This window comes from Nonomuraea sp. LP-02, from assembly GCF_036289125.1.
Classification (GTDB): Bacteria; Actinomycetota; Actinomycetes; order Streptosporangiales; family Streptosporangiaceae; genus Nonomuraea; species Nonomuraea bangladeshensis.
The window spans coordinates 566397-1016345 of the sequence record NZ_JAXCLK010000001.1 but is presented as its reverse complement, the minus strand read 5'-3'; the positions used below and the strand labels follow the sequence as shown (position 1 = coordinate 1016345).

409 protein-coding genes, 7 tRNA genes, 3 rRNA genes and 2 pseudogenes (2 of these 421 running past the window's edge) are annotated in these 449949 nt (G+C 72.5%); 163 read left to right on the top strand and 258 right to left on the bottom strand.

The features are described from left to right. Both yicI and SMD20_RS04710 read left to right on the top strand, forming a co-directional pair. A protein-coding gene (gene yicI, locus SMD20_RS04715) for an alpha-xylosidase (protein ID WP_329575273.1) crosses the window boundary here: on the top strand, window positions 1–690 show its 3' portion. The gene continues 1587 nt to the left of window position 1, outside the view; the window shows 690 of its 2277 coding nt (coding positions 1588–2277); its start codon lies beyond the left edge, outside the window; the stop codon is at window positions 688–690. Continuing rightward, window positions 687–2078 carry a GH1 family beta-glucosidase gene (locus SMD20_RS04710; RefSeq protein ID WP_329575270.1) on the top strand — a complete coding sequence of 464 codons (1392 nt, stop codon included), beginning with the start codon at window positions 687–689 and terminating at the stop codon, window positions 2076–2078. Before yicI ends, SMD20_RS04710 begins: the two co-directional genes overlap by 4 nt. Before the next feature lie 4 nt (window positions 2079–2082). On the opposite strand, the gene SMD20_RS04705 is transcribed toward SMD20_RS04710, so the two are convergent. The 4 genes from SMD20_RS04705 to SMD20_RS04690 are packed head-to-tail and all read right to left on the bottom strand — an operon-like array spanning window position 2083 to window position 6805. After that, window positions 2083–2913 carry an SAM-dependent methyltransferase gene (locus tag SMD20_RS04705; protein WP_329575266.1) on the bottom strand — a complete coding sequence of 277 codons (831 nt, stop codon included), beginning with the start codon at window positions 2911–2913 and terminating at the stop codon, window positions 2083–2085. Window positions 2914–2961: 48 nt separating this feature from the next. Continuing rightward, window positions 2962–3591: a nitroreductase family protein gene (locus SMD20_RS04700; RefSeq protein WP_329575264.1), complete on the bottom strand. Its 630-nt coding sequence runs from the start codon at window positions 3589–3591 to the stop codon at window positions 2962–2964. A 41-nt stretch (window positions 3592–3632) separates the two neighbouring features. Further along, entirely contained in the window at window positions 3633–4778 is a 1146-nt protein-coding gene (locus SMD20_RS04695; RefSeq protein WP_329575261.1) for a glycoside hydrolase family 53 protein, read from the bottom strand. Next, entirely contained in the window at window positions 4775–6805 is a 2031-nt protein-coding gene (locus tag SMD20_RS04690; RefSeq protein ID WP_329575258.1) for a beta-galactosidase, read from the bottom strand. The genes SMD20_RS04695 and SMD20_RS04690 overlap by 4 nt, the downstream gene beginning before the upstream one ends. A gap of 177 nt (window positions 6806–6982) precedes the next feature. Between SMD20_RS04690 and SMD20_RS04685 the strand changes: the two genes are divergently transcribed. The 5 genes from SMD20_RS04685 (at window position 6983) to SMD20_RS04665 (ending at window position 11987) form a co-directional block, all read left to right on the top strand. Continuing rightward, entirely contained in the window at window positions 6983–8302 is a 1320-nt protein-coding gene (locus tag SMD20_RS04685; RefSeq protein ID WP_329575256.1) for an ABC transporter substrate-binding protein, read from the top strand. Beyond that, window positions 8299–9183 carry a carbohydrate ABC transporter permease gene (locus SMD20_RS04680; RefSeq protein WP_329575254.1) on the top strand — a complete coding sequence of 295 codons (885 nt, stop codon included), beginning with the start codon at window positions 8299–8301 and terminating at the stop codon, window positions 9181–9183. The genes SMD20_RS04685 and SMD20_RS04680 overlap by 4 nt, the downstream gene beginning before the upstream one ends. After that, complete coding sequence (locus SMD20_RS04675; protein ID WP_329575253.1) at window positions 9183–10058, top strand: carbohydrate ABC transporter permease; 876 nt, start codon at window positions 9183–9185, stop codon at window positions 10056–10058. The genes SMD20_RS04680 and SMD20_RS04675 overlap by 1 nt, the downstream gene beginning before the upstream one ends. Window positions 10059–10078: 20 nt before the next feature. Further along, window positions 10079–11053 (top strand): LacI family DNA-binding transcriptional regulator, encoded by a 975-nt coding sequence (locus SMD20_RS04670; RefSeq protein WP_329575250.1) that lies wholly within the window; start codon window positions 10079–10081, stop codon window positions 11051–11053. A gap of 97 nt (window positions 11054–11150) precedes the next feature. Further along, on the top strand, window positions 11151–11987 hold the full coding sequence (locus tag SMD20_RS04665) for an SAM-dependent methyltransferase (protein ID WP_329575248.1): 837 nt from the start codon (window positions 11151–11153) through the stop codon (window positions 11985–11987). Window positions 11988–11991: 4 nt separating this feature from the next. Here SMD20_RS04665 and SMD20_RS04660 read toward each other — a convergent pair whose 3' ends face one another. Genes SMD20_RS04660 through SMD20_RS04645 form a run of 4 tightly spaced genes read right to left on the bottom strand, consistent with a single transcriptional unit; the run spans window position 11992 to window position 17172 of the window. Then, the gene (locus SMD20_RS04660; protein ID WP_329575244.1) at window positions 11992–12369 is read right to left on the bottom strand and encodes a YchJ family protein; all 378 of its coding nucleotides are present in this window, start codon (window positions 12367–12369) and stop codon (window positions 11992–11994) included. Window positions 12370–12374: 5 nt separating this feature from the next. After that, window positions 12375–13238, bottom strand: a complete 864-nt coding sequence (locus SMD20_RS04655; RefSeq protein WP_442942442.1) for an NAD-dependent protein deacetylase — start codon at window positions 13236–13238, stop codon at window positions 12375–12377. Window positions 13239–13279: 41 nt separating this feature from the next. Then, window positions 13280–14746: a hypothetical protein gene (locus tag SMD20_RS04650; RefSeq protein WP_329575239.1), complete on the bottom strand. Its 1467-nt coding sequence runs from the start codon at window positions 14744–14746 to the stop codon at window positions 13280–13282. Then, entirely contained in the window at window positions 14746–17172 is a 2427-nt protein-coding gene (locus tag SMD20_RS04645) for a hypothetical protein (protein ID WP_329575237.1), read from the bottom strand. Before SMD20_RS04645 ends, SMD20_RS04650 begins: the two co-directional genes overlap by 1 nt. 378 nt (window positions 17173–17550) lie before the next feature. Between SMD20_RS04645 and SMD20_RS04640 the strand changes: the two genes are divergently transcribed. From SMD20_RS04640 to SMD20_RS04630, 3 genes are all read left to right on the top strand, one after another. Then, window positions 17551–18651 carry a PP2C family protein-serine/threonine phosphatase gene (locus SMD20_RS04640; protein ID WP_329575234.1) on the top strand — a complete coding sequence of 367 codons (1101 nt, stop codon included), beginning with the start codon at window positions 17551–17553 and terminating at the stop codon, window positions 18649–18651. 62 nt (window positions 18652–18713) lie between these two features. Beyond that, a complete protein-coding gene (locus tag SMD20_RS04635; RefSeq protein ID WP_329575231.1) occupies window positions 18714–19877 on the top strand; it encodes a pyridoxal phosphate-dependent aminotransferase in 1164 nt (387 codons plus the stop codon). Between the two features lie 121 nt (window positions 19878–19998). Further along, entirely contained in the window at window positions 19999–22281 is a 2283-nt protein-coding gene (locus SMD20_RS04630; RefSeq protein ID WP_329575228.1) for an excinuclease ABC subunit UvrA, read from the top strand. A gap of 10 nt (window positions 22282–22291) precedes the next feature. On the opposite strand, the gene SMD20_RS04625 is transcribed toward SMD20_RS04630, so the two are convergent. Both SMD20_RS04625 and SMD20_RS04620 read right to left on the bottom strand, forming a co-directional pair. Further along, window positions 22292–23161: a hypothetical protein gene (locus SMD20_RS04625; RefSeq protein WP_329575225.1), complete on the bottom strand. Its 870-nt coding sequence runs from the start codon at window positions 23159–23161 to the stop codon at window positions 22292–22294. A 33-nt stretch (window positions 23162–23194) separates the two neighbouring features. After that, entirely contained in the window at window positions 23195–24103 is a 909-nt protein-coding gene (locus SMD20_RS04620) for a S66 peptidase family protein (protein WP_329575221.1), read from the bottom strand. 76 nt (window positions 24104–24179) lie between these two features. Between SMD20_RS04620 and SMD20_RS04615 the strand changes: the two genes are divergently transcribed. Beyond that, window positions 24180–25061: a sulfotransferase family protein gene (locus SMD20_RS04615; protein WP_329575218.1), complete on the top strand. Its 882-nt coding sequence runs from the start codon at window positions 24180–24182 to the stop codon at window positions 25059–25061. Here SMD20_RS04615 and SMD20_RS04610 read toward each other — a convergent pair. The 12 genes from SMD20_RS04610 to SMD20_RS04555 all read right to left on the bottom strand — a co-directional run bounded on the left by SMD20_RS04610 (window position 25033) and on the right by SMD20_RS04555 (window position 39394). Next, window positions 25033–26919, bottom strand: coding sequence for an ABC transporter ATP-binding protein (locus tag SMD20_RS04610; RefSeq protein ID WP_329575215.1), 1887 nt, complete (start codon window positions 26917–26919; stop codon window positions 25033–25035). The genes SMD20_RS04615 and SMD20_RS04610 overlap by 29 nt on opposite strands. A 116-nt stretch (window positions 26920–27035) precedes the next feature. After that, window positions 27036–27860 carry an enoyl-CoA hydratase/isomerase family protein gene (locus SMD20_RS04605; RefSeq protein ID WP_329575213.1) on the bottom strand — a complete coding sequence of 275 codons (825 nt, stop codon included), beginning with the start codon at window positions 27858–27860 and terminating at the stop codon, window positions 27036–27038. Between the two features lie 125 nt (window positions 27861–27985). Next, complete coding sequence (locus SMD20_RS04600) at window positions 27986–28201, bottom strand: helix-turn-helix domain-containing protein (RefSeq protein WP_020547488.1); 216 nt, start codon at window positions 28199–28201, stop codon at window positions 27986–27988. Window positions 28202–28314: 113 nt separating this feature from the next. Continuing rightward, window positions 28315–29913, bottom strand: a complete 1599-nt coding sequence (locus tag SMD20_RS04595; RefSeq protein WP_329575211.1) for an ABC-F family ATP-binding cassette domain-containing protein — start codon at window positions 29911–29913, stop codon at window positions 28315–28317. A gap of 131 nt (window positions 29914–30044) precedes the next feature. Further along, window positions 30045–32657: an exo-rhamnogalacturonan lyase family protein gene (locus tag SMD20_RS04590; protein WP_329575208.1), complete on the bottom strand. Its 2613-nt coding sequence runs from the start codon at window positions 32655–32657 to the stop codon at window positions 30045–30047. Continuing rightward, entirely contained in the window at window positions 32654–33274 is a 621-nt protein-coding gene (locus SMD20_RS04585; protein WP_329575206.1) for a rhamnogalacturonan acetylesterase, read from the bottom strand. The genes SMD20_RS04590 and SMD20_RS04585 overlap by 4 nt, the downstream gene beginning before the upstream one ends. Continuing rightward, window positions 33271–34182, bottom strand: a complete 912-nt coding sequence (locus SMD20_RS04580; RefSeq protein WP_329575203.1) for a carbohydrate ABC transporter permease — start codon at window positions 34180–34182, stop codon at window positions 33271–33273. The genes SMD20_RS04585 and SMD20_RS04580 overlap by 4 nt, the downstream gene beginning before the upstream one ends. A gap of 10 nt (window positions 34183–34192) precedes the next feature. Further along, window positions 34193–35170, bottom strand: a complete 978-nt coding sequence (locus SMD20_RS04575) for an ABC transporter permease (RefSeq protein WP_329575201.1) — start codon at window positions 35168–35170, stop codon at window positions 34193–34195. Between the two features lie 73 nt (window positions 35171–35243). Then, window positions 35244–36677: an extracellular solute-binding protein gene (locus SMD20_RS04570; protein WP_329575198.1), complete on the bottom strand. Its 1434-nt coding sequence runs from the start codon at window positions 36675–36677 to the stop codon at window positions 35244–35246. A gap of 119 nt (window positions 36678–36796) precedes the next feature. Further along, on the bottom strand, window positions 36797–37411 hold the full coding sequence (locus SMD20_RS04565; RefSeq protein ID WP_329575197.1) for a YesL family protein: 615 nt from the start codon (window positions 37409–37411) through the stop codon (window positions 36797–36799). 252 nt (window positions 37412–37663) lie between these two features. Continuing rightward, on the bottom strand, window positions 37664–38683 hold the full coding sequence (locus tag SMD20_RS04560; RefSeq protein WP_329575196.1) for a LacI family DNA-binding transcriptional regulator: 1020 nt from the start codon (window positions 38681–38683) through the stop codon (window positions 37664–37666). Window positions 38684–38818: 135 nt separating this feature from the next. Continuing rightward, complete coding sequence (locus SMD20_RS04555) at window positions 38819–39394, bottom strand: TetR/AcrR family transcriptional regulator (protein ID WP_329575193.1); 576 nt, start codon at window positions 39392–39394, stop codon at window positions 38819–38821. Between the two features lie 90 nt (window positions 39395–39484). On the opposite strand from SMD20_RS04555, the gene SMD20_RS04550 reads away from it, so the two are divergent. Continuing rightward, complete coding sequence (locus SMD20_RS04550) at window positions 39485–40306, top strand: NAD(P)H-binding protein (protein WP_329575191.1); 822 nt, start codon at window positions 39485–39487, stop codon at window positions 40304–40306. A 6-nt stretch (window positions 40307–40312) separates the two neighbouring features. Here the strand turns inward: SMD20_RS04550 and SMD20_RS04545 are convergent, their stop codons facing one another. Beyond that, window positions 40313–40978, bottom strand: coding sequence for an acVLRF1 family peptidyl-tRNA hydrolase (locus SMD20_RS04545; RefSeq protein ID WP_329575188.1), 666 nt, complete (start codon window positions 40976–40978; stop codon window positions 40313–40315). 161 nt (window positions 40979–41139) lie between these two features. Between SMD20_RS04545 and SMD20_RS04540 the strand changes: the two genes are divergently transcribed. Beyond that, entirely contained in the window at window positions 41140–42168 is a 1029-nt protein-coding gene (locus SMD20_RS04540; protein WP_329575185.1) for an EAL domain-containing protein, read from the top strand. On the opposite strand, the gene SMD20_RS04535 is transcribed toward SMD20_RS04540, so the two are convergent. Both SMD20_RS04535 and SMD20_RS04530 read right to left on the bottom strand, forming a co-directional pair. Beyond that, window positions 42165–42770 carry a response regulator transcription factor gene (locus SMD20_RS04535; RefSeq protein WP_329575183.1) on the bottom strand — a complete coding sequence of 202 codons (606 nt, stop codon included), beginning with the start codon at window positions 42768–42770 and terminating at the stop codon, window positions 42165–42167. The two genes, SMD20_RS04540 and SMD20_RS04535, sit on opposite strands and share 4 nt — an antisense overlap. After that, window positions 42767–43885, bottom strand: coding sequence for a sensor histidine kinase (locus tag SMD20_RS04530; protein ID WP_329575180.1), 1119 nt, complete (start codon window positions 43883–43885; stop codon window positions 42767–42769). Before SMD20_RS04530 ends, SMD20_RS04535 begins: the two co-directional genes overlap by 4 nt. A 149-nt stretch (window positions 43886–44034) precedes the next feature. Here SMD20_RS04530 and SMD20_RS04525 point away from each other — a divergent pair. Next, window positions 44035–45278: pseudogene (locus SMD20_RS04525) on the top strand (RNA-guided endonuclease InsQ/TnpB family protein). On the opposite strand, the gene SMD20_RS04520 reads toward SMD20_RS04525, so the two are convergent. From SMD20_RS04520 to SMD20_RS04505, 4 genes are all read right to left on the bottom strand, one after another. Next, window positions 45262–45996 carry an ABC transporter permease gene (locus SMD20_RS04520; protein WP_329575173.1) on the bottom strand — a complete coding sequence of 245 codons (735 nt, stop codon included), beginning with the start codon at window positions 45994–45996 and terminating at the stop codon, window positions 45262–45264. The pseudogene SMD20_RS04525 and the gene SMD20_RS04520 overlap by 17 nt on opposite strands. Beyond that, complete coding sequence (locus tag SMD20_RS04515) at window positions 45996–46880, bottom strand: ABC transporter ATP-binding protein (protein WP_329575170.1); 885 nt, start codon at window positions 46878–46880, stop codon at window positions 45996–45998. Before SMD20_RS04515 ends, SMD20_RS04520 begins: the two co-directional genes overlap by 1 nt. Window positions 46881–46969: 89 nt before the next feature. After that, a complete protein-coding gene (gene hisG, locus SMD20_RS04510; protein ID WP_091087334.1) occupies window positions 46970–47815 on the bottom strand; it encodes an ATP phosphoribosyltransferase in 846 nt (281 codons plus the stop codon). A 63-nt stretch (window positions 47816–47878) separates the two neighbouring features. Beyond that, window positions 47879–48142: a phosphoribosyl-ATP diphosphatase gene (locus SMD20_RS04505; RefSeq protein WP_020547470.1), complete on the bottom strand. Its 264-nt coding sequence runs from the start codon at window positions 48140–48142 to the stop codon at window positions 47879–47881. A 274-nt stretch (window positions 48143–48416) separates the two neighbouring features. On the opposite strand from SMD20_RS04505, the gene SMD20_RS04500 reads away from it, so the two are divergent. The 4 genes from SMD20_RS04500 to SMD20_RS04485 all read left to right on the top strand — a co-directional run bounded on the left by SMD20_RS04500 (window position 48417) and on the right by SMD20_RS04485 (window position 52806). Then, entirely contained in the window at window positions 48417–49433 is a 1017-nt protein-coding gene (locus tag SMD20_RS04500; protein ID WP_329575161.1) for a LacI family DNA-binding transcriptional regulator, read from the top strand. 217 nt (window positions 49434–49650) lie between these two features. Further along, window positions 49651–50910 (top strand): extracellular solute-binding protein, encoded by a 1260-nt coding sequence (locus SMD20_RS04495; RefSeq protein WP_329575158.1) that lies wholly within the window; start codon window positions 49651–49653, stop codon window positions 50908–50910. A 10-nt stretch (window positions 50911–50920) separates the two neighbouring features. Beyond that, on the top strand, window positions 50921–51853 hold the full coding sequence (locus tag SMD20_RS04490) for a carbohydrate ABC transporter permease (protein ID WP_329575155.1): 933 nt from the start codon (window positions 50921–50923) through the stop codon (window positions 51851–51853). Then, complete coding sequence (locus SMD20_RS04485; protein ID WP_329575153.1) at window positions 51853–52806, top strand: carbohydrate ABC transporter permease; 954 nt, start codon at window positions 51853–51855, stop codon at window positions 52804–52806. Before SMD20_RS04490 ends, SMD20_RS04485 begins: the two co-directional genes overlap by 1 nt. 74 nt (window positions 52807–52880) lie before the next feature. On the opposite strand, the gene SMD20_RS04480 is transcribed toward SMD20_RS04485, so the two are convergent. The 10 genes from SMD20_RS04480 to SMD20_RS04435 form a co-directional block, all read right to left on the bottom strand. Then, window positions 52881–54923, bottom strand: coding sequence for a DEAD/DEAH box helicase (locus tag SMD20_RS04480; RefSeq protein WP_329575150.1), 2043 nt, complete (start codon window positions 54921–54923; stop codon window positions 52881–52883). 279 nt (window positions 54924–55202) lie between these two features. After that, window positions 55203–55565 (bottom strand): metal-sulfur cluster assembly factor, encoded by a 363-nt coding sequence (locus SMD20_RS04475; RefSeq protein WP_329575148.1) that lies wholly within the window; start codon window positions 55563–55565, stop codon window positions 55203–55205. Continuing rightward, window positions 55562–55999, bottom strand: a complete 438-nt coding sequence (gene sufU / locus SMD20_RS04470; RefSeq protein ID WP_329575147.1) for a Fe-S cluster assembly sulfur transfer protein SufU — start codon at window positions 55997–55999, stop codon at window positions 55562–55564. Before sufU ends, SMD20_RS04475 begins: the two co-directional genes overlap by 4 nt. Window positions 56000–56001: 2 nt before the next feature. Beyond that, the gene (locus tag SMD20_RS04465; protein WP_329575145.1) at window positions 56002–57255 is read right to left on the bottom strand and encodes a cysteine desulfurase; all 1254 of its coding nucleotides are present in this window, start codon (window positions 57253–57255) and stop codon (window positions 56002–56004) included. Then, the gene (gene sufC / locus SMD20_RS04460) at window positions 57252–57998 is read right to left on the bottom strand and encodes a Fe-S cluster assembly ATPase SufC (RefSeq protein ID WP_329575142.1); all 747 of its coding nucleotides are present in this window, start codon (window positions 57996–57998) and stop codon (window positions 57252–57254) included. Before sufC ends, SMD20_RS04465 begins: the two co-directional genes overlap by 4 nt. 6 nt (window positions 57999–58004) lie before the next feature. After that, a complete protein-coding gene (locus SMD20_RS04455; RefSeq protein WP_329575140.1) occupies window positions 58005–58334 on the bottom strand; it encodes a non-heme iron oxygenase ferredoxin subunit in 330 nt (109 codons plus the stop codon). Beyond that, the gene (sufD, locus tag SMD20_RS04450; RefSeq protein WP_329575138.1) at window positions 58331–59452 is read right to left on the bottom strand and encodes a Fe-S cluster assembly protein SufD; all 1122 of its coding nucleotides are present in this window, start codon (window positions 59450–59452) and stop codon (window positions 58331–58333) included. The genes SMD20_RS04455 and sufD overlap by 4 nt, the downstream gene beginning before the upstream one ends. Beyond that, complete coding sequence (sufB, locus tag SMD20_RS04445) at window positions 59452–60864, bottom strand: Fe-S cluster assembly protein SufB (RefSeq protein WP_329575135.1); 1413 nt, start codon at window positions 60862–60864, stop codon at window positions 59452–59454. Before sufB ends, sufD begins: the two co-directional genes overlap by 1 nt. Beyond that, window positions 60861–61574 carry a helix-turn-helix transcriptional regulator gene (locus SMD20_RS04440; protein WP_329575132.1) on the bottom strand — a complete coding sequence of 238 codons (714 nt, stop codon included), beginning with the start codon at window positions 61572–61574 and terminating at the stop codon, window positions 60861–60863. Before SMD20_RS04440 ends, sufB begins: the two co-directional genes overlap by 4 nt. Before the next feature lie 95 nt (window positions 61575–61669). Next, a complete protein-coding gene (locus SMD20_RS04435) occupies window positions 61670–62917 on the bottom strand; it encodes a multidrug effflux MFS transporter (protein WP_329575130.1) in 1248 nt (415 codons plus the stop codon). A gap of 173 nt (window positions 62918–63090) precedes the next feature. On the opposite strand from SMD20_RS04435, the gene SMD20_RS04430 reads away from it, so the two are divergent. Next, window positions 63091–63999 (top strand): ABC transporter ATP-binding protein, encoded by a 909-nt coding sequence (locus SMD20_RS04430; RefSeq protein WP_329575127.1) that lies wholly within the window; start codon window positions 63091–63093, stop codon window positions 63997–63999. A 68-nt stretch (window positions 64000–64067) separates the two neighbouring features. Then, the gene (locus SMD20_RS04425; protein ID WP_329592427.1) at window positions 64068–64784 is read left to right on the top strand and encodes an ABC transporter permease; all 717 of its coding nucleotides are present in this window, start codon (window positions 64068–64070) and stop codon (window positions 64782–64784) included. A gap of 24 nt (window positions 64785–64808) precedes the next feature. On the opposite strand, the gene SMD20_RS04420 is transcribed toward SMD20_RS04425, so the two are convergent. After that, window positions 64809–65990 carry an MFS transporter gene (locus SMD20_RS04420; protein ID WP_329575125.1) on the bottom strand — a complete coding sequence of 394 codons (1182 nt, stop codon included), beginning with the start codon at window positions 65988–65990 and terminating at the stop codon, window positions 64809–64811. Window positions 65991–66091: 101 nt separating this feature from the next. On the opposite strand from SMD20_RS04420, the gene SMD20_RS04415 reads away from it, so the two are divergent. Then, window positions 66092–67006, top strand: coding sequence for an EamA family transporter (locus SMD20_RS04415; RefSeq protein WP_329575122.1), 915 nt, complete (start codon window positions 66092–66094; stop codon window positions 67004–67006). Between the two features lie 326 nt (window positions 67007–67332). Here SMD20_RS04415 and SMD20_RS04410 read toward each other — a convergent pair whose 3' ends face one another. From SMD20_RS04410 to SMD20_RS04390, 5 genes are read right to left on the bottom strand one after another with little or no spacing between them, the layout of a single operon-like run. Beyond that, entirely contained in the window at window positions 67333–68010 is a 678-nt protein-coding gene (locus tag SMD20_RS04410) for a GntR family transcriptional regulator (protein ID WP_329575119.1), read from the bottom strand. Between the two features lie 13 nt (window positions 68011–68023). After that, complete coding sequence (locus SMD20_RS04405; protein ID WP_329575116.1) at window positions 68024–68992, bottom strand: ornithine cyclodeaminase family protein; 969 nt, start codon at window positions 68990–68992, stop codon at window positions 68024–68026. Continuing rightward, a complete protein-coding gene (locus SMD20_RS04400; protein ID WP_329575113.1) occupies window positions 68989–69954 on the bottom strand; it encodes a proline racemase family protein in 966 nt (321 codons plus the stop codon). Before SMD20_RS04400 ends, SMD20_RS04405 begins: the two co-directional genes overlap by 4 nt. Then, window positions 69951–70952, bottom strand: coding sequence for a proline racemase family protein (locus SMD20_RS04395; RefSeq protein ID WP_329575110.1), 1002 nt, complete (start codon window positions 70950–70952; stop codon window positions 69951–69953). Before SMD20_RS04395 ends, SMD20_RS04400 begins: the two co-directional genes overlap by 4 nt. Before the next feature lie 10 nt (window positions 70953–70962). Further along, window positions 70963–71859 (bottom strand): dihydrodipicolinate synthase family protein, encoded by an 897-nt coding sequence (locus SMD20_RS04390; protein ID WP_329575107.1) that lies wholly within the window; start codon window positions 71857–71859, stop codon window positions 70963–70965. 120 nt (window positions 71860–71979) lie between these two features. Here SMD20_RS04390 and SMD20_RS04385 point away from each other — a divergent pair, with 120 nt between their 5' ends. Together SMD20_RS04385 and SMD20_RS04380 are read left to right on the top strand one after the other, a co-directional pair. Continuing rightward, window positions 71980–72969, top strand: coding sequence for a COX15/CtaA family protein (locus SMD20_RS04385; RefSeq protein ID WP_329575104.1), 990 nt, complete (start codon window positions 71980–71982; stop codon window positions 72967–72969). Between the two features lie 62 nt (window positions 72970–73031). Beyond that, complete coding sequence (locus tag SMD20_RS04380) at window positions 73032–73730, top strand: SanA/YdcF family protein (protein ID WP_329575101.1); 699 nt, start codon at window positions 73032–73034, stop codon at window positions 73728–73730. Window positions 73731–73736: 6 nt separating this feature from the next. Here the strand turns inward: SMD20_RS04380 and SMD20_RS04375 are convergent, their stop codons facing one another. Both SMD20_RS04375 and SMD20_RS04370 read right to left on the bottom strand, forming a co-directional pair. Beyond that, a complete protein-coding gene (locus SMD20_RS04375) occupies window positions 73737–74924 on the bottom strand; it encodes a PrsW family intramembrane metalloprotease (protein ID WP_329575098.1) in 1188 nt (395 codons plus the stop codon). 100 nt (window positions 74925–75024) lie between these two features. Beyond that, window positions 75025–75969, bottom strand: a complete 945-nt coding sequence (locus tag SMD20_RS04370; RefSeq protein ID WP_329575095.1) for a heme o synthase — start codon at window positions 75967–75969, stop codon at window positions 75025–75027. 270 nt (window positions 75970–76239) lie between these two features. Between SMD20_RS04370 and tkt the strand changes: the two genes are divergently transcribed. From tkt to pgl, 6 genes are read left to right on the top strand one after another with little or no spacing between them, the layout of a single operon-like run. After that, window positions 76240–78333 (top strand): transketolase, encoded by a 2094-nt coding sequence (tkt, locus tag SMD20_RS04365; RefSeq protein WP_329575092.1) that lies wholly within the window; start codon window positions 76240–76242, stop codon window positions 78331–78333. A 9-nt stretch (window positions 78334–78342) separates the two neighbouring features. After that, window positions 78343–79434: a transaldolase gene (gene tal / locus SMD20_RS04360; protein ID WP_329575088.1), complete on the top strand. Its 1092-nt coding sequence runs from the start codon at window positions 78343–78345 to the stop codon at window positions 79432–79434. Then, window positions 79434–81026 (top strand): glucose-6-phosphate isomerase, encoded by a 1593-nt coding sequence (locus tag SMD20_RS04355; RefSeq protein WP_329592426.1) that lies wholly within the window; start codon window positions 79434–79436, stop codon window positions 81024–81026. Before tal ends, SMD20_RS04355 begins: the two co-directional genes overlap by 1 nt. A 22-nt stretch (window positions 81027–81048) precedes the next feature. Further along, window positions 81049–82629 carry a glucose-6-phosphate dehydrogenase gene (zwf, locus tag SMD20_RS04350; protein ID WP_442942583.1) on the top strand — a complete coding sequence of 527 codons (1581 nt, stop codon included), beginning with the start codon at window positions 81049–81051 and terminating at the stop codon, window positions 82627–82629. Further along, window positions 82630–83544, top strand: coding sequence for a glucose-6-phosphate dehydrogenase assembly protein OpcA (locus SMD20_RS04345; RefSeq protein WP_329575082.1), 915 nt, complete (start codon window positions 82630–82632; stop codon window positions 83542–83544). Between the two features lie 32 nt (window positions 83545–83576). Continuing rightward, a complete protein-coding gene (pgl, locus tag SMD20_RS04340) occupies window positions 83577–84350 on the top strand; it encodes a 6-phosphogluconolactonase (protein WP_329592424.1) in 774 nt (257 codons plus the stop codon). 7 nt (window positions 84351–84357) lie between these two features. On the opposite strand, the gene add is transcribed toward pgl, so the two are convergent. After that, the gene (gene add, locus SMD20_RS04335; RefSeq protein WP_329575080.1) at window positions 84358–85437 is read right to left on the bottom strand and encodes an adenosine deaminase; all 1080 of its coding nucleotides are present in this window, start codon (window positions 85435–85437) and stop codon (window positions 84358–84360) included. Between the two features lie 96 nt (window positions 85438–85533). On the opposite strand from add, the gene SMD20_RS04330 reads away from it, so the two are divergent. Continuing rightward, complete coding sequence (locus SMD20_RS04330) at window positions 85534–86277, top strand: class I SAM-dependent methyltransferase (protein WP_329575077.1); 744 nt, start codon at window positions 85534–85536, stop codon at window positions 86275–86277. Window positions 86278–86286: 9 nt separating this feature from the next. Here the strand turns inward: SMD20_RS04330 and SMD20_RS04325 are convergent, their stop codons facing one another. Further along, a complete protein-coding gene (locus SMD20_RS04325; RefSeq protein ID WP_329575073.1) occupies window positions 86287–87189 on the bottom strand; it encodes a hypothetical protein in 903 nt (300 codons plus the stop codon). A 76-nt stretch (window positions 87190–87265) separates the two neighbouring features. Between SMD20_RS04325 and SMD20_RS04320 the strand changes: the two are divergent. After that, window positions 87266–87682, top strand: a pseudogene (locus tag SMD20_RS04320) (Clp protease N-terminal domain-containing protein); the annotation flags it as partial. 225 nt (window positions 87683–87907) lie between these two features. On the opposite strand, the gene SMD20_RS04315 reads toward SMD20_RS04320, so the two are convergent. Then, on the bottom strand, window positions 87908–88930 hold the full coding sequence (locus SMD20_RS04315; protein ID WP_329575070.1) for a GNAT family N-acetyltransferase: 1023 nt from the start codon (window positions 88928–88930) through the stop codon (window positions 87908–87910). Between the two features lie 243 nt (window positions 88931–89173). Here SMD20_RS04315 and SMD20_RS04310 point away from each other — a divergent pair, with 243 nt between their 5' ends. Both SMD20_RS04310 and SMD20_RS04305 read left to right on the top strand, forming a co-directional pair. Further along, window positions 89174–90550, top strand: coding sequence for an NAD(P)/FAD-dependent oxidoreductase (locus SMD20_RS04310; protein ID WP_329575068.1), 1377 nt, complete (start codon window positions 89174–89176; stop codon window positions 90548–90550). Between the two features lie 25 nt (window positions 90551–90575). Then, window positions 90576–92177, top strand: a complete 1602-nt coding sequence (locus SMD20_RS04305; protein WP_329575065.1) for an amidohydrolase — start codon at window positions 90576–90578, stop codon at window positions 92175–92177. Between the two features lie 75 nt (window positions 92178–92252). Here SMD20_RS04305 and SMD20_RS04300 read toward each other — a convergent pair whose 3' ends face one another. The 5 genes from SMD20_RS04300 to gap form a co-directional block, all read right to left on the bottom strand. Continuing rightward, entirely contained in the window at window positions 92253–92597 is a 345-nt protein-coding gene (locus SMD20_RS04300) for an RNA polymerase-binding protein RbpA (protein WP_084685755.1), read from the bottom strand. Window positions 92598–92671: 74 nt separating this feature from the next. After that, entirely contained in the window at window positions 92672–92902 is a 231-nt protein-coding gene (gene secG, locus SMD20_RS04295; protein WP_020544771.1) for a preprotein translocase subunit SecG, read from the bottom strand. 99 nt (window positions 92903–93001) lie between these two features. After that, entirely contained in the window at window positions 93002–93784 is a 783-nt protein-coding gene (tpiA, locus tag SMD20_RS04290) for a triose-phosphate isomerase (protein WP_329575058.1), read from the bottom strand. After that, window positions 93785–94972: a phosphoglycerate kinase gene (locus SMD20_RS04285; protein ID WP_329575056.1), complete on the bottom strand. Its 1188-nt coding sequence runs from the start codon at window positions 94970–94972 to the stop codon at window positions 93785–93787. Between the two features lie 88 nt (window positions 94973–95060). Continuing rightward, window positions 95061–96065 (bottom strand): type I glyceraldehyde-3-phosphate dehydrogenase, encoded by a 1005-nt coding sequence (gene gap, locus SMD20_RS04280; protein ID WP_329575053.1) that lies wholly within the window; start codon window positions 96063–96065, stop codon window positions 95061–95063. A 179-nt stretch (window positions 96066–96244) separates the two neighbouring features. Here gap and SMD20_RS04275 point away from each other — a divergent pair, with 179 nt between their 5' ends. After that, complete coding sequence (locus SMD20_RS04275) at window positions 96245–96880, top strand: hypothetical protein (RefSeq protein ID WP_329575050.1); 636 nt, start codon at window positions 96245–96247, stop codon at window positions 96878–96880. 249 nt (window positions 96881–97129) lie between these two features. Here SMD20_RS04275 and whiA read toward each other — a convergent pair whose 3' ends face one another. The 8 genes from whiA to uvrA all read right to left on the bottom strand — a co-directional run bounded on the left by whiA (window position 97130) and on the right by uvrA (window position 107255). Then, on the bottom strand, window positions 97130–98110 hold the full coding sequence (gene whiA / locus SMD20_RS04270) for a DNA-binding protein WhiA (RefSeq protein ID WP_026214667.1): 981 nt from the start codon (window positions 98108–98110) through the stop codon (window positions 97130–97132). A gap of 74 nt (window positions 98111–98184) precedes the next feature. Beyond that, a complete protein-coding gene (locus tag SMD20_RS04265) occupies window positions 98185–99102 on the bottom strand; it encodes a gluconeogenesis factor YvcK family protein (protein ID WP_329592422.1) in 918 nt (305 codons plus the stop codon). 74 nt (window positions 99103–99176) lie between these two features. Then, entirely contained in the window at window positions 99177–100043 is an 867-nt protein-coding gene (gene rapZ / locus SMD20_RS04260) for an RNase adapter RapZ (protein ID WP_329575046.1), read from the bottom strand. A gap of 219 nt (window positions 100044–100262) precedes the next feature. Beyond that, window positions 100263–102404 (bottom strand): excinuclease ABC subunit UvrC, encoded by a 2142-nt coding sequence (uvrC, locus tag SMD20_RS04255; RefSeq protein ID WP_329575044.1) that lies wholly within the window; start codon window positions 102402–102404, stop codon window positions 100263–100265. A gap of 227 nt (window positions 102405–102631) precedes the next feature. Then, the gene (locus SMD20_RS04250) at window positions 102632–103105 is read right to left on the bottom strand and encodes a Rieske (2Fe-2S) protein (RefSeq protein WP_329575043.1); all 474 of its coding nucleotides are present in this window, start codon (window positions 103103–103105) and stop codon (window positions 102632–102634) included. Window positions 103106–103172: 67 nt separating this feature from the next. Continuing rightward, window positions 103173–103631, bottom strand: a complete 459-nt coding sequence (locus SMD20_RS04245) for a Rieske (2Fe-2S) protein (RefSeq protein ID WP_329575041.1) — start codon at window positions 103629–103631, stop codon at window positions 103173–103175. A gap of 102 nt (window positions 103632–103733) precedes the next feature. After that, entirely contained in the window at window positions 103734–104237 is a 504-nt protein-coding gene (locus SMD20_RS04240) for a Rieske (2Fe-2S) protein (protein WP_329575039.1), read from the bottom strand. A gap of 177 nt (window positions 104238–104414) precedes the next feature. Next, window positions 104415–107255 carry an excinuclease ABC subunit UvrA gene (gene uvrA, locus SMD20_RS04235; RefSeq protein WP_329575037.1) on the bottom strand — a complete coding sequence of 947 codons (2841 nt, stop codon included), beginning with the start codon at window positions 107253–107255 and terminating at the stop codon, window positions 104415–104417. A 371-nt stretch (window positions 107256–107626) separates the two neighbouring features. Between uvrA and SMD20_RS04230 the strand changes: the two genes are divergently transcribed. Further along, on the top strand, window positions 107627–108283 hold the full coding sequence (locus tag SMD20_RS04230; protein ID WP_329575035.1) for an MBL fold metallo-hydrolase: 657 nt from the start codon (window positions 107627–107629) through the stop codon (window positions 108281–108283). Between the two features lie 200 nt (window positions 108284–108483). Here the strand turns inward: SMD20_RS04230 and pssA are convergent, their stop codons facing one another. The 12 genes from pssA to SMD20_RS04170 form a co-directional block, all read right to left on the bottom strand. Next, a complete protein-coding gene (gene pssA / locus SMD20_RS04225) occupies window positions 108484–109308 on the bottom strand; it encodes a CDP-diacylglycerol--serine O-phosphatidyltransferase (protein WP_329575034.1) in 825 nt (274 codons plus the stop codon). Then, entirely contained in the window at window positions 109295–109936 is a 642-nt protein-coding gene (locus SMD20_RS04220) for a phosphatidylserine decarboxylase (protein ID WP_329575031.1), read from the bottom strand. Before SMD20_RS04220 ends, pssA begins: the two co-directional genes overlap by 14 nt. Before the next feature lie 109 nt (window positions 109937–110045). Further along, window positions 110046–111029 carry a TerC family protein gene (locus SMD20_RS04215; RefSeq protein ID WP_329575029.1) on the bottom strand — a complete coding sequence of 328 codons (984 nt, stop codon included), beginning with the start codon at window positions 111027–111029 and terminating at the stop codon, window positions 110046–110048. Between the two features lie 174 nt (window positions 111030–111203). Further along, window positions 111204–112697 (bottom strand): glycosyltransferase family 4 protein, encoded by a 1494-nt coding sequence (locus tag SMD20_RS04210; RefSeq protein WP_329575026.1) that lies wholly within the window; start codon window positions 112695–112697, stop codon window positions 111204–111206. Between the two features lie 284 nt (window positions 112698–112981). Further along, window positions 112982–114592: a murein biosynthesis integral membrane protein MurJ gene (gene murJ, locus SMD20_RS04205; RefSeq protein WP_329575023.1), complete on the bottom strand. Its 1611-nt coding sequence runs from the start codon at window positions 114590–114592 to the stop codon at window positions 112982–112984. A 111-nt stretch (window positions 114593–114703) separates the two neighbouring features. Then, window positions 114704–115558, bottom strand: a complete 855-nt coding sequence (locus SMD20_RS04200; RefSeq protein ID WP_329575021.1) for a hypothetical protein — start codon at window positions 115556–115558, stop codon at window positions 114704–114706. Between the two features lies 1 nt (window position 115559). Continuing rightward, window positions 115560–116537: a copper transporter gene (locus SMD20_RS04195; RefSeq protein ID WP_329575019.1), complete on the bottom strand. Its 978-nt coding sequence runs from the start codon at window positions 116535–116537 to the stop codon at window positions 115560–115562. Then, on the bottom strand, window positions 116534–117730 hold the full coding sequence (gene steA, locus SMD20_RS04190) for a putative cytokinetic ring protein SteA (protein WP_329592420.1): 1197 nt from the start codon (window positions 117728–117730) through the stop codon (window positions 116534–116536). The genes SMD20_RS04195 and steA overlap by 4 nt, the downstream gene beginning before the upstream one ends. Window positions 117731–117803: 73 nt before the next feature. Next, window positions 117804–119522, bottom strand: coding sequence for a DNA repair protein RecN (recN, locus tag SMD20_RS04185; protein WP_329575016.1), 1719 nt, complete (start codon window positions 119520–119522; stop codon window positions 117804–117806). A gap of 95 nt (window positions 119523–119617) precedes the next feature. Further along, on the bottom strand, window positions 119618–120520 hold the full coding sequence (locus SMD20_RS04180; RefSeq protein ID WP_329575013.1) for an NAD kinase: 903 nt from the start codon (window positions 120518–120520) through the stop codon (window positions 119618–119620). Beyond that, on the bottom strand, window positions 120517–121329 hold the full coding sequence (locus SMD20_RS04175; protein WP_329575012.1) for a TlyA family RNA methyltransferase: 813 nt from the start codon (window positions 121327–121329) through the stop codon (window positions 120517–120519). The genes SMD20_RS04180 and SMD20_RS04175 overlap by 4 nt, the downstream gene beginning before the upstream one ends. After that, on the bottom strand, window positions 121326–121631 hold the full coding sequence (locus SMD20_RS04170) for a hypothetical protein (protein ID WP_329575009.1): 306 nt from the start codon (window positions 121629–121631) through the stop codon (window positions 121326–121328). The genes SMD20_RS04175 and SMD20_RS04170 overlap by 4 nt, the downstream gene beginning before the upstream one ends. Before the next feature lie 136 nt (window positions 121632–121767). Between SMD20_RS04170 and SMD20_RS04165 the strand changes: the two genes are divergently transcribed. After that, a complete protein-coding gene (locus SMD20_RS04165) occupies window positions 121768–122115 on the top strand; it encodes an SCP2 sterol-binding domain-containing protein (RefSeq protein WP_329575007.1) in 348 nt (115 codons plus the stop codon). 190 nt (window positions 122116–122305) lie between these two features. Here the strand turns inward: SMD20_RS04165 and SMD20_RS04160 are convergent, their stop codons facing one another. Both SMD20_RS04160 and SMD20_RS04155 read right to left on the bottom strand, forming a co-directional pair. Then, a complete protein-coding gene (locus tag SMD20_RS04160; RefSeq protein WP_329575004.1) occupies window positions 122306–123280 on the bottom strand; it encodes an HAD-IIA family hydrolase in 975 nt (324 codons plus the stop codon). 258 nt (window positions 123281–123538) lie between these two features. Further along, window positions 123539–123961, bottom strand: coding sequence for a tetratricopeptide repeat protein (locus SMD20_RS04155; protein ID WP_329575002.1), 423 nt, complete (start codon window positions 123959–123961; stop codon window positions 123539–123541). A 95-nt stretch (window positions 123962–124056) separates the two neighbouring features. Between SMD20_RS04155 and SMD20_RS04150 the strand changes: the two genes are divergently transcribed. Further along, window positions 124057–125631, top strand: coding sequence for a DUF1015 domain-containing protein (locus SMD20_RS04150; RefSeq protein ID WP_329574999.1), 1575 nt, complete (start codon window positions 124057–124059; stop codon window positions 125629–125631). Window positions 125632–126264: 633 nt separating this feature from the next. Here the strand turns inward: SMD20_RS04150 and SMD20_RS04145 are convergent. Further along, entirely contained in the window at window positions 126265–126696 is a 432-nt protein-coding gene (locus SMD20_RS04145; protein ID WP_329574997.1) for a single-stranded DNA-binding protein, read from the bottom strand. A gap of 111 nt (window positions 126697–126807) precedes the next feature. Between SMD20_RS04145 and SMD20_RS04140 the strand changes: the two genes are divergently transcribed. After that, a complete protein-coding gene (locus tag SMD20_RS04140; RefSeq protein ID WP_329574994.1) occupies window positions 126808–127734 on the top strand; it encodes an MBL fold metallo-hydrolase in 927 nt (308 codons plus the stop codon). Between the two features lie 492 nt (window positions 127735–128226). Here the strand turns inward: SMD20_RS04140 and SMD20_RS04135 are convergent, their stop codons facing one another. Then, a complete protein-coding gene (locus SMD20_RS04135) occupies window positions 128227–129381 on the bottom strand; it encodes a hypothetical protein (RefSeq protein WP_329574991.1) in 1155 nt (384 codons plus the stop codon). 1662 nt (window positions 129382–131043) lie between these two features. Between SMD20_RS04135 and SMD20_RS04130 the strand changes: the two genes are divergently transcribed. Then, window positions 131044–131790 (top strand): SAM-dependent methyltransferase, encoded by a 747-nt coding sequence (locus SMD20_RS04130; RefSeq protein ID WP_329574989.1) that lies wholly within the window; start codon window positions 131044–131046, stop codon window positions 131788–131790. A 44-nt stretch (window positions 131791–131834) separates the two neighbouring features. On the opposite strand, the gene rrf is transcribed toward SMD20_RS04130, so the two are convergent. From rrf to SMD20_RS04110, 4 genes are all read right to left on the bottom strand, one after another. Then, window positions 131835–131951 (bottom strand): 5S ribosomal RNA (gene rrf, locus SMD20_RS04125). Window positions 131952–132034: 83 nt separating this feature from the next. Then, a 23S ribosomal RNA gene (locus tag SMD20_RS04120) occupies window positions 132035–135127 on the bottom strand. Window positions 135128–135448: 321 nt separating this feature from the next. After that, window positions 135449–136971, bottom strand: a 16S ribosomal RNA gene (locus tag SMD20_RS04115). The 16S, 23S and 5S rRNA genes sit together here, the layout of an rRNA operon. 513 nt (window positions 136972–137484) lie before the next feature. After that, window positions 137485–137970: a MarR family winged helix-turn-helix transcriptional regulator gene (locus SMD20_RS04110; protein ID WP_329574986.1), complete on the bottom strand. Its 486-nt coding sequence runs from the start codon at window positions 137968–137970 to the stop codon at window positions 137485–137487. 103 nt (window positions 137971–138073) lie between these two features. Between SMD20_RS04110 and SMD20_RS04105 the strand changes: the two genes are divergently transcribed. Together SMD20_RS04105 and SMD20_RS04100 are read left to right on the top strand one after the other, a co-directional pair. After that, complete coding sequence (locus SMD20_RS04105; protein ID WP_329574984.1) at window positions 138074–138475, top strand: PPOX class F420-dependent oxidoreductase; 402 nt, start codon at window positions 138074–138076, stop codon at window positions 138473–138475. 204 nt (window positions 138476–138679) lie between these two features. Then, a complete protein-coding gene (locus tag SMD20_RS04100) occupies window positions 138680–140125 on the top strand; it encodes a glycosyltransferase family 39 protein (protein WP_329574981.1) in 1446 nt (481 codons plus the stop codon). 71 nt (window positions 140126–140196) lie between these two features. On the opposite strand, the gene tyrS is transcribed toward SMD20_RS04100, so the two are convergent. Further along, window positions 140197–141462 carry a tyrosine--tRNA ligase gene (tyrS, locus tag SMD20_RS04095; protein WP_329574979.1) on the bottom strand — a complete coding sequence of 422 codons (1266 nt, stop codon included), beginning with the start codon at window positions 141460–141462 and terminating at the stop codon, window positions 140197–140199. 92 nt (window positions 141463–141554) lie between these two features. On the opposite strand from tyrS, the gene SMD20_RS04090 reads away from it, so the two are divergent. After that, window positions 141555–141956, top strand: coding sequence for a PH domain-containing protein (locus tag SMD20_RS04090; RefSeq protein ID WP_329574977.1), 402 nt, complete (start codon window positions 141555–141557; stop codon window positions 141954–141956). On the opposite strand, the gene SMD20_RS04085 is transcribed toward SMD20_RS04090, so the two are convergent. The 8 genes from SMD20_RS04085 to argC all read right to left on the bottom strand — a co-directional run bounded on the left by SMD20_RS04085 (window position 141896) and on the right by argC (window position 149755). Then, complete coding sequence (locus SMD20_RS04085) at window positions 141896–142588, bottom strand: DNA-3-methyladenine glycosylase (RefSeq protein WP_329574976.1); 693 nt, start codon at window positions 142586–142588, stop codon at window positions 141896–141898. The two genes, SMD20_RS04090 and SMD20_RS04085, sit on opposite strands and share 61 nt — an antisense overlap. Further along, window positions 142570–143991, bottom strand: a complete 1422-nt coding sequence (gene argH / locus SMD20_RS04080; protein ID WP_329574973.1) for an argininosuccinate lyase — start codon at window positions 143989–143991, stop codon at window positions 142570–142572. The genes SMD20_RS04085 and argH overlap by 19 nt, the downstream gene beginning before the upstream one ends. Window positions 143992–144078: 87 nt before the next feature. Next, window positions 144079–144585, bottom strand: a complete 507-nt coding sequence (locus tag SMD20_RS04075) for an arginine repressor (protein ID WP_091082841.1) — start codon at window positions 144583–144585, stop codon at window positions 144079–144081. Continuing rightward, entirely contained in the window at window positions 144582–145541 is a 960-nt protein-coding gene (argF, locus tag SMD20_RS04070; RefSeq protein WP_329574969.1) for an ornithine carbamoyltransferase, read from the bottom strand. Before argF ends, SMD20_RS04075 begins: the two co-directional genes overlap by 4 nt. Beyond that, window positions 145538–146704, bottom strand: coding sequence for an acetylornithine transaminase (locus SMD20_RS04065; RefSeq protein WP_329574963.1), 1167 nt, complete (start codon window positions 146702–146704; stop codon window positions 145538–145540). The genes argF and SMD20_RS04065 overlap by 4 nt, the downstream gene beginning before the upstream one ends. After that, entirely contained in the window at window positions 146704–147576 is an 873-nt protein-coding gene (gene argB / locus SMD20_RS04060) for an acetylglutamate kinase (RefSeq protein ID WP_329574960.1), read from the bottom strand. Before argB ends, SMD20_RS04065 begins: the two co-directional genes overlap by 1 nt. After that, complete coding sequence (gene argJ / locus SMD20_RS04055) at window positions 147573–148724, bottom strand: bifunctional glutamate N-acetyltransferase/amino-acid acetyltransferase ArgJ (RefSeq protein ID WP_329574957.1); 1152 nt, start codon at window positions 148722–148724, stop codon at window positions 147573–147575. Before argJ ends, argB begins: the two co-directional genes overlap by 4 nt. Further along, window positions 148721–149755: an N-acetyl-gamma-glutamyl-phosphate reductase gene (argC, locus tag SMD20_RS04050; RefSeq protein ID WP_329574954.1), complete on the bottom strand. Its 1035-nt coding sequence runs from the start codon at window positions 149753–149755 to the stop codon at window positions 148721–148723. The genes argJ and argC overlap by 4 nt, the downstream gene beginning before the upstream one ends. A gap of 140 nt (window positions 149756–149895) precedes the next feature. On the opposite strand from argC, the gene SMD20_RS04045 reads away from it, so the two are divergent. Next, window positions 149896–150438, top strand: a complete 543-nt coding sequence (locus tag SMD20_RS04045; RefSeq protein ID WP_329574952.1) for a hypothetical protein — start codon at window positions 149896–149898, stop codon at window positions 150436–150438. Between the two features lie 61 nt (window positions 150439–150499). Here the strand turns inward: SMD20_RS04045 and SMD20_RS04040 are convergent, their stop codons facing one another. From SMD20_RS04040 to SMD20_RS04025, 4 genes are all read right to left on the bottom strand, one after another. Continuing rightward, window positions 150500–152575 carry a bifunctional aldolase/short-chain dehydrogenase gene (locus SMD20_RS04040; protein ID WP_329574949.1) on the bottom strand — a complete coding sequence of 692 codons (2076 nt, stop codon included), beginning with the start codon at window positions 152573–152575 and terminating at the stop codon, window positions 150500–150502. Window positions 152576–152582: 7 nt separating this feature from the next. Beyond that, window positions 152583–153734, bottom strand: a complete 1152-nt coding sequence (gene rhaI, locus SMD20_RS04035; RefSeq protein WP_329574947.1) for an L-rhamnose isomerase — start codon at window positions 153732–153734, stop codon at window positions 152583–152585. Between the two features lie 10 nt (window positions 153735–153744). After that, entirely contained in the window at window positions 153745–154062 is a 318-nt protein-coding gene (locus SMD20_RS04030; protein ID WP_329574942.1) for an L-rhamnose mutarotase, read from the bottom strand. 63 nt (window positions 154063–154125) lie between these two features. After that, window positions 154126–156081, bottom strand: coding sequence for a beta-galactosidase (locus SMD20_RS04025; RefSeq protein WP_329574940.1), 1956 nt, complete (start codon window positions 156079–156081; stop codon window positions 154126–154128). 322 nt (window positions 156082–156403) lie between these two features. Between SMD20_RS04025 and SMD20_RS04020 the strand changes: the two genes are divergently transcribed. The 3 genes from SMD20_RS04020 (at window position 156404) to SMD20_RS04010 (ending at window position 159540) form a co-directional block, all read left to right on the top strand. Beyond that, complete coding sequence (locus tag SMD20_RS04020; protein WP_329574938.1) at window positions 156404–157405, top strand: LacI family DNA-binding transcriptional regulator; 1002 nt, start codon at window positions 156404–156406, stop codon at window positions 157403–157405. Beyond that, entirely contained in the window at window positions 157402–158823 is a 1422-nt protein-coding gene (locus SMD20_RS04015; protein WP_329574935.1) for a rhamnulokinase, read from the top strand. Before SMD20_RS04020 ends, SMD20_RS04015 begins: the two co-directional genes overlap by 4 nt. A 180-nt stretch (window positions 158824–159003) precedes the next feature. After that, window positions 159004–159540 carry an NUDIX hydrolase family protein gene (locus tag SMD20_RS04010; RefSeq protein ID WP_329574931.1) on the top strand — a complete coding sequence of 179 codons (537 nt, stop codon included), beginning with the start codon at window positions 159004–159006 and terminating at the stop codon, window positions 159538–159540. Between the two features lie 15 nt (window positions 159541–159555). Here the strand turns inward: SMD20_RS04010 and SMD20_RS04005 are convergent, their stop codons facing one another. Together SMD20_RS04005 and SMD20_RS04000 are read right to left on the bottom strand one after the other, a co-directional pair. Next, window positions 159556–161178, bottom strand: coding sequence for an arylsulfatase (locus tag SMD20_RS04005; protein ID WP_329574928.1), 1623 nt, complete (start codon window positions 161176–161178; stop codon window positions 159556–159558). Window positions 161179–161217: 39 nt separating this feature from the next. Then, window positions 161218–162096 carry a MurR/RpiR family transcriptional regulator gene (locus SMD20_RS04000; RefSeq protein WP_329574927.1) on the bottom strand — a complete coding sequence of 293 codons (879 nt, stop codon included), beginning with the start codon at window positions 162094–162096 and terminating at the stop codon, window positions 161218–161220. Between the two features lie 85 nt (window positions 162097–162181). On the opposite strand from SMD20_RS04000, the gene SMD20_RS03995 reads away from it, so the two are divergent. Genes SMD20_RS03995 through SMD20_RS03955 form a run of 9 tightly spaced genes read left to right on the top strand, consistent with a single transcriptional unit; the run spans window position 162182 to window position 171645 of the window. Next, complete coding sequence (locus SMD20_RS03995) at window positions 162182–163741, top strand: ABC transporter substrate-binding protein (protein WP_329574924.1); 1560 nt, start codon at window positions 162182–162184, stop codon at window positions 163739–163741. 1 nt (window position 163742) lies between these two features. Continuing rightward, the gene (locus tag SMD20_RS03990) at window positions 163743–164711 is read left to right on the top strand and encodes an ABC transporter permease (RefSeq protein WP_329574922.1); all 969 of its coding nucleotides are present in this window, start codon (window positions 163743–163745) and stop codon (window positions 164709–164711) included. Continuing rightward, window positions 164708–165535, top strand: a complete 828-nt coding sequence (locus SMD20_RS03985) for an ABC transporter permease (RefSeq protein ID WP_329574920.1) — start codon at window positions 164708–164710, stop codon at window positions 165533–165535. Before SMD20_RS03990 ends, SMD20_RS03985 begins: the two co-directional genes overlap by 4 nt. Then, complete coding sequence (murQ, locus tag SMD20_RS03980; protein WP_329574918.1) at window positions 165532–166431, top strand: N-acetylmuramic acid 6-phosphate etherase; 900 nt, start codon at window positions 165532–165534, stop codon at window positions 166429–166431. The genes SMD20_RS03985 and murQ overlap by 4 nt, the downstream gene beginning before the upstream one ends. Further along, window positions 166428–167594 (top strand): anhydro-N-acetylmuramic acid kinase, encoded by a 1167-nt coding sequence (locus SMD20_RS03975; RefSeq protein ID WP_329574916.1) that lies wholly within the window; start codon window positions 166428–166430, stop codon window positions 167592–167594. Before murQ ends, SMD20_RS03975 begins: the two co-directional genes overlap by 4 nt. Further along, entirely contained in the window at window positions 167591–168658 is a 1068-nt protein-coding gene (locus SMD20_RS03970; RefSeq protein ID WP_329574914.1) for a serine hydrolase domain-containing protein, read from the top strand. The genes SMD20_RS03975 and SMD20_RS03970 overlap by 4 nt, the downstream gene beginning before the upstream one ends. After that, window positions 168655–170250 carry an ABC transporter ATP-binding protein gene (locus SMD20_RS03965; RefSeq protein WP_329574912.1) on the top strand — a complete coding sequence of 532 codons (1596 nt, stop codon included), beginning with the start codon at window positions 168655–168657 and terminating at the stop codon, window positions 170248–170250. The genes SMD20_RS03970 and SMD20_RS03965 overlap by 4 nt, the downstream gene beginning before the upstream one ends. 4 nt (window positions 170251–170254) lie before the next feature. Further along, window positions 170255–171001, top strand: coding sequence for a carbon-nitrogen hydrolase family protein (locus SMD20_RS03960; RefSeq protein WP_329574911.1), 747 nt, complete (start codon window positions 170255–170257; stop codon window positions 170999–171001). Between the two features lie 38 nt (window positions 171002–171039). Then, window positions 171040–171645: a VOC family protein gene (locus SMD20_RS03955; protein ID WP_329574909.1), complete on the top strand. Its 606-nt coding sequence runs from the start codon at window positions 171040–171042 to the stop codon at window positions 171643–171645. A 53-nt stretch (window positions 171646–171698) separates the two neighbouring features. Here SMD20_RS03955 and SMD20_RS03950 read toward each other — a convergent pair whose 3' ends face one another. After that, the gene (locus SMD20_RS03950; RefSeq protein ID WP_329574908.1) at window positions 171699–173324 is read right to left on the bottom strand and encodes an endo-1,4-beta-xylanase; all 1626 of its coding nucleotides are present in this window, start codon (window positions 173322–173324) and stop codon (window positions 171699–171701) included. Between the two features lie 291 nt (window positions 173325–173615). Here SMD20_RS03950 and SMD20_RS03945 point away from each other — a divergent pair, with 291 nt between their 5' ends. The 4 genes from SMD20_RS03945 to SMD20_RS03930 all read left to right on the top strand — a co-directional run bounded on the left by SMD20_RS03945 (window position 173616) and on the right by SMD20_RS03930 (window position 177669). Further along, window positions 173616–175286 (top strand): class I adenylate-forming enzyme family protein, encoded by a 1671-nt coding sequence (locus SMD20_RS03945; protein ID WP_329574906.1) that lies wholly within the window; start codon window positions 173616–173618, stop codon window positions 175284–175286. Between the two features lie 183 nt (window positions 175287–175469). After that, on the top strand, window positions 175470–175877 hold the full coding sequence (locus SMD20_RS03940; RefSeq protein WP_329574904.1) for a hypothetical protein: 408 nt from the start codon (window positions 175470–175472) through the stop codon (window positions 175875–175877). A gap of 19 nt (window positions 175878–175896) precedes the next feature. Continuing rightward, the gene (locus SMD20_RS03935; protein ID WP_329574902.1) at window positions 175897–176268 is read left to right on the top strand and encodes a nuclear transport factor 2 family protein; all 372 of its coding nucleotides are present in this window, start codon (window positions 175897–175899) and stop codon (window positions 176266–176268) included. A 150-nt stretch (window positions 176269–176418) separates the two neighbouring features. Further along, window positions 176419–177669, top strand: a complete 1251-nt coding sequence (locus SMD20_RS03930) for an MFS transporter (protein WP_329574900.1) — start codon at window positions 176419–176421, stop codon at window positions 177667–177669. A 19-nt stretch (window positions 177670–177688) separates the two neighbouring features. On the opposite strand, the gene SMD20_RS03925 is transcribed toward SMD20_RS03930, so the two are convergent. Then, window positions 177689–177934 (bottom strand): hypothetical protein, encoded by a 246-nt coding sequence (locus SMD20_RS03925; protein WP_329574898.1) that lies wholly within the window; start codon window positions 177932–177934, stop codon window positions 177689–177691. 78 nt (window positions 177935–178012) lie between these two features. On the opposite strand from SMD20_RS03925, the gene SMD20_RS03920 reads away from it, so the two are divergent. After that, window positions 178013–178618, top strand: a complete 606-nt coding sequence (locus SMD20_RS03920; RefSeq protein WP_329574896.1) for a Uma2 family endonuclease — start codon at window positions 178013–178015, stop codon at window positions 178616–178618. A gap of 48 nt (window positions 178619–178666) precedes the next feature. Here SMD20_RS03920 and SMD20_RS03915 read toward each other — a convergent pair whose 3' ends face one another. The 10 genes from SMD20_RS03915 to mltG (SMD20_RS03870) form a co-directional block, all read right to left on the bottom strand. Further along, window positions 178667–181222, bottom strand: coding sequence for a phenylalanine--tRNA ligase subunit beta (locus tag SMD20_RS03915; RefSeq protein ID WP_329574894.1), 2556 nt, complete (start codon window positions 181220–181222; stop codon window positions 178667–178669). Continuing rightward, window positions 181222–182262, bottom strand: a complete 1041-nt coding sequence (pheS, locus tag SMD20_RS03910) for a phenylalanine--tRNA ligase subunit alpha (protein WP_329592418.1) — start codon at window positions 182260–182262, stop codon at window positions 181222–181224. Before pheS ends, SMD20_RS03915 begins: the two co-directional genes overlap by 1 nt. A 141-nt stretch (window positions 182263–182403) precedes the next feature. Then, window positions 182404–183498 (bottom strand): sensor histidine kinase, encoded by a 1095-nt coding sequence (locus SMD20_RS03905; protein ID WP_329574892.1) that lies wholly within the window; start codon window positions 183496–183498, stop codon window positions 182404–182406. 50 nt (window positions 183499–183548) lie between these two features. Further along, window positions 183549–184352, bottom strand: a complete 804-nt coding sequence (locus tag SMD20_RS03900; RefSeq protein ID WP_091082775.1) for a TrmH family RNA methyltransferase — start codon at window positions 184350–184352, stop codon at window positions 183549–183551. 106 nt (window positions 184353–184458) lie between these two features. Beyond that, a complete protein-coding gene (gene rplT / locus SMD20_RS03895) occupies window positions 184459–184842 on the bottom strand; it encodes a 50S ribosomal protein L20 (protein WP_020547116.1) in 384 nt (127 codons plus the stop codon). Window positions 184843–184866: 24 nt separating this feature from the next. Further along, window positions 184867–185061, bottom strand: a complete 195-nt coding sequence (gene rpmI / locus SMD20_RS03890) for a 50S ribosomal protein L35 (protein ID WP_026215152.1) — start codon at window positions 185059–185061, stop codon at window positions 184867–184869. A gap of 125 nt (window positions 185062–185186) precedes the next feature. Beyond that, entirely contained in the window at window positions 185187–185756 is a 570-nt protein-coding gene (infC, locus tag SMD20_RS03885) for a translation initiation factor IF-3 (RefSeq protein ID WP_329592416.1), read from the bottom strand. 366 nt (window positions 185757–186122) lie between these two features. Continuing rightward, window positions 186123–186977, bottom strand: a complete 855-nt coding sequence (locus SMD20_RS03880; protein WP_329574887.1) for a shikimate dehydrogenase — start codon at window positions 186975–186977, stop codon at window positions 186123–186125. 121 nt (window positions 186978–187098) lie between these two features. Next, window positions 187099–188256, bottom strand: a complete 1158-nt coding sequence (mltG, locus tag SMD20_RS03875) for an endolytic transglycosylase MltG (RefSeq protein WP_329574885.1) — start codon at window positions 188254–188256, stop codon at window positions 187099–187101. Window positions 188257–188467: 211 nt separating this feature from the next. Further along, window positions 188468–189610, bottom strand: a complete 1143-nt coding sequence (gene mltG, locus SMD20_RS03870; RefSeq protein WP_329574883.1) for an endolytic transglycosylase MltG — start codon at window positions 189608–189610, stop codon at window positions 188468–188470. A gap of 171 nt (window positions 189611–189781) precedes the next feature. Between mltG (SMD20_RS03870) and SMD20_RS03865 the strand changes: the two genes are divergently transcribed. After that, window positions 189782–190198 (top strand): hypothetical protein, encoded by a 417-nt coding sequence (locus SMD20_RS03865; protein ID WP_329574881.1) that lies wholly within the window; start codon window positions 189782–189784, stop codon window positions 190196–190198. Between the two features lie 190 nt (window positions 190199–190388). On the opposite strand, the gene ruvX is transcribed toward SMD20_RS03865, so the two are convergent. From ruvX to SMD20_RS03835, 6 genes are all read right to left on the bottom strand, one after another. Next, window positions 190389–190868 (bottom strand): Holliday junction resolvase RuvX, encoded by a 480-nt coding sequence (gene ruvX, locus SMD20_RS03860; protein WP_329574879.1) that lies wholly within the window; start codon window positions 190866–190868, stop codon window positions 190389–190391. Window positions 190869–190875: 7 nt separating this feature from the next. Then, entirely contained in the window at window positions 190876–193548 is a 2673-nt protein-coding gene (gene alaS / locus SMD20_RS03855; RefSeq protein ID WP_329574877.1) for an alanine--tRNA ligase, read from the bottom strand. A gap of 56 nt (window positions 193549–193604) precedes the next feature. Further along, window positions 193605–193838 carry a hypothetical protein gene (locus SMD20_RS03850; RefSeq protein WP_329574875.1) on the bottom strand — a complete coding sequence of 78 codons (234 nt, stop codon included), beginning with the start codon at window positions 193836–193838 and terminating at the stop codon, window positions 193605–193607. Next, window positions 193835–194236: a DUF948 domain-containing protein gene (locus tag SMD20_RS03845; RefSeq protein WP_329574873.1), complete on the bottom strand. Its 402-nt coding sequence runs from the start codon at window positions 194234–194236 to the stop codon at window positions 193835–193837. Before SMD20_RS03845 ends, SMD20_RS03850 begins: the two co-directional genes overlap by 4 nt. Window positions 194237–194319: 83 nt before the next feature. Then, window positions 194320–195624 (bottom strand): replication-associated recombination protein A, encoded by a 1305-nt coding sequence (locus SMD20_RS03840; RefSeq protein ID WP_329574871.1) that lies wholly within the window; start codon window positions 195622–195624, stop codon window positions 194320–194322. 9 nt (window positions 195625–195633) lie between these two features. Then, complete coding sequence (locus tag SMD20_RS03835) at window positions 195634–196116, bottom strand: hypothetical protein (protein ID WP_329574869.1); 483 nt, start codon at window positions 196114–196116, stop codon at window positions 195634–195636. A gap of 168 nt (window positions 196117–196284) precedes the next feature. Between SMD20_RS03835 and SMD20_RS03830 the strand changes: the two genes are divergently transcribed. Next, window positions 196285–197181 carry a peptidylprolyl isomerase gene (locus SMD20_RS03830; RefSeq protein ID WP_329574867.1) on the top strand — a complete coding sequence of 299 codons (897 nt, stop codon included), beginning with the start codon at window positions 196285–196287 and terminating at the stop codon, window positions 197179–197181. Window positions 197182–197244: 63 nt separating this feature from the next. Here SMD20_RS03830 and aspS read toward each other — a convergent pair whose 3' ends face one another. Genes aspS through SMD20_RS03815 form a run of 3 tightly spaced genes read right to left on the bottom strand, consistent with a single transcriptional unit; the run spans window position 197245 to window position 200911 of the window. Beyond that, window positions 197245–198978 carry an aspartate--tRNA ligase gene (aspS, locus tag SMD20_RS03825; RefSeq protein WP_329574865.1) on the bottom strand — a complete coding sequence of 578 codons (1734 nt, stop codon included), beginning with the start codon at window positions 198976–198978 and terminating at the stop codon, window positions 197245–197247. Continuing rightward, window positions 198975–200231: a histidine--tRNA ligase gene (gene hisS / locus SMD20_RS03820; RefSeq protein ID WP_329574863.1), complete on the bottom strand. Its 1257-nt coding sequence runs from the start codon at window positions 200229–200231 to the stop codon at window positions 198975–198977. Before hisS ends, aspS begins: the two co-directional genes overlap by 4 nt. After that, window positions 200231–200911, bottom strand: a complete 681-nt coding sequence (locus SMD20_RS03815; protein WP_329574861.1) for an MBL fold metallo-hydrolase — start codon at window positions 200909–200911, stop codon at window positions 200231–200233. The genes hisS and SMD20_RS03815 overlap by 1 nt, the downstream gene beginning before the upstream one ends. A gap of 138 nt (window positions 200912–201049) precedes the next feature. Here SMD20_RS03815 and SMD20_RS03810 point away from each other — a divergent pair, with 138 nt between their 5' ends. The 3 genes from SMD20_RS03810 (at window position 201050) to SMD20_RS03800 (ending at window position 204441) form a co-directional block, all read left to right on the top strand. Next, the gene (locus SMD20_RS03810; RefSeq protein ID WP_329574859.1) at window positions 201050–201919 is read left to right on the top strand and encodes a peptidylprolyl isomerase; all 870 of its coding nucleotides are present in this window, start codon (window positions 201050–201052) and stop codon (window positions 201917–201919) included. A 62-nt stretch (window positions 201920–201981) separates the two neighbouring features. Next, window positions 201982–203211, top strand: a complete 1230-nt coding sequence (locus SMD20_RS03805) for a DUF349 domain-containing protein (protein WP_329574858.1) — start codon at window positions 201982–201984, stop codon at window positions 203209–203211. A 138-nt stretch (window positions 203212–203349) separates the two neighbouring features. Beyond that, window positions 203350–204441 carry a cupin domain-containing protein gene (locus SMD20_RS03800; RefSeq protein WP_329574856.1) on the top strand — a complete coding sequence of 364 codons (1092 nt, stop codon included), beginning with the start codon at window positions 203350–203352 and terminating at the stop codon, window positions 204439–204441. A gap of 9 nt (window positions 204442–204450) precedes the next feature. Here the strand turns inward: SMD20_RS03800 and SMD20_RS03795 are convergent, their stop codons facing one another. The 20 genes from SMD20_RS03795 to pgsA form a co-directional block, all read right to left on the bottom strand. Next, entirely contained in the window at window positions 204451–206643 is a 2193-nt protein-coding gene (locus tag SMD20_RS03795; RefSeq protein WP_329592414.1) for a RelA/SpoT family protein, read from the bottom strand. A gap of 203 nt (window positions 206644–206846) precedes the next feature. Continuing rightward, the gene (locus tag SMD20_RS03790) at window positions 206847–207365 is read right to left on the bottom strand and encodes an adenine phosphoribosyltransferase (RefSeq protein WP_329574854.1); all 519 of its coding nucleotides are present in this window, start codon (window positions 207363–207365) and stop codon (window positions 206847–206849) included. 327 nt (window positions 207366–207692) lie between these two features. Next, entirely contained in the window at window positions 207693–208691 is a 999-nt protein-coding gene (gene secF, locus SMD20_RS03785) for a protein translocase subunit SecF (protein ID WP_329574851.1), read from the bottom strand. Window position 208692: 1 nt separating this feature from the next. Then, window positions 208693–210498 carry a protein translocase subunit SecD gene (gene secD, locus SMD20_RS03780; RefSeq protein WP_329574849.1) on the bottom strand — a complete coding sequence of 602 codons (1806 nt, stop codon included), beginning with the start codon at window positions 210496–210498 and terminating at the stop codon, window positions 208693–208695. 40 nt (window positions 210499–210538) lie between these two features. After that, window positions 210539–210919, bottom strand: coding sequence for a preprotein translocase subunit YajC (yajC, locus tag SMD20_RS03775; RefSeq protein WP_329574847.1), 381 nt, complete (start codon window positions 210917–210919; stop codon window positions 210539–210541). Between the two features lie 211 nt (window positions 210920–211130). Continuing rightward, on the bottom strand, window positions 211131–212162 hold the full coding sequence (gene ruvB / locus SMD20_RS03770; protein WP_329574845.1) for a Holliday junction branch migration DNA helicase RuvB: 1032 nt from the start codon (window positions 212160–212162) through the stop codon (window positions 211131–211133). A 681-nt stretch (window positions 212163–212843) separates the two neighbouring features. After that, window positions 212844–213464, bottom strand: coding sequence for a Holliday junction branch migration protein RuvA (gene ruvA / locus SMD20_RS03765; RefSeq protein WP_329574843.1), 621 nt, complete (start codon window positions 213462–213464; stop codon window positions 212844–212846). 69 nt (window positions 213465–213533) lie between these two features. Further along, window positions 213534–214064 carry a crossover junction endodeoxyribonuclease RuvC gene (gene ruvC / locus SMD20_RS03760; protein ID WP_329574841.1) on the bottom strand — a complete coding sequence of 177 codons (531 nt, stop codon included), beginning with the start codon at window positions 214062–214064 and terminating at the stop codon, window positions 213534–213536. Window positions 214065–214194: 130 nt separating this feature from the next. Next, a complete protein-coding gene (locus tag SMD20_RS03755) occupies window positions 214195–215340 on the bottom strand; it encodes a GNAT family N-acetyltransferase (protein ID WP_329574840.1) in 1146 nt (381 codons plus the stop codon). Window positions 215341–215454: 114 nt separating this feature from the next. After that, window positions 215455–216213 carry a YebC/PmpR family DNA-binding transcriptional regulator gene (locus SMD20_RS03750; protein ID WP_091082748.1) on the bottom strand — a complete coding sequence of 253 codons (759 nt, stop codon included), beginning with the start codon at window positions 216211–216213 and terminating at the stop codon, window positions 215455–215457. Between the two features lie 3 nt (window positions 216214–216216). Further along, window positions 216217–216795, bottom strand: coding sequence for a pyridoxal 5'-phosphate synthase glutaminase subunit PdxT (gene pdxT / locus SMD20_RS03745; protein WP_329574837.1), 579 nt, complete (start codon window positions 216793–216795; stop codon window positions 216217–216219). Window positions 216796–216890: 95 nt separating this feature from the next. After that, on the bottom strand, window positions 216891–218111 hold the full coding sequence (locus tag SMD20_RS03740) for an MFS transporter (protein ID WP_329574835.1): 1221 nt from the start codon (window positions 218109–218111) through the stop codon (window positions 216891–216893). A gap of 27 nt (window positions 218112–218138) precedes the next feature. After that, entirely contained in the window at window positions 218139–218561 is a 423-nt protein-coding gene (locus tag SMD20_RS03735; protein WP_329574833.1) for a MarR family winged helix-turn-helix transcriptional regulator, read from the bottom strand. A 48-nt stretch (window positions 218562–218609) separates the two neighbouring features. Continuing rightward, window positions 218610–220286, bottom strand: a complete 1677-nt coding sequence (locus SMD20_RS03730; protein ID WP_329574831.1) for an alkaline phosphatase D family protein — start codon at window positions 220284–220286, stop codon at window positions 218610–218612. A 155-nt stretch (window positions 220287–220441) separates the two neighbouring features. Next, window positions 220442–221356: a pyridoxal 5'-phosphate synthase lyase subunit PdxS gene (gene pdxS, locus SMD20_RS03725; RefSeq protein ID WP_329592412.1), complete on the bottom strand. Its 915-nt coding sequence runs from the start codon at window positions 221354–221356 to the stop codon at window positions 220442–220444. A gap of 119 nt (window positions 221357–221475) precedes the next feature. Next, window positions 221476–222492, bottom strand: coding sequence for a DUF3048 domain-containing protein (locus SMD20_RS03720; RefSeq protein WP_329574829.1), 1017 nt, complete (start codon window positions 222490–222492; stop codon window positions 221476–221478). Window positions 222493–222557: 65 nt separating this feature from the next. Then, window positions 222558–223088, bottom strand: a complete 531-nt coding sequence (locus tag SMD20_RS03715) for a hypothetical protein (protein WP_442942582.1) — start codon at window positions 223086–223088, stop codon at window positions 222558–222560. Between the two features lie 8 nt (window positions 223089–223096). Continuing rightward, window positions 223097–224227, bottom strand: a complete 1131-nt coding sequence (locus SMD20_RS03710) for a glycosyltransferase family 4 protein (RefSeq protein WP_329574827.1) — start codon at window positions 224225–224227, stop codon at window positions 223097–223099. Then, window positions 224224–225144 carry a phosphatidylinositol mannoside acyltransferase gene (locus SMD20_RS03705; RefSeq protein ID WP_329574825.1) on the bottom strand — a complete coding sequence of 307 codons (921 nt, stop codon included), beginning with the start codon at window positions 225142–225144 and terminating at the stop codon, window positions 224224–224226. Before SMD20_RS03705 ends, SMD20_RS03710 begins: the two co-directional genes overlap by 4 nt. Further along, entirely contained in the window at window positions 225141–225743 is a 603-nt protein-coding gene (gene pgsA / locus SMD20_RS03700) for a phosphatidylinositol phosphate synthase (RefSeq protein ID WP_329574823.1), read from the bottom strand. Before pgsA ends, SMD20_RS03705 begins: the two co-directional genes overlap by 4 nt. A 163-nt stretch (window positions 225744–225906) precedes the next feature. On the opposite strand from pgsA, the gene SMD20_RS03695 reads away from it, so the two are divergent. Together SMD20_RS03695 and SMD20_RS03690 are read left to right on the top strand one after the other, a co-directional pair. Then, entirely contained in the window at window positions 225907–228045 is a 2139-nt protein-coding gene (locus tag SMD20_RS03695; protein WP_329574821.1) for an elongation factor G-like protein EF-G2, read from the top strand. Window positions 228046–228192: 147 nt separating this feature from the next. After that, window positions 228193–229755 (top strand): glycoside hydrolase family 10 protein, encoded by a 1563-nt coding sequence (locus SMD20_RS03690; RefSeq protein WP_329574819.1) that lies wholly within the window; start codon window positions 228193–228195, stop codon window positions 229753–229755. Here SMD20_RS03690 and SMD20_RS03685 read toward each other — a convergent pair. Next, a complete protein-coding gene (locus SMD20_RS03685; protein ID WP_329574817.1) occupies window positions 229742–230383 on the bottom strand; it encodes a TetR/AcrR family transcriptional regulator in 642 nt (213 codons plus the stop codon). The two genes, SMD20_RS03690 and SMD20_RS03685, sit on opposite strands and share 14 nt — an antisense overlap. 97 nt (window positions 230384–230480) lie before the next feature. Between SMD20_RS03685 and SMD20_RS03680 the strand changes: the two genes are divergently transcribed. Then, entirely contained in the window at window positions 230481–231410 is a 930-nt protein-coding gene (locus tag SMD20_RS03680; RefSeq protein ID WP_329574815.1) for a zinc-binding dehydrogenase, read from the top strand. Between the two features lie 93 nt (window positions 231411–231503). On the opposite strand, the gene yczR is transcribed toward SMD20_RS03680, so the two are convergent. Next, the gene (gene yczR / locus SMD20_RS03675; protein ID WP_329574813.1) at window positions 231504–232844 is read right to left on the bottom strand and encodes an aminotransferase-like domain-containing protein; all 1341 of its coding nucleotides are present in this window, start codon (window positions 232842–232844) and stop codon (window positions 231504–231506) included. Between the two features lie 69 nt (window positions 232845–232913). Between yczR and SMD20_RS03670 the strand changes: the two genes are divergently transcribed. Together SMD20_RS03670 and SMD20_RS03665 are read left to right on the top strand one after the other, a co-directional pair. Next, window positions 232914–233891 carry a branched-chain amino acid transaminase gene (locus SMD20_RS03670; protein WP_329574811.1) on the top strand — a complete coding sequence of 326 codons (978 nt, stop codon included), beginning with the start codon at window positions 232914–232916 and terminating at the stop codon, window positions 233889–233891. Between the two features lie 133 nt (window positions 233892–234024). Beyond that, on the top strand, window positions 234025–236205 hold the full coding sequence (locus tag SMD20_RS03665; protein ID WP_329574808.1) for a hypothetical protein: 2181 nt from the start codon (window positions 234025–234027) through the stop codon (window positions 236203–236205). On the opposite strand, the gene SMD20_RS03660 is transcribed toward SMD20_RS03665, so the two are convergent. Beyond that, window positions 236161–236691, bottom strand: coding sequence for an HIT family protein (locus SMD20_RS03660; RefSeq protein ID WP_329574806.1), 531 nt, complete (start codon window positions 236689–236691; stop codon window positions 236161–236163). The genes SMD20_RS03665 and SMD20_RS03660 overlap by 45 nt on opposite strands. Before the next feature lie 86 nt (window positions 236692–236777). Here SMD20_RS03660 and SMD20_RS03655 point away from each other — a divergent pair, with 86 nt between their 5' ends. Further along, the gene (locus SMD20_RS03655; RefSeq protein ID WP_329574804.1) at window positions 236778–237506 is read left to right on the top strand and encodes a PIG-L deacetylase family protein; all 729 of its coding nucleotides are present in this window, start codon (window positions 236778–236780) and stop codon (window positions 237504–237506) included. A 71-nt stretch (window positions 237507–237577) separates the two neighbouring features. Here SMD20_RS03655 and thrS read toward each other — a convergent pair whose 3' ends face one another. The 3 genes from thrS to SMD20_RS03640 form a co-directional block, all read right to left on the bottom strand. After that, complete coding sequence (gene thrS, locus SMD20_RS03650) at window positions 237578–239542, bottom strand: threonine--tRNA ligase (protein ID WP_329574802.1); 1965 nt, start codon at window positions 239540–239542, stop codon at window positions 237578–237580. A 66-nt stretch (window positions 239543–239608) separates the two neighbouring features. Beyond that, window positions 239609–240205: a glycoside hydrolase family 25 protein gene (locus SMD20_RS03645; RefSeq protein WP_329574800.1), complete on the bottom strand. Its 597-nt coding sequence runs from the start codon at window positions 240203–240205 to the stop codon at window positions 239609–239611. 40 nt (window positions 240206–240245) lie between these two features. Next, a complete protein-coding gene (locus tag SMD20_RS03640) occupies window positions 240246–241145 on the bottom strand; it encodes an LLM class F420-dependent oxidoreductase (protein WP_329574798.1) in 900 nt (299 codons plus the stop codon). A 96-nt stretch (window positions 241146–241241) separates the two neighbouring features. Here SMD20_RS03640 and pgm point away from each other — a divergent pair, with 96 nt between their 5' ends. Next, on the top strand, window positions 241242–242876 hold the full coding sequence (gene pgm, locus SMD20_RS03635) for a phosphoglucomutase (alpha-D-glucose-1,6-bisphosphate-dependent) (protein ID WP_329574796.1): 1635 nt from the start codon (window positions 241242–241244) through the stop codon (window positions 242874–242876). Window positions 242877–242889: 13 nt separating this feature from the next. Here pgm and SMD20_RS03630 read toward each other — a convergent pair whose 3' ends face one another. Further along, window positions 242890–243588 carry a DUF2786 domain-containing protein gene (locus SMD20_RS03630; RefSeq protein WP_329574794.1) on the bottom strand — a complete coding sequence of 233 codons (699 nt, stop codon included), beginning with the start codon at window positions 243586–243588 and terminating at the stop codon, window positions 242890–242892. Between the two features lie 24 nt (window positions 243589–243612). Next, complete coding sequence (locus tag SMD20_RS03625) at window positions 243613–244851, bottom strand: hypothetical protein (RefSeq protein WP_329574792.1); 1239 nt, start codon at window positions 244849–244851, stop codon at window positions 243613–243615. Window positions 244852–245135: 284 nt separating this feature from the next. Between SMD20_RS03625 and SMD20_RS03620 the strand changes: the two genes are divergently transcribed. Genes SMD20_RS03620 through SMD20_RS03610 form a run of 3 tightly spaced genes read left to right on the top strand, consistent with a single transcriptional unit; the run spans window position 245136 to window position 247372 of the window. Continuing rightward, entirely contained in the window at window positions 245136–246311 is a 1176-nt protein-coding gene (locus tag SMD20_RS03620; RefSeq protein WP_329574790.1) for a cytochrome P450, read from the top strand. Window positions 246312–246329: 18 nt separating this feature from the next. Continuing rightward, on the top strand, window positions 246330–247103 hold the full coding sequence (locus tag SMD20_RS03615) for an HAD family hydrolase (RefSeq protein ID WP_329574787.1): 774 nt from the start codon (window positions 246330–246332) through the stop codon (window positions 247101–247103). Further along, entirely contained in the window at window positions 247100–247372 is a 273-nt protein-coding gene (locus SMD20_RS03610) for a DUF4031 domain-containing protein (protein WP_329574786.1), read from the top strand. Before SMD20_RS03615 ends, SMD20_RS03610 begins: the two co-directional genes overlap by 4 nt. 11 nt (window positions 247373–247383) lie before the next feature. Here SMD20_RS03610 and SMD20_RS03605 read toward each other — a convergent pair whose 3' ends face one another. Beyond that, complete coding sequence (locus SMD20_RS03605) at window positions 247384–248016, bottom strand: HD domain-containing protein (RefSeq protein WP_329574784.1); 633 nt, start codon at window positions 248014–248016, stop codon at window positions 247384–247386. A 167-nt stretch (window positions 248017–248183) separates the two neighbouring features. Between SMD20_RS03605 and SMD20_RS03600 the strand changes: the two genes are divergently transcribed. After that, window positions 248184–249350 (top strand): alpha-hydroxy acid oxidase, encoded by a 1167-nt coding sequence (locus SMD20_RS03600; RefSeq protein ID WP_329574782.1) that lies wholly within the window; start codon window positions 248184–248186, stop codon window positions 249348–249350. A gap of 98 nt (window positions 249351–249448) precedes the next feature. Continuing rightward, complete coding sequence (locus SMD20_RS03595) at window positions 249449–249868, top strand: hypothetical protein (protein WP_329574780.1); 420 nt, start codon at window positions 249449–249451, stop codon at window positions 249866–249868. A gap of 8 nt (window positions 249869–249876) precedes the next feature. Here SMD20_RS03595 and SMD20_RS03590 read toward each other — a convergent pair whose 3' ends face one another. From SMD20_RS03590 to SMD20_RS03580, 3 genes are read right to left on the bottom strand one after another with little or no spacing between them, the layout of a single operon-like run. Further along, complete coding sequence (locus SMD20_RS03590; protein ID WP_329574779.1) at window positions 249877–253080, bottom strand: ATP-binding protein; 3204 nt, start codon at window positions 253078–253080, stop codon at window positions 249877–249879. Beyond that, on the bottom strand, window positions 253077–254396 hold the full coding sequence (locus tag SMD20_RS03585; RefSeq protein ID WP_329574777.1) for an oxygenase MpaB family protein: 1320 nt from the start codon (window positions 254394–254396) through the stop codon (window positions 253077–253079). Before SMD20_RS03585 ends, SMD20_RS03590 begins: the two co-directional genes overlap by 4 nt. Before the next feature lie 22 nt (window positions 254397–254418). After that, window positions 254419–255129: a Crp/Fnr family transcriptional regulator gene (locus tag SMD20_RS03580; RefSeq protein WP_329574775.1), complete on the bottom strand. Its 711-nt coding sequence runs from the start codon at window positions 255127–255129 to the stop codon at window positions 254419–254421. A 188-nt stretch (window positions 255130–255317) separates the two neighbouring features. Between SMD20_RS03580 and SMD20_RS03575 the strand changes: the two genes are divergently transcribed. Then, on the top strand, window positions 255318–255890 hold the full coding sequence (locus tag SMD20_RS03575) for an RNA polymerase sigma factor (RefSeq protein WP_329574773.1): 573 nt from the start codon (window positions 255318–255320) through the stop codon (window positions 255888–255890). A gap of 17 nt (window positions 255891–255907) precedes the next feature. Here SMD20_RS03575 and SMD20_RS03570 read toward each other — a convergent pair whose 3' ends face one another. The 7 genes from SMD20_RS03570 to SMD20_RS03540 form a co-directional block, all read right to left on the bottom strand. Then, window positions 255908–257176 (bottom strand): hypothetical protein, encoded by a 1269-nt coding sequence (locus tag SMD20_RS03570; protein ID WP_329574771.1) that lies wholly within the window; start codon window positions 257174–257176, stop codon window positions 255908–255910. 186 nt (window positions 257177–257362) lie between these two features. Continuing rightward, entirely contained in the window at window positions 257363–258226 is an 864-nt protein-coding gene (locus SMD20_RS03565) for a hypothetical protein (RefSeq protein ID WP_329574769.1), read from the bottom strand. A 106-nt stretch (window positions 258227–258332) separates the two neighbouring features. Then, window positions 258333–259079 (bottom strand): SDR family NAD(P)-dependent oxidoreductase, encoded by a 747-nt coding sequence (locus tag SMD20_RS03560; protein ID WP_329574767.1) that lies wholly within the window; start codon window positions 259077–259079, stop codon window positions 258333–258335. A gap of 20 nt (window positions 259080–259099) precedes the next feature. Then, entirely contained in the window at window positions 259100–260656 is a 1557-nt protein-coding gene (locus SMD20_RS03555) for a phospholipase D family protein (protein ID WP_329574765.1), read from the bottom strand. Between the two features lie 57 nt (window positions 260657–260713). Beyond that, window positions 260714–261715 (bottom strand): aminoglycoside phosphotransferase family protein, encoded by a 1002-nt coding sequence (locus tag SMD20_RS03550; RefSeq protein ID WP_329574763.1) that lies wholly within the window; start codon window positions 261713–261715, stop codon window positions 260714–260716. Between the two features lie 590 nt (window positions 261716–262305). Next, window positions 262306–262911 (bottom strand): hypothetical protein, encoded by a 606-nt coding sequence (locus SMD20_RS03545; protein WP_329574761.1) that lies wholly within the window; start codon window positions 262909–262911, stop codon window positions 262306–262308. Between the two features lie 188 nt (window positions 262912–263099). Then, on the bottom strand, window positions 263100–263999 hold the full coding sequence (locus SMD20_RS03540; protein ID WP_329574759.1) for a DNA-processing protein DprA: 900 nt from the start codon (window positions 263997–263999) through the stop codon (window positions 263100–263102). Between the two features lie 450 nt (window positions 264000–264449). Between SMD20_RS03540 and SMD20_RS03535 the strand changes: the two genes are divergently transcribed. Genes SMD20_RS03535 through SMD20_RS03520 form a run of 4 tightly spaced genes read left to right on the top strand, consistent with a single transcriptional unit; the run spans window position 264450 to window position 270970 of the window. After that, window positions 264450–264743 (top strand): hypothetical protein, encoded by a 294-nt coding sequence (locus SMD20_RS03535; RefSeq protein ID WP_329574757.1) that lies wholly within the window; start codon window positions 264450–264452, stop codon window positions 264741–264743. 5 nt (window positions 264744–264748) lie between these two features. Next, entirely contained in the window at window positions 264749–265924 is a 1176-nt protein-coding gene (locus tag SMD20_RS03530) for an FxsB family cyclophane-forming radical SAM/SPASM peptide maturase (protein WP_329574755.1), read from the top strand. Further along, window positions 265921–268623, top strand: a complete 2703-nt coding sequence (locus SMD20_RS03525; RefSeq protein ID WP_329574753.1) for an aKG-HExxH-type peptide beta-hydroxylase — start codon at window positions 265921–265923, stop codon at window positions 268621–268623. The genes SMD20_RS03530 and SMD20_RS03525 overlap by 4 nt, the downstream gene beginning before the upstream one ends. Next, on the top strand, window positions 268583–270970 hold the full coding sequence (locus SMD20_RS03520) for a tetratricopeptide repeat protein (RefSeq protein ID WP_329574750.1): 2388 nt from the start codon (window positions 268583–268585) through the stop codon (window positions 270968–270970). The genes SMD20_RS03525 and SMD20_RS03520 overlap by 41 nt, the downstream gene beginning before the upstream one ends. A gap of 149 nt (window positions 270971–271119) precedes the next feature. Here the strand turns inward: SMD20_RS03520 and SMD20_RS03515 are convergent. After that, window positions 271120–271194, bottom strand: a tRNA-Val gene (locus SMD20_RS03515). A 483-nt stretch (window positions 271195–271677) separates the two neighbouring features. On the opposite strand from SMD20_RS03515, the gene SMD20_RS03510 reads away from it, so the two are divergent. Further along, window positions 271678–272094 (top strand): SsgA family sporulation/cell division regulator, encoded by a 417-nt coding sequence (locus SMD20_RS03510; protein WP_020547189.1) that lies wholly within the window; start codon window positions 271678–271680, stop codon window positions 272092–272094. A gap of 67 nt (window positions 272095–272161) precedes the next feature. Here the strand turns inward: SMD20_RS03510 and SMD20_RS03505 are convergent, their stop codons facing one another. Further along, complete coding sequence (locus tag SMD20_RS03505) at window positions 272162–272794, bottom strand: DUF305 domain-containing protein (protein ID WP_329574747.1); 633 nt, start codon at window positions 272792–272794, stop codon at window positions 272162–272164. A gap of 90 nt (window positions 272795–272884) precedes the next feature. Between SMD20_RS03505 and SMD20_RS03500 the strand changes: the two genes are divergently transcribed. After that, window positions 272885–274273 (top strand): LVIVD repeat-containing protein, encoded by a 1389-nt coding sequence (locus SMD20_RS03500; RefSeq protein WP_329574745.1) that lies wholly within the window; start codon window positions 272885–272887, stop codon window positions 274271–274273. A 56-nt stretch (window positions 274274–274329) separates the two neighbouring features. On the opposite strand, the gene SMD20_RS03495 is transcribed toward SMD20_RS03500, so the two are convergent. The 3 genes from SMD20_RS03495 to SMD20_RS03485 are packed head-to-tail and all read right to left on the bottom strand — an operon-like array spanning window position 274330 to window position 277054. Continuing rightward, window positions 274330–275160: an aminotransferase class IV gene (locus SMD20_RS03495; protein WP_329574743.1), complete on the bottom strand. Its 831-nt coding sequence runs from the start codon at window positions 275158–275160 to the stop codon at window positions 274330–274332. Beyond that, complete coding sequence (locus SMD20_RS03490) at window positions 275157–276131, bottom strand: chorismate-binding protein (protein WP_329592411.1); 975 nt, start codon at window positions 276129–276131, stop codon at window positions 275157–275159. Before SMD20_RS03490 ends, SMD20_RS03495 begins: the two co-directional genes overlap by 4 nt. A gap of 5 nt (window positions 276132–276136) precedes the next feature. Further along, window positions 276137–277054 (bottom strand): LysR family transcriptional regulator, encoded by a 918-nt coding sequence (locus tag SMD20_RS03485; RefSeq protein ID WP_329574741.1) that lies wholly within the window; start codon window positions 277052–277054, stop codon window positions 276137–276139. Window positions 277055–277112: 58 nt separating this feature from the next. Between SMD20_RS03485 and SMD20_RS03480 the strand changes: the two genes are divergently transcribed. Then, window positions 277113–278306 (top strand): NAD(P)-binding domain-containing protein, encoded by a 1194-nt coding sequence (locus SMD20_RS03480; RefSeq protein WP_329574739.1) that lies wholly within the window; start codon window positions 277113–277115, stop codon window positions 278304–278306. On the opposite strand, the gene hutH is transcribed toward SMD20_RS03480, so the two are convergent. From hutH to SMD20_RS03465, 3 genes are read right to left on the bottom strand one after another with little or no spacing between them, the layout of a single operon-like run. Continuing rightward, window positions 278287–279837, bottom strand: a complete 1551-nt coding sequence (gene hutH / locus SMD20_RS03475) for a histidine ammonia-lyase (RefSeq protein WP_329574737.1) — start codon at window positions 279835–279837, stop codon at window positions 278287–278289. The two genes, SMD20_RS03480 and hutH, sit on opposite strands and share 20 nt — an antisense overlap. A gap of 16 nt (window positions 279838–279853) precedes the next feature. Continuing rightward, window positions 279854–280561, bottom strand: coding sequence for an ArsR/SmtB family transcription factor (locus tag SMD20_RS03470; RefSeq protein ID WP_329574734.1), 708 nt, complete (start codon window positions 280559–280561; stop codon window positions 279854–279856). Window positions 280562–280607: 46 nt separating this feature from the next. Beyond that, a complete protein-coding gene (locus tag SMD20_RS03465) occupies window positions 280608–281159 on the bottom strand; it encodes a hemerythrin domain-containing protein (RefSeq protein WP_329574732.1) in 552 nt (183 codons plus the stop codon). Between the two features lie 112 nt (window positions 281160–281271). Here SMD20_RS03465 and SMD20_RS03460 point away from each other — a divergent pair, with 112 nt between their 5' ends. The 12 genes from SMD20_RS03460 (at window position 281272) to SMD20_RS03405 (ending at window position 289171) form a co-directional block, all read left to right on the top strand. Then, the gene (locus tag SMD20_RS03460; RefSeq protein WP_329574730.1) at window positions 281272–282453 is read left to right on the top strand and encodes a hypothetical protein; all 1182 of its coding nucleotides are present in this window, start codon (window positions 281272–281274) and stop codon (window positions 282451–282453) included. A gap of 97 nt (window positions 282454–282550) precedes the next feature. Then, window positions 282551–282622: transfer RNA gene (locus SMD20_RS03455), tRNA-Gly, on the top strand. 15 nt (window positions 282623–282637) lie between these two features. After that, a tRNA-Cys gene (locus SMD20_RS03450) sits at window positions 282638–282708 on the top strand. 5 nt (window positions 282709–282713) lie between these two features. Beyond that, window positions 282714–282788: transfer RNA gene (locus SMD20_RS03445), tRNA-Val, on the top strand. 251 nt (window positions 282789–283039) lie between these two features. Further along, on the top strand, window positions 283040–283474 hold the full coding sequence (locus SMD20_RS03440) for a nuclear transport factor 2 family protein (RefSeq protein WP_329574728.1): 435 nt from the start codon (window positions 283040–283042) through the stop codon (window positions 283472–283474). A 129-nt stretch (window positions 283475–283603) separates the two neighbouring features. Then, on the top strand, window positions 283604–284350 hold the full coding sequence (locus SMD20_RS03435) for an IclR family transcriptional regulator (protein WP_329574726.1): 747 nt from the start codon (window positions 283604–283606) through the stop codon (window positions 284348–284350). A gap of 77 nt (window positions 284351–284427) precedes the next feature. After that, window positions 284428–285078, top strand: coding sequence for an NAD-dependent epimerase/dehydratase family protein (locus SMD20_RS03430; RefSeq protein WP_329574724.1), 651 nt, complete (start codon window positions 284428–284430; stop codon window positions 285076–285078). 79 nt (window positions 285079–285157) lie between these two features. Further along, entirely contained in the window at window positions 285158–286258 is a 1101-nt protein-coding gene (locus tag SMD20_RS03425; RefSeq protein WP_329574722.1) for an LLM class flavin-dependent oxidoreductase, read from the top strand. A 22-nt stretch (window positions 286259–286280) separates the two neighbouring features. Continuing rightward, the gene (locus tag SMD20_RS03420) at window positions 286281–286907 is read left to right on the top strand and encodes an FMN reductase (RefSeq protein ID WP_329574721.1); all 627 of its coding nucleotides are present in this window, start codon (window positions 286281–286283) and stop codon (window positions 286905–286907) included. 62 nt (window positions 286908–286969) lie between these two features. After that, on the top strand, window positions 286970–287734 hold the full coding sequence (locus SMD20_RS03415) for a chitosanase (RefSeq protein ID WP_329574719.1): 765 nt from the start codon (window positions 286970–286972) through the stop codon (window positions 287732–287734). 76 nt (window positions 287735–287810) lie between these two features. Beyond that, window positions 287811–288383, top strand: a complete 573-nt coding sequence (locus tag SMD20_RS03410; protein ID WP_329574717.1) for a hypothetical protein — start codon at window positions 287811–287813, stop codon at window positions 288381–288383. 29 nt (window positions 288384–288412) lie between these two features. After that, window positions 288413–289171: a type 1 glutamine amidotransferase gene (locus SMD20_RS03405; RefSeq protein ID WP_329574716.1), complete on the top strand. Its 759-nt coding sequence runs from the start codon at window positions 288413–288415 to the stop codon at window positions 289169–289171. On the opposite strand, the gene SMD20_RS03400 is transcribed toward SMD20_RS03405, so the two are convergent. Further along, a complete protein-coding gene (locus SMD20_RS03400) occupies window positions 289140–289880 on the bottom strand; it encodes a sulfite exporter TauE/SafE family protein (RefSeq protein WP_329574714.1) in 741 nt (246 codons plus the stop codon). The genes SMD20_RS03405 and SMD20_RS03400 overlap by 32 nt on opposite strands. 67 nt (window positions 289881–289947) lie before the next feature. Between SMD20_RS03400 and SMD20_RS03395 the strand changes: the two genes are divergently transcribed. Further along, window positions 289948–290619 (top strand): endonuclease V, encoded by a 672-nt coding sequence (locus SMD20_RS03395; protein ID WP_329574712.1) that lies wholly within the window; start codon window positions 289948–289950, stop codon window positions 290617–290619. Window positions 290620–290628: 9 nt separating this feature from the next. Here the strand turns inward: SMD20_RS03395 and SMD20_RS03390 are convergent, their stop codons facing one another. Both SMD20_RS03390 and SMD20_RS03385 read right to left on the bottom strand, forming a co-directional pair. Continuing rightward, window positions 290629–291003, bottom strand: a complete 375-nt coding sequence (locus SMD20_RS03390; protein WP_329574710.1) for a hypothetical protein — start codon at window positions 291001–291003, stop codon at window positions 290629–290631. A gap of 90 nt (window positions 291004–291093) precedes the next feature. Then, window positions 291094–291759, bottom strand: a complete 666-nt coding sequence (locus tag SMD20_RS03385; RefSeq protein ID WP_329574708.1) for an NADPH-dependent F420 reductase — start codon at window positions 291757–291759, stop codon at window positions 291094–291096. 94 nt (window positions 291760–291853) lie between these two features. Between SMD20_RS03385 and SMD20_RS03380 the strand changes: the two genes are divergently transcribed. Continuing rightward, window positions 291854–292201 carry a winged helix-turn-helix transcriptional regulator gene (locus SMD20_RS03380; protein WP_329574707.1) on the top strand — a complete coding sequence of 116 codons (348 nt, stop codon included), beginning with the start codon at window positions 291854–291856 and terminating at the stop codon, window positions 292199–292201. A gap of 3 nt (window positions 292202–292204) precedes the next feature. On the opposite strand, the gene SMD20_RS03375 is transcribed toward SMD20_RS03380, so the two are convergent. Both SMD20_RS03375 and SMD20_RS03370 read right to left on the bottom strand, forming a co-directional pair. After that, window positions 292205–292999, bottom strand: coding sequence for an HAD family hydrolase (locus SMD20_RS03375; protein ID WP_329574705.1), 795 nt, complete (start codon window positions 292997–292999; stop codon window positions 292205–292207). A gap of 35 nt (window positions 293000–293034) precedes the next feature. Beyond that, complete coding sequence (locus tag SMD20_RS03370) at window positions 293035–293511, bottom strand: DUF2283 domain-containing protein (RefSeq protein WP_329574703.1); 477 nt, start codon at window positions 293509–293511, stop codon at window positions 293035–293037. Window positions 293512–293632: 121 nt separating this feature from the next. Between SMD20_RS03370 and pyrF the strand changes: the two genes are divergently transcribed. Then, window positions 293633–294457: an orotidine-5'-phosphate decarboxylase gene (gene pyrF, locus SMD20_RS03365; protein ID WP_329574701.1), complete on the top strand. Its 825-nt coding sequence runs from the start codon at window positions 293633–293635 to the stop codon at window positions 294455–294457. After that, on the top strand, window positions 294454–294885 hold the full coding sequence (locus SMD20_RS03360; RefSeq protein ID WP_329574699.1) for an SRPBCC family protein: 432 nt from the start codon (window positions 294454–294456) through the stop codon (window positions 294883–294885). The genes pyrF and SMD20_RS03360 overlap by 4 nt, the downstream gene beginning before the upstream one ends. Here SMD20_RS03360 and leuA read toward each other — a convergent pair. Then, window positions 294845–296611 carry a 2-isopropylmalate synthase gene (gene leuA, locus SMD20_RS03355; protein WP_329574697.1) on the bottom strand — a complete coding sequence of 589 codons (1767 nt, stop codon included), beginning with the start codon at window positions 296609–296611 and terminating at the stop codon, window positions 294845–294847. The two genes, SMD20_RS03360 and leuA, sit on opposite strands and share 41 nt — an antisense overlap. A 180-nt stretch (window positions 296612–296791) precedes the next feature. On the opposite strand from leuA, the gene SMD20_RS03350 reads away from it, so the two are divergent. After that, the gene (locus tag SMD20_RS03350) at window positions 296792–297508 is read left to right on the top strand and encodes a FadR/GntR family transcriptional regulator (RefSeq protein ID WP_329574695.1); all 717 of its coding nucleotides are present in this window, start codon (window positions 296792–296794) and stop codon (window positions 297506–297508) included. Between the two features lie 15 nt (window positions 297509–297523). Here SMD20_RS03350 and SMD20_RS03345 read toward each other — a convergent pair whose 3' ends face one another. The 12 genes from SMD20_RS03345 to SMD20_RS03290 all read right to left on the bottom strand — a co-directional run bounded on the left by SMD20_RS03345 (window position 297524) and on the right by SMD20_RS03290 (window position 309894). Beyond that, on the bottom strand, window positions 297524–297736 hold the full coding sequence (locus SMD20_RS03345) for a hypothetical protein (RefSeq protein WP_329574693.1): 213 nt from the start codon (window positions 297734–297736) through the stop codon (window positions 297524–297526). A 50-nt stretch (window positions 297737–297786) separates the two neighbouring features. Next, complete coding sequence (gene rbsK / locus SMD20_RS03340; protein ID WP_329574691.1) at window positions 297787–298671, bottom strand: ribokinase; 885 nt, start codon at window positions 298669–298671, stop codon at window positions 297787–297789. After that, complete coding sequence (locus SMD20_RS03335; protein WP_329574689.1) at window positions 298668–300005, bottom strand: ADP-ribosylglycohydrolase family protein; 1338 nt, start codon at window positions 300003–300005, stop codon at window positions 298668–298670. Before SMD20_RS03335 ends, rbsK begins: the two co-directional genes overlap by 4 nt. Then, window positions 300002–301141 carry an ADP-ribosylglycohydrolase family protein gene (locus SMD20_RS03330; protein ID WP_329574688.1) on the bottom strand — a complete coding sequence of 380 codons (1140 nt, stop codon included), beginning with the start codon at window positions 301139–301141 and terminating at the stop codon, window positions 300002–300004. Before SMD20_RS03330 ends, SMD20_RS03335 begins: the two co-directional genes overlap by 4 nt. Beyond that, the gene (locus SMD20_RS03325) at window positions 301138–302103 is read right to left on the bottom strand and encodes an ADP-ribosylglycohydrolase family protein (RefSeq protein WP_329574687.1); all 966 of its coding nucleotides are present in this window, start codon (window positions 302101–302103) and stop codon (window positions 301138–301140) included. The genes SMD20_RS03330 and SMD20_RS03325 overlap by 4 nt, the downstream gene beginning before the upstream one ends. 5 nt (window positions 302104–302108) lie before the next feature. Next, window positions 302109–303095: an ADP-ribosylglycohydrolase family protein gene (locus SMD20_RS03320; protein ID WP_329574685.1), complete on the bottom strand. Its 987-nt coding sequence runs from the start codon at window positions 303093–303095 to the stop codon at window positions 302109–302111. Next, on the bottom strand, window positions 303092–304405 hold the full coding sequence (locus tag SMD20_RS03315) for an ABC transporter substrate-binding protein (protein WP_329574684.1): 1314 nt from the start codon (window positions 304403–304405) through the stop codon (window positions 303092–303094). Before SMD20_RS03315 ends, SMD20_RS03320 begins: the two co-directional genes overlap by 4 nt. A gap of 9 nt (window positions 304406–304414) precedes the next feature. Next, complete coding sequence (locus tag SMD20_RS03310; protein ID WP_329574682.1) at window positions 304415–305233, bottom strand: carbohydrate ABC transporter permease; 819 nt, start codon at window positions 305231–305233, stop codon at window positions 304415–304417. Next, window positions 305230–306144 (bottom strand): carbohydrate ABC transporter permease, encoded by a 915-nt coding sequence (locus tag SMD20_RS03305; RefSeq protein WP_329574680.1) that lies wholly within the window; start codon window positions 306142–306144, stop codon window positions 305230–305232. Before SMD20_RS03305 ends, SMD20_RS03310 begins: the two co-directional genes overlap by 4 nt. Continuing rightward, window positions 306141–307202, bottom strand: a complete 1062-nt coding sequence (locus SMD20_RS03300; protein WP_329574678.1) for a LacI family DNA-binding transcriptional regulator — start codon at window positions 307200–307202, stop codon at window positions 306141–306143. The genes SMD20_RS03305 and SMD20_RS03300 overlap by 4 nt, the downstream gene beginning before the upstream one ends. 841 nt (window positions 307203–308043) lie before the next feature. Then, entirely contained in the window at window positions 308044–308616 is a 573-nt protein-coding gene (locus SMD20_RS03295; protein WP_329574676.1) for a PadR family transcriptional regulator, read from the bottom strand. 39 nt (window positions 308617–308655) lie between these two features. Continuing rightward, the gene (locus tag SMD20_RS03290; RefSeq protein ID WP_329574674.1) at window positions 308656–309894 is read right to left on the bottom strand and encodes an MFS transporter; all 1239 of its coding nucleotides are present in this window, start codon (window positions 309892–309894) and stop codon (window positions 308656–308658) included. Window positions 309895–310016: 122 nt separating this feature from the next. On the opposite strand from SMD20_RS03290, the gene SMD20_RS03285 reads away from it, so the two are divergent. Both SMD20_RS03285 and mihF read left to right on the top strand, forming a co-directional pair. Continuing rightward, on the top strand, window positions 310017–311198 hold the full coding sequence (locus tag SMD20_RS03285; protein WP_329574673.1) for an ROK family transcriptional regulator: 1182 nt from the start codon (window positions 310017–310019) through the stop codon (window positions 311196–311198). A gap of 619 nt (window positions 311199–311817) precedes the next feature. Beyond that, window positions 311818–312123 carry an integration host factor, actinobacterial type gene (gene mihF, locus SMD20_RS03280; protein WP_020547234.1) on the top strand — a complete coding sequence of 102 codons (306 nt, stop codon included), beginning with the start codon at window positions 311818–311820 and terminating at the stop codon, window positions 312121–312123. 149 nt (window positions 312124–312272) lie between these two features. On the opposite strand, the gene SMD20_RS03275 is transcribed toward mihF, so the two are convergent. Together SMD20_RS03275 and SMD20_RS03270 are read right to left on the bottom strand one after the other, a co-directional pair. Beyond that, window positions 312273–312920, bottom strand: coding sequence for a response regulator transcription factor (locus SMD20_RS03275; protein WP_091082631.1), 648 nt, complete (start codon window positions 312918–312920; stop codon window positions 312273–312275). After that, the gene (locus SMD20_RS03270) at window positions 312911–314158 is read right to left on the bottom strand and encodes a sensor histidine kinase (protein ID WP_329574669.1); all 1248 of its coding nucleotides are present in this window, start codon (window positions 314156–314158) and stop codon (window positions 312911–312913) included. Before SMD20_RS03270 ends, SMD20_RS03275 begins: the two co-directional genes overlap by 10 nt. 185 nt (window positions 314159–314343) lie before the next feature. On the opposite strand from SMD20_RS03270, the gene SMD20_RS03265 reads away from it, so the two are divergent. From SMD20_RS03265 to SMD20_RS03255, 3 genes are all read left to right on the top strand, one after another. After that, the gene (locus tag SMD20_RS03265) at window positions 314344–315627 is read left to right on the top strand and encodes an acyltransferase family protein (protein WP_329574667.1); all 1284 of its coding nucleotides are present in this window, start codon (window positions 314344–314346) and stop codon (window positions 315625–315627) included. Between the two features lie 69 nt (window positions 315628–315696). Next, on the top strand, window positions 315697–318204 hold the full coding sequence (locus SMD20_RS03260) for a DEAD/DEAH box helicase (RefSeq protein ID WP_329592409.1): 2508 nt from the start codon (window positions 315697–315699) through the stop codon (window positions 318202–318204). A 192-nt stretch (window positions 318205–318396) separates the two neighbouring features. Further along, on the top strand, window positions 318397–318891 hold the full coding sequence (locus SMD20_RS03255) for a DUF2087 domain-containing protein (RefSeq protein ID WP_329574666.1): 495 nt from the start codon (window positions 318397–318399) through the stop codon (window positions 318889–318891). On the opposite strand, the gene SMD20_RS03250 is transcribed toward SMD20_RS03255, so the two are convergent. The 7 genes from SMD20_RS03250 to SMD20_RS03220 are packed head-to-tail and all read right to left on the bottom strand — an operon-like array spanning window position 318876 to window position 328340. After that, window positions 318876–320483, bottom strand: a complete 1608-nt coding sequence (locus SMD20_RS03250; protein ID WP_329574664.1) for a beta-N-acetylhexosaminidase — start codon at window positions 320481–320483, stop codon at window positions 318876–318878. The genes SMD20_RS03255 and SMD20_RS03250 overlap by 16 nt on opposite strands. A gap of 14 nt (window positions 320484–320497) precedes the next feature. Continuing rightward, window positions 320498–322441, bottom strand: coding sequence for an NPCBM/NEW2 domain-containing protein (locus SMD20_RS03245; protein ID WP_329574662.1), 1944 nt, complete (start codon window positions 322439–322441; stop codon window positions 320498–320500). 12 nt (window positions 322442–322453) lie between these two features. Beyond that, a complete protein-coding gene (locus tag SMD20_RS03240) occupies window positions 322454–323998 on the bottom strand; it encodes an alkaline phosphatase D family protein (protein ID WP_329574660.1) in 1545 nt (514 codons plus the stop codon). Window positions 323999–324007: 9 nt separating this feature from the next. After that, window positions 324008–325306, bottom strand: a complete 1299-nt coding sequence (locus SMD20_RS03235) for an ABC transporter substrate-binding protein (RefSeq protein ID WP_329574659.1) — start codon at window positions 325304–325306, stop codon at window positions 324008–324010. 26 nt (window positions 325307–325332) lie between these two features. Then, window positions 325333–326142 carry a carbohydrate ABC transporter permease gene (locus SMD20_RS03230; protein ID WP_329574658.1) on the bottom strand — a complete coding sequence of 270 codons (810 nt, stop codon included), beginning with the start codon at window positions 326140–326142 and terminating at the stop codon, window positions 325333–325335. Window positions 326143–326148: 6 nt separating this feature from the next. Further along, window positions 326149–327030 carry a carbohydrate ABC transporter permease gene (locus SMD20_RS03225; protein ID WP_329574657.1) on the bottom strand — a complete coding sequence of 294 codons (882 nt, stop codon included), beginning with the start codon at window positions 327028–327030 and terminating at the stop codon, window positions 326149–326151. After that, window positions 327027–328340: a glycoside hydrolase family 36 protein gene (locus tag SMD20_RS03220; RefSeq protein ID WP_329574655.1), complete on the bottom strand. Its 1314-nt coding sequence runs from the start codon at window positions 328338–328340 to the stop codon at window positions 327027–327029. Before SMD20_RS03220 ends, SMD20_RS03225 begins: the two co-directional genes overlap by 4 nt. Window positions 328341–328469: 129 nt before the next feature. Here SMD20_RS03220 and SMD20_RS03215 point away from each other — a divergent pair, with 129 nt between their 5' ends. Further along, window positions 328470–329624 (top strand): ROK family transcriptional regulator, encoded by a 1155-nt coding sequence (locus SMD20_RS03215; protein ID WP_329574653.1) that lies wholly within the window; start codon window positions 328470–328472, stop codon window positions 329622–329624. A 13-nt stretch (window positions 329625–329637) separates the two neighbouring features. On the opposite strand, the gene dusB is transcribed toward SMD20_RS03215, so the two are convergent. After that, the gene (gene dusB / locus SMD20_RS03210; protein WP_329574651.1) at window positions 329638–330747 is read right to left on the bottom strand and encodes a tRNA dihydrouridine synthase DusB; all 1110 of its coding nucleotides are present in this window, start codon (window positions 330745–330747) and stop codon (window positions 329638–329640) included. Window positions 330748–330829: 82 nt separating this feature from the next. On the opposite strand from dusB, the gene SMD20_RS03205 reads away from it, so the two are divergent. The 5 genes from SMD20_RS03205 to SMD20_RS03185 all read left to right on the top strand — a co-directional run bounded on the left by SMD20_RS03205 (window position 330830) and on the right by SMD20_RS03185 (window position 332919). Continuing rightward, the gene (locus tag SMD20_RS03205) at window positions 330830–331465 is read left to right on the top strand and encodes an ACT domain-containing protein (protein WP_329574649.1); all 636 of its coding nucleotides are present in this window, start codon (window positions 330830–330832) and stop codon (window positions 331463–331465) included. 42 nt (window positions 331466–331507) lie between these two features. Continuing rightward, window positions 331508–331579, top strand: a tRNA-Gly gene (locus SMD20_RS03200). 19 nt (window positions 331580–331598) lie between these two features. Then, a tRNA-Cys gene (locus SMD20_RS03195) sits at window positions 331599–331669 on the top strand. Between the two features lie 5 nt (window positions 331670–331674). Then, window positions 331675–331749: transfer RNA gene (locus SMD20_RS03190), tRNA-Val, on the top strand. Between the two features lie 141 nt (window positions 331750–331890). Next, window positions 331891–332919 (top strand): LacI family DNA-binding transcriptional regulator, encoded by a 1029-nt coding sequence (locus SMD20_RS03185; protein WP_329574647.1) that lies wholly within the window; start codon window positions 331891–331893, stop codon window positions 332917–332919. Here the strand turns inward: SMD20_RS03185 and arfA are convergent. Then, window positions 332906–334396 carry an arabinosylfuranosidase ArfA gene (gene arfA / locus SMD20_RS03180; RefSeq protein ID WP_329574646.1) on the bottom strand — a complete coding sequence of 497 codons (1491 nt, stop codon included), beginning with the start codon at window positions 334394–334396 and terminating at the stop codon, window positions 332906–332908. The genes SMD20_RS03185 and arfA overlap by 14 nt on opposite strands. Window positions 334397–334626: 230 nt before the next feature. Here arfA and SMD20_RS03175 point away from each other — a divergent pair, with 230 nt between their 5' ends. The 5 genes from SMD20_RS03175 to SMD20_RS03155 all read left to right on the top strand — a co-directional run bounded on the left by SMD20_RS03175 (window position 334627) and on the right by SMD20_RS03155 (window position 339825). After that, window positions 334627–335961 (top strand): extracellular solute-binding protein, encoded by a 1335-nt coding sequence (locus tag SMD20_RS03175; RefSeq protein WP_329574644.1) that lies wholly within the window; start codon window positions 334627–334629, stop codon window positions 335959–335961. Next, the gene (locus tag SMD20_RS03170) at window positions 335961–336878 is read left to right on the top strand and encodes a carbohydrate ABC transporter permease (protein WP_329574642.1); all 918 of its coding nucleotides are present in this window, start codon (window positions 335961–335963) and stop codon (window positions 336876–336878) included. Before SMD20_RS03175 ends, SMD20_RS03170 begins: the two co-directional genes overlap by 1 nt. Then, window positions 336875–337708: a carbohydrate ABC transporter permease gene (locus tag SMD20_RS03165; RefSeq protein WP_329574641.1), complete on the top strand. Its 834-nt coding sequence runs from the start codon at window positions 336875–336877 to the stop codon at window positions 337706–337708. The genes SMD20_RS03170 and SMD20_RS03165 overlap by 4 nt, the downstream gene beginning before the upstream one ends. 106 nt (window positions 337709–337814) lie before the next feature. Next, on the top strand, window positions 337815–338708 hold the full coding sequence (locus SMD20_RS03160; protein WP_329574639.1) for a D-alanyl-D-alanine carboxypeptidase family protein: 894 nt from the start codon (window positions 337815–337817) through the stop codon (window positions 338706–338708). A gap of 49 nt (window positions 338709–338757) precedes the next feature. After that, window positions 338758–339825 carry a WD40/YVTN/BNR-like repeat-containing protein gene (locus SMD20_RS03155; RefSeq protein WP_329574637.1) on the top strand — a complete coding sequence of 356 codons (1068 nt, stop codon included), beginning with the start codon at window positions 338758–338760 and terminating at the stop codon, window positions 339823–339825. A 26-nt stretch (window positions 339826–339851) separates the two neighbouring features. Here SMD20_RS03155 and SMD20_RS03150 read toward each other — a convergent pair whose 3' ends face one another. Beyond that, window positions 339852–340481, bottom strand: a complete 630-nt coding sequence (locus SMD20_RS03150) for an alpha-ketoglutarate-dependent dioxygenase AlkB (protein WP_329574635.1) — start codon at window positions 340479–340481, stop codon at window positions 339852–339854. A gap of 77 nt (window positions 340482–340558) precedes the next feature. Here SMD20_RS03150 and SMD20_RS03145 point away from each other — a divergent pair, with 77 nt between their 5' ends. Then, on the top strand, window positions 340559–341794 hold the full coding sequence (locus SMD20_RS03145; RefSeq protein ID WP_329574634.1) for an MFS transporter: 1236 nt from the start codon (window positions 340559–340561) through the stop codon (window positions 341792–341794). On the opposite strand, the gene SMD20_RS03140 is transcribed toward SMD20_RS03145, so the two are convergent. The 8 genes from SMD20_RS03140 to SMD20_RS03105 all read right to left on the bottom strand — a co-directional run bounded on the left by SMD20_RS03140 (window position 341777) and on the right by SMD20_RS03105 (window position 347218). Next, window positions 341777–342370: a CGNR zinc finger domain-containing protein gene (locus SMD20_RS03140; RefSeq protein WP_329574632.1), complete on the bottom strand. Its 594-nt coding sequence runs from the start codon at window positions 342368–342370 to the stop codon at window positions 341777–341779. The two genes, SMD20_RS03145 and SMD20_RS03140, sit on opposite strands and share 18 nt — an antisense overlap. Window positions 342371–342410: 40 nt before the next feature. Beyond that, entirely contained in the window at window positions 342411–343379 is a 969-nt protein-coding gene (locus SMD20_RS03135; RefSeq protein ID WP_329574631.1) for a hypothetical protein, read from the bottom strand. Between the two features lie 5 nt (window positions 343380–343384). Then, complete coding sequence (locus SMD20_RS03130) at window positions 343385–344389, bottom strand: hypothetical protein (RefSeq protein WP_329574629.1); 1005 nt, start codon at window positions 344387–344389, stop codon at window positions 343385–343387. 79 nt (window positions 344390–344468) lie between these two features. Beyond that, entirely contained in the window at window positions 344469–344942 is a 474-nt protein-coding gene (locus SMD20_RS03125; protein WP_329574627.1) for an SRPBCC family protein, read from the bottom strand. Then, window positions 344935–345276, bottom strand: coding sequence for an ArsR/SmtB family transcription factor (locus tag SMD20_RS03120; protein ID WP_329574625.1), 342 nt, complete (start codon window positions 345274–345276; stop codon window positions 344935–344937). The genes SMD20_RS03125 and SMD20_RS03120 overlap by 8 nt, the downstream gene beginning before the upstream one ends. 52 nt (window positions 345277–345328) lie before the next feature. Next, window positions 345329–346081 carry an SDR family NAD(P)-dependent oxidoreductase gene (locus SMD20_RS03115; RefSeq protein ID WP_329574623.1) on the bottom strand — a complete coding sequence of 251 codons (753 nt, stop codon included), beginning with the start codon at window positions 346079–346081 and terminating at the stop codon, window positions 345329–345331. A gap of 80 nt (window positions 346082–346161) precedes the next feature. Further along, a complete protein-coding gene (locus SMD20_RS03110) occupies window positions 346162–346521 on the bottom strand; it encodes a DUF2203 domain-containing protein (RefSeq protein ID WP_329574621.1) in 360 nt (119 codons plus the stop codon). A 10-nt stretch (window positions 346522–346531) separates the two neighbouring features. After that, the gene (locus tag SMD20_RS03105) at window positions 346532–347218 is read right to left on the bottom strand and encodes a GntR family transcriptional regulator (RefSeq protein ID WP_329574620.1); all 687 of its coding nucleotides are present in this window, start codon (window positions 347216–347218) and stop codon (window positions 346532–346534) included. An 81-nt stretch (window positions 347219–347299) separates the two neighbouring features. Here SMD20_RS03105 and SMD20_RS03100 point away from each other — a divergent pair, with 81 nt between their 5' ends. Next, the gene (locus SMD20_RS03100) at window positions 347300–348619 is read left to right on the top strand and encodes an MFS transporter (protein WP_329574619.1); all 1320 of its coding nucleotides are present in this window, start codon (window positions 347300–347302) and stop codon (window positions 348617–348619) included. A 114-nt stretch (window positions 348620–348733) separates the two neighbouring features. Here the strand turns inward: SMD20_RS03100 and SMD20_RS03095 are convergent, their stop codons facing one another. Continuing rightward, window positions 348734–350068, bottom strand: coding sequence for an MFS transporter (locus SMD20_RS03095; protein WP_329574617.1), 1335 nt, complete (start codon window positions 350066–350068; stop codon window positions 348734–348736). A gap of 219 nt (window positions 350069–350287) precedes the next feature. Between SMD20_RS03095 and SMD20_RS03090 the strand changes: the two genes are divergently transcribed. From SMD20_RS03090 to SMD20_RS03080, 3 genes are all read left to right on the top strand, one after another. Then, window positions 350288–350995, top strand: coding sequence for a sirohydrochlorin chelatase (locus SMD20_RS03090; RefSeq protein ID WP_329574615.1), 708 nt, complete (start codon window positions 350288–350290; stop codon window positions 350993–350995). Between the two features lie 43 nt (window positions 350996–351038). Continuing rightward, window positions 351039–351587 (top strand): GNAT family N-acetyltransferase, encoded by a 549-nt coding sequence (locus SMD20_RS03085; protein WP_329574613.1) that lies wholly within the window; start codon window positions 351039–351041, stop codon window positions 351585–351587. 149 nt (window positions 351588–351736) lie between these two features. Beyond that, entirely contained in the window at window positions 351737–352156 is a 420-nt protein-coding gene (locus SMD20_RS03080; RefSeq protein WP_329574611.1) for a hypothetical protein, read from the top strand. 237 nt (window positions 352157–352393) lie between these two features. Here SMD20_RS03080 and SMD20_RS03075 read toward each other — a convergent pair whose 3' ends face one another. Then, a complete protein-coding gene (locus tag SMD20_RS03075; RefSeq protein WP_329574609.1) occupies window positions 352394–359032 on the bottom strand; it encodes a CHAT domain-containing protein in 6639 nt (2212 codons plus the stop codon). A gap of 127 nt (window positions 359033–359159) precedes the next feature. Between SMD20_RS03075 and SMD20_RS03070 the strand changes: the two genes are divergently transcribed. Beyond that, window positions 359160–359561, top strand: coding sequence for a nitroreductase family deazaflavin-dependent oxidoreductase (locus SMD20_RS03070; protein ID WP_329574606.1), 402 nt, complete (start codon window positions 359160–359162; stop codon window positions 359559–359561). Between the two features lie 42 nt (window positions 359562–359603). Here the strand turns inward: SMD20_RS03070 and glgA are convergent, their stop codons facing one another. Further along, window positions 359604–360770 (bottom strand): glycogen synthase, encoded by a 1167-nt coding sequence (gene glgA, locus SMD20_RS03065; RefSeq protein ID WP_329574604.1) that lies wholly within the window; start codon window positions 360768–360770, stop codon window positions 359604–359606. Between the two features lie 159 nt (window positions 360771–360929). Here glgA and glgC point away from each other — a divergent pair, with 159 nt between their 5' ends. After that, a complete protein-coding gene (glgC, locus tag SMD20_RS03060) occupies window positions 360930–362165 on the top strand; it encodes a glucose-1-phosphate adenylyltransferase (RefSeq protein WP_329574602.1) in 1236 nt (411 codons plus the stop codon). A 67-nt stretch (window positions 362166–362232) separates the two neighbouring features. On the opposite strand, the gene SMD20_RS03055 is transcribed toward glgC, so the two are convergent. After that, complete coding sequence (locus SMD20_RS03055) at window positions 362233–362847, bottom strand: hypothetical protein (RefSeq protein ID WP_329574601.1); 615 nt, start codon at window positions 362845–362847, stop codon at window positions 362233–362235. A gap of 152 nt (window positions 362848–362999) precedes the next feature. On the opposite strand from SMD20_RS03055, the gene SMD20_RS03050 reads away from it, so the two are divergent. After that, window positions 363000–364478 carry an Nramp family divalent metal transporter gene (locus SMD20_RS03050; RefSeq protein WP_329574599.1) on the top strand — a complete coding sequence of 493 codons (1479 nt, stop codon included), beginning with the start codon at window positions 363000–363002 and terminating at the stop codon, window positions 364476–364478. On the opposite strand, the gene SMD20_RS03045 is transcribed toward SMD20_RS03050, so the two are convergent. Further along, window positions 364475–366592, bottom strand: a complete 2118-nt coding sequence (locus tag SMD20_RS03045) for an alpha/beta hydrolase-fold protein (protein WP_329574597.1) — start codon at window positions 366590–366592, stop codon at window positions 364475–364477. The genes SMD20_RS03050 and SMD20_RS03045 overlap by 4 nt on opposite strands. Window positions 366593–366778: 186 nt before the next feature. Here SMD20_RS03045 and SMD20_RS03040 point away from each other — a divergent pair, with 186 nt between their 5' ends. Next, window positions 366779–367051: a GlsB/YeaQ/YmgE family stress response membrane protein gene (locus SMD20_RS03040; RefSeq protein WP_329574596.1), complete on the top strand. Its 273-nt coding sequence runs from the start codon at window positions 366779–366781 to the stop codon at window positions 367049–367051. A 96-nt stretch (window positions 367052–367147) separates the two neighbouring features. On the opposite strand, the gene SMD20_RS03035 is transcribed toward SMD20_RS03040, so the two are convergent. Further along, entirely contained in the window at window positions 367148–368140 is a 993-nt protein-coding gene (locus tag SMD20_RS03035) for a sporulation protein (RefSeq protein ID WP_329574595.1), read from the bottom strand. Window positions 368141–368376: 236 nt separating this feature from the next. Between SMD20_RS03035 and SMD20_RS03030 the strand changes: the two genes are divergently transcribed. Then, entirely contained in the window at window positions 368377–368982 is a 606-nt protein-coding gene (locus SMD20_RS03030) for an Rv1733c family protein (RefSeq protein ID WP_329574593.1), read from the top strand. A gap of 36 nt (window positions 368983–369018) precedes the next feature. Here the strand turns inward: SMD20_RS03030 and SMD20_RS03025 are convergent, their stop codons facing one another. Further along, window positions 369019–370536 (bottom strand): IclR family transcriptional regulator domain-containing protein, encoded by a 1518-nt coding sequence (locus tag SMD20_RS03025; RefSeq protein WP_329574590.1) that lies wholly within the window; start codon window positions 370534–370536, stop codon window positions 369019–369021. Window positions 370537–370655: 119 nt separating this feature from the next. Here SMD20_RS03025 and SMD20_RS03020 point away from each other — a divergent pair, with 119 nt between their 5' ends. The 8 genes from SMD20_RS03020 to SMD20_RS02985 all read left to right on the top strand — a co-directional run bounded on the left by SMD20_RS03020 (window position 370656) and on the right by SMD20_RS02985 (window position 377552). Next, window positions 370656–371408 (top strand): CoA transferase subunit A, encoded by a 753-nt coding sequence (locus tag SMD20_RS03020; protein ID WP_329574587.1) that lies wholly within the window; start codon window positions 370656–370658, stop codon window positions 371406–371408. Next, a complete protein-coding gene (locus tag SMD20_RS03015) occupies window positions 371405–372034 on the top strand; it encodes a CoA transferase subunit B (protein WP_329574585.1) in 630 nt (209 codons plus the stop codon). Before SMD20_RS03020 ends, SMD20_RS03015 begins: the two co-directional genes overlap by 4 nt. Further along, entirely contained in the window at window positions 372031–373176 is a 1146-nt protein-coding gene (locus tag SMD20_RS03010; protein ID WP_329574583.1) for a thiolase family protein, read from the top strand. The genes SMD20_RS03015 and SMD20_RS03010 overlap by 4 nt, the downstream gene beginning before the upstream one ends. A 6-nt stretch (window positions 373177–373182) precedes the next feature. Beyond that, window positions 373183–373935: a protocatechuate 3,4-dioxygenase subunit beta gene (gene pcaH, locus SMD20_RS03005; protein WP_329574582.1), complete on the top strand. Its 753-nt coding sequence runs from the start codon at window positions 373183–373185 to the stop codon at window positions 373933–373935. Next, complete coding sequence (gene pcaG / locus SMD20_RS03000; protein WP_329574581.1) at window positions 373932–374459, top strand: protocatechuate 3,4-dioxygenase subunit alpha; 528 nt, start codon at window positions 373932–373934, stop codon at window positions 374457–374459. Before pcaH ends, pcaG begins: the two co-directional genes overlap by 4 nt. Next, window positions 374446–375603, top strand: coding sequence for a 3-carboxy-cis,cis-muconate cycloisomerase (gene pcaB / locus SMD20_RS02995; RefSeq protein ID WP_329574580.1), 1158 nt, complete (start codon window positions 374446–374448; stop codon window positions 375601–375603). Before pcaG ends, pcaB begins: the two co-directional genes overlap by 14 nt. Window positions 375604–375605: 2 nt before the next feature. After that, window positions 375606–376688, top strand: coding sequence for a bifunctional 3-oxoadipate enol-lactonase/4-carboxymuconolactone decarboxylase PcaDC (gene pcaDC, locus SMD20_RS02990; protein WP_329574578.1), 1083 nt, complete (start codon window positions 375606–375608; stop codon window positions 376686–376688). Between the two features lie 135 nt (window positions 376689–376823). After that, entirely contained in the window at window positions 376824–377552 is a 729-nt protein-coding gene (locus SMD20_RS02985) for a TylF/MycF/NovP-related O-methyltransferase (protein ID WP_329574576.1), read from the top strand. Here SMD20_RS02985 and SMD20_RS02980 read toward each other — a convergent pair. Beyond that, a complete protein-coding gene (locus SMD20_RS02980; protein ID WP_329574574.1) occupies window positions 377491–378477 on the bottom strand; it encodes a 1-aminocyclopropane-1-carboxylate deaminase/D-cysteine desulfhydrase in 987 nt (328 codons plus the stop codon). The two genes, SMD20_RS02985 and SMD20_RS02980, sit on opposite strands and share 62 nt — an antisense overlap. A 165-nt stretch (window positions 378478–378642) precedes the next feature. Between SMD20_RS02980 and SMD20_RS02975 the strand changes: the two genes are divergently transcribed. Both SMD20_RS02975 and SMD20_RS02970 read left to right on the top strand, forming a co-directional pair. Then, the gene (locus SMD20_RS02975; RefSeq protein WP_329574572.1) at window positions 378643–380763 is read left to right on the top strand and encodes a GAF domain-containing SpoIIE family protein phosphatase; all 2121 of its coding nucleotides are present in this window, start codon (window positions 378643–378645) and stop codon (window positions 380761–380763) included. A gap of 83 nt (window positions 380764–380846) precedes the next feature. Further along, window positions 380847–382103 (top strand): cytochrome P450, encoded by a 1257-nt coding sequence (locus tag SMD20_RS02970; protein ID WP_329574570.1) that lies wholly within the window; start codon window positions 380847–380849, stop codon window positions 382101–382103. An 8-nt stretch (window positions 382104–382111) separates the two neighbouring features. On the opposite strand, the gene SMD20_RS02965 is transcribed toward SMD20_RS02970, so the two are convergent. Genes SMD20_RS02965 through SMD20_RS02955 form a run of 3 tightly spaced genes read right to left on the bottom strand, consistent with a single transcriptional unit; the run spans window position 382112 to window position 384125 of the window. Then, entirely contained in the window at window positions 382112–382498 is a 387-nt protein-coding gene (locus tag SMD20_RS02965) for a VOC family protein (protein ID WP_329574568.1), read from the bottom strand. Window positions 382499–382536: 38 nt separating this feature from the next. Further along, a complete protein-coding gene (locus SMD20_RS02960; RefSeq protein WP_329574566.1) occupies window positions 382537–383571 on the bottom strand; it encodes a MaoC family dehydratase in 1035 nt (344 codons plus the stop codon). Next, entirely contained in the window at window positions 383568–384125 is a 558-nt protein-coding gene (locus SMD20_RS02955; protein WP_329574564.1) for a MarR family winged helix-turn-helix transcriptional regulator, read from the bottom strand. Before SMD20_RS02955 ends, SMD20_RS02960 begins: the two co-directional genes overlap by 4 nt. A 72-nt stretch (window positions 384126–384197) precedes the next feature. Between SMD20_RS02955 and SMD20_RS02950 the strand changes: the two genes are divergently transcribed. Genes SMD20_RS02950 through SMD20_RS02940 form a run of 3 tightly spaced genes read left to right on the top strand, consistent with a single transcriptional unit; the run spans window position 384198 to window position 387448 of the window. Next, window positions 384198–385367, top strand: coding sequence for a flavin-dependent oxidoreductase (locus SMD20_RS02950; RefSeq protein ID WP_329574562.1), 1170 nt, complete (start codon window positions 384198–384200; stop codon window positions 385365–385367). Next, the gene (locus SMD20_RS02945) at window positions 385364–385813 is read left to right on the top strand and encodes a DUF3237 domain-containing protein (RefSeq protein ID WP_329574560.1); all 450 of its coding nucleotides are present in this window, start codon (window positions 385364–385366) and stop codon (window positions 385811–385813) included. Before SMD20_RS02950 ends, SMD20_RS02945 begins: the two co-directional genes overlap by 4 nt. Window positions 385814–385837: 24 nt before the next feature. Continuing rightward, entirely contained in the window at window positions 385838–387448 is a 1611-nt protein-coding gene (locus SMD20_RS02940) for a CocE/NonD family hydrolase (protein WP_329574558.1), read from the top strand. Here SMD20_RS02940 and SMD20_RS02935 read toward each other — a convergent pair. The 3 genes from SMD20_RS02935 to SMD20_RS02925 all read right to left on the bottom strand — a co-directional run bounded on the left by SMD20_RS02935 (window position 387423) and on the right by SMD20_RS02925 (window position 389070). Then, the gene (locus tag SMD20_RS02935) at window positions 387423–388235 is read right to left on the bottom strand and encodes a phosphotransferase (protein WP_329574556.1); all 813 of its coding nucleotides are present in this window, start codon (window positions 388233–388235) and stop codon (window positions 387423–387425) included. The genes SMD20_RS02940 and SMD20_RS02935 overlap by 26 nt on opposite strands. A 97-nt stretch (window positions 388236–388332) precedes the next feature. Further along, complete coding sequence (locus SMD20_RS02930) at window positions 388333–388527, bottom strand: CsbD family protein (protein ID WP_091082533.1); 195 nt, start codon at window positions 388525–388527, stop codon at window positions 388333–388335. An 81-nt stretch (window positions 388528–388608) separates the two neighbouring features. Continuing rightward, complete coding sequence (locus SMD20_RS02925; protein WP_329574553.1) at window positions 388609–389070, bottom strand: MarR family winged helix-turn-helix transcriptional regulator; 462 nt, start codon at window positions 389068–389070, stop codon at window positions 388609–388611. A gap of 57 nt (window positions 389071–389127) precedes the next feature. Here SMD20_RS02925 and SMD20_RS02920 point away from each other — a divergent pair, with 57 nt between their 5' ends. Then, entirely contained in the window at window positions 389128–389913 is a 786-nt protein-coding gene (locus tag SMD20_RS02920) for an alpha/beta fold hydrolase (RefSeq protein ID WP_329574551.1), read from the top strand. Here the strand turns inward: SMD20_RS02920 and SMD20_RS02915 are convergent. The 5 genes from SMD20_RS02915 to SMD20_RS02895 form a co-directional block, all read right to left on the bottom strand. Then, entirely contained in the window at window positions 389868–392177 is a 2310-nt protein-coding gene (locus tag SMD20_RS02915; protein WP_329574549.1) for a glycoside hydrolase family 95 protein, read from the bottom strand. The genes SMD20_RS02920 and SMD20_RS02915 overlap by 46 nt on opposite strands. 89 nt (window positions 392178–392266) lie before the next feature. Beyond that, window positions 392267–393448: a Cmx/CmrA family chloramphenicol efflux MFS transporter gene (locus SMD20_RS02910; RefSeq protein WP_329574548.1), complete on the bottom strand. Its 1182-nt coding sequence runs from the start codon at window positions 393446–393448 to the stop codon at window positions 392267–392269. A 266-nt stretch (window positions 393449–393714) separates the two neighbouring features. Beyond that, window positions 393715–394605 carry a hypothetical protein gene (locus SMD20_RS02905; protein ID WP_329574546.1) on the bottom strand — a complete coding sequence of 297 codons (891 nt, stop codon included), beginning with the start codon at window positions 394603–394605 and terminating at the stop codon, window positions 393715–393717. 10 nt (window positions 394606–394615) lie between these two features. Continuing rightward, on the bottom strand, window positions 394616–398299 hold the full coding sequence (locus SMD20_RS02900; protein WP_329574544.1) for a serine/threonine-protein kinase: 3684 nt from the start codon (window positions 398297–398299) through the stop codon (window positions 394616–394618). A gap of 47 nt (window positions 398300–398346) precedes the next feature. Then, window positions 398347–398526 (bottom strand): hypothetical protein, encoded by a 180-nt coding sequence (locus SMD20_RS02895; RefSeq protein ID WP_329574543.1) that lies wholly within the window; start codon window positions 398524–398526, stop codon window positions 398347–398349. A 96-nt stretch (window positions 398527–398622) separates the two neighbouring features. Between SMD20_RS02895 and SMD20_RS02890 the strand changes: the two genes are divergently transcribed. The 5 genes from SMD20_RS02890 (at window position 398623) to SMD20_RS02870 (ending at window position 402100) form a co-directional block, all read left to right on the top strand. Then, window positions 398623–399099 (top strand): MarR family winged helix-turn-helix transcriptional regulator, encoded by a 477-nt coding sequence (locus SMD20_RS02890; RefSeq protein ID WP_329574541.1) that lies wholly within the window; start codon window positions 398623–398625, stop codon window positions 399097–399099. After that, on the top strand, window positions 399096–399821 hold the full coding sequence (locus tag SMD20_RS02885) for a helix-turn-helix transcriptional regulator (RefSeq protein WP_329574539.1): 726 nt from the start codon (window positions 399096–399098) through the stop codon (window positions 399819–399821). The genes SMD20_RS02890 and SMD20_RS02885 overlap by 4 nt, the downstream gene beginning before the upstream one ends. Before the next feature lie 70 nt (window positions 399822–399891). Further along, window positions 399892–400437: a hypothetical protein gene (locus SMD20_RS02880; protein WP_329574537.1), complete on the top strand. Its 546-nt coding sequence runs from the start codon at window positions 399892–399894 to the stop codon at window positions 400435–400437. Window positions 400438–400543: 106 nt separating this feature from the next. Then, window positions 400544–401023 carry a DUF4396 domain-containing protein gene (locus SMD20_RS02875; protein WP_329574535.1) on the top strand — a complete coding sequence of 160 codons (480 nt, stop codon included), beginning with the start codon at window positions 400544–400546 and terminating at the stop codon, window positions 401021–401023. Between the two features lie 81 nt (window positions 401024–401104). Further along, window positions 401105–402100 carry a C40 family peptidase gene (locus SMD20_RS02870; RefSeq protein WP_329574533.1) on the top strand — a complete coding sequence of 332 codons (996 nt, stop codon included), beginning with the start codon at window positions 401105–401107 and terminating at the stop codon, window positions 402098–402100. Window positions 402101–402141: 41 nt separating this feature from the next. Here SMD20_RS02870 and SMD20_RS02865 read toward each other — a convergent pair whose 3' ends face one another. Continuing rightward, window positions 402142–402720 carry a TetR/AcrR family transcriptional regulator gene (locus SMD20_RS02865; RefSeq protein WP_329574531.1) on the bottom strand — a complete coding sequence of 193 codons (579 nt, stop codon included), beginning with the start codon at window positions 402718–402720 and terminating at the stop codon, window positions 402142–402144. Then, on the bottom strand, window positions 402717–403508 hold the full coding sequence (locus SMD20_RS02860) for an SDR family NAD(P)-dependent oxidoreductase (protein WP_329574529.1): 792 nt from the start codon (window positions 403506–403508) through the stop codon (window positions 402717–402719). The genes SMD20_RS02865 and SMD20_RS02860 overlap by 4 nt, the downstream gene beginning before the upstream one ends. 145 nt (window positions 403509–403653) lie before the next feature. On the opposite strand from SMD20_RS02860, the gene SMD20_RS02855 reads away from it, so the two are divergent. Continuing rightward, window positions 403654–404625 carry a glycosyltransferase family 2 protein gene (locus SMD20_RS02855; protein ID WP_329574527.1) on the top strand — a complete coding sequence of 324 codons (972 nt, stop codon included), beginning with the start codon at window positions 403654–403656 and terminating at the stop codon, window positions 404623–404625. 36 nt (window positions 404626–404661) lie between these two features. Here SMD20_RS02855 and SMD20_RS02850 read toward each other — a convergent pair whose 3' ends face one another. The 11 genes from SMD20_RS02850 to SMD20_RS02800 all read right to left on the bottom strand — a co-directional run bounded on the left by SMD20_RS02850 (window position 404662) and on the right by SMD20_RS02800 (window position 415577). Next, the gene (locus tag SMD20_RS02850) at window positions 404662–405888 is read right to left on the bottom strand and encodes a glycosyltransferase family 4 protein (protein ID WP_329574525.1); all 1227 of its coding nucleotides are present in this window, start codon (window positions 405886–405888) and stop codon (window positions 404662–404664) included. Window positions 405889–405896: 8 nt separating this feature from the next. Next, the gene (locus tag SMD20_RS02845; protein WP_329574523.1) at window positions 405897–407171 is read right to left on the bottom strand and encodes a hypothetical protein; all 1275 of its coding nucleotides are present in this window, start codon (window positions 407169–407171) and stop codon (window positions 405897–405899) included. Then, window positions 407159–407917, bottom strand: coding sequence for an NTP transferase domain-containing protein (locus tag SMD20_RS02840; protein WP_329574521.1), 759 nt, complete (start codon window positions 407915–407917; stop codon window positions 407159–407161). Before SMD20_RS02840 ends, SMD20_RS02845 begins: the two co-directional genes overlap by 13 nt. Next, complete coding sequence (locus tag SMD20_RS02835) at window positions 407910–408566, bottom strand: HAD family hydrolase (protein WP_329574519.1); 657 nt, start codon at window positions 408564–408566, stop codon at window positions 407910–407912. Before SMD20_RS02835 ends, SMD20_RS02840 begins: the two co-directional genes overlap by 8 nt. Next, window positions 408563–409708, bottom strand: coding sequence for a 2-phospho-L-lactate transferase CofD family protein (locus tag SMD20_RS02830; protein ID WP_329574517.1), 1146 nt, complete (start codon window positions 409706–409708; stop codon window positions 408563–408565). Before SMD20_RS02830 ends, SMD20_RS02835 begins: the two co-directional genes overlap by 4 nt. Next, a complete protein-coding gene (locus SMD20_RS02825; protein WP_329574515.1) occupies window positions 409705–410508 on the bottom strand; it encodes a glycosyltransferase family 2 protein in 804 nt (267 codons plus the stop codon). Before SMD20_RS02825 ends, SMD20_RS02830 begins: the two co-directional genes overlap by 4 nt. A 3-nt stretch (window positions 410509–410511) precedes the next feature. Next, entirely contained in the window at window positions 410512–411177 is a 666-nt protein-coding gene (locus SMD20_RS02820) for a hypothetical protein (protein ID WP_329574513.1), read from the bottom strand. Between the two features lie 402 nt (window positions 411178–411579). Continuing rightward, window positions 411580–412824 (bottom strand): FAD-dependent monooxygenase, encoded by a 1245-nt coding sequence (locus SMD20_RS02815; RefSeq protein ID WP_329574512.1) that lies wholly within the window; start codon window positions 412822–412824, stop codon window positions 411580–411582. 31 nt (window positions 412825–412855) lie between these two features. Then, window positions 412856–413593, bottom strand: a complete 738-nt coding sequence (locus SMD20_RS02810; protein WP_329574510.1) for a maleylpyruvate isomerase family mycothiol-dependent enzyme — start codon at window positions 413591–413593, stop codon at window positions 412856–412858. Further along, window positions 413590–414426, bottom strand: coding sequence for a fumarylacetoacetate hydrolase family protein (locus SMD20_RS02805; protein ID WP_329574508.1), 837 nt, complete (start codon window positions 414424–414426; stop codon window positions 413590–413592). Before SMD20_RS02805 ends, SMD20_RS02810 begins: the two co-directional genes overlap by 4 nt. Beyond that, on the bottom strand, window positions 414423–415577 hold the full coding sequence (locus SMD20_RS02800; protein ID WP_442942439.1) for a cupin domain-containing protein: 1155 nt from the start codon (window positions 415575–415577) through the stop codon (window positions 414423–414425). The genes SMD20_RS02805 and SMD20_RS02800 overlap by 4 nt, the downstream gene beginning before the upstream one ends. 100 nt (window positions 415578–415677) lie before the next feature. Here SMD20_RS02800 and SMD20_RS02795 point away from each other — a divergent pair, with 100 nt between their 5' ends. Then, complete coding sequence (locus SMD20_RS02795) at window positions 415678–416448, top strand: IclR family transcriptional regulator (protein ID WP_329574505.1); 771 nt, start codon at window positions 415678–415680, stop codon at window positions 416446–416448. 5 nt (window positions 416449–416453) lie between these two features. Here the strand turns inward: SMD20_RS02795 and SMD20_RS02790 are convergent, their stop codons facing one another. From SMD20_RS02790 to SMD20_RS02775, 4 genes are read right to left on the bottom strand one after another with little or no spacing between them, the layout of a single operon-like run. After that, complete coding sequence (locus SMD20_RS02790) at window positions 416454–417527, bottom strand: FecCD family ABC transporter permease (RefSeq protein WP_329574503.1); 1074 nt, start codon at window positions 417525–417527, stop codon at window positions 416454–416456. Further along, window positions 417524–418639, bottom strand: a complete 1116-nt coding sequence (locus SMD20_RS02785; RefSeq protein WP_329574500.1) for a FecCD family ABC transporter permease — start codon at window positions 418637–418639, stop codon at window positions 417524–417526. The genes SMD20_RS02790 and SMD20_RS02785 overlap by 4 nt, the downstream gene beginning before the upstream one ends. Beyond that, a complete protein-coding gene (locus SMD20_RS02780; RefSeq protein ID WP_329574498.1) occupies window positions 418629–419444 on the bottom strand; it encodes a siderophore-interacting protein in 816 nt (271 codons plus the stop codon). The genes SMD20_RS02785 and SMD20_RS02780 overlap by 11 nt, the downstream gene beginning before the upstream one ends. A gap of 8 nt (window positions 419445–419452) precedes the next feature. Then, the gene (locus tag SMD20_RS02775) at window positions 419453–420466 is read right to left on the bottom strand and encodes an ABC transporter substrate-binding protein (protein ID WP_329574496.1); all 1014 of its coding nucleotides are present in this window, start codon (window positions 420464–420466) and stop codon (window positions 419453–419455) included. Between the two features lie 78 nt (window positions 420467–420544). On the opposite strand from SMD20_RS02775, the gene SMD20_RS02770 reads away from it, so the two are divergent. After that, complete coding sequence (locus tag SMD20_RS02770; protein WP_329574493.1) at window positions 420545–421375, top strand: helix-turn-helix transcriptional regulator; 831 nt, start codon at window positions 420545–420547, stop codon at window positions 421373–421375. 61 nt (window positions 421376–421436) lie between these two features. Here SMD20_RS02770 and SMD20_RS02765 read toward each other — a convergent pair whose 3' ends face one another. After that, entirely contained in the window at window positions 421437–421997 is a 561-nt protein-coding gene (locus tag SMD20_RS02765) for a TetR/AcrR family transcriptional regulator (protein ID WP_329574490.1), read from the bottom strand. Window positions 421998–422130: 133 nt separating this feature from the next. On the opposite strand from SMD20_RS02765, the gene SMD20_RS02760 reads away from it, so the two are divergent. Continuing rightward, window positions 422131–423381, top strand: coding sequence for an SRPBCC family protein (locus SMD20_RS02760; RefSeq protein WP_329574488.1), 1251 nt, complete (start codon window positions 422131–422133; stop codon window positions 423379–423381). Window positions 423382–423822: 441 nt separating this feature from the next. Here the strand turns inward: SMD20_RS02760 and SMD20_RS02755 are convergent, their stop codons facing one another. Next, entirely contained in the window at window positions 423823–424761 is a 939-nt protein-coding gene (locus tag SMD20_RS02755) for a cyclase family protein (RefSeq protein WP_329574485.1), read from the bottom strand. A 162-nt stretch (window positions 424762–424923) separates the two neighbouring features. Between SMD20_RS02755 and SMD20_RS02750 the strand changes: the two genes are divergently transcribed. Next, entirely contained in the window at window positions 424924–425301 is a 378-nt protein-coding gene (locus tag SMD20_RS02750) for a hypothetical protein (protein WP_329574483.1), read from the top strand. Between the two features lie 31 nt (window positions 425302–425332). Here the strand turns inward: SMD20_RS02750 and SMD20_RS02745 are convergent, their stop codons facing one another. The 3 genes from SMD20_RS02745 to SMD20_RS02730 form a co-directional block, all read right to left on the bottom strand. Then, complete coding sequence (locus SMD20_RS02745) at window positions 425333–426796, bottom strand: MDR family MFS transporter (protein ID WP_329574481.1); 1464 nt, start codon at window positions 426794–426796, stop codon at window positions 425333–425335. Window positions 426797–427343: 547 nt separating this feature from the next. Then, window positions 427344–428519, bottom strand: a complete 1176-nt coding sequence (locus SMD20_RS02735; RefSeq protein ID WP_329592407.1) for a macrolide family glycosyltransferase — start codon at window positions 428517–428519, stop codon at window positions 427344–427346. 56 nt (window positions 428520–428575) lie between these two features. Then, the gene (locus tag SMD20_RS02730) at window positions 428576–429232 is read right to left on the bottom strand and encodes a CatB-related O-acetyltransferase (protein ID WP_329574479.1); all 657 of its coding nucleotides are present in this window, start codon (window positions 429230–429232) and stop codon (window positions 428576–428578) included. A 50-nt stretch (window positions 429233–429282) separates the two neighbouring features. Here SMD20_RS02730 and SMD20_RS02725 point away from each other — a divergent pair, with 50 nt between their 5' ends. Beyond that, the gene (locus SMD20_RS02725) at window positions 429283–429939 is read left to right on the top strand and encodes a TetR/AcrR family transcriptional regulator (protein WP_329574477.1); all 657 of its coding nucleotides are present in this window, start codon (window positions 429283–429285) and stop codon (window positions 429937–429939) included. On the opposite strand, the gene SMD20_RS02720 is transcribed toward SMD20_RS02725, so the two are convergent. After that, complete coding sequence (locus SMD20_RS02720) at window positions 429932–430306, bottom strand: DUF4267 domain-containing protein (RefSeq protein WP_329574475.1); 375 nt, start codon at window positions 430304–430306, stop codon at window positions 429932–429934. The two genes, SMD20_RS02725 and SMD20_RS02720, sit on opposite strands and share 8 nt — an antisense overlap. A gap of 91 nt (window positions 430307–430397) precedes the next feature. Between SMD20_RS02720 and SMD20_RS02715 the strand changes: the two genes are divergently transcribed. After that, window positions 430398–430979, top strand: a complete 582-nt coding sequence (locus tag SMD20_RS02715; protein WP_329574473.1) for a TetR/AcrR family transcriptional regulator — start codon at window positions 430398–430400, stop codon at window positions 430977–430979. Here SMD20_RS02715 and SMD20_RS02710 read toward each other — a convergent pair. Then, window positions 430960–431805, bottom strand: coding sequence for a helix-turn-helix domain-containing protein (locus tag SMD20_RS02710; RefSeq protein WP_329574471.1), 846 nt, complete (start codon window positions 431803–431805; stop codon window positions 430960–430962). The two genes, SMD20_RS02715 and SMD20_RS02710, sit on opposite strands and share 20 nt — an antisense overlap. A gap of 87 nt (window positions 431806–431892) precedes the next feature. On the opposite strand from SMD20_RS02710, the gene SMD20_RS02705 reads away from it, so the two are divergent. The 5 genes from SMD20_RS02705 (at window position 431893) to SMD20_RS02685 (ending at window position 435193) form a co-directional block, all read left to right on the top strand. Next, complete coding sequence (locus SMD20_RS02705; protein ID WP_329574470.1) at window positions 431893–432177, top strand: alpha/beta fold hydrolase; 285 nt, start codon at window positions 431893–431895, stop codon at window positions 432175–432177. Further along, window positions 432111–432527 (top strand): alpha/beta fold hydrolase, encoded by a 417-nt coding sequence (locus SMD20_RS02700; protein WP_329574468.1) that lies wholly within the window; start codon window positions 432111–432113, stop codon window positions 432525–432527. Before SMD20_RS02705 ends, SMD20_RS02700 begins: the two co-directional genes overlap by 67 nt. Before the next feature lie 73 nt (window positions 432528–432600). Continuing rightward, entirely contained in the window at window positions 432601–432840 is a 240-nt protein-coding gene (locus SMD20_RS02695; protein WP_329574466.1) for a DUF3072 domain-containing protein, read from the top strand. A gap of 188 nt (window positions 432841–433028) precedes the next feature. Then, window positions 433029–434357, top strand: a complete 1329-nt coding sequence (locus SMD20_RS02690; RefSeq protein ID WP_329574464.1) for an MFS transporter — start codon at window positions 433029–433031, stop codon at window positions 434355–434357. Continuing rightward, entirely contained in the window at window positions 434354–435193 is an 840-nt protein-coding gene (locus SMD20_RS02685) for a carbohydrate deacetylase (RefSeq protein ID WP_329574462.1), read from the top strand. Before SMD20_RS02690 ends, SMD20_RS02685 begins: the two co-directional genes overlap by 4 nt. A 14-nt stretch (window positions 435194–435207) precedes the next feature. Here SMD20_RS02685 and SMD20_RS02680 read toward each other — a convergent pair whose 3' ends face one another. Next, entirely contained in the window at window positions 435208–436944 is a 1737-nt protein-coding gene (locus SMD20_RS02680; RefSeq protein ID WP_329574460.1) for an NAD(P)H-binding protein, read from the bottom strand. Between the two features lie 83 nt (window positions 436945–437027). Here SMD20_RS02680 and SMD20_RS02675 point away from each other — a divergent pair, with 83 nt between their 5' ends. Continuing rightward, window positions 437028–437996 (top strand): AraC family transcriptional regulator, encoded by a 969-nt coding sequence (locus SMD20_RS02675; RefSeq protein WP_329574458.1) that lies wholly within the window; start codon window positions 437028–437030, stop codon window positions 437994–437996. A gap of 10 nt (window positions 437997–438006) precedes the next feature. Here the strand turns inward: SMD20_RS02675 and SMD20_RS02670 are convergent, their stop codons facing one another. Then, entirely contained in the window at window positions 438007–438948 is a 942-nt protein-coding gene (locus SMD20_RS02670) for an ornithine cyclodeaminase family protein (RefSeq protein WP_329574457.1), read from the bottom strand. 21 nt (window positions 438949–438969) lie between these two features. Further along, window positions 438970–439452, bottom strand: a complete 483-nt coding sequence (locus SMD20_RS02665) for a MarR family winged helix-turn-helix transcriptional regulator (protein ID WP_329574455.1) — start codon at window positions 439450–439452, stop codon at window positions 438970–438972. Between the two features lie 170 nt (window positions 439453–439622). Here SMD20_RS02665 and SMD20_RS02660 point away from each other — a divergent pair, with 170 nt between their 5' ends. After that, window positions 439623–441098: an FAD-dependent oxidoreductase gene (locus tag SMD20_RS02660; protein ID WP_329574453.1), complete on the top strand. Its 1476-nt coding sequence runs from the start codon at window positions 439623–439625 to the stop codon at window positions 441096–441098. Window position 441099: 1 nt separating this feature from the next. On the opposite strand, the gene SMD20_RS02655 is transcribed toward SMD20_RS02660, so the two are convergent. The 5 genes from SMD20_RS02655 to SMD20_RS02635 all read right to left on the bottom strand — a co-directional run bounded on the left by SMD20_RS02655 (window position 441100) and on the right by SMD20_RS02635 (window position 446262). Next, window positions 441100–442296, bottom strand: a complete 1197-nt coding sequence (locus SMD20_RS02655; protein WP_329574451.1) for a cytochrome P450 — start codon at window positions 442294–442296, stop codon at window positions 441100–441102. Between the two features lie 96 nt (window positions 442297–442392). Further along, on the bottom strand, window positions 442393–443595 hold the full coding sequence (locus SMD20_RS02650; RefSeq protein WP_329574449.1) for a cytochrome P450: 1203 nt from the start codon (window positions 443593–443595) through the stop codon (window positions 442393–442395). Next, the gene (locus SMD20_RS02645) at window positions 443592–444254 is read right to left on the bottom strand and encodes a TetR/AcrR family transcriptional regulator (RefSeq protein WP_329574447.1); all 663 of its coding nucleotides are present in this window, start codon (window positions 444252–444254) and stop codon (window positions 443592–443594) included. The genes SMD20_RS02650 and SMD20_RS02645 overlap by 4 nt, the downstream gene beginning before the upstream one ends. 89 nt (window positions 444255–444343) lie before the next feature. Beyond that, window positions 444344–445849, bottom strand: a complete 1506-nt coding sequence (locus tag SMD20_RS02640) for an FAD-dependent oxidoreductase (RefSeq protein ID WP_329592406.1) — start codon at window positions 445847–445849, stop codon at window positions 444344–444346. 2 nt (window positions 445850–445851) lie between these two features. Beyond that, window positions 445852–446262, bottom strand: coding sequence for a hypothetical protein (locus SMD20_RS02635; protein WP_329574445.1), 411 nt, complete (start codon window positions 446260–446262; stop codon window positions 445852–445854). 132 nt (window positions 446263–446394) lie between these two features. Between SMD20_RS02635 and SMD20_RS02630 the strand changes: the two genes are divergently transcribed. Next, window positions 446395–446895, top strand: coding sequence for a GNAT family N-acetyltransferase (locus SMD20_RS02630; RefSeq protein WP_329574443.1), 501 nt, complete (start codon window positions 446395–446397; stop codon window positions 446893–446895). Window positions 446896–446904: 9 nt separating this feature from the next. On the opposite strand, the gene SMD20_RS02625 is transcribed toward SMD20_RS02630, so the two are convergent. Next, window positions 446905–447912 carry a helix-turn-helix domain-containing protein gene (locus SMD20_RS02625; protein ID WP_329574440.1) on the bottom strand — a complete coding sequence of 336 codons (1008 nt, stop codon included), beginning with the start codon at window positions 447910–447912 and terminating at the stop codon, window positions 446905–446907. Window positions 447913–447957: 45 nt separating this feature from the next. Then, window positions 447958–448932 carry an alpha/beta hydrolase gene (locus tag SMD20_RS02620; RefSeq protein ID WP_329574438.1) on the bottom strand — a complete coding sequence of 325 codons (975 nt, stop codon included), beginning with the start codon at window positions 448930–448932 and terminating at the stop codon, window positions 447958–447960. Window positions 448933–449132: 200 nt separating this feature from the next. Here SMD20_RS02620 and SMD20_RS02615 point away from each other — a divergent pair, with 200 nt between their 5' ends. Further along, on the top strand, window positions 449133–449693 hold the full coding sequence (locus SMD20_RS02615; RefSeq protein ID WP_329574436.1) for a dihydrofolate reductase family protein: 561 nt from the start codon (window positions 449133–449135) through the stop codon (window positions 449691–449693). A gap of 103 nt (window positions 449694–449796) precedes the next feature. Here SMD20_RS02615 and SMD20_RS02610 read toward each other — a convergent pair whose 3' ends face one another. Continuing rightward, on the bottom strand, window positions 449797–449949 hold the final stretch of the coding sequence (locus tag SMD20_RS02610) for a phytase (protein WP_329574434.1). It continues 1122 nt past the right edge of the window; 153 of the gene's 1275 nt are visible here — the last part of the coding sequence; the start codon falls outside the window, past its right edge; the stop codon is at window positions 449797–449799.

Below are 449949 nucleotides of genomic sequence, written 5' to 3'. Positions count from 1 at the left end.
CTGTCGTCGCACAGCCGGCTGCACGGCAGCTCGTCGTACCGGGTGCCGTGGCTGTTCGACGAGGAGTCGGTGACCGTGCTGCGCGCGTTCACCAGGCTCAAGGCGCGGCTCATGCCCTACCTGTACGGGGCCGCGGTGCGCGCGACCACGGACGGGCTGCCGGTGATGCGGGCGATGCAGCTGGAGTTCCCCGGCGACCGGGCCTGCGACCACCTCGACGCCCAGTACATGCTGGGCCCGGACCTGCTGGTCGCGCCGGTGCTGTCGGCCGGGGGCGAGGTCTCCTACTACGTGCCCGCCGGCGAGTGGACCCGCCTGCTGGACGGCGGGACGGTGACGGGCCCCGGCTGGCACACCGAGGTGCACGGCTTCGACAGCCTGCCGCTGCTGGTGCGGCCGGGCGCGGTGCTGCCGGTCGGCGCGCGCGAGGACCGGCCCGACTACGACTACGCCGACGGCGTGACCCTGCGGGCGTACCGGCTCGCGGACGGCGATCACCGCACTGTTACCGTTCCCACCGTGGACGGGGGCATCGGGGCGGTCTTCGAGGTGTCGCGGGACGGCGAGCGGGTGCGGGCCCGGCGCGTCGAGGGCGCGGCCACGTCCTGGAACCTGCTGGCCGGCGGTGTGCGGGCGACCGCCGGGCCGGACATCGACGAGATCGAGATCATCCTTGAAGGAGCAGCATGACGACCTTCCCCGAGAGCTTCCTGTGGGGCACCGCCACCGCCGCCTACCAGGTCGAGGGCGCCTGGAACGAGGACGGCCGCGGCCCGTCCATCTGGGACACCTTCTCGCACACCCCTGGCCTGGTCGCGGGCGGCGACACCGGTGACCTCGCCTGCGACCACTACCACCGGCTGGAGTCCGACCTCGACCTGCTGGCCGGGCTCGGCGTCGGCGCCTACCGCTTCTCGATCTCCTGGCCGCGCGTCCAGCCGGGCGGCACCGGCGGGCTGAACGAGCCCGGCGCGGCCTTCTACGACCGGCTCATCGACGGCCTGCTGGCCCGTGGCATCGCCCCCGTCGCCACCCTCTACCACTGGGACCTGCCGCAGGAGCTGGAGGACGCGGGCGGCTGGCCGGCCCGCGACACCGCGCTGCGCTTCGCCGAGTACGCCCGCCTGATGGGCGAGCGGTACGGCGACCGCGTGCACACCTGGATCACGCTGAACGAGCCGTGGTGCTCGGCGTACCTGGGCTACGCCTCCGGCGTGCACGCCCCGGCCCGCACCGATCCGGCCGCGGCGCTGGCCGCCGTCCACCATCTCAACCTCGGGCACGGCCTGGCGGTGCAGGCGCTCCGCTCGACCGCGGCCAGGGACGCGCAGATGTCGGTCACGCTCAACCTGCACCACGTGCGCGGCGTGTCCGAGGCGGACGCGGCGGCGGTGCGCAAGGCGGACGCCCTGTCCAACCTGGCCTTCCTTGGGCCGATGCTGGAGGGCGCCTACCCGCGCGACCTCATCGAGGCCACCTCCTCGGTGACCGACTGGTCGTTCGTGCGCGACGGCGACGAGGCCGCCGCCCGCCAGCCGCTGGACGTGCTCGGCGTCAACTACTACAACCCGACGCTGGTGCGGCACTGGGACGGCTCCGCCGCGAAGGAGACGGCCGACGGCCACCAGGACGGGGCCGCCTCCCCGTGGATCGCCTGCGAGGACGTGGAGTTCGTACGCCAGCCCGGCCCGTACACCGAGATGGGCTGGAACATCGACGAGACCGGCCTGACCGAGCTGCTGCTGCGCCTGGACCGCGACTACCCGGGCCTGCCCCTCATGATCACCGAGAACGGCGCCGCGTTCCCCGACCCGGTCGGGCCGGACGGGCTGGTCCACGACGCCGACCGGGTCGACTACCTGCGCCGGCACCTGTCCGCCGTGGCCGAGGCCATCGCGGGCGGCGCGGACGTGCGCGGCTACTTCGTGTGGTCGCTGATGGACAACTTCGAGTGGGCGCACGGCTACGCCAAGCGGTTCGGCATCGTCCGGGTGGACCGGCAGACGATGGAGCGCACCTGGAAGGACAGCGCCCACTGGTATCGCGACGTGGTGGCCGCGGGCAAGCTGCCCGAGTGAGCCGCTACGGCTTGCGCCCCACCCCGCCGACGAAGGTGTGGTAGGTGATCCCGAGACCGGCGTCGTCGCCCTCGTCCGGCCGCCATTCCGGCAGCGGCACGAGGCCGGGCTCCAGCAGCTCCAGGCCGTCGAAGTAGGCCAGCAGCTCCTCGCGGGTGCGCCAGCGGCCGGTGCCGAGATGCTCGTTGAACAGCCTCTCGGCCTCGGCCGCCTGCGCGGCGACCTCGGGGTGGGCCGCGCCCGGGTTGTGGAAGTGGGAGATGACCACGTGGCTGCCGGGGGCGAGCGGCGCCACCAGGCGGGCCACGATGCCGGCCGGGTCCTCCTCGTCGGCCAGGTGGTGCAGCAGCCCGAACATCAGCAGCCCCACCGGCCGGTCGAAGTCGATGAGGGCGCGCGTGCGCGGGTCGGCGAGGATGCTCTCCGGCTCGCGGGCGTCGGCGTGCACCACGGCCGTCGTGTCGTCGTCGGCGAGCAGCGCCCCGCCGTGGACCTGCACCATCGGGTCGTGGTCGACGTAGACGACGTGCGTGCCGGGCGCGACCGCCTGGGCGATCTCGTGCACGTTGCCCTGGGTGGGCAGGCCGGAGCCGACGTCGATGAACTGCCGGACGCCGGCCTCGCCCGCGAGGTGGCGGACCGTGCGCCGCAGGAACGCGCGGTTGGCCCTGGCGGCCTGCGGCGCGTCCGGCGCGATCTTCAGCGCCAGCTCGGCGACCTGCCGGTCGGCGGCGTAGTTGTCGGTGCCGCCGAGCATGAAGTCGTAGACGCGCGACACGCTCGGCCTGCTGGTGTCTATCCCCTGTGGTGCGCTTTCCTGATCATTGTCGGGCATCACCGGCTCCTTGGGGTACGGGGGGATTACGCCGGTGATCTTAACCCGTCACCAGCCGTCGAGGTGAAGAACGTCGTCAAGCGGCTGCCTGCGGGCCGGCTTGAACGTCTCGCCCGTGTAGTAGGCCGTGGGGATGAGCGCGCCCTGCCGGACGTCGGCCGGGATGCCGAGCAACTCGGCGATCTCGGTCTCGTACACCAGGTGCAGGCTCGTCCAGGCGGTGCCGAGGCCGCGGGCGCGGGCGGCCAGCATGTAGCTCCACGCGGCCGGCAGCAGCGACCCCCACAGCCCGGCCTGGTTGCCCTCGGGCAGCCTGGGCGCCTCGATGCAGGGGATCACCAGGACCGGCGCCTCCCCCATGTGCTCGCCCAGGTAGGCGGCGCTGTCGGAGACCCGCCGCTGCACCGCCGCCCGCTCCGGGTCGTCCTGGAACAGGGCGCCGGCCGACGATTTCGAGGCGAGGTAGGCGCGGGTGGCCCGGCCGTAGTAGTCGCCGATCGCCTTGCGCCGCTCCGGGTCGGTGACCACGACCCAGTGCCAGCCCTGGGCGTTGCCGCCGCTGGGGGCCTGCAACGCGATCTCCAGGCACTCGCGGACGAGTTCCATCGGCACGGGCCTGGTCAGGTCGAGGCGCTTGCGGACGCTGCGGGTGGTGGTGAGCAGCTCGTCGGGTGTCATGGGCCCATCATGCCAACCCGCCACGCCCGCGCCAGGGAGGCTCAGGCGGCGCCGAGCCGGAGGCCGGGGCCGAAGGCCCCGCCGAGGACCGCCATCGCGGGCAGCGGGCGGTCGGCGAAGTCGAAGAGCGCCTGGTTCTCCCACGCGTTGCCTGAGGACGGGTCGGCCGGGTCCCAGCCGTTGCCCGGCACCCCGGTCCAGGTCGCCTCCCAGGTGAACAGGCCGAGGCCGAGACCGTTCGGGACCTGCCTGACGATGTCGGCGACCTTCGCCAGCATGGCCGACTGCCCCTGCGGCGTGGCCCGGTAGCCGGGGTACGGCTCGGGCGAGCCGATGAGGTTCTCCCAGCCGTCGTCGTCGGCGGTGGTGAAGGGATAGCCGGTCTCCACCACGACGATCGGCTTGCCGTAGCGGGTGGCGACGTCGTTGAGGTTGGCCTGGAAACCCTCTAGCGTCCCGTGCCAGTACGGGTAGTACGACACCCCGATGACGTCGTGCCTGATGCCGTACGCGGCGGCGTTGTCGAACCACCACCGGTACAACCCGTTGTCGCCGCCGTTGGCCAGGTGCAGCACGACCTTGGTCGCGGGCGAGACCCGTTTGACGGCGTCGTGGCCGGCGTTCAGCAGCGCGGCGGTGTTCGCCCAGTTCGCGTTGGAGCCGTCGGGCCAGAGCAGGCCGCCGTTGATCTCGTTGCCGACCTGGACCAGGTCGGCGGGGGTGCCCTGGCGGCGCAGCGCGTCGAGCACGTCGTAGGTGTGGTCGGCGACGGCCTGCCGGAGCCGGTCGAAGCTCAGCGACTCCCACGCCGCCGGCTTGTACTGCTTGCCGGGGTCGGCCCAGGTGTCGGAGTAGTGGAAGTCGACGAGCAGCTTCAGCCCCTGGGCCTTGGCCCGCTTGGCGACGGCGAGCACCCTGGCCTTGGTGTTGTAGCCGTCGGCCGGGTTCACCCAGACCTTGAGCCGGATGAAGTTGAGCCCCGCCTGGGACAGGACGCGCAGGGCGTCGGCGCGGCGGCCGAGCGCGTCGCGGTAGACGCCGCCGAGCGCCTCGGACTTGGCGAGGCTGGAGACGTCGGCGCCGCGGATCGCCAGGCGCGCCCCGGGGCCCTGCGCCTGGGCGGGCTGGGCCGCCAGTGCGGCGGCGGTGAGTAACAGCAGGGACAGGACGGTCAGGATGCGCCTCATGCGCGTTCTCCTTCGGTTCGGGGGGTTTCCTCGACGACCGTGACGGCGCTGGCCGCGACGGTGACCCGGCCGTCGCAGCGCTCGCCGTCGAACACGCTGACGCCGGTCACCCCCTCGACCGTCACCGGCTCGTCGCCGTGGTTGATGAGGAACACGTGGCGGCCCCGGCGGACGAGCTCCAGGTGCTCGGGCAGGCCGCGCGGCCGCGACACGCCCGCGCGGTCGAGCACCTGGCCGAGCAGGTCCCGGAGCGCCCGGCCGCCGGTGGGGGCGGTGCTGAGGTACCAGGCGGTGCCCGCGCCGAGGTCGTGCCGGGTGAAGGCGGGGTGGCCGGCGTCGGGGCCGCCGGCGAAGGCGCGCACGGTGACCGCTCCCGCCGGGCGCACCCGCTCCGACCAGATCCGCCCCCGCACGGCCTCCGTCCCGGCCGCGTCCGGCTCGGTGGTCAGAGGAACGGTCTCGTCCTGCCGCAGCGGGTGGAACTCCTCGACCGAGAGGCCGAGCAGCTCGCGCAGCGCGCCCGGGTGGGGGCCGGGGTGGATGGCGTCGTGCTCGTCCACGATGCCGGAGAAGTACGACACCAGCAGGTGCCCGCCCGCCTCGACGTACCGGTGCAGGTTCTTGGCGCCGGCCTCGGTCAGCAGGTACGCGCTGGGCGCCACCACCACCCGATACCCCGAAATATCAGCAGAAGGGTGGACGAAGTCCACGGTGACGTGCTCCCGCCACAACGCCTCGTAGAAGGCGTCCATCCGCTCGCGGAAGGACAGGTCCACCGACGGCCGCCAGTCCAGTTCCAGTGCCCAGTACGACTCCCAGTCCCAGACCAGCGCCACCTCGGCCCGCACCCGGCTCCCCCGTACCCCGGCCAGCCGCCGCAGGTCGGCGCCCAGCCGGACCACCTCGCGCCACTGCCCGGAGTCGGTCCCGGCGTGCGGCACCAGCCCGGAGTGGAACTTCTCGGCCCCGAACCTGGAGGCCCGCCACTGGAAGAACAGCACGCTGTCGGAGCCGCGCGCCACGTGGGCGAGGCTGTTGCGGCGCATCTCGCCGGGCCGCTTGGCGAGGTTGCGCGGCTGCCAGTTGACCGCGCCCGCCGAGTGCTCCATGAGCATCCAGGGCGCGCCGCCGGCCACCGAGCGGGCGAGGTCGGCGGACATCGCCAGGTCGATGTGGTTGTCGGGCTGCTCGGCGCGCAGGTAGTGGTCGTTGGCGACGACGTCGAGCTCGCGGGCCCACTGCCAGAGGTCGGTGGACTTGCAGTTGACGGTGCCGGCGAAGTTCGTGGTGACGGGCAGGTGCGGGGTGAGCTCGCGCAGGATGTCGCGCTGGAGCGCGTAGTGCTCGCGGTGCTGGCCGTCGCTGAAGCGGGCGTAGTCCAGGCGCTGGGCCGGGTTGACGACCGTGTGGTTGAGGCGCGGGGCGTCGATCTGCGACCAGTCGGTGTAGGTCTGACCCCAGAAGGTGGTCCCCCAGGCGTCGTTCAGCGCGGAGATGTCCTGGTACGTGGCACGCAGCCACGTCCGCCAGGCGGCCACGCTGTGCTCGCAGTAGCACTCGCCGAGCGGCGCCCCGTACTCGTTGTGCACGTGCCACATGGCCACGGCCGGATGGTCGCGGTAGTGCTCGCCCAGCGCCCGCACCAGCCGGGCGGTCGCCTCGCGGAAGGCCGGCGCGCTGGAGCAGGCGCTCTGCCGCCCGCCGAACCCGATCCGCACGCCTTCCCTGGTCACCGGCAGCACGTCGGGGTGCGCGGCGACGAACCAGGCGGGCGGCGCGGCCGTCGGGGTGGCGAGGTCCACGGCGACGCCGGCCGCGTGCAGCCGGTCGAGGATCTCGTCCAGCCAGCCGAAGTCGTAACGTCCCTCGGCCGGCTCCATCAGCGCCCACGAGAACATGCCCAGGCTGACCAGGTTGACCCCGGCCTCCCGCATGAGGGCCGCGTCCTCCTCCAGGACCTCGCGCGGCCACTGCTCTGGGTTGTAGTCCCCGCCGAAGGCGAGGCCGGCAGGACGCTCCGGATACATCCATCCCCCTTGGAAAGCTTCTGTGAACGTGCACAGTAATCCCTCTCCGCATCGTTGGGAACAGCCCGGGGACGGATCAGGGGTTTTCCGTGGGTTAACGAGAACGTAACGCCTCTTGACGGGCATTTCAGCGCTGTTCCACTCTGTGCACGTTCACAGAACCTTACGGAGGTACGCATGCGCGCCAACCGTCTCGGAGCAGCGCTGGCCGTCGCCCTCACGGCCACCCTCGCCGCCTGCGGGTCCGGCGAGCCCGCCCCCCAGAGCTCCGCGGCGCCGCAAAGCTCCGCCCCCGCGGCCCAGGGACCGGTCAAGCTCACCTACTGGACCTGGGCCCCCAACATGGACAAGATCGTGGAGGTCTGGAACAAGGCACACCCCGACATCCAGGTCACGGTCAGCAAGCAGGCCGGCGGCGACGACGCGGCCGCCAAGTACCTCACCGCCGCCAAGGCCGGCAACCCGCCCGACCTGGTCCAGGCCGAGTACCAGCACCTTCCCTCGTTCATCGCCGCCGACGCGGTGGCCGACATCAAGGCCGAGACCGCGGCCATCCAGGGCGAGTTCACCGAGGGCCTGTGGCGCCTGGTCACGCTCGGCACCGAAGGCGTCTACGGCATCCCGCAGGACAGCGGCCCGATGATGCTCTTCTACCGCCAGGACCTGTTCGACAAGTACGGCATCGAGGTGCCGAAGACCTGGCAGGAGTACGCCGACGCGGCCCGCGCCGTGCGCAGGAAGGACCCGAAGGTCCACCTCGGGACGTTCTCCAGCAAGGACCCGGGAGCGTTCACAGGCTACGCCCAGCAGGCCGGCGCCCAGTGGTGGTCGATCGAGGGCGAGTCCTGGAAGGTGAACATCGCCGACGAGGCCACCAGGAAGGTCGCCGACTACTGGGGCGGCCTGGTGAAGGAGGGCGCCGTCGACGACATGCCGTACTTCACCCCCGAGTGGAACAAGGCGCTCAACGACGGCAAGCTGCTCACCTGGCCGTCCGCCGTCTGGGCGCCCGGCGTGCTGTCGAGCAACGCGCCCAAGGCCAAGGGCAAGTGGGCCGCCGCCCCGCTCCCGCAGTGGAACGCCGGCGAGAACGTCAGCGGCTTCTGGGGCGGCTCGTCCACCGCCGTGTCGGCCAAGACCCCGAACAAGGCCGCCGCCGCGCAGTTCGCCACCTGGCTCAACACCGACCCGGAGGCGATCGGGCTGCTGGTCGAGGAGGCCGCGATCTACCCGGCCGCCACCAAGGCCCAGTCGTCGCTCGGCGAGGCCCCCGAGTACTTCTCCAACCAGCCCGACTTCTGGCAGCAGGCCGCCGCCGTCTCCGCGGGCGCCCGCGGCTTCACCTTCGGCCCGAACGTCGGCGTGACGTACAACGCCTTCAAGGACGCCTTCGACAAGGCCGTGCAGAACAAGTTGCCCTTCGCCGAGGCCGTGCAGTCCATGCAGGACGCCACGGTCGCGGACATGCGCAAGGCCGGCTTCCAGATCGCGCAATGAACCAGGGACGTAGGAGCGCCTGGCCGTACCTCTTCCTGACCCCGGCGGTCGTGCTGTTCACGCTCTTCCTCGCGGTGCCCATCGGCTACACCGTCCACCTGGCGATGCGCCGGACCAAGGTGTCGGGGCTCGGGCTCGGGAAGGGGGCGCGGCGGGAGGTGTTCGTCGGCTTCGACAACTTCTCCGCCGCGCTCGCCGACGCCGAGCTGTGGCAGGGCTGGCTGCGGGTGCTCGGGTACGGCGCGCTGGTGCTGGTCGTCATGCTCGGCCTCGCGCTGCTGTTCGCGCTGCTGCTGGACTCGGCGCGGGTGCGGCTGGCGCGCTTCTCCCGGATCGCGATCTTCCTGCCGTACGCGGTGCCGGGGGTGGCCGCCACCCTGCTGTGGGGCTTCCTCTACCTGCCCTCGCTCAGCCCGATCCGCTCCGTGCTCGACGCCGACCTGCTCGGGGCCACCACGGTGACGTACTCGATGGCGAACGTGGCGGTGTGGGGCGGCACCGGCTTCAACATGCTCGTGCTCTACACCACGCTCCGGGCCATCCCGCGCGACCTGTACGAGGCCGCCCGGCTCGACGGCGCCTCGGAGCTCCAGATCGCCGTCCGGGTCAAGATCCCGATCCTGACCCCGGCGATCATCCTCACCACGGTGTTCTCGATCATCGCCACCATCCAGGTGTTCACCGAGCCCACCACGCTGCGCCCGCTGACCAACACGATCAGCTCCACCTGGAGCCCGCTCATGAAGGTCTACCGGGACGCGTTCGTCACCGGCGACCTGTACTCGGCCGCCGCCACCTCGATCGTCATCGCGGCGGTCTCGCTCGTCCTGTCGTTCGGGTTCCTGCGCGTGGTCCGCAACCACGCCTTCGGGGAGGGCTGATGGCCGGGGTCACCGCCACCTCGCACCGCCGCCGCGGCGCGGCCGTTCAAGGACCGTGGGGCATCGCGCCGACCGCGCTGCTGCTCCTCGGGGCGATCTACTGCCTGTTCCCGGTGTTCTGGGTGTTCATCGCGGCCACCAAGTCGCCGGGCGAGCTGTTCAGCACCTCGACGCTGGCGTTCGGCACGGGCTTCCTCGACAACGTCGAGCAGCTCTTCGCCTACCGCGACGGCGTGTTCTGGCTGTGGGCGGGCAACACGCTGCTCTACGCGGGCGGCGGGGCGCTGCTGTCCACCGCGGTCTCGGCGATCTCCGGGTACGCGCTGGCGAAATACCGCTTCCCCGGCCGGAACGCCATCTTCAACATCCTCATCGGCGGCATCCTGGTGCCCGCCGTGGTGCTGGCCATCCCGCAGTACCTGCTGTTCAGCAAGGTCGGGCTGGCGGACACGTACTGGGCGGTGCTGCTGCCGCAGATCCTGCACCCGTACAGCATCTACCTGGCCCGCATCTACGCCTCGGCGGCCATCCCCGACTCGCTGCTGGAGGCGGGCCGGATCGACGGGGCGGGCGAGGGCCGGCTGATGGCGCGGGTGGCGATGCCGCTCATGGTGCCCGGCATGGTGACGATCTTCCTGTTCCAGTTCGTGGCGATCTGGAACAACTTCCTGCTGCCGTTCATCATGCTGGGCGACGACGGCAAGTTCCCGCTCACGGTCGGCCTCTACACGCTGCTCATGGCCGGGGCCAACCAGCCCGCGCTCTACAACCTGATCCTCACCGGGGCGTTCCTGTCGATCGTGCCGCTGATCGCGTTGTTCCTCACGATGCAGCGATACTGGAGGACCGATCTGTCCTCCGGAGCCGTGAAATGAAACGCCCTACGATCCACGATGTGGCCGCGGCCGCGGGCGTGTCCCGCGGCACGGTCTCCCGCCTGCTCAACGGGGACAAGTACGTCAGCCCCGCGGCGCGCGTGGCCATCGAGCGGGCGATCTCCGAGACCGGCTACGTCGTCAACCGCGCCGCCAGGAGCCTGGTCACCCAGCGCACCGGCTCGGTGGTGATGGTGCTGTCGGAGCCGCACGAGAAACTGTTCGAGGACCCCAACTACAGCACGCTGATCCGGGTCGCGATCAGGATGCTGGCCGAGCGGGACCTGTCGCTGGTGATGATGATGGCCGGCGACGAGGGCGACCGCGAGCGGGTGGTCCGCTACGTGCGCGGCGGCCACGCCGACGGGGTGCTGCTGGTCTCCACGCACGCGGGCGACCCGCTGGTGCAGGCCCTGGGCTCCGGCGGCCCGCCCGCGGTGTCGGTCGGCGCGGTCATCGGCCACGAGAACGTCATCCCGTACGCGGCCGCCGACGAGCGCCTCGGCGCCCGGCAGATGACCGAGTACTTCGTCCGCCAGGGCCGCCGCAGGATCGCGATGATCACCGGGCCGATGGACACGCCGGGCGGCATCCAGCGCCTGGAGGGCTTCGCCGAGGTGCTGGGCCGCAAGGCCACCCAGCGGCTCATCGCGCACGGCGACTGGACGCAGGCGAGCGGCGAGCGGGCCATGCACGAGCTGCTGGAGCGCTCCCCCGACCTCGACGCGGTCTTCGTCGCCTCCGACCTGATGGCGGCCGGGGCCCTCGCGGCGCTGCGCGCGGCCGGGCGGCGGGTGCCGGACGACGTGGCGGTGGGCGGGTTCGACGACTCGGCGGTGGCGGTCTCGACCCATCCGCCGCTGACCACGATCCGCCAGCCGCTCGCGAAGATGGCGCAGGAGACGATGCGGCTGCTGTTCGCGCTGCTGGACGGGGCCGGTCCCGTCGAGCCCGTGGTGCTGCCGACCGAGCTGGTGGTACGGGAGTCCGCCTGATCGGGATAAATGGCAGAAAGTCGGGATCTTCCGGGGTCTGACGTCGTACGATCATCGGCAACGTCCCCCGTGACGTCGCAGGCAGGAGGAGCCGAGGGTGGCCGAGAGCGAGCAGGAGCGCGCGCCGCGCGGGATCGACACGACGAGACCCAGCGTCTCGCGGGTCTACGACTTCATGCTCGGCGGCAAGGACAACTACGAGGCCGACCGGATGGCCGCGCGGCGGGCGCTGGAGGTCGCGCCGGACGCGCCCCAGGCGGCGCGGGCCAACCGCGAGTTCCTGGGCCGGGTGGTGCGCTTCCTCGCCGGCGAGGCCGGCATCCGGCAGTTCCTCGACATCGGCTCCGGCCTGCCCACCCAGGGCAACGTGCACGAGATCGCCCAGGCGGTCGCGCCCGGCACGCACGTCGTCTACGTCGACCACGACCCGATCGTGCTCGTCCACGGCCGGGCCCTGCTGGCCGTGGACGACACCACCACCGTGGTCGAGGCCGACCTGCTCGACCCCGAGGCGATCCTGCACAACCCCGAGGTCCGGCGGCTGATCGACTTCGACCGGCCGGTGGCGCTGCTGCTGCTGGGCATCCTGCACCACCTGGCCGACCACGAGGACCCCGGCGGCATCACCCGGCGGCTGATGGACCGTCTGGTGCCCGGCAGCTACCTCGCCGTCTCCCACTTCCACAACCCCGGGCCGGAGCTGCCCGAGGTGTCGCGGCAGGCGTACTCGGCGGAGAAGATCTTCAACGAGACGATGGGCACCGGACGGTGGCGCACCCGCGCGGAGATCCTCGCCTACTTCGACGGGCTGGACCTGCTGGAGCCCGGCCTGGTGCCGCTGCCGGAGTGGCGGCCGGGCGAGGACGACCACGCCATGCCCGGCATCACGTACCACACGTTCGTGGGCGGGGTGGCCCGCAAGCCCGAGCTCTGACGGCTCAGAGCGCCCCGGCGTAGACCCAGCGCCCGTCCAGCCGGACGAACCGGCTGTGCTCCTCCATCTCGCCCGGCCGCCCGCGCTCCACGTAGTGGGCGCGGAAGCGGACCGTGCCCTCGGTGTGCACGACGCTGCCACCCGTGGCGGCCAGGACCTCCAGCCGGGTCCAGCGCAGCCGCCGGTCGAGGTCGAGCCGGACCGGGCGGCCCGCCGGATGCCAGGTGCGCAGCAGGTAGGCCGCGTCGCCCACGGCGAACGCGCTGAAGCGCGAGCGCATGAGCTGCTCGGCGGTGACCGCCGCCGCCTCGCCGCGGTGCAGCTTGCCGCAGCAGTCGTCGTAGGGGGCGGGCAGGCCGCAGGGGCACGATCGGGCGGGCATGCGCCCTATTGTGCACCCAGCCGGCCGGCCAGGGCGGTCAGGGTCGCGCCGAGCGGGGCGTCCACGAGCAGCGCGGCGTCGGCGTCGCCGCCGGTCGGGCCCTGGTTGACAATCGCGATCGGGACGCCGCGCGCCGCCGCCCGCTGCACGAACCGCAGCCCCGACCTGATCGCCAGCGAGGAGCCGAGCACGAGCAGCGCCCGGGCGCTCTCCACGACGGCGAAGCACTCATCGACGCGCGGGCGGGGGACGTTCTCGCCGAAGAACACCACGTCCGGCTTGAGCAGGCCGCCGCAGCCGGTGCAGTCGACCACGCGGAACCCGGCGACCTGCTCGTCCGTGAGCACCGCGTCGCCGTCGGGGTTGATCACGTCGCTGGTGGCCGCCCAGCCGGGATTGGCCTCGCGCAGGCGGCGGTCCAGCTCCGCGCGCGAGGTGCGCTCACGGCAGCTCAGGCACATCACCCGGTCGAGGCCGCCGTGCAGCTCGATCACCCGGTCCGCGCCGGCCGCCTGGTGCAGGCCGTCGACGTTCTGGGTGACGATGCCGCTGACCAGGCCGTGCCGCTCCAGCGCGGCCACGGCCCGATGCCCGGCGTTGGGCCTGGCCAGGTCCATCTGCCGCCAGCCGACGTGGCTGCGCGCCCAGTAACGCCGCCGCGCCTCGTGGCTGGCGACGAAACGCTGGTAGGTCATCGGCTCGGCCTGCCGCGCCCGCCCGGTCGGCCCCCGGTAGTCGGGGATGCCCGACTCGGTGGACAGCCCGGCGCCGCTCAGCACCGCCACCCCGCCCCGGCCGACCAGCTTGTCCAGCTCGTCCAGGGCGCCGGGTGACGCCTCCATGGTGCTGCCTCGTGTCACGCCTTCCATGGTGCCCGACGCGGTGACGTGCCCGCGTCGCCCCCTCCCCGCTACCGCAGGACGCCGGCCGCGGCGAGTTCGGCCGTCAGGCGGCGGCGGGCGGGCTCGGCCAGGTGGTCGAGGGCGTGCGGGTCGGCGGCCAGGCGGCTGACCGGGGCGACCAGGAGGTGGTGCAGGCGGATCGAGCGGCCGGAACGCAGGTTGACGGCGAACGTCCCCGGCCCCCGCCCGTCGGGGCCGGCGCCCGCGACGACCTCCGTGCAGGGATCCCAGGCGGCCTCGTGAGGGCCGGGGGCGGCGGGCCCGGCGACGGAGCAGGCCGCCAGCCGCCCGGCCGGCAACCCCGGCAGCCGCTCCAGCCACCGCCGCAGGAGGATCGCGACCTCGTCCGGCGACATGGTGCCCGGCGCGTCGAACTCCGTCCACCGGGCCAGGTCGTGGCCCGCGCGGGGCGGGCGGCACAGCACGTCGCCCACCGTCCAGGGCGCGCGCACCCCCATCCGGTACGGCCGGACCCCCGCCGGCCGTACCCCCGCGAGCCCGCCCGCCAGCAGCTCCGCCGACTCCTCCGCCGCCTCGGCGGTGACGCCGGGCGCGCCCACGGCCAGCTCGCCCGTCACCGGAACGCCCGGCGGGAGCGCGGCCCGCAGGCGGCGCAGGTCGGCGGCCCCGCCGGTGAGGCCGGTGGCCACGCCCAGGAAGTCGACGCGGGTGAGCATCACCGTCAGCCCCCGGCACCGGGCCAGCGCCTCCCCCGGGAGCGCCGCCGCCCGCGCCACGTCCAGCCGCCCCGCCCACGGCCCCCCGCCGCCGGGCAACGGCCGGTCCCCCGCGACCCACCGCACCGGCTCGACGCCCCCGCGTCCCGAGCCGGCGAACTCACATCGCAGTGCCTGCCCGTCAGGAGAGGCGGCGGATCCGCACCAGGGCGGTCTGATGAGCTGCTCGGGCGACCAGCCGTCCCACCTCACCCCGGCCAGCTCCGGGACGCGCCGCAGCGCCCCCCGGTGCTCGGCGACGTGGCGCCCGCACAGGGTCACGCCCTCCCCCAGGGCGGCCACCAGCGCGAACCCGGCCGGGAGCTGGTCGGCGCGGTCGATCACGACGTACGCCCGCCGCCCGCGCGTCACCTTCCTGGCCAGCTCGATCTCGGGCGCGAACAGCTCGCACCGGCGGGCGGCGCCGAGCAGGTCGCGGCTGCTCTCCTGGCTGCCCTCGGTGAGCTCCAGCCCGTCCACAGCGAGCCGGACGGCCGGATCGGCGGCCAGGCCCAGCGCGGCGCCGACGGCCCGTACGTGGGCGTCGTCGTACGCCCCCCGCGCCAGGATGGCGGCCGCCGCCCGCCCGATCAGCGCGGTGAGCGGCCCTCCTGGACGCCGGTCGGCGGCGGCCCGCAGCCGGGCGGGGTCGGCGAGCCGCCGGACGAGGTGCTCGTTGAGGTCGAGGAGCGCCATCCCGGCGGGCGGCGTCACCACGGTGGTGAAGTCCGCCAGCGGAGGCACGACGAGCACGTCCATCAGGCGCGTTCCTCCGTCCAGGGACGGGGACGGGGACGGGGGCACGGCCCGGCGCCGGGACGCTGGGCGGGCCGCAGGTAGACGCAGCGGAGCACGGCGGCGAAGCGCAGCCCGCCCTCGCGCAGCCAGCAGTCGTCGGGCCCCGGCAGGGCCTCGGTGAGCGTGAGCCGGTCGCCGGCGGCCCCGGCCAGGGCGGCCAGCTCGGCGATGAGCGAAGGGGCGCGGGTGTCGACGTAGAGGGGGTTCCGGCCGGCCGGACCGGCGGCGGCGAAGAAGGTGCGCGGCAGGTCGTACGCCTCGCGCAGCCGGGCCATGGCGAGCAGCAGGTCGCGCTCGCCCGAGCCCGAGGCGTGCCGCAGCGACTCGGACGCGGCCCGCCCGAGCTGCCAGCGCCGCCGCGCGAGCACGACGTTCCCCCAGGTGAGGCGGGGCAGGGCGGGCAGGCAGGGAAGGGCGGGCGGGCGGAGCCCCGGCAGCGCGAGCGCGGTGCGCAGGGCGCCGGCCGGCCCGCCGTTGTGGAACATCAGCGTCTCGCCGGTGCCCTTGGCGCGCAGCACGGCCCGGTGGCCGTCGCTGTGGACGTAGAGCTCGCCGAGGCCGAGGCGGCGCCGCCGGGGGCCGGCCGTCGCGCCGCCGTGCTCCAGGACGGGGCCGGGCAGCTCCAGCGGGGGCAGGCCGTCGGCGCGCGGCGCGACGACGTTGAGCGCGGTGAAGCCGTCGAGCACGCGGGCCACGGCGGCGTCCCGCTCGGCGACGAGCGCGGCGCCGTCGCGGACGGGCGGCGGCTCCCACGGGCCGAGCCTGGGCGCGTCGTGGAGCGCGTCGACGACCAGCGGGGTGACACCCCCCTCGTACGCCTCCAGCGACGCCGCCGCCACCATGACGTCGGCCGCGCAGAGCACGGGCGCGCCCGGCGGCACGGGCTCGCCGGCCACCGCGGCCAGGTCGAGGACGGCGGCGCCGGGCGGCGCGGTGCGGACCAGCCCGGCGATCCGGTCGCCGTGGCACACCTCGAGGTCGCCGGCCGCGCCCAGCGCCTCGGCCAGCGCGAAGGTGCCGGCGCCGAGCCGTGCGGCGAGCAGCCGGTTGGTGCGCAGCCGGGTCAGCTCGGCCTCCTCGGCGAGCAGGGCGAGCGCGGCCGGCACGCGTTCGCGCAGGTCGGCGGCGAGCGGACCGCCGGCGGTGAGGCGGAGGGTGCCGGCGGCGGCCTCGTGCACGATGAGGCGTTCGTCGCGCCCGGCCCGCTGCCCGCCGCCGGAGAGTGCCTCGATGCGGCTCTGCACGGCCAGCTTCACCTCGGGCGCCGCTGCGGGGTAGTGCTCCAGCAGGCCGGCGATCTCGCGGACGCGGCGCGCGACGGGCAGGTCGGCGCTCCCGGCGGCGCGGGGGCCGGCGAGCGGGCGCCGCCGCTGCTGCGCGGGCACGCCGCGGGCGGCCACGAGGCCGTGTTCCGGCACGGCGGGCTCGTCGTCGCCGGGCAGCCGCGCCAGCAGCCAGCCGACCGGGTCGGGGACGGTGGCGGGCGGGCACAGGTCGTGGGTGAGCAGCCCGCGGCGCACCGCGACGGCGAGCGCGGCCGAGGCCCGTTCCATGCTGATGCCGCAGTCGGCGGCGATCTCGGCGACGGTGCGGCGGCCGTCGCAGCGGGCGGCGAAGGCGGCGGCGTCGCGCGGGGGCTCCGCGCCGGCGCGCAGGCGGGGCACGAGCCCGGCGACGACGAAGGGGTCGGCGAGGAGGCGCTGCTGGAGCGCCTCGCCGACGCGGGCGGCGGGGTAGGCGAGGCGGCTGCCGAGCTCGCGGTATCCGGCCCAGGAGTAGCCGCTGGGGAGGGCGGGCTCGACGCGGGCGGCGCCGGTGGGGGCGTGGAAGCCGGTCGGGGCGGCCCGGGTGGCCAGCCGCTGCACGTGGGAGGCGAGCTTGGCGGGGTCGGCGGGGCCGCGCCGCAGCTCGCGGTAGGCGGCGGGGGCGGAGCAGACGAGGGCGTCGAGGAAACGCTCGTCGGAGGTGACGCCGGCGACGGCCGCCCTGGTCAGGGCGGTGTCGGCGGCGACCACCTCGGTGAGGGCGAGCCTCGCCTCCTCCAGCAGGCCGGTGACGTGGTTCCAGTCGGCGAGCCAGTCCTCGGGGCCCGGGGTGCCGGGCGGCAGGGGCCGCAGGCGGCGCAGGCGGCCGCGGAGCCCGCGCGGCAGCCGGGAGGTTTCCGTCCGGCCGGCGTGCGGGCCGGCCGGACGGGCCTCGCGGCGGGCGGGCGCGCCGGCGAGCAGGCCGAGGGCCCGCGTCTCCAGCAGCGCGACGGCGGCCGCGGTCTCCGCGGCCCTGGGGCAGGCCAGGGATTGGACGAGCTCCCAGGGGAACCCGGCGGTCCTGACGACCGCGGCCGGCAACAGGGTCCACTCGCGGTCTTGCAACGTGCCGGGTTCGCCCATGTACACGTTCCCCTTTCTCGTGGTTATTTTTCGGAATGCGGTAACACAGATATTTACAAGATCATTTACTTCTGTCAATGTGTTCCGTGCCGAGAAATCGTCACACTCGGCTAACCCTCAGCACCGAATAAATCCTCATCAAAACCGACATGTCGCCTCATGCGAGTCACGGACGTTTACTTTCCGTAGTCGCGGGCATATCAGGGCCGCACAACCCGCCCATGACGGCGGATCGATCGGCGGATAATTTCTCCTAGGAATGGCGGGTAATTGTCCGCCGGTTGTTCGCGCACGGCCCGCTCACCCTGTTTTCCGCACCCGCCGCGCTGGGCACGACCACCGGGACGGGGGAACGACGGCGCGGAATGAGGGACGGCCGTGGCGAATGGCGGTGAACGGCGGCGCGTTGGCCCCTCCCTGCCGACGCCGGTGTTCCTGGCGGCGCTCGCCTGCGTCACCGCGGCGCTGATCGCCCTCGACGCGCTCACCGGCACGGCGGTGCGCCTGCTGCCGCTACTGGTCTTCCTGCCCTCGATCGCGTCGGGGCTCGGCAACGTGCGCCAGACCGCGTTCGCGTCCGTGTGGGTGGTGCTGGTGATGGGCGGCACGCTCGCCTACCTCGGGGCCGACCTGGACGACAACCTGCTCGCCGCGGGATTCACGGCGCTGTTCGGGGTGGCGGCCGTGATCAGCTGCCGCTACCGGGTGCACCGCGAGGAGGAGGTCTACCGGCTGCGCTCGGCCGCGGCGGCGCTCCAGCGGCAGATCGTCCGCCCGCTCCCCCTGCGCAGCGGCGACGTCGTGGTGGACGGCCTCTACCAGCCGGTCGAGGAGGACGCGATGGTGGGCGGCGACATGTACGAGGTGGCCCCCTCTCCCCACGGCACCCGCCTGCTCATCGCCGACGTGCAGGGCAAGGGCCTGCCCGCGATCGGCACCGCGCTCGCCGTGCTCGGGGCCTTCCGCGAGGCCGCCTACCGCGAGCCCACCCTGATCGGGGTGGTGGAGGCGATGGAGTCGGCGGTGACCCGGCACAATCTGGGCGCCCACCGCGTCGGCGAGCCCGAGCGCCTGGTGACCGCCCTGGTGCTGGACATCCGCCGCGGCCCGGTGGTGGAGGCGGTCAACTGCGGGCACATCGCCCCGTACATCATCCACGACGGGCGGGCCTACCAGGCCGCGCTCGGCGAGCCCGGGGTGCCGCTCGGCCTGGCCGGGCTGGCTCCCGGGCCGCGTGCCGTCGCCTGGTTCGCCTTCCCCAGCGGGGCGACCATGCTGCTGTGCACCGACGGCGTCACCGAGGCCCGCGACAGCGCGGGCTCGTTCTACCCGCTGGCGGCGCGGCTGCGGACGTGGGCCAGGCATCCGCCCCGCCGCCTGGCCGAGACCGTCGGCGCGGACGTACGGAGCTTCACCGGCGCGCCCCCGCGCGACGACATCGCGATCCTGACTCTGACCAGGACCCGCGCCTCGTCATGAACCACTGCGGCAAGTAGCGCGTATCTCCACACATCGGACACGTGGTGTTCCATGGAGGTGTCGTGGAGCTCAGCCTGCTGCGTACACAGGCGCACAGCCCGTCGTACTTCTCACTGCTGCGCGGCTCGGCCGGAGAGCGCGCACCGGTGGACTTCTGCATACCGTGCAACCCGTACTTCCCGACGCCCGAGATCTTCGAGCACCTCGGGAGGAATCTGGAGACGATACTCAAGTTCTACCCGAGCGACGCCGGCACGATCACCGCCGAGCTCTGCGCCACGCTGGGGCTGCACCCCCAGACGGTCGCCATGGGCAACGGCTCCACGGAGCTGATCACCTGGATCGACCACCTGCTGGTGCGCGAGAGCCTGGCGGTGCCGATCCCGACCTTCGGCCGGTGGACCGACCAGCCGCTGGAGACCGGCAAGCGGGTCGACATGTACCCGCTGCTGGAGAGCCGCAACTTCGCCCTCGACGTGGCCGACTACGTCTCGTTCGTCCGCACCCGCGGCGCGCGCGTGGCGGTCATCTGCAACCCGAACAACCCCGACGGCGGCTATCTGCCCAAGCACGAGGTCGTCCGGCTGATGGACGAGCTCATCGACCTCGACCTGGTGATCGTCGACGAGTCGTTCGGCGAGTTCGTGGACGCCGAGCCGTACCCGGGCGTGGCGGCCGAGGCCGCGGTGCGGCCCAACGTGATCGTGCTGCGCAGCCTGGGCAAGAACTTCGGCCTGCACGGCGTCCGCTTCGGCTACATGGTCGCCAACCCGGCGCTGGCGGGGCGGGTGCGCGACGCGCTGCCCAAGTGGAACCTCAACTCCTTCGCCGAGGTCATGGTGTTCATGATGAAGCAGTTCGGCGCCGAGTACCAGGAGAGCCTGCGGCGCCTGTCGAGCGACCGGCGGGCCATGTTCCAGCAGCTCAGCACCATGCCGGGGCTGTCGGTCTACGCCTCGCAGGGCAACTTCCTGCTGGTCAAGCTGCCGCCGGGGCACGACGGGGTGCCGCTGCGCGACCACCTGCTGACCGAGCACGGCGTCTACGTCCGCGAGTGCGGCAACAAGCTCGGCACCACCAGCCAGTTCCTGCGCCTGGTGGTGCGCCCCCAGGAGGACGTGCGGCGGTTGCTCATCGGCATGACGCAGTTCCTGTACTCGGGCAGCCTGCACGAGATCCCGGTGATCGGCCTGCACCACCGGCACGCGAACCCCCTGTCCGCCTGAGCGACGCTTGGGGCGTATAGCGTACGGTACGCTGTACGCCAAGCACGGAGCTCCCGGGACGATGTACGCTGTCCCGGCTAACTCCTTACGCCCTAAGCAATCTCGCCGACAAAGGGGTCCCGTGGTTCCCACGCACCGCCACGACCACACCGCCGCCGACGGCCACGACCTGATCCAGGTCCGTGGCGCCCGGGAGAACAACCTCAAGGACGTCTCCCTCGACATCCCCAAGCGCCGGCTCACCGTCTTCACCGGAGTGTCCGGCTCGGGCAAGTCCTCCCTCGTCTTCGACACCATCGCCGCCGAGTCGCGGCGGCTCATCGACGAGACCTACAGCGCGTTCGTGCAGGGCTTCATGCCGAGCCAGGCCCGCCCCGACGTGGACGCCCTGCACAACCTGAGCGCCGCGATCATCGTCGACCAGGAGCGCATGGGCGCCAACGCCCGCTCCACCGTGGGCACCGCCACCGACGCGCACACCATGCTGCGCATCATCTTCAGCCGCGTCGGCGTCCCCCACGTCGGCTCCGCCTCCGCCTTCAGCTTCAACCTGGCCGAGGGCATGTGCCCGGCCTGCGAGGGCCTCGGCAAGGCCATGGAGATCGACGTGGACGCGCTGGTCGACAGGGAGCTGTCGCTGAACGAGGGCGCCGTCAAGGTCCCCGGCCACGCGGTGGACAGCTGGCTCTGGCAGGTCCTGGCCGCCTCCGGCCTCTACGACCCCGCCGTCAAGCTGAAGGACTTCACCCCGCAGCAGTGGGACGACCTGCTCCACAAACCCCCCACCAAGATCAAGTACGGCTCCAACACCTTCACCTACGAAGGGCTCGCCGTCCGGGTCCGGCGCAGCTACCTGGGCAAGGACCGCGAGTCGATGCAGCCGGCCGCCCGCGCCTTCGCCGAACGGGCGCTCAAGCTGACCACCTGCCCCGGCTGCGGCGGCTCCCGGCTCAACGAGGCGGCCCGCTCGGCCAGGATCGCCGGGCGCAACATCGCCGAGTGCTCGGCCATGCAGGTCGACGACCTCGCCGCGTTCGTCCGCGGCCTCTCCGCCGAGGCCGTCGGCCCGGTGCTGGACGGCCTGCTCGCCACGCTCGACTCGCTGACCGGCATCGGCCTCGGCTACCTCAGCCTGGACCGCGAGTCGGCCACCCTGTCGGGCGGCGAGGCGCAGCGGGTCAAGATGGTGCGCCACCTCAACTCCAGCCTCACCGACGTCACCTACGTCTTCGACGAGCCGACCGCCGGGCTGCACCCGCACGACGTCCAGCGGATGAACGACCTGCTGCTGCGGCTGCGCGACAAGGGCAACACGGTGCTGGTCGTCGAGCACAAGCCGGAGACGATCGCCATCGCCGACCACGTGGTGGACCTCGGTCCGGCCGCGGGCGCCGGCGGCGGGCAGGTCTGCTACGCGGGCGACCTCGACGGGCTGCGCGCCTCCGGCACGCTCACCGGCCGCTACCTCGGCCACCGGGCGCGGCTGCGCGAGCGGCCCCGCACGCCCTCCGGCCACCTGCGGATCGAGGGCGCGAACCTGCACAACCTGCGCGACGTCACGGTGGACGTGCCGCTCGGCGTGCTGACCGTGGTCACCGGCGTGGCCGGGTCGGGCAAGAGCTCGCTCATCCACGGCTACGTCGCCGGACGCGAGGGCGTGGTCGTGGCCGACCAGTCGCCGATCCGCGGCTCGCGCCGCAGCAACCCGGCCACCTACACCGGCCTGCTCGACCCGATCAGGGCCGCCTTCGCCAAGGCCAACGGGGTCAAGCCGGGCCTGTTCAGCGCCAACTCCGAGGGCGCCTGCCCGGCGTGCAAGGGCATCGGCCTCATCTACACCGACCTGCAGATGATGGCCGAGGTCGCGTCGGTGTGCGAGAAGTGCGAGGGGCGGCGCTTCACGCCGGAGGTGCTGACGTACACGCTGCGCGGCAAGAACATCAGCGACGTGCTCGGCATGTCCGTGGCCGAGGCCGCCGGCTTCTTCACCACCGGGCAGGCCAAGGGGATCCTGGAGCGGATGTCCTCCGTGGGCCTCGGCTACCTCGGGCTGGGGCAGCCGCTGACCACGCTGTCCGGCGGCGAGCGGCAGCGGCTCAAGCTGGCCATCCACATGGCGCGGGGCGGGACGACGTACGTGCTGGACGAGCCCACGACCGGCCTGCACCTGGCCGACGTGGACCAGCTGCTCGGGCTGCTGGACCGGCTGGTCGAGGACGGCAACTCGGTGATCGTCATCGAGCACCACCAGGCCGTGATGGCGCACGCCGACCGGATCATCGACCTCGGTCCCGGCGCGGGTCACGACGGCGGCCGGGTGGTCTTCACCGGCACCCCGGCCGAGCTGGTCGCGCACGGCGACACGCTCACCGCCACGCACCTGCGGCAGTACGTGGCCGGCTGAGGGCCAAGACTCAGACCGCCAGGCGGGCGAGGACCCGCGCGAACTCCGGCGGCGGGGCCACCACCAGGCGGGTCTGGCCGCCCCTCATGACGATGTCGGCCTTGATGAGGGTCAGCCGCCCGCCGTGCCACCAGTGCACCTCCGGGCTCAGCCCGCCGGTGCGGGCGGCGTGCACGCGCAGCCGTTCGATGGCGCGCACCACGCCGATCCCGTCCACCGGGTGCACGAGCAGGGTGTACGGATCCGGCAGCACCACCAGCACGCCGTCCGGCGGCACCGGCAGGTAGTCGGCCAGCCACCGCAGGTGGGTGGCGGCCGACGGCGCCCTCACGGTGAGCCGGAGCACCGGCGTGCCGGACAGCTCGATGGACTCCACCGGCAGCCGCTCCTCGCGGCGCACGTTCGCCACGGCCAGGTCGAGCGCCTGCGCCGTGGGCACGGGCCAGCACCCGGCCTCCTCGGGCCGCACCGGGCGGCCGCCGGCGGTCAGCAGCTCCACCAGGTCGGCGTTGAGGTGGCGGCCCACGATCCTGGCCGGGTCGGCCAGCTCGTCCACCGACTCCACGCGGGTGCGCAGCAGCGGGGCGGCCTGCTCCAGGTCGCACAGGTCGGCCGGCTCTCCCGCGGTGGCCACGGCGTGCGCCAGGTGCTCGCTGACCAGCACGGGCCAGTCCTCCCTGGCCCGCCGTCCCGCCTCGCGGCGCAGCCCGGTGAGCCGGACGGTCAGCGTGGGCTCGCCCCGCAGCGTGAGCGAGCCGCCGTCGGCGGCGAACTCGCAGGTGAAGCCCCGGGACTCGGCGACCAGCGCGAGCAGCGAGTCGAGGTCGGCGTCCGCGGCGGGCCGGCGCGCGGGCTCTCGCTCTCGCTTGAAAAAGCTCACGCGCACTGTCCCTTTCTTCCGGATTCGTCCCTCCTAGGTTGCCTGCTCCCCATCGCGGTCCGGACCAGACAGGGAGCACGATTCGGTATCGATAACTCCAAGTCTTCCCAGCCAGAGGCTCATTTGCGGCGACCCGTGACCCGCCGGAAGCCCGGCCAGGACGGGCACGCCGAGCGGCGCCAGCCGGTCCCGCAGCACCGGGTAGGGATCGCCGCACTCCACCCACGACCCGAGCGCGATCCCGCGCACCCCGTCGAACGCCCCGGCCTGCAGCAACTGGGTGAGCATCCGGTCGATCCGGTACGGTTCCTCCCCCACGTCCTCAAGGAACGCGAGCCGCCCCTCGAAGGACGGCTGCCACCGGGTCCCGCACATGGACGCCAGCAGCGACAGGTTGCCCCCTGACAGCTCGCCCTCGGCCCGGCCGGGCACCAGCACCCGATCGCCGCGCACGCTCTCCTGCGCGCCCGACAGGGCCGCCTGGAGGCTCGCCCAGGTGCGCGGCTCGGGGCCGTTCTCCCCGCCCAGCAGCTCGCAGGCCGGCATCGGGCCGTGCAGGGTGGACACGCCCAGCTCGATCGCGAAGGCGTTGTGCAGCGCCGTGATGTCGCTGGAGCCGAGCAGCACCTTGGGCCCGGCGGCGCGCATGGCGTCCCAGTCGAGCAGGTCGAGCAGCCGCCCCGCGCCGTAGCCGCCGCGGCAGCAGAACACCGCCTTGACCGCCGGGTCGCACCAGGCGGACTGCAGGTCGGCGGCGCGGTCGGCGTCCGCGCCCGCCAGGTAGTCGAGCTCCTGCCGGTCGAGCACGTGCGCGCCCACGACGACCTTCAGTCCGAGCCCTTCCAGCCGCGCCACGCCCTGCCTGAGCAGGGTCGCGGAGGGCGGGCCCGAGGGCGCGACGATCGCGACCGTGTCACCGGGCCGCAGGTCAGCTTGCTGCATCGATCAACTCCTGGACATGGGCCCGCGGCGCGGTTGGCTCGTTCACCAGGCAAACGGTGTCACACTTGTGTCGCGTATGCGACTTCCGCCCCACATCCTCGTCGTCAACGGCGTCAAGGTCCGCCGCCCGGTGTTCCTGCTGGGCGCTCCGCACTCCGGCGCCGCACTGCTGGCCCGTGCCCTCAAGCGCGCCCCCGGCTTCCACATGACGATGGGCCGGGCGAGCGTGATGCACGTGCTCTACGCCTTCGCCCGCAAGCCGTCCATCGCCCGCACCTCCGGGGCCGTGCGCGTGCTGCGGGACGCGCTCGCCGAGTCGTGGCAGGTGCTGCCCGGCTCGTGCGGGGAGTGCGCGGCGCCGTGCCGCGAGGCGGGCGGCGTCACCGGGGCGGGGCCGTGCGTGGCCACCGGCGACATCGTGCGCTTCGGCGACGGCAGCCCCGACCTCATCTACAGCGCCCCGGTGCTGCTCCATGCCTTTCCCGACGCCCGGTTCGTGCAGCTCGTCCGCGACGGCCGCGACGTGGCCGCGGACATGCTCGCCGACCCCGACTGCCTGGCGTGGTTCCGCCCGGCCATGCTGAGCGGCGGCACCGAGTTCCCCAACGCCTTCCTCGGCGTCAGCAAGGACGAGCACCTCGAACACTGGAAGGGCATGCCCGCCGCGGGCAAGTGCGCCCTGCGCTGGCGCAGCGCCGTGCGGCTGAGCGCCGAGCTGCGCCGCTCCCTGCCCGCCGGTCAGCTCCTGACCCTGCGCTACGAGGACCTGGTGCGCGCCCCCGCCCAGGCGGCGGCCACGCTCGCCGAGCACCTGGAGACGCGGGTGCCGAAGGTCGCGCTGTACGGCCACGAGGCCGGGGCCGGCGCCTGGCGCTCCCGGCTCCGCCCGCCGGACGTGGAGCTGGTGGAGCGGGTGGCGCGCAAGGAGCTCACCCGGCTGGGCTACCTGACGAGCTGAACTGGGTGCGGTAGAGCTCGGCGTACAGGCCGCCGCGCGCCAGCAGTTCCTCGTGCCGGCCGCGCTCGGCGATCCGGCCCTCGTGCACGACGAGGATCTCGTCGGCCTCCCTGATGGTGGAGAGCCGGTGCGCGATCACCAGCGACGTGCGGCCCTCCAGCGCGGTCTTCAGCGCCACCTGCACGGCCGCCTCGGACTCGGAGTCGAGGTGCGCGGTCGCCTCGTCGAGCACGACCACGCGGGGAGCCTTGAGCAGCAGCCGGGCCAGCGCGAGCCGCTGCTTCTCGCCGCCGGACAGCCGGTAGCCGCGGTCGCCCACCACGGTGTCGAGCCCCTCGGGCAGGGACTCGACGAGGTCGCCGATCTGCGCGGCCTTCAGCGCCGCCCACATCTCCTCGTCGGTGGCCTCCGGCCTGGCGTAGCGGAGGTTGGCCCCGATCGTGTCGTGGTAGAGATGCGGGTCCTGCATGACCACGCCCACGGTGTCGCGGAGCGAGGCGAGGGTGGCCTCGCGCACGTCGAGGCCGTTGAGCCGGACGGCGCCCTCGTCGACGTCGTAGAGGCGCGAGACCAGCGAGGTGATCGTGGTCTTGCCCGCGCCGGAGTGGCCGACCAGGGCGATGAGCTGCCCGGGACGGGCGGTGAACGACACGCCCTTGAGCACCGCGTGGGAGGGGCCGGTGTCCTGCCTGGCCACCGACTCCAGGCTGGCGAGCGAGACCTCCTCGGCGGCCGGGTAGCGGAAGCGCACGTCGTCGAACTCGATCGTCACCGGCCCCTCCGGCACCGGCACGGCGTCGCGGCGCTCGGCCACCATGGGCTTGAGGTCGAGGATCTCGAAGACGCGGTCGAAGCTGACCAGCGCGGTCATGACGTCCACGTGCACGTTGGACAGCGAGGTGAGCGGGCCGTAGAGGCGCATCAGCAGCGCGGCCAGGGCCACGAGCGTGCCCAGCTCGAAGTAGCCGGTGACCGACAGGACGCCGCCGATGCCGTAGACCAGGGCCGTGGCGAGCGCGGCGACCAGGCCGAGCGCGACGCGGAAGACGGTGCCGTACATGCCGACGCGGACGCCGACGTCGCGCACCCTCGCGGCCCTGGCGCCGAACACCGCGGCGTCGTCCTCGGGGCGGCCGTACAGCTTGGCGACCATGGCGCCGGCGACGTTGAAGCGCTCGGTCGTGACCGAGCTCATCTCGGCGTCGAGCTGCATCTGCTCGCGGGTCAGCGCGGACATGCGGCGGCCGACGTATTTGGCGGGGATCACGAAGATCGGCAGCAGCACCAGCGCGACCAGCGTCACCTGCCACGACAGCGCCAGCATGGCGCCCAGCACCAGGACCAGGCTCACCACGTTGGACACGACGGACGACAGGGTGCTGGTGAGCGCGCGCTGGGCGCCGATCACGTCGGTGTTGAGCCTGCTGACCAGGGCGCCGGTCTGGGCGCGCATGAAGAACGCGACCGGCATGCGCTGCACGTGGTCGAACACCTCGGTGCGCAGGTCGTAGATCAGCCCCTCGCCGATGCGCGCGGAGAACCAGCGCTGCACGAGCGTCAGCCCGGCGTCCACCAGCGCGAGCGCGCCGATGGCGACGGCCAGCCAGATCACCACGCCGGTGCGCTTCGGCAGGATGCCGTCGTCGATGATCGCCTTCATCAGCAGCGGGTTGGCGACCACGATCACCGCGCCCGCCACCACCAGCACCAGGAACGCCGCGATCTGCCTGGTGTAGGGGCGCGCGTAAGCGGCGATGCGCCGCGCGATCCCGGGGCGCAGGCGCTGCCTGACCACCGACTCGTCGCGGCGCAACGAGCTCCACACGTGAGGGCCGAAGCCCCCTCCCATCATCGCCATCCGGGGGATCCCCTCTCCTCCGCCGGACACAGCGCCCAGGTGGCGCCGCCGATTCCCGTCTCAGCTCAGCGCGAAATTGTGCCACGAGGGGACGAAAGGGGACTTCGCGGCGAAGGTCAGCCCCCGAAGAGCGCCTTGATGCGCGCGGCCTGCTCCAGCCCTTCGGCGACGCCCTGCTCCTCCAGGGTGCGGGCCCGCGCCCCCTGGAGGAGTCGCTTGGTCGCGGCGGCCGCGTCCCGGTTGGTGGACAGCAGCTCCGCCGCCTTGTCGCGCACGGCCCGGTCGAGGTCGTCCCGCGCGACCACCTGCTCGGCGAGGCCGATGCGCATGGCCTCCTCCGCGTGCACCATCCTGGCGGTCAGGCAGATGTCGATCGCCTTGGCCAGGCCGACGAGCTCGACCAGGGGCTTGGTCCCCGTCAGGTCGGGCACCAGCCCGAGCGCCGGCTCCTTCATGCAGAACTTGACGTCGTCCGCGACGATCCGCAGGTCGCAGGAGAGCGCGAGCTGGAACCCCGCGCCGATCGCGTGCCCGTGCACCGCGGCGATGGAAACGATCTCGGGCCTGCGCAGCCACAGGAACCCGGCTTGAGCCTTTCTGATGTTGTGCTCGAAATCCGTGTCACCGGACCTGGCCACCGAGCTGAACGAGCCCTGGCCCGGCACCCCCTCAGGAGTGAACATCCGCAGGTCGATGCCTGCCGAGAAGGACGGTCCCTCACCTTTCACGACGACGACGCGCACCTGCTCGGGCAGGTTGTCGCCGATGCCGGCCAGCGCAGACCAGGTCGCGAACGTCTGAGCGTTGCGCTTGTCCGGCCGGTCCAGCGTGATCGTCGCTATCTCACCGTCCACCTCGAAGCGGAGCCCGATCTCCGCCAAACGCTCGGCAGAGACGTCCTCCTTGTGCCCCCCGCGCTGTTGCGCCTGCGCTTCCGCCATCGCCCGCTCCTCAGGTCCGAAGTGCTGTCCGTCGCGCCCGAGCCTACAGAACATGGTTCTGGCTCGGGCGCGACGGCTGGCTGACTAGGGACGGGCGGCTGCGGTCGCACGTTCCGAGGCGGCCGTCAGCGCTTGGACTTGCCTCGAGTCGCCCCGCCGCGCCCGCGCAGAGTCACACCGGACTCGCTCAGGATGCGGTGGATGAACCCGTAGGACCGACCCGTCGAAGCGGCCAGGGCGCGGATGCTCTCACCCGCGGCGTAGCGTTTCTTGAGATCGCCGGCCAGTTTCTCCCGGTCGGCCCCGGTGACCCGGGTGCCCTTCTTCAGTGTCTCGGCCACGAGTACCTCCTGTAGTGCCGGACTTCCGCAGCGTTACTCCGCCATGATCAGTCATTTCAGCGGGATCGGCTACCTACTCCACGGGAAAAGATCCGTACCCACTCAAATTAAGATCAGGCAAGTGCCACAAGATCGGAAAATTCGGCGCTCCACGCGTCTTCAGTTCCGTCCGGTAGCAAGATCACCCTATCCGGTGACAGGGCGTCAACGGCACCCTCGTCGTGGGTCACTAGGACGATCGCTCCTGAATACGACCTCAGAGCGTTGAGAACCTGCTCGCGGGAGACGGGATCGAGGTTGTTCGTGGGCTCGTCGAGAAGGAGGACGTTGGCGCTGGAGAGCACCAGCATGGCCAGGGCCAGCCGGGTCTTCTCACCTCCGGACAGGACGCCGGCCGGCTTGTCGACGTCGTCGCCGGTGAACAGGAACGAGCCGAGCACCTTGCGCAGCTCGGTGTCGGTGAACTCGCCGCCGGCCGAGCGCATGTTCTCCAGCAGCGTGCGGTCGGCGTCGAGGGTCTCGTGCTCCTGGGCGTAGTAGCCGACCTTGAGCCCGTGGCCGGGCCGCAGCTCGCCGGTGTCGGGCGTCTCCAGGCCGCCGAGCAGACGCAGCAGGGTGGTCTTGCCCGCGCCGTTGAGACCGAGGATGACGACCCGGTGACCTCGGTCGATGGCCACGTCCACGTCGGTGAAGACCTCGAGCGAGCCGTAGGACTTCGACAGGCCCTGGGCCGTGAGCGGGGTGCGGCCGCACGGCTTGGGGTCGGGGAAGCGCAGCCGCGCCACCTTGTCGCTCTGGCGCTCCTCCTCGGTGCCGGCCAGCAGGCGGTGCGCCCGGCGCATCATGTCCTGGGCGGCCTTGGCCTTGGTGGCCTTGGCGCGCATCTTGTCGGCCTGCGCCAGCAGCGCGCCCGCCTGCTTCTCGGCGTTGGCGCGCTCGCGCTTCCTGCGCTTCTCGTCGGTCTCGCGCTGGGCGAGGTAGGCGGTCCAGCCGACGTTGTAGTGATCGATCACGGACCGGTTGGCGTCCAGGTGCAGGACCTTGTTGACCGTCGCTTCAAGAAGCCCGACGTCGTGGCTGATGATCACCAAGCCACCTTGATGGCTGCGCAAAAAATCGCGAAGCCAGCCGATTGAGTCCGCATCTAGGTGGTTTGTCGGCTCGTCCAGAAGGAGAGTTTCCGCTCCGCTGAAAAGAATTCGGGCCAATTCCACCCGCCGGCGCTGACCGCCAGAAAGCGTTTTCAGTGGCTGGGCGAGCACCCGGTCGGGCAGGCCGAGGCTGGAGGCGATCGAGGCGGCCTCGGACTCGGCGGCATAGCCGCCGAGCACGTGCATCTGGTCCTCCAGGCGGCCGTAGCGGCGCACCGCGCGCTCACGGGTGCGGTCGTCGGCCGAGCTCATGCCGAGCTCGGCCTCGCGCAGCTCGCGCAGCACCTGGTCGAGGCCCCGGGCGGACAGGATGCGGTCGCGGGCGAGCACCTGCAGGTCGCCGGTGCGCGGGTCCTGCGGCAGGTAGCCGATCGCGCCGCTGGTGGTGACGGTGCCCGCGGCCGGCAGTGCCTCGCCGGCCAGCACCTTGGTCAGGGTGGTCTTGCCGGCGCCGTTGCGGCCGACGAGCCCGATCTTGTCGCCCGGGTTGACCCGGAAGGACGCTTTCTCGATGAGCAGGCGCGCGCCGGCGCGCAGCTCGATATCATTGGCGATGATCATGGTGGCGGAACACTCCCGTGCTAGGAAACGAGGGTTTGGGCGTGCTACGCCTGATCAATCGGGAGTGTGCATACGATCAGTGTAGAGCTCCCTGCTGGAGCCCCACCTCTGGTTTGACGCTCCGCCGTTCCCTAACGCCCGGCGGAGCCCGCCTCTTCCCGCCGCTCCCCTTCCTCCAGGTGCTCCCCGATCAGGGCCAGGTTGTGGATGGCCGCCAGGCCGTACTGGGCCGCGCTGTTGGTGCTGACGAACGGGGCCTCCCGCACGGGGGCGGGCACCGACGGGCCGTCCACCGTCGTCAGCTCCCACTTCTCCTGCCGCTGCAACGGGTTGGTGTTGAGCTGGTCGCCCTCGTCGCGGCCGAACTTGCGCCACGCCCACGCGGCCAGCCGGGCGTCCCCGGTGCGCGCCGCCGCGTACGCCGTCAGCCGGCTGTGCGCCTGGATCAGCGAGATCCCGCCGAGCCGCTGCCCGACCTCCGCCTCCTGCTCCTCCGGCGTGGCGAGGTAGAGCCGGCAGTACTCCAGCCAGGCGTCCTCGAAGCCGGGCACGTCCACTAGGGCGATGAGCTCGGCGCAGATCTCCGGCAGCCCGAACAGCGACGACAGGTGCGAGATCGAGATCTTGTCCACCGAGGTGTCGAAGCGGCCGGTGGCGAGGTCCATCCTGGCCTCGCCGGTCAGGAACCGGCGCGGCATCGCCGCGATGTCGGCCATCGTGCCGAGCAGCCGGTCCCTGGCCCGCTCGTCGCCGTGCCGCTCCCAGCGGGTCAGCCAGGCGGCGGCGAGCGAGCCCCAGTCGGTGCCGAGCCCGACCGACAGCGCCGACGGGTCGGGCGTGTAGACGTCCTCGCGGACCTTGCGCTGCGGATCGACGGCCGTGAACGTCTCCTCCGGCGCGCTCAGCTCGTCCATGAGGTCGCCGGAGCGCTCGTCGGCGGTCAAATAGTGGTGGAAGCGGCGGTAGGCGGCGTTGGAGATGCGCACCTGCTTGCAGCTGCACCCCCAGTGCTGCACGTTGTGCCGGCTGCCGAGGCCCTTCCAGCGGCCGAGGTGGTAGACGTCGACCTCGCCGGTGTGGCGGGTCATGGCCTCGGCGAAACGGAAGACGTCGGCGCGGCCGGTGCGCAGGTACTGCAGCCACAGCCACAGGTCCGGCGACAGCTCGGAGTTGTCCCAGGCGTAGCCGCCCACGTCGTAGCGCCAGGTGTGGCGGTCGGGATCGTAGGTGTGCATGACGTCGCCGTAGTCCCAGAAGCCGTACCAGCGGCGCTGCTCGCGTTCGCGGACGTACAGGTCGAACAGGAAGTCGAGGCGGTCCTCGATCTCGGCGCGGGCCGGCGTGGAGCGGTCGGGCAGCTCCCAGACGCCGAAGACGCCCGCCTCGCGCAGCCGCGCGGGCGTGGCGGTCAGCAGGGCGGGCTCGTTCATGGCGGCGGCGAAGGCGGCCAGGTCGGCGGCGGGCGGCGTGGCGGCGAGGGCGCGCAGGGTCAGCTCATGCGTACGGGCGATGCCCCGCGGATCGCCGAAGCCGGGCTCGTAGTCCTCGTAGGTGATCTCCAGCCCTTCGAGCTGCTCCTCGAAGGTGTCCTGGCCCATGCCGTCGTGGTAGAAGCGCAGGTCCATGGCGGGGGCGGAGGGCGACCACAGCCAGACGGTGGCCGTGGCGAGACCGGTGGCCGCGTTCCTGACGTCGAGCCGGGTGGGGTGCAGCCGCCAGAAGTCGCGCAGCCCGAAGCCGAGGCCGCCGCTCACGCCGCCGACGTAGCCGTAGCCGGCCGAGCGGGTCCCGGACGGGATCGTCACCCAGGAGCAGCCTTCGCCGGTGCGCTTGCGCAGCGTGAAGCCGTCGGCGGAGGACTGGTCGAGGGTGTAGTCGTTCCAGGCGGGGACGAGGTGCAGGCGGCTCGCGACCTCGGGGGCGATCTCGCCGCAGGGCAGCCCGGCGACCTGGTCGCGGCGGACCCGCTCGCCGGGGTCGAGGCGCAGGCCGGTCAGGCCGCGTACGGCCTCGGTGAGGAAGCCGTCGGGGCCGGCCAGGCGTACGTGCCGGTCGTGCGGCAAGTCGCGCATGACGACGTCGGCGCGCAGGCCGAGCCCGGCCAGGAAGTCCCGCTCCGGGTCGCCGTCCCAGACGAACGTGTGCGTGATCCGCACGTCCTCGGCCCCGGCGTGGAAGTACAGCCGGACCGTGAACGGCAGCCAGTCCCCGTGCCGCCCGTCCAGGCGGAGCACCGCCCGCACCGGGCCGCCCTGCTCGACCGTCACCCGCTCGACCAGGCCGGTACGCCGCTCGCGGGGCGGCGCGGCGCCCTCGTCGGGGGTGGGGCCGGCCTGGCGGAGGCTGACCAGGCGGACGTCCCGGGCGATCTCGCGCCCGTCGCGGGTGATCGAGCGGGCGAGGGTGGTGCCGCTCTCCTCGACCGTCCAGGTGACGACGCCGGTGGCGACGGTCAGGGCGCCGGCCTCGCGGGTGACGGTGACGGGGGTGGACGGCGCGGCGGGCTCGCGGCCGGGCTCCAGGCGGTACTCCCCGGCGGCGGGGCCGGCGCCGGCGGCGTGCGCGGACCACTTGACCGAGCCGTCCGGCCAGGTGGCGCTCACCCAGCTCTGCACGGGCACCTCGCGGCCGGCGTCGTCGCTCAGCGCGAACGGCGTCCCCGGCGCGACCGTTCCCCGCGGCCAGGGCACGCCCCAGGTCACCCCCTGATCACCCGGTCGGTCCAGCCAGCGCAGCACGGTCATACGATCTCCTTCAGCCGCTCGGCGACGATCGCGGCCACCTCGTCGGCGCCGCGGAAGCAGAAGTGGGTGTCGTCGGCGACGCCGCCCGGATAGAGCGGGTGGACGCCGGGCGGGAAATGCGTGAACAGGGCCTTCGACCCCTCGGGGCCGAACCGCTCGTACAGGGCGGTGGTGGCCGCGGTCAGGTCGATCAGCGGCACGCCCTCGGCGGCGGCCAGCTCGCGGACCCGGTCCGGACAGCCGCCGTGCGTGGGGACGAGCCGGCCGTCCGCCCAGCGGCGGCGCTGCACGGGCGTGCACAGCACCGGCCGCGCCCCTGCGGCGCGCGCCTCCGCGACGAAGGCGCGCAGATTCTCCTGGTACGGCAGCTCCGGCTCCTTCTGGTCGTTGTGCCCGAACTGCAGGACGACCAGGTCACCGGGCACGACCTCGCGCAGCAGCGCCGCCCACAGCCCCTCGGCCCGGTGGCTTGCCGTGGTGGCGCCGCCCTTGGCGAAGTTGCGCACCGGCAGGCCGAGGCGGGCGCCGAGCTGGGCGCCCCAGCCCGACATGGGCGCCTCGGCGGCCGGGCAGGAGGCGACCGTCGAGTCCCCCGCCAGCAGCACGGTGACGGTCACTCCTTGACGCCTCCCAGCAGCACGCCCTTGGCGAAGTGCTTCTGCAGGAACGGGTAGAACAGCAGGATCGGCAGCGTCGCGATCACCACGACGGCGAACTTCAGCCCCTGCTCCGGCGGCACCCACGTGCGGTCCATCTGGGCGAGCGCGTTGGCCGCGTCGGTGCTGGTGAGCTGGCGCACCAGGATCTGCAGCGTCCACTTGCTCGGATCGTTGATGTAGAGCAGCGGCGACATGTAGTCGTTCCAGATCCCCACCGCGTAGAACAGCGAGAACGTGGCGATGATCGGCTTGGACAGCGGCAGGACGATCTTGAAGAAGACGCCCATCTCGTTGCAGCCGTCGATGCGCGCCGCCTCCTCCAGCGCCTGCGGCAGCTCCTGGAAGAAGCTCTTGACGATGATCAGGTAGAACGGGTTGATCGCCAGCGGCAGGATCAGCGCCCAATAGCTGTCGAGCAGCCCGAGGTCGCGCACCACCAGGTAGGTGGGGATCATGCCGCCGGAGAAGACCATCGTGAAGATGACCAGGTTGAGCACCAGCGCCCGGCCCGGCAGATAACGCTTGGCCAGCGGGTAGGCCATGGTGAAGGTCAGCAGCACCTGCACCACCGTGCCGACCGCCGTCACGACGACGGTGGTCAGCAGCGCGCGCAGGAAGGTGGGGGTGTCGAAGATGTACTCGTAGGACTCGGTGACGAACTTCTCCGGCCACAGGAAGAACGGCCGGGAGGAGATCTCCGCCTCGCCGGCGAACGAGCCGGCCAGCACGTACAGCAGCGGCAGCACCGTGATCGCCGCCAGGCCGACGAGCACGATCACGTTGAGCGTGTCGAACACCCGGCTGCCGAGCCCGGCCTCGTTCCCCACGGGGAGGCCGGCTTTCTTGGTCTTGGTGATGGTGGCCATGCCGGGCTCCTCAGAACAGTCCACGCTGGCCGAGGCGCTTGGCCAGCCAGTTCGAGCCGAAGATCAGGATGACGCCGGCCACGCCCTTGAACAGGCCGACGGCGGTGGAGTAGCTGATCGCGCCCTGGGTGATGCCGGCGTAGTAGACGTAGGTGTCGAACACGTCGGCGACCGAGCGGTTCAGCGAGGTGGTCATCAGCCAGATCTGCTCGAAGCCCGAGTCGAGCAGGTTGCCGGAGGCGAGGATCGCCATGACCACGACCGTGGGGCGGATGGCGGGCAGCGTGACGTGCCAGAGCTGGCGGAAGCGGCCCGCGCCGTCCATGCGGGCGGCCTCGTACAGGTTGGGGTCCACACTGGCCAGCGCGGCCAGGTAGATGATCGTGCCCCAGCCGGTCTGCTTCCACAGCTGCTGGAGGATGATCAGCGGACGGAACCACTCCTCCTGCGCCATGTAGTCGATCTTGGAGGTGTCGCCCAGGAGCTCGCGCATCCAGCCGGCGAGCACGCCGAAGTCCGCCGCGAACAACACGTACGTCAGCGAGGCGACGATCGTCCACGACAGGAAGTGCGGGATGTAGATGAGCGACTGCACCGAGCGCTTGAGAAAGCCGACCCGCACCTCGTTGAGCAGCAGGGCGACGATGATCGGCGCGGGGAAGACGAACAGGATGTGCAGCAGCGCCAGCAGGAGCGTGTTGAACATCAGCCGGCCGAAGTCGGGGCCGGCGAACAGCTCCTCGAAGTGCTTGAGCCCGACCCAGGGGCTGCCGGAGTAGCCGAGGAAGGGCAAGAAGTCCTGGAAGGCGATCGTCAGCCCGTACATCGGCAGGTACTTGAAGATCACGAAGTACGCGACGCCGGGGACGAGCATCAGGTAGAGCCAGCGGTAGCGGCCTACCGCGGTGCGGAGCGGCACCTTGGCGGCGCCTCTCCCGCTCTCCTTGGGCGCCGCCTTCTCGGGAGGCGCCGCCAGGTGGGTGGCCACGAGCGGCCTCCTTTCGTGGGAGAGCCCGGGGGGCGGCAGGTCCCCCGGGCTCTCGGGCGGGGTCGGGCGGCCGCTACTGGCCGAGCTTCTTGACGAGGTCGTTGACCTCGGTGGTCACCTGGGTGCCGCCGCTGTCGTACCAGCGCTTGATCTCGCCCTTGAGCTGGTCCTCGGTGATCGCGCCCGACAGGAACTTGATCCGCGCGTCGGGGACGATCGTGTCGATCTGCGGGCCGCGCGCGACGGCGGTGTCCGAGACCACGGGCAGCGCCACGTTGTGCACCGCCGTCTTGAGGTCCTCCTCCATGAGCCGCTTCTGCAGCGTGAGCATGTCCTGGTACGGCTGACCCGACGGCACCCGCTGGTAGGCGATGCCGCCGATGTCGACGGTGCCCTTGGTGCTGAGCTGGATGAAGGCGTCGTCGGCGTTGTCCTGGATGACCTTGACGGCCGGGTCGTCCTCGTTGATGAGCGCGGCGGTGTCGCCGTTCTCGACCTTGTAGTTGCGGCCCTCGATGCCGTTGGTGACCAGGTTCTGGCCTTCCTTGGTGGCCAGCTTGTCCAGGGTCTTCAGCACGTTGTCGAGGTCCTGCTCGGTGCGCACGCTCTGCTTGGAGATCGCGAGCACGTCGGCGTAGCCGGTGAAGGGGTAGGAGAACTTCTGGCCGTCGGAGCGCTTGAGGTTGCCGACCATGGCGACCTTGTCGCCGTAGTTCTCCTTGTCGTCCTCGTAGAACAGGTCGAGGACCTGGCGGGAGCGGATGTTGACGTCGATGATCATGCCGCCCTTGCCCTGGTGGAACGGCTCGTTCCACTTGGCGGTGTCGAGCGTGGCGAAGTCGGGGTTGATCATGCCCCCGTCCACCATCTTCTTCAGCCAGCGGTTGGCCTCGAGGAACTCGGGGGTGTCGAAGCCGGGCACGATCTTGCCGTCACGCTCGCCCCAGCCGTTGGGGGCGCCGAACCAGGTCTCGATCACGTCGTACGGGCTGGCGCTGGCGTAGTTGCCCGGCCACTTCGGGATGATGAGGCCGTAGGTGTCGTTCTTGCCGTTGCCGTCGGGGTCCTTCTCGGTGAACGCCTTGGCGACGTCGTAGAGGTCGTCTACCGACTCGGGCAGCTTCAGGCCCAGCTTGTCCAGCCAGTCCTTGCGGATGACGATCGCCGAGCGCAGCAGGGGCCGCATCCGGTAGAGGCCGAAGATCCGGCCGTTGATCGAGGAGTTGAGCGCGCTCCGCTCGTCGGCGGGCTTGAGGTTCGGGTACTTGTCGAGCTTGTCGGTCAGGTCCCAGAACGCCCCGGCCTGTGCGGACTTGACGAACGCCGGCAGGTGCGGGTCGACCACCATGACCTGCGGGAGGTTGTCCGAGGCCAGGGTGACGTTGAGCTTGTCGGTGTACTCGGCGTTGGGCACCCAGGTGATCTGCAGCTTCTTGCCGAGGAACTTCTCGACGGCCTGGTGCAGCTCGCCCTTCGGGTCGGGCGCGGTGCCGAACAGCTTCGACATGAACGTGATCGTGTTCGGGTCGGACTGGGGCGCCTCCCCGCCGCCGGAGCAGGCCGAAGCGGTGAGAGCAGCCGTTATCGCTAACACGCCGGCAAGGAGCCGCCGGCGACGGGATGCGCTCATGAGTTCCCTTTCGAATGCAGGCGCGCCTCGTTCTCCTCGAAGAAGCGCAGGCAGAGCCACGTGTTGAGATGGATCCACGCGCCGAAGCTGATCACCGGGGCGAGGACGGGCGCCGCCGAGGTCGCGAAGGCGATGGCGGAGAGCACGAGCAGCAGCAGCACGGACGAGGCCGGGCGCATGAGCGCCAGGTGGACCGCCTTGGGCACGTACGCCCACAGCGGCAGGTCGTGATGCGCGTAGAGCGGGCCCACGTACGCTCCCGCACCGGCCAGTGCGACGAGCGCCACGAGGGTCGCGATCCGCATCGCCCCCATGCCGGGGCCGAGCGCGGACAGGTACAGATAGTTGCCGACGAGCAGGACGCCGATCAGCGCCGGCGGCAGGACCAGCAGCGAGGCCCGGACGAATTCCCGTCGGTAGACGGCCCAGAATTCGCGCCAAGCCTGAAACGTTTCATAACGAACGTGCCTCCGGGCCAGGGTGTAGGCGGCCACGGTGGCGGGCCCCAGCCCGAGAATCACCCCTCCTGCGAGGGTGAACACGAGCCACATCAGGTTGAGCTGAGCCGCCCAGATGGCCTCTGAGCAGGCAGCTTGGATTCTGATCGACATGGCGGGACGAGACATCCGGCACCACCTTCTCGTGGCATCCGCCCCGGCACGGGGGTGGGCTGTTGCGCCGCCGTTCCTGCCCGGTTACACGGGAGTGAACGGCGGTTGGTGCGAAATTAGTGTTGAATCGACTCAAAGTCAATGACGAGATTCGCGGAGATTCGCGTCTTCGCCGGCGGCGCTGGCGGCCGTCCGGACATGCGTGAACGCGGCCCGTCGCCTCGTGCGCAGGGCCGTGACCAGGGGCGGGCGTCAGGGGTCGCGGCGCAGGGCGCTCGACTCCCTGACCACCAGGTCCGGCTGGAAGATGACCTGCCTGTGCCGGTGCTGCTCGGGCTCGGCGACCTCTTCGAGCAGCAGGTCGATGGCGGTGCGGCCGAGCAGTTCGCGCGGCTGCCTGACGGACGACAGCGGCACGGCCGCCGCCGCCGCGAAGTCGATGTCGTCGTAGCCGATGATGGCCAGGTCCTCGGGCACGCGCAGCCCGTGCGCGGCCATCGCCTGCAGGAAGCCGAGTGCCATGATGTCGTTGGCGCAGAAGACGGCGGTGGGCCGCTCGTCCGGCGGCAGCGCCGCCACCCGTTCCCCGATGGCCCGGCCGCCGGCCACGGTCAGCGCGGGCGCGGTGCAGGTCAGCAGCTCGACGGCGCCGCCGGTGGCGGCGATCGCCGCCTCGGCGCCCGCGTGCCGGTCGGCCACCTGTTTGACCGACATCGGGCCGCCGGCGAACAGGACGCGCCGGTGCCCGCGCTCGACGAGGTGGGCGACGGCGATCTGCCCGCCGAGCCGGTCGTCGACCGCCACCGAGCACTGCAGCCCGGTGGCCGGGCTGTCGACCAGCACGACCGGCGTGCCGCGCGCGGCCAGCTCCTCCAGCCAGGGGTTCTCCGCCTCGACCGGGGTGATGAGTATGCCCATCACCCGCTGCTGTTCGAGCTGGTCGAGGTGGCGGCGCTCGCGGCCCGGGTCGCCGGCGCTGTTGCACAGCACCACCATCGTGTCGTGGTCCTCGGCGACCGACTCGGCGCCCTGGGCCACGTCCACGAAGAAGGGGTTGGCCACGTCGAGCACGACGAGGCCGACCGTCCTGCTACGGCCCACCCGCAGGTGGCGGGCCACCTCGTTGCGGACGAACCCGAGTTTCTTGATCGCGTCGAAGACGCGTTCGCGGGTGGCCGGTGACACGATCTCCGGGCGGTTGAGCACGTTGCTCACCGTCCCCACGGAGACGCGCGCCAGCTGCGCGACCTCCTTGATGTTCCTGGTCGCCATCGATCCTCACGAGGCCGTGCTGCGGGTGCATGATTCGCCGCTCTCACGTGCTCCGCGTACGGAGCTCCACGGTGAACTCGGCCCATCATAGCCGTGATCAAGATTCTTTTGAATCGTCTCAATAGATCGAAACGGTCACAGGGGCACAGTCGCCTCCTGCGCCCTCATGCCGTCGAGCATGAGCCGCAGGTAGCGGCCGGGGTCGGCGGCGACAGGGGCGGGGAGCCGGTCGGGGTGACAGGTGAAGACGTTCAGCAGGTGGACGAGGTCCTCGACGCCGGCGTCGCGGCGCATCGCGCCGTCCTCCTGCGCGCGGCCCACGAGCTCGCCGAACCGTTCCAGCCAGCCGTCCCGCGTCCGCGCGAACTCGTCCCGGCCGGTGTACGCCTCGTCGGGCAGCGCGGCCAGCACGGTCGCGAGCGCGGCCCGGCCGGGCTCGGCCGCCCAGGAGACGAAGGCGCGGATCGCGCTCCAGGCGTCGGCCTCCTCGTCCGCGGCCCGGTCGAGGGCCTCCGCCATGCTGTGCACGTAGTGGTCGCCGACGGCGGCGAGCAGGGCCTGGCGGTCGGGGAATCGGCGGTAGAGGGTGCCGACGCCGACCCCCGCGCGCCGGGCGATGACCTCCATGGGCGCGTTGACGCCGCGCTCGGCCAGGACCTCGGCCGCCGCCTCGACGATCCTGCCCAGGTTTCGTCTCGCGTCCGCGCGCACCGGCGCCTCCGTACGGTCAAGTGGACGATCGGATTCCGGTTAGTGTACCGTGCGGCCAACCGGAATCCGATCGTCCACTTAGGAGACTTCATGATCGTCATAACCGGGGCCATGGGCACCATCGGGCGGGCGCTGGCCGGGCGGCTGCACGGGCACGACGTGCTCGCCGCCGTCCGCCGGCCCGCCGACCTGCCGTGCCCGTACGCGCTCGCCGACTTCGAGCGGCCCGAGACGATCGGCGCGCTGCTGTCGCCCGGCGACCGGTTGCTGCTCAACAGCTCGCTCTGGCCCGGCTTCGCCGCGGCGCACCGGGCCGTCATCGACCTCGCGGCGCGGGCGGGCGTCGCCCAGGTGGTCACGGTCTCCGTCCGGGGCGCCCGTCCCGGGGGACGGCTCGGCGGCGGCATGCACGGCGAGGTGGACGAGCATCTGCGGGCGTCCGGCGTGCCGTACGCGATCCTGCAGCCGACCGGGTTCATGCAGAACCTGCCGGGCGAGGTCAGGGACGGGCGCATGTACGGCTCGTACGGGCCGGGCCCCGTCAACTACATCGACGCCAGGGACGTCGCCAAGGTGGCCGCCGCGCTGCTCACCCGCCCGGCCGGGCCGGGGAGCGACCACGTGCTCACCGGGCCCGAGTCGCTGCCGCACGAGCGGATCGCCGAGCGCGTCGGCGCCGTGCTCGGCCGTCCCGTCCGGTACGTGGACCTCCCGGTGCCCGAGATGGCCGCCCACCTGGAGCGGCAGGGCATGCCGGCGCCGTTCGCCGCGGACCTGGCCGCGCTGATGGCCGAGACGGGCGACGGCCGCTGGGCGACGACCACGACCGAGGTCGAGGACATCACCGGCCGGCCACCGCGCACCCTGGACGACTTCCTCACCGAGCACAAGACCACCTTCGCGACGACCTGACGCGGCTCAGGCAGGCGGGGGTTCGTGGTTCATCACCAGGACGCGGACGGCGCGGAAGGTGGACGGGGTGTCGCGGAGCACGGCCAGTCGCGGGTCGGGCACCACGAGGAACGGCTCGGCCTCCAGCGCCAGCAGGGGCGCGAGCCGCCGGTCCCGGCGCAGCGCGTCCATCGCCCGCCGGTCGCCGCCGAGCACGACGGCGTCCAGCTCGCCCAGGTGCGGCGACAGCACCCGCACCGCCGTCTCCACGGCGTCGTCGTAGGCCCGGCTCGCCTGGTTGCGCCGCCGCCGGGCGAAACGCTGCTGCGACCAGCCCCCGGCCGCCGTGCGCCCCTGCACCAGGCGCGAGCCGACCTTCGAGGCCAGCAGCGCGTCGCCGTGGAAGACGCCGGCCGCGTACCCGCCGAGCCGGACGAGGAACACCCCCACCCGGCGCTCGGCACGTACGTGCGCGACCAGCCCGCTGACGTGCGGCGGCCCGGCGGCCATGGGCGGGAACGGCACGTGCAGCTCGGCCAGGGCGCCGTCGCGGGCCCGCAGCCGGACCACCCGCCCGTCGCCGCTCGCCGTGAAGGGCCCGTGCCGCTCGGCGAACCCGTCGATCCACGGATGCACCCGCCCCGGCGGCACCACCACCCACCGGCCGCCACCCTTGGCCGGACGCCCGCTCATGCCTCGAAGGCTAGCCGAGTCAGGGGCGGGGCCGAGTCAGGGGCGGGGCCGAGTCAGGGGCGGGGCCGGGGAAGCGGCCCGGGACAACTCAAGGGGAAATGACGGTTAAATCTGTTTCGCGGGTCTTATGTGGCATGCGGGTTCCGCCGGATCCTTTCCTCGTGGCGACCTCCCTGCTCACCAGCCCTCTCGTGGACCTCGACACCGGGGCGGTCATCGCCCGCGGCGCGAGCGTGGACCCCTCTGGCGAGCTCCGGGCCACCCCTCTGCCGATGATGCTGGACCTGCCCGTCCACGTCGTGCTGTCGGGCGCGGGCGCCCTGACCCCGCTGCACGAGGCGCTGCGCCGGGCGGGGCGGCATCCGCGCGAGGCGATCCTGCTGCTCACCGGGACCTGCCACGAGCAGGACCTGCCGCTGATCAAGGTCGCGCTCAACGGGCTGCGCACGATCGGCTACCTGCTCGGCCTCGCCGACGTGGGGTCGAACGGGCCCTCGCCGGAGCTGGCCGCGGACGTCTCGCCGTACCTGGTGGCGCTGTCCCCGGAGCTGGTCGCGCGCGTCCCCGGCGACCACCGCGCGACCGCCGTCACCCGGTCGGTGGTGACCCTCGCCCGCGGGATCGGCGCGCACGTCATGGCGCCGGGCGTGGAACGCGAGAGCCAGGCGGCCACGGTCCGCGGCCTCGGCGTACGCCTCGCGCACGGCCCCCTGCTGGCCCCCGGCCCCGACGGGAAGGTACGCGTCCCGCTCCCGGTCGCCGATCCCGCCCCCGGCGCCGCCCTGCTCGGCCCCCGCGTGCAGGAGCTGCTGATCCCCGCGGTGACGCTGCCCGCCGAGGCCAGGGCCGAGGAGGCCGTCGCCGCCTTCGGCCACGAGCCGACGATCACCAGCGTGATCCTGGTGGACGAGTACCAGCGCCCCCAGGGCAGCCTGGACCGCGGCCGCTTCCTGCTGTCGTTCGCCGCCCGCTTCGGCCACGCCCTGCACAGCCAGAAGCCCGCGCGGCGCCTGGCCGACCCGCCGCGCACGGTGCCGCGCACCACTCCGGCGATCGCCGCGGTCCAGGCGGCCAGCAGGGACGCCGGCCGCGTCTACGACGACCTGGTGGTGACCGACGAGATGAACCGCTGCCTCGGCATCGTCCGCGTCTCGGACCTCATCAGGGAGGTCACCTCCACCACTCGCTAGAGCCAGCCCTGCGTACGGGCGCGCTGCACGGCCTCGATCCGGTTGCGGGCGTGGGTCTTCTGAATGGCCGAGGACAGGTAGTTGCGCACGGTGCCCTCCGACAGGTGCAGCCGCTCGGCGATGTCGCCGATGGTGGAGCCGTCCGCCGCGGCCGACAGCACGTCGCGCTCACGCGCCGACAGCGGGTTGGGCCCCGCGCTCAGCGCCGCCGCGGCCAGGCCGGGATCGATGACCCGCTCCCCCGCGTGCACCCGCCGGATGGCCGCCGCCAGCTCCCTGGCCGGGCTGTCCTTGACGAGGAAGGCGACCGCGCCCGCCTCCATCGCCGTGCGCAGGTAGCCGGGACGCCCGAACGTCGTCAGGATCATCACCCGGCAGCCGGGCGTGCGCCGCGTGATCGTCGCGGCGGCCGCCAGGCCGTCGGTGCCGGGCATCTCGATGTCGAGCAGCACGATGTCGGGCAGGGCGCGGGCGACCACCTCGGCCGCCTCCGCGCCGTCGGCGGCCTCGCCCACCACCTCGATGTCGGGCTCCAGGTTGAGCAGGGACGCCAGCGCGCCCCGTACCATGCCCTGGTCCTCGGCCAGGACCACGCGGATCACGCCGGCACCTCCACGCGCAGCCGGAACCCGCGCGGGCCCGGTCCCGCCGCCATCGCCCCGCCCGCGGCGACGGCCCGCTCGCTCAGCCCCGACAGCCCGCTGCCCATCAGGACGGGCTCCCGGCCGCGCCCGTCGTCGGCGACCTCCAGGACGGCCAGCCCGTCCTCGTACGTCACCCTGATCTCGCAGCGGCCGGCCCGCGCGTGGCGCACGACGTTCGTGGTGCCCTCGCGCACCGCCCAGGCCAGCAGGGCCTCGACCGGCTCCGGCAGGGGCGTGCCCGACACCTGCACGCGGGCCCGCACGCCGGCCGCCGCCAGCACGGACCTGGCGTTGTCGAGCTCCTCGGCCAGGCCGCGCCGCCGGTAGCCGGTGACGGCCTCGCGTACCTCCGACAGGGCCTTCCTGGCGACCGACTCGATGTCCCTGACCTCCCGCTGCACGTCGGGCGTGCCCTCGGCCAGCCGCCCCGCCAGCTCGCTCTTGAGCGCGATCAGCGACAGGCTGTGGCCGAGCAGGTCGTGCAGGTCGCGGGCGATGCGCAGCCGTTCCTCGGTGGCGGCCAGCCGGGCCACCTCGCCCTGCGCCCGGTGCAGCTTGACGGTCAGCGCCCGGGTGTTGCGCACGCTGATGAACAGCACGCCGAGCGTCACCACCTGCAGCCCGAGGATGATGATGGTCTCGGGCGAGCTGTGGTGGATCAGGCCGCCGCCGACCAGCAGGCCCAGGTTGGCGAGCATGGCGAGCAGCGCCGCCGCGGCCGGCAGCGTGAACCCGCACAGCACGACGCTGTAGACCGGCATGCTGAGGAAGGAGCCGCCGAAGACCAGCGCGCCGGTGACCCCCACCGAGGTGGTGAGCGCGAGCAGCAGGTACGTCCACCGCCCCCGCTCCAGGAAGCTCCTGGCGCTCACGACCGTCGCCAGGAACAGCACGATGAACGCGGTCAGCAGCGCCCCCGCCCAGACCGCGCGGACGCCGGTGATCGCGCCGGTCATGATCTCCGCGACGGGGAAGACCAGGTAGACCAGCCCGACGGACAGGCCGAGCAGCCGCCGCCGGAGCGAGGGCCGGTCGTCCTCCCCGCCGAAGCTGATCCGCTCGGCGAAGCTCATCAATCACCTCCGAGGAAACCTCCGCCTTCAGGCGCTGGAGATAACGGTCCCTCGCGAAGCAGGGCGAGGACAGGCCTTTCGCCTTCAGGCGAACCACCATATCGAACAATTGAACGATTCAATAGCTGATCGCATACTAGGATGTGAGGGTGGCGCAGATCGTGAAGCGGGCCTACAAATACCGCTTCCACCCGACCCCCGAGCAGGCCGAGCAGCTTGCCCGGACGTTCGGCTGCGTCCGCCTCGTCTACAACAAGGCGCTCGAAGAGCGCACCCGCGCCTACACCTTGGAAGGGCGTCGCGTCTCCTACGTGGAGTCGTCGGCGAAGCTGACCGAGTGGAAGCGCGGCGGCGACTACGGCTTCCTGTCGGAGGTGTCGTCGGTGCCGTTGCAGCAGGCACTTCGCCATCTCCAGGCGGCATTCGCGAACTTCTTCGCCAAACGCGCCAAATACCCCACGTTCAAAAGTAAGAAGAAGACGCGGGCGTCGGCCGAATACACCCGCTCGGCGTTCCGGTGGCGCGACGGCGCATTGACACTGGCGAAGATGGATCAGCCCCTGGCCATCGTGTGGTCGCGTCCGCTTCCGGAGGGCGCCGAGCCGTCCACGGTCACCGTGTCGAAGGACGCGGCGGGGCGCTGGTTCGTGTCCCTGCTGGTCGAAGAGAAGATCAGCCCTCTCCCGCCCGCGGCGGCGAACGTGGGGATCGACGCCGGGATCACGGCGCTGGTCACACTGTCCACCGGCGAGAAGATCGTCAACCCCCGTCACGAGCGTCGCGATCGGCGCAGGCTCGCCAAGGCTCAGCGGGCGCTCGCCCGCAAGGCCGAGGGAAGCAGCAATCGGGCCAAGGCCCGTCTGAAGGTGGCCCGCGCGCATGCCCGGATCGCCGACCGCCGCCGCGACTTCCTGCACAAGGTCAGCACTCGATTGGTGCGCGAGAACCAAACGCTCGCGATCGAGGACCTGACCGTCCGCAACCTGGTCAAGAACCGCTCGCTGGCCCGCGCCATCTCCGACGCCTCCTGGCGCGAACTGCGCTCGATGCTGGAGTACAAAGCCCAGTGGTACGGGCGCACGCTCGCGGTCGTGGATCGCTGGTTTCCCTCCTCCAAGTTGTGCTCGCAGTGCGGGGCCTCGCAGGAGAAGCTGCCGCTGAACGTCCGGGAGTGGGAGTGCGCCTGCGGCGCGGCCCATGACCGGGACGTCAACGCGGCCAAGAACGTGCTCGCCGCCGGGCTGGCGGAGAGCTGAAACGCCTGTGGAGCTGGTGTAAGACCTCAAGAGGAAACCTCCTCGGCAGGCGATCGGCGGTGAAGCAGGAAGGCCGACCGGCGACGGTCGGGATCCCTCTCGTCGACGAGGGGGAGGATGTCAAGCCCGCACTGTAGCCCGGCGGTAGAGGAAGGCGGCGGCGAGGCCGAGCACCACTCCCCAGGCGGCGACGACCAGGACGTCGGCGAGCCCGAGCCCGTGGCCGCCCGCCATGCTCCAGCCGAGTGCCGCGTAGTGGTAGGACGGCGTGACCTCGGCGACGGCCTTCATCGTGGTGCCGAAGATCTCCGGCGGGAACCACAGCCCGCCGGCGATGGCCAGGGCGAACATGCAGATCATGGCGGCCGGCTGGGCGGCGTCGGGCGACAGCGCCGAGCCGATGGCCAGCCCGAGCGCGATGAACGGGATCGTGCCCAGCCACATCGCCAGCAGCAGCCCCGCCCACCGCGCGGGCGGCATCGACACGCCCTGCTGCACGATGGCGACGACGCTGACCAGCAGCAGCGACGGCAGCACGAGCAGCAGCGCGGTCGCCAGCTTGGTGACGATGATCGCCCAGCCGGGCAGCGGGGTGATCTGGAGCTGGCGCAGCCAGCCCGACTGCCGCTCGGTGGCCCAGGGCACGGCCGAGCTCATCATGGACGATGCCAGGCCCCCGTAGGCCGCCATCGACACCATGAGGACCACCGCGTAGCTGACGCCGTCGGCGTCGGTCTGCTCGCCGTAGATGTTGGCGTTGATCAGGTAGAGGAGGACGGGGAAGATCACCACGAAGATGAGGTAGCGGCGGTTGCGCAGCATGCGCAGCGTCTCTGTCCTGGCGTAGTAGAGCATCAGGGCTCCCGGGTGAGGGCGAGGAAGGCGGCTTCGAGGTCGGCGCCGGACAGCCGTACGTGCCGTATGTCGAGCGTGGTGCCTCGGTACAGCCCGTCCAGGGTGGCGTCGGGGTCGCCGGTGTGCAGGGTGACCTCGCCGTCGGCGATCTCGACGGAGGTGACGCCGGGCAGCCGGTCGAGGCCGGCGGCGGGCTGCGCGCCGAGGGCGAAGCGGACGATCTGGCCGCCCGCCCCGGCCTTGATCTCGGCGGCGGTGCCGTCGGCGGCCAGCCGGCCGCGGGCGATGACGACCACCCGGTCGGCGTGGGCGTCGGCCTCCTCCAGGTAGTGGGTGGCGAACAGCACCGTGCGCCCACCGGCGGCGTAGTCGTGCATGGCGGCCCAGAAGCGCAGCCGGGACTCCACGTCCATCGCCGCGGTCGGCTCGTCCAGCAGCAGGATCTTGGGAGCGCCGGCGACGGCCAGGGCGAAGCGCACGCGCTGGGACTGGCCGCCGGACAGCTTGTTCGCCCGGCGGCCGGCCAGCTCGGTCAGGTCGGCCAGGCGCAGGATGTCGTCGAGGGGCAGCGGGCGCGGGTAGAGCCGGCGGACGAGGTCCACGAGCTCCTTCACGGTCAGCTCGGGGATGAGCGTGCCGTGCTGGAGCATCGCGCCCATCTCGCCGTCCTTCACGGCCGCGTCCGGCGCGCGGCCGTGCACGGCGACCTGGCCGGAGCTCGGGCGCAGCAGGCCGAGCAGCAGGTTGATGGAGGTGGACTTGCCGGCGCCGTTGGGGCCGAGGAGGGCGACGGTCGAGCCGGGTTCGATGGCGAGCGAGAGGTCGTCGACGGCGAGCACGTCCCCGTAGCGCTTGCTGACGTGATCGAACGTGATGGCGTTCATGCGTCGAACGTTAAAGTCACGGCCGGGACCCGGGCAGTGTGATCCTTCCGGGTTCGACCGTGACATTTGTCAGACGCGGCCTCTGGGTGTCAGAGGCGGCAGGCGTAGATGTCGGTGACCAGGATCGCCCGCGCGCCGATGTCCCAGAGCTGGTCCATCACCTGCTGGTGGCCCTTGCGGCGGACCATCGCGCGCACCGCCACCCAGCCCTCGCGGTGCAGCGGCGAGACGGTGGGGCCCTCCATGCCGGGCGTGAGCGCGATGGCCTCCTCGATGCGCTCGGCGCGGATGTCGTAGTCCATCATCACGAAGTCGCGGGCGTGCACGACGCCCTGGAAGCGGCGGACGAACTGGCCCGCGCCGGGCGTCTCCGGCGCGCCCTGCCGCTTGATGAGCACCGCCTCGGAGCGCATGATCGGCTCGCCGAAGACCTCCAGGCCGACGTTGCGCAGCGTGGTGCCGGTCTCGACGACGTCGGCGATGGCGTCGGCCACGCCGAGCCTGATCGCGGTCTCCACCGCGCCGTCCAGCTTGATCACCCGGGCGTCCACGCCCTGGTCGGAGAGGTATTTCTCCAGCAGCCCCGCGTAGGAGGTGGCGATGCGCCGGCCCTCCAGGTCGTGCACCGAGGTCATCGCGCCGGCGGTGCCGGCCAGCCGGAAGGTGGAGCCGCCGAAGCCGAGCGGCATGATCTCCTCGACGGGCGCGCCGGAGTCGACGAGCATGTCGCGGCCGGTGATGCCGACGTCAAGAGTGCCCTCTCCGACGTAGACGGCGATGTCGCGGGGGCGCAGGAAGAACAGCTCGCAGCCGTTGTCCTCGTCGACCACGACCAGCTCCTTGCTGTCCCTGCGGGAGCGGTAGCCGGCTTCCTTGAGCATGGCCTGGGCGGCCTCGCTGAGCGCGCCCTTGTTGGGTACTGCCAGACGCAGCATGTCAGGTCCTCGTTCGGTCTCTCGGGTCTCCAGGTCGGGTGCGGAGGCGGGCGCGGGCGCGCCCTAGAGATGCTTGTAGACCTGGTCGAGCCCGATGCCCTTGGCGATCATGAGCACCTGCACGTGGTAGAGGAGCTGGGAGATCTCCTCGGCCGCCCGGTCGTCCGACTCGTGCTCGGCCGCCATCCAGCTCTCGGCGGCCTCCTCGACGACCTTCTTGCCGATGGCATGGACGCCGGCGTCGAGCGCGGCCACGGTGCCCGACCCCGCGGGCCGGGTGCGGGCCTTCTCGGACAGCTCGGCGAACAGCTCTTCGAAGGTCTTCATGGTCTCTCTCGTCGTCGATGGCGTGCCTGACAAGCCTAGTCTGCGGGACGAGGTGACACCGCCCTCCGTCCGCCACGCGAGACGCCCCCGATCAGCCCCCGATCAGCTCACGGCAGGTCCGACGACGGCGCGCGGCGGCGCGGAAACCCTAAGGACTGTACACGGAGCCGTTTCCGGTTTATGAACCGGAAAAGCATTGTGCCCGGATCGGACCGGAGATTGTCAATGTCGCTGATACGGTTCAGCGGTTTATCGGGCGCGGGAGGGAGCAGGCGTGAAGAGGCCGACGATCGCCGACATCGCGCGGCGGGCGGGTGTGTCCAAGGGGGCGGTGTCGTACGCGCTGAACGGCCGCCCCGGCGTCTCGGAGGAGACGCGGGCGCGTATCAGGGCCATCGCCCAGGAGGTCGGCTGGCGCCCCAACGTGGCCGCGCGCTCGCTGAGCGGCGCCCGCGCCGACGCGATCGGCCTGGTGCTCTGCCGGCCGGCCCGTTTCCTCGGCGTGGAGCCGTTCTTCATGGAGCTGGTCAGCGGCGTCGAGGACGAGCTTGCGGCCAGTTCGTGCGCGCTGATGCTGCAGGTGGTGCCGGACCGTCAGGCCGAGATCGCGGTGTACCGGCGCTGGTGGGGCGAGGGCCGGGTGGACGGCGCGATCCTGGTGGACCTGTGCGCCGCCGATCCCCGGGTGGCGGAGGTGGAGCGGCTCGGCATGCCCGCCGTGGTGGCCGGGCATCCGTCGGGCGCGGGCCCGCTGCCCGCCGTATGGTCGGACGAGGCCGCCGTGATGGGCGAGGTGATCGAATACCTCGCGGCGCTCGGCCACCGGCGGGTGGCCAGGGTGGCGGGGCTGCCGGCGCTGCTGCACACCCGGATCAGGGACGAGGCGTTCGCGCGAGGCTGCGCTGCGGCCGGCCTCGACGGGCATCCGGTCGCGCACACCGACTACACCGGCGAGGAGGGCGCGCGGGCGACGAGGCTGCTGCTCAGCGCGCGGCCCCGGCCCACGGCGATCGTCTACGACAACGACATCATGGCGGTGGCGGGCCTGTCGGTCGCCCAGGAGATGGGCCTGGCCGTCCCCGCCGGGCTGTCGATCGTGGCCTGGGACGACTCCCCGCTCGCGCAGGTGGTCCGGCCGCCGCTGACGGCCGTGACCCGGGACGTCCCCGCCTACGGCGCGCACGCCGCGCGCACCCTGCTGCGAGTGATCGCCGGCGAGCGGCCGGACGGCGCCCCGGAGCCGCCCGCGCGCCTGCTGCCGAGAGGGAGCACCGCTCCATTTTCATCGTGACGGAAAATTTCCGCTGGAGCCGTCATCGAAGGTCATCGCCGTCACGAGAGCCGGGGAACGCGCTCTCTCGAAAAATCTCCTATTGTGGCTTACCCGCTTAAGTGGTGAAATCCGCTCCGCACCAGTAAGTGGGCGCCGGCCAAGGGACCCGCAGGCACATCCGCACGTCCGCCGGCGCAAGTCCGGCGCCCATCCGACGGAGAGATCGGATGGCCCCATGCGACGAACCATGGCAGCGTGCAGCACCATCCTCGTGGCCGCCCTGAGCACGGCCTGCGCCACGAGCGGCCAGACCCGGACCGAGCAGGCCGACCAGAACGCCCCCATGACCCTGTCCTTCTGGTCCACCGGAGGCGACGACGAGACGGCGACCTTCCAGAAGGCCGCCGACCTCTACCACCAGAAGCACCCCAACGTGACGGTCAAGGTGCAGACCCTGTCCTGGGACGACGCCTACGCCAAGCTCCTCGCCGCCGCGACCAGCCGCACCGGCCCCGACATCCTCTCCGGCGGCATGACCTGGACCATCCAGTTCGGCGCCCGTGGCGCCATGGTGGACCTGCGGGGGCACGGCATCGACGCGCTCAAGGGACAGGCGCAGCCCGCCCAGTGGGAGTCCGCCGTCTCCCCCGACGGATCGGTGTACGGGGTGCCGCTCGACATGTCCACCCTGGCCCTCTACTACCGCACCGACCTGCTGGAGAAGGCCGGGATCGACGCCCCGCCCAAGACGTGGGAGGAACTCGTCGAGGACATCGCCACGCTCAGGGCGTCGGGGGTGAAGAAGCCCTACAGCCAGGACTGGGGCAACCTCGACTGGATCGGCTACTTCAACTACCTCTACCAGGCCGGAGGCAGCTTCTACACCCCCGACTGCAAGCCCTCGCTCAACACCCCGCAGGCCGAGCAGGCGCTGACGTACTGGGTGGACCTCTACCGCGAGCACGGCGCGCCCACCGCCACCGTCGAGGGGTCCGACGCCCTCGACACCGGCACCGCGATGGTGGTGGCCGGCAACTGGATCGCCAAGGGCCTCGACACCAACAAGCCCAAGCTGAAGGGCAAGTGGGCGATGGCGCCGCTGCCCGCCGGGCCCGCCGGGCCGACCACGTTCATCGGCGGCCGGGCGATCGGCGTCACCTCCTACAGCAAGTACGCCCGGACCGGCGCGGACTTCGTGAAGTTCATGTACACCGACGAGGCCATCGCCGCCGTCGCCGGCGAGGCCAGGAAACGCAACATCTCCTACATCCCGCCACGCCCCGACCAGATCGTGGGCGGCTCGACGTTCACGCCCGAGCAGGCGCAGGTCTTCGCGCAGGCGATCGGCACGGGCAAGGCGGCCCCCGGCTGCCCCGGCTGGGACGAGAGCGCCTCCGACGTCGCCAAGCAGCTCCAGTCGGCCATCCTCGGCAAGTCGGACGCGAAGACCGCGCTCGCGGAGGCGGCCAAGGTCATGGAGCGCAACGCCGGTTAGGAGGCCGACAATGGCGGGTCCCGTCCCCATCGGCGGCCGGCTGCGCCGCGTCCCCGTCGACCGGCTGCGCCGCTACGGCACCTCGTACGCGATGCTGCTGCCGTTCCTCGCGCTGTTCGCGGCGTTCCTGCTCTGGCCGCTGGCCAACTCGCTCTACCTCAGCTTCACCTCGTTCGACGGGGTCAACCCGGCCGTCTTCACCGGCCTGGACAACTTCACCGAGCTCGCCGGCGACGCCCGCTTCCGGCACGCGCTCGGCAACACCGCGCTCTACGTGGTGGCCTCGGTCGTGCTCGGCACCCTGCTGTCGCTGGGGCTGGCGCTGGCCTTCAGCGGCCCGAGCTGGCCGCACCGCGTCATGCGCACGCTGTTCTTCCTGCCGTCGGTGACCTCCTCCATCGCGCTCATGATCATGTGGAAGTGGGTGCTGTTCCCGAGCGAGGTCGGCCTGGCCAACACGGTCGTCCACTGGCTCGGCGGCTCGACCGTGCCCTGGCTGGCCACGCCGGGGCTCACCATCCCGATCCTGGTGCTGATGTCGGTGTGGGGCGGCATGGGCTACGGCATGGTGCTGTACGTCGCCGGGCTCGGCTCCATCCCCGAGGAGTACTACGAGGCGGCCAGGATCGACGGCGCCTCGACCTGGCAGCGGTTCCGCCACATCACGCTGCCGCTGCTGCGGCCGGTCACCACGTACGTGGTGGTGACCGGGCTGATCGGGGCGTTCCAGGTGTTCGAGGCGGTCTACATCGTCTTCCGCGGCACCAACAACATCGGCGGCGTGCTCGACTCGGCGCTGATGATCGTGCCCTACCTCTACGACCAGGGGTTCACCCACTTCAAGCTGGGCTACGCCTCGGCCGTCGCCTGGGTGCTGTTCCTGATCATCTTCGTGCTGAGCCTCGTCAACCTGCGCGTCGGGCGCGCGATGAAGGAGCTGTGATGACCGTCGCCCCGATGGACCGGCTCGCCCCGGCACGGCGGGCCCGGCACGAGCAGCCGCGCGCGGGCGGCCGGGCCCGGCTGAACGGGCACCTGCTGCGCCTGCCGTTCTACCTGCTGTCGCTGACGATGGTCGTGCCGTTCTACTGGCTGATCATCACGGTGCTGAAGCCGCCGACGGAGCTGTCCAGGATCCCGCCGTCGTTCGTGCCGCGCTCGCCGTCGGTCGTGAACTTCTACGACCCCGAGTGGTCGGCGGAACGGGTCAACCCGGGGCATCTGCAGGGGGTGTTCCAGCGGTTCCAGGTGGAGTTCGGGTTCTGGCGGTTCCTGTTCAACAGCGTCCTCATCACCACGGCGATCACCGTGGGGGCGCTGCTGGTCTGCTCGCTGGCGGCGTACGTGATCGCCAAGCACCAGATCAGGGGCCGCCGGGTCATCTTCCTGATGATCATCGCGTCGATGATGGTGCCCTGGCAGACGACGCTCATCCCGAACTACGTCATCATGCGCAACCTGGGCTGGCTGGACACCTACACGGCGTACATCGTGCCGGGGCTGGCCAAGGCGTTCGTGCTGTTCTTCCTCGTCCAGTTCCTGCAGTCGGTGCCGAACGAGCTCATCCAGGCGGCCCGCGTGGACGGCGCCGGGGAGTGGCGGATCTGGTGGCAGATCGTGCTGCCGCTGCTGCGGCCGGCGCTCGCCGCGATGTCGATCTTCATCGTGCTGGCCGAATGGAACAACTTCCTGTGGCCGCTGGTGATCGTGCAGAGCGACGAGATGGCGAACCTGCCGGTCGCGCTGGCCCGGCTCAACTCGTACTTCGGGGCGCCGGACCATCAGGGCGCCATCATGGCGGGCGGGTTCATCGCCTCGGTCCCGACCATCGTGTTCTTCCTGATCTTCCAGAAGTACTTCACCCGGGGCATCGCCCTGAGCGGCCTGAAAGGCTGACCCGCCCCGGGAACGCCGCCGCCCGCCACACCTCGGGGGTGTGGCGGGCGGTGGGGTTGGTTCAGCGGGGCCGGTCAGCGCGCGTGGCGGCGGTCCGAGGAGAACGGGCGGGGGCGCTGGCCGCGGTCGTCGGAGCCGCGCCAGTCGCCGCGCGACCCGCGGTCCTGGCCGGCGCGCCCGCCACGGTCGTCGCCACGGTAGCCACGCTCGCCGCGGAGACCACCGCGCCGGTTGTCACCGGAGAAGCCACGGTCGCCCGAGAAACCACGGTCGTTCGAGTAACCACGGGCGCCGGAGGAGCCCCGGTCGTTCGAGAAACCACGGTCACCGGAGGAGCTCCGGTCACCGTTGTAGCCACGGTCGCCCGAGAAGCCCCGGTCGCCGTTGTAGCCACGGTCGTCGCGGGAGCCACGGTCGTTCGAGTAGCCACGGTCGCCGGAGAAACCACGGTCGCCGGAGAAGCCGCGCTCCCCGGAGGAGCCGCGGTCGCCGTTGTAGCCACGGTCGCCCGAGGAGCCGCGGTCGTCGCGGGAGCCGCCGCGGTAACCGTCACGGCCGCCCTCGCGGGCCGGACGCTCGCCCCCACGGACGGGCCGGTCGCCCTCGCGGAAGCCGCTCCTCGGCCGGTAGCCGCGGTCGCGGCCCTCGCCCACGGTGCGCGCCTCGTCGCCGTGCCGGCGCGGACGCCGGTCCTCGCCGCTCCCGTAGGAACGCTCGCCACCGAAGGGACGCTCGCCGTCCTCGTGGCGGCGCGGGCGGCGCTCGCCGTCGAACTCGCGGCGCGGGCGGCGGTTGCGGCGCTCGGAGCCGCCGGCCCCGCCGCCGTCGCGGCGCGGCCGCAGCGGCTTGCGCACGTCGGGCTCCCACACGGGGATGGCCTCGCCGCTCGGGATGCGGGCGCCGGTCACCTCGGCGACCCGCGGGTGCCCCGGGGTGGCCTTGAGGCGGAACGGGTGGATGCCGGCCCGGCGGGTGAGCGCGTCGGTGGAGCGCCGCTCGTTCGGCAGCACCAGCGTGACGACGGTGCCCTTCTCGCCGGCCCGCGCGGTACGCCCGCCGCGGTGCAGGTAGCTCTTGTGGTCCTGGGGCGGGTCCACGTGCAGCACCAGCGAGATGTTGTCCACGTGGATGCCGCGCGCCGCGACGTCGGTGCAGACCAGCACGTTGACCGAGCCCTCGCGGAACTCGGCGAGGATGCGGGTGCGCTGGTTCTGGCGCTTGCCGCCGTGCAGGCCACCGGCCTTGACGCCGACGCGGGCGAGCTGCTTGCACAGCCGGTCCACGCCGTGCTGGGTGCGCACGAAGATGATGGTGCGGCCCTCGCGGTTGGCGATCTCGGCCGCCACGTCGAACTTGTCGTCGCGGGTGACCTGCATCACGTGGTGCTCCATGGTGTCGACCGGCGAGGTCGCGGGAGCCACGGAGTGCGTGATCGGGTCCTTGAGGAAGCGCTGCACCAGCTTGTCGACGTCGCCGTCGAGGGTGGCGGAGAACAGCAGCCGCTGCCCGTCGGCCGGGGTCTGCGCGAGCAGCTCGGTGACGACGGGGAAGAAGCCGAGGTCGCACATGTGGTCGGCCTCGTCGAGGACGCTCACCTCGACGTCGGCGAGCGAGCACTCGCCCTGCCGGATGAGGTCGCCGAGCCGCCCGGGGGTGGCGATGACGAGGTCGACGCCGCGCCGCAGCGCCTCGATCTGCTTGCCCATGGACATGCCGCCGACGACGACCTTCATGCGCAGCCCGAGGCCGCGGCCGAGAGGTTCGAGTGCGTCGTGGACCTGGAGGGCGAGCTCACGGGTCGGGACGAGGATCATCGCGCGGGGCCGCCCGGGAACGGGCCTCACCCCGGCGAGACGGGCCATGGTGGGCAGGCCGAAGGCGAGGGTCTTGCCGGAGCCGGTCTGGCCACGGCCGAGCACGTCGTTGCCGGCGAGCACGTCGGGGATGGTCGCGCTCTGGATCGGGAAGGGGCTCTCGATGCCCTGTCTGGCCAGTCCGGTGACGAGCGGCCTGGGCAGCCCCAGGAGCTCGAACTCGGACGGGCCCGCTTCCGGGGCGGCCTCGGGGGACGCGCCGGAGATGCTCTCGTCGAGCGCGGGCATGACAGCGTCAAGCATGGTCACGAAAGTCGTGCCTTTCCGTCGAAGTGGCACGTCACTTCTGCGAAAGGACGAGCCAAGATGTACGGCACACGCCGTACCAGATCAGAGAGAGGGGGAGGATGCACCGGCGCACCGGCCGCAGGCGATGCTGAAACGCGCGATGAGGCGTCGGGTACATCTGATCCAACGCCGGGATGGTATCGGATATTTCCCGGCCGGGTTCGGACCTTCCGAAAACCCTTATGACACGCTGAAACGGCTGACGTCGGACGCCAGCCGTGCAGCGAACAGAGGTCAGACGTTGAAGCCTAGCATACGAAGCTGCTCACGGCCCTCGTCGGTGATCTTGTCCGGGCCCCACGGCGGCAGCCAGACCCAGTTGATCTTCACGTCGGAGACCATGCCGTCGAGCGCCGAGTGCGCCTGGTCCTCGATGACGTCGGTCAGCGGGCAGGCCGCGCTGGTCAGCGTCATGTCGATGGTGGCCACGGGCTTGCCGCCGCCGGCCGCGTCGAGGTTGAGGCCGTAGATCAGGCCCAGGTCGACGACGTTGATGCCCAGCTCGGGGTCGACGACGTCCTTGAGCGCCTCCATGACCTCATCGACGGTGATCTCACCGTCGAACTCGGTCGTCGGCGTCTCGGTTGGCTTGCTCATTGGGCGGCACTCCTCACCACTGCGTCCTTGTAGGCCATCCAGGACAGCAACGCGCACTTCACGCGGGCCGGGAACTTGGCCACACCCGCGAAGGCGACCGCGTCGCCGAGCACGTCCTCGTCGGCCTCCACCTGCCCCCTGCCCTGCATGAGCCGGGTGAACTCGTCGACCACCGACAGCGACTCCGCGACCGACGAGCCGGTGGTCAGCTCGTGCAGCACCGAGGCGGCGGCCTGGCTGATCGAGCAGCCCTGCCCGTCGTAGGAGACGTCGAGCACCTGGTCTCCGTCCACCTTGACCCTGAGCGTGATCTCGTCGCCGCAGGTCGGGTTGACGTGGTGGACCTCGGCGTCGTACGGCTCGCGCAGCCCGCGCCCCTGCGGGTGCTTGTAGTGCTCCAGGATCAGCTCCTGGTACATCGACTCGCCGATCATGGCTATGCGAACACCTTCTGGACGTGATGCAGGCCGCGAACCAGGGCGTCGATCTCGCCCGTGGTGTTGTACAGGTAGAACGACGCCCGCGTGGTCGCGGGTATTCCGAACCGCAGGTGCAGCGGGCGGGCACAGTGGTGCCCGACGCGCACCGCGACGCCGAACTGGTCGTCGAGGATCTGCCCGACGTCGTGCGGGTGGATGCCCTCCAGCGTGAACGACACCGTGCCGCCCCGCGCCTCCAGCGTCTCGGGCCCGATGACGCGCAGCCTCGGCACCTCCCGCAGCGCCTCCAGCGCGTAGCGGGTCAGCTCGCGCTCGTGCGCCTCGATCGCCTCCAGGCCGACCCCGGTGAGGTAGTCGACGGCGGCGCCGAGGCCGATGGCCTCGACGATCGGCGGCGTGCCGGCCTCGAACTTGTGCGGGGCCGGGGCGTAGGTCGAGCGGTCCATCCAGACCGCCTCGATCATCTCACCGCCGCCGAGGAACGGGGGCATGGCGTCGAGCAGCTCGGCCCGCGCCCACAGCACGCCGATGCCGGACGGGCCGACCATCTTGTGGCCGGTGAAGGCCACGAAGTCGGCGTCCAGCGCGGCGACGTCCACCGGGTGGTGCGGCACGGACTGGGAGGCGTCCAGCAGGATGAGCGCCCCTGCCTCGTGGGCCCGCCTGGCCAGCTCGACCACCGGGTTGACGGTGCCGAGCACGTTGGACTGGTGGGCCACCGAGACGATCTTCGTCCGCTCGGTGATGACGCCGTCGGCCAGGTCGAGCCGGCCCTCGTCGGTGACGCCGAACCACTTCAGCGTGGCGCCGGTGCGCTGCGCGAGCAGCTGCCACGGCACGATGTTGGAGTGGTGCTCCATCTCGGTGACGACGATCTCGTCGCCGGGCCCGAGGGTGAAGCGGGGGTCGGTGTTGGCGGGGTTGCCGAAGGAGTAGGCGACGAGGTTGAGCGCCTCGGAGGCGTTCTTGGTGAAGACCACCTCGTCGCGCGACGCGCCGACGAACGCCGCGACCTTGTCGCGGGCGCCCTCGTACGCCTCCGTGGACTCCGCGCCGAGCACGTGCATGGCCCGCCCCACATTGCTGTAGTGCAGGGCCAGATGCTCGCGCATGGTCTCGATGACCAGGTTGGGCTTCTGCGAGGAGTTGCCCGAGTCGAGGTAGACGAGCGGTCGCCCGTCGGGCAGCTCGCGGGAGAAGATCGGGAAGTCCTTCCTGATCCGCTCCACGTCCAAGCTGGTGGAAGTCATGCAGATGCCTTCGTGTACTGCTCGTAGCCCTCGGCCTCGAGCTTGTCGGCCAGCTCCGGCCCGCCCGCCTCGACGATGCGCCCGCCGGCGAAGACGTGCACGAAGTCGGGCTTCACGTAGCGCAGGATCCGGGTGTAGTGCGTGATCAGCAGCACGCCGGTGTCGCCGCTCGCGCGGAAGCGGTTGATGCCCTCGGACACCACGCGCAGCGCGTCCACGTCGAGGCCGGAGTCGGTCTCGTCGAGGACGGCGATCTTCGGCTTGAGCAGCTCCATCTGGAGGATCTCGTGGCGCTTCTTCTCACCGCCGGAGAAGCCCTCGTTGAGGTTGCGCTGGGCGAAGGCGGGGTCGATGGACAGCGCGTCCATGCCGCCCTTCAGGTCCTTGGCGAACTCGCGCAGCTTGGGCGCCTCGCCGCGGACGGCGGTGACGGCCGAGCGCAGGAAGTTCGAGACCGACACGCCAGGGACCTCGACCGGGTACTGCATGGCCAGGAACAGGCCCGCGCGGGCGCGTTCGTCGACCGACAGCTCCAGCAGGTCGACGCCGTCGAGCAGGACCTGCCCGCCGGTGACGGTGTACTTGGGGTGGCCGGCGATCGCGTAGGCCAGCGTCGACTTGCCCGAGCCGTTGGGGCCCATGATGGCGTGCGTCTGGCCGGAGTTCACCGTGAGGTTGACGCCGCGCAGGATTTCCTTGTCCTCGACGGCGACGTGCAGGTCGCGGATCTCAAGGGTGGACATGGTTGTTTATGACTCCTTCGAGAGCGAGACGAGGACGTCATCGCCGTCGATCTTGACTGTGTAGACGTTCACGGGCTTGATGGCGGGCGGGCCGGTCGGCTTGCCGGTGTGCACGTCGAAGCACGAGCCATGCAGCCAGCACTCCAGCGTGTCGTCGTAGACCTCGCCCTCGCTGAGCTTGACCTCGGCGTGCGAGCAGACGTCGTGCAGGGCGTACACCTGGTCGCCCTTGCGCACCAACGCCACGGGGGTCTCCCCCACCTCGACGCCGATCACTCCCCCGTCGGGGATGTCGGCGAGCGCGCACACCTTCTCGAAGCTCCCGGCGTCGCTCATCGCGCGAGCTCCGCCTCGACGGCGCTCATGACGCGCTCGCGCAGCTCCTCGATCTGGATCTTCTCGATGAGCTGGCCGAGGAAGCCCCGCACCACCAGGCGGCGCGCCTCGTCGTGGGGGATGCCGCGGGCCTGGAGGTAGAAGATGTGCTCGTCGTCGAGACGGCCGGACGCGGAGGCGTGCCCCGCGCCGGCGACCTCGCCGGTGAGGATCTCCAGGTTGGGCACCGAGTCGGCGCGGGCGCCGTCGGTGAGGATGAGGTTGCGGTTGAGCTCGTAGGTGTCGGTGCCCTCGGCCTCGACCCTGATGATCACGTCGCCGATCCAGACGGCGTGCGCCCGGTCGCCCTGCAGCGCGCCGCGGTAGTCGACGTTGCTCTTGCAGTGGGGCTGGGAGTGGTCGACCAGCAGGCGGTGCTCCAGGTGCTGCCCGGCGTCCACGAAGTAGACGCCCGACAGGTCGGCGTCGCCGCCCGGCGCGGTGTAGGCCACGCTGGGCGACAGGCGTACGAGGTCGCCGCCGAGCGTCACCACGAAGCTGCGGAAGGTCGCGTCCTTGGCGAGCTGGGCGTGGTGGTGCGAGACGTGGACGGCGTCGTCGTCCCAGTCCTGGAGGCTGACGACCTTGAGGTTGGCGCCCTCGCCGACGACGAACTCGATGTTGTCGGCGTAGACGGCGCTGCCCTTGTGGTCGAGCACGACCACGGCCTCGGCGAGCGGCTCCACCTTGACCACGAGGTGGCCGTAGGCGGCGCCGTCGCCCTCGCCGGTGAGGGTGAGCACGGTCGGCTTGGAGGCGACGGCCTCGCGCGGCACCGTGAGGACGGTGGCCTTCTCGAAGCTGTTCCACGCCTGGGCGCTCACCCGGTCGGTGGGCGTGAACGCCTTGCCGACGCGGGCGTCGTCGCGGCCGACCGTCTCGACGGTGACCTCGGGGGCGGCGTCGACGTCGAGGCGGACGTGACCGGCCGCCTCGGCCTTGCCGTTGTGCAGGCCCTTCAGCCGCGTGAGCGGCGTGAACCGCCAGGCCTCCTCGCGGCCGGTCGGGATCTCGAAGTCGCCCAGGTCGTAGGACGCCTTCTCGTGCAGGGTCGACAGGGGCTTCTCGTTCAGGCCCATCAGCCGACGGCTCCTTCCATCTGCAGCTCGATCAGCCGGTTGAGCTCGAGCGCGTACTCCATGGGCAGCTCACGCGCGATCGGCTCCACGAAGCCGCGCACGATCATCGCCATCGCCTCGTCCTCGTCGAGCCCGCGGCTCATGAGGTAGAACAGCTGGTCCTCGCTGACCTTGGAGACCGTGGCCTCGTGGCCCATCTGGACGTCGTCCTCGCGGACGTCGACGTAGGGGTAGGTGTCGGAGCGGCTGATCTGGTCGACCAGCAGCGCGTCGCACTTGACGGTGCTGGCGCTGCCGTGGGCGCCCTCCTCGATCTGTACCAGACCGCGGTAGGAGGTGCGGCCGCCGCCGCGCGCCACCGACTTGGAGATGACGCTGGAGCTGGTGTTGGGCGCCAGGTGCACCATCTTGGAGCCGGCGTCCTGGTGCTGCCCCTCGCCGGCGAAGGCGACGCTCAGCGTCTCGCCCTTGGCGTGCTCGCCCATGAGGTAGACGGCCGGGTACTTCATCGTGACCTTGGAGCCGATGTTGCCGTCGATCCACTCCATGGTCGCGCCCTCGTAGGCGACGGCGCGCTTGGTGACCAGGTTGTAGACGTTGTTGGACCAGTTCTGGATGGTCGTGTAACGGCAGCGGGCGTTCTTCTTCACGATGATCTCGACGACGGCGCTGTGCAGCGAGTCGCTGGAGTAGATCGGCGCGGTGCAGCCTTCGACGTAGTGCACATAGCTGTTCTCGTCGACGATGATGAGGGTCCGCTCGAACTGGCCCATGTTCTCGGTGTTGATCCGGAAGTAGGCCTGCAGCGGGATCTCGACCTCGACGTTCGGCGGCACGTAGATGAACGAGCCACCGGACCACACGGAGGTGTTGAGCGCGGCGAACTTGTTGTCGCCGACCGGGATCACCGAGCCGAAGTACTCCTTGAAGAGCTCCTCGTGCTCCTTCAGGCCCGTGTCGGTGTCGACGAAGATGACGCCCTTCTCCTCAAGGTCCTCGCGGATCTTGTGGTAGACGACCTCCGACTCGTACTGGGCCGCGACGCCGGCGATGAGGCGCTGCTTCTCCGCCTCGGGGATGCCGAGCTTGTCGTAGGTGTTCTTGATGTCGGCGGGCAGCTCGTCCCAGGAGGCGGCCTGCTTCTCCGTCGAGCGCACGAAGTACTTGATGTTGTCGAAGTCGATGTCCGTGAGGTCGGCGCCCCAGGTCGGCAGCGGCTTCTTGGCGAACAGCCGGAGACCCTTGAGGCGCAGGTCGAGCATCCACTCCGGCTCGTTCTTCAGCGCGGAGATCTCGCGGACGACCTCTTCGGACAGGCCGCGCCTGGCCGTCGCCCCGGCGATGTCCGGGTCGGCCCAGCCGAACTTGTAATTCCCGAGGCCTTCCAGCTCCGGGCGGTCGGTGACAGTCACCTTCCGGTCTCCTTGCTCGTATCGTGAGGACTCTTGTCCTTGTGTGCGGATTCGCCCAGCGTCTGCGGGCTCACGTGCGTCGTGCAGACCCCGTCGCCGTGCGCGATCGTGGCCAGGCGCTGCACCGGTGTGCCGAGGAGCTGCGCGAACGCCTCCGTCTCGGCCTCGCAGAGCTGAGGGAACTCGGCTGCCGCGTGGGCCACCGGGCAGTGATGCTGGCAGAGCTGGTCGCCGCCGGACTTGGCCTTGGTGGCCGAGGCGGCGTAACCCTCCGCCGACAGCGCCTGCGCCAGCACCTGTACGCGCTGCTCGGCCGGCACCGCCCGCATGGCCGGCTCCAGCCGCTTGAGCAGGCCCGAGACCTGCGAGCGGGCGAAGTCGGCCACAGCGTCCTGCCCCATGCGATCGGCCAGGTAGCGCAGCGCGCTCCCGGCCAGGTCGTCATAGGCGTGCTCGAAGGCACTGCGCCCCGCGTCGGTGATGGCGAACAGCTTGGCCGGCCGCCCCCTCCCGCGCTGCCCGCGCGGGCGCACCGTGCGGGGCTCGATCATCCCGTCGGCCAGCAGGGCGTCGAGGTGACGCCGGACGGCCGCGGGTGTGAGCCCGAGCCGCTCGCCGAGGGCGGCGGCCGCGACGGGACCATGCTCAAGGATCAGCCGGGCGACGCGGGCACGGGTGCCGCGCTCGCTGCCGGGCTCGATCGTGGGCATGTTTTTCACAACATCAGTGTGCCGTAAATCCTTCCCGCCTCACAAATGGATCGGGGCAGCTCGGCAATGGAATTTGTCACGCAGGGTAGCCTTACCTAACTCCTGCTCGACGCCCGCGGGCGGCCGAGGACGACGTGAGCCAGGGTGGCACAGACGATGAGGCCGAGCATCACGGAGGCCATCGGCACGGCGGTGTCCCCGCCGACGACGCCGACCAGCGGCGCCGAGACCGCGCCCAGCGCGAACTGCAGCACGCCCATCAGCGCCGCCGCGCTGCCGGCCACCTGGGCGGGCTGCGAGCCCAGCGCCAGCGCGCTGGTGCCGGGCAGCGTCAGGCCCTGGCCGAGCATGATGACGACCAGGCCCGCCACGATGCCCCACAGCCCGAGCCCGGTGAGCGCGGCCGTCATGAGCAGGGCCGCGCCCGCCAGGCTGGTGGCCAGGCCCGCCACCACGATGGCCGCCGGGGACACCCGCCCCGACAGCCGGCCGCCGACCTGCGCCATGACGGTGAGGGCGAGGGCGTTGAGCGCGAAGATGAGGGAGTACTGCGTCGGGGTGGCGCCGTAGACCTCCTGCAGCACGAACGGCGAGCCGGAGATGTAGCCGAACATCGCGGCGAAGGCCAGGCCGCCGGTGAGCGCGTACCCCATGAACGAGCGGTCGCGCAGCAGCTGCCAGAACGTGCGGACCGTGTGCGTGAGCCCGCCGCTCTCGCGGCTGCCGGCCGGCAGCGTCTCGCGCACCCCGGCGAGCACCGCGATCAGCAGCACGACGCCGGCCAGGCTGAGCGCCACGAAGACGCCCCGCCACGAGGTGAACGCCAGCAGCTGCGCCCCCGCGATCGGGGCGAGGATCGGCGCCAGGCCGCTGACCAGCATGAGCGTGGCGAAGATGCGGGCGATGGCGGCGCCTTCGTACAGGTCGCGGACCACGGCGCGCACGATGACCAGGGCCGCGCCGCCGAGCATGCCCTGCAGCAGGCGGAAGGCGATGAGCATCGGCACCGACTGCGCGAACGCGCACAGCAGCGAGGCGACCATGAACCCGGCCACGCCCACGATCAGCGGCATTCGCCGCCCGCGCATGTCGCTGAACGGGCCGGCGATGACCTGCCCGACCGACACGCCGATGAGACAGGAGGTGAGCGTGAGCTGGACCTGGGCGGGGCCGCTCAGCATCTCGGAGGTGATGGCGGGCAGCGCCGGGAGGTACATGTCGATGGAGAGCGGCCCGATGGCCGAGAGCGCGCCGAGGAGCACCAGGAGCAGCGCCCTGCGTTCCTTTTTCCCGGCCTTCCGTTCGGCTCTTACGGCGGTGGACGTGGCTGCGGCCACGGACATGCAAACCCCTCTCCTCGCGAACCAGGTGGCCCACGAGGGCCGAGGTACGGAACCGCTGTCCGATCCTCCTAATTCCCAGTTATCAGATATTTCCCGAACTTTCCACGGAGAGCCCGCGCCCGCGCGCTCACCTGAGGCCCGGACCGCCCCGCGCAGTCCCTAGACTCGTCGTCATGGAATCCCCAGCCGTCGAGATCCTCGACCTGGTCAAACGGTACGGCGCAGGCACCGCGCTCGACGGCCTCGCCCTGCGCGCGGAGCGCGGCGCGGTCACGGCCGTCCTCGGGCCCAACGGGGCGGGCAAGACGACCACGGTCGAGATCTGCGAGGGGTTCCGCACCGCCGACGCGGGCACCGTGCGGGTGCTGGGGCTGACCCCCGAGCGGCCCGAGCTGCGCGCCCGGGTCGGGGTCATGCTGCAGTCCGGCGGGGTGCCGCCGGCGGTGCGCTGCGGCGAATGGCTGCGCCTGGTCGCGCGCTTCCACGCCCGGCCGCTCGACCCCGCCGCGCTCCTGGCGCGGCTCGGGCTCGCCGGGCACGCCCGCACCCCCTACCGGCGCATGTCGGGCGGGCAGCAGCAGCGGCTGTCGCTCGCCGCCGCCGTCATCGGCCGCCCCGAGCTGGTCTTCCTCGACGAGCCGACCGCCGGGCTCGACCCGCAGGCCAGGCACGCCTGCTGGGAGCTGGTGGGCGAGCTGCGCTCGGCCGGGGTGTCGGTGGTGCTCACCACGCACCACATGGACGAGGCCGAACGCCTGGCCGACCACGTGGTGATCATCGACCAGGGGCGGGTGGTGGCCGAGGGCACGCCCGCCTCGCTGACCGGGGCCGAGCGGCAGCTCAGGTTCCGGGCGCGGCCGGGGCTGACGCTGGAGGAGCTGCTCAACGCGCTCCCCGCGGGCAGCGCGGCCAAGGAGTCGCCGGCCGGCCACTACATCATCGAGGGCCAGGTCGGCCCCGAACTGCTGGCCACCGTCACCGCCTGGTGCGCCGCCGAAGGCGTCACGGCCGACGACCTGCGCATCGAGCGGCGCACCCTTGAGGACGTCTTCCTGGAGCTGACCGGCAGGGAGCTGCGTTGAGCACGTACGAGCGAGCCACGGGCACGCTGGACCTGACCCCCGCGCCGGGCGCGGCCCCGTTCCCGCGCATGGTGCTGGCGCAGGCCGGCGCGGAGCTGCGCGCCACCCTGCGCAACGGCGAGCAGCTCCTGCTCACCCTGATCATCCCGGTGCTGCTGCTGGTGGGCTTCTCGCTGGCCCCGCTGATCGACCTGGGCGGCGTGCGGCGCGTCGACTTCCTGGTCCCCGGCGTGCTGGCCCTCGCGGTGATGTCCACGGCCTTCACCGGGCAGGCCATCGCGACCGGCTTCGAACGCCGCTACGGCGTGCTCAAGCGGCTCGGCGCGACCCCGCTGTCGCGGGCCGGGCTCATGCTGGCCAAGACCCTGGCGGTGCTGGCCGTGGAGGTCATCCAGGCGGCGGTGATCGTGGCCGTCGGCCTGGCGCTGGGCTGGCGGCCACAGGGGTCGTTCCTGGCCGCGGCGCTGCTGATCGTCGCGGGCACAGCGGCCTTCAGCGGGCTCGGCCTGCTCATGGCGGGCACGCTGCGCGCCGAGGCGACGCTGGCCGCCGCCAACCTCGTCTACCTGGTGCTGCTCGGGGCCGGCGGGGTGATCTTCCCGCTGGCGAAGTTCCCCGAGAACGTGCGGCCGGCGCTGGAGGTGCTGCCGATCTCGGCGCTGACCGGCGGGCTGCGCGCGGTGCTCGCCGAGGGGGCGGCGCTGCCGCTGGTCCCCCTGGGCGTGCTGGCGGCCTGGGCGGTGCTGTCGCTGGGGCTGGTGTCGCGGACGTTCCGCTGGGAGTGAGCCCGGGAGCGAGCCCGGCGGCGGTCAGCCCGCCCGTACGACGCCGTAGCGGCGGCGGGTGAGCGCGGCCACGGCGGTCAGCGGCGCCGCCGCGGCGGCGGCCAGCCCGAACAGCAGCGGATAACGCCCCGCCTCGGCCAGCGGCCCGGCCGCCCACGAGGAGACGGCGCTGCCGACGAAGAGCGCGGCGGCGAAGAACGCGATCGTGGTGCCCCGAGCCTGTGGCACGACCGACGTCGCCCAGGTCTGCAGCGACGAGTGCAGGAACGACCAGCCGCCGCCGAGCAGCAGCGCGGTGACGGCCACGGTGACGAGGTTCACCGTCGCCGCGGCCAGCGCGAAGCCCGCGACGAGCTGCGCCCCGCCCACCGTCATCAGCAGCGGCGCTGGCCAGCTCCCCGACAGCCGCTTGACCAGCTTCGCCTGCGCCCAGAGCCCGATCCCGTACGCGGTGATGCCGAGCCCAGCGAGGGCGGCCGCGACGCCGGAGTGCTCCAGCGCCGGGGCGAGGAACGGCATCACGCCGAGCATGATCGCGCCCTCGGTGAAGGCGAGCGCGAAGACCAGCAGCGCCCAGCGCTGCCCGAGCACCATGCCGAGGAAGCGCCGCACGCCCGCCGGGGCGCCGTCGCGGGGCGGCTCGGGCAGCGAGCGCAGGGCCAGCGCGCAGACCAGGGCGCAGGCGGCGGGCACGGTGAAGGCGGCCCGCCAGCTCACCAGCCCGGCGAGCGCGCCGCCGAGCCCGGTGGCGAGGGCGGTGCCGATCGCGGCCGCGCTCATGAGGTCGGTGAGCGCGCGCTGGCGGAGCGCGGGCCGTACGGTGTCGCCCACGTACGTGAGCCCGGTCGGGATCACCGCGCCGAAGCAGGCGCCGGTCACCACGCGGGCGGCCACCAGCGCCCAGAGGGCGGGCATGAGCGCCGAGACCAGCCCCGCCACGGCCGCGCCCACCAGCGCGCCGCGCATGATCCGCACCCGCCCGAACCGGTCGGACAGCACACCCCACAGCGGCTGGGTGAGGCCGTAGGCCAGGTAGTAGCCGCTGGCCGCGGTGACCGACGCCGACAGCGGCACGCCGAGGTCGGTGGCGATCACGACGAGCATGGGGCTGACGGCGAAGCGGTCGAAGCTGCTGACGAACGAGGCGGCGGACACGCCCAGCGGAGGAGCGGAGAGGCTGACGGCAGGGGCGGGGGCGGCGTCCATGACGTACCACCTTAAACGTGCCTCTAAATGCGGAAATGTCGGGCGTCCCGAGTAAGCTCTACCGGTCCGCTCCCCTTCCCTTCCCGTGAGGAGTCACGTCCGTGACCGCCTTCGCCCTGGACGACCCGTTCGAGCGCGGCTCCGGCCTGCCGCGGCCGGGCAACCTGCTGCGCGCGGCGGCCGACTCGATCCCGCCGTCCTCGCTGGTGCTGCTCGCGATCTTCTCGGTGCAGCTCGGCGCGGGCCTGGCCAAGGAGCTGTTCGCGGTGCTGCCGCCGAGCGCGGTGGTGTTCCTGCGCATCGCGGCCGGCGCGCTCATCATGGGGGCCTTCGTCCGGCCGAGGCTGAAGGGGCTGACCTGGCGTGACTGGGCGGTCGGCGTCGGGTTCGGCCTGACGCTGGCGCTGATGAACCTGTCGTTCTACGAGGCGCTGGCGCGGCTGCCGATGGGCATCGCCGTGGCGATCGAGTTCCTGGGGCCGCTGGGGGTGGCCGTCGCGGCCTCGCGGCGGCGGATCGACCTGCTGTGGGTGACCCTGGCGGGCACCGGAGTGGCGCTGCTCGCGCCCTGGGGCGATTCGGCCTCGGCGAGCTGGGCCGGCATCGGCTTCGCGCTGGTGGCGGGGGCCTGCTGGGCGGGCTACATCCTGCTCTCGGCGGCGGCCGGGCGGCGGTTCCCCGGAACGAGCGGGCTGGCGTTCGCGATGATGGTGTCGGCCGTGGTGATCGCCCCGGTCGGGGTCACCACCGGCGGGGCCGATCTGCTGCAGCCGCACCTGCTGCTCATCGGGGTGGGCGTGGGGCTGCTGTCGTCGGTGATCCCGTACTCGCTGGAGCTGCAGGCGCTGCGGCGCATGCCGCCGCAAGTGTTCGGCATCCTGATGAGCCTGGAGCCGGCCGTGGCGGCGCTGATCGGTGTGCTGCTGCTGGGCGAGATCCTGCACGCGCAGCACTGGGTGGCGATCGTGTGCGTGGTCGCCGCCAGCCTGGGCTCGACCAGGCGCGGCAAGGCGTAGCGGAAGCCGCGCGAGGAGGGGTCCGCCGCGCGCCCCGGGACGGGAACTCGCGGGCGCGCGGCGGAGGGCTCGGCGTCTATGGGCGGGGTGGTGCCGAGCCCGAGGAAGGCCAGCGGAGGGCGGGATTCCGCGTGACCGAGCTTGTGAGGTGCCGCCCTGCTCCTCGCGACGGGGAGCGCGGCCGGTAGGGCCGCGGGGGCGGTGTGGGTGGGCCCTGCCGGTCTTCCGGCGGGCTCGCAATGAGATTACCTCGCGCGGGAAAAGCTCGATCCCCGAATGTGCAAACTCGTGCGCGGGATCCGGCGCTCAGGACCACGGGCCAGGACTCAGGGCTCGGCGTGGGCGGCCCAGATGCCGCGGACGTGACCGATGTGCTCGTCCATGAGCCGGGCCACGGCCTCGCCGTCGCCGCCGGCGAGCGCGTCGAGCAGCGCCAGGTGCTCGCGGGCCGAGTCGCCGAGCGCGTCGCGTTCGGAGAGCTGGGACAGGCCGTAGAGCCGGGCCCGGTTGCGCAGGTCGCGCACGACGGACACCAGGCGCGCGTTGCCCGACAGCGCCAGCAGCTCGACGTGGAAGCGCAGGTCGGCGTCGACGTAGGCGAGCAGGTCGCCGGCCTCGCCGGCGACGACGATCTCCTCGGCGATCGGCCGCAGCCGCTCGAACGCGGCGGCCTCCAGGGTGCCGGCGAGCCTCGCCACCGTCGGCACCTCGATGAGGCGGCGGAGCTCGGTCAGCTCGTCGAGGTCGCGGTCGGACAGCTCGGTCACCCGGAAGCCCTTGTTGCGTACCGCCTCGACCAGGCCCTCCTTGGCCAGGTCGAGCATGGCCTCGCGGACGGGGGTGGCCGAGACGCCGAACTGGGCGGCCAGCACCGGGGCGGAGTAGACCACGCCGGGCCGCATCTCGCCGGCGATCAGGGCGGCGCGCAACGCCTGCGCCACCTGCTCGCGCAGGCTCTGGCGCTCCCCCACCGCCGGCAGGTCGAGCCGGTCTGCGGCAGCCATCCGCCCTCCCTGTCTACGCTCCCTCGCCGGTTTCGCCGCCCGCCCACGCCTCGTAGGCGGCGGCGGCCACCACGAGGTCCTCCCACGCCATGCCGGTGCTCTTGAACACCCGCGGCCCGGCGCCCACCGGCACCGCTCCCGCGACCAGCTCGGCGAGGTTGCCCGCGAGATGACCAGAGGTGATCGTACCGTGGCGGATCGGAACGATCACATCGCCGGCCTCCTCCAGCGCCGCCGAGCGTGCCTCGACGACCACGGTGGCGCGGGCGACGAGGTCGCCGTCCAGCTCGCGGGCGTCGGGCTCGTGGGAGCCGACGGCGACGACGGTGACGCCGTCGCGGGCGAGCTTACCGGGGAACAGCGGTTCCCTGGCGGTCGTGCAGCAGGCGATCAGGTCCGCCTCCGCCACGGCCGCGGCGACGGCGGCGGCCTCCTCGTGGCCGTGGGCGTCGGCGGGCAGGCCCGCGCCCCGGCAGCGTTCGGCCAGGTCGGCGGCGCGGGCCGGGTCACGGCCGACGACCGTGACCCCGGTGATTGGGCGGACCTCGCGCAGGGCGAGGACGTGCCCCCATGCCTGCGGTCCGCTGCCGAAGACGACGAGCCGGCCGCCTTCGGGCCGGGCCAGGTGGCGGACGGCCAGCGCGGAGACCGCCGGGGTGCGCAGCGAGGTGAGCGCGATGCCGTCCAGCGCGGCCAGCGGGGCCAGGGTGGCGCCGTCGAGCAGCAGGTACGTCCCCTGGATCCGGGGCAGCCCCCGCTCCGGGTTGGCCGGCGCGATGGAGACGGCCTTGACGCCGACGTAGCGGGCGGTGGCCGCGGGCATGAGCAGGAGCTGCCCGGCGGGCACGGTCACGACGGGCCGCTGCGGGGTGGCCTCCGGGTCGAGCCCGGCGCGCAGGGCGTCCTCCAGGACCCGTACGGCCCGGCCCATCGGCACCAGCCGCTCGACCGTGGCGGCATCCAGATATGGCAGATCGCTCATCGCAGCACGAACCCCGTTCCGATCGGGTCCTCGGGATCCAGCTCGAAGACGTGCCGCCCGGTCCGGTACGCCATCCCCTCGATCTCCGGCACGATCCCCTCCGGCACCACCTCGGCGACACGGGCGACGAACGAGCTGCCGACGACGCTGTGGTGCACCAGTGTGCCGCGCAGCCCGTCGTCGTGCAGCAGGGCCAGCCGGGCGGCGGTGCCGGAGCCGCAGGGCGAGCGGTCCACCTCGCCGTCGGCGAAGACGGTGACGTTGCGCTGGTGCGCCGCCCCGTCCACGGCCGGCAGCTCGTCGTGGAAGATCACGCCGTAGACGCCGGACAGCCGGTCGTCGCCGGGGTGCCGGGTGGCCGGATGCCCGGCCAGCTCGGCCTTGATCCGCCGGGCGTGCTCGACGAGCGCGGTCAGGTGGCGGGGCTCCACGGACAGGCCCACGGCGGCGGCCGGCAGCGAGGCGTAGATCGCGCCCCCGTAGGCCAGGTCCACCCGGACGCCGCCCGACGGGACGTCCCGGGCGAGCACGTACGACGGCACGTTCACGAACGTGACCCCTCGCACCCGCCCGCCGGAGGTGCGCACCCGGGCGGTGACCCGCCCGGACGGCACGTCGATCACCACGTCGGTCACGCCGTCCCGCGGGGCCGCCACCAGGCCCTCATGCACCGCGTACGCGCCGAGCGCGATCGTGCCGTGGCCGCAGGCGGTGGAGAACCCGTCCTTGTGCCAGAACAGCGCCCCGAGGTGCGCGCCGGGGTCGTTCGGCGGGACCAGGAAGCAGCCGTACATGTCGGCGTGGCCGCGCGGCTCGTGGCAGAGCAGCCGGCGCAGGTCGTCGGCCTGCTCCATGGCGGCGATCCGGCGGGCGGGCACGTCCTCGCCGGGCAGGTCGGGCCCGCCGCCGGTGACGATGCGGAACGGCTCGCCCCCGGTGTGGTAGTCGACGGTGGTGATCACAGTTCGAAGCCCTCCGGGAAGGGGTCGCGCGGGTCGAGGAAGTATTGGGCGGTGCCGGTGACCCAGGCCCGGCCGGTGATCGACGGCAGGACGGCGGGCGCGCCGCCCACGGTGCTCTCCCCCAGCAGCCGCCCGACGAAGCGGGTGCCGATGAAGGACTCGTTGACGAAGTCCCGTTCCAGGGGCAGCTCGCCGCGCGCGTGCAGCTGGGCCATCCGGGCGCTGGTTCCGGTGCCGCACGGGGAGCGGTCGAACCAGCCGGGGTGGATGGCCATGGCGTGCCGGGAGTGGCAGGCGTCGGAGCCGGGGGCGGCGAAGTAGACGTGGTGGCAACCCTGGATGCGCGGGTCCTCGCGGTGCACGGGCCGGTCGGCGGCGTTGATGGCCTCCATGGTGGCCAGACCGGCGGCGATGATCTCGTTCTTGGCCTTGCGGTCGAAGGGCAGGCCGTAGTCGGCGAGGTCGACGATGGCGTAGAAGTTGCCGCCGTAGGCGAGGTCGTACGGGATCTCGCCGAAGCCCGGCACGGTGACGACGGCGTCGAGCCGGTCGCAGTAGGAGGGCACGTTGCGCAGGGTCACCGACACGGCCATGCCGTCCTCGACGGCCACGTCCACCTCGACCAGCCCGGCGGGGACCTCCAGGCGGACGGTGGTGACCGGCTCGGTCACCTCGACCATGCCGGTCTCGACCAGCACGGTGGCCACGCCGATGGTGCCGTGGCCGCACATCGGCAGCAGTCCGGACACTTCGATGAACAGCACGCCGAAGTCGGCGTCCGGCCGGGTGGGCGGCTGGAGGATGGCGCCGCTCATCGCGGCGTGGCCGCGGGGCTCGTTCATGAGCAGCTTGCGGATGTGGTCGAGGTGGTCGCGGAAGTAGACCCGCCGCTCGGCCATGGTGGCGCCGGGGACCACGCCGACGCCGCCGGTGATGACGCGGGTCGGCATGCCCTCGGTGTGCGAGTCGACAGCGTGGAGGACGCGCGTGGTTCTCATGCCGGAATTCTCACCTCAGCCCTTCCGCGAGCACCTTCTCCGTGGCGGCCCGGACGGCCGCCTCCTGCTCGCCGGTCAGCGGCTGCCTGGGCTGGCGGCAGGGGCCGCCGCGCCGGCCGGCCAGGTCCATGGACAGCTTGATCGCCTGGACGAACTCGGTCTTGGAGTCCCAGCGCAGCAGCGGGTGCAGCGTACGGTACAGCGGCAGCGCCGTGGCGAGGTCGCCCGCGACGGCGGCCCGGTAGAGGGCGGAGGTGGAGGCGGGCAGGGCGTTGGGGTAGCCGGCCACCCAGCCGGTCGCGCCGGCCACGGCCAGCTCCAGCAGCACGTCGTCGGCGCCGATCAGCAGGTCCAGTCCGGGGGCCAGCTCGGCCAGCTCGTACGCCCGCCGCACGTCCCCGCTGAACTCCTTGACCGCCACGATCAGGCCCTCCTCGTGCAGCCTGGCCAGCAGCGCGGGGGTGAGGTCGACCTTGGTGTCGTAGGGGTTGTTGTAGGCCACGACCGGCAGCCCGACCCCGGCCACCTCGCGGTAGTGGGCGAGGACGGCCCGCTCGTCGGCGCGGTAGGCGTTGGGTGGCAGCAGGAGCACCGAGCCGCAGCCGGCCTCGCGGGCCTGCTCGGCCCAGCGGCGGGACTCGGCGGCGCCGTACGCGCCGGCTCCGGCCATGACGTTCGCGCCGCCGACGGCGGCGACCGCGGTCTCGACGACCGCCGCGCGCTCCTCGGCGGTGAGCGTCTGGTACTCGCCGAGCGAGCCGTTGACCACGACGCCGTCGCAGCCGTTGTCGACGAGCCAGCGGCAGTGGTCGGCGTAGCCGTCGAGGTCGACGGACAGGTCGTCGCGCAGGGGCAGCGCGGTGGCGACCATGATGCCGCGCCAGGGCTTGCGTTCCACCAGGGCCATCAGGGATTCCTCCAGGAGTGGGGGCACCGCTTACGGCTGTAATATGTCACATACTCTTGAGGCTGAGAAGCCCCCTTGCCGGTTCCGGGACCGCCCGGTACGGCCCGTACCATCGATGACGTGAAGCTCTCCACTGACCACCCCAACCCCTTCGTGCGCGGACTGGCCTCGTTCTGGGCCCCGACCCCCCGGTCGATGCGCGCCTGGGCGCTGGCCTCGGTGGTGGCCAATGCGGGCATCACGGTGACCGGCGCCGGCGTGCGCGTCACCGCCTCGGGGCTCGGCTGCCCCACCTGGCCCCAGTGCACACCCGACAGCTTCGTCCCGGTGGCGCACCCCGAGGTGTCGATGCTCAACATGCTCGTCGAGTTCGGCAACCGGCTGCTGACCTTCCTGGTGCTGGCCGTGGGCGCGGCCTGCGTGCTCGCGGCCTGGCGGCTCCTGCCGCGCCGCAGGGCGCTGATGCGGCTGGCCCTGCTGCAGCCGGTCGGCGTGCTGGCCCAGGCGCTGTGGGGCGGCCTGGTGGTGCGCACGGCGCTCAACCCGTTCACCGTGGGCATGCACTACCTGCTGTCCACCGGCCTCATCGCGGCCTGCTGGCTGCTCTACGCCCGCGCGAGCGAAGGTGACGGCCCGGTCAGGTCCGTGGTCCACCGGGACCTGCGCGTCCTCGGTCACGTGCTGCTGGCCGCGGCGTTCGTGCTGCTGGTGGTCGGCGTGGTGGTGAGCGGCACCGGCCCGCACTCGGGCGACGAGATCGCCTCCCGGTTCGACCTCGACATCGAGGCCGTGGCGAGGTTCCACGCCGACGTGGCCTACATCGTGGTGGGGCTGACGTTCGCGCTGCTGTTCGGGCTGCGCGTGTCGGGGGCGCCCCTGGCGGCCCGGCGGGCGGCCCTCGCGCTGCTCGTGGTGGAGCTGGCGCAGGGCGTGATCGGCTACACCCAGTACTTCCTGGCGGTGCCCGCCGCGCTGGTGCTGCTGCACGTGCTCGGCTCGACCCTGGTCTGGATCGCCGCGCTGCGGGTGGTCACCTCGCTGCGTTCCCGCGAGCCGCTGCCCGCCACTCCCGCCGGCCCCTCCCCCGCCGAAGTGGCCGCCACTGTGTGATCGGTTATGCCAGGGTGTGTGGTGAGATGTCCGCCACTCCCCCGGCCCGGAAGGGGTGCGATATGTGGGGAAAGGTGCACTCCTCCCGGAAGGCGCTGCGGCGCGCGTACCACGGGATGGTGCTGCTGAGCGTGCTCGCGCTCGCGCCCATGACCTGGGCCTGGCTGAGCAGCTCGGGCCACCGCGTGATGGCCGAGGGCGCGGGCTGGACGGCCCGGGTGCCGCCGGCGGAGGCGGCGCTGGTGCTCGGCGCCGGCCTGTGGGCCGGGCGGCCCTCGGCGATGCTGGCCCGCCGGCTCGACATCGCCGCCGAGCTCTACCACGCCGGCAAGGTGCGGGCGCTGCTGCTGTCCGGCGACAACAGCCGCCAGGAGTACGACGAGCCGACCGCGATGCGCGACTACCTGCGCGCCGCGGGCGTGCCGGACGCGGCGATGGTGCTGGACTACGCCGGCTTCGACACCTGGGACTCGTGCGTACGGGCCAGGCAGGTCTTCGGCGCCCGCAGCGTCACCGTCGTCACGCAGGAGTTCCACGTGCCGCGCGCGGTGACGCTGTGCCGCACGGCCGGGCTGGAGGCGTTCGGGGCGGGCGACGACTCCTCCCGCCGCTGGGCCGGCACCACCTACGTCTACGCCGCCCGCGAGCTGTTCGCCACGGCCAAGGCGTTCGCCGACGCGAAGGTCCTCGACGCCGACCCGGTGTTCCCGGGGCCACGGGAGACCTCGCTCGCCCGCGCGCTCACCGCGCCGCGCCCCTGACGCAGGTCAGCCGGGCGCGCCGGGCGCGTAGCCGGGCGGGGGCGTGCCGCCCGCGACCGAGCGGGCGTGCGCGGGCGGCACGGGGAACTGCCCGCGCGCAGTGCTCATGCACTCCAGCAGCGCCCGCTGCTCCTCGTGGAAGGTCTGCTCGTCCACCATGTGACGGGCCGCCCGCTCGTGCAGCAGCCCCAGCTCGGTGGCCGCGAGCTGGTAGTCGGCCATCGCGCGCAGCCCGCGCTTGCCGCCGTACGCCTTGGCCCACTGCCGGGCCTGGCGGCGGCGGGAGAAGGCCGACAGCATGAAGATGTCGGCCTCGTTGACCAGCTTGGTCGGCTCGTACGCCGGCAGATAACGCTGGATCAGCGCCACGATCCGCCGCCGGTCGCGGAACACCACGCCGATGAGCACGACCAGCACCACCAGCAGCGTCAGGTAGGCAACCACGAGACCGGGGAAGCCGCCGTAGGAGGCCAGGCCGTTCCACAGGCCGTGCAGGATCATCGCCCCCGACCAGCCGGCCAGGATGAGGAACACCCGCTCGGAGCCGCGCTGCGCGGCGTACGCCACGGCCACGCCGATCATCGAGCTGAACAGCGGATGGGCCAGCGGCGACAGGATGCCGCGCAGCACCACGGTGACCGCGAGGCCCTTGACGCCGGAGGTGGACAGGGCCGCCAGGTAGTAGCTGACGTTCTCGCTCATGGCGAAGCCGAGGCCGACCATGCTGGCGTAGATGACGCCGTCGGTCGGCCCGTCGAGCTCGGCCCGGCGGAACCTGAGCAGGCCCAGCAGCACCAGGCCCTTCATCGTCTCCTCGACCACGGGAGCGCCGAAGGTGGCCGCGACGTTGCGCGCGCTGTCCTGCGACAGCTTGACGGTGTCCATGAAGTAGTGGAGGTTGAGCGAGTTGATCACGCCGGCGACCAGCACCGCGACGCCCGCGCCCCAGGCGAAGGCGAAGATGAGGTTGCTGCGCGGCTCGGGCTCCATGCGGTCGAGCGCGAGCACGGCGGCGAGCAGCAGCGGGACCGGCGCGAGGGCGAGCGCGAGCGCGATGAAGAACTGCACGGGCTCGCCGTTGAGTACGTCGAAGGAGAACGAGATCAGCGCGCAGATGCCGGTGAGGACCAGCCCGAAAATCAGCGTCGTGGACGGGCGGTCCTTCAACACCCAGCGTGGATCACGGCTCGCCATAGGGTGACCTTAACGGATCAGCGTGTCGGGGCCGGTGCCGGTCAATCGCCCCGGACACCCACTCCTCACCGTACGGACACGCTGATCCCCGCTGCCCGGCTCAGGCCAGCAGCGGGTCGATGGCGACGGCGAGGAACAGCAGCGCCAGATAGGCGTTGGACCAGTGGAAGAAACGCATGGGCCGCAGGTCGACCCCCGTCTTGCCGGCGTTGAGCCGGGCCAGCAGGCGGTGCACCTCCCACAGGCACATGACGCCCAGCACGGCGGCCACGACCGGGTAGAACAGCGTGGTGCCCGCGACCGGCCAGAGCGCCAGCGAGCAGAGCACGGTCGCCCACGTGTAGGCGATGGACTCCAGGACGACCCGCCGCTCGGTGGCGACCACCGGCAGCATCGGCACCTTGGCCGCCGCGTAGTCCTCCTTGTAGCGCATGGCGAGGGTCCAGGTGTGCGGCGGCGTCCAGAAGAACACGACGCCGAAGAGCACCAGCGGGGCCCAGTCGAGCCGCTCGGTGATGCCCGCCCAGCCGATCATCACCGGCATGCAGCCCGCGATGCCGCCCCAGACGATGTTCTGGGCCGTGCGCCGCTTGAGGATCATCGAGTAGACCAGGACGTAGAACAGGATCGCGGCGAGCGAGAGCACCGCCGCCAGCCAGTTGGTGGTCACCCACAGACCGGCGGTGGACACGATCCCGAGCACGATCCCGAAGATCAGCGCGCCGCGCGGCGACACCTGGTGCCGGGCGAGCGGGCGGCGGCGGGTGCGCCGCATCTTCTGGTCGATGTCGCGGTCGACGTAGCAGTTGAGCGCGTTGGCGCTGCCCGCCGACAGGGTGCCGAACACCATGACGGCGACGGACGTCCACAGGGGCGGCAGGCCGCCGGCCGCGAGGAACATCACCGGCAGCGTCGTGATGAGCAGCAGCTCGATGATCCGCGGTTTGGTGAGCGCGATGTAGGCCTTTACGATCATGCCGATCGAGCGCGGCGCCTCCACCTGCGGAGATCGGGCCGTCGCCTGCCTGTTGGTGAGCACCGTCAAGGCGCTTCCAGCCTGTGCGGGGTCAACGCGTAACCTCTGATTAGAGCGGATCCATGGTGGGCGCCGGTGACGCCTCTGCGAACAAACAAACTGTAGTCGCAGGGACGGCCGGTCCGGCCAATGGGGGGCTTTGCGCCATGCATGGACACGCACGCGTCGATTGGAATTGATCGCCTGCTCCACTCGGTTAGGGTCCCTGTGGGCGGGATAGCCGACCGGCACAGCCAAAACATCGAGAATCCGGAGATCGAGCACTTGAGCAGCGAACTCGTGCCAGCCCTTGAATGGACCGACCTGGACGACCAGGCGGTCGACGTCGTTCGAGCCCTGGCGATGGACGCCGTGGAGAAGGCGGGCTCGGGTCACCCCGGCACCGCCATGAGCCTGGCCCCCGCCGCATACCTGATGTTCCAGCGTGTGATGCGTCACGACCCGACCGACCCCAACTGGCTGGGTCGCGACCGGTTCGTCCTGTCGTGCGGCCACAGCAGCCTGACGCTCTACATCCAGCTCTACCTTTCCGGCTACGGCCTCACCCTGGACGACCTGCGCCGGCTGCGCCAGTGGGACAGCCTCACCCCCGGCCACCCCGAGCACGGCCACACGGCCGGCGTCGAGACCACGACGGGCCCGCTGGGCCAGGGTCTCGGCAACGCGGTCGGCATGGCGATGGCGGCCCGCCGCGAGCGCGGCCTGTTCGACCCCGACGCCGAGGCCGGCGCCTCGCCGTTCGACCACAACATCTGGTGCTTCGTCAGCGACGGCGACATCGAGGAGGGCATCAGCCACGAGGCCAGCGCCATCGCCGGCCACCAGAAGCTGGGCAACCTCATCGTGGTGTGGGACGACAACCACATCTCCATCGAGGACGACACGCTGATCGCGAAGTCCGAGGACGTCGTCAAGCGCTACGAGGCCTACGGCTGGCACACCGAGAGCGTCGACTGGACCTCGGGCGACGACTACCACGAGGACGTCCAGGCGCTCTACGACGCACTGGAGGCGGCGAAGGCGGAGACCGGCCGGCCGTCGTTCATCCGGCTGCGTACGATCATCGGCTGGCCCGCGCCCAACAAGCGCAACACCGGCAAGATCCACGGCTCGGCGCTGGGCGAGGCCGAGGTGGCCGCCACCAAGCAGGTGCTCGGCATGGACCCGGCCAAGACCTTCGACGTGCCGGACGCGGTGCTCGCGCACGCCCGCGAGGTGGTCCAGCGCGGCCGGGCCACCCGGTCCGAGTGGGACAAGCGCTACGCCGAATGGCGGCTGGCCAACGCCGAGCGCGCCGCCGAGCTCGACCGGATCTCGCACCGCGAGCTGCCGGCCGGCTGGGCCGCGGCGCTGCCGTCGTTCGAACAGGGCGGCTCCATGGCCACCCGCAAGGCGAGCGGCGAGGTGCTCAGCGCGCTCGCGCCGGTGCTGCCGGAGCTGTGGGGCGGCTCGGCCGACCTCGCCGAGTCCAACAACACCACGATGAAGGGCGAGCCGTCCTTCATCCCGGAGGAATACCAGACCAAGGAGTTCCCCGGGAACCGCTACGGCCGCACGCTGCACTTCGGCATCCGCGAGCACGCGATGGGCGCCATTCTCAACGGCATCGCGCTGCACGGCGGCACCCGCCCGTACGGCGGCACGTTCCTGGTCTTCTCCGACTACATGCGTCCGTCGGTGCGCCTGGCCGCGCTGATGAAGCTGCCGGTCATCTACATCTGGACGCACGACTCCATCGGCCTCGGCGAGGACGGCCCGACCCACCAGCCGATCGAGCACCTGTGGTCGCTGCGCGCGATCCCCGGCCTCGACGTGGTGCGCCCGGCCGACGCCAACGAGACGGCCTACGCGTGGAAGGCCGTGCTGGAGCACAAGGACCGGCCCGCCGCCCTCGCGCTGACCCGCCAGAACCTGCCGGTCTTCGAGGGCACCAGCGCCGACGGCGTGGCCCGCGGCGGCTACGTCCTGCGCGACGCCTCCGACGGCCAGCCCCGGGTGATCATCATCGCCACCGGCAGCGAGGTCGAGCTGGCCGTACGCGGCCGCGAGCTGCTGGAGGAGCAGGGCATTCCCACGCGAGTGGTGTCCATGCCGTGTGTCGAGTGGTTCAACGGGCAGGATTCCGCCTACAGGCAGACCGTCCTGCCGTCGTCGATCAGGGCTCGGGTCGCGGTCGAGGCCGGCATCGCCCTCGGCTGGCACGAGTACGTCGGCGAGTGCGGCGAGGTGGTCAGCCTCGAACACTTCGGCGCGTCGGCCCCGTACAAGACTTTGTACGAGCAGTTCGGGCTGACGGCGGAGCGCGTCGCGGCGGCGGCCAGGGCGAGCCTGGCGAAGCTGGGTCAGGACAAGGGCGAGACGACGGGAAACTGAGACAAGACGATGAGCGAGATCCTCAACAAGCTGTCCGGCCAGGGCGTTGCCATCTGGCTCGACGACATCAGCCGCGAGCGCCTGCGCAGCGGCAACCTGGAGCAGCTGATCCGCGAGAAGAACGTCGTCGGGGTCACGTCCAACCCGACGATCTTCGCGGGCGCGCTCAGCAAGGGCGACGCCTACGACGCGCAGCTGCACGACCTGGCCGTGCGCGGCGTCACCGTCGAGGAGGCGGTGCGCGCGATCACGACCTACGACATCCGCTGGGCGGCCGACGTCCTGCGCCCGGTCTTCGACGCCACCGGCGGCGTGGACGGCCGGGTGTCGCTGGAGGTCGACCCGCGCCTGGCGCACGAGAGCGACAAGACCGTGGCCGAGGCCCGCGCCCTGTGGTGGATGGTCGACCGGCCCAACCTCATGATCAAGATCCCGGCGACCATGGCGGGCCTGCCGGCGATCACGCAGGCGATCTCCGAGGGCATCAGCGTCAACGTCACGCTGATCTTCTCGCTGGAGCGCTACCGCAAGGTCATGGACGCCTGGCTGGCCGGCCTGGAGGCCGCGCAGGCCAAGGGCATCGACCTGGCCTCCATCGAGTCGGTGGCCTCGTTCTTCGTCAGCCGCGTCGACAGCGAGATCGACAAGCGCCTCGACCAGCTCGGCAAGCCGGAGCTGAAGGGCAAGGCGGGCGTGGCCAACGCGCGGCTGGCGTACGCGGCGTACGAGGAGGTCATGAACTCCGAGCGCTGGCAGCGCCTGCGCTCGGCCGGCGCCCGCCCGCAGCGCCCGCTGTGGGCCTCGACCGGCGTCAAGAACCCCGACTACAGCGACACGCTCTACGTCGACCAGCTCGTCGCCCCCGGCACCGTGAACACGATGCCGGAGAAGACGCTCGACGCGACCGCCGACCACGCCGACATCACCGGCGACACCGTCCGCCCCTTCTACGAGCAGGCCTGGAACACCATGGCCGCGCTCAAGGACGCCGGCGTCGACTACGACGACGTGGTGCGCCTGCTGGAGGAGGAGGGCGTGCAGAAGTTCGAGGCGTCCTGGAACGAGCTTCTGGAGAGCGTCAGCAAGAACCTGGTTCCGTGATGGAGGTGCACTACCGCGAGGAGGGGGTGGCCGAGGCCGCCTCCTCCGTCGCGGGGCGCCTCGTCGCCGACGGCGTGCCGGCCCGGCTCGCCGCCGGCGACCCCACGCTGTGGGACGAGGACGCCGAGGGGGAGACGGAGGGCCGGCGGCCCTTCCGCGTCCCCCGCGAGCTGCTCGCCGGGCTGAACGCGGTGGCGGCGCGGCTGCGCGCCGCCGTCGAGCCCGGCGAGGAGGGGCCGCATGTCGTGCTGATCGCCACGGGCTCCCCCGCGCTGGCCGCCCAGGCGATCTGCGACACGGCCGACGTGCCGCTCACCGTGCTCGACACCGCCGACCCCGGCCAGGTGCGCCGGGCGCTGGCCGACCGCCCGGAGTCCACGGTGGTGGTCGCCGCCGCCGCTACCGCCGAGGGCGACGCCTGCCTGCGCCTCTACGAGGAGCTGTTCGAACGGGCGGGCCTCGCGCCCGCCGGGCGCGTGGTGGCGGTGGCCGATCCCGGCACGCCACTGGCGGAACACGCCCGCGAGCGCGGCTACGCCGTCGTGCCGGCCGGCGAGGGCGGCGCGCTGTCGGCCGCCGCGCTGCTGCCCGCCACGCTGGCGGGCGCCGACGTGGCCCGGCTGCTCGACGACGCCGAGGAGGTGCTCCCCCTGCTGTCGCGCGACGTCGGCAACCCCGGCCTCGACCTCGGCGCGGCGCTCGGCGGCGCGGCGCTCGCCGGGCGCGACAAACTCCTGCTGGAAGACCGGCTCTCGCCGATCGCCGGGCTGCCCGACTGGGTCGAGGCGCTCGTCACGGCGGCCACCGGCAAGCAGGGCCGTGGCATCCTTCCGGTCGTCGGCGCCGACCCGCTGCCCGCCGCGGACGAGCTGGTCGTCGGCCTCGACACCGACCTCGGCGACGTCCGCGTGGACGGGCGGCTCGGCGCGCAGTTCCTGGTCTGGGAGTACGCCACCGCCGTGGCCGCGCTGCTGCTGGGCGTGGACCCCGACGACCGGCCCGAGACGGCCGAGCAGGAACGCCAGGCCGCCGCCCTGCTCACCCTGCCCGACCTGCCCGGCGGCGCGCTCGCGCTGACGGACGGCCCGGTCGAGGTGTACGGCGCCACCGGCGCCAAGGACCTGCAGGGCCTGTTCGCCGAGCTGCTGCACGCCGTCCCCTCAGACGGCTACCTGGCGGTGACGGCCTACCTCGACCGCCTGGCGGCCTTCGACGCGCCGGTGCTCGAGGGCGCCGACTTCGAGCAGCTGACCGACGCCTGGATGATGGCCGACCCGGCCACGCTGCGGGCGCTGCTGGCGCTGCGGACCGATCGCCCGGTGACGTTCGGGTGGGGGCCGCGCTACCTGCACGGCGCGGGGCAGTATCACAAGGGCGGGCCCCGCAACGGGGTGTTCCTGCAGATCACGGGGGCAGTGGCCGACGACGTCGCGGTTCCCGGCCGGTCCGGCACGCTGGGCCGCCTCCAGCTCGCCCAGGCACTCGGCGACCTGGAGGCGCTGGAGACGCGGGGGCGGCCCGCCGTACGCCTGCATTTGACCGACCGCGCGGCGGGAGTCGCGCACCTGCTCGCAGCCGCACAGGAGGTTTGAGATGACAGAGCCTGCAGCACCCATGGAGGAGGCCGTGACCGTGGCGGCGGCCGTCGCGGGCACCGCCACCACGATCGAGGCCGCCGCCGCCAACCCGCTGCGCGACCCCCGCGACAAGCGGCTGCCGCGGGTGGCGGGGCCCTGCGTGATGGTGTTGTTCGGCGTGACGGGCGACCTGGCCAAGCGCAAGCTGTTGCCGGCGATCTACGACCTGGGCAACCGGGGGCTGCTGCCGCCCGGTTTCTCGCTGGTCGGCTTCGCCCGGCGCGATTGGAAGGACCAGGATTTCGCCCAGCTGACGCACGACGCCGTCAAGGCGCACGCCCGGACGCCGTTCCGGGAGGAGGTCTGGAAGCAGCTCCTTGAGGGCATTCACTTCGTCCCCGGCGAGTTCTCCGACGACGGCGCCTTCGACGCCCTCGCGATGGCGCTGAACGAGATCGACCAGACGCGCGGCACCGGCGGCAACTACGCCTTCTACCTGTCGGTGCCGCCCAAGTTCTTCCCCGTCGTGGTCGAGCAGCTCAAGCGGACCGGCCTCTCCGACGCGCCCGAGGGCTCATGGCGGCGAGTGGTGATCGAGAAGCCGTTCGGGCACGACCTGCAGTCGGCGCACGAGCTGAACGAGATCACCACCTCGGCCTTCCCGGAGAGCTCGATCTTCCGGATCGACCACTACCTGGGCAAGGAGACCGTCCAGAACATCATGGCGCTGAGGTTCGCCAACAACCTCTACGAGCCGATCTGGAACCGCGGCTTCGTCGACCACGTGCAGATCACGATGGCCGAGGACATCGGCATCGGCGGGCGCGCGGGCTACTACGACGGCATCGGCGCGGCCCGCGACGTGATCCAGAACCACCTGCTCCAGCTCCTCGCGCTGGTGGCGATGGAGGACCCGACCTCCTTCGACGCCTCCGCCCTCCGCAGGGAGAAGGAGAAGGTGCTGCGCGCGGTGCGGCTGCCCGCCGACCTCAAGGCCTACACCGCGCGCGGCCAGTACTCCGCGGGCTGGCAGGGCGGCCAGAAGGTCGTCGGCTATCTGCAGGAGGAGGGCATCTCCCCCGAGTCGACCACCGAGACCTACGCCGCGATCAAGCTGGAGATCGCCAACCGGCGCTGGGCGGGGGTGCCGTTCTACCTGCGCACCGGCAAGCGGCTGGGCCGCCGGGTGACCGAGGTCGCCGTGGTGTTCCAGCGCGCGCCGCACCTGCCGTTCAGCAAGACCGACACCGAGATCCTCGGCCAGAACGCCCTCGTCGTACGGGTCCAGCCGGACGAGGGCATCACGGTCCGCTTCGGCTCCAAGGTGCCGGGGACGGCCATGGAGGTGCGCGACGTGTCCATGGACTTCGCCTACGGCGAGTCGTTCCTGGAGTCGTCGCCGGAGGCGTACGAACGGCTGCTGCTCGACGTGATGATCGGCGACCCGCCGCTGTTCCCGCACCAGCGGGAGGTGGAGCTGTCCTGGACGATCCTCGACCCGATCGAGGAGTTCTGGGCCACGCAGGGCCAGCCCGAGCCCTACGAGTCGGGCTCGTGGGGGCCGCCGTCGGCCGACGCGATGATGGCCCGCGACGGCCGGGTGTGGAGGAGACTTTAGATGACGACGTTCATGCTGTCGGACACGACGGCGGGCAAGATCTCCGCGCAGTTCACGCATCTGCGGCACCAGATGGGCGCGCCCGCCATCGGCATGGTGCTGACGCTGGTGGTGGTCTGCGAGGAGCGGCACCAGTACGACGCGTTGCGCGCCGCGACCGAGGCGGCCCGCGAGCACCCCTCGCGCATCATCGTGCTCATCACCCGTGAGCCGGACGAGCCGATCAGGCTCGACGCCGAGCTGCGCATCGGCGAGAACACCCCGGGCGAGGTGGTCGTGCTGCGCCTGTACGGCGAGCTGACCCACCACGCCGACTCGGTGGTCAGCCCGCTGCTGCTGCCGGACACGCCGGTGGTCGTGTGGTGGCCGGGCAGGGCGCCCGAGTCGCCCTCCAAGGACCCGATCGGCGCGCTGGCGCAGCGCCGCATCACCGACGCCAAGGGCTTCGACGGCGGCGGCGTGCAGTCGCTGGTGACCCGGGCCAAGGGGTACGCCCCCGGCGACACCGACCTGTCGTGGGCGCGGCTGACGCCGTGGCGGAGCCTGCTCGCGGCGGCGTTCGACCAGCCGGTGAGCAAGGTGCGCAAGGGCGTGGTGGAGGCCGCGGCCGGGCACCCGAGCGCGCCGCTGCTGGCCGCGTGGCTGTCGGAGCGGCTGGGCGCGACGATCAAGGTGACCGACTCCGAAGGGCCGGGGCTGACCGCGGTGCGACTGCAGACCGGCGACGGCGAGCTGGCCGTGGTGCGCGCCGACGCCCGCCTGGCCACGCTATGCCGTCCCGGCCAGCCCGACAGGAACGTGGCCCTGGCCCGGCGCACCACCTCGGAGCTGATGTCCGAGGAGCTGCGCAGGCTGGACAGCGACGAGATCTACGAGGCCGCGGTGAAGCGGTTCGCGCGGACGTACAAGGGATGACACGAGAGACCGTGACCACGAAACAGGCGTCTGTGAGCGCCCCCGGCATCGTCGTCCACCGCAACGCCGACGTCCTGGCCAAGGCGGTGGCGGCGCGGATCATCACCCGCTTGGTCGACGCGCAGTCGGCCAAGGGCTCGGCCTCGCTGGTGCTCACCGGCGGCACGGTGGGCATCGCCACGCTGGCCGCGATCGCCGCCACGCCGGCCCGCGACGCGGTCGACTGGCGGCGGCTGGACATCTGGTGGGGCGACGAACGTTTCCTGCCGGCGGGCGACAAGGAGCGCAACGAGACCGGCGCCCGCGAGGCCCTGCTCGACCACGTGGACGTGGACCCGGGGCGGGTGCACGTGATGCGCGGCCCCGACTCGGGCATGACGGCGGAGGAGTCCGCCGAGTCCTACGCGGCCGAGCTGCGCGCCGCCGCCCGGCCGGAGGACCACGGGCCGGTGCCCGGGTTCGACGTGATGCTGCTCGGCATGGGTCCCGACGCGCACGTGGCGTCGTTGTTCCCCGGCATGCCCGCCCTGTACGACACCCGCCCCGTGGTGGCCGTGCACGGCTCGCCCAAGCCGCCGCCCACCCGGATCTCGCTGACGCTGCCGGCCATCCGGGCGGCCCGCGAGGTGTGGGTGGTCGCGGCCGGCGCGGAGAAGGCCGGGGCGGTCCACCTGGCGCTGTCGGAGTCCGGGCCCGTCCAGGTGCCGGCGGCCGGGGCGCGCGGGCGGCAGCGGACGTTGTTCCTGCTCGACCGGGCGGCGGCCGGGAAGATCCCGCCGGAGCTGGGCCGCCTGGCCTCCCCCTGACGCACGCTCAGCCGGCCCCGCCCTCCATCGGGCCTCCCGCGGGGCCGGTCAGCGCGTCGATCTCGGCGAGGAGCGCCCGCTTGCGCTCCTCCGTCAGGTACGACGCCCGCACCCCGTTCGCCGCCAGCTCCGCCAGCTCGGCGCGGCCGAGGCCGAACACCCGGGCGGCGACCCGGTACTCCTCGGCCAGCGTGGTCGCGAACATCGGCGGGTCGTCGCTGTTCAGCGTCACGTACAGCCCCTCCTCCAGCAGCCTGGGCAGCGGATGGTCCTCGATGCGGGCGATCTGCCCGGTGCGGAGGTTGGAGGTGGGGCAGACGTCCAGCGGCAGCCGGGTCTCGCGCAGGTGCGCCACCAGCCGGGGGTCGGCGAGGCAGTTGATGCCGTGGCCGATCCGCTCGGCGCCGTAGCCCTCGATGACCTCCCACATCGTCTCGGGCCCGCTCATCTCGCCGCCGTGCGGGACGCTGTGCAGGCCGGCGGCGCGGGCGGCGGTGAACGCGTCCCGGTAGGCGTCCCGGTACTTCGGCCGCTCCTGCTCGATGCCGCCGATGCCGAAACCTACCAAGGCGGCGGGAGGTTCCTGGAGGGCGTGGTCGAGGGTGACCCTGGCGGCCTCCTCGCCGTACTCGCCGGGGATGTCGAAGATGTAGGCGATCTCCACGCCGTGCTCGGCGGCGGCGCGGCGGGCGGCGAGGTCCAGCGCCTCGGTGACCGCGCGCATCGGGAGGCCGACGACGTGGTGGGCGTACGGGGTGACCTGCAGCTCCGCGTACCGGGCGCCTTGGGGGGCGAGGTCGCGGGCCAGCCCGAGCACGAGCGTGGCGACGTCCTCCGGCTCGCGGACGAGCTGGTTGACCGCCCGGTAGACGCGGGCGAAGTGCGGGAAGTCGCGGAAGGTGTAGAAGCGGCGCAGCTCCTCCTCCTCGCGCGGGACCTCGGTGGCGCCGGAATGGCGGCGGGCCAGCTCCAGGACGGTCGGGATCGAGGCGGAGCCGACCAGGTGGACGTGCAGCTCGACCTTGGGGAGCGCGGCGATGAACGCGTCGAGCGCGGGGTCGGGGGTGGTCGCTGTTGTGGTGGTCATGGCGATGACCTTAAGCGCGGTGATTCGCGTCCCGGTAGGGAAATCAGGGGAATCTGACGCAGATATGTGAGTTTCCGGCTGGGCTAGGGTGAGGGCGTGGTGAACGCCGACGCCTACGATCGCGGGTTCGCCCGGCTGAGCCGGCACACCGTTGGGCCCCTCCTGGCCCGCTCCCGGAGCGCGCGGCGGCTGCTCGACGTGGGCTGCGGCAGCGGGGTGGTCACCGAGGCGGCGCTCGCCCTTGGGGCCGTGGTGACCGCCGTCGACGCCGACCCGGCCATGGTGGAGCTGACCTCGCGGCGCTTCCCCGGCGCGGCGGTCCGGCGGGCCGCGCTGCCCGAGCTGCCGTTCGACGACGGGGAATTCGACGCCGTCGCGGGAAATTTCATCATCAATCACGTGCCCGACACCGGCGCGGCGCTGCGCGAGCTGCGCCGCGTGCTGCGGCCCGGCGGGACCCTCGCCCTGAGCTGGTGGGCGGCCGGGGAGATGACCGCCACCGCCGTGCTCTCCGACGCCATGGAGGCGGCGGGCCTGGCGTCCGGGGCGCCGCCCCGGCCCTTCGCCGCCGACGCCGCCCCCGAGCGGTTCGCGGCGCTGCTGGCCGCGGCGGGGTTCGCGGACGCGGAGGTGGAGAGCGTGCGGTGGCGGCACCGGGTGGACCTCGACGCCTGGTGGACGGACGTCGTGGGCGCGGGCGGGGCCCGGTTCGGGACGATCGGGCGGCAGCCGCCGGAGGTGGCCGGACGGGTCCGGGCGCACTACGAGCGGCTGGCGGCGCCGTACGCGCGGGACGGCTTCCCGGTCTGCGCCCACATCGCCCACGCCCGCCGTCCCTGAGCGGCGGGCTCACTGATCCAGCCGCCGCCGGGCGTGCCGCTCCTCCCGCCGCGCGACCTCCAGCCGGTGGCCGCTGTCGTCCAGTCCGGCGCGGGCCTTGGCGAGCTTGCGCTCCAGCCGTTCGACCTTGGCCGCGCGCTCGTCGAAGTCCCGCTGGGCGCTCTCCACGGCCTCCTGCCACTCCCGGTGCGCGGCCTCCGCCTCGGCCCGCTCCCTGGCCTTCGCGGCCGCGGCCTCCTCGCGGGCACGGGCCGCCGCGGCCTCTTCCTCCTCGCGAGTGCGGGCCGCGGTGGCCTCGTCCTCCTCGCGGGTACGGGCTGCGGCGGCCTCGTCCTCGGGCGCGGGTTTCCGCTTCCCGCCCGCCCGCTGACCCTGCTCGGGCGCGGGCTTCTTCTTTCCGCCCGCCTGCTCACCCGGCCGCGTCTTCTTGACCGGCCGTTCGCGCGGCGTGGGGGCGGGCGCGAAGCCGCTGTAGGCGAGCGGCCTGGCGAGCCGGCCGCGGCGCACCTGCTCGGCGGCGCCGGCGTCCACGACGGCGGCGTCCAGGGTCTGCTCCACCTCGGCGGCCGCGGCGCCCGACAGCTCCCCCTCCTGCCTGACCAGCCGGCCGAGCCGGCCGGTGACCTCGCCGCGCCGCCGGGTCAGCTCGGCGAGCGCGCCGGGGTCCTGCTCCTGCCAGGCGGCGCGCAGCCGCTCCCCCACCTCCAAGAGCTCGGCCACCTCGCCGGGGTGCGCGCGGGCGACCCGGTTGATGGCCGCCGCCGACACCGTGGGCTTGCGCAGCTTCGCTATCTCACGCGCGAGCCGGGCGTCGCCCGCGTCCTTGGCCGCGCGGGCCTCGGCCGTACGCGCGGCGGTGAACTCCGGCGGCGGGAGCGCGTACAGGCGGTCCGCCACCTCGTCAAGATCCACACAGGACAAATACCCCACATAGCGGGTTTTCTAGCGCATAGTGGAGGCAGCCCCCCCAGCCGAACGGAGGCCCCCGGTGTTCGAACGCTTCACCGACCGAGCGCGCAGGGTCGTCGTCCTCGCTCAGGAGGAGGCGCGGACGATGAACCACGGCTACATCGGCACGGAACACATCCTGCTGGGCCTCATCGCCGAGGGCGAGGGACTGGCCGCGCTGGTCCTGGAGAGCAGCGGGGTGGAGCAGGACCGCGTACGCGCGTTCGTCGAGCGCGAGACGGAGCACGACGGCAGGCCGCCGAGCGGGCACATCCCGTTCACTCCCGGCGCCAAGAAGGTGCTGGAGCTGTCGCTGCGCGAGGCGCTGCAGCTGCGCCACAACTACATCGGCACCGAGCACATCCTGCTCGGGCTGATCAGGGAGGGCGAGGGGCTGGCCGCCCAGGCGCTCGTGGACGCCGGCGCGGACCTGGCCGTGCTGCGCCAGCGCCTGCTCGACCGCGTCGGGCGGGGCTCCAGGGAGCGTACGTCCGAGATGTTCTTCGCGGGCACCGGCTCTCTGAACGAACGGCTCGCCCAGATCCAGGAGAGCCTGGAGCGCATCGAACGCCACCTCGGCATCCACCCGCGCGCCGACACCCCGGGCGAGCGCGAGCGCGAGGACGAGGGTGAGGAGGGCGTCGGCTGACCCGCGCCGTCAGACCCGCTGTCAGACCCGCTGTCAGACCGCCGCCATCGCGCCGACCGGCAGCCGCGCCTCCACCACGCCGGGGTCCTCGGTGTAGCCGAGCGTGGCGCCCAGCGACACCAGCAGCCGGCGCATCCGCGCGTTGTCGGACAGCATCGTCGCCCTGACCTCGGCGTACCCGAGGTCGCGGGCCGCGCGCACCAGCATCCGCGCCATGGCCACGCCCAGACCGCGCCCCTGCCAGCGGTCCTCGACGAGGAAGGCCATCTCGGCGATGCCGGGATCCGGCGTGAACATCAGGTTGGCCATCGCCACGACCTGCCCGTCGTGCCCGGCGACCAGCGAGTATCCCCGGTTCCTGTCGCACAGCCGGTCGAACATGTGGGGCGGCAGCGCGGGCATGGCGGTGAAGTAGCGGAACCTGCGCGACTCCGGCGAGCACCTGTCGTGCAGGTCGCGTACGGCCTCGCGGTAGATGGAGGTGAGCGGGCGCACCGTGACCTCGACGCCGTCGGACAGCTTGACCCCGCGCTCGGCCCCCATCTGGTCGGCGGCGGGCTGGGCGAGCCGGGCGAGTGCGGCGGCCCTGGCGGCCTCGGTCAGCGTGAACGGGAGCTCGGCACGGCGCAGCCGGACCGCGCGCTTGGCGGCGACGGGCACGATGAGCCTGGTCGGGTCTGGAAGATCACTCACCGCATCACCATAGATCCACCGGGCGTCGTCGGCGCGCAGCAACTCGGCGAGCAGCTCGGGCAGCCGCCACGGCATCGTACGCAGCCTGGAGGCCAGCAGGAGCGCGCGGGTGGGCTCGTCGGTCAGCTCGTGGGCCGTGGCGGGGACCACCTGCACCTCACGGCCGCCGGCCGCCTCAAGGGCCTCGCGCACGGCCTCCGGGCCTGCGGGGATGTCGGCGACGAACTCGTCTACGGTGCCGTCGGTGTCTGACTGGACGCTGAGTCCGAGGATGTTGCCGCCCCTCTCGGCCAGGGCCGAGGCGAGGGAGGCCAGCCGCCCGGGCCGCTCGTCCACCGTGGTGCGGATGCGCAAGAATCCCATGCGCTGAGCATGCCTAGCAGGTGTTACACGTCCGCTAACGACGTGTTTCATCGCGAAATGAACCCATTTATCCCGTTAAGGCCACCGGCGCGGAGTCTGCCGCCCAACCCCTCGCGCCGAGCACGTCTCGGTGGGACCCTCTCGTTGGACGGCCTTCTCGCGCCCCTCGGGCTCGTTGAGGATCCATCACGAATTTCGTTGCGAGATGCGGCGCAGTGTCCGGATATAGCAGGATAAGGGGGCATGAGCGTGCGTGTTCCCTTGTCGTCCGAGTTCGTGAACGGCGACGTGTCCTTCTGGTACCGGTCCATGGGCGTCCCCGCCCCCGGCCCCCGTCTCGACGGCGATATCGATGCCGACGTGGCGATCGTCGGCGCCGGCTACACGGGCCTGTGGACCGCGTACTATCTCAAACGCGCCCGCCCGTCCCTCCGCGTGGTCGTGCTGGAGCAGGAGTTCGCCGGCTTCGGCGCCTCCGGCCGCAACGGCGGCTGGCTGACCGGCGACCTGGCCGGCTCGCACGAGCGCTACGGCGAGGGCGCCCGCCGCCTGCAGCGCGAGATGTACACCTCCATCGACGAGGTCATCGCCGTCTGCGAGAAGGAGGGCATCGACTGCGACCTGGTCAAGGGCGGCGTACTGAACGTGGCCCGCACCCCCGCCCAGGCCGCCCGCCTGCGCGAGAGCGTCGAGTCGGCCCGCCCCTGGGGCATCGGCGAGGACGACCTGCGCCTGGTGAACCCCGACGACCACCTGCGGGTCGCCGGCGCCGTCGAGGGCTCGTGGAGCCCGCACTGCGCCCGCATCCAGCCCGCCAAGCTCGCCCAGGGCCTGGCCAGGGTGGTCAGGGACCTCGGCGTGACCATCTACGAGCGCACGCCGGTCACCGAGATCGTCCCGCACCGCGCGGTCACCCCGTACGGCACCGTGACCGCCGGCCACGTCATCCGCGCCACGGAGGGCTTCACCTCCCGCCTGCGCGGCCTGCGCCGCCAGTGGCTGCCGATGAACAGCTCCATGATCGTCACCGAGCCCCTGCCGCAGTCGTTCTGGGACGAGGTCGGCTGGCGCGGCGCGGAGCTGCTCGGCGACATGGCCCACTACTACATGTACGCCCAGCGCACCGCCGACGACCGCATCGCCTTCGGCGGCCGGGGCCGCCCCTACCTGTACGGCTCCCGCGTCGACGCCCGCGGCCACACCCACGAGTGGACGGTCGAGGCGCTGTGGAGCCTGCTCACCGAGTTCTTCCCCGCAGCCCGCTCCTCCTCGGTCGCGCACGCCTGGTCGGGTGTGCTCGGCGTGCCGCGCGACTGGTGCTCGACCGTCCACGTGGACCCCTCCACGGGCCTCGGCTGGGCGGGCGGCTACACCGGCCACGGCGTCACCACCACGAACCTGGCCGGCCGGACGCTGCGCGACCTCGTGCTCGGCGAGGAGACGGAGCTGACGTCCCTGCCGTGGGTGGGCCGCAGGGTCCGCGCGTGGGAGCCTGAACCGCTGCGCTGGATCGGCGTGCACGCGATGTACCGGCTCTACCGGGTGGCCGACGAGCGCGAGCGCACGATGCGCCGCACCTCGGTCCTGGCCCGCTTCGCCGACCTCATCACGGGGCACTGACCGTAAAGATCACGAAGGAGACTAGATGGACATCCTCTTCCGCGGCGGCCGCGTCTTCACCCCGGACGGCGTACGGGAGACGGCGGTGCTGGTGTCCGGCGGCCGGATCGCCGCCGTGGGCGCGGAGGGGGAGCTGGCCCGCCGCGCGCCGTCGCACGAGACGGTCGACCTGGCCGGCGGCCTGCTGACGCCGGGCTTCACCGACGCCCACATCCACCCGGTCCAGGCGGGCCTGGAGCGGGCGAAGTGCGACCTGTCGGAGGTCTACGGCCTGGACGCCTACCTCGCCGCGATCGACGCCTACGCCCGCCGCCACCCGGACAAGGAGTGGATCGACGGCGGCGGCTGGGACATGTCCGCCTTCCCCGGCGGCCTCCCCCACCGTTCGCAGCTCGACCACCTGGACCGCCCGGTCTACCTGATCCAGCGCGACCACCACGCCGCCTGGGTCAACGGCCGGGCCCTGGAGCGCGCCGGCATCACCAGGGACACCCCCGACCCTGCCGACGGCCGCATCGAGCGCGACCCCGACGGAACCCCGTCGGGCGTCCTGCACGAGGGCGCGATGGACCTCGTCGGCCTGCTCACCCCGCGTCCCACCCCGCGTGACCTGGACGCGGCGCTGGACGACGCGCAGCGGCACCTGTTCTCGCTGGGCGTCACGGGCTGGCAGGACGCCATTGTGGGCTCGTACGCGGGCTCCGACGACCAGTTGCCCACCTACCTGTCCGCGGCCCGCCAGGGACGGCTCAGGGCCCGCGTGGCGGGTGCCCTGTGGTGGGACAGGACCCGCGGCGCGGAGCAGATCGACGAGCTGGTGGCGCGCCGGGCCGAGGCGGAGGGCCTGGACCGGTTCCGGGCCGGCTCGGTCAAGATCATGCAGGACGGCATCACGGAGAACTTCACGGCCGCGACGCTGGAGCCGTACTGCCTGTGCGGCGGCACCGGCCTGTCGTACGTGGACCCCGCCAAGCTCCGCGAGTACGTCGCCGAGCTGGACCGGCTCGGCTTCCAGGTGCACTTCCACGCGATCGGCGAGCGCGCGGTCCGCGAGGCGCTGGACAGCTTCGAGGGCACCGACCCGGCCAACCGCCACCACATCGCGCACCTGCAGATCATTGAGCCGTCGGACGTGCCGCGCTTCGCGTCGCTCGGCGTCACGGCCAACCTCCAGCCGCTGTGGGCCACCCATCACGCCCAGATGGACGAGCTGACGCTGCCGTACCTGGGCGAGCCGCGCTCGTCGTGGCAGTACCCCTTCAAGGACCTGCTGGAGCACGGCACCCGCCTGTGCGCGGGCAGCGACTGGCCGGTGTCGGACGCCGACCCGATCCAGGGCATGCACGTGGCGGTCAACCGCACCGAGCCGGGCGGCTCGGTGCACGCGGGCTATCCGACGGCGCGTACGCCGTTCCTGCCGGGCCAGCGGCTCGACCTGGCCACGGCGATGGCCGCCTACACCTCGGGCTCGGCCTGGATCAACCGCTCCCCCGCCGGCCTGGTCGAGCCGGGCCGCCCGGCGGACCTGGTGGTGCTGGACCGCGACCCGTTCGCGCTGCCGCCCGAGGAGATCTGGACCACGCGCGTGCGGATGACGTTCGTCGACGGCGAGCCGGTCCACCAGTAGCCGGTCCACCAGTAGAAGGGCCCGGACACGCGCGAACCCCCGCCCTCACGGGCGGGGGTTCGTCGTGACGCCGGTCTACCAGGGGGACTTGTTGGCGCGCAGGCGCTCCAGTGCTTCCTCCAGGATCGCCTTGCCGTCCTTGTCGCTCCTGCGCTCCTTCACGTAAGCGAGGTGCGTCTTGTACGGCTCGTTCCTCGGCGGGGCAGGGGGGTTCGACTCGTCCTGTCCGGCAGGGAGGCCGCAACGAGGGCAGTCCCACAGCTCGGGGACGGCCGCGTCACTGGCGAAACTGGGGCGCGTCTCGTGCATGTTGGCGCACCAGAACGAGACCCGCACTCTCGGAGCTGCCTCGCCGCGCTCGGCCTCCCCCATAGGGCCGGCGCCGACTCGGCTGCCACGGATCGCGTTGCCACTACCCACGGATGAACTCCTCGCTCGATCGCCCCGCGCGCGAACACGGGGGGAGAATCACTGTCACGCGTTGAACTTGTTGCTCAGGGCTTCACAAGCAGCCCGAGAGCGATGATGCAGACGAACCAGATGGTGCCCGTGATCACGGTCAGCCGGTCGAGGTTGCGCTCCACCACGGAGGAACCGCCGAAGTTCGACGAGAAACCGCCGCCGAACATGTCAGACAGGCCACCACCCTTGCCCTTGTGAAGCAGGACGAGCAGGATCATGAGAAGGCTCGCCAGGATGAGGGCGATGGAGATTCCGAGTTCCACGGTATGCCTGTTCCTTCAATGCTCTGTTACGCGTGACGATTCAAACTTGCCTTCTGAGGGTACGACGTACTGTCAAGTCGCACCCCCCGAACGGCTCAGTCAGCCTGGCATGTCGGAGAATCGGCAGATCTTGGCGAACTCCCCGGCGTCGATGCTGGCACCGCCCACGAGCGCGCCATCGACATCCGGTTGTGCCATGATTCCTGCGACATTTCCTGACTTGACCGATCCTCCGTAAAGGATACGGACCGCCGAGGCCACTTCGGCGTCATAGAGCTCAGCGAGTCTGATTCGCAATGCTCCGCACACCTCCTGGGCGTCGTCGGGGGTGGCCACCTCGCCGGTGCCGATCGCCCACACCGGTTCGTAGGCCACCACTATCGATTTTGCCTGCTCGGCCGAGATCTTGCGCAGAGCGCCGTCGAGTTGGCCGAGACTGTGCGCGATGTGACCGCCCTCTTGGCGCACCGCCAGGCCCTCGCCGACGCACAGGATGGGCGTGAGCGAGTGCCGGTAGGCCGCCTGCACCTTGGCGTTGACGACGTCGTCGTCCTCGGCGTGGTACTGGCGCCGCTCGGAGTGGCCGATGACGACGTAGGTGCAGCCCAGCTTGGCCAGCATGGGCCCGGACACCTCGCCGGTGTAGGCGCCGCCGTCGTGCGCGGAGAGGTCCTGAGCGCCGTAGACGATCCTGAGCTTGTCGCCGTCGACCAGGGTCTGGACGCTGCGCAGGTCGGTGAACGGCGGCAGGACGGCGACCTCGGTGCGGTCGAAGTCCTTGTCGTTGAGAGCGAAGGCCAGCTTCTGGACCAGCGCGATGGCCTCAAGGTGGTTGAGGTTCATCTTCCAGTTGCCCGCCATGAGCGGCTTGCGCTGAGACACCTACTCCTCCAGAGCGGCGAGTCCGGGAAGGGTCTTCCCCTCAAGGTATTCGAGACTGGCGCCGCCACCTGTGGAGATGTGCGAGAAACCGTCCTCGGGGAGGCCGAGCCTGCGCACGGCGGCCGCGGAGTCGCCGCCGCCCACCACGGTGAAGGCACCGGAGGCGATGAGAGCCTCGGCCACGGCCCTGGTGCCGCCGGAGAACGCGTCGAACTCGAACACGCCCATCGGGCCGTTCCAGAAGACGGTCTTGGCGTCGGCCAGCTTGGCGGCGAACAGCTCGCGGGTCTTCGGCCCGATGTCGAGCCCCTCGCGGTCGGCCGGGATCGCGGTCGCCTCGACCGCCTCGTGCTCGGCGTCGGCGGCGAACTCGGTGGCGGCCAGCACGTCGACCGGCAGCACGAGCTCCACGCCGCGCTCGGCGGCCTCGGCGAGGAAGCCGCGCACCTGGTCGAGCTGGTCCTCCTGGAGCAGCGACTTCCCGACCTCGTGGCCCTGGGCCTTGAGGAAGGTGTAGGCCATGCCGCCGCCGATGAGCAGCCGGTCGACCTTGGTGAGCAGGTTGGCGATGACGCCGAGCTTGTCGGAGACCTTGGCGCCGCCCAGCACCACGACGTACGGGCGCTCGGGCTGCTCGGTGAGCTTGCGCAGCACCTCGACCTCGGCCGTGATCAGCCCGCCCGCCGCGTGCGGCAGGATCTTCGGCACGTCGTAGACGCTGGCGTGCTTGCGGTGCACCGCGCCGAAGCCGTCGCCCACGTAGAGCTCGGCGAGGCCGGCCAGCTTCTCGGCGAACGCGCCGCGCGCGGCGTCGTCCTTGGAGTCCTCGCCGGGCTCGAAGCGGAGGTTCTCCAGCAGCGCCACCTGGCCGTCCTGGAGCGCCTCGACCGTCGCGCGGGCGCTGTCGCCCACCACGTCGGTGGCGAAGGCGACGTCCTGGCCCAGCAGCTCGCCCAGGCGGGCGGCGACGGGACGCAGCGAGTACTTCGGGTTGACCTGGCCCTTGGGCCTGCCCAGATGGGCGCAGACGACGACCCTGGCGCCGCGGCCGGCCAGCGCCTTGATCGTCGGCACCGACGCGCGGATGCGGCCGTCGTCGGTGATCGTCTCCCCGTCGAGGGGGACGTTGAGGTCGGCGCGCACCAGCACGCGCCGCCCCTTCACGTCGAGATCGTCGAGCGTGCGCATGCTCTCATGCTCCTGTTCCCGCGGGGCGCGCGCGGCGCGCGCCCCGGCACATGGTCGTGGCCGGCCGTGGCCGGCGGGGTCAGCCGGGTCAGAGCCCGCGGCCGACCAGCTCGATCAGGTCGACGAGGCGGTTGGAGTAGCCCCACTCGTTGTCGTACCAGCCGACGACCTTGACCTGGTTGCCGATGACCTTGGTGAGGCCGGCGTCGAAGATGCAGGAGGCCGGGTCGGTGACGATGTCGGAGGAGACGATCTGGTCCTCGGTGTAGGTGAGGATGCCCTTGAGCGGGCCCTCGGCGGCGGCCTTCACCGCGGCGTTGACCTCGTCGACCGTGACGTCGTGGCCGACCTCGACGGTGAGGTCGGTGGCCGAGCCGGTGGGGATCGGCACGCGCATCGCGAAGCCGTCGAGCTTGCCCTTGAGCTCCGGCAGCACCAGGCCGATGGCCTTGGCGGCGCCGGTGGAGGTGGGCACCACGTTGAGGGCGGCGGCGCGGGCGCGGCGCAGGTCCTTGTGCGGGCCGTCCTGCAGGTTCTGGTCCTGCGTGTAGGCGTGGATGGTGGTCATCAGACCCTTCTCGATGGTGAAGGTGTCGTGGATGACCTTGGCCATGGGCGCCAGGCAGTTGGTGGTGCAGGACGCGTTGGAGACGATCGTGTGCTTGGCCGGGTCGTAGGACGAGTCGTTGACGCCCATCACGATCGTGACGTCCTCGTTCTTCGCCGGAGCGGAGATGATGACCTTCTTCGCGCCGTTGTCGGCGTGCGCCCTGGCCTTATTGGCGTCGGTGAACAGGCCGGTGGACTCGACGACGACGTCCACGCCGAGGTCGCCCCAGGGCAGCTTGGCCGGGTCGCGCTCCTCGAAGACCTTGATCGCCTTGCCGTCGACGGTGATCTCGTCGCTGGTGGCCTTCACCTCGTAGGGCAGGCGGCCCAGGATGCTGTCGTACTTCAGAAGGTGGGCGAGCGTCGCGTTGTCGGTCAGGTCGTTGACCGCGACGATCTCGATGTCCTTGCCGCTGGCGGCGACAGCGCGCCAGAAGTTGCGGCCGATGCGGCCGAAGCCGTTGACGCCTACGCGGATGCTCACGCGATCTCCTCGAACAGATGGCGGGCTGAAACCTCAGCCACGAAGCCTATCGGACCTAAATTGGTTTAGACCACTGCGACCCCCGCCCTGCGCATGCGGGTGCAACACACACTTTTTGCGACCTTCGAGTAAAGTGCCCGACTCATTAGAGTAAATTCGTGCATTCTCTGGGGGCTGAGATGTCACACAACCGGTCGGGCCTACTTCCCGGACTAGCGCTGGGCCTGGTGGCGGCGCTCGTCGCCGCCGCCGCGCTGGGGGCGGCCGTGCTGTTCCAGACCCGCCTGCCCGCAGGCGTCACGTCGTTCGGCAACGGGCACCCCCTCTCGCTGGTCTCGTCCCTGCTGGTCGCGCTCCTGGTCGCGATGGGAGTCGGCGCGGCGCGCCCGCGCGCCCTGACGCTGGTCCCCGTGTCCGCGCTGTACGCCGGGGCCGCCATGGCCGCCGGGCAGGTGCTCGGCTCCTCGATCATGACCGGCGCCACCCTGCGCACCCCGCCCGCCGGGCACATCACGGTGTCGGACATCACATGGGACAACTTCACCGCCGGCCTCCCGTACGCGCCCAACCTCTACCGTGACCCGATCGCGGAGACCTGGGCCGCCTGGCTCTACCTCGCCGTCGCCGCGCTGGCCGCCCTCCTGCTGGTCACCCTGCGCGTCCTCGGCGTCCGCCGCGCCCACCGCCGCCGGACGGAGGCCGAGGGGGAGGGCCAGGAGGCGACGGAGTACCGCGCCCCCTTCGAACCCGCCCAGCCCCCGGCCCAGCAGCCCACCACGGACCTGTTCGCCCCCCGCAAACCCGCCCGCGACTGACCCCAGGCATCCGGCCGGAGCCACCGCACGCAGGCCGCGAACGGCACCCGGTCGGAGCCGGCCGCGTGCCGGCCGCGGACGGCACTCCGGCCGCGCACCGGTCACCATGAACCACGGAACCCGGCCAAGCAGACGCTCGTCACGGCGAGCGACCCGTGAGCCTTCACGACCGGCCATGACGGACGGCCACCCACGTCGGCGCGTGCGGCCGGCCTGGCTCTGCCGTAAAGGATGGATCTAAAAAGGCGGTCAGGGAGCAAGCATGTCGACGGTGAGGTTGGCCTCGGTGTTGGGGATGCCGAGATCGGACGCCCGTTTGTCCGCCATCGCCAGCAGCCGCCTGATCCGCCCGGCGATCGCGTCCTTGGTCAGCGGCGGGTCGGCGATCTGCCCCAGCTCCTCCAGGGACGCCTGCTTGTGCTCCACCCGCAGCCGCCCGGCCACCACGAGGTGCTCAGGCGCCTCGTCGCCGAGGATCTCCAGCGCCCGCTGCACCCGCGCCCCGGCGGCGACCGCGGCCCTGGCCGAACGCCGCAGGTTGGCGTCGTCGAAGTTGGCCAGCCGGTTGGCGGTGGCCCGCACCTCGCGGCGCATCCGCCGTTCTTCCCAGGCCAGCACGCTGTCGTGCGCCCCCAGGCGGGTGAGCAGCGCGCTGATGGCGTCGCCGTCGCGTACGACGACCCGGTCCACGCCGCGCACCTCGCGCGCCTTCGCGTGGATCTTCAACCTCCGTGCCGAGCCCACGAGCGCCAGCGCCGCCTCGGGCCCCGGGCAGGTGACCTCCAGCGACATCGACCGTCCCGGCTCGGTGAGCGAGCCGTGCGCCAGGAACGCGCCACGCCAGGCCGCCTCGGCGTCGCACGCCGCGCCGGCCACCACCTGGCGCGGCAGGCCGCGCACGGGACGGCCGTGGTTGTCGATCAGCCCCGTCTGGCGGGCGAGCGCCTCGCCGTCGCGGTAGACGCGCACCACGTAACGGGAGCCCTTGCGCAGGCCGGCGGGGGCCAGCACGAGCACCTCCGCCTTGTGGCCGAACACCTCACCGATGTCCTTGATCAGGCGCCGCGCGGTGGCGTTGGTGTCGAGCTCCGCCTCGATCACGATCCGCCCGCCCACCAGGTGCAGGCCGCTGGCGAACCGCAGCAGCGTGGAAACCTCGGCCTTGCGGCAGCAGGGCTTCAGCACCGGCAGGCGGCTCAGTTCGTCTTTCACCACACCTGTCATCGCCATAAGCGTTTAGTCCTCTCCCCCATTCAGACCGGCTCACGCCAGTCTCTCGCACCTTCGCGCCACGCCGACCAGGATCAACGCTTCCGGAGGAAAATCTCGTCCAGGACGGAGGCAAGACGTCGTGGGTCGTGCCGGGGCGAGCCGTCGCCGGCCGCCACGTCGGCCATGACGAGCCGCGCGCCGAGCGCGGCGGCGGCCTTTTCCAGTGCGTCGGGGTCGTCGACCACGCCGGTGTCGGCGAGGACGACGTCGATCGACAGGTCCGGCGCGTGCTGCCGGAGCACCTCCAGATGTTGCTGCGGGGAGAAGTCGTCGGTCTCGCCGGCCTGCGGGGCCAGGTTGAGCGTGACGAGCCGGCGGGCCCGGGTGGCGTGCAGGGCCCGCGCCAGCTCGGGCACCTTGAGGTGCGGCAGCACGCTGGTGAACCACGATCCGGGCCCGAACACCACCCAGTCGGCCTCCGACACCGCCGCGACGGCCTCGGGCCGTGCGGGCGGGTCCTCGGGCACCAGGGAGATGGCCTGGACGCGGCCGGGGGTCAGGGCGCACGCCACCTGGCCGCGTACGGTCGAGATGACGCCGTCGAGCTCCACCTCGGCGACGATGTCGAGCGGCACGGACGCCATCGGCAGGACCCGGCCGTGCGCGCCCAGCAGCCGCCCGACCCAGTCGAGCCCGGCCACCGGATCGCCCAGCAGTTCCCACAGGGCCACGATCAGCAGGTTGCCGACGGCGTGCCCGTGCAGGTCGCCCTCGCTGCGGAAGCGGTGCTGCACCACCTCGCTCCAGGTGCTGCCCCACTCGTCGTCGCCGCACAGCGCCGCGAGCGCCATGCGCAGGTCGCCGGGCGGGAGCACGCCCAGCTCACGGCGCAACCGGCCGCTGGAGCCGCCGTCGTCGGCGACGGTCACGACCGCGGTCAGCTCGTCGGTGACCATCCGTAATGCGGACAGGGACGCGAACAGCCCGTGCCCGCCCCCGAGCGCCACCACCCGCGGCCCCCTGCCGCGGGCGGGCGGGTCGTCGTCAGCGCGCGTGTCCGCCGATGCCGCGACGCCGTCATCGGTCACTCCCGCCCCACATCCCGATGGCTCACCTGGACCTCCATGCCGCGGTCACGCAGCCGGGCGGCGACCTGCTCGGCCATGGCCACGCTGCGGTGCTTGCCGCCCGTGCAGCCCACCGCGAGCGTCGCGTAGCTCTTGCCCTCGCGCGCGTAGCCGGCCGCGACCACCTTCAGGACCTCCTCGTACGCGTCGAGGAACTCCTTGGCGCCCGGCTGCCCGAGTACGTACTCGCTGACGGAGGCGTCGAGCCCGTTCATGGGCCGGAGCTCCGGCACCCAGTGCGGGTTGGGCAGGAACCGGCAGTCCACGACGAGGTCGGCGTCGACCGGCAGTCCGTACTTGAAGCCGAAGGACACCACGTTGAGCCGCAGCCCCGGCCGGTCCTCCCCGCCGAAGTACGCGACGATCTTGTTGCGCAGGTCGTGGACGTTGTGCGAGGAGGTGTCGATCACCAGGTCGGCGTTGGCCCGCACCTCGCGCAGGATGCCCCGCTCGCGGGTGATGCCGTCGACCAGCCGCCCCTCGCCCTGCAACGGGTGGGGCCTGCGGACGTTCTCGAACCGGCGCACCAGCTCCTCGTCGCTGGCCTCCAGGAACACCACCCGCACCCGGACCCCGCGGGCCTCCAGCTCTTCGATGGCCGCGTTGAGGTCGGTGGTGAAGGCGAGGCTGCGTACGTCGACCACGGCGGCGACCTTGTCGGCGGCCAGCTTGACCTTGCCCGCCTCCTCGGCCATGGCGAACAGCAGCCCCGGCGGCAGGTTGTCGATGACGAACCAGCCCAGGTCCTCCAGCGCCTTGGCCGCGGTGCTGCGGCCCGCCCCGGACATGCCGGTCACGATGACGAACGCCGGGTCGGCGCTCATCTGCTCTTTCCGCCCGTCAGCCCGGTCACCGGCACTGCCCTCACGGCTGTCCATGTCAAAGCCCTTCCCGGCCGACATCGCCCGCCGGCCCACCGATCCGGGCGCATTTCGTACGGCGGCCGTCCGGCACACCCGGCCCGGTCATCGCGGCACGCCATCCACCATAGCGGACGTCGGCGATCGCAGAGCGCGACGCAACCCATGCACGCCGTCGCCCTGTCACCGCGCCCCCTCTTCCCGAGGCGCGAACTCCCCGGCGCCACCCCCGCCCCCAGAGCCGTCCGCCCCAGCCCCGCCCGCGGAACTCGCCGTCTCAGCCCCGTTCCCGGAACGCGCCGCCTCAGCCCCGCCCTCAGCACCCGCCGCCACCTCAGCCGTGTCCTTGGGGCCTGTGGCAGCGTTCCCCGTCATGCCCTCCGCGGACGCGGGCCGGGGCGACCCGCCCGCCAGCGTGGCGACGATGACCTCGGCGGTGGCCCGCCCGATGCCCGGCACCTCGCAGATCTCGGCCGCGCTCGCCTCGCGCAGCTTCTTCACCGACCCGAAGTGCTTGAGCAGCGCCTGCCGCCGCGCCGGCCCGAGCCCGGGAACGCCGTCGAGCGCGCTCTCCTTGATGCTGCGCGACCGCTTCGACCGGTGGTAGGTGATGGCGAAGCGGTGCGCCTCGTCACGCACCCGCTGCAACAGGTAGAGCCCTTCGCTGGACCGGGGCATGATCACCGGCTGGTCGTCGCCCGGCAGCCAGACCTCCTCCAGCCGCTTGGCCAGCCCGCACACCGCCACGTCGTCGATGCCGAGCTCGTCGAGCGCGCGCTGGGCCGCGGCCGCCTGGGGGCCTGCGCCGTCGACCACGACCAGGTTGGGCGGATAGGCGAACTTGCGCGGCCGGCCCGTCTCGGGGTCGATCGGGCCGTGCCCGCCCTCCTCGCCGCGCCCGCCGTCCTCGTCGTACTCGTCGGGGACCAGCTCGCCGGTGTCGGACCGTTCCTGCAGGTAGCGGCGGAACCGGCGGAGGATCACCTCGTGGATCGAGGCGACGTCGCCCTCCTTGGTCTTGACCGCGAAGCGCCGGTATTCGCTCTTGCGCGCCAGGCCGTCCTCGAAGACCACCATGGAGGCGACGACGTTCTCGCCCTGCAGGTGGGAGACGTCGTAGCACTCGATGCGCAGCGGCGCCTGGTCGAGGTCGAGCGCGTCGGCGATCTCCTGCAGCGCCTTGCTGCGGGTCGTGAGGTCGCTGGCGCGCCGGATCTTGTGCTGGGCGAGCGACTCCTTGGCGTTGCGCGCGACGGTCTCCATGAGCGTGCGCTTGTCGCCGCGCTGCGGCACGCGGACCTCGACCCGGGCCCGGCGCTGCTCGCTCAGCAGCTCGGCGACCGCGTCGCTGTCGGGCGGCAGAGCGGGTACGAGCACCTCACGCGGCATCGACTCGGCGCCGGCCTCGGCGTACATCTGCAGCAGGAACTGCTCGACCAGCTCGCCCGGCGTGGTCTCCTCGACCTTGTCGACCACCCATCCGCGCTGTCCGCGGATGCGCCCGCCGCGCACGTAGAAGACCATGACGGCGGCTTCGAGCGGATCCTCGGCCAGGGCGATGACGTCGGCGTCGGTGCCCTCGCCGAGCACGACCGCCTGCTTCTCCAGCGCGCGCTGCAGCGCCTGGACGTCGTCCCTGAGCCGGGCGGCGCGCTCGTACTCCTGCTCGGAGGCGGCGGCGCGCATCTCCTTCTCCAGCCGCTTGATGAAGCGGCTGGTGTTGCCCGCCATGAAGTCGCAGAAGTCCTCCGCCAGCTCGCGGTGCTCGTCGGGGGTGACGCGGCCGACGCACGGCGCGGAGCACTTGTCGATGTAGCCGAGCAGGCAGGGACGGCCGATCTGCCCGGCCCGCTTGAACACCCCGGCGCTGCACGTGCGTACGGGGAAGACGCGCAGCAGCAGGTCGACGGTCTCGCGGATGGCCCAGGCGTGCGAGTAGGGGCCGAAGTAGCGGGTGCCCTTGCGCTTGGCGCCGCGCATGACCTGCACGCGCGGGAAGTCCTCCCCCATCGTGACCGCGAGGTAGGGGTAGGACTTGTCGTCGCGGTACTTGACGTTGAAGCGCGGGTCGTACTCCTTGATCCAGGAGTATTCGAGCTGCAGCGCCTCGACCTCGGTGCCGACGACGGTCCAGTCCACGTCGGCGGCGGTGGTCAGCATCGACTGCGTGCGCGGGTGCAGCGCGGAGAAGTCGGCGAAGTACGAGTTGAGCCGCTGACGCAGGCTCTTGGCCTTGCCGACGTAGATCACCCGGCCGTGGGCGTCCCTGAACCGGTAGACCCCCGGGGACTCGGGGATCGAACCCGGCTCCGGCCGGAAACTCACAGGACTGCGCGCAGATCTGGCCACATTTGAAGCCTAGTAGCCCCCACCGACAGACTCGTCCGCCCACCGCCGAGCCCGCCCCACCGCACGCCGGCGCCGGACACGGACGGCGCCGGACACGCGGACGCGGGCCCGCCTCGCGCCGTGGCGGGCCCGCGTCCTCACGCCCTCATCACCGTCGATCAAGTCACCGTCAGTCAGACGATCATCAATCAGGTGACCGTCGATCAGGCCAGGGTGATCTGGTCACCCTCGACCTTGATCGCCTGCTCCGGCAGCGGCCCCTGGGCGGGCCCGCCCGTCACAGCCCCGTCGGCGATGTTGAACGTGCTGTTGTGGCACGGGCAGACGATGTTGCCACCGTCGACGCTGCCCACCACGCACCCCTTGTGCGTGCAGACCGCGCTGAACGCCTTGAACTCCCCCTCGGTGGGCTGCACGACCACGATCTTCTGGTCCTTGAGGATCGTGCCGCCCCCCACGGGGATGTCGGCCGTCTTGGCCAGTGCGCCGCCGGCCTGCGGCGCGCTGGACTCGGTGGCGCCCGCGGTAGGTGCGGCGGAGCCGGTGGCGTTGCTGCCGGTCGCCGTGTCGGTGCCGGTCGCCGTGTCGCTGCCGCCACAGGCCGCGAGGGCCAGCGTGAGGCCGCCCGCGCCGACGCCCGCTATCACTGCCCGTCGGCTTCGAAGGTCATCTCCCATGCGGATCACCCAACCGCAGCCAGGTGAGAAATTCATGAGACCTGCATGAGAGACGCCCACCGGTCCGCTAAGCCAGGCGGATCTTGCCGCCGTCCACCGTGATCTTCTTCTCCGCGAGCGGCTCGGGCGCGGGCCCGTCGGTGACCGAGCCGTCCTCGATGCTGAACTTGCTGCCGTGGCACGGGCAGTTGATCGTCTTGTTCTGTACGGTGGCGACCGTGCAGCCCGCGTGCGTGCAGACCGCCGAGAACGCCTTGAAGTCGCCCTCCACCGGCTGCGTGACCACGATCTTCTGCGCCTCGAAGACCTTGCCGCCGCCCACCTCGATGTCGGAGGCGTCGGCCAGCGCCTTCTTGGCCGGCTTCTTCTTCGGCGCCGCGGACGACGCCTCGTCGGCCGGCTCGTCCTCGGGCGCCGCGCTGGCGTCGGTCGTCGGCGTGCCGTAGCTCGCGCACGCCGTCAGGAACGCCGCGAGCCCGGCGCCTCCCGCGCCCAGCATCATCGTCCGGCGCGTCGTATCCGTCATGGTGCGTCCTCCCAGGTTGCTTCTCCTTCAGGTACGGGCAGCGCCCGCGCGCCGGTTCAGCGTGCCCGAACCCAATCCGGGGGACCACGTAGAAATACCCGCTCAGGCCACCACGATGCCGTCGCCCTCCACCTTGACCGCGATGGCGGTCAGCGGCGCGGTGGCCGGCCCCTTGTTGGGGGCGCCGCTGTCGGCGGCGAACTCACTGCCGTGGCAGGCGCACCTGATGATGTTGTCCTTCGGCGTGCTGACGGTGCAGCCCTTGTGCGTGCAGGCCGCGCTGAACGCCTTGTAGACCCCCTGCTGCGGCTGCGTCACGACGAGCTTCAGGTCGCCGATGAGCTTGCCGCCGCCCACGGGTACGTCGGCCGTCTTGGCGATGACCTGCCCCTTCAGGCTGGGACGCGCCTGGGCACCGCCCGTGCCGCAGGCGGCGAGCGCCACTCCGCACACCGCCACTCCGGCCACCCCGAGCACCTCACGCCGCCCGGGCACGCCCCCGGACCCCCGCGCGGACCCCCGTCCAGCCACGCCACCGTCCGCCCGTACGGCCACGTCGCTCCGCTCCTGCCGCGTCGTGTCCTCCGGCCGCCCGTCTCCAGGCATGGCTCCGCCCCGCTCCGTAACTGTCATGATCGCCTCGACCCTTCGCGTCGCCGCTGACCCCCTGCAGGTCAGGCCGTTACCCGTGCCACAACTGTATTGCCGCACCCCGCCGGTCCCGCTTCCGGGTATGTGCTCCGGGCGGGACCGGCGTCGGCTCAGCCGGCGCTCGTCACGTGCTCAGACGGACAGGATCTTGCGCAGGAACCGCCCCGTGTGGCTCTCCTCGACCAGCGCGACCTCCTCCGGCGTGCCGCTGGCGACCAGCATGCCGCCCCGCGAGCCGCCCTCGGGCCCCATGTCGATGATCCAGTCGGCCGTCTTGATGACGTCGAGGTTGTGCTCGATGACGATGACGGTGTTGCCCCCGTCGACCAGCCGCCCGAGCACGCCCAGCAGCCTGCGGATGTCCTCGAAGTGCAGACCGGTGGTGGGCTCGTCGAGCACGTAGATCGTCCGGCCGGTCTGCCGCCGCTGCAGCTCGGAGGCGAGCTTGACGCGCTGCGCCTCGCCGCCGGAGAGCGTGGTGGCCGGCTGCCCGAGCCGTACGTAGCCGAGACCCACGTCGTGCAGGGTCTGCAGGTGACGCCGGATCGCCGGGATGGCGTCGAAGAAGCCGAGCGCCTCCTCGATCGGCATGTCGAGCACCTCGGCGATCGTCCGGCCCTTGTAGTGGACCTCCAACGTCTCCCGGTTGTAGCGGGCGCCGTGGCAGACCTCGCAGGGGACGTAGACGTCCGGCAGGAAGTTCATCTCGATCTTGATGGTGCCGTCGCCCGCGCACGCCTCGCAGCGGCCGCCCTTGACGTTGAAGCTGAAGCGCCCGGGCTGGTAGCCGCGCACCTTGGCCTCGGTCGTGGCCGCGAACAGCTTGCGGATGTGGTCGAAGACGCCGGTGTAGGTGGCCGGGTTGGAGCGCGGGGTGCGCCCGATCGGCGACTGGTCGACGTGGACGACCTTGTCCACGAGGTCCATGCCGTTGATGCGCGAGTGCCGCCCCGGCACCGTACGCGCCCCGTTGAGCTCCTTGGCCAGTGCGTTGTAGAGGATGTCGTTGACCAGCGTCGACTTGCCCGACCCCGACACGCCGGTGACGGCGGTGAACACGCCGAGCGGGAAGTCGATGTCGACGCCCTTGAGGTTGTGCTCGCGCGCGCCCTTGACGGTGATCTGCCGCTTCTTGTCGCGCTTGCGCCGGCCGGACGGCACCTCGATGCTCCGCCGCCCCGACAGGTATTGCCCGGTCAGCGACTCCTCGCTGCTCAGCAGGTCCTGTACGGTGCCGGACACGACGACCTGGCCGCCGTGCTCGCCCGCGCCGGGACCGATGTCGACCACCCAGTCGGCGGCGGCGATGGTGTCCTCGTCGTGCTCGACCACGATCAGCGTGTTGCCCATGTCGCGCAACCTGACGAGCGTGTCGAGCAGCCGCAGGTTGTCGCGCTGGTGCAGGCCGATGGAGGGCTCGTCCAGCACGTAGAGGACGCCGACCAGGCCGGAGCCGATCTGCGTGGCCAGCCGGATGCGCTGCGCCTCGCCACCGGCCAGGGTGGCCGCGGCGCGGTCCATGGTGAGGTAGTCGAGACCCACGTCGAGCAGGAACCCTAGGCGCGCGTTGATCTCCTTGACCACGCGCTCCGCGATGTGCATGTCGCGGTCGGACAGCTTGAGCTCGGCCAGGAACTGGGCGCACTCGCCGATGGACATCGACGCGACGTCGGCGATCGACCTCTCGGCCACCGTGACGGCCAGGGTGACCGGCTTGAGCCGGGCGCCCTTGCAGGCCGGGCACGGGATCTCGCGCATGTAGCCCTCGAACCGCTCGCGGCTCGAGTCGCTCTCCGCCTCGGCGTGGCGGCGCTGCACCCAGGTGATGACGCCGGTGTAGTCGGTGTAGTAGGAGCGCTGGCGGCCGTAGCGGTTGCTGTAGCGGACGTGGACCTGCTCGTCGGCGCCGTAGAGCAGGGCCTTCTGCGCCTTCTTCGGCAGTTGCTCCCACGGGGTGTCGATGGCGAAGCCCATGGCGTTGCCCAGCGCCTCGATCATCCGTACGAAGTATTCGCTGGTGTGGCCCCCGGACCACGGGTGCAGCGCGCCCTCGCGCAGCGTGCGCTCCGGGTCGGGCACCACCAGGTCGGGGTCGACCTCCATCTTGGTGCCGAGGCCGGTGCACTCGGGGCAGGCGCCGAACGGGGAGTTGAAGGAGAACGAGCGCGGCTCCAGCTCCTCGAACGACAGGTCGTCGTAGGGGCAGTAGAGGTGCTCGGAGTAGAACCGCTCACGGCCCGGGTCGTCCTCGGGCAGGTCGACGAAGTCGAGGGTGATCGTGCCGCCGGACAGCTGCAGCGCGGTCTCGACCGAGTCGTTGAGCCGGCGGCGCGCCGACTCCTTGACCGACAGGCGGTCGACGATGACCTCGATGTCGTGCTTCTCGTACTTCTTCAGCGTCGGCGGCTCCTCCAGCCGCACCACCGTGCCGTCGACCCGGGCCCGCGCGAAGCCCTTGGTCTGCAGCTCGCGGAACAGCTCGGCGTACTCGCCCTTGCGCCCGCGCACGACCGGCGCGAGCACCTGGAAGCGGGTGCCCTCGTCGAGGTCCATGACGCGGTCGACGATCTGCTGCGGCGTCTGGCGGGCGATGGGCCGCCGGCACACGGGGCAGTGCGGCTTGCCGATGCGGGCCCACAGCAGGCGGAGGTAGTCGTAGACCTCGGTGATGGTGCCGACGGTCGAACGGGGGTTCTTGCTGGTGGACTTCTGGTCGATCGACACCGCGGGCGACAGGCCCTCGATGAAGTCGACGTCGGGCTTGTCCATCTGGCCGAGGAACTGGCGGGCGTACGCCGACAGCGACTCGACATAGCGCCGCTGGCCCTCAGCGAAGATCGTGTCGAAGGCCAGGCTCGACTTGCCCGAGCCGGATAGGCCGGTGAAGACGATCAGCGAGTCTCGCGGCAGATCGAGCGAGACGTCCTTGAGGTTGTGTTCTCGTGCACCACGCACGATCAGGCGGTCGGCCACGGCGATCCCGGTAGTCGAAAGGCGGATAGGTCCACGGGGGATGGTAGACGGGGGCTCCGACAATTTCGGCGGCCCGCAGTGAGTCCTCCGAAAACCCGTCCCTCTCAGATTACGGCCATCTGCCGGCTCGGCAGGATGCCTTCTGATGCGAACGCCTTGACCTGGTGTTTTATGCCCTTCCGGGACCCGGGCGGGCCGCCGGCCGACATGCCGGACCGGCACACAGGGAGATCCAAGGGCGAGGCGTTAGGCTGGTGCTCGTGGGGCGGACGTTCCTGTTCGGCCGCGCGGGACGGTCTTCACCCGCCGCCGTCGTGGCTGACGACGCCGGCCCCCGCTGATCTGCCCGCGACGCCCCCGAAGGACTGTTCATGACCTACACAGGTGACGTCCAGGTCGGCGGTCCCGCCGACGTGCGCGAGCTGCCCGCGCTGACCGTCTCCAAGCTCGCCGTCGGCCCGTTCGACAACAACGCCTATCTGCTGCGCTGTACGGAGACGGGCGAGGGCCTGCTCATCGACGCCGCCGCCGAGCCCGACCGCCTGCTCGCGCTGATCGCCGACCAGCCGCTCGGCGCGATCGTCACGACGCACCAGCACGGCGACCACTGGCAGGCGCTGGAGCAGGTGGCCAAGGTGACGGGCGCGCAGGTGATCGCGCACCCGCTCGACGCCCCCGCGCTCCCGCTGCCGGCCGGCCGCACGGTCGAGCACGGCGAGACGATCCCGCTGGGCCGCGTCTCGCTGGAGGTCATCCACCTGCGCGGTCACACGCCCGGCTCCATCGCCCTGCTGTACGACGGCGGCGAGGCGGGGCCGCACCTGTTCACCGGCGACTCGCTGTTCCCTGGCGGCGTCGGCAACACCTGGAAGGACGCCGAGCGCTTCAACCAGCTCTACGACGACGTGGTCACCCGCGTCTTCGACCGTCTGCCGGACGAGACCTGGGTCTACCCGGGCCACGGCAAGGACACCACCCTCGGCGCCGAGCGCCCCTCCCTGCCCGAGTGGAAGGCCCGGGGCTGGTAGTCCCGCCGGGCTCCGAGGTCAGCGGCGGGCAGGGTCAGCTGCGGGGCAGGGTCAGCTGCGGGCGGGCGCGCGCGGAGCGTCGCCGTCAGCCCGCGCTGCGCCGGCTCCATGGTCGGCTTGCCGGGATGCCGCGTACGCGTGTGCTCTCGCGGCGTCGCCGACCTGGATCCATAAAAACCGAAATATGCCGAAAAATCCCGTTAGTTGTGGATTCGCTCGGCTACCCGGCGCTGCTCCCGCTTGTAGAACATCATCCGCAGCGGGATCGCCGCCACGAGCGCGATCTGCATGGTCGCACCGATCTTGATCGGCAGGTCACCGCCCTCGGGCCAGGCCACCCAGAAGGTGAGGAAGGCCACGTTGACCATGATCCAGCCGAGGACGACCGCCGCGAGCTGCCCCTTCGGCTTGGGGTACTCGATCCGGCTGACCATGAGCCAGGCCACGCCGAGAACGCCGACCAGCGTCCAGATGCTCGGCTGGAACAGCAGCACGATCGAGATCACCGTCATGGCGCCCATCGGGATGGGCAGCCCCATGAAGTCGCCGCTCTTGGTCTTGACGCAGGCGAACCTGGCCAGCCGTACGACCCCGGCGACCAGCACGGACGCCGCCGCCACGAGCACCGCCGCGAACGGCACCTGGTCGGTGAACCCGCCCCAGATCACCACCATGAACGCGGGGGCGAACCCGAAGCTGATGACGTCGGCGAGGTTGTCGAGCTCGGCGCCCATCGCCGAGGCCCGGAAGCGCCGCGCCACGAGGCCGTCGAACAGGTCGCACGTGGCGCCGATGAGCAGCAGCACGATCGCGGTGGCGAAGTAGCTCGGATCGGGCGTGAAGCGCCCGCCCGCGACCTGGAGCTGCTGGATGGCGGAGTAGGCGAGCACGCACACGGCGAGGAAGCCGCAGACCGCGTTGCCGATCGAGAGCGAGTCCGCCGCGGAGAGGCGGAAGGCCTTGCCGACCGGGCCCCGCGGTTCTTCCTCGCTCGCCTGCCAACTGCCGGCGTCAGCCGCGGTCAATTCTGGTCACCCCCGCAACCGTCTTCTCCCCCACGGACACCGCGGGCGAGATCCCTTCGGGAAGGTAGATGTCGACGCGCGAGCCGAACCGGATGAGCCCGATCCGGTCGCCCTGGGCGACCTTCGCGCCCGAGGTCAGATAGGGCACGATCCTGCGCGCGACCGCGCCCGCGATCTGCACCATCTCGATGTCACCCAGCGCGGTCTCGAAATGCCACACCACACGCTCGTTCTGGTCGCTGTCCTTGTTGAACGCCGGCAGGAACCCACCTGCCACATGCTGCACGGAGGCGACATTTCCCGCAAGAGGGGCGCGGTTGACGTGGACGTTCAGCGGACTCATGAAGATCGCGACCCGGGTGCGGCCGTCGGGCCAGGGGTCGATGCTCTGCACCACGCCGTCGGCGGGCGACAGGACGCGCCCCTTCCCGAAGGTCCGGTCGGGGTCGCGGAAGAACCAGAGCATCCCCCCGGTGAGCGCGCTCAACGGCACCGCCGCGAACGCCCATCGCCGGTCCTTGCGCGTCAGCAGCGCGGTGGCGGCCGCCGTGGCCGCCGTCGGGAGAAGCCACGGGGAGACCCCGCGTGCGAGCCGGATGCCGCTCGACTTAGCAGAATCGTCTGACACGTACAACCTTTGGTGGTGACTGGACTGGGCGCTTTGCCATGATGTTACAGAACTCGCAACTATTACACGGCACGGCTACACAAAGCAAAGCGCCTCGAAGCCCGTCGCGCTAGACCTGCTCAGGATGCGGCTGCTCGCCCCTCCGCGCGTCGATGCGCGCCTTGATCAGGCTGGCCCCGGTCGTGATGACCATGGTGGTGCCGATGACCGTGAGCGAGACCCAAATGGGAATTTCGGGCGCCCAGGAGACATTGCTGGAGTGCAACGCTTCCAATACCAGCTTAACCCCGATGAACCCGAGAATGAACGCCAAACCATAGCTGATGTACACCAGCCGCTGCAGCAAACCGCCGAGCAGGAAGTACAGCTGACGCAGCCCCATCAGGGCGAACGCGTTGGCCGTGAAGACGATGTAGGGGTCCTGCGTGAGCCCGAAGATGGCCGGAATCGAGTCGAGCGCGAACAGCAGGTCGGTGGTGCCGATGGCGATCATCACGATGAGCATCGGGGTGACCATGCGCCGTCCGTCGATCTTGACGGTGATCTTCGATCCGGCGTAGCCCTCGGTGGTCGGGAAGGCCTTGCGCACCCAGCGGAGCAGGAGGTTCTCGTTGAAGTCCTCCTCCTCGCCCTTGAGGTGCTGGCGGACGATGTTGACCGCGGTGTAGACGAGGAAGGCGCCGAAGACGTAGAACAGCCAGCTGAAGCGCTCCAGGGCCGCCGCGCCGAGCGCGATGAAGATGCCGCGCATGACCAGCGCCAGCAGGATGCCGACGAGCAGCACCTTGTGCTGGTAGGCCCGCGGGACCGCGAACCTGCTCATGATGATGAAGAAGATGAACAGGTTGTCGACGCTCAGGCTGTATTCGGTGATGTAGCCGGCGAAGAATTCCCCGGCTTTGACGCCGCCGAGAGTGGCCCACAACACCACCCCGAACGCGATGGCCAGAATGACGTAGAACGTCACCCAGTAGCCGGCCTGCCGCATGGAGAACTCTCGCGCTTCGCCCCGGTCCACGATCCACAGGTCGAGTGCGAGCACGACCAGGAGTCCGCCGATCACGGCCAGCCAAGCCCACAGGGGTACCATCACGTTTCAACCCTCCGGCATGCACGACTCATTGCCGGAGGTCTCTCCCGCCCGCGAACCGCGGACCGGCAGCCCCGGGGGCCCCGTGGAGCGGGGCTGCACCGTGATGACGAGGCTGTCGCGAAGGGATACTCCCCTCCCTAACCCAGGCAGTATACGAGAACGCCTTATCCCCGCCTAATCATCCCGGGGTATCCGCCCCGTCTCGTACACATTCAGGACGCTCTCCACTGCTTCGTCGCCGTCCGGCATCTCCCGTCCTCGCCGCACGGCCGCCGCCGCCAGCCGTTCCGCGGTCCCCGGCTCCTCCAGCAACCTCCGTACGGCCTCACGCAGCGCGCGAACGTCTCCATAGGGAGCGAGAATCCCGGCATCCCCCACGATCTCCGGGATCCCCCCTACTGCGGTGGCAATCACCGGTTTCCCGGCCATGAGAGCCTCCCTGATGCTGAGGGGCTGGCCCTCCCAGCGGGTGGCGGTCACCACGGCGGTCGCCGCGCCGAGCAGATCGGGCACGTCGTCGCGGTTGCCGAGCAACATCACAGGAAGCCCCTCGGCCGCGATCCGCCGCTCCAACTCCCCACGCAACGGCCCTTCACCGGCAACCACGAACAGCGGCCTCCCCCGCCCCGCCCTGCCCTTGCCGTCGGCCGGAGCCTCTTCCCGCGGCCCGGCGGAAACATCGAGTTCGGCCGGAACCTCTTCCCGTGGCCCAGCCGAGACATCGAACTCAGCCGGAACCTCTTCCCGTGGCCCAGCCGAGACATCGAACTCAGCCGGAACCTCTTCCCGTGGCCCAACCGAGACATCGAACTCAGCCGAAGCCTCTTCCCGTGGCCCAACCGAGACATCGAACTCAGCCAGAGCCTCTTCCCGTGGCCCAACCGAGACATCGAACTCAGCCAGAGCCTCTTCCCGTGGCCCAACCGAGACATCGAACTCAGCCAGAGCCTCTTCCCGTGGCCCAGCGGCTACATCGAACTCAGCCAGAGCCTCTTCCCACGGCCCGACGGCGACGTCGAGCAGGGTTTCCAGTCCCTTCTGCTGGGCCAGCCGCGCGACCGTCAGCAGGATGGGCCGCTCCCCCGCGCCCAGCTCGTCAGCGACCTCGCGCGGGGTGCGCTTCGCCGGGCGCAGTGGCGGCGCGGGCACCACGGCGGCCCGGACGTCCCGCGCCCCGAGCCCCGTCATGCGCTCGCCAAGGTCGGGCGAGACCACCAGCACCCGGTCGGCCCGCCGGGCCACGATCCGCTCCAGCACCCCGTAGACGAACCCGACGAGCCCGCCCGCGGTCAGCGCGTTGTGCAACGTCACCACCAGCAACCGGCGCCGCCCCGATGTGCCGAGCGGCACCGGCGACCGGCGACGCCCCCATGTGCCGAGCGCCGCCAGCGCCCCGGCGCGCAGCCCGTGGGCGTGCACGACGTCGGCGTCCCGCGTCACCCGCCGCAGCGCGAGCACCGCGCGCACGTCGGCCGCCGGACGAGGCCGGTCCGCCACGGCCACCTCCACGAAGCGCGCCCCCGCCTCGCCGTACGCGAACTGCTCCTCCACGCTGCGCGGCCCCGCCACGAGCACCTGATGCCCCCGCCGCGTCAGCCCTTCGGCCAGCATCCGCACATGCCGACCCGTACCGCCGGACGTGGTGCCCAGCACGAACGCCACCCGCACGCCCACCCCTCCCTCAGTTGCAACACTCACCCGCGACCAGCCGGCTCCAGCCCCTCAGCCCACCGGCTCTCCACACCAACGGCCTTCCAGCTCCAACGGCCACCCAAGCCCGATGATCTCGAGTCTGAGATCTTCAAACCGACAACTTCCAGTCCGATGACCTTCAGTCCCGACCGCCCTACAAGTCTCCCGAAAGCCCACCCGTTCCGACGGGCCTCCCTCCCGGGGCCTTCAGCCCGACGGCCCTCCATCCCGAAAGCCCCCATCACCACCCCGCCGGCACGTCAGCCTCGGCGGCGGCGCAGCATCGCGGTCACCGCGCCGGCGTCGGCCCGGTCAACGACGGCCGCGACCGCGCCGCCCACACCCGCCGCCACCACGGCGGCGAGCACCGCGGCGCCCACGTTCGCCCAGATCCCCTCAGCCCCGAGCCATCCGGCCACGGCGTCCCCGGCGAGGTAACCCAGCGCCCCGCCGCCCGCCGCCGCCCCCAGGGCCCGTCCCAGTCCGGTCGCGGCGCCACCGCCCCGCGCCCGTACGACGGCGCCCAGCAGCAGCACCCCGCCCGCCGTCATACCGATGCTCATGCCGAGCGCCATACCGCCGACCTGCCACCCTGCGGGCAGCGCCAGCGCGAGAACGGTCTGCGCGACCATCGTCACGGCCCACCCCGCCACGGTGCCGGCCGCCGCCTCCCGCCCGCGCCCGGCCGCGTACAGCACCCGGCTGAGCTGCGCGATGAGCCCGTAGCCCACCAGCCCCGGCGCGAACAGCGCGACCGCCCGCGCCAGATCCACCGCGGGCACCTCACTCTTCATCCCGAGGAACACCACCGCTCCCGGCCCGGAGGCCGCCGCCAGCACGCCGGCCGCCAGCCCCGAAACCAGCACCACGGCCCGCGTGGTGCGCGCCGCCAGCCCCGCGAACGCCTCGGCGTCCCCGGCCTGCGCGGACAGCCGGGGAAACGCGCTGGTGGCGATGGGCACGGCCAGCACCGCGTACGGCACCAGATAGATCGCCCACGCGTAGTTGTAGACCGCGATCGCCCCGGTGCCGACCACGTTGTTGGCCAGCAACAGCACCACGATCATGGCCGCCTGCTGCGCCAGCAGCGCCGCGACGCCCGCGAGCGCGAGCCGGCGCACCTGCCCGGCCACTCCGTCGGGGAAGCGCAGCACCGGCCGCCACCGCAGCCCCAGCCGCGCCGCCGGCCCGAGCACGGTGAGCACCAGCGACAGCACCCCCAGGCTGGTGCCCACGGACAGCGCCAGCTCAGCCGGCCCGGGCACGGTCGCCGGGTTGCTGTCGCCTCCGCTGAGCGGCACGAACATCAGGTACGCCACGATCACCACGATGCTCGACACGAGCGGCGCCACCGCCGGCCCGGCGAAGCGGTTGTGCGCCTGCAGGACGCCGTAGAGCACGACGGCGACGCCGTACAGCGGGATCTGCGGCGCGAACACGGCGAGCATGCGCGCCGCCACGGCAGTGACCGCCTCGACGTCGGGACACCCGTCGAGCTGCGACCCGAAGAACAGCCCGATGACCGGCCCGGCGAACACCGCGGTGAGCACCGCCAGCGGCACCAGGACCACGACCACCCAGGTCAGCAGCGCCGAGCCGATCCAGCCGGCCCGCTCACGGTCGCCCTCGCCGCCGTCGGCGTGCCGGGCCAGCACCGGGACGACCATCCCGGCCAGCGCCCCGCCGACGACCACTTCGAAGATGATGTTGGGGATCTGGTTGGCCGTCATGTAGGCCGAGGCCAGGCAGTTGGTGCCGACGGTCTGCGCGAAGGCGTACTGCTTGGCGAAGCCCGCCACGCGCGCCAGCACGGTGATGGCCCCGATGAGCACGGCCCCGCCGGCCACGCCCCGCGCCGTCACGACTCCCATCCGGCCTCCCTCGCCCCCGCGCGGGCTTTCCGCGCGGACATCATCCTGGCAGGCCGCGCCGACACTCGCGCGTCACGGGGGGCCACCTGTGGATAACGCGGACCGACCGGGTCAGGCGGGCGCTACGGGCCGGCGGCCGAGCATGTCGATGCGGTTGAGCACCGGGTTCCCGGCGATGACCTTGGTGAAGCTGATCTTCTCCGAGGCGGCGGTGAGCGCCGCCACGGTGCCGAGCAGGGCGTAGCGGCCGGGCCGGCCGAGCCGGGTGACGGCGGCCAGGCCGAGCAGCGCGCCCAGGGCGTTGGCGCCGGCGTCGCCGAGCATGGCACGCTCGCCGAGGTCGTCGGGCAGCAGCGCGGCGGCCGCGCCGAGCGGCAGGGCGGCCAGTGCCGCGGCGGCGGGTGAGCCGCGCAGCAGCGAGGCGGCCAGCAGCGGCCCGCCGGTCAGCAGGGCGACCTTGATGGCGCGGCCGGGGCGCAGGTCGAAGAGGTTGGCGAGGTTGGCGGCGCCGGCGATGGCGGCCCCGTTGACCAGGACGTCGAGCGGGCCGCCGCCGGCGATCGCGGCGGCGCCGAGCCCGGTGGCGCCGATGCCGAGGATCTTCACCGCGCCGCTGGTGACCTCGCCGCGGGTCAGCGCGGTCAGGTGGCCCTTGAAGCCTTTGGAGGACGTCGTGCCGTACAGGTCGTCGTAGGCGCCGAGCGCGCCGCTGCCACCGCCCGCGACGAGGGCGGCCAGGCGCAGCCGGCCGGGCAGGCCGGGCGTGAGCGCCGCCGCCGCGCCCGCCCCCGCGACGAACGCGGGGCCCTCCAGGAGCGTGATGGGCTCGCCGCGGTGGTTCTTGCGCGTCCAACGGCCGGTCAGGTCGTCAGGCAGCCGGTTGCGGGTGAAGGCGGCGTAGGCGGCGCGGGCCGCGACGGCGCCGATGGCGGCGCCGGCGAAGGCGTGGAGCAGTCCTCGGGCCATGTCAGCTCCCTGACTGGGCGGATGGGGTCGGGCTGGGGGTGACGGCCGCCGGCAGGGCCGCGGTGGCGCCCTTGCCGATGCCGTACTGGCCGGCGTGCCCGGCCAGTTGTTCCCGCAGAGCGTAGACCATCACGACGCGGCCCACGGGCATGTCGGCGGTATCAACGGTGGACACGCGCTTGGAGACCTCGCTGTCGTCGCGGACGGCGCCGATGAGGTCGCCGGGCAGCGCGATGTTCGCGGCGGTCCCGGCGAGCACGGTGCCGCCGGCCGCCACGTCGAGCCCGTCGGCGACCGAGACCAGCGCCCCGGCCAGGGCCTCGGCGGTCTCGCCCTCGAACGGCTTCTCCGGCGCGAACATGACGGCGAGCGTGGCCCGTTCGGCCGGGTTGTCCTCGACGTTGAGCAGGCCGCCGGTCTCGAACGCGTCGAGCACGCCCGCGGTGGCGGTGTTGGGGGTGCCGGCCTGGGCGGAGTCGTTGGTGACGAGGGCGCCGGCCAACAGCGAAGCGGCACGGTCGTAGCTGGTGGCGGTGGCGGGGAAGACCATGTTGGCCGGTTTGAGCTGGTCGACCAGCCCGTCGATGACGCCCTTGCTCTCGGGGTCGAGGAACTTCTCCGTCAGCGTGACCCGCCCGCTGACCTTGGCGCCCGCCTCGTCCAGCACCTGCTGGGCGGCCTCGCGCACGCTCGTGCTGGAGCCGGGCGTCTCGATGAGCAGCACGCGCTGCCCGGCGAGCTCGGAGGCCACCATCTGCGGGGTGCGGGCGGTGATGAACGCGTCGTTGCCGGCCTGCCGCCCGCGCAGCGCGTCGAGGTCGGCGCGCAGGCCGTTGTTGGCGCTGGTCAGCTCGTCGCTGGTGCGCTTGGCCAGGTCGAGCGCGGGGTCCTGGAGCAGGGTGGTGCCCAGGATGATGCCCACCGCCAGCGCCAGGAAGATCGCGACGATGGAGACGAGGTGATAGCGGAAATCGATCACGAGAAGAGTCCGACCAGCCAGAAGATGAACGCGTTCCAGACGTCTTGCAGGCCGTTCAGCCACGTCTTGCCGAGCGGCGAGAAGACCAGCGCGACGCCCATCGTGAACAGCGCGGTGAGCACGAGGAGCAGCAGCTGCGAGGTGGAGATGCGGCTGCGGTAGAGCCTGCTGACGCCCTTGGCGTCGATGAGCTTGCTGCCGATGATGAGCCGGGTGAGGAAGGTGCTGGCCATGCCGGAGCGCCCCTTGTCGAGGAACTCCTCCAGCGTGCCGTGCGTGCCGACGGCGACGATCAGCTCGGCACCCTTGTCGTCGGCGAGGAGCATCGCGATGTCCTCGCTGGTGCCGGTGGCGGGGAAGATCACCGCTTCGCGGCCGAGCTGGTGCACGCGCTCCAGGCCGGGGGCCCGGCCGTCGCGGTAGGCGTGCACGACGAGCTCGGCGCCGCAGGTCAGCGCCTTGGTGGAGACCGAGTCGAAGTCGCCCACGATCACGTCGGGCAGGTAGCCGGCCTCCAGGAGCGCGTCGGCGCCGCCGTCGACGCCGACCAGGACGGGCCGGTATTCGCGGATGTAGGGGCGGAGGGTGGCGATGTCCTCCTTGTAGTGGTATCCGCGCACGACGATGAGGACGTGCCTGCCCTCCATCTCCGTGCGGATCTCGGGCACGCCGACGCCGTCGATGAGGAGCTTGCCCTCGCCGCGGACGTACTCCATGGTGTTGACCGCGAACGCCTCGATCTGCACCGACAGCCCCGCCCGCGCCTCGGCCATGGCGGCCTCGACCGCTTCGAGGGTCTGCTCCTCGCCCTTGCCGATGACGTCGTCGTCCAGGTGGACGACGCCGTCGCAGAGCCGGACGACGTCGCCGTCCTTGACGCGCTCGAACAACTCCGGGCTGGCGTTGTCGACGAATGGCACGCCGGCCTCGAGCAGGATCTGCGGCCCCAGGTTGGGATAGCGGCCGCTGATGCCGGCCGCGACGTTGACCACGGCGGCGGCACCGCATGCGACCAGGGCCTCCGCGCTGACCCGGTCCACGTCGACATGGTCGATGATCGCGATTTCACCGGGCCCGAGGCGCTTGGTGAGCCTCTTGGTGCGCCGGTCGATCCTCGCCACTGCCGTGATGCCGGGAAGGTCGCCGACCTTCCTGCCGCGGAGGCCCGGCAATCTGCTTCCCGGAACCTTCATCATGACCATCCTGCCAGAGCGAAACAGCGGAGAGGCCACGCATCACGTGGCGTGTCCACTATGTCACCCACGATCACCTGTCCGCCGCGGCGAGCCCCAGCAGCTCCTCAGCGTGCGCCCGGCCGAGCTCGGAATCCTCCAGACCCGCCAGCATGCGCGACAGTTCGCGTACGCGGCCCTCGTGGTCGAGCGTGGTGACACCGCTGCGCACCACGCTGCCGTCACTGGCCTTCTCGACCACCAGATGCTGGTCGGCGAAGGCCGCCACCTGCGGCAGATGTGTGACCACAATCACCTGCGCCGTGCGGGCCAGCCGGGCCAGCCGGCGGCCGATCTCGACCGCCGCCTTGCCACCGACCCCCGCGTCCACCTCGTCGAAGACGAACGTCGGCACCGGATCGGCGCCCGCGAAGACGACCTCGATGGCGAGCATGACGCGGCTCAGCTCGCCACCCGAGGCGCCCTTGGTGAGCGGCAGCGGCGGCGCGGCAGGATGGGCGGCCATCCGCAGCTCGACCTCGTCGACGCCCTCCGGCCCGAACTCGGCGCTCCGCGTGAGCTGCACCACGACTCGGGCGTGCGGCATGGCGAGCGCCGTCAGCTCCTCGGTGACGGCCAGGCCGAACCGCTCGGCGGCGGCCTCGCGCACCCGGGTGAGCTCGGCGGCGAGGTCGGTGAGCTTGTCGGTCAGCTCGTCGTGCTCGCGGGTCAGCTCGTCGATGCGCTCGTCGTCGTTCTCCAGCTCGGCTAGGCGGGCGGCGGCGCGCTGCGCCCAGGCGAGTACGCCGGCGCTGTCGGCGCTCTGCTCGCCGTATTTGCGGATGAGCCCGGACAGCACCGAGCGGCGCTCCTGCACGACCGCCAGCCTGGACGGGTCGGCCTCGATCGACTCGGCGTAGGAGGCGAGGTCGGTGGCGACGTCGGAGATGAGGTAGCCGGCCTCGGCGAGCCGGTCGGCGACCCCGGCGAGCTGGGCGTCGAAGTCGCGCACCGCCTCGACGGCCGCGCGGGCCTCGCCGAGCAGGGAGATCACGTCGTGGGCGCCCCCCGCGGCCTCCATGGGGTCGCCGAGCAGCGCGGTGTGGGCCGTGGTGGCGGCGCTGCGCAGCGCGTCGGCGTGCGAGAGCCGCTCCTCCTCCTCGCGCAGCTCGACGTCCTCGCCCGGCTTGGGGTCGACCTTCTCGATCTCCTCCAGGCCGAAGCGGAGCAGGTCGGCCTCCTGGGTCCGCTCCCGGGCGCGGGTGGTCAGCTCCTCCAGCTGCACGGCGACCTGCTTGTGCCGTTTGTACGCCTGTGTGTACGCCCGCAACGGCTTGACCAGCTCCTCGCCGGCATACCGGTCGAGCGCGGCGCGCTGCCTGGCGGGCTGGAGCAGCCGCTGCTGGTCCATCTGCCCGTGCACGGCCACGAGGTCGTCGGCGAGGTACGTCAGAGTGCCGACAGGCACCGTGCGCCCACCCAGCCACGCCCTGGAGCGGCCCTCCGCCGAGACGGTACGCGAGATGATGAGCTCGCCGCCCTCGACGTCGCCGCCGGTGTCCTCGACCTGCTGGGCCACCCGGCCGCCAGGCTCGACGACGAGCGTGCCCTCGACCCTGGCCCGCTCGGCCCCCGGCCGGATCCTGGACGGGTCGGCCCGGCCGCCGAACAGCAGCCCGAGCCCGGTCACGACCATCGTCTTGCCCGCGCCGGTCTCACCGGTCACCACGTTGAAGCCCGGGCTGAGCTCTAGGACGGCCTCGTCGATGACGCCGAGCCCCTGGATGCGGACCTCCTCGACCCTTGGTCGCACTGCCCACTCCCGTCACTGCTGTGCCTGCCGATCACACGGCCCGTTCCCCGAACACGTGTGCCCACGCGATCCTACGCGGTCCTGCTTCCATTCACTCAGGGTCGCACCCTTCCGCGCCAGCCCTGGACGGGCAGCTCGAACTTGGCGACCAACCTGTCGGTGAACGGCGCGCCGGTGTCCTCGACGCCGTGCAGCCGCGCCAGCCGGACCGGCTCGGCACCCCTGCGCACCTCCACCCTCGTGCCGGACGGCAGCTCGAAGCGGCGCCGCCCGTCGCACCACAGCACCCCGCCGGGAGTATCCGGCAGGATCTCCACAGCGAGGGTGGACCGCGGCGAGACCACCAGTGGCCTGGCGAACAGGGCGTGAGCGCTGATGGGCACCGTGAGCAGCGCCTCGACCTCAGGCCACACGACCGGCCCGCCCGCGGAGAAAGCATAGGCGGTCGAGCCGGTCGGCGTGGCGCAGATCACGCCGTCGCAGCCCCACCGCGACAGCGGCCGGCCGTCGATCTCGGCGACGACCTCCAGCATGCGCTCCTGCTTCTCGACCGAGGCCTCGTTGAGCGCCCACGTGTCGGCCAGGATCTTGCCGTTCTGCCGGGCGAGAACGTCGATCGTCATGCGCTCCTCGACGTCGTACCGGCCCGCCACGACCGCGTCGACGGCCCCGGCCAGGTCGTCGACCTCGGCCTCGGCCAGGAACCCGACGTGCCCCAGGTTGACCCCCAGCAGCGGGGTGCCGGCCGGTCTGGCCAGCTCCGCGGCGCGCAGCAGCGACCCGTCGCCGCCGAGCACGATCATGACCTCGGCGTCCTTGGCCGCGCCGGGGTCGTCGCCGGGCACGGCCTCGACCCCTGCGCAGCCGATCTCCCCGTACTCGGATTCGAGCACCCGGACGGCGATGCCCGCGTCCACCAGCCGGTTGATCACCAGGCGGGCGCTCTCGACGGCGGCGTCCCGCCCGGTGTGTACGGCGACCAGCACGGTCCGTTTCATTGCGGCCCTTCCGCCACGGCACGCTCGATCTCGGCCTCCAGGTCGGCGACCGGAGGCTCGCCCTCTCCCTTGCCCAGCCAGAGCAGGTATTCCACATTGCCCGACGGCCCCGGCAGCGGGCTCGCGGTCACACCGCGCACGCTCAGCCCCAGCTCCAGGGCCTTGGCGGCGGCGTCACGCACGGCCTGCGCGCGCAGCACGGGATCGCGGACCACGCCGCCCGCCCCCACGAGCTCCTTGCCCACCTCGAACTGCGGCTTGACCAGCATCACGAAGTCGGCGCGCGGCGCAGCGACGGCGGCCAGCGCGGGCAGCACCAGCCGCAGCGAGATGAACGACAGGTCGCCCACGACCAGCGTCGGCGGCTCCCCCACCATCTCCGGGGTCAGGTCGCGGACGTTGACCCGCTCCATCACCGTCACCCGCTCGTCGGTGCGCAGCGACCAGGCGAGCTGGCCGTAGCCGACGTCGACGGCCAGCACGTGGGCCACGCCGCGGCGCAGCAGCACGTCGGTGAACCCGCCGGTGGACGCGCCCGCGTCGAGGCACCTGCGCCCTTCGACGGCGAGCGCCGGGAACGTCTCCAGTGCGCCGAGCAGCTTGTGCGCGCCGCGCGAGACGTAGTCGGGACCGTCGGGGGAGGTGGCGACGACGATGGCGGAGGCGGTGTCGACCTGGGTGGCGGGCTTGCGCGCGGTCTGGCCGCCGACGGTGACCCGGCCCGCGTCGATGAGCTGGGCCGCCTGCTCACGCGACCTCGCCAGGCCGCGGCGCACCAGCTCGCTGTCGAGGCGGATGCGCCGGCTCACCGGTCTCCCCGCGGCGGGAACCCCATGCCCTGGTTCATCTGAGCGGCCCGCGGATCACCCGGCTGGCGGGGGTCGGCGAGGTGAGCCATTTCCTGGCGCTCCGGCTGGTGGGCCGCGCGCGCCATCTCGTGCACGGCCCGCGCCGGGTCGTCGTCCACGGCCCCCAGTGCGGCCTCCAGCGCCGAGAACGCCTCGTCGAAGATCCGCGGATGCTCGCCCACGGGCAGCTCGCCCAGGCGGCCCAGGCCGGCCACGATGGCGTCGACCCGGTCGTCGCCGGTCTCGTGCGGCAGCTCACTCATGACTCGACCGTAACGCCTCCCGCGAGCACCCGGGACCTTGGCAGGCGTGTCACACGTTGTAGGTCGTACGGGGGTGCTAGTCATGTGGAACGCTACGGTCCGCATAGGCCCGACCAAGAAGGAGAGGATGCTCACCATGGCAAGCGTCGAGGAGTGCCGGACGGCACTGGCCAAGCTCGTCGCGCAGTTCGACGAGATCGACGAGCAGGACCGTGCCAAGCATGTGGTCGAACGCACGGTCAGCTGCCGGATCTCCGATCTCGACGTGACCTTCTATGGGCGGCTGCACCACGGGGGGCTGGATCCGTTCACGGAGCACCCGCCGCCGGGAGGCAAGCCCGCCGACGTCAAGCTCACGATCGTGAGCAACGACCTGATCGCGCTGGTGGACGGCGAACTGGATCTGGCGCGGGCGCTGCTAGGGGGCCGGGTGAAGGTCGACGCCAGCTTCGGCGACCTCCTCCGCCTACGCCGCCTGCTCTGACCGGCTCACCCGGCCGCACCATTTTTTCGGCGACGAGCGAACAGCGAAACCGCCCCGCCGCCGCCGAGGCTCCACCACACCCGGCGATGACCGGGCAGCCGGCGACAGTCGGTGAACCGCCGATTCATCCTCCCCGACCACGCAGCCACCAAAGCCCCGACCTCGAAGGCGCTCGGTCATCACGGGCAGCTCAACCGGCGATGCGCTCAAGGACCGGTTTGACGGCGTCCTCCTCCACCCGCCCTTCTCCGGCCGCCGCCCAGGCCGCGTCACACGCCGCCCGCAACCCGTCGATCCGGCTGCCGTCCCCCTCCAGATGCAGCACGCCGTCACGCCATCGCGCCTGCCATCCACCACACGCGCCGTCCCGCACCTCGGGATAGTCCGCGTGCAGGGCCGCCAGATCCTCGGCCACGAACGTCGGCCGATGCCGCGGCTCGGCCGTCAGCACATCGGCCGCCGTGGCCACCCCGGTCAGCACCAGCAGGGACTCCACCCCGGCGTTGGACGCCCCTTCGATGTCGGTGTCCAGCCGATCCCCCACCACCAGCGGCCGCCGGGCCCCCGTACGAATCATCGACTCCCTGTGCAACGGCGGGTCCGGCTTTCCCGCGTACACCGGCTCAACCCCGGTCGCGGCCGCGATGACCCGGACCATGGCCCCGTTGCCGGGCAGCTCGCCCCGCCCGGTGGGCATGGTGCTGTCCCCGTTGGACGCCACGAACCACGCCCCTTGCCGCACCGCCAGCGCGCCTTCCGACAGCAGCCCGTACGACAGCCCCGGCGCGATCCCCTGCACCACGGCGACCGGCGCCTCGAAGGCGGTCGAGACCGGCCGAAGCCCTCGGGCACGTACGGCCATCCGGAGCCCCGACCCACCCACCACGAGCACCGCCGACCCCGGCGGCACCCGCTCCGCGATCAGCCGCGCCGCCGCCTGCGCGGACGTCACGACGTCCTCGGCGGTGGCCGGCGCGCCGAGTTCCCGCAGGTGCGCCGCGATGGCGGCGGGCGTCCGCGAAGCGTTGTTGGTGACGTACGCCAGCCGCACCCCCCGCGCCCGCGCCTCGTCGAGCGCCGCCGGCGCGCCCGGCACTGCCCGGGGACCCAGGTAGACCACGCCATCCAGGTCGAGCAGCAAAGTGTCGTACCCGTCGATCAGCACCGCGCCTCTTCCCGTTCGACTCACACGCCGGGTGAGACTCTAGCGTCGCGCCCTGCCGCCCCCGCGCACCGGCGGACTGCCCAGCACCCCGGCCAAGAACACCGCCCCCACTGGTGCTACACGCGCACCCACGCCAACCACCTCAGCCTCGGCAGCCGTACGTCCCCGCCGGCACACGAAGCAGACGCCGCCCACCAATGAGCACCCGCCACCCGCCACTCGCCACCGGCAGGCAGAAACGAGCCAACCCTCCTACGACTACATCTCCCGCCGAGCCCGCAAAGTGGCACGCACACTCTTCAACGCCGACACGTAATGCCGCTCATCGGGGCGCATCGCAACAGCGATCGCCAGCGGTTCCTGCGCCCCTTCGATGTCCCCCGTACGCCACAACGCCAGCCCCAGCCCGAAGTACGCGTAGTCCTCAGCAGGATTGGCCTCGACGATCTGCCGGAAACTCGCGGCCGCCTCGCTGTACTGCCGCGAGTTGAACTGCGCCCGCGCCAACGCCTCCCGGATGCTGCGCGACTCCGGTTCGACCTCCGCGGCCCGTTCCAGCAACGCGGCCGCCGCCGCCGGACTGCCGTCCTTCAGCAGCTTTACCCCACGCTGGTACCAATCGTAAACACTGCCCCGGGGAGCACCCGAGGTCTCATCATGGGCGTTTCCTTCTCCAACCATCGGCGAGACTCCCTCCATCGCTGGACGACGAACACGCCCTGTCCCGCCGTGAAGGCAGGGCACGGTTGCAAACCGAGGGGCGATTTCCGGAAGGCATGACCATCTATGGCAGCATGCCCGGTATGGGGACTCCTGAACTGCCAGTGCCCGATGGACTGGTGCTACGGCCCTTCCGCGGCGTACGTTTCGCCGTCGAAGATCCCGCCAAGGTAACCTCCCCGCCCTACGACCTGATCTCCGACGCGGACGTCGACACGCTCCTCCAACTGCATCCGAACAACGTCGTCCGCCTCATCCTTCCCCGCACCCCCCGCGTCGATCCCGCCCAAGCCCTTCCTGCCACCCACACAACTCCTGCCACCCGCGCCCTTCCTGCCGACGAGGCCCTTCCTGAGGACGACGAACTCCCGCCGGAGACGCGTTACGCAGAGGCCCGGGACACCCTGCAGGCATGGCTTCGTGAAGGCATCCTGGTCCCGGACGACCGCCCGGCCCTGTACGTGTACGAGCAGCATGGCCCGTACTTTCTGCAACGCGGCCTGATCGGCGACGTCGCCCTGACGGACCCTGGCCAGCACGTCATCCTTCCGCACGAGGACGTGATGCCCGGACCCATCGCCGACCGCCTGGCCCTCATGAGCACCACCCAGGCGAATCTGGAGCCGATCTTCCTCCTCTACGACGGCGCCGGCGGCCCGACGACCCGCCTCGTGGAGGAGGTGGCGACCCGACGTCGCCCCCTGGTGTCGGCCAAGACGGAGGACGGCGTCACCCACCGCCTCTGGGCGATCACCGACACGTCCGAGATCGCCACCATCAACGCCGACCTCCACGACCGCCAAGCTCTGATCGCCGATGGCCATCACCGTTACGCCACCTACCGCGTCCTCCAACGCCAGGAACGCCTGGCCCATCCTCCTGCCGAGCCCTCACCCACGCCCAGGGACACCGCCCCCAAAGGCGTGGAGTCCGGCAACGCAGCACCCGCCAGCATCCTGTTCAGCAGCAGCGCCGCAAGGCCTGGTGACGCTGCCGCCGGCCTCACACCAGCTCACTCCTCACCGGCAGACGGCTCGCACCAGCCTCCTTCCACCACTCTGGTAGCCCCCTGGGACTTCGGTCTGGCCCTGCTGGTCGACTCGACCGCCTATCCGCCCGACCTCAAAGCGATCCACCGCGTCATCCCCGGCCTCCCCTTGGCGAAGGCGGCCGCCCAGGCCCGTCAGTCCTGGCGGGTCCAGGAGTTCGGCACCCTCGCAGAGGGTCTGGCCGCGTTCGAGAACAGCCCGGACCCGGCTTTCCTCCTGGCTGACGAAGCCAGCGCGTACTTGATCACCGACCCCGATCCCGTCCAGTTGGCTCTTGCCATGCCGGCTGACCACTCCGACCGCTGGAACTCTCTCAACACCTCCATCCTGAGCGAGTTCATCCTGCCGAAGGTGTGGGGGATGCGTGACGACGAGCAGGCGGTACGCATCGTGCACCACGACATCGAGGCCGCCGCCAAGCTCGCGACCAGCACCGGCGGCACTGCCGTGATCCTCAAGCCGCTGGCGACCGAGGACGTCCTGGCCGTCGCTGCCGGCGGCGAACGCGTCCCCCGCAAATCCACCTCCTTCGGCCCCAAACCCCGAACCGGTCTGGTCCTCCGCACCTTCGCCATCAACTGACAGGCAGATAGCTGCCCAGGCGGGACAGCGCTCTCAGACCACGCTGCTCCCGCCCACCACTGCCCCGGCCCGCAACCAACTAGCCCCATAACTAGCCGGGCCCGCAGCCAACCAGCCCTACAACCCCAACTGGCGTGGAGCCAACTGGCCCCACAACCCAGCCGGCCCCAAAACCCAACCTGGGCATGCAGCCAACTGGGCCTCAGCCAATGCGTCGGCGCGGAAGCCGATGTCGGTGTTCTCCTGGCCGGGCGGCGGGCGGAAGCGGGTGAACCACGGCCCCGCGACAGACCCGGCGCGGAACTACCGGACCCCAGGCTCGCTGCTGAGCCAACCATCTGCTACTGAGGCAACCCCCGACGGACCCGAGCACGCTCGCCTCGCCCCCGCAGGACACCAGCGGCGTGTGCCTCGCCCCCCAAGGACATCAGGGGCATGCGCCTCGCCGCTCCTAGGGACACCAGAGGAGTATGTGCCTCGCCGCCCCTAGGGACACCGGCGGCGTGCGCCTCGCCGCAGGTACGAACCAGAGGCGTGCGCCTCGTCGCCGGCGGACGAGGCGCACGGGCCCTGCGCAACAGCCCTTTGTCGTCGTGCTCTCATCCCCTCCGCCGCAGTGGATGAGGCAGGAGATCAGCTTGCCCTGGCCAGTTGCAGCACCCGCCTCGGCACCAATGGCGTGACCGTCCCCCCGGCCTCCTCGCCGACGCCGCCCCCATCCCCGTCCGGCGGATCTTCCGCGACCGCGATCGCATCCACGGGTTTCGCGCTGGTCACCTCCACCTCGTACTTCCAGGTCTTGGCTCCTGTCGGGCCGAAGACGCGGCAGCGGAAGGAGCCAGTGACCTGCAGATAGTCGCGTGGCTTGAGGCCGCGGACGACGTCTGCCGTCTCCAGGCTGAAGGTGACGCACGGGACGCTGTCCGTCAGCGTCGCGCCGGGTCGCTGCCGCCGGCGGCGCCGTACGATGATGCGCCACTTCGTGACGGTGTCGCCGCTCGGCAACGTGTGGTCCTCGGGCGCCGCCGAGAGCCGTCCCACCAGCAAGACCTCGTTCCGGTCCATTCCTCGTCCCTCCTGTCGGTGCTCTGCCGGAGATCACTCTTTACGATGAAGAGGAGCCCGGAACGGCCGAGCGCCATTCTGGGGACAACGGCTGCACGCTCGGGAGTACCTGTGGACAACATCACCGCGCTAGGCGGCGACGTCTATGAGATCGACACCAGGATGGCCGGATACGCGGGCATCACCGCCGGATACCTGATTCTGGGCGACCGGCCATGCCTGGTGGAGACCGGTACCTCGACCTCCGCCCCGGTGGTCCGCGACGCGCTCACGTCCCTCGGCGTCGGGCCGGAGGACCTCGCCACCGTCGTCGTGACCCACATCCACCTCGACCACGCCGGCGGAGTGGGGGACATCGCCAGGTTCTTCCCGTCCGCCCAGGTGGTCGTACACGAGAAGGGTGCGCGGCACCTGGCCGACCCCTCGCGGCTCATGGCGAGCGCCCGGATGGTGTGGGGCGACCGGCTCGACACCCTCTTCGGCGAGCTGTCGCCCACCGAGGCCGAACGCATCGTCGCCCTCGGCGACACCGGCGCCATCGATCTCGGCAACGGGCGTACGCTGAGCAGCCACTACTCCCCCGGTCACGCCAAGCATCACGTGGGCCTCGTCGACTCCGCCACCGGCGACCTGTACGTGGGCGACGCAGCAGGCGTGTACCTTCCCGAGACCGGCGACCTGCGTCCCGCCACGCCGCCGCCGGACTTCGACCTGCAGACCGCCCTCAATTCGATCGCCCTGTTCAAGGCGCTCGGGCCACAACGTCTACTCTTCAGCCATTACGGCCCGGTGGAGGCGGTTCAGGACACCCTCGAACGGTCCGCCGAGGAGCTCCGTGTCTGGGTGGATCTGACCCGGCAGGCCCATTCCGAGGGCTTGGATCTGGACCATGCCATCGCCATGGTCCGTGACCGTACGAAGGAGCGCTACACCGCGCTGAAGTCGGACGACGCGACGGCCGAGCATTTCGAGTTGTTGAGCGGAGCTCCGTCAAACGTCGCCGGCATCCTCCACTGGCTCGACCGCGTGTCGCCGTAAGCTGCCGCCGACCCGCTGACCTGCTGCGCACAGCCACCGCGAGAGCGGACAGCTCGGCCGCACATGAGGGATTGGAACGCACGCGACCAAACCGGAGGTCCCTCTGCCGTAGGTACGTGGCCAGCCACCGGCACGCCTATGGCCGGCCAGCAGTCACGTAGGTGCCGGAAGGGCCGACCGGAACATGGCGGCCTCGTACGACTCAACGGGACATCATGGGCATGCCCAGCGTCGAGAGTCGGGCTGCGGCGTCATGGACGCCCCTGGCACCGCTGTCCAACGGACGAGCCCAGCGTCCATAGTCGGGCGGGGACCGACCGCACGAGCAGGCATGTCACCGGCAGACGGACACCGTTCTCACGTGCGGACCTGCCGGGACGAGACCCAGCGCAGGGGGCATCAGGCTGCAGAACGCACAAACTCCGCCGTCCCGCGCATATCGCGGCGGTACGGCGGAGCGTGTGTCCAGCTTTCAGCTACAGGCGATCGATGCTAGTCGTCCGCCTTCGGTCGCTTGGGCGCGGGCCCGTCTTCCTCGTCCAGGACATCGCCGAAGTTCGGCTCGATGAAAGCGGGCGTTATACCGGGAGTCTCCGTCGGAGCGGCGACAGCGCCTGCGGGGCTGCCCTGCTGCGCAGCGGAGTCGTCGGCGCCGTCCTCCTCGTCTGGATCATCTGAATCGTCGGACTCGTCGGACTCGTCGGCGGAGTCGGCCGCCGTTGTCTCCGTGACCTCATCCGCGAGGCCAGCGGCCTCGTCCGACGCGACATCGGTGGCAGCGGCGACGTCAGCGACGTTCTCGCCATCCGCCGCGCCGGCAGTCTCTGGCTGCTCGCCAAGCAGGTCGTCGGCCTCGGCGAGAGAGGCGGCGTCGTCCTCCGGCTCCTCGTCCACGGTCGCGGCGCTCTCTCCGCCGTCCGCCGCGCCGGCGTCGTCGAAGTCGTCCTCGTAGTCCGCGTCCTCCTCGACGTCCTCGATGACGGAGCCGGTCAGCTCGGCGTACCGCTCGGCCGCGTCCGTCTCGCCGTCCTCGTCGAACGCCATGGCCCGTGCGAACCACTCGGTGGCCGCCTCCGTCTGCCCGGCGTCGATCAGGGCGTCGGCGTACGCGAACGCCAACCGCGCCGACCACGGCTTCGGCTGCGGGTCGCGCAGCTCCGGCAGGCGCTGGAGAGTGATGACGGCCGCGTCGTGCTGGCCGAGGTCACGGCGTGCGCCGGACTCGACGATGGTCAGCTCGATGCGCCCGGCCCGGTCGAGACGCTCGGCCTCGGGCGAACGCACAAGGTCGATGGCCCGCTCGGGACGTCCCATGCCGCGTTCGCAGTCGGCCATGACCGGCAGGTACGCCTCGGACCCCGTCAGCCGCCGCGCCGCCCGCAGATCGCTCAGCGCCTCGGAGAAATGCCCGGCACGGTACGCGACAATGCCGGCAGCCTCCCGCACGACCCCGATCCGGGCCGCGAACCGGCGCGCCACCTTCGTGTGCTCGTGCGCCCGTTCGGGGTCTTCGTCCTCCAGGGCCCGCTCGGCGGCGACCAGGTGCCGGCCGACCAGGTTGGCGAGATCGCCAGGCAGGGAACGCAGCTCCTCAAGGACTTCCTTGTCCAACTCGTCCGCGGTGATGTCGGGCGCGATCTCGGGCATCTGCTCGCGCTGCGCGTTCTCGGAGTCGCGGTCGGACCTGCCGTACCTGGCGCGGGTACCGGCTCCGCCGTGATCGTCACGCCTGGGGCGGTCGTCCCGGGAGAACGGCCGAGGGCCCCGGTCACCGCCTTCGCGACGCGGGCCTCGGTCATCACGGAACCCGCCGCCCTCACGACGCGGCCCATAGCCGGAGCCCTCGCGGCGCGGCCCACGGTCGTCCCGGTCCCTGAACCCGCCACCTTCGCGACGCGGCCCACGGTCATCACGGTCCCTGAACCCGCCACCTTCACGGCGCGGCCCACGGTCATCGCGATCCCTGAACCCGCCACCTTCACGGCGCGGACCCCGGTCATCACGGAAGCCACCCTCACGGCGCGGACCCCGGTCATCACGGAAGCCACCCTCACGACGCGGACCCCGATCGTCCCTGAACCCGCCACCTTCGCGACGCGGCCCACGGTCATCGCGATCCCTGAATCCGCCGCCCTCACGGCGCGGACCCCGGTCATCACGGAAGCCACCCTCACGACGGGGACCCCGATCGTCGCGGAACCCGCCGCCCTCACGGCGCGGCCCAGAGCCGGACCCCTCGCGGCGCGGCCCGCGGTCGTCCCGGTCCCGGAATCCGCTGCCCTCAGGACGCGGACCCCGCTCACCACGGAAGCCACCTTCACTACGCGGTCCGCGGTCGCCGTAACCGCCCTCTCGCCTGGGACCGTAACCCGGCCCCTCGCGGCGCGGCCCACGATCGTCACGGTCCCTGAATCCGCCGCCCTCGCGACGGGGGCCCCTGTCGCCGTAACCACCTTCGCGCCGGTCGCCGCCGTAACCTCCACGGCCGCCACGGCTCTCGCCGTAGCCGCCCTCGCGGCGCGGCCCGCGGTCATCCCGGTCCCGGAACCCGCCGCCCTCACCGCGCGGACCCCGGTCATCACGGAAGCCACCCTCACGACGAGGGCCCCGATCGTCGCGGAACCCGCCGCCCTCGCGACGCGGTCCACGATCGCCGTAACCCGATCCCTCGCGGCGCGGCCCACGATCATCCCGATCCCGGTACGTTCGCCGTTCCTCGCCGCCCTCGCGGCGCTCGCCACGATCGTCCCGATCGCGGTACGGCCGACGATCGTCGCCGCGCTGCCCGCGGTCGAATCCTTCGCGGCCCTCGCGGCGCGGCCCGCGGTCGCCATAACCGCCTTCGCGCCTGCCGCCGTATCCGGAGCCGGAGCCCTCGCGGCGCGGACCCCTATCCTCGCGGGAGCCCTCGTCCCTGCGCGGCCCGCGGTCGTCCCGGCCGTACGAGCGGCCTCTGTCGCCGGAACGGAACGGACGGTCGCTACCGGAGTCCCGCCCGCGCGAGCCGTATCCCCCGCTCCTGTCGCTCCCTCCGGAGCGCCTGTCCTCGAAGTCGCCGCGCCCGCGCTCTCCGCCGTCCGATCCGTTATCTCTGTTCACTTCTGGTCCATTTCGTTGAGCTCACCCAGCGGACTCACAACGACGGTCCACCGTGGCTGGTCGCCGCCCGCCCTCGGGCCTTACGCGACGAAGGCCACCGTGGAGGTGGCCCGGTCCCTCCAGCCTAGCAAGCCAGAGTACGTCCACGAGACCGGCTCATGCGCATAAAAGAGGTTGGCCGTAAATCCGGAACACGCGAGACTTCTCGTCATGTCACTACGCTTTCACGAAATCGCCGAGGCCCGGCACCGCATTCTGAACCCGCTGACCGACGACAATCTCGCCCTGCTCGGCGAGATCTGCCGCATCACTCCCGGCACCCGCCAACTGGATCTGGCCTGCGGTAAAGGAGAGCTCCTTTCCCGCTGGTCCGCCGAACACGGCCTGGAAGGCGTCGGCGTGGACATCAGCCAGGTCTTTCTCGGAGCAGCGAGAGCCCGCGCCGAGGAGCTGGGCGTGTCCGAACGCGTCGAATTCGTGGAAGCCGACGCCGGCACCTACGAAACGGCTCCGGAATCGTTCGACATCGTTTCCTGCATCGGTGCGACCTGGATCGGCAACGGCCTCAAAGGCACCTTGTCCCTCATGCGCCGGCACCTCCGCCCGAACGGCATCGTCCTCGTCGGCGACTGCTATTGGCAGACCCCGCCCCCGCCCGAGGCCCGCGCAGCGCTGGGATTGGAGGACGACAACCTGGCGACCTCGCTCATCGGTACGCACGACCGCATCGAGGAGGCCGGCTTCGAGCTGCTGGAGATGGTCCTGGCCGGCCCGGACAGCTGGGACAGGTACGTGGCCAGTCAGTGGTGGACGATCAGCGACTGGTTGCGCGACAACCCGGACGATCCTGACGTGCCTGCTATGCGCGACTTCCTGACCCAGGCACGCCGCTCCCACCTGGAGTACGGCCGTCAGTATTTGGGCTGGGGCGTCTTCGTCCTTCGTCCGAAGCCGTAAACGCAGAAGGGCCCCGACTGAGTCGGGGCCCTTCTATAAAGATTGTCCGGCGGTGACCTACTCTCCCACACCCTCCCGAGTGCAGTACCATCGGCGCAGAGAAGCTTAACTTCCGGGTTCGGAATGTAACCGGGTGTTTCCTTCCCGCCATAACCGCCGTAACCCTCCGAAACAAACAAACACACAGTGTTTGCAGTCTCAGAATTGCCTAGTGGACGCGAGCAAAAACTAGAAAGTATGCTTTGTGGTCAAGTCCTCGGCCTATTAGTACCGGTCAGCTCCACACGTTACCGCGCTTCCACCTCCGGCCTATCAACCCGGTCGTCTACCGGGAGCCTTACCCCCTCACAGGGTGGGAGACCTCATCTCAAGGCGAGCTTCCCGCTTAGATGCTTTCAGCGGTTATCCCTTCCGAACGTAGCCAACCAGCCGTGCACCTGGCGATACAACTGGCACACCAGAGGTTCGTCCGTCCCGGTCCTCTCGTACTAGGGACAGCCCCTTTCAAGTCTCCTGCGCGCGCAGCGGATAGGGACCGAACTGTCTCGCGACGTTCTAAACCCAGCTCGCGTACCGCTTTAATGGGCGAACAGCCCAACCCTTGGGACCTACTCCAGCCCCAGGATGCGACGAGCCGACATCGAGGTGCCAAACCATCCCGTCGATATGGACTCTTGGGGAAGATCAGCCTGTTATCCCCGGGGTACCTTTTAGCCGTTGAGCGACACCGCTTCCACACGCCGATGCCGGATCACTAGTCCCAGCTTTCGCTCCTGCTCGACCCGTCAGTCTCACAGTCAAGCTCCCTTGTGCACTTACACTCAACACCTGATTGCCAACCAGGCTGAGGGAACCTTTGGGCGCCTCCGTTACCCTTTAGGAGGCAACCGCCCCAGTTAAACTACCCACCAGACACTGTCCCCGATCCGGATCACGGACCAGAGTTAGACGTTCAAAACGACCAGAGTGGTATTTCACCAATGACTCCACCCGAACTAGCGTCCGAGCTTCCCAGTCTCCCACCTATCCTACACAAGACGCTCCAAACGCCAATGTCAAGCTGTAGTGAAGGTCCCGGGGTCTTTCCGTCCTGCTGCGCGAAACGAGCATCTTTACTCGTAGTGCAATTTCGCCGGGTCTGTGGTTGAGACAGCGGGGAAGTCGTTACGCCATTCGTGCAGGTCGGAACTTACCCGACAAGGAATTTCGCTACCTTAGGATGGTTATAGTTACCACCGCCGTTTACCGGCGCTTAAGTTCTCACCTTCGCCAACCACGGACTAAGCGGTCCCCTTAACGTTCCGGCACCGGGCAGGCGTCAGTCCGTATACATCGTCTTACGACTTCGCACGGACCTGTGTTTTTAGTAAACAGTCGCTTCCCCCTGGCCACTGCGACCCCCACCAGCTCCAGGCGCAAAGCCCATCACCAGCAGAGGTCCCCCTTCTCCCGAAGTTACGGGGGCAATTTGCCGAGTTCCTTAACCACAGTTCACCCGATCGCCTTAGTATTCTCTACCTGACCACCTGAGTCGGTTTAGGGTACGGGCCGCCACAACACTCACTAGAGGCTTTTCTCGGCAGCATAGGATCATCCACTTCACCACAATCGGCTCGGCATCACATCTCAGGATTTGCGGCGGATTTGCCTACCACTCCCTACATGCTTACCCCAGGACAACCATCGCCTGGGCTGGACTACCTTCCTGCGTCACCCCATCGCTTACCTACTACCCGATCGGACCGAGCGTTCAGCCTGACACCCGCCCCGAAGGGCCGGCCGACTTAAGGACTCTTAGCATCACGAGGTTCAGTATGGGCGCATTGAAGCGGGTACGGGAATATCAACCCGTTGTCCATCGACTACGCCTGTCGGCCTCGCCTTAGGTCCCGACTTACCCTGGGCGGATTAGCCTGCCCCAGGAACCCTTGGTCATCCGGCGCGAGGGTTTCTCACCCTCGATTCGCTACTCATGCCTGCATTCTCACTCGCACAGCCTCCACGACTAGATCACTCTGCCGCTTCACCGGCTGCACGACGCTCCCCTACCCACAACAAGCCAAAGGATCATCATGCCACGACTTCGGCGGTGTGCTTGAGCCCCGCTACATTGTCGGCGCAGAATCACTTGACCAGTGAGCTATTACGCACTCTTTCAAGGGTGGCTGCTTCTAAGCCAACCTCCTGGTTGTCTCTGCGACTCCACATCCTTTCCCACTTAGCACACGCTTAGGGGCCTTAGTCGGTGATCTGGGCTGTTTCCCTCTCGACTACGAACCTTATCGCCCGCAGTCTCACTGCCACGCTCTCACTTACCGGCATTCGGAGTTTGGCTGACGTCAGTAACCTTGTCGGGCCCATCGGCCATCCAGTGCTCTACCTCCGGCAAGAAACACGCGACGCTGCACCTAAATGCATTTCGGGGAGAACCAGCTATCACGGAGTTTGATTGGCCTTTCACCCCTACACACAGATCATCCCCCAGGTTTTCAACCCTGGTGGGTTCGGTCCTCCACCCAGTCTTACCTGAGCTTCAACCTGCCCATGCGTAGATCACTCCGCTTCGGGTCTACAGCATGCGACTCAAACGCCCTATTCAGACTCGCTTTCGCTACGGCTCCCCCACACGGGTTAACCTCGCCACACACCATAACTCGCAGGCTCATTCTTCAAAAGGCACGCAGTCACATCACACACCAGAAGCTGAGTAAGCTCCTACGGCTTGTAGGCACACGGTTTCAGGTACTATTTCACGACCCCTCACCGGGGCACTTTTCACCTTTCCCTCACGGTACTCGTGCACTATCGGTCATCAGGGAGTATTTAGGCTTACCAGGTGGTCCTGGCAGATTCACACAGGATTCCTCGAGCCCCGTGCTACTTGGGATCCCCTCCAGAAGCCTTCAAGGTTTCGTCTACCCGGCTCTCACGGTCTACGGCAGCCCTTCCCAGAGCTTTCAACTACCCCAAAGGTTTATAACTTCTCGAAGCAGCGGCAGCCACTTCAGGCGGGTCCCACGACCCCGGACATGCAACGCCTGCCGGCTATCACACACGCCCGGTTTAGCCTCATCCGCTTTCGCTCACCACTACTCACGGAATCACTCTTGTTTTCTCTTCCTACGGGTACTGAGATGTTTCACTTCCCCGCGTTACCACCAACCGCCCTATACATTCAGGCGGAGGCAACACCACATGACTGGTGCTAGGTTTCCCCATTCGGACATCCCCGGATCAACGTCTGGTTGGCGACTCCCCGAGGCTTAACGCAGCCTCCCACGTCCTTCATCGGCTCCTGATGCCAAGGCATCCACCGTGTGCCCTTAAAAACTTGGCCACAAAGATGCTCGCGTCCACTATGCAAATCTCAAACAACAAACAGCAACCAGCTCCACACCCACATGGTGGATGTCTCGCTGGTCCTGTGCTCCGAAGAAGACGAGCACAACGTGCCCGTTCCTTCAGGACCCAACAGTGTGTTTCAGACCCGGCCCGAACCCCCGGCGACCCCGTTCCCACTCCCAGCCTGCCTCCCAAGAGAGACACGACGGGCGGTACTTGCGGCCCGGCGACCCGGTCCGGCTGACTAGCCAGTGCTCCACTAGTGAGCTGTCACCCCACCACACGTTCGGTGGTGACGGGTGAGAGTGCTCCTTAGAAAGGAGGTGATCCAGCCGCACCTTCCGGTACGGCTACCTTGTTACGACTTCGTCCCAATCGCCAGCCCCACCTTCGACCGCTCCCCCCAGCAAGCTGGTTGGGCCACGGGCTTCGGGTGTTGCCGACTTTCGTGACGTGACGGGCGGTGTGTACAAGGCCCGGGAACGTATTCACCGCAGCATTGCTGATCTGCGATTACTAGCGACTCCGACTTCATGGGGTCGAGTTGCAGACCCCAATCCGAACTGAGACCGGCTTTTAGGGATTCGCTCCACCTCACGGTATCGCAACCCTCTGTACCGGCCATTGTAGCATGTTTGCAGCCCAAGACATAAGGGGCATGATGACTTGACGTCATCCCCACCTTCCTCCGAGTTGACCCCGGCAGTCCCCCATGAGTCCCCAACCACCCGAAGGTGTTGCTGGCAACATGGAGCAAGGGTTGCGCTCGTTGCGGGACTTAACCCAACATCTCACGACACGAGCTGACGACAGCCATGCACCACCTGTCACCCAGCCCAAAAGGGAAGCCCCATCTCTGGAGCGGTCCGGGTGATGTCAAACCTTGGTAAGGTTCTTCGCGTTGCGTCGAATTAAGCAACATGCTCCGCCGCTTGTGCGGGCCCCCGTCAATTCCTTTGAGTTTTAGCCTTGCGGCCGTACTCCCCAGGCGGGGCGCTTAATGCGTTAGCTCCGGCACGGAACCCGTGGAAGGGTCCCACACCTAGCGCCCAACGTTTACAGCGTGGACTACCAGGGTATCTAATCCTGTTCGCTCCCCACGCTTTCGCTCCTCAGCGTCAGGTAAGGCCCAGCAAGCCGCCTTCGCCACCGGTGTTCCTCCTGATATCTGCGCATTTCACCGCTACACCAGGAATTCCACTTGCCCCTACCTACCTCTAGCCGGCCCGTATCCACCGCAGACCCGCAGTTAAGCTGCGGGCTTTCACGGCAGACGCGACCAGCCACCTACGAGCTCTTTACGCCCAATAATTCCGGACAACGCTTGCGCCCTACGTATTACCGCGGCTGCTGGCACGTAGTTAGCCGGCGCTTCTTCTGCAGGTACACGTCAACTTCGTCCCTGCTGAAAGAGGTTTACAACCCGAAGGCCGTCATCCCCCACGCGGCGTCGCTGCGTCAGGCTTCCGCCCATTGCGCAATATTCCCCACTGCTGCCTCCCGTAGGAGTCTGGGCCGTGTCTCAGTCCCAGTGTGGCCGGTCGCCCTCTCAGGCCGGCTACCCGTCGTCGCCTTGGTAGGCCACTACCCCACCAACAAGCTGATAGGCCGCGAGCCCATCCCCGACCGAAAAACTTTCCACCACCATCCGATGCCGGAGGCGGTCATATCCGGTATTAGACCCAGTTTCCCGGGCTTATCCCAGAGTCAGGGGCAGGTTGCTCACGTGTTACTCACCCGTTCGCCGCTCGAGTACCCCGAAGGGCCTTTCCGCTCGACTTGCATGTGTTAAGCACGCCGCCAGCGTTCGTCCTGAGCCAGGATCAAACTCTCCAAACAATGCTTTTCAAGGCTTGTCCGGATGAATCATCCAAGCAAGAATCCGTCAAAAATGACGGGGTCATACATGTGTGATGCACATGCACTGGCTTTTAACACACTGTTGAGTTCTCAAGAAACGGACGCGAACTTCCTCGACCAGATCCGTTCGGATCTTGCCTTGGAGGCGCTATCTCGTCTTCCGCAATCTTAGCAGTTCGCCCGATTTCGTGTCAAATCCGGAGACTTGACGATAGTTGGGCTGAACTGTCTAGTATTGCGCGCCCCGTTTCCGGGGCAACCCTCTCAACTTACCGTGACATCCACGGCTTGTCGAATCAACCGGTTTTCGGTTGCTTCGGCGCGCCCTGGAGGTCTCGGAGCACGAGCATGCCGTAGCAGCTGTGCCGAGCGGCTCGTCATTCGAGGGGCTTGCCCGGGGCCCGTCCGCCTGATCGGCGTCCGGCTCACTCCCGCGGCGAGGTCAAACATTAAGTGGCGATTCGCGACTCGTCAAATCGCCGGGCTGGGCGGTCACAGGCCCGCTGCGGCGCGGCCGATGGCCGTACCGCAGCGCTCCAGGAGTTTCCGCAGCGTGGCGCGTTCCTCCGGGGTGAACTCGTCGGCCAGCGCGCGCTCGATCCGCACGGCGCGCGCGTCCGCCGTCGCGAGAGCGTCGCGGCCGGGCTCCGTGAGGCGGGTCTCCAGGACGTTGCGGTGCCAAGGGTGCGGTGAACGCTCGACGAGACCGCGCTCCTCCAGGTTCTTGAGTACGACGGTCATCGCCTGCGGGGTCACCAGACAGGTACGCGCGAGCGCCGCGCCCGAGATGCCGGGATTGCCGGCGAGCGCGAACAGGGCCGCGTACTGGGGAACCGTGAGCCCGGCCGGGCGTACCGCGAGTTGCTTGGCGGTGATCAGAGCTTGCTCGGCCCGCTTGATGTCCATGCCGAGCCGTTCGTCCGGGGGCAGGCCCTCGGACGGCTCCTCGGCGGGTCGTTCGTCCCTGTGTGACGCCATGAAGGCGATCGTACAAGGGCGGATATTTGTTCTAGCTTTGATAGTCATCAAGGGTTTGATAACTTGCCGTCGCCCCGAAGTGACGAGGGAAAGGATGGATGAGATGGGCGGAGAGAAGCGGACGGTCGTTCCGGAGAGTCATCTCGACCTGCTGGAGCGGCCGTTGTTCGCGCATCTGGCGACCGTCGGGGACGGCCGGCCCCACGTGAACCCGGTGTGGACGGTGTGGGACGGGGAGTTCCTGCGCTTCACGACGACGACGGACCGGCGCAAGCATCGGAACGTGGTGGAGGATCCGCGGGTGGCGGTCTCGATCAACGATCCCGAGCGGCCCTACCGGTATCTGGAGATCCGCGGCGTGGTCGAGCGGATCGAGCCGGATCCGGCGGGCGACTTCTTCGACGTGCTGGCCAGGCGGTACGGCCTGGAGTACGAGCGGCCGGTCGGTGACGCCGAGCGGCGGGTGGTGATCGTCGTGAGGCCGACGCACACCACCAGCCAGTAGGCGAGCCGGCGCCGGAGAAGGCCGCGCGTCCGGGCGGCGCGTGATCGATTCGGGGGCTCACGCCGGTCTTCCCGGCGGACGCGGGAGCGGCGGCTTGGTTCTCGGCGAGGGGGCGGCGGGTCCCACCAGGGCGGCGAGAGCGGAGTGGTTGCCGCATCCGCGGGACGGGCGATCAGGCCGGGCGGGTCCGCGTATCCTGCCCCGGTGACCACTGCCGCCACCCTCGCACCCCCGGCCCGCCACGTCACGGCCCCCCGCGCCTGGAGCCCCTGGTGGATGGCGTTGCTCGCCACCGCCGCCGCGTTCTCGGGCACGGGGTCCGCCACGCTGAACGGCGACGAGCTCGCCACGCTCAGCGCCGCCCGGCGTTCACTCGCGGGCATGTGGGAGCTGGCGCTCAACATCGACGGTCATTTCCTGCCGTACTACCTGTTCATGCACTTCTGGACGATGGCCGGCACCGCGGAGCTGTGGCTCCGGCTGCCGTCGGCGCTGGCGATCGGCGTGGCGGCCTGGCTGCTGACGGACCTGGGCCGTCGGCTGAGCTCGGTCCGGGCGGGGGTGTTCGCGGCGGCGATCTTCGCGGTCCTGCCGTCCGTCTCCTATTTCGGGGCTTTCGCCAGGTCGTACGCGTTCGCGGCGGCCGCGGCGGTGCTGTCCTTCTGGGCGCTGCACCGGGCGCTCGAACGGCCGGCGGCGGCCAGGCGGTGGGTGCTGTACGGGGTGGCGGTCGCGCTGGTGTGCTCGACGCACCTGTTCGCGGTCCTCGTGCTCCCCGCGCAGCTCGCGCTGGCCCGGCGCGGGACCGTGGTGCGCATGCTGGGCGCGCTCGCGGTGGGCGGTCTCCCGGCCGTGGCGCTGGGGCTGATCGGGTTCGGGGAGCGGCACGCGATCAGCTGGATCCCGCAGCGCGGGCCGGAGGTGTGGCTGAAGTTCCCGAAGATGGCGGCGGGCACGAACGCGTTCGGGGTGGTGCTGTTCACGGTCGCGGTGGCGGGCGCCGTCCACCTGTACGCGCGGCGGGGCGAGCGGCCGTGGGCCCTGGCGCTGGCGGGGTGGCTGGTGCTGCCGCCGCTGCTCCTGCTCGCGGTCTCGCACCTGGTGACGCCGGTGTACGTGGACCGCTACCTGTTCGTGACGGCGCCCGCGCTGGCGCTGCTCGCGGGCCTGGCGGTGGCGGCGATCCCCCGGTTCGCGGTGGCGGCGGGGGTGGCGGTCGTCGTGCTCGGGTGCGCGCTGTCGTTCCCCGACCATGTGGACCTCCGGGAGGAGAACGGGCGCTTCGAGAACATCCCGTGGGCGTTGCGGGTGATCAGGGCCGAGCGGGACGACGCGATCGTGTACGGCCAGAGCCAGCTCCGCACCGGCTTCGACTACTACGCCGACTCGCTCATGCCGGTGGACGTGCTCCGCTCCGGGGACGAGCCCTCCCCCACCGGGTTCGGCTATCCCGAGCGGGCGGACGTGGCCGCCGCGCTCGACGGCCGCGAGCGGGTGTGGGTGGTCTGGCGCGGCAGCAAGCAGTCGGGGCTGGAGGGGGACGCCGTGCCGCGGGTGGCGGAGGTCGAGCGGGCGGGGTTCGAGCTGGAACTGGCCAAGCACTCGGCTGAGCTGCCGGGGCTCACGGTGGCGTTGTTCACCCGCGAATAGCCACGCGAACACGCGGAAGCGGGCCCCTCCGCAGGTGGAGGAGCCCGCTTCGCCCGCGGTCGTCGTCGCGGTCAGCCGACCTCGACGCCGCCGATCGACTTCTTGCCGCGCCGCAGCACCATGAACCGCCCGTGCAGCAGGTCCTCGGCTCCCGGCACGTACGCCTCGTCAGTGATCTTGACGTTGTTGAGGTAGGCCCCGCCCTCCTTGACCGCCCGCCGAGCGGCCGACTTGGACTCGACCAGGCCGCTGTCGGCCAGCAGGTCGACGAAGGACGCGCCGAGCGCGGGCACCACGGCCTTCGGCACCTCGGCCAGCGCCGCGCCGAGGGTGGAGGCGGGCAGCTCCTCCAGCGTGCCCTGGCCGAACAGCGCCTTGGAGGCGGCCACGACGGCGTCCAGCTCCTGCTTGCCGTGCAGCAGCTCGGTGAGCTCCTCGGCCAGCGCCCGCTGCGCCTCGCGGGCGAAGGGCCGCTCGGCGACGGCCTTCTCCAGCGCCTCGATCTCCTCGCGGCCGCGGAAGGTGAACACCTTGAGGTAGTGGATCACGTCGCGGTCGTCGGAGTTGAGGAAGTACTGGTAGAAGGCGTACGGCGAGGTCATCTCGGGGTCGAGCCAGAGCGCGCCGCCGGCGGTCTTGCCGAACTTGGTGCCGTCGGACTTGGTGATCAGCGGCAGGGTCATCGCGTGCACGTGGGCGCCTTCGATGCGGCGTACGAGGTCGACGCCCGCGGTGATGTTGCCCCACTGGTCGCTGCCGCCGATCTGCAGCGCGCAGCCGTAGCGGCGGTGGAGCTCCAGGTAGTCGTTGGCCTGGAGGATCTGGTAGCTGAACTCGGTGTAGCTGAGCCCTTCGCCGGCCAGCCGGGCCGAGACGGACTCGCGGGCCAGCATGCGGTTGACCGGGAAGTGCTTGCCGATGTCGCGCAGGAAGCCGATCGCGCTCATCTCGCCGGTCCAGTCGAGGTTGCTCACCATGAGGGCGGCGTTGGACGAGGCGTCGAAGTCGAGGAAGCGGCCGACCTGGCCGCGCAGGCGCTCCACCCATTCCGCCACGGTCTCGGTCGCGTTGAGTGAGCGCTCGCTGTTGCGTCCGCTCGGGTCGCCGATGAGGCCGGTGGCGCCGCCGACCAGGCCGATCGGCCGGTGCCCGGCGAGCTGCAGCCGGCGCAGGGTGAGCAGCGGCACGAAGTGACCGACGTGCAGGGAGGGGGCGGTCGGGTCGAACCCGGCATAGACCGTGATCGGACCCTCGGCCATGGACGCGCGCAGGGCGTCGAGGTCGGTGGACTGCGCGATCAGGCCCCGCCAGGCGAGGTCATCGAGAATGTCGGTCACGGTGCGGGCTTTCCAGGAGAGTGAGACGTGTCGGATGAGTACAGCGTGCCCGATCGGCCGGGTAGCCCGCCACTTGGATACGCTCTGTGCCCATGTGGAAGGTCCGTCGCGAGCTGGCCGTTTTCAAGATCTTAGGGGCTCTCGCGTGCGCGGGTCTCGCCGTCTACTGGTGGATCGGCGGCGATCACCGCGGCGTGATCCTGGCCGTCCCGGGGGCGGTGCTCCTCGGCGGCATGGGGCTGCGGGACCTGCTGGTCCCGGTGCGGCTGGCGGCCGACGAGAGCGGGATCACGGTGGTGCACGGGTTCGCGGGACACCGGCACGTGCCCTGGGACGAGATCCGGGACGTCACGGTGGACGTACGCAGGCGCTGGGGCCGGCGCAGCGAGATGCTGGAGATCGACACCGGCGACCACCTGCACCTCTTCAGCCCTCACGAGCTCGGCGCCTCTCCGACGGAGGTGGCGGCGGCGCTGCGGCGGCGCGGCACGTGAGCCCGGTACGGCGACACGGTCGGGTCGCCGTCGATCCAGAACCGCCACGGCACCTCCTTGGCGGTGGAGATCCCGGTGCGCGGCCCGGACTTGACGAGCCCGGGTGCGGGAGTACGGCCTTCGAACACGGCGGCCGACTCGTGGGGCCGCCCGGCGGGTGAGCCCTCCAGCACGGCGTCGAGGCCGTTGTGCTCGCGGGCCAGGCCGAGGACGACGGCCAGCCGCGCGGGGCCACGGGCGAGATCGCGGTCGGGCGGCGGCTTGCCGCGCGAAGAGCGGCGGACGCGGGCGATGTCCAGGCCGTCCAGGACCTCGCCGGCCCGCAGCAGCACCGCCGAACCCGATCCCTCGGGCAGGCACACGAGGTTGGCGCAGAAGTGCATGCCGTAGGTGAAGTAGACGTACAGGTGGCCGGGCGGGCCGAACATGACCGCGTTGCGCGGCGTCCTGCCGCGGTAGGTGTGCGCTGCCGGGTCCTCGCCGGGGCCGCCGTACGCCTCGACCTCGGTGAGGCGCACGGCGACGGGCCCGTGCACGAGGACGCGCCCGAGCAGGTCGGGCGCGACCTCGTGGGAGGGCCGGTCGAAGAAGCTCCGCGGCAGCGGCGCGGGGCTCAGCTCTGCGCCGCCCATGCCGCCTGCGCGTCGACCGCCTCGCGCAGCGCGACGAGCTGGTCGCGTACGCGGTCGGGGGCGGTGCCGCCGTATGCCTTGCGGGCGGCGAGCGCGCCGGGCACGCTGAGCACGTCGCGCACGTCGGGGGTGAGGTGCGACGAGACCTTGAGCAGCTCGTCGTCGCTGAGCTCGCCGAGGTCCTTGTCGTTGACCTGACACCACACGACCAGGTGGCCGACGGCCTCGTGCGCCTCGCGGAACGGCACGCCGCGCCGCACCAGCAGCTCGGCGAGGTCGGTGGCGAGCGCGAACCCGTCGGGGGCCGAGGCCTCCATGCGGGCGGTGTTGACCCGCATCGTGGCGACCAGCCCGGCCATGGCGGGCAGGACCAGCAGCAGGGTGTCGACGGCGTCGAACACCGGCTCCTTGTCCTCCTGCAGGTCGCGGTTGTAGGTCAGCGGCAGGCCCTTGAGCGTGGTCAGCAGCGACATGAGGTTGCCGATGAGCCGCCCGGACTTGCCGCGGGCCAGCTCGGCCACGTCGGGGTTCTTCTTCTGCGGCATGATCGACGAGCCGGTGGAGTAGGCGTCGTCCATCTCGATCCAGCGGAACTCCTGCGAGGCCCACAGGACGATCTCCTCGCCCAGCCGCGACAGGTGCACGCCGATCATGGCCGCGTCGAACAGGAACTCGGCGGCGAAGTCGCGGTCGGCGACGGCGTCCATCGAGTTGGGCGCGGCGGCGGCGAAGCCCAGCTCCTCGGCCACGGCCTGCGGGTCGAGCGGCAGCGACGAGCCGGCCAGCGCGCCGGAGCCGAGCGGCGAGATCGCGGCCCGCTTGTCCCAGTCGGTGAGCCGGTCGACGTCGCGGGCGAAGGCGTGCACGTGCGCCAGGAGCTGGTGGCCGAACGACACCGGCTGCGCGTGCTGCAGGTGGGTCATGCCGGGCGCGGCGGTCTCGGCGTGCTGCTCGGCCTGGGCCATGAGCGCCGTCTCCAGCTCGACCACCCGGGAGACGACCATGCGGACGTGGTCGCGGAGGTAGAGGCGCAGGTCGGTGGCGATCTGGTCGTTGCGCGAGCGGCCGGCGCGCAGCTTGCCGCCGAGCGAGCCGAGCCGTTCCAGCAGGCCGCGCTCCAGCGCGGTGTGCACGTCCTCGTCGGCCACCGTCGGCCGGAACTCGCCCTCCTTGCAGGCGCGGTCCAGGTCGTCGAGGGCGCCGATCATGCGCCCGAGCTCCTCGTCGCTCAGCAGCCCCGCCCTGTGCAGCACCCGCGCGTGCGCCCTGGACGCCGCCAGGTCGTACGGCACGAGCCGCCAGTCGAAGTGCACGCTCACCGACAGCCGGGCCAGCGCGTCGGACGGGCCGCTCTCGAAGCGTCCGCCCCACAGCCGCATCGGCTTGCCTTCACTCACCGTCATCTCCTTCGTGTCCCCCGCGACCATAGTGCACGTCGGCCCCCGTTCGCGTCACGGGCGGCGCGATCTTCAGCGGGGCTTCTTCCGTTTTCAGCCGCGCCGGTCGGCGACCTTCAGCAGCGCCTCGGCGACCGCCTGCCCGCCCTGCGGGTCGCGGGTGATGACGAGGATCGTGTCGTCGCCCGCGACGGTGCCGAGGATGGACTCCCAGTCGGCGTGGTCGATGGCGGAGGACATGAACTGCGCCGCGCCGGGAGGCGTCTTCACGACGACCAGGTTGGCCGAGGCCTCGGCGCTGACCAGCAGCTCCTCCGCGACGCGCTGGAGGCGGGCGGAGGGGGGCTCGCCGGCGCCGACCCGGGCGACCGGGATGCGGGCGCCGCCCTCGCCGGGCAGCGCGTAGATCAGCGAGCCGTCCTCGGCGCGCAGCTTGAGCGCTCCGAGCTCGTCCAGGTCGCGCGAGAGCGTGGCCTGGGTGACCTCGACGCCGCTGTCGGCGAGCAGCTTGGCGAGCTCCGGCTGGGAGCGCACCACCTGCCGCCGCAGCAGGTCGGTGATCCGCGCCTGCCGGGCCGCCTTGGTCATCGGGATCGTCACGGTCTGGTCACCAGCCAGTGGAGCAGCGCCTTCTGGGCGTGCAGGCGGTTCTCGGCCTGGTCCCACACGACGCTGCGCGGGCCTTCGAGCACGTCCTCGGTGATCTCGTAGCCGCGGTAGGCGGGCAGGCAGTGCAGCACGATCGCCTCGGGGGCGGCGTGCGCGACCAGCGCGGCGTCCACCTGGTACGGCATGAGCGCGGCCACCCGCTCCTCCTTGCCGCTCTGGCCCATCGACACCCATGTGTCGGTGGCGAGCACGTGGGCGCCCTCGGCGGCGGCGGCCGGGTCGGTGACGACGCTCACCGAGCCGCCGGTCCGCTCGGCGACGGCCGCGGCCCGGTCGAGCACGGCCGGGTCGGGCAGGTAGCCGTCGGGGGCCGCGATCCGTACGTGCATGCCGGCGGTGGCGCCGCCGAGCAGGTAGGAGTGGGCCATGTTGTTGGCGCCGTCGCCGGTGTAGGCGAGCGTCAGGCCGGCGGTGCGGCCGAGGTGCTCGCGCACGGTCTGCAGGTCGGCGAGGATCTGGCAGGGGTGGTACTCGTCGGTGAGTGCGTTCACGACCGGGACGCGGGCGTGGGCGGCCATCTCCTCGATGAGCTCCTGGCCGTTCGTGCGCCAGACGATGGCGGCGACCTGCCGGTCGAGCACGCGGGCGAGGTCCTTGGCGGGCTCGCCGCGGCCCATGAGCGCCCCGACGTTGTCCACGACGAGCGGCAGGCCGCCGAGCTCGCCGATGCCGGTGTGGAAGGAGACGCGGGTGCGGGCCGAGGGCTTGTCGAACAGGACGGCGACGCTGCGCGGGCCCTCGAAGGGGCGGTAGCCGAAGCGGTCCTTCTTCATGGCCTCGGCCAGGTCGAGCACCTCCGCCTGCTCGGCGGGCGAGAGGTCGTCGTCCTTGAGGAAGTGCCGTACCCGTGCGGAATCCGGGCCCAGCTCGGTGCTCTGACTGCTCACTTCGACGCCTCTTCCACGATCGCGGGGAACGCCGTCACGAAGGCGTCCACCTCCTCTGCCGTCACCACCAGCGGGGGCGCGATGCGCACCGCGTCCGGCTGGAGCGCGTTGACCAGGAACCCGGCCTGCGCCGCCGCCTCCTGGAACCGCGCCGAGCGCGGCTCGCGCAGCACGGCGGCCAGCCACAGGCCGCGCCCGCGCACGCCCTTCAGCAGCGGGTGGCGTACCGACTCCAGCCCGGCGCGCAGCCGGGCGGAGACCTCGCGCACGTGGGCGAGGTCGACGTTGTCGAGCACCGCCAGCGCGGCGGCGCAGGAGACCGGGTTGCCGCCGAAGGTCGAGCCGTGGTCGCCCTTGCCGAACAGCCCGCCGATCTCGCCGAAGCCGACGCACGCGCCGATCGGCAGGCCGCCGCCGAGCCCCTTGGCCAGGGTGAGGATGTCGGGGGTGACGCCGTCGGCCTGGTGGGCGAACCAGTGGCCGGTGCGGCCGATGGCCGACTGGATCTCGTCGGCGACCAGCAGCGCGCCGGTGGAGTCGCAGATCTCGCGCGCCGCCTCGAAGTAGCCGTCCGGGGGCGGGACCACGCCGGCCTCGCCCTGCGTGGGCTCCAGGAAGACCGCGATGCAGTCGCCGGTCACGGCTTCCTTGAGCGCGTCGGCGTCGCCGTAGGGGACGAAGCGCACGTCAACGGGGAACGGGCCGAACGGATCGCGGATGGCGGCCTTGCCGGTCAGCGACAGCGCGCCGATGGTGCGGCCGTGGAAGCCGTTCTCGGCGGCGACGAAGTAGGAGCGGCCCTCGCGGCGGCCGTACTTGAGCGCCAGCTTGTACGCCGCCTCGTTGGCCTCGGTGCCGGAGTTGGCGAAGAAGACCCGGGCGGGGGCGTTGAGCAGGGCGCGCAGCCGCTCGGCGAGCAGCACCTCGGGCTCGTGCAGGAACAGGTTGCTGGTGTGCGCGATGGCGGAGACCTGCCGGGTGACGGCCTCGACCAGGGCCGGGTGGGCGTGGCCGAGCGAGCTGGTGGCGATGCCGGCGATGAAGTCGAGGTATTCCCTGCCGTCGACGTCCCAGACGCGGCTGCCCTCGCCGCGGGCCAGGGCGATCGGCGGGACGCCGTAGTTGGGCATGAAGGCGTCTTCGAACCTCTTGAACAGGCTCATCAGGGCATCACCATCGTTCCGATTCCTTCATTGGTGAAGATCTCCAGCAGCAGGGAGTGCGGCACCCGGCCGTCGAGGACGTGGGCGCGCGGCACCCCGCCCTGCACGGCCGTCAGGCACGCCTCCATCTTGGGCACCATGCCGCTGGACAGCGTGGGCAGGAGGGTCTCCAGCTCGTCGGCCGCGAGCTGGTCGATCACGTCGGTGTCGTCGGGCCAGTTGGCGTACAGGCCCTCGACGTCGGTGAGCACGATCAGCTTCTGCGCCTGGAGCGCGACGGCCAGCGCGGCCGCGGCCGTGTCGGCGTTGACGTTGTAGACCTCGCCGTCGTCGCCGCGGGCGACGCTGGAGATCACCGGGATGCGGCCGTCGGCGATGAGGGCGCGGACCGCTCCCGGGTCGACCTTGATGATGTCGCCGACCTGGCCGATGTCGACGAGCTCGCCGTCCACCACGGCATGCTTGCGCACGGCGGTGAACAGGTGGGCGTCCTCGCCCGACATGCCGACCGCGAACGGTCCGTGCCGGTTGATCAGGCCGACGATGTCGCGGTTGACCTGGCCGACCAGGACCATCCGCACCACCTGCATGGCCTCGGGCGTGGTGACCCGCAGGCCGGCGGTGAAGGTGGAGGCGATGCCGAGCCGGTCGAGCGCGCTGCTGATCTGCGGCCCGCCGCCGTGCACGACGACCGGGCGCAGGCCGACGTGCTGGAGGAAGACGACGTCCTCGGCGAAGCCGGCCTTCAGCCCCTCGTCGGTCATGGCGTTGCCGCCGTACTTGATGACGACGGTCGCGCCGTGGAAGCGGGTGAGCCAGGGCAGCGCCTCGATCAGCGTGCCCGCCTTCGTCTCGGCCGCGCTGCGCCTCATGAGCTGTAGGCCGAGTTCTCGTGGACGTAGTCCGCGGTCAGGTCGGTCGTGTGGACGGTCGCGGTGTGCGGTCCCGCCGACAGGTCGACGGTGATCGTGACGTCCCTCGGGCGCATGTCCACCTTGGAACGGTCGTCGCCGACCGCGCCGCCGCGGCAGATCCAGATGCCGTTGATGGCGACGTTGAGCCGGTCGGGCTCGAAGACGGCGTCGGTGGTGCCGACGGCGGCGAGCACGCGGCCCCAGTTGGGGTCCTCGCCGTGGACGGCGCACTTGAGCAGGTTGGAGCGGGCGACCGCGCGGCCGACCGTGACGGCGTCGGACTCGGAGGCGGCGCCGACGACCTCGATGGCGATGGCCTTGGAGGCGCCCTCGGCGTCCACGAGGAGCTGGCGGGCCAGGTCGGCGCAGACCTCGTAGACCTTCTGCTCGAACTCGGCGAGGTCGGGCTTGACGCCGGCGGCGCCGCTGGCCAGCAGCAGCACGGTGTCGTTGGTGGACATGCAGCCGTCGGTGTCGAGCCGGTCGAAGGTGCGGGAGGTGGCCTTGCGCAGCGCGGCGTCGAGCTCCTCGCTGGTGAGGTCGGCGTCGGTGGTGATCACGCAGAGCATGGTGGCGAGTGCGGGGGCGAGCATGCCCGCGCCCTTGGCCATGCCGCCCACCATGTAGCCGGCGGCCCGCTTGAAGGAGATCTTGCTGACCGTGTCGGTGGTGCGGATGGCGTCGGCCGCGGCCAGGCCGCCGTCGCGGGAGAGCTGGCCCGCGGCGGTCTCGACGCCGGACAGCAGCTCGTCCATGGGCAGCCGCTCGCCGATGAGGCCGGTGGAGCAGACGGCGATCTCGCCGGCGGAGTCCTGCAGCGCCTCGGCGACCTTCTCGGCGGTGGCGTGGGTGTCCTGGAAGCCCTCGGGCCCCGTGCAGGCGTTGGCGCCGCCGGAGTTGAGCACCACCGCCCGCAGCCGGCCGCCCGTGAGGACCTGCTGCGACCACAGGACGGGGGCGGCCTTCACGCGGTTGGCGGTGAAGACGCCCGCGGCGGCGCGGCTGGGCCCGTCGTTGACGACGAGGGCGAGGTCGCGGGCGCCGCCGGGCTTGATGCCCGCGGCGACGCCGGCCGCTCTGAATCCGAGTGGAGCAGTAACGCTCACGGTGCGACTCCTGTCAGGGGAAGGCCGAGCTCTTCCGGCAGGCCGAGGGCGAGGTTGACGCTCTGGATCGCGCCCCCGGCGGTGCCCTTGGTGAGGTTGTCGATGGCGATGACGGCGATCACGCGGCCGGCGCGCTCGTCGAGCGTCACCTGCAGGGCGGCGGTGTTGGCGCCGTAGGTCATGGAGGTGGCCGGCCAGACGCCGTCGGGCAGCAGGTGGACGAACGGCTCGTCCTTCAGCGCCACCTCGTACGCCGACCGCAGCGCCTGCCGGGTGAGGCCGGGCGCGGCCGGGGCGGTGCAGGTGGCGAGGATGCCGCGGCTCATGGGGGCCAGCGTGGGGGTGAAGGAGACGCGCACCGGCGTGCCGGCGACGGCCGACAGGCCCTGCTCCATCTCGGGGGTGTGGCGGTGGACGCCGCCGACGCCGTACGCGCTGACCGACCCCATGACCTCGCTGCCGAGCAGGTGCGCCTTCGGGGCCTTGCCCGCGCCGCTGGTGCCGCTGGCGGCGACCACGACGACGTCGGGGCCGGCCAGGCCGGCGGCGAAGGCGGGGAAGAGGGCGAGCAGGACGGAGGTCGGGTAGCAGCCGGGCACCGCGACGCGCCGCGCGCCGCGCAGCCTCTCACGCTGTCCCGGCAGCTCGGGCAGGCCGTAGGGCCAGGTGCCCGCGTGCTCGCCGCCGTAGAACTCCTGCCAGGCGGCGGGGTCGGCGAGCCGGTGGTCGGCGCCGCAGTCGACGACCACGGTGTCCCCCACGCCGTCCTCGCCGAGCTGGGCGGCGACGGCTGCCGAGTGGCCGTGCGGCAGGGCCAGGAAGACGACGTCGTGGCCGGCGAGCGCGGCCGCGGTGGTCTCCTCGATGACCCGGTCGGCGAGCTGCGGCAGGTGGGGCTGGTGGGCGCCGAGGCGGGTGCCGGCGCTGGAGGCGGCGGTGAGCGCGCCGATCTCGAACTCGGGATGGCCGAGCAGGAGGCGTAGCAGCTCTCCGCCCGCGTAGCCGCTGGCTCCCGCTATCGCCGCTCTCATTCGCGCCCCTCCTGCATATTCATGCATCATAGCTCATGACCTTGCTTGTGAGAATGATGCACGTCGCGGCGGGGATGTGCAAGCCGCCCTTCCCAGCCGGATGCAGGTGAACACCAAGTGGCGGCCTGAATGATGAGCTTATGAGCGATTTCTTGTCCGATGTGCCCTTCGTCACACCGCAGCCGGGGCCGGGGCGGGACCCCGGACGATGGGGCCGGGCCGTGCTCGTGCTGCTCTGGCTGGCGGTCTGCCTGGTGCCGATGTGGCTCGCCGTCGGGGACCTGGAACTCGCGACCGGGCGCGTCGGCACGCCGGGGACGCTGCGCGTGATCTCGTGCGAGGACCTGGGTTCGGGCCGCTACGACTGCGACGGGCAGTTCACGCCGGACGGCGGGGGCGCGCCGGTGCCGGTGGACGCCTCGCCGGACTCGTCGGCGGGCGACGTGCTGCGGGCGCAGCTCACGCCGGAGGGCGACCGGGCGGCCCCGGCGGGGACGAAGGGGGTGCTGGCCGCGCTGGCGCTGCCGTCGTTCGGGTTCGGCGGGCTGGGCTTCCTGCCGTACGTGATCATGTACTGGGCCGGGGCGCGGCGCGGGCGGCGGGCCGCCGTGATCGGCGGGTGGCTGGTCACGGCGGCGGGCACCGTGGGGATGCTGGTCGGGGTGGTCGCGGCCTACGCCTGACGGGCCGACTCACCGGCCGGGGTCCTCCGCCGGCCCGGGAGCCGGCGGGGGACCCGCTCGCTCAGCGCAGGAACGCGGCGGCCACGCCCGCGTCCACCGGCACGTGCAGGCCGGTGGTGTGGGAGAGGTCGCTCGCGGCCAGCACGAACACGGCCGCGGCCACGTGCTCGGGCAGCACCTCGCGCTTGAGCAGGGTGCGCTGGGCGTAGAACTCGCCGAGCCGCTCCTCCTCCACGCCGTACACCTTGGCCCGGTTGGCGCCCCAGCCGGAGGCGAAGATGCCGGAGCCGCGGACCACGCCGTCGGGGTTGACGCCGTTGACGCGGATGCCGTGCCCGCCCAGCTCGGCCGCGAGCAGCCGCACCTGGTGGGCTTGGTCGGCCTTGGCCGCGCCGTAGGCGACGTTGTTCGGGCCGGCGAAGACGGCGTTCTTGGAGGAGATGTAGACGATGTCGCCGCCCATGGCCTGGTCGATCATGACCCTGGCGGTCTCCCGCGCGACCAGGAACGAGCCGCGCGCCATGACGTCGTGCTGCAGGTCCCAGTCGGCGAGGCTGGTCTCCAGCAGCGAGCGCGACAGCGACAGGCCGGCGTTGTTGACCACCAGGTCCACGCCGCCGAAGGCGAGCACCGCGGCCCGTACGGCGGCGGCGACCTGCTCCTCGGAGGTGACGTCCACGCCGACGGCCACGGCCACGTCGGTGGGGCGGTAGGCGTTCGCGCCGAGCTCGGCCGCCACCTTCTCGGCCGCGCCGAGGTCGCGGTCGGCGACGACGACGCAGGCGCCCTCGGCGGCGAGGCGGCGGGCGGTGGCCGCGCCGATGCCCGAGCCGCCGCCGGTGACCAGCGCCACCCGGGTGGCGAGCGGCTTCGGCTTCGGCAGGCGGCGCAGCTTGGCCTCCTCCAGCTCCCAGTACTCGATGCGGAACTTCTCCGACTCGGGGATGGGGGCGTAGGAGGAGACGGACTCGGCGCCGCGCATGACGTTGATGGCGTTGACGTAGAACTCGCCGGCCACGCGGGCGGTCTGCTTGTCCTTGCCGAAGGAGAACATGCCGACGCCCGGCACCAGCACGATCGCCGGGTCCGCGCCGCGCATCGGCGGCGAGCCGGGCTCGGCGTGCCGCTCGTAGTAGGCGGTGTAGTCGGCGCGGTAGGCGGCGTGCAGCTCGCGCAGCCGCTCGGCCGCCCGCTCCAGCGGCGCGTCCGGCGGCAGGTCGAGCACCAGCGGCGCGACCTTGGTCCGCAGGAAGTGGTCGGGGCAGGACGTGCCGAGCGCGGCGAGGCGCGGGTGCTCGGCGCGGGCGACGAAGTCCAGCACCTCGGGCGTGTCGGTGTAGTGGCCGACCACGCGCACGTCGGTGGAGGCCAGGCCGCGCACGATCGGGAACAGCGCGGCGGCGCGCGCGTGCCGCTCGGCCTCGGGCGGCGGGTCGTGCACGACCGGGCCGAAGGGGTCGGGGCGGCCGTGCTCGCCGAGGTACGCCTCCGCGGCGCGGATGATCTCCAGGGAGCGGCTCTCGCACTCCTCGGAGGTCTCGCCCCAGGCGGTGATGCCGTGGCCGCCGAGGATGCAGCCGATGGCCTGCGGGTTGGCCGCCCTGATCGCGGCGATGTCCAGGCCGAGCTGGAAGCCGGGCCGCCGCCAGGGCACCCACACCACGCGCTCGCCGAAGATCCGCCGCGTCAGCTCCTCGCCGTCGGCGGCGGTGGCGAGCGCGATGCCCGCGTCCGGGTGCAGGTGGTCGACGTGGCCGGCCTCGACCAGGCCGTGCATGGCGGTGTCGATGGACGGCGCGGCGCCTCCCTTGCCGTGCAGGCAGTAGTCGAAGGCGGCGACCATCTCGTCCTCGCGCTCGACGCCGGGGTAGACGTCCTTGAGCGCGCGCAGCCGGTCCAGGCGCAGGACAGCGAGGCCGGACTCCTTGAGCGTGCCGAGGTCGCCGCCGGAGCCCTTGACCCACAGCAGCTCGACGTCCTCGCCGGTGACGGGGTCGGGCGCGCGGCCCTTGGCGGAGGTGTTGCCGCCGGCGAAGTTGGTGTTGCGCGGGTCGGCTCCGAGGCGGTGCGAGCGTTCCAGCAGTTCGTTCACGACGTCGTTGGACTTGTTCTTGTCAGGCATGGTCTCGTCAGGCATGGTCTTGTCAGGCTCCCCAGCCCGCCTGCTGACCGCCGACGCGCTCGGCGGCGATCTTCTCGAAGTAGCCGGACCCGGCGTAGGCGGCCATCGGGTCGGGGGCGAGGCCCATCTCCTCGCGCAGTTCGGCGAGCAGCTGGCGTACGTCGGTGTTGTAGGCGTCCATGAGGACGGCGTTGGCGCCGAGCACGTCGCCGGCGGCCTGCGCGGCGGCGAGGGCGTCGCGGTCGACGAGCAGTGCCTTGGCGGTGGCCTCCTGGACGTTCATGACCGAGCGGATCTGGCCCGGGATCTTGGGCTCGATGTTGTGGCACTGGTCGAGCATGAAGGCGACCTCGTCGGTGAGCCCGCCGCCTCTGATGACCTCGTACATGATGCGGAAGAGCTGGAACGGGTCGGCGGCGCCGACCATCAGGTCGTCGTCGGCGTAGAAGCGGGAGTTGAAGTCGAACCCGCCGAGTCTGCCCTCGCGCAGCAGGAAGGCGACGATGAACTCGATGTTGGTGCCGGGCGCGTGGTGTCCGGTGTCGACGACGACCTGGGCCTTGGGGCCGAGTTTGACGCAGTGGGCGTAGGCGGTGCCCCAGTCGGGCACGTCGGTGGCGTAGAAGGCGGGTTCGAACAGTTTGTACTCCAGCAGGAAGCGCTGGCCGTCGCCGAGCCGGTCGTAGACCTCGGCGAGCGATTCGGCCAGGCGGTCCTGGCGGGCGCGCAGGTCGTCCTGTCCGGGGTAGTTGATGCCGTCGGAGAACCACAGCTTGAGCGTGTCGCTGCCGGTGGCGTCCATGATGTCGACGCATTCGAGCAGGTGGTCGGTGGCCTTGCGGCGGACGCGGGGGTCGGGGTTGGTGACGCTGCCCAGTTTGTAGTCGTCGTCCTGGAAGACGTTGGAGTTGATGGCGCCGATGGCGACGCCCAGCTCGCGGGCGTGGCGGGCCAGGTCGGCGTAGTCGTCCACCTTGTCCCACGGGATGTGCAGGGCCACGGTGGGCGCGATGCCCGTGTAGGCGTGGACCTGGGCGGCGTCGGCGAGCTTCTCGTACGGATCGCGCGGCACGCCCTGCTGCGCGAACACCTTGAAGCGGGTGCCGCTGTTGCCGTACGCCCAGGACGGCGTCTCGATGCGCTGCGAGCGCAGCGCGGCCTTGATGTCAGTCATAGCTCCCCGATCAATCCAGGTGGAACACTTCGGTCAGCGGCGTCATGCCCTCGTCGGGACGCCCGTCGAGATCCTCGAAGAACGGCGCCATCTCGGCCTGCCAGCGGGCGTTGACCTCGGTCTCGGCCATGGCCTTCTTGGCGGCCTCGAAGTCGTCGGTCTCCAGGTAGCCCACGAGCAGGCCGTCGTCGCGGAGGAAGAGCGAGTAGTTGTGCCAGCCGGTGCGTGACAGCGCCTCTCGCATCTCCGGCCAGACGTCCTGGTGGCGTTCGCGGTATTCCGCCAGCCGCTCTGGGCGGACTCTCAGGAGGAAGCAGACCCGTTGCACTGGCACTCCCTTCAAAACGTTTTAATCCTTCAGGCAGGAAGCTATGGTTCCCGCTCCACGCTGTCAATGCGTCCCCTGCTCCCCGCCCGGGACCTCGGGCAGGATCAGCACGTCGCCGGCGGGCACCGCGACCCGGGCCCCTGCGGGCGTCGTCACCTCGGCGTCCGCGCCGGTGTGGTTGATCGCGAACAGGAACGCGCGGCCGTCCTCATGGGCCCGGCGCACCACCTCCACGCCCGGCGGGGCCGTGGCGGCCGGGCGCACGCCGGCCTCGGCGCAGACCGCCGCGAGGACGCGGGCCAGCGCGGCGTCGTCCAGGCGGGTGGTCAGGTAGTGGGCCGCGCCGCCGCCCTGCTCGTGGCGGGTCCAGGCCGGCTCGCCCGTCGCGTACGCGTCCAGCACCTTGGCCCCGGTGACGTGGGCCAGCTCGCTCCAGACCGTCCCGGTGCCGCCGGACTCCAGCGCGATCGGCCCCTCCAGCGGGAAGAACTCCTCGACGCTCACCCCCAGCAGCTCCCGCCAGGCGCCGGGGTAGCCGCCGAGGCGGACCCGGTCGTGCTCGTCCACGATCCCGCTGTACGGCCCGACCAGCGTCACGCCCCCCGCCCGGGTGAAGTCCGCCAGGCCGGCCGCCCCCGCGTCGCTCACCAGGTAGAGCATGGGGACCAGGACCAGCCGGTAGCCGCTCAGGTCGCCCTCGGGGTGGGCCAGGTCGCAGGTGATCCCCGCCCGCCACAGCGCGGCGTGCCAGCGCTTGGCCTCCTCGACCGGGTCCAGCTCGGAGGTCGGCTGGGCGGGGTGGTCCTGCGCCCAGACGCTCGCGTGGTCGAGCAGGATCGCGACCTCGGCCGTCACCCGGCTGCCCGGCATGCCGTCCAGCCCGGCGAGCTCGGCCCCGAGCGCCTTGACCTCGCGGAAGATCTTGGTGTCGGGCCCGGCGTGCGGCAGCATCGCCGAGTGCCACTTCTCGGCCCCGGCGCGGGAGGCCCGCCACTGGAAGAACATGATCGCGTCCGCGCCCCTGGCCAGGTGCTGCAGGGAGTTGCGGCGCAGTTCGCCGGGGGCCTTGGCGAGGTTGCGCGGCTGCCAGTTGACGGCGCTCGTGGAGTGCTCCATCAGCAGCCAGGGCCGGCCGCCGTTCAGCGAGCGGGCGTAGTCGGCGGCGAAGGCCAGGTCGATGTGCGGCTCGGCGCGCGCCCCGATCAGGTAGTGGTCGGTGGCGACCACGTCGAGCTCGGCGGCGAAGGCCCAGCAGTCCATGTCCCAGTGGACGCCGGCCATGAGGTTCGTGGTGACGGGGACGTCCGGGGTGACGGATCTCAGCAGGTCGCGCTCGGCGGTGTAGAGCTCCACCAGGGCGTCGGAGCTGAAGCGGCGGAAGTCGAGCTGCTGGCCGGGGTTGGTGAAGCTGGGGGTGGCGCGGGGCGGCAGGATCTGAGCCCAGTCGCCGTAGCGCTGGGACCAGAAGGCGGTGCCCCAGGCGTCGTTGAGCTCGTCGAGCGAGCCGTGGCGGGCGCGCAGCCAGGCGCGGAAGGCGTCCGCTGAGGTGTCGCAGTAGCAGCGGGCGTTGTGGCAGCCGTACTCGTTGTGCACGTGCCAGAGTGCCAGCGCCGGATGGCCGGCGTAGCGGGTGGCGACCCGCTCGGCGATGCGCAGGGCCCGGTCGCGGTAGATCGGCGAGCTGGGGCAGAAGCCCTGCCTGCTGCCGTGGTGGAGGCGGCGGCCGTCGGCGTCGACCGGCAGCGCCTCGGGGTAGGAGGCACCGAACCACGGCGGCGGCGAGGCGGTGGGGGTGGCCAGGCCGGCGCGGATGCCGTTCGCGGCCAGCAGGTCCATGGCCCGGTCGAGCCAGCCGAAGTCGAACACCCCCTCGGCGGGTTCCAGCACGGACCAGGAGAAGATCCCGAGGCTGACCTGGTTGACGCCGGCCTCGCGCATGAGCGCGACGTCCTGCTGCCACGTCTCCTCGGGCCACTGCTCGGGATTCCAGTCGCCGCCGTAGGCGATGACATCCGGCATGAGCCTGCCTTTCGTCCTTGGAGTTCACCGGGGATTAAAACGTTCCTGGGCATCGTGGCACAAGGGCGTGCGCGCCGCACCCGGCTGTCGGTGCTGGTCGGCGGCCGGGAAACGGCCGTTTCCCGATGGGCGGATGGAGGCGTGTGCGGGACGTACGGCGGTCAGGTTGAAGAACGATTCAATGCCGCCGTTCAATGGAGAGAGCGACTCTCCCCGGAGGTGGAACGTTTTACCAGCAAGACCGCGACGTCGGCGGGCGGCGCCGTCCGGGATCGGCGCGCTGACTGGCGCCCCGCCGGTTGGTACGTTTTAATGAGGCGTCATGGCCATGGTCAGCATCAAGGACGTCGCCGCGCACGCCGGCGTCTCCCCCGGCACGGTCTCCAACGTCCTGAACCGGCCGGGCAAGGTCGCCCCCGCCACCAGGGAGCGCGTCGAGGCGGCCATCAAGGAGCTGGGGTTCGTCCGGCACGGCTCGGCCTCGACGCTGCGCGCCGGGCACAGCAGGACGATCGGCCTGAGCGTGATCGACATCGGCAACCCGTTCTTCACCGAGGTCGCCGCCGGCGTCGAGGACGTCGCGAGCGACCTGGGCTACGCCGTGATCCTCGGCAACTCGGCGGGCTCCCCCGACAAGGAGGACCGCAACCTGCGGGTGCTGGCCGAGCACCGGGTGCGCGGCGTGCTGATCACCCCGTCCGGCGAGGATCCCGGCCGGATCGACCGGCTGCGCGAGCACGGCATCAGCGTGGTGCTCGTGGACCATCCCGCGCACCGGCCCGACCAGTGCGCGGTCGCCGTCGACGACGTGGCCGGCGGCCGGGCCGCCGTGGCGCACCTGCTGGCCCGGGGAGCGCGAAGCGTCGCCTGCGTCACCGGCCCGCTGACCATCCGCCAGTGCGTGGAGCGCTGCGACGGCGCGCGGGCGGCGCTGCGCGGCGCCGGGCTCGACCCGGCGGAGCTGCGCGTCGTGGAGGCGGCCACGATGACCGCCCGCGCGGGCGAGAAGGCCGCCGCCGAGCTGCTGGCCGGCGACCTGCCCGAGGCCGTCTTCTGCGCCAACGACCTGCTCGCGCTCGGCGTGCTGCGGGCGCTGCTGCGCGCCGGCGTGCGGGTGCCCGAGGACGTCGCGCTGATCGGCTACGACGACATCGACTTCGCCGCCGCCTCGACGGTGTCGCTGAGCTCGATGCGGCAGCCGACCTATCAGCTCGGGCGCATCGCCACCGAGCTGCTGCTGGACGAGTGCGACAACCCCGACACGCACGCACACCAGCACATCATGTTCCAGCCTGAGCTCGTCGCTAGGGAGTCCACCCAATGAGCCGTTTCGCCGCCGTGGACCTCGGTGCCTCCAGCGGCCGGGTGATGCTGGCCGACCTGTCCGGCGGCCTCACGCTGACCGAGGCCCACCGCTTCCCCAACGGCCCGGTCCGCGTGGCCGGCCGGCTGCACTGGGACGTCCTCGGCCTCTACCGGGAGATTCTGGCCGGGCTGCGCGCCGCCGGGCCGGTCTCCTCCATCGGCGTCGACTCCTGGGCCGTCGACTACGGCCTGCTCGACGAGAGCGGCACGCTGCTCGGCAACCCGGTGCACTACCGCGACGACCGCACCCAGGGCGTGGCCGAGCGGGTGGCCGCCGAGGTCGGCGCGGAGACGCTGTACGAGACCAACGGGCTTCAGGTGCTGCCGTTCAACACGGTCTACCAGTTGCTCGCCGACCGGCTCGACCGGGCGGCCACGATGCTGCTCGTGCCGGACCTGCTGGCGTACTGGCTGACCGGCGAGATGGGCGCGGAGGTCACCAACGCCTCCACCACGGGCCTGCTCGACGTGCGCGGCAGGACGTGGGCGTACCCGCTGATCGAGCGGCTGGGGCTGCCCGCCCGGCTGTTCCCGCCGCTGCGTCAGCCCGGCGAGGACATCGGCGGGCTGCGGCCCGACGTGGCCGCCGAGCTCGGCTGGTCGGCCCCGGTGCGGGCGGTCGGCTCGCACGACACCGCCTCGGCCGTGGCCGCCGTGCCCGCGACCGGCCCCGCCTTCGCCTACGTCTCCTGCGGCACCTGGTCGCTCGCCGGGGTGGAGCTGCCGGAGCCGGTGCTGACGCCGGAGAGCCGGGCGGCGAACTTCACCAACGAGGCCGGCATCGACGGCACCGTACGCTACCTGCGCAACGTGATGGGCCTGTGGCTGCTGCAGGAGTGCCTGCGCGCCTGGCAGGGCGCCGACCTGGGGCAGCTGCTGAAGGCGGCGGCCGGCGAGCCGCCCTTCGCCGCCGTGGTCAACCCGGACGAGCCGGTGTTCCTGCCGCCGGGCGACATGCCGGCCCGGATCGCCGCCGAGCTCCGCCGCACCGGGCAGACCCCGCCGGTCACCGAGGCCGGCTACGTGCGGTGCGTGCTGGAGAGCCTGGCGCTCGGGCACCGGCGGGCGGTGCGGCAGGCCATGGAGCTGTCGGGGCGCGAGGTCGAGGTCGTCCACCTGGTGGGCGGCGGCTCGCGCAACGAGCTGCTGTGCCGGCTCACCGCGGACGCCTGCGGCCTGCCGGTGGTGGCAGGACCGGCCGAGGCGACGACGTTCGGCAACGTGCTGGTGCAGGCGCGCGCCGCCGGGCTGGTGTCCGGCCTGGACGAGATGCGGGCGCTGGTGGCCGCGGCCGGGCCGCTGCGCCGCTACGAGCCCTCCGGCGACGCCCGCGCCTGGGACGAGGCCGCCGCCCGCGTCTTCCCCGAGGCGCCCTGACCGGCCGTTTCCCGCCGCGAAAGGCCGGGCAGAAGTCGGAGCATGAACAAGAAGATCGTCCACTATCTGCCGTTCCTCGGCATCGTGCTGACCGTCTGCACGGCGTCGTGGCTGGCCGGGCGCACCCTGCTGCCACCGGTCAGGGCACGGCGCTGAGGACCTAGGCCGTACGATCAAGCAATGACCGAAAAGACCGAAACGACGCCCGCCTGGCTGTCACCGGAAGAGCTGGAGTCGGTACGCGGCCGCATGCCGATCCTCTACGTCGACGCCGTGCCGGTGCGGGTCGACGAATACGGCGTGGTCACCCACGTCGGCCTGCTGCTGCGCATCGCGTCGGACGGCACGGTCAGCAGGGCGCTCGTCTCGGGCCGGGTGCTGCACCACGAGCGGGTCCGCGACGCGCTGCTGCGTCATCTGGAGAAGGACCTCGGCCCCGTGGCGCTGCCGCGGATCCCGGTGTCGCCGCAGCCGTTCACGATCGCCGAGTATTTCCCGACGCCGGGCGTCACGCCCTATCACGACCCGCGCCAGCACGCGGTGTCGCTGGCCTACATCGTGCCGGTCGCGGGCGACTGCCGGCCCCGGCAGGACGCCCTCGACCTGGTGTGGTTCACGCCGGAGGAGGCGGGCTCCCCGGCGGTGCAGCAGGAGATGACGGGCGGGCAGGGCGTGCTGCTGAAGCAGGCGCTCGCCCATGTGGGCCGGCTGTCCTGACCCGTCGCGGGCAGGTCAGCGGGAGGCCAGGGCGCTCCTCGCGTGCGGGCGGCGGAAGAGCTGTGAGCGGCCGAGCGCCCTGAACGCGGCGCGGGCGACCGCACGGCCGGGGCCGGCGGCGGGCAGCGGGAAGCCGACCGAGATCGCCATGCCGGGCTCGACCCGCTCCACCTTGGTCGCGCGGGCCTTGCGCGGGCCGTCCACGCCGAGCACGACGTCGCTCCAGGGCACGCCGGAGCCGTTCTCCAGGGTGACCACGAGCTCGTCGCCGACGACCTCGCTGCGCAGCCCGTACGGGATGCGCGGGTCGTCCCCGATCTCGGCGTCGAGCGTGGCCGCGAGCTCGGCGGCCAGCTCGGGGCGGGCGGCGGCGAGGTCGTGCCGCTCCCCCGGGTCGGCGGTCAGGTCGTACAGCTCGACGCGCTCCGGCCGGGTCCCGGAGGCGTCCGGGGCGATGCGCACGGCCTTCCACCGGCCGCGGCGGATGGCCTGCGCCTTCCCCGGCCGGTTCCAGACGAGGTGCTTGTGCCGGGGCGCGCTCGCGCCGGTGAGCAGGCCGCGGAAGGAGACGCCGTCGAGCCGGGCGGGCACCGGCACCCCGGCGAGGTCGGCCAGCGTCGGCATCAGGTCCCAGCCCGCCACGGGCTGGCGGACGACCCGGGGCCGCAGGGCGGGCGACCAGGCGATCATCGGGACGCGGAGGCCGCCCTCGTACATCGCGCGCTTGCCGGACCGGTAGGGGCCGTTGGCGTCGAACAGGTCGGGCGTCACGCCCTGCTCGTGGTGCGGGCCGTTGTCGCTGAGGAACAGCACCAGCGTGCGCCCGGCCAGCCCGTTGTCGCGCAGCGCGCCCGTCAGCGCGGCGACGTCCCGGTCCAGGCGGGTGATCTGGGCGGCGTGCCGGCGGTTGGCGTCGCTCCAGGGGCGGCTCTCGTAAGGGCCGGCGTCGCCGGGGACCGCGCTCGGCGCGTGCGGCAGGTTCGTCGGGTAGTAGAGCAGGAACGGCTCGTCGCGGTGCTGCTCGATGTAGCTGACGGCGCGCCGACGGAACAGGTCGGGCGCGTACTGCCGGCCGTCGAGGCCGACCTTCTCGTCGTTGTGCCAGAGGTACTTCGGGAAGTACTGGTGGGCGTGCTTGTGGCCGATGTAGCCGTAGAACTCCTCGAAGCCGCGCTCGTTGGGGTGCGAGGGCTGCCCGGCGCGGTCGGGGCCGAAGCCCCACTTGCCGATGCAGGCGGTGCGGTAGCCGGACAGGTTGAGCAGCTCGCCGAAGGTGAGGTCGGCGGCGGTGAGCGCGTGCTGGGGGCCGCCTCCGGGGTTCTCGCGTACGGTGCCGTGCCCGGCGTGCAGCCCGGTGAGCAGCGCGCAGCGGGAGGGGGCGCAGATAGGGGCGCCCGCGTAGGCGTCGGTGAAACGCACGCCCTCGGCCGCCATCCGGTCCAGGTTGGGCGTCCTGATCAGGCGCTGGCCGTAACTGCCGAGCTCTCCCCATCCCAGGTCGTCGGCGAGGATGACGAGGATGTTGGGACGGAAGGGTAAGCCGCCCCTGGCCGTCGCGGAGGCGGGCGACGACGGGGAAGCGGCGAGGCCGGCGAGGGTTCCGGCGAAGAGAGCGCGGCGGGAGGGCCCGTTGATCACGACGGGACCATATCGGACGTCGCGGCCCGCCGCCCACCGTTACCCGCGCTTGACCGCCCTCGGGTGCACCACCGCGTACGTGTCGCGCAGCGCCGCCATCGACTTGTCGTAGGACGCCTGGGCGACCCCGGTGAACAGGCAGTCCACCACCATGAGCTGGGCGATGCGGCTGCCGAGCGCCCCGGAGCGGAACGCGGTCTCGCGGGCGGCCGTGGTGAGGGTCACATCGGCCGCGCGGGCCAGCGGCGAGTCCAGGAAGTTCGTGATCGCGACCGTGGCCGCGCCGGACCTGCGGGCGATGGCCAGGAACTCGGCGGTGTCCACGGTGGCGCCGCTGTGCGAGACCGCCACCGCCACGCAGGTGCCGTCCAGGGTGGCGGCCGAGGTCCACGCGGAGTGGGCGTCGTGCCAGTTGATCGCGGTGCGGCCGATGCGGGAGAGCTTCTGCTGCAGGTCGAGGCCCACCAGGGCGCTCGCGCCGACGCCGAAGGTGTCGATGCGGCGGGCGGCACCGATCACCTCGACCGCGCGGGCCAGGGCGTCCAGGTCGAGGGAGCGGGCGGTGTCGGCGATGGACAGCGTCTCGTTCATGGCGACCTTGGAGACGATGCCGGCCAGGCTGTCGTTGCGGTCGATGTCGCCGGGCGCCTCGGCGAGGCCGGAGGTGGCCAGCTCCTCTCTGGCCAGCGCCCTGGTCAGGTCGATGGTGAAGTCCTTGTAGTGGGCGTAGCCCATCCGCCGGTAGAAGCGGACGACCGAGGTGGTCGAGGTGGCGCAGCGGGCGGCGAGGTCGGCGATCGACAGGTTCGCCGCGGCGGGGTCGGCGGCGAACGCCTCGGCGATGCGCCGCTCGGACGGGCGCAGGCCGGGCATGGCCGCGCGGATGCGGATCAGCAAGGTGCCGGCGTCCTCGGCCATCGTCAACCATCCCGGTCAGGAAAAGAAAATACCCTGGTGGTAGGGTCTCGGTAATTTTATAACCCAATCCCCTGAGGAGGCCACAATGCCCCGTGGCGCGCTTTCCGCGGCCGCCCTCGCCGCGACCCTGTCCCTTGCCCTCGCCAGTTGCTCGTCCTCCTCCGGGTCCGACTCCTCCGGGCCCGCCCCTGGCGCCGAGGGCACGGGTGGCGGCAAGCCGCTGGTGGTCGGCGTGACCTCCGACCCGGACACCTTGTTCCCCTGGAAGGCCACCCAGTTCCAGGCCGTCAACGTGCTGCAGAACCTGTACGGCACGCTGACCGAGTTCGACAAGGACCTCAACGTGGTCCCCGGGCTCGCCGAGTCGTGGGAGGCCTCCGAGGACGGGAAGACCCTGACGCTCAAGCTGCGCCAGGGCGTCACCTTCGCCGACGGCAGCGCCTTCGACTCCGCCGACGTCAAGTCCTCCCTTGACAAGATCATGGACGAGAAGACCGCGGCCGTGGCCCGCGCCTCCCTGTCGTCGGTGAAGTCCGTCGAGGCGCCCGACGCGAACACGGTGGTGCTCAAGCTGTCCACCCCGGACGCCGCGCTGCCCGCCAACCTGGCCACGGTGAACATGGCGATGCTCTCCTCCGACGACACCGAGGAGAAGCTGTCGGCCACCCCCAACGGGACCGGTCCCTTCAAGCTGGGCAAGCGGGTGCCGAGCCAGTCGATCACGCTGACCAGGAACGACGCGTACTGGGGCGCGGAGAAGGCGAAGTCGCCGGCGGTCGAGTTCCGGGTGATCCCCGACGAGTCGTCCATCGTCTCGGCCATGCAGTCGGGCAACGTGCAGCTCGCCGTCTTCAACGACCCGCTGGTGGCGCAGACCGCCGAGGGCGGCGGCACGGTCACCGTCGCCAAGACGCCGCAGCTCAACTACCACGCGCTCCAGCTCAACGCGCGCCGCGGCGAGCTCGGCGACGTCAACGTGCGCCTGGCCGTGCAGTGCGCGATCGACCGCAAGCAGGTGCTCGACACCGCCGCGCTGGGCGAGGGCGAGGTGACCGGCCCCAACACCGCGCCGGCCTTCAAGTCGGACCCGAACAAGCGGCCCTGCCCCGCCCGCGACCTGGCCAAGGCCGCCGACTACCTCGCCAAGGCCGGCAAGTCCGGCGGGGTGACCATCAAGACCATCGTCTCCCAGGGCGAGTACGCCACCTCCGTCAACGAGGCCCAGAACCTCAAGGCCCAGCTCGCCGAGGCCAAGATCAACCTCGACCTGGAGGTGCTGGAGTCCGGCGCGTTCGTGGACCGCTGGGTGGCCGCCGACTTCGACGCGGCCGTGGCGCTCAATGGCGGCCGTCCCGACCCCGACGGCTCCTACGGCCGCTACTTCACCAGCGACGGCAACCTCAACAAGGTCGCCGGCTACAGCTCCGACAAGCTGGACAAGCTGTTCGCCGAGGGCAAGGCGACCACCGACCAGGCCGCCCGCAAGGCGATCTACGACCAGGTGGCCGCCGAGCTGGAGGACAACGCGGCCTGGATCTGGCTGTTCTCCGGCTACACCTACACGGCGACGACCTCGGGCGTGCAGGGCTTCACGCCGATGGCCAACGGCTCGCTCCAGTCGCTGCGTGCCACGTCCGTCTCCTGACATGAGAGCGTTCCTCCGCAACCGGGTCGTCCGTCGGGCGGCGGGCACGGCAGGCACCCTGTTCGGGGTGGCGGTGTTCGTGTTCGTCATGCTCCGGGCGATCCCCGGCAACCAGATCACCGCGGGCCTCGGCACCGAGGCCGCCGCGCTCACCCCGGCCCAGCAGGCGGCGCTGGAGCGCTACTACGGGCTCGACCAGCCCCTGGTCACGCAGTTCTTCGCCTGGCTCGGCAACATGTTCACCGGCAACTTCGGCTACTCTGCCCGCAACCAGCAGAGCGTCCTCGACCTCACGCTGCGCTCGCTGCCGGTGACGGCCGAGCTGGCGGTGCTGTCGATCGTGCTGGCGCTGCTCATCGGGGTGCCGCTCGGCATGCTGGCCGCCTCCCGCCCGAACGCGGCGCGGGACGCGCTCGGGCAGGTCGTGAGCCTCGCCGGGCTGTCGATCCCGGCGTTCCTGCTGGCCACCACGCTGCTGTCGGTGTTCGCCGCCTCGTTCGGCTTCAACCCCAACGGGCAGGGCTTCGCGACGCTGGCCGAGGACCCGCTGCTCAACCTGCGGCAGATGGTCCTGCCCGCGCTCGTGCTGGGCTTCGGCATCGCCGCGCCGATCCTGCGCACCACCCGGGCGGCGGTGCTGGAGGTGCGCTCGGAGGACTTCGTCCGCACCGCCCGCGCCAAGGGCGTGCCGGAGCGGCGGCTGCAGGTCAGGCACGTGCTCGGCAACGCGCTCGTGCCCATCGTCACCATGACCGGCCTGCAGTTCGGCTACCTGCTCGGCGGCGCGGTCGTGGTCGAGCAGATCTTCTCCGTGCCCGGCATCGGACGGCAGGTGCTGCTCGGCATCCAGCAGAAGGAGTACGCGGTGGTGCAGAGCACGGTGCTGGTGATCGCGCTGGCGTTCGTGCTGGTGAACCTGCTGACCGACGTGCTCTACCGGGTGATCGACCCGCGGGTGAGGGCGTCGTGAGCGCGCTGCGCAGGAGCCCCGCCGCGGTGTCGGGCACAGTGATCCTGGTGCTGCTGGCCGTGGTGGCGGCGCTGTCGTTCCTCGGGCTGCTGCCCTACGACCCGATCGCGCAGAACCCGCCGGAGCGCTTCCTCGCGCCGTCGGGGTCGCACCTGTTCGGCACCGACCAGTTCGGCAGGGACGTGTTCTCCCGGGTGGCGGCCGGGGTCGGCAACTCGGCGCTCATCGCGGTCGTCGCGGTGGCGTTCGCGACCGTGGCCGGCACGCTCGGCGGCCTGGTGTCCGGCTTCTACCGGGGCCTCGCCGACGGCGCGATCGGCGGGGTGACGAACGTGCTGTTCGCGTTCCCGCCGCTGCTGCTGGCGCTGTCGCTGGCGTCGGTGCTGGAGCGCAACTGGTTCACCGTGGCGGTGGCCATCGCCATCGTGTACGTGCCGATCTTCATCCGCGTCACCCGCGGCCCCGTGCTGTCGCTCAGGGAGATCGAGTACGTCAGGGCCGCCGTCGCGACCGGCCAGAGCCGCGCGCAGATCATGTTCCGGCACGTCCTCCCCAACATCACCTCGATCATCGTCATCCAGGTCGCCCTGTCGTTGTCCTGGGCGGTGCTGACCGAGGCGTCGCTGAGCTTCCTGGGGCTCGGCACGCCACCGCCCGCGCCGTCGCTCGGCTCGATGATCTTCGAGGCGCGCAGCCTGGTGTTCGTGGCCCCGTGGACGCTGATCGCGCCGGGCGCGGTCGTCGTGCTGCTCGTGGTGGGGCTGAACCTGCTGGGCGACGGCCTGCGTGACACACTCGACCCGCGAAACCGAGGCAAGCGGTGAATCTCACGAATCTGACCACAGAAGCGGCCGACCCCCGCTTCTCCGGCATCGACACGATGAGCGTGGCGGAGCTCGCCGCGACCATGAACGCGGCCGACGCCACCGTCCCCGCCGCCGTGGCGGGAGCGCTGCCCCAGATCGTCGCGGCCATCGAGGCCACGGCCGAGCGCATGCAGCGCGGCGGGCGGCTGATCTACGTGGGGGCGGGCACGCCGGGGCGGCTCGGCGTGCTGGACGCCTCCGAGTGTCCGCCGACCTTCGGGACGCCGCCCGACCAGGTGTTCGCGATCATCGCGGGCGGACCGCGGGCGATCGTCGCGCCCTGCGAGGGCGCCGAGGACGACGAGCAGGCCGGCGCCGCCGCCATCGACGGCGCCGGTGTCGGGCCGCTCGACACCGTCGTGGGCATCGCCTCCAGCGGGCGGACGCCGTACGTGGTGGCCGCGGTGCGGCGGGCGGCCGAGCGCGGCGCGCTGACCGTGGGCCTGGCCTGCAACACCGGGACGCCGCTCGGCGCGGCGGCCGCGTACGCCGTCGAGGTGCCGGTCGGGCCCGAGGTGATCAGCGGCTCGACCCGGCTCAAGGCGGGCACGGCGCAGAAGCTCGTGCTCAACATGTTCTCGACCATCGTCATGGTGCGGCTCGGCAAGACGTACGGGAACCTGATGGTGGACGTACGGCCGAGCAACGGCAAGCTGCGCGAGCGGGCCGTGCGCATCGTGCGCGCGATCACCGGGGCCGGGCGCGCCGAGGCGCTGTCCGCGCTGCGGCAGAACGGCTTCAACGTCAAGCAGGCGGTCGTCGCCTCGCGGTTCGACCTGACGCCCCAGGAGGCCGCGGCGCGGCTGGCCGGGGCCGGCGGGCGGCTGCGTACGGCTCTGGGGGAGCGGGCATGAGGATTCTCGGGATGATCTCCGGCACCTCGCACGACGGCATCGACGTGGCCGTCGTCGACTTCACGCCGGAGGGTGAGGTGCTGCGCGGCCGGGTCGGGCACACGGCGAGCACGCCGTACCCGGCGGAGCTGCGGGCGCGGCTGCTCGCGGCGCTGCCGCCCGCGCCCGTGACGCTGGCGGAGGTGTGCGTGCTGGACACGCTCATCGGTCAGTGCTTCGCCGAGGCCGCGGCGGCGGCGATCGAGGCGGGCGGGCCGGTCGATCTGATCGTCTCGCACGGGCAGACGGTGTTCCACTGGGTGGAGGGGGCGCACGCGCGCGGCACCCTGCAGATCGGACAGCCGGCGTGGATCGCCGAGCGGACCGGCGTGCCGGTGCTGTCGGACGTGCGCATCCGCGACATCACCGCGGGCGGGCACGGCGCGCCGCTGGTGTCGGTGCTGGACGGGCTGCTGCTCGGCGGCCTGGAGGACGGCGCCGCTGCGCTCAACCTGGGCGGCATCTCGAACATGACCGTGCTGCGCGACGGCCGGCTGTCCGCCTACGACATCGGCCCGGCGAACGCGCTCATCGACGCCGTGGTGACCGCCCGCGGCCTGGACCCCCGGGGCTACGACGCCGGCGGCGCGATCGCGGCCTCCGGGCGGGTGCACCCCGGCCTGCTGGCGGCGCTGCTGGACGAGCCCTACTACCGGCTGGCCCCGCCGAAGAGCACCGGCAAGGAGCTGTTCCACCTGGGCTACGTGGAGGCCGCCCTGGCGGGCCTGCCGGACGATGACGTGAGTGACGCCGACCTGGTGGCGACGCTCACCGAGCTGACCGTGCGGACCGTGGCCGCCGACGTGCGGGCCGCAGGGGTGGCGACGCTGGTGGTCTCCGGCGGCGGCTGCCGCAACCCGGTCGTCATGGACGGCCTGCGCGCGGCCCTGCCCGGCGTGCGGGTGTCGGTGTCGGACGCCTACGGGGCGCCCGCCGACGACAAGGAGGCCATCGCGTTCGCGCTGATCGGCTGGCTGAGCCTCCATGGCCTGCCCGGCACGGTGCCCGGCGGGACGGGCGCGTCCGCGCCGCGCGTCCTCGGCACGCTGACCCCCGGCGCGGGACCGCTGGCGCTGCCCGCGCCGGTCACGGTGCCACCCCGCTCGCTGGTGCTGGACCGATGAGCGCGGATCCGGCCGTCGCCGAGCGGCCGCCCGAGCCGCCGCCCGGACTGATCACCGCCGCGCGCACGCCGTGGTTCGACCTCGACGAGTGCACCGGCCACCGCACCGTGCGCCAGGAGGGCGGGGCGCTGGCCGGCGAGGCCCCGATGACGCCGGACACCCATCACGACCTCGCCTCGGTCACCAAGGTCGTGGCGACCACGACGGCGCTCATCCGGCTGGTGTCGGAGCGGCTCGTGGACCTGGACGCGCCGCTGAGCGCGTACCTGCCGCACTCGTACGAGGCCATCACCGTACGGGACCTGCTGCTGCACCGGGGCGGCCTGTGGGAGTGGTGGCCGCTGTACGTGCGGGCCGACCTGCCGCCGCCCCGCTACCGGCCCGGCCGTGCCCGGCACTACTCCGACCTCGGCTTCATCCTGCTCGGCCGGATCGTCTCGGCCGTGACCGGGCTGCGGCTGGACCGGGCCGTGGCCGAGCTGGTGACCAGGCCGCTCGGCCTGACCCGCACCACCTACGCCCGCCCCACGGGCACCGAGGTCGCCATGAGCGCGCTCGACGACCGGGTGGAGATGACCATGCTCGACACCGGCCGCCCGTACCCGGTCCCCTACCGCAGCGCCGACTTCGCCGGCTGGCGGCGCGGGCCGGTGCTGGGCGAGCCGGCCGACGGCAACGCCTTCCACGCCCTCGACGGCGTCGCCGGGCACGCGGGGCTCTTCTCGACCGTGCCCGACCTGCTGCGCTACTGCCTGGCGATGTCCCGGTACGAGGAGCACGACCGTCTGTGGCGGCCGGAGACGGTCCGCGAGTTCTTCGCCCCCGGCCCCGACCCCGAGCAGGCGCTCGGCTTCCGCCGCTACGCCCTCGACCTGGGCGGCGAGAGCGTGACCGTGCTCGGCCACCCCGGGTACGTCGGCTGCGCGATCGGCTTCGTCCCCGGCCGGGACGTGGCCCTGGTCGTGGCGAGCAACCGCCTGCTCGTCACGGGCGTGCCGACGCCGACCGACGACCTCTGGCACGGCCTGCTGCAGGCCGTCACGCGACAGACGAGGAACGCATGACCCCGCTCCTGGAGATCCGCGGCCTGTCGGTCGCCTTCCGCACCCGCAAGCAGGACGTCACCGCCGTACGGAACGTCTCGATGGACATCCTGCCCGGCCAGACCGTCGCGGTCGTCGGCGAGTCGGGCTCGGGCAAGTCCACCACGGCCGCCGCGATCAACCGGCTCCTGCCCGACAACGGCCGCATCACCGCCGGGGAGATCCTGTTCGAGGGGCGCGACCTGGCGCGGGCGAGCCGCAGGGAGATGACCGCGATCCGCGGCGCGGGCATCGGCCTGGTCCCCCAGGACCCCATGTCGAACCTCAACCCGCTCATGCGGGTCGGCGACCAGATCGCCGAGGCCCTGGAGGTGCACGGCGCGGCCACCGGCAGGGCGGCCCGCGCGCGGGTGCTGGAGCTGCTGGACCTGGTCGGCATCCCCGATCCGGAGCGGCGGATCGGGCAGTACCCGCACGAGTTCTCCGGCGGCATGCGCCAGCGGGCGCTGATCGCCATGGGGCTGGCCTGCCGGCCGCGGCTGCTCATCGCCGACGAGCCCACCTCAGCGCTGGACGTGACCGTGCAGCGGCGCATCCTGGACCAGCTCGCCGCGCTCACCGCGGAGATGGGCACGGCGGTGCTGCTCATCACGCACGACCTGGCGCTCGCGGCCGAGCGGGCGGACGTGGTGGCCGTCATGTACCAGGGCGAGATCGTGGAGACGGGCCCGGCGGCCGAGATCCTGGCCGCGCCCGGTCACGACTACACCAGGCGGCTGCTGGGGGCGGCGCCGAGCCTGTCGTCGGTACGCGTGGCCGAGCCTGCGGGACCGCCGCCGGAGGACCTGGTCGTGGTCGAGGGGCTGCGCAAGGTCTTCCCGCTGCGCGGCACGGACGAGGAACTGGTCGCGGTGGACGACGTGTCCTTCCGGATCCCGCGCGGGCGTACCGTCGCGATCGTCGGCGAGTCGGGCTCGGGCAAGTCCACGACCGCCAACCTGGTGCTCGGGCTGGAGGCGGTCACCGCCGGCGGCATCCGGTTCGACGGCACCGACCTGGCCGGGCTGGGGCGGCGCGAGCTGTTCGCCTTCCGCCGCCGGGTGCAGCCGGTCTTCCAGAACCCGTACGCCTCGCTCGACCCCCGCTACACCGTCGAGAAGTCGATCACCGAGCCGCTGCGCGTGCACGGCGTCGGCACCGCGGCCGAGCGCCGCAAGGCCGCCGCCGCCCTGCTGGAGCAGGTGTCGCTGCCGGCGTCGATGGGCGAGCGGCTGCCGCACGAGCTGTCCGGCGGCCAGCGCCAGCGGGTGGCCATCGCGCGGGCCCTCGCCCTGTCGCCCGAACTGGTGGTGCTCGACGAGGCGGTCTCCGCGCTCGACGTGCTGGTCCAGGCGCAGATCCTGGAGCTGCTCGGCGAGCTGCAGCGCGAGCTGGGCCTCAGCTACCTGTTCATCAGCCACGACCTGGCGGTGGTCCGGATGATCTCGCACCAGGTGCACGTGATGCGGCGCGGCCGGATCGTGGAGAGCGGCACGACGGAGGAGATCTTCGACCGGCCGGCCGACGGCTACACCCGGGAGTTGCTGGCCGCCATCCCCGGGGGGACAGAGTAGGAGGGTGAAGATCCTCCTTGTGCAGCCGCCGCGCTACTCCCCCGACGGCCACGCCAACTTCGACGCCGTCGAGGCGCTGGTCACCCCCCGCTCCGCCGAGCTGATGATCCTGCCCGAGCTGGCCGGCGCGTCCCTTCCGCGCGCCGACTATTTAGCGCGGGTGCGCGAGCTGGCCAGGGGCTCGGGGATGGCGGTGGTCGGCGGCTCCCACTACGACGACTCCGGTCCCGGCGGGCGGGTCAACCGGGGCGCGGCGGCCGGCGCGGACGGCACGCTGCTCGCCGAGTACGACAAGGCCCACCCCTACGGGCTGGAGCTGCGCTCCGGCGTCGTCCCCGGCCGTCCCGGCGGCGGCTTCGAGCTGCACGGCCGCCGCCTGCACGTGCTGCTCTGCGCCGACCTGTGGTACTCGGCCAGCCTGGCGGGCGCGGACGGCCCGGACGCCGTGCTGGTGCCCGCCTTCTCGGTGACCCGCTGGGACGGCCCCGCCCCCGCCCGGCAGCTCTGGCAGCACATGAGCGTGGCTCGCGCGTACGAGTTCATGACGTACGTGGCCGTGAGCGACTGGCACCACGAGACCACCTACCACGGGCATCCGTGCGCGGGCGTGACCGGCCTCGCCAACCCCTGCCCGCACACCCACACCGGCTTCTTCACCGGGCCGCCCGACGACGCCGTCTCCGTCCACGAGCTGGACTTCGGCCGCCTGGACGCCTTCCGCCGCGACCGGTCAGAGCGCGGCTTCCGTTAGGGCTTACCGCCAATAGTTGAAAGGCGTACGGTTGACGTATGGCTGAGACCCCCGATCAGGTGCACTGGCGCGGCGTGCACCATCTCGCCCTGGTGACCGCGGACATGGACGCCACCGTGCGCTTCTGGCACGGCGTGCTCGGCGCCCGCCTCGTCGCCACCCTGGCCGTCCCCGCGTTCAAGCACTACTTCTTCGACGTCGCGCCCGGCAACACGGTCGCCTTCTTCGAGTACGCCGACCAGCCGCTCGACAGCTTCGCCAAGCCCGCGGGCGTCCCGTACGCGCGCGCGGCCCAGTTCGACCACCTGTCACTGCACCTGCCGGACGAGGAGGCGCTGCACCGCATGCGCGACCGGCTGAAGGCGCACGGCTGCGAGGTCACCGACGTCATCGACCACGGTTTCCTGCGCTCGATCTACTTCAGCGACCCCAACGGCATCGCCCTGGAAGCGTCCTGGTGGACGCTCGACCCGACCGGCCGCCCGGCCGACCACGCCGACGAGCGGCTGTTCGCCGACCCCGACCCGGTGCCTGCCGTCCGCGAGCTGCGCGAGGAGGGCCGGCTGCGCCACACGGTCGCCACCCGGCTGGTCGACGGCGTCATCGAGGACCTGCGCCGCGAGGGCATCACGCTGGAGCGCTGAACGGGACGGGCACCCCCGGAGCGCGGTCCAGGGGTGCCCGGTCTGCCCGGCCGTCAGGCGCAGGTGTAGGTGGAGGGGGTCTGCGTGTTCCCGCTCGGGCGGCTCACCTGGAAGCCGAACGAGGTGCCGGCGTTCGGGGCCAGGTTGCCGTTGTAGGCGGCGTTCTTCGCGGTCACGGTCTGGCCGCTCACCGTCAGGGTGGCGTTCCACGAGCCGACCAGGGTGTGCCCGGCGGGCAGGGTGAAGGTGACGGTCCAGCCGGTGATGGCGGAGGTGCCGGTGTTGGTGACGGTCACGGGCTGGATCACGTAGCCGCCGCTCCACTGGGTCTGCACGGTCCCGGTGGCGGTGCAGCCGCCGCCCCCGCCCGGCCCGGCCTGGGTGGTGAACGTGGCGAGCGCGGAGTTGCCGGACAGGTTGCCCGCGCCGTCCCTGGCGCGCACGTACACCTGGTACTGCGTGCTGGGGCTCAGCCCGGTCAGCGTGATCGAGGCGGTGGTGCTCTGGCCGAGCAGCGTGTCGGTGGCGCCCTGCTCGCGGTAGACGTTATAGCCGGCCAGGCCGCTGCCGCCGGTGTCGGTGGAGGCGCTCCAGGTCAGCGCGGCGGAGTTTGAGGTGACCGTGCCGACCGTCGGCGTGCCCGGGGTGCTCGGGGGGGTGGTGTCGCCGCTCGTGCCGCCCGCCAGCGCGTCGTGCACGGCCGTGTACGCCGGCTTCTGCTGGTAGTTGGCGTCGTACGGCAGCGCGAAGCCCTCGTTGGGGAAGGTGTCGGGCACCCAGGAGTGCTTGTCGGTGAAGCCCCAGATGGTGACGCCGGCGCAGGCGGTCACCGCGAGGCAGGCGTTGACGACGTTGCGGTAGTAGGTGGCCTGGGTGGTGTCCTTGGAGCTGTCGCGCGGGATCTGCATGCGCACGTCCAGCTCGGTGACCCGGACCTGGACGCCGAGCGCGGCGAAGCGCTCCATGTTCTGCTGCATGTCGCTCGGGAAGCCGTACTGGATGGCGAGGTGGCTCTGCAGGCCCACGCAGTCGACGGGGACGCCCTGCTGGCGCAGCGACGAGACGAGGTTGTACATCGCGGTGCTCTTGGCGTTGATGCCCTCGACGTTGTAGTCGTTGATGCACAGCCGGGCGTCGGGGTCGGCGGCGCGGGCGGCGCGGAAGGCGTCGGCGACGAAGCTCTGGCCCAGGGTGTTGTACCAGAACGAGGAGCGCCAGCCGCCGTTCTCGTCGAAGACCTCGTTGACGACGTCCCAGGAGACCACGGCCGGGTTGTCGGCGTAGTGCCCGACGACCTGGGTGATGTGGTTCTGCATCGCCGAGCGCATGGCGCTGGCGCCGAGGCTCTGGACCCAGCCCGGCGTCTGCTGGTGCCAGACCAGGGTGTGGCCGTGGACCTGCTGGCTGTTCTGAGTGGCGAAGTTGACGATCTGGTCGGCGCCGCTGAAGGTGAACTGGCCCTGGTTGGGCTCGGTGGACTCCCACTTCATCGCGTTCTCGGCGGTGATCTGGTTGAACTCGGTGCCCGCGATGGTGCGGTAGGAGGTCTCACTGCCGAGCGGGCCGGTGGCGAGCGCCGTGCCGATGAACTTGCCCTTGGCCGCGGCGTGCGTGCGCAGCGGCGCGGACGCCTGGGCCGAGGTGGTGGGCAGCAGGAAGGCTGCGAAAATCCCCAGCAAGGTGAGGATTCTGACGAGCGCGGACGAAAGCACGGACATCGACCTCCGGGGGGGGCGGGCATTCGATCCGAAAGTTTTCGATCCCTCATGGATCGCATCGCAGACGGTATTGACATGCTCGTTGAGGGTCAATGCCACGACTCGCCGGACGCCAAAACAGCAGTTGGGAGCCTGAAAGTATCGGCAGAGTCATGAAAGTTTCATCAGACATGTAACTCTAGCGAAACGTACTGACCGGTCGGTACTGTGGCTTTTCCAGAATAATCGTCCACAGCGGGGAGCGTTCTGCAGATGACCCTTACGCACGCCCAGGTCCAGGCCCAGCTCACCGGCCCCGGCCAGCTCTTCGAGATGGAGGAGATAGGCGACACCGGGGTACGAACGTGGAAGCACGCACCCGCCCACTTCCGGGCGCTGCTGGAGATGAGCCGGTTCCACGGCGAGAAGGTCTTCCTCGTCTACGAGGACGAGCACATCACGTTCGAGGACCATTTCCGCCGTGCCGCGACACTGGCCAACCGCCTGATCGACGAGTACGGCGTGCGCAAGGGCGACCGCGTGGCCGTGGCCATGCGCAACTACCCGGAATGGGTGATCTCCTTCTCCGCCGTGCTCGCCGCCGGAGCCGTCGCCGTGCCGCTCAACGCCTGGTGGACCGAGAACGAGCTGGCCTACGGCGTGCGCGACTCCGGCGCGAAGGTGCTCATCGCCGACGGCGAGCGGGCCGAACGGCTGGCCTCCACCGGCGTGCCGATGATCGTCACCAGGGGCGAGGCCACCGGCGGGGCGCGGGCGTTCGCCGACGTCCTGGGCGAGGTCACGGCCGACGTGACGCTGCCCGAGGTCGAGCTGTCCCCCGAGGACCCGGCCACGATCTTCTACACCTCCGGCACCACCGGCAACCCCAAGGGCGCGCTCGGCAGCCACCGCAACATCGGCCAGTCCCCCATGACCGTCGCCTACGGCCTCATGCGCTCGGTGGCGCTGGCCGGCAAGGACCCGGCCGCGGCGACGGGGACCCGCCGGATCACGCTGCTGACCGTGCCGCTGTTCCACGTCACCGGCTGCTTCTCGGCCATGACCACGACGATGTTCAGCGGCGGCGGCCTGGTGCTCATGTACAAATGGGACGCCGGGCAGGCGCTGCGCCTCATCGAGCGGGAGAAGGTCAGCGCCATGATCGGCGTGCCGACCAACGCCTGGCAGCTCATGTCACACCCCGACTTCGACAAGCACGACCTGTCGTCCCTCTCCACGCTCGGCTACGGCGGCGCTCCCGCCCCGCCCAAGCTGCTGGAGCGCATCACCACCAACCTGCCCGACCGCGCGCCCTCCAACGGCTACGGCATGACCGAGACCAGCGCCCTCGCGATCGGCAACGGCGGCGCCGACTACCACGCCAAGCCGGACAGCATCGGCGTGCCCTCCCCCGTCGTGGACGTACGCGTCGTGGACCCGGCGGGCGAGCAGCTCGCCCCCGGCGAGGTCGGCGAGCTGTGCATCCGCGGCCCGAACGTCATCCTCGGCTACTGGAACAAGCCTGAGGCCACGGCCGAGACGTTCGTCGACGGGTGGGTGCACACCGGCGACCTCGCGAGGATCGACGAGGACGGCTTCGTCTACATCGTGGACCGCGCCAAGGACATGGTCATCCGCGGCGGCGAGAACGTCTACTGCGCCGAGGTCGAGGCCGCCCTGTTCGAGCACCCGGCGGTGGACGACGCCGCCGTGATCGGGGTGCCGCACGACGAGCTGGGCGAGGAGGTCGGCGCCGTCGTCCGGCTCGCGCCGGGCGCCTCGCTCACGGCGGATGAGCTGCGGGAGTTCCTGGCCGGGCGGCTCGCCAAGTTCAAGATCCCCGTGCACGTGTGGTTCCGCGAGGGCGAGCTGCCGCGCAACCCGGGCGGCAAGATCCTCAAGACGCACCTGCGCCGCGAGGTCCTCGGCACCCCCCAGTCCTGATCACCGCCGGCGCGGTCGCTCCGTGGGGGGCGGCCGCGCCTCCGTAAGTGAATTTCGCCGTCGTCTCCCCAGCTCAGCCCCCTTTTCCGCACCTTCGCTTACCTGACGCGTAATCGCGCCCCCTACCCCGTGGCTGACATCTTCGAGGTGTCACAAGGACAGCCACCTGTAGGAGGGCCCGATATGACCGCCGTTACCGTCACCGCCGATAAGGCCAGATTCCTGCGCCTCGCCCTGGCCGCCGACGCCGTCGTCACCGGCGGCAACGGCCTGGCCTACCTCGCCTTCGCCGGACCCGTCGCCGACCTGCTCGGCCCCGACGCGGGCCTGCTGCGCGGCATCGGCGCCTTCCTCCTGATCTACGGCATCGCCGTCGGACTGCTGGCCACCCGCCGCGACCTCGGACAGGCCGGCCCGCGGACCGTGATCGCCCTGAACGCCGCCTGGACCCTCGGCAGCCTCGCCGCCGTCGTGACCGGCGCCCTGGGCCTCACCACCGTCGGCGCGATCTGGGCGATCGCCCAGGCCGTCACCGTGGCCGCCTTCGCCGAGCTGCAGATCATGGGCCTGCGCAAGGCCCGCGTCAGCTGAACGAACAACCACTGAGGAGATGACGATCATCATGGACAACACCCTCGTCGAGCGCTACGTCGCCGCCTGGAACGAGACCGACGCCGAGGCCCGCGCCAAGGCCGTGGCCGCACTGTGGACCGAGGACGCCACCTACACCGACCCGCTGGCCGACGTGGCCGGGCACGACGGCATCGCCGCCGTGATCGCCGGCGCGCAGGGCATGTTCCCCGGCCTGGTGTTCACCCCGGGCGAGGTGTACGACGCCCACCACCACATCGCCCGCTTCACCTGGCACCTCGGCCCCGCGGACGGAGAGCCGGTCGCCGTCGGCTTCGACGTGGTGGAGCTGGCCGAGGACGGCAGGATCCGCCGGGTGCTGGGCTTCCTGGACCAGGTCCCGGCCGCCTGACCCGCGATCGACAGGGCCCCGGGGAACGCCCCCGGGGCCCTGTCGCGTTTCGCGATCCGAAAACGATTTGCGGTTCTCCGCCCTCGCCCCCGACAATCTGAAGCCGTGCCCGACCTCGCCAGACGCTTCTTTCGTCAATTCCGCATCGATGTGAGCCCCTTGCGCGACTCCCGGGACTACCGGCTGATGTTCGCCTCCGGGATCATCACGATGTTCGGCACGTTCATCTCGGTGGTGGCGGTGCCCTACCAGATGAAGGAGCTCACCGGCTCCTACCTGGCGGTCGGGCTGGTCAGCCTGGCCGAGTTCGTGCCGATGGTGGTGTGCGGGCTCTGGGGCGGCGCCATCGCCGACGCCCTCGACCGCCGTAAGATCATCGTGCTGAGCGAGCTGGGCCTGCTGTTCACCTCGCTCGCGCTCATGGTCAACGCCATGCTGCCGTCGCCCCAGATCTGGGTCCTCTACGTGATGGGCGCGATCTCCACCGGCATCGGCTCACTCCAGCGGCCCAGCATGGAGGCGTTCTTCCAGCAGGTCGTCAAGCACGAGCAACAGGCGGCGGCCGCGGTGCTGTCCAGCCTGCGCTGGAACTTCGGCGCCATCGTGGCCCCGGCGCTCGGCGGCCTGCTGGTGACCTCGGCGGGGGTCGCGGCGGCGTACGGGGTGGACGCGCTGACGTTCCTCGGCTCGCTGGTGCTGCTGTGGCGGATCCGGTCGCTGCCGCCCGCCGAGGACGCCGCGCCCGCGTCGCTGCGCTCCCTGGTCGAGGGCGTCCGCTACGCGGTGGGGCGCCGCGACCTCATGGGCACCTACCTGGTGGACATGGCGGCCATGGTGTTCGCCATGTCGACGGCGTTGTTCCCGTTCCTCGCCGACCAACTGCGCGCGCCACAGGCGCTCGGGCTGCTGTACTCGGCGGGCGCGATCGGCGCGCTCATCGCCTCGCTCACCGGGGCGTGGGCGGCCCGCGTGCAACGCCACGGCCTCGGCGTTATCATCGCGGCGGCCCTGTGGGGCGCGGCCGTGGCGCTCGCCGCGCTGGCCCCGAACATCTGGATCGTCGTCGTCTGCATGGCCCTCGCCGGGGCGGCCGACATGGTCAGCGGCATCTTCCGTTCGACCATGTGGAACCAGACGATCCCGAGCGAGCTGCGCGGCCGGCTGGCCGGCATCGAGCTGCTCTCCTACGCCAGCGGCCCGATGCTCGGCAACGCCCGGGCGAGCCTCATGGCCAACCTCGGCGGCATCCGCTTCTCACTGGGCGCGGGCGGCCTGCTCTGCGTCGGCGCGGTGCTCGCCCTGGCGGCCGCACTGCCGTCGTTCCGCCGCTACGACGCCCGCACCGACGAACACGCCCTAGCTGAAAAGGCCCGCCGCCAGGTCGCCACCCAGCCCACGTGACCTCGCGCCGGCGGGCGGCTCAGCCCGTCTCGCGCCACCCGCCGTAGCGCTCGGCCAGCGCGTCCAGACCGGCCAGCGCCGCCTCGTCCAGCCCTTCCCCGAGCCCTTCCGCCACCACGAGCCACTGCGCGTCCTCGGCGTCGTCCTCCCCGGCCAGCGTCTCACGCACCACCCGCGGCACGCCGAGCGCGGGATACCACTCCCCCAGCGTCTCGGCCACCTCCTCGGCATCCTCCCGCTCGCCGAACACCAGCAGCACCGTCATCCGCCCATTGTCCCAGCCGCGCTGCCGTATCCGACCGTTCACGTGGCGTGAGAAGAATAGGTTGGTAGCGTTGAAACCATGACTGCCGAAGCGGTGACCGTCGAGATGACTTCTCCCTCACTGCCCGACTGGGTCTTTCCGCCTGCCCGCGGGTTCGCTGCAGAAGACCTCGATCACATTGCGGATTTGCCTGCACACACAGAGTTGATTGATGGAAGCTTGGTGTTCGTGAGTCCCCAAGCCTCCTTCCACATGTGCGTGGTGTCGCTGCTGGAGGGCGAGTTGCGTCGCGCCGCCCCGGAGGGCCAACGCGTCCGGCGGGAGATGAGCGTGATCCTCGATCCCGCCCAGCGGCCCGAGCCGGACGTCTGCGTCGTCCGGGCCGACGCCGTCACGGGCGGGAGGCAGACGTTCTTCCGGGGACAGGACGTGATTCTGGCGGTCGAGGTGGTCTCGCCGGAGTCGCGCGTCCGCGATCGCAAGCGCAAGCCGGTGCTCTACGCCGAGGCCGGCATCCCGCACTTCTGGCGGATCGAGGAGCAGGCCGGCAAGCCGGTCGCCTACGTCTACGAGCTCGACCCCGCGACCGGTCTCTACGCCCTGACCGGCCTGCATCACGACCGGCTGAAGCTCACCGTCCCCTTCGACCTCGACGTGGATCTCGGCGAGGTCGACCGCATGTGAAAGGGCCGGCCCGGCACAAGCCGGGGCCGGCCCTTCACCAGCCAGGAATCAGGAGCTGCGGAGCTGGGCGCCGACGCGGTCGGCGGCCAGCGCCACCGCGGCGTCCCTGGCCGCCGTCGTCTCCTCGACCGTCAGCGTACGGTCCGGCGCCCGGAAGCGCATCGTGTAGGCGAGCGACTTGTTGCCCTCGCCCACCTGCTCCCCGGCGTAGACGTCGAACAGCCGGATCGACTCCAGCAGCTCCCCGGCCCCGTCGCGCAGCGCCGCCTCGACGTCGGCCACCGGCGTGAAGTCGGGCACGATCAGCGCGACGTCCTGCGTGGCCACCGGGTAGGCCGACACCGCGGGCGCCTGCACCGGCCCCGGCATGGCCTGCTCCAGCCGGGTCAGCTCCAGCTCCATGGCCGCGGTGCGCGGCGGCAGGCCGTACGCCTCGATGACCCGCGGATGCAGCTCACCGGCGTGCCCCACCAGCGTGTCGCCGACGTAGAGCGCGGCGCACCGGCCGGGGTGCCACGGCTCGTGCTGGTCGGCGCTGATGGACAGCTCCAGCCGGGCCTCCTCGGCGACCAGCCGCGCGGCCTGTACGGCGTCGGCCCAGGACGCCTGGCGTCCCTTGCCCCACCAGCCGGAGCGTTCGAACTCCCCGGCCAGCACCACCGCGACGCGCACCGGCTGGTCGGGCAGGGCCGCCTCGATCGAGGCCAGCTCCTCCGCCGTGGGCCGCCGCTCGACGCCGAGCACCGGCGCGGTCTCGGGCGCGCCGGGCCGCGGCCGGTAGACCGGCCCCGTCTCGAACAGCGCCACGTCGGCGAAGCCGCGCCCGACGTTGCGTACCAGGGTCTTCAGCAGCCCCGGCAGCAGCGTGGTGCGCATCAGCGGCTCGTCCTCCGACAGCGGGTTGGCCAGCCGCATGGCCGCGCGCCGCGCGTCCTCGGCCGGCAGCAGCAGCCGGTCGAAGTCGTCGGGGCTGATGAACGGGTAGCTCAGCACCTCGACGTAGCCGCCCTCGGCCAGCGCCCGCCCGGCCCGGCGGCGCAGCCGCTGCCCCTCGGTGAGCCCGGCCCCGGCGGGGGCGCTGGGCAGCACCGACGGCAGGTTCTCGTAGCCCTCCAGCCGGATGACCTCTTCGGCCAGGTCGTTGGGGTCGGTGAGGTCGGGCCGCCAGGACGGCGGGGTGACGGTGATCATGTCGTCGCCGGTGACGGCCAGCTTGGCCGCCAGCGCGCCGCCGGTCACGACTCCGGTCGGGGCGACGCCGCCCTTGCGTACCGCGGGGTCGTCGCCGTCGGCCACGGTGCAGCCAACCTGCCGCAGCCGGGCGATCACGGTGTCCTTGGAGTAGGGGACGCCGGCGACCCGGCCCGGGTAGCTCGCGGGGATCGCGATCCGCGCGGGCGTGACCTCGACCTCGGCGTGCGTGACCCCGGGCCCGACCTGGGCGCCGCCCAGCTCGGCCAGCATGCGCGCGGCCTTCCAGGACGCGACCAGCGGCAGCTCCCTGTCGACGCCGCGCTCGAACCGCTTGGACGCCTCGGACACGAGCCCGTGCCGCCGCGACTCGCGGGAGATGCCGGTGGCGGAGAAGTGGGCGGCCTCGATGACGATGTCGGTCGAGCCCTCGGAGATCTCGGTCTCCAGCCCGCCCATGGTGCCCGCCATCGAGATCGGGCCGGACTGGTCGGTGATGAGGATGTCGTCGGGGTCGAGCTCGCGTACGACGTGGTCGAGGGTCTCCAGCCGCTCGCCCGGCAGGGCCCGGCGTACGACGATCTCGCCCTGCAGCCTGGCCCGGTCGAAGGCGTGCAGCGGCTGCCCGAGCTCCAGCATCAGGTAGTTGGTGATGTCGACGGCCAGCGACACCGGCCGCATGCCGGCGCGCGACAGCCGGGTGCGCATCCACAGCGGGCTCGTGGCGGCCGGGTCGAACCCGGTCACCTCGCGCAGCACGAACCGGTCGCAGGCGGTCGGGTCGGCGATCGAGGCCGGCCACGACGGCTCGTCCGTGGCGGGCACCTCGACGTCGGCGGGGTCGTGGAAGGCCACCCCGAACGCGATGGCCGCCTCGCGCGCCACGCCGCGGATGGACAGCGCGTAGCCGATGTCGGGGGTGATCTCCAGCTCGATCACGTCGTCACGCAGGCCGAGCAGCTCGACCACGTCGGCGCCGACCGGCGTGTCGGGCGGCAGCACCATGATGCCGCCGTGCTCGTCGCTCAGCCCGAGCTCGCGCTCGGAGCAGATCATGCCCTCGGACATGCGCCCGTACGTCTTGCGCGCCCCGACCTCGAACCCGCCGGGCAGCACGCCGCCGGGCAGGACGACGGGCACGCGGTCGCCGGCGGCGAAGTTGGTGGCGCCGCAGACGATCTCGCGCGGCGTCGCCTCCCCCACCTCGACCCGGCAGTGCCTGATCGGCTTCTTGAACCCGGTCAGCTCCTCGATCTCCAGCACCTCGCCGACGACGACGTTCTTGACGTCGTGGCCGTGGGAGGTGATGGCCTCGAGCTTGAGCCCGGCCGCGGTGAGCTTGTCGGCCACCTCGTGCGCGGTGACCGCCGGGAGATCGACATACTCCCGCAGCCAGGAGAGCGGGACCTTCATCAGATCTCCATTCCGAACGGGAGCGTGAAGCGCACGTCTCCTTCGACCATGTCACGCATGTCCTCGGCGTTGTGCCGGAACATCAGGGTCCGCTCGATGCCCATGCCGAAGGCGAACCCGGAGTAACGCGAGGGGTCGACGCCGCAGGCGACCAGCACCCGCGGGTTGACCATGCCGCAGCCGCCCCACTCGATCCAGCCCTCCGACTTGCAGGTGCGGCAGGGCGGGTTGCCGGGGACCGCCGAGGCGCCGCGGCAGACGAAGCACTTGAGGTCCATCTCGGCGGACGGCTCGGTGAACGGGAAGTAGTTGGGCCGGAACCGGGTGGTGATGCCCTTGCCGAACATGACCTCGGCGAACCGGTCGAGCGTGCCCTTGAGGTGGGCCATGGTCAGGCCCTCGTCCACGGCGAGACCCTCGGTCTGGTGGAAGACCGGGGTGTGGGTGGCGTCGAGCTCGTCGGTGCGGAACGTCTTGCCCGGCGAGATGACGTAGACCGGCAGCTCGCGCTGGAGCAGCGCGCGGATCTGCACCGGCGAGGTCTGCGTGCGCAGCACCATGCCGGACCCGGTGGAGCCGACGAAGAACGTGTCGTGGTCGGAGCGGGCCGGATGGTCCTGGGCGATGTTGAGCGCGTCGAAGTTGAACCACTCGCCTTCGAGCTCGGGCCCCTCGGCCACCTCGTAGCCCATGGCGACGAACGCGTCGGCGATGCGCTCCTGCAGCGTGGTGAGCGGGTGGCGGGCGCCGCGCGGCCGGCGGTCCCACGGCAGGGTGACGTCGACGGTCTCCTCGACGAGCACCCGCGCGTCGCGCTCGGCCTCCAGCTCGGCCTGGCGCGCGGCCAACGCCTCGTTGATCGTTCTGCGCGCGCCGCCGACGCGCTTGCCCGCCTCGGCGCGGGCGGCCGGCGGCAGCGCGCCGATCTCGCGGTTGGCCAGGGCGATGGGCGAGCGGTCGCCCGCGTGCGCCAGCCTGGCCTGCTTGAGTGCGTCGAGGCTGTCGGCCGCCTTGATCGCCGCGATGGCGTCGGCCTCCATGCGCGACACCTCGTCGGCATGCAACGGTGTCACCTCGACGGGGTCGTAGTCAGACAAGAGTGAGCTCCGTATCCAGGGCGTGAGCGGAAATGAGTCTAGTGGGGTCGGCCCACCGGCCCCGAATCCCGCTTGCCGGGCCTGTCAGGCGGACGTCGCGAAATCGGGGGTGCCGGTGGGCACGGTAAATCGGAACTCCGCCCCACCCTCGGGCGCCCGCTGCACGACGATCGTGCCGCCGTGCGCCTCGACCAGGCCCTTCACGATGAACAGGCCGAGCCCGGTGCCGCCGCGACGGCGGCTGTTGCCGCCGCGCCAGAACTGCCGGAAGACGCGCGGGGCCAGCTCGGGCTCGATGCCCTCGCCCTCATCGCGGACCGACACGGCAACTCCCCATCCGACGGACTCGATCTCCATTGTCACGGTGCCGCGGCCATGGCGCAGCGCGTTTTCCACCAGGTTACTCAGAATCTGGTCAACTTTGTCCTGGTCGAGCCACGTCTCCGGCAGGTCGTCGTGGACGACGAGCCGGAACCGGTCCTCGGGCTCGCCCGCCGCGACCCGCCCGGCGATGATCCGGCGGGCGCGGGCCGGCAGGTCGACGACCTGGCGGCGCACCTCCAGCCGCCCGGACTCGATGCGGGAGACGTCGAGCAGCTCGGTGATGAGCCGGGTGACGCGGTCGGCGTCGTTGTTGACCGTCTCCAGCATGACGAGCTTCTGCTCTTCGGTGAAGCGGCTCCACTTGGACAGCAGGGTCGCGGTGAACCCCTTGACGCTGGTCAGCGGCGAGCGCAGCTCGTGGGCGACGGTCGAGACCAGGTCGGCGCGGCTGCGCTCCAGCCGGGCGCGGGCGCCGCCGTCGCGCAGCGTGATCGCGACGCGCTCGACCTCGCCGCCGCGCTCCGGCTCGCGGACCAGCCGGGCGGTGACGTAGAGCTCCTGCCCGCCGGGCAGGTGCAGCGGCCGCTCCGGCACCCGGACGCGGCTGCGCAGCCCGCCCTCGGGGTCGAGCGCCTTCCACCAGTCGCGCCCGTCGTGGTCGCGGAAGGGGAAGACGTCGCTCATGTGGCAGCCGATCGCGCGCTCCATGCGGACGCCGGTGAGCCTCGCGGCGGCGCGGTTGACGGCCACCACCCTGCCATATCGGTCGGCCACGATGAGGCCGTCGGGAAGGTCGTCGATGGCTATCGTGCACGCGGCGGCCACTACTTGCCCGTCGGTTTCTGCGCCGTGCACGACCTCGCCTCCTCCGCCTACAACGCCGACAATAGCGGGTTTCCGGCCGCCTAGGGCACTCGCTGAGCCCTGGCGGAGGAGTAAAGGCATACCGCCGCGGCGGTGGCCAGGTTGAGACTTTCAGCCTGTCCGTAGATGGGCACTCTGACCACATCATCCGCTTCGGCGCGTATCTCCTCCGGCAGTCCCCATGCCTCGTTGCCGAAGATCCACGCGGTGGGACCCGACAGATCGACGTCGTCGAGCGTGTGCTTGCCCGCGCCGTCGGCCGCCAGTACGCGCAAGCCTCGCTCCTTGAGTTGACGCACGGAGGGACTCACCGGTGCACCGATGACGACGGGCAGATGAAAAAGGCTTCCGGCGCTGGCGCGTACGCACTTGCCGTTGTACGGGTCCACGGAGGCGTCGGTGAACACCACCGCGTCCGCCCCCGCGGCGTCGGCCGCCCGCATGACGGTGCCGGCGTTGCCCGGGTCGCGTACGTGGGCGAGCAGCGCGACCAGCCGCGGCGTGCCCTCCAGCGCCCGCTCCAGCGGCACGTGCACGAGCCGGCAGACCGCGACCAGGCCCTGCGGGGTGACGGTCTGGGTGAGCTCGGCCATGACCTCGCCGCTGGCCCGGTGCACCGGCACGCCCTGGAGTGTGGCCTCGGTGATCAGCTCGGCGTGGCGCAGCTCGGCCTCGGCCGTGGTGAACAGCTCCAGGGTGACGTCCGCCAGCCGCAGCGCCTCACGCACCGCCTGGGGGCCCTCGGCCAGGAACTTGCGGTCCTGATCACGGAAGGCGCGCTTGGTGAGCCTGCGTGCGGCCTTCACCCGCGGCGACTTCACGTTGGTCAGCTCGGACCCGGCCATGCGTCTCCCCCTGGGTCGTACAGGTACGGCGTCGTCTCGCGCGTACCGCATTCGTGCGGGTACAGCAAAGGGCCCACCGTCAACGGTGGGCCCTCGTCAAAAATATTCAGCTCGCGGCCGGCGCGTTCACGTTCGCCGGCAGCGCCTTCTTGGCGGCCTCGACGAGCGTGGCGAAAGTCTGGCCGTCGTTCACCGCCAGGTCGGCGAGGATCTTACGGTCAACCTCGATGCCGGCCAGGCGCAGGCCCTGGATCAGGCGGTTGTACGTCATGCCGTTCTGCCTCGCCGCGGCGTTGATCCGCTGGATCCACAGGCGGCGGAAAGCGCCCTTGCGGTCCTTGCGGTCACGGTAGGCATAGGTCATGGAGTGGAGCATCTGCTCCTTGGCCTTGCGGTACAGCCTCGACCGCTGGCCACGGTAGCCGCTGGCCCTCTCAAGGACGACCCTGCGCTTCTTCTTGGCGTTGAGCGCCCGCTTCACGCGTGCCATGTTTCTTCTCCCCGGGGAATCGCGCTACTTGGCGAGCAGCTTCTTGATCTTCTTGGTGTCGGCGTCGGAAAGGACGACCTCGTTCTTGAGACGGCGCGTCAGCGTGGACGACTTCCACTCGTTGTAGTGCGCGCGGTTGGCACGGCGACGCTTGATCTTGCCGGAACCGGTCAACCGGAACCGCTTCTTCGCACCACTGTGCGTCTTCATCTTCGGCATGTCGCCGTCTCTCCTCGTTTCGGTCGTGCCGGTAGCCGGGCCGGTGGTCGGCCGACCCGGTCGCGGCGTCTTTCGTCTGCCGGCGCTGGCTCGGGGCGCTCTGTAAGGCTAACCCCTACCGGAGGTCACGCTTCCTGTGGGGAATCGTCCTCGCCGTCGCGCTGTGCCTTGGCCGCCGCCTTCTCGGCCTTGGCCTCGGCCTTCTTCTTGTGCGGACCGATCACCATGATCATGTTTCGGCCGTCCTGCTTGGCGTGGGACTCCACGAAGCCGAGCTCCTGGACGTCGTCGGCCAGCCGCTGCAGCAGCCGGAAGCCGAGCTCCGGCCGGGACTGCTCGCGTCCGCGGAACATGATCGTGACTTTGACCTTGTCCCCCGCCTTGAGGAACCGCACCACGTGACCCTTCTTGGTCTCGTAGTCGTGCGGGTCGATCTTCGGCCGGAGCTTGATCTCCTTGATGATCGTGTGCGCCTGATTCTTGCGCGCCTCGCGCGCCTTCATCGCGGACTCGTACTTGAACTTGCCGTAGTCCATGAGCTTGCACACGGGCGGTCGAGCCGTGGCCGCGACCTCGACGAGGTCAAGGTCGGCTTCCTGGGCGAGCTTCAGGGCGTCGTGAATCGAGACGATGCCAACCTGCTCGCCGTTCGGGCCCACGAGGCGAACCTCGGGAACTCGGATACGCTCGTTGATGCGGGGCTCAGTGCTGATGGGGCCTCCTAGGTTTGCGATCCCTACGTGCTCGTCGTGCCCAAGGCCTTTCGCATTACCCCTAACGCGAAAAACCCCGCACGTCGCGCATGCGGGGCCACTGAGCTCTTCGGCTTTCGTGGCCTCGAGCTCCCCGGAGTAGTCCGGCGTGATCCTGGACCCGGCCACCTTTCGGTGACTCAGGTGGGAGGGAGACCTCCGCTTGCGCGTCCAGCAAACATGCCGGACCGATCAGAGAGCTACATTACCACAACAGCCAGGCACGCTCGAATCTTCCCGCCGGTCACCGATTTGCCGGCCGTCATGCCGGAACCTCTTCCGGCCGTCAGGCCGGGTCCTCTTGAACCGTCAGGCCGGAGCCGCGGCCCGTCTGCGGATCTCGGCCTCGCCGGCCGCGCGCATGGCCTCCACCGGCACGTCCGTGCGCCCGGTCATCAGCTCCACCTGCCGCACCGCCTGGTGCAGCAGCATCCCGAAGCCGCCCACGACCGTGCCGCCCGCCGCCGCGACGGCCGCGGCCGCCCTGGTCGGCCAGGGCGAGTAGACCACGTCGAACAGCGCGGGCACCCGGGCCAGCCGGTCGGCGAAGGCGTCGGCGGCGCCGCCCGGCAGCGTGGAGACGACCAGGTCGGCCTCGGTGAACACGTCGAGCTTGTCGAGCGTCTCCACGGCCAGCGCCATGCCCAGCCGCTCGGCCACCTCGGCGGTCCCGCCCGCGCGGGCCGGCTCGCGGACCAGGAGGGTGGCGGCGTGCAGGCCGAGCTCGCGCAGCGCCGCGAGCGTGGAGGCCGCCGTCGCGCCGCCGCCCAGCACGACGGCCGAGCGCGGAGCGCGTACGCCGGCCTCGGCCAGCGCCCGCACGATGCCGTGCACGTCGGTGTTGTCGCCGTGGCGGCGCCCGTCCCGGAACACCACCGTGTTGGCCCCGCCGACCTCGACGGCCAGCTCGGAGACGGTGTCGAGCAGCGGCAGCACGGCCCGCTTGAGCGGCATCGTGAGCGACAGCCCGGCCCAGGCGTCCTCCTCGGCGCGGCCCTGCCCGCGCACCGGGGTCAGCTCGCCCAGCAGCTCGGGCAGGCGGGCCTCGTCGCACTCGAACGCCTCATAGCTCCATCCGGCCAGCCCCATCTCGCGGTAGGCGGCGCGGTGCAGGAACGGCGAGAGCGAATGGGCGATGGGCGACCCCATGACGGCGGCGCGCATCCGCGGCTCCTTCCCCTACGAACAGCACGACCCTATCGCGGGCCGCGCGGCTCCCCGTACGACGCCGCCCACCTGCGATTCGTCGTCGCAGGTGGGCGGGGTCGGTGGGCAGGAGGGCCGGTCAGCCGCCGCAGCCGCCGTTGGCGGTGCACTCGGCGAGCAGCGCCTGCCGCTCGGCCTCGGTGGTGGCGAACTTGGTGACCGAGCTCTTGGGGTCGGTGGCCACGAAGAACAGCCACGAGCCCTTCGCCGGGTTGAGCGCGGCCTCGATGGCGTGGTCGCCGGGGTTGGAGATCGGGCCCGGCGGCAGCCCCAGGTGCTTGTAGGTGTTGTAAGGGGAGTTGGTCTCCAGCTCCGCGTGGGTCGCGTAGGTGCGGTACTTGCCGAGCGCGTACATCACCGTGCTGTCCATCGACAGCTTCATCGGCGGGTTCTGCCCGAGGCGGTTGTAGATGACGCGGGCGATCTTCGGCATGTCCTCGGCGCGGCCGGCCTCGGCCTGGATGATGCTGGCGATGACCATGATCTCGTGCGGCTTGCGGCCGAGGGCCTTGGCGCCGCCTTCCAGGTCGATGCGCTCGGCGGTCTGGTTGAACCGCTTGACCATCTGCGCGAGCATCTGCTTCGGCGTGGCCGTGGGCTGGAACTCGTAGGTGGCGGGGAAGGCGTAGCCCTCCAGCTTGCCCCTGGCGTACGACGGCAGCTCCAGGTCTCCGGCCTGCTTGGCCGCGGCCTGGAACTCCTTGACCGGCTTGCCGGTCTCCTTGGCCAGCGTGGCCAGCGTGTCCGACAGCCGCAGGCCCTCCTTGAGCGGCACCCTGATCAGCAGCTTGTTCGAGGGCGTGAGCGCGTCGACGGCGGCGGCGGCCGACATCTTCTTGCGCATCTTGTACGTGCCCGGCTGCAGCGAGCCGCTCTTGTTGGCGTTGCCGATCGCGTTGGTGAACGCCCTGGCGCTGGCGACGACCCCCTGCCGCTCCAGCTCCTGCGCCACCTCCGACGCGCTCTGGCCGTCCTGGATCTGGATGACGACCTCTCCGGTGCCCTGACCGGTGTAGTCGTCGGGCACGAGAGCGTCGCTGAGCCAGAGGTAGCCGTAGTATCCGCCGCCGCCGATGATGCCGGCCAGCACGACGAAGGCGAGCAGCGGCGCGATGAATCCACCCCGGTTACGGCGGCGGCGGCGTCTGCGGCTGCCGCGGCCGCCCCGGGCGCGCCGTCGGGACTGACCTTCGTCGTCCTCGGCGCCGAGCAGCGTGTTCAGATCGAGATCGCTCATAGGTTCGCAGGCCAATCTCCCGGTACGGCCGGCAGGGCGTCAAGCGGAAGTGCCCAACCGGCACAGCTCACCGAGCGGAACTGGGGGGCCCGCCGGTCATGTTCCCACAACCAGCGGAGATCACTCTGGGTAGCCATGCTAGAGGACAGAAAGAGGACATGTGCCCCCTTCTGCGACATTTGCGCGGGAGCGCAGGAAGCCACGTCGAACATCAGCTCGTCCCGAGGTTCTTGTTCAACTCTTCCCGGTATCTCACGAACTCGCTCTCTTTGTTGGTGAATTTGGTGATTCTATGCGCCGGATCCGTCGTCACAAACCAGTGCCAATCGCCGTCCGCCGGGTTCAGAGCCGCAACCAGCGCCTTAGCGCCGGGATTGGCGATGGGGCCAGGAGGCAGCCCCTTGCGACGGTAGGTGTTGTACGGAGAGTCGACCTTGGTGTCCTTCTCGGTCACTCTCAGCGTCCGCCGCTTCTGCGCGTACAGGACGGTGCTGTCGATCTCCAGCGGGGTGCCCCGCTCCAGCCGGTTGTAGATGACTCTGGCGATCTTGGGGTAGTCGGCGTCGGTCCCGCCCTCGGCCTGGATCATGCTGGCCACCGTGACCGCCTCCAGCGGCGTCAGGTGCACGCGGGCCGCCTGCTCGGCCAGGCGGAGCCGGCGCGCCTCGGCGCCGAAACGCTCCACCATCGCCGCCAGCACGTCCACGGGGGTGTCGCCGGGCTCGATCTCGTACGTGGCCGGGAACAGGAAACCCTCCAGGCCGGGCGCGTACGACGGCAGGCCGACCAGCCCCTTGTCCACCGCCAGGAACTCCCTGAGCGACAGGCCCGTCTGCTTGGCCAGGCGGGCCAGCACCTCGCTCACCCGCATGCCCTCCGGCACGGTCACCCGCTTGAACACCCGGGAGCCGGCGTCGAGCAGCAGGTCCAGCGCCGCCGTCGCGGCCATGCCCTTGCGCAGGCGGTAGGTGCCGGGACGCAGCCGTCCGGTCACCGCACGGTCCTCGGTCGCGCGTACGAACGACCCCGCGCTGGCCACCACCCCGGCGTCGGCCAGCGTCGTGCCGATCGCCTGGGCGCTGGAGCCGGGCGGGATGCGGACCGTCACCGTGCCCTCGCCCTTGCCCTCGAAGTCGGCGGGGCTGAGATAAGGCTTGACCAGCGCGATGACGCCGACGCCGGCCGCGATCAACGCCACCGCCAGCCCGGCGGCCACCAGCCCCGCCTTCCGCGCGGCCCTCCGCCGCCCGCCCTTCCCGGCTCCCGCCGCCGCCCCGCCGCCCTGGCCGGCGGCCACAGCCCCCGCACCCTGGTGGCCGGCGGACCCGGCGTCCGCACCCTGGCCCTCGGTCACGGGCCCCTCGCTCGCCTCGGCTGATTCCGGCCTCTCGAGCGCTGGTCCATCGGCGGCGGCGGCGCCATCGCCCAGCCCGGAGGAGCCCACGGAAGCGGAGCCCTCGCTCAGACCGGCGGGCGCCGTGGCATCGTCCTGGCTCCCGGGCGTGCCGACAGCCTCTCCCGTCGCATGAGCAGGGCCACGCACGTCACCACGCCGAGCAGCCGAAGCCACCCCGACCGGCCCATCACCACCCGAGCTGTCGCCGACCACCCCGGCCAGCCCGTCACCATCCGAGCCGTCGCCGGCCACCCTAACCGGCCCGTCACCATCCGAGCCGTCGCCGGCCACCCTAACCGGCCCGTCACCGTCCGACCCGCCGCAGGCCACCCCAACCGGGCCGTCACCGTCCGACCCGCCGCAGGCCACCCCAACCGGGCCGTCACCGTCCGACCCGCCGCAGGCCACCCCAACCGGGCCGTCACCGTCCGACCCGCCGCAGGCCACCCCAACCGGGCCGTCACCGTCCGAACCGCCGCAGGCCATCCCGGCCGGGCCGCCACCGTACGGCTCCTCGGCCGGCACGTCCATCGGGGCCGTTTCTGAGGGTGCGGCGTCCGTCGCGTCGTCAGTGGCCGCCCCGGGACCGACATTCCCCAGGTCCTCTTCCGCGGGGCTGAACGGGATGAGGTCACCGCTGTCGTCCTGTTCCTCGGGCAGGCGTCCGTCCGGTGTCTCGTTCACGACGTCACCGCCCCGGCGCCCGCCGCGCTCCCCCGCCCCGTGTGCCGCCGGCTCATTGGGCAGGTCCGTCGGCCGCCGCGGGCGGTTCGACGGGCCTGCCTGGTGGTCTGTCGGTGGCGCGTTCGGAATCGAGCGCGTCCTGCAGCAGCACGACGGCCGCCGCCTGGTCGACGACGCCCCGCTGCTTCTTGGCCTTGACGCCGCTGGCCCGCAGGCCGTGCTGGGCGGCGACCGTGGTCAGCCGCTCGTCGAACAGCCGGACGGGCGTCGGCGCGAGCCGGGCGGCGAGCCGCTCCGCGTAGGCACGGGCGAGCTCCGCCGCCTGCCCCTCACGCCCGGAGAGCGATCGGGGCAGCCCCACGACGACCTCGATCGCCTCGTGCTCGGCGACGATCGCCGCGATGCGGTCGAGGTCGCCCTTGCCACGCCGGACGGTCTCGACCGGCGTGGCCAGCATCCCCGAGGGATCGCTGCGGGCCACGCCGACCCGCACGGAGCCGACGTCCACGCCGATCCGTGAACCGAACCTCATGTCAGCGTCAGCCGAGCTGACCCGCGATGGCCTCATCGACCAGGCGCAACGCCTCGCCGATCGCCTCCGGTCGCGTGCCACCGCCCTGCGCGACATCGTCCTTGCCGCCACCGCCACCCCCAAGCGCCTTGGCGGCGACGCCGACCAGCTGCCCGGCCTTGAGCCCCCGCTCGCGCCCCGCCTCGTTGACCGCGGCAACCACCACAGGCCGGTCGGAGGGGACACCGGCGATCACGACGACCGCCGGCCTGTCGGACGGGAACCTGCCACGCACATCAAGCGCGAGCTTACGCAGATCATCCGAGCCCGTGCCATCAGGCGCGCGGTGTGTCACGACGGAGACGCCGCGCTGGTCACGGGCCTGCGCCACCAGCTCGCCTGCCACCGCGAGCACCTGCGCCGAGCGCAGCCGCTCCAGCTCCTTCTCGGCCGTGCGCAGCCGGGTGACGATGCCGTCGATGCGCTCGGGCAGCTCCTCGCGGCGCGCCTTGAGCTGCTCGCTGATCTGGTGGACCAGCACGCTCTCGCGGGCCAGGAACCGGAAGGCGTCGATGCCGACCAGCGCCTCGACCCGGCGCACGCCCGCGCCGACTGACTGCTCGCCGAGCACCTTGACCAGGCCGAGCTGCCCGGAGCTGTGGACGTGGGTGCCGCCGCACAGCTCGCGCGAGTAGTCGCCGATCTCGACCACGCGGACCTCGTCGCCGTATTTCTCGCCGAACATGGCGAGCGCGCCCATCGCCCGCGCCTCCGCCTGGGAGGTGTAGAAGGCGTTGACCTTGAGGTCGTTGATGAGCACCGCGTTGACCTCGTCCTCGACGTCGCGCAGCACGCTCGGCGGCACCGCGCCGGCCGCGGTGAAGTCGAAGCGGAAGCGGCCGGGCGAGTTCTCCGAGCCGGCCTGCGCCGCCGTCTCGCCGAGCGCGTTCTTGAAGCCGCGGTGGACGAGGTGGGTGGCGCTGTGGCTGCGCGAGATCGCGCGGCGGCGTTCGAGGTCGATCTCCGCCTGCGCCTCGTCGCCGACCTTGAGCTCGCCGCTGCGGACCTTGCCGCGGTGGACGATGAGCCCGGAGAGCGGCTGCTGCACGTCGGTGATCTCGACCTCGGCGCCGCCGGTGCGGATGACGCCCTGGTCGGCGAGCTGGCCGCCGCCCTCGGCGTAGAACGGGGTGCGCGCGAGCACGACCTCGACCGTGCTGCCCGCGCCCGCCGCCGGGACGGACGCGCCGTCGATCAGGATGCCGACGACGCTGGTGTCGGCCTCGGTGTGGTCGTAGCCGAGGAACTCGACCTTGCCCGCCGCCTCCAGCATCTGGCCGAACACCGAGATGTCGGCGTTGCCGGTCTTCTTCGCCGCGGCGTCGGCCTTGGCCCGCTGCCGCTGCTCCTTCATGAGCCGGCGGAAGCCCTCCTCGTCGACCTTGAGCCCCTGCTCGGCCGCCATCTCCAGGGTGAGGTCGATCGGGAAGCCGTAGGTGTCGTGGAGCTGGAACGCCTGCTGGCCGGACAGCGTGCTGCCGGACTTGCGCTTGGTCTCCTCGACGGCCACGTCGAAGATGGCGGTGCCGGTGCGAAGCGTGCCGAGGAAGCTCGCCTCCTCGGCGTCGATGACCGCGTGGATCTGCGGCGCGTCGATCTTGAGCTCGGGGTACTGCTCGCCCATGACGTTGATCGCGACGTCGGTGAGCTCGTGCATGTAGCGCTCGTCGCCGGAGCCGAGCAGGCGCAGGTTGCGCACGGAGCGGCGCAGGATGCGGCGCAGGACGTAGCCGCGGCCCTCGTTGCCGGGCAGGACGCCGTCGGCGACCAGCATGGTGCCGGTGCGCACGTGGTCGGCGACCACCCGCAGGCTCACGTCGGAGCGGTGGTCGCGGCCGTAGCGGGTCTTGGTGAGCTCGGCCGCCTTGTCGAGGATCTTGTAGGTGGTGTCGATCTCGTAGATGTTGTCGACGCCCTGCAGGATCGCCGCCATGCGCTCCAGGCCCATGCCGGTGTCGATGTTCTTGGTCGGCAGCTCGCCCGCGATGTCGAAGTCGACCTTGGTGCGGACCGCGCTGAGCTGGTACTGCATGAAGACGAGGTTCCAGACCTCGAGGTAGCGGTCCTCGTCGGCGACGGGGCCGCCCTCCTTGCCGTATTCGGGGCCGCGGTCGTAGTAGATCTCCGAGCAGGGGCCGCCGGGGCCGGGCACGCCCATGTGCCAGTAGTTGTCCTCCAGGCCGCGGCGCTGGATGCGGTGCTCGGGCAGGCCGACCTTGTTGCGCCAGATGTCGTACGCCTCGTCGTCCTCGAGGTAGACCGTCGCCCACAGCTTGTCCTCGGGGAAGCCGAAGCCGCCGTCGGACTCGGAGCGGGTCAGCAGCTCCCACGCGAACGGGATCACCTCGGCCTTGAAGTAGTCGCCGAAGGAGAAGTTGCCGAGCATCTGGAAGAACGTCGCGTGCCTGGTGGTCTTGCCGACCTCTTCGATGTCGGGCGTGCGGACGCACTTCTGGGCGGTGGCCAGCCGGGACGCCGGAGGCCTGCGCTGCCCCAGGAAGTACGGCTTGAACGGCGCCATACCGGCCGGAACCAGGAGAAGCGTGGGGTCCTCTGCGATCAGGCTGGCCGAGGGCACTATCTTGTGCCCACGCTCCTCGAAGAAGCGCAGGAAGCGGCGCGCGATCTCTGCCGACTCCATGGTGGCCATCCTTTGCGTTAGTCGTCGTGTCGAACGAAGGTCTCAGTGGGCTGTGGTCAGCGGGCGGTGTCTTCAGCCTGGTCGAGCCCGAGGCGTGCCCGCAACTCGGTTTCGCGCACCGCGGCCTCGCCGAGCGCGTCCGAGGTGAATTCTCTCACCCGCTGGAGCATGCCCGCCGCTCCGGCGGCCGTGCGGCGGGCGACGTGGTCGGGGTGCAGCGCCTGCAGCCGGCGCATCACCCAGAAGGCGAGGAACGCGCCGAGCGACAGGTAGAACAGCCTGCGGATCATTTGACCCGCCCCGGCCGCGCGCCGCCGGCCGGTCCGCCGCGCCGGACGGGCCGGCGGGCCTCGATGGCCCGGCGCACGCCGTAGCCCAGCGAGGACACCTTGATCAGCGGGCCGGTGAACATGGTGTCGGTGACCGCGCTCAGCCGGGCGGCGTGGCCGCTGACCTGCTTGACGTCCTTGGCGATGGCCTCGACGGCCATGAGCTGCCTGTTGGTCTCGTTGACGGTGAGGGTGACGTCGTCGAGCAGCGGCGTGAGGCGGTTGTTGAGCTCGGTGACCGCCTTGGTGGCCTCCTTGAGCAGCCGGGCGAGCTTGACGAGCACCATGGCCAGCACGCAGACCAGGACCACCCAGCCGGTGGCGGCGATCAGACCGGCGACCTCTCCGGCGGTTAGCATCCGCTCATCTCCCTTGTGTGCTGGGCAGGAACGGCACGACCCTATCGCGTCCCGCTGACAACGTTAGTGAGGACCACGAGGCGTCAGGGGCCACCGCGCAGGAACTCGCGGATCTTGGCCCAGCGTTCGGCGACCGGAGCCTCGGCGCCGTGCCGGGTGGGCTCGTAGTAGCGGCGCTCGCGCACCTGCTCGGGCGCGTAGTCCTGGCGGACGAGCCCGTGGTCGAAGTCGTGCGGGTATTTGTAGCCCTCGCCGTGGCCGAGCTTGGCCGCTCCGCCGTAGTGGGCGTCGCGCAGATGGCCGGGCACCTGGCCGATCAGCCCCTTGCGGACGTCGCCGATCGCGGCGCCGATGGCCTTGACGACCGCGTTGGACTTGGGGGCCAGCGCGCAGTGGATGACCGCGTGCGCCAGGTTGATCTGCCCCTCGGGCAGGCCGATGAGCTGGACGGCCTGCGCGGCGGCGACGGCGGTCTGCAGGCAGGTGGGGTCGGCCATGCCGACGTCCTCGCTGGCGAAGATGACGAGGCGGCGGGCGATGAAGCGGGGGTCCTCGCCGGCCTCGATCATCCGGGCGAGGTAGTGGAGCGCGGCGTCGGCGTCGGAGCCGCGCATCGACTTGATGAAGGCGCTGATCACGTCGTAGTGCTGGTCGCCCTGCCGGTCGTAGCGCACCGCAGCCTTGTCGACGGCCTTCTCGACGACCTCGACGGTGATGTCCTCGGCCAGCAGCGCGGCCGCCTCCAGGTAGGTGAGCGAGCGCCGGGCGTCGCCGCCCGCGAGCCGTACGAGGTGCTCCAGCGCCTCGGGGGCGAGCCGGTGCCGCCCGCCGAGCCCGCGCGGCTCGGCCACCGCCCGCTCCAGGACGGCGCGGATGTCGTCGTCGGACAGCGACTCCAGGGTGAGCAGGAGCGAGCGCGACAGCAGCGGCGAGATGACGGAGAAGTACGGGTTTTCCGTGGTGGCGCCGATGAAGGTGACCCAGCGGTTCTCCACGGCGGGCAGCAGGGCGTCCTGCTGGGCCTTGTTGAAGCGGTGGACCTCGTCCACGAACAGCACGGTCTGGCGGCCGGTCATGCCCAGCTCGCGGCGGGCGTTGTCGATGGCCGCGCGGACGTCCTTGACCCCGGCGGAGACCGCGGAGATCTCCACGAAGCGGCGCTGGGTGACGTTGGAGACGACGTAGGCGAGCGTGGTCTTGCCGGTGCCGGGCGGCCCCCACAGGAACAGCGACATGGGAGCCTCGCTCTCGACCAGGCGGCGCAGCGGGGTGCCGGAGCCGAGCAGGTGGCGCTGGCCGATCACCTCGTCGAGCGTGCGCGGGCGCATGCGCACCGCCAGGGGCTGCGGGGTGGCGTCCTCGGCCGCCGAATCGAACAGGCTGTCCACAAAGCGAGATTACAGGCCCCAAACAGCCCTCGCGCCCGAGTCCCCGGCCAGGAAGCAGAAGTAGCCGGCCACGGCGGCCAGCACGACCGTGAGCCCGGACAGGACCAGCGAGACGGGGCGGCCGAAGCGGTCGCGGCCGACGGAGTCGCGGGCCGGGCGGGTGGCGTGCACCAGCAGCAGCGTGACGGCGGCCAGGCCCGACGCCGACAGCAGCAGCGGGCCGGCGAAGCTCTCGTGCGTGGCGATGGCCCGGCCGAGCTCCCCCTCCGCGGTGGCGAAGCGGGCCTCCTTCAGCCGCTCGCCGCTCTCCTTGGCCGCGAACACGGCCACGGGCCCGGTGAGGGAGAGCAGGATCGCGGCCCAGGCGACGTACGGACGCCACCGCGGCACCAGCGCGTAGACCGCCGCCACCGCGGCGAGCAGCGGCACCAGCACGACGGCGAAGTGGATGACGAGCGCGTGGGCCGGCAGGCCCAGGATCTGGTCGAACATGACGACTCCTTTGTGCTCTTTTCAACTACGTTCGGGAGCACGATAAGGTTCGCGGTCCCATCCGTCGCACCTCACGGCTTTTGCCACTTACATCCGGCACATACCGAGGGCCGGTAGCATGCGCGGAGTTGTTTGGTCATGTGTCGGCAAAGATGAAGGAGACATGCGGTGAGCGGCGAAGACCGCAAGAGCGACCTCGCGCGGGAGCACAAGGAGCGGCAGGAGAAGCGCGCGGCGGCCGAGGGCTCCTCCAAGGCGAAGCGGAACGCCTTCATCGGCGCGGGCGTGGCTGTGGTGGTGGTGGCCGGCGGCATCTTCGCCGCGACCACCCTGAGCGGCGGCGACGGGCCGGACCCCGCCGCGGCGGAGAGCTCGGCCTCCGCGTCGGCGTCGGCATCGCCCTCGGCGTCGTTGCCGATCGCGCCGACGACGACCGCGGCCGCGGGGCCGGTGACGTGCACGTACAAGCGTGACGACTCCGTCCCGAACAAGTTCGTGGGCCTGCCGGGCAAGAAGCCCAACATGAAGCTGAAGAAGATGACGATCAACTTCAACCGCGGCAAGGTCGTCGTCGACCTGATGACCGAGGCGGCCCCGTGCACGGTCAACGCGCTCAGCTTCCTCAACAAGAAGCACTTCTACGACAACATGAAGTGCCACCGGCTGGTCACCACGGACGTCTCCGGCGTGCACCTGCTGCAGTGCGGCGACCCGCAGGCCAAGGCCGACGGCAAGAACCCGACCGACGGCCAGGGCACCGCGGGCTTCGTCTACGGCGACGAGAACGTCGAGATCCCGCCGGCCAAGGGCGTGGTCTTCATGTCCCAGCCCGGCGACTCCGCGGGCCAGAACAACAGCCAGTTCGTCTTCTCGCTGTCGGACGAGAACACGCAGCTCGGCGGGGGCTTCTCCACCGTCGGCGTGGTCAGCGAGGGCCTGGACATGCTGGTCGGCCTGGCCAAGAACGGCGGGGACCTCATCGTCAACGAGGCCGACATCACCGGCGACGGCGGCACCACCGCCCCCAAGAAGCCGGTCATCATCAAGAGCATCACGTTCTCCTGACCCGCGCGCGCAAGAAGCCGGCAGGGCGCCCGCCCTGCCGGCTTCTCTCATGCCGGGCCCGGATCAGTCCTTGCGCGGCGTGGCGTCGACGCCCGCCTCCTTGCGCTGCCCCGCCGTGATGGGCGTGGGCGCGCCGGTCAGCGGGTCGAAGCCCGAGGCCGTCTTGGGGAATGCGATGACGTCGCGGATCGACTCGCCGCCGGCCAGCAGCATGCAGATGCGGTCCCAGCCGTAGGCGATGCCGCCGTGCGGCGGCGGGCCGTACTTGAACGCCTCCAGCAGGAAGCCGAACTTGCTCTCGGCCTCCTCCTTGGAGATGCCGAGCACGTCGAACACGCGCTGCTGCATCTCGGCCCGGTGGATACGGATCGAGCCGCCGCCGATCTCCATGCCGTTGCAGACCATGTCGTAGGCGTAGGCCAGCGCCTCGTCCGGGTGGTCCTGGAAGTTGTCGGCCCACTCGGGCTTGGGGCCGGTGAACGGGTGGTGCACGGCCGTCCAGCCGCCCTCGCCGTCCTCCTCGAACATGGGGGCGTCCACGACCCACAGGAACGACCACTGCGACTCGTCGATGAGCCCGCAGCGGCGGCCGATCTCCAGCCGGGCCGCGCCGAGCAGGTCGCGGGCGGCGTTGCGGGCGCCCGCGGCGAAGAAGATCGCGTCACCGGGGGCGGCGCCGACCTTGGCGGCCAGCCCGGACAGCTCCTCCTCCGACAGGTTCTTGGCGACCGGGCCGCCGAGCGTGCCGTCCTCCTGCACCAGCACGTAGGCCAGGCCCTTGGCCCCGCGCGAGCGGGCCCACTCCTGCCAGCCGTCGAGCTCCTTGCGGGTCTGCGAGGCGCCGCCCGGCATGACGACCGCGCCGACGTAGTCGGCCTGGAAGACGCGGAAGGTGGTGCCCGCGAAGTAGGAGGTCATCTCGACCAGCTCCTGGCCGAAGCGCAGGTCGGGCTTGTCGGAGCCGTAGCGGGCCATAGCCTCGGCGTACGTCATGCGCGGCAGCGGCGTCGGCAGCTCGTAACCGGCGAGCTCCCGCCACAGGCGGGCGATCAGCGTCTCGCCGACCTGGATGACGTCCTCCTGGTCGACGAAGGACATCTCGACGTCGATCTGGGTGAACTCCGGCTGCCGGTCGGCACGCAGGTCCTCGTCGCGGTAGCACTTGGCGAGCTGGTAGTAGCGCTCAAGCCCGGCCACCTGCAGGAGCTGCTTGAACAGCTGCGGCGACTGCGGCAGGGCGTACCAGTTGCCGGGCTGCAGGCGCACGGGCACGAGGAAGTCGCGGGCGCCCTCGGGCGTGGAACGGGTCAGCGTCGGGGTCTCGACGTAGACGAAGCCGAGCTCGTTCATGACCTCGTTGGCGAGGTAGGTGGCCTTGGAGCGCACCCGCATGGCGTGGGCCACCTGCTGGCGGCGCACGTCGAGGTAGCGGTACTTCAGCCGCGCCTCCTCCGAGACCCCCACGTTGCCCTCGATCGGGAACGGCAGCGGCGCCGACTCGCTCAGCACCTCGACGGTGTCGGCGACGACCTCGATCTTCCCGGTGGGCAGCTCGGGGTTCTCGTTGCCCTCCGGGCGCAGGCGCACCTCGCCGACGACCTTCACGCAGTATTCGGCGCGCAGGTCGTGGGCGTGGTCCTCCTCGCGGAAGACCACCTGCGCCGAGCCGGAGGCGTCGCGCAGGTCGATGAAGACCACGCCGCCATGGTCGCGGCGGCGGGCCACCCAGCCCGCGAGCGTCACCTTCTGCCCGGTGTGCTCCTCGCGGAGCGACCCGGCCGTATGCGTGCGGATCACTGCACTTTCCCCTTCAAGACGTCCACGACCTGGGCCAGCGGCACCTCGGTCTGGTCTGCTGTGGTCAGGTCCTTCACTTGCACGGCCCGGGCCGCGAGGTCACGCTCGCCCAGGATCAGCGCGAAACGGGCGCCGGAACGGTCGGCTCCCTTCATCGCGCCCTTGAGCCCCTTGCCGCCGAAGGCCATGTCGGCGGCGACGCCGGCCGCGCGCAGGTCGTTCACGAGGGTGAACATGGCGCGGGCCGCTTCGTCGCCCAGCGCCACACCGTACACCTCGCAGCGGGCGGGGGTGGCGAGCTCGACGCCCTCGCGCTCCAGGGCGATGACGGTGCGGTCGAGGCCGAGCCCGAAGCCGATGCCGGGCAGCGCGGGCCCGCCGATGGCCTCGGACAGGCCGTCGTAGCGGCCGCCGCCGCCGATGCCGGACTGCGCGCCGAGCAGCGGGTGGTCGAACTCGAACGTGGTGCGCGTGTAGTAGTCGAGCCCGCGCACCAGCCGCGGGGAGTCCTCCCACGGGATGCCGAGGTCGGCCAGGAGCTGCTTGACCCGGTCGTGGTAGGACTTGCAGCCGGCGCACAGGTGGTCGCCGATGAGCGGCGCGTCCGTGAGCTGCTCCTGCACCTCGGGCCGCTTGTCGTCGAGCACGCGCAACGGGTTGATCTCGATGCGGGCGCGGGTGGCCTCGTCGAGGTCGAGCGCGCGCAGGAACTCCTGCAGCCGGGCGCGGTAGATCGGGCGGCACTCACGGCAGCCGAGCGAGTTGAGCAGCAGGCGGACCCGGGTGAGCCCCAGCGTGGTGTACCACTGCCAGGCCAGCGCGATCGTCTCGGCGTCGACGGCGGGATCCTCGCTGCCGATGGCCTCCAGGTCGAGCTGGTAGAACTGCCGGTAGCGGCCCTCCTGGGGCGCCTCGGCGCGGAAGACCGGGCCGTCGGTCCACACTTTGACCGGGAGCTGGCCGCGGTGCAGGCCGTGCTCCAGGACCGCGCGCAGCACACCGGCGGTGAACTCCGGGCGCAGCGTGAGCGAGCGGCCGCCGCGGTCGGTGAAGGTGTACATCTCCTTGCTCACGACGTCGGTGGACTCGCCGACGCCACGGGCGAAGAGCTGGGTGTCCTCGAAGACCGCGGTCTCGAGGTAGGAGTAGCCCGCGCGCCTGGCCGTCTCGGCGAACGCGGCGCGGATCGCGTAGAACGTCGACGCCTGCGGCGGAACGTATTCCTTGACGCCTTTTGGTGCTTGGAAGCTCATTAGATCCCTCGTGTGGGACCGGCGTGCGGCGCTGCTTCCTTCAGGTAGGGGTTGGTCGCGCGCTCGCGGCCGATCGTGGTCTGTGGTCCGTGGCCCGGCAACACGACCGTATCGTCCGGCAGCGGCAGGCACTTGGTAGCCAGGCTGCGCAGGATGGTCGGATAGTCGCCGCCGGGAAGATCGGTGCGGCCGATGGAGCCGGCGAACAGCAGGTCGCCCGAGAACATCACGTCGTCCGAGGGCAGCCGGAAGCTCACCGACCCCCTGGTATGGCCGGGGGTGTGGTCCACGACCAGCTCCAGGCCGGCCAGCTCCAGCACGGCGCCGTCCGTCAGCTCGCGCACGTCGTCGGGCTCGCTGAGGGTGATGCCGCCGAACAGCGCGGCGCTCTCGCGGGAGAAGCCGGCGCCGGGGTCGCTGAGCAGGTGGCGGTCGTCCGGGTGGATCCAGGCCGGCACGTCGCGGGCGCCGCAGACGGGGGCCACCGACCAGACGTGGTCGAGGTGGCCGTGGGTGAGGATCACGGCGACCGGCTTGAGCCGGTGCTCGCGCAGCAGGTCGTCGACGCCTTCCGCGGCGTCCTGGCCCGGATCGACGATCACGCACTCCTCGCCGGCCGCGGGCGCGACGACGTAACAGTTGGTCTGGAAGCCCCCTGCGGGGAAGCCGGCGATGAGCATCTGCCTCAGGTGATCTCGTCGAAAAGCCAATGGGAATGTAACCGAAGGGTACCGGTGCGGGTCGCCGGGCTGCGAATCATTACCCATTGGCCGATACGATTCGCCCACCTTGGTTGATTGACTATGGGAGGCAAAGCGGTGGCCACGGGGAAGGACCGGCAGAAGCAGCTGGCGCGCGAGCACTACGAGCGGCAGATGCAGCGCCGCATCGAGCGCGAGCAGAAGGCCAAGCGCACGGCGATCATCGGCTCGACGGTGGGCGTGGTGATCGTGGTCGGCGGAATCGTGGCCGCGGTCGCGCTCCTGGGCGGCGGCGACACGGGCACGGAGGCGGCCGCCTCGCCGAGCGCCTCGGCGGCCGAGACCGCCTCGGCCTCGGCGAGCACGGGGCCCAAGCCGTACGACGCGGCCACGGGCACCTGCGACTACGTCAAGGACACCACGGGCGGCACGGTCAAGGACGTCGGCATGCCGCCGGCGAAGGTCAAGACCACTCCCGCCAAGAAGACCATGACGCTCAAGACCAACCTGGGCGACGTCGTGGTCGAGCTCGACAACGCCAAGGCCCCCTGCACGACCAACTCGCTGGAGTTCCTGGCGAAGAAGAAGTACTACGACGGCAGCAAGTGCCACCGGCTGGGCAGCGAGAAGTTCCCCATGCTGCAGTGCGGCGACCCGACCGCCAAGGCCGACGGCAAGAGCCAGGACGGCGCGGGCGGCCCCGGCTACGTGATGGCCGAGGAGAACCTCGAAGGAGCCCAGTACAAGCGCGGCGTCATGGCGATGGCCAAGACCAGCGCGCCCGGCAGCACGGGAAGCCAGTTCTTCCTGGTGTTCGGTGACATCCAGCTCACCCCCGATTACACGCCTGTGGGTACGATCACGAAGGGTCTCGACATCCTGGACAAGGTGAACAAAGCAGGCGTCATTGCCGACATGGGCGACGGGACCGGGGCGCCGAAGGAAACCATGGAAATCAAAGACGTGACAATCGCCAGCAAGAGCTGACGTAATACAAACTAGGGACGAAGTAGTCCCGAAGGGTCTGATGGAGAGTGCGGGAGGACACGGTGAGCACCGACCCGTGGGGCCGGGTAGACGACGACGGCACCGTCTACGTGCGTACGGCTGAGGGAGAACGGGCCGTCGGCTCCTGGCAGGCCGGTGAACCCGAAGAGGCACTGGCCTACTTCCATCGGAAGTACGACGAGCTGGCGGGCCAGGTTCAGCTGCTCGAGCAGCGGGTGCGGGGCACCGACCTGGCTCCGGCCCAGGCCGAGGCCAGCATCGCCAAGCTGCGCGAGGCGGTGGCCGACGCCCACGCCATCGGCGACCTGCAGGCGCTGACGGCGCGCCTCGACGGCCTGACCGAGCTGGTCGGCCAGCGGCGCGAGGAGGTCAAGGCGGCCCGCGAGCAGGCGCGCGCCGAGGCGAGGACGGTCAAGGAGCGCATCGTCGCCGAGGCCGAGCGCATCGCGGACGAGACCACCCACTGGAAGTCCGGCGGCGAGCGGCTGCGCCAGCTCGTCGAGGAGTGGAAGGCCGCCGACCGCATCGACCGGGTCACCGAGGCCGCCCTGTGGAAGCGGCTCTCGGCCGCCCGCACGGCCTTCGCCAAGCGGCGCAAGCAGTACTTCGCCGGCCTGGACGAGCAGCGTGAGGGCGTACGCGCGGCCAAGGAGCGCATCGTCGCCGAGGCCGAGGCGCTGGCCGGCTCCACCGACTGGGGCCCCACCGCGGCGGTCTACCGCGAGCTGATGCAGCAGTGGAAGAGCGCGGGCCGGGCCTCGCGGGAGGTCGAGGACGAGCTGTGGGGCCGCTTCAAGGCCGCCCAGGACCAGTTCTTCCAGGCCCGCTCGGCGGTCTTCGCCGAGCGCGACGCCTCGCTGGCCGCCAACGCGCAGGTCAAGGAGGAGCTGCTGGCCGAGGCGGAGAAGATCCTGCCGGTCACGGACGCCCGCACGGCGCGCGCCGCGCTGCGCCACCTCCTGGAGCGCTGGGAGGCCGCGGGTCCGGTGCCGCGCGAGCAGCGCGACCGGCTGGAGGGCGGGCTGCGCCGCGTGGACGAGGCCGTGCGCAAGGCCGAGGACGCCGAGTGGAAGCGCTCCAACCCCGAGGCCAGGGCCCGCGCGCAGAGCACGGTCGACCAGCTCCGCACCTCGATCGAGCAGCTGGAGAAGCGGCTGTCCAAGGCGCAGGCGGCCGGCCGGGCCAAGGACGTCAAGGAGGCCGAGGAGGCCCTGATCGCCCGCCGCTCCTGGCTGGAGGAGGCCGAGCGCACGCTGGCCGAGTTCAGCTGACGCTGCGGGTAGGTTCGCTGACCTGCGGGTAGGGCGTGCCGGCCGATCCGGCCGGACCGCCGCGCCACGGCCCTGCTTTCCGCCCGATCACGGGGAATCGGGCGGCACGCGGCCCATCCCGCGATCTAGGCTGACCGCATGGATCCGGTCAGTGTCGCGCGCGCGCTCGTCGAGGAGCTGTTCCCCGGCGCTCTGTACGCCTTCGTCGGCGGCAGCGTGCTCACCGAGCGCCGCACCAGCACCTCCGACCTCGACGTCGTCGTGGTGCTCGACGGCCTGCCCACGCCCTACCGCGAGTCGCTGCGCTGGCGGGGCTGGCCGGTGGAACTGTTCGTCAACAGCGAGACGAGCCTGCGCGCCTACCTCGAACGCGACTTCGACCGGCGGCAGCCGAGCATGGCGCGCATGTGCGCCGAGGGCGCGGTGCTGACCGACCGCACCGGCGGACGGGCCAGCGACCTGCAGGCGGCGCTGGGCGAGCGCCTGGCGGCCGGGCCGGGCGGGCTGAGCGACGGCGAGGCCGCTCGGGCCCGTTACGTGCTGTCCGACCTGCTGGACGACCTCGCGGGCGCGGGCGATCCCGGCGAGCGGGCGTTCATCGCCTGGCAGGTGATCCAGGACACCGCCCGGCTCGCGCTCGGGTTCGGGCGGCGCTGGCAGGGCAGCGGCAAGTGGCTGCTGCGCGAGCTGCGCGCGCACGACCCCGAGCTGGCCGAACGGCTGCTGGCCGCGCGCGACGACCCCGCCGGCCTGGCCGCGGTCGCCTCCGGCGTCCTGGAACGGGCGGGAGGGCGTCTCTGGGAGGGTTACCGGGTCGAGGGCGACCCCTTCCACCGGCCGCTGCGTCACGTGCCCGCAGCGGCGCTCTCGGACGAGACGGCGCAGAGCCCCGGCATGCGCCGGCTGGCCGCCGTCAGCGGCGCGAGCGCCGGCTCCGAACGGCTGTGGATGGGTCAGACGCACGTCGCGCCCGCCACCCGCTCCGCCGACCACCACCACGGGGCCTCCGAGACCGCGATCTACGTGGTCAGCGGCACGCCGTCCTTCGTGTTCCTGCGTGACGGCGAGGAGGTGCGGCTGGAGACCGGGCCCGGCGACTACGTGTTCGTGCCGCCGTACGTGCCGCACCGCGAGGAGAACCCCGACCCCGAGCGGGAGGCCGTGGTCGTCATCGCGCGCAGCACCCAGGAGGCGATCGTGGTCAACCTCCCCGACCTGCGCCCCCGCTGAGGGGACGGCTCAGCCGCCGGCGCCGCTCACGCGGTAGACGTCGAAGACGCCCTGGATGTTGCGCACGGCCTTGAGCACGTGACCCAGGTGCTTCGGGTCGCCCATCTCGAAGGTGAACTTGCTGATCGCCACCCGGTCGCGGGACGTCGTGACCGAGGCGCTCAGGATGTTGACGTGCTGGTCGGAGAGCGTGCGGGTGACGTCGGACAGCAGCCGCGGCCGGTCCAGCGCCTCGACCTGGATGGCCACCAGGAAGACGCTGTCGTCGCTCGGCGACCAGCTCACCTCCACCAGCCGGTCGGGCTGCGACTTGAGCTGCTGGACGTTGGTGCAGTCGGAACGGTGCACGGACACGCCGTGGCCGCGGGTGACGAAGCCGACGATGTCGTCGCCGGGCACCGGCGTGCAGCACTTCGACAGGCGTACCCACACGTCGGCGTCGCCCGCCACGACCACGCCCGCGCCGCCCCCGCCGCGGGGACGCCCGCGCAGCCGGGTGGGCAGCGAGGTCTCGGCGATGTCCTCCTCGGCGCTGTCGACGCCGCCGATCGAGGCGACCAGCTTCTGCACCACGGTCTGGGCCGCGACGTGGCCCTCGCCGACGGCCGCGTAAAGAGCCGAGACGTCCGAGTAGCGCAGGTCGCGGGCGAGCGCCAGCAGCGACTCCCCCGACATCAGCCGCTGCAGCGGCAGGCCCTGCTTACGCATGGCCCGGCCGATGGCCTCCTTGCCCGCCTCGATCGCGGTCTCGCGGCGCTCCTTGGAGAACCACTGCCGGATCTTGTTGCGGGCCCGGCCCGACTTGACGAACTTCAGCCAGTCGCGCGACGGCCCCGCGTCCGGCGACTTGGAGGTGAAGATCTCGACGGTGTCGCCGTTGCCGAGGCGCGACTCCAGCGGCACCAGCCGCCCGTTGACGCGCGCCCCGATGCAGCGGTGGCCCACCTCGGTGTGCACCGCGTAGGCGAAGTCGACCGGCGTCGCCCCCTCGGGCAGGGCGATGACCTGGCCCTTCGGGGTGAACACATAGACCTCGGAGACCGACAGGTCGAAGCGCAGCGACTCCAGGAACTCGCCCGGGTCGGCGGTCTCCTTCTGCCAGTCGAGGAGCTGGCGCAGCCAGGCCATGTCGTTGCCCGGCTTGACCTTGCCGCCGGCGCCGGCGACGCCGACCTCCTCTTTGTACTTCCAGTGCGCGGCCACGCCGTACTCGGCCCGGTGGTGCATCGAGTGGGTGCGGATCTGCAGCTCCACCGGCTTGCCCTCGGGGCCGATGACCGTCGTGTGCAGCGACTGGTACATGTTGAACTTGGGCATCGCGATGTAGTCCTTGAACCGTCCAGGCACCGGGTTCCACCGGGCGTGGATGGTGCCGAGCGCCGCGTAGCAGTCGCGGACGGTGTCGACGAGGACGCGGATGCCCACCAGGTCGTAGATGTCGTCGAAGGCGACGTCCCTGGCGATCATCTTCTGGTAGACCGAGTAGTAGTGCTTCGGCCGGCCCTTGACCACCGCGCGGATCCTCGCCTCGCGCAGGTCGCCGGAGACCTTCTCGATGACCTCCTGCAGGAACAGGTCGCGGCGCGGGGCCCGCTCCGACACCATGCGCGCGATCTCGTCGTAGCGCTTGGGGTAGAGCATGGCGAACGCGAGGTCCTCGAGCTCCCACTTGATGGTGTTCATGCCCAGGCGGTGGGCCAGTGGGGCGAAGATCTCCAGGGTCTCGCGGGACTTCTGGTGGCGCTTGTGCTCGGGCAGGTAGCGCATGGTGCGCATGTTGTGCAGGCGGTCGGCCAGCTTGATGATCAGCACGCGGATGTCGCGGGACATCGCCACGACCATCTTGCGCACGGTCTCGGCCTGCGCCGCGTCGCCGAACTTGACCTTGTCGAGCTTGGTCACGCCGTCGACCAGCGAGCCGATGGTGTCGCCGAAGTCGGCGCGCAGCTCGTCGAGGCTGTAGGCGGTGTCCTCGACGGTGTCGTGCAGCAGCGCCGCGCACAGCGTCTCGTCGTCGGTGCCGAGCTCGGCGAGGATCGTGGCCACGGCCAGCGGGTGCGTGATGTAGGGGTCGCCCGACTTCCGCTTCTGGTCGCGATGGTGGTAGGCGGCCACGTCATAGGCCCGCTCGATGACGCGCAGGTCGGCCTTGGGATGGGTGGCCCGGACCGTACGGAACAGCGGCTCCAGCACCGGATTCATGGCCCCACCCCCGAAGCGCCGGCGGCGCGCCGCGGGGGCGCCGGACGGCTCGGCACTGCCGGAGTCGGCTATCTCGGGCACGACCGCATCACGGGGCACTCAGACTCCTCCCGCAATGGCTCCTCACGCACATGGCTCCTCACGCTCGGGTCCAGATCCACCAGTGTATCCAGGTGACGAACCCAAGCCGTCGGCGGCCGGGCTCAGACGATCACCAGGGAGTGGACCGGTATTCCGTCCAAACGCTCGCGGCCCTTCAGAAATGCCAGCTCCATCAGGACCGCGATGCCGACGACCGCGCCACCGGCCCGCCGCACCAGCTCCACGGCCGCCTGAGCCGTGCCGCCCGTGGCCAGGACGTCGTCGACGATCAGGACCCGGTCGCCCGGGGTGAACGCGTCGCGGTGCACCTCGATCGTCGCCGAGCCGTACTCCAGATCGTAGGACTCCTCCAGCGTGGCGGCGGGAAGTTTCCCCTTCTTGCGCACGGGGACGAAGCCCGCGGCCGCGCGGTAGGCCACCGGGGCGGCCAGGATGAAGCCGCGGGCCTCGATGCCGACGATCTTGTCGACCTCGTACAGGCCGGCCAGTCCGTCCACGACCGCCGCCATCGCCACGGGGTCGCCGAGGAGCGGAGTGATGTCCTTGAACATGACACCCGGCTGGGGATAGTCGGGGACGTCCCTGATCCGATCGAGGATCATCGTGCTCAACTCGCTCATGCCGTCTCCCTCGCTTGTCTCCGCCGGCGGCCGGATGCCCGGCACCATGATGGTGCATCCCGGCCCTCCCCCGGACCACCGATCCTCCTGGGCGGCTCTGCGGGATCCGCGGGGCGGTTGACCCGCGGCCCGGAACACGTCAGACGGGGCTCAGGGCCTTCCTCAGGTCCTCCGGGACGTTCCGGGACGTCCTGTACCGTCCGGAACATCCCGCGGCGTCCCCTGCCATCCCAGGGCGTCCTGGGGGGCCGCGCGGACGCGGCGACGCCCCCGCTCCCTCTACCTGGGAGCGGGGGCGTCGGCGAGTCGAACGGCCGGAGCCGCGGGTCAGCCCTTGGCTACCGCGGCGCTTTTGGGCCCGCCCTTCGCCCCTTTGCCTCCGCCCGTGGAGGCCAGCCGCTTGGCGATGGCCTGGTACTTCGGCTCGCGCTCCTTCAGCGTGACGAGCAGCGGCGTCGCCACGCACAGCGAGGAGTACGTGCCGACGACCATGCCCACGAACAGGGCCAGCGACAGGTCCTTCAGCGTGCCGGCGCCGAGCAGCGTGGTGCCGATGAACAGGATCGCCGCCACCGGCAGGATCGCGACCAGCGAGGTGTTGAGCGACCGGATCAGCGTGTGGTTGAGCGCGTTGTTGGCCGCCATCGAGTACGTCATCTTCGACGTGTGCCCCAGCTTGGCCGTGACCTCCTTGATCATGTCGAACACCACGACCGCGTCGTAGAGCGAGTAACCGAGGATGGTCAGGAAGCCCAGCAGCGTCGCGGGCGTCACCTCGAAGCCCGACCAGGCGTAGATGCCCGCCGTGATGACCAGGTCGTGGAAGAGCGCGACGATGGCGGCCAGCGCCATCTTCGGCTCGAACGCCATCGACAGGTAGAGGATGATCGCGAGCATGAACACGCCGAGGCCGATCCAGGCCTTCTGCGACACCTCGCCGCCCCAGGTGGCGCCGATGGCCTGCACGCTGACGTCGCCGGCCGGGACGTTGAAGTCCTTGGCGATCGCGGACTGCACCTCGGCCCGGAAGTCCTCCTCCAGGGTCTCGGTGGTCACCCGCCAGCCGTCACCGGCCGACTGGACGATCACCTGGTGCACGCCCTCGTCCTGGATGTCCTGACGGATCTGCTCGACCGTGAGGGTCTGGGACGTCTTGAACGAGAAGACCGTGCCGCCCCTGAACTCCACGCCCAGGTTGAGCCCGTTGATCAGCAGCCCGACGATCGAGACGAGCAGCAGCACACCCGACAGGCTGTACCAGAGCCTCCACTTGCCGACGAAGTCGACGTCGATCTCGCCCCGGTAGAGGCGACGCGCGAGTCCCATGTCAGGCCTCCTGCGGGGTGGTCGGGCGGGCGCCGCCGGCGGCATCGCTCATGCGCTCGGCGTCGAGCCCGGACAGCGGATGCCCCTTGGCGAAGAACTTCAGCTTCGCCAGCAGGGCGATGAACGGCTTGGTGAACAGGAACACCACCACGACGTCGATGAGCGTGGTCAGGCCCATCGCGAACGCGAACCCGGCCACACCGCCCACCGCCAGGAAGTACAGCACGATCGCGGCGATGAACATGACGGCGTCGGCGATGAGGATCGTACGCCGGGCGCGGACCCAGGCCACCTCGACGGCCGCCCGCAAGGTGCGGTGGCCCTCCTTCATCTCGTCACGTATGCGTTCGAAGTAGACGATGAAGGAGTCGGCGGTGATGCCGATCGAGACCACCAAGCCGATGATGTGCGGCAGCGACAACCGGAAGTTGGCGTTGTGGCCGAGCACGACCACCGAGCAGTACGTGATGATCGTCGCCACCACGAGGCTCAGCACCGCCACGATGCCGAGGCCCCGGTAGTAGAACATGGAGTAGATCACCACGAGCACCAGGCCGATGACGCCGGCGATCAGACCGCCTTTGAGCTGGTCCTGGCCGAGCGTCGAGGAGACGGTGTCGATGGAGCTGCGGTTGAACTTCAGCGGCAGCGCGCCGTACTTGAGCTGGTCGGCCAGGGTGGTGGCGCTGGCCTGGTCGAAGCCGCCGGTGATCTCGGCGCGGCCGCCAGGGATCGGGCTGATGATGTTGGGCGCGGTGATGACCACGCCGTCGAGGACGACCGCGACCTTGTTGCGCGGGTCCTGCGAGTTGTACGCCTTCTGCGTGAGGTCGGCCCAGGCGCCCGCGCCCTTGCTCTTGAAGTCGAGCTGGACGACCCACTCGGTGGTGCCCTGGCGGATGCCGGCGCTGGCGGTGTCGATGTCGGTGCCGACGACCTTGGCGACGTCGAGGACGTATTTGTAGCTGCCGTCGGCCTCACAGCCGGCGTACTGCTTGTTGGGGTCGTCCTGGACGCCCTGGCCGCGGTTGGCCGGGTCGGCGCAGTTGAGCTTGTTGAACTGGGCCAGCACCGCCGGGTCGATGCCCTCGGGGTTGACGCCGGGGTTCTGCTGCTGGGCGGGCGGGGTGCTCGCCTGCTGCGACGGCGACGCGCTCGGCGTGGCCCTGGTGTTCTGCTTGGCGCCCTGGTCGTTCTGGCCCTGGGCGCTCCGCGTGGCCGACGGTTCGGCCGGCGCTGAGGCGCTCGGGGTCGGCGCGGTCAGCGCCGACGACAGGGCTTTGCCGGTCGGCGAGGCGCTGGGCGCCGGGCCGGCCGACTGGGAGGAGCGGGGCTGGGACGGCTGCGTCGACGGCGTGCCCGTCCCCGTCGCCGACGGAGCGGCGCTCGGGGAGGGGGCGTTGGTCGCGAGGTCCTGCGGGATCTGCGTGGCCTCCATCGCGAGCACCTGACGGAAGCGCAGCTCCGCGGTGGTGGCGACCAGCTTGATGGCCTCGCTCTGCCCGACGCCGGGGATGGAGATGATGATGTTGTCGCCGGACTTGGCGACCTCCGCGTCGGAGATGCCGGTGCCGTTGACCCGGTCGCGGATGATGTTGACCGCACGGTCAAGGATCTCCTCCGGGGGACTCGCGTTGTTGAGAGTCACCGGAGACAGAGTCACCGTCGTTCCGCCGGCGAGATCGAGCCCCAGCTTCGGCGTGAACGCCTTCTGCAGGAACATCGTCGCGCCCATGGCGAGGATGAACGCCAGCAGCACCAGGAGCGTTCGCCCCGGTCGGCTGTGGCGGCTGGTCGGTCGGGCCACTGGTCGTCAGTTCTTTCGGATAGAGGATTGTCGCAGAAGCTTAATCACGCCGCTTGGTGCTGGAGTCCTCGCCGTTGTGATCGGCGGCGATCTCGGACTCGTTCTTCTCATCGACGGCCTCGTCGGCGACCACCGGCTCGCCGGCCACAGCGTCACCCGGGGCGACGACACGGCCGATGGCGGCCTTGACCCAGCGGGTCTCGACGCCCGGCGCGACCTCGAGGATCACGTCCTCATTGTCCACGGCGACGACGGTGGCGAACAGCCCGGTCGTCGTCATGACGCGGCTGCCCGGCGTAAGGCTGTTCTGCATCTGGACCGCCTCTTGCTGGCGCTTGCGCTGAGGGCGGATCAGCAGGAAGTAGAACACCACCACCAGAAGGATCAGCGGCAGGATGCTTCCGAGTTGTCCCATGTCCATAAGGGGCGACCTTCCATCGTCGTACAAGGAGTTGACACTGGCCTCGCGCCGGAAATTCCGTGCGTTGCGTCGGGCCGCGCCGCTCAGCCCGTCAGCCTACACAGCCAGCCAAGCCACGGAGTGTAGGCGCTTGTTGCGAAACGCGGCAACGAGGCAGCGTTTCGGCGCGCGGGGAAGTTCCCGATTTGAGATGGTTGCAACCGATCTGTGATCAGTCCACGACGGCCGCCCCGAAAGCGTCCGGCGGCGGCGTCAGCCCGAGATGGGTCCAGGCCGCCGCCGTGGCCACCCGGCCGCGCGGCGTCCTCGCCAGCAGCCCCTGGCGGACGAGGAACGGCTCGGCCACCACCTCGACCGTCTCCGGCTCCTCCCCCACCGCGACCGCCAGTGTGGACAGGCCGACCGGGCCGCCGCCGAACTTCTTCAGCAGCACGCCGAGCACCGCCCGGTCGAGCCGGTCGAGCCCTTCGGCGTCGACCTCGTACAGGTTGAGCGCGGCCGCCGCGATGTCACGGTCGATGACGCCGTCCGCGCGGACGTCCGCGAAGTCGCGCACCCGGCGGAGCAGGCGGTTGGCGATGCGGGGCGTGCCCCGGGAGCGGCGGGCGATCTCGTACGCGCCGTCGGGCGGCAGCTCGACGCCGAGCAGCCGGGACGAGCGGTAGAGCACCTGCTCCAGCTCGGCCGGCTCGTAGAAGTCCATGTGGGCGGTGAAGCCGAACCTGTCGCGCAGCGGCGCGGGCAGCAGCCCGGCCCGGGTGGTCGCGCCGACCAGCGTGAACGGGGCGATGTCCAGCGGGATGGCGGTCGCGCCCGGGCCCTTGCCGACGACGATGTCGACCCGGAAGTCCTCCATGGCGAGGTAGAGCATCTCCTCGGCGGGCCTGGCCATCCGGTGGATCTCGTCGATGAACAGCACCTCGCCCTCGGACAGGGTGGACAGGATCGCGGCGAGATCGCCGGCCCGTTCCAGGGCGGGGCCCGAGGTGATGCGGAGCGGCGCGTTGAGCTCGGCCGCTATGATCATGGCCAGCGTCGTCTTGCCCAGGCCCGGGGAGCCGCTCATCAGCACGTGGTCCGGGGGGCGACGGCGGCGCAGGGCGCTCTCCAGCACCAGGGAGAGCTGCTCGCGCACCCGCGACTGGCCGATGAACTCGTCGAGCCGCTTGGGGCGCAGGGCCGCCTCGATCTGCACCTCGTCGCCGGCGGCGTCGGGCGACACCAGCTCCCGATCAAAACCCACGCCGACCACGCCCTCTCCCGGACTCCGACATCCCCCAAGCCACCCGTCCCCACGGCGCCACCGAGACTCTCGCGCCCTCCAGCAGTCCCTCGCCCCCAGCCACCCGCCCTGTCCGCCACCCGCCCTGCGCGCAACGACCGCTCGTGTGGCGGCCGATCACGCGCTGCCCGCCCATGTGACGGCTGATCATGTAGGAGCTCATCGCGCGGAGACTGCCCGTGTGGCCACCGCTCACGTGCAGCCCGCTCACGTGGCCACCGATCACGCGCTGCCCGCCCGTGTGGTGGCTGATCATGTGGGAGCTGATCACGCGGAGACTGCCCGTATGGCCGCCGCTCGCATGCAGCCCGCTCACGTGGCCACCGATCACGCGCTGCCCGCCCACAGGGCTGATCATGCGGGAGCTCATCGCGCGGAGGCTACCCGTGTGGCCGCCGCTCGCGTGCAGCCCGCTCATGTGGCCGCCGATCACGCGCTGCCGGTCCGCGAGACGGCCGCTGACGTGCGGCCCACCTGCGTGCAGCTCACCCATGTGACGGCCGCTCACGTGCGGCCCGGCCGCGTTCGGCCCATCCATGTGACGGCCGCTTACGTGCCGGCCGTTTGTGCTGTGGTCGCCCCCCTTCCCGCTACTCGCATGGTGGGCGTTCGGGTGAGGGGGCGGGGTCGGGGGGTGGGGGGTCATCGGGTGCTCAGGGATCGGAGTGCGGCCTTCAGGAGGGCGGCGACCTGGGGCTGGCGGCCGGCGGCGAGGTCGGCGTCGGCGATCGGCTCCACGGCGGCGATCGCCTCGTCGGCGTCCTTGCCGGAGTAGCCGAGCCCCACCAGCCCCGAGTGGACCTGCTCGCGCCACACGGCCACCCGCCGCTCGCCGTTGAGCGCGGCGTCGACGGCCGCCTCCGGCGTGCCGAGGCGGTCCTTCAGCTCCAGCACGATGCGCTGGGCGCCCTTCTGCCCGATGCCCGGCACCTGGGTGAGCGCCTTGAGGTCGGCGCTCGCCACGGCGACGCGCAGCGCGTTGGGCGGGTGGACGGCGAGCATGGCGAGGGCCAGCTTGGGGCCGACGCCGCTCGCGGTCTGCAGCAGCTCGAACACCGCGCGCTCGTCGTCGGTGGCGAAGCCGTAGAGGGTCAGGGACTCCTCGCGCACGATCAGCGACGTGGCCAGCCTGGCCTCCTCGCCGACGCGCAACTGGGCGAGGGTGCCCGGAGCGCAGTGCGTGAGCATCCCGACGCCGCCGACCTCGATGACGGCGGCGTCGGGCGCGATCGCCGTCACCTTCCCTGCCACCGACGCGATCACAGCCTGTCCTCCGCCGCTCGTGAAACGTTCACGGTCACCGACCCTAGACCCCTCGCCCCGGACCCGGCGTCATCCTCTGGCGCCCTTCGGGGTGGCGCGGGCGAGGGCGGCGGCCAGCCGGCTCTGCGCGCCGCCGCGCCAGACGTGGCAGATGGCGAGGGCCAGGGCGTCGGCGGCGTCGGCGGGCTTGGGCATCTCCGGCAGGCGCAGCAGCCGGGTGACCATGGCGCCGATCTGCTTCTTGTCGGCGGTGCCGCTGCCGGTGACGGCCGCCTTGACCTCCGAGGGCGTGTGCAGCGCCACGGGCAGCCCGCGCCGCGCGGCGCACAGCACGGCGATGCCGGCGGCCTGGGCGGTGCCCATCACGGTGCGTACGTTGTGCTGGCTGAAGACCCGCTCGACCGCGACCGCGTCGGGCCGGACGTCGTCGAGCCACTGCTCGATGCCCGCCTCGATGCCGACGAGCCGGGTGCCGAGCTCCTCGTCGGAGCCCGTGCGGACCACCCCGACCGCCACCATGGTCAGCGGCGCGCCCGGCCGCCCTTCTACGGCGCCCAGGCCGCACCGGGTCAGCCCCGGATCGACGCCCAACACCCGCACCCGATCGCCCTCCCCGCACGTGGCCGAACATCTGTTCGGCACGAGACTTTACCGCGCCGGGCCCGGCCGCGCACCGTGCGACGCACGGCGGGGCACGGGCCGGATCGCCCGGCCCGTACGGGAAAAGCCGTCAGAAGTAGTCGACCATGTACGGCTTGGCGGCGAAGGCGGCGTCCAGGGCCTCGTCGAAGCGCTCTTCGCCGGACATCAGCCCCGCGACGCGCAGCGTGCTGGTCGGCACCCCGGAGTAGAGGGCGGACAGGCCGTTCGCCGTGAGCACCGCGGCGGGTGCTCCAGCCACCGGCGTGGCCGTGCCCGAACCGCCCGAGATGTCCAGCCGCCAGGTGCCCTCGCCCCGCACCGGGTCCTGGACGGTGACCACGGCCTCGCAGGTCACGGCGGCCGGATAGCCCCTGCGCTCGACGGCGGCGGCGACGTCCAGCACCCGGAACATCCACCGCTGCTCGGTGACGTGATCCTCCGAGCGTTCCGGCAGCAGCCACAGGACGGGGTCGTCGGGCGCCAGCGGGGCGATGACGTTCTTGGCGACGGAGGAGGAGGTGCCCACCATCGACCACAACGCCCTGGCGGTCTCGGGCGACCCGGCGACGAGGGTGTCGATCTGGATGTCCTGGCCGTGCCAGCCGTAGATGACGAAGCCGTCGTCGGTGATGTAGCGGAAATCGTCGTCGTCGCCGAGCCACAGGCCCCAGGTGCGCTCGTCGTAGGAGACGGGCCCGCTGGAACGGGCGGCGCCGTACACCTTGTGCAGGACCGCGATCAGCTCGGCGGCGTCGGCCGGCCCCATCCTGCGCAGCTTGACCTGCCCGGACGGGCGCAGGCCGCGCAGGGCTTCGGCGGGCAGGGTCACCTTGCGCAGGCCGCCCGCGTGCTCGTAGCCGAGGGAGCGGTAGATGGGCGTGGTGGCCGGGTAGAGCGCGGACACCGCGTCGCCGAGCTCGACGCCCCGCTCGATGACGGCGCGCATGAGCCTGGTGCCGACGCCCCGGCCGCGGTCCTCGGGGCTGACCGTGACGCCCGCGACGCCGGCCATGGGCTGGGGCCTTCCGTGCCACCACTGCGTGAACTGGCGCAGCCGCGCGGCGGCGGTCAGCCGGGAGCCGTCGAAGACGCCCAGGTAGCGTCCCTCGCCCAGCACCGGCGTGACGGCCTGCCGCCAGGTCTCCACGTCGGCGGCGGGGATCGGGCCGAAGGCCCGCTTACGGAGGTCGAGGACCTGGTCGAGGTCGTCGGGGGTCACGTCGCGAAGTTCCACAACGGTTCAACCTACGCAGCGGCGGCCTTCCGGCGCGAGCCATTTCCGGCCCGGCCGGACGTGCCGTTCGTCACGCTCGCGAGCGGGCCGCCGCCGAGGCACCCGAGGCGGGCGTCACTCGGCGCCCAGGCGCTCCAGCACGGCGTCGCTCACGTCGAAGTTGGCGTAGACGTTCTGCACGTCGTCGCTGTCCTCCAGCGCCTCCACGAGCCGGAACACCTTCTTGGCGCCCTCCTCGTCGAGCGGCACGCTCATCGTGGGCAGGAAACTCGACTCGGCCGAGTCGTAGTCGATGCCCGCGTCCTGCAGCGCCTTTCGCACCGGGACCAGGTCGCCGGCCTCGGAGACGACCTCGAAGGAGTCGCCCAGGTCGTTGACCTCCTCGGCGCCCGCCTCCAGGACGGCCATGAGGACGGTGTCCTCGTCGAGCCCGTCCTGCTTGGGGACGATCACGACGCCCTTGCGGTTGAACATGTACGAGACCGACCCCGGGTCGGCCAGGGAGCCGCCGTTGCGGGTCAGCGCGACGCGCACCTCGGAGGCCGCGCGGTTGCGGTTGTCGGTGAGGCACTCGATGAGCACCGCGACGCCGCCGGGCGCGTAGCCCTCGTACATGATGGTCTGCCAGTCGGCCCCGCCGGCCTCAAGACCACCGCCGCGCTTGCGGGCCCGCTCGATGTTGTCGTTGGGCACCGAGTTCTTCTTGGCCTTGAAGATGGCGTCGAAGAGCGTGGGGTTGGCGTCGGGGTCAGGGCCACCGGTGCGGGCCGCCACTTCGATGTTCTTGATGAGCTTGGCGAACAGCTTGCCGCGCTTGGCGTCGAGCGCGGCCTTCTTGTGCTTCGTCGTCGCCCATTTGGAGTGGCCGGACATTACTTAGAGCTCCCTAACCATGTCTACGAAGTAACGGTGCACGCGCGTGTCCCCGGTGAGCTCAGGGTGGAACGACGTCGCGAGCAACGGACCTTGACGGACCGCGACGATCCTATCCCCAGGCTCGCACATGGCCAGCACCTCGACGTCGCCGCCGATGGATTCGACCCACGGCGCGCGGATGAAGACGGCGTGCACGCGCTCCCCCGCGAAGTCCAGGTCCGACTCGAACGAGTCCACCTGGCGGCCGAACGCGTTGCGCCGGACCACCATGTCGATGCCGCCGATCGTCTGCTGTCCCGCGATGCCGTCCTCGATCCGGTCGGCCAGCATGATCATGCCGGCGCAGGAGCCGTAGGCGGGCATGCCTTCCTTGATCCGCAGGCGCAGCGGTTCGAGCAGGTCGAAGATGTCGGCGAGCTTCCACATGGTGGTGGACTCACCGCCGGGGATGACGAGGGCGTCGACCGCGTCCAGCTCGGCGGGCCTGCGCACGGCGACGGCCGTCGCGCCTGCCTCCTGAAGCATGCGCTGATGCTCGCGCACGTCTCCTTGGAGAGCGAGTACACCGATCGTGGGCACAGTCGATCCTTCCGTCCGGGTGCGGATTCAGCTATTCAACACCAGGGCGGCCCCGCATCTTCCTGCTGGGGCCGCCGGTGTCGCGCGAGGAGGGCTCAGTTGGCGGGGGCCGCCGCGAGGTCCTGCCGGGTGTGATCGGCGTCGACGCGGACGAGCGTGCGCAGGTGGTGCCGGCGCAGGTAGAGGACCGTCATGCCGACGAAGCAGCAGACGGCGCCCAGCACGTACGGCACCGCCACCCCGATCTCCTCGCCCAGCTTGGTGGCGACGAACGGGGCCAGCGCGCCGCCCATCCAGCGGACGAAGTTGTAACCGGCGGAGGCGACGGGCCGGGGCGCGTCGGAGACCTCCATGGCCGACTCGGTGAAGACGGTGTTGTTCAGCCCGATGGGGATGCCGGACAGGACCACGCACACGACGACCCCGGCCGTCATGCCGGTGACGCCGAACACGGCGATGCCGGCCTGCAGGACGGCGAGCAGCGCCAGCGCCAGGTGCAGCACGTTGACCGAGCCGATGCGTCGCTGCAGCGGCGGCGCGCCGAAGACCGACGCCAGGGCCACGCAGACGCCCCATCCGAAGAAGACGGCGCCGATCCCGTACGGGCTCATGCCGAGGATGAACGGGGTGAAGGCGAGGATGGTGAAGAAGGCGAAGTTGTAGAACAGCGCGGTGAACGCGGTGGTGGACAGGCCGCCGTGCGCGAGGGCGCGGATGGGGGCGCTGAGCGCGGTCTTGGCAGCCGGCTTGGGTGCGGCCTTGAGCAGCGTCAGGATGAGGACGAAGCCGACGGCCATGAGCGTGGCGGTGCCGAAGAACGGCGCCCGCCAGTTCCAGTCGCCGAGCAGCGCGCCGACCAGCGGTCCTGCGGAGATGCCGAGGCCGAGCGCGGCCTCGTACAGGATGATGGCCGATTCGGCGCCGCCGCTCGCGGCGCCGACGATGACGGCGAGCGCGGTGGCGACGAACAGGGCGTTGCCGAGTCCCCAGCCGGCGCGGAAGCCGACCAGTTCGGCGACGCTGGTGGAGGTGCCGGCGAGCGCGGCGAACACGATCACCAGCGCGAGGCCGGCCAGCAGGGTGCGCTTGCCGCCGATGCGGCTGGAGACCCAGCCGGTGATCAGCATGGCCACGGCCGTCACCAGGAAGTAGCTGGTGAACAGCAGCGACACCTGGCTGGGCGTCGCCTTCAGTCCCTGCGCGATGCTGGGGAGGATGGGGTCGACGAGGCCGATCCCCATGAAGGCCACGACCGCGGCGAACGCGGTGGCCCAGACGGACATCGGCTGGCGCAGAATCCCTCCGCCGGTCTGCATGGTGCTCCTTCTGTGGTGGTGGTGCGTCTAGCTGCGGCCGAGCTTGGCCAGGACGGGCAGCGCCGCCGCGAGCGTGGCGCGCTCGTCGTCGGTGAGTGCCGCCAGTTCCTCGGTGAGGTGGGCGATCCTGGCCGCGCGTACGCCGCGCAGCCGCTCGCGCCCCTCGGCCGTCAGCCCGACCGTGCGTACGCGGGCGTCGGCGGGGTCGCCGCCGCGCGTGACCAGCCCCGCGTCCTCCAGCCGGTTGATCTGCACGGTCATGGTGGGCAGCTGGACGGCGTGCTCCTCGGCCAGCTCGGTCATCCGGCGCGGGCCGGGTTCGAGCGAGCCGAGGACGCCGTACTGCTGGCTGGTGAGCGGCTGTCCGGCGACCGTGCGCCGGAGGAGCAGCACCAGGTGACGCAGCACCGTTGAGACCTGTTCTGCCAGGCGGGCGGGATCGTCCCTCATGCCTGACCCAACTAACTTAGCCTGGCTAATATTCCTTGGAGAGGAGCGTCAGGGGCGCTCGGTCTCCTGCCGGACGGTGTCCTCGGCCGTGATCGGCGCGAGGCGCAGGCTCGGGTCGAGCGGCCGCAGGTACGTCTGCTGCACCCCCGGCACCCGGTCCTCGATCACGAACGTGGCCCGCGTGTAGGCCTCCGCGCCCGGCACGGTGACCCGGGGCACCACCTTGAAGTCGGCGGTGATCTGGTCGCGCTCGATCCTGGTGAGCACGTAGCCGCGCTGGTTGTTGTAGAACTTCAGGTGCGGGTTGATCGCCAGGAACGGGTGCGCCGCCGGGTCGGAGTCGGCGCCGTCGCCGGTGGTGGAGATCGAGGTGGCGACCAGCTCCGCGCCCACCGAGGGCCCGGTCGGGTCGTCGTAGTCGAGCTTGAGGTCGCTGGCCCAGTGGGCGTGCACGTCGCCGGTCAGCACGACGGCGTTGCGCACCCCCGCGTCCACCCAGCCCTGTGTGATGCGCCGGCGGGAGGCCACGTAACCGTCCCAGGCGTCCATGCTGGTGATCTTGGCGGGTCCCGCGTTGTTGTCGCGCTGGGCGAAGAAGACCTGCTGGCCCAGGATGTCCCACTGCGCCCGCGAGCGGCGGAAGCCGTCCAGCAGCCACGCCTCCTGCTCGGCCCCGGTGATCGAGCGGGCCGGGTCCACGGCGGCCGGGCAGTCCTTGTAGCCGTCGCCGCAGCCCTGGTCGTCGCGGTACTGGCGGGTGTCGAGCATGTGGAAGGTGGCCGTCCGGCCCCAGCGGACCCGCCGGTAGAGCTGCATGTCGACACCGCGCGGGATCGAGGTGCGGCGCAGCGGCATGTTCTCGTAGTAGGCGCGGAAGGCGGCCTCGCGGCGGGCCAGGAAGTTCGGCTGCGGGACCTCGGGCTTCTCCGGCACCTTGTCCGCCCAGTTGTTGTCCAGCTCGTGGTCGTCCCAGACGACCAGCCAGGGCGCGGCGGCGTGCGCGGCCTGCAGGTCGGGGTCGGTCTTGTACTGGGCGTGGCGCTGGCGGTAGCCGGCCAGGGTCTCGGTCTCGGGGCCCTCGTGGTCGCGGATGTTGCCGCCGGGGATGGTGTAGGTGTCCCTGGTGTACTCGTACTGGTAGTCGCCGAGGTGCAGGACCAGGTCCGGGTGGTCCTCGGCCAGCCTGCGGTACGAGGTGAAGTAGCCGTGCTCGTACTGGGCGCACGAGACGAACGCCATGGCGAGGGCGCCGCCGTAGGACGCCGGGTGCGGGGCGGTGCGGGTGCGGCCGGGCGGCGAGACGTACGGGCCGACGCGGAAGCGGTACCAGTACTCCCGGTCGGCGGCCAGCCCGTCCACCTCGACGTGGACGCTGTGCCCCCATTCCGGCGCGGCCGTCGCGACGCCGGCGCGCACGACCCGGCGCAGCCGCTCGTCGGCGTAGACCTGCCACAGGACGGGGAACGGCCGCTGCGGCATGCCGCCGAGCCCGTCCTCGGCGAGCGGCTGCTGCGCGAGGCGGGTCCACAGCACGAAGCCCTCGTGGTCGGGGTCGCCGGAGGCCACGCCGAGGGTGAAGGGGTCAACGCGCAGCCCCCGCGCGGCGGACGCGGCGGTGGGATCGTCGGCGTGGGCCGCCCCGGGGACGAGCGTGGCGGGAATGGCCGCCGCGGCGCTCGCGGTCAGCCCGGTGACGAGGAAGTGCCTGCGGTTGGGGAAGGACATGGGCGCTCCTGGACGGATCTCGGGAGGGGGGAACGCCCGTAGCCTGACCGAGGATCATGGCCAGGTGGTGAACGCCACGCGACGCGAGAGAGGCGACATCCTTCGCGGATGCCGCCTCACTCGAAGATTTCCGTCAACGCCCGGGGGCCGGGGGCCTACCAGCCGCGCTCGGCCAGGCGGTGCGGCTGCGGGATCTCGTCGACGTTGATGCCGACCATCGCCTCGCCGAGGCCGCGCGAGACCTTGGCGATGACGTCGGGGTCGTCGTGGAACGTGGTGGCCTTGACGATGGCGGCCGCGCGCTTGGCCGGGTCGCCCGACTTGAAGATGCCCGAGCCCACGAACACGCCCTCGGCACCGAGCTGCATCATCATCGCGGCGTCGGCCGGGGTGGCGATGCCGCCCGCGGTGAACAGCACGACCGGCAGCTTGCCGCTCTTCGCGACCTCGGCGACCAGCTCGTACGGAGCCTGCAGCTCCTTGGCCGCGACGTAGAGCTCGTCCTCGGGCAGGGAGCTGAGCCGCTTGAGCTCGGCGCGGATGGTGCGCATGTGGGTGACGGCGTTGGACACGTCACCGGTGCCCGCCTCGCCCTTGGAGCGGATCATGGCCGCGCCCTCGGTGATGCGGCGCAGGGCCTCGCCCAGGTTGGTGGCGCCGCACACGAACGGCACGGTGAACTGCCACTTGTCGATGTGGTTGGCGTAGTCGGCGGGGGTCAGCACCTCCGACTCGTCGACGTAGTCGACGCCGAGCGACTGCAGCACCCGGGCCTCGACGAAGTGGCCGATGCGGGCCTTGGCCATCACGGGGATGGACACGGCCGCGATGATGCCGTCGATCATGTCGGGGTCGCTCATCCGGGACACCCCGCCCTGGGCGCGGATGTCGGCAGGCACGCGCTCAAGGGCCATGACGGCGACCGCGCCGGCGTCCTCAGCGATCTTGGCCTGCTCGGGGGTGACGACGTCCATGATGACGCCGCCCTTGAGCATCTCGGCCATGCCGCGCTTGACGCGGGCGGTTCCGGTGACGGGGGTGCTTTCTGGCGTGCTGCTGGACACGGTCATCCTCACGGGCTCTCACGGCGGATCGGTTCGTCTGTCAAGCCCATCGTAGGTCCTGCGGGACCCCTCGCCCGACATGCCAAGATGTCAGGATTCAGGGCTGTTGTTGTACATGCAGGCGGCTAAGGGATCACGGGCTTGCGGCTGGCGAGCGCCACCCAGACCTGGCCGGGCGCGAAGTTCATCGGCTCGCCGCTCTCCGTGGTGAACGTCGTACCGGTGTCCTCCGATTCCCGTTCCCAGCGCGCCTTGAAAGCTTTGCCGTCGCGCAGCACGATCGCCGAGCCCTTGCCGGTGGTGTGCACGAGCGGCGTGTAGCTCTGGTTCTTGTCGTGGAACTCCGAGCGCTCGGTCTTCGTGTACTGGACGACGATCGTCGGGGCGCCGAGCTGCCCGCCCTCGGCGGCCATGTCCTTCTTGCCGTCCTGCCAGATCATCCACAGCTTGCGCTGCTCGTTCCAGGCGAAGGTGAAGCGCGCGGCGGGCCAGCGGACCGTGTACGACTTGCGCTCCACCCCGCCCTCGGCCGGCGCCTCGCCGAAGGTGAAGCCGATGTCGTGGGCCTTGCTCGCCTTGGGCGCCTTGGCCAGGAGCTGCTTGGTGGTGGCGAACAGGTTGTAGGGGGCGAAGCGGCCGGGCTCGCGGTAGTAGGCGCCGGGATTGCGGGTGTCGCCGACGTCCCAGAGCGAGGCCTCGGCGATCAGCGGGAGCATCTTGGTCTGCGCGCCCGAGTAGGAGAAGGCGGGCTTGCCGAACATCGGCGCGATGTGCAGGTCGGAGACGCGCGCGCTGCGGACCGGGCCCACCTTGGCCGGCAGCTTCGAGGAGAAGATCGCCATGAGCCGGGTCAGCCCGGCCTCGACCTGCTCGACGTAGACGATGTCGGCGCTCTTCAGTCCGAGCTGCGGCTTGCCGGCCGCGGTGTTCTCGATCTTGACCGCGAGCACCGGCTTCAGCGTGTCGTACGGCTTGCCGGTGAACGGATGCGCCGGCGCCGACTCCTCGGGCTGGTCACTGGGGGCCACGGTGGCGGCCTGGGGGGCCTGGCCGGGGGCGGGCTCCTCGCTGGAGCAGGCCGCCATGGGCAGCAGCACGGCCGCTCCGGCCAGCGTGACCGAGATCATCCGGGGTAGCCGCACGTTGAACACTCCTCGCTCCATGCCTGGCAAACCGGCATGAGCTTACTGCTTCCCCCCAAATCTGGTCATTCAGTTGCCATGGTCGCCGGGGGATTGTCATCAATCTCGAAGAAACTGGGGTAGTCCGTGTGGCCCGCCAGCCGCAGCGTCCGCGCCAGCCAGCGGCGCTGCGCCGTCCGGGTGACCGCCACCGCGTTGTTGTAGAAGCGGCGCGCGTAGACCACCTTGGCCACCGCCGCGTCCAGCTCCTCCAGCAGGTCCGCGCCGCCGGGCGACTCGGCCAGCTTCTCCCTGAAGCGCTCCTGGTCCACCGCCGCCCGCAGCGCCCGTGACAGGTCGCTCTCGGCGTGCTCGCGCTCCTCCGGGCCGGCGATCCTGGCCTCGTGCGCCGCCGCGGCCAGCACCAGCGACGTGGCCGGGTCGAGCAGGCGCGAGCCGGCCAGCTCCAGCACCACGGCCCGGCGGCGGGTCAGCGCCGCGTCCATCGACTCGCGGGCCAGCTCCAGGCGGATGTGCAGGCGGTCGAGCCGGCCCGCGCGCCAGGAGACGTAGACCGCGAGCAGCACCACGACGAGGCCCGCGACCAGCACGGCCATGGTCGACGTCACAGGTCCTCCTCCACCCGGCCGGCGCCCGCCGCGGTGACCGTCTCGTAGACGCGCACGACGTCGCGGGCCACCGTGGACCAGTCGTACTTCCTGACCGCCACCAGCGCCTCCTCGGCCAGCTTGGCCCGGCGCTCCGGCGCGTCGAGCAGCGCGCCCGCCTCGCGCGCCAGGGAGGCCGCGTCGCCGTTGGCGAACAGCGCGCCCGCCTGGCCGTCGCCGAGCACCTTGCGGAAGGCCGGGATGTCGCTGGCCAGCACCGTCGCCCCGGAGGCCATGGCCTCGGCGAGCACGATGCCGAAGCTCTCGCCGCGGGTGTTGGGCGCGCAGAACACGTCCACCGAGTGGTAGGCGCGGATCTTGTCGGCCTCGCTCACCATGCCCAGCACCGTCACCCGGTCGTGGAAGCGCGCGGGGACCCGCTCGTAGACGTCCTTCTCGTCGCCGGGTCCCGCGATGAGCAGCTTGACCTCGGGCCGCTCGGCCGCCAGCGCGGCGAACGCCTCCAGCAGGATCGGCAGGCCCTTGCGCTCCTCGTCCATTCGGCCGAGGAAGCCGATCGTCCGGCCGTCGGGGCCCCAGCCCTCCAGCGGCTCGGCCCGCGCGTAGCGGTCGACGGTCACCCCGTTGGGGATGAGCACCGCGTCGCCGCCGAACTGCTCGACGAGGCTCTTGCGGGCCGCGTCGGAGACCGCGATGCGGCCGGTCAGCTTCTCCAGCGCGCTGCGCAGCAGCGGCTCGGCCACCGCGATCGCCCGCGAGCGCGAGAACGAGGCGTGGAAGGTCGCCACGATCGGCCCCTTGGCCGCCCAGCAGGCCAGCACGCCGAGGCTCGGGATCAGCGGCTCGTGGATGTGCAGCACGTCGAAGTCGCCGGTGCGCACCCAGCGCCGCACCCGCGCCGCCGACAGGAACCCGAACGACATCCGGGCCACCGACCCGTTGTAGGGCACCGGGACCGCCCGGCCCGCCCCGGTGACGTACGGCGGCAGCTCGTCGTCGTCGGACGCCGGCGCGATCACCGACACGTCGTGGCCCTGCGCCGCCAGCGCCTGGGTCAGGTCGTCGATGTGCTGCTTGACGCCGCCCGGCATGTCCCACGAGTAGGGGCAGACGATGCCGACCTTCATCGGCCGGCCCCGCCCGGCAGGTCGTCCAGCCAGAGCCGCTGCAGCATGTGCCAGTCCTCCGGATGCTCGGCGATGCCCTTCTCGAAGGCGTCGGCGAGCCCCTGGGCGAGCGCCTGCACCTTTTCCTGCCGGGTGCCCTCCGCCGGCACCGGGAGCTCCTCCTGGATGTGGATGCCCCAGTCGTCGCCGTCGAAGTGCACGATCGCGGGCAGCAGCGCGGCCCCGGTCTGCACGGCCAGCAGCGGCGGCCCCGCGGGCATCTTGGTGGCCGCGCCGAAGAAGCGCACCTCCACGCCGGTCTTCGTCAGGTCGCGCTCGGCCGGCAGGCACACGACGCCGCCCCTGCGCACCCGCAGGGCCAGGGTGGCGAAGTTGTGGCCGTCGCCGCCGGTCAGCGGCAGCACCTCCATGCCGAGGCCCTCGCGGAAGGCGACGTAGCGGCGGAACAGCGACTCGGGCTTGAGCCGCTCGGCCACCGTCGTGAACGGGTGGCCCACGTTGACCAGCCACGCGCCCGCTTGGTCCCAGTTGCCCATGTGGGGCAGCGCGAGCACCACGCCCCGGCCGGCCGCCACGGTGTCGTGGATGTGCTCGGCCCCGACGACGCGGGTGCGGCGCACGATCTCCGCGCCGCTCATCCGCGGCAGCCGGAAGATCTCGTGGAAGTAGCGGAAGTAGGAGCGCATGCCCGCCCTGGTCAGCTCGCTCAGCTCGCGGCTGCCCGGCTCCAGGCCGGTCACCCTCGCCAGGTTGGACTCCAGCCGCGCCACCGACTTGCCGTGCCTGGCCCACACCCGGTCGGCCAGCAGACGGAAGACCGCCGCCGTGGGCCGCTCGGGCAGCAGCGGGACGATTTTCCAGCCGGCCGCGAAGCCCGCGGCCACGATCCGGTCGCCGAACGACGTGTCCCCGCTCATCTCTCCCTCGCCTGCTCGTGGACGTGCCACACCCGCTGGCCCACCGTGATGACGCTCGCCGCGGCCAGCAGCCACATGCCGGCCGCCAGCACGTACGGCACCCCGAGCCCCGAGAGGAAGGCCGCCACCAGCGCCACGACCAGCCGCTCAGGACGCTCGGCCAGCCCGACGTCGGCCGTGAGCCCGAGCCCTTCGGCCCTGGCCTTGGCGTAGGAGACCAGCGCGCCCGCGATCAGGCACGCCAGCGTGACCGTCGCCATCAGCGTGTCGCCTCGGGAGACGAAATACAAGATCAGGCCGGCGAAGATGGCGGCGTCGGCGACCCGGTCGAGCGTCGAGTCGAGGAACGCGCCCCAGGTGCTGCCCCCCTTGCCGCCGAGCCGGGCGACCACCCCGTCGAGCAGGTCGAACAGCACGAAGACCGTGATCACGAGAGCGCCCCAGGTCAGCAGGCCCAGGGGGAAGAAGGTCAGGGCGGCCACGACGGTGCCGAGGGTGCCGATCGCCGTGACGGCGTCCGGGCCGATCCCGCGGCTCACGAGGGCCCTGCCCAGCGGGGTGAGTATCCGGGTCATGGCCGGGCGCAGGAGTTTGAGCATCGCGGTCCGATCGTAGGCCATCACGGACCCAGGCACTTTCTTTGCCCCGCCCCCCTTGTGATATCCGCCACACGGGTATTTGGTGAACACACCGCGTCCATGCGGTTTCCAGCACATTCCGCGGGCGCGATCCGGGACGGAGTTCGACGCGCGGGAGGCTGATGTGGCGGAGAAGAGCTCAGGCAGCGCCGTGGGAGCCGCGGGCAGGGCACCCGCGGCCGACCGGGCTGATGCGATACGCAATGTCGTGCTGGTCGGCCACTCGGGAGCGGGCAAGACGACCCTCGTCGAGCAGCTGCTGGCCGCGACGGGCACCGTCCAGCGACCGGGGCGCGTGGAGGACGGCAACACCGTCAGCGACTTCGACGAGGTCGAGGTCAGGCAGCAGCGGTCGGTCAACCTGGCCGTGGCCCCGCTGACGTACAACGGCATCAAGATCAACCTCATCGACACGCCCGGCTACGCGGACTTCGTGGGCGACCTGCGGGCCGGGCTGCGCGCGGCCGACGCCGCGCTGTTCGTCGTGTCGGCCTCCGACGGGATCGACGGGCTCACCCAGATCCTCTGGGAGGAGTGCTCCCAGGTCGGGATGCCCCGCGCGGTCGTCATCACCAAGATCGACCACCAGCGGGCGAACTTCGAGGAGGCGCTCGCCACCTGTCAGGAGATCTTCGGCGACGGCGTCGCGCCCCTTTACCTGCCCGTCATCACCAACGGCCACGTCAACGGGCTGATCGGGCTGCTGACGCAGAAGTTCTACAACTACGCGACCGGCGCCCGTACCGAGAAGGAGCCCGGCGCCGGCTACGAGGCGCAGATCGAGGAGCACCGCGGCAGCCTCATCGAGGGGATCATCCAGGAGAGCGAGGACGAGTCGCTCATGGACCGCTACCTGGAGGGTGAGCCGATCGACGTCAAGGTCCTCATCGAGGACCTGGAGAAGGCCGTGGAGCGCGGCAGCTTCTACCCGGTCGTGTGCAGCGGGCTCGGCGTCGGCACGCACGAGGTGCTGGAGGTCATCACCCAGGGCTTCCCCTCGCCGCTGGAACACCCGATGCCGGAGATCACCGACCTGTCCGGCAAGCCGGTGCGGGGCATCACCTGCGACCCGGACGGCCCCCTGGTGGCCGAGGTCGTCAAGACCACCAGCGACCCGTACGTCGGCCGCATCAGCCTCGTCCGCGTCTTCTCCGGCACGCTGCGCCCCGACATGACGGTGCACGTCTCGGGGCACGGCCTGGCCGACCGCGGGCACGAGGACCACGACGTGGACGAGCGCATCGGCACGCTGTCCTGCCCCCTGGGCAAGCAGCAGCGCCCGATCCCCAAAGGGGTGGCCGGCGACATCGTGGCGGTGGCCAAGCTCGCGCGGGCCGAGACCGGCGACACGCTCTCCGACGTCGAGCGGCCGCTGCTGATGACGTCCTGGACGATGCCCGACCCGCTGCTGCCGGTGGCGATCAGGGCCAGGTCCAAGGCCGACGAGGACAAGCTGGCCCAGGCGCTCTCCCGGCTGGTCGCCGAGGACCCCACGCTGCGGCTGGAGAACAACGCCGAGACCAAGCAGCTCGTGCTGTGGTGCATGGGCGAGGCGCACACCGACGTGCTGCTCGACCGGCTGTCCAAGCGCTACGGCGTCGAGGTCGAGCGGATCGACCTGCGGGTGCCGCTGCGCGAGACGTTCGGCGGCAGGTGCCAGGCGATGGGCCGCAACGTCAAGCAGACCGGCGGCCACGGCCAGTACGCCATCTGCCACATCGAGGTCGAGCCGCTGCCCTCCGGCGGCGGGTTCGAGTTCGTGGACAAGATCGTCGGCGGCGTGGTGCCGCGGCAGTTCATCCCGTCGGTGGAGAAGGGCGTGCGCGCCCAGATGGAGCGCGGCGTCGTGGCCGGCTACCCGATGGTGGACGTACGGGTCACGCTGTACGACGGCAAGGCCCACTCGGTCGACTCCTCCGACATGGCCTTCCAGATCGCCGGCCAGCTCGCGCTGAAGGAGGCGGCGTCGAAGGTGCCGACGCTGCTGCTGGAGCCGGTGGACGAGCTGTCGGTGCTGGTGGCCGACGACCACGTCGGCTCGGTGATGTCCGACCTGTCGTCGCGGCGCGGGCGGGTGCTCGGCACCGAGCCCGTCGGCACCGGGCGCACGCTGGTGCGGGCCGAGGTGCCCGAGCTGGAGATCACCAGGTACGCGATCGACCTGCGGTCGATGTCCCACGGCACGGGCACCTTCACGCGCTCGTTCCTGCGCTACGAGCCGCTGCCGCCGAACCTGGCGAACAAGATGGCGGCCGCCGGGTGATCCGCGGGGCGGTCTGAACCGTGGAGCCGGGAGGGCAGATCACGTCCCTCCCGGCCCAGCCATAACGAATAATCACAGAAGCATCACGGTTTCATTTCGCTCTTTTGGCCTGATCACCGGCCCCGGGCTGCCAGACTGGGTGGCACTATGCGTACTGGACGCCCACTTTTGGCCGCCGCCGCTCTCGCCGTCGCCACCACCACGGCCGCCTACCTGTTCGGCCCAGGAGCCGGAGAGAGCCCCGCCGCGAGCAAGAAGAAGACGACCACCGCCACCACCGCGGCCACCGCGGCGGCCGCCGCCTGCAAGGCCGACCCGCGCTACCCCAAGCGCCAGTTGCGCGGACTCTGGATCGCGACCACCACCAACCTCGACTGGCCGTCCAAGGCCGGCCTGTCGCAGGCCCGCCAGAAGGCCGAATACGTCAAGATCCTCGACACCGCAGCCAGGCGCAATCTCAACGCGGTCTTCGTGCAGGTCAGGCCCGCTTCCGACGCGATCTACAAGTCGTCGCTGGAGCCGTGGTCCAAGTTCCTCACGGGCGTCGCGGGCAAGGATCCCGGCTGGGACCCGCTGCCGTTCCTCATCGACGAGGCGCACAAGCGCAACCTCGAGTTCCACGCCTGGTTCAATCCCTACCGGGCCGCGTACGAGTCCGACGTCTCGCAGCTCCCGGCCAACCATCCCGCCAGGCAGCACCCCGGCTGGGTCGTCAAGTACGGCGGCCGCCTCTACTACAACCCGGGCCTGCCCAAGGTGCGCGAACACGTCGTCAAGGTCGTCGACGACGTCGTCAGCCGCTACGACGTCGACGGCGTGCACTTCGACGACTACTTCTACCCCTATCCGGGCGAGGGCGGGCAGTTCGACGACAAGGCCGCCTTCGCCAAGCACGGCAAGGGCAAGAGCCTGGCCGAGTGGCGGCGCGACAACGTCAACAAGCTCGTCGCCGAGGTGGACAAGTCGGTCCACGACCGCAAGAGCTACGTGAAGTTCGGCATCAGCCCGTTCGGCATCTGGCGCAACAAGGCGCAGGACCCGTCCGGGTCCAACACCTCCGGCATGTCGGCCTATGACTCGATCTACGCCGACGCCCTCGCCTGGATCAAGGCAGGCACGGTCGACTACGTCATGCCGCAGCTCTACTGGCCGCGCGGCTTCAAGGCGGCCGACTACCGTGTGCTGCTGCCGTGGTGGGCGGGCGCGGTCAAGGGCACCGGCGTGCATCTCTACATCGGGCAGGCGCTCTACCGGGTCGGCGAGGACCAGTCGTGGTCCAGGCCGGGCGAGCTGGCCGCGCACCTGACGCTCAACCGCAAGTACCCCGAGGTCAAGGGCGACGTCTACTTCAGCGCGAAGAACCTGCTGGCCAACCCGCTGGGCGCGATGGACCGCGTCGTCAAGGAGTTCTACAGCCGCCCGGCGCTGCTGCCGATCATGAAGGACCTCGACGGGCAGGCGCCGGCCAAGCCGGCGGACGTCAAGGCCACGGGCACGACGCTGTCGTGGGCGCCCGCGCAGGGGGCCCGCGCCTACGCGGTCTACCAGGTGCCGAAGTCCGGCGAGGCCTGCCACGAGACCGACGCCCGCAGCCTGGTCGCGGTCGTCACCAGCCCGTCCTACACGGCCAAGGCCGCCGGCACCTATCTGGTCACCTCGCTCGACCGGCTCCAGCACGAGAGCAAGGCGGCGAGCGTCAAGGTGAGCTGACGCCCGCCGCGCCGCCCTCGCCCGGGACCAGGGTGAGGGCGGCGGGCAGGGCCGCCAGGGCGTCGCGTAGCCGGGCGGCCAGGTCGGCCGGGTCGGGCTCGGGGCCCTCGGCCCAGCCCGCCATCGCGACGTGGAACGCCGCGACCAGCATGTCGACCGCCAGGCGGGGCCGCGGGTCGTCAGGGCCGCCGAGGCCGAACCGCCGCCACAGGACGTCGAGGGCGCTTCGCGTGGTGCTCTCGCAGAAGTGCCGGTTGTGGCCGTCCATGGAGGGCGTGCGCTGGGCGAGCGCGTACGCCAGCGCCATCCGCCCGGCCCAGCCCTCCTCCTGCGCGGCGCGCTCCAGCGCCGCCAGCAACGTGTCCCGCTCCATCTCCAGCAGTGTCCGTCCGCCGGGCTCCGCGGACTCCAGCTCCGCGAGGAAGAGCGTCCACAGGTCCTGCGCGGGCGCCATCGCGACGTCCTCCTTGCTGGCGAAGGTGCGGAAGAAGGTGCGCTTGGACACCTCCACCGCCTCGCACAGCTCGTCCAGCGTGACGCCGTCGAAGCCGCGGCGGGTGAACTGCTCCAGCGCGGTGTCGATCAGGGACTGCCGGGTCCGGAGTTTCTTGCGTTCGCGCAGTGTCACGCGAGGAGTGTAGCAGGGGCGAATGCCACTTGCAGGCTTATGCCACTCAGTGGCATAAATGGCCTGGACGCCCGTTCGCACCACAAGGAGATCTCGCATGCGCGCCTTGCTCGTCGACCACTCCACCGCCTCCGGCCTGCGCCTCGGCGAGACCGCCGACCCCGTGCCCGGCCCCCATGAGGCCCTGGTCAGGGTCAGCGCCGTCTCGCTCAACTACGGCGAGGTCAGGCACGCCCTCGCCGGCGCGCCGGACGGCGCGGTGATCGGCTGGGACGCCGCCGGCGTGGTCGAGCGGCCGGCCGCCGACGGCTCCGGCCCCGCCGCCGGCACGCCCGTCGTCACGATCGGCGGCGACGGCGGCTGGGCCGAGCTGCGGGCCGTGGACACCGGCGCGCTCGGCGTCGTCCCCGAGGGCGCCGACCTCGGCGCCGTCAGCACCGTCCCGGTCGCGGGGGCCAGCGCGCTGCGCGCCCTGCGCGCGATCGGGCCGCTGCTCGGCAGGCGCGTGCTGGTCACGGGGGCCACGGGCGGCGTCGGCCGGTACGCGGTGCGGCTCGCCAGGCTCGGCGGCGCGTACGTGGTGGCCTCCACCGGCGACCCGCGGGCCCACGGGGACGGGCTGCGGGCGCTGGGCGCGCACGAGGTGGTCGCCGCCCCCGACCTGGTCTCCGGGACGGTGGACGGGGTCGTGGACTGCGTGGGCGGGCCGCAGCTCGTGCAGGGCTTCTTGAAGCTGGCGCCGCACGGGACGCTGGTCTCGGTCGGCCACTCCGCCGAGGAGCCCGAGGTCTTCCCGCCCGGCGCGTTCTACGGCGACGGGGGGCGGCACGGGCGCTCGATCGTCACCTTCTACCTGCTGGACGGGCAGCCGCTGGAGCCTGACCTGACGTGGCTGGCCGCGCGCGTGGCCGACGGCGTCCTCGATCCGCACGTGGCGTGGCGCGGCGGGTGGGACAGGGCCGGCGAGGCCGTGAGCGCGCTGCTGGAGCGCCGCCTGCACGGCAAGGCCGTCCTCGACCTCACCTGACGGCCCGGCCCCCGACCGGCGAAAGCCGCTCGACCGCCGTGGCCGGCGGGGGCCGGTCAGCCGCCACGCCCAGCCACCACCGGCGGGGGCCGCTCAGCCGTCGTGGCCGGTCGTCCAGGCGCGGGTCAGGGCCTCGACCGCCTGGTCCAGGAGGGCCGGCGGGAGGGCGAAGCTGAGCCGCAGGCGGTCGCGGTGCCGGCCGTCCGGCGAGAACAGCGAGCCGGGCGCCACCGCCACCCCCTCCTCCCTGGCCGCCACCGCGAACCGGTCGGTGTCCGTGCCGGGCAGCCGCGCCCACACCGACAGCCCGCCCGCCGGCCGCTCCCAGGTCCAGTCGGGCAGGCGGGCGGCCAGGGCCGCCGTGAAGTGGTCGCGGCGGCGGGCCAGCTCGGCGAGCCACGGGCCGGGCGGGTTGTGGTCGAGAAGGTCGGCCGCCAGCCGCTGGGCCACCGCGCTGGTCGCCAGGTCGGCGTCCAGCTTGGCGTCCACCAGGCGGGCCAGCAGCGGCTCGGGCGCGGACAGCCAGCCCACCCGCAGCCCGCCCCACAGCACCTTGGACAGGGAGCCGACCGTCACCGTCCCGTACGGGTGCAGCCGGGCCAGCGGCGCGGGGGGCGGCGCGCCGTCGTGCACGAGGGCGGCCAGGGTGCGGTCCTCGACGAGCGGCACGTCCGCCGCGGCGGCCAGCTCGGCGGCGGGCCGCAGGTCGGGCAGGGCGCCCGTGGGGTTCTCGACGGCGACGACGTACACGGCGGCGGGCCGGTGCCGGGCGAGCGCGTCCGCCACGGCGGCGGGCGCGGTCAGGTCGACGGGCACGGCGATCGCCCCCGCGCGCCGGAACACGCTGAGCGCGCCCCCGTACGTGGGATCGCCGACCAGGACGCGCTCGCCGGGACGCAGCAGCACCCGCGCGGCCAGGTCGATGCCCTGCTGGGCCCCGGCCGTGACCAGGACCTCTCCCCCGCCCTCCGGCCAGGCGCCGGCCGCGCCCCCGCGCAGCAGCGCCCGCAGCCGGGGGTCACCCATGGCGTCGTAGCCGTGGCCGCTCGGCGAGCGCAGCAGCGCGGCCGGATCGAGCGGGGGCACGACCAGGTGGGACGGATCGGGCACGACCGAGGTGGACAGGTCGGCCACCACCGCCCCGCCCTTCAGCAGGCCGCCGAACGAGGGCGTGCCCAGCACGTACGTGCCGCTCCCGTGCCGCCGCTCGCACAGCCCCTCCTCGCACAGGGCGTTGAACGCGGCCGCCACCGTGCCCCGGCTGACGCCGACCGCCTGGGCCAGGTCGCGTTCGGAGGGCAGGCGGTCGCCGGGGGCCAGGGCGCCGGTCTGCGCCAGGTCGGCCAGCGCGCCGGCGAGCCTGCGGCTGGGGGTGCCCCGGTGCAGGCGCAGCCGGTCGCGGACGAGTGTGACGAGGTTGTCATCCCTTCCCATGCCACTAGTATCCCGCTACTGTGCCACTCATAAGCCAATTGGCCCATATATCCCGCAAACTTGCGGCCAATGAGGAAGAGGGTGGGCACGGTGCGCGAAGCCACGTACATCTGGATGGACGGGGAGCTGGTCCCCTGGGGTGAGGCCCGCGTGCACGTGCTGACGCACGCCCTGCACTACGGCACCGCCGTCTTCGAGGGCACCCGCGTGTTCGCGACGCCGGACGGGCCGGCGGTGTTCCGGCTGGAGGAGCACCTGGCGCGGCTCACGCGCAGCGCGCGGATGATCGGGCTCGCGCTGCCGTACTCGGTGGACGAGCTGCGCGCCGCCACCCTGGAGACCGTCGCCGCCAACGGCCACGCCGCCTGCTACATCAGGCACCTCGCCCACCGGGGCCAGGGCGAGATGGGCATCGCCGCGCGCCGGTGCCCGACCGTCGTGTCGGTCGCGACCTGGGAATGGCCGCCGCTGCTCGGCACCTCCGGCGTACGGCTCATGACCAGCTCCTGGCGGCGCAACGACCACCGGGTCGTCCCGGTCGCGGCCAAGGCCACCGGCCCCTACCTCAACTCCGTCCTCGCCAAGGACGAGGCCATGGCCGCCGGCTATGACGAGGCCGTGCTGCTCAACGCCGCCGGGTACGTCAGCGAGTGCACCGGCGCCAACCTCTTCGTGGTGCGCGACGGGCGGCTGCTCACGCCGCCGCCCGGCGCGGGGGCGCTCGACGGCATCACCCAGGACACCCTCGAACGGCTCGCCGCCGACCTGGACGTCCCCGCCGTCCGCCAGGACCTGATGCGGACCGACCTGTACGCCGCCGACGAGATCCTCCTGTGCGGCACCGGCGCCGGGGTCGTGCACGTCAGCGCCGTGGACGGACGCGAGCTCGGCGGCCCCGGGCCGGTCACGCAGAAGCTCGCGGACGCGTACGACGCCGTGACCCACGGCCGCGACGACCGTCATCGCCACTGGCTGACCCCGGTGCCCGCGTCCGGCGGCCTGGCCCGCCCGCACGACCCGGCCTCCGACCTGGTGTCGCGGGCTTGATCCTTCGTGCGCGTAACCGGCTCGCGGCGGGCCCGCGGCATGAGAGGGTAGTCGCGTCCGACGGCGCGGCCCGCACCGGCCCCTCGTGCGCCGGTGGCACGACGCCCTAACCGAGTCGCGGGAGGTCTTCGAGGTGAGGCGCGCGCTGATCGTGCTGGCCGTACTGGCCGGCCAGCTCTTGGCCGGCCAAGGGCTGCTCACCGCTGCGGCGCCCCCCGCCGCCGCCCGCACGACCGCCGGACCGCAGGAAGCGACCCCGACCGGCGCGGACGCTAACCGGCAGGCCCTGACCGGCACCACCGCGCAGCAGCAGGCCCCGACCGGCGCCGCCGCACAGCGGGTGGCGTTGATCGGGGTGCCCGCGCTGCACTGGCACGACCTCGACCCCGCCGTCACCCCCCACCTGTGGGCCCTGGCCGGATCGAGCGCGATCGGCTCCCTGTCGGTCCGTACGGTCGGCAACGTGACCTGCCCCTATGACGGCTGGCTGACCGTCTCGGCGGGCGCCAGGTCGGCGGCCGGCTACGGCTGCGGCGCGCCCCCGGCCCCCGAGCAGCAGGGCGAGGGCGCGATCATCCCCGACTACCGCTACCTCATCGACGTGGCCGGCAACCGCGAGGCCGGCAACCTGGGCGAGGCGCTGAAGGCGGCCGGTCAGTGCTCGCTCGCGATCGGCCCCGGCGCGGCGCTCGCGCTCGCCGACCGCGAGGGCCGGATCCCGCGCTACCACGCCTCCCCCGCCCAGCTCGCCGCCGGCGACCTCGAACGGTGCCGGCTCATCGTCATGGACGTCGACGACCTCGTGAGCCCCTACCTCACCGGCGACCGCCTGCCCGCGACGCCCGAGCAGCTCGCCCCGGCGCGGCGCCGCGAGGCGGCGCGGCTGGCCGACGCCAAGGCCGGCGCGCTGCTGGCGGCCCTGCCCGCCGGCACGACGGTGCTGCTCGCCGGGCTGTCCGACCACGGCTCGGTGCCCCATCTGCGGGTGGCCGCCATGCGCGCCCCGGGCGCGGAGGGCCGCCTGCTCGGCGCCGCCTCCACCCGCCGCGACGACATCTCGATCCTGCCCGACCTGACCGCCACCGTGCTGACCGAGCTGGGCGTGCCCGTGCCCGCCACCGTGGTGGGCGTGCCGATGCGGGCGGGCGAGGGCGGCGCGACGATCGAGGCGATGGCCCGCGCCGACGCGACCGCGCAGACGATGCGCTCGGCCAAGGGCCAGTACTTCACCGCGCTGGCGGTCTTGCAGGTGCTGTTCTACGTGCTGGCGTTCGTGCTGCTGCGCCGCCGCAGGCGGCTGCCCCTGGTGCGGGTGGCGGCGGTGGGCCTCGCGGCGCTGCCGGTCACCACGTTCCTGGTCAACCTGCTGCCGTGGAGCACGCACCTGGAGCTGTTCGGGTGGATGGTGGCCTGGTGGGCGGTGATCGTCGCGCTGGCGCTGGGCGGGCCGTGGCGCAGGCGTCCGCTCGGCCCGCTGGCGGTGGTGGCGGGGGTCACGGCGCTCACGCTCGCCGGCGACCTGCTGACCGGCACCACGCTCCAGCTCAACAGCTTCATGGGCTACAGCGCCGAGCAGGGCGCCCGCTACTTCGGGCTCGGCAACATCCCGTTCGCGCTGTTCGCCACCGGCACCCTGCTCACCACCACCGCGATCGCGCACCGCTGGCCGGGCCGGGTCGGGCTGGCCGCGATCGTCGGCCTCGGGGCGGGGGCCATGGTGCTCGGCGGGTCGGGGCTGGGCAGCGACTTCGGCGGCGTGATCGCGTTCGTGCCGGGCATCGCGGTGACCGCGCTCGTGCTGACGGGCAAGCGGGTGTCGCTGGTGAAGCTGGGGCTGTTCTGCGTGGCGGGCGGGGTGATCGTGATGACGTTCGCCTGGCTCAACTATCTCAAGCCGCCGAACGAGCAGACGCATCTGGGCCGGTTCGTGGGCCAGGTGCTGACCGGCGAGGCGTTCGACGTCATCTGGCGCAAGCTGCAGGCGATGCTGGCCACGCTGCTCAGCCCCAACCTCATGCCGATCGTGATCGTGGCCGTGGCCTTCCTCGTGTACGCGATCCTGCGCCCCGACCAGGCCTCGGCCGGGGTGGTGCCGGCGGCCTTCGAGCACTCGCCCGCGCTGCGGGCCGGGCTGATCGGCACGATGGTCGCCGGCGTGGTCGGCATGCTGGTCAACGACTCCGGGGCGGCGGTGCTGTCCATGGCGCTGGCCCTGGCGGTGCCGCTGCTGCTGGCCACCGGCATCGGGGTGCTGGTGCGGCGGGAGGAGTCAGCCCCAGGCGTCGGCGAGCAGCTGGCGGGTGTCGCGAAGTAGCTGCGGCAGCACCTTCGTCTGGGCGACGACCGGCATGAAGTTGGTGTCGCCGCCCCACCGGGGCACCACGTGCTGGTGCAGGTGGGCGGCGATGCCGGCGCCGGCGACGTGGCCGAGGTTCATGCCGACGTTGAAGCCCTGCGCGCCGCTGGCCTTGCGCAGCGCGCGCAGCGCCTTCTGGGTGAACTCGCCCAGCTCCACCAGCTCGGCGGGGGTCAGCTCGTCGTAGTCGGAGACGTGCCGGTAGGGCACCACCATGAGGTGGCCGGAGTTGTACGGGTAGAGGTTGAGCACCGCGTAGACGCTCTCTCCCCGGGCCACGACCAGGCCGTCCTCGTCGCTCATCTGGGGGATGGCGTCGAACGGGCACCCGTCGCCGGGGCCGGTGCCCGTCGGCTTGTTCTCACCCTTGATGTACGCCATCCGATGCGGGGTCCAGAGACGGTCGAAGTTGTCCGGGGCCCCGGCCCCTGCCTGATCGTGCATAACTAGCAGCATAGGACCCCGGGCGGACCGCGGCTCAGGGCGCTCGCGCGGAGGACCACCGGGCCGCACCGGCCTAGGGTGTGGGGATGACCACGAACGATCAGCTTGAGCCCATGCCCGGCGACTGGCGGCGTGCCCTGGCCATCGTCGCCCACCCCGACGACCTGGAGTACGGCTGCGCCGCCGCCGTCGCCGTCTGGACCGACGCCGGCCGCGAGGTCGCGTACGTGATCGTCAGCAGCGGCGAGGCGGGCATCGACACCCTGGAGCCCGCGGAGAGCGGACCGCTGCGCGAGCGGGAGGAACTGGCCGGCGCCGCCGAGGTGGGCGTGCGCGAGGTGGAGTTCCTCGGCCACCCGGACGGGGTCATCGAGTACGGCGTCGCCCTGCGCCGCGACCTGGCCGCCGCGATCCGCCGGCACCGCCCCGACCTGGTGATCACGCTCAACCCGGACGACACGTGGGGCGGCACGTACTGGAACAGCCCGGACCACCGGGCGGTCGGCAGGGCCGTGCTGGACGCCGCCGGGGACGCCGGCAACCGGTGGATCTTCCCCGGCACGGACGCCGAGCCGTGGAACGGCGTGCGCTGGGTCGCCGTCGCCGGCAGCGACGCGCCCACCCATGCCGTGGACGTCACCGACGGCCTGGAGCGGGGGGTGCGCTCGCTCATGGCGCACCGCGCCTACATCGAGGCGCTGACCGGCGAGGATCCGGAGAAGTACGCCCGTGACCTCATCGAGGGCCAGGCGCGGGAGGCGGCCGGGCGCTTCGGCGGCCGACCCGCCGTGACCTTCCGCCTGTTCCCCCGGTGACGAACGCGGTGACGAGCACGAACCGGGGGGCGGAGCCCGCCCCCCGGTTCGTCAGATCCGCCGCCTGAGTGTCAGACCTGGACGCGCTGCTCCACCGCGCGGACGATCTCGGCGATCGCCTGCTCGACCGGCACGCCGTTGTTCTGCTCGCCGCTGCGGTAGCGGAAGGAGACCGCGCCGCTCGCGATGTCGTCGTCGCCGGCCAGCAGCATGAACGGCACCTTGGCCTTCTGCGCGTTGCGGATCTTCTTCTGCATGCGGTCGTCGGCGGTGTCGACCTCGACGCGGATGCCGTGCTCGCGCAGCTTCTTGGCGACGTCCTGCAGGTAGGGGACGTGGGCCTCGGCGATCGGGATGCCCACCACCTGCACCGGCGCGAGCCAGGGCGGGAAGGCGCCGGCGTAGTGCTCGGTGAGCACGCCGAGGAACCGCTCGACGGAGCCGAACAGCGCCCGGTGGATCATGACGGGCGTCTGCCGGGAGCCGTCGGCCGCCTGGTATTCGAGCCCGAACCGCTTGGGCTGGTTGAGGTCGAGCTGGATGGTGGACAGCTGCCAGGTGCGGCCGATGGCGTCCTTGGCCTGGACGGAGATCTTCGGGCCGTAGAAGGCCGCGCCGCCCGGGTCGTCCTTGAGCGTGAGGCCCGACTCGGTGGCCACCTGGCGCAGCGCCTCGGTGGCCTCCTCCCACTCGGCCGGGTCGCCGATGAACTTCTCGGAGTCGTCGCGGGTGGACAGCTCCAGGTAGAAGTCCTCGAGCCCGAAGTCGCGCAGCACGCTCAGCACGAACCGCAGCAGCGACTGGATCTCCTCGGCCATCTGCTCGCGGGTGGTGTAGATGTGCGCGTCGTCCTGCGTCATGCCGCGCACCCGGGTGAGGCCGTGGACGACGCCGGACTTCTCGTAGCGATAGACGGAGCCGAACTCGCACAGCCGCAGCGGCAGCTCGCGGTAGGAGCGGCCACGGGCACGGAAGATGAGGTTGTGCATCGGGCAGTTCATCGGCTTGACGCGGTATTCGACGCCCTCCAGCTCGAAGGCCGGGAACATGTCGTCGGCGTACCACGGCAGGTGGCCGGAGGTCTCGAACAGCGCCGACTTGGTGATGTGCGGCGTGTTGACGAACTCGTAGCCCGCCTCGGCCTGCCGGCGGCGCATGTAGTCTTCCATCTCCTTGCGGATGATGCCGCCCTTGGGGTGGAAGATCGGCAGGCCGCTGCCCAGCTCGGGCGGGAAGCTGAACAGGTCGAGCTCGGCGCCCAGCTTGCGGTGGTCGCGCTTCTCGGCCTCCTCCAGCAGCTTGAGGTATTCGTCCTGCTTGTCGCGGGACTCCCATGCGGTGCCGTAGATGCGCTGGAGCTGCGGGTTCTTCTCGCTGCCCCGCCAGTAGGCGCCGCCGGAGCGCATGAGCTTGAAGGCCGGGATGGACCGGGTGGACGGCACGTGCGGGCCGCGGCAGAGGTCCTTCCAGCGCAGCTCGCCGCTCTTGGCGTCGAGGTTGTCGTAGATGGTGAGCTGCCCCGCGCCGACCTCGACCGACTCCTCGTCGGCCGCGCCGCCCTTGAGCCCGATGAGCTCCAGCTTGTAGGGCTCGCCCGCCAGCTCGGCCCGCGCCTCGTCGTCGCCGACCGGCCGCCGGGAGAACAGCTGCCCCTCCTTGACGATCTCGCGCATGCGCTTCTCGATGCGCTTGAGGTCGTCGGGGTTGAACGCCTGGGCGACGTCGAAGTCGTAGTAGAAGCCGTTGTCGACGGGCGGCCCGATGCCCAGTTTGGCCTCGGGGAACAGCTCCTGCACCGCCTGCGCCATGACGTGCGCGGTGGAGTGGCGGACGATCGCCCTGCCCTCTTCGCTGGAGACCTCGATCGGCTCGACCACGTCGCCGTCGGCGAGCTCGTGGGCCAGGTCGCGGGCCTCGCCGTTGACCTTGGCCGCGATGACCGTGCGGCCGTCGGCCTCCAGTGCGGCGCCGGCCGTCGTGCCGGCCGCCACCACACGCTCGGCTCCGGCGAGGGTGATGTGTAGCTCGGCTGACACGGTGACTCCTAGGGGTCGCGCGCCCGGCGCCCGGCACCGGGGCTGCTTCGGTGACGAACAACGATGCTATCGCGGGTGAAACCCCAGCTTTGTCAGGTCCTTCCTGGTGCCGTGGAAGACGTTGCGGTCCACGGGGCTCTGGGCGTACTGGTGGATGGTCCAGTCGTTCCAGGGCCTCGGCACGGCGGGACGGCCGCGGGCGTGTTCGGGGCCGGCGATCCAGAGGGGATGTTCGCCGAGGCCGGCGCAGTGCCCGGAGTCGGCGAAGGAGCGGAAGGTGTAGATGAAGGGGCGCACGCCGGTGAGCCGCTCGACGTGGTGGCACCAGCGGCGGGCGTAGCGCGCGACCTGCTCGGGACGCAGGCCGTCGCCGGTCTCCAGGTCGAGCGCGATCAGGTCGCCGCGGCGCAGCCCGCCGGCCGACCTGATCGTGGCCAGGAAGTGGCGGGCGTGCTGGACGGGATCGCCCTTGGGGCGGGCGAAGTGGTACGCGCCGCAGACGAGCCAGCTCTCCCGCATGCCGTTCCAGTTGCGCGCGAAGCACTTGTCGGTCCAGTCGCCGCCCTCGGTCGCCTTGGCGAAGGCGAACGCCACGCCCGCCTCGGCGTGACCGGACCAGTCGACCGAGCCCTGCCAGTTCGACACGTCTATGCCCTGCAGCACGCCCTTCACCTTGCCGGAGTTTATGGGGATCTCCCCCGCCTCAGCCCTTCGCCGCGCCGGTCAGCAGGCTCCGCGTACGTTCCCGCTCGGCGAACACGGAGCCGACGAAGTCGGTGACCCCGGCCCGCTCCAGCTCTTCGAGCTTGGCCAGTACGGTCTTCTCGTCGCCCACGAGGGCGACGTCGCCGGGGTTCGCCGCGCCCTCCCGATCGAGCATGGCGCGGTAGGAGGGCAGCTGCCCGTAGATCTTGAAGACCTCGTTGGCGCGGGCGACGGCGCCCTCGGGGTCGTCGGTGACGCAGACGGGCAGCGCGCACACGACGCGCGGCTCCGGCCTCCCGGCCTCGGCGGCGGCGGCCCTGATGGTCGGCACGATGTGCTCGGCGACGGTCTTCGGGCCGGTCATCCACAGGACGGTGCCGTCGGCCACGGTGCCGGCCATCTTGAGCATGCGCGGGCCGAGTGCGGCCACCAGCACGGGGAAGCCGGCGCCCGGGGTGCTCAGTTTGATGTCGGCCTTCAGCGTCTCCCCCTGGTAGCGGACGTGCTCGCCGCGGCTGGCCGGCACGAGGACGTCCAGATACTCCTTCATGTGCCGGCCGGGCCGCTCGAAGCTGTAGCCGAACATGTTCTCGATGACGATCTGGTGCGACAGCCCGAGGCCGAGCGCGAAGCGGCCGCCGAGCGCGGCGTTGGCGGTCATGGCCTGCTGGGCCAGCGCGGCCGGGTGGCGCGGGTAGGTGGGCACGACGGCGGTGCCGAGTTCCAGGGGCGGCGCCTGCACGCCGGCCGCGACCAGGGCGGTGATCGCGTCGAGGCCGAAGATGTGGGACAGCCAGGCCGAGCTGAAGCCGTCCTCGGCGGCCTGGGCGATCTGGTCGCGGAGGCCGCCGATGGGGTCGGCGCCCGTGGGCTCGTTGAGGAAGTACCCGTAACGCATAGAACAGAACTCCATTCTGGTTGCTGACGTGAATGTACTTCGCACACCCCGACTCGGTCACCCGCCGCGCCGGGCCCCGTTTGTAAAGTGGCCTGCATGACCCACGAACGCGCCGGACAGCCCGCTCAGCCCGCCGACCTGGTCGACGTCCCCCGGCTGGTGACGTCCTACTACGCCCTGCGTCCCGATCCTGACCAGGCCGGGCAGCGGGTCGCGTTCGGCACCTCGGGGCACCGGGGGTCGGCGTTCGGCGCGGCCTTCAACGAGGGCCACATCCTGGCCACCAGCCAGGCCATCTGCGAATACCGGCGGGAGCAGGGCACCGACGGGCCGCTGTTCCTGGGCATCGACACGCACGCGCTGTCGGAGCCCGCGCGGGTGTCGGCGCTGGAGGTGTTCGCGGCCAACGACGTCGACGTGCTCATCGACACCCGCGACGGCTACACGCCGACGCCCGCCGTCTCGCACGCCATCCTGCGCCACAACCAGGGGCGCAGCTCCGGGCTCGCCGACGGGGTCGTGGTCACCCCGTCGCACAACCCGCCGGCCGACGGCGGGTTCAAGTACAACCCCCCGAACGGCGGCCCCGCCGGCACCGACGCCACCGGCTGGATCCAGGACCGCGCCAACCGGTTGCTGGCCGACGGCCTCAAGGAGGTCAGGCGGGTGCCCTACACCCGCGCCCTGGAGCGGGCCGGCCGGTACGACTTCCTCGGCACGTACGTGGACGACCTGCCCTCCGTGCTCGACCTCGACGCGATCAGGGCGGCCGGGGTGCGCATCGGGGCCGACCCGCTGGGCGGGGCGAGCGTGGCCTACTGGGGGGAGATCGCCGAGCGGCACCGGCTCGACCTGACCGTGGTCAACCCGCTGGTGGACCCGACGTGGCGGTTCATGACGCTCGACTGGGACGGCAAGATCCGGATGGACTGCTCGTCGCCGTACGCGATGGCCTCCCTCATCTCCGGCCGCGACCGCTACGACATCGCCACCGGCAACGACGCCGACGCCGACCGCCACGGCATCGTCACCCCCGACGGCGGCCTGATGAACCCCAACCACTACCTCGCGGTCGCCATCTCCTACCTCTACGCCCACCGCGACGGCTGGCCGGCCGACGCCGGGGTCGGCAAGACCATGGTGAGCAGCGGCATCATCGACCGGGTCGCCGAGTCCCTGGGCCGGCGGCTGTACGAGGTGCCGGTGGGCTTCAAGTGGTTCGTGCCGGGGCTGCTGGACGGCTCGCTCGGCTTCGGCGGCGAGGAGAGCGCGGGGGCGTCGTTCCTGCGCAGGGACGGCTCGGTGTGGTCCACCGACAAGGACGGCATCATCCTCGCGCTGCTCGCCTCCGAGATCCTGGCGGTCACCGGCAGGTCGCCGAGCGCCCACTACGCCGATCTGGTGGGGCGGTTCGGCGAGCCGGCGTACGCGCGGGTGGACGCCCCCGCCACCCGCGAGGAGAAGGCGGTGCTCGGCAAGCTGTCGGCCGCGCAGGTGACGGCGTCGTCGCTGGCCGGCGAGGAGATCACCGCCGTGCAGACGTCGGCGCCCGGCAACGGCGCGGCGCTCGGCGGGGTCAAGGTCGCGACCGAGCACGCCTGGTTCGCCGCCCGGCCGTCCGGCACCGAGGACGTCTACAAGATCTACGCCGAGTCCTTCCGCGGCCCGGACCACCTGGCGAAGGTTCAGGAGGAGGCCCGTTCGCTGGTCTCCGCCGCGCTGGCCGGCTGATCCCGCCCCAGGGTCAGGTCAGCTCGCGGGCCGCGGGCGACGCCATGCCGGTGCGGCCGAGGTCGGCGTGGCGGGCGGCGGCGACGCCGTCGCGGTAGCCGGTGCCGCTGGTGCGCGGGACGCTCATCCTGACGCGCGGGTAATGCGCGGCCACGGCGCGCTCCACCTCGGCGCGCCGGTCGGCGAGGACGAGCGCCGTCCCCGTGCCGGCCGCCGCCGCGCCGGCCTCCGCGTCCGCCTCGGCCGCGCACAGCAGCCGGTAGACCTCGTCGGTGAAGCCGAGCAGCCAGGAGCGCCGGTAGGCGCGCGGTGAGACGGCGTCGCCCGGCGGCCGGACGCGGGCCAGCCCCGAGGCCATCTGCAGCAGCAGGGACGTGGCCAGCAGGTCGGCGCGCTCCAGGTCGGCGGCGAAGCCGAAGACGTGCACGCGCTGGCCGTCGTCGCCGCGCCCGATGAGCAGCGGGCGGCAGCGCACCGCCTGGGCGACCAGGCTGACCAGCCTGGCCTTCTCCCTCGCCCAGGGTGCGGGCAGGGTGACGACGCGGTCGCCGGGCGTCTCGCGGTCGGCCCCCGGCGGCAGCGCGTCGATGCCGTACTTGGCCATGAGCGCCGAGGCCGCCGCCATGAACGTGGCCCGCTCGTGCTCGTTGTCGGTGCGCTCGGCCTTGGCCAGGAGCTTCCTGACGCGTTCCAGTGTGCGTTGCTCGCGCAAGTGCCGCCCCCCGGGTGCCGCCGCTCAGTGCTTGGCGAGCACCCGCCCGTCGGCCCCGAGTGCGGGGAAGGCGCCCGTGTCCACGATGCCGTGCTGCTGGTACAGCGCCTCGATGAGGGCGTGTGCCTGCGGCTCCAGCTTCCACAGGGCACGATACTCGCGCGCGGTGGCCAGCGAGATGCCGATCTCCTGGGCGATGTCCACGGTACGCGGCACGATGCCCTTGGCGATCTGCCGGTCCCAGTAGTCGCGGGCGGCCCGCTGCCGGGCGGCGCGCTCGGCGGCGGACAGCACCTGCGGGGTGGTGTCGAGCACCTCGGCGTCCTCGTCCTCGTCGTCCACGAGCTCGGCCAGCGCGGGCGGCAGCGCGGGGCGGGCGGGCACCGGGTGGCGTTCGGCGTCGTGCTCCCACGGCACGCGCGGGTCGGCGTCGATGAGGGCGGTGGTGTTGTAGAGCGCGGCGATCTGGGCGAGCAGGGCCTCCTGGCGGGCCGGGTCGACGGCCAGGCCGGTGTGCTCGACGGCCTGGTCCATGGCCTTGTCGAGCCGGGCGAGGGCGGCGCGCATCTTGCGCTCGGGTGCGCCGGCCTCGCGCAGCGCCTTGGCCTTCTTCGCGGCCAGCGCGACGCGGGTGAGCCTGCGGTGGGCGTCCACCTCGCTGGCCGTACGGTCGCTGACCTCGGCCAGGCCGAGCCGGACGAGCAGCCGCTCGGGGGTGAGCCGCCAGTTGATGCGGCCGGTGCCGCGGATGCGGTGGCGTTCGATGGCCATGCCGCGCTCCCACAGCCAGGCGGCGACCAGCGGCGCGGCGAGCCGGAAGACGGCCTCGGGCAGGCTGCGCGCGTCCATGGACGACAGGACGGCGGTCAGGCAGGTCAGCGCCCACACGGCGATGCCGTCGATGCCGGCGGAGAAGTTCTCGCGCATGTTGCGGCGGGCGCGTACGGCCGAGGTGATGATGGCGACCTCGATGAAGGCGAACAGGAGTAACCGCAGCGGCCCGTCCAGCCCCAGCACGTCGCCGGAGAAACGCCACATGCCCTGCGCCGACACGCCGGTGGCGATCGAGGCGGCCACGATGGTCAGCACGTCCTCGATGGGGCGCGGGGCGACGTATCTGGCGAACAGCCAGGCGAGGGCTCTCCAGGCGACCCTGGTCACCAGGAACGCGAGCGCCAGCCCGAGGAGGCTGAGCAGGGCGATGACCGCCGTGGCGACCGGCTTCTCGTTGACGAAGGCGGTGAATTCCTCGAATGTCGGCATCAGTCACTATCCGTGGGGGGCGTTAACTCCGGCTCTATGCGACGAGATCATCGCAGAATGTCGCCAATCTGTACGCCGAACGCCGTCTGCCGTCCCAGTTTGCCCCGCTTTCACAGGGGCAACTCCCCTGCCCGCCGGCGGACGGCGAGCCGAACGGGCGGTCGCCCGGTGGGGTGAGGGGTAAATTCGTCCTTTCGGAGGGGCCCGGCACGCTCCCCAGGTGGGACCATCTATCGAGGGATTTATCCCTAGATGGTGCGCTATATCCCAGCAGGACGGACACGATGGCAGACAATGAGTTCCCGCTCGTCCAGTTCATGCGCGACGGCTTCGACCCCGTGGGCGAGCTCGGCCGCATCAGGAACGAGCATCCGGTCTTTCCCATGCAGATCCCAGGCGACCAGACCGTGTACCTCGTCACCCGCTGGGAGGACGTCCGCACGGTGCTCGGCGACCACGAACGGTTCAGCAACGACTTCGCGGGCGTCATCGGCCTCGGCTCCAACCAGGAGGACCCGGGCGGGCTGGGCTTCCGCGACCCGCCCGAGCACACGCGGCTGCGCAAGTTCCTGACCCCCGAGTTCACCGTGCGGCGGCTGCGCAGGATGGAGCCGCGCATCGAGGCCCTGGTCGAGGAGGCGCTCGACCGCATCGAGGCCAAGGGCGCCGCGAGCAGGCCGGTCGACCTGTTCGAGGAGTTCGCGCTGCCGATCCCGTCGCTGGTGGTGTGCGAGCTGCTGGGCGTCCCGTACGAGGAGCGGGCCGACTTCGTCAAGATCAGCAAGGACCGCTTCGACTTCACCGCCGGGCCCGAGGCGTCGCTGCAGGCGATCAACGACGCGATGACGTACCTCGTCGAGCTGGTCGCCAGGGAACGGCTCAACCCCGGCGAGGGCCTGCTCGGCCAGCTCCTGCGCGAGCACGGCGACGAGCTCGACGACCGCACGCTCGCCAGCATGGCCGACGGCCTGCTGACCGGCGGCCACGACACCAGCACCAGCATGCTCGCCCTCGGCACGCTCTGGCTGCTGGAGCACCCGGAGCAGGCCGCGAAGGTGCGCGAGGTCGACGGCTACGTCAACGACGTCGTCGAGGAGCTGCTGCGCTACATGTCCGTGGTGCAGGTGGCCTTCCCGCGCTTCGCCCGCGACGACCTGGAGCTGCACGGCGTACCGATCAAGAAGGGCGAGATGGTGCTGTGCTCGCTCATCGGCGCCAACCGCGACCCGAACGCGCTCGGCGAGGACGCCGACGAGATCAGGCCCGGCCGCGACGGCTCCCACATGGCCTTCGGCCACGGCATCCACCGCTGCATCGGCGCGCCGCTGGCGCAGATGGAGATGCGCATCGCCTTCCCCGCCCTGCTGCGCCGCTTCCCGGCGCTCCAGGTGGCGGGCGAGGTGACGTTCAGGGAGCTCGCCATCGTCTACGGGCTCAAGACGCTACCCGTGACCTGGTAGACGGGCTACGTTCGCCATGTGAGCGAGCCTGCTGCTGTTGACGCGCCCCTCATCGATCTGACCCGGGTCGGCGCCGTCGCCTTCGGGACCGACGGCGCGGTCACCGACACCGCCCGGGGACACGCGGCCGCCTGGAAGCACGTCTTCGACGCCTTCCTGCGCGGCCGCTCGGCGCCGTTCGACATCCGTGAGGACTACCTGCGCCATCTGGACGGGCGGCCCCGCCTCGACGGGATCCGTACGTTCCTCGCCGCACGCGGCATCACCCTGCCCGAGGGCACGCCGGACGACGAGCCAGGCGCCCCCACCGTGCACGGGCTGGGGCTGGCCAAGGACCGGACGTTCCTCGCCCAGGTGGACGAGTACGGCGTGGCCGCGTTCCCCTCCACCGTGGCGCTGCTGCACGAGCTGCGGCGGCGCGGCGCCAGGACGGCGGCCGTGTCGGCGAGCCTGCACGGACGCCGGCTGGTGCGGGCGGCCGGCCTGTCCCATCTGTTCGACGTGATCGTCGACGGCGCGGACGCCGCCGAGCTGGGCCTCCCCGGCCAGCCCGACCCCGCCCTGTTCCTGGAGGCGGCGCACCGCCTGGAGCTGCCGTCGGCCCGCGTCGCGGTGGTGGACGCCGCGCGGGCGGGCGTGGAGGCGGCGGGGAAGGGGGCGTTCGGGCTGGTCGTCGGGGTCGTACGCGAGAGCGGGCAGACGGACGAGCTGCGCGCCGCCGGGGCCGGGGCCGTCGTCACCGACCTCGGCGAGATCGAGGTGCGCGGGCGGGTCCTACGCTTGTCCTCGTGACCGTTCTCATCGACCCTCCCAACTGGCCGGGGCCGCGCGGGCTCATGTGGTCGCACCTGGTCAGCGACCACACGCTGGACGAGCTGCACGACTTCGCCGCGCTGCTGGGGGTGCCGGAGCGGGCGTTCGACCGCGATCACTACGACGTGCCCGAGACCGTGCACGCGCGGGCGGTGTCGCTGGGGGCCGAGGCGGTCAGCTCGCGGGAGCTGCTGCGCCGGCTGGTCGCCGCGGGGCTGCGCCGCCGCAAGCGGCACCTGCCACGGTAGACGCCCGGCGGTCAGAGGGCGGCGAGTTCGGCGGTCATGTTCGCGCGGGCCCGTTCCTCCCACAACGCCCGGCCGCGGGCGGTCCGGTAGAGGGTGGGCGTGGCGAGCAGGCGGCGCAGGACGTCGGCGCGGCCCAGCCTGAACAGGTCGTCGGGGACGTGGGCGTACTCACTGCGGACGGCGGCGGCGTAGCCGGCGTATCCGCCGGTCGGGCCGCCCAGGACGGCGAGGTCGGCGTCGCACAGGACGGCGCCGTTCGCGTCGCCGTCCGCGAGGGTGTCGTGGGCGGCGGTCAGCCGGACCAGCCTCGCCACCTCGGCGACCACGGCCGGGGCGACGCCGCAGCGCGGGAGCCTGGACTGGGCGAGCTGGGCGCTGCGTTCCTCGTCCCGGCCGGGGTGACCGTCGTAGACGGCGTCGTGGAACCAGGCGGCCAGGCGGACGGCGTCCGGATCGGCGGCGTCCCCGGCCAGGTCGTCCACGGCGGCGAGCACGGCGGCCAGATGGGCGCGGTCGTGGTAGCGGCGGTGCGGCTCGGACCAGCGGGCGACGAGCTCGGCGCCGGTGGCGAGGGCGGCGGGCGACGCCCCGGCAAGCCGCGCCCACGCCGCCGCGAGCCCGCCGTCACTACGGTGATCGATCACACCCCCACCGTAGACGGCCGAGGCCCGCCGGGAGACGCAAGGGCGTACCCGCAGATGCGGTCCCGCTGGGAGGTCTAGGGGGGTGCGGGTGGGTTTGGTAGCGTCGGGGCATCGACGGGAGCGCGGAGGAGCGGCGGCGGCTGCCGCGGTGGCGGGAGCTGCGGGAGGTGCTGCCCGGGCGTCCCCGCCTCTCCCGGGCCGGCCGGGTGGCCGCGGCGGCGGACGTCGGCGATCTGCGGGAGCTGGCCAGGAGGCGCGCCCCGCGCATGGTCTTCGACTACGTGGACGGCGCCGCCGAGGGCGAGTGGTCGATGGCCAGGTCGGTGGAGGCGTTCCACCGGGTGGAGTTCCGGCCGAGGGTGCTGCGTGACGTGGCCGAGGCGCCGACGGCGGTGGAGATCCTGGGCCGCAGGATCGCGATGCCGGTGGTGCTCGGCCCGACCGGGTTCACCCGGATGATGCACCGGGCGGGCGAGCGCGCGGTGGCCAGGGCGGCGGAGCGGGCGGGCGTCCCGTACACGCTGTCCACCATGGGCACCACCCCGGCCCCGGCGGTGACGGCGGCGGCCCCCGGCGGGTGGAACTGGTTCCAGCTCTACGTGGTCCGCGACCGCGCCCGCACCCTGGACATGCTGGCCGTGGCCCGCGAGGCGGGCATGGACGTGCTGGTCGTCACCGTGGACGTGCCGGTCGCCGGGTCGCGGCTGCGCGACGTCCGGCACGGCCTGACGGTGCCGCCGGCCCTGCGCTGGCGCAGCGCGCTGCAGGCGCTGGGCCGCCCCGCGTGGTGGTTCGACTTCCTGACCAGCGAGCCGCTGCGGTTCGCCACGGTGGACGGCGCCCCCGGCGACCTGGCGGGCATCACGAACCTGATGTTCGACCCGTCCGTGACGGTCGCCGACCTGGAGTGGATCCGGTCGGCGTGGCAGGGCCCGCTGCTGGTCAAGGGCGTGCAGCGGGTGGACGACGCGAAGGACCTCACCGACGTGGGCGTGGACGGGCTGGTGGTGTCCAACCACGGCGGCCGGCAGCTCGACCGCTCCCCCACCCCGCTGGAGCTGCTGCCGGAGGTGGTGGACGCCGTCGGCGACCGTACCGAGGTGTTCCTGGACGGCGGCGTGCGCAGCGGCGCGGACGTGGCGGCGGCGGTGGCCCTGGGCGCGCGGGCCTGCTTCGTCGGCCGGGCCTACCTGTACGGCCTGATGGCCGGCGGCGAGCCGGGCGTGACCCGGGTGCTCGACCTGCTGCGCGCCGAGCTCGTACGGACCCTGCAGCTCCTCGGCGCGGCCGGCGTCGAGGCCCTGGACCGCGACCTGGTACGCCTGCGGCCCTGACCGCCGCGGCTGCCGGAAAAGGACGCGTATCTGGGCGACGGTGCCGCCGCTCTGCTCCTTCACACGGGGACCTGGTCCTCACCCGGAGAGGAGAGCAGATGGCAACCGGAGAGTTCCAAGTGATGAAAGTGCCGGCCGAGCTGCTGGCCGGTGCCCTTCACGGCCAGGTTGTCGATCCGGGCGCGCAGCCCACGACCGTCGTCAGATGCGGCGAGGGGTGGACCGTGGACGTGAGCTGGGAGGTGTCGGGTGAGCTCATCGACTGGTTGCAGGGCCGATGGCAGCTGGAGATCATCGCCGACTTATCGGGCGGTGGCGAGAGCCGGCATCCCTCGCCTCCTGTGGAATTGACGTTCACCCCGGGGTCGGGCCGATATACCGCCTCGATCCCGATGCGTGGCCAGCTCGCCCCCGGAACCTATGACCTCGTGGTCAACCTCACCACCATGACCGCCGCCGGCACCGCGGGGGCGCTCGGCGGATTCGTGGTGCTCAGCAAGATCATGGTGAAGGAGTGACGGCGGAGTCAGCGAAGACGGCGGTCCAGGAGCAGCGCGCCCCGGCCGGCCAGCAACGAGGAGCACCACCGGCGCAGGTCGGCCGGTCTCGGCCCGCTCACCTGGCCGCCGTCCAGCAGGTCGGCCCAGTCCAGCAGCGACTCGGCGAGCATGAGCGGCACCTCTCGCCGCTCGTGCACCTCGGCGGCGGCCTCGAAGTGCTCGGCCGCGCGCCGCGGCTCGCCCATGATGACGGACAGGTGGGCCAGGTAGTGGTGGCCGCAGTGGTGGGCCACCGTCGAGTGCCCGAACGTGTCGCCCTCGCCGGCCAGCGCGTCGTAGAGCCGCGCGGCCAGGTCGGGACGGCCGAGCCGGCCGGCGGCCACGGTCAGGTTGTCGAGCGCGGGGCGGTGCGCCATGTTGCGCGGCGGGACCGCGCCCCCGTCGGCGAGGATGCGTTCCAGCAGCGGACCGGCCTCCTCGTCGTCCAGCTCGCTCAGATAGCGCAGCACCGCGTGCACGGGGTCCGCGCGGGGCGCCTGCGCGGCGCGGCGCAGCCGGTCGCGCAGCTCCCACAGCCGGCCCTGGAGCCGGCGGATCTCGGCGATCTGCTCGGAGTAGATGGCCACGGCCTCCAGGCGGCGGCCGATCTGCGAGCCGAGCCGCAGCGCCGCCTCGGCCTCGGACTCGGCCTGCGCCAGGTCGCCCTGCATGAGGGTCAGCCCGGCCCGGGAGTAGCCGACCAGCCAGTGCAGGTGCGGCTGCGCCAGCCGGTGGGCCAGCTCGTCGGCCCGGTCGAGCAGGGCGGCGGCGCGGGCGGCGTCGCCGCTGTCGAGGACCGGCGGGGTGCGCTGGACGTAGGCGTGGAACAGCGCGAGGTCGTCGCCGGTGCGGCGGGCCGCCTCCAGCATCTCGTCGCCGTCGCGGTGGCGCTGGTGCAGCGGGTCGGCCGGGATGATGGTGAGGCTGCGCAGGCCCATCACCAGCGCGAGGGTGCGCGGGTCGCCCGACTTGCGGGCCAGCGCCACCGCCTCGTCGCTGAGCGCGAAGCGCCGCTCCCCGTCGGGGGCCCAGATCAGCTCGGCGGCCAGGTTGGCGGCCAGCAGCGCGCGGGTGCTGACGTCGGTCGAGTCGACCTGCCTGCGTGCCTCCTCCAGCAGCGCGATGCGCTGCCGGTCGAGTGCGGCGTTGATGCCGGAGAAGGCGACGCCGCCGAGCGCCGCGGTGACGACGAGGTCGCCGCGCCCGCACTCCAGCGCGAGGTCGGCGGCCTGGCCGAGGGTGGCCCTCGCCTCCGGGTGCCCGGCCAGCCACATCGCCCGCCCGCAGTCGACCAGCAGCTCGGCGCGGCGCTCCGGGGGCGTGCCGGGCGTGCCGTCGAGCAGGTCGAGCACCCGGCGGTACCAGGTGACGGCCTCGTCGTGGGCGAGGCCCTTCAACGCGTGCCCGGCGGCGAGGACCCCGGCCTCGGCCGCCGCGCTCACCCGGGCCGGGTCACGGCCGTGCTCGGCGGCGGCCATCAGGTGCCGCGCCACGACGTACGGGCGCGTCTCCATGGCCCGCGGGTCGGCCTGGCACAGCGCGTCGGCGACCTTGCCGTGCAGCAGCCCGGCGCGCGGCGGCGAGAGCGTGGCGTAGAGGGCGGTCCTGGTCAGCTCGTGCGGGAAGCTGCACGCGCCGCGGGCGGACATGGCGACCAGGCCGGCGCCCAGCGCCTCCTCGGCCGCCGCGACGAAGCGGGCCTCGTCCAGGCCGAGGGCGGCGCGCAGCTCGGCCGACTCCATGTGCTCGCCCACGGCCAGCATGCTGACCAGGTCGCGGGCGTCGGTGTGGAGCTGCGCCAGGCGGGCCCGCACCATGCGGGTGACGGAGTCGGGCACGCCGAGCGCGTCGAGCTCCTTGCCCGTGGTCAGCTCGCGGGCCATCTCGCTGACGAGGAAGGCGTTGCCGCCGGTGACGCGGTGCAGCAGCTCGGCGTCGGCGCCGGGGCGCACCTCGGCCAGCACGTCGGCGACCTCCTCCAGGCCGAACGAGGCGACCTGCAGCACGCGGCCGTCGGCGGTCAGCTTGAGCAGCTCGGGCATGGCTGTCTCGACCGGCGCCGGCCGGGACGTGGCCAGGATGAGCAGCGGCAGGGCGTCGGCGTCGTACATGAGGGCGTTGAGCATCTGCAGCGACTCCAGCGTCGCCCACTGCAGGTCGTCGATGACGAGCAGCACCGGGCGCACGGTGGTGAGCCGCTCGATCAGGGTGCGCGCGGCGGCCATCAGGTGGTAGCGCTCGGAGACCGGCTCGGTGGCGGGCGGCACCTCCAGCGACAGCGGCGGCGCGGCGAGCGACGGCGCCAGCCGGACGAGCTGGCCGCACTGCTGGTCGACCCCGGCCCGCAGCAGCAGCGCGGGCGAGGTGCGGGCCAGCCGCTCGACGGCTCCGGCGATCGGCTCGTACGCCTGCCGCGCCGGATCGGTGCACCGCCCGGCCAGCACGGTGAACTGCCGCTTAAGCGCCTGCCGCGCCGCCATCGACGCCAGCCGGGTCTTGCCCACCCCCGGCTCGCCCTGCAGGATCACCAGCCCGCTGCCGAACTCGGCCGCCGCGAGCTCGGCCTCCAGCGCCCGCAGCTCCTCGCCCCGGCCGACGAAGGTCAGCTCCCGCTCGCCGGCCAGCCAGGTCGGCAGCGCGCCGCTCTGGTGGTGGTCGGCGTTCTGCCAGTGCAGCTCGTAGGTGTGCATCGGCTCACGCAGGCCCTTGCCGGGCAGCCGGCCGAGGTCCTTGAACTCGTGCCGGCTGCGGCCCTGGGCCAGGCGCCGCACCAGGTCGGTGCAGAGCACCTGGCCGCCTTCGGCGATCGCGACCAGCCGCGCCGCCTCCACCGTGGGCAGTCCGGACACGTCGTCGTGGCCCCAGCAGACGTCGCCGGCGGCGAGCGCCGCCCTGATGGAGATCTTCTCCATCGCGCGCTCGTTCTCGTCGGCGACCGCCTGCTCCACCGCGATGATCGCGTCGAGGCCGGCGGTCGCCGACTCGAAGACGGCCATGAGCCCGTCGCCGAGGCTCTTGGTGAAGGTGGCGCCGTTGGCCTGCGCCACCGAGCGGAGGAGCTGGCGGAGCCGGTGGAAGACGTCGTTGGCGCGTTCCTCGCCCAGCCTGACCCGCAGCGCGGTCGAGCTCACCACGTCGGTGAACAGGATCGTCGCCGTGGTGAGGGTGCCTGGTTCGTGCGGGACAGTCACGCGCGCAGCCCCTTTCGCCCCTGCGCGGGCGCTCGTTCGGTCTTGCGCACACTTCTGCGGACATTCTTGCGGACGATGCGCCGGATCTCACGTGATTTGACCGCGGTCTTCGACTGCCTGATCCGCCAGGCGCCGGCCAGCTCGGGCGGGATGCGGAAGGCGGCCTGCCCGTCGGAGTGGCGGTCGACCAGGGCGACCACGAGGTGCCGGCCCACCCTGCGCACCAGCCCGCGCACCACGCGGTCGGCCGCGCGGCCCAGCCACGGCCGCCGGTGCGCGGCCCTGGCCAGGGCGAACAGCGCGGTGAACCACCACGCGGGCGGCGGCACCTCCAGCAGCTCGGGCACCCGGCCGGCGCCGTGACGGGCGTCGCGGAAGACCCAGTGCACCAGGCTGCGCGGCAGCTTGCGCCAGCCGAGGTGCATGAACTCCTCCATCTCGGCCAGCAGCATGGACATGAGCAGCCGGCCCTCGGGGCTGGACTCGTACAGGCGGCCCATGCGCTCGCTCACGGGGGCGACGTCGTCGAGGGTGAGCGGCCGGTCGCGGCACGCCTCCACGCCCATGAGGTGGCCGAAGACGCTCCACGTGTAGAGGTGGGCCTCGCGCTGCTCGTCGGTCAGCGTGACGCCCATCGTCTCCAGCGCCTCCCAGGTGACCACGGTGAAGTCGAACAGGGTGGCCAGCAGCAGCTCCTGGTTGACGGGCGGGCCGAACCGCTCGGCGTCCCAGTGGTCGCCGTAGCGCTCGTCGACCAGGGCGCGTACGAACGAGTGCAGGATGCGCAGCCCGAACGCCGTCGTGTGGCCGGGGCCGCCGGGCAGCAGGCTGTTCGTGGCCTTGAGCCCCATGACGTCCACCAGCATCTGCCCGGTCTCGGCCACGCGGCGGGTGAGGCCGTGCGTGGCGAGCTGCGAGACCCCGGCCAGCACGCGGGCGCTGGAGACCTCGACGTACGCCATCGGCAGGCACTTGCAGAACAGCGCGGCCGCCTGGTAGAGCCCGTAGTCGGCGAACACCGCCTGGCCCTTGGCCAGCAGCTCGGCGTCGCGGCCCCATTCGGGCAGGTCGGCGGCGAAGTCGAGGGCCTCGAAGATCTCGGAGGCGGGCGGCCGGCCCGAGGGCTGCCTGGCCTCCTTCTTGGCCTCCCCCAGCTCCTTGACCACGGCCTTCACCAGCTCCAGCGGGCCGAGGCCGTCGTCGCGCTCCTTGAGGTGGCGGGCGACGACCTCGTCCATCTCGGGGTCGGCCATCTGCCTCAGGTGCCGGAACCTCTCCTCCGGCCAGCGCTCGTGGGCATCCTCGCGTCGGTTCATCGTCCCCGTACTCCAGATTCGGTCAGAGGCCGCCCCGCCTGCGCAGTGCGGCGACGTCCAGCAGCGTGATCGTGCGGCCCTCGATGGCGATGAGCCCCCGTGACACGAGCGACTGCAGCGCCCGGTTGACCGCCGGCCGGGTCGCGCCGATGAGCGCGGCCAGGTCCGACTGCGTCAGGCCGGGCAGGTCCACCACGGCGTCCGCCCTGCCGTGCTTGCCGGCGAGCTCCAGCAGGAGCTTGGCCAGCCGGCCGCCGAGGTCGAGGAAGGCCAGGTCGGCCGCCTGCCCGGTGAGCCGGCGCACGAGGTGGCCGAGCATGTGCAGGAACTCGTCCGCCAGCGCGGGATGCTCGCGCATCAGCTCCAGCAGCCGCGCCCTGGGCAGCGCGAACACCCACGAGGGGCGCACGGTGACGATCGACGCCGAGCGCGGCGAGCCGTCGAGCAGCGCCATCTCGCCGAAGGTGTCGCCCCTGCTCAGCATGTTGAGCACGATCTCGTCGCCGTGCTCGGTGGTGAACACCACCTTGACCAGGCCGTCCAGCATCGCGTAGAGGGACTCCCCCGGGTCCCCCTGGTGGAAGATGATCTGCCCCGACCGGTAGCGGCGGGCCAGCCCGGCCCGCAGCGCGCTCCTGACGCCGTCCTCTCCAAGTGCGCGGAACAACGGGATCTCCGCCAGCGCGGCGGCGAGCTGCTGACCGTCCTGCGGGGGCCCGCTGAACCCGTTCATGACAGAACTCTAGGCCGCAATCGGCGGCCCGGCAGTAACCGGTAAGCGATCTCTTCCACGTCTCGAATGTGACGAGGAACACATCCGAACTGTCACAGGCGCGACAGACGTCGCGGATCATCCGGCGGACCGTGGGAGGGCCGGTCGGAAGAGGCCCCCCAAGTAGCCGTACCGGCGAGGAGTGGAACATGCAGTTGGAGACCATCGACCGCCTCGACACGGGCGCTCTGGTGGCGGCCGCGCAGCAGGGCGACGCCGGCGCCTGGGAGCGGCTGGTCGAGGAGTTCACGCCGATGCTGAAGGCGCGCATCCGCCGCTTCAGGCTCGGCCACGAGGACGCCCAGGACGTGCTGCAGACGACCTGGCTGCTGGCCTGGCAGAACCTCAAGAGCGTCGCCGACGGCCAGCGCATGGCCGGCTGGCTGGCCACGATCGCCTTCCGCGAGTGCCTCAAGCTGACCAAGAGGACGCGCGAGGTCTGCACCCCCGACCTCGACACGCTCGGCAGCACCGACGACGTGGACAGGGAACTGGCCAGGATCTGGCTCGCCGGGACCCTCGAAGAGCTGGTCGAGGGGCTGCCGGACGCGCAGCGGGTGCTGTTCAGGGCGCTCACGGAGACCTCCGAGCCGCATTACGTGGACGTGGCGCGCAAGCTGGGCAGGCCGGTCGGGAGCATCGGGCCCACCCGTGCCCGCTGTTTCGCGAAGCTGCGCGGGATGCTCCAGGCGCGCGAGATCACCAGGGACTTCCTCGATTGATCCACCCGGCCGCTCACCTACGTGGCGCTCCGGTCGAACGGGAACGCCTCCAGGAACGGCTCGAAGTCGAAGTGGGCCATCTCGAAGGCGTCGGGGTCGCTCTCGGCCGGGTAGCGGTAGAGCCTGCGCCGGATGGCGGGCAGGCCGGGGTCGCGGTCGAACATCTCGCCGATCGAGTCGGGCACCAGGCCGCGCCGCATCTCCTCGGCGAGGCCGTCGGCGAGCTTCTGGTCGAAGGGCACCCGGTAGAGAGCGGCCACCGTCTGGTAGACGCGGAAATAGCTGACGATGAAGCGCATGCGGTCGGGGTAGGACGCCCAGTTGGTCACCCCGGCCGTGGACGCCTCGCGGTCCTCGGTGATGAACTCCTCGGCGAGCTTGCGCACCCGCTCGTCCTGGATCGGCGCCCACGCCCGGTCCAGGTCGACGCCTTCGGGGGCGGTGAGCGGGCGGCCCACCCTGATGTCGCTGAGCGGGGTGCGTACGGCGAACAGGTGGCGGGTGTAGAGCCCCGCCCACAGCTCTTCCAGCTTGCGGGTCAGCCAGGGCTGGTCCTGGTGGGGGGCGGCGTAGAGGGGGAAAGGGGCATACGGGCGGCGGGTCACGAGGGCGCGCAGCGAGCGCCACGACCCCCGGGTCAGCCATCGGACCGGCCGGTAGAGCACCAGCTCCAGGGCCTTCTGCGCGCGTTTCTGCTCGTACGCCGACAGCGCGATGTTGGCGCCGAACATCAGCTCCGCGCGTACCTCGGGGTCGCTCGCCTCCCTGGCCTCCAGCAGGAGCTGGGCGGCGTCGCGGAGGTAGCGCGGGTCGGCCGGCTCCAGCAGGCCGGCCAGGAACTCCGGCGGCGTCGGCGTCAGTTCGGACTCGGGGCTGACCTTGAGGAACCCGTCGGGGACGTCCCGCCAGAGGTTGACGGCGAGGCTGGCGGTCTCCAGGAAGATCGCCCGGTTGGCCAGCGCGAGGCCGAGCTGGTAGCTGGGGCCGAGCAGGGTGAGGAGCGTGGCGCGGAAGAGGCGGCGCAGGCGGCGCGGCACCCGCAGGCGGCGCCCGAAGTCCTCGATGAACGGGGAGTCGGGCGTGAGGTCGAGGCTCTCGCCCACCGCCTTGGAGGTCCAGGTGGCGTAGCAGTACCAGTTGTTGCACGCCTGGCCGAGATATTCGGAAAGGTCCCCCGCGATCCGGTGGTAAGCGTAGGCGATGACCATCGCCTCGAGCGCCGGGCTCCGGTCCTGGTAGGCGGCGATGCGGAGCACGTCTTCCGCGGTCATCCGGGTCTCGGGCATGGGGGGTGTCTCCCGTTCGCTGGTCCCTCGCCTCGAAGAGTTCAGAGCGTCCCCGAGGGCGTCAGATACAGCCCGGTGGCCGGCTTGACTCCCCGTGGCCCCCGGGGCGTCGAGCGTAAAAGGGGCCGCTTGCGAAGGGCTTGCAGGTTGATCAGCGTGGGGTGAACCCCAGGCGGCACAGACGGCTCAGACGGCCAGGGTCTGGCCGGCCTCGATGGCCTCGCGGACGCTGCGCGCCAGCGTCTCCTCCAGCGCGTCGCCGTGCGCGGCCAGCGCGGCCATGCCCTCGGCGTCGTCGGTCGCGGCCAGCAGCGCGCGGTACTTGTGGTTGTTGTCCAGCGCCTCGCGGGCGCGCAGGGCGGCGTCGGCCTCCTGGACGCGGCGGGCGTACCGCTCCAGGCCCTCGACGCGGGCGGTGACGGCGGCCAGGGAGCGGTCGAGCGCCTCCTGCTGCGGGTCGAGCACGGCCCGCAGCTCGTCGGTGACCAGGCCGTGGCGGGCGGCGTCCTGCTCGTGCTGGAGCTCGTGCTGGACGCGCAGCAGGCGGGCGATCTCCCAGACCTGCCGGGGCAGCAGCACCTCGTTGGCCACGACGTCGAGCAGGTGGCGGCGCATGGCCTCCGACCGCTGGACGACGTTGACGGCGCGGCGGGCACGTTCCAGCAGGGCGCGGCCCGGCGGGGAGAGCTCGGCGACCGCCACGAACCGCTCGCGCAGCGGCGAGGTGCGGGGGTCGCGGCCCAGCCGGGGGATGTGGCAGTCGAGCACGGCGAGCCGCTGCTCGGCGCTCAGCTCGGGGTCGAGCACCAGGTCGACGGTGCGCCGGACGTGCTCGCGCTCACGGTCCAGCCGCAGCGCCTCCTCCTGGCTGAGGGCGCGGTGGCGGAGCACGTCGTGGGCCACGACGAAGCCGCACAGGATGATGGGGGCGAGCAGCACCACGATGACCGCGGCGATCGGGCCTAACTCGACAAAGAGGGTGAAACCGGTCAGCAGGACCCCGACGGACGCGACGAGCGACGCCAGCGCCCAACCCCATCCTCTGGCCACGCCGTCCCCTCCGAAGCGAGTACCCGCAGTGCCCTGGATGCCACAATAGCCGCCACTTCCGTCAATCCGCGGCGATACCACGCCATCTCGGGGGCGTCGCGCGACCTCAGCGCAGGTAGGAGGCGCCGTTCAGGTCGAGCACCGCGCCGCTCGCCCACTCGGCCTGCGGCGAGGCCAGGAAGACGACGGCCGCCGCGACCTCCTCCGCCCGCGCCACCCGCCCGAACGGGCTCTGCGCCCTGATGGCGTCGCCCCGCGGCGCCTTGAGATGCTCGTTGGTCATGTCGGTCTGCACGAACCCCGGCGCCACGGAGGCGACCGCGATCCCGTGCGGCGCGAGCGCGACGGCCAGCGACTGCCCGAGCGCGTTGAGCCCCGCCTTGGCGGCCCCGTACGCCGGGCCGTCGGGCTCGCCGCGGTAGGCCCCGCGCGAGGAGACGTTGACGATGCGGCCCCCGGCTGGCATGTGGCGGATCGCGCAGTAGGTGACGTTGGCCGCCCCCAGCAGGTTGATGGCGAGGGTGCGCCGCCAGGCGTCCTGCCACTCCTCGTACGACACCTCGGTCACGGGATGGTGGAAGAAGACCCCGGCGTTGTTGACCAGCACGTCGATGCCGCCGAGCGCCTCCGCGGCGGCGTCCACCATGGCGCGGACCTCGCCGGGATCGGCGAGATCGGCCCGGACGACGGCGTGCCCCTCCCCGGGCAGCTCCTCCAGCAGCCCGTGCGCCTCCGCCGCCGAGTCGCGATGATGGACCGCCACCCGGTCGCCCTGCCCGGCGAAGGCCGCCGCGACGGCCCGCCCGATCCCCCGCGACGCGCCGGTCACGAGCACTCCACGTCCGCTGCTCACCCGCCGCACACTAGCAGCGCTCAGAACCGGCCGGACCGCCGCAGATCGGCCGGCCGGCCGTCCGGGTCCACCGCGAACCGGTAGAGGGGCATGGCCAGCACCTTCTGCAGCCTCGACAGCGTGGGCGCCGGGTGCGGGCGCAGCCGCCCCGGCGGGCGCGGCCCCTCCTCGCCGCCCCGGTGCCACTCCTCCAGCCGGGACGCGGCCCGCTCGAACGCCGCGAAGGCGGCCGCCGGGTCGCACAGCTCGTCCCGCTCGTCGTCGGGCAGGTCCAGGTGCTCGGCCATGAGGGTCAGCCGCAGGTCACGGGCGAAGCGCAGCGCGCCGTACGGCGGGCGCGGGTCCTCCCGCTCGTCCAGCACCGCGCAGCTCAGCTCCGAGTCGTACGTCCACGAGCGCAGGTTGACGTTGTCGGAGCCGATCGTGGCCCACACGTCGTCCACCACGCAGGCCTTGGCGTGCACGTAGATCGGGGTGCCCTGGTGGTTCTCCAGGTCGTAGACGGCGACCCGATCGCCGCCGGCCGCCTCCAGCCGGGCCAGGGCGTCCGCGCGGCCGATCAGGCTGGCGGGGCCGGCCAGCAGGCCGTCCTGGTCGGGATGGCGCGGCACGACGACGATCATGCGCAGGCCGGGCTCGCGCTCCAGCGCCTCCGCGAACGGCTCGATGACGTCGGTGGACCACAGGTACTGGTCCTCCAGGTAGACGATGGAGCGGGCGCGGGCGAGCACCTTGCGGTAGGCGCGGGCGATGCTGCGCTCGCCGTCCGGCGCGAACGGGTAGCTGTCGCGCCGCGCCGGATAAGTACGCAACAACTGCACGGCGTGCCGCCCCGCCGGCGGCGGTGGCGGGCCCGGCTTCGGCAGCGGCGGGGCGTCGTCCAGCCGGCCGACGTGGTCGCGCAGGCGGCGCAGCGGGTCGCGGGTCTCGGGGGCCGGGTCCTCCCAGCGTTCGCAGAAGACCGTCTCCACCTCGGCGACGGCCGGCCCGTGGATGGCGACCTGGACGTCGTGCCAGGGCGGGCGGGGGCCGTACACCGAGGGCATGGAACAGCTCTGCGGGTCCCCCAGGTGGTCGGCGTCGTCGCGGCGGCTGTGGCACAGGTCGATGCCGCCGACGAAGGCGACGTCCCTGGCGGGGTCGCCGTCGTGGCGCAGGATGACGAACTTCTGGTGGTGCGCGCCGCCCGGCTTGGTCCGCGTGTCCAGCAGCGCCTGGCCGCCGGAGTTCTCGATCTCCTCGCCGAGTCGGCGGTTCTCGGCCGAGCTGAAGCGCAGCAGGTCCATGTGGGAGCGCCAGATGAGACCGCGTACGAGGGCGCCGCGCCGGGCGGCCGCGGCCATGGCCTCGCTCACGGTCGGCCCGTCGGGAGTCAGGCGCTCGTCGGGGTCGCCGCGCCAGTCGGCGAACAGCAGCAGGTCGTCCTTGCCGAGCTGCTCCAGGCAGGCCCGCAGCTCGGCGAAGTAGGTCGCTCCGTGGACGAGCGGGCGTACGTCGTTGCCGGTCGTCCAGGGGCCGAGCTTGGTCGCGCCGTTGCCGCGTTCCTCCTCGGTCAGGAACCAGTCCTCGATCCGCATTCCGTACCGGTTACCCCATATGGGGGTCAAAATGTGTTCCGGTACGTCCGTGCCTGGTCAAGGCGCGGGAACGTCGACCCGCGTACACTCCTCGACCAGGCGCTCGACCCTGTCCCGGGTGAGGGGACGGGCGAGCATCGCCCGCAACCGCGCCCCGGCCCGGGTCCGGTTCTCCTCACTCTCCTCCGGGTTCATGGCCCGCCGGGCGTAGAACTCCAGCAGATGCCCCTGCTCGGCGATCGCCATCGAGAAGTCGGCCGGCTCCGTCACCCGTCCGGGACCACCCGCGTCCCGGTACGCCCGGTACGCCGGGGTCGCGGCCCCCTCGGGCAGATCGGCGAGCACCTTCGCCAGCTCCCAGGCCGGACTCGCCGGGCCGCAGTTCTCCCAGTCCAGCACCACGATCCCGCCGTCGTGAGCGGCGCGGCGGATGTTGTCGGGGGTGATGTCACGATGACAGGTGACCACGGCCGCCGGGTCGGGCGGCACGACCAGCTCGTCCAGCGCGACCAGCTCGCCCACCGACTCCCGTAACGCCTCCCGCCATCCCGCGTTCTCGCCCGCTCTCCCGTCGATGGCGGCTCCGCCATCCCCGCCAGCTCCGTCGTCGCTCGCCGCGGCGGCCGCCAGAGCCTCCCAGCCGGCGCGGCCGACCGGCTCGGCGAACCAGGCCGCCACCGGCCCCGCCGCCGGACGCCCGATGCCATGCAGCCCGGCCGTGACGGCCCCCAGCTCGGCCGCCGTGACCTGCGCCCCCTCCACGAGATCCACCCACTCGTAGACCCGCCACCGCCCCCCGGCCACCACATCCCCGCCCCCGGTCAGAACGGGCCGCGGCAACCGCACCCCCGCCTCCGCCGCCGCGATCTGGAACGCCACATCCGCCCGCGCGTCCCCCTCCCGTACGGGCACGAGCAGCTCCTTGACCGCCCAGGAGCCACGCCGCGTGTCCAGCCGCCAGATACGCCCCAGCTCGCCACGCGCCGCGTACACGGCGGCCCCGACCGGCTCTCCCAGCCCGTACGCGGCCGCCACCGCCTCCGCCGGCACCCCGCTCACGCCGAGCTCCCGGCGCCCTTCGCCCGCCGCCTCCGCCGGTACTCCCGCTTCATCCACCGCCGAGGCCCCAGCACGTCCTCGCACTCCCGCATCCCGGGCATCGTCCCCACGGTGGTCCGTTCGAGACCCTCCTCGCCGTACCACCGCGCATGCGAGAGGAGATCGTCCCGCAAGTAGTCCCCGTGCCCGTACCCGTACCGGCGATTCCGCTCAAGCAGCCGCTCCACCGCCCGCTCCGCTCCGTCACCCCGCCCCACCGCCGGCTCCTCGTCACCGGGCAGCGGAGGCGGCAACCGCCGAATGTCGAGCCGATGCCCCCACACCCCGAACCCGCTCCTCACAGGACCCCCGGACGATCAGGTATCCCTCGCCCCACTCCCTCAGAACTATGTCGTCATCCACCAACTCCCGCAGCAGCCCCTCGAACGCCCGCCGCCCTTACCGGGAAACACCCGCACCAGCATGTGCACCTCTCCTTGTCCGGACACTTGCTCATGCGTTCCCGCTGAACCGGACGTTCCGGTCGGAGCGGACGGCCGAGCCCCGGCCGCGCGGCGTACGCCATCGCGTGACGATGGTGCTGGAGACGGTCAGCACAGGCAGCAGCGCTCGAAGCTGAAGTCCTCGCCGGACGCGTCGTCCCTGATGAGCGTGTTCGCCCCGTTGTACGACGGCACGATGCATCTGGCGATCACCAGCGGCACCACGGCGGCGGCCTTCCGCCGGTACAGCGCCAGCACCGCGCTCTGAACATAGCCACCCCGCAACCACAAGCCGTCCAGAAGCAGCACCCTCTGCCCGCCCACGGGGCCAGTGGCAGTGAAGCCGTCCTCCTGAGCCTGACGTTCGCTCATGCCCGCTGCCGCGGGGCCCGGTTCAAGCACTGACCGGTACAGGTAGCGCAAGCTCGGGACGTTCTTCGCGATGCGCTGCACACGGTCTGGTGCCTCAAGGTCAGGCCGGTCACGGACGGGTTTGGGCAGAGTGGTGACCAACGTGAAGTTGCCGCCGGCCAACCTGGACAAGCAGGGCGCATGCGTTCTGTAGAACCGATCGACCACGGCGGACAGAACGGCGGCCCAGTCGACACTGCCGGGCGGCGGGTACGGTTCGTCGTAGGCCCTCACCGCCGCATACAGCTGATCGTTTTCCTGGAAAGCCAGCGAGATCGGGACGATTTCCGTGAGGGCGGCCACGCCACAGCGCAACTCTTCCGCGACAAGACGGCAGCCGAGGCATTCGGGGAAGAACTCCTCCTCCTTCCTCCTGCTGTTGTTCTCGTTCGGCCCTGAGTGGCAGATCCGGCAGACTCCTGGGCGTACTGCCGGAACGTTCCGGAGAATGTGGCGGTACCGCTCGGCGAGAGCAGGGTGACCGCCCATGGTCAGGAGACGCGCAGTCGAGGGGTCATGTCTACGAGATTGACCGCCTGCCGGGCCAGGTCGTCAATGTCCTGGACGACAGTCATGCCTGCCCGCCCGCACGCCCGCGCGACCCACGGCTGTTCCTGCTGGAGCCGCTGGGACACGAGCACGGACTTGCCGGTCGCCAGAGCCCTCGACACGTGCCCGTCGGACGAGCCCCCGGGGTGGCCGTCGACGACGTACATGCAGTCGGCGAGCCCGCAGGTCACGATGCGGGCGAGCTCGACGGTTCGGCCGGTCGGATCGGTGCCGGGCCAGAACGGGGACACGACCGCGCCCCGCTCGGCTATCTGCTTGGCCACACTGGCGTGCGCGCCGGACGCGGACGGTGCCCCGAGGCCACCGGCGAGCACCCCCAAGGTGCGACCGCCTGTGGCGAGCGCAGCCTCGTGAACAGCCGCGTCGAGGTCCGTACGGAGTGGTGCGACGACGGTGAGCCCGGCGCCGGCTAGGGCGCGGGCCACCGCGGCCGCGTGGTCGACGTCGTACTCGCCGACGACGGCGACGGCCCGGTGGTCGCCAGGCCCGAAGCCGCCGCGGACCCACAGGAACGGCTGGCGGTCGTAGGCGGAGTACAGGTTGCCGGGGTAGCCCTTGTCGAGCACGGTGACCAGGAGAACGCCTTCGGCGCGCATGGCCGCGACGAGGTCGCGCGCCCAGTCGAGGTCCTTCGGCCGGACGCGGGCGGCGATGGCGGTGGCGTGCGCCCGATCGTCTTCATCGTGGCCCGTGAACGTGCCGTCGAGCACGCCGAGGGCGCTGCCGGCCGCGGCGATGACGCGGGTGGTGTGGAACCAGGGTTTGTCGTGGGTGGCCTTGGTGAGAGCGAGGACGGCGGCCTGCTCATCGATCGCGGTCATGGTCATCACCATCTCGATTTCGGTGAAGGCTGTGAACGTACGCTTCGACACCGGCACTGCGGCGACGGGATGCGTGGTTCCCGATGGCCCATCGTGCCGGGATCGCATGATCGAGGTACTGGAACAGCCGTGCGTATTGTGTGGCACTTCGGCGACTTGACAGCGTCACTGATCGCCGCAGCCCTCAGTCGCCGCCGGGCCAAGGGTGGAAAGTCCTGTTATTCCTCCAAGGCGTTGTGGCTTCTGAGAATCACTTTCATGGATCAACGCGTTTCAGTGATCTGACCGGGCCGCACCACACACTCGACGATGAAAGCGGCGACCGGGACGATGAGCGCCAAGAGCAAGTACGCCTCGATGAATTTTGTACCGCCAGGTGGGTGGCTGGATGGCGGTCTTCCTTTTTCGTACGATTGGCGATGATGACGGGCTCGGATTCGAGGTGAACGAATGGCCGCGGACAAAATTGACAATACCGAGGATCCCAAACCTCTGGAAGTTCCAGATATCGATCTGGGGTCAATTGACGCCCTGGAGGGAACCGCGCTGGGTCAGATTCTCAACGACCTGTACGGCGCGGACCTGGACGTCGCCGCGGAAAGCGGACGGCTCGGCCAGATCTTCAGCTCCCACTCCTCGCACAGTCGTTTCAGCTCGTTCAGCTCGTTCAGTTCCTTCAGCTCATTCAGTTCCTTCAGCTCGTTCAGCTCGTTCAGCTCGCACAGTTCCTGGTCCGGACGGTAGCCGGAGTGCCCGGCACGGGTCCGCCCCTCGCGGCCGTTGAGCCGTTCAAGTCGTTCATCTGCAAGGTGGCCTCCCGCTGCAACCTGGACTGCGACTACTGCTACGTGTACCGGCACGCGGACCAGTCCTGGCGTCGTCAACCGCGGCGGATGTCGATGGCCACGGCCGCCCGGCTCGGGTCGCGCATCAACGAGCACGCGCTGGCCCACCGGTTGCCGCAGGTCGATTTCATCCTGCACGGCGGCGAACCGCTCATGCTCGGCTTGAACTACCTGCGCGAGCTGTGCGCGACGGTGACCAGAAACGCGCCGGACGTGAGAATCCGCTGGAACGGCCAGACCAACGGCACGACGTACACGCCGGAGGTGCAGGACTTCTGCCGGGAATGGGACATGTCCTTCGGGCTGAGCATGGACGGGCCGCGCGTGGCCAATGACCGGCACCGGCTGGACCACGCCGGGCGGTCGATGTTCGACCGGCTGGAACGCGCGCTCGAGTTGCTGAGCAGCACCGACGGACGTCGTTTGTGGGGCGGGATTCTCGCGGTCATCGATCTGGAGAACGACCCGCTGGAGACCTACTCCTATTTCCGGTCGTTCAACCCGCCGTCGATCGACTTTCTCCTGCCGCTCGGTCATCACGACCGCCGGCCACCCGGAAAGGAGGGCGACCTGTCGACCACGCCGTACGCGGACTGGCTTCTGGAGATTTTCGACGTCTGGTACGGCGAGCGCCCCCAGCCCATTCGCATCCGGCGCTTCCGCGACATCATCGCGCTCTATCTCGGTGCCACCCGAAGCTCCGAGGAATGGGGCCTGCAGCCGGTGGACTTCGTGGTGGTCGAGACCAACGGCGAGATCCAGGCCGTGGACACGCTGAAGGTCACCTATCCGGGGGCCTGCGATCTCGGCATGAACATCTTCACCCACAGTTTCGACGCGGCGCTCACCTCGCCCATGGTGCGCGCGCGCCAGCAGAACTGGCACGCGCTCAGCGACGTCTGCCGCGCCTGCGACCTCGTCCGGATCTGCGGCGGCGGCTATTTCCCGCAGCGGTATTCGCAGGCGAACGGATTCCGGAATCCGTCGGTCTACTGCGCCGACCTGATGAAGCTCATCCGCGTGGTGACCGGCCGGGCCCAGGAGGACCTGCTCAGGATCTCTGTCCAGGGAGCGAGATGAACGCGGAGACGACCGCCTCGTTCGTGACCCCGGCCGGGTGGACCCCGGCCAATCAGGCGGTGTTCACGGCACGGTACTACCACACCCTCGTCGGCATCCGGGAGCTGCGGCGGCGGCTGGGCGAGCTCGCGCCCCGCTGTCTGGCCGAGTCGGGGTTCGAGACGTACTTCGAGATGGTCGCGGGCGCGTCGGGGGAGGTGCAGCGGCGGGTGCTCGGGCACCCGAGCGCGGGGTTCTGGGTGGACGTGGGGTGGAATCTGCTCACCCGGCGGGCCGCGGAGCGATTTCCGCGCATGCATGTGGTCCCGCATCTGCGGGAATTCGCCCGGTTCGCGGCCGGCGCGGCGCTGCTGTCGGGAGAGGGAGGAGTCACCGCGACGGTCCGGGCCGATCACGCCGGCCGGGTGAGCCTGCCGGGTGCGGGAGTGAGTGTCGAAGGCGGTCAGCCGTACGCCAGGGTGGAGCTGCGGGTGGACGGCGGCGAGGTGGCGGGGAAGTCGCACCGGGTGCCACGGCTGGCGGCAGGGCCCGAGCTGAACTGGCTGGACGGGGATCTGCGGCTGGGCGGGCGTACGCCGTACAGCTTCGCCGACCTGGACGCGGCACAGGCGCGGCACTGGCGGCAGGTGCTGGACGGGCACCTGGACACGGTCATGGCGGCCCGGCCGGAGCTGGGCGAGGAACTGGCCCGGGGGGTCGCGGCGATCGTGCCGATCCTCTCCCCCGATCCGGCGCTGCACGTCAGCGGCAGTTTCCGGGAGGCTCCCGGCATGATCGCACTCTCCCTGGGAGAGCCGCTCGCCACCGTCGAGGCGCTCGTGCACGAGTACGGTCACCAGAAGCTCTACGCCGTTCTCGTCCTCGACCCCATGATCGTGGGCGATTCGGGGGAGGCGGTGCACTACTCGCCCTGGCGGCCGGATCCGCGACCGCTGAGCGGCCTGTTGCAGGCGACCTTCACGTTCGTGCAGGTGCTCGACTTCTGTCTGGCGCTGCTCGACGTACCGAACGAGCTCGACCGGGCGGCGGTGGTCGAGCGGGCCTACCAGGTCGGCCGCCAGGTCGAGATCGGTCTGGAGGTGCTGACCGGGCGGGCGGCCTTCTCGCCCGCCGGGGAGGTGCTGGTCACCACCATGATCAAACGCCTCGACGAGATCCGCGACGCCCTGCCGCGACCGCCGATCCAGGTCCGCGACAGGATCGACGCCGCCTGTGCGGCCCACCGCGCCCGCCACACCCGCCGGCCCCCTGTGAAGACCGGGATCTCGGCAGAAGGTGATCCGGAGACGCTGGCCCGGCTCGGGCTTCCCCCGAACTGGACGGCGGACGCCGTTCTCGGCCGCTGGTACGCCGGGGACTCCCTCCTCGACGCGGTCCGCGCGGCCCCAGCCGATCTCACCCTGCCCCCGGGAGACTCCCTGGTCGCCGACCTCGCCGCCGCTCATCTCGCCTATGTCCGCGGCGACTATCGGGCCGCCGCCGACCTGTACGCGGCCTGTGTCCGGCGCATCCCGCGCACTCCCTATTTCTGGCAGTGCTACGCCTTCGCCCTGCGCCACCTCGGCCGCCGCGACGAGGCGCTCTACGTGCTCACCCACATCCCCACCCTGATGGAGACCGGAGACCTGCCCACCGGGCAGACCTCGCACATCACCCTGCCCGATCCGATACCGGAACCGGTCGTCGCCGACGAGCCACCGCCGGGCTTCACCGACCCCATGGTCAGCCCCTCCGCCGCGCGAGAACTGTGGTCGAGCCGCTACCGCGACTTCACCGAAGCCACCGGCGGCGCCCAGCTCCCCACCCTGATCGCCGTTGCCTGCGGCCTGAAACCGTCCATGGACGTCTGGATCCCGGCCGAGGGATGGCAAGCGTTTCTTCGCGTCGTCCACGACCTGGACCTGCTCCACTACGTGGACGCCTGTTTCGACCGCAACTCCCCGCAGATCGCCCAGGTCCCCCCGGACCAGCTCACCACCACTCGCGCCGCCCTGTCCGCCGCCCTGCTCCCCGGCACCGAGGCGCACGTGTTCCTCGCCCGCGACCCCGCCGCCCTCGACCGGGTCGTCGGCGCGGGCTGGTACCCGCTGATCATCGATGGCGTGGTCGTCAACAAACACCGCGCCGACCACGACAAGTTCGGCGACGCGCTCGGCTACCCCTCCTGCTGTCAGGACTTCTTCCGCCACCGCAACAACTGGAACGACGACAACACCTACTACGCGGCCCTGCTGAACACCGAGGGCGTGCCCTCCCCGCTCTGCAACCCGTTCCTGAGGCACACCGCCTTCGGGCTCGTGCCGTACATGCCGTGTTCCTACTCCTGTCCCGCCACCGTCGAGTACGCCGCTCGCCTGCGTGACCGCATCGCCACCGAACTCCCCGGCTACCTGACCGCCATGGACCACGCCCTGCGCAAGACCGTGCTCTGCGTCTCCGAACTGCGCATGTACTGGTTCGACGGCGAGCAGGTGAACCGACACGGCGACCAGGTCGAGATCCGCTACGACGGTGTGGAGTCCCTCTACCGCGTCGAGGCCGAGGACCCGCTGCACGGACTCCTGAGCACGGGCGACCGCTGTGTGCTCGACGGCGAGGTCCTGCGCGTCCACCGTGGGAACGCCTATGTCGGCGGTTACCGGACGCGAGGAGACCGGCATGGCCCCGAGTGCCCGTTCGTCATCTCCTTCTCCGGCTGACCGCGCGGCCCACCGGCGGCGCCTGCTCGCGATCATCGCCTGCGCCTCCGTCGCACTCGGCCTCGGCGGGTACGCCCTGTGGTCCGGCCTCGAACAGGGCGACCAGCTGTCCAGCGTGGTCGCGGCCATCTCCGGCATGCTCGGCCTGGCCATCACCGTCCACGATCGCCGTTCCCAGCGCGCGCCGGACGTCCCGCCCGCCCCCAAGACCCTCGTGTACGGCGACCTGCCACGCGGACCGCTCGGCCACCAACCCCGCGAACGGATTCAGCGGGCGCTGCACGACGCCTGGCCCGCGAACGGCGGCGATCCCGTCGTCACCGTGCTCACCGGCATTCCGGGCTCGGGCAAGACGATGGCGGCGGCCTCCTACGTACGCGTCCGCCAGGCAGAGGGCTGGCGGTTGGCGGTCTGGCTGTCCGCTCAGTCGGCCGGCCAGATCCAGGCCGGGCTGAGTGCGCTCGCCCACCACCTCGACCTGCCGCAGGAAGGCGAGGAGGCAGCGGTGTCGGCCAGGCGGGCCCGGCAGTGGCTGGCCGCCTTCGACGAGCCCGGTCTGCTCGTCTTCGACAATGCCGAGGAGCCCGCCGAGGTGACGTCGTGGTTCCCGCCCGCCGGCAGGCTGCACATCGTCGTCACCACACGCAACCGCGCCTTCGACCGGGTGCATCCCTGTGTCGAAGTCGGCGTCTTCACGCCGGAGGAGGCGGTGCGCTTCCTGCGCGAGAGAACCATGCTCGACCAGGCGGCCGAGGCGTCGGAGCTCGCCGCGGAGCTGGGCTACCTGCCCCTGGCTCTGGGCCAGGCGGCCGCTGTCATCCGGCAGTTGCGCATCGGCTACGGCCGCTATCGGGAACTGCTCAGGGGCTCGGCTCTGCGGTCCCGGCTTCCCGCCGTGGGCGGGGAGGGCCATCCCGACAGCGTGGTGGACGCGATCCTGGTCTCGGTCGCCCGGGCCGAGCAGGTGGATCCCGACGCCCGGGTGCTGCTGGACGTCATCGCGCTGCTCTCACCCGGTGGCGTGCCGCGGAACCTGTTCTCGGCCGCGATCGGCGCCGCCGGGGACCGGCTCGACGACACCTTCGCGGTCCTCGCCGACGCCTCGCTGATCACCTTCAGCCAGGACAATGAGACGGTCCTCCTGCACCGTCTGGTGCAGCGTGTCCTGCGTGAGCGTGCCCAGCCCCGGATGCCGCAGATTCTCCGGCACACGATCGGCCTGCTGCGCGGTTACGAACGCTCCCTCGCCCGCATCCCCGTGACCTGGCGTGCCCGCCCCCAGTTCGAGGCGCTGGCTCAGCAGGTCTCCGTCGTGTACGGCGTGGCGAGGTCGCACGGCCTCACCGATCCCAAGCTGCTGCGCCTCTGTGCCGCCGCCGGCGGACACCTGATCGAGCTGGCCGAGCCGACCCGCGCTGCCGCGCTGCTGGAGCCCACGCTGGCCGACCAGGAGCGTCTGCTCGGCTCTGACGACCGGGTCACCCTGATCACCCGCAACGACCTCGCCGAGGCATACCGGATGGCGGGCCGCTTCGACCGATCCCTCGACCTGTTCAGGGCCACGCTGGAGGCCCGGGAGCGGACGCTCGGTCCCGACCATCCGGAGACACTGATCAGTTACAACAACCTCGCCGGGGTCGAGCGGACCCGGGGAAACCCCCGCCGCGCCATCGTCCTGCTGGAGGACGCGCTGCCCAGGATGCGCGCGGCACTGGGCGACGAGCACGAGTACACCCTGGTCGGCCTGGGCAACCTGGCGGGCGCGCTCCGGGAGACCGGCCGGGAGGACGAGGCGATCGATCTCTACGAAGGGACCCTGGCCGAACAGGAACGCCTGCTGGGGCTGGAGCATCCGCACACGTTGTCCACCCGGGGCAGCCTGGGGACCGCCGTGGGGTTGGGCGGGCAACGGTCGCGGGAGGCCGTCGCGCTGCTGGAGAAGACGGTGGAGGCGCAGTCGCGGGTGTTCGGCGACACCCATCCGGACACACTGGCCAGCCGCAGCGTCCTCGCGGGCGCGCTGCGCGCGTCCGGCAGGGTGCGGGAGGCCCTGGAGTTGTACCAGCGGACCCTCGCGGGCCGGGAGAGGACGTTCGGACCGGACCACCCGCTGACGGTCTCCAGCCGGGGCAGCGTGGCCAGGGCGTTGTGGCAACTCGGACGGGAGCGGGAGTCCCTGCTGGTGTACGAGCGTGCGCTCGCCGATGCCGCGCGTGTGCTCGGCCCCGGCCATCGGGACACGAAGGCCATCCGAAGAAGGTTCGACCGGGCCCGCGCCCCCCGGACCAGCCGGTTCGTCCGCTGGCTCTCCTCCCGGCGGTACTACCTGCCGTGGCCATGCCGGTGAGCTGCGGCGCCCTGTACAAAGTAAGCCCGTGACCGGATCGAGACATGCCACCTCTCGGGGCATCGTCAGAACCGGCCCGCAGCCGGCCGGGACGCGCGATCATGAAAAAGACCCAACCCCACGGGCGTGGGGCTGGGCCTCTGACGTGCTGGTGGGCGATACTGGGATCGAACCAGTGACCTCTTCGGTGTGAACGAAGCGCTCTCCCGCTGAGCTAATCGCCCTCCTGCCGGTCCCTCGCGGTGCCGACGGGGAAAACCATACCGCACTCCGGCACCTGCTGGCGAAGCGAAGCGGTGGGGGGCGGGTGTCAGGCGGGCGCCGAGCGGGCCCTGGGGGGTGTCCGGCGGTGGCGGCGGAGGGATTCAGGGTGAAAGGCGGCGGTTGCCCACCGACGAGTGGGGTCGGTGACATACCATCGTCGTGTCCCGGAAGTGGGCGGTCGCGATCTTTCTTGAGAAACGTTCATGATCGGCCGTTCCGGGGCAGGCTCGACAGCACGCAAAACCCTTGCAAATGCGACCCTGATTGGTGCCGTTTAGCCTGGTAGATGCCTGAATGTCCAGCTGTGATGTGCGTTACAGAAGGCCCCTGAGGCGGAATCTTTCCTACGGGTTTCTTCGTTCCGCGTCATAGCTCAGGACGAAGTCCGTCAGAGCAGTGAAAGCCCCGAAGAGGGGACCTACGACGAAAAGGTTTGGCTGACGATGAACAGCACCACCGTCTCCGCCGAGCTTGGCCTTCGGCTTGTGGTCCCCGACCGTACAACCGTCCCCCTGCTCGCCGGACTGAGTTACACAGCCGACGACCCTTACGCCATCCGCATGGCCTTCCACGTAGGGAATGACGAGCCGGTCGAGTGGATCTTCGCCCGCGAGTTGCTGACCGTGGGCATCGTCAGGCGTGTCGGCGACGGTGACGTGCAGGTCTGGCCCGCGCGGGCCGACGGCGAGCGCACGCTTCACATCAGCCTCACGTCCCCGTTCGGTCAGGCTCTGTTCGAGGTGCCGCTGGCGCCGCTGACGGAGTTCCTGCACCGCACCTACGAGAAGGTGCCGGCGGGGCGCGAGACCGACTTCATGGACCTCGACGCCGAGTTGACCAACATGTTGTGGCCGTCCTGAGACAGCACTAGACAGACCGCCGAAAGGGGCGGGCCCGTTCGCGGGCCCGCCCCTTTCGCATGCCGTCTCACGCGGGCGGCAGGGACTTCATGGCCGCGCGCATCCGGGCGATCTCGATGCTCTGTCCCGAGTAGACGTCCTTGGCGAGCAGGCGCATGCGGTGGTCGCGGCCGCCGGCCAGCTCCTCCTCCGCCATCTTCACGGCGCCCTCGTGGTGGCGGGTCATGAGCTGGAGGAACAGGCGGTCGAAGGCGTCGCCGCGGGCGGCCCGCAGCGCGTTCAGCTCCTCCTCCGAGGCCATCCCGTAGCCGGAGCCCGTGGAGGTGTGGTCGTGGCCGGCGGGGGCGGGGCGGCCCAGGTCCGCCAGCCAGCTCGTCATCGCCCTGATCTCGGGGGTCTGGGCGGCGGTGATCGCGCGGGCCACCCTGCGTACGACGTCCGTCGTCGTGCGCTCCTCGACCAGTGAGGTCATCTCCAGCGCCTGCCGGTGGTGCGGGATCATCGCCTCCGCGAAGCGCACGTCGGCGGCCACGGTCGGCCGCGGCGTCCGGCCCACCCGCTCCCCCGGCGACGCGGTCCGCGCGGGCGCACCGGGACTGCCCGGCACGATGACGGGCGCGTCCGTGCCGATCGCGGACGGCTGCCGTACGGGCTCGGCCGCGCAGGCGGCGGCGACGAGGGCGCAGGCGGCGAGCGCCAAAAGCTCCTTAACTGTGATGAATGCCGTACACGGCCGCGAACCTGCTGACATACCTTCCATAGTGAGCTACGAGACAAAGGGGAATGCGCGTTGATCTCTGCCAAGCTGCGCGGAGCGGTGTCTGTCGCGGCGATGCTGCTGCTGACCACCGCGTGCGCGGGCGGCCCGCCGGCCTCAGGGGAGCCGGCGAGCTCGGACACCTCCCAGCAGGAGACCAGCGCTCCAGGGGACCGATCCCCGGCCGGGGACGGCGTCACGACCAGCGACAACGTCAAGCAGGTCGCACAGGTGCCGAGGACCGCCCCGTTCGACGGACGGGACGACATCAACACCGACCTCGCCTTCCAGGGCGACTATGCCTTCCAGGGCAACTTCGGCGGTTTCGCCATCTATGACATCAGCGACCCGAAGAACCCCAAGACCGTCACCCAGGTGGCCTGCCCCGGCCAGCAGAACGACGTGTCGGTCTACCGGGACCTGCTGATCCTGTCCGTCGACGAGCCGGTCTCCGGCCCCGAGTGCGACGCGGACGACGACGAGCCCGCATGGGAAGGGCTGCGCATCTTCGACGTGAGCGACAAGGCCAGCCCGCGCTACGTCGGCGCCGTCGCGACCGACTGCGGCTCGCACACGCACACGATGGTGCCCGCCGGCGAGACGTTGTACGTCTACGTCTCCTCCCCCGGCCCCGAGCCGGAGTCACGGACCTGCCCGCCGCCCCACGAGCTGATCCAGATCGTGGAGATCCCGATGCAGGCGCCGCAGTCGGCGCGGGTGGTGGCCAAGCCCGACATCTTCCCCGAGCGCCAGCACGACGAGATGCTCTCGGGCTGCCACGACATCACCGCCTACCCGGAGAAGAAGCTGGCCGCGGCCGCCTGCTTCGGCGACGGCGTGCTGCTCGACATCGCCGACCCGGTACGGCCGAAGGTGCTCCAGCAGCTCACCGACACCCAGAACTTCTCGATCTGGCACTCGGCGACGTTCAACAACGACGCGACCAAGGTCGTCTTCAGCGACGAGCTCGGCGGCGGCGGCCAGGCCACCTGCGACCGGAACACGCCGCGCACCAAGGGCGCGAACGCGGTGTACGACCTGGTGAACGGCAAGCTGGAGCTGCGCGGCTACTTCAAGATCGACCGTGAGCAGCAGCAGGACGAGAACTGCGTGGCCCACAACGGCTCGCTCATCCCGGTGCCGGGCAAGGACGTCATGGTCCAGGCGTGGTACCAGGGCGGCGTGTCCGTCTGGGACTTCACCGACTCCTCCGCCCCGAAGGAGATCGGCTTCTTCGAGCGCGGCCCGCACGAGCCGCCGACCATCGCGGGCTCCTGGTCGGCCTACTACTACAACGGCTACATCTACTCCAGCGACATCATGGAGGGCCTGGACGTCCTGGAGATCGACGACCCGCTCACGAACCCCGCCAAGAAGGTCAAGATGGACGACTTCAACGTCCAGACCCAGAAGAGCTACTGAGCCCCGGCTCCGGCCGCGCCGACGCGCGGCCGGAGCTCGTCAGAGGCGTACGCCGGTCACGGGTCCAGGTCGGAGGCGGAGCGCTCGGCGAAGACCCGCATGGCCTTGCTGGTGATCGGGCCGGGCGCGATCGGCAGCTCGGTGTCGTCCACGAGCCTGATCGGCTGCACGTCGCGCGTGGTGGAGGTGAGGAACGCCTCCTCGGCCTCGTACAGGGCCGACAGCGGGATGTCGGTCTCCTCGCCGCCGAACCACTCCAGCACCAGCCCGCGGGTCACGCCGGCCAGGCAGCCGGCCTCCAGGGTGGGGGTGACCAGGCGCCCGTCGAGGACGAGGAAGACGTTGGAGCCGGTGCCCTCGCACAGGTTGCCGGCAAGGTTGCCGAAGACGGCCTCGCCGCCGCCGCGCTTCTTGGCGTAGAGGAGGGCCTTGGCGTTGTCGCCGTAGGAGGTGCTCTTGACGCCGGAGAGCGCGCCTCGCTCGTTGCGCGGCCAGGGGACGACGGTGACGTTCGCGGTGGCGGGGAACGGCTTCTGCTCGTCCACGATGACGACCGTCGTGGCGCCCTCGTTGCCGCGGTCGGAGCCGAGGGGGCCGGGGCCGCTGGTGTAGGTGACGCGGATGCGGCCGAGCGCCCAGTCGGGGGCGTGCTCCAGGATGCGGCCGATGCCGTCGGCGATGGCGGCGACGTCCGGCTCGGGCAGGTCCATGCGCTGGGCCGAGAGCTTGAGCCGGTCGAGGTGCCGGGTGAGCGCGAACGACCGGCCGTTCACGAGCTTGATCGTCTCGAAGACGCCGTCGCCGACCATGAGCCCGTGGTCGAAGACCGAGACGGTGGCCTGCGCGGGGTCGATCAGCTCCCCGTTGACCCAGACAGGGATGTTCATGCGTTTCCTCCTGTGGATGCCAGGGCTATGAGCCTGGCTGCTTTGAGCTCGGTCTCGAGCCATTCGCGCCGGGGATCGCTGCCCCAGGTGATGCCCGCTCCCGTGCCGAACCGGATCTCGCCTGCCGAGATCTGGAAGGTCCTGATGCCGACGGCCAGCGCCGCCCTGCGTCGGTCGGCGTCGACCCAGCCCACCGTGCCACAGTACGGGCCCCGAGGTGCGGTTTCGAGCTCGTTGATGATGCGCAGCGCGGACGATTTGGGGGCTCCCGTGACCGATCCCGGCGGGAACGTCGCGGCGAACAGCTCCGGCCAGCCGGCTCCCGGCGCGAGCCGGGCGCGTACGGTCGAGACGAGGTGGACCAGCCCGGGGTGCTCCTCGACCACGCACAGCTCCGGCACCTCGACCGAGCCGACGGCCGCCACCTGGCCGAGGTCGTTGCGGACCAGGTCGACGATCATCACGTTCTCGGCGTGGTCCTTCGGCAGCAGGTCGGCGGCGGTGACGCCGGTGCCCTTGATCGGCCGGGACTCGACGACGTCGCCGTCGCGCGCGAGGTAGAGCTCGGGCGAGGCGGTCACCACGCTGAGGCCGGGGACGCGGACCACGCCGCCGTAGGGGGCGGGGTTGCCCTCGGCGAGCCGGGCGGCCAGGGCGAGCGGGTCGGCGGTGGGCGGCAGCGGAGCGGTCAGGATGCGGCACAGGTTGGCCTGGTAGACCTCGCCCCGCTCGATGAGGGCGCGGATGGCGCGCACGCCGCGCTCGTAGGCGTCACGGTCGAGGGAACTGCGCCACTCGTCCGGCCTTGGACCGTGCCAAGGGACGGCAGGCCGGGGCAGCGGCGCGGGACGCACCTGGTCGAAGCGGGCGCACGTCACCTTGCCCTCGTAGTCGACGACGACGGCCCACCAGCCCTCGCCGTCGAGCGCGGCGAGGTCGGAGGTCACGTCCCGAAGCCCGGTGGCCAGCATCTGACCTAAGTGGGCGAATCCGTACACGCTTCCCATTCTTCCAGGAGCCGGACGAATTCCAGTGCGGCGGGGAGGGGGTCTTCCGGCAGGGCCGCGTACACCCTGCGGGCGGGGGCCTGCCCGCGCAGGGGCCGCAGCACCAGCCCGGCCGGTACGGCGCGGGCGGCCAGCTCGGGCACGAGCGTCACGCCGAGCCCGGCGGCGACGAAGCCGAACTTGCCGGTCCACTCGGCCACCCGCAGCCCGCCGCGCGGCGCGAACCCGGCGGCGGCGCACGCGGCGAGCAGCAGCGTCGGCTGGCCGCGCGGGGCGGCCTCGATCCACGTCTCCCCGGCCAGGTCCCGCAGGTCCACCTCGGCCTCGGCGGCCAGCCGGTGCCCGGCGGGCAGGGCGACCAGCAGCCGGTCCTCGCGCAGCGGCACCAGGCGGCCCGCGTCCGCGGCGGGCAGGCCTGCCGGGTAGTCGCTGATGACGGCGGCGTCCAGCGCCCCGGCGCGCAGGCGCTCCAGCAGCTTGGTGGTCAGCCCTTCGACCAGGCGCAGCTCAACGCCGGGGCGGCGGGCGGCGAAGCGTCTGAGCGTGCCGGGCACCAGGTCCACGTTCGCGGTGGCGAACGCGCCGAGCCGCAGCGTGCCGCCCCGGCCCGCGTGCAGGGCGGCCAGCTCCTCCCCGGCCCGCTCCAGCCGGTCGAGCACGGCGACGGCGTGCCGGTGCAGCGCGGCCCCCGCCGGGGTGAGCCGGACGCCGCGGGGCAGCCGTTCGAACAGCGGGCCGCCGGCGGCCCGTTCGAGCGCGGCGACGCGGCGCGAGACCGCGGACTGGGTGTAGCCGAGCAGCTCGGCGGCGGCGGTGAAGGAGCCGCTCCGCGCGACCTCGTCGAGGAGGCGGAGCGCGGCGGCGTCGAAGGCATTCGTGTCAAGCATGGCTGGCATGCAATCTAGTCGGTGGTGGAATACCGGACTCACCGCTTCACTGGCCCGCATGATTGCTTTTCTCGGACAGGGACGCATGGGCGTCCCCATGGCCCGGCGGCTGGCGGCGGCCGGGCACGACGTGACCACCTGGCGGCGCGGCACGGGCGTCACCGCCGCGGCGGCGGTGGAGGGCGCGGACCTGGTCATCACGATGCTGAGCGATCCGGCGGCGGTGCGCGAGGTGCTGACGGCGGCGCTGCCGGGGCTGCGGCCGGGCACGACGGTGGTCGAGATGTCCACGATCGGCCCGGAAGCGGTGCGGGAGCTGCGCGCGCTGCTGCCGGCCGGGGTGGGCCTGGTGGACGCGCCGGTGCTGGGCAGCGTCGGCCCGGCCGCCGAGGGCTCGCTGACCGTGCTGGCCGGCGGTGACGGCGAGGACGTGGCGCGCTGCCGCGAGGTGCTGTCGGTGTTCGGGACGGTGCGCGAGCTCGGGCCGCTGGGCGCGGGCGCGGCCATGAAACTGGCCGTGATGAACGCGCTCGTGCCCGCCCAGGTGCTGCTGGCCGAGACGCTGGCGTACGGGGAGGCGCACGGCGTGGACCGCGAGGCGCTGCTCGGCGTGCTGGCGCTCACCCCGCTGGGCGCGCTGGCCGAGCGGCTGCGCGTGCCGGCCGCCGAGACCCGCTACTCCCTCGCGCACGCCGCCAAGGACCTGGAGCTGGGGGCGTGGGAGGGCGCGCGCGTGGCGGGTGCCGCCCGCGCCCGGCTGCAGGAGGCGCGGGCGGCCGGGCTGGGCGAGCGCGACCTGACCGCCATCGCCGGCCACGTGGGAGCGGGCCACCGGGCCGGTACGCGGACGGTGCCGCTCAACCTGGCGACGGTCCCCGCCACGAACGGGATGTACTCCCACGCGGTGCGGGCCGGCGACACGCTCTACGTCTCGGGGGTCGCGGCCTTCGACGAGCACGGCCGGATCGTCGGCGAGGGCTCGATGGCGGCCCAGTCCGAGCACGTCTACCAGGTCATCGAGCGCATACTCGCCGACCAGGGGGCGGGGTTCGGCGACATCGCGTTCATCCGCACGTACCTGACGGACATGGACGCCCGCGCCGAGCACGGCGCGGTGCGCCGCAAGTACATCACGGGCACGCCCCCGGCCAGCACGACCGTGGAGGTGTCGCGGCTGTTCATGCCGGGGCTGCTGCTGGAGGTGGACCTGATCGTGGCGCTGCCGTCGCGGGTCACGCCAGGGGGCCGGTGACCTGCTCCACCGCGGCGACCACGCCGCCGTCGGCGACCAGGCGGACGGCGGCGTCGATCTCCGGCGCCAGGAACCGGTCGGGCCCGGGGGCGGGCACGGTCTCGCGCAGCGCCCGCACCACGGCGGCCGTCGCGGGGGCGGGCCGCAGGGGCGCGCGCAGGTCGAGCGCGCGGGCGGCGGTCAGCACCTCGATCGCCAGCACGCGGGTGAGCCCGTCGATCGACCTGCGCAGCTTGCGCGCCGCCGACCAGCCCATGGACACGTGGTCCTCCTGCATGGCCGAGCTGGGGATGGAGTCGACGCTGGCGGGCACGGCCAGGCGCTTCAGCTCGGAGACGATCGCGGCCTGGGTGTACTGGGCGATCATGTGACCCGAGTCCACGCCGGGGTCGTCGGCGAGGAAGGCGGGCAGCCCGTGGTTGCGTGCCACGTCGAGGAACCGGTCGGTACGCCGCTCCGACATCGACGCCAGGTCGGCGGCGACCACGGCGAGGAAGTCCAGCACGTACCCGAGGGGCGCCCCGTGGAAGTTGCCGTTGGACTCCACCCGGCCGTCGGCCAGCACGGCCGGGTTGTCCACGGCACTGGCCAGCTCCCGCTCGGCGACGGTGGCGGCGTGCGCGAGCGTGTCGCGGACCGCCCCGGCGACCTGCGGGGCGCAGCGCAGCGAGTAGGCGTCCTGGACGCGGGTGCACGCCTCCGGGTCGCGGTGGCTGGCCATGATGCCCGACTCGCGCAGCACCTTCACCATGTTGGCGGCCGAACTGGCCTGGCCAGGATGGGGGCGCAGGGCCTGCAGCTCCGGGGCGAAGACGCGGTCGGTGCCGAGCAGCGCCTCCACGCTCATGGCGGCGCTCACGTCGGCGGTGCGGACCAGGCGGGTGAGGTCGTGGACGGCGAGGACGAGCATGCCGAGCATGCCGTCGGTGCCGTTGATGAGCGCCAGGCCCTCCTTGGCGGCCAGCTCGACGGGCTCGATGCGGGCCTGCTTCAGCGCCTCGGCGGCGGGCCGGAGGCCGCCGTCGCGGTCGCGGACCACACCCTCGCCCATGAGGGTGAGCGCGACGTGCGCGAGCGGGGCGAGGTCGCCGGAGCAGCCGAGGCTGCCGTACTCGTGCACGACCGGGGTGAGGCCGGCGCTGATCAGGGCGGCCAGGGTCTTGGCGGTGACCGGGCGGATGCCGGTGTGGCCGGTGGCGAGGGTGTGCAGGCGCAGCAGCATGAGGGCGCGGACGACCTCGGTCTCGACCTCGGGGCCGTTGCCGGCCGCGTGCGAGCGGACGAGGGAGCGCTGCAGCTGCGCGCGCAGCGCCGGGTCGATGTGCCGGGTGGCGAGGGCGCCGAACCCGGTCGAGACGCCGTACGCGGGAACGGGGCTCTCGGCCAGCTCGTCCACCCGCTGGCGGGCGGCGGCCATGGCGGCCACGGCGTCGTCGGTGAGCCTGACCGCGGCACCGTGGCGGGCCACGTCGATGACGTCCTGGAAGCTCAGCGGCTCTGGGCCTACGGCCACGACTCCGTTGTCGCGCATGGTGGGCACTCCCTCGTCAGGTAACTGGTGTGTGCGATGTTAGCTCCTTACTCGGAAACAACGCGGCCAGCCCTTCCCTGCCCTCGTCCGTGAGGATCACCGCACGTGGGACCGTGCCCCGCCGGTACCAGCCGCGCTCGAACAGCGCGTCCGTGACCGCCGCGCCGAGCGCCCCGCCGAGGTGCGCGCGGCGCTCGGTCCAGTCCAGGCACTCGGGGGCGAACCTGCGCCGCGAGCCGCGCGCGCCCGCCACATCCACGCCGAGACCGGTCAGCAGCCGCTCGCCGTCGCCGGTGAGGTCGGCGCCGGCGTAGTAGCCGCCGGCGCGCAGGCCGTCGAGCAGCCCGACGCCGGCCCGGCCCGCGAGATGGTCGTAGCAGGTGCGGGCCTCCTCCAGGAGCCGCGCCTGGCGGGACTGGCGCAGCGAGCGGACCGGCGGCCGGGCGCTGATCCTGGCGAGGACCTCCAGGACCTCGGCGACCTCGTGGCCGGAGAGGCGGTAGTAGCGGTGGCGGCCCTGCCGGACGACGTCCACGAGCCGGCCGTCGAGCAGCCTCGCCAGATGGGAGCTCGCGGTGGCGGCGCTCACCCCGGCGACCCTGGCCAGCTCCCCCGCCGCGAGCGCGCGGCCGTCGAGGAGTGCCGTGAGGATGGCCGCCCGGGTCGGGTCCGCGATGAGCGCGGCGACAGGGGCGATGTCGGCGTCCCGGGCGATGTGTTCCATGCTCACGACGGTAGTACGCGGACATTTCGGCCCGCGTCGAAGGGTGTCAGCTTCTCCCGAGGGCCTTGCGGATCGCCTCGCGGGCCCGTTCCGCGACCGCCTTGGGGGTGTCCACCAGCAGGTTCCTGGCGGTGGACTCGGCGCCGGCGTGCGGCAGGATCGACGCCAGCCCCTCGGCGGCCCGGACCGCCGCGCCCATCGCCCGGCGCTCGACGGGCGTCGTGCGGGCGCGCAGCCGGGCGAACTCGTAGCGCTCCTCGCCGCGCGCGTGCGCGGTGACGGCGGCCCGCAGCTCGGCCAGGCGGTCCCAGAAGCGGGGGTGGTCCACGCCGTCGTGGTGCAGGTCCTGCAGCAGCCGCCTGGCCAGCCTCTCCTCGCGCAGCCGGTCGGCGACGACGCCGGGGCCGTTGTCGAGCTTCCTGCGCGCGTACGGATGGACGATCTCCTCCTCGGCGGTCTCGTGCATGGACAGCATCCGCGACAGGCGGCCGAAGGCCGCCTCCACCTTGTCCGGCGGCGCCTGCTCGACCTCGTCGAACAGGTCCCTGATCCGCCCGTGCTGGGCCACCAGCAGGTCGATCACATCGTGTTCAGCCACGCCAGGCGGCCTACCCGGCCTCCCCCTTGGCACGCGCCTCCTTACCGAACGCGGGCCGTCCGGGGACCCAACGCGGAGGTTGCCCGCCCGGCCTCCGGGTACGGGCCGCGACATGGCCTTCGATCCGCTGCAGGAGCGGGGCATCCCGCTGGACAGGCAGCTGCGCGACTGGCGCGAGCTGCACCGCACGCCCATCGACCCCGACCACGCCGACCCGTACACCCGCTGCCGGATCATCACGATGAACGGCATCGAGGTGGAGGCGGTGCTGTTCAGCCACCACCTGGCCCGGCACTGCCCGGACGAGGAGCTCAGACGGCTGCTCGCCCAGGTCCGCGCCGTCGAGGCGCAGCAGCAGAAGGCGGTGAACTGGCTGCTGCCCGGGGTGTCGTCGGTGCTGGAGACGACCATCGCGTACGAGCAGGTCGCCGTGGACCTGACGGCGTGGGTGGCGCGGATGGAGCCGGATCCGTACCTGCGGCAGGCGTACGAGTTCGGGGTGCTGGACGAGGTCGACCACCTCTACCGGTACGCCAACCTGTACGAGCTGATCGAGCACCGCGAGGCGGAGAAGATCGTCGGCGACGTGACCGAGATCATGCCGGGGCGGCCGACGCACCTGCAGCACCGCGACCCGGTGGACGACGTGCGCGAGGCGTACGACCGCGGCCGCACCGAGCCGCTGTCCCGCCTGCACGCCCTGACGATCGCGGCGACCGAGCAGCAGACCATGAACTACTACTTCAACGCCGGCCCCCAGCAGCTGGAGCCGGTCGCGCGCCGGCTCTACCAGGAGATCGGCATGGTGGAGGAGCAGCACGTCACCTTCTACGAGTCCCTGGTCGACCCGGGGCAGAGCTGGTGGGAGCGGCTGCTCAACCACGAGTACAACGAGTGCTACCTCTACTACTCCTTCATGGAGACCGAGTCCGACCCCGAGGTGAAGCGCCTCTGGGAGCTGCACCTGGGGATGGAGCTGGAGCACCTGCGGCTGGCGGCCGAGCTGTTCCGGCGGTTCGACGGGCGCGACCCGGACCAGGTGCTGGCCCCGGCGCTGCCGCCGCCGGTCACGTTCGAGCCGAACAAGGCGTACCTGCGGAAGCTGCTCGCCGCCCAGGCCGGCTGGACCACGCTGGGCACCGGCTACGCGCCCGGCGCCCACGAGCGGTTCGAGCGGCGGCGGGACGCGGTGATGGACGGCGGGAAGCCGGCGTCCGAGCAGGTGATCGACGACAACCGGCGCGTCTCAGGACAGGAGTACCGCCTGGAGACGGCGGGCCCGCGTCCAGTCTAGGCCCGGCGGGCGCGAGGGTGCGCGGCTTTTCCAGTTTGGGTACTCGGCCGAGATTCGCTACAGTTCTCTCGTCGCCCCGGTCGCGAGCGGGGCGGATGCGGAAGTGGCTCAGTGGTAGAGCATCACCTTGCCAAGGTGAGGGTCGCGGGTTCGAATCCCGTCTTCCGCTCGGAGCTTCCGGCTCGGTGGCGTGGCCGAGAGGCGAGGCAGCGGCCTGCAAAGCCGTCCACACGGGTTCAAATCCCGTCGCCACCTCACGAGGACGATTAGCTCAGCGGGAGAGCGCTTCCCTGACACGGAAGAGGTCACTGGTTCAATCCCAGTATCGTCCACCAGCACCACAGCCCCGGTCTCGACAGGCCGGGGCTTCGTGCTTGTCTGGGGTTCTCTGGCCGGGGTAGGCGCGGGCCATGAGGTTCGGGAACTGGGACGTGCGGCCGCTGGGCGGCTGGACGGGCTGCCTACTGATGATCATCGCGTCGGTCGTGCTGTCGATCGTGCTGACCGTGGTGGTCAACTGGCTGCTCTGAGCGGGTCGCGCAGGCCGGGTCTGGCGGGAACGCCGTCCCGGCGCGACGATCACCGCATGGACGCACGAGAGCTCGCCGACCGCCTGGAGATCGCGGACCTGCTGGCCCGCTACACCCGCGCCGTCGACTCGGGAAGCTGGGACCGGCTCGACGAGGTGTTCACCGAGGACGCCGTCATCGACTACAGCTCGGCGGGCGGCGTCAGGGGCGGGCGGGAGGAGGTGAAGGCGTGGCTCGCGGAGGTGCTCGCGCACTGGCCGGGCCGGCTGCACCTGATCGGCGCACCGGTGATCGACTTCGGCGGTGACGGGGAGGCCCGCGTGAGCGCGCCGTTCACCGACACCCTCGCGCCGAGCCGGGAGATGGTCGCGGCCGGGACGGCGGGCTTCCTGCACGGCGGCGGCTGGTACCACCACCGCCTGCGCCGCACCCCGGACGGCTGGCGCAGCGTGGAGCTGGTGGAGGAGCAGAGCTGGCGCACGGCCCGCTGACCTGCCCCGCGCGCCGCGTCCACGGGGCCCCACTGGCGCACTGTGGTATCTCCGGCGTGTCCTCACCGCCGGGCGGGTGTGTCCGCCGGGTTAGGCGTGCCGAATTCACCCGGCGAAGATGCTGGAGCGATGACAGGTGACGCACAGCCCAGCGATCTGATCCGCAGTGTCTCGCGCGCCCTGCGCGTGCTGGAGGAGGTGGCGCGGGCCGATCGGCCCCTGCCGGTCAAGGTGATCGCCCGCCGCTGCGGGCTCAACCTGTCGACGTCGTACCACCTGGTCCGCACGCTGTGCTACGAGGGCTACCTGCACCGGCGGCCCGAGGGCGACTACCTGCTGGGCTCGAAGGTGGCCGAGCGCTTCCACGACATGCTGGACGCCTTCGAGCGGCCGCCGCACGCCCGCTCCGTGCTGCGGCATCTGACGGAGGTCACGGGGCACACCGCGTACCTGGCGCAGTTGGCCGACGGGCGGCTGCTGGTGGTGGACGTCGTCGAGGGGCCGCGCTCGCCGTGGCTGGAGGACCTGCAGTCGGGGCTGGAGACCGCGCCCCACGCGACCGCGCTGGGCAAGGCGCTGCTGCGGGCGCTGCCGGCGCGGGACCGGCGGGAGATCCTGACCGGGTACGGCCGGCTGCCCCGCTTCACCTCCGCCACCCCGGCCACCCTGGAGGACGTGGAGGAGGAGCTGGCGAGCCTGCCGCCGGGGCAGGCGGTGGTGGAGGAGCACGGGCAGTTCCGCGAGCAGGTGGCGTGCGCGGGGGCCGTGGTCGCCGGCACGGCGTGGGCGATCGGGATCTCGACGCGCGGGCTGGAGCTCCCGGCTCCGGCGGTGGTCCTGCTGTCCGAGGCGGCCCGCGATCTCGCGGGCCCGTAGCCCTCCCCCGCCCGCCACGCCTTCCGGCCCATATCCTTCCCCTGACGACATCGGCGAGACGATCGGGGCGGGCCGCCATGAAAGTGATCATCTTCGGGGCGACCGGCATGGTGGGCCAGGGCGTGCTGCGCGAGTGCCTGCTCGACGCCAGGGTCACGGACGTGCTCACCGTCGGGCGCACGGCGACCGGCGTCGCCCATCCCAAGCTGCGCGAGCTCGTCCACGGCGACATGGCCGACCTGTCGCCGATCGAGGACCGCCTGGCCGGGTACGACGCCTGCTTCTTCTGCCTCGGCGTCTCCTCGGCCGGCATGAACGAGAAGGACTACCGGCACGTCACCTACGACTACACGGTGGCGGCCGGCCGCGTCCTGGCCCGGCTCAGCCCCGGCTCGGTCTTCGTCTACGTCTCCGGCGCCGGCACCGACGCCCACGGCCGCGCCATGTGGGCGCGGGTGAAGGGCGAGACCGAGAACGCGCTGCTGGCGATGGACCTGCGGGCCTACATGTTCCGGCCCGGCTACATCCACCCCATGCACGGCATCACCTCGCGCACCCGGCTCTACCGCCTCGGCTACATCGTCACGCGCCCGCTCTACCCGCTTCTGCGGCGGATGTTCGGCACGGCCATGACGACGACCGAGCAGCTCGGCAAGGCCATGATCGCCGTGGCCGAGCACGGGGCGCCCGAGCGGATCCTCGACCCGGCCGGCATCAACGCGCTCTGAGAACGGTGATGGAATAACCACGAGGGCCTGTGCGCTACGGTAACCGTTAAAGTTTCAACAGTCATGGATGGTGACTAAAATGCAGTTCGGGATCTTCACCGTGGGCGACGTGACCATGGACCCCACGACGGGCAGGACGCCGACCGAGCATGAGCGGATCAAGGCCATGGTGACGATCGCGCTCAAGGCCGAGGAGGTCGGCCTGGACGTCTTCGCGACCGGCGAGCACCACAACCCGCCGTTCGTGCCGTCCTCCCCCACCACCATGCTCGGCTACATCGCGGCGCGCACCGAGCGGCTGATCCTGTCCACCTCCACGACCCTCATCACCACGAACGACCCGGTGAAGATCGCCGAGGACTTCGCGATGCTCCAGCACCTGGCGGAGGGCCGCGTGGACGTGATGATGGGCCGGGGCAACACCGGCCCGGTCTACCCGTGGTTCGGTCAGGACATCCGCCAGGGCATCCCCCTCGCGGTGGAGAACTACGCGCTGCTGCACCGGCTCTGGCGCGAGGACGTGGTCGACTGGGAGGGCAAGTTCCGCACGCCGCTCCAGGGCTTCACCTCGACGCCGCGCCCGCTGGACGGGGTGCCGCCGTTCGTGTGGCACGGCTCGATCCGCAGCCCCGAGATCGCCGAGCAGGCCGCCTACTACGGCGACGGCTTCTTCGCCAACAACATCTTCTGGCCGAAGGACCACTTCCAGCGGCTCATCGCCCTCTACCGCCGGCGCTACGCCCACTACGGCCACGGCACCCCGGAGCAGGCCGTCGTCGGGCTCGGCGGGCAGGTGTTCATGCGCAAGAACTCCCAGGACGCGATCAAGGAGTTCCGGCCATACTTCGACGTCGCCCCCGTGTACGGCCACGGCCCCTCGCTGGAGGAGTTCATGGCCGAGACGCCGCTGACCGTCGGCAGCCCGCAGCAGGTCATCGAGCGGACGCTGGAGTTCAGGGACCACTTCGGCGACTACCAGCGCCAGCTGTTCCTCATGGACCACGCGGGCCTGCCGCTGAAGACCGTGCTGGAGCAGCTCGACCTCCTGGGCGAGGAGGTCGTGCCGGTGCTGCGCGCCGAGTTCGCCAAGGGCCGGCCGGCCGGGGTGCCGGACGCGCCGACGCACGCCTCCCTGCTCGCCGCCAAGCAGGAGGCGGAGATCGCCCCCGTGGAAGCCTGACCCCCCGTACGAAGGAGACATCATGAAGCTCGTCGTCGTCACGGCCGGACTGACCCAGCCGTCCTCGACCCGGCTGCTGGCCGACCGCCTCGCCGAGGCGGCGGTCCGGCGGCTGGCCGGGCACGAGCCGGACGTGCGGGTGATCGAGCTGCGCGAGCTGGCCGGGGACGTGGCCAACGCCTTCGTCACCGGGTTCCCGAGCGCGCGGCTGCGCGACGCTCTGGACGCGGTCACCGAGGCCGACGGGCTCGTCGCGGTCACGCCGATCTTCAGCGGCTCCTACAGCGGGCTGTTCAAGTCGTTCTTCGACGTGCTCGACAACACGGCGCTGACCGGCAAGCCGGTGCTGATCGCGGCCACCGGCGGCACCGCGCGGCACTCGCTGGCGCTGGAGCACGCGCTGCGGCCGCTGTTCGCGTACCTGCGGGCGGTGGTCGTCCCGACCGCCGTGTACGCGGCGTCGGAGGACTGGGGCGGCGGGCAGGACGCGTTCACCGACGGGCTCGGCGAGCGCGTGGAGCGCGCCGCCGGGGAGCTGGCCGGCCTGCTGACGCACCGCGTCCCCGCGGCGGCGGCCCCCGGCGAGGAGGTCGCCGAGGAGGTCGTGCCGTTCGAGGAACAGCTCGCCGCACTTCGCCCGAAGCGGTAGTTTCGGCCGCGTCGCGGGAGTAGGGTCCGTTCGGAAACTTTCCTAACGAACCAGGAGCTTTCGTGCTCACAGCCACCCTCCTGACCCTCTCCCTCGCCGTCACCGGCACCGCCGCGCCCGACCTCAGCGATCCCCACAAGAAGGAGATCGCGATGCGGCTCGTGTCCAGCGCGGAGAACTCCTCGCTGGACTGGAAGGCCCAGTACGGCTACATCGAGGACATCAAGGACGAGCGCGGCTACACGGCGGGCATCATCGGCTTCTGCTCCGGCACGGGCGACATGCTGGAGCTGGTCGAGCTCTACACCAAGCGCAAGCCCGGCAACGTCCTGGCGAAATACCTGCCCGCCCTCCGCAAGGTCAACGGCACCGACTCCCACGCCGGCCTCGACCCCACCTTCACCAAGGACTGGAAGGCCGCCGCCAAGGACCCCGTCTTCCAGCGGGCCCAGAACGACGAGCGCGACCGCGTCTACTTCGACCCGGCCGTCAGCCGGGCCAAGAAGGACGGGCTGCGGGCGCTCGGCCAGTTCGTCTACTACGACGCGATGGTCATGCACGGCCCCGGCGCTGACAAGCTCAGCTTCGGCGGCATCAGGAAGGCCGCGCTCGCCAAGGCCAGGACCCCGGCGCAGGGCGGGAACGAGGTCACCTACCTCAACGCCTTCCTCGACGCGCGCAAGGCGGCGATGAAGGCCGAGGAGGCGCACGAGGACACCACCCGGGTGGACACCATGCAGCGGGTCTTCCTCAGGAACGGCAACCTCGACCTCAAGCCGCCGCTGAAGTGGAAGGTCTACGGCGACAGCTACACGATCAAGAACTGATCGGTCACGGTTCGCCCGCGCTCGCGGGACGGGCGGGGTAGGTTGGGGCACTGAAGCCAACAAACGGGGTTAGATCATGTCAAATGGTGCCCGTCATGCCCTCGGAGTGGTCGCCGGACTGCTCCTTCCTCCTCTGACGCTCGACGGCCTCCTCTACGGCGTCGGCGAGATCTCCTTCCAGACGCGCTCCGCGAACCCGTCTCTGACGTTCGACGCCCTTCGCCACGGCGTCGGCGAGATCTCCTTCCCCGCGTACTCCGCGTACCAGTTCCCGTGGTACGCCGTCGGCGCGCTGGCCGCCACCGCGGTCGTCCTGGCCTTCCTCGCCGGCTCGCGGCTCTCGCCCGTCGCCTCGCTCCTCGGCGGGCTCTGGTACACCGCGTTCGGCCTGGCGCCCCTGCTCGAGTTCATGGACGGGCCGCGGCTGCTGCCGCATGGGCTGCTGCCCGCGCGCGTGTACGAGGGCTACGTGATCCTCGGCTACTCGGGGGCGCTGCTGGTCGTGGGGGTGATGCTGCTGACCGTCTCGCTGTTCCCCTCGCGGTGGCGGGCCGCCGCCCCCAAGCCGCTTGCCGTCTCCCCCGCGTACGGGCAGGGGAGCTCGCCGTACCTGCCCGAGGACGCCACGAGGCCGATGTACCGCGAGTAGGCCGCGCGCGGCCTGGCAGAATGCGGGCCATGCGCGATCTGATGGGCAGTCCGGTGGGCAAGGTGCTAGTGGTGCAGAACAGCAGGAGCGGCGGTCCGAGCCGGGTGGGCGGCTGGCTGGAGGACGCCGGCCACGAGCTGGACGTCGTGCTCGCCCACGAGGGCGCCGCGCTCCCCGACCAGCTGGAGCACGACGGCATGATCATGCTCGGCGGCGGCTACCTGCCGGGCGACGACGACCGGGCCCCCTGGCTGGCCGATGCCCGGCGGCTGGTCGGGCAGGCGCTCGCGGAGAGCGTCCCGCTGTTCGGCATCTGCCTGGGCGGCCAGATGATCGCCGAGGTGGCGGGCGGCGAGGTCACCGGTGACACGGGCGCGCCCGAGAACGGCAGCCTGCCCGTCACGATCCGGCCGGAGGCGGCGGCCGACCCGCTCTTCCACGGGCTGCCCCCGGTGGTGCCCGCCGTCGAGCACCACAAGGACGCGGTCACCGGGCTGCCGCCCGGCGCGGTGTGGCTGGCCGAGACGGCGGCCTGCCCCTACCAGGCGTTCCGGGTGGGCGAGCGGGCCTGGGGGGTGCAGTTCCATCCCGAGGTGCTGCCCGCGCGCATCCGCGAGTGGGAGGCCGACGGCTTCGACCCGGACGAGGTCCACGCGCGGGCGGTGGCCGACGAGCCGGTGTCCACCCCGATCTGGCACCAGGTGACCCGGCGTTTCGCCGCCCTGGTCGCCGAGCACGCGGCGGCGCGGGCGGCGGCTAACCCGCGTAGGAGTCCCAGCCGAGCTTGACCGCCACGGCGACCCCGCAGGCGGCGGCCAGGTACCGCAGGCTGTGGCCCGGCAGGCGGCGGGCGATCTTGGGGCCGATCCAGCCGCCGATCAGGAAGCCCGCCGCCAGCGGCGCGGCCGCCGCCCAGTCCACCGGGCCGAACAGCGCGAAGCCGAGGGCGGCGACCGCGTTCGCCAGGCCGGACAGCACGTTCTTCATGGCGTTCAGCTTGGCGGCGGGGTGGGCGAACATCGCGGAGAGCACGGCGAACAGCAGGATGCCGCCGGCCGCGCCGAAGTAGCCGACGTAGATCGTGACGGCGAACAGCGCGAGCTTCCCCAGCACTCCGTGATCGCCGCGCGCCTTGCCCGAGGGCGGCCGGGCCAGCAGGAGCGAGGCCACTCCGATCAGCCAGGGCGCGATGAGCTCGAACGTTCTCCCCGGGGTCACCAGCAGCAGGAAAGCACCGGTCGCGCCGCCCAGCGCGGCGACCGGGCCGAGGCGCAGCATCGGACCGCTCTCCCCCGCGAGCTCCGGGCGGGAGCCCGCGGCGGCGCCGACGGCGGTGAAGACGAGGGCGACGGTGTTGGTGACGTTCGCGGTCAGCGGGGGCAGGCCGAAGGCGAGCAGGGCGGGATAGGAGACGATCGAGGCGAGGCTGACGACCGTGCTCACCACGCCGGCCGCGACACCGGTGCCGAGCAGGCCCAGCACATCTCCGACGATCACCCGGTCATGCTATGGCTTGTCCGTGCCGTCGGGGCCCGCGGCCCGGTCAGGGGGTACCTTGTGCCGGGTGCGAGTACAGCGGCTCCATCCGTGGCCGGACACGGTCGAAGAGGCGGAGGCGGTCCAGGACCGGCTCCGCCCGCGCGTCGAACTGTCCGGGCCTGCCTCCTTCGACCTGGTGGCGGGCCTGGACGTGCACTACCACGGCGACGGGGAAGGAAGCGGCGGTGAGCTCACGGCGGCCGTGGTCGTCATGGACGCCGGCACGCTCGCCGTGGCCGAGCAGGTGGTGGTGCGCGGGAAGGCGGCCTTCCCGTACGTGCCGGGGCTGTTCGCCTTCCGCGAGCTGCCCGCGCTCGTCGAGGCACTCGAACGGCTCACCGTCACGCCCGACCTGCTGGTGTGCGACGGGTACGGCCTGGCGCACCCGCGCGGGTTCGGGCTGGCGTGCCATCTCGGCGTGCTGACCGGGCTGCCCGCGCTGGGGGTCGGCAAGACGCCGTTCGTCGGGACGCACGAGCCGCCGGGGCCGGAGCGGGGGGCCTGGACGCCGATCACGTACGACGGCGCCGTGGTGGGCCGCACTCTGCGCACCCGGCCGGGCGTCAAGCCGGTGTACGTCTCCCAGGGCCACCGCGTCTCCCTGGACACCGTCACCGCCCAAGTGCTCCGCCTGGCCCCCCGCTACCGCCTCCCCGAGCCGATCCGCCGCGCCGACCACCTCGCCCGCCACCCCTGAACCCCGGGGTCAGCGGCGCCAGGCGGCGACGAGCAGCCACACGCTGAGGCCGAGCAGCGCCATCCCGAGCGGCACGTGCCCGGCCACCGCCCCCGTCCCGCCGAGCATCGACTGCACGAACCCGAGCAGCAGCACCCCGAGCGCCACCAGGGCCGGCCAGCCCGCGCCGCGTCCCGGCCGCCACAGCAGCACGGCGGCGACGAGCTGGGCCAGCCCCAGCACGTGCACGGCCAGCGCCCCCGACGCGTGCAGGCCCGCGCCGCCCTCGCTCAGGAACTGCCCGGCCGTCACCCCCTGCGCGAGCACGGCCAGCGTGTTCAGCACCGTCACGGCCCGGAACGCGGTCACGTACCCGTTCCTCACGGCCACCTGCGTGGTCACCACGGACACTCTCCTTCACACTCCCGCGAACACGTGACCACCAGGATCATCCGCGGGGAGCAGCCGGGCATCCGCCGTGGGTGGTGATCATCGCTACACCCCAGGGCGTACGCCGTGGGCGCCGGACTGCTCCAGCGGGGGCAGCACGGCCTGGGCGTCCGCGCCGCCGAACCACAGCCCGATCATGAACGCCGCCGTGGCCTCGAGCTGCGTCACCCGGGCGAGGCCGCCGCCGTCCAGCGGGGTGCAGCCGAGGCCGGACACCAGCGTGCGCGCCGCCGCCAGCGCCACCGGGTCGTCCCCGCACAGCGGCACGGCGAGCGGCCGCCCGCCGAACACCGGCGGCGTCATCCGCCACACGTCCACGTGGCACAGGTTGAACGCCTTGACCACGTGACCGCCGCTGAGCCTGCCGATGAGCAGGGCCGGCGAGCGGGCCGGGTCGTAGGCGGACGGGTCCGCCGCGTTGGTGACGTCGACGAGCGGCTTGCCGCGCAGCGCGCCGCCGCAGGCGGTCAGCACGTCCACGAGCCCCGCCTCCCGCACCGCCACCACCACGACCTCCCCGAACGCCGCCGCCTCGGCCCAGCTCCCCGCCCGGACCCCCGCGACCTCTCCGGCCGAGGCGGCCATCCGGGCGGCGCGGGCGGCGGTCGCCGCCGCGTCCCTGCCGCTGATCATGATCTCGTGCCCCGCCCCGGCCCACTGCGTGCCGAGCGCGTCCGCCATCCCGCCCGCGCCCAGGATCCCGATGCGCATGTACGTCCTCCTCCTGTGAAAGGGTTTCCTCGGTGGGAGCACACTAGAAAGCCTGATACACACCGTTCGGTGCCTGACGAGGGAAGGGTCCGCGTTGTTCCTCGCCGACTGCCAAGCCCGGCTGGCGTTCGACCTGCTCGGCAACACCTGGAACGCCGTCGTGCTGTGGTCGCTGCGGCACGGCCCGCGCCGCCCGGGACGGCTGCGCGAGGAGATCGGCGGCATCAGCACGAAGGTGCTCACCGAGACGCTGCGCCGCCTGGAGTACAACGGCCTCGTCACCCGGCACGCCTACGCCGAGGCGCCGCCGCGCGTCGAGTACGAGCTGACCGAGCTCGGCCGCAGCCTGCTCGGCCCGGTGGGGGCGGTCGGCGAGTGGGCCTTCGCGCACGCCGACGAGGTCATGGAGGCCCAGGACCGCTGGACCGACCCGCCCTCGTGAGCGTCAGCCGTACAGACGTTCCAGCACCGCCGCGACGCCGTGCTCGTCGTTCGAGAGGGTGCGGCGCGGCACCGACGCGAGCACCGTGGCATGCGCGTTGGCCATCGCGTACCCCAGGCCCGCGTACGTCAGGACCGCCAGGTCGTTCGGCATGTCGCCGAAGGCCACCACCTCGCTCGCCGGCACGCCGTGCGCCCGGCAGACGCGGTCCAGGGCGGCGGCCTTGGTCACCCCCGGCGCGGTGATCTCGACGAGCCCGCCGCCGCCCGACTGCGTGATCTCGGCCAGGCCCTTCATGGTCGCCAGCACGGCGGCGATCATCTCGTCGGCGGTGTGCGCCGGCGAGTGGGCGAGCAGCTTGATGATGGGCTCCGCCTCCTCCGTCACCGAGACGACCTCGCGGTAGAACGCCAGGTCCTCGGGAACGCGCCGGGTGTAGGCGGCCTCGGCCAGCACGCCCCGGCCCGTCTCGGCGGCGAGCCCGACCCCCGGCAGCGCCTCGGCCAGGGCGAGCGCGGCGCGCCGGGCGGCCCCGGGGTCGAGCGGCAGGCTGTCGGTGATCTCGTCGGTGTCCAGGTCGTAGACGATGGCCCCGTTGCTGCAGATCGCGGTGCCCGTCACGCCCGCCTGCTCGGCGATCTCGCGCACGCCCCGTGGCGGCCTGGCGGTGACGAAGACGATCACGGCTCCGGCCGCGCGGGCCAGCCGGAGCGCGTCCCTGGTGCGGGGCGAGACGGTGCGGTCGGAGGTCAGCAGGGTGCCGTCGAGGTCGGTGGCGACGATACGGGGAGAGTTCACGGCAGGTAACGTACGCCTGCCCGGGTCGGGGCGGCTCACATGCGCATCTCCGACGGCAGCCGGGCGGCGGCGTTCATCAGCTCCACGCCGATCAGCCGCCCCTTCTCCCCGTAGTCGAGCACGGCGTCCTCCGCCACCACCTGCCGGACGGCCTCGCCGGGCAGGATCTCGCGTTTCATCGCGATGTAAGCAAGGTCGTGCTCTCTGTCCCAGGTGACCCAGACGGTCTGCGCCCGCGGCCCCGGCGAGACGTCATCCCAGTTCAGCAGCCCTTCCCTGGCCTCGTGCGAGCCGGTGACCGCGGCCCGCACCATGGCCAGCGCCAGCTCGGCCGCGCCCAGCGAGTCGGGCCCCGTGACCTTCCTCTCGTGCTCCCATCCGTCGAGCCCGTCGATGCGGTAGGGGCACGACCACTCCCCCGTCGGCTCCTCGTACGGCATGCCGACCGTGACGACCACGTCACGGGGCGGATCGCTGCGCAGCGGCAGCACCCGGTGGGCGATCTCGTACATGCTTGCTGCCTTACCCCTGCCGCCGCCGCCGGAAGACTGGTGAACGGGAACGGTCGGTCTCCTGTTCACCCGAGCGGCCCGTCCCGTAGGGTCGCCGCATAACCGTGCGAAGGGGTTCACCATGAACGAGTCGTTCGGGGCACGCCTGCGAGCCAGGCTCGACGCGTGCGGGCCGCTGTGCGTCGGCATCGATCCGAGCCCGGCCCTGCTGGACGCCTGGGGGCTGGACGACTCGCCGTCCGGGCTCGAACGCTTCAGCCGGACGGTCGTCGAGACCGTGGCGGAGGTGGCGGCCGTGGTCAAGCCGCAGTCGGCGTTCTTCGAGCGGTGGGGCAGCCGTGGCGTCGCCGTCCTGGAACGCGCCATCGCCGACCTGCGCGAGGCGGGCACGCTCGTGCTGCTGGACGTCAAGCGGGGCGACATCGCCAGCACGATGACCGCCTACGCCGAGGCGTACCTCGACCGGGGCAGCCCGCTGGCCGCCGACGCCGTGACGCTGAGCCCCTACCTCGGGTTCGGCTCGCTGACGGGTGCGATCGCCTCGGCGGTGGCCAACGACGCGGGCGTGTTCGTGCTGGCCCGCACCTCCAACCCGGAGTCGGCGGAGCTGCAGCGGCTGGTGGCCGGGCAGGTCATCGCGGGCGCGGCCGCGGCGAACGCGGGAGCGGCGCCGTTCGGGCCGGTGGGGGTGGTCATGGGCGCCACGCTGACCGAGGTGGAGCATCCGCTGACCGAGCTCAACGGGCCGATCCTGGTCCCCGGGGTGGGCGCGCAGGGCGCGTCGCCGGCCGACGTGGCGCGGCTGTTCGCGCCGGTACGGCACGCCGTCCTGCCGTCGGTCTCGCGGGCGGTGCTGGCCGACCCGAAGCGGCTGCGCGGCCGGGTCCTGCACTACCGGGACGAGTGCGCAGCCCACCTGACGCCCGAGGCGGCGGGCAGGAGGTGACCTTCCGCACCCGCGTCGCCGTGGACGCCCCCGCCGAGCTGGTGTGGCGGACGATGGCGGACGTGACCCGCTGGCCGGAGTTCACGCCGACGATGACGAGCGTGCGCCTGCTGGACGACGAGCCGTTCGGCGCCGGCAGCCGGGTGCGCGTGAAGCAGCCCGGCATGCCGGCCCTCGACTGGATGGTGACGGCGCTCACGCCGGGCCGCTCGTTCGTCTGGGAGACGGTGGCCGCGGGCGTCACGATCGCGGCGGGGCACGTCGTGGAGGCGGCCGAGCGCGGCCGGGCCGCCGTGGAGCTGTCGATCACCCGCCGCGGGCTGCTGGCGCCGGCCCTCGCCCTGCTGACCGGCGCCCGCACCCGCCGCTACGTGCGTACGGAGGCGCTCAGCCTGAAGCGCCGCTGCGAGCGGGAGTCCCCGGGCTGACCCCGTCGCCCGCCAGGGCGGCGTTGACCGCGGACAGCACCGCGTGCACCGACGCGGTGAGCACCGAGGTGTCCAGCGCCACGCCCCAGCGCGTCCGGCCGGCGACGCGCGCCTCCACGTAGGCCACGGCCTCGCCGGCCGCGTCCGTCCCGAGCGCGTGCTCGGCGTAATGGAGGATCTCCACGTCGAGCCCGTCGGCGGCCAGGGCGGCCGTGAGCGCCGACAGCGGGCCGTTGCCGGTGCCGTGCAGGCGGCGGCCGGAGCGCAGCGTGCCGGTGAAGACGTGCTCGCCCGGCCCGGCCGGGGCCGTCGTCCATTCGGCGAGCGCGCCGGGCTCGCCGGGGGCGACGTAGGCGGCGCGGAAGAGGTCCCACAGCTCCTCGGCGGTGATCTCCTCGCCGCTGCCGTCCGTGGCCCGCTGCACGACGGCCGCGAAGTCGATCTGCAGGCGGCGCGGCAGCTCCAGGCCGTACCGGCTGCGCAGCAGGTAGGCGATGCCGCCCTTGCCCGACTGGCTGTTGACCCGGATGACCGCCTGGTAGTCGCGGCCCACGTCGGCCGGGTCGATCGGCAGGTACGGCACCTCCCACGGCGCCTGCTCGGGCGGCACGCCCAGCTCGGCGGCGCGCTTGGCGTGGTGGGCCAGGCCCTTGCCGATGGCGTCCTGGTGGGTGCCGGAGAAGGCGGTGTGGACGAGGTCGCCCGCGTACGGGTGGCGGTCGGGCACCGGCAGGCGGTTGCAGTGCTCGACCACGCGCCGGATCCCGTCGAGGTCGGAGAAGTCGATCATCGGGTCGACGCCCTGGGTGTGCAGGTTGAGCGCGAGCGTGACCAGGTCGACGTTGCCGGTGCGCTCGCCGTTGCCGAACAGGCAGCCCTCCACCCGCTGCGCCCCCGCGAGCACGGCCAGCTCGGCGCAGGCCACGCCGGTGCCGCGGTCGTTGTGCGGGTGTACGGAGAGAATCACCGCGTCCCTGCGGTCGAGGTGGCGGTGCATGTACTCGATCTGGTCGGCGTACACGTTCGGGGTGGAGATCTCGACCGTGGCCGGCAGGTTGTGGATCACCGGGCGGTCCGGCGAGGCGTCCCACAGGGCGGTCAGGTCGTTGCACACCTCCAGCGCGTAGTCCGGCTCGGTGAGGTTGAAGACCTCCGGCGAGAACTCGAAGCGCACGCCGGGCAGGCCCTCGGCGAGCCGGGCGATCTGCCCGGCGGCGTCCATGATCAGGGCGCGCAGCTCGCGCCGGTCGTGGCCGAGCACGACCTCGCGCCAGGTGGGCGCGGTGGCGGTGTAGAGGTGCACGACCGCGCGCGGCAGGCCCTCCATGGCGGCGAAGGTGCGCTCGATGAGGTCCGCGCGGGCCGCGGTGAACACCACGGGCGTCACGTCCTCGGGCAGCGCGCCCGGCGCGGCCAGTTCGCGGACGAAGTCGAAGTCGAGCCGGCTGGAGGACGGGTAGCCGACCTCGATCTCCTTGAACCCCATGCGCGTCAGCAGGGCGAACATCGTGCGCTTGCGGGCCGGGTCCATCGGCTCGGCCAGGGCCTGGTTGCCGTCGCGCAGGTCGACGGGCACCCAGAGCGGGGCGTGCGTGAGGCGGCGCGCGGGCCAGGAGCGGTCGGCGGCGAGGGGGACCTCGACGCGCTCGTGGGCGGGGCGGTAGCGGTGGGAGGGCATGCCGCTGGGGCGCTGCCGGTTCCATGGGTGCCGGTTCCAGGGGTGCATGTCGGTCGGGTTCCTTGTCGTCCGTCTCCGGTGGGGGAAGACCGGCACGATCGGGCCACCGCGACGGGGTGCCGGTCCGGTCAGGCCCCGCCGCGGCGGCCGAGGAGGAGACCGTACGACGTCATGGGCGCTAGACTAACCACACCACAGGTCCTCAGACAACCTGAGAGGTTCTTTCCGATGCCCCTCGGCTCCCTCCGCCCCAGCCCGCTCGTCGAACAGGCCACCGAGCACCTGCGGGAGCAGATCACCCAGGGCGAATGGCCGGTCGGCACCCGCCTGCCCGGCGAGAACGCCCTCGCCAAGGCGCTCGGCGTCGGCCGTTCCACGGTCAGGGAGGCGCTGCGGGCGCTCGCCGGGGCCGGCCTCGTGCAGGCCCGGCAGGGCTCCGGCGTCTACGTCATCGCCACCGAGCCGGCCGAGGACTGGCCGGCCCGGCTGCGCCGCGCCGCCATCACCGACGTGTACGAGGTCCGCGTCATGGTCGAGACCCGCGCGGCGCGCCTGGCCGCTGAGCGGCGCACCGAGGAGGACGTCGCGGCGCTGGAGGCCGCGCTCGCGGCCCGGCACGCCGCCGCGACCGGGAGTGACGCCGGGAGTGACGCCGGGAGTGACGCGGCGTTCGTGGACGCCGACATCGCGTTGCACGCGGCGGTCGTCGCGGCGGCGGGGAACCCGGTGCTGACGGACCTGTTCGCGGAGTTCGCCCCGGTGCTGCGGGAGCGGCTGATCGATCTGGTGGAGCTGCTCGGCCTGCGCGAGCACGATCCCGACCCCGGGCACGCCTCGCACGCCGCTCTGGTGGACGCCGTCCGGCGCGGCGACGGGCCCGCCGCCGAGGCCGTCCTGCAGGCCGAGCTGGAGCAGACGCTCGCCCATCTGCGCGCCCGCGCCTGAGCCGGCGGGGAGCGGTCAGCCGGTGGGGCCGATGTCGGGACGGGTGACGTCCTCCTCGTTCTCCTCCGGCTCCTCGTACGGATGCGGCGGGTCGAGGTCCTGAGGCATGTCGGCGGAGACCGGACGGCGGTTGCGCGGCGTGCCGCAGCTGGAGCGCTCGGCCACCACGTCGCTCTCCCCGTCCACGCCGCCGACGGCTTCCGGCAGCTCATAGGGCATCTCGCTCATGTACGTCCTCTTCCCCCGTATCGCCCGGCCACCGCCCCCGGCGGCGCTGGTCAGGCCAGGAATTCCTCGATCTCGCGCCGGTGCGGCATCGAGGTGCTGGCGCCCTCGCGCAGCACCGACAGCGCCGCCGCCGCGGTGGCGAAGCGGAGGGCGTCGGCCATGGGCCGGCCTTCGGCGCGGGCCACCGCCAGCGCCCCCACGAACGTGTCCCCGGCCGCCGTGGTGTCCACCGCCTTGACCTCGGCGGCCGGCACCCGCAGCCGCTCCCCCGAGCGCGACCCGTAGAGCGAGCCCGCGCCGCCGAGCGTGATGACGGCCTCCTCGACCCGCTCCAGCAGGGCGTCCAGGGCGGCGTCCGGATCGGCGGCGCCGGTGATGGCGGCGGCCTCGTGCTCGTTCGGGACGATCATCGTGACCGCGTCGAGCAGTTCGCCGGGCAGCGGCTGCGCGGGCGCGGGCGTGAGGACGACCGGGACGCCGGCGGCCCGCCCGGCCTCGGCGGCGGCCACGACGGCGGGCAGCGGCAGTTCGAGCTGGAGCAGCAGCGCCCGCGACCCGGCGATGGCCGCGATATCGGCGTCCGTGGGGCCGGTGACGGTGCCGTTCGCGCCCGGGACCACGATGATGGAGTTGCCGCCGTCGTCGTCCACGACGATGTGCGCGATGCCGCTCGGTCCCGGCACCTGGCGCAGGCCGCGTACGTCCACCCCGGCCCCGGCCAGCGCGGCCCGCATCTCGGCGCCGAACCCGTCGTCGCCGACCGCGCCGAGGAAGGCCACCTCCGCCCCGGCCCGCGCGGCGGCGACGGCCTGGTTGGCCCCCTTGCCGCCGGGCACGGTGCGGAAGCGGTGGCCGGTGACCGTCTCGCCGCGTGCGGGGGCCCGGTCGACGTAGGCGACGAGGTCCATGTTGGCGCTGCCGAAAACCGAGATCATGCCCGCATCATCTCCTGAGTACGCCGGGCCAGCTCGCCGAGGCTCACTCCGTCGAACCCGGTCAGGCTGCTGGCCAGGCTGTCGCGGATGCGCCACCGCTCCGGCACGTCCCCGGCGAGCGCGCCGCAGATCGAGCCGGCGGTGGCGCCCGCCGAGTCGGTGTCCCAGCCGCCGGCGACGGCTCCGGCGATCGTGGCGGTGAAGTCGCCCCGCCCGTGGACGAGGGTCGCGGCGACGAGGGCCGCGTTGTGGATGGTGTGCACCCAGTGGAGCGCGCCGTGCCGCTCGTGCAGCCGGTCCACGACGCGCTCGAAGTCCGGCTCGCGGGCGGCGTCCGCGACGGCCGCGCGTACGGCGCGGTGCAGGCGCGAGCCCGGCGGCACGACGGACAGGCCCGCCTCGACGACCTCCTCCGCCGAACCGGCGGTCAGCGAGGCCGCGCACATCGCGGCGGCGAACATCGCCCCGTAGATCCCGTTCGCGGTGTGGGTGAGGCGGGCGTCGCGCCAGGCGTACTCGGCGGCCGTGGCCGGATCGCCCGGGTTGACCCATCCGTAGACGTCCGTCCTGATGAACGCGCCGATCCACTCGCGGAACGGGTTGCGCCGGGTGGCCGTCGCGGGCGGCTCGACGCCGTCCAGCAGGTTGCGGTACGCCACCCGCTCGGCCGTGAACGTGCGCCCGGCCGGCAGCTCGTCCAGCCACAGCCGGGCCACGTCCTCGGTGGTGAAGCCGCGGCCGTGGCGCTCCAGGACGGTCAGCGCGAGCAGCGGGTAGTTGAGGTCGTCGTCCTCGGGGATGCCGTCGATGTTCTCGGCGAGGGAGTTGACGGCGCTGCGGCGGTTCCACGGCCAGCGGCGCGCGACGTCGTCCGGCAGGCCGCGGGCGGTGAACCAGCCGCGGATCGGCCAGTTGCCGGTGGCCTCGGCGATCTCCCTGATGCCCGCGCGCGGGATCTTCTCGACGGGCTTGCCGAGCACGCACCCGGCCGCCCGGCCCTGCCAGGCCGCCAGCACCCGCCGCGGGTCGGCCGTGCCGCCCGTCCTGGCGGCGGGCCAGGCGGGGCAGGCGGCGGCGATGTCGGCCAGCTCCGACGGCTCCTCCAGGGGCGACGGCAGGGCGGCCAGCTCGTCCAGCAGCTCCTCGGCCAGGCCGCGCAGCCGCGCCGCGCCCGCCTCGGACGCGCCGGCGCGCGGCGGGGCGTCGTGACCGCCCGCCGCGTGCCAGCGTTCTGCGACGTCGCGCACCCTGGCGGGGTCGCGGCCGTCCTCGGCGGCCTGGCGCAGCTCGTGCCCGACCAGGTCCTCCGGCTGGACCCAGGTGAGGCGGATCACGGGTGGTCCAGCTCGGCGAAGGCGGCCTCGGCGGCGCGCCGCCGCTCCTGGTCGCCGGCGCGCACCCGGCGCGCGACCGCCGCGATGGCGCGGCCGGGACCCACCAGGTCCGTACGGCTCGCCGCCCCCACCTGCTCCACCCACTCCGCGGGCACCGCTGCGAGCCCGCCGAGCGCGCCCGCGATGGCGCCGCCCATGGAGGCGATGGAGTCGGCGTCGCGCCCGTAGTTGACGCCGCCCAGCACGGTGTCGCGGTAGTCGCCCTTGGCGATCACCAGCATGCCGAGCGCCAGCGGCAGCTCCTCGATGCTGTGCACGCGGCTCGGCCGCCGCGCGCCGAGGCCCTGGTCGCGGTAGGTGTCGGCGACCGTGTCGTAGGGGCGCACGGCGGCCCGCAGCGTCTCGAACGAGCCCTCCCAGTGCCCGAGCCCGGAGGCGGCCTCGCAGACCGCCTCGATGGCGGCCCTGGTGCCGTCCTTGGCCAGGCGCAGGCAGGCGGCCACCACGGAGTCGGCGGTGGCGCCCGGCCGCATGGCCTCGGCCACGGCGGCGGCCATGACGCCCGCGGCCTCGCGGCCGTAGCTGGCCTGGTGGGCGCCGGTGAGGTCGATCGCCTCGGCGTAGGCGGCGTCGGGGTCGGCGGCGTTGACGATGCCGACGGGGGCGACGTACATGGCGGCGCCGCAGTTGACGATGTTGCCGACGCCGGCCTCGCGCGGGTCGGCGTGGCCGTAGTGCAGCCTGGCCACGATCCACTTCTCGGCCAGGAAGATCCGCTGCAGCGGCAGCGCCTCGGCCTCCAGCTCGGGGATCCAGCGCCGCTCGCCCATCAGCTCGGGCACCAGGTGCTCGGCCATCGCGTAGGCGTCGAGGTGGCGGCCGGCCTTCTCGTAGACGCGGATCAGCGCGTGCGTCATGAGGGTGTCGTCGGTGATGTGGCCGTCGCCCTTGTGGTACGGCGCGATCGGCCGGGCGTTACGCCAGTCGTCGTTGTACGGCGGCACGATCCCCTCCACGCGGCCGCCGTAGCGCTCGACGATCTGCTCGGGGGTCCAGCCCTCGGTGGCGCCGCCCAGCGCGTCGCCGACCGCCGCCCCCGCCACGCAGCCGGTCGCCCTGTCCTCAAGCGGCGTCATGCGAGTCCTTTCGTCAGTTCGATCAGATCCTGGCCCGCCAGTTCCGGCAGGCAACAGCCTGCCAGCGTACGGGCCGAGGCGGTCCACCCCTCCGGGATCGCCTCGAAGCCGGCGCAGGCCCCCGTGAGCGCGCCGGTCAGCGCCGGCGCCGAGTCGGCCAGCGCGGCCAGGCACGCCGCCGCGGGCACGGCCCTGGTCAGGTCGCCCCCGGAGGCCGCGGCCAGCGCCAGCGCCGCGGGCACCGTCTGGGCGGCGCCCACGCCGTAGCTGTAGACGTGGTCGAGCAGCGCCGCGTCCAGTGCGGGCACGGCGGCGAACGCCTCGCCCGCCCGCTCGGCGGCGCTCAGCGCGAGCCGGGCGTTGTGCCCGATCGCGGTGTCGTCGGGCAGCACGTCCAACGCCGCCCGCACCGCCCGCGTCACGTCGCCGGTGGCCACGGCCGTGGTCACGGCGGCGGCCATCGCCCGCGCGCCGAGCACGCCGTCCCCGGCGTTGGTGACCTGGGCGTCGTCCGACGGGTCCCTCCCCAGGACCCCGAACGCGACGGCCCGGACCGCGGCGGCGTCGTCGAAGTGGTGCGGGTTGTCGTGCCCGGACGCGGGCGGCTCGACGCCCCGCTCCAGGTTGTCGAGCGCGGTCCGCACCGAGACGCGCGCCCGCAGGTCCTTGCCGATCAGCTCGCGGAAGGCCGCGGCGCGCGGCCGGTCGGCGGTGAGCAGCGTCCAGGCGAGCCATTCGGCGTCGTCGGACGGGCCGACGGCCAGCGGCGCGGTCGGCTGGTTGAGCGCGAACGGCACCGGCAGCGTCGTGACCCGGTGCTCCTCGGCGAAGGCGTCGAGCTCCCGGTGCAGCCGCCTGCTCCAGGGCGCGTGCAGGGCCGCGCGGTGCCGGCTCGCGGGCCAGCCCGCGGCGTCACCGACGGCGAGCCCGGCGACGGCCCCTCTGATCCTGTCCCCCGACATGTCGGTCACCGTCCCTTCGCGGGCTCGCCGGTCAGCAGACCGGCGAGTTCGTCGGCGGTCTCCAGCACGTGCCGTCCCGCCACGACGGGCAGGCACTTGCCGGTCACCGGCCCGATACTGGCCGCCCAGCGGGCGGGCACGCCGCTCTCGCCCTGCCGCGCGCCGCTGACGGCCCCGGCTATGGCCCCGATGGTGTCGGCGTCCCGCCCGAGGCTCACCCCGAACGTCACCGCCGCCTCCACCTCGCCGCCGCCGGCCAGGAAGGCGGCCAGCGCGAGCGCGACGGCCTCCGGGGCGAGGTCGGTCCACGGGTAGTGCCGGACGACGACGGCCTCGTGCAGCGCCGTTTCGAGCTCGTCAGGCGCCGTGTCACCGAGGACGGCGCGGGCGCGGCGGATGTTCCTGGCGGTCCACGAGTCGCCGGGGATCACCGCGAGCGCGGCGTCCACGACGTCCTCGGACCCGGCGCCGCTCATCGCGGCGGCCACGGCCCCCGCGACCGCGCGACCGCCGAGTATGCCCTCGCCGGACCCGCTCACCAGGCCGTCCTGCTCCATCAGCCGGGCCGCCTCGGCCGGGTCGCCCGGGCAGAAGATCCCGTACGGGGCGGCGCGCATGGCCAGCCCGTCGGACCAGCCGTGGGAGTGGACCAGCCCGGTGAGCGGCGGCTCCAGCCCGCGTCGAAGCGCTTCGACGGTGCCCAGCTCCGAGAAGCCGGCGCCCCGCATCGGCCCGTCCACCCTGGGGATGATCTCTTCCCGGTACGCCCGCGCGACCAGCTCGGGAGTCAGCCCGTGGCCGTGCCGCGTGAGCAGCGAGGCGGCGAAGATGGCGTACTCGGTGTCGTCGGTGCCGCCGCCCTCGATCTCGGTGAGCCGGCCCCACCGCCGCCGGATCTCGGCCGGCGTCAGGTTCTCGGCGGGGGCCCCGAGGGCGTCGCCGGCCGCGAGGCCGAGCAGACACCCCCGGGCCCGTTCCCGGTAGGAGGTCACCGCTGGTACCGCTCCAGGACCTTGTTGCCCTCGTCCACGAGCCGCTTGGCCGCGTCGTCGAGGGTGATCTTGCCGGCGAAGTACTCCTGCAGCACCGGCGTGGCGACCTTGCTCTTCCACTCGTCGAACCCGTTCACCTTGAGGAACGGCGCGACGACGAGGTTCTTGGCGGAGGCGGTGGCCACGTCCCAGCCGTTCTCCTGGGTGGTGATCGCCGGGTCGGAGGCGGCCGACTGCGAGGTCGGCAGCAGCCAGTCGCCCTTGGCGAGCTTGGCCTGGTTGGGACCGTTGAGGAAGAAGGCCATGAACTTCATCGCCTCCTCGGGGTGCTTGCTGTCCTGGGCGATGGACAGCGTCTGCGAGACCGCGCCCTGCTCGGCGGTGGTGCCCTTCGGGCCGGGGAGGGTGACCCACTCGAAGCCGTCGGGAGCCTGCTCGGCGACCTGCTGGCGCAGGTACACGCCGGCCGGCAGCAGCGCGAACTTGCCCTTGTAGAAGGCGGGCAGCGGGTCGGCGGTGCCCTGGCCGAGCGCGTCGGGGTCGGCGGACTTGTCGGTGTGGAGCTGGTCGTAGATGCGCTGGAGCACCTCGCGCTCCTCGGGGCCGACCTTGACCGTGGTCTTGCCGTCGGCGGTCTGGAAGAACGTGCCGCCGAAGTTCAGCGCCAGGTTGAGCGTCTTGTTGACCGGCGACTTCATGGCCCAGGCGACGCCGAAGGTGCCGTCCTTGGTCATCTTCTTGGCGGCCTCGGAGAACTCGTCCCACGTCCACGGGTTGTCGGCGGTGGGGACGCGCACCTTGGCCGCGTCGAGCAGCTTCTTGTTGGCGATGATGACCTGCGACTCCTGCAGGAACGGCACGCCGTACACGCCCTGGCCGCCCTTGCCGTCGTCGAAGGTGACGGTGTCCCAGGCGGACTGCGGGATGTCGCCCTTCAGCTCGGCGGGCAGCTTGTCCTTGAGGTCGAGCAGGTAGCCGTCGGAGGCGAAGCCGGACAGCGCAGGCGAGTCGTTGTGGATGACGTCGGGCGCGGTGCCGCCGGCGAACTGGGTGACGAGCTGGTCGTTGACGTTGTCCCAGCTCCCCTGGACGTAGGTGACCTGGATGTTCGGGTTGGCCTTGTTCCACTCGTCCACGATCTGCTTGTTCGCGGCGACGGATTCCTTCTGCCAGGCCAGGCTGAGGAAATTGATCTTGACCGGCTCGCCGGAGGAGGACGACGACGAGGAGCCGCCGTCGCCGCCTCCGCTGCCGCACGCGCCGGCGAGCGCCACGATGGCGGCCGCCGCCAGAGCGGACTTGATACGCATGTGAGCCTCCTAGCCCTTCACGGCGCCGGCCATCAGGCCGGACTTCAGTCGCCGCTGGATGATTGAGAAGAAGATCAAGCTCGGGATCGTCGCCATGAGCGACGCCGCGGCCAGCGGGCCGAGCCTGGCCACCCCCTCGGGGCCGGTGAAGCGCACCAGCGTGAGGGGAAGCGTCATGACATCGGGGTTCTGCAGGATGACGAGGGCGAACATGAACTCGTTCCACGACGAGATGAACGCGAACAGCAGCGTGGCCACCACGCCCGGCGCGAGCAGCGGCGCGACGACCGAGACGATCGAGCGCAGCCGGCTCGCCCCGTCCACGGAGGCGGCCTCCTCCAGCTCACGCGGCACCGCGCGGACGTAGCCCTGCAGCATCCACAACGCGAACGGCAGCGTGAACGTCACATGCACGACCACCAGGCCGGGCAGCGTGTTCACCAGGTCCAGGTCCCGCAGGATCATGAAGAGCGGGATGATGATCAGGATGAACGGGAACACCTGGCTGACCAGCACCCAGCCGATCGCGATCTTGTTGACCAGGCCTCGGTAACGGGCCATCGCGTAGGCGGCCGGCAACGAGATCAGCACCGTGACGACGCTGGCGGCCAGCGCCACGCCGAGGCTGCGCACCGCCGCGCCCACCAGGTCCTGCTCGCCGAAGGCGTCGCTGAAGTTGGACAGCGTCGGCTCGCGCGGGATCCACGTGGGATCGGCCAGCGCCATCTCCTGCGGCGTCTTCAGCGCCGTCGACAGCAGCCAGAGCAGCGGGAAGGCCAAGAAGACGACGTACGCGGCGAGCGCGGCGTACTGCGAGAAGCGTCTCATCGGGTCTCCCTCATCTGGCGCCACAGGTACAGCCCCAGCACCGCGAGCACCACGATCGCCATGGCCAGGCCGAGCATCGAGGCGTAGCCGGCGAAGCGGTAGCGGAACGCCTCCTCGTAGGCGAACAGCATGGGCAGCCGCGTCTGGCCGCCCGGCCCGCCCTGGGTGAGCACGTAGACCAGGCCGAACTGGTTGATGTTCCACACGAAGTCGAGCGAGGTGATCGCCACGATCACCGGGCGGAGCTGCGGCAGCGTGATGTTCCAGAAGCGCCGCCAGCGGCTCGCGCCGTCCACCTCGCCGGCCTCGTACAGCTCGCGCGGGATGCCCTGGAGGCCGGCCAGCAGCACGACCGTGGTCTGCGGCATGCCGGTCCAGACGCCGACCACGATGATCGCCGGCAGCGCGAGCGAGAAGTCGGCCAGCCAGTTGATGTGCGTGCCGAGCAGGGCGTTGAGCACGCCGGCGTCCGGGTGGTAGACGAGCTTCCACATCAGGCCGATGACGACCGGGGGCATCGCCCACGGCACCACGGCCAGCACCCGGGCCACGCCGCGGAAGCGCAGGTTCTCGTTGAGCAGCAGCGCCAGGCCGAGCGCGGCCAGGAACTGCAGCACGGTCACCGAGACGGACCAGATCGCGCCGATCCTGAAGGAGGACCAGAAGTCCTCGGCGGTCAGCAGCTCGGTCAGGTTCTCCAGGCCGACGAAGCTCGTCTCGTGGTTACGGGTGTTGCGGGCGTCGGTGAAGGCGAGCGCGATGCCGTACAGCAGCGGGCCGACGCTGAACAGCAGCACCGGCACCAGCGCGGGCAGCATGAGCAGCCACATCTCGCGGGTCTGGCGGGACACGCCGCGGGGGCGGGCGTGCGGCCGGCGCGGCGGCGCGGGCCTGGTCGCGGTGGCGGTCACGCGCCGCTCCCCTCAGCGCCGCTCCCCTCAGCGCCGCTCCCCTCAGCGCCGTGTCCCTCGCCCGCCGTGGAGGCGCGCACCACGAGCCGGGGCGGGACGGTGACCCGCCGGGGCTCGCGCTCGCCGCCGTTCAGCCGTTCGAGCAGCAGCTCGGCGGCGACCCGGCCGCGCTCGGCCGAGCCGAGCGAGACGCTGGTGAGCGAGGGCCAGGAGGCGGCGGCGAGGTCGGTGTCGTCCATGCCGGCCACGGCCACGTCCTCCGGCACCCGGCGGCCCGCGTCGCGCAGCACGTCGAGCGCGCCGAGCGCGATGAGGTCGTTGGCGCACATGAGCGCGTCCACGTCGGGGCGGCGGGCCAGCAGCTCGGCGACCGCGCGCCGGCCCTCGGGGCGGTAGAAGTCGGCGATCTGCACCAGGTCCTCGTCGTAGGGCAGGCCGACCGCCTCCAGCGCCTCCCGGTAGCCGGCCCCGCGGGCGGCGCCGGGCACGGTGTCGAGCGGACCGTTGACCATGGCGATGCGGCGGCGGCCGAGCGCGTGCAGGTGGTCGATCGCGAGCCGGACGCCGGTGCGGGAGTCGGCCCGTACGTTGTCCACGGGCGTGCCCTCGGGGACCTGGCCGATGATCACGACCGGCGCGCGGGCGGCGGCCAGCGTCTCCAGATGGGCGTCGGTGACCCGCAGGGGGCTCATGATGAGGCCGTCCACGTACCGCTCGCCGAGGCTGCGCAGCACGTCGATCTCGTCGGCGGCGACGGCGTCGGTGGAGTGCAGCACGAGCCGGTAGCCGGCGGCCTTCAGCACGGGCTGGATCTCGCGCAGCATCGCCAGGTAGGCGGGGTTGCCGACGTCGGCCATGGCGAAGGCGACCTGATGGGTGCGGCGGGACTTGAGCGACCTGGCCACGGCGTTGCGCACGTAGCCCAGCTCGTCGGCGGCCGCCATCACCTTGCGCACCGTCTCCTGCCTGGTCGGCAGGCCGTTCAGCACCCGCGAGACGGAGGCGATCGAGACACCGGCGCGCGCGGCGATCGTGTTGATCGTGGGTCCGTCGGCCAAGGTAGTCCTTCCATCGGTGTAAACGTTTACGATCTTGCTGCTGTAAACGTTTACGGCGTGGGGGACATGAAACCCGTACGTAACCTGCAGGTCAAGTCACGATCGAATAACACCAGGTCAGAGGGGTGAAACGCAAACGGGGGGCCGGCCCGGCGACCGGCCGCGCCCGGAGCTCAGCGACCGGCCCCTCTCCGCAGGGCCAGGGCGGCCGTGGCGGCGAAGGCCAGGGCCGCGCACCCGATCTGGGCGAGTGCCGTGGCGGCGGGCACCGACGGCAGGTCCCCGAGGTCGCCCAGGGCCGCCGCCGGCAGGAACAGCACCAGCGCCGCCCGCCGCCCCGCGGACGACCCGCACGCCCACCCCGCCGCCAGCCCGACCACGACCAGCCAGGGCACGGGCTTCCAGGTCACGACGTCATGATGGGCGGCCACGTCCACCCAGCGCACGATCGCCTTGCTCATGGTCAGCCCCGCGACGGCGAGCGGCCCCCACAGCAGGAACGCGCGCCAGGGGACGACCGCGATCGCGCGGTGCGCCGCGGGCACGAAGGCGATGGCCACGGCCGCGAGCTGGGCCAGCAGGACCGGGCCGTGGTTCGGGAACAGCAGCGCGTCCAACTCCAGGAGGCGGGGATGGCCGGCCTGGTACAGCACGAACGCGACCACGCCCAGCACCGCGATCCACCGGCGGCCGAGCAGCACGGCCAGCGCCGGCAGAGCCGCGGCGACGATCGGCTCGGCCATGAGCAGGATCCAGAACGGCCGCGCCACCGCGGCGACCCCCACGTTGCCCACGCTCTCGGCCGTGTGGAGCAGCCCGGTCGCCAGCGCGCCGGCCAGCATCAGCAACGGCCACAGCGCCACGGCGAGCGCCGGCCCGCCGCGCCAGGCCGGCGCGGAGAGCGGGCCGAAGGCCCGCCGCCCGTGGACGCGCAGCGCGCCCCGTAACAGGTCGGCCACGTCGGCCGGACGGGGACGGGTCTGGCCGGGCCGCGCCTCCGCGAGGAGCACGCCGAGCATCTCCTCCTCGTGCCGCGCCCGGTGGTCGCGCGGGTAGGCGGCGAGGAGGCGGCGGTAACGGGTTTCGAGCGAGCTCCCGCCCCGATCGCGCGCAGGCGCGCCGTGGCCGCCCTGGCGTGCCTGCGCATCCGCTCGGCCTCCGCCGCCAGCCTCGCGGCGCCGTCGCCGGTCAGCCGGTAGTAGCGGCGCACCCGGCCGTCGACGATCTCCTCCCGGTCCTCGGCGATCAGGCCCTCCTCCTGGAGGCGGTCGAACGCGGCGTACAGGGTGCCGGCGCGCAGCCGGACCTGGCCTTCCGAGATGCGTTCCACGTCGGTGATGACGCCGTACCCGTGCTGGGGACCGGCGGCCAGCGCGGTCAGGATCAGGAAGGTCGGCTCCTGCATCTGTCGCATGTGATCAATATATACCGATGATCTACATATTCGAGGGCGTCAGTCCCGGGCGGGCTCGGGGAGCGGCGCGGCGGACGCCGGGGGCGAGGCGCGCAGGAGGGAGCGCATGGCCGGGACTCCGGCGAGAGAGACCACGGCGGCCAGCGCCGCGGGGATGATCAGCGCGACCGGCAGCGAGGCCACGTCGGCCACGTAGCCCAGCACGCCGGGCCCGATCAGCATGCCGCTGTAGCCGAAGGCGGTGACCATGGCGAGCGCCCGCCCGACCCGCTCCCCGGCCGCGCCGACGGCGCTGAACAGCACCGGCACCACGGTCGCGAGCCCCACGCCGGCCAGCGCCCAGCCGCTCCACGCGCACGCCACCCGCAGGGCTTCCGGGGCGAGCGGGGAGAGCAGGACGAGCCCGTAGCCGGCGGTGGCGAGCAGCCCGGCGAGCTGGATCGTGCGCACCGAACCGAGCCTGGCCCGGATCGGGTCGCCCAGCAGCCGCACGGTGGTCATCGCGACGGAGAAGATCGTGTACGCCAGCGGCGCCGCCGCCGGGTCGGTGCCGAGGACCCAGCGGGCGTGCAGCGCGGCCCAGTCGATGGCCGCCCCCTCGCTCAGGTGGCCGGCGAAGGCGGCGAGACCGAGCAGCGCGATGAGCCCCCACGTGAGCGAGCCGCCGGTCCCGCCCTTCGCCTCGCCGGGGGCCGCCTCGGGGCTCGCCGGGACGGACGGCAGCAGCAGCCGCGCCGCCGGCAGGTACAGCAGCGCCACGACCACGGCCGCGACGACCAGCACGAGCTGCGGGTCCACCCCGACCCGCAGGAACAGCGCGGTCAGCGCGCCGCCGGCGGCCCCGCCGAGGCTCCACGTGCCGTGGAAGGCCGAGATGATCGGCCGCCCGTAGGCGCGCTCGACCTCGACCGAATGGGCGTTCATGGCGACCTCGCAGGCGCCGAGCCCGATCCCGAACACCACCGCGAGCGCCGCCAGCGTCGCGTACGACGGGGCCAGCGCGGGCCCGAGCAGCGTCAGCGCGGACAGGGGTCCGGCCACCCAGCAGACGCGGCGGCTGCCGAACCGGTCGACGAGCGGCCCTGCGGCCAGCATCGACACCAGCGCGCCGCCCGAGATCAGCAGCAGGACGGTGCCGAGCAGGCCCGCGCCGAGATCGAGCCGTTCGTCGAGCGAGGGCAGCCCGGCCGCCCACAGTCCCATCACGAATCCGGCGAAGACGAAGAATCCGAAAACTCCGATGCGAGCGCGCCTGGCGTCAATGAGGCTTTTGTTCACGCCTAGAGCATAAACTGTCCCCGTCAGCGAAGCCACAGGCGAACGGAGCCAGGCGTGAACGGAGCCACGACGTGAACCGGGCGACGGCATGAACGGGGCAACGGTGTGAACGGGACGACGGCGTGAACGGGGCGACGACGAGCGGTGAGCTGCGCGCGCACAACCGGGCCCGGCTGCTGCGGGCCGTGCACGAGGGCGGGGCCGCCCTCACCCGCTCCCAGCTCACCCGCGACCTGGGCCTGGCCCGTGGGACCGCGTCCGTGCTGGTCGCGGGGCTGGTGGAGGACGAGCTGCTGCACGAGGAGCCCGCCAGGGAGCAGGGCAGGGGCCGCCCCACCCAGGTGCCGGGACCACATCCGCGCGGCCCCGTGGCGCTGGCCGCCGACGTGCGCGAGGACGCCTGGGAGCTGGCGGCCTGCGAGCTGGGCGGCCGGGTCACGGTGCTCGCCGTACGGCCGCACGACGGCACCCCGGAGGGCGCTCTCGGCACCCTCGGCGAGGCCCTGGCCGCCGAGCGGGCGCGGCTCGGGCACCGCGTCGTCGGGGTGGGCGTGGCCCTGGCCGGCCCGGTCCGCCACGGCGGCCTCGTCGACATCGCCCACCTGTCCTGGCACGCCGTCAACGTCCCCCGCCTCCTCACCCACCTACCCGCCGGGGCCGGGGGGCCGGGGGTGCCGTTGTTCGTGGGGAACGACACCGCGTTCGCGGCGCTGGCGGAGGCGCGGCGGGGCCGGTTGCGGGGCGTGCGGGTGGGGTTGCACCTGCACGTGGACTTCGACCTGGGCGGCGTGCTGGTCGTGGACGGCCGCCCGCTCGGCGGCGCCGCGGGCTCCGGCGCGGAGTTCGGCCACATGCCGCTCACCGGCGGCGAGCGCCCCTGCCCGTGCGGCGCGCTCGGCTGCTGGAGCACGGAGGTCGGCGCGAACGCCCTCCTGCGCCACGCCGGCCTGGCCCACGGCGGCGGACGGGGCCGCGAGCAGGCCGAGCGGGTGCTGGCGACGAGCAGGCAGGCGGTGGCCGCCGGCGCCCGCGCCCTGGGCCGCGGCATCGCCGCCCTGGTGAACGCGCACGACCCCGAGGCCGTCACGCTCTCGGGTCACGGCGTCGAGCTGTACGAGCGGGCGGGCGAGACGTTGCGGGCGGCGGCGGAGCCGTACCTGATGGCGATCCGCCGCGAGACCCCGCCCCGCATCGAGGGCTCGGCCCTGGGCTGGCGCGGCGCGCTCCTCGGCGCGATGGAGTCGGTCTTCGACGCCTTCCTGACGCCGGAAGGACTCGGCGGGTGGCGCGGAAGCCCACCCTGACCAGGCCCGCGACACGCCCGATCCGCCGAATGTGATGAATTCCACGTCAAAGGCGGAAAAGACGCCGTAGGGCCTGCCGCGAGACCCCCGCCAGGTGATCTTGCAGAGGCGGGGCGCAGCCGGAGACGGCCGGGGAGCGGAACAATCATGGTCCAGGCTCCGGCCGTCGCCGATCACGCCGCCGCTCCCCCGCCACCGGGCAGGAGGCCGCGCTCACCCCCGCCGCTCCCCGCCGGGCCGGGCCGGCCGCACCAACGGCCACGTCTCCGCAGGTCATCGGGGTTCTGCCGGCCCCCGGGCAGGTCCCGGAGACGGACATGGCCCCCCGCCTCGCCGCCGCGTTCCGCGACTTCCCCGCCCCCGCATCGGCAGGTGAGCCCGGCAGGCCCGCGCGAGGCCGGCGCCGGCCGGGTACGGGCGGCGCCGGGCAAGATCGTGTGACAGGCGGCCGGGCGGCCGGAGCAGCCGCCCGCAGCCCCCTCCTGAGCGACGACACAGGCCGAAGATGGCGCTGAGCGGGAGCTTTCCGCAAACAAGAACCCCCGGCATCCGCCATGATTAGCCACTGCACCACGGGTAACAAAGACCCGAACCCAAACTCCCCGAGGAGAGAACAGAGATGGCACTTCCCACTCTCACCCCCGAGCAGCGGCAGGCGGCTCTGGCGAAGGCCGCCGAAGCCCGCGCCGCCCGTACGGCCCTGCTGGCCAAGGTCAAGGCCGGCGAGCTGACCTTCTCCCAGCTCCTGGAGCGTGACGACGACATCGCGAAGAAGATCAAGGTCTCGCAGGCCCTGCGGGCCGTCAAGGGCGTCGGCCCGGCCAAGGCCACCGCGCTCATGGAGGAGGCGGGCGTCGACGAGAAGCGCCGTCTCGGCGGTCTGGGCGCCCAGCAGCGCAAGAAGCTGGTCGAGGCGCTCGGCTAGGTAGGGCGGCCAGGTCCGCGCGGGGCGTCGCGCGGACCGGCCATTGACCCTTCGACCAGGTCACGGAGGGGCCGGAAGAGCGGCGAGCCGCCCCGCTCTTCACCGGCGGGCCAGGCGAGGGGCCGAGGGATCGGAGACGGGCACGCCTCTCAGGAGCGCAAGTAGGCCAGGACGGCGAGCACCCGGCGATGCTGGTCGGCGTCCTCCGCGTAGAGGCCGAGCTTGCTGAAGATGCTCCTGATGTGCTTCTCCACCGCCCCGTCGCTGATGACGAGCTGCCGCCCGATGGCCGGATTCGACTTCCCCTCGGCCATCAGCCCGAGCACCTCGCGCTCACGGGGCGTGAGCTGCGCGAGCGGGTCGTCCTTGCGTCTGCGTACCATCAACTGGGACACCACCTGTGGATCGAACACGGTCCCGCCCGCGGCGACCCGCCGCAGACCCTCCAGAAACTCGTCCACGTCGACGACCCGGTCCTTCAGCAGGTAGCCGACCGCGCCACGGGCGTCGGCCAGCAGGTCGTCGGCATAGGAGACCTCGACGTACTGCGACAGGATGAGCACGGGCGCGCCCGGCACCCTGCGTCGTGCCTCGACCGCCGCCCGCAGCCCCTCGTCGGTGAACGACGGCGGCATCCGCACGTCGACGACCGACACGTCGGGCTTGTGCTCGGCGATCGCCTCGACCAGCGTGTCGCCGTCCCCGACGGTGGCGACCACCTCGAAGCCGAACTCCTCCAGCAGTCTGACCAGGCCCTCCCTGATCAGAACCGCGTCATCGGCCACGACTACCCGCACGGCACCTCCGCCACGATCAACGTCGGCCCGCCGTCCGGCGACTGTACGGTCAGCTCCCCGTCGACGGCGCGGAGCCGGTCGGCCAGCCCGGCGAGACCGTGTCCCTTGGCGACGTTCGCGCCGCCGACCCCATCATCCCCGATCGTGAGCATGAGGGCGTCGCCGAGGCGCTGGAGCTGGATCGTGCAGACGGTGGCGCGGCTGTGCTTGGCCACGTTGGTGAGGCTTTCCGCGCAGACGAAGTAGAGGGCGTTCTCGATGGCCGCCGGGTAGCGCTCGACGACCTGCACGTCGAGGTCCACGGGCAGGGTGGCGCGCCCGGCGAGGGCGGCGAGGGCGGGCGCGAGTCCCCGGTCGGACAGGATGGGCGGGGCGATGCCGCGCGAGAGCGCGCGCAGTTCGTCCAGCGTCTCGCGGGTGGCGGAGATCGCGGACGTGATCGTGGCCGAGGCCGCCTCCGGGTCCCTGGCGAGCTGGCGCTGGGCCCGCGACAGCTCCATGGCCAGCGAGACCAGCCGCTGCTGCGGCCCGTCGTGGATGTCGCGCTCCAGCTTGCGCAGGGCGTTCGCCTCGGCGGAGACGGCGGCGGCGCGGCCCTCGGTGAGGTCGCTGATGCGCTCCTGCAGCTCGGCCACGCCGGTCAGCAGCGCCCGGCCGAGCGAGGCCCGCAGCAGCGCGGCGCCGCGTACGAGGACCGGCGTGAGCATCGCGAAGGCCAGGCCGAGCACGAGGTAGAAGGCGGAGTTGACGAGGTAGCCGTCGCCGAGGCCGAGCAGTTCGGGCAGCTCGACGTTGCCGGGGATGTTCGAGGTGACGATCCCGTAGATCGGGTACGTCAGCGCGGCCAGCGGCACCGCCCAGGCCACCACGGTCAGCACGAACGACACGATCGCGAACGGGAAGTTGATCACCCCGTGCAGCAGGTCGAGCCAGGACTGCCCGCTGGTGAGCGGGTTGACCACGCGGCGGAAGCGGCCCGCGCCGGCCGGGGCGGGCTTGTACCGGGGCCGCACCGGCGGCCGGTCGAGCACGTCGGACAGCCAGCCGCGCTCCGCGTCGGCGAAACCACGCGCCATCATCAGCGTGCCGGCCAGCAGCGGCACGCCCACCCACACGACCGCGGTGCCGACGCCGGCCGCGAAGCCGGTGATCATGAGGCAGAAGCCGATGACGGCCGTGGGGAAGCCGACGAACGTGTAGCGGGTGTCAAGAAGGACACGCCTCATCAGGGAGCGCATGACCATCACGCTAGAACCTCCGCACGGACGTGACGAGCAGGCGGTCCGGTGTGAGGGGGTAGGGCTGCCCCTACCCCCGGCAGTGGTGTGATCGCGACCCGGGAACGGCGGCTCGCGGCAATGTGCCGGACCGGTCCGCGGCGGGAGCCTTGAGCCAACGGCTCCCCCCTGAATCGAGGCTCCTCATGACCGTCCTGCTGGACCGCCCGGCCGCCCCCGCCGCGCCACCGCGCCCGTCCGCGGACGCCCCCAAGAGTGCTTCCAAAGGGCGGGACCCGTTCGTCGATCTGCTGCGGGTGCTCGGCATGGCGCTGATCGTGTTCCAGCACTGGACGATCCCCGTGCTGTCGTACGACGGCGCGCGGCTGACCACGGGCAACGCGCTGGCCACGCCCGGCGTGTGGGTGGTGACGTGGCTCAGCCAGGTGATGCCGCTGGTGTTCTTCGCGGGGGGCGCGGCGAACGCGATCGGCTTCGCCCGCTCCCGCGAGGGGACGCCGCGCTGGCTGGCGGTGCGGCTGCGGCGGCTGGCCTGGCCGCTGCTGCCGCTGGCGGCGGTGTGGATCCCGCTCCCCCAGGTGCTGCTCTCGCTCGGCGTGCCCGAGCAGCCGCTCCGGGTCGGGGCGCAGCTCACGGGCCAGCTCCTGTGGTTCCTCGCGGTCTACCTCATCGCGGTGGTGGCCACCCCGTACGCGCTGCGCCTGCACGCCCGCTTCGGCGCGGCGGTGCCGGCGGCGCTGGCGGCCGGGGCGGTGCTCACGGACGTCGTACGCTTCACGACCGGCATCGACGCCATCGGCTACCTGAACGTGGTGTTCGTCTGGCTGGCGGTGCACCAGCTCGGCTTCTTCTACGCCGAGGGGCGGCTGCGCCGGCCGTGGGCGCTCGCGGCGGGCGGGTTCGGCGCGGCGGCGCTGCTGGTGGCCTTCGGGCCCTACCCGGGCAGCATGATCGGCCTGCCCGGCGCCGAGGTGTCGAACATGGCCCCGCCCACGCTCGCCATGCTGGCCGTGGGCCTCGGGCAGATCGGGCTGGCGGTGCTGCTGCGTCCGGCGCTGGTCCGGCTGCCGCTCGGCCGGGTGCTGGCGTGGGCGAGCCCGCGGATCATGACGGTGTACCTGTGGCACATGCCGGCGCTGTTCGCGGTCACGGGCGTGGTCGTGGTGCTGCTGCGGGTGGACACCCCGGCGCCGGGGGGCGCGTTCTGGCTGGCGGGCTGGCCGCTCTGGTTCGGGCTGCTGTGCCTGGTGATGTGGCCGCTGACGCGGATCTTCGCCCGGTTCGAGACGCCGCCCGCGCTGCCGTACGGCACCGCCGGCATGCGCGCGACGACGGCCGCGGCGGCGCTGGTCGGGGCCGGGGTGCTGACGCTGACCTGCGTCGGCTTCGCGCCGGGCCCGTGGGCGTTCCTGGCGATGCTGGCGATCCTCGGCGGGCTGCTCGTGACCGTGCCGCGGACCCGCTCGTAGCGCTGCGAGGGCCCCTGGTTGACCCGAGATGGCGGGGACCGGTTCGAGCACCGGGCAAACTTCGGCAGGATAGGTGGTGTGAGCCTACTCGTGGACCGCCTGCCAGAAGAGATCGACGCCGAGCCGGACGCCATCTTCGACGCGTTCGCCGCCTGGAACACCGAACGCGGGCTCACCCTCTATGCGGCCCAGGAAGAGGCGCTCATCGAGGTCGTCTCGGGCAGCAACCTCATCCTGGCCACGCCGACCGGCTCGGGGAAGTCGCTCGTGGCCGCCGGAGCCCATTTCACGGCCCTGACCCGCGACCAGCGCACCTTCTACACCGCGCCGATCAAGGCGCTGGTGTCGGAGAAGTTCTTCGACCTGTGCGCCGTCTTCGGCACCGAGAACGTCGGCATGATGACCGGCGACGCCAGCGTCAACCCGGGCGCCCCGATCATCTGCTGCACCGCCGAGATCCTGGCCAACGTGGCGCTGCGCGACGGCGCGCGGGCCGACATCGGCCAGGTCGTCATGGACGAGTTCCACTTCTACGCCGAGCCCGACCGCGGCTGGGCCTGGCAGGTGCCGCTGCTGGAGCTGCCGCACGTGCAGTTCGTGCTGATGTCGGCGACGCTCGGCGACGTCACGATGTTCGAGCGCGACCTCACCCGGCGCACCGGCCGGCCGACGGCCGTGGTCAAGCACGCCGAGCGGCCGGTCCCGCTGATCTACTCCTACCGGATGACGCCGCTGCACGAGACGCTGGAGGAGATGCTCTCCACCGGCCAGGCGCCGGTCTACGTCGTGCACTTCACGCAGGCCGCGGCCATGGAGCGGGCCCAGTCGCTGATGTCGATCAACATGGCGACGAAGGCCGAGAAGGAGGCCATCGCCGCGATGATCGGCGGCTTCCGCTTCACCACCCGCTTCGGCCGGGCGCTGTCACGGCTGGTCCGCCACGGCATCGGCGTGCACCACGCGGGCATGCTGCCGAAATACCGCCGCCTGGTCGAACGCCTGGCGCAGGCGGGCCTGCTCAAGGTCATCTGCGGCACCGACACCCTCGGCGTCGGCGTCAACGTCCCGATCCGCACGGTGCTGTTCACCGCGCTGTCGAAGTACGACGGCAACAAGGTCCGCAGGCTGCGCGCCCGCGAGTTCCACCAGATCGCCGGCCGGGCCGGCCGGGCGGGCTTCGACACCATCGGCTACGTCGCCTGCCAGGCCCCCGAGCACGAGATCGACAACGCCCGCGCCCTCGCCAAGATCGGCGACGATCCCAAGCGGCGGCGCGGCTACGCCCGCAAGAAGCCGCCGGAGGGGTTCGTCGGCTGGAGCGAGGAGACCTTCCAGAAGCTGCAGGAGGCCGAGCCCGAGCCGCTCCAGTCGCGTTTCAAGGTCACCAACGCGATGCTGCTGGCCGTCATCAACCGGCCGGGCGACTGCTTCCAGGCGATGAAGCACCTGCTGACCGACAACCACGAGGACCGCAAGTGGCAGCGCCGGCACATCAGCCAGGCCATCGCCATCTACCGGTCGCTGCTCGCGGGCGGCATCGTCGAGCAGTTCGCCGAGCCGGACGAGCAGGGCCGCCGGGCCCGGCTCACCATCGAGCTGCAGGAGGACTTCGCGCTCAACCAGGCGCTGTCGACGTTCGCGCTGGCGGCCTTCGACCTGCTGGACCGCGAGTCGCCGTCGTACGCGCTGGACCTGGTCTCGATCGTCGAGTCGATCCTCGACGACCCGCGCCAGATCCTGTCGGCGCAGCTCAAGAAGGCGAAGGGCGAGGCCGTCGCGCAGATGAAGGCCGACGGCATCGAGTACGAAGAGCGCATGGAGCGGCTCACCGAGGTCATGTACCCGATGCCGCTGGAGGACCTGCTGCTCGGCGCGTACGAGACCTACCGGCGCGGCCATCCGTGGGTCGCCGACCACACGGTGAGCCCGAAGTCGGTGGTGCGCGACATGTTCGAGCGCGCGATGACCTTCGGCGACTACATCCAGTTCTACGAGCTGGCCCGCTCCGAGGGCACGGTGCTGCGTTACCTCGCCGACGCCTACCGCACGCTGTCGCGCACGGTGCCCGAGCATCTCAAGACCGACGACCTGATCGACCTCATCGAGTGGCTGGGCGAGCTGGTCCGGCAGGTCGACTCCTCGCTCATCGACGAGTGGGAGAAGCTGGCCAACCCGGCCGAGGCGCTGGAGCGGCAGCAGGAGCTGGAGGCGAGGGTGCGGCCGGTCACCGGCAACCCGAGGGCCTTCAGGGTGCTGGTCCGCAACGCCATGTTCCGGCTGGTCGAGCTGTGCGCGCTGGAGAAGGAGGAGGAGCTGGCGGAGCTGGCTCCCGACGTCGACTGGGGCGCGGCGCTGGACGCCTACTACGCCGACCACGAGGAGATCGGCACCGACGCCGACGCGCGCGGGCCCGCGCTGCTGCGCATCGAGGAGGAGCAGGGGCTCTGGAAGGTGCGCCAGACGATCAAGGATCCGGCGGGCGACGGAGACTGGGGCATCGACGCCCAGGTGGACCTCGCCGCCTCCGACGAGGAGGGCCGGGCCGTGCTGCACGTGCAGGGGCTCAACCGGCTGTAGGGAGATGACAAGCCGTGTGCCGGAACGGACTGGCAAGGGCGTCCCGGCACACGCCTGTCGATTCAGTGTCCGACGCGGGACGTAGGGGTCGTGTCATGACACTGTCTTAAGATCGTGACATTTCCCAACCACTCGGGTCGGGTCCTTCGCGGTCCCGAAAAATGACTGGCGCCCATGGGCAAAATAGATCAAATGAGTGACGAAGAGATCAGACGCGTCCTCGGGCTGCTCTCCCAGGACGACACCTTGCGCGCCTTCGCCTCCCTGGTGCTCGGCGAGAGCGACGGGCTGCCGCCGAAGACGCTGCACAAGCTGGAGGCGGGCGGGCTGGCCGCGCGCGACGAGAGCGGCAAGTGGCGGGCGGCGCCCGAACGGTTCAGAGAGCTGCTGCGGGCCCAGGCCGAGCCCGCCGAGGCGCTGAGCGACGAGGAGCGGGTGCTGCGCACGTTCCTGGTCGACGGGCGGCTGACGACCCTGGCGATGCGCCGCGACAAGAGGCTGGTCGTGCTGCGGTACATCGCCCTGGTCTTCGAGCCGGGCAGGCGTTACGCGGAGAAGGACGTCAACGTGGCGCTGCGGGCCTTCCACGACGACTACGCGGCCCTGCGCCGCTACCTGGTGGACGAGGCGCTGCTGTCACGGGAGGGCAACGTCTACTGGCGCAGCGGCGGTCACGTCGAGATCTGAGGCAGGTTCGCGGTCCACGCCGCGAGCTTGGCCCGCCACCGCTCGGCGTCCTCGGGACGGCCGGGCACGCCGGGCCGCCGCTGCCAGGGCAACGGCCCGTCCGCCCGCCGGTACTCCACGCCGATCGCGTCCAGCCGGGGCAGGTGGGCGGCCAGCCGCTCCCTGAAGTGCGCGAGGTCGCGCCCCTCCGGGCTCCACACGGTCTCGGCGAAGGCCGCGAGCCGCGGGAAGGCCATGTAGTCCACGCGGCGGGCGGAGTCGATCAGCTCGGTCCACACGCCGCACTGCGCGCCGAGCACGCGGCCGGCGGCGGGCCGGCCGCGCAGCGCCTCGGGCACGGGCTCGAAGGTGTAGACGTCCTCCAGCGTCAGCACGGGGCCGAACGGCACCGGCTCCTCCTCCCCCTCCGCCTGCCGGTAGTCCAGGTAGAGGCTGGTGTTGGCGCAGTTGACGACGTCGTGGCCGCGTTCGGCGGCGATCACCGCGCCGAGGTCGCCCCGCCAGGACGCGACCACCGCGCCGGGGGGCGGGCCGCCCTCCAGGATCTCGTCCCAGCCGACCAGGCGGCGGCCCCGGGCGCTCAGCCACTCGTCGAAGCGGTGGACGATCCAGCTCTGCAGCTCCTCCTCGTCGCGCAGCCCCAGCTCCCGCATGCGGCGGCGCGCCGACGGGCTCTCCCGCCACTGGTCCTTGCGGCACTCGTCGCCGCCGATGGACACGTACGGGCCGGGGAACAGCTCCAGCACCTCCTCCAGCACCTCCTGGAAGAAGGCGATGGTGGACTCCTCGGCGTTGAGCACGTTCACGCCGACGCCCCAGGTGGTGCGCACCTCCAGGGGCGTGCCGAGGTTGCCCAGCTCCGGGTAGGCGGCGATGGCGGCCTGGGTGTGGCCGGGCAGGTCGATCTCGGGGACGACCATGATGTGCCGCCGGGCGGCGTAGGCGACGATCTCCCTGATGTCGTCCTGGGTGTAGTAGCCGCCGTGCGGGCGGCCGTCCATGGCGCCGTTCCAGCCGCTCTGGCTCTCCCCGCGCCAGGAGCCGGCCTCGGTGAGCCGGGGGTGGCGGCGGATCTCGACGCGCCAGCCCTGGTCGTCGGTGAGGTGCAGGTGGAGCACGTTCAGCTTGTGCAGGGCCAGCAGGTCGATGAAGCGCAGCACCTCGTGCTTGGTCATGAAGTGCCGGGCGACGTCGAGCAGGCAGCCGCGCCAGGCAAAGCGGGGGGCGTCCTCGACGTACGCGCCGGGCGCCTCGAAGGGCCCGGCGGCGGCCCGCCGGAAGGCGGCGGGCGGCAGGAGCTGCCGGAAGGTCTGCGCCCCGTAGAAGGCCCCGGCGGGGCCGCCCGCCACGATCTCGGCCTCCCCCGGGCCGACGGTCAGCCGGTAGCCCTCCGGCGGCAGGTCGCCGAGGCCGAGCCTGATCGTTCCCGAGCCCGGCCCCGGCAGCAGCTCGCCGCCCGTGACGGGGGCGAGCTCGCCGCGCAGCCAGGCGGCCGGCCCGGCCAGCGCCGGATCGGCGGTGAGCGAGGTCCGGCCGTCGAGGATGAACGGGCCCGGCCTGGGCTCGTACGTGACGGGCTTGGGAACGATCATGAACAGGTGACTCCCTACTCGCAGGTGATGACGGCGTCGGCGAAGTCGACGTGGTCGGAGGTGGCGTTGTCGCCGCCGTTGGTCGCGACCAGCCGGACGTGGCGGGCGCCGGTGACGTCCGCGGTGACCGCGCGGGCCGGCATGGCGCCGGTCAGCAGGCCGGAATAGGCGACCCGGCCGCCGTCGGCCCAGACCTCGAACCCGGCGGAGCCGGCCGCGCCCACCTCGTCGTCGATCCCGGCCTGGAACGACACGGACGTGCAGCGCCCGCCGGTGTAGAACTCGATGTCGGCGGGCGCGTGCGCGCCGAGTCCCTTGGCGAAGCGCACGCCCTCGATGGTGAGCGGGCGGCCGTCGCCCGCGGCGCGCTCGCCGTTGCTCATGTCCTTCTCGACCGGCCCGAAGTGGTTGGCGGCCCGGGTCCAGGCGAGGTCGCTGAGGTAGGTGCGGCCCGCCCCGGGGCCGGTGGCGACGGCCACGACGGCGGTGGCGCGCTGCCCTGCCGCCTCGAAGGCAAGCTCGTACGTGCCGGGCGCGGTCCCCTCCGGCGGGGTGACCGCCCAGGTGACGGTGAAGGCGTCGCCGCCGTCGAGCCGGCCGGTCCTGACCGGGGTGCGGGCGGCGATCTTCCAGCCCTGCGGCCCGGAGGCGGTCACCTCGACGTCGCGCAGCCGCGCGGTGGCCCCGGTGTTGGTGACGCGGGTGACGATCTCGCCCGTCCTGCCGGGCTCCAGCGTGGTGGGCCGGTCGTCGCCGAGGACCTTCGCCGGGTCCGCCTCGAACGTCACCAGCGGCGGCGCGGAATCGTTGCGGGCGCTGACCCGGTAGAGCAGGGCGGCGTGCGCGGGCACCTGGGCCGCCAGCGCGCCCGTCGTGGTCGCGACCGCGCCGGTCCACAGCTCCTCGACGCGGAAGCGGCCGGAGCCGAGCGACCAGGAGATGGTGGCGGCCCGGTCGCTCTCGTTGAACAGCGCGACCGCCCGGTCGCCGCCCGCGAGCGGCTTGGCCAGCACGTGGTACCAGCCGTCGCTCTTGACGAGGCGGCCGTGCGCGCCCAGCTCGTCCTGGTCCACGGCGATCACGTCGGGGTCGGCGACGATCGCGGGCGGCGCGGCGGCCGGGTCGGCCTGCAGGACGAGCGGGGCCGCGCCCATGGCCCAGAGCGTGAACTGGGTGCGGTACTCGGTGTCGGTCATGCCGCCGCGGCCCGCCTGGACGAGGTCGGGGTCGGCGTAGCTGCCGCCGCCCGCGTACTCGGCTCTGAGCTGGTTGGTCTCCCAGATGTCGACCATGTTCGGGTAGGCGTCCGGGATGGGCCGGTTGTAGACGTTGGTGCGCCAGGTGGTGGCCTTGGCGTCCTTGCCCCACAGCCATGGGACGGTGCTGCCGTCCTCGTTGTTCATGGCGAACACGACGCCGTCGCCCAGGGCCTCGCGCATGCGCGGGTAGAGGGTCTGGGCGATCTGCTGGACGTTCTGGCCGGGGAAGTCGGCGGTGGGGATGTTGCACCAGGCGTACGTGACGTGGTCCACCCCCCACTCCTTGAGCCGGGCGGCGTCGGCGGCCTCGTTCTTGTACGAGCCGGGGCCCCCGCCGGCGCACGCCTTGGTGCCCGCCGACAGGGAGAGGCCCAGTTTCAGCCCCTTGGCGTGCAGGCCGGCGGCCAGGGCGGCGATGCCGGCGGGGAAGCGGGCCGGGTCGGGGACGAGGGCGCCGCCGGATCGCTGCGGGGCGAGCCAGCAGTCGTCGATGATGACGTACCGGTAGCCGAGCGGGGCGAGGGGCGCGAGGGCGTCGGCCGCCTTGAGCACCGCCGCCTCGGTGACCGCGCAGCCGAGCGTGCGGCTGCTCCAGCCCATCGGCGGGCGGACGGCCTCGGCGGCGCCGGCGGCGCTCGATAACGGGACGAGGGGCAGGGCGAGGAGGGCCGTCGCGGCGACGGCCGTGAAGGTGCGCATGGGGGGTTCCTGTCAGGCGGGGTTGAGCTGGGGGCGGCCCGGCTCGATGACGAAGGAGCCGGAGGTGTAGGCCGGGGCGTACGGCTCGGTGACCCGGGACACGGAGCGGAAGTCGACCTTCATCTCCTGCTGGGTGATCCGGGTGCGGACGTAGCCGCGGCGGCCGTTGAAGAACTTCACGTGCGGGTTCTCCGCCAGCAGGTTCTGCGTGTCGGGGTACTCGTCCAGGCCGTTGCCGGCGCTGGTGACCGAGGTAGTGACCAGCTCGACGGCGACGGACTTCGACTCGGGGTCGGCGTAGTCGCGCTTGACCTCGCCCGCCCAGTGGGAGTGCACGTCTCCGGTGAGGACGACGGCGTTGCGGCGGTAGGCGTCGATGGCGGAGGTCAGCCGGTTGCGGGAGGCGACGTAGCCGTCCCAGCCCTCGTTGGAGTAGCCCTTGCCCGCGCCGTTCGTCCAGTCCATCTCCATGAAGAAGACCTGCTGGCCGAGCAGGTCCCAGGTGGCGCGCGAGTCCTTGAGCCGCGCGTCGAGCCACGCCTCCTGCTCCTGGCCGAGGATGGTCCTGTTGGGCTCGAACCGCTCCAGGCAGTCGGCGCCGACGGTGCCGCTCCTGCCGGTGCAGGCGTACAGGTCGCGGTACTGCCGGGTGTCGAGCAGGTGCAGGTTGGCCACCTCGCCCCAGCGGATGCTGCGGTGCAGCCGCAGCGAGGACCCGTTGGGCTTCTGGGCCCGGCGCAGCGGCATGTTCTCGTAGTACGCCTGGAAGGCGTCGGCCCGCCGCTTCAGGAACGGCGGGTCCGGCTGCTCGGGCACGTCACCCGCCCAGGCGTTCTCGATGTCGTGGTCGTCCCACACGACAACCCAGGGCGCGATCGCGTGGGCGAGCTGCGACTCCGGGTCGGCCTTGTGCTGGGCGTGGCGCAGCCGGTAGCCGGCCAGGTCGAGGCATTCGCCGCCGGCCTGGTCGCGTACGGGGTACTTGTAGTCGCCGTACTCGTAGATGTAGTCGCCGAGGAAGGCGATGAGGTCGGGCTGGTCCTCGGCCATCCGCCGGTACGGCGTGAACCAGCCGGTCTGGTAGTCGGCGCACGAGGTGAACGACAGGTTGAGCGCGCGGCCGCGGCTGTTCGGGGCGGGGGCGGTCAGCGTGCGGCCGGCCGGGCTGATCTCGCCCTCGGCGCGGAAGCGGTAGAAGTACTCCGCGCCGGGGTCGAGGCCGTCGAGCTCGACGTGCACGCTGTGGGCGGCCTCGGGGCGGGCGACCTCGGTGCCGCGGCGTACGACGCGGCGGAAGCCCTCGTCCTTGGCCAGCTCCCACTGGACGGGCACGGCCCGGCCCGGCATGCCGCCGAGCCCGTCGAGCGCCACCGGGTCCATGGCGAGGCGCGTCCACAGGACCACGCCGTCAGAGGTGGGCTCGCCGGAGGCGATCCCGAGCTGGAAGGGGTCGGAGAGAGGGGCACGGCGGGCCGCCGCGCGCACGGGTTGGACGCCCAGTGCGGCGGTCAGGCCCAGGCTCGCGCCCCCGGCGAACAGAGAACGCCGGGTGATCATGGGGGATCCTTACTCGACGGTGGCGTTGCCTTCTGCGACAGCCTGGTCGGCGGCCTGTTGCGGAGAGAGTTTTCCGAGGTACATCTCGTTGAACAGCTGGTTAAGCTTCGTCTCGAAGCCGGTGAAGCCGGTGGTGATCGGCAGCGGGAAGGTGGTGCCCGCCGCCTCCTCCACGAACGGCGAGACGTCCACCTTCTTCGACTTCCAGTAGTCCACGTAGCCCTGCGACAGGCCGTCGAGCGCGGGGAAGGCGTAGCCACCGTCGGCCATGATCTTCTGCGCCTCCGCCGTGCCGAGATACTGCGCCAGCTTCATGGCCTCCTGCGGGTGCTCGCTCTTGGCGTAGACGGCCTCGGCCAGGCCGTTGAGGTTGACCGCGCGCCCGGCCGGGCCCTCGGGCATGAGGGCGACGCCGAGCTCGAACGTCGCCTCGGGCGCCACGAACGGCAGCAGCGCGTTGTTGGCGGGGAACATCGCGACCTCGCCGGCCTTGAACATGTCGGTGACCTTGCCGGTGGGCGGGTTCGTCCGGGTCGCGGGCGGCGAGACGTGGTGCTTGTTGACCAGGTCCACGCCGAACTGCAGCGCCTGGACGGCGGCCGGCTCGTTGAAGGCGTACTTGCCGAAGGGCTGGTCGACGAGCTTGCCGCCGTTGGAGACGACCCAGTTCATCCACTGGGTCTGGTAGTGGTTCCAGGAGGCGAAGCCGTACGTCTTGACCTTGGCGGGGTCGAAGCCGGACTCGCCGGGGTGCTTGCCGGCCTCGTCCACGGTGAGCTTGCGGGCCGTGTCGAGCAGCGTGCCGCTGCCGTCGGCGGCCCAGGTGAGCTTGTCCGGCATCTCCACGCCCGCCTTGGCGAACAGGTCCTTGTTGTAGAGCAGGCCGACGGTGCCCCAGTCCTTCGGGACGCCGTACAGCTTGTCCTGGTAGGTGAAGGAGCCGACGACGGTCTTGTGGTACTTGGCGGCGTCCACCTGCACCGGGGCGAGCACGCCCTTGGTGACGAACTCCGGGAACTGGGTGGGCGTCATCCAGAACACGTCCGGCGCGGTGCCGGCGACCACGTCCGCGGTGAGCTTGGTCCAGTACTGGTCGTAGGGCAGGAGCTCGACGGTGACGTCGATGCCGGGATTGGCCTTCTCGAAGGCCGCCATGACCTGGTCGTAGCCGGCCTTCTGCTGCTCGTCCCAGAGCCGGTAGGTCAGGCTGACCTTGCCGGAGTCCCCTGAGGAGGAGCAGGCGGGCAGGACGAGCATGGCGGCGCCGAGCAGCGCCCCGGCCCAGCGAATCCGGGGGGTTGGCATCATTCGCTGACCTCTTCTTGTTCGGGTTCTCATTTGAGGCCGGTGAGGACCACCGACCTGACGATGTGTTTCTGGAAGAAGATGAAGACGGCCACCATCGGCACCAGGGCGATCAGGCTGCCGGCCATCATGAGGTGGTAGTCGACGCCGATGCCGGACTTGAGCGTGGCGATGGCGACGGTGATCACGCGGGTGTCGTCGCCGCTGGTGATGATCAGCGGCCACAGGAAGCTGTTCCACGACGAGATGACGGTGATGATGGCGAGCGTGCCGAGCGCGGGCCGGCACAGCGGCAGCAGCACGCGCAGCAGGATCGTCATCAGCCCCGCCCCGTCGATGCGGGCCGCCTCCTCCAGCCCGGCGGGCAGGCTCTTGAAGAACTGCCGCATCAGGAAGATCCCGTACGGGGTGCCGAGGATGTAGGGGGCGAGCAGGCCGTACCAGGTGTTGACCAGGCCCAGCTCCCGCATGATGAGGAAGAGCGGGATCATGGTGACGGCGCTCGGCACCATCATGGTGGCCACGTACAGCCAGAACAGCACGTCCCTGCCGCGGAAGCGCAGCCGGGCGAAGGCGTAGGCGGCGAACGTGGTGAACACCAGCTGCCCGGCCGTCAGCAGCGCCGTCATCACCGCCGTGTTGAGCACGTAGCGGGGGAAGTCGCCGGCCAGCATCGTGGCGAGGTTGCCCGTCGTCGGCGGCAGCCCCGGCAGCCACGGCTCGGTCGAGCTGAGCTGCGCCTGCGTCTTGAACGCGGTCAGCACCACCAGCAGGTACGGGAACACCGACACGAAAGCGCCGATCGTGAGCACGGCGTACAGGAGGACGCGCTTGGCCATGACTCCTCAGCTCAGGTCGTAGGTGGTGCGCTTGCCGAAGAACCGGACCTGCGCCAGCGTCACCGCGAAGATGACCGCGAACAGCAGCGTCGACAGCGTGGCCGCGTAGCCGAAGTCGAACTCCTTGAACGCGGTCTGGAAGATGCGGAAGTTCAGCACCTCGGTGCTGTGGCTCGGCCCGCCGTCCGTCATCGCGTACACCGTGTCGAACACCTGGAAGGCGCCGATGAGGTTGGTCACCGTGACGAAGAACATCGTGGGGTTGAGCAGCGGCAGCGTCACCCGCCAGAAGCGTTCGCGCGGCCCCGCGCCGTCCACGGCGGCGGCGTCGTGCAGCTCGCGCGGGATGCCCTGCAGCCCGGCCAGGAAGAACAGCATGTTGTAGCCGGTGTGCTGCCAGACGCTGACCAGCGCGACGGCCGGCAGCGCCCAGGACGGGTCGGACAGCCAGTCGGGGCCGGTCACGCCGACCAGCGCCAGCGCGCTGTTGAGCGCGCCGTCGCGCGGATCGAAGATCCACTGCCAGACGAGGCCGAGGACGATCGGCGTCGCCATCCACGGCACCACGAACAGCGAGCGGTAGAACCGCAGGCCCTTCACCCGCCGGTCGAGCAGCACCGCCAGCGCGAGGGCGAGGACGGTCTGCAGCGGGATCGACAGCAGGACGTAGCCGACGGTGACGAGGAGCGAGTGCCAGGTGCCGCCGTCGGTGGCCAGGCGGCGGTAGTTGTCCAGGCCGGCGAACTCGGGTGCGGACAGCAGCTCCCAGTCGAACAGGCTCAGCACGAGCACGATGACCATGGGGAGCAGCAGGAACGCCACCACACCGAAGAGGCTGGGCCCGATGAAGAGGTAGGCGTGCCATCCTCCCCTGCGGCCTCGGGTCACGACGGGTCCGTCGCGGTGGGGACCAGCAGCCGCCGGGTCGTCTCCATGCCCCACTCGTCCAGGGCGGCGATCGGGTCGCTGGAGCCGCGCAGCCCGCCGGTGGCCGCGACGTGCGCCGCCCACTCCTCCCGCGCCTCCATCTCGGGGCGGACGACGATGCAGTCCGGGTCGTTGACCCACCACCGGGCGTGCAGGAACTCCCGCGCCGCGCCGGTGAGGCGGGCGCCGAGCTGCGAGGGCTGGCTGATGTCCCCGGACCTGGGCCGCAGGGTGAGCGCGATGTCGGGGCTGACCCGCATGACGTCCACCAGGCCGATGCTGGGCAGCATCGGGGCGCCGCAGCCGTGCAGCGTGGCCTCCTCGCCGGCGCCGCGCCGGATGAGCTCCAGGCCGCGCCGGTAGGCGGCGATCGGGTCGAGGTCCTCGTGGCGGCGGCCGGCGAGCGCGCCGGCGTACAGGTAGTCGAGCTTGAAGTGGGTGATCCCCATGCCGGCGAACGTGCGGAAGACCTGCGTCAGGTGCTCGGCCGCGTCCGGATGGGTGACGTCGAGGACGGCGAGGTCCTGGTTCCACATGCGGCCCGCGTACGCGCCGCCGACCAGCCACTCGGGATGCTCCCGGTACAGGCGGCTGTCGTGGCCGACCAGGAAGGGGGCGGTCCAGATGCCGGCGCGGCGGCCGGTGCCGGTGACGGCGTCCACGGCGCGGGCGAGTGAGCCGAAGCCGGGACGGGGGTCCAGCCAGTCGCCGATGCCGGCCTCGTAGCCGTCGTCGATGAGGAACATGTCGGCGGGCAGGCCGTGGCGGGTGGCGAGCTCCAGGTTCTCCAGGACGTCGGCCTCGACGACCTTGTCCCAGTAGCCGTACCAGGTGCACCACATGGGCGGTAAAGCAGGGAACGTGCGCGGCGCGGAAGCGGCGGCGGCCATCGTCTCCGCCCACCGGCGCAGTGCCGTGCCGAGATCGCCCTCGACGCGGTGGTGGCGGGCCGGGGCGTCGGCCGAGATCACCAGGCGGCCGCCCTCCTCGCGGGCCCGGATCGAGGGCACCTCGTGGGGGCCGGCGGCGGACCACAGCTCCACGGAACCGTCGCCCGTCTCGACCGCGAGCAGGCCCTCCCCCTGGAACGTGCGCTCGGGGACCGGCGTGCCGGGGCGGTAGCAGAGGATCTGTATCGTCCCGTTCGCGGGCCGGGGCGGGGTCTCGTCCAGGCGATAGGCGCCCGTGGGGCTCCACGACTGCCAGCCGTGCTCGAACACCCGGGCCGAGCCGGGGACGTACGCGACCTCGCCGATGTCAACGAACGACATCAGACCTCTTTCCTGTTCTACTTACGAAGGAGCGCTTCATTAGTAGCACGGGCCTATGGCGCTCGTACAGCCCTTGATCCCTGGCATAATGCCTGACATAAACAGGAGACCTACCAAAGGACACGGCGAATGGCGGACCTACGCGGCGGCGACCTGTCCCGGCTGCGCCAGCTCAACTCGCTGACCGCCATCCGCGCGCTGCGCCGGGCGGGCCCGCTCACCCTGTCGGCGCTCGCCGAGCGCACGGGCCTGTCGCGGCCGTCCATGAAGGAGGTCGCCGACGAGCTGATGGGGCTCGGCTGGGTGGAGGAGGTGCCGCCCAGCCCCGGCACGATGGGCCGGCCCGCCCGCCGCTACCGCTTCCGCGCCGACAGCGGCTACCTGGTGGGCGTCGACATAGGGGGTCACAACATCCGCGCCGCCCTGTCCGACCTGGACGGGGAGATCCTGGCCGAGACCCGGCAGCCGGTGCTGCCCGACGCCCCGCTGGAGGAGCGCCTGGCCGCGATCGAGCGGGCCGTCGAGGGGTGCCTGACGCTGAGCCGCACCTCCGTCTCCGACCTCTGGACGGTCGCCGTCGGCACCATCGGCGTCATCGACGTCGAGGGCCGGGTCATCTACTCCGCCGCCGTCCCCGCCTGGCGCGACCTCGACCTCGCGGGACGGCTGCGCGAGATGTTCCCCTGCCCCGTGCTCATCGAGAACGACAGCCGCCTGGCCGCCATGGCCGAGACCAGGCGCGGCGTCGCCCAGGGCGCGAGGGACGTGGTGTTCCTGCACGTCGGGCGGCGTATGGGCGCGGGCCTGGTGATCGACGGCAAGGTGCACCGGGGGTTCGGCGCGGCGGCCGGGGAGGTCGCGATGCTGCCCGAGTCCCGCTGGTTCGACGCGCCCGAGCATCTCAACACCTGCGCGTGCGTGCCCGAGGGCGTCGCGCCGGAGGACGCGGCCGGCCACACCCTCGCCGCCGCCCGCAACGGCGACCCGGTCGCGGTGGAGTGCGTCGAGCGCTACGTCGACGACCTCGCCGTGGGCACCGCCGCCATGGTGCTCATCCTGGACCCGCAGATGGTGGTGCTCGGCGGCGGGTTCTCGCGCTCGTCCGACGTGCTCCTGGAGCCGCTGCGGCGGCGGCTGGAGACCCGCTGCATGCGGATGCCGGAGGTGCGGGCCTCGACGCTCGGGGACGAGTGCGTGGTGGTGGGCGCCATCGAGTACGCGGTAGCCCACCTCGACGACCAGCTCTTCCCCCCGGACCGCGGCCCGCTCCCGGTCGCCCGCTGACCTGTCCGGGAGGTCAGCCGCCGGACACCTCGGACTCGGCGTCCTGCGGCACCGCCACGTCCCACGGGTCGTCCAGCCAGCCGTCCGGCAGGAGCACCTTGTCCCGCTCGCCCGACTTGCCGCGCGGGGTGTCGGTGTGGGGCGGCCACGGCTGGTCGTGCTCCAGCTTGGCGAGGCCGGCCCGCAGCCCGTCGAGCGACTCGGCGGTGCCCAGCTCGCGCCGCAGTTCGGCGCCGACCGTGAAGCCCTTCAGGTACCAGCCGACGTGCTTGCGGAAGTCGGCGACGGCGTAGCGCTCGATGTCGAAGCAGCCGGCCAGCCCCTCGGCGTGCCGCATCATCATCCCGGCCACCTCGCCGAGCGTGGGGCGGACCCGCTCGGGGCTGCCGTTGAAGGCGTTCTCCAGGTCCTTGAACAACCACGGGCGGCCCAGGCAGCCGCGCCCCACCACCACGCCGTCGCAGCCGGTCTCGGCCACCATGCGCAGCGCGTCGTCGGCGCACCAGATGTCGCCGTTGCCCAGCACGGGGATCTCCGGCACGGCCTCCTTCAGCCGGGCGATGGCCGCCCAGTCGGCGAGCCCGCCGTAGTGCTGCCTGGCCGTGCGGGCGTGCAGCGCGATCGCCGCGACGCCCTCCTCGGCCGCGATGCGCCCCGCGTCGAGGTAGGTCAGGTGGTCGTCGTCGATGCCCTTGCGCATCTTCATCGTCACGGGCAGCGCCCCGGCGTTCGCGACCGCGGCCCGCAGGATGCGGCGCAGCAGGCCCCGTTTGTACGGCAGCGCCGACCCGCCCCCGCGCCTGGTCACCTTGGGCACCGGGCAGCCGAAGTTGAGATCGACGTGATCGGCGAGATCCTCCTCGGCGATCATGCGGACCGCCCGGCCCACGATGTCGGGGTCCACCCCGTAGAGCTGGATGCTCCTCGGCCGCTCGGAGCCGTCGAACCGGATCATCCGCATGGTCTTGGGGTTGCGTTCCACCAGCCCGCGTGTGGTGATCATCTCGCACACGAACAGCCCGGCGCCCTGCTCCCTGCACAGCACCCGGAACGGCGCGTTCGTGATGCCCGCCATCGGCGCCAGCACCACCGGCGGCCACACTCCGAGAGGCCCAATCTTCATCCGCCCAGTTGTAGCGCAGGTCAGGCTGTGACCGGTATTCGGCCGATAGGCTGTGATCGGCATCTCGGTGAGGGGGAAATGGATGCTTCTTCGCGTACGCGTGCGGCTGCCCGACAAGCCGGGCTCCCTGGCGCAGGTCACCAAGGTCCTGGGTGCGGCGGGGGCCGACATCACCCAGGTGATCGTCCTCGACCGGGGCGCGGGCACCGCACTCGACGACCTGACGATCTTCTGCCCGGAGAGCACGTCCCGGCAGGATCTCGTCAACAGCCTGGAGGGCGTCGAAGGCGTCGCCGTCGAGGCGATCTGGACCACCCGCGAGGCGCCCGGCACCTACCCGGAGCTGGAGATACTCAAATACATCACCACGGCGGGCGACCGCGCGCTGACCACGCTCGTCGACTCCCTGCCGGTGCTGTTCAGCGCCGACTGGGCGGCCACGGCCTCCGGCGGCCGGGTGGTCTACGCGAGCTGGCGGGCCCCGCAGGAGTTCGACCTCCCGGCCGAGGCGCCGTCCCGCCCGGCCGCCATGACCCTGGCCGACGGGCTGCACATCATCCACGCCCCGCTGCCACCGCTGGCGCTGACCCTCGTCCTGGCCCGCTCCGAGGGCCCGGCCTTCCACCGCATCGAGGTCCACCGCCTCACCCGCATCCTGGAGATCTTCCTCAGCCTGCCTGCGACCGAGCGGAGCGTGGCCCGGCAGCTTCGCAAGTAAGCATCAACGCCGAAAACCCGCTAGAGTTGTGAAAGCAGCAACGCGGAAGTGGCTCAGTGGTAGAGCATCACCTTGCCAAGGTGAGGGTCGCGGGTTCGAATCCCGTCTTCCGCTCGGAGTGGGATGTTGACGCGGTGGCGTGGCCGAGAGGCGAGGCAGCGGCCTGCAAAGCCGTCCACACGGGTTCAAATCCCGTCGCCACCTCACAAGGACGATTAGCTCAGCGGGAGAGCGCTTCCCTGACACGGAAGAGGTCACTGGTTCAATCCCAGTATCGTCCACCAGCACGTCGTCGAGAGCCCCGGTCGCCCAGGCCGGGGCTTTTTCGCGTCCTCCGGCCCCTCCCCGTGCCGAACACTTGCCCTGAGATGTTGCGCGCGTCTGCCCCTTTCGCCTGTTAGCGTTTACCTGGCAGGGGGTGAGCTGTGGTCAAAGCCAAGACGGGGCGGCCTGCGGTGCTCATGGACGTGGCCGTTCTCGCGGGGGTTTCCACGATGACCGTCTCGCGGGTGCTCAACGCGCCCGAGCGGGTCAGGGCCGAGACCAGGGAGCGGGTTCTCGCCGCTGTCAAGGAGCTCGACTACCGGCCCAACCACGCCGCCCGCCAGCTCGTGACCGGCCGTTCCGGTGTGCTCGGCGTGGTCAGCATCGACACCACGCTCTACGGTCCGGCCTCCACGCTCTACAGCGTCGAGCAGGCCGCCCGGCACGCCGGCTACAACGTGAGCATCGCCAGCCTGAGCTCGCTGCACCGCACCTCCATCCGCGAGGGCGTCGAGCGGCTGCGCGCGCAGGCGGTGGACGGGGTGATCATCGTGGCGCCGCACGAGTCGGCCGCCGACGGGCTGCGCCACCTGCCGCCGGCGATGCCGGTGGTCGCGGTGGACGCCGGTGACGACATCCCCGTGCCGGTGGCCAAGGTCGACCAGCGCGCCGGGGCGGTCAGGGCCACCCGCCACCTGCTCAGCCTCGGCCATCAGAGCGTCTGGCACGTCGGGGGCCCGGCCGACTGGCTCGACGCCAACGGCCGCATCGAGGGCTGGCGCGGGGTGCTGGAGGCCGCCGGGCGGCCGGTGCCCGACGTGCTGCGCGGCGACTGGAGCTCGCGCTCGGGATACCAGCTCGGCCGCCGGCTGGCCGACGATCCCGAGGTCACCGCGGTGTTCGTGGCCAACGACCAGATGGCGCTCGGGGTGCTGCGGGCGCTGCGCGAGGCGGGGCGGCGGGTGCCGGAGGACGTCAGCGTGGTCGGGTTCGACGACATCCCCGAGGCCGCGTACTTCTGGCCGCCGCTCACCACCGTCAGGCAGGACTTCGGCGAGGTGGGCCGGCACGCCTTCCACATGCTGCTCGACCGCATGGCGGGCGCCGAGCCCGAGGCCCGGCGCCTGGTGGAGCCGGAGCTGGTCGTACGCGAGAGCACCGGCGCAGCCCCGGGGCTCAGCCGAGCCTGATGACGTTCCAGGAGACCGGGGGCAGCACCACGGTCTCCGGGTCGTGCCGCACGTCCGGGTTGGGGCGGGGCGCGACGCGGCCGGGGTCGTCGGCGGTGTTGCGGGCGTAGACGTCCGGGCCGCTCAGCGTGCTCGCCTCCAGGACGCGCGCCCCGCCGAGGGCGCGGGCGTCGATGCGCAGCTCCATCGGCCGGTCGGTGGAGCGGTTGATCGCGAACACGGTGGTGGACCGCTCGTCGTGGGTGGCGACCGCGTGCAGCAGCGGCACCTGTCCGTACGCGGCCGTCTCGTAGCTCGGGCAGACCGGCTCCACGCGTAGCACGTCGCCGCTCGCGTACCTGCTGGCCTGGGCGAACGGGTGGAACGTGGTCTGCCTCCACGCCCGCCCGCCCGGCTCGGTCATGATCGGGGCGATGACGTTGACCAGTTGCGCCAGCGACGCGGCGCGCACCCGGTCGCTGTGCCGCAGCAGCGTGATCAGCAGGCCGCCGACCGCGACCGCGTCGGCCAGGTGGTAGTGGTCCTCCAGCAGGCGCGGCGCGACCGGCCAGTCCGACGGGGGGTCGGCGTTCTGGAAGCGGGACAGGTACCACACGTTCCACTCGTCGAAGGAGATGTCGATCCGCTTGCGCGACTTCAGCTTCGCGCCCACGTGGTCGGCGGTGGCGGCCACCGAGCGGATGAAGAACTCCATGTCGGTGGCGCAGGCGAGGAAGCTGCCCAGGTCGCCGTCCTTCTCCTCGTAGTAGGCGTGGCAGGAGATGTAGTCGACGACGTCGTAGGTGTGGGTGAGCACCTCGGCCTCCCACGCGCCGAAGGTCGGCATCGACGAGCTGGAGCTGCCGCAGGCGACCAGCTCCAGGTTCGGGTCGATCATCCGCATGGCGCGGGCGGTCTCGGCGGCCAGCCGGCCGTACTCGGCGGCGGTCTTGTGGCCGGTCTGCCAGGGGCCGTCCATCTCGTTGCCCAGGCACCACATCCGTACGTCGTGCGGCTCCTTGGCGCCGCCCGCGATCCGCCGGTCGGCGAGGGCGGTGCCGGAGGGGTGGTTGCAGTACTCCAGCAGGTCCAGCGCGGCCTCGATGCCGCGGGTGCCGAGGTTGACCGCCATCATCGGCTCCACCCCGGCCTTGCGGCACCAGCGGACGAACTCGTCCACCCCGACCTCGTTGGTCTCGGTGCTGTGCCAGGCCAGGTCGAGCCGGCGCGGCCGGAGCTCCTTGGGGCCGACGCCGTCCTCCCAGCGGTAGCCGGAGACGAAGTTGCCGCCGGGGTAGCGCACCGTGGAGACGCCGAGCTCGCGGGTCAGCTCCAGGACGTCGGCGCGGAAGCCGTCCTTGTCGGCGGCGGGGTGGCCGGGTTCGTAGATGCCGGTGTAGACGCAGCGGCCCAGGTGTTCGACGAACGTGCCGAAGGTGCGCCGCTGGACCGGGGCCACGCGGAAGGCGGGATCGAGCGTGAGTGCGGCCTGGTGCACGAAGGGAGCTCCTCAGGTTTCGCGGGCGTTACGTCACGGAGGCATTGTTAGCGTTATCAGGGGGGCCGGTCAAGAGCTCGGAGCGAGCGGGCCGGGCCGCGGAAAACGGTTGCCACATGGGCCTTGACACCGTTTTGTGTTACCGCTAACACTCGGGTAACCCCGCCGTAACCGCCTCGAACGACCTCGATCAACGGCCGGGCGACAGCCCGGTGAAGGAAGAGGCAACCGTGCAAGGTCCCCCCTCCCACCTCACCCGCCGGAGCCTGCTCGGCGGCAGCCTCGCGCTCGCCGGCGCCGCCGCCGCGAGCTGCGCCCTCCCCGTGGGGCTCGGCTCGTCCCAGACCCGCGTCCAGTACTGGCACTTCCTCGGAGCCAGCGACGGCATCATCATGAACCGGCTGGTCCAGGCGTTCGCCCAGGCCAACCCGGACGTCTTCGTGGAGGAGAACGTGCTGGCCTGGGGCGAGCCGTTCTACACCAAGGTCGCGATGGCCGGCTCGGGCGGGCGCTCCCCCGACCTCGCCACCTTCCACCTGGCCCGGCTGGCCGGCATCGGCGCGGGCGCCATCCTCGACCCGATCAACGTACGGCTCCTGGAGGAGGCGGGCCTGCGCGGCGCGGACTTCTCCCCGCCGATCTGGGAGCGCGCCCACCTCGACGGCGTGCTGTACGCGATCCCGTTCGACGCCCACCCCATGGTGCAGTACTACAACACCGACATCTGCGCCAAGGCCGGCCTGCTCGACTCCGGCGGCAAGCTGCAGCCCACCCAGGGCGAGGACGGCCTGATCGCCATGCTGCGCAAGGCCAAGGACGCCATGGGCGGCCGGCCGCCGCTCGCCTTCGACGCGCTCGGCCTCGGCACGGTCGGCCCCTGGCGGGTCTGGGGGTCGCTCTACCCGCAGAGCGGCGGCACGCTGCTGTCGCCGGACGGCTCCGCCATCGCCATCGACGACGCCAAGGCCCTCGCCGCGCTGCGCCTCATGGCCCGGCTCGGCAAGGAGGGGCTGTGCGACTGGCGCACGGACTACGGCGCCTCGGTCGCGAAGTTCACCAACGGCGAGGCCGCGTTCCTCTGGAACGGCGACTGGGAGGTGACCGGGCTCAAGGAGCGCGGGACGCCGTTCAGCATGTCCCGTTTCCCCAGCGTCTTCGGCACCGGCGCGGCGCAGGCCGACTGCCACTCGTTCGTGCTGCCGCACCAGCGTGACCGCGATCCCGAGGTGGAGCGGGCCACCTACCGCTTCATCGCCCACATCGTGAAGCACAGCGCCCAGTGGGCGGTGGCGGGTCACGTGCCCGCGTACCTGCCGGCGCTGGAGCAGCCCGACTACCTCGCGCTGCAGCCGCAGTCGGAGTACCGCTCCGTCGTCACCGAGGTCGCGCTCGACCCGCAGGTGTGGTTCGCCGGCTCGGCGTCGCGGCTGTGGATCGAGTTCGGCGAGGCGTTCTCGCCGGTGATCAGCGGGGAGCGTTCGCCGGAGGACGGCCTGGCCGCCGCCAAGGCGTCGCTGACCCGGCTGCTCGCCGCCCCGAACCCCTTCCCCAGGCAGGAGCGCTGATGACGACCGCCGTCGCGGCCCCCGCGGCCGCCCCGCCCGTTGCCAAGGCCAAGGTCAGGCACGCCTGGACGCAGCACGGACTGCTGTTCGTCCTGCCCTTCCTGGCCATCTATGTGGCGTTCCTCGTCTGGCCCGTGGTGCTGGGCGTGCGGATGAGCCTGTCCAGCGTCAACATCGCCGGCACCAACGACACCTTCGTCGGCTTCGGCAACTACGCCGAGGCGTTCGGCGACCCGCGCATGTGGCGCTCGTTGTGGAACACCCTCGTCTTCACCGTGCTCAGCACGGTGCCGCTGGTGCTGCTCGGGCTGGTGTTCGCGCTGCTGGCGCACCACCTGCGGTTCGTGCAGTGGCTGTGGCGGCTGTCGTTCTTCGGGCCGTTCCTGCTGCCGTCGGCCGTGGTGTCGCTGCTGTGGCTGCAGATGATCTACCCGCCGGACTACGGCCTGATCAACGGCACGTTCGGACTCGACGTGCTGTGGCTGGGCGATCCGTCCGTCGCCATGTGGTCCATGGTGCTCACCACGGTCTGGTGGACGGTCGGCTTCAACTTCCTGCTCTACCTGGCCGCTCTCCAGTCGATCCCCCACCACCTGTACGAGGCCGCCGCCCTCGACGGCGCCGGCGCCTGGGCCCGGCTGCGCTCGATCACGCTGCCGATGCTCGGCCGCACCACCGCGCTCATCGTGGTGCTGCAGCTGCTGGCCTCGCTGAAGGTCTTCGACCAGATCTACCTCATGACCGCCGGCGGCCCCCAGGACGCCACCCGGCCCATCATCGAGTACGCCTACGACGTCGGCTTCACCGGCTACCGGATCGGCTACGCCTCGGCGGTCTCGTACATCCTGTTCGCCATCATCGTCGTCGTCTCCCTGGCACAGCTCCGGCTGTTCCGCAAGCGCGCGGAGGACTCATGACCAAGCGGTTCCGCCCCGGTCAGCTCGTGCTGCTGCTGGTGGCGCTGGTGCTGGCGGCCGTGTGGCTCGCGCCCATCGCCTGGGCGGTGGCGACCTCGCTCAAGCCGGAGACGGAGACGACCAAGCTGCCCCTGGAGTGGTTCGGCAGCGAGCTCACGCTGGACGCCTACCGGCTGGTGCTCGGCACCGGCGACATCCTCACGTGGGCGATCAACTCCACGGTCACGGCGGTGCTCGTCACGTTCCTGACCGTGCTGCTGTCGGCGATGGCCGCCTACGGCTTCGCGCGCACGCACTTCCGCGGCCGGCGGGCGCTGCTGGGGCTGATCCTGGCCGGGATCATGGTGCCGCCGCAGGTGCTGATAGCGCCGCTGTTCGCCGAGATGGTGGCGCTCGGGCTGGTGGACACCTGGTGGGCGATCATCCTGCCGCAGGTGGCCGCGCCGCTCATCGTGTACGTGCTGTTCAAGTTCTTCCAGGACGTTCCGCCGGAGCTGGAGCAGGCCGCGTTCGTGGACGGGGCGGGGCGCTGGCGGGTGTTCTTCACGATCGTGCTGCCGCTGTCGCGGCCGGTGCTCGCCGCGGTGTCGATCTTCACCTTCATCACGACGTGGAACAACTTCCTGTGGCCGTTCCTGGTCTCCACCGACCCGAACACCATGACGCTGCCCGTCGGGCTCGCCAACGTCGTGCAGGGCACCTTCGGCCTCCGGTACGCGCAGATCATGGCGTCGGTGGTGCTCGCGGGGCTGCCGCTGCTGGTGGTGTTCGTGCTGTTCCAGCGGCAGATCGTGCGCGGCGTCGCGCACACCGGCCTGGCCGGGCAGTGACCGGGGAAAGATCTACCCGTACGGGAACGCCGACGGCATCGGCGTTCCCGACTCCGTGTCCAATTCGTTGTCAAATTCACCTCAAAGCAGGCGGCAACCTGGGGTAATGCGTAACCGGAAAGCCCGCCTGGCCGCCGTCGCCGGCGCCCTGGCCCTGGCCACGGGGGTCGTGGCGCCCGCCTACGCGGACGCGCCCGCCCCCCTCGCCGCCGCGCACGCGGCACTCGACGCTCCCGTGCTGTACGGGCGCGCGGCGTACCTGCTCGACGCCTCCACCGGCAAGCCACTCCTCGACGACCACGGCGGGGAGCGGATGCCGATCGCCAGCCTCACCAAGACGATGACGGCCCACGTGGTGCTGAAGCTCGCCAAGCCTACGGACGTGGTCGAGATCTCGCGCGCCGACGTCGCGTACGCGGAGGACGGCGGCGGCACCACCGCCGACCTGCGGGCCGGCGACCGCCTCACCGTGGGCGAGCTGCTCTACGGCCTCATGCTGCCGTCGGGGGCCGACGCGGCGCACGCGCTGGCGCGTACGTACGGGCCGGGCGTGGACGGCTTCGTCGCCAGGATGAACGCGACCGCCCGCGAGCTCGGCATGAACGACACCGAGTACGTCAACGCCGACGGCCTCCCCAGCCCTCGGGGCAACGGTCACTCCACGGCCCGCGACCAGGCCGTCCTCGCCGCCGAGGCGCTGCGCAACCCGCTGATCAAGCAGGCCGCCGGCACCCGCTACCACGAGCTGGACGCCACCGCCGAGCACCGCGCGTACGGCTGGCGCAACACCAACCGGCTGCTGGGCACGCCGGGCGCGATCGGGCTGAAGACGGGCTTCACCCGCGCCGCCGGGTACTGCCTGGCCTTCGCGGGCGAGCGGGACGGGCAGACGCTGGTGGGCGTGATCCTCGGCGAGTCCGTCTCCGCCCGGCGCTTCTCGACCGCGGAGTCCCTGCTCACCTGGGGGCACTCTTGGGGGGCTGCCCGTACCGCGGCCTGACCTGTAGGCCGCATGGACGGGATGATCCTTTTCTATTAGTTTTCCCGACATGATGCTTCACACAACGTTGAGCATGCTGTCAGCGGCCACCGTCATCGCGACGGGCTTCCCCGCCTTCTCGCACGCAGCCGACGACCTGCCGCGGCTCGGCTGGGAGCTGAAGGAGACCGGGGTGACCGCGCGCCTGCGCGGCCTGTCCCCCGTGAGCCGCCACGTGGCCTGGGCCTCCGGCTCGGAAGGCACCGTGCTGCGCACCACGGACGGCGGCCGGAGCTGGCAGAACGTCCCCCCGCCCGGCACGGCCGGGCTGCAGTTCCGCGACGTCGAGGCGTTCGACGCGCGCCGGGCGGTCGCGTTGTCCATCGGTGAGGGCACGGACTCGCGCGTCTACCGCACCGAGGACGGCGGCCGTACGTGGGCGGAGACGTTCAGGAACGACGAGCCGCGCGCCTTCTACGACTGCCTGGCCTTCTTCGACGACCGGCACGGCCTGGCGATGAGCGACCCGGTGGACGGCAGGTTCCGCGTTCTGGCCACCGAGGACGGCGGCGGGAGCTGGCGGATGCTGCCCGCCGAGGGCATGCCGATGGCGCTGCCGGGCGAGGCCGGGTTCGCGGCGAGCGGGCAGTGCCTCGTGACGGCGGGCAGCCGGGACGCCTGGCTGGCCTCCGGCGGGGCCGGGCGGGCGCGGGTGTTCCACTCGGCCGACCGCGGCCGGACGTGGACCGTCGCCAACACGCCCCTGCCGGCCGGGGATCCGGCGCGGGGGGTGTTCGGGCTCGCCTTCCGTGACCCGCGGAACGGCCTCGCGGTCGGCGGCGACTACCGGCCGGACCAGCAGTCGCCCAGCGCCGCGGCGGTCACCAGGGACGGCGGCGTCACCTGGCGGCCGGCCGCGACGCCGCCGCCGGGCTACCGGTCGGGGGTGACGTGGCTGCCGTTCCCGTCACTCGCGGCGGTCGCGGTGGGGCCGGGCGGCAGTGACGTGACGTGGAACGGCGGGCGGACGTGGCAGACGTTCGACGACGGCTCGTTCGACACGGTGTCATGCGCGCGGGACGGCTCCTGCTGGGCCTCCGGCGAACAGGGCCGCCTCGCCCGCCTGCGCCTGGAGTGACCGCCTGCCTGGAGTGAGCAGAGGGCTCAGCGGACGCCGCGCGGGCGGAACTGGACGCTGATGCGCGGCCCCGCGGGCCGGGCCGTCTTGGGGATGGCGTGCTCCCAGGTGCGCTGGCAGCTCCCGCCCATGACGATGAGGTCGCCGTGCCCGAGCTCGTGGCGGATCGACGGCCCGCCGCCCTTGGGGCGGAGCAGCAGCGGGCGCGGGTCGCCGACCGAGAGGATGGCGACCATGGTGTCCTCGGTGGAGCCCCTGCCGATGGTGTCGCCGTGCCAGGCCACGCTGTCGCGCCCGTCGCGGTAGAAGCACAGGCCCGCCGTGCGGAACGGCTCGCCCAGCTCGGCGCCGTAGTGGGCGTCGAGCGCGCGCCGGGCCTCGTCGAGGATCGGGTCGGGCAGCGGCTCGTCCTCGCCGTAGAACTTCAGCAGGCGGGGGACGTCCACGAACCGGTCGTACATGCGCCGCCGCTCGGCGCGCCAGGGCACCTCGGCGGCCAGGCGCTCGAACAGCGTGTCAGCGCCCGTCAGCCAGCCGGGCCGGAGGTCGATCCAGGCGCCGTGGTCGAGGTGCGTGCGGCGCACCGCCGCGCCGAGCGGCCCGAGCCCCAGCTCCTCGTCGAGGCCCAGCAAAGATGCTTGGAACGCGACTGTCATGCCACCCAGTCTACGCGATCGTTCAAACACGTTTTCGAGTGATCTTCCGGGTGCGCTTCCGGTGTAACGTCTCCTTCGTGTTATGGCGTTACCTGGCGGGGGCGGCGTCGGCCCGCACCGCGGACGAGATGTCGGGCCCCGCGCTGCTGATCGCCGGGCTGGCCGTGACCGGGTCGCCGGTGGTGGCGTCCTGGCTGCTGGCCGGGCTGACGGTGTCCGCCGCGGCGGGCGGGCCGCTGCTCGGGGTGCTGCTGGACCGGGCGCGGCGGCCGGGGCGGCTGCTCGCCGGGTGCCTCGTGGCGTACGCGGGCGGGCTGCTGGTCATCGTCTCCGGGCTGGGGCGGCTGCCGGAGGCCGCCCTGGTCGCGGTGGCGGTCGCGGCCGGCGTCGTGGGGCCGGCGCTCACCGGCGGCTGGACGGCCCAGCTCCCCGCCGTCACCGGAGCGGCCCGGCCGGGACAGGCGGACCCGTCCGACGCCGATGCGACCCCGCCGGGCGGGACGGACCCGGCCGACGCCGATGCGACGCGGCTGGGGCGGGCGAACGCGATGGACGCGATGACGTACAACGTGGCGGGGCTGGCGGGGCCGGCGCTCGCGGGGGTGATCGCCGGGGGCCCGGCCGCCGTCCTCGTCTGCGTCGCCCTGCTGGTCGCCGCCCTGCCCGCCGCCTGGGCCCTGCCCGCCTCGGCGGGGGTGAAGGCGCGCCGCGGCGTCGGCGAGGAGCTGCGGGAGGGGTTCGGCGCGATCCTGGGCAACCCGGCGCTGCTGCGGGCCACGGCCGGGTCGATGGTCTCGTGCGCGGGGACGGCGATGCTGGTCGTGTCGGCCCCGGTCCTCGGCGACCGGCTCACCGGCTCGACCGGCCCCGGCGCGCTGCTGCTCGCCGTCACCGCCGCGTGCGGCCTCGCCGCGAACGCGCTCGTCGCCAGGGCACGCGGGCCGCGACGCTGGGACGCCCTGCTCGTACGGGGGACGGCGGTGACGGGCGTGGGAATGGCACTGGCCGCCGTCGCGGCGGTGTCGGGAACGTACTGGGTCGCGGTGGTGGCGGCCGGCGTCGTGGGCCTGGGCGAGGGGCCGCAGCTCACCGCCCTGTTCTCGGTACGCCACCGCGAGGCACCCGAGCGGCTGCGCGCCCAGGTGTTCACCACGGGCGCCAGCCTGAAGATCACCTCGTTCGCGGTCGGGTCGGCGGTGGCCGGGCCGCTGGCGGCGTACTCGGTCGGGGCGGCCCTGCTGGCGGGCGCGGCGGCCCAGGCGGCGGCGGTGGCCGTGCTCACAGTCGGCCGCCGGTCAGTCCGGGACGTCTGAGGAGGCCGCGCGCGAGCGGTGGGCGGCGACGCGCTCGCGGGTGGCGCAGCGGGCGCTGCAGAAGCGGCGCGGGCTGCCCCCGCCCAGGTCGAGGTACGGCCGCCGGCAGCCCGCCGACGCGCACAGCCCGCCGGGCACCCGCTGATGATCGGCCAGGAGCACGGCGAACGCCATCGCCGACGACGCCAGGAACCACTCGGCCCAGGGCGCGTCGTCGGCGTCGTCCACGTGCACGTGCCAGCCCGTCGAGCCCCCGTGGTCGGTCAGCCTGGGGGCGCGGGCGGCGTCGGCGAGCAGCCGGTTGAGCAGCGCGGCCGCCCGGCCGGTGTCGGGAGCGGCCAGCACCTCGCGCAGGCGGGCCGCCGCCGCGCGCATCGCGGCGACGTCCGCCTCGCCGAGGTCGAGGTCTCCGCTCTCGCCGTGCTCGCGCAGGACGCGCGACACGGACTCGACCGACGCCTGCCGGTGCAGCAGCGCCACGCAGAGGTCGACGGCCCGCGCGGCCATCGCCTTGGTCGAGTGAACCGTGGTCGAGTGAACCTGGGTTGAGTGAACCTTGGCCGAGTGAGCCCGCACCCCAGCAGCGTAGCCCCACCAGCCCGTCCGGCTCAGCCGGTCAGCCGCCGCACGCGGCGAAGACGAAGCTGTCCTTCAGCACGGTGTAGCGGTCCCTGACGGTGACCGCGCCCGTCTCGGTGTCGATCCTGACGATGGTCATCGTGGTGCCCTTGGAGCCGGAGGCGGCCAGGTGGGCCGTCACCTGGGCGGCGCCCGTCCAGTCCAACATCTGGACGGGCGCCCGCGGCAGGCCGATCCTTCTGCGCTCGACGACCTGGTCGGTCTCCATGTCGTACGTCACCAGCTCCGGCTTGCCGCCCTGCACCACGGCGGCGACGGTCCGCCCGTCGGCGGCCAGCGCCTGCGGCCCGTTCGCGGCGACGACCTGGGGCGGCGTGGCGCGCAGCAGCTCCTCGCCGGTCTCGTCGTGGACGACCAGGTCGGTGGCGTTGTCCTCGCCCTCGGCGGTCGCGAGCAGCTCGTCGCCGTCGTAGCTGAAGCCGAGCACGTTCCGGCCGGCGGGGACGGTTCCGACGCGGGCGCCGGTGGCGGTGTCGAAGACACGGGTGCCCCGCGCCTTCTCGCCGTCGATGGAGACGGCCAGCCGGGCGCCGTCGTCGGAGAGCCGCAGTATCAGCGCGTCGTGGCGCACGCGGGGCAGCGCCGCGGCGGGCAGCAGCCGGACGCCGCCGCCCAGGGTGCGTACGGCGAGCCGGTTCGCCTTGGTGAAGTACGCGACCTTCCGGCCGTCGCCGCTCACCGCGATCGGGGCCGGGAACCAGGTCAGCTCCCTGCCCTTGGCGTCGCGGGCGACCCCCTGGGCGTCCGGCAGGGTGGTGACCTTGCCGCTGTGCAGGACGAGCCGCCAGTCACCGCACGGCCGGGCCTCCCCGTCGCGGGTGGCGCAGCTCTTGATGGAGGCGTACCTGATGCTGTCGGCCCCGTGATGGGGAGCCGCGTGGGCCGGGAGGGCGCCGGGCCAGGTCAGGGCCGCCGCCGTGAGGGCCGCGAGGATCGTCGTTCTCATGCCGGTCACTCCCCCGCCGTGAAGTAGGCGTACGCGTTCTTGCTGATGGTGTAACGGTCGATCTGCCGGGCCTCGCCGGCGCGCGGGTCGGCGGTCAGCACCCGTATCACCGCCGGTTTCCCGTCGTCGCCGCGCTGGGTGAGCACGCGCAGCGTCCCGTCGGGGACGTAGTGGAGCGCGTACGGCGACTCGCCGCGGACCAGTGGCAGGTCCACGGCCGGGGAGACGTCGCCGGTGTCGAGGTCGTACAGGCGTACCCGGGCGGGCCGCTTCGCGGTCTCGTCACCGGTCACGAGGTAGGCGACCGTCCTGCCGTCCGGGGCGAGGGCGTGGAGCATGGCGTTGGCGACGGCCTGGGGCGGGGTGCCGGCGACCGGGGACCCGTCGCCGAGCGGGTACGCCCGCAGCGCCGTGGTGTGGTCGGCGCGGTAGCGGAAGGCCAGCACCGCGCCGCCGTCGCCGCTGAAGCCGAGCGCGTCGTCGCGGGCGGGCAGTTCGGCGACCGCGCCGGTCGCGACGGTGACCACCTTGGTGGGCAGGCGGGAAGGCTGGTCCTCGTAGTCGATGAGCAGCTTGTCGCCGGTGGGCGACAGCTCGATCTGCAGGTCGTCGGTGCCGACGCCCTTGGGCCGCAGCCCGGCGGGCAGCACCGTGGCCGGGCCGCCGACGCGGCGGACGACGAGGCGGTGGTCGCGGGCGCGTTCGTAGGCGATCACGCGGCCGTCGGCGCTGACGACGAACGTGCTCTGGACGCGGCTCTCGACGCCTGCGGCGTCGATCTTGCCTATGGCGGCGTCGCGGACGGTCAGCCGCCTGCCGTCGCGCAGGAGCAGCCGCCAGTGGCCGCAGGGATCTCCGTCGTTGTCGTGTTTGCGATCGACGCAGGACGGGAGCCAGGCGGCGCGCACGGGCGCCGGCCCCGTACCGGCGTGGGCGGCGGCGGGCGCGAGACCCGCTCCGCCGAGTACCGCCGCGGCCAGGAGGGCGGCGGTGGCCGAAGGGTGCCTCATGAGGTGGTCCTTTCGCTCACCCGCTTAGACAGTGCGGGAGGGCGGCAGGTTCGTCACGGATCGGCCACGGCCAGGCGGTTCACGGGAGGGTGGACAAGAGCTGGGCGAGGCGGTCCATGGACTCGCGCCCGCCCCGGGCGGCGTCGGCGCGCACGACGGCGTCGCGGGCCTCGACGGACTGGTGCACGGACTGGGCGACGTAGCGGGTGCCGCCGTCCGCCTCCGTCAGCGTGACCGTCTCCAGGGCGACGTCCTCGGGCGTGCCCTCGTACTGCCAGGTCCGTACGTACCGCTCGGGCGCCACGACGTCGTGGTAGACGCCGCGGAAGCCGTACTCGCGGCCCTCGGCGTCGATGTTGACGTAGCGCCAGTGGCCGCCGGGCCGGACCTCCATGCGGTCCACCCGGGTGGCCAGGGAGTGCGGCCCCCACCACCGGGGCACCAGCTCCGGGTCGGTGACCGCCCGGAAGACGGCCTCCCGGGGCGCGGCGAAATGGCGGATCATGATGATGTCGTGCCGTCCGGGTTCGATGATGAACGCGGTCTCACCCATCGGTGTCACTCCCTGGTCGCATGCGCCGGATCTCGCGGTCGAGGCGGTCGAAGCGATCGTCCCACCGGTCGCGGTAGCGGCGGATCCATTCCGATGCGCCGTCCAGCGGCGCGGTCTCCAGCCGGCACGGACGCCACTGGGCGTCGCGGCCCCGGCTGATCAGCCCGGCCCGCTCCAGCACCTTGAGGTGCTTGGAGACGGCCTGGAGGCTCATGTCGAACGGCTCGGCGAGCTCGTTGACCGTCGCCTCCCCCTCGGCCAGGCGGGCGAGGATGGCGCGCCGGGTCGGGTCGGCCAGGGCGGCGAAGGTCAGGCTGAGCGGGTCGTCGGGCACGAGATCAATGATCCACGGTGTCGATGATCCACGGTGTCGGTGATCCCCGGCGTCAGTGGTCCACGATCGCGCCGCAGGAGATGTTCACGGTGGCCGAGGTCATGGTCCTGGCGCGGTCGGAGGCGACGAAGGCGGCCACGTCCCCCACGTCGGCGAGCGTCGCCGTCCGCCCGAGCAGGGTGGCCTCGACGAGGGACGCGGTGATCTCCCCCTTGGGGTCGAAGCCGTCCGGGATGCTCTCGGGCACGCCGCCGGTCACCATCGTGACCACGCGGACGCCGTGCGCGCCGGCCTCGCACGCCCATTGCCTCCGTATGCCCTCCATGGCGTCGAGCGCGACCTTGAACCCGCCGAGGCCCGGCAGCGTCTGCGGCCCGCCGCCGCCGAACATGAGGATCACCCCGGACCCCTGCGGGATCATGTGCCGGACCGCCGCCCTGATGGTGAGGAACTGCGTGCGGACGGCGTTGACGACCGGGCGGGCGAACTCCTCGGCGCTGATCTCCAGCAGCGGCTTCTGCACGTCCCCGACGCCGATGGCGTTGAACGAGACGTCGATGCGGCCGTGCCGGGCGGCGACCCCGTCGGCGAGCGCGTCCACGGCGGCCTCGTCGAGCGCGTCCACCTCGGCGACCTCGGCCGTGCCGCCCGCCGCGCCGATGGCGGCGGCCACCGGGTCGAGCGCCGCCCGGGTGCGGCCGGCGAGCACGACCCTGGCGCCCTCGCGGGCGAAGGCGCGGGCGGCGGCGCCGCCGATCGGTCCGCCGCCGCCGTACACGATCGCGGTCTTGTCCTGAAGGAGCATGGTATTCAACCTTTCGGTTAATCAACCGTCAGGTTGAATATAGCCACGCGGACAGCGCCGCCGTCAAGACGTGCGGAAGATCAGAGCGGGCGGCGGCCGGCGAAGCCCAGGTCGGTGCGGTGGTACCAGGCCAGCTCGGGCTCGCCCTCGATCCAGCAGAGCCGTACGGACACGCCGTCGAGCACCGCGGGGAAGTCCACCAGGACGGGCGCGACGCCCTTCACCTCGATGCCCCGCTCGGCCCATCCGCCGAGGACGTCCTCGATGCGGGCCTCCAGCGCCTTGATCTCGGGAATGCCGCCGAGCGCGGAGTGGCCGTGCGCCTGCCGGTCGTGGGCGATCTCGGCGAGGTCGGCGCGGGCGGCGATGACCAGCCCGGCGTCGTCGATGATCTCCGGCAGCAGGGCGCGGGCCTCGTCGACCGTGAAGAGGCGGTTCATCGCGCCCACGTTACCGGTTGGGCTCGTAGGCGTGGACGAGCAGCTTCTCCGCGTGGTCGAGGTAGTCGTCGAGATAGGCGGCGGCCTCCTCCCGCCGCCCGGACTCGACGAGCCCGAGCAGCACCCGGTTGCGCTCGACGAACGGCTCGTGGAAGGCCCGCGGGTTGTCCATCACGTGGAAGACCAGCCGCAGCTCGGCCAGGAGCTGGCGCATGAGCTCGTCGATCCTGGGGCTGTCGTTGAGCGAGACGAGGGCCTGGTGGAAGCGGATGTTGGCGGTGCCGACCCGCTGCCAGTCGTCCTCGGCGGCGGCCCGTTCGGCGTCGCGCATGGCCTCCTTGACCAGCGCCAGGGTCTGCGGCGACGGCGGCCGGCGCACGGCCGAGCCCTCCAGGACGCGCCGCACCCGGTAGAGGTCGAGCACGTCCTCGACGGACGGGAGGCGGACGAACACGCCGCGGTTGAGCTGGTGGTCGAGCAGCCGCTCGTGCCCGAGCAGCCGGAACGCCTCGCGCAGCGTGTTGCGCGAGACCCGCAGGGCCTCGGAGATGGCCTCCTCGGAGAGCCGCTGACCGGGCTGGAAGAAGCCCTCGCTGATGCGCTCGCGCAGGATGTCGGCCACCCGCTCGGCCGTGCTGCTGCGCCCCAGGCGCGGCCGGTCCTGGGAGAGATCGGCGACGAGGTCGTCCACCTCCACAGGAAATCATGGGACAAAACTCTTGTCGAATTGTTGAACGATCCTTACGTTGAAATCATCCCCCTGATGAAGGAGCATCGGATGGCAGGCTCCACGCAACAGACCCGGCGGGTGATCCTCGCCAGCCTGATCGGCACCTCGCTGGAGTGGTACGACTTCTTCCTCTACACCACGGCCGCGACGCTGGTCTTCCCGAAGCTGTTCTTCCCGTCCCTCGATCCGTTCAGCGCGACGCTGGCCTCGCTGACCACCAACGCGGTGGCGTTCGTGGCCCGGCCGCTCGGCGGGGTGGTGTTCGGTCACTTCGGCGACCGGGTGGGCCGCAAGACCGTGCTGGTCGTGACGTTGCTGGTGATGGGCGTCTCGACGTTCCTCATCGGCGTGCTCCCCGGGTACGCGAGCGTGGGGATCGCGGCGCCGATCCTGCTGGCGCTGCTGCGCTTCGTCCAGGGGCTCGGGCTCGGCGGCGAGTGGGGCGGCGCGGTGATCATGTCGCTGGAGCACGGCGACGGGCGGCGGCGCGGCTTCAACGCGAGCTGGCCGCAGGTCGGCGTGCCCGCCGGGTACGTCCTCGCCACCGGCCTGCTGACGCTGCTGTCCTTCGTCCAGTCGGACGCGGCGTTCCTGTCGTGGGGGTGGCGGGTGCCGTTCCTGCTGTCGGGGGCGCTGGTGTTCGTCGGCCTGTGGGTGCGGCTGAAGGTCACCGAGTCGCCGCTGTTCGCCGAGGTCGAGCAGAGCGGGGCCAAGGCGCGGATGCCGCTGGTCGAGGTGCTGCGCACGCACCCGCGCGCCCTGCTGTCGGCCTTCACCGCCCGCATCGGGGTGGACGTGGCGTTCTACACCTTCACCGCCTACATCATCGTCTACCTGACCGGGCAGCTCGGCCTGCCGCGCTCGTACGCGCTGAACGCCGTGCTCATCGGCTCGGCGCTGCAGCTCGCGCTGATCCCGCTGTTCGGCGCGCTGTCGGACCGGCTGGGGCGGCGGCCGGTGTACCTCGCGGGCGTCGTCGCGGCGGCGGTGTGGGCCTTCGCGTTCTTCCCGCTGCTGGACACGAGGTCGTTCCCGCTGATCGCGCTGGCCGCGGTGGTGGCGCTGGTGACGCACGCCGCCATGTACGGCCCGCAGGCGGCCTTCATCGCCGAGCTGTTCAGCACCCGGCTGCGCTACAGCGGCGCCTCCATGGGCTACCAGGTGGCCGGGATCGTCGGCGGCGCGCTGGCGCCGATCATCGCGCTGCAGCTCTTCGAGGCGTACGGGAGCACGGTGGCGGTGTCGCTGTACGTGGTCGCCGCCCTGGCGGTCACCGCCGTGGGCCTGGCCATCGCGCCGGAGACCCGCGACCTGGACCTCGCCGCCGCGCCGGAGCCCGGCTCCCGGCCGGTGGGGCCCTCCGCCTGACCTCCCTCTGCCGCGAGAGCGCGGGCGGCGGCTGCCAACGCCGCCCGCGCCGCGGCCAGGGCGGAGGCGGAGGCGAACCGTGCCCGCCAGGACCCGCGGTCGGTCGTCGTGCCCTCACGGTGACGGGACGGCGGGCACGTCCACCGGCCCGCGGGCGCGCCACCGTCCCTTGAACGCCGCCATCGACGCCAGGAACAGCACCTGCCCGGCGAGCGCCACCCCGAGCCAGGTCTGCCAGCCGGACGACTCGACCACCATGGGCGAGACCACCAGCAGCACCACGATCATGACGCGGACGACCATCCCCCAGATGCCGAGCGCCGAGCCCTGCAGCCGGGACTCGACGTCCTCGGCGTTCTCGGAGAAGCTGGCCATCCACGGCACGTACGCGATGCCCATGAACAGGTAGAGCAGCGCGTAGACGACCGTGACCTGTCCGGCGGGGACGCCGGGCCCGATCAGCGCGATGAAGTAGCCGAGCGCCGCCACGGTCAGCACGGTCCCGGCGGCGATGAACGGCTTGCGCAGCTGCAGCCGGTCGGACAGCCGGCCGACGACGACCACCGCGACGGCGTTGAGCACGATGCCGAGCGCGACGACGCGGTTGGCGGCGGCCGGGTCCATGCCGAAGCCGCCGGTGAGCATGGTCTGCCCGAAGATCGCGAACGTCCAGTAGAGGACCTGCCAGCCGGTGTTGCCGAGGACGTGCGCCCACAGGTGCGGATGGCGGAACAGCTCGGCGAGGCGGGCGTGGTAGGTGGGGCCCTCTGCCTCCCTTTGGGCTCCGGCCTGGGCCTCGTGGTGCATGACCTCGGCCCGCAGCGCCGCCGACGGCTCGGCGATCTTCCAGACGATGATCGCGCACAGGCTCAGCGAGACGACGCCCATGATGACCGCCTGCGAGCGCCAGGAGTTGCCGAACAGCGGCAGCGTGAAGCCCGCGATGGCGGAGGCCAGGAAGGACGCCCCGACCGGTCCCCACGTCCAGAACGCGAACGCCTGGGCCCGTCCCATGCGGGGCGAGAAGTCGCGTACCAGGGAGGCGGTGATCGTGATGCCCGCGCCCTCGATGAACAGCATGAGGCAACGCACCCAGAACAGCCCGGCGACGCTGTCCACGGTGGCCAGCAGGAAGTTGCAGGCGGCCGTGATCGTCAGGGTGGGCACCAGGATCGTGACCCGGCCCCACCGGTCGGACAGGATGCCGCCGAACCCCGCCGACAGGCCGCCCACCAGCACCGACAGCGCGGCGATCTGGCCGTAGACGGTCAGCGACATGTCCAGGTCCTGCATGAGCAGCGGCAGGATGGTGGCGATCGTCGTCTCGAAGTTGGCGACCAGGCTCGCCAGCACCGCGATGGACAGCAGGAAGATCCGGCGGCGGCCCACCGGATAGACGCTCAGCTCACGTACATAGAACGGCTTATGACGGACGTGGAACGGCTTCATTCCCAGCCTCCGGGGGTGGTTTCCAGCTTTCCGTCTCGCGCGCCCAAGTCAACGAGCGGCGCGATCACGATGTGATCTCGATCACTGCCCCGGCGTCGTGACGGAATCGCCATCTATTCCCGGAACATGGCTCATGGAATAGGCATAAACTGCGCGCCTGTGAGCCTGCCTGTACGTGAACGTTCCCCTCGCCCGGGCGGCGGTCGCCACCGCCGTCCCGTGCCCACGTCCCTGCCGCCGGACGCGCCCATGCTCGTGCTCGCCACCCCTGGCGACACCTCCGGCGTGGCGGAGGAGATCGCCGCCGTCGTGCGCGTCGACAACCCGCAGATCGAGGTACGGCTGACGAGCGTCGCCGACCTGGCGGACGCGCTGCCCGGTGGACGCGAGGCCGTCGTGGTGCCGCTGCTCACCTGGGACGACCCCGTCGTCATGGCCGAGATCGGCAAGGCCGTCGCCGCCACCGGCAGCGGCGCCGTGGTGACCGACGCGCTCGGCCCCCACCCGCTGCTGGCCGAGGCCCTGCACATCCGGCTGGCCGAGCGCGGCCTCGCCCGCGCCGACCGGGTGCGCCTGCTCAACGTCTCCAGTCCCGTCGACGCCGTCATCCTCGGCACCGTCGGCGGCGAGCGCGCGGTGCGGGCCGTGCAGGCCACCGCGGTGCTGCTGGCCTCCCGGCTCACCCTCCCGGTCGTCGCCGCCTCGCTCGACACCGAACCCGGCGTGAGCGTGGCCGCCCAGCGGCTGCGCGCGGCCGGCGCCGGGCGGCTGGCGATCGCCCCCTGCATGATCGGCCACGAGGCGCCCGCCGGGCTCGTCGAGCGCGCCGCCCAGCAGATCGACGCCGGCCACGCCGAGCCGCTCGGCGCGCACAGCACGGTCGCCGAACTTGTCGCCCGAGCTTACGGTAGTCAACTCGCCACTTGACAAGGGCTTGTGAAGATCGCGGGAATCGCGTTACCGTCTGCGCATGCGGCGCGTGGTATGCAACGGTTTGCGACTCGGCCTTCGTGACGTCACGGAGGCCGACGTCCCCGCCTTGCACGCCGTCTACGGCGACCCCGCCGCCACCCAGCACATGCCGTTCGCGCCCCGTTCGCCGCGGGAGGTCGCCGATCTCGTCGGGCAGGCCATGGAGGCCGCCCGCGCCGAGCCGCGCCTGCTGTACGTGCTCGCCGTGGTGGACGCCGAGCACCGCGACGTGATCGGCGTGGCCCGGCTGAGCATCGAGCCCGAGCACCCGCACAGCGCCGAGATCGGCTTCGGCCTCCACCCCCACCAGTGGGGGCGCGGCATCGGCACCGACCTGGTGCGCCTGCTGCTGTCGTTCGGGTTCAAGCAGCTCGGGCTGCACCGCATCTGGGGCGCCCGCTCCCCCTCCAACCTGCCCGCCCAGCTCGCCATGCTGACCGCCGGCATGGTCGAGGAGGGCCGCATCCGGCACCATCTGCGTACGCCCGCGGGCTGGCGGGACTCCGTCGTGCACTCGGTGCTCGAAGACGAATGGACCGAACGCTAGCGGGCGTGCGATTTCGAGAGCGCTCATTCTTTCGCGTTCTGTCAAGGAAGGCCGGTCTATTCCCTGGCCCTTTCCCTGCGCCGGTCAAGTCCGCGCGGAATTGTCGGTGCGGCATCCTACGATGAGCCTCCTCACGGAGGGATGGCCTGATGCTCGACTCGCTGATCGTGCCGTTGTTCGTCACCACGGACCTGCCGCCTGACGCCGACCTGGCCGGGTTCGGCGAGCTGCTCGCCGAGACGGTGCGCGAGCTGGGCGCCGGCTACCCGGGATCCCTCGACGGGCGGGTGTTCTGGCTCGACCGTCCCGTGCTGCCCGGGCAGCGGCCCGCCGCCGAGGGCGAGCTGCGCTTCGCCGGCATGCTGGGCCACCTCACCGCCGCCGGCCCCGGCCACACCGTGCGCGAGGTGGTCGGCGACGTCCGGCGGGCGGTCGGCGCCGCCGTGACCGCGCGCTACGGCGACGTGGGCGTCGCGCCGGCCGTCTTCGCCATCCGCGACCAGGACGTCCGCGAACGCACCCCCGACACCGCCCTCCCCCTCCACACCTCGGCGCTTTCCCACCTGTAGTGGAGCGGGGCAGTACGGGCAACGCAGGCTGAGCCGTGTGTGCCGGTCGCCACAGCCCGCCATGCGTGCGGGGCCGGCACAGGCCGAGCAGCATGTGCCGGTCAAAGCCCGAGGCGTGCGCGCTGATGAGCGCAGCCCGAGCCGCGTGCGCGAGTCGACGTAGCCCGAGGTGTGCATGCTGGTCAGCGCCAGCCGAGGCGCCCGTGCGCGTCAGCGTGCCCGGAGCGTACGCCCGCCTCAGCGGGGCAGGCCGAGCAGCGCGTACGGCGCCCACAGCTCGGGCTCGGTGGCCCCGTACAGCTCGCGCAGCGCCAGCACCCCTTCGCGCAGCGCCTGGGCCGGGTCGGCGCCCGCCCGCGTACGGGTGTGCAGGTCGCGCAGGAGCGCCCGCGTGATCTCGGCGGCGGGCGGCCACAGGGCGAGGAGCACGGCGCGGGCGCCCGCGTGCAGGAACGCCTCTCCGAGCGCGGCGAGCCCGTCTCCGGAGTGGGGGCCGCCCGCGCAGCCGGTGAGGACGACGAGGCGGGCCCGTACGCGCAGGCTCATGAGCCGCCGGGCGGTCAGTACGCCGTCAGTCAGCCGCACACCCGCACCCAGCGGGTCGCGCGGATCGCTCACCACGTCGGCGGACAGATCCACGACGTCCCAGCTCCCGGCCAGGTGAGCGGAGGTGGCGGCGCGGCCGGTACGCGGCTCTGCGCCGAGCAGGGCGGCGATCCCGGCGTCCGCGTCCTTGCCATGGGCCATCACCAGCGACCGGCCGCCGGCGCGGACCGGCACGTCGCGGGCCAGCCGGGCCAGGACGGCGGCGGAGGGGGCGTACGTCACCGGGCAGCGCTCGATCAGCGGCGGACCGCCACCGGGGGCGAGGGCGTGCAGCGGCACGCGGTGCAGCTCGCGGTGCGGCAGCAGGTGGATCATCGACAGATCGTCGCCGAGCTCCCGGAGCGCGTCCCCCAGCAGCAGATCCGCCAGGCGGCGCCACAGGTCGAGCCGGCGCCTGCGGGCGGCGAGGTCGAGCAGCCCAGGACGTTCGCCGTCGATCCCGGCCACGAACTCGGCCACCAGCGCCGCATCGACGGCGGACCCGTACACGCGCGGCTCGGCCCAGCCGGTGCGGTGCGCGAGCACGGTGACGCCGCCCTCACCCACATGGAACCCGAGAAGCCCGGCCGGCTCACCCCGCGCGACCAGCGCGTCCAGCTCGGCCCCCGTCAGCGGGGCGGCCCGCCGGGCGGCCACGTGCCCGGGAGCGAGGGGCTCCAGCTGTCGCCACGACGCCTCCAGCTCGTCACGTACGGCGTGGGCGCGGCGCACGAGCGCGGCGGCCCGGACGGGATCCCGGACACGCCCGGCCGCCGCCATCAGCGTGCGGGCCCGGCCGAGGTCGCGTTCCTCGCGCTCCAGCAGCTCCGGGGGGACGATGGGCGGCGCCGGCCAGCGCCCGTCGCCCAGTCGCGCGGCCAGCGATCGGGCCTTGGCCTGCTCGGCCCGCGCCCACGCGGCCCTGCCACGACCCAGGCGTACGGCGAGGGAGACGACACGGTCGAGCACGCCCCCCTGCCCGTCCACGCTCCCGTCCGTACCAGAAGGCACTGGACCGCCAAAGGGGCTGGGGTGGGGCGTGGCGGGCGCTCGGCCGGCGAAAAGGACGAGGTGGGGCCTGACGGGCGTCAGCGTGGCGAGGTCGGAGGCGCGTTCGGCATCTGTGAGGGCGGCGGCGAGGTCGCCGAGGCGGGTGGCCGCGTCCGCCCGTCGTTCGAGGGCGAGGCCCAACGCCGGGTCATGCCCCAGGTCCTCCAGCAGCTCGACGGCCCGGGACAGCCGCTCGCGCGCCCGGCCCGGCTCGCCGTTGGCGAGGTCCAGCGCGCCGAGAGCGGCCAGCGCGATCCCCTCCCCGCCGCCGAACCCGATCCGCCGCGCCAGGTCGGCCGCCTCCTCCAGCTGACCGGCGGCAGCCGGCGAGGACGCCGCGGCGGGACCAGAGGCCGACGCCGGCGCCGGCGCTGACGTCAGGGTGCCGAGGGCTATCAGGCTGAGGACCGCGCCCCGGTCGTCGCCGATCTCGCGGTGGACGGCCAGGGCGCGTTCCAGGAGCGGCCCGGCCTGGGCCGTCTCGCCGCGCAGGACATGTACGAGGGCCAGATCGGCGCAGTCGTCCCCGAGCCCTGCCCGCTCGGCCAGCTCCTCGCGAAGCCCGATGGCGTCCCGGTAGAGGAAGGCCGCGGCGTCCAGCTCGCCGAGCTCAAGGTGCAGGGAGGCGCGGCCGGACAGCAGAGGGGCGCGAAGGGCGCGCCAGACCGGAGCCGTCGTGAGGGTCAGGCCCTCGTCGTACGCGCGGGCGGCATCCGTCCAGCGCGCCTGGTCGGCGAGGGCGCGGGCCAGCGCGGTCAGGGCGTGGACCAGAGGCGCGGGAAGGGCCGGTCCGGCGTCGTCGCGGGCCAGTTGCACGGCGCGGGTCAGATGGCCGATGGCCTCGTCGGGACGGCCGAGGGCGTGCGCGGCGGCTCCCAGATTGCGCAGGTGCTCGATCGTACGGGCGTCGCGCAGCTCGTAGCCCTCGGCGGCGTAGCTGTAGGCGGCGGTGAGGTCGCCGAGGGCCACGCAGTACGAGGACAGCTTGGCGAGAAGATGGGAGCGGTCCTGCGGAAGGAGCGGGACGGCGGCGGCGCCGGGGTCGTCGTCGCCCCAGCCGGGCGGGCGGCCCAGCCTGCCCTCCTGCCGCCGGAGGTCGCCCGCGGGCGCTTCCGGGCGAGCCTGGGCCAGGACCTGCTCGGCCATGGCGCGGGCCAGCGGAAGATCGCCCGCGGACTCGGCCTCCTCCAGGCGCAGCCACGTTTCCAGGCGTTCGGCGGCGGCCGGGCCGATCGCCTGCACGCGGTCGCGGCCGGCCCGGAGCGTGGCGACGGCCTCGGCCAGGGTGGCCCGGCCGCGCGTGAGGTCACCGAGAGCGAGCTGAACGGCGGCCACCCGGGCGAGGACGTCCGCGTCCAGTCCGCCCGACGCCGCCATGACCGCCACGATCTCGAACGGCGCCGCCCCCACCCACCGGGCCTCCGGTTTGGAGGCCGATGAGGCAGGCGGCGGCTGGGAGGCGGGCTCCTGCCTGGGAGGCGATGGGGCGGTGAGGGCCGATGGCGTGATGAGGGGCGATGGGTCGGAAGGCGATCGGGTGGAGGGCGACCCGGTGGACGGCAACCCGGCAGACGGCAACCCCGTGGACGGCACCCCAGTAGACGGCAACCCCGTGGGCGGCAACCCGTCAGACGGCAGTCCGGCGGACGGCGACCCGGTAGACGGCAACCCGGTAGACGGCAACCCGGCGGAGGACGACCCGGCGGAGGGTTGGAGGGGTGGGGTGAGGGTGGTGAGGCCGGATTCCAGGGGGGTGCGGGCGCGGCGGTGTTCGCCGCGTTCCTCCAGGGCGAAGCCGAGCCGGAGCGAGGCGAGGGCGGCCAGGCGGGGCTGGGCGGCGGCGCGGAAGCCGGTGACCGCCTGTTCCAGGGCGTCGATCTGGGCGGGCAGGTCGCCGAGGCGGGCGGCGAGCGAGGCCAGGCGGTCCCGTACGACGGCTTCCTTGAGCGGGTCGGCGGCGGCCAGGCCGAGGGCGGCGCGCAGGCGCTCGCCGGCGGCCGGGAACTCCCCCAGGCGTTCGTCCAGGACCGCCCGGTGCAGCGTGGCGAGGAAGAGGGCGTCGAGGTCGCCGCCGGCGGCGGCGAGGTCCAAGGCGCGGTCCAGCTCCGTGGCCGCGTCCTCAGCCAGGTCAAGGGCGGACAGGGCGGCGGCGCGCATGGTCAGGGCCGTCGCCTCCTTGCCGGGGGCGCGCAGCCGGGCGAACGCCTCGGCCGCCGCTCCGAACTCCTCCAGCGCCCGCCCGGCCTCCCCCTGCCCGTAGGCGAGCGCGCCGAGGTTGTAGCGGACGGCGGCCGAGCCGTCCAGGTGCCCGATCGCCTGGTACTCGTGCTCGGCCAGCTCGAAGGCCGCCCGCGCCCCCGCCGGGTCCCCGGTGGCGCGGCGGCGCTGGGCGATGCGGTACCACTCGTCGGCGGGCTCGCGCCGGCCGCCCCGGCGTCGTACGACCTCGACCAGGCGGGCCTCGCAGGCGGCGGCCGGCTCGTGGTGGCCGCGTACGGACAGGAGGACGGCGTGCGCGTCCAGCGCGCGGCAGGCGTCCTCCCAGGCGCCGGCGGCCTCCAGCTCGATGGCGCAGGCAGCGATGCGTTCCCCGGCGGCGGCGAGGTCGCCCTGGTCGACGGCGGCGCGGGCGGCCGGGACCAGCACCAGGGCCGCCTCCCTCGGCTCCCCCAGCGCCAGATACAGCTCGCGGGCACGGGCCGCGCAGGCCAGGGCGGCGGCGGGGTCGGCGGCGGCCAGGTACGCCTCGGCGGCGCGCAGCTGGTGGGCCGCCTCTCCGGCGCTCAGCCCGGCTCCCGCGCACAGGGCGATCGCCCGCAGGTGCTGCTCGACGGCACCCGCAGGGTCGCCCGCGCGCAGCAGGACGTCGCCCAGGTGGCCCAGTTGCTCCGCCTCGGCCGGGATGTCGCCGAGCGTGCGGTGGACGGCGGCGGCACGTTCGAACGCCTCGGCGGCGCGGGCGGGGTCGTTCAGGTGGTCGTGGTTGACGCCCTGGAGGGACAGGGCGTGGGCGGTACGGGCCCGGTCGCCCTCCTCGTCGAAGGCGGCGGCGGCGCGGGCGAGTACGGCGCCGGCGGTGCGGCGGCGGCCGGCGCCGGCCAGCCGGAGCCCGGTCTCCAGGAGGAACGCGCCGCGGCCGGTGTCCCCGTGCGGGCCGGGGGCGCTCGCCGTGGGGTGGTGTTCGGCGTACGCGAGGAGTTTGAGCGTCAGGGGCTCGTCGGACGTCTGGAGGGCCAGGTCGGCGGCGGCCCTGGCGAGGTGTTCGTCGACGGGCAGCCGGGCGGGGTCGGTGAGCAGGACGTCGAGCTGCGCCAGCAGGTCGGGGTCGCCGTCCCTGGCGAGGGCCAGCGCCTCGCCGAGGTCGCGCGGGTCGCCGCCGTGGGAGAAGCGGGCGAGCAGGGCGCGGGAGAGCAGGCGGTGGGCGGGGGTCTGGTCGCGGGAGCTCTTCACGGCCAGCTCGGCGGCCTGCCGGGCGGTCAGCACCGCGCCGTCGAGGTCCTCCGCGCGGTGCGGCGCGGCGTCCTGGTGGGTGGCGCGCCAGCGGAGCAGCTCGGAGAGCAGCGTGTACGCCTCCAGCCGCGCCGTCGGCCGGTCGCCGGTGGCCAGGGCCTCGCGCAGGGCGGCGACCGCCTCGGCGGCGGTGGACGGGGTGAGCCGGAGGCGCAGGGCGCGGGCGAGCAGGAGCAGCGCGTCGGGGCGGGCCGGGTCGTCCACGGCGTGGGCGGCCAGGGCGGTACGGGCGGCGGCGACGGGAGCGGCGGGGTCTCCGCCTGTGGTCAGGGTGCGTTCGAGGATGGTGGCGGCGAGGTCGGTGAGGAGCCTCGGGCGGTCGGGGTGGCCGGGCGGGACCTCCCGGGTGGCCTCCCTGAGGGTTTCGACGGCGAGGTCGAGGTCCTGCTGCGCGCCGGTCGCCTCGTAGCGCCGCCGGCGCCGCTCACCGAGCAGGGCGAGGCGGGCGAGCGGGTCCGCGGAGAGCCGCCGGGCCAGCTCGAAGGTGGCGCGGTACGCGACCCGCTCACCGGTAAGGGGCAGGGGGGTCGCGGGAGAAGCGCCCGACGAGGGGACGGACGGCAGGACCCCGCCCCCGTCGGTATCCCGGGCGACGGGCGGCAGCGCCCCGCCCCGGTCGGCGTCCGGGACGGCGGGACCACCGGGCGCGGCGGGGTCGCCCGTGGCGTCGGGATCGTCCGTAAGGCGGGGGCCGTCCGAGGAGGCGGGGCTGTCCCGGATCGCGGCGCCGGGCGGGAGGTCCGCAGCGGGGGCGGGGAGCCCGAGGGCCTGGAACATCTCGTGGCCGGCCTCCAGCGACCGTTCGTCCCCCGTCACCACGTACCACTCGACCAGCCCCACCGCGTACGGCCCCAGCACCCCGGGATGCGCCCACCGCTCGTGCCAGAAGTCGAGCGCGCACTGCCCCACCCGGATGAAGGCGAGCAGGTCGTCGTCCAGGCAGGAGCGGGCGGCGCGGGCCTGGGCGAGGCCGACGAGGCTGAGCAGCGCGCGGGAGCGTTCGCGGGTGCCCGGCTCGGACTCGGCGGCCGACAGGTACGCCCGCACCAGGTCCTCGTCGTCGGGCACGGCCAGGGCGAGCGCGGCGGCCAGCTCCGCCAGGTGGGCGGCCTCGCCGGGAGCGGCGAGCGCGGCCCGGAACAGCACGTGCACGGCGTCGTCGAGCACCTCCCGCTCCCCCGTCCGCCCGTGCAGCCGGACGAGCCCGCCGCCGAGCAGGGCCAGCGCGCCGGGCGCCCAGGACGGGTCGGCGGAGCGCATGGCCTGCTGCAGCAGCAGCTCGCCGAGCCGGTCGGCGGCGTCGGCGGTGAGGTGGGCGGCGGCGCGCCCGACGAGGGCGTGCACGAGCAGCCCGACGTGCCGGTACGCCGCCGGGTCCACGTGCCGGAACACCTCCTCGACCAGCCCCGCCCAGGTGCCGGCCGCGTCGGCGGACGGCACGGAGGCTCCGCGCAGCTTCTCCGGCAGCCGCGCGGGGTCGAGCACGGCCACGGCGGCGAAGAAGGCGCCCGCGACGGCGGCGTCCTGGTGGGTACGCGGGTCGAGGCGGTACCGGGCGAGGTGGAGCACGCCGATCAGCCGCCAGGTGGCGGCGTCGGAGCGGTCGCCGGCGCAGGCCAGCATCGCCCGCTCGGCCTCGATCAGCGCCGCGGGATCCCAGATCAGCTCGGGATCCGCGGCCTGCTCGAACCGCTCGATGCGGGCGGCCAGCGTCTCGGCCGGATCGGTCATGGGCACAGGCTCTCACCGGCGCGCCCGTGCGTACAGTTCGGGGGCGGGCTCGCGCGGCGGGGCAACTCTTCGTACAGACGCCAGGGGCGGCGGTGCACGGCTCTTCCTGGTGGGTAGGGTCGCGGGCATGCTCTATGGCAAGGAACATGTCCGGCGTTATCAGGAGACCGACGGCGCGGAGGGGCACGACTGGAACAACACCACCGTCCTGCTGCTGACCACGAAGGGCCGCAACTCGGGCCGGCCGTACACCACGCCGCTGATCTACCAGCGCCACGGCGACGTCTACCTGGTCGTGGCCTCCTACGGCGGCGCGCCCGAGGACCCGCAGTGGTTCAAGAACCTGCGGGCGGACCCCGAGGTCGAGGTGCAGGTGAAGGGCGAGAGGTTCGCGGCGCGGGCCCGCCCGGCCCGGCCCGAGGAGAGGCCGGAGATGTGGCGGGTCATGACGGCGACGTGGCCGCAGTACGACGAGTACCAGGAGAAGACCGACCGGGAGATCCCGATCGTCGTCCTGGAACGCGCGTGAGGTGACCTCGCGGGCGGGAGCGAAACCCGCCCGCGAGGTGAGTCACAGCGTGGCGTAGAGCTCCATGGTGCGGTGGGCGATGCGCTCCCACGAGAAGTGCTCGACCGCTCGCGCCCGCCCCGCGAGCCCCATGGCGCGGGCCCGTCCGGGGTCGCGCAGCAGCGTGTTGACCCGCTCGGCCAGGTCGGCGGCGAAGCGGTCGGGATCGTGCGGGGTGCCGTCGCGCTCCTGGGAGATGGGCACGAGCAGGCCGGTCTCGCCGTCGGCCACGACCTCGGGGATGCCGCCGGTGGCCGTCGCGACGACGGCCGTCTCGCAGGCCATCGCCTCCAGGTTGACGATGCCCATCGGCTCGTAGACCGACGGGCACACGAACACCGCGGCGTGCGTGAGGAGCTGGATGACCTGCGGCTTCGGCAGCATCTCCTGGATCCAGTGGACGCCGTCGCGGTCGAGGTCGCGGACGAGCCCGCTCACCTCGGCGGCGATCTCGGGGGTGTCGGGCGCGCCGGCGCAGAGCACGAGCTGGGCGTCGGGGTCGAACGAGCGCGCCGCGTGCAGCAGGTGGACCAGGCCCTTCTGGCGGGTGATGCGGCCCACGAAGATCACGTACGGGCGGTCGGGGTCGATGCCGTGCCGGGCGAGGACGTCGGTGCCGGGGTCGGGGGCGTATTCGGCGGTGTCGATGCCGTTGTGGATGACGGTGACCTTCTCCGGCGCGATCTCGGGGTAGGCGGCCAGCACGTCGCGGCGCATGCCCGCCGAGACCGCGATGACGGCGTCCGCGGCGGCCAGGGCGGTGCGCTCGGCCCAGGAGGAGATCGTGTAGCCGCCGCCGAGCTGCTCGGCCTTCCACGGCCGCAGCGGCTCCAGGCTGTGCGTGGTGATGACGTGCGGGACGCCGTGCAGGAGTTTCGCGACGTGCCCGGCAAAGTTGGCGTACCAGGTGTGGGAGTGCACGAGGTCGGCTCCCTCGCAGGCGGCGGCCATCTCCAGGTCGACGCCGAGCACCTGCAGGGCGGCGTTGGCCTTCTCCAGCCCGCCCGGCACCCGGTACGCCGAGACGCCCGGCTCGGCGCGGTCGGCGCCGAAGCAGCGCACCCGTACGTCGGCCAACGGACGCAGCTCCCGGGCGAGGTATTCCATGTGCACCCCGGCGCCGCCGTACACCTCGGGCGGATACTCCCGGCTGAGTAGATCAACACGCATAGAGACGACCTTACGATCAAGGCGAGCATGGGGACACAACCGGCGAGCCCGGGGTCGGCGACCCCCGCCGGGCCCGCAAACGGCAAATCGGGACACGAGGGAAGTTAGCCGCGCCGGGATTCGTCGATAGAACGGCCATTTGAGGGTAGCGTCTCGGGCATGAGGTCCCGGAGGGTGCTTGCGGTCGTGCTGGCAGGTGGAGAGGGTAAGAGGCTCATGCCGCTCACGGCGGATCGGGCCAAACCAGCGGTGCCGTTCGGGGGGATATATCGGCTCGTAGACTTCGTGCTGTCGAACCTGGCGAACGGCGGCTTCCTGAAGATCGTCGTGCTGACCCAGTACAAGAACCACAGCCTCGACCGGCACGTCTCGCGCACCTGGCGGCTGTCGGCGATGCTCGGCAACTACGTGACGCCCGTGCCCGCGCAGCAGCGGCTCGGCCCGCGGTGGTTCTCCGGCTCGGCCGACGCGCTGTTCCAGAACCTCAACCTCATCTACGACGAGATGCCCGAGCACGTGATCGTGTTCGGCGCGGACCACATCTACCGGATGGATCCGCGGCAGATGGTCGAGCAGCACGAGGACTCCGGCGCTGACGTGACCGTGGCCGCGATCCGGCAGCCGCTGGCGCTGGCCGACCAGTTCGGCGTCATCGAGACCGACCCCGAGGGGCGCAGGATCGTCGCGTTCAGGGAGAAGCCGAAGGACGCGGTGGGGCTCGCCGACTCCCCCGACGAGGTCTACGCCTCGATGGGCAACTACGTGTTCAAGACCCAGTCGATGATCGACGCGCTGCGCGAGGACGCGCTCGACCCGACCAGCAAGCACGACCTGGGCGGCAACATCATCCCGATGCTGGTCAAGTCGGGCGGCGCCGACGTCTACGACTTCAAGAACAACATCGTCCCCGGCTCCACCGAGCGCGACCGCGGCTACTGGCGCGACGTGGGGACGCTGGACGCCTACTACGAGGCCCACATGGACCTCATCTCGGCGCATCCGGTGTTCAACCTGTACAACGACAAGTGGCCGATCTTCACCGGCCACGACCCGCTGCCGCCGGCCAAGTTCGTCCACAACGAGGGCGACCGGGTGGGGCGGGCCATCGACTCGCTGGTCTCGCCCGGCGTGATCGTCTCGGGCGGCACCGCCGTACGCTCGGTCCTGTCGCCGAAGGTGGTGCTCCACTCGCACTCGCTGGTGGAGGACTCCGTGCTGATGGAGAACGTCAAGATCGGGCGGGGCGCGATCGTGCGCAAGGCGATCATCGACAAGAACGTCGTGATCCCCGACGGCGCGCGGATCGGGTTCGACCTGGACTACGACCGCACGCGCTTCGCCCTGACGCGCGGCGGCGTCGTGGTCATCGGCAAGAACGAGATCGTGGACCGCTGAGCGGCGGGTCGCACAGGGAGGGGTCCCGGGGCGCTCGCGCGGCCCCGGGACCGGTCCGCTCCAGAAGTCACTGGTGGCGGTTGTGCGTGGTGGCCTGGTAGCGGTAACCGTTGGCGCCCCAGGTGCGCCCGTGGTCGTCGGGCTCGATCCAGCCCCAGCCACGGCCCAGGTCGCGGCCGTCGCGGCCGTGCTTGTCGTCCCCGTAGGACGCCCCTTTGAAGTCGCCTTTGAAGTCGTCGTCGAAGCCGCTCTTGAACCCGCCGTCGAACCCGTGGTCATCGGAGTCGTCGTCGGACCCGCCCTTGAACCCGTCCTTGAACCCGCCGTCGAACCCGCGGTGGGACTTGTCGTCGAACCCGCCGTCGAAGCCGTCCTTGAAGCCGCCGTCGAAGCCGCCCTTGAAGCCGTCATCGGAGTCGCGGTCGGACCCGTCGTCAGTCCTGTCCCGGCCGTCGTGGTGGTCCCGGCCGTCGTGGTGGTGCCGGTCGTCGCTCTGGCAGGACTTGGTCTCCCGGCTCGTGAACCAGATGCGCTCAGTTTCGGCGTCGATGCCGAACGAGTGGGTCTTGTCGATGGAGCCAAGGTCGCAGTGCACGCCGGCGTTCGCCGGGCCGGCCACGCCGATGATCGCGACGGCGGCGGCGAGCACGCCACCGACGGCTATGAGGTTACCTTTCACCATTTCTCCCTGTGATCACGATGTGACATCACTCGCTAACTCTAAGTAGCGAAGAGCGATACGGCGGGTAACGCCACGCGGTGACCCATGATCACCGATTTGGGCCTTGATGCCGCTCCTGTACGGGATCACCCTGAACGGCAGGAGGCATTGACATGACGCATCCACTAGGAGTCAGCCGCCCCGATCTTGAGGTCACCGACCTGCCCACCCCCGAAGAGGTCTTCAAGGTCTCCAGGATCGGGTTCAAGGAGATCGTGAAGTACGCCGTCGGGCCCAGCCTGATCGCGCTCGGAATCTCGATCGGCAGCGGCGAATGGCTGCTCGGCCCGCTGAACGTGGGCCAGTACGGCTTCGTCGGCGTCGGCTGGGTGATCGTGGTCTCGGCACTGCTGCAGACGTTCTACAACGTCGAGTGCTCGCGGTACGTCATCGCGACCGGCGAGTCACCCGTGGTCGGCTGGGGCCGGGTGCCGCCGGGCTGGCCGCTGTGGGTGCCGCTGTCCGTCCTCATCGTGATCTTCGCCTTCATCGCGGGCGGCTGGGCCGCCTCGGCGGGGCAGGGCGTGTACGCACTGGTCCACGGCGTGCCCCCGGCCGCGACGGACGCCGAGCCCCGCTGGTGGGCGGTCGGCCTGCTGGTGCTGGTGTTCCTCATCACCGCCTTCGCCCGCCGCATCAGCCGGGCGCTGGAGCTGGCCAACTGGGTGATGGTCGGCACGATCCTGCTCGCGCTGATCGCGGTGGACCTGCTCGTGGTGCCGTTCGACCTGTGGTGGGAGGGCATCCGCGGCTTCCTCACCCCGGCCGCGCCGCCCGCCGGGATCACGGCCACGCAGCTCGGCGCGCTGGCCGGGTTCACGGCCCTGGCCTCGGGCCTCAACTGGTACGTGATGGGCCACTACCGCGACAAGGGCTACGGCATGGGCCATCGCGTCGGCTACCTCGCCGGGCTGCGCGGCGGCCGCAGCCGCCTGCTGGCCAGCGGCGTCACCTTCCCCGACGACGACAGGAACCGGGGCCTCTGGCGCCGCTGGTACCGGCTGCTCATGATCGACATGTGGGGCGTGTTCTTCGTCGGCGCCATCCTCGGCATGCTGCTGCCGACGATCCTCATGGCGCAGGCGGTCGCGCTGACCGGCGAGAAGCCGACGCGGGCCAACGTCCCGACGTTCGTGGCGAGCGCGCTCGGCGGGGAGTACGGCCGGGTGGTGTTCTACGTGGCGCTGGCGGTCGGGGTGCTGATCCTGTTCTCCACGCAGCTCGGCATCTTCGAGGCGATGGTCCGGGTGACCACGGACGCCGCCAACGCCTCCAGCCCCCGCCTGCGCGCGCTCGTCGAGGGCGACCCGCGGCGCCTCTACTACCCCTTCATGCTCGTGCTGCTGGTGGTCATCTCGGTCGTCATCTTCCAGTCCCTGCCGGTGGGGCTGGTGGAGTGGTCGGCGAACATGTCCAACTTGGGCGCGCTGATCTACCCGTTCCTGCTGATGTACCTGAACAGCAGGCTGCCACGGCCGGCCCGGCCCCGGCCGTGGCACTACGTCGTCCTGGTGCTCAACTTTCTCTTCTTCGGGTTCTTCTTCGTCAACTTCATCGCCGACTTCGTGGGCGACCCGCTGGTGACGTTCTAGGACGGCAGGCCGGTCTCCGGGGCGAGCGTGGCGAGGAAGACGTCCCCGTTCCCGGGACCGGCGGCGCCGTAGGTGAGGCCGGAGACCGCCACCTGGCCGGACGGCGTCGGCGCGGCGTACAGGTTCGGCTCGGAGAACGGGTCCACGGCGTCGTCCCTGGCCGAGCCGAACTGGGCGGCGGCGCGCTGCCCGCCCTTGGCGTCCAGGCGGAGGGTGAGCACGTCGGCGCCGCCCGCCTGCACGCCCACCCGGCCCCGCGTGTGGCCCACGACCTCGACCTCGCCGCCGGGCAGCGCGGCCACGGCGGCCCCCTCGTCGGCGGACGGGGTGGCGAGGGTGTGGGTCCAGCGCCGCTTGCCGCGGGCGTCGTAGGCCGCGGTGTGGGCGTCCCCGTTCACGGCGCCCGTCGCGACGGCCAGGCCGCCGGTGGTGACGGTCACCGCGTTCAGCCGGTCGTCGCCGTCGCCACCGGCGGTCGTGGCCCACGTGCGGGTCCCGTCGGCGGTGCCGAACGCGGCCAGCCAGCCGTCGAGGCCGCCGAGCGCGCTCGTGCCGGGCAGGGCGGCGGTGGCGCTGCCCGCGACGTACAGGTTCGCGGCGTCCGCGGCCACACCGTACGCCTTGTCCTCGCCGGGGCCGCCGTACTGGCGCAGCCAGGCGAGCTCGCCCGACGGGGTGAGACGGGCCACGAGGGCGTCCTTGTCGCCGGCGTTGCGGCCGTCGAGGTCGCCCTTGGTGTAGCCGGCCACGTACGCGCCGCCGTCGGGCGCGGCGGCCAGGCCGTAGAGCCGGTCGGCGGCGTCCGGCGCGCCGAACTGGGTGATCCAGCGGACCTCGCCGTCCGGGCCGAGCCGGACCACGAACGCGTCGTCGGCCGCGTTGCCGGGATGCCGGCCGTCGAGGTCGCCCTTGGTGTAGCCGGCGGCCAGCACGCCGCCGTCGGGCAGCGCCGCGACCCCGTACAGGCGATCGTCGGCGGCGGTGCCGAGCTGCCGGGTCCAGCCGTTCGCGCCGGTACGGGTGATGACCGCGTCGAGGCGGCCGGCGTGCGGCTGACCGCCGACGGGGCCGCCGGCCGCGTAGCCGACCGTGAGCGAGCCGTCGGCGTGGGCGGCGACGCCGCCGGCCCAGTCGGTGGCCGCGGTGCCGTGCAGCGGGGCGGGCAGCCCGGTGGGCGGCGTCACGCTGAGACCCGGGCCCAGCTCGGCCATGGCCTGCTCGAAGGCGGGCGTCCAGACCGTCCAGTCGTGGCCGCCGTCGAGGACGCGGAGCTGGGCGGAGACGGCGGGCGAGCGGCGCGCGGCGTTGTAGAGCGCGGCGGACTCGAAGTCGAGGTCGTGGCGGGCGTCGGCGGGGTCGGGGTTGGCGTACTCGTCGTCGCCGACGGCCACGAACATCCGTACCGGCAGGTCGGGGTCCAGCTCCGGCAGCAGGGCCGGGTAGTTGAGCTCGCGGTAGACGTCGTCGGAGAACTTCGCCGCGCCCGCGCCGAAGGCGCCGTAGTCCCGGGCGGAGGAGTCGCCGGGCGGCAGCGGGGTGTAGACGGCGGGGCTGAGGACGGCGGCGGCGCTGAAGACGTCCTGGTGGGCGAGGGCGAAGCGGAGCGCGCCCGCGCCGCCCATCGAGTAGCCGCCGACCAGCCGGGCCTCGCGGATCGGCGCGGTGCGGTAGGTGGCGTCCACGTGCTCGACCAGGTCGTGCGCGAGCGCGGTCTCCACCTTGCGGCCGGGCAGGTCGGAGCCGGTGTAGCGGGAGTCGGTGTACCAGCTTCCGCGTTCGCTCCACGGGGCGTCGGGCATGACGGCGATGACCGGCGGGATGCGCTTGGTCCTGATGAGGTCGTCGAGCACGGTCTTGACGCGGGTCCACGCCTGCATGGTGTCGCCGCGGCCGTGGAGCAGGTAGAGGACGGGGTGGCGGGCGCCGCCCCGGTCGTAGCCGGCGGGCAGGTAGGCGGTGTAGGCGACGGCCTCCCCGCCGAGGGCCGGCGAGGGGGCCGAGCCGGTGGTGAGCGTGCCGCCCGCGCGCGTCTCCGTCTCGCCCGGCGGGGCGAGGAGGGTGAACGTGGTGAGGGCGGCCAGCGCGGCGGCGCCGATCCAGCGAGGCAGGGGCATGGAGCACTTCCGAGGGCCGTAAACGTTTACAGTACGCACCTTGTGGTGTGTTGGGAGAGTTTCCTGGGGCGGGGGGTGCCGTGTCAACAGATCCTCGGCGGACGGGGCGCGGTGGCGGGCACCCGGAGCGCCGGTTCGTTCGTTGTCGGGATGGCGGTCGATCGTCGTCTCTTCGGGAGTCGCACCATGGAAATCACCGGCATCATCTCCGGCCTGATCATCGGCATCGTCATCGGCGCACTCGGGCGGCTCGTCGTGCCCGGACGCCAGCGCATCCCGATCTGGCTCACCATCCTCATCGGCGTGGTCGCGGCCCTCATCGGGACCGCCATCGCCGCCGCGCTCGGCGTCGCCGACACCGGCGGCATCGACTGGATCGAGCTGGTGATCCAGGTGGCGCTGGCGGCGCTCGGCGTCTCGCTGACCGCCGGTCTGTACGTCAAGCGCCGCCGCGAGTGAGCCGACGGGCGGCCGCGGGACCCATCCCCGCGGCCGCCCGCCCCATTCCGTTCAGCCCCGGCTCAAGCCGCGGTCTGGGCTAGGCCCGGCGCGGGGTCACCACTCGTCGTCGCCGCCCTCGTCGTCGTCCTCGAAGACCTCTTCGATGATCTCGCCGGCCACCAGTCCGCCCACGACGCCGGCGGCGCCCGCGGCCACCACCGCGCCGACGCCCGGCCCGCTCCTGTGCTGGTGGTGGTGGTCGTCGTGGTACGGCTGGTGATGCGGGTCGTGGTAGCCGTGCGGGTCGTGGTAGCCGTGCGGGGCGCCGTGGTGGCCGCCGTACTCGGACAGGCGCTGCAGCCAGCGCCCGAGCTCGCCCGACCAGTCGGTGCGCAGGGCGTCGTCGTGGCTGACAGTGAAGTGGTCGATGGCGTCGCCGGAGGAGTAGCGGCCGGACCGCTTGTCGGCCTCCAGGACGACGGTCAGCCCCTCGGGGGTGGCGACGAAGGTCACCTCGACCTCGTTGACCAGGCCCTGGTACTGCGGCGGCGGGTAGAACTCGATCTCCTGGTAGAACGGCAGCCGCTGGTCCACGCCGGCCAGCCGCCCGGCCTCCAGGTCCGCCGACTTGAACGAGAAGCCGAGGCCGAGGAACGCGTCCAGGATGCGCAGCTGCGACGGCAGCGGCTCGACCGCGAACGCGTCGAGGTCGCCCTTGTCGACGGCCTTGGCGATGGCCAGCTCGGTGCGCACGCCGAGCACCATGCCGTGCAGCGGCTGCCCGCCGATCTCGCTGACGGGCGCCTCCCACGGCACGGGCATGGTGAAGCCGAGCGTGCGGTCCTCGCCCTTGCGCAGCGTGAACGGCCCGGAGACCTGGAGGCGGCCGAACTCGGTGACGCCGGCGCCCTCGGAGTCGCCGTACTCGATTTCCACGCGCGCCACCAGGCCGAGCGTGACGTGCTCGATCTCGGCGTCGAAGTCGCCGCCCTTGAGCCGGACCTCGCCCTCCAGCGTGCCGCCCGGCCGCGTGCGCGACGTGGCGAGGACGGTGTCCACCGAAGGCGCGCCGACGCCGAACGCGCCCAGCATGCGTTTGAAGACCACGGCTTTTGCTCTCCCTGTCGAAGATCGGGTGGGTGATCAATTGATGATCACTGCTTGCGCCCGCACAACGAGCGGCGTACCGGCCGAGTTCCTGAAACCCCTGCGTGCAGGGGGTTTTTGGGGGTATGGGGTGGTTCGGGGTGCGGAAGAGGGCGAAGGTCCCTGATCGGTGAGGCTTATGGCACTCCCCGTACGGGCAGTTGGAGCCCACCTTTGTGGTGTCGAGGAGGTGCGCGGTGAGAGCTGCACTGGATTCCCTGAGAATGGTGACGCGCGGGTACCGATGGGATCGCAACCCGCTGCGCCGCCGTACCGATCGTCTGGAGTCCGCGCTGGTGGTCGCGGCGGTGCTGCTGGTCCTCGCGAGCGTCTGGCCGGCGGTGCTGGCGGGGAGGGCCGCGTACGAGACCGGGATGGCCGAGACCCGCGTCGGGCCGGGCGGGCGGCAGCAGGTGACGGCGACCCTGCTGCAGGACGCGCCGCCGGCCAGGGCGACGTACGGCGAGATGCCGCCGCAGTTGCCGCAGACGCCGGCGCGGTGGACGGGCCCGGACGGGGCGGCGCGCACCGGTGAGGTGGCGGCTCCGGGGCTGGCGAAAACCGGCACGGCGGTGCGGATCTGGATCGACTCCGAGGGGCGGCCGTCGACCGCGCCGAAGAAGCCGCTGGAGATCGTCATCAGAGGCGTGGGCATGGCGGTCTTCGTGGTGCTGGTGGCCGTGCTGATCGCCGTCACCGGCTTCGCGGCCGGGCGGTGGGCGCTGGACCGCCGCCGCTACCGCTCGTGGGACGCCGCCTGGGCCGTCGCCGACAAGCGCGGCCACGGCCACCGGCGCGGCTGAGCCGGCCCGCCGGCCCCCGGACCCGGACCGGCCGGGTCAGCGGCCGAGGCGGACCACTTCGCGCAGGTCGCCGTTCCAGGCCGGGCCGTGCACGGACGCCAGGTCGGCCGCCATCCGCGCGGCCGTCTCCCGCAGCTCGGGCAGGACGTCGCGCACCAGGTCGGCGGCGGTGGCGCGGCTGGCGTGCGTGGCGACGTTGACGGCGGCGACCACCCGCCCCGAGCCGTCCCTGATGGGCACCGCCAGCGACCGCACCCCCTCCTCCAGCTCCTGGTCCACCAGGGCGTACCCGTCGGCGGCGACCTGGCGCACCACCGCCTTCAGCTCGGCCGTGCTCGAGATGGTGTGGCTGGACAGCGGCTTGACCGCGATGGCGTCCAGCCGCTCCTCCGGCAGGTCGGCGAGCAGGACCCGGCCCATGGACGTGGCGTAGGCGGGGAAGCGGGTGCCGACCGTGATGTCCACGCTCATGATCCGCCGGGTCGGGCGGCGGGCCAGGTAGACGATGTCCTCGCCGGACAGCACGGCGACCGACGCCGACTCGTGCACCCGGGCGACCAGGTCGTTGAGATGCGGCTGCACGACGGCGCGGAAGGGCAGGCCGGACAGGTGCGCGTAGCCCAGCTCCAGCACCTTCGGCAGCAGGACGAAGCGGGTGCCGCGGGCGGCGACGTAGCCGAGCCGTTCCAGCGTCTGCGCCGCGCGGCGTACGGTCGCGCGGGGCTGGCCGGTCGCGCGGGAGGCGTCGGCGAGGGTGGCGCCGCCGGGCCGGCCGAGCGCCACCATGACGGCCAGGCCGCGGGCCAGCGACTGCAGGTAGCCGGCGCCGAACTCCTGCTTGGCCGCCCGCGACCGGTCCACGCCGCCCGAGTCCTCGTCCTGGTCCGTGCTCTGGGGCGGGTGGGCGAGGGCCGCCTCCATCTCGGTCACCGTCGCGCGCAGCCGGGGCAGGGCGTGCGCGCGCAGCCCGTCCGCCGTGTGCCTGCTGGTGTGGCTGACCACGCTGACCGCGCCCACGGCCCGCCCGGCCGGGTCCCGTACCGGCACCGCGACGGCCACCAGCCCCGGCTCCACGAGCTGGTCGTCCACGGCCCACGGCGCGGCCGGGTCGAGCAGCGCGAGCCCGGCCGCGCACCGGCCGGCGGGCAGCAGGTCGCCGACCCGGAAGGCCACGGACATGGTGCGCCGCCGGGTGAACTGCGCGATGAAGCGCACCCCTTCCCCGTCCGGCACGGCCAGCGACACCGACTCGTCGAGCTCCTCGGCCAGCCGCCGGGCCGGCGGCGACAGGGCGTCGCGGAGCCCGCCGCCCGCCAGGTACGCCTCCCCCAGCTCCATCAGCCGCGGCGCTAGGCGTACCTCCCGCCCGTCGAGCCGCAGGTAGCCGAGGTGGGTGAGGGTGGCGAGCACCCGGTCCACCGCGCTTCTCGCGAGCCCGGTCGCGCGGACGAGGTCGGTGGCGGCCATGGGCCGTCCCGGCTCGTCCGCCAGCACGCGCAGCACGGCGAGGCCGCGTTCCAGGGTTCCAGGTTCCAGGGTTCCGGGCGCTTCCATCCGGTCACTCCTCCGGTCGAGTGAGCTCCTTTGACAGGCCACCCCTCTTTACGGATACTCGGTACCACAATAGTGGACAAAAGTTCACTATGCGAACACTCCCGGTGAATTGGAGCGTCGTGCGGAGAGACAAGGTGGTGGCCTCCCCCGAGGAGGCGCTGGCCGGCGTGCGGGACGGCGCGTCGTTCGCGGTCGGCGGGTTCGGGCTGAGCGGCATCCCGAACGTGCTGATCCAGGCCCTCTACAACACCGGCGTGACCGGCATTTCCGTCGTGTCGAACAACTGCGGCGTGGACGGCGGCGGCCTCGGCGTGCTGCTGGCCGCCGGCCGCATCGCGAAGGTGACGGCCTCCTACATCGGCGACAACAAGGAGTTCGCCCGCCAGTACCTCGGCGGCGAGCTGGAGGTCGAGCTGACCCCGCAGGGCAGCCTCGCCGAACGGCTGCGCGCGGGCGGCGCCGGCATCCCCGCCTTCTACACCCCGGCCGGGGTCGGCACGCCGGTCGCCGACGGCGGGCTGCCGCTGCGCCACCACCCGGACGGCTCCGTCGCCGTGGCCTCGCCGCCCAAGGAGGTACGCGAGTTCGACGGCCGCCCGTACGTGCTGGAGCACGGCATCACGACGGACTTCGCGCTGGTGCGCGCGGCCAAGGGCGACCGCCACGGCAACCTCGTCTTCAACAAGTCCGCGCGCAACTTCAACCCCCTGGCCGCGATGGCCGGGCGCGTCACGATCGCCGAGGTCGAGGAGCTGACCGAGCTGGACCCCGACGAGGTCCACCTGCCGGGCGTCTTCGTCCAGCGCGTCGTCGTGCTGACCCCCGAGCAGGCCGCCGACAAGGGCATCGAGAAGAGGACCACCCGATCATGAGCTGGACGCGGGACGAGATGGTGGCGCGCGCGGCGGCCGAGCTGCGCGACGGCGACTACGTCAACCTGGGCATCGGCCTGCCGACCCGCATCCCGTCGTTCCTGCCCGACGACGTGGACGTCATCCTCCACTCGGAGAACGGCCTGCTCGGCGTCGGCCCCTACCCGTACGAGCACGAGGTCGACCCCGACCTGATCAACGCGGGCAAGGAGACGGTGACCGTGCGCGAGGGGGCGTCGTTCTTCGACTCCTCGCTGTCGTTCGGGATGATCCGCGGCGGGCACATCGACGTGGCGGTGCTGGGCGCGATGCAGGTGTCGGCCACGGGCGACCTGGCCAACTGGATGGTGCCCGGCAAGCTGGTCAAGGGCATGGGCGGGGCGATGGACCTCGTGCACGGGGCACGCAAGGTCATCGTGATCATGGATCACACGGCCAAGGACGGCTCGCCGAAGATCGTCAGCAAGTGTTCGCTGCCGCTCACCGGGCAGGCGTGCGTCCACCGCGTCATCACCGACCTCGGCGTGCTCGACGTCACCGAGGACGGGCTGCGGCTGGTGGAGACCGCGCCGGGCGTGAGCGTCGAGGAGCTGCGCGAGCGTACGGAAGCCGAGGTCCTGGCATGAAGACCGTGTACGTCGTGGACGCCGTCCGCACCCCGTTCGGCCGCCACAACGGCGCGCTGGCCGGGATCCGCCCCGACGACCTGGCCGCGCACGTGGTCAGGGCCGTCGCCGAGCGCAACGGCGTCGAGGCCCCCGACGAGGTGATCCTCGGCAACGCCAACGGCGCCGGCGAGGAGAACCGCAACGTCGCCCGCATGGCCGCGCTGCTCGCCGGGCTGCCGGTGAGCACGCCCGGCGCGACCGTGAACCGGCTGTGCGGCTCCGGCATGGAGGCGGTCATCCAGGCGTACCGGATGATCGCGCTCGGCGACGCCTCCACCGTGATCGCGGGCGGCGTCGAGTCCATGACCCGCGCCCCCTGGGTGCTGCCCAAGCCCGACCGGGCCTTCCCCGCCGGCGGCGCGGAGCTGGTCTCCACCACGCTCGGCTGGCGCCTGGTCAACCCGAGGATGCCCGCCGAGCACACGGTGCCGCTCGGCGAGGGCGCCGAGCTGATCGCCGACAAGCACGGCATCACCCGCGCGCAGCAGGACGCCTACGCCCTGGCCAGCCACCAGAAGGCGGCCAAGGCGTCCTTCGAGCGCGAGATCGTCCCCGTCGGGGACGTGACCAGGGACGAGGGCATCCGCGAGGACAGCTCGCTGGACAAGCTCGCCCGGCTCAAGCCGGTCTTCCGCAAGGAGGGCACGGTCACCGCGGGGAACTCCTCCCCGCTCAACGACGGCGCGGCGGCGCTGCTGCTCACCGACGAGGACGGGCTGGGCGGCCGCGAACCCCTGGCGCGGATCACCGCCGGCGCCGCAAGCGCCCTCGAACCCCGCTACTTCGGCCTCGGCCCGGTCGAGGCCGCGAACCGGGCGCTCGCCAAGGCCGGCCGCACCTTCGCCGACCTCACCACCGTCGAGCTGAACGAGGCGTTCGCCGCCCAGACGCTCGGCTGCCTGGCCGAGCTGCCCGATCTCGACCCCGCCCTGGTCAACCCCGAGGGCGGCGCGATCGCGCTCGGGCACCCGCTCGGCGCGTCCGGCGCCCGCGTCATCGGCGCCGTCGCGCACCGGCTCGCGGCGGCCGGCTCCGGCGTCGGCCTGGCCTGTCTCTGCATCGGCGTCGGCCAGGGCCTGGCCGTCGTACTGGAAAGGTAGCCCCGCATGACCCCACCCCCCTCGCAAGCCGACGTCGACCGCGAGATCGCCGAGCTGCACGAGGCGCACGCCGGCGAGGAGCAGAACCAGCCGCTGCGCGACTTCGCCCCCTACCGCAGCAGCATCCTCCGCCACCCGAAGCTGCCGGCGCTCGCGGTCAAGGACCCGGAGGCGGCCGAGCTGGCCGGGCCGGTGTTCGGCGTCTCCGACGTGACCGCGCTCGACGCCGACCTGACCAAGCAGCACCTCGGCGAACCGCTCGGCGAGCGGATCACCGTACAGGGCCGGGTGCTCGACCGCGACGGCCGGCCGGTACGCGGCCAGCTCGTCGAGGTGTGGCAGGCCAACGCCGCCGGCCGCTACCTGCACCAGCGGGACGACCATCCCGCCCCGCTCGACCCCCACTTCTCCGGGGTCGGGCGCTGCCTGACCGACGACGAGGGCCGCTACCGCTTCACCACGATCAAGCCGGGGCCGTACCCGTGGCGCAACCACGTCAACGCCTGGCGGCCGGCGCACATCCACTTCTCGGTGTTCGGCACGGCGTTCACGCAGCGGCTGGTCACCCAGATGTACTTCCCCGGCGATCCGCTGTTCCCGTACGACCCGGTGCTGCAGTCGGTGACGGACGAGCGGGCCCGGCAGCGGCTGGTGTCCGCCTACGACCACGACCTGTCCGTGCCCGAGTTCTCGCTCGGCTACCGCTGGGACATCGTCCTCGACGGCCCGGCCGCGACCTGGATGGAGGAGGGCCGATGAAGCCGACCCCTTCGCAGACGATCGGTCCGTTCTACGGCTTCGCGCTGCCGTTCCCCGGCGGCGGCGACCTCGCCACCGGCGGGATCACCGTCCAGGGGTACGTCTACGACGGCGACGGCGTGCCGGTGCCCGACGCGCTGCTGGAGTTCTGGCAGGCCGACCCGTCGGGCGACCTGCGCGGCCGGCCCGGCTCGCTGCGCCGCGACCCGGTCACCGGGGCCGTCATCGGGCGGCACGGGCTCGACTTCACCGGCTTCGGCCGGGTGCCGACCGACGCCGACGGCCGCTACGGGTTGCGTACGCTCATGCCGGGTAACGGCTACATCAGCGTGTGCGTCTTCGCCCGCGGCCTGCTGGACCACCTGTTCACCCGCGTCTACTTCGACCGCGACGCGGCCTTCCTGGACACGGTGCCGCCGGAGCGGCGGGAGACGCTGCTGGCCGTGCCGGAGCGCGCGGACTTCTACCGCTTCGACATCCACCTCCAGGGCGAGAAGGAGACGGTCTTCCTTGACTTCGGCTGACCCGGACGCCGATCTCGGGCTGCTGTCCCCCATGCGGGGCGCGGCCGAGGAGACCGGTGACGTCGCCGTCCTGCGCGCCCTGCTGGACGCCGAGGTCGCGCTGACCCGCGCCCAGGCGGCGCTCGGCCGGGCGCCGCGGGAGGCGGCCGAGGCGGTGGCCGGGGCGGCGCGGGTGGCGGCGTTCGACCTGCCGGGGCTCGTCGCGCGGGCGCGCTCCGGCGGCAACCCGGTGATCCCGCTCGTGGAGGACCTGCGCGCGGCGGCCGGGCCGCACGGCGCGCACGTGCACCGGGGCGCGACCAGCCAGGACATCATGGACACCGCGCTCATGCTGGTGGCCCACCGGACGCTGGGCCCGGTGCTGGCGGTCCTCGGCCGGGTCGCCGGCGACCTCGCCGGGCTGGCCGCCGCGCACCGCGACACCGTGATGGCCGCGCGGACGCTCACCCAGCAGGCGGTGCCGACGACGTTCGGGCTGAAGGCGGCGGGCTGGCGCAAGCTGGTCCTGGACGCCCGCGACCGGCTGCGCGCCGCCCGCGACTCCCTGCCGGCGCAGCTCGGCGGGGCCGCGGGCACGCTGGCCGCCTTCCACCCCGAGCAGCCGGAGCCGGAGCCGGGCGAGGACCCCGGGCTGCGGCTCGCCGCCCGTTTCGCCGCCGAGCTGGGGCTGGCCGAGCCGGTGCTGCCGTGGCACGTGCTGCGCACGCCGGTGGCCGACCTCGGCGGGGCGCTGGCGTTCGCGTCGGGCGCGCTCGGCAAGCTCGCGGCCGACGTGCTCGTGCTCTCGCGCACCGAGGTGGGCGAGCTGTCCGAGGGCGTCGGCGGCGGCTCGTCGTCCATGCCGCACAAGCACAACCCGGTCCGCGCCACCATGATCGCCGCCGCGGCGCGGCTGGTCCCCGCGCAGGCCGCCGTCCTGTACGCCTCACTCGCCGCCGAGGACGAACGCCCCGCCGGCGCCTGGCACGCCGAGTGGCAGCCGCTGCGCGAGTGCCTGCGCCTGGTCGCCGGGGCGGCCCGCGACGCGTCCGAGCTGGTCGCCGGGCTGCGGGTGCACCCCGAGCGCATGCGGGCCAACCTGACCCTGTCCGGCTCCACGGGCTCCGCCCGCGCCCTGGTGGAGCGGGCTCTCAAGGAGGACTGACGATGTTGCACCACCGGCTGGACGGCCCGGCGGACGGCGAGCCGCTGATCCTCGGTCCGTCGCTCGGCACGTCCCTGCGCCTGTGGGAGCCGCAGCTCGCCGCGCTGGCGCGGACGTTCCGGGTGCTGAGGTTCGACCTGCCGGGCCACGGCGGCTCCCCCACGGCCCCGGTGGCCACGGTCGAGGACCTGGCCGCCCTGGTGCTGGAGACGGCCGCCGCGGCGGGCTTCGACACCTTCCACTACGCGGGCGTGTCGATCGGCGGCGCGATCGGCGCGACTCTGGCGCTGCGCCACCCCGGCCGGGTGCGCTCGCTCGCGATGGTCTGCTCCTCCGCCCGCTTCGGCGAGCCCGGTTCGTGGCACGAGCGGGCCGGGCTGGTGCGCGCCGAGGGCACCGGCCCGCTGCTGGAGAGCACGGCCGCCCGCTGGTTCGCCGGCCCGCCCCAGCAGGCGCTGCTCGACGACCTGGCCGCCGCCGACCCCGAGGGGTACGCCGCCTGCTGCGACGCCCTGGCAGGCTACGACGTGCGCGCCGAGCTGGCCGCGATCAAGGCTCCCACCCTGGTCGTGGCGGGCCGGGACGATCCCGCGACGCCGCCCGCGCACGCCAGGGAGCTCGCCGACGGCATCCCCGGCGCGACGCTCGTGGAGCTGGCCGGCGCCGCCCATCTGGCCCCCGCCGACCAGCCGGAACGCCTGACCGCCGCGCTGCTCGCCCACCTGCCCTCAACGCCCGGCATGCGGGTGCGGCGCGAGGTGCTGGGCGACGCGCACGTGGACCGGGCGGTGGCCCGTACCACGCCGTTCACCAGGGACTTCCAGGACTTCATCACCCGCTACGCCTGGGGCGAGATCTGGACCAGGCCCGGCCTGGACCGGCGTACCCGCAGTTGCGTGACGCTGACCGCGCTCGTCGCCCACGGCCACCTGGAGGAGCTGGCCATGCACGTACGGGCGGCGCTGCGCAACGGGCTGACCCCGGACGAGATCGGCGAGGTGCTGCTGCAGAGCGCCGTCTACTGCGGCGTGCCGGCCGCCAACGCCGCCTTCGCCGTGGCCCAGCGCGTCCTGTCGGAGGAGTGACCCCAACCCTTGTGCGGCGATCGGTGACGGCGGGGTCACGCTGCGGTCATAATGCTGTGCGTATTCAGGCGTGGTCCGCACCCCACCCTCTCTGATGGGCTCGCAGCGACGCGAGCGACCGCGAAGGGGTTACGCATGTCAGAACGCTCATTGCTCGACGGGAGCTGGTTAAGCGGCGCTCCCGGCGAGTGGACCGGGCTCAGGAACAAGGTCACCTATCCGTCCCGGGCGCAGGTCCTGGAGCTGTCGGTGCAGCTCTCGCGGCCGGTGCCGGGCCACATCGTCGAGTTCGGCGTCTGGAAGGGCTACTCCACCCGGGTCATCAGGGACGAGCTGTGGCGGGCCCGGCTGTGGGAGCGGCGGCAGCGCCGCAAGCGCATCTACGCCTGCGACTCGTTCGAGGGGCTGCCGGAGGGCTACGAGAACCTGCCGGCGGGCACCTTCGCGACGCCGGTGCCGCGGCTGAACGGGGTGCGGGTCGTCAAGGGGTTCTTCGCCGAGTCGCTGACGCCCGCGCTCGCCTCCGAGGTGGGCCTGGTCAGCCTGGCGCACCTGGACGCCGACCTGGAGTCGGCCACGGCGTGCGCGCTGGACTGGCTGACGCCGCTGCTCGCCGACGGCGCCCTGCTGCTGTTCGACGAGTTCTACGGCGAGGACCCGGCCGAGTGCCGGGCCTTCGTGGACTGGAGCGCCCGCTCCGGCGTGCGGACGGCGCTGCTCGCGCTGTTCGGCAGGGAGCCGAGCGGCAAGGGCGGCATGACCGACCGGCGGGCGCTGTTCCAGGTGATCGGCAGGCGGCACCTCAGGAAGGCTCCGCCGCTGCCGCCGGTCCGGCTCCGGCGTCGCCTGGCGTCTCGCTGGTGAGCCAGCCGGCGTAACGGGAGGCGAGCAGGCCGGGCAGCCCGCCGGTGTGCACGAACACCACCCGCGTGCCCCTGGGCGCCTCGCGCACGGCGGCGAACAGGCCCGCCATGGCCTTGGCCGTGTAGACCGGGTCGAGCAGCAGGGCCTCGGTCCGCGCCGCCGCCCGCAGCGCGTCCAGGGCCGTGCCGGTCGGCTCGCCGTACGCCTTCCCGGCCTGGGCGGTGTCCAGGCGGCAGCGGCCCCGGGGCGCGGGCAGCCCGGCGAGGGCGGCGGCCTCGGCGGCCAGTTCCTGGACCGCGCCCGCGAGGCCGGGCCGGGCGCCGACGTCCACGCCGAGCACCTTGCCGTGGTCGCCGAGCCCGGCCGCGAGCCCGGCATGGGTGCCGCCCGAGCCCGCGGCGACCACGACGAGGCCGGGGTCCAGGTGTTCGGCGAGCTCGCGGCCCACGTCCACGTACGCGGAGGCGCCGAGCGGCGACGAGCCGCCGATCGGGATGGCGTACGGCCGCCGGCCCCGCGCCGCCAGGGCCCTGGCGTGCTCCTCGATGGCGGCCTCGGTCTCGGCGTACGGCAGCGGCCCGCCGTCCAGCCAGTGGATGCCGGCGCCGAGCACGCGGTCGAGCAGCAGGTTGCCGCTGTCGTCGCCGGGCGTGAGCAGCAGGTCGCAGCCCATCCCCGCGAGGTTGGCGGCGGCGGCCGTCATCCTGGCGTGGTTGCTCTGCGCTCCCCCGCCGGTGACCAGGTGGTCGCAGCCCTTGGCCGCCGCGTCGGCGACGATGGCGGCGAGTTTGCGCGCCTTGTTGCCGCCGCCCGCGAGGCCGGTCAGGTCGTCGCGTTTGACCCACAGGTCCTCGGGGCCGAGGCCGAGGCGGCGGGCCAGGCGGGGCAGCGGGTGCAGCGGGGTCGCGGGTACCGGAAGGATCACCGGCCCATCGTGTCCGGGTGGCGGCGGATCGGGCAAGCGGATGTGCGATGTTGAGCGGAAGGTGAGCAGTTGGCTCCACGGTTACGGGGTATCCTGCCCATATGGGGGGTTTCGCGCTGCTTTGGTGCTCACCGTGCGTGAGCGGAGAAGCGGGCGGCTGAGCCGGTGCGGGAGCACACCGCGCCCCGGCCGGGCCGGGCCGGCCTGGACGACCTGCTGATCCAGGCCATCACCGGCGCGGGGGCGCACATCGGCACCGTCTACCTCCTGGCCGACGACGGCCGGGTGCTGCTGATGGACGTCCAGCTCGGGATGCCCGAGCCGATCGCGATGTCCTGGGCCCGGCTCCGGGTCGGCGATCCCATTCTGGCCTCCAGGGCCGTACGCGAGGACCGCCTGGTCTGGGTCTCCGGGCGGGAGGACCTCGCGCGGCAGTTCCCCTCGGCGGCGCTCTCGGTGCCCTACCACTTCTCGGCCGCCGTACGCCCCATCCGCGGCGGCGGGCGCGTCTGGGGCGCCCTGCTGCTGGTATGGCCCGCGGGATACTCCCACGCGCTGTCACGGGAGCAGCTCGACGTGATCGACGCGAGCTGCGCCGCCCTCGCCGACCTGCTCCAGCGGGAGGCCGACCGGGGCGAGCCGATCACGCCGGGGCCGCGCCCGCGCACCCTCAACCCCCGTCCCGCCCGCGCCGCCGACACCGGCTCCCAGCTGCTCGCGCTCTCGGCCCTGAACCGGCTGCCCGAGGGCTACTGCTCGCTCGACAACGAGGGCCGCCTCGCGCTCATCACCGCGCCGGCCGCCGCTCTGCTGTCCGTCTACACCTCCGAGCTCCAGGGCGAACGCCTCGGCGAGGCGCTGCCCTGGCTCGACGACCCGCTCTACGAGGACCTCTACCGGTCGGCCGTGGTCAGCGGCCGGGTCACCGCGTTCACCGCCCGCCACCCGTCGGGGCGGCTGGTCACCTTCCGGCTCTTCCCCGGCCTGACCGGCGTCACCCTGCGCATCACGCCCGGCGGGCAGGGTGACGACCCCGCGGAGCGGCCGCCGCCGCACGAGATCGGGCAGCCGACCCGCATCATCGCCCTGCACGAGATGCTGCACCTCGCGACGACGCTCGCGCGGGCCGTCACCGCGCAGGAGGTGGTCGACCTGGTCGCCGACCACGTCATGCCCGTCTACGACGTCCAGGCGCTGGCCATCCTCACCGCCAAGGGCACGCGGATGCGGGTGGCCGCCTCGCGCGGCTACACCCGGCAGGCCGTCGCCGAGCTGGACGGGCAGCCGGAGATCCCGCCGTCGCCGGAGCGGGGTCCGTACGACGCCGCCCGGCCGGCCTTCTTCGAGAGCTGGGGCGAGCTGCGGGAGACGTACCCGGACGCCGTCGACTCCGACGACATGAAGGCGTGGGCGTTCCTGCCGCTGGTGACCTCGGGGCGGCCCATCGGCACCTGCGTCCTCGCCTACGACCGGCCGCACCGCTTCGACTCCGACGAGCGGGCCACGCTGACCGCCCTCGCGGGACTGATCGCGCAGGCGTTCGAGCGGGCCCGGCTCTACGACGCCAAGCACCAGCTCGCCCAGTGCCTGCAGTCGAGTCTGCTGCCGCGTACGCTGCCGGAGATCCCCGGGCTCGACCTCGCCGCCCGGTACGTCCCCGCCACCCCCGGCATGGACATCGGCGGCGACTTCTACGACCTGATCCGGCTCAGCGACACCCAGGCCGCGGCCGTCATCGGCGACGTCCAGGGACACGACGTGACCGCCGCCGCCCTCATGGGGCAGGTGCGCACCGCCATCCGCGCGCACGCCACCGCCGGCGCCTCCCCCGGCGAGGTGCTGGCGCACACCAACCGGCTGCTCGTCGAGCTGGCCCCCGACCGCTTCACGAGCTGCCTGTATCTGAGCCTCGACCTGGAGCGGCACATCGCCTGCCTGGCGAGCGCCGGCCACCTGCCGCCGCTGCTCGGCCGGCCCGGCGAGCCCACGCGCGTCCTCGACAGCACCCCGGGCCTGCTGCTGGGCATCGACCCGGAGGCCGAGTACGCCGTCCTCGACCTCGACCTGCCGCCCGGCAGCGTGCTGGTCCTCTACACCGACGGCCTCATCGAGCAGCCGGGCCTGGACCTCGGCGACGCCATCCGCGACCTGGCCGAACGTTTCAACCCCACCGAGGACGGGCCGCTGCCGGACCTGGCGGACTCGCTCATCGAACAGGCGGCGCTGGAGCAGCGCATCGACGACTGCGCCGTCCTGCTGCTCCGCTGCACCACCACCGGCCCCTGAGCTGGGCGGCCCGCATGGGGGCGGGGCGGGAGGGGAATGCCCTTGTACGCCCCTGCACCCGCCTGCCGCCGGGAGGCTGACCCGTGGCCACGACCCTGACGTCCGCGGAGGAGGCGGGGCGCTGCCTCGCCACGCCCGCCGCGTACACCGACGAGGCACGCCTGCACGAAGCCCTGACGCTGCTGCGCCGCGAGTCGCCCGTGCGGCGGGTGGAGGCCGACGGCTACCGGCCCTTCTGGGCCGTGACGCGGCACGCCGACGTGCTGGAGATCGAGCGGGACAACGCGCTGTGGCTGAGCGCGCCGCGGCCGGTGCTGCGCCGGGCGGAGGTGGACGCCGCCCTGGAGGCGCATCGGGCGCGCGGCGACGGGCTGAAGACGCTCGTCCACACCGACGACCCCGAGCACCGGGCGCTGCGCGCGATCGGCGCGGACTGGTTCAGCCCGAAGGCGATGCGCGAGCTCCGGGCGCGGGTGCAGGAGCTGGCCAGGCGGTACGTGGACCTGCTGGCCGAGCACGGCGGCCGGTGCGACTTCGTACGGGAGGTCGCCGCGCACTATCCGCTGCGCGTCATCCTGTCGCTGCTCGGGCTGCCGGAGTCGGACTTCCCGCTGATGCTGCGGCTGACGCAGGACCTGTTCGGCCAGGACGACGACAGCCGGCGGCGCGGCGAGGGGGCGGCGGCCCACACGTCGGTGCTGGCGGACCTGCTCGGCTACTTCCGGGAGCTGACCGCGGCCCGCCGCGCCCGTCCGACCGGCGACCTGGCCTCGGCCATCGCCAACGCCCGGGTGGACGGCCGGCCGCTGAGCGACGCCGACGCGGCCTCGTACTACGTCATCATCGCCACGGCCGGGCACGACACGACCACCTCCACCATCGCGGGCGGGCTGGAGGCGCTCGTCCGGCATCAGGGCGAGCTGCGGCGGCTGCGGGAGGACCCCGGGCTGCTGGCCCCGGCCGCCGAGGAGATGATCCGCTGGGTGAGCCCGGTGAAGGCGTTCATGCGGACGGCGGCGGCCGACACGGTCGTGCGGGGGACGCCGATCGGGGCGGGCGAGTCGGTGCTGCTGTCGTACCCGTCGGCGAACAGGGACGAGGAGGTGTTCGACGGCCCGTTCCGCTTCGACGTGGGCCGGACGCCGAACCGGCATCTGGCGTTCGGGGCGGGGGTGCACTACTGCCTGGGGGCGGGGCTGGCGCGGATGGAGATCCAGGCGCTGTTCGCCGAGCTCGTCCCCCGGCTGGCGGAGGTCGGGCTGGACGGCGAGCCGGCCTGGCTGGCGACGACGTTCGTGGGCGGGCTGAAGAGCCTGCCCATCCGGTACGCGCTGCGCTGACCCGGCCGTCAGCGGTGGTCGCGGCGCAGCGGGTGCTCGGGCGGCACCTCCACCAGGACGAGGCGGTGGCCGTCCGGGTCGGCGATCCACAGCTCGACCAGCCCCCACGGCTCGCGGCGGGCCTCGCGCAGCACCTCCACGCCGGCCTGACGCAGGCGGGTCTCCTCGGCGGCCACGTCGCGCACCTGCAGCCAGAGCGACACGCCGCCGATCTCACCCTCGTCCCCCTGGCCGGACAGCTCCAGGAGGCCCTGCCCGAGGAAGAACACCGTGCCAGGATGCTCGGGCGGGCCGAACTCGCGGTAGACGGCCAGCCCCAGGGTCTCGGCGTAGAAGCGGCGGCTGCGCGCGGGGTCCCGGGGGCGCAGCAGCACGCGGCTGCTCAGCACGTCCATGCCGCACCCCTTCCCGCCGGGCGGGAGCCCCAAGCCCCTCAGGCGAGTACGGCGGCGAACCGCCAGTCCAGCACATCGCGGGGCGCGCCGTCCGGCCCGGTCGCGGCGACGAGCGAACGCAGGTGCGCCAGGCCGCCGCCGCCGGGCAGCGGCTCGCACCGCTCGACGATCACCTCGCTGGTCAGCGTGTCGCCCTCGTGCACCGGCCCGAGGTGGTCGCAGCCGTGCCAGCCGGCCACGGTGACCAGGTTGGGCAGCGCGCGGACGGCCTGGGAGAGCGCGAGCCCGATCGTGTGACCGCCGTAGACCAGCCGCCGGCCGCCACGGCCGTCGTGGTGCGCCTGGGCGATGTTGAGGGTGAGCCGGGCCAGCTCGGGGGCGGCCGACACCACGTCGCCGCCGCTGACCCGCCGCCGTTCGCCCGCGCGCAGGCCGTCGAGGTGGGGGCCGGGGACCAGGCCGGCGTACCGGTCGAGCCGCCAGCCGGCCACCGCCGCCGCGAGAGCACCGTCGTCGTCGATCACGTCGTCCTCGATGGGGTCGCCGATCCTGTCGAGGTCGGCGTCGTGGCCGGTGTCCGCCTCCTGGTCGCGCAGCGGCAGCATCGCGCAGCGCCAGAAGTCGAGCACGGGGCGGCCGTCCTGGTCCTCGGTGGTGATCCGCAGCGCCGCGAGGCCCGTCGGGCGGCGGCCGGGGCGGGGCCGGTTCTGGCGCAGCGCGACGACCTCCGTACGGGTGCGCAGCGTGTCGCCGATCACCGGGAAGCGGCGGAAGACCAGCCCTCGGTAGAACAGGTTGGCCTTGACGTGGTGGGTGACCAGCGTGGACTGGCCGATCGCGACGTCCCACACGAGCGCGGGATGGGCCAGGGGCGGCCCGCCGGTGACCTCGCGGCACAGGTGGGCGTCGAGCGGCAGCCGCAGCCGGTCGCCGCAGATCGCCTGGTGGGCGGCGGCGTGGCCGGCGGTGAGCGTGAGCCCCGGGGCGCCGTCGAAGACCTGTCCCGGCTCCAGTTCGTCGAAGAAGGGGCCTTCGGCCACCAGCGCGTCCCCCGGGGTCGTCGTCGGGGTCATCGTCGGGGTCCTTCCGTGGTGAGGGGCGGTCTGGCCCGCAGGATGCGGACGAGCAGCCCGGTCAGTTGCTCGCGCTCGGCGGGCCCGAGCACCGCGAACCACTCGCGTTCCCTTCCGGTCTGCTCGGCGAACGCCTCCCGCACCGCCGTCTCGCCCGCCGGGGTCAGCGCGACGACGACCGCGCGGGCGTCGCCCGGCACGGGGCGGCGTTCGGCCAGGCCGGCGCGTACGAGGGTGTTGACCGCGTTGGTGACCGCCGAGCGGGACATCGCGGAGATCTCCGCCAGCCGGACCGGCTGTGTGGGGCCGAGCAGCCAGAGCTTGAACATCAGCCGGAAGCCGGGCAGCGTCCAGCCGCGCGGGCGGTGGATGCGGGTCTCCAGGTCGGTGACCAGCAGGTAGGCGAGCTGGAGCAGGTGGTAGGCCAGCGCGAACGCCTCGGCGTCGGCGGGCGGCGGCATGGCGGCCAGGCGCTCGCGCGCGTAGGCGGCGTAGCGCAGATCCGGCGCGTCCGCGGCCTCGCTGCTGGGGACTCCGGCCCCTGTGTCGCTCACCGGTCAAGTCTTGCGCAGGTGCGGACCACTCCGACATATTGTTTCGGCCATAACAATCCATGAGGAGGGCTCGTGCGCATCGTCATCGCCGGAGCGGGCATCGGCGGGCTCGCCGCCGCGCTCAGCCTGCACGCGGCCGGGTTCGCGCACGTGACGGTGCACGAGGCCGCCCGCGAGATCCGGCCCCTGGGCGTGGGCATCAACCTGCTCCCCCACGCCGTGCGCGAGCTGACCGAGCTGGGCCTCGCCGACCGCCTCGCCGAGATCGGCGTCGCCACCGCCGAGCTGGCCTACTTCAACCGGCACGGCACCCTCATCTGGTCCGAGCCCCGGGGCGTCGCGGCCGGCTACTCCTGGCCGCAGTACTCGGTGCACCGCGGCCGGCTGCAGCGGCTGCTGCTGGAGGCGGTCACCGAACGCCTGGGCCCGGACGCCGTCCGCCTCGGCAGCCGCATCACCGGCCCCGGCGAGGAGGACCTGCTCGTCGGCGCCGACGGGATCAACTCGGCCGTGCGCGCCCATCTCTACCCGGACGAGGGCCCGCCGCCGTGGAACGGCCTGGTCCTGTGGCGCGGCGTGACGTACGGCGAGCCGTTCCGCACCGGCCGTTCCATGATCATGGCCGGGGACGGCACCGCCAAGTTCGTCGCCTACCCCATCGAGAACGGCGGGCGCACGCTCATCAACTGGATCGCCGAACGCCCCCTCGACGGCGAGCCGCCCGAGCGCGGCAACTGGAACCGTCCCGCCGACCTCGCCGAGATCGGCCGGCACTTCGCGGACTGGCGCTTCGACTGGCTGGACGTCCCTGGCATCGTCGCCGGGGCCGAGGCGGCCTACGAGTACCCGATGGTGGACCGCGACCCCCTGCCCCGCTGGACCTCCGGCAGGGTCACGCTGCTCGGCGACGCGGCGCACGCGATGTACCCGATCGGCTCCAACGGCGCCTCGCAGGCGATCATCGACGCCCGCGTGCTGGCGTACTGCCTGGCCAGGGGCGACCTCGCCGGGTACGAGGCGGAGCGCCGCCCCGCCACCACCGCCCTGCAACTGTCCAACCGGCGGATGGGCCCCGAGATCGTCATGAAGCTCGCCCACGAGCGCGCGCCCGGCGGCTTCGACGACGTCGAGCGGGTCATCCCGCACGCCGAGCTGGCCGAGATCGCCGCCTCCTACAAGCGCACCGCCGGCTTCGACCCGCGCGCGCTCGACGAGCGTCCCTCCTGGAGCGTGACCCGGTGAACCTCGAACCGCTCGCCCGCTTCCACGTGGAGCTCGACCCGATGCTCGACCTGGGCGAGACGCACTGGGGCAACCGCCGGGTGGTCGCCATCGCGGGCGGCTCGTTCGACGGCCCCCGCCTGTCCGGGCGGGTGCTGCCCGGCGGCGCGGACTGGCAGGTCGTGCACGCCGACGGCACGATCAGCATCGACACCCGCTACACGCTGCGCACCCATGACGGCGCGCATCTCTACATCACCACGAGCGGCGTCCGGCACGGCCCGCCCGAGGTGCTCGACCGGCTGGCGCGCGGCGAGGACGTCGATCCCGCGGACTACTACTTCCGGCTGTTCTGCCGCTTCGAGACGGGCGACGAGCGGTATCACTGGCTCAACAGGACGCTGGCCGTGGCCTCCGCGGCACGCGCGGCGTCCGCCGTCCGTTACGACGCCTACATCCTCACCTGACCCCCCGCCCTTCCGGGAGCCGCCATGCCGAAGCTCGACCGCCCCCCGCTGTCCGTCGCCGTCGAGCACGACGCGCCCATGCCGATGCGCGACGGGACCGTCCTGCGCGGCTCCGTCCACCGTCCCGCCGCGGGCGGGCCGTTCCCCACGCTGCTGGTGCGCACGCCGTACGGGGAGCAGACGTTCCGGTCGGTGCCGGTGATCCCGGCGCTCCAGGCGGGCTTCGCGGTGGTGCTGCAGCACTGCCGGGGGCGTGGCGGCAGCGACGGCGAGTTCCGGCCGTGGCGGGACGAGGGCGCCGACGGCCACGACACCATCGCCTGGATCACCGGGCAGCCGTGGTCGAACGGCGAGGTGGTGATGAGCGGGATGTCGTATCTGGCGGGGTGCGCGCTCCAGGCCGCCGCCACCCGGCCGCCGGGGCTGAAGGCGGTCGTCGCGCAGATGACGCCGCACGACTTCCACGACGGCCTGAAGTACCACGGCGGCGCGTTCGCGCTCGGCTCGGCGCTGAACTGGGGGGCGCTGCAGGCGATGCTCGGGCTGCTGCACGCCATGGAGGCGGGCGGGGAGGCGGGTGAGGACGCGGGCCGCGCGTTCGGCGCGCTGCTGCCGGTGCTGGGCGACCAGGGCGCGGCGGCGCGTACGCTGCCGGTGCGCGACATCCCGGGCATCCCGTGGTGGCGGGACTGGACGGGGCATCCGGAGCGGGACGCGTACTGGGAGGATCTGGCCGAGACCCTGCGGCACGACCGGATCGAGGTGCCGGTCATGCACGTGGCGGGCTGGTTCGACCTGTTCCTGGCCGGGACGCTGGAGAACCACCGCCGCCTCGGCGGGCCGCTGGTCATCGGGCCGTGGACGCACCTCGCGCCCGGCGCGTCGGGTGCCGGGCGGCTGGACTTCGGGTTCGGCGCGCAGGCCGGGACCATCCGGCTCGAACAGCGCCAGCTCGCCTTCCTCAAGGGCGAGGACACCGGCCCAGCCGTGCAGATCTTCGTCATGGGCGACGACGTGTGGCGGGAGGAGGAGTCCTGGCCCCTGGCCCGCGCCGTGGAGACCCGCTACCACCTGCACGCCGACGGCCTGCTGTCGCCCGCTCCCCCCGTGTCGGGCGAGCCGCGCACGTTCGTCTTCGACCCGCGCGACCCGGTGCCGACGACCGGCGGGCCGCTGCTGCTGGCCGACCCCACCAACGTCGGCCCGCAGGACCAGCGGGACGTGGAGCGCCGGCCCGACGTGCTCTGCTACACGACCGAGGAGCTGGCGGCCGACGTCGAGGTGACCGGGCCGGTGACGGTGACCCTGCGCGCCGCGACCTCGGCGGCGGGCACCGACTGGACGGCCAAGCTGGTGGACGTGTACCCGGACGGGCGGGCGATGAGCGTCATCGACGGCATCACACGCACCTCGGCCTCGTCGGGGACGTACCTGATCGACCTGGTGGCGACCAGCCAGGTCTTCAAGGCCGGGCACCGGATCCGGGTGGAGATCTCCAGCTCGAACTTCCCGCGCTTCGACCGCAACCCGGGCACCGGGCGGCCCGCCGCCGAGGCCGGGGAGGCCGACCTGGTGGTGCAGCGCCAGCGGGTGTTCCCGGACTCCTACCTCACCCTTCCGATCGTCCCCCGCTGAGCGGGAACCCCTCCAGTTCGCCGACGGCCTGATCGAGCTCGTCGGCGACGCCCTGGCACAGCAGCCGGGCGTGCAGCGGCTCGCCGGCCGCGCCGAGGCGGCGGATACGCGCCGCCCGCTCGGCCAGGCGGCCGCGGATGTCGGCGATGACCGCCGCCGGGTCGCCCGCCCATCCGTACGCGTCCAGGAACAGCCGCAGCCGGGCGGGCCGCGCGGCGAAGTCGGTGAAGCCCTCGGCGGCGGCGACGCGCCGGGCGTGCAGCGGCACCCAGGCCAGCGCGACCCAGGCCACGTCGGAGTCGCGGATGACGGGACCGGCGAAGTCCCAGTCGAAGAAACCGGCCAGCCGGCCGTCGTGCCAGGCGGCGTTGAACGGGCTCGCGTCGTTGTGCGCGACGATCAGGCCCGGCGCCCACCGCCCGCCGGTGCGCCAGCGCGCGTCCGGCGACGGCGCGAAGTCGGCCACGGCCTCGTGGTAGGCGCGCAGCCAGCGGGCCACCTGGCGCAGGGTGTCCTCGGCCCGGGTCCACTCCGGCCAGACGCGGCGCCCGCCGATCGTGTCGCCCTCCAGGTAGGTGAGGATCTCCCTGCCGTCGGCGTCGACGCCGAGCACGCGCGGCGCGCCCTCGAACCCCTTGGTCTCCAGGTGCCGCAGCAGCTCGTGGACGGAGGCCGTCCACGCCCGCACGGGCCGTCTGACCGTACGGCCGATGCGGATCGCACCCGAGTCGTTGCCGCCTTCCATCGCCCACCGCCAGCACGCGTCGCCGTACCCCGCTACGGGCACTATCGCCCATCCGGGCGCGCTCGCCTATGCCTCACTCACGGCGGCGGGCAGCGGACGGGGCGGGCCCGTCACAGCGGGCCCGCCCCGACGGGCGTCGCTATTTCTTGAACGCGTCCTTGACCTTCTTGCCCGCGTCCTTGACCTTCTCGCCCGCCTGCTTGAGGCCGCCCTCGGTCTGGTCGGCGCGGCCCTCGGCGCGCAGTTCCTCGTCGCCGGTGACGTCCCCCAGGTTCTCCTTGGCGCGGCCCTTGAGCTCCTGTGCCTTGTTCGAGACCTTGTCCTCGGCGCTCATATGTGCCTCCCTTGTCGTGCTGGGTCGTGGTTCTCAGCGAGCACTTCCTCTTTCCCGGCAGCGCGCCGGGAAACCCCGCGTTCAGTCCACGTCCACGTCGTCGAGGAGGCGGAGCAGGCGGGAGAGCACGCGGAGGCAGGCGGCGATGTCGGCGTCGGACAGGTCGCCGCCGATCCGGCCGAGCACCGCCCGCTCCCGGGCGAGTACGGCGTCGATGGCGGCCCGCCCCTCCTCGGTGAGCCGGACGAGGGACGACTTCCGGTGCGCCGGATTGGGGGCGAACGCCACCAGGCCGCGCGCCGCCGCGTCGTTGGCCATGCGCTGCACGAACTGCCGGCTCAGTGCCTGCTCCCGCCCCATCTGCGGCACGGTCATGGGCCCGTGCTCGCGCAGCAGGTGGAGCACGGCGCGTACGCCGACCGACAGGCCCTCGATGGCCGCGTCCTGCTCGACCTTGCGCTGGGCCCGCCGGTACAGCGGCCCGACCAGGTCGAACACCTCGGTCAGCCGGTCGGTGGGGCGTACGGGATCTGTTCCGCTCACTCCTCCATCATGACACCTGAGTTGTCATATCGGCGAGAAAATGACACCTTGGTTGTCATGAACGACCTCTTCTGGCTCGACACCGGAGGCTCGGGCCCGCCCCTCGTCCTGCTGCACGGCGGCTTCCTCGACCACGGCATGTGGGCCGAGCAGATCCCGTACTTCGCCGGGCGGCACCGGGTGATCGCGCCCGACGCCCGCGGCCACGGCCGCTCGGGCAACGCCACGGGCCCGTACCGGCTCGCCGACGACCTTGCCGGCCTGCTGCGCCACCTCGGCACCGGCCCCGCGGTCCTGGCCGGCGTCTCGATGGGGGCGAGCGTCGCCGTGGACGCCGCGCTGGAGCACCCGGACCTGGTCCGGGCCGTGGTCGTCACGGGCGCGGGCACCTCCGAGCCGTACTTCACCGACCCCTGGACCGTCCAGGCCATGTCCACCTGGCACGCGGCGATGGCGGCCGGCGACCTGGAGGGCTCGATCGACGGGTTCATGGCCTTCGCCGCGGGCCCGCACCGCGTGGAGGCCGACCTCGATCCGCGCGTCACGGCCCGGCTGCGCGCCATGGCCAGGACCACCATGGCCAAGCACACCCCGGGCGAGCCGGTGCACCTCGTCCCGGTCCGCGACACCTGGGAGCGCGTCTCCAAGATCGGCGTGCCGGTCCTCGCCGTGCACGGCGCGCTCGACTCCCCCGATCACCTCGCCATGGCCGCGCGCCTGGCCGCCGAGGTCCCCGACGGCCGGGAGGCCACCGTCGAGGGCGCGGCGCACTATCCCAACCTGGAACGCCCCGGCGGCTACAACGAGATCGTCGGGTCGTTCCTGGACGACGTGATCGTGTAGGCCGTGCCGGCGTGGGCGGTCCAGGTGAGCGTGTCGCCGTCGCGGCGCGCGCCGACCTCGTGGCCGTGATCGTCGTGGACACGGCAGCGGTCGCCGACGAAGGCGGAGCGGACCGTGAGGGGGCCGGTCCGCCCCTTGCGGACGGTCACCGTGTCGGGGGCGCCGTTCCGCCAGACGGCGTCCACGGTGACGTCGCCGCGGGCGCGCAGGCCGCGTACCGAGCCGTCCTTCCAGGCCGAGGGCAGGGCGGGCAGCACGTGCACCACGTCGTGCTGACTCTGCACCAGCATCTCCGCGATGCCGGAGGCAGCGCCGAAGTTGCCGTCGATCTGGAACGGCGGGTGGGTGTCCCACAGGTTGTCCAGGGTGCTGCCCTTGAGCTGCTCGGCGAGCATCCTGTGGGCGTGGTCGCCGTCCAGCAGCCGAGCCCAGAAGTTGATCTTCCAGGCCTTGGACCAGCCGGTCCCGCCGTCGCCGCGCGCGGCCAGCGACACCTTGGCCGCCTCCGCCTCCGGCGTGCCGGGCCGGATCCGGTCGCCGGGGTGGAGGGCGTACAGGTGGGAGACGTGCCGGTGGGTGTCGTCCCGCGCGTCCCAGTCGCTCTTCCACTCCTGGAGCTGGCCCCACGAGCCGACGCGCAGGCCGTGGTCCAGCCCGGCCAGCGCCGCGCCCGCCTCGGCCTGGAAGCCGGCGTCGACGCCGAGCGTCCGCGCCGCCGCCAGGGCATTGGCCAGCGCCTCCCCGACGATCTGCTGCGACATCGCCGCGCCCGCCGAGAAGTCGCCGTGCTCGGGCGAGTAGCTGGGGCTGACGACGAGCGTGCCGTCGCGCGGGTCGGTGTGCAGGAAGTCCAGCCAGAACTCCGCCGCGCCCTTGATCACCGGGTACGCGGTCTCACGCAGGTACGTCTCGTCGCCGGTGAAGCGGTAGGTGTCGTACAGGTGCTGGGTGATCCAGGCGGCGGCCTCGGGGAACCAGAAGGCGGTGGGCCAGTCGTGCACGCCGGTGAAGCCGAACGGGGTGGTCTCGTCGTTGACGACCCAGCCGCGGGCGCCGTACATGTCCCTGGCGGTCCTGCGGCCCGGCTCGACCAGGGCCGCGATGTAGCGGATGTACGGCTTCGCGGTCTCGTGCAGGTTGGTCTGCTCGGCGAGCCAGTAGTTCATCTGCAGGTTGATGTTGACGTGGTAGTCGGCCGACCAGGGCGGGGCGGTGGAGGTGTTCCACACGCCCTGGAGGTTGGCCGGGAGCAGGTCGTTCTCCCGGGAGGAGGCGATGAGCAGGTAGCGGCCGTAGGCGAAGAACAGCGCCTCCAGCGCGCGGTCGGCGGCCGAGGCGCCGCCGGTGTAGCTCGCGCGCAGCCGGTCGGTGGGGATCCCGGCCGGGGCGGCGCCGCCGAGGTCGAGCGCCACCCGGTCGAACAGCTCGCGGTGGTCGGCGACGTGCGCCCGCCTGAGCTCGTCGTAGGGTGCGGCGGCGGCGGCGTCCACGGCGGCGGTGACCCTGGCGTGCGGATCGTCGCCCCGGTAGGCGGGGTAGGTGTCGGCGTAGTCGGTGCCGGCCGACAGCACGAGCACGGCGCTGTCGGCGCCGGTGACGATGATCCGGTCCTCCGCGTCCGTACGGGTGCCGCCCCGCACGATCACCTGCACCTGCGCCTCGAAGACCATCCCGTTGTCGCGCAGGCGGCCACGGATGGTGAGCCGGCCGCCGGCGGCGGTGACCGTCTTGTCCCCGTGCGGTGAGGTGTGGCGCAGCGTGAAGGAGACCGCGCCGGGCCGGTCGGCGGACAGGCGGCCGGCGATGACGCCGCCGGGGTTGCCGGCGAAGTACTCGCGCGTGTGGCGGACGCCGCCCGCGCTGTAGGCGACGCGGGCGACGGCCTCGCGCAGGCTCAGCTCGCGGCGGTAGCCCTCCGGGGCGGCGGGCGCGCCGGGGAAGTCGAGGAACAGGTCGCCGAAGGTCTGGTACGCGCCGTAGCCGGACCTGGCCTGGCCCAGCACGGCGGCCACCGCCTCCGGCGCCATCCTGCCGTCGCGGTCGATCCGCCGCCGGACCTCGGCGATCGCGCCGGGACGGGGGCTGTTCCAGTTGCCGAAGTCGTAGCCAGGGGAGCCGGGGCCGCCGGTCCAGAGCGTCTTCTCGTTGAACTGGAGCCGCTCGCGGGCCACGCCGCCGAACACCATCGCACCCAGGGGGCCGTTGCCGATGGGCAGGGCCTGGGTCTCCCAGTCGGTGGCGGGCTTGTCGTACCAGAGGGTCAAGTCATCGGGTGTATCGGCGGGCGGTAAACCGGCTGAAAGCATGAGAGCGATGATAAGTGGCCCCCGCCGCGCAGGCGAGGGCCCTTTTGTTAGACCCGGAGGTCGGATGAATGGTCGCCGGCGCTCGTGAAGAGGGTCCTGCGGGCCAGGACGCCGACGAGCAGGGCCGCCGCCACCAGGACGACGGCGGCCCACGCGGGCGAGCGGTGGCCGAGACCGGCGGCGAGGGCCAGGCCGCCGAGGGCGGGCCCCACGGCGGCGCCCACGTTGAGCGCGGCCGTGGCGAACGAGCCGCCGAGCGACGGCGCTCCGGACGCCGCGTACAACGCCCGCGCGATGAGGGCCGAGCCGACGGCGAACGCGAGCGCCCCCTGGACGAAGGCGAGCAGGACGGCGGCGACCGGATTGCCGGCCGTGGCGGCGAGCAGCGCCCACCCGGCGAGCAGCGCGATCCCGCCCCCGGCGAGGAGCTGCGCCGGCCGCGTGTCCGACAGCCGGCCCGCGACGCTCACCCCCGCGAACGAGCCGAGCCCGAACAGCGCCAGCACCGCCGGCACCCACCCCGCCGCCAGCCCGGCGACCTCGGTCACCAGCGGGGCGAGGTAGGTGAAGACGCAGAAGGTCGCGGCGTTCACGAGCGCGGCCAGCACCAGCACCACGACCACCCGCGATTCCCTCAGCACCCGCACCTCCCCTCCGGCACTCCGCGCCGGCGCGTCCTTCTCCGGAGTCGCGGGGATGCTGCGGAGGACGGCGTACAGGGCAGGGAGGCAGGCGAGGGCCACCGCCCAGAAGGCCGCGCGCCAGCCGAACGCCTGCCCGAGCACCGCCCCTCCCGGCACCCCAGCGACGCAGGCCAGCGTGACGCCGCCGAGCAGGACCGACGTGGCCCGCCCCTTGGCGTCCGGCGGCACCATGGCGACGGCCGCCGCCAGCCCCACCGCGAGGAACCCGGCGTTGGCGACCGCGGCCAGGACCCGCGTCACCAGCAGCACGCCGAAGTCGTCGGTGACCGCGCCGACGACGTGCACGAGCACGAACACGACCAGGAACGCCGTCAGCGCCCGCCGGCGCGGCCAGCGCATGCCGGCCACCGCCATCAGCGGCGCGCCGACGATCATTCCGGCGGCGAAGGCCGACGTCAGCGACCCCGCGGCGGAGACGGAGACGCCGAGGTCGCGGGCGAGGTCCGGGACGAGGCCGGACAACATGAATTCCGAGGTCCCCTGCGCGAACACGGCCAGCGCGAGGACATAAAGGGCCAAAGGCATGAGTTGCGACTCCACAGCCACGTCGAAGAACGACCCCGGCAGATGGGCACGGGGTTCCGGTCCGTACGACGGCGATCCGGTGGCTGGAAAGGCGCAGTCCACGACGGGCCCGGGCGGCGAAGAGCGGACGCGGGCGCGACGGCATGCTGCGGGGCGCCACCGGATGACCGGTGGCTAGAGTCTTGACGCCTCAGGGCCGGACGACATGATCACACCCTAGTCAGGGGCCCGGCCGGGCGTCCAACCGGTTTCGCCCGGCCCGGGGCTCAGGGGTAGTCCGCGATCGCGGACGACGAGCCGTAACCGCCCGAGGCGGAGAAGGACGCCCGCCACCGGCCGTTGCTGCGCGGCGTGATGACGGTGAACCGGCCGGAGGGGTTGCCGGTGCTGTGGTCGGTGACCGAGACGCCGCCCTTGGACACGGTCACGGCGAGGTCGTCGAGCCGCGTATGACCGTTCCTGGTGCGCAGGATGCCGGAGTGCTTGAGCCGGTCGTCCGGATAAGGGCGGATCGTGTACTTGACGATCTCGGTGCCGGGGAGCGAGCTCGTGCGGAACGCCCGGCTGCGCGACCCCATGAACGCGGGACCGCCGTCCAGCTCGGCCCGCCAATCGCCGTCCTCCTCCGGGGCCGTGGCGAGCGCGCCGAACGTGCCGTCGTCGCCCGTCAGGGTCTGGGTGACGAGGTGCCGGCCGCAGGTGTCCGCGCCGTGGAAGCCGATGTCGACGATCTGCCCCGCGAGCGGCGCCCAGTCGCCGCCGCTCTCGATCTCCACCCTCCCCTGGAGGACCAGCCACTCCCCGGCCTCCGCCTCGCGCGGCCGCAGCTCGAACGAGGCGAAGCGGGTGCGCGCCTTCGCGCCCTCCCGCTCGACCCGGAACTCCCTCACCACCGTCGCGATGCCGTCCGTGACCTGCACCCGCCAGACGCCGGCCGGCGCGTCCGGCGGGAAGGCGTACGTGGCCTGCCAGTCGCACGGCGGCGGCGCGGCGGTCAGGTCGAGCTTCACCGGCGGCCCGTCCGGCGGGACGAGCAGCCCCCGCGCCTCGGGCACGCCGAAGGCGACGACGAACGTCACCTCCACGGGCGCGGCGCCCACCACGACGGGGTGACGGGTGATCTCGATGGACCCACTGGTGACACACGGCATCGTCATGCTCCTCGGCTCAGCACACCTTCCGGTACGGCGTCCACGGGATCAGCCGCCGCCACGTGGCCGGCGAGAGCGTTCCGCCGGCGCGGGCGCACACCTCCCGTACGAGGGCGCCGGGGTCGAGCGGGTGGACCGCCAGCCGGCCGTCCGGGCCCACGCTGTGCAGGGCGCGGCCGTCCCGGCTGACGGCCAGGGCCAGCACCGCGCCCTCGTGCCGGGGCACCGGCAGGCCCAGCGAGACGCCGTGCGCCAGGTCCCACAGCCACACCTTGCCGTACGCGCCGGCCGCGGCCAGCGTGCGGCCGTCCGGGGAGAAGGCGAGGGCGTCGATCTGCTCGCCCTCCTCCGCGCCGACCGGCAGCCGCCGCGGCGGACCGGCTCCGTCCCACAAGGTCACGCCCTCGGTGGTGGCGCCGGTGGCGAGGACCTTGCCGTCCGGGCTGTAGGCGATGGCCCGTACGCCGTCGGCGGCGGCGAACGGCGCCTCGGCGGTCCGGCCGGTACGCAGGTCGAACAGGGCGTTGTCCCTCCCGTTGACGGCCAGCGCGCCGCCGTCGGGGCGGAAGGCCATCCGGGAGCCGCCGGTGTGCGGGAGGACGGCGGTCCTGCGGCCGGTCGCCACGTCCCACTCCTCGGCGCGGGCGCGTCCCCGAGCGGCCGACTGCGGCGAGACCACCAGCGTGCGGCCGTCGGGGGCGAAGACGAGCCCCTCGACCTCGTCGGCCCCCGCGATCGGGACGGCGCGCGGCCTCGCCGGGTCGCCGGTGTCCCAGAGGGTGACCGTGGCGGGGTAGGACGTGCCGACCGCCAGGGTGCGGCCGTCCGGGCCGAAGGCGAGGGCGGCCGGGGAGCCGCCGGCCGCCGGGACGAGGCGCGCGACGCGGCGGCGGGCGGCGACGTCCCAGAGCTCGGCCGCTCCTGCGCGCCAGATGGCCACGGTGGCGGCGCCGGGCGCGAACGTGGCCGCCCCGGCCGACGCCACCAGCGGCGGGGGCGCGGCGACGTCCAGCACGACGGCCCTTCCACCGGGGCCGAGCGCGACGAGCGTCCGGTCGCCGGGGCCGAAGACGAGCTCGGCGGGCGGCTGCGCGAGCGGCCACACGAGCAGCGGGTCGTCCCTGCCCGCCGCCCAGAGCGCGAGCGCGGCCCCGTCGTAGGTGGCCAGCCGCCGCCCGTCCCCGCTGAAGACCAGAACCCGCGCCTGCACAGGCAACCGCCCCCGCCAGACGGGCCCGGCGGGCGCGGCGGGGGGCAGGCCGGTCAGGTGGACGGTGGCGTTGTCGGCCACGGCCAGGGTGTTCCGGCTGAGGGCGACCGCGCGGCCCGGTGCGGTGGCCAGGCGGTGTCCCCGGTCCCACAGTTCGTAGCGGCCGCGGGAGACGGGTACGGCCAGGTGCCGGCCGTCCGGTGTGAAGGCGACGCCCAGCGCCTCGGGGACGTCCAGCGGGAGCGGCCGGGCGCCGCCCGCCGTCAGCTCCCAGACCCGTGCCCGTCCGCCGGGGGTGACGGCGGCGAGCAAGCGGCCGCCGGGGCCGAAGCCGAGCCATTCCGCGCCGCCCGCGATCTCGCCGAGCCGCCGGGCGGTCGCGACGTCCCAGGTCCTGATGGAGCGGGCGTCCGCGGCGGCCAGCAGGGCCCCGTCGCCGCTCAGGGCGAGAGCGTGCGCCGGCCCGCCGATCCCGCGTACGGTGACCGCCGGGACGCCGGACGAGCCCGGCGTGGCGACGGGCAGGCGCCAGAGGGTGGCGGTGTCCCCGTCGGCCAGGGCCAGGGTGCGGCCGTCGGCGCTGAGCGCGTACCGGGCCCCGCCTCCCACCCGCACCGGCGGCGTGAACGCCCGCAGCTCGCGCTGGGCGAGCGAGCTGTGCAGCGCCGCCACCGCCTGCGGGACCGCCGCCACCCGCCAGGCCGCCACGCTGAGCAGCATCGCCGTGGCCGGATCGTCGCTCCTGCTCGACGCGGCGAGCTGGGCGATCCGGAGGGCGGCGGCCTCGTCCCGCTGCCGGGAGCCGGCCCGGTCCTGGGCGACGGCGACGGCGGTGGCGGCGAGGACCAGCGCCACGAGCGCGGCCATGACGCCCGCCGTCCGCCTGCGCCGCCGTGCCCGGCTGCGGGTGCGGGCGGCCGACTCCTCCAGGAACGCGTGCTCCAGCGAGTTCGGGCGCAGCAGCCCGCCACCGCTCCCGGCCCAGGCCAGGGCGTCGCGCAGGGCCGTACCCCGGTACAGGTCGTCGGGTTCGCGGCCGTGGTCGTCCCACAGGCGGGCCGCCGCGCCGAGCGGGCCGTGCACCGCCAGGCCCGGCCGGTCGGCCTCGATCCAGCCGCGCAGCCGGGGCCAGGCGCGGATCAGGCCGGCGCCGGCCAGGGTCACGGCGTCGTCGCGGCGTACCAGCAGGCCCTCGCCGGCGAAGCCGTCCAGCACGCGGGCCACCGCCTGCGGGTCGGTTGTGGGGTCGGACAGCTCGTGCACGTACGCGGTCCGCAGCGCGCCGTCGGCCCCGTCGGCCCCGTCGCCCGGGAGGACGAGGCGCAGCAGGACACGCGGCACGACCTCCCTGTCCTCGGGGCCCAGCTCGCCGTAGACCTGCTCGGCCAGCTCGGCGGGCGACGGCTCGACGGCCGCCGCCGGGCGGAGCAGTCCGGCGGCGGCCCGGCTCCCCTGCCGGAGCAGCCGATCCGTGTCGTCCCGCCGATCACGCGTATCGGCCCCGGCGGGCGGGGGTGGCCCGGAGGGCTGGGGCGTGAACTCCTGCGGGAGGCTCGCGTCGCCGTCCTGGCTCCGGGGCGGCTCGGGGCGGGCGAGGAGTTCGGGATTGGTGAGGACCTCCGGCCTGGCGAGACCGTCGGGGGTCAGCAGGGCCTCCGGGAGCAGCCGCTTCGGGGCCCAGCCGCCGACCAGGCGGAGCAGCAGCGTCGCGGCGTCCGGCCGGGCGTCGGCGTACAGCGACATCGCCGCCTCCACCAGCTCCCGCAGCCCCGGCAGCGGCACGACGGAGAAGTCCGGCCGGTGGTTCAGCACCCGGTAGCGCACCAGGGTCACGTCGCCGCCGCTGTCGCCGGCGAACGGTGAGCGCCCGCTGGCCGCGTACAGGAGGACCGCTCCCCAGGCCCACACGTCCACGCCGGGTCCGCCGCGCTGGCCGGCCAGGCGTTCCGGGGCCATGTACGCGGGAGTCCCGGCGGCGGCGCGGCCCTCGTTCGTGAGCGTCATGCCTCCGGCGTGGGCGATGCCGAAGTCGATCAGCCGCGGCCCGTCGGGCCCGAGCAGCACGTTGTCCGGTTTGAGGTCGCGGTGCACGATGCCCGCCCGGTGGATGCTGGTGAGCGCGGTGGCCATGCCGACCGCCAGCCGGTGCAGCGAGTCGTCGTCGAGCGGCCCGCCGGCCTCGACCGCCCGCCGCAGGTTGGGGCCGTCGACGTACTCGCTGACGATGTACGGCGGCAGCGCGTCGAGGTCGGCCTCCAGGACGCGCGCCGTGCAGAACGACGCCGCCCGCCGCGCCGCCACGACCTCCTTGGCGAAGCGGGAGCGCATGTCCCCCTGGTCGAGGTACTCCTCCCGGAGCGCCTTGATCGCGACCCGGCGCCCGGCGCGGTCGTACCCCTCGTAGACAACCCCCTGCCCGCCCGCTCCGAGACGTCTGACCAGCCAGTAATCCCCGAGCTGTCGCGGGTCTCCCGGGAGAAGGAGCCCCATGTCCTCTGCAGAGGCCGCGACGGGCCCCGGTGATACCGGAGGCGTCGTTACGAGTAGAAGTGCATGACGATCGCCAGGCCGACGAAGTGCATGAGCACCACGGAGACGATGAGCGCGATGAACACGAACTTGGCCGGGCCGTGCTCGAAGTGCTTGCCCTCCTTCAGCGGCGGCAGCTTGGCCTGGCGCTCGGCGATGCGCTCCTCAAGCGGCTTGCGGTGAAACACGGCGGTCCTTCCCGGCGGTTGGTTTGCGTACTCACGTTTGGGAGGCTAATAGTTGGTACACAAAGAAAGTTACCAGAGGCCGGCGGAGGTCCCCTCATGGAGGACGTGACAGAGGTGACGGACGTGATGGAGATCACGGACCCGCTGGCGCTGGAGCGGCAGGTGTGCTTCGCCCTCAGCATCGCCGCGCGCAGCGTGATCGGCATCTACCGGCCGCTGCTGCAGCCCATGGGTCTCACCCACCCGCAGTATCTCGCGATGCTCGCGCTCTGGCAGCACGAGCCGCTGTCGGTGAAGGAGCTCGGCGAGCTGCTCCAGCTCGACCCGGGAACGATGTCTCCGCTGCTGAAGCGCCTGGAGGCCCTGGGGTACGTACGCCGCGAGCGCAACAGCAGGGACGAGCGCGCCCTGTCGGTCACCCTCACGCCCGAGGGCAGGGGGCTGCGGGCGGAGGCGGAGAAGATCCCGCCCGCCATCGTCTCCCGGCTCGGCATGGGCCTCGACGAGCTGCAGGACCTGCACCAGGCGCTGACCCGCCTCACGGCCGCCGCCCGGCGCCACCCGCCGGCATGAGCGACGGCGTGTCGCTGGAGCGGCTGACCCGCCGCCTGGAGGAGGTCGTGGGCGAGCTGCGCGGCCTCCCCGTGGACGTCGAGCGGCTGGAGGACAGTTCCGTCGTACGGGACCGGATCCTGCGGGCCGCCCGCACCGCCCGCGAACTGCGCGCCATGCACCCGGTGGGCTCGCAGGACACGGGCCGGCAGGAGCAGCGCAGCCGGCGCGACGTGCTCGACGTCCTGGAGGGCGGCGTGTCGATGCGGACGATCGTGCACGCGAGCGTGCTCGACGACCCGGTCAAGGCCGCCCGGATCCGGCAGCTTCACACGGCCGGCGACCTGCACCGGGTCGTGGACGAGCCGATCCAGCAGGTGCTGATCTTCGACCGGGCGGTGGCGTTCGTCCGGCTCACCCCCGTCCCGCAGGCGCCCGGAGCACTGGTGATCCGGCAGCAGAGCCTCATCGCCGCGCTCGTCGACCTGTTCGAGCTGACCTGGGCCAAGGGGCGGGAGGTCACCGAGCCGGCGCACCGGCTGACCGCGCGCGAACGCGAGGTGCTGGCGCTGATCGCCGAAGGACGCTCCAACGGCGCGGTCGCGCGGGCGCTGTCGATCACCGAGGCGGCCGTCGGCAAGCACGTGGCCGGCCTGTTCGCCAAGCTGGAGATCCCGGCGGGCGCCGACGACAACCGGCGGGTGCTGGCGGTGCTCGCCTATCTCCGGGGCGCCGTTCAATAGGGGTGGCCCTACCTCGTCCTCGCCCTGTCCCCCGTGTGGGCGCGGCGCCCGGGGCCGTTCAATGGGCGGCATGCAACGCATGACAGGTCTGCTCATCGGCGCCGTATTCGGCGCCGTCTTCGTCGTGGTCAACGCGCACGCGCCGCTGAACGGCGCGGTGGCGACGTTCCTCAGAGTGGCGGCCTGCCTGGCCGCCGCCGCGGTCGCCGCGATGTGGTTCACCGCCGCGCGCGGGCGGCGGGCCGGGGAGGGCGGCGGCGGGCCGATGTTCGGCCGCGGCTACCTGGCGGTGGTGGCGGCCGAGGTGCTGCTGCTGTTCGGGGGGCTGCGCGTGCTCGCCGCGTGGGAACGTCCCGTCCAGGCCAACGTGGCGTGGATCGCCGTGGTGGTGGGCGTGCACTTCGTGGCGCTGGCGCCGATCTGGCGGACCTGGGACATCGCCGTCCCCGGGGCGCTGCTGGCCGGGCTCGGGGTCGCGGGCCTGGTCATGACCGGGACGGCGGCGATCGCGTGGGTGCCGTTCGTCAGCGGCGTGCTGTCGGGGGTGACGCTGCTCGCGGGGGCCGTCGCCGCCGGGTGGCGCGCGGTGGCCTCGGCGGCCAGGACGGCCGCCTGACCGCCGCCTGACCGCCGCCGGTCCGCCGCCGGTCCGCGCGACCCGGGACGACACCCGTATACCCCCTCCCCCTATACTTCCTGATGCCATCCCCCTAAGGAGCGTCATGGAACACGGCGATCATCATCACCCGGCCCCCGCGCATCGCACGGCCACCTGGGCCGCGGCCGCGCAGGCGACCCTGCACTGCCTCACCGGCTGCGCCATCGGCGAGGTGCTCGGCATGGTCATCGGCACCTGGCGCGGCCTGTCCAGCCCGGCCACCGTCGTGCTGTCCGTGGCGCTCGCCTTTCTCTTCGGCTACGCGCTCACCATGCGCGGCGTGCTGCGGGCCGGCGTGGACTTCCGTACCGCGCTGAAGGTCGCGCTGGCCGCCGACACCGTCTCCATCGCGGTGATGGAGGTCCTCGACAACGCCGTGATGCTGCTCGTGCCGGGCGCGATGGACGCGGGCCTGGGCAGCGGCCTGTTCTGGGGGGCGCTGGCGGGCTCGCTGGTGACCGCCTTCGTGCTGACCACGCCCGTGAACAAGTGGCTGATCGGGCGCGGCAAGGGGCACGCGGTCGTCCACCGCTACCACCACTGACTCCTCGTTGAACGCGCCCGCCGCCGCGGGCGTACCTCCCTATGGGCCGCCCACCGGACAGGGAGACCACGAGGAGGCTGAGTGGCCGTGCCAACAAGGGCCGCGCGCGCGGCGGCGCTCACCACGGCGCTCACCACGGCGCTGGCCGTCGCCGTGGTGGCCGTCCACCCCGGCGCCGCGCTCGCCGAGCCGACCCCCGCCCAGGCCAGGGCGAAGCTGGTGAAGCTCAACGAGCAGGCGGACCAGCTCGTCGAGCAGTACAACCAGGCGAACGAGACCTACCGGAAGGCCCGCGCGAAGTACGCGGCACTCGACGCCGAGATCGGCCGCAAGGACGCCGCTGCCGCCGCCCTGCGCCGCGACCTCATGGCCGCCGTGGTCAGCGACTACCAGATCGGCTCCGTGGACGGCTGGGCCAGGCTGATGGGGCAGGGCAGCCCGGAGGCGCTGCTCGGCGGCGTGGCCTCGCTCGACGAGATCGCGCGGGCGCGGGCGGCGAAGCTGCGCGCGTACGAGGCCGCCGGCGCCGACCTGCGCCGGCGGCACGCCCAGGCCCAGGCCGTCCTGGCGGAGGCGGAGGAGGCCCGCGACAAGGTACGCGGCCGGCGCGACAAGGTGGACAAGATGGTCGCCGAGCAGACCAAGCTGCTGCGCCGCCTGGGCACCTTCCGCACCGGCGACCCGGCGAGCCGCGGCATCCCGTACACCGGCCCGGCCTCCGGCAGCGCCCGCGCGGCCCTCCGGTTCGCCTTCGCCCAGGTCGGCAAGCCCTACCGGTACGGCGGCACGGGGCCGGGCTCCTACGACTGCTCTGGCCTCGTCCAGGCCGCGTGGCGGGCGGCCGGGGTCACGCTGCCGCGTACGACGTACACGCAGTGGAGCTGGGGCGCCTCCCGCCGCGTCCCCCTGACCGCCCTCCAGCCCGGTGACCTGCTGTTCAGCAAGGGCCTCGGCCACATGGGGATGTACGCGGGCGGCGGCAAGATGGTGCACGCCCCGCAGACCGGCGACGTCGTCAAGGTGGTCGACCTCGACGGCTACTGGCGGGGCCGCCTGGTCGGCGCCGTCCGCCCCTGACCGGCGCCATCGTCCTCGGCCCTCCAGACCTTGCCGGTGCATCAGGGGCTCAGGGAGCGCCAGATGCGGTCGGGCAGGATGCGCGCCGCCTCGGCCAGGTCGATGCCCGGCGCGCCGGCCAGCCACCGCCTGCTCACCTCGGCGACCGGCCCGATGAGCAGCATCTCCACCTGCGCCTCCGGCAGCGGCGCGACCGTTCCCGCCGCCATGTGGCGGCCGATCCAGTCGTTCAGCCGCGCCAGCCGCTCCGCCTTGCCGGCCGCGATGCGCTCGGCGTGCGGCCCGAGGTCGATCGCGTACGGCCCCGCGTGGATGAAGCGCGCCTTGTCCGGATGGCCGCCCGTGAAGTCCAGGTACGTCCTCACCGCCCGGCACACGCCGTCACGGGCGTCCGCGGCGCTCTCCACGGCGGCGATCAGCGCGTCGAGCAGCTCGGCCATGCACCGGCTGTACAGCGCGGCCGCCAGCCCCTCCAGACTGCCGAAGTGGTGGTACAGGCTGCCCATGCTGACGCCGCTGCGCTCGGTCACGGCCCTCAGGGTGAAGTCGCCGGGGTGCACCTCCAGGGCGGTGTCGAGGAGCTTGGTGATCGTCTCGGCGCTGCGCTTGTGCGGGGTCACCGGGCCGCCGTCAGCGCCTCGGCCTCGTCCCAGACGCGCCGGGCGAGGTCGCGGTCGCGGGCCGGCCCCTCCAGCGGGACCTCCCTGCTCTGGTCGAAGTAGCGGCCGGTGCCGGTGTCGCGGGCGAGGGCGGCGACGGGGGCGGCGCCCTCCTCGGGCGTGGCCCACTTGCGTTTGGCGGCCTTGAGCAGCCAGCCGAGCGGGCCGCCGCGGTCGCCCAGCCCGGTGCGGATCACGCCGGGATGCACGGCGTCGATGGTGATCCCCCGGTCGCGCCAGCGTTCGGCGAACAGCGGCACGGTCAGCAGGTTGCACAGCTTGGTGTCGGCGTAGGTGCGGAGGGAGGAGAAGTCCGCGCCGACGGCGGTGCGGCCGGGCTCGGCCCGGCCCTTGACGTAGAGTCCCGCGCTGACCTGCACCACCCGCCCGAGCCGGTCCTCCAGCAGGCGGTTGAGCACGAACGGCGCCAGGTGGTTGACCGCGAACGACTCCTCCAGCCCGTCGCCGGTCAGGACGCGGCGGCTCGGCCAGAGCCCGGCGTTGTGCACGAACACCTCGACGCGCGGGCACCGCGTACGCAACTCCTCGGCCAGCCTCCGGACGGACGCCACGGTGGTGAGGTCGCCGGGCACGCACTCGACGTCGCCCGCGAGCGCCGCGGCGGCCCGCCGGCCCTGTACGGGATCGCGGGCGACCAGCAGCACCTTGTATCCGTCGGCCGCCAGGCGGGCGCACACCGCGTACCCGATGCCGCGATTGCCGCCGGTCACCACCGCGAGAGAGGTCATGGCAGAGCAGTTTTCTGGAGAAATGCTCTAATTTCAAGACAGGCCGCCCGCGCGGCACCCCGGTCGGGCGCGATGCGGGATCATGGAGAGGTGGCCGGGGCGTCGCAGCCGGCCGTCAGGACGAGCCGTTGCCGAGGGGTCCCCCGTGACGAGAGTTTCCCTGATCGTGCCCTGCTACAACGCCGCGCGGACCCTGCGTCTGTGCCTGGAGTCGGTGCTGGCGCAGACCCGCGTGCCCGACGAGATCGTGGTGGTGGACGACGCCAGCTCCGACGGCTCCCCCGCCCTGGCCGAGGAGCTGGGCTGCCGGGTCGTACGCCTGCCGGACAACCGCGGCGTCTCCGCGGCCAGGAACGCCGGCGTCGCGAGCACCACCGGCGAGGTGATCTTCTTCCTGGACAGCGACGTGGCGCTGCGCCCCGACGCCGTGGGCAACGCCCTGGCGATCCTGGAGTCGGATCCGGGTGTGGGCTGCGTGCACGGCGTGTACGACACCGAGCCGCTCATCGACGACGGCCCGGTCGAGTGGTACCGCCTGCTGCACCAGGTGCACTGGCGCAGCCGGCACGTGGGCGAGGTCAACAGCGTGGTGTTCGCGCTGGCCGCGGTGCGGCGCGAGGTCCTGGAGGCGGCGGGCGCGCTGGACGAGAGCCTGCGCGACTGCGAGGACGTCGAGTACAGCAGCCGCCTCGCGGTCCGCACCAGGATCGTGCTGTCCGACGCCGTGGTGGGCCGGCACGACGAGGGGCACCGGCTGCTGCCGGTCCTCGGCGAGCAGTGGCGGCGGGCGCTGCCGCTGATCCCCCTGGCGCTGGCCACCGCCCGGCGCGGCGCGGCCAAGCCGGAGAACGCCAACAGCCGGGCCGGGATCCTCGCCTGCGCGCTCGCCCTGGCCTGCCTGCCGCTGGCGCTGCTGTCCCCGGCGCTGCTGGCCGTGCCGGTGGCGCTGGTGGGGTGGTTCGTGGTGGCGGATCCGGGGTTGCTGCGGTTCGTGCACCGGGAGCGGGGGGCGGGGTTCACCGCCTACTTCATGGCCGTGCACCTGGCCGTGCACGTCGTGCTCGTGGCCGGGCTGGCGGTGGGCTCCCTGCGCGTGCTCCGCCCGGCCAGAACCTGAAGACGCGCGGGCGTCGCCAGGGCTTGGGACGGGGCGTCAGGGCTTGAGCGCCGCGTCGTAGACGGCGAGCGTCTCGGCGGCGGCGCGTTCCCAGCTCAGCCCCTCCCTGACCAGCCGCTCCCCGCGCCGGGCCAGCGCCCGCCGCAGCGCCGCGTCCGACATGACCTCGACGACGCCGCGCGCGATGTCGGCGGGCTCGCTCGCCCGTACGAACCGGACCGCGGGCCGCGCCGGGTCCGGCCCGATGAAGATCCGCGAGAAGCCGTCGCCGAGCACCACGGCCCGCCCGAGCGCCATCGCCTCGGTCGCCACCAGCCCGAACGGCTCGAACAGCGACGGGAACACGCACACCTCGGCCAGCTCGTAGTACGCCATCAGCTCCCGGGCCGGTACGAACCGCCCGGAGCACACCACCTGCCCGCTCAGCCCGGTCGCCGCCGCGATGCGCCGCACGCCGGTCTCGTCGCCCTCGCCGGCGATCACCAGCCGCGCCCCCGGCACCTCCTTCACCACCTCCCGCATCGCCTCCAGGAGCTGGTAGACGCCCTTCTGCCGTTCGATCCTGCCGACGAACAGCAGCACCCGGTCCCGCTCGGCGAGCCCCAGCGACCGGCGCAGCTCCGCCGCCTCCGCCCGCAGCGCCTCCCGGTCGAAGGCGGGGCCGGCCAGCGCCGCCTCGTACGTGCCGCCGAGCGGCACCACGTCGATCGGCGTCCGCCGCCACCCGGCGGCGAGCAGTTGCTCGCGCACCTCGGGCGTGGCGACCACGACCCGCCGCGAGACGCGCGCCAGCCACCGCTCCAGCGCGGCGAACAGGTTGAGCGGGTCGGTGATGCTGCGCTGCGGCGCGACGCCGTACTCGGTGGTGTGGACGTGGAAGACGACCGGCAGCCGCAGCAGGTAGTGGCAGAGCAGGCCGGCCAGGAAGTTCGTGGAGTCGTGCACGGCGACCAGGTCGGGCCGGGGGCCGCGGCGCAGCCGCCGCACGTAGCGCCAGTTGCTGGCCACCACGCGCGCCGTGAGCAGCAGGAACTCCGCCCGCCTGGTGCGGTTCAGCCGCCTGCCGCCACCGGGGAGGCGTACGCGCGGGCGGTGCACGGCGACCCCGTCCACCCGCTCGTCCACGGGCAGGGCGCCGTCGTTCGGCGTGTGCACGGTCAGGTCGTGGTCGCGGGCCAGGTGCGGGGTGATCAGCTCGACGTACCGGCCGAGTCCCGCGGTCACGTTGGGCGGGAATTGGTTGACGATGCAGGCGATTCTCATGACGTCCTTCACGAGCGGTATCTCCGGGCGGCCGTCGTCGCCACGACGGCCAGCAGGACCAGGTTGACCAGCGCGAAGCCCACCAGCCCGCCGGTGAGCCCCTCCTGGCGTACGCAGACGGCGAGGACGGCGAGCGCGGGAGGCGCGCTCACCAGCAGGCAGCCGGCCAGCACCTTCGCGCCGCGCACCCCGTCCATGGACAGCGCCACCGAGTACAGGTTGAAGGCGGTGTGCAGGCCGATGCCGAGCGCGGACAGCGCCATCAGCTCCGGCGCGTACGGGTAGGCGCCGCGCATCAGCAGGAAGAACACCAGGCTCGCGGCGAAGGAGAGCACGGCCGTCGCGACGGCCACGGCGGGCGCCAGCCGAGCGATGCGCCGCATCAGCTGGGGTTTGTCGGTGGTGGCCATGAGCGGCAGCAGCGCCAGCCCGATCCCGTCGGTGAACACCACGCCCATCAGCCGTTTGGGAAAGCCGTTGTAGACGGAGTAGACGCCCACGTCGGCCGCCGGCGCCCAGTGGTTGAGGAAGATCACGTCCACCCCGAACAGCACGCCGCTCAGCGCGGCGATCGCGGTCACCCAGCCGCCGTGCCGGTACAGCGTCCCGGCCAGCCGCGCCGACCAGGCCCCGAGCCGCGGCCGGGCCGCCACCACCGCCACCACGGCGAACCCGGCGTTCGTGACGATCAGCGCCGCCAGGTACGGCTCCGCCTCCCGCACGCCCAGCACCAGCAGGCAGTAGCAGGCGGCGCCCAGATAGCAGAGCGCGACGGCCAGCTTCAGCCACGCCACGAACGCGAAGCGCTTCAGCCCCCGCAGGAAGCTCTCCGCGAGCTGGTTGACCGTCATGGACGCGGCCAGCGCCAGCCCGGCGGCCAGCGTCCCGGTGTCCACGTTCAGCGCGGCGGTGAGCAGCGGCGCGGCCAGCAGGGCGAGCCCGGCGAGGGCCGCGCTCACGGCCAGCGTGGCGAGCAGCGCCGTCGTCAGCAGCGCGGGCCGCTCCTCGAGGGTGGCGCGCGGCAGCTCCTGCAGCATGACGTAGTGAAGGCTGGTCAGCATGCCGACGGTGACGATCAGCGCGATCGACAGCACCACCGTGAAGTCGCCGAACGCCGCCGCCCCCGCCCCGCGCGCGATCACCAGCGTGGTGGCCGCGGCGATCCCGCTGGCCAGCGTGCTGACCAGGGTCGGCCCGGCCGCCCACCGGTGCGCGGCCAGCCAGCCGCGCACCAGGCCCGCGGCGCGCGTGCTCCGGCGCTCCGGGGCGCTCAGTCCGGGCACCGCAGGTACGTCCGGCGGGCGAACTCCAGGTCCTCGGGCGTGTTCACGCCGCGCGCCTCGGCCGGGTCGGCCACCGGCACGACGGTCACCGGCCGGCCCTCCACCCGCGACAGGTGCGCCAGGAACGGCAGGAAGTTCACCTCTCCGGTGGCCGCGCCCCGCCCGGCGCCGGCCGCGTACCGGGCCCAGGCGGCCTCCAGCCCGTCCGTGGCCAGGCAGAACACGCCCACGTCGCTGAGCCCGCCGGGCCGGCACTCCTCGCCCTCCCTGGACTGCCGGACGCGGACCAGCTCGCCGCCGGCCAGCTCGTACTCCACGTACGGGTCGGCCATCGCGACCAGCGGCAGCGTGATGCCCTTGCCGGGGTGCGCGGCGAGCACCGCGCGCACGGTCTCCGCCGACAGGTTCGCCTGGTCGCCCCAGACCACCAGGATCGTCTCGTACGCCGCCCAGTGCCGGGCCGCCGCGCCGAAGATCGCGTCCCCCATGCCCGTGGGCCGCTCCTGGACGCTCACCGACACCCCGCCATCAGCCAGGTCCGTGGCGGCCAGCTCGCGGAACGGGTCCTCCCCGTCGGGCGAGACGACGACGTGGACGTGCCCGGCGGCCGGGCGCAGGCGCCGGCGCAGCAGGTGCCAGAGCGTCACGCCGTCCGCGACCTCGATCATGATCTTCGGTACGCCGGAGCCCAGCCGGGTCCCCCGTCCCGCCGCAGGGACGACGGCGCACACCCCCCGCTCACTCACTGCCGTTCACCTCTTCTCCCACCAGGGACACCACGTCGTGCAGGCTGCCCGCCCCGATCGCGCCGGGCGTCGGCGCGGCGGTGTGGACGTGCAGCGTCGCGAGGCCCGCGCCGAGCGCCGCCGCCACCCCGTGCGCGGAGTCCTCCAGCACGACCGCCTCCGCCGGGTCCACGTCCCAGCGGCGGCAGGCCAGCCGGTAGACCTCCGGGTCGGGCTTGCTGACCGGGACGTCGTCGGCGGTCAGCACGTCGCGGAAGGCGTCCGCCAGCCCGGCGGCGGCGAGCGCCCGAGCCACGGACGCGCGGCTGCCACCGGTCACCACGTACGCCGTCCGCCCGCCGGCGGCGAGCCTGTCGAGCAGGAGGCGCGCCCCGGGGAAGGGCCGGACCCGGCCGGCGCGTACGTGCTCGCGGTAGAGCTCCTGCTTGCGCCCGGCCAGCCGATCGGCCACGCCGGGGTCCCCGGTCAGGCGGGCGGCGACGGCGGCCGTGCTCGCCCCGGCGTGCTCGGCGTACCTGAACCCGGCCAGCCGGGACGGGACCAGCTCGGCGATCGCCTGGCGGAAGGCGGCCTCGTGCGCGGGAAAGGAGTCCAGCAGCGTCCCGTCGAGGTCGCACAGCCAGACGCGCCATGGCCGCTCTCCGCTCATCCGGCCCGCGCCAGGGGCGTCTCGCCGAGCAGCGCGCGCAGCGCCGCCACGGTGCGGGGGCCGTGGTGCTTGCCGGGGCGGCACGGATCCTCCAGGTCGGCGGCGATCCAGCGGGCGCCGGCCCACGTCCCCCGCTCGGCGACGGCGCGCGGCACCGCCGGCCCGCCCGCGGAGCCGTCGTGGCTGAGGATGTGGGTGATCAGGCGGCGTTCGTTGCCGGGGTCCCCCAGGTACGCCAGCGCCCGGTCCACCAGGTCGGTCGCGCTCAGCCCCTGGACGTCGTGGTCGCTGCCCACGTTGACCACGAACACCCGCGCCGCCGACCGCCCTCCGGCGACGGCCTCGGCCACGCCCTGGGTGAGGTAGCTGGGCAGCAGGGAGGAGTGCGGCGTCCCGGGGCCGTACACGACGAGGTCGCTGTCGGCGAGCGCCCGCAGCGCGTCGGGGTCGGGCGCGGCGGGGACGGCGCGGCGGGCCAGCAGCTCGCGCACCCGCTCGGCGGGCAGCCCCGCGAGCCCGGCCAGCTCGGGCCCGGTGAGCGGCGCGGGCAGCAGGAACAGGCCGGTGATGGCGGCGGCGTCCTGCGGCCCGACGATGTCGGCCTCGTCGGCCAGCACCCGCCCGTCCTGCTTGAGCGCGACGAGGTAGGCGTTCGCGCCGTCGGTGACGTTCAGCAGCCGCGCCGGGGTGGCGAACGCGCGGGCGCAGGCCCGTACGGCGGCGTTGAAGTCCTCGCCGAGCCGCAGGTACGCCCCCGCGAAGACCAGGTTGCCGAGCGCGCAGTCCGCCAGGTCGAACCCGCCGGGGTCGGCGGCCAGCCGCGCGGCGAAGATCCGCAGGTCGCGTGCGACCGCCTCGGGGGCGGCCCCGGCGATCCTGTCCAGGTCGGCGAGGGTGCTGCCGGGCGGCAGGCGGTGTTCGAGCAGCGCCCGGCGCGGGTCGTCGCGGCCCAGGTGGAGCAGGAGGTTCTTGCGGAAGTCGGACGGGCCGAGCATGCCGGGCAGGTAGCGGCGCAGCGCGCCGGTGGACAGGCCGTTGTCGTAGCCGTTGACGAGCAGGGCGAGGTCGAGGCCCGGCGTGCGCAGCAGGGCCCGCGCGATGCCGGCCGCGCCCCGGCCGCCGCTGAACATGGCCACCCTCATCGGGCCTCCCGGACGGGCACGCCGACGTGCTCGCTCGGCTCGGGCGGGCCCGGCTCAGGTAGGCGCGGCTCGGGTACGCGCAGCACGCCGCGGCGCAGCAGCCAGTGCCGCAGCCCGAGGTAGCCCACGAACAGCGCCCGGTCGCGCGCGCCGCGCCAGAACCGCCAGCCGCGGCTGCCGCCGCCCCGCTCGCGGTGCTCGATGGGCAGCTCCGTCCAGGTGTGGCCGAGTTCGGCGACGCGGGCGGTGATCTCGGTGGAGCAGTTCATGCCCGCCGACTCCAGCGGCAGCGCGCGGAACAGCGGCCCGTGCACGACCTTGAAGATGGAGTTGAAGTCGCGGTAGCGGGTGCGGTGCAGCAGGTTGCTGACCGCGCCGCTGGCGGCCGACCCCCACCGGTACGGCAGACTGTCGGCCTTCCTGATCCGCGCCCCTGACAGCGCGAGCACGCCGCCGGCCTGGATGCGCCCGATGAAGGCGTCCAGGTTGGCGATCGGGAACTGGCCGTCGGAGTCGAGCAGGACCACCCATTCCAGGCGGGTGGCCGCGATGGCGGCGGCGATGGCCGCGCCCGCGCCCCTGTTGCGGGCGAAGGTGACGACCGTGAGCCGCGGGCAGCCGGCCTGGAGCTCGCGCAGGATCCGGCCGGTGCCGTCCGAGCTGCCGTCGTCGCAGACGACGATCTCCCACGCGCCGACCTCGGGGTGGCGCTCCAGGTAGTCGCGCCACTCGGTGACGGCCGCCGCGATGTTGTCCGCCTCGTTGTAGGCGGGGGCCGCGACCGAGATCTCGATGGGCATCGGTCACCTCCTCGGGGCGGCGCCGGTCAGGCGCTCGATCCAGCGGTCGAGGGGCAGCAGGTTGATGCCGGCGATGATCGGGACGTGCGCGAGCGTGAACCAGATCGCCGCGCCGAACGAGATCGGCCCGCCGGTGAACAGGTTGATGTGCGGGGCGTCGATGGTCTCGGGGATCGTGACCGGGTTGACCACCTGCCACATGACGTCGAGGAAGCCGGAGAAGACGATCAGCACTCCGGTGGCCATGATCTTCAGGCAGCGGCCGGGCGAGCCGCCGCCGATGCGGTACGCGGCGGCGACGGAGAGCACGATGCCCGGATAGAGCAGCAGGTAGAGGTGAGTGTAGAAGGAGTCGCCGTGGGCGCGGGCGCCGTCGCCGTAGTAGAACCAGCTGATGCGCGGGACGAGGTAGCCGGTCAGGACGACGAACGGGACGTACAGCAGCCAGTGCAGCCGCGGCGACACCCACGGGAAGAACGCGATCGCGCAGCACAGGCAGGCGAAGGCGAGCAGCTTGGCGGCCAGTTGCCAGGCGGCCTCGATGTCGCGGGTGTGCGGGGTGGCCAGCCAGACGAAGGCGAAGCCGGCGGCGCCGGCGGCCAGGGCGATCCACCAGATGTGCACGGCCCACGGGCGGCGGGCGTCGAGCGGGGGGTCGGGATGATTCACGTACCGGGCCCTCGGAGGTCGGGGACGGGTCGGCGGGAGCGCTCCCAGCGCAGTATGACATCCCTCTCCACGGAGCCGGTCTCAATATGAAATTAGGGACTCACCGGAACTTGCATCGATACTGACTGGTTGTGAGATGACGACAAAAGACCAGCTCGGAGCGCGTTGAGCGGTATGCCCGAAAGAATGGAACGTTCTGGTCAAATGTTTGAGCAAATCGCCTGCCTGCGATGTCAAGTCCTCGGGCGGAAAAGCGGGCATTGGCCGGCTGTCGGCTTCCCGCCGGGCGGCCGGAGGCCGAAGATTCCGTAGGCGCAGGTGAAGGTGAGGACAGGACCTTTGGGAGCGCTCCCGAAATCTTCGGCTGATCGGACCCGAAACCACCGTTACGGCGGACCGCAATCAGGCCAGGGCGGGCTCGCCCTCGTACCCGGGGAACATCGGCGGCAGCTCGCCGGGCGTGAGCGCCGTCGGCCCGAAGAGCCAGTCCACGTACGCGTAGTCGTGGACATCGCGCTCGCGGAGCACCGCGTTGCGCCACTCCCGCTTCTCCCCCTCGTGGTGCCAGAGCCTGCCCCAGGCGCGGGCCGTGGTCAGCACCCGGCGGCAGTGCAGGGGACGGACGGCGTTGTAGGCCGCCAGCGCGCCGTCCCACTCCACTCCGGCCGGGCCGGTCAGGCGGGCCACGTGCTCGGAGAGCACCCACGCGTCCTCGATGGCCATGACCGCGCCCTGCGCGAGGTACTGCAGCGGCGGGTGCGCGGCGTCGCCGGTGAGTGCGACGCGGCCCCGCACCCAGTCGTCGATCGGCTCGCGGTCGAACATCCGCCACCAGCGGTCGCGCCACATCAGCGGCAGCCCGGCCCGCACCTGCTCGCTGGTCGCCGTGAACGCCGCGTCCAGCTCGTCGGGCGTGCCCCAGTCCTCCTCGCCGGCCAGCGCCTTCGGCGACTCGAAGACCGCGACCTGGTTGAACATCTCGCCGTGGCGCAGCGCGTACTGGACGAAGTGGCAGCGCGGGCCGACGTGCACGACCACGTCCTTCGGCTGCACGTCGAGCCGGGCGACCTGCTCGAACGGCACCGCGCCCCGATAGGCGACGTACGCGGAGCTGACCGGCTCGTCGTCGCTCAGGAGACGGCGGGCCACGGAGCGGAGCCCGTCGGCGGCGAGGACGACCGCGCCCCGCTCGCGCCCTCCCGCGTGCACGGCGACCGCGCCGTCCGCGGCCTGCTCGTACCCGGTGACCGTGACGTCGTTGACGAGGTCCACCCCGGCCCGGCGGCAGGCGCGCAGCAGGGTGCCGTGCAGGTCGCTGCGGTGGATCACCAGGTAGGGGAAGCCGTAGCGCCGCTCCACGTCCCGCAGGTCGAGCCGGGTGAGGACCTCGCCGTCGATCGCGTCGCGCATGACGATGCTCTCGGGGAGCACGCCGAGCGACGTGACCTCGTCGAGCAGCCCCCACCGGTCGAGGATGCGCGTGCAGTTGGGCGCGATCTGCAGGCCCGCGCCCACCTCGCCGAACTCGTGGGCCTGTTCGAGCACCCGGACCCGCAGGCCCTTCAGCGTCAGCGCCAGGGCGTTGGCCAGGCCGCCGATGCCCCCGCCCACCACGACGACGTCGACGTCGCGGCCGTGTCCGACCATGTCCGTTCCTTTCCTTCAGAAGCGAGCGGGGCTAGAGCCAGCGCGGCAGTTCGGGGGGCGGGCCGCCCGCCTCACCGGTGACGCCGCCGGAGCCCCGGCCGGAGAGATAGGCGGCCAGGCCCGCGAGGGTCCCGGTGAGCGGTACGGCCGGCCCGGAACCGGGGATCGGCCACGTTCCGCCGCCGGTGGCCGTGAGCGTGAGCGTGAGCGCCGGGCCGGGGGCGGCGGCGCGCTTGGCGGCGATGTCGCCGACCAGCGCCGCGAGGAAGTCCGCGGGCAGATCGTCGAACGTCACCCCCGCGCCGAGGTCCACGGCGTGCACCATGACCTCGCGGGCGCGCATCCAGGGGATCTCCTCGGCGGTGACCGTACGGCCCTGCGCGGTGCGGACGTGCTCCTGCCACTGCCGCTCGTCCAGCTCGGCGAGGCGCGCGGCGAGGTCGTCCGCGGCCCGCGCCGCCCATTCCCGCAGCTCGGCGGCGGGCCTGGCGGCACCCGCCGCGATGTCGGCGTCACGCTGCTCCGGCGAGGAGTACATGGGCCGCTCCTCGCCGGTGCGCGCCCAGTGCACCAGGTTGGCCAGGGCGGCGGCGTTCGCGGCCACGTGCGCGAGCAGGTGCCTGCCGCTCCAGCCCGGCAGTGCGGTCGGCTCGTCCAGGCGCTCGTCCGGCAGCCCGGCCAGGGCGTCGAAGAAGATCGTGCTGCCCTCGGCCGTCCAGCGCAGGCTGTCGGCGCGGCTGCGGCCGCCGGTCATCGGGCCGCCGGTCATTGCGCGACCGACTCGGCCACGGCCTTGACCTCCGAGCGGCCGAGGCCGGTGATCTCGGTGGCGAGGACGCTGCCGTCGGCGAGGTAGCGGGCGGGCTTGCGGGCGTGGCCGACGCCGCCCGGCGTGCCGGAGGCGATGACGTCGCCGGGGTTGAGCGTGAGGATCGTGGAGACGTAGCGGACCAGGTCCACCGGGTCGAACACGAGGTCGGCGGTGTCGGCCTGCTGCACCTGCTCGCCGTCCACCCAGCCGGTCAGCGTGAGCGAGGGCCGTACGCCGCCCTCCAGCTCGTCCGGCGTGACCAGGTAAGGGCCGAACGGCGTGCTGGCCTCCCAGGTCTTGCCCTGCAGCCACATCGGCGAGCGGTACTGCCAGTCGCGCATGGTGACGTCGTTGAGCACGGCGAACCCGGCGATGGCGGCGGCGGCCTCCGCCTCGTCCGCGCGCCGCACCCGCGTCCCGATGACGACCGCCAGCTCGGCCTCCCAGTCCACCTGGTCGGACTCCGGCGGGAGCCGGATCTCGTCGTACGCGCCGACCAGCGCCTCGGGATACTTGGCGAACAGCGTCGGGTGCCGCGGCAGCTCCCGTCCCATCTCCAGGATGTGGTTGCGGTAGTTGAGCCCCACACAGACGATCTTGCCGGGGTTCGGCACCACGGGCGCGAACCCGGACGCGGCCACCGGCTCGCCCGCGCGGGCGGCGCGCTCGGCCCAGCCCGGCCGGGCCAGCAGCTCGCCGACGTCGGCGAGGCCCAGGTCGACCAGGGTCTCCCCCTCGACCCGCACGGCGCGGGTGCCCCCCTGGGAGGTACGGATGGTGGCGAGCCTCATGCCTGCGGCCTTTCCACGTCGGAGCGGTCGAGGCGCAGCGCCTCGAAGATCGGGCTGTCGCTGAACCGGAAGAGGTCGAGCGAGCCGGAGTCGGAGTCGGACGCCGACGCCTCCGAGCGCGCCGAGAACGGCGTCCAGGAGGGCACGACGAACAGGTCGCCGCGGGTCACCGACCACGACCGGTCGCCGACGGTGATCCGGCCGCTGCCGTCGAAGACCTGGTAGACCGAGGATCCGGTCTCCCGGCACGGCGCGGTCTCGGCGCCCGCGCGTACGCGGTGCATCTCGACCCGGATGGTGGGCAGCACGTCGCCGCCGGTGGTGGGGTTGGTGTAGCGGACGGCGGCGTGGCCGGGCTCGACGGTGCCGGCGTGCCCCTCGGCCTCCAGCGCGAGCTGGTCGGCGAGGGCGCGGTCGGTGTCGGCCCACCGGTAGGCCAGCAGCGGCGACGAGGTCCGCGCGCCCGGCGCGGACACCGGCCGCAGGCCCGGGTGCCCCCACAGCCGCTCGGAACGGGACCGCTCGGGCGTGGTGCGCTCGGCGTCGCTGATCCGGTCGCGGCCGAACTCGAAGAACTGGGACTCGGTGACGTACTGGAACGGGATGTCCAGGCCGTCGATCCAGGCCATGGGCCGGTCAGCGGCGTTGTGGTGCGCGTGCCAGTTCCAGCCGCCCTGGGGCAGGAAGTCGCCGCGGCGCATCGGCACCGGGTCGCCGCCGACGACCGTCCAGACGCCCTCGCCCTCGACGACGAAGCGGAAGGCGTGCTGGGTGTGGCGGTGCTCGGGGGCGTCCTCGCCCGGCATCAGGTACTGGATCGCCGCCCACAGCGTCGGCGTCGCGAACGGCCGGCCGCCGAGCGACGGGTTGGCGAGCGCGATCGCCCGCCGCTCCCCTCCCCTGCCGACCGGCACCAGGTGCCCGGCCTCGCCGGCCAGTGCCACCAGGTTCTCCCACCGCCACAGGTGCGGGACCGCCTTGCTCCTCGGGTGCAGCGGCATCAGGTCGCCGATCTCGGTCCACAGCGGGACCAGCAGCTCCTTCTCGAAGCCGCGGTACAGCTCCTCCAGGGCCGCCGACGGTGTCGGCTGATCCGGCGAGTCGACCGCGGTGAGGCGAACCGGGGAGTTCGCGATCTCGGTCATGTCCACTCCTAGCGTCCTCGACGCGGGACGACGCGACGGCACGCCGCCGTTCCCGCGGGTCTCCAGCTTGTATCGTGGGGAGCGGAAAAGAATAGGAGATTCTGCTGTGAAGAATCCTCCCAACTATCTGGTCCGCAGCGTCGATCACGCGCTGCAGCTCGCGGTCATGCTCCAGGTCGAGGGCCCGTTCGGAGTGGGCGAGGCGGCGCGGCGGCTCGGGGTGGCGCCCTCCACCGCGCACCGGCTGCTCGCCATGCTCGTCTACCGCGACTTCGCGGTCCGGCGCGAGGACCACCAGTACGCCGCCGGGCCGGTGCTCTCGCTGGGCGGCCGCTCCCAGTCGCACACCGCGCTGCTCCGCGCGGTCGCCATGCCGCACCTCGCCGCCCTGGTCGAGCGGGTCCAGGAGAGCGCGAACCTGCAGATACTCTCCGGCGACCACGTACGCTTCATCGGCTCCGTCGAGTGCACGCAGGCGCTGCGGGTCGGCAACCGCGAGGGCATGGTCTTCCCCGCCCACCTGGCCTCGGGCGGCAAGGTCCTGCTCGCCGACCTGCCGCAGGAGCGGCTCGACGGGCTCTACGGCGAGGACAAGTGGGCCGACCGGCTCGACCAGCGGCCCAACCTGACGGCGCTCCGCCGCGAGCTGCGCAACGTCCGCGAGCGGGGCTTCGCCATCAACGCCGGCAAGACCGAGTCGGGCGTCACCGCCGTCGGCCGGGCCGTACGCGGCCCCGACGGCCACGCCCAGGCGGCCCTGTCGGTGTCGATGCCCACCAGCCGCTTCTCCCGCAACCGGCTGCCGGAGCTGGTGGGCGCGCTGTCGGTGACCGCCCGCGACATCGAACACGAGATGCGCGCAGGCCACCCCGCCTGACGCCCTCAGCGAGCGGGCGGGCCGGCCGTGCGTCGCGCCTTCCTGGCGAGCAGCGCGATGAGGTAGCAGCCGCCGATCACCGTGGTCACCACGCCCACGGGTAGCGAGACCGGGGCGAGCAGGACCTGCGCGACCACGTCGGCGGCCGGCAGCAGCACCGCGCCCGCCAGCGCCGCCGGGGCGAGCGCGACGCCGGCCGTGCCCGCCAGCAGCCGGCCGATCTGCGGCGCGGCCAGCGCGATGAACATGATGGGCCCGGCCGCCGCGGTCACCGTCGCCGTGCAGCCGACGCCGGCCAGCACGAGCAGCAGCCGCAGCGGGTTCAGCCGCACGCCCGAGGCTATCGCCTGCTCGTCCCCGAGCGCCGTCTGCCGCATCGCGGGCGAGAGCGCCGCGAGCAGCAGGGCGAGCGCGGCGATGACGGCGATCGGAACGGCGATCTCGTCCCAGTCCAGCCCGTTCAGCGAGCCGGAGCTCCAGCCGGTGGCGGCGATGGCCACGTCCAGGTCGGCGCGGAGCACGATCCAGGAGTTGAGCGCCGTCAGCATGGCGTTCACCGCGATCCCGACGACGATCAGGCGCAGGCCGCTCAGCCGCGTCCCGAGCGACAGCACGTAGACGGCCGCCGCCGCCAGCAGGCCGCCCGCGACGGAGCTGCCCGCGAGCGTCCCGGCGCCGCCGCCGAGCACGGTGATCGCGAACAGCGCGCCGGTGTAGGCCCCGGCGTCCAGTCCGACGACGTCCGGGCTGCCGAGCGGGTTGCGGGTGAGGCTCTGGAAGACCGCGCCCGCCAGGCCGAGCGCCGCGCCGAACGCCAGCCCGGCGACGACCCTGGGCAGGCGCCACTCGCGTACCACGACGACCGAGTCGCCCTGGCCGGCCAGCGCGGCCAGCACCTCGCCGGGGGCGGTCCACGAGCCGCCGCCCAGGCAGAGGCCGAGCAGGCCGGCGCCCAGGGCCGCGGCCAGCAGCGCGCCGGACACCACCAGCGTCCTGCGGCCGGCCCGGAACGACCACGAGCCCACGCGCAGCACGACGGACCTGGTCAGGGCGGGCGGAGCGGCGGCGGGCCGGCTCATGCCGCCACCCGCCTGCGGGCCCGTACCGCCCAGATGAGCGCGGGCGCGCCCGCGAAGGCGGTGACCACGGCCACCGGCACCTCGCCGGTCGGCAGCAGCACCCGCGCGGTGACGTCCGAGGCCAGCAGCAGCACCGGCCCCAGCACCATCGTGTACGCCATCAGCCACGGGACCGACCCACCGGCCGGCCGCCTGGCCAGGTGCGGCACCATGAGCCCGAGGAAGGCGATCGGCCCGGCGACCGCGGTGGCCGCCCCGGCGAGCAGGGTGACCAGCACCAGCACCGCCACCCGGGTGCGGACGACGTTCCCGCCGAGCGAGCGCGCGGCCTCGTCCCCCAGGACGAGCGCGTTGAGCGGCCGGGCCACCAGGACGGCGCCGGCCAGCGCGAGCACGATGGTCGCGGCGGGGAGGGCGAGCGGCGCCTGCTCGTGCCCGGCCAGCGAGCCGATGGACCAGAACCGGTACCTGTCGAACACGTCGGGCAGCATCAGGCGCAGGCCGAGCGAGATCCCGGAGAGCACCGCGCTGAGCGCGACGCCGGTCAGCACCAGGCGCAACGGCTCGGCCGAGCCGAGCGCGTACACGAGGACGGCGGTCAGCGCGGCGCCGAACGAGGCCAGCGCGAGCTGCCCCGCCTGCCCGCCGGCCAGCCCGAGCAGGCCGCCGACGTTGATCGCGAAACCGGCCCCCGAGGTGACCCCCAGGAGGCCCGGCTCGGCGAGCGGGTTGCGCGTGAGCGTCTGGACCAGCATGCCCGCGACGCCGAGCGCCGCGCCGACGCAGACGCCGAGCAGCGTGCGCGGCCCGCGTACGTCGTGCACGATCAGGTACGCCTCGCCGCCGTCCGCGCCGACGAGCGCCCGCCAGACGTCGGCCGGCGCGATCGCCCGCGCTCCGACGCAGACGCTCGCGACCAGCGCGGCGAGCAGCAACAGGACGAAGGCGGCGAGAACGACCGCCCGTCGCCGCGCCACCGGGACGGCCCGCCGCCCGGAAGCGCCGGTTCTCGGGATGGCCGGCTGCCCGGAGGAGTCAGTCCTCGGGAGGACCGGCCACTCGGAAGAGCCGGTCCTCGGGATGGCCCGCCGCCCGGAAGAGTCAGTCTTCAAGCCCGGCGACTCCGCGCTTCCAGTAGCCGGTGAACAGCGCGTCCAGCCGGCCGGCGCTCCAGGCGCGCAGCGGCTTGATGTCGCCCGCCTCCCCCGCCGCGAACAGGAACGCGGGCCCCTCCGGCAGCCGCAGCCCCCGCACGGTCTCGGCCAGCAGCGACCGCCCGCCCTCGCGGACGAGCCAGGTCACCTCCACGCCGGCGCGTTCGGCCAGCGGGTACGCGTGCTCGGCCGGGTCGTCGGTCTCGATCACCAGGTGCGCAGAGACGCCGGACGGCGACTCCTCCAGCCAGCGGGCGGCCGCGGGCAGCGCGGTGGCGTCCACCGCGAACACCCAGTGCCGGTAGTGGTGCGGGAACGCCTTGGCCCCTGGCGGGCCGGCGATCGTCACCTGATCGCCGACCGCGACGCCGGCCGCCCACTCGGCCGCCACGCCGCCCTCGTGCAGGACGATGTCGAGGTCCAGCTCGCGCGCCGCGGCGTCGTAGCGGCGCACGGTGTACTTGCGGGTGGTGGGCCACGGCCTGGGCCAGTCCAGCTCCAGGTGGTCGTTCGGCACCGGGGCGCGCAGGGCGCCGTCGGCGTCCGGGAGGACGATCTTCACGTGGTCGTCGGCCTGGTAGGTGTGGAAGCCGTCCAGCTCGGGGCCCACCAGGGTGAGCCGGAGCATGCGCGGGGTGACGAGCTCGCGCCGGGCGACCGGCGCCGTGCGGACGCCGATCGGGTAGCCGATCCTGGCCACGCCGGAGCCGCCGGCGTGGTGGGCGGCGACCCGGCCGCGCGGGTCGCGGCGCTCGATGTCCATGGCCCGGCTCACTGGGCGAGCAGCGGCGCGAACGCCTGGTCGATCGCGTCCAGGGTCTTCATGGCCGATGAGTACGTGGCCGCCTCGCTGTAGCGGATCGGGAACGTCCGGCCCGCCTTGACCGCGGGCAGGCTCTTCCACAGCTTGGAGTCGAGCACGTACTGGACGGCCTCGTTCGGCTTGCCGTCGGCCTGCACGGTGTACGTGATCGCGTCCGCCTCGCCGAGGCTCTCGTTCAGCTCCTCGATCGAGGGGTACTCGCTGACGTCCGCGGCGTTGCCGCCCTTCTTCTTGACCTCGCCGTAGTAGGTGACGCCGATGTCCGTGGCGATGTTGGTGCCCCACGAGCCGGCGAACTCGCGCTGGAACGTTCCGCCGGCGATCTCGCCGTACGCGCCGACGTGGCCGAACTTCAGGCCCGCCAGCACGTCCTTGTACTTGGCGGCCAGCTCGCCGGCCTTCTTCTCGTAGGCGGCCTTGGCCTCGCCGAAGTTCACGGCGCGGCCGGCGGCGTCGCTCTGGCGCTGGGACAGCTCGCGCCACGCCGACGGGACGGTGGGGCCGATGGCGACGACGGGCGCGATGGACTTCAGCCGGTCCAGGTCCAGGTCGGCCATGGCGGGCGCGGGGACGCCGATGACGATGAGGTCGGGCTTGGCCTTGGCGATGGCCTCGTAGTTGGTCTCCGCCGCGGTCTCCCCGGCGATCTTCTCCAGCCGGTCGTAGGTCGCCCGGTCCTCGTCCGACATCAACGGCAGGCCGCGCTGCCAGGAGGAGATGCCGACCAGCGCGGCGTCGGCCTCGATGAGGGCGGGCACCGCGTAGCCCGTGGCGACGACCCGCTCGGGGTCGGCCGGGATGGTGACCTCGCCGTTGTCGGCGGCGAAGACGCGCGTGGCGGGCCCGGCGCCTGCGGCGCTGTCGGCGGTGCTCTCACCGGATTCGGCCGAGCCGCAGCCGGCCGTCATCGCGAGCGTGAGTACGAGGGCTCCGGCGGCGCGCCGGAGGTGGACGTGGTGCATGGGGTTCCTTCAACTCCTAGAGATGAGGTTAGGCTACCCTTACCACTGGTTCCGCTGATGTCTCTGAGAGGCCAACCGATGTCGCCGAGACGCCAATCCGTCACCCTCGCCGACCCCGTGGGCACGGACCCGCTGTGGTGCGAGGAGTACGGCTACGGCCTCGGCCGCCCGGACGGCATCCTCGTGCTCAAGTACCGCTCCGCGGCCGTGCTGGAGTTCAGCGAGGGCCGCCAGGACTTCCTGCACCAGCTCTACTGGTCCCCCGACGGCATGCTGGCGACCAGGCACGGCGCCCGCACCCAGTTCGTCGGGCCGCGCGAGGCGTTCTGGGCGCACCGGGCCGTCACCCACGAGGTACGCGCCGCGGACCGGCAGAGCGTCTACCGGATCTGCCTGCGCCAGGTGCCCGAGGCGCTCGCCGGCCTGCGGGCGGGCGCGGTCTCGATGGACCCGGAGGCGGCGCGGCTCGTCGAGGCCATCTGCCGCCCCGGTCACGACGAGGGCGCGGCGCTCGCCGCCCGCGCCCGCATCATGGCCGGGCTCGGCGCGGGCGCCGCCGACTTCGTCGGCCACCACGCCACCGGCACCGGCTTCGCGCTCACCGTGGCGCGGGCGCTCTCCCACGACCCCGGGGACGAGGCCGGGCTCGCCGAGTGGGCCGAACGGCTGCACGTCAGCGTCAAGACGTTGCAGCGCGACTTCGAGCGGGAGTTCGGGATGCCGTACTCGAAGGTGCGGACCAAGCTGCGGCTCAGCACCTCGCGGGTGCTGCTGGAGACCCGGCCGGTCGCCGAGGTGGCGCACCGCGTGGGCTACTCCAGCCCATCGGCGTTCATCTCGGCCTTCACCAAGGAGTACGGCTGCACGCCGGGCCGCTACGCCGACCGCCGCCCGGCCGCAAACGCCTGACCGCCTCAGCTCAGCAGGCCGCCTCAGCCCAGCAGGCCGCCTCAGCCCAAGCAGACTTGCCTCAGTCCAGCAGGGTGCGCTCCAGGACGTCGGTCACCCAGGAGGCCCACCGCTCCACGCCCCAGTCGCGGTCCACGACGAGCGCACGGATGGCGGTGGTGGTGAACAGCGCCCAGACGACGTCCGCCGCCTCCGCCACGGTGACGCCGGGCCGCAGGCCGGGAGCCAGGGCCTCGGCGATGGCGGTCATGTCGGCCAGGCGGCGCTCCTCGTAGGTCGCGAACACCTCCGCGATCTCCGGGTCGGCGGCGGCCGCGGCCTGGAAGGCATGCATGACCGGCAGCGCGTGCGGTATGCCCTCGACGAGGAGCTCCCGTAGCCGCCGCAGGACCTCGCGGGGGTCGGGCGCCTCCAGGACGCCGCGCATACCCGGCCGCTCCAGCACCGTCTCCGGACCCTCGTCGCCCGCCAGCGCCCGGTCCACCACCTTGAGCAGCAACGACGCCTTGTTGCCCTGGGCGTAGACCGTCTCCACCGAGACGCCGGCCCGCGCCGCGATGTCCTTCATCGTGGTCGCGACGTAGCCCGTCTCGACGAAGCACCCGGTGGCCGCGTCGACCACCGCTGTGCGCGTCCGCCGGGCCTGCTCCTCCCTGAGCGGTGATCGGTACCTTCTTGACGGCTCACGGTTTTTGGCTACAGTCATCATGTATCCAATCCAGCTCGGCTGGGATGAACACTACCAAGGAGCCGCGATGACCGCGACCTCGGCCGAACGCCGCCACCCCTCCGACGCCGGCACCTCCCCCATGAGGCGGGAGGGAAGCGTGTCGCGGGTCATCGCCGCCGATCCCCTGCGGCTCTACCACTGGGTCTCCGACATCACGCGCACCCCCGAATGGAGCCCCGAGACCCGGCGCTGCACGTGGACCGGCGACGTACGCACGACCCGCGCGGGCGCCCGCTTCGCCGGGGTCAACCGCTTCGCGCTGCTGCGCTGGACCCGGCAGTGCGAGGTCGTCACGGCCGAGCCCGGGCGCGAGTTCTCCTTCCGTACGCTGCCGGACGACAAGGTGGCCGACTCCACGGTGTGGACCTTCCGCCTCGAAGCGGCGCCGGGCGGGACGCGGGTGACGCACGCGTACGAGATGGTGGCCCACCTGTCGCGCGGCCAGGAACGGCTCGCGGCGCTCCTCATCCCCCCGCACCGGGACCGGCGGCCGGACATGGCGCGCTCGCTGGACCGCCTCGCCGATGCCGTCGAGGGACGCGCCGACGCCCGGCAGGCCCGGCTCGGGCAGGCGCACACAGCCGAGGGCCCCATCGACCTCACCGGCGTGTACGCCCTCCACCACGCCCTCCGCCGGGACCTCGACCTGCTGGCGCGCGCCGTCCCCGCCACGCCGCCCGGGGACGCCGAGGCGTGGACGGCTCTGGCCCGGCGCTGGCACGTCTGCGCGGCCGTCCTGCGCCACCGTACGACCGGGGCCGACGCCGTCCTGCCGCTCCTGCTGGAACGTGCCGACGCCGCCGGCGACCCGGTGGCCCGCGAGTCGGCGGAACGGGCGCGCACCGGACGCGACCGCCTGACCCCGATGATCGACGCCTGCACCGCGACCTTCGACACCCTCATCTCCGAGCCGATTCCCGGGGCTGAGCGACTTGCCGCCGAGGTCGCCGGCCTTCGTGACGCGCTGGCGGACGTCCTGGCGTACGAGGAGAGCACCGTCCTGCCGCTCGTCCAGCGGCACCTGTCGGTGGCCTCGTGGCAGAAGGCCGCGCACGCGACGCGGCAGGGGCTCGGCCGACTCGGGCTCGGCGTCGTCCTGCCCTGGCTCGCCCTGGACACACCACGCGACGAACTCGGCCACGTCCTCGCCCACACCGGCGGCCCCATCGCCCGCGCCGTACTCAACCGGGGCGGCAGCCCGATCGCCCGCGTCCTCCTCGCTCTCACTGGTCGCCGTTTCGAGCGGGAGCACCGCATCGCCTTCCGGTGGCTGTGACGGACCGGCCCCTCTCCAAATCCCCGTCAAACGACCGCGAAATAGCCACATATGCGATATTTCGTCCCTATTTGCGAGCTAGCGTCGGGGTGAGGGGATCAGACCGTCAGAGGGAGGAACCATGGCCGGATATGGGTTCCGCGAAGGCGGAGGCTGCTGCCGCCGCCGCCGTTGGTGCGGTCGTCGCTGCCGCCACCGCAGACGGTGGTGGGGCGGCCCCTGGGGAGGAGACAACTGGGGTGGTTGGTGGTGGTAATCCATCCCCAGTGAGAGCAGCCCGTGAGGGCAGCCGGCGAAGACAGCGGGTCACGACGGCATGCGACGACCGCGCCCGTATCGGCATCGATATCGGCACCGGTTCTCGCCCGACCTCACGGCCGATTCCCGTCCACACTCGGCCGTGAACCGGTCAAGCCGCCGTGATCCGCCCCCTTGAATCCATCAGAATGTGGCGATCGGGTTGACCGGGCTGCCGGACGTACCGGCGAAGCGGACCGGCGCGACCGCGAGATGGAAGTCCCACTGGCCGAGCTCGGCAGCCGTGCTCGCGCACGCCTCCAGGTCGCAGTTGTCGAGCATCCACAGACCCATCGCGACGAGGCTCACGGCGTGAACCGGCATCAACACGCCTTCGTACCCCGACGGCTGAACGTCCTGAGGCGTGTCAGCGCCGATCAGCGCGACCTCGCGTTCCTGCAGCCACGGCAGGCAGGACGCGTGCCACCCGGCCTGCGTGAAACCGCCGGCCGCACCGTTCTCGTGCCGGAACCGGCCGTAGCCGGTCCGCAGGAGCACCGCATCGCCGGGTCGCACCCGTACGCCCTGGCGACGCTCGGCCTCCTCGAGATCGTCGGGAAACACACCCTCCCCCGGCTCCAGCCACGACACATCCCGCACGCTCGCGATGTCCAGCAGGACACCGCGCGTGACGATCCCGTTCGCCGCCGCCGTCACCGACGCCCACGCCGATCCCGTCGCGGCGTCGACCAGCGTGTGCGACCGCCCGTTGTACATCGTGCCGTCCCAGAAGATGTGGCACGGCGAGTCGAGGTGGGTGAGGGTGTTGCCGTGGAACGTGAGGCCGAGCCGCTCCGACGAGAAGCCCCAGTGCCGGTCGTTGCGGAACGTGGGCGCCGGCATGTTCTCGGCACCCGGCATGTCGGCGGCGCACGGGCACGCCGTCGTCGACCGCTCCATGTCGTCCGGTACGGCGACCTCCCAGGCGCACGACACGCTCCTGCCGTGGCGCACGGCCCGCGCCGCCGCCAGCCGTACGTCGTCCGTGATGTGGTTCAGAGTGCCGAGCTCGTCGTCGTCGCCCCACCGGCCCCAGTTCGACAGGGTGTTGAAGTACCCGAGCACGTCATCCTGCGTAGGCATCGTTCGCTCTGCCGTCATCCCAGCGTCGACTCCTTCGGTTACGCGGTTCGAGTCACCGCGGGCAGCGTATTCCGTCACACCTGGCACAGAGGGCCGGCCTGACCGCGCGAGATGTGGTCGTACGGCTGCGCCCGATCTCCGTTGACCGTCATGGTGGAGGTCATGCACGACGACCCACTGCCCGCGGGGCGGGCGGCCCCGCCCCCCGCGCCCCCCGCGCCCAAGCCACCGGACCCGCCCGAGCCACCAGACCCGCCCGATCCCGACCCCGTCCCCAAGCCGAGGCCCGGACCCAACCCCGGCCTCGGATTCGAGCCCGGACCCGAGCCCGACCCCAGCCCCCGCACCGGACCCGCGCCCGGACCCGAGCCCGGGCCCAAGCCCGACCCCAGCCCCCGCACCGGACCCGCGCCCGACCCCAGCCCCCGCACCGGACCCGCGCCCGAGGCCGAGCCCGGTCCCGAGCCTGACCCCCGCCCCGAGCCGCTGCACGTACGCGATCTGTTCACCTGGTGCGAGTCGAACCCCCCAGGCCGCTGACCAAGGCAGCCCGACCTCCTCCGGCCACCCGTCACACCGCGTGCACCGGCCGGGCTTCCTCGGAGCCCTCCGCGTCGCCCGTACGGGCGGGCAGCAGCAGGGCGGTGGCGACGACGGCCACCGACAGCACCGCGCCGATGACGAACGCCAGCCGCATGCCGTCGAGGTCGGCCAGCGCCTCGGGGACCCCCGCCTCCTGCAGCGCGTCGGCCCGCGCGCTCATGACGGTGATGACCAGCGCGGTGCCGAACGCCGCCGCGACCTGCTGCAGCGTGCTGAGGATCGAGCTGCCGTGGGAGTAGAGCCGCGGCGGCACCGCCCCGAGCGCGAGGGTGAACACGGGGGTGAAGGTGGCGGCCAGGCTGACCATGAGCAGCGCGTGCAGGCCGAGGATCTGCCAGTAGGGCGTGGTCATCGACACCTGGGTGAGCCCGGCGAGCGTGAGCATGATCCCGATCGCGCCGGGGACGACCAGCACCCGTCCGCCGAACCGGTCGAACAGCCGCCCGACGGTCGGCCCGAGCAGCCCCATCGCCAGCCCGCCCGGCATCACCAGCAGCCCGGTCTCCAGGGCGCTGAGCCCGCGCAGGCTCTGCAGGTAGAGGGGCAGCAGGATCATGGAGCCGAGCATCGCCATGAAGGCGATCGACATGAGGATCAGCGCGATGGTGTAGGTGCGCTGGCGCAGGGTGCGCAGGTCCAGCAGCGGCACGCCGTGCTTCTGCAGCCAGAGCTGGCGGACGACGAAGCCGGCGATGGTGACCAGGCCGGCCGCCACGATCGCCGCGGCGAGAGCGGGGTCGCCGCCCTCGAACCGGCTGAGGCCGTAGACCAGGCCGCCGAACCCGGCCGCCGCGGTGACGACGCTGAACCAGTCGATGCTGCTCACCTCGGTCTCCCCGACGTCCTGGAGCCGCTTCAGCCCGCCCCAGGTGATGAGGGCGGCGATGGGGAGCACCACGGCGAACAGCAGCCGCCAGGAACCGAACTGCAGGATCACCCCGGAGACGGCCGGCCCCATGGCGGGCGCGACCGACATCGCCAGGCTGACGTTGCCCATCACCCGGCCCCGGTCCTCCTCGGGGACCACCCGCATCAGCGTGGTCATCAGCAGCGGCATCATCACGGCCGTCCCCGCCGCCTGGACGATGCGGGCGGCCAGCAGCACCTCGAACGTCGGCGCGACGGCGGCCAGCGCCGTGCCGGCCAGGAACAGGCCCATCGCGGTGGTGTAGGCCTGGCGGGTGGTGACCCGCTGCAGGAACCAGCCGGTGGCGGGGATGACCGCGGCCATGGTGAGCATGAAGGCGGTCGAGAGCCACTGCGCGGTCTGCTCGGTGATGCCGAGGGCGCTCATCAGCCGGGGGATCGCGTTGATCATGATGGTCTCGTTGAGCACCACCACGAACGTGGCGAGCACCAGCAGCCGGATCACGGCCGGCGTGCGGCCCCCGGCAGGGGAGCTGGCATGGGAATGGGACTGTCGGCCGGACACGGCACCTCGTTCAGGGTCGTCGGACGGAATGTGCTCACGGCCGGCGTCGCGGCCCTCGATCGCGCAAGCGGAATTCGTTGTCATGCACAGAATGACAGCCGCCACCGACAGAACTCATCGGTGGCGGCCGTCCAAAGAAAGTGGCGGGTCAGTGGCCGCCGGTCAGCTCCCGGGACAGGGCGCCGTGCATGCGGGCGCTGGGTGGTTGAGCCCGACGATCCGCACGCTCTGCCACGGGCCGCGTACTTGGCCTCGACGGTGTCCAGCGCGGCGACGGAGGAGGCGTCCCGGATGTAGGCGTTGGTGGAGGCGAAGAACAGCTCGCCGGTGACTGCGCCTGAGGGTGGCCGGGGTGATGGAGTGCCGGTCGAAGGTGCCGAACGACACCAGGATCATGACGGCGACCAGTGCGGCCATCGGGATCTGGGAGACCAGCGGGCCGAAGACGACGCACAGGACCATGAGCAGGACGCGTGGATCGGCCCCCGAGGGGCGGCGGGCGGTCAGGAGGACGTGGCCGCCCGCCGGCTCTGTTCCGGCGCGCCGGTCAAGAGGTCTCCGGGGACCGGCCGCGCGGACCCAGCAAGCCTTCGATGAGGTCGGCGGCCCGCGTGGTGCCGCCCTCGGCCCGCGCCTCGGCCTGGAGCCGCGCCGAGCGGCGGCCGACCTCGGGGTCGGAGACGAGCTCGCGCAGGGCGGCGCGAAGGGCCTCTGCCGTGGCGTCCTCGGTGTCGATCCGGCGGGCGACGCCGAGCTCCACGAGCCGGTCGGCGTTCTGGAACTGCTCGGCGGCCTGCGGCACGGCGATCATGGGCACGCCCGCCAGCAGCCCTTCACCGCAGCCGCCCATCCCCGCGTGGGTGACGAACGCGTCCGCCTGCTCCAGGATCGCCCGCTGGGGGACCCACGGGTGGACCTCGACGTTGGCGGGGATGTCGCCCAGCTCGCCGGGGTCGGTGTGACGGCCGATCTGCAGGACGACGTGCCAGCCCGGCAGGTCGCCGAAGGCGGCCAGGCACTGGCGGTAGAACTCCGGCCGGCGGGTGTAAGCCGAGCCGAGGGAGATCAGCAGGACGTTCGCGGCGCCCGCGGGGCGGCTCCACGCGTCCTTGTCCGCGCTCAGGTCGAAGCAGGGGCCGACGAAGGTCACCCGGCGGGGATCGACCCGGTCGGCGTGCGGCTGCATGGCGCGCGTGATGAGAGCGAGAGCCCGTTCGGGACGGCCGGAGAAGGCGTCCACGTCGGTGGTGGTCGCGCCGCAGCCGGCCAGCCAGCCGGCAAACCTCTCCCGGTAGGCGGCGGCGCCCGGCAGCTCCCAGAGGTGCGCGGCCACCTCCTGGTCGTAGCCGTCCCAGCCCACGATCGTCGGCGAGAGCTGCAGGAGGGGGCGGCCCTGCGCCTCGGCGAGCGCGCGGGCGGCGTAGGCGCCGATGTCGTACAGGTAAAGGTCGGCGGGGTCGTCGTCGTAGGCGGACCGGAGCTGCGGCAGGGCCTGGACGGCGTCGTCCAGGAAGAGGCTCATCGCGGCGATGGGGTCGTCGGGCCAGAGGTTGTCGGCGACCGGCAGCGTGGACGAGCACGGCACCAGCTCCGCGCCGGCCCCGGTGACCAGGTCGCGGACCACGGGGTCGTTGGCGTAGGTCACCCGGTGGCCGCGGGCGGCCAGCTCGCGGATGATCTCCAGGCTCGGCAGGACGTGGCTGACGGCGGGAATGCCGATCATGGCGATGTGGGCGCGGGGCACGTGGGAATCCTTCGGTTCTGGGGACGCGACGGGTGTCAGGGGCGGCGGGCGGCCGGTGCGACCGCTTCGAGCTCGGCGACGGTGCCCGACATGATCGTGCGCACGTGCCGGGTGATGTGCTCGACCGGCCAGTCCCACCAGGCGACGGCGAGCAGCCGGGCCACGTCCTCGTCGCTGTGGCGGACGCGGATGAGCCGGGCCGGGTTGCCGCCGACGATGCCGTAGGCGGGGACGTCCGAGGTGACCACGGAGCCCGCGCCGATGATCGCGCCGTGGCCGATGCGCAGGCCGGGCAGCACCGTCACGCCCCGGCCGAACCAGACGTCGTTGCCGACGACCGTGTCACCGCGGCCGGGCAGGCCGGTGAGCAGGTCGAAGTGCTCGGCCCACGAGCCGCCCATGGTGGGGAAGGGGAACGTCGAGGGGCCGTCCATGCGGTGGTTGGCTCCGTTCATGATGAACCGCACCCCGGTGCCCAGCGCGCAGAACCTGCCGATGACCAGCTTCTCCGGCCCGTAGTGGTAGAGCACGTTGCGGGTCTCGAACGCGGTCGGGTCGTCCGGGTCGTCATAGTACGAGAACTCCCCCACCTCGATCAGCGGGGACGTCACCAGCGGCCGGAGCAGCACCACCCGCGGCTGCCCCGGCATGGGGTGCAGGACGTCGGGGTCGGCGGGGACGAGCGGTTGCATCGGCCATTCCTTCATCGTTAATGCGACAACTTATACATTAGGATCGTGTCATGACCTCGTCCGCAGGGCAAACGGAATCCGGGGAGACGCCCGCTCCCGCCCGTCAGGTGCGCCGCCGCCCAGGCGGCCGGACCAGCCGCACCCGCGCCCGGGTGCTCGACGCGGTGCGGGCCGAGCTGGGCGAACGCGGTTACGACGCACTCACCCTGGACGCCGTCGCGGCCCGCGCGGGCGTGCACCGCGCCACGGTGTACCGGCGCTGGCGGGACGTCGGCGGCCTGCTCGCCGATCTGCTCGCGGCCACCGGCGACGACGACTGGCAGCCCCGGGACACCGGCTCCCTGCTGGGCGACCTGACGGCGCTCAACGAGGAGAACCAGGAGGCGCTGACCGCACGGCCGTCGGTCGCGGCCGCCCTGCTCGCCGCCTCGTTCCGGTCCGAGGAGGCCGAACGCGGCCTGCTGCGGCTCTGGGCGGACCGCTACGCCCGCTGCGAGGTCATCGTGGCCCGCGCCGTGGCGCGCGGCGAACTGCCACCGGACACCGACGCGCGGCGGCTGCTCGTCGCCGCCACCGCGCCGCTCTACCACCAGCTCATGCTGCTCCGTACGCCACCCGACCCCGACCTGCCCGGCCAGGCGGCCAGGACCGCCGTCCTCGCGGCGTCCGCCGGCGCCTTCGCCGGCGCCGGCGAGGCGGTCAGCTGACCGCGAAGAGCAGGGCTGCGGAGATCAGGACGACCACGGCGGTCGCGAAGTGGATGCCGAACGCCGCGGCCTTCGTCCCGCCGTTGCGCAGCACGATCAGGGTGTCACCGAACGGCACCAGCGCCACGACCAGCATGAACCACGCCTCGGCGGTGGTCCCGGCGAAGGCCAGCAGCGCCAGGCCGATCAGGCCGCAGACCCCGTCACGCACCCCCTTGACGGCCAGGTACGCCCGGTCGCCGTCAGCCTTGGCCGGCACGCCGTAGGCGGCCGCCGCGGCCTGCGGGACGAGCAGGAACCGCGCTCCGATGAACAGGATCATGAGGTTGAGCACGACGGCCAGGCCGTAAGCGGTGTAGGTGAGCATCTTCGTCTCCAGGGGGAACTAGCAGCGCTAGGAACAAGAATCACGCTAGCAGAGCATCGACAACTTCGCTAGCGATGCTAGATTCTGAAGCATGACAATCCAATCCCGCCGGGAGCGTGAACGCGCGGAACGCGAGAAGCTGATCATCACCGCCGCCCGGGAGCTCGCCGAGACCGAAGGATGGGAAGCGGTGACCACCCGGCGGCTCGCCGAGCGGGTGGAGTACAGCCAGCCGGTGCTCTACAGCCACTTCAAGGGCAAGGACGCCATCATGGCGGCGGTCGCGGTGGAGGGCTTCGGCGAGCTGGCCGGCGAGCTGCGAGCCGCGCGTACGGCGGCGCGGGACGAGGCCGGCGCCCTGGAGGGGGTCGGGCAGGCGTACGTCGCCTTCGCCGAGCGGCGGCCCGCGCTCTACGACGCGATGTTCCGGCGCGGTGTGGACCTGCCGTTCGCCACCCCGCAGGTCCCGCCCGCGCTGGCGGCCAGCTTCCAGGAACTCGCCGAGGCCGTCCGGCCGCACGCCGGCGACGACGACCTCGGCCTGCTGGCCGAGACGTACTGGGCCGCCCTGCACGGCCTGGCGACGCTCACGCTCGGCGGCCGGCTGCCCCGCGAGCTGCACGAGCGCAGGCTGGCGCTCCTGCTGGCCCGGTTCACCGCGGGGAGAGGCTGAGGCCGGGCCAGGCGAGGGGGTCCACGGCCAGGAACGGCTCCACGGCGAGGGCCGACGGCGTCGCGCCGGTGAACGCCATGACCTCGCGGTGCAGGTGCGACTGGTCGGCGTAGCCGCCCTCCGCCGCCACCAGGGCCGCGCCCTCCCCCGCCGCCAGGCGGTGGGCGGCGCGGTCGAAGCGGACCAGCTTGGCGGCACGCTTGGGCGGCAGGCCGAGCTGCGCCCGGAACCGGGACCACAGGCGTTTGCGGCTCCACCCGACCTCCCCGGCCAGCATCTCGACCCGGACCAGGCCGCGACCGGCGACGATCCGCCGCCAGGCCCAGGCCACCTCCGGGTCCACCGGCGGCCCCGCCCGGTGCCGCCGGGCGAGCAGCGCGTCCGTCAGCGCGAAGCGGTCCGGCCACGACGTGGCGCCGCTCAGCCGGTCGCGGAGGCGGGCGGCGTCCCGGCCCCACAGGTCGTCGAGGTCCACGACCGCGTCGCCGAGGTCGGCAGGGGACACGCCGAGGACCGCGCGGGCGACCACCGGGGACAGGCGCACCTGCACGCACTCGACGTCCACGCCCCGCGCCCGGACCGCGCCGCCGGAGCCGAACCCCGGCCCGGCGGCGACGTTCCCGACCGGCCGCGGCCCGGGGGCGTGGTCCAGGACGGGCGTCCCGTCGCCGAACCCGACGAGCAGCGTCACGGCAGGATGCGGCACCATCCGGATGGTCCGCAGGTCCGGGATGCGGAACCCGGCCATGGTGACGCCGGCGACCCCGCTGGGCCGGCGCGGGCACGCCACGCCCCACGCGGCGGCGTCGTGCACGAAAGTCCGCACGCTCCGATGCTAGGTCCCGATGCCGGCGGGAAAGGCGGGGAACATTCGTCCAAGACGCGGCCGGCCGCCCCCGGCGACAGTGGCCCCATGACGATCACCGACGGCGAGCTCCTGCCACTGAAGGACGGCGACCTCCACGTACGCCAGGACGGCCCCCAGGACGCCCCCGCACTCCTGCTCATCCACGGCACCGCGGCCACGGCCCGCTCGTGGGACGCGCTGGCCCCGCTGCTGACCGGCTCCCACCGGGTCATCAGCGGCCCGACCTGGTGTCCGCGCTCGCGCTCGTCGGCACCGGTCCCGGCATGGACGCCTTCACCGGGCCCGAGACGGGCGGCGCGCCCGCCGGGTGGCCGCCGGGCGACGAGCTGATCCGCGCGCTGGTGAACAGCGGGTTCAGCCGCCCGGGCTTCGAGGTCCCGCAGGAACTGCTCGACGACCTGCGCGACTCACTGCGCGACACGCCCCCCGCCGTGTTCGCCGCGGTGATGCGGGCGCCCCGCGACTATCTGGAGGAGCGGACGCTGCCGGACCGGCTCGCGCCTCTCGGCAAGCCGCTGCTGGTGATCTTCGGTACGGACGACCGGCGATGGCGGCCCTCGTCCGCCGCCGGCTACGGGGTGGTGCCGGGGGCCAGGATCGAGCTGATCCCCGGTGTCGGCCACACGCCCGTCCTGGAGGACCCGGTCCGCAGCGCCGAGCTGCTGCTGTCCTTCATCTGAGGGTTTGTCCCGTCGCGCTGAGGGCATCGTGGTGTGCTCGACCGAGGGAACGTACGTTCGAGGAGATGAGCACATGAGCCACGGACCGGTGGAGAAGGACCCGGAGGAGTGGACGACCGGCGACGAGCCCATGACCGCGCCGCAGGAGTCCTACCTGCGCACCCTCGCCCGTGAGGCGGGCAGGGAGGTGCCCGAGGGGCTCAGCAAGGCCGACGCGTCCCGGATGATCGACGAGCTCCAGCAGGACAGCGAACGCCTGCGCGACGCGCCTTCCGCCCGGGACCAGGACACGAACGCCCGCCGTACGACGTGAGCGCCTCGCCGGGTGTCCGGCGAGGTCACGACTCCGCTTCACCCGCTGTTCTTCCGCGGACGCGAGAGTAACCTCGCGTCCAGCGCCGGCATCCGCGCCGGCGTCCGGCGAGGAAGGGTGATCGCGTGTCCCAGCCCGGCGGACCCCCGGCTCCGGGACGGACTCCCGCGTGGCGCTATGCCATCGGGATGTTCGGCACCTCGATCCCGATCAACATGATCAAGGGATCGATGATCCTCTTCTACGTGGACATCCTCGGGCTGGACGTCCGCGCGTACGGCGTGGTCATGGTGGTCTACGCGGTCATCGACGCGCTCGACAACCCGGTGCTCGGCCACCTCTCCGACCGCACCAGGACCCGGTTCGGCCGGCGCCGGCCGTGGCTGCTCGTCGGCGCGCCGCTGCTGACCGCCTGCATGATCGCGTTCTTCTCCGCGCCGTCGTCGCTGGAGGGCGCGGGCCTGCTGATCTGGTTCGCGGTGTTCGCGATCCTGTGCGAGGCGTTCGACTCGATGCTCAACGCCAACTACGGCGCGCTGCTGCCCGAGCTGTACCCGCGCGAGCGCGACCGCGCCGTGGCCAACGGCCTGCGCCAGGGCTTCCAGCTCGTGGCGCTGGTGATCTCGCTCGCGGTCACCCCCGTGCTCACGACCCAGGTGTTCGGCACCGAGGACTCCACCGAGGGCTTCCGCACCACGGCGGTCGTCTACGGCGTGGTGGCGCTCGCCGTGATCGTGTTCATGGCGCTCGGCGCCCGCGAGAACCCCCGCTACTCCACCCGCGAGCAGCCGATGCTGCTGCGCAGCGTGTGGTCCATCGTGCACAACCGGCTGTTCTGGACGGTCGGGCTCACCGGCGCCTGCTACGGCATCGCCATGGCGCTCGTCCTCGCGGGCATCCAGCTGTACGTCCGCTACTCGCTCGGGCTGCCGGTCGGCAACGCGCTCTACCTCCAGGGCGTCGTCATCCTCGTCACGGCGGCCGGCCTGGTGGCCTGGACGCGCGTCGTGGCCCGCCGGGGCGCGCTGTGGGCCTGGCGGGTCGCCTTCGTGGTCCTCGCGGCCGGGTTCGCGGCGCTGTTCTTCGCCCGCGACCTGGTCACCGCGATCGCGGCGGGCGTGGTCGTCGGCGCGGGCTGGTCGGGGATGCTCGCGACGAACGACCTCATCGTCGCGCGGGTGCTGGACGCCGACGCGGCGCGCAACGGCGAGCACCGCGAAGGGCTGTTCCTGTCCGCGTTCGGCTTCTTCGGGCGGCTCAACGGGGTCGTGACCGGGCTCGCGCTCACGTCGCTCGGCGTGTTCTTCGGCTACAACTCCGGCGACGACCCCGGCGGCGATCCGGGGCTGGCGTTCCGGGTCTATCTGTGCGTGTACCCGTTCGTGCTGACGGCGATCGGGGCGGTGGCCGCGCGGTTCGTCTCGGTGCCGGTCGCAACGCCGCCCGAGGCGGCCGTACCGGAGGAACCGCCGCCCGCGGACCAGGCCGGCGAGCCCGCCGTGGAGGGTCCCCGATGAGCCGCCGCCTGGTGATCACCGCCGACGACCTCGGCAGGGAGCCCGGCTCGACCGAGGTCATCCTCGGCCTGCTCGCCGAGGGCTGCGTCAGCGCGACGACGCTCATCTGCCTCACGCCGTCCGCGGCCCACGCCGCCGAACGGGTGCGCGAGCTCGGCGTCGTGCCGCGCGTGCACGTGACGCTGACGAGCGAGCGCGGGGTCCCGCGCTGGCGGCCGCTCACCGGCGGCGCGAGCCTCACCGATCCGGACGGGACGCTGTCCGACGACCCGTTCGCGCTCGGCGCCCGCGGCGCGGCCGGGGACGTCGAGCGGGAGGCGGAGGCGCAGCTCGGCTGGATGCGCGCGCACGGCCTCGCGCCGGAGGCGGCCGACTCCCACGCAGGCACCCTGTACGGCCTGCACGGCAGGTCGTGGCTGGCCGAGACCCTGCGCTGGTGCGCCCGCCACGGCCTCGCGTTCCGGCTGCCCCGGGACCCCGAGCCGTACATGGGCGGGCCGCTCCCGCCGGAGCTCGCGGCGGCGCACGGGCAGGCCGTCGCCCTCGCGGACGCGCTGGGCGTGGCCCTTCCCGAGACGATCGCCACGAACCGCAGCACGGCGGCCGAGCTGGGCGGCTACGAGCGGCTGCGCGAGGACTACCTGCGCCGGCTGGCCGCGCTGCCCGAGGGCACGAGCGAGCTGTTCCTGCATCCGTCCAGCGAGGACGCGGTCGCGGGCCCGGACGGCGTCGTACGGTCCTGGGAGGCCCGGCTGCTGCGCGACCCCGTCTGGCACAACGCGCTGAAGAGCGAGGACGTCGAGGTCGTCGGCGGCTGGTGGCCGCCCCGCCCCTGACCCGGCGCCGGGGATCAGGGCAGCAGGATGATCTTGCCGCCGGTGGCGTCGCCGGACTCGGCGCGGCGGTGGACGGCGGCCAGCTCCGTCAGCGGGAGCCGTTCCGCGACGTCCACGGCGAGCCTGCCCTCCCCGGCCAGCGCGGCGAGGGCGGCCAGGTGGGCGGCGTCGTTGCGGGCCACGAAGCGGATCGCCGTGACGCCGGGCGGCGCCTCGACCGGCACGGTGGCCGAGACCAGCACACCCCCGGGCCGCACCAGCCGGGCCAGTCCGGCCCCGTCGGCGGGGTCGAGCGGGACCAGGTTGAGCAGCACGTCGAGACCGCCGGGCAGCGGCTCGGTCCGGTGGTCCACGACCTCGTCCGCGCCGTGCGCCCGCGCCCGCGCCGCGCTGCGCGCGCTCCCCGCCGTGGCGATGACGAAGGCCCCGGCCAGCTTGGCGAGCTGCACGGCGAACCCGCCCACCCCGCCGCCGGCCCCGTTGACCAGCACCCGCTGTCCCGGCCCGATCCCGGCGTGCTCGTGGACGGCCTGCCACGCCGTCAGCCCGGCCACCGGGATCGCGGCGGCGTCGGCGAGGGGCACGCCGCGCGGCGCGCGGGCGAGCACGCGGGCCGGCGCGAGCGCGTACGAGGCCGCCGCGCCCCCGTCCAGCCGGCCGATCACCTCGTCGCCCGCGCGCGGCCAGACGACCCCGGGTCCGGTCTCGGCGACGGTGCCGGCGACGTCCCAGCCGAGCACGTACGGCAGCGGCAGCCCGGCGAACTCCGGCACCGCCGCCGCGAGCAGCCCGGAGCGCAGCCCGACCTCGGACGGGTTGAACGAGGTGCCCGCCACCTTGATCAGCACCTCGCCCGGTCCCGGGGCGGGGATCGGGAGCTCGTCGTGCCGGATGACGGAGGGGTCGCCGTAGGCGTGGACGCGCGCGGCCCGCATGGTGGTGCGGAAGCGGTGGGCGTGCTCGTCCGCCCAGGCGCGGAAGGAGCGGGCGCCGGGGCGCGGCGTCACCGGCCACGGGGAGTCCACCAGCTCGGCCCGCGCCCGCAGGATGCCGTCGGCGACCTCGGGCGGCAGCCCGGCCGCGACCAGGCGGTGACGGCCCTCCTCCGGTGGCCGCTCCTCCCAGCGGGCCGGGCGGCCGGCCGCCTCGCCGACGATGCGCACCTGCTCGGCCTGCGTCAGCGTCTCCGGCCCGGTCAGCTCGTGCACGACCCCGGCGGGCCCGCGCCCGGTGAGCGCGTCGGCGGCGACCTCGGCGAGGTCCCGCTCGTGGACGGGGGGCGCGGCCGATCGGCCGTACGGCTCGGCGACCACGCCCTCGGCCAGGAACCGCGGATCGGCGGCCCAGCGCAGGGCGGCGGCGGCGAACTGGTGCGGGCGCAGGATCACCCACTCCAGCCCGGAGCGCCGGATCAGCCGCTCGATCTCGCGTTCGGCCGGGCGGCGGGCGGCCGAGGAGAGGTACACGACGCGGCGGGCATGCCGGGCGAGCACGTCGAGGACCGCGCCGAACCCGTCGGCGGCGCCGAACGGCCACAGCAGGAACGCCGCGGTGACGCCCTCGACGGCGGCGGCGAACGAGGCGGGGTCGGTGAGGTCGCCGCGTACCGGCTCGACGCGCGGCGGGAGGACGGCGGCGGGGTCGCGGACCAGGGCGAGGACGCGCGGCCCCGCGGGATCGGCGGCCAGCTCCGTTATCAGCGCGCGGCCGACGGTGCCCGTGGCCCCGGTGACGAAGATCTTCGATGACATGGCTGCCACGCTAGAGCGGCGGCGCGAGACGACCAATGTCCTGCAATCCGGGAAATATACGCGTTCGTCGATAGGGTGGCCCGATGGACGTGCTCAGCGACGTGATCGCGCTCATGCGCACCGGCCGGCCGAACACCGCGCGCATCGCCTGGCACGGCACCTGGGGGCGGCGTTTCCCGTCCGCGCCGGGGGCGGCCGGGTTCCAGGTGATTCTCAAGGGAGCGTGCTGGCTCATCCCGCCGGAGAGCGACCCCGGCGCCGAGCCGGTGCCGCTGGCCGCCGGGGACGTCGTGTTCTTCCCGCACGGCGAGCCGTACGGGCTGGCCGACTCCCCCGGCACCCCGCTGGCCGTGACCGACTGCGATCCCCTGGCCGACGAACTGGCCCTGTTCGCCACCGACACCGTCGGCAGCACCGCCGGCAGCGGCCCGGCGGGCGTGGTCACGCTGTGCGGCGGCTACCGGCTCGACCCCCGGCACGCGCACCCGCTCCTGCACGACCTGCCCGGCCTGATCCACATCCCCGGACCGCGGGGCGGCGCGGCCCCGGGGGCGGCCGGGCTGCACGCCCTCGTCGAGGTGCTCGGGCGGGAGCTGGACGAGCCGCGCCTCGGCACGGACACCGCCATCCCCGCGCTGCTCGACACGCTCCTGCTGTTCATCCTGCGGGCCTGGCTGGAGGAGCGGCCCGCCGGGGACGACGCCACCGGCTGGGCGGCGGCGCTGACGGATCCGCCGGTCAGCGCCGCGCTGCGCGCCATGCACCGCGAGCCGGACCGCCCGTGGACGGTCGAGTCGCTGGGGCGCGCGGCCGGGATGTCGCGGGCGGCGTTCTCGGCCCGGTTCACGGCGCTGGTGGGGCGGCCGCCGCTGACGTACCTGACCTGGTGGCGGATGACGATCGCGGCCCGGCAGCTGCGGGAGAGCGACCTCGGGCTGGCGCGGATCGCCGCCGGCGTCGGCTACAGCTCGGAGTTCGCCTTCGGCACGGCCTTCAAGCGCGCGTACGGCACCGCTCCCGGCCGCTACCGCCGGGCCGCTCAGGGCGGCTGATTCCCCGGGCTCAGGCCAGGAAGTCGATCTCGGTGCCGACGCCCCGCCGTCCGGCTTCGCGGTAGGCGAGCAGGCTGAGGGCGAGGTCCTGCCACGGGAGGCCCACCGGCCCGTACACCGTGATCTGCCCGGGGTCGGTGCGGCCCGGGTGGTCGCCGCGCAGGATCTCGCCGAGGGTGGCGTGGGCGGCGCCGGCGGGCAGGCCGGTCGCGGCGAGCACGCCCATGGCGGCGGCGAGCGGTCGGTCGTCGACCGCGAGCACGCCGGCGGCCCGTACGAGGGCGGGCGAGAGCTCCTGCTTGCCTGGCTCGTCCACGCCCAGCGTGGTCAGGTGCCGGCCGGGGCGGACGTCGGGGAGGTCCAGGAGCGGGGTGCGGGACCAGGTGGCGAGGACCACGATCCCGGCGCGGGCGGCGACCTCGGCGGCCGAGCCCGCGACGCGTCCGCCGTGCCGGTCGGCGAAGGCGGCGGCCCGCTCCGGCGACAGGTCGTGGACGACCAGGTCGCTCACGGGGCGCAGCCGGCGCAGGCCGGTCACCACCAGGTCGGCCTGGGCGCCCGCGCCGACCACACCGACGACGTCGCTCTCGCCGGCGAGGGCGTGCGTGCCGAGTGCCGCCGCGAGCCCGGTGCGCCAGGCCGTGATCGTGGCGGAGTCGAGCAGCGCCAGCAGCTCGCCGTCCGCGCCGTCGTGCAGGCAGATGACGCCGCGCAGCGCCGGTGAGGCCGCGGGGAACTTGGCGTTGACCTTCACCGTGTACGCCTCGACGCCGGGCAGCAGGCCGGGGAGCAGCGCGGTGGCGGTGCCGGGGAACGGCAGGTCCGTACGGATCCGCTGCCCCGGGACCGCCGTCGTGCCCGGGTCCGCGGCGAAGCCTTCGCGCAGGGCGTCGAGGCAGGCGCCGGGATCGAGCAGGGTGAGCAGGTCGCCGCGGGTGAGGATCGTGGTCATCCGGCCATGATGGCAGGCCGCTCAGGTGTCCTCCTTGGCCACCTCGGACAGCGAGACCAGGTCGTCGACGAAGCGGCGCATCAGGCGTTCGAGCTCCAGCAGGTCGCGGTCGCTCCAATGCTCCAGCACCGGCGTGGCGATCCGCTGGCGGGCGGCGTCGAGCGCGTCGGTGACCTGGCGGCCGGCGTCGGTGATCAGCGCCTCCTTCACCCGCTTGTCCACCGCGCCCGGCCGCCGCTCGGCCAGGCCGAGCTCGGCGAGCTTCGCCACCTGCCTGCTCACGGTGGTGTGGTCGCGGCCCGTCCGCTCGGCGAGCTCGCCGACACTGATCGGGCCGAACCGCTGGATGCCGATGAGCAGGGGGAACAGGGCCCGGTCGAGCTGGAGGCCGGCCTCGGCGAGGAGCGCCTCGTCGCGCTGCGGCAGGTTCATGAGCACGGTGAGGTCGACCATGGACTCGTGCAGGCGCCTGAACGCGGCCTGCCGGCGGTGCTTGGAGGTCATGCTCGTCGTGCTGCCTTACGTGGACGGGCGGACGGTGCTGACGCGAGGATACCGCTACGGCGAACATGTTCTCCATACACAGATATCCATGCTGCTCACAGGCCATAGCTTGACCATGCCTCTGAATTATGTGCAAAATACACGCACTTGAACCAAGGAGGCACACACCCATGACAGACCTCGGCGTGATCATCTGCGGCGCCGGCCCGACCGGCCTGACCCTGGCCATCGACCTCGCCCGCAGGAACGTCCCCTTCCGCCTGATCGACGGGGCGACGCACCCGTTCCCCGGCTCGCGCGGCAAGGGCGTCCAGCCCCGTACGCAGGAGGTGTTCGAGGACCTCGGCGTGCTGGACCGCGTCGTCGCCTCCGGCGGCGAGTACCCGCACCAGCGCCTCTACACCGACGCCGGGCCCGTCGACCGGCCCGCAGGGCAGCTGCCCGACCCGACGCCGGCCGAGCCCTACCACCTGGCGCTGCTCGTCCCCCAGTTCCGCACCGAGAGCAGACTGCGCGAGCGGCTGGCCGAGCTCGGCCACGCCCCCGAGTACGGCCACCGCCTCACCGGCTTCGAGCAGGACGGCGGCGGCGTGACCGCCACGATCGAGACGCCCGGAGGCCCCGAGACCGTACGGGCGGGCTACCTGGTCGGCGCGGACGGCGGCGCCAGCTCCGTGCGCAAGGCCCTCGGCATCGGCTTCCCCGGCAAGACGCTCGGCGTGCGGGCGCTCGTGGCCGACGTGCGGCTGGACGGGCTCTCGTCCGGCTTCTGGCACCGCTGGAACCAGGGGACGCCGGAGGACGTGTCGCTGTGCCCCCTGTACGGCACCGACCTGTTCCAGCTCCAGGCCCCCGTCCCCTTCGGCGTGGACGTCGATCTGTCGGCCGCCGGGCTCACCGCGCTCGTCCGCGCCCGCACCGCCCGCGACGACCTCACGGTCCGCGAGGTGACGTGGGCGTCGGCCTACGAGATGAACGCCCGCCTCGCCGACACGTACCTGCGCGGGCGGGTGCTACTCGCCGGAGACGCCGCCCACTGCCATCCGCCGACCGGCGGACAGGGACTGAACACCAGCGTCCAGGACGCCTACAACCTCGGCTGGAAGCTGGCGGCCGTGCTCGGCGGCGCTCCGGAATCGGTGCTGGCGTCGTACGAGCTGGAGCGCCGGCCGATCGCCGAGGCGGTGCTGGGCCTGTCGGAGCGGCTGCTGCACGCGGCCATGAACCGCGACACCCGGCGCGGCCGGGAGGTGACCCAGCTCGACCTCGGCTACCCGGACTCGCCGCTGACGGCCGCCGGTCCGGACCGCGACAAGGGCGTGCGGCCGGGCGACCGCGCTCCCGACGCGCCTGTGACGGGCGCGGCCGGGGTCGCGACCCGGCTGTTCAGGCTGTTCCAGGGGCCGCACTGGACCCTGCTCGGCCACGGGAGCGACCCGGACGCGTTCACCGGGCCGCGCCGTGGCCTGCGGGTCCACGTCGTCGGCTGGGACGTGCTCGACACCGGCGGCCACGTCCGCGACGCCTACGGGTTGTCGCGGGGCGAGTGGGCGCTCGTCCGCCCGGACGGATACGTGGCGGCGGTGGGCGGCCAGGACGAGCTCGCAGCCCTCGCGGCCTACCTCGACGGCGTCGGCGTCCGGTGAGCTACCAGGCGACCTCGAACGAGGTCAGCCCGTAGACGACGTTGAAGGAGCGGAAGCGCGGCGGTACGCCGCTCTCGCGCAGCCCGGGGAAGCGCTCGAACAGCGCGGGGAAGGCGATGCGCATCTCCATCCTGGCGAGCGGCGCGCCGAGGCAGTGGTGCACGCCGTGGCCGAAGGCGACGTGGCCGAGGTCGCCGCGGGCGATGTCGAAGCGGTCGGGGTCGGCGATGAACGCCGGATCGCGGTTGGCCGCGGGCAGCGCGACCATCACCAGCGCGCCGGCCGGGATGCGGACGCCGGACAGCTCGGTCTCGACCGTGGTGAGCTTGCCGGTGCCGGAGTGCACGATGCTGAGCCAGCGCAGCAGCTCCTCGACGGTCGCGCCGATCCGCTCGGGCTCCTTCTTGAGCAGGTCGAGCTGGTCGGGGTGGCGCAGCAGCGCCAGGGTGCCGAGCCCGAGCATGTTGGACGTCGTCTCGTGCCCGGCCAGCAGCAGCAGCCCGGCGACGCCCACCAGCTCGTCGGTGGACAGGTCGTCACCGTGCTCGCGCACCAGCATGCCGAGCATGTCCTCGCCCGGCTCGGCCTGGGCGCGGGCGACGAGGCCGGCCATGTAGGCGCGTTGTTCGAGGCTCGCGGCCCGCCGTTCGGCCACCGGGAGCGAGATGTCGAGCAGCGCGCCGGTGCGCCGCTGGAAGTCGTCGCGGTCGTCGTACGGGACGCCCAGCAGCTCGCAGATCACGAGGGACGGGATCGGCAGGGCGAAGGCGGTGACCAGGTCGACCGGCGGCCCGGTGCGCTCCATCGCGTCCAGGTGCTCCCGGACGATCTCGTGGATGCGCGGCTCCAGGCGGCGCATCCTGCGCATGGTGAACTCGGGCGTCAGGATGCGGCGCAGCCGGGTGTGCTCGGGCGGGTCGAAGGCGAGCAGGTTGCCCGCCCGCGCCTGCCGCAGTTCCTCCTCGCTGAGCTCCGGGCGGGCGGTGGGCCGGAACGCCGCGCCCACGTCGTTGCTGAAGCGCGTGGAGTCGCCGAGCACCTCGCGCACGTCGGCGTAGCGGCTCACCACCCACGCGTCGACGCCGAACGGCGTGGGCACCCGGCGCACGCCTTCACCGTCGCGCAACGCCGACAGCTCGGGGTCGGGGTCGAACCCGTCGCGCCGCATGTGGAGCGGCACCACCGCAGGATCGCTCATGTCATCTCCCGGAGGGATCGGCCTCGGACGGAGTTCCTGACAACGTTCTCAACCCGACGGTAATGCCTGCGCCCGCCCGCCGCGCGGAGCCGCGGGTCACCACGTGACGGGAAGTTCGTAGACCCCGTACACCTGGCCGTCGTGCTTGAACGGGATCCGGTGCAGGTCCGTCGCCAGGGCGAGGGTGGGGATCCGCCGGTAGAGGGTGGCGTAGGCGACCTGCAGCTCCATGCGGGCCAGCGGCTGGCCGAGGCACTGGTGCACGCCGAAGCCGAAGGCCACGTGGCGGCGGGCGTCGCGGCGCAGGTCGAGCGTGTCGGGGTCGGGGAAGACCTCGGGGTCGCGGTTGCCGAGGTCGTTGGCCATGATGAGGCCCTCGCCGGCGCGGATGACCTGGCCGGCGATCTCGATGTCGGCCAGCGCGACCCGGTGGCGTCCCCGGTGGGTGATGTTGAGGTAGCGCAGCAGCTCCTCCACCGCGCCCGCGACCAGCGCGGGGTCGTCGCTCCCGCGCAGCAGGGCGAGCTGGTCGGGGTGCTGGAGCAGGGCGAGGGTGCCGAGGGCGATCATGTTGGCGGTGGTCTCGTGCCCGGCGACGAGCAGCAGCACGCCCATCCTGGCCGCCTCCGGCCTGCTCAGCTCGCCCGCCGTGACCTGGGCGGCCACCTTGGACAGCAGGTCGTCGCAGGGGTGCGCGAGCTTGTCGGCGACGAGCCCGTCCAGGTAGTCGGTGAGCCGGCCGCCGGCGGCGGCCCGCTCCTCGGGCGGCACGTTCCGCTTGACGATGACCTGGCTGTTCTCCTGGAAGAAGGCGTGGTCGGCGTACGGGACGCCGAGCAGCTCGCAGATCACCAGCGACGGCACCGGCAGCGCGAACGCCTCCACCAGGTCCACCGGCTTCGGCCCGGCCAGCAGGCCGTCGATGAGGTCGTCCACGATGCGCTGCACGGCCGGGCGCATGCCCTCCACCCTGCGGACCGTGAACGAGCCCTGCACCATGCGGCGCAGCCGGTGGTGCTCGGGGTCGTCCATGAGGATGAAGCTCACCGGGCTGTCCGGGCGTTGCGGCGTCTGGGCGGGCAGCGGGTAGCCGGGCCGGGTGATGTCCGAGCTGACCTGCGGGTGGCTGAGCAGCTCCTTCTGCTCGGCGTACGCGGTGACCAGCCAGGCCGTGCCGCCGTCCCACAGCCGCACCCGGGTGAGCGGCGCGTCCTTCTGCAGGGCGCGCAGCGCGGGCGGCGGGTCGAACGGGCACGAGGCCGCCCTGACGCCCGGGAATTCGGGAAGTGTCTCGGTCATGCGGTGTTCCTTCCTGCTGCCGTGACGGGGGCCGTCCAGATCCCGACCACCGCGTCGATCAGCCCGGTCGCGGCGTCGTGCCAGCTCGGCCGGAGGGTGGGGAGGCCTTCGGCGAGCGCGCGCTCGCGCTCGGCGCACATGTGGACGACGAGCTGGCCCGCCATGTCGGCGCGCTCGGCGTGCACCTCGGGGGGCAGCTCGGGCAGGCAGCGCCGCAGGCCGTCCACCACGCGGCGCAGGGTCGGCGAGTTCAGCGCCTCCTCGGCCATGATCAGGCGGAGCGCGGGGTCGGTCATGACCTGGGCGGCGAAGCGGGCGTACCAGGTGGGCGGGCCGAGGTCGTCCAGGTGCCCGGTGAACGAGCGGACCAGGCAGCCCACCCAGTCGCGTACGTCGTCCGAGCCCTCGATCCCGGCCAGCAGCCGGCGGCGCAGCAGCTCGACCCGCTCGGTGTGGGCGCGCACGATGGCCCGGACGAGGTCGGCCTTGGTGCCGAAGTGGTAGCCGACGGCGGCGTTGTTGCCCTGGCCGGCCACCTGGCTGACCTGGCGGTTGGAGACGGCGTAGACGCCGCGCTCGGCGAACAGCCGCTCGGCGGCGGCGAGGATCTGCGCGCGGGTGGCGTTGACGCGCTCGGCGCGGACGGCGCTCACTGACATTCCACCTGACACATGGTGTGCCCCCTTTGTCGGTTTCACCTAACCCGACAGGCCCGCGCAAGTCAAGCAGCTGCTTTACGTTCTGCCGGTCACTCCTCCTTCAGCTCCACCGGCTCCAGCGGGCTGACGGCCGGGCCCTGAAGAACACGCCCGTCGAGGCCGAAGCGCGAGCCGTGACAGGGGCACTCCCAGGTCCGCTCGGCCTCGTTGAACCCGACCACACACCCGAGATGGGTGCAGACCGCCGAGACGGCGTGCGCGCGGCCCTGCTCGTCGCGGTAGACCGCGCACCGGCGGCCGTCCAGCTTGACCACCGCGCCCTGACCGGGCCGCAGCTCCGCGACGTCGGCGGCGTCGCCCGCGGCGAGCCGGTCGGCGACGAAGTGGCGGGCGACCGTGGCCTGCATCTTCGCCATCGGGACCGCCTCCTGCCGCGGGTGCAGGCGGCGCGGGTCGTACAGGCCGTCCCATGGCTCGTCCTCGCCGGTGACCAGGGCGGACAGCACCAGTCCCGCCAGCACGCCGTTGCTCATGCCCCACCCGCCGAACCCGGTCGCGACATAGGCGTGCCCGGCCCCCGGGTGCAGCGGGCCGACGAACGGCAGCCGGTCGGTGGTGTGGTTGTCCTGGGCCGCCCAGCGGTGCGTGATCCGCGCCCGGGGGAAGTGCTCGCCCGTCCAGGCGGCCAGCCGCTCGAAGCGGTCGCCCACCCGCCCGGACCCGGGCCGGTACGACTCGCCGGTCACGATGAGCAGCCGGCGGCCCCCGGGCAGGGGCGCGGTCCTGACCGAGCGGGTGTTCTCCTCCGAGGTGATGTACATCCCCTCCGGATCGTCCTCCGGCGGCAGCGTGCCCGCGACGACCAGCTCCCGCGTCACCTCCATCCGGGCGAACAGCAGAGCGCGGTCGAAGATCGGGTAGTGGGTGGCCACCACGACGTCGGCGGCGCTCACCACGGCCCCGCTCCCGGTCGTCACCCGGCACGGCCTGCCCTCGCTCAGGCCGGTGACGCGGGTGCGTTCGAAGATCCGGCAGCCGCGCGCCGTCATGGCGTCGGCCAGGCCGAGCAGGTACTTGCGTGGGTGGAACTGCGCCTGGCCGTCGACCCTGACGGCCCCGGCCACCGGGAACGGCAGCGCCGTGCCGGTGACGAAGGAGGCCGCCAGCCCCGCCTCGGCGGCCGCCCGCGCCTCGGCGCGCAACTCCTCCACCTGGTCGGCCGAGCGGGCGTAGGTGTAGGCGGGACGGCGTTCCAGCTCGCAGTCCACGCCGAGCTCGGCCGCCGTGCGCGCCACGTGCTCGACCGCCTCCTGCTGGGAGCGGGCGTACCGGCGGGCCGTCTCGGGGTCGCGGCCGGCCAGCTCGGCGTAGATCAGCGTGTGCTGCGCCGACAGCTTGGCCGAGGTGTAACCGGTCACGCCGGCCGCCAGGCGGTCCGCCTCCAGCACGGCGACGGACCGGCCGGCGCGGGTCAGCTCCCAGGCGGCCGACAGCCCCGCGATGCCGCCGCCGATGACGGCCACGTCCACGGTGACGTCCTCGGTGAGCGGCGGGTGCTCGCGCGCGGGCGCGGAGTCCATCCAGTACGACAGCATGCTCACGCCTCCCCCGCCGCCTGCGAACGCTGCTTCATCTCCGCCTCGTACACGTGCCGGCGGCCGTCCATGAGCCGGTCGCGGACCTCGCGTTCCAGCTCGCGGAAGGTCGTGTAGTAGTCGTCGTCGTACTCCTCGACGATCTGGAACGTCCACCGGCCCGGCAGGACGTCGCGGCCGACCAGTTCGGCGGCCAGCCGGCGGGCCAGGTCGTCGTGAGCGCTCCCTTTCAGCAGGTCTACGACCTCGGCCACGGTGGCGTGGGCGGAGCCGGTGAGCTGGTGGAAGGAGTAGAGGTGGCCGCGGGCGCGCTCGACCGTCTCCAGCGCCTCCGACAGCATGCCGGCGGCCTTCACCGCCTGGTCGTCGGCGCCGTCGGGGCGGCGGTGGTCCTGATCGGGTGTGTATGCCATGGACCCCGCGTTACCCTCCGGAGCGCGAAGGATGCACCGTGGGAGGCGCGGAGGGATGCGCTCAGGACCTGCACGAGCTCTGCTAGTTTTACCTTTCCGGCCGGATTCGCTCCCGGCCGGAAAGTGTTTTTTATGACTACTTCTCCGGTTCTCGTACGGCCCGTGACCGCCGCCGACCGTCCCACCGTCGAACGGCTCTGGCTGATGTTCCGCCACGACATGGCCGACTACCAGGGCGGCCTGCCGAGCCCCGACGGCACCTACCACAGCGACCGGCTGCGTCAGGCGTTCGAGGACGACGACTGGACGGCCTACCTGTTCACCAGCGGTGACCGGCCGGTCGGGTTCTCGTTCGTCCGCGCCCTGTCCGGTCCGGCGCACGTGCTGAACAGCTTCTTCGTGGTCCGCGGCGCGCGCCGGTCCGGCGTCGGATCGGCGGTCGTCCGCCAGGTGATCGACCGGCACCCCGGCCCGTGGCGGATCGCCTTCCAGGACGCGAACACGGCGGCCGTCGCGTTCTGGCGACGCGTCGCCACCGAGATCGCCGGCACGGCGTGGACCGAGGAACGCCTTCCCGTCCCCGGCCGTCCCGACGTCCCCCCGGACGTGTGGATCTCCTTCACCACCGCCTGACGGCGGGGCTCAGGTCAGCTCGTTGCGGTGCAGCCGGCGGGCGACGAGGGCCAGGTGGAGGCGCAGTCGTCCGGGCGGCTCGGTCACGTCCCAGCCCAGCAGGCCGGACGCCTGGCCGAGGCGGGCCTGCAGCGTGGAGTGGTGGACGTGCAGGACCCCGGCGGCGGCCCGCAGGCTCGGGGCGGTGACGACGGCGTCCAGCGTGGCGAGCATCCAGGGCGCGGCGACGGCGGCGCGGCGCAGCGCGTCGACGTCGGCGGGCGGCGGCGTCCCGGGGTGGATGGCGGCGGCCAGCGTCGTCAGGGTGCCGAGGTCGCCGGCGTGGACCAGGCGCGGCCCCGGATCGTGCTCGCCACCGGCGGCGGTGAAGCGCAGGGCCGTACGGGCGCTCTCCCAGGAGGCGGGCAGGTCCAGGACGGGCACCGTGACGCCGATCCCCGCGCGCCGCCCCGCCGGCACCCCGGGGTCGGCGGGCCCGCCGCCGGGCGGCATCGGCTGGACGCGGGCCGCCTCGCCGTGCACCGCGATCGCGCGGGCGGACCCGGTCAGACCGAGCCGGGCGGCGGCGGCCCGCCGCTCGCGCTCGGCGGCGTGCCCGTCGATCAGGACCTCGACCCAGGCGGGATCGTCCGGCGCGGCCCGGCCGCGGGTGCGGTCCAGCACCGTACGGGCCACGCTCGCCGCCCGTTCGAGTATCACGGTGTCGAGGACGGAGGCGGGCCGCTCGCGTTCGAGGAGCAGGCGGGCCTCGCCTCCGGGAGTGAGGTCCTGCGCCGGCCAGCACGCCAGCACCGGCTCCCGCGCGTCGAGCGGCACCCCGTCGGGGCCGATGCGGATGCGCAGGTGGCGCGCGTCGTCGACCAGGCGGGCCGGGCAGCCGGCCAGGAACGCCGCGCCGCGGACCACCGAGCCGAGACCGGCGGGGTGCCCGGCCAGCTCGTCGAAGTAGGCGACGACCCGGAGGGCGGCTCCCGCCTCGGGGTCCAGCGCGGCGACCCGCCCTGCCAGCTCTCTCATCGTCACATCATGCACTCGGGCGGCGGGAGCGTGGACCGGCCCCGGTCAGGACGCCAGGATGCGCCGCAACCAGTTCCCGCGCGCCTGCTGGGAGCCGATGGAGATGGCGGCGTGCGGCGCGATCCCCTCGAAGGCGTGGCAGCCGCCGGGCCAGACGTGCAGCTCGGCGTCGCCGCCCGCCTGCCAGATGCGGGAGGCGTAGGCGACGTCCTCGTCGCGGAAGGTCTCGGCGGAGCCGGCGTCGATGTAGGCGGGCGGCAGCCCGGACAGGTCGGTGGCGCGGGCGGGGGCGGCGTAGCAGGACACGCCGGGCCCGCCGCGGTCCTCGCCGAGCAGCGCCGTCCAGCCGGTCTCGTTGGCGGCGCGGTCCCAGACGCCGAGCCCGGCCATCTGGACGGCCGACGGCGTGTCGTTGCGGTCGTCCAGCATCGGGCACAGCAGCATCTGCCCGATGAGCGCGGGGCCGCCGCGGTCGCGGGCGAGCAGCGCGGTGGCCGCGGCGAGGCCGCCGCCCGCGCTGCCGCCGGCGACGACGATCCTGCCGGGGTCGGCGCCGAGCTCGGCGGCGTGCCGGGCGGTCCACACCAGGCCGGCGTAGCAGTCCTCGACCGGCGCGGGATGGGGGTGCTCGGGCGCGAGGCGGTACTCCACGGAGACGACGGCCGCCGGGGTTCCGTCCAGCCAGCCCTGCACGTCGGCCACGCCGAGCCGGCGGTTGCCGGAGATCATGCCCCCGCCGTGGATGTGGTAGATCACCGGCACGGGGGTGGCCACGCCGGTGGGCCGGCAGATCAGCAGCGTGAGGTCCGGCGCGCCGTCCGGGCCGGGCACCTGACGCTCCTCGACCTCGTACGCCCCGTCGCGCCGCAGGTCCTCCAGGGTCACGTCCATGCCGGGCAGCGGCGCGCGTACCGCGTCCAGGTTGTCCAGGGTGACACGGGGCATGAACTCGCGTACGGTCGCGAGCGCCGCCGCCACGTCGGGGTCGAACGGCACGGGCGGGCCGGGCTTCACGCTCATGCGCACTCCTCGGGAGTCGGGATCTCACCATTCTGGCCGCCACGAGGTGCGCGGTCCGCGCGCGGATGGCGGATGTCGCCCGCCGATCCGGCACACCGGCGCAGGGAGACCTTAAGGAATGCGTAAGCGGGCTCCGCGAGGCTGTGACCAGACCACGACGGAGGGCCGCCACCCGGCCCCCTTTCCCCTGGAGGATCATCATGAGGACCATCACCGCCGGCTTGTTCATCTCCCTCGACGGTGTCGTGCAGGACCCGGCCGACTGGCACTTCCCGTACTTCGACGAAGCGATGGGCGCCGCCGTGGAGGCGCAGATGGCCGACACGCTGCTCCTGGGGCGGGTGACGTACGACAGCTTCGTCGGCGCGTGGCCGCAGCAGGAGGCGGAGGGCGGCGAGGACGCCGGCTTCGCCAAGGCGCTCGGGGACGCCCGCAAGATCGTCGTCTCGCGTCAGCCCCTGGAGTTCACCTGGCGCAACTCCGAGCTGCTCCAGGGCGACCTGGTCGAGGCCGTGGCCGCGCTGAAGCAGGAGGAGGGCGGCCGCATCGCGGTCAGCGGCTCGGTCTCGGTGGTCCGCCAGCTTCTGGAGGCGGGCCTGCTGGACGAGCTGCACCTGCTGGTGCACCCGATCGCGATCCGCAAGGGCGAGCGGCTGTTCGACGAGGGGTCCCCCATCCCGCTGGAGCTGGTCAGCTCCGAGACCTTCCCGACGGGCGTGCTGAACCTCGTCTACCGTCCCGCCGCGCGCAACGAGCCGTAGAAACGACCCCGTCAGGACGTTCGGCCGCGAGCACGATCGTGCGTAAGGGGCGCCGCCCGGCCGGGCGGCGCCCCTTACAGCGCTTCAGAACGGGTCAGGCGACTCAGTCGCGCGGGTCCCAGCCATCGGTGTCGACGTCCAGGTCGAGCTCGTCGGCGATGTCCTCCCACTTGGTGTACTTGAAGTTGGTGATCTCCCGGTCCCCTTCCGCCGGCGTGTTGACCCCGTCGTGGGCGATGAAGACGCCCTCGTCGAA

Excerpts from the sequence above, each read along its gene's own strand:
- SMD20_RS04710 (WP_329575270.1), top strand. The coding sequence starts at position 687 with ATGACGACCTTCCCCGAGAGCTTCCTGTGGGGCACCGCCACCGCCGCC.
- SMD20_RS04705 (WP_329575266.1), bottom strand. The coding sequence starts at position 2,913 with ATGCCCGACAATGATCAGGAAAGCGCACCACAGGGGATAGACACCAGC.
- SMD20_RS04700 (WP_329575264.1), bottom strand. The coding sequence starts at position 3,591 with ATGACACCCGACGAGCTGCTCACCACCACCCGCAGCGTCCGCAAGCGC.
- SMD20_RS04695 (WP_329575261.1), bottom strand. The coding sequence starts at position 4,778 with ATGAGGCGCATCCTGACCGTCCTGTCCCTGCTGTTACTCACCGCCGCC.
- SMD20_RS04690 (WP_329575258.1), bottom strand. The coding sequence starts at position 6,805 with ATGTATCCGGAGCGTCCTGCCGGCCTCGCCTTCGGCGGGGACTACAAC.
- SMD20_RS04685 (WP_329575256.1), top strand. The coding sequence starts at position 6,983 with ATGCGCGCCAACCGTCTCGGAGCAGCGCTGGCCGTCGCCCTCACGGCC.
- SMD20_RS04680 (WP_329575254.1), top strand. The coding sequence starts at position 8,299 with ATGAACCAGGGACGTAGGAGCGCCTGGCCGTACCTCTTCCTGACCCCG.
- SMD20_RS04675 (WP_329575253.1), top strand. The coding sequence starts at position 9,183 with ATGGCCGGGGTCACCGCCACCTCGCACCGCCGCCGCGGCGCGGCCGTT.
- SMD20_RS04660 (WP_329575244.1), bottom strand. The coding sequence starts at position 12,369 with ATGCCCGCCCGATCGTGCCCCTGCGGCCTGCCCGCCCCCTACGACGAC.
- SMD20_RS04655 (WP_442942442.1), bottom strand. The coding sequence starts at position 13,238 with ATGGAAGGCGTGACACGAGGCAGCACCATGGAGGCGTCACCCGGCGCC.
- SMD20_RS04650 (WP_329575239.1), bottom strand. The coding sequence starts at position 14,746 with ATGGACGTGCTCGTCGTGCCTCCGCTGGCGGACTTCACCACCGTGGTG.
- SMD20_RS04645 (WP_329575237.1), bottom strand. The coding sequence starts at position 17,172 with ATGGGCGAACCCGGCACGTTGCAAGACCGCGAGTGGACCCTGTTGCCG.
- SMD20_RS04620 (WP_329575221.1), bottom strand. The coding sequence starts at position 24,103 with ATGCAGCAAGCTGACCTGCGGCCCGGTGACACGGTCGCGATCGTCGCG.
- SMD20_RS04615 (WP_329575218.1), top strand. The coding sequence starts at position 24,180 with ATGCGACTTCCGCCCCACATCCTCGTCGTCAACGGCGTCAAGGTCCGC.
- SMD20_RS04610 (WP_329575215.1), bottom strand. The coding sequence starts at position 26,919 with ATGGCGATGATGGGAGGGGGCTTCGGCCCTCACGTGTGGAGCTCGTTG.
- SMD20_RS04605 (WP_329575213.1), bottom strand. The coding sequence starts at position 27,860 with ATGGCGGAAGCGCAGGCGCAACAGCGCGGGGGGCACAAGGAGGACGTC.
- SMD20_RS04595 (WP_329575211.1), bottom strand. The coding sequence starts at position 29,913 with ATGATCATCGCCAATGATATCGAGCTGCGCGCCGGCGCGCGCCTGCTC.
- SMD20_RS04590 (WP_329575208.1), bottom strand. The coding sequence starts at position 32,657 with ATGACCGTGCTGCGCTGGCTGGACCGACCGGGTGATCAGGGGGTGACC.
- SMD20_RS04580 (WP_329575203.1), bottom strand. The coding sequence starts at position 34,182 with ATGGCCACCATCACCAAGACCAAGAAAGCCGGCCTCCCCGTGGGGAAC.
- SMD20_RS04570 (WP_329575198.1), bottom strand. The coding sequence starts at position 36,677 with ATGTCGAAGCTGTTCGGCACCGCGCCCGACCCGAAGGGCGAGCTGCAC.
- SMD20_RS04565 (WP_329575197.1), bottom strand. The coding sequence starts at position 37,411 with ATGTCGATCAGAATCCAAGCTGCCTGCTCAGAGGCCATCTGGGCGGCT.
- SMD20_RS04560 (WP_329575196.1), bottom strand. The coding sequence starts at position 38,683 with ATGGCGACCAGGAACATCAAGGAGGTCGCGCAGCTGGCGCGCGTCTCC.
- SMD20_RS04550 (WP_329575191.1), top strand. The coding sequence starts at position 39,485 with ATGATCGTCATAACCGGGGCCATGGGCACCATCGGGCGGGCGCTGGCC.
- SMD20_RS04545 (WP_329575188.1), bottom strand. The coding sequence starts at position 40,978 with ATGAGCGGGCGTCCGGCCAAGGGTGGCGGCCGGTGGGTGGTGGTGCCG.
- SMD20_RS04530 (WP_329575180.1), bottom strand. The coding sequence starts at position 43,885 with ATGAGCTTCGCCGAGCGGATCAGCTTCGGCGGGGAGGACGACCGGCCC.
- SMD20_RS04520 (WP_329575173.1), bottom strand. The coding sequence starts at position 45,996 with ATGCTCTACTACGCCAGGACAGAGACGCTGCGCATGCTGCGCAACCGC.
- SMD20_RS04515 (WP_329575170.1), bottom strand. The coding sequence starts at position 46,880 with ATGAACGCCATCACGTTCGATCACGTCAGCAAGCGCTACGGGGACGTG.
- hisG (WP_091087334.1), bottom strand. The coding sequence starts at position 47,815 with ATGCTGCGTCTGGCAGTACCCAACAAGGGCGCGCTCAGCGAGGCCGCC.
- SMD20_RS04505 (WP_020547470.1), bottom strand. The coding sequence starts at position 48,142 with ATGAAGACCTTCGAAGAGCTGTTCGCCGAGCTGTCCGAGAAGGCCCGC.
- SMD20_RS04495 (WP_329575158.1), top strand. The coding sequence starts at position 49,651 with ATGCGACGAACCATGGCAGCGTGCAGCACCATCCTCGTGGCCGCCCTG.
- SMD20_RS04490 (WP_329575155.1), top strand. The coding sequence starts at position 50,921 with ATGGCGGGTCCCGTCCCCATCGGCGGCCGGCTGCGCCGCGTCCCCGTC.
- SMD20_RS04485 (WP_329575153.1), top strand. The coding sequence starts at position 51,853 with ATGACCGTCGCCCCGATGGACCGGCTCGCCCCGGCACGGCGGGCCCGG.
- SMD20_RS04480 (WP_329575150.1), bottom strand. The coding sequence starts at position 54,923 with ATGCTTGACGCTGTCATGCCCGCGCTCGACGAGAGCATCTCCGGCGCG.
- SMD20_RS04475 (WP_329575148.1), bottom strand. The coding sequence starts at position 55,565 with ATGAGCAAGCCAACCGAGACGCCGACGACCGAGTTCGACGGTGAGATC.
- sufU (WP_329575147.1), bottom strand. The coding sequence starts at position 55,999 with ATGATCGGCGAGTCGATGTACCAGGAGCTGATCCTGGAGCACTACAAG.
- SMD20_RS04465 (WP_329575145.1), bottom strand. The coding sequence starts at position 57,255 with ATGACTTCCACCAGCTTGGACGTGGAGCGGATCAGGAAGGACTTCCCG.
- sufC (WP_329575142.1), bottom strand. The coding sequence starts at position 57,998 with ATGTCCACCCTTGAGATCCGCGACCTGCACGTCGCCGTCGAGGACAAG.
- SMD20_RS04455 (WP_329575140.1), bottom strand. The coding sequence starts at position 58,334 with ATGAGCGACGCCGGGAGCTTCGAGAAGGTGTGCGCGCTCGCCGACATC.
- sufD (WP_329575138.1), bottom strand. The coding sequence starts at position 59,452 with ATGGGCCTGAACGAGAAGCCCCTGTCGACCCTGCACGAGAAGGCGTCC.
- SMD20_RS04440 (WP_329575132.1), bottom strand. The coding sequence starts at position 61,574 with ATGCCCACGATCGAGCCCGGCAGCGAGCGCGGCACCCGTGCCCGCGTC.
- SMD20_RS04435 (WP_329575130.1), bottom strand. The coding sequence starts at position 62,917 with ATGTCCGTGGCCGCAGCCACGTCCACCGCCGTAAGAGCCGAACGGAAG.
- SMD20_RS04430 (WP_329575127.1), top strand. The coding sequence starts at position 63,091 with ATGGAATCCCCAGCCGTCGAGATCCTCGACCTGGTCAAACGGTACGGC.
- SMD20_RS04425 (WP_329592427.1), top strand. The coding sequence starts at position 64,068 with ATGGTGCTGGCGCAGGCCGGCGCGGAGCTGCGCGCCACCCTGCGCAAC.
- SMD20_RS04420 (WP_329575125.1), bottom strand. The coding sequence starts at position 65,990 with ATGGACGCCGCCCCCGCCCCTGCCGTCAGCCTCTCCGCTCCTCCGCTG.
- SMD20_RS04410 (WP_329575119.1), bottom strand. The coding sequence starts at position 68,010 with ATGGCTGCCGCAGACCGGCTCGACCTGCCGGCGGTGGGGGAGCGCCAG.
- SMD20_RS04405 (WP_329575116.1), bottom strand. The coding sequence starts at position 68,992 with ATGAGCGATCTGCCATATCTGGATGCCGCCACGGTCGAGCGGCTGGTG.
- SMD20_RS04395 (WP_329575110.1), bottom strand. The coding sequence starts at position 70,952 with ATGAGAACCACGCGCGTCCTCCACGCTGTCGACTCGCACACCGAGGGC.
- SMD20_RS04390 (WP_329575107.1), bottom strand. The coding sequence starts at position 71,859 with ATGGCCCTGGTGGAACGCAAGCCCTGGCGCGGCATCATGGTCGCCACC.
- SMD20_RS04380 (WP_329575101.1), top strand. The coding sequence starts at position 73,032 with ATGTGGGGAAAGGTGCACTCCTCCCGGAAGGCGCTGCGGCGCGCGTAC.
- SMD20_RS04375 (WP_329575098.1), bottom strand. The coding sequence starts at position 74,924 with ATGGCGAGCCGTGATCCACGCTGGGTGTTGAAGGACCGCCCGTCCACG.
- tal (WP_329575088.1), top strand. The coding sequence starts at position 78,343 with ATGAGCGAGATCCTCAACAAGCTGTCCGGCCAGGGCGTTGCCATCTGG.
- SMD20_RS04355 (WP_329592426.1), top strand. The coding sequence starts at position 79,434 with ATGGAGGTGCACTACCGCGAGGAGGGGGTGGCCGAGGCCGCCTCCTCC.
- zwf (WP_442942583.1), top strand. The coding sequence starts at position 81,049 with ATGGAGGAGGCCGTGACCGTGGCGGCGGCCGTCGCGGGCACCGCCACC.
- SMD20_RS04345 (WP_329575082.1), top strand. The coding sequence starts at position 82,630 with ATGACGACGTTCATGCTGTCGGACACGACGGCGGGCAAGATCTCCGCG.
- add (WP_329575080.1), bottom strand. The coding sequence starts at position 85,437 with ATGACCACCACAACAGCGACCACCCCCGACCCCGCGCTCGACGCGTTC.
- SMD20_RS04315 (WP_329575070.1), bottom strand. The coding sequence starts at position 88,930 with ATGGGATTCTTGCGCATCCGCACCACGGTGGACGAGCGGCCCGGGCGG.
- SMD20_RS04310 (WP_329575068.1), top strand. The coding sequence starts at position 89,174 with ATGAGCGTGCGTGTTCCCTTGTCGTCCGAGTTCGTGAACGGCGACGTG.
- SMD20_RS04305 (WP_329575065.1), top strand. The coding sequence starts at position 90,576 with ATGGACATCCTCTTCCGCGGCGGCCGCGTCTTCACCCCGGACGGCGTA.
- SMD20_RS04285 (WP_329575056.1), bottom strand. The coding sequence starts at position 94,972 with ATGCGCACGCTCGACGATCTCGACGTGAAGGGGCGGCGCGTGCTGGTG.
- SMD20_RS04275 (WP_329575050.1), top strand. The coding sequence starts at position 96,245 with ATGTCACACAACCGGTCGGGCCTACTTCCCGGACTAGCGCTGGGCCTG.
- whiA (WP_026214667.1), bottom strand. The coding sequence starts at position 98,110 with ATGGCGATGACAGGTGTGGTGAAAGACGAACTGAGCCGCCTGCCGGTG.
- rapZ (WP_329575046.1), bottom strand. The coding sequence starts at position 100,043 with ATGAGCGCCGACCCGGCGTTCGTCATCGTGACCGGCATGTCCGGGGCG.
- SMD20_RS04250 (WP_329575043.1), bottom strand. The coding sequence starts at position 103,105 with ATGGGAGATGACCTTCGAAGCCGACGGGCAGTGATAGCGGGCGTCGGC.
- SMD20_RS04245 (WP_329575041.1), bottom strand. The coding sequence starts at position 103,631 with ATGACGGATACGACGCGCCGGACGATGATGCTGGGCGCGGGAGGCGCC.
- SMD20_RS04240 (WP_329575039.1), bottom strand. The coding sequence starts at position 104,237 with ATGCCTGGAGACGGGCGGCCGGAGGACACGACGCGGCAGGAGCGGAGC.
- SMD20_RS04230 (WP_329575035.1), top strand. The coding sequence starts at position 107,627 with ATGACCTACACAGGTGACGTCCAGGTCGGCGGTCCCGCCGACGTGCGC.
- murJ (WP_329575023.1), bottom strand. The coding sequence starts at position 114,592 with ATGGGAGTCGTGACGGCGCGGGGCGTGGCCGGCGGGGCCGTGCTCATC.
- SMD20_RS04200 (WP_329575021.1), bottom strand. The coding sequence starts at position 115,558 with ATGGCCCGAGGACTGCTCCACGCCTTCGCCGGCGCCGCCATCGGCGCC.
- steA (WP_329592420.1), bottom strand. The coding sequence starts at position 117,730 with ATGAAGGTTCCGGGAAGCAGATTGCCGGGCCTCCGCGGCAGGAAGGTC.
- SMD20_RS04180 (WP_329575013.1), bottom strand. The coding sequence starts at position 120,520 with ATGAAACGGACCGTGCTGGTCGCCGTACACACCGGGCGGGACGCCGCC.
- SMD20_RS04170 (WP_329575009.1), bottom strand. The coding sequence starts at position 121,631 with ATGAGTGAGCTGCCGCACGAGACCGGCGACGACCGGGTCGACGCCATC.
- SMD20_RS04165 (WP_329575007.1), top strand. The coding sequence starts at position 121,768 with ATGGCAAGCGTCGAGGAGTGCCGGACGGCACTGGCCAAGCTCGTCGCG.
- SMD20_RS04155 (WP_329575002.1), bottom strand. The coding sequence starts at position 123,961 with ATGGTTGGAGAAGGAAACGCCCATGATGAGACCTCGGGTGCTCCCCGG.
- SMD20_RS04150 (WP_329574999.1), top strand. The coding sequence starts at position 124,057 with ATGACCATCTATGGCAGCATGCCCGGTATGGGGACTCCTGAACTGCCA.
- SMD20_RS04145 (WP_329574997.1), bottom strand. The coding sequence starts at position 126,696 with ATGGACCGGAACGAGGTCTTGCTGGTGGGACGGCTCTCGGCGGCGCCC.
- SMD20_RS04135 (WP_329574991.1), bottom strand. The coding sequence starts at position 129,381 with ATGCCCGAGATCGCGCCCGACATCACCGCGGACGAGTTGGACAAGGAA.
- SMD20_RS04130 (WP_329574989.1), top strand. The coding sequence starts at position 131,044 with ATGTCACTACGCTTTCACGAAATCGCCGAGGCCCGGCACCGCATTCTG.
- SMD20_RS04110 (WP_329574986.1), bottom strand. The coding sequence starts at position 137,970 with ATGGCGTCACACAGGGACGAACGACCCGCCGAGGAGCCGTCCGAGGGC.
- SMD20_RS04105 (WP_329574984.1), top strand. The coding sequence starts at position 138,074 with ATGGGCGGAGAGAAGCGGACGGTCGTTCCGGAGAGTCATCTCGACCTG.
- SMD20_RS04090 (WP_329574977.1), top strand. The coding sequence starts at position 141,555 with ATGTGGAAGGTCCGTCGCGAGCTGGCCGTTTTCAAGATCTTAGGGGCT.
- SMD20_RS04085 (WP_329574976.1), bottom strand. The coding sequence starts at position 142,588 with ATGGGCGGCGCAGAGCTGAGCCCCGCGCCGCTGCCGCGGAGCTTCTTC.
- argH (WP_329574973.1), bottom strand. The coding sequence starts at position 143,991 with ATGACGGTGAGTGAAGGCAAGCCGATGCGGCTGTGGGGCGGACGCTTC.
- SMD20_RS04065 (WP_329574963.1), bottom strand. The coding sequence starts at position 146,704 with ATGAGCCTGTTCAAGAGGTTCGAAGACGCCTTCATGCCCAACTACGGC.
- argB (WP_329574960.1), bottom strand. The coding sequence starts at position 147,576 with ATGAGGCGCAGCGCGGCCGAGACGAAGGCGGGCACGCTGATCGAGGCG.
- argC (WP_329574954.1), bottom strand. The coding sequence starts at position 149,755 with ATGAGAGCGGCGATAGCGGGAGCCAGCGGCTACGCGGGCGGAGAGCTG.
- SMD20_RS04045 (WP_329574952.1), top strand. The coding sequence starts at position 149,896 with ATGAGCGATTTCTTGTCCGATGTGCCCTTCGTCACACCGCAGCCGGGG.
- SMD20_RS04040 (WP_329574949.1), bottom strand. The coding sequence starts at position 152,575 with ATGCCTGACGAGACCATGCCTGACAAGAACAAGTCCAACGACGTCGTG.
- rhaI (WP_329574947.1), bottom strand. The coding sequence starts at position 153,734 with ATGACTGACATCAAGGCCGCGCTGCGCTCGCAGCGCATCGAGACGCCG.
- SMD20_RS04025 (WP_329574940.1), bottom strand. The coding sequence starts at position 156,081 with ATGCCGGATGTCATCGCCTACGGCGGCGACTGGAATCCCGAGCAGTGG.
- SMD20_RS04020 (WP_329574938.1), top strand. The coding sequence starts at position 156,404 with ATGGCCATGGTCAGCATCAAGGACGTCGCCGCGCACGCCGGCGTCTCC.
- SMD20_RS04015 (WP_329574935.1), top strand. The coding sequence starts at position 157,402 with ATGAGCCGTTTCGCCGCCGTGGACCTCGGTGCCTCCAGCGGCCGGGTG.
- SMD20_RS04010 (WP_329574931.1), top strand. The coding sequence starts at position 159,004 with ATGACCGAAAAGACCGAAACGACGCCCGCCTGGCTGTCACCGGAAGAG.
- SMD20_RS04000 (WP_329574927.1), bottom strand. The coding sequence starts at position 162,096 with ATGGCCGAGGACGCCGGCACCTTGCTGATCCGCATCCGCGCGGCCATG.
- SMD20_RS03995 (WP_329574924.1), top strand. The coding sequence starts at position 162,182 with ATGCCCCGTGGCGCGCTTTCCGCGGCCGCCCTCGCCGCGACCCTGTCC.
- SMD20_RS03990 (WP_329574922.1), top strand. The coding sequence starts at position 163,743 with ATGAGAGCGTTCCTCCGCAACCGGGTCGTCCGTCGGGCGGCGGGCACG.
- SMD20_RS03975 (WP_329574916.1), top strand. The coding sequence starts at position 166,428 with ATGAGGATTCTCGGGATGATCTCCGGCACCTCGCACGACGGCATCGAC.
- SMD20_RS03970 (WP_329574914.1), top strand. The coding sequence starts at position 167,591 with ATGAGCGCGGATCCGGCCGTCGCCGAGCGGCCGCCCGAGCCGCCGCCC.
- SMD20_RS03965 (WP_329574912.1), top strand. The coding sequence starts at position 168,655 with ATGACCCCGCTCCTGGAGATCCGCGGCCTGTCGGTCGCCTTCCGCACC.
- SMD20_RS03955 (WP_329574909.1), top strand. The coding sequence starts at position 171,040 with ATGGCTGAGACCCCCGATCAGGTGCACTGGCGCGGCGTGCACCATCTC.
- SMD20_RS03945 (WP_329574906.1), top strand. The coding sequence starts at position 173,616 with ATGACCCTTACGCACGCCCAGGTCCAGGCCCAGCTCACCGGCCCCGGC.
- SMD20_RS03940 (WP_329574904.1), top strand. The coding sequence starts at position 175,470 with ATGACCGCCGTTACCGTCACCGCCGATAAGGCCAGATTCCTGCGCCTC.
- SMD20_RS03935 (WP_329574902.1), top strand. The coding sequence starts at position 175,897 with ATGACGATCATCATGGACAACACCCTCGTCGAGCGCTACGTCGCCGCC.
- SMD20_RS03925 (WP_329574898.1), bottom strand. The coding sequence starts at position 177,934 with ATGACGGTGCTGCTGGTGTTCGGCGAGCGGGAGGATGCCGAGGAGGTG.
- SMD20_RS03920 (WP_329574896.1), top strand. The coding sequence starts at position 178,013 with ATGACTGCCGAAGCGGTGACCGTCGAGATGACTTCTCCCTCACTGCCC.
- SMD20_RS03915 (WP_329574894.1), bottom strand. The coding sequence starts at position 181,222 with ATGAAGGTCCCGCTCTCCTGGCTGCGGGAGTATGTCGATCTCCCGGCG.
- pheS (WP_329592418.1), bottom strand. The coding sequence starts at position 182,262 with ATGGAGGCCGACGCCATCGCGGCGATCAAGGCGGCCGACAGCCTCGAC.
- SMD20_RS03900 (WP_091082775.1), bottom strand. The coding sequence starts at position 184,352 with ATGGCCGGGTCCGAGCTGACCAACGTGAAGTCGCCGCGGGTGAAGGCC.
- rplT (WP_020547116.1), bottom strand. The coding sequence starts at position 184,842 with ATGGCACGCGTGAAGCGGGCGCTCAACGCCAAGAAGAAGCGCAGGGTC.
- rpmI (WP_026215152.1), bottom strand. The coding sequence starts at position 185,061 with ATGCCGAAGATGAAGACGCACAGTGGTGCGAAGAAGCGGTTCCGGTTG.
- SMD20_RS03880 (WP_329574887.1), bottom strand. The coding sequence starts at position 186,977 with ATGCGCGCCGCCGTCATGGGGTCGCCCATCGCCCATTCGCTCTCGCCG.
- mltG (WP_329574885.1), bottom strand. The coding sequence starts at position 188,256 with ATGAGCGATCTCGATCTGAACACGCTGCTCGGCGCCGAGGACGACGAA.
- SMD20_RS03865 (WP_329574881.1), top strand. The coding sequence starts at position 189,782 with ATGAGCAGGGCCACGCACGTCACCACGCCGAGCAGCCGAAGCCACCCC.
- ruvX (WP_329574879.1), bottom strand. The coding sequence starts at position 190,868 with ATGAGGTTCGGTTCACGGATCGGCGTGGACGTCGGCTCCGTGCGGGTC.
- alaS (WP_329574877.1), bottom strand. The coding sequence starts at position 193,548 with ATGGAGTCGGCAGAGATCGCGCGCCGCTTCCTGCGCTTCTTCGAGGAG.
- SMD20_RS03850 (WP_329574875.1), bottom strand. The coding sequence starts at position 193,838 with ATGATCCGCAGGCTGTTCTACCTGTCGCTCGGCGCGTTCCTCGCCTTC.
- SMD20_RS03845 (WP_329574873.1), bottom strand. The coding sequence starts at position 194,236 with ATGCTAACCGCCGGAGAGGTCGCCGGTCTGATCGCCGCCACCGGCTGG.
- SMD20_RS03835 (WP_329574869.1), bottom strand. The coding sequence starts at position 196,116 with ATGTTCGACCAGATCCTGGGCCTGCCGGCCCACGCGCTCGTCATCCAC.
- hisS (WP_329574863.1), bottom strand. The coding sequence starts at position 200,231 with ATGAGCTTCCAAGCACCAAAAGGCGTCAAGGAATACGTTCCGCCGCAG.
- SMD20_RS03815 (WP_329574861.1), bottom strand. The coding sequence starts at position 200,911 with ATGCTCATCGCCGGCTTCCCCGCAGGGGGCTTCCAGACCAACTGTTAC.
- SMD20_RS03800 (WP_329574856.1), top strand. The coding sequence starts at position 203,350 with ATGGATCCGGTCAGTGTCGCGCGCGCGCTCGTCGAGGAGCTGTTCCCC.
- SMD20_RS03795 (WP_329592414.1), bottom strand. The coding sequence starts at position 206,643 with ATGAATCCGGTGCTGGAGCCGCTGTTCCGTACGGTCCGGGCCACCCAT.
- SMD20_RS03790 (WP_329574854.1), bottom strand. The coding sequence starts at position 207,365 with ATGAGCGAGTTGAGCACGATGATCCTCGATCGGATCAGGGACGTCCCC.
- secF (WP_329574851.1), bottom strand. The coding sequence starts at position 208,691 with ATGGGACTCGCGCGTCGCCTCTACCGGGGCGAGATCGACGTCGACTTC.
- yajC (WP_329574847.1), bottom strand. The coding sequence starts at position 210,919 with ATGGACATGGGACAACTCGGAAGCATCCTGCCGCTGATCCTTCTGGTG.
- SMD20_RS03750 (WP_091082748.1), bottom strand. The coding sequence starts at position 216,213 with ATGTCCGGCCACTCCAAATGGGCGACGACGAAGCACAAGAAGGCCGCG.
- SMD20_RS03740 (WP_329574835.1), bottom strand. The coding sequence starts at position 218,111 with ATGCAGACCGGCGGAGGGATTCTGCGCCAGCCGATGTCCGTCTGGGCC.
- SMD20_RS03735 (WP_329574833.1), bottom strand. The coding sequence starts at position 218,561 with ATGAGGGACGATCCCGCCCGCCTGGCAGAACAGGTCTCAACGGTGCTG.
- SMD20_RS03730 (WP_329574831.1), bottom strand. The coding sequence starts at position 220,286 with ATGTCCTTCCCCAACCGCAGGCACTTCCTCGTCACCGGGCTGACCGCG.
- pdxS (WP_329592412.1), bottom strand. The coding sequence starts at position 221,356 with ATGACCGTGTCCAGCAGCACGCCAGAAAGCACCCCCGTCACCGGAACC.
- SMD20_RS03715 (WP_442942582.1), bottom strand. The coding sequence starts at position 223,088 with ATGGCCGTGCTGGTCGCGGGCCTCGTCGTGGTGCTGCTCGCGGTCTAC.
- SMD20_RS03710 (WP_329574827.1), bottom strand. The coding sequence starts at position 224,227 with ATGAAGGTCGGCATCGTCTGCCCCTACTCGTGGGACATGCCGGGCGGC.
- SMD20_RS03705 (WP_329574825.1), bottom strand. The coding sequence starts at position 225,144 with ATGAGCGGGGACACGTCGTTCGGCGACCGGATCGTGGCCGCGGGCTTC.
- pgsA (WP_329574823.1), bottom strand. The coding sequence starts at position 225,743 with ATGCTCAAACTCCTGCGCCCGGCCATGACCCGGATACTCACCCCGCTG.
- SMD20_RS03690 (WP_329574819.1), top strand. The coding sequence starts at position 228,193 with ATGCGTACTGGACGCCCACTTTTGGCCGCCGCCGCTCTCGCCGTCGCC.
- SMD20_RS03680 (WP_329574815.1), top strand. The coding sequence starts at position 230,481 with ATGCGCGCCTTGCTCGTCGACCACTCCACCGCCTCCGGCCTGCGCCTC.
- yczR (WP_329574813.1), bottom strand. The coding sequence starts at position 232,844 with ATGGGAAGGGATGACAACCTCGTCACACTCGTCCGCGACCGGCTGCGC.
- SMD20_RS03670 (WP_329574811.1), top strand. The coding sequence starts at position 232,914 with ATGAGGAAGAGGGTGGGCACGGTGCGCGAAGCCACGTACATCTGGATG.
- SMD20_RS03660 (WP_329574806.1), bottom strand. The coding sequence starts at position 236,691 with ATGCACGATCAGGCAGGGGCCGGGGCCCCGGACAACTTCGACCGTCTC.
- SMD20_RS03655 (WP_329574804.1), top strand. The coding sequence starts at position 236,778 with ATGACCACGAACGATCAGCTTGAGCCCATGCCCGGCGACTGGCGGCGT.
- SMD20_RS03640 (WP_329574798.1), bottom strand. The coding sequence starts at position 241,145 with ATGCGTTACGGGTACTTCCTCAACGAGCCCACGGGCGCCGACCCCATC.
- pgm (WP_329574796.1), top strand. The coding sequence starts at position 241,242 with ATGACCCACGAACGCGCCGGACAGCCCGCTCAGCCCGCCGACCTGGTC.
- SMD20_RS03625 (WP_329574792.1), bottom strand. The coding sequence starts at position 244,851 with ATGCCGACATTCGAGGAATTCACCGCCTTCGTCAACGAGAAGCCGGTC.
- SMD20_RS03620 (WP_329574790.1), top strand. The coding sequence starts at position 245,136 with ATGGCAGACAATGAGTTCCCGCTCGTCCAGTTCATGCGCGACGGCTTC.
- SMD20_RS03595 (WP_329574780.1), top strand. The coding sequence starts at position 249,449 with ATGGCAACCGGAGAGTTCCAAGTGATGAAAGTGCCGGCCGAGCTGCTG.
- SMD20_RS03585 (WP_329574777.1), bottom strand. The coding sequence starts at position 254,396 with ATGAACCGACGCGAGGATGCCCACGAGCGCTGGCCGGAGGAGAGGTTC.
- SMD20_RS03580 (WP_329574775.1), bottom strand. The coding sequence starts at position 255,129 with ATGAACGGGTTCAGCGGGCCCCCGCAGGACGGTCAGCAGCTCGCCGCC.
- SMD20_RS03575 (WP_329574773.1), top strand. The coding sequence starts at position 255,318 with ATGCAGTTGGAGACCATCGACCGCCTCGACACGGGCGCTCTGGTGGCG.
- SMD20_RS03570 (WP_329574771.1), bottom strand. The coding sequence starts at position 257,176 with ATGCCCGAGACCCGGATGACCGCGGAAGACGTGCTCCGCATCGCCGCC.
- SMD20_RS03555 (WP_329574765.1), bottom strand. The coding sequence starts at position 260,656 with ATGCGGATCGAGGACTGGTTCCTGACCGAGGAGGAACGCGGCAACGGC.
- SMD20_RS03540 (WP_329574759.1), bottom strand. The coding sequence starts at position 263,999 with ATGACCGCGATCGATGAGCAGGCCGCCGTCCTCGCTCTCACCAAGGCC.
- SMD20_RS03535 (WP_329574757.1), top strand. The coding sequence starts at position 264,450 with ATGGCCGCGGACAAAATTGACAATACCGAGGATCCCAAACCTCTGGAA.
- SMD20_RS03525 (WP_329574753.1), top strand. The coding sequence starts at position 265,921 with ATGAACGCGGAGACGACCGCCTCGTTCGTGACCCCGGCCGGGTGGACC.
- SMD20_RS03520 (WP_329574750.1), top strand. The coding sequence starts at position 268,583 with ATGGCCCCGAGTGCCCGTTCGTCATCTCCTTCTCCGGCTGACCGCGCG.
- SMD20_RS03510 (WP_020547189.1), top strand. The coding sequence starts at position 271,678 with ATGAACAGCACCACCGTCTCCGCCGAGCTTGGCCTTCGGCTTGTGGTC.
- SMD20_RS03495 (WP_329574743.1), bottom strand. The coding sequence starts at position 275,160 with ATGAACATCCCTGTCTGGGTCAACGGGGAGCTGATCGACCCCGCGCAG.
- SMD20_RS03490 (WP_329592411.1), bottom strand. The coding sequence starts at position 276,131 with ATGCTGGCCACCGGGCTTCGGGACGTGACCTCCGACCTCGCCGCGCTC.
- SMD20_RS03485 (WP_329574741.1), bottom strand. The coding sequence starts at position 277,054 with ATGCTTGACACGAATGCCTTCGACGCCGCCGCGCTCCGCCTCCTCGAC.
- SMD20_RS03480 (WP_329574739.1), top strand. The coding sequence starts at position 277,113 with ATGATTGCTTTTCTCGGACAGGGACGCATGGGCGTCCCCATGGCCCGG.
- hutH (WP_329574737.1), bottom strand. The coding sequence starts at position 279,837 with ATGCGCGACAACGGAGTCGTGGCCGTAGGCCCAGAGCCGCTGAGCTTC.
- SMD20_RS03470 (WP_329574734.1), bottom strand. The coding sequence starts at position 280,561 with ATGGAACACATCGCCCGGGACGCCGACATCGCCCCTGTCGCCGCGCTC.
- SMD20_RS03460 (WP_329574730.1), top strand. The coding sequence starts at position 281,272 with ATGGCCTTCGATCCGCTGCAGGAGCGGGGCATCCCGCTGGACAGGCAG.
- SMD20_RS03440 (WP_329574728.1), top strand. The coding sequence starts at position 283,040 with ATGGACGCACGAGAGCTCGCCGACCGCCTGGAGATCGCGGACCTGCTG.
- SMD20_RS03435 (WP_329574726.1), top strand. The coding sequence starts at position 283,604 with ATGACAGGTGACGCACAGCCCAGCGATCTGATCCGCAGTGTCTCGCGC.
- SMD20_RS03430 (WP_329574724.1), top strand. The coding sequence starts at position 284,428 with ATGAAAGTGATCATCTTCGGGGCGACCGGCATGGTGGGCCAGGGCGTG.
- SMD20_RS03425 (WP_329574722.1), top strand. The coding sequence starts at position 285,158 with ATGCAGTTCGGGATCTTCACCGTGGGCGACGTGACCATGGACCCCACG.
- SMD20_RS03420 (WP_329574721.1), top strand. The coding sequence starts at position 286,281 with ATGAAGCTCGTCGTCGTCACGGCCGGACTGACCCAGCCGTCCTCGACC.
- SMD20_RS03410 (WP_329574717.1), top strand. The coding sequence starts at position 287,811 with ATGTCAAATGGTGCCCGTCATGCCCTCGGAGTGGTCGCCGGACTGCTC.
- SMD20_RS03405 (WP_329574716.1), top strand. The coding sequence starts at position 288,413 with ATGCGCGATCTGATGGGCAGTCCGGTGGGCAAGGTGCTAGTGGTGCAG.
- SMD20_RS03385 (WP_329574708.1), bottom strand. The coding sequence starts at position 291,759 with ATGCGCATCGGGATCCTGGGCGCGGGCGGGATGGCGGACGCGCTCGGC.
- SMD20_RS03370 (WP_329574703.1), bottom strand. The coding sequence starts at position 293,511 with ATGTACGAGATCGCCCACCGGGTGCTGCCGCTGCGCAGCGATCCGCCC.
- pyrF (WP_329574701.1), top strand. The coding sequence starts at position 293,633 with ATGAACGAGTCGTTCGGGGCACGCCTGCGAGCCAGGCTCGACGCGTGC.
- leuA (WP_329574697.1), bottom strand. The coding sequence starts at position 296,611 with ATGCACCCCTGGAACCGGCACCCATGGAACCGGCAGCGCCCCAGCGGC.
- SMD20_RS03350 (WP_329574695.1), top strand. The coding sequence starts at position 296,792 with ATGCCCCTCGGCTCCCTCCGCCCCAGCCCGCTCGTCGAACAGGCCACC.
- SMD20_RS03345 (WP_329574693.1), bottom strand. The coding sequence starts at position 297,736 with ATGAGCGAGATGCCCTATGAGCTGCCGGAAGCCGTCGGCGGCGTGGAC.
- rbsK (WP_329574691.1), bottom strand. The coding sequence starts at position 298,671 with ATGATCTCGGTTTTCGGCAGCGCCAACATGGACCTCGTCGCCTACGTC.
- SMD20_RS03330 (WP_329574688.1), bottom strand. The coding sequence starts at position 301,141 with ATGACGCCGCTTGAGGACAGGGCGACCGGCTGCGTGGCGGGGGCGGCG.
- SMD20_RS03325 (WP_329574687.1), bottom strand. The coding sequence starts at position 302,103 with ATGTCGGGGGACAGGATCAGAGGGGCCGTCGCCGGGCTCGCCGTCGGT.
- SMD20_RS03315 (WP_329574684.1), bottom strand. The coding sequence starts at position 304,405 with ATGCGTATCAAGTCCGCTCTGGCGGCGGCCGCCATCGTGGCGCTCGCC.
- SMD20_RS03310 (WP_329574682.1), bottom strand. The coding sequence starts at position 305,233 with ATGAGACGCTTCTCGCAGTACGCCGCGCTCGCCGCGTACGTCGTCTTC.
- SMD20_RS03295 (WP_329574676.1), bottom strand. The coding sequence starts at position 308,616 with ATGCGACAGATGCAGGAGCCGACCTTCCTGATCCTGACCGCGCTGGCC.
- mihF (WP_020547234.1), top strand. The coding sequence starts at position 311,818 with ATGGCACTTCCCACTCTCACCCCCGAGCAGCGGCAGGCGGCTCTGGCG.
- SMD20_RS03270 (WP_329574669.1), bottom strand. The coding sequence starts at position 314,158 with ATGCGCTCCCTGATGAGGCGTGTCCTTCTTGACACCCGCTACACGTTC.
- SMD20_RS03265 (WP_329574667.1), top strand. The coding sequence starts at position 314,344 with ATGACCGTCCTGCTGGACCGCCCGGCCGCCCCCGCCGCGCCACCGCGC.
- SMD20_RS03255 (WP_329574666.1), top strand. The coding sequence starts at position 318,397 with ATGAGTGACGAAGAGATCAGACGCGTCCTCGGGCTGCTCTCCCAGGAC.
- SMD20_RS03250 (WP_329574664.1), bottom strand. The coding sequence starts at position 320,483 with ATGATCGTTCCCAAGCCCGTCACGTACGAGCCCAGGCCGGGCCCGTTC.
- SMD20_RS03245 (WP_329574662.1), bottom strand. The coding sequence starts at position 322,441 with ATGCGCACCTTCACGGCCGTCGCCGCGACGGCCCTCCTCGCCCTGCCC.
- SMD20_RS03240 (WP_329574660.1), bottom strand. The coding sequence starts at position 323,998 with ATGATCACCCGGCGTTCTCTGTTCGCCGGGGGCGCGAGCCTGGGCCTG.
- SMD20_RS03235 (WP_329574659.1), bottom strand. The coding sequence starts at position 325,306 with ATGATGCCAACCCCCCGGATTCGCTGGGCCGGGGCGCTGCTCGGCGCC.
- SMD20_RS03230 (WP_329574658.1), bottom strand. The coding sequence starts at position 326,142 with ATGGCCAAGCGCGTCCTCCTGTACGCCGTGCTCACGATCGGCGCTTTC.
- SMD20_RS03220 (WP_329574655.1), bottom strand. The coding sequence starts at position 328,340 with ATGTCGTTCGTTGACATCGGCGAGGTCGCGTACGTCCCCGGCTCGGCC.
- SMD20_RS03215 (WP_329574653.1), top strand. The coding sequence starts at position 328,470 with ATGGCGGACCTACGCGGCGGCGACCTGTCCCGGCTGCGCCAGCTCAAC.
- dusB (WP_329574651.1), bottom strand. The coding sequence starts at position 330,747 with ATGAAGATTGGGCCTCTCGGAGTGTGGCCGCCGGTGGTGCTGGCGCCG.
- SMD20_RS03205 (WP_329574649.1), top strand. The coding sequence starts at position 330,830 with ATGCTTCTTCGCGTACGCGTGCGGCTGCCCGACAAGCCGGGCTCCCTG.
- SMD20_RS03170 (WP_329574642.1), top strand. The coding sequence starts at position 335,961 with ATGACGACCGCCGTCGCGGCCCCCGCGGCCGCCCCGCCCGTTGCCAAG.
- SMD20_RS03165 (WP_329574641.1), top strand. The coding sequence starts at position 336,875 with ATGACCAAGCGGTTCCGCCCCGGTCAGCTCGTGCTGCTGCTGGTGGCG.
- SMD20_RS03160 (WP_329574639.1), top strand. The coding sequence starts at position 337,815 with ATGCGTAACCGGAAAGCCCGCCTGGCCGCCGTCGCCGGCGCCCTGGCC.
- SMD20_RS03155 (WP_329574637.1), top strand. The coding sequence starts at position 338,758 with ATGATGCTTCACACAACGTTGAGCATGCTGTCAGCGGCCACCGTCATC.
- SMD20_RS03150 (WP_329574635.1), bottom strand. The coding sequence starts at position 340,481 with ATGACAGTCGCGTTCCAAGCATCTTTGCTGGGCCTCGACGAGGAGCTG.
- SMD20_RS03135 (WP_329574631.1), bottom strand. The coding sequence starts at position 343,379 with ATGAGAACGACGATCCTCGCGGCCCTCACGGCGGCGGCCCTGACCTGG.
- SMD20_RS03130 (WP_329574629.1), bottom strand. The coding sequence starts at position 344,389 with ATGAGGCACCCTTCGGCCACCGCCGCCCTCCTGGCCGCGGCGGTACTC.
- SMD20_RS03125 (WP_329574627.1), bottom strand. The coding sequence starts at position 344,942 with ATGGGTGAGACCGCGTTCATCATCGAACCCGGACGGCACGACATCATC.
- SMD20_RS03115 (WP_329574623.1), bottom strand. The coding sequence starts at position 346,081 with ATGCTCCTTCAGGACAAGACCGCGATCGTGTACGGCGGCGGCGGACCG.
- SMD20_RS03110 (WP_329574621.1), bottom strand. The coding sequence starts at position 346,521 with ATGAACCGCCTCTTCACGGTCGACGAGGCCCGCGCCCTGCTGCCGGAG.
- SMD20_RS03100 (WP_329574619.1), top strand. The coding sequence starts at position 347,300 with ATGGCAGGCTCCACGCAACAGACCCGGCGGGTGATCCTCGCCAGCCTG.
- SMD20_RS03095 (WP_329574617.1), bottom strand. The coding sequence starts at position 350,068 with ATGAAGCCGTTCCACGTCCGTCATAAGCCGTTCTATGTACGTGAGCTG.
- SMD20_RS03085 (WP_329574613.1), top strand. The coding sequence starts at position 351,039 with ATGCGGCGCGTGGTATGCAACGGTTTGCGACTCGGCCTTCGTGACGTC.
- SMD20_RS03080 (WP_329574611.1), top strand. The coding sequence starts at position 351,737 with ATGCTCGACTCGCTGATCGTGCCGTTGTTCGTCACCACGGACCTGCCG.
- SMD20_RS03075 (WP_329574609.1), bottom strand. The coding sequence starts at position 359,032 with ATGACCGATCCGGCCGAGACGCTGGCCGCCCGCATCGAGCGGTTCGAG.
- SMD20_RS03070 (WP_329574606.1), top strand. The coding sequence starts at position 359,160 with ATGCTCTATGGCAAGGAACATGTCCGGCGTTATCAGGAGACCGACGGC.
- glgA (WP_329574604.1), bottom strand. The coding sequence starts at position 360,770 with ATGCGTGTTGATCTACTCAGCCGGGAGTATCCGCCCGAGGTGTACGGC.
- glgC (WP_329574602.1), top strand. The coding sequence starts at position 360,930 with ATGAGGTCCCGGAGGGTGCTTGCGGTCGTGCTGGCAGGTGGAGAGGGT.
- SMD20_RS03055 (WP_329574601.1), bottom strand. The coding sequence starts at position 362,847 with ATGGTGAAAGGTAACCTCATAGCCGTCGGTGGCGTGCTCGCCGCCGCC.
- SMD20_RS03050 (WP_329574599.1), top strand. The coding sequence starts at position 363,000 with ATGACGCATCCACTAGGAGTCAGCCGCCCCGATCTTGAGGTCACCGAC.
- SMD20_RS03045 (WP_329574597.1), bottom strand. The coding sequence starts at position 366,592 with ATGCCCCTGCCTCGCTGGATCGGCGCCGCCGCGCTGGCCGCCCTCACC.
- SMD20_RS03040 (WP_329574596.1), top strand. The coding sequence starts at position 366,779 with ATGGAAATCACCGGCATCATCTCCGGCCTGATCATCGGCATCGTCATC.
- SMD20_RS03025 (WP_329574590.1), bottom strand. The coding sequence starts at position 370,536 with ATGGAAGCGCCCGGAACCCTGGAACCTGGAACCCTGGAACGCGGCCTC.
- SMD20_RS03015 (WP_329574585.1), top strand. The coding sequence starts at position 371,405 with ATGAGCTGGACGCGGGACGAGATGGTGGCGCGCGCGGCGGCCGAGCTG.
- SMD20_RS03010 (WP_329574583.1), top strand. The coding sequence starts at position 372,031 with ATGAAGACCGTGTACGTCGTGGACGCCGTCCGCACCCCGTTCGGCCGC.
- pcaH (WP_329574582.1), top strand. The coding sequence starts at position 373,183 with ATGACCCCACCCCCCTCGCAAGCCGACGTCGACCGCGAGATCGCCGAG.
- pcaG (WP_329574581.1), top strand. The coding sequence starts at position 373,932 with ATGAAGCCGACCCCTTCGCAGACGATCGGTCCGTTCTACGGCTTCGCG.
- pcaDC (WP_329574578.1), top strand. The coding sequence starts at position 375,606 with ATGTTGCACCACCGGCTGGACGGCCCGGCGGACGGCGAGCCGCTGATC.
- SMD20_RS02985 (WP_329574576.1), top strand. The coding sequence starts at position 376,824 with ATGTCAGAACGCTCATTGCTCGACGGGAGCTGGTTAAGCGGCGCTCCC.
- SMD20_RS02965 (WP_329574568.1), bottom strand. The coding sequence starts at position 382,498 with ATGGACGTGCTGAGCAGCCGCGTGCTGCTGCGCCCCCGGGACCCCGCG.
- SMD20_RS02960 (WP_329574566.1), bottom strand. The coding sequence starts at position 383,571 with ATGACCCCGACGACGACCCCGGGGGACGCGCTGGTGGCCGAAGGCCCC.
- SMD20_RS02940 (WP_329574558.1), top strand. The coding sequence starts at position 385,838 with ATGCCGAAGCTCGACCGCCCCCCGCTGTCCGTCGCCGTCGAGCACGAC.
- SMD20_RS02930 (WP_091082533.1), bottom strand. The coding sequence starts at position 388,527 with ATGAGCGCCGAGGACAAGGTCTCGAACAAGGCACAGGAGCTCAAGGGC.
- SMD20_RS02920 (WP_329574551.1), top strand. The coding sequence starts at position 389,128 with ATGAACGACCTCTTCTGGCTCGACACCGGAGGCTCGGGCCCGCCCCTC.
- SMD20_RS02910 (WP_329574548.1), bottom strand. The coding sequence starts at position 393,448 with ATGCCTTTGGCCCTTTATGTCCTCGCGCTGGCCGTGTTCGCGCAGGGG.
- SMD20_RS02905 (WP_329574546.1), bottom strand. The coding sequence starts at position 394,605 with ATGACGATGCCGTGTGTCACCAGTGGGTCCATCGAGATCACCCGTCAC.
- SMD20_RS02900 (WP_329574544.1), bottom strand. The coding sequence starts at position 398,299 with ATGGGGCTCCTTCTCCCGGGAGACCCGCGACAGCTCGGGGATTACTGG.
- SMD20_RS02890 (WP_329574541.1), top strand. The coding sequence starts at position 398,623 with ATGGAGGACGTGACAGAGGTGACGGACGTGATGGAGATCACGGACCCG.
- SMD20_RS02885 (WP_329574539.1), top strand. The coding sequence starts at position 399,096 with ATGAGCGACGGCGTGTCGCTGGAGCGGCTGACCCGCCGCCTGGAGGAG.
- SMD20_RS02880 (WP_329574537.1), top strand. The coding sequence starts at position 399,892 with ATGCAACGCATGACAGGTCTGCTCATCGGCGCCGTATTCGGCGCCGTC.
- SMD20_RS02875 (WP_329574535.1), top strand. The coding sequence starts at position 400,544 with ATGGAACACGGCGATCATCATCACCCGGCCCCCGCGCATCGCACGGCC.
- SMD20_RS02860 (WP_329574529.1), bottom strand. The coding sequence starts at position 403,508 with ATGACCTCTCTCGCGGTGGTGACCGGCGGCAATCGCGGCATCGGGTAC.
- SMD20_RS02850 (WP_329574525.1), bottom strand. The coding sequence starts at position 405,888 with ATGAGAATCGCCTGCATCGTCAACCAATTCCCGCCCAACGTGACCGCG.
- SMD20_RS02835 (WP_329574519.1), bottom strand. The coding sequence starts at position 408,566 with ATGAGCGGAGAGCGGCCATGGCGCGTCTGGCTGTGCGACCTCGACGGG.
- SMD20_RS02830 (WP_329574517.1), bottom strand. The coding sequence starts at position 409,708 with ATGAGGGTGGCCATGTTCAGCGGCGGCCGGGGCGCGGCCGGCATCGCG.
- SMD20_RS02825 (WP_329574515.1), bottom strand. The coding sequence starts at position 410,508 with ATGCCCATCGAGATCTCGGTCGCGGCCCCCGCCTACAACGAGGCGGAC.
- SMD20_RS02815 (WP_329574512.1), bottom strand. The coding sequence starts at position 412,824 with ATGGTCGGACACGGCCGCGACGTCGACGTCGTCGTGGTGGGCGGGGGC.
- SMD20_RS02810 (WP_329574510.1), bottom strand. The coding sequence starts at position 413,593 with ATGACCGGCGGCCCGATGACCGGCGGCCGCAGCCGCGCCGACAGCCTG.
- SMD20_RS02805 (WP_329574508.1), bottom strand. The coding sequence starts at position 414,426 with ATGAGGCTCGCCACCATCCGTACCTCCCAGGGGGGCACCCGCGCCGTG.
- SMD20_RS02790 (WP_329574503.1), bottom strand. The coding sequence starts at position 417,527 with ATGAGCCGGCCCGCCGCCGCTCCGCCCGCCCTGACCAGGTCCGTCGTG.
- SMD20_RS02780 (WP_329574498.1), bottom strand. The coding sequence starts at position 419,444 with ATGGACATCGAGCGCCGCGACCCGCGCGGCCGGGTCGCCGCCCACCAC.
- SMD20_RS02775 (WP_329574496.1), bottom strand. The coding sequence starts at position 420,466 with ATGCACCACGTCCACCTCCGGCGCGCCGCCGGAGCCCTCGTACTCACG.
- SMD20_RS02770 (WP_329574493.1), top strand. The coding sequence starts at position 420,545 with ATGTCGCCGAGACGCCAATCCGTCACCCTCGCCGACCCCGTGGGCACG.
- SMD20_RS02760 (WP_329574488.1), top strand. The coding sequence starts at position 422,131 with ATGACCGCGACCTCGGCCGAACGCCGCCACCCCTCCGACGCCGGCACC.
- SMD20_RS02755 (WP_329574485.1), bottom strand. The coding sequence starts at position 424,761 with ATGCCTACGCAGGATGACGTGCTCGGGTACTTCAACACCCTGTCGAAC.
- SMD20_RS02750 (WP_329574483.1), top strand. The coding sequence starts at position 424,924 with ATGCACGACGACCCACTGCCCGCGGGGCGGGCGGCCCCGCCCCCCGCG.
- SMD20_RS02735 (WP_329592407.1), bottom strand. The coding sequence starts at position 428,519 with ATGATCGGCATTCCCGCCGTCAGCCACGTCCTGCCGAGCCTGGAGATC.
- SMD20_RS02730 (WP_329574479.1), bottom strand. The coding sequence starts at position 429,232 with ATGCAACCGCTCGTCCCCGCCGACCCCGACGTCCTGCACCCCATGCCG.
- SMD20_RS02725 (WP_329574477.1), top strand. The coding sequence starts at position 429,283 with ATGACCTCGTCCGCAGGGCAAACGGAATCCGGGGAGACGCCCGCTCCC.
- SMD20_RS02720 (WP_329574475.1), bottom strand. The coding sequence starts at position 430,306 with ATGCTCACCTACACCGCTTACGGCCTGGCCGTCGTGCTCAACCTCATG.
- SMD20_RS02715 (WP_329574473.1), top strand. The coding sequence starts at position 430,398 with ATGACAATCCAATCCCGCCGGGAGCGTGAACGCGCGGAACGCGAGAAG.
- SMD20_RS02705 (WP_329574470.1), top strand. The coding sequence starts at position 431,893 with ATGACGATCACCGACGGCGAGCTCCTGCCACTGAAGGACGGCGACCTC.
- SMD20_RS02700 (WP_329574468.1), top strand. The coding sequence starts at position 432,111 with ATGGACGCCTTCACCGGGCCCGAGACGGGCGGCGCGCCCGCCGGGTGG.
- SMD20_RS02695 (WP_329574466.1), top strand. The coding sequence starts at position 432,601 with ATGAGCCACGGACCGGTGGAGAAGGACCCGGAGGAGTGGACGACCGGC.
- SMD20_RS02690 (WP_329574464.1), top strand. The coding sequence starts at position 433,029 with ATGTTCGGCACCTCGATCCCGATCAACATGATCAAGGGATCGATGATC.
- SMD20_RS02685 (WP_329574462.1), top strand. The coding sequence starts at position 434,354 with ATGAGCCGCCGCCTGGTGATCACCGCCGACGACCTCGGCAGGGAGCCC.
- SMD20_RS02680 (WP_329574460.1), bottom strand. The coding sequence starts at position 436,944 with ATGTCATCGAAGATCTTCGTCACCGGGGCCACGGGCACCGTCGGCCGC.
- SMD20_RS02675 (WP_329574458.1), top strand. The coding sequence starts at position 437,028 with ATGGACGTGCTCAGCGACGTGATCGCGCTCATGCGCACCGGCCGGCCG.
- SMD20_RS02670 (WP_329574457.1), bottom strand. The coding sequence starts at position 438,948 with ATGACCACGATCCTCACCCGCGGCGACCTGCTCACCCTGCTCGATCCC.
- SMD20_RS02665 (WP_329574455.1), bottom strand. The coding sequence starts at position 439,452 with ATGACCTCCAAGCACCGCCGGCAGGCCGCGTTCAGGCGCCTGCACGAG.
- SMD20_RS02660 (WP_329574453.1), top strand. The coding sequence starts at position 439,623 with ATGACAGACCTCGGCGTGATCATCTGCGGCGCCGGCCCGACCGGCCTG.
- SMD20_RS02655 (WP_329574451.1), bottom strand. The coding sequence starts at position 442,296 with ATGAGCGATCCTGCGGTGGTGCCGCTCCACATGCGGCGCGACGGGTTC.
- SMD20_RS02650 (WP_329574449.1), bottom strand. The coding sequence starts at position 443,595 with ATGACCGAGACACTTCCCGAATTCCCGGGCGTCAGGGCGGCCTCGTGC.
- SMD20_RS02645 (WP_329574447.1), bottom strand. The coding sequence starts at position 444,254 with ATGTCAGTGAGCGCCGTCCGCGCCGAGCGCGTCAACGCCACCCGCGCG.
- SMD20_RS02640 (WP_329592406.1), bottom strand. The coding sequence starts at position 445,849 with ATGCTGTCGTACTGGATGGACTCCGCGCCCGCGCGCGAGCACCCGCCG.
- SMD20_RS02635 (WP_329574445.1), bottom strand. The coding sequence starts at position 446,262 with ATGGCATACACACCCGATCAGGACCACCGCCGCCCCGACGGCGCCGAC.
- SMD20_RS02630 (WP_329574443.1), top strand. The coding sequence starts at position 446,395 with ATGACTACTTCTCCGGTTCTCGTACGGCCCGTGACCGCCGCCGACCGT.
- SMD20_RS02625 (WP_329574440.1), bottom strand. The coding sequence starts at position 447,912 with ATGAGAGAGCTGGCAGGGCGGGTCGCCGCGCTGGACCCCGAGGCGGGA.
- SMD20_RS02620 (WP_329574438.1), bottom strand. The coding sequence starts at position 448,932 with ATGAGCGTGAAGCCCGGCCCGCCCGTGCCGTTCGACCCCGACGTGGCG.
- SMD20_RS02615 (WP_329574436.1), top strand. The coding sequence starts at position 449,133 with ATGAGGACCATCACCGCCGGCTTGTTCATCTCCCTCGACGGTGTCGTG.